The sequence below is a fragment of the Rhodococcus sp. IEGM1428 genome, from assembly GCF_050321865.1.
Classification (GTDB): domain Bacteria; phylum Actinomycetota; class Actinomycetes; order Mycobacteriales; family Mycobacteriaceae; genus Rhodococcoides.
Window position 1 is genome coordinate 680,631 of record NZ_JBNQFW010000002.1, and the last position, 452,276, is coordinate 1,132,906.

The 452,276-nt window shown below is 64.0% G+C and carries 437 protein-coding genes, 8 tRNA genes, 1 other RNA gene and 5 pseudogenes (2 of these 451 cut by a window edge); 228 read left to right on the forward strand and 223 right to left on the reverse strand.

Annotation, left to right across the window (positions count from 1 at the left end):
- On the reverse strand, positions 1–820 hold the 5' portion of the coding sequence (locus tag ACQR3T_RS11725; protein WP_428693504.1) for an FAD-binding protein. Its footprint begins 632 nt before the window's first position; 820 of the gene's 1,452 nt are visible here — the first part of the coding sequence; the start codon lies at positions 818–820; the stop codon falls past the left edge of the window.
- Between the two features lie 47 nt (positions 821–867).
- Here ACQR3T_RS11725 and ACQR3T_RS11730 point away from each other — a divergent pair, with 47 nt between their 5' ends.
- Positions 868–1,386 (forward strand): GtrA family protein, encoded by a 519-nt coding sequence (locus tag ACQR3T_RS11730; protein ID WP_428693505.1) that lies wholly within the window; start codon positions 868–870, stop codon positions 1,384–1,386.
- Positions 1,387–1,431: 45 nt separating this feature from the next.
- On the opposite strand, the gene ACQR3T_RS11735 is transcribed toward ACQR3T_RS11730, so the two are convergent.
- The gene (locus tag ACQR3T_RS11735; RefSeq protein WP_428693506.1) at positions 1,432–2,016 is read right to left on the reverse strand and encodes a dTDP-4-dehydrorhamnose 3,5-epimerase family protein; all 585 of its coding nucleotides are present in this window, start codon (positions 2,014–2,016) and stop codon (positions 1,432–1,434) included.
- Complete coding sequence (gene rfbA, locus ACQR3T_RS11740; RefSeq protein WP_032381096.1) at positions 2,013–2,885, reverse strand: glucose-1-phosphate thymidylyltransferase RfbA; 873 nt, start codon at positions 2,883–2,885, stop codon at positions 2,013–2,015. Before rfbA ends, ACQR3T_RS11735 begins: the two co-directional genes overlap by 4 nt.
- 130 nt (positions 2,886–3,015) lie before the next feature.
- Between rfbA and ACQR3T_RS11745 the strand changes: the two genes are divergently transcribed.
- Positions 3,016–3,534 (forward strand): maleylpyruvate isomerase family mycothiol-dependent enzyme, encoded by a 519-nt coding sequence (locus ACQR3T_RS11745; RefSeq protein ID WP_428693507.1) that lies wholly within the window; start codon positions 3,016–3,018, stop codon positions 3,532–3,534.
- A gap of 18 nt (positions 3,535–3,552) precedes the next feature.
- On the opposite strand, the gene ACQR3T_RS11750 is transcribed toward ACQR3T_RS11745, so the two are convergent.
- From ACQR3T_RS11750 to ACQR3T_RS11760, 3 genes are read right to left on the reverse strand one after another with little or no spacing between them, the layout of a single operon-like run.
- Positions 3,553–3,921, reverse strand: a complete 369-nt coding sequence (locus ACQR3T_RS11750) for a hypothetical protein (protein WP_428693508.1) — start codon at positions 3,919–3,921, stop codon at positions 3,553–3,555.
- On the reverse strand, positions 3,918–5,129 hold the full coding sequence (locus tag ACQR3T_RS11755) for a WXG100 family type VII secretion target (RefSeq protein WP_428693509.1): 1,212 nt from the start codon (positions 5,127–5,129) through the stop codon (positions 3,918–3,920). Before ACQR3T_RS11755 ends, ACQR3T_RS11750 begins: the two co-directional genes overlap by 4 nt.
- Positions 5,130–5,133: 4 nt before the next feature.
- Positions 5,134–5,907, reverse strand: a complete 774-nt coding sequence (locus ACQR3T_RS11760; protein ID WP_428693510.1) for a hypothetical protein — start codon at positions 5,905–5,907, stop codon at positions 5,134–5,136.
- Positions 5,908–5,997: 90 nt separating this feature from the next.
- Between ACQR3T_RS11760 and rfbB the strand changes: the two genes are divergently transcribed.
- Positions 5,998–7,002, forward strand: coding sequence for a dTDP-glucose 4,6-dehydratase (gene rfbB / locus ACQR3T_RS11765; protein WP_428693511.1), 1,005 nt, complete (start codon positions 5,998–6,000; stop codon positions 7,000–7,002).
- Here the strand turns inward: rfbB and ACQR3T_RS11770 are convergent.
- The 5 genes from ACQR3T_RS11770 to ACQR3T_RS11790 are packed head-to-tail and all read right to left on the reverse strand — an operon-like array spanning position 6,999 to position 12,583.
- Positions 6,999–7,835, reverse strand: coding sequence for a glycosyltransferase family 2 protein (locus tag ACQR3T_RS11770; RefSeq protein WP_428693512.1), 837 nt, complete (start codon positions 7,833–7,835; stop codon positions 6,999–7,001). The two genes, rfbB and ACQR3T_RS11770, sit on opposite strands and share 4 nt — an antisense overlap.
- Positions 7,832–8,299, reverse strand: a complete 468-nt coding sequence (locus tag ACQR3T_RS11775) for a GtrA family protein (RefSeq protein ID WP_032381099.1) — start codon at positions 8,297–8,299, stop codon at positions 7,832–7,834. Before ACQR3T_RS11775 ends, ACQR3T_RS11770 begins: the two co-directional genes overlap by 4 nt.
- Complete coding sequence (locus ACQR3T_RS11780; protein ID WP_428693513.1) at positions 8,296–9,237, reverse strand: NAD-dependent epimerase/dehydratase family protein; 942 nt, start codon at positions 9,235–9,237, stop codon at positions 8,296–8,298. The genes ACQR3T_RS11775 and ACQR3T_RS11780 overlap by 4 nt, the downstream gene beginning before the upstream one ends.
- Positions 9,234–10,286 carry a glycosyltransferase gene (locus ACQR3T_RS11785; protein ID WP_428693910.1) on the reverse strand — a complete coding sequence of 351 codons (1,053 nt, stop codon included), beginning with the start codon at positions 10,284–10,286 and terminating at the stop codon, positions 9,234–9,236. The genes ACQR3T_RS11780 and ACQR3T_RS11785 overlap by 4 nt, the downstream gene beginning before the upstream one ends.
- Positions 10,287–10,300: 14 nt before the next feature.
- The gene (locus ACQR3T_RS11790) at positions 10,301–12,583 is read right to left on the reverse strand and encodes a hypothetical protein (RefSeq protein ID WP_428693514.1); all 2,283 of its coding nucleotides are present in this window, start codon (positions 12,581–12,583) and stop codon (positions 10,301–10,303) included.
- A gap of 132 nt (positions 12,584–12,715) precedes the next feature.
- On the opposite strand from ACQR3T_RS11790, the gene ACQR3T_RS11795 reads away from it, so the two are divergent.
- The 4 genes from ACQR3T_RS11795 (at position 12,716) to ACQR3T_RS11810 (ending at position 17,939) form a co-directional block, all read left to right on the forward strand.
- The gene (locus tag ACQR3T_RS11795; protein WP_428693515.1) at positions 12,716–14,503 is read left to right on the forward strand and encodes an N-acyl-D-amino-acid deacylase family protein; all 1,788 of its coding nucleotides are present in this window, start codon (positions 12,716–12,718) and stop codon (positions 14,501–14,503) included.
- A complete protein-coding gene (locus ACQR3T_RS11800) occupies positions 14,500–15,105 on the forward strand; it encodes a TetR/AcrR family transcriptional regulator (RefSeq protein WP_428693516.1) in 606 nt (201 codons plus the stop codon). The genes ACQR3T_RS11795 and ACQR3T_RS11800 overlap by 4 nt, the downstream gene beginning before the upstream one ends.
- On the forward strand, positions 15,102–15,935 hold the full coding sequence (locus ACQR3T_RS11805) for an alpha/beta fold hydrolase (protein ID WP_428693517.1): 834 nt from the start codon (positions 15,102–15,104) through the stop codon (positions 15,933–15,935). The genes ACQR3T_RS11800 and ACQR3T_RS11805 overlap by 4 nt, the downstream gene beginning before the upstream one ends.
- 111 nt (positions 15,936–16,046) lie before the next feature.
- Positions 16,047–17,939, forward strand: a complete 1,893-nt coding sequence (locus ACQR3T_RS11810) for a glycosyltransferase (protein WP_428693518.1) — start codon at positions 16,047–16,049, stop codon at positions 17,937–17,939.
- Here ACQR3T_RS11810 and ACQR3T_RS11815 read toward each other — a convergent pair whose 3' ends face one another.
- Genes ACQR3T_RS11815 through ACQR3T_RS11835 form a run of 5 tightly spaced genes read right to left on the reverse strand, consistent with a single transcriptional unit; the run spans position 17,940 to position 22,090 of the window.
- On the reverse strand, positions 17,940–18,803 hold the full coding sequence (locus ACQR3T_RS11815; protein ID WP_428693519.1) for a TylF/MycF/NovP-related O-methyltransferase: 864 nt from the start codon (positions 18,801–18,803) through the stop codon (positions 17,940–17,942).
- Positions 18,804–18,854: 51 nt separating this feature from the next.
- Entirely contained in the window at positions 18,855–19,757 is a 903-nt protein-coding gene (glfT1, locus tag ACQR3T_RS11820) for a galactofuranosyltransferase GlfT1 (RefSeq protein WP_428693520.1), read from the reverse strand.
- Positions 19,750–20,550, reverse strand: a complete 801-nt coding sequence (wzt, locus tag ACQR3T_RS11825; protein ID WP_196249244.1) for a galactan export ABC transporter ATP-binding subunit Wzt/RfbE — start codon at positions 20,548–20,550, stop codon at positions 19,750–19,752. The genes glfT1 and wzt overlap by 8 nt, the downstream gene beginning before the upstream one ends.
- 16 nt (positions 20,551–20,566) lie before the next feature.
- The gene (gene wzm, locus ACQR3T_RS11830; protein WP_032381189.1) at positions 20,567–21,448 is read right to left on the reverse strand and encodes a galactan export ABC transporter permease subunit Wzm/RfbD; all 882 of its coding nucleotides are present in this window, start codon (positions 21,446–21,448) and stop codon (positions 20,567–20,569) included.
- A gap of 60 nt (positions 21,449–21,508) precedes the next feature.
- Complete coding sequence (locus ACQR3T_RS11835) at positions 21,509–22,090, reverse strand: bacterial proteasome activator family protein (RefSeq protein ID WP_428693521.1); 582 nt, start codon at positions 22,088–22,090, stop codon at positions 21,509–21,511.
- A gap of 216 nt (positions 22,091–22,306) precedes the next feature.
- Here ACQR3T_RS11835 and ACQR3T_RS11840 point away from each other — a divergent pair, with 216 nt between their 5' ends.
- On the forward strand, positions 22,307–23,512 hold the full coding sequence (locus ACQR3T_RS11840) for a cysteine desulfurase-like protein (RefSeq protein ID WP_428693522.1): 1,206 nt from the start codon (positions 22,307–22,309) through the stop codon (positions 23,510–23,512).
- Positions 23,513–23,581: 69 nt separating this feature from the next.
- On the opposite strand, the gene ACQR3T_RS11845 is transcribed toward ACQR3T_RS11840, so the two are convergent.
- Both ACQR3T_RS11845 and mgrA read right to left on the reverse strand, forming a co-directional pair.
- Complete coding sequence (locus tag ACQR3T_RS11845) at positions 23,582–24,571, reverse strand: NAD(P)H-quinone oxidoreductase (protein ID WP_428693523.1); 990 nt, start codon at positions 24,569–24,571, stop codon at positions 23,582–23,584.
- 147 nt (positions 24,572–24,718) lie between these two features.
- A complete protein-coding gene (gene mgrA / locus ACQR3T_RS11850) occupies positions 24,719–25,753 on the reverse strand; it encodes an L-glyceraldehyde 3-phosphate reductase (RefSeq protein WP_428693524.1) in 1,035 nt (344 codons plus the stop codon).
- 77 nt (positions 25,754–25,830) lie between these two features.
- Here mgrA and ACQR3T_RS11855 point away from each other — a divergent pair, with 77 nt between their 5' ends.
- Together ACQR3T_RS11855 and ACQR3T_RS11860 are read left to right on the forward strand one after the other, a co-directional pair.
- The gene (locus ACQR3T_RS11855; RefSeq protein WP_428693525.1) at positions 25,831–26,343 is read left to right on the forward strand and encodes a MarR family winged helix-turn-helix transcriptional regulator; all 513 of its coding nucleotides are present in this window, start codon (positions 25,831–25,833) and stop codon (positions 26,341–26,343) included.
- Positions 26,344–26,388: 45 nt separating this feature from the next.
- Positions 26,389–26,478 (forward strand) — tRNA-Ser (locus tag ACQR3T_RS11860).
- Between the two features lie 35 nt (positions 26,479–26,513).
- Here the strand turns inward: ACQR3T_RS11860 and ACQR3T_RS11865 are convergent.
- Complete coding sequence (locus tag ACQR3T_RS11865; protein ID WP_428693526.1) at positions 26,514–27,656, reverse strand: tyrosine-type recombinase/integrase; 1,143 nt, start codon at positions 27,654–27,656, stop codon at positions 26,514–26,516.
- Entirely contained in the window at positions 27,640–28,311 is a 672-nt protein-coding gene (locus ACQR3T_RS11870) for a helix-turn-helix domain-containing protein (RefSeq protein WP_428693527.1), read from the reverse strand. The genes ACQR3T_RS11865 and ACQR3T_RS11870 overlap by 17 nt, the downstream gene beginning before the upstream one ends.
- 99 nt (positions 28,312–28,410) lie before the next feature.
- On the opposite strand from ACQR3T_RS11870, the gene ACQR3T_RS11875 reads away from it, so the two are divergent.
- From ACQR3T_RS11875 to ACQR3T_RS11890, 4 genes are all read left to right on the forward strand, one after another.
- Positions 28,411–28,626, forward strand: coding sequence for a helix-turn-helix domain-containing protein (locus ACQR3T_RS11875; RefSeq protein ID WP_428693528.1), 216 nt, complete (start codon positions 28,411–28,413; stop codon positions 28,624–28,626).
- 79 nt (positions 28,627–28,705) lie between these two features.
- Positions 28,706–29,248 carry a hypothetical protein gene (locus ACQR3T_RS11880; RefSeq protein ID WP_428693529.1) on the forward strand — a complete coding sequence of 181 codons (543 nt, stop codon included), beginning with the start codon at positions 28,706–28,708 and terminating at the stop codon, positions 29,246–29,248.
- A 5-nt stretch (positions 29,249–29,253) separates the two neighbouring features.
- Positions 29,254–29,796 carry a bifunctional DNA primase/polymerase gene (locus ACQR3T_RS11885; RefSeq protein WP_428693530.1) on the forward strand — a complete coding sequence of 181 codons (543 nt, stop codon included), beginning with the start codon at positions 29,254–29,256 and terminating at the stop codon, positions 29,794–29,796.
- Between the two features lie 534 nt (positions 29,797–30,330).
- Complete coding sequence (locus tag ACQR3T_RS11890; RefSeq protein WP_428693531.1) at positions 30,331–30,759, forward strand: very short patch repair endonuclease; 429 nt, start codon at positions 30,331–30,333, stop codon at positions 30,757–30,759.
- Here the strand turns inward: ACQR3T_RS11890 and ACQR3T_RS11895 are convergent.
- The 3 genes from ACQR3T_RS11895 to ACQR3T_RS11905 form a co-directional block, all read right to left on the reverse strand.
- Positions 30,756–31,070 (reverse strand): hypothetical protein, encoded by a 315-nt coding sequence (locus ACQR3T_RS11895; RefSeq protein ID WP_428693532.1) that lies wholly within the window; start codon positions 31,068–31,070, stop codon positions 30,756–30,758. The two genes, ACQR3T_RS11890 and ACQR3T_RS11895, sit on opposite strands and share 4 nt — an antisense overlap.
- Positions 31,071–31,116: 46 nt before the next feature.
- The gene (locus tag ACQR3T_RS11900; protein ID WP_428693911.1) at positions 31,117–32,385 is read right to left on the reverse strand and encodes a DNA cytosine methyltransferase; all 1,269 of its coding nucleotides are present in this window, start codon (positions 32,383–32,385) and stop codon (positions 31,117–31,119) included.
- A gap of 85 nt (positions 32,386–32,470) precedes the next feature.
- Complete coding sequence (locus tag ACQR3T_RS11905) at positions 32,471–33,343, reverse strand: hypothetical protein (protein ID WP_428693533.1); 873 nt, start codon at positions 33,341–33,343, stop codon at positions 32,471–32,473.
- A gap of 317 nt (positions 33,344–33,660) precedes the next feature.
- Between ACQR3T_RS11905 and ACQR3T_RS11910 the strand changes: the two genes are divergently transcribed.
- On the forward strand, positions 33,661–34,161 hold the full coding sequence (locus ACQR3T_RS11910) for a TIGR02391 family protein (protein WP_428693534.1): 501 nt from the start codon (positions 33,661–33,663) through the stop codon (positions 34,159–34,161).
- A gap of 7 nt (positions 34,162–34,168) precedes the next feature.
- Here the strand turns inward: ACQR3T_RS11910 and ACQR3T_RS11915 are convergent, their stop codons facing one another.
- Both ACQR3T_RS11915 and ACQR3T_RS11920 read right to left on the reverse strand, forming a co-directional pair.
- Positions 34,169–35,038: a hypothetical protein gene (locus ACQR3T_RS11915; RefSeq protein WP_428693535.1), complete on the reverse strand. Its 870-nt coding sequence runs from the start codon at positions 35,036–35,038 to the stop codon at positions 34,169–34,171.
- A gap of 112 nt (positions 35,039–35,150) precedes the next feature.
- On the reverse strand, positions 35,151–35,339 hold the full coding sequence (locus ACQR3T_RS11920; protein WP_428693912.1) for a helix-turn-helix domain-containing protein: 189 nt from the start codon (positions 35,337–35,339) through the stop codon (positions 35,151–35,153).
- Between the two features lie 165 nt (positions 35,340–35,504).
- Between ACQR3T_RS11920 and ACQR3T_RS11925 the strand changes: the two genes are divergently transcribed.
- Positions 35,505–36,173: a hypothetical protein gene (locus ACQR3T_RS11925; RefSeq protein WP_428693536.1), complete on the forward strand. Its 669-nt coding sequence runs from the start codon at positions 35,505–35,507 to the stop codon at positions 36,171–36,173.
- 146 nt (positions 36,174–36,319) lie between these two features.
- Here ACQR3T_RS11925 and ACQR3T_RS11930 read toward each other — a convergent pair whose 3' ends face one another.
- Positions 36,320–36,907: a recombinase family protein gene (locus tag ACQR3T_RS11930; protein WP_428693537.1), complete on the reverse strand. Its 588-nt coding sequence runs from the start codon at positions 36,905–36,907 to the stop codon at positions 36,320–36,322.
- 331 nt (positions 36,908–37,238) lie between these two features.
- Between ACQR3T_RS11930 and ACQR3T_RS11935 the strand changes: the two genes are divergently transcribed.
- Positions 37,239–37,721 (forward strand): hypothetical protein, encoded by a 483-nt coding sequence (locus ACQR3T_RS11935; protein ID WP_428693538.1) that lies wholly within the window; start codon positions 37,239–37,241, stop codon positions 37,719–37,721.
- 1,244 nt (positions 37,722–38,965) lie between these two features.
- Here ACQR3T_RS11935 and ACQR3T_RS11940 read toward each other — a convergent pair.
- Genes ACQR3T_RS11940 through ACQR3T_RS11950 form a run of 3 tightly spaced genes read right to left on the reverse strand, consistent with a single transcriptional unit; the run spans position 38,966 to position 41,252 of the window.
- Entirely contained in the window at positions 38,966–39,898 is a 933-nt protein-coding gene (locus ACQR3T_RS11940; protein ID WP_428693539.1) for a hypothetical protein, read from the reverse strand.
- Complete coding sequence (locus ACQR3T_RS11945; protein WP_428693540.1) at positions 39,895–40,767, reverse strand: OST-HTH/LOTUS domain-containing protein; 873 nt, start codon at positions 40,765–40,767, stop codon at positions 39,895–39,897. Before ACQR3T_RS11945 ends, ACQR3T_RS11940 begins: the two co-directional genes overlap by 4 nt.
- 35 nt (positions 40,768–40,802) lie before the next feature.
- Positions 40,803–41,252, reverse strand: a complete 450-nt coding sequence (locus ACQR3T_RS11950) for a Panacea domain-containing protein (protein WP_428693541.1) — start codon at positions 41,250–41,252, stop codon at positions 40,803–40,805.
- Positions 41,253–41,785: 533 nt separating this feature from the next.
- On the opposite strand from ACQR3T_RS11950, the gene ACQR3T_RS11955 reads away from it, so the two are divergent.
- The gene (locus tag ACQR3T_RS11955) at positions 41,786–42,598 is read left to right on the forward strand and encodes a formate/nitrite transporter family protein (protein WP_428693542.1); all 813 of its coding nucleotides are present in this window, start codon (positions 41,786–41,788) and stop codon (positions 42,596–42,598) included.
- Positions 42,599–42,673: 75 nt separating this feature from the next.
- On the forward strand, positions 42,674–43,015 hold the full coding sequence (locus tag ACQR3T_RS11960; protein WP_428693543.1) for a DUF4288 domain-containing protein: 342 nt from the start codon (positions 42,674–42,676) through the stop codon (positions 43,013–43,015).
- A gap of 10 nt (positions 43,016–43,025) precedes the next feature.
- Here ACQR3T_RS11960 and ACQR3T_RS11965 read toward each other — a convergent pair whose 3' ends face one another.
- Both ACQR3T_RS11965 and ACQR3T_RS11970 read right to left on the reverse strand, forming a co-directional pair.
- Positions 43,026–43,946 carry a pseudouridine synthase gene (locus ACQR3T_RS11965; RefSeq protein ID WP_428693544.1) on the reverse strand — a complete coding sequence of 307 codons (921 nt, stop codon included), beginning with the start codon at positions 43,944–43,946 and terminating at the stop codon, positions 43,026–43,028.
- Between the two features lie 78 nt (positions 43,947–44,024).
- A complete protein-coding gene (locus tag ACQR3T_RS11970) occupies positions 44,025–44,357 on the reverse strand; it encodes an excalibur calcium-binding domain-containing protein (RefSeq protein WP_428693545.1) in 333 nt (110 codons plus the stop codon).
- Between the two features lie 143 nt (positions 44,358–44,500).
- Between ACQR3T_RS11970 and ACQR3T_RS11975 the strand changes: the two genes are divergently transcribed.
- Positions 44,501–44,704 (forward strand): DUF3072 domain-containing protein, encoded by a 204-nt coding sequence (locus ACQR3T_RS11975; protein ID WP_032381115.1) that lies wholly within the window; start codon positions 44,501–44,503, stop codon positions 44,702–44,704.
- A gap of 292 nt (positions 44,705–44,996) precedes the next feature.
- Positions 44,997–46,043: an alpha/beta hydrolase gene (locus ACQR3T_RS11980; RefSeq protein WP_032381191.1), complete on the forward strand. Its 1,047-nt coding sequence runs from the start codon at positions 44,997–44,999 to the stop codon at positions 46,041–46,043.
- Here the strand turns inward: ACQR3T_RS11980 and hisC are convergent.
- Complete coding sequence (gene hisC, locus ACQR3T_RS11985) at positions 46,032–47,087, reverse strand: histidinol-phosphate transaminase (RefSeq protein ID WP_428693546.1); 1,056 nt, start codon at positions 47,085–47,087, stop codon at positions 46,032–46,034. The two genes, ACQR3T_RS11980 and hisC, sit on opposite strands and share 12 nt — an antisense overlap.
- Positions 47,088–47,180: 93 nt before the next feature.
- On the opposite strand from hisC, the gene ACQR3T_RS11990 reads away from it, so the two are divergent.
- The 4 genes from ACQR3T_RS11990 to ACQR3T_RS12005 all read left to right on the forward strand — a co-directional run bounded on the left by ACQR3T_RS11990 (position 47,181) and on the right by ACQR3T_RS12005 (position 49,080).
- Positions 47,181–47,945, forward strand: a complete 765-nt coding sequence (locus ACQR3T_RS11990; RefSeq protein WP_428693547.1) for a dienelactone hydrolase family protein — start codon at positions 47,181–47,183, stop codon at positions 47,943–47,945.
- A gap of 123 nt (positions 47,946–48,068) precedes the next feature.
- A tRNA-Ser gene (locus ACQR3T_RS11995) sits at positions 48,069–48,158 on the forward strand.
- A gap of 50 nt (positions 48,159–48,208) precedes the next feature.
- Positions 48,209–48,281 (forward strand) — tRNA-Arg (locus ACQR3T_RS12000).
- A gap of 136 nt (positions 48,282–48,417) precedes the next feature.
- The gene (locus ACQR3T_RS12005; protein WP_155291005.1) at positions 48,418–49,080 is read left to right on the forward strand and encodes a hypothetical protein; all 663 of its coding nucleotides are present in this window, start codon (positions 48,418–48,420) and stop codon (positions 49,078–49,080) included.
- A gap of 59 nt (positions 49,081–49,139) precedes the next feature.
- Here the strand turns inward: ACQR3T_RS12005 and ACQR3T_RS12010 are convergent, their stop codons facing one another.
- Positions 49,140–49,580: a hypothetical protein gene (locus ACQR3T_RS12010; RefSeq protein ID WP_094739385.1), complete on the reverse strand. Its 441-nt coding sequence runs from the start codon at positions 49,578–49,580 to the stop codon at positions 49,140–49,142.
- 114 nt (positions 49,581–49,694) lie between these two features.
- Between ACQR3T_RS12010 and ACQR3T_RS12015 the strand changes: the two genes are divergently transcribed.
- Positions 49,695–50,285, forward strand: a complete 591-nt coding sequence (locus ACQR3T_RS12015) for a hypothetical protein (RefSeq protein ID WP_428693548.1) — start codon at positions 49,695–49,697, stop codon at positions 50,283–50,285.
- A 30-nt stretch (positions 50,286–50,315) separates the two neighbouring features.
- Here the strand turns inward: ACQR3T_RS12015 and ACQR3T_RS12020 are convergent, their stop codons facing one another.
- Positions 50,316–50,594: a hypothetical protein gene (locus ACQR3T_RS12020; RefSeq protein ID WP_256991104.1), complete on the reverse strand. Its 279-nt coding sequence runs from the start codon at positions 50,592–50,594 to the stop codon at positions 50,316–50,318.
- Positions 50,595–51,253: 659 nt separating this feature from the next.
- On the opposite strand from ACQR3T_RS12020, the gene ACQR3T_RS12025 reads away from it, so the two are divergent.
- Entirely contained in the window at positions 51,254–52,051 is a 798-nt protein-coding gene (locus ACQR3T_RS12025; protein WP_428693549.1) for an endonuclease/exonuclease/phosphatase family protein, read from the forward strand.
- Between the two features lie 31 nt (positions 52,052–52,082).
- Here the strand turns inward: ACQR3T_RS12025 and ACQR3T_RS12030 are convergent, their stop codons facing one another.
- Complete coding sequence (locus ACQR3T_RS12030) at positions 52,083–52,388, reverse strand: hypothetical protein (RefSeq protein WP_032405153.1); 306 nt, start codon at positions 52,386–52,388, stop codon at positions 52,083–52,085.
- A 117-nt stretch (positions 52,389–52,505) separates the two neighbouring features.
- Between ACQR3T_RS12030 and ACQR3T_RS12035 the strand changes: the two genes are divergently transcribed.
- Positions 52,506–53,882: a cytochrome P450 gene (locus ACQR3T_RS12035; protein WP_428693550.1), complete on the forward strand. Its 1,377-nt coding sequence runs from the start codon at positions 52,506–52,508 to the stop codon at positions 53,880–53,882.
- Positions 53,883–53,889: 7 nt separating this feature from the next.
- Here the strand turns inward: ACQR3T_RS12035 and ACQR3T_RS12040 are convergent, their stop codons facing one another.
- Positions 53,890–54,348, reverse strand: a complete 459-nt coding sequence (locus ACQR3T_RS12040; RefSeq protein WP_428693551.1) for a hypothetical protein — start codon at positions 54,346–54,348, stop codon at positions 53,890–53,892.
- 112 nt (positions 54,349–54,460) lie between these two features.
- Here ACQR3T_RS12040 and ACQR3T_RS12045 point away from each other — a divergent pair, with 112 nt between their 5' ends.
- Positions 54,461–55,336, forward strand: a complete 876-nt coding sequence (locus ACQR3T_RS12045) for a bifunctional methylenetetrahydrofolate dehydrogenase/methenyltetrahydrofolate cyclohydrolase (protein WP_032381123.1) — start codon at positions 54,461–54,463, stop codon at positions 55,334–55,336.
- Here the strand turns inward: ACQR3T_RS12045 and ACQR3T_RS12050 are convergent.
- From ACQR3T_RS12050 to ACQR3T_RS12080, 7 genes are all read right to left on the reverse strand, one after another.
- On the reverse strand, positions 55,306–56,109 hold the full coding sequence (locus ACQR3T_RS12050) for an IclR family transcriptional regulator (RefSeq protein WP_428693552.1): 804 nt from the start codon (positions 56,107–56,109) through the stop codon (positions 55,306–55,308). The genes ACQR3T_RS12045 and ACQR3T_RS12050 overlap by 31 nt on opposite strands.
- A gap of 59 nt (positions 56,110–56,168) precedes the next feature.
- Positions 56,169–56,861, reverse strand: coding sequence for a GntR family transcriptional regulator (locus tag ACQR3T_RS12055; protein ID WP_428693553.1), 693 nt, complete (start codon positions 56,859–56,861; stop codon positions 56,169–56,171).
- 41 nt (positions 56,862–56,902) lie between these two features.
- Complete coding sequence (locus ACQR3T_RS12060) at positions 56,903–58,054, reverse strand: aromatic ring-hydroxylating oxygenase subunit alpha (protein WP_428693554.1); 1,152 nt, start codon at positions 58,052–58,054, stop codon at positions 56,903–56,905.
- A 94-nt stretch (positions 58,055–58,148) separates the two neighbouring features.
- Positions 58,149–59,312: an NAD(P)/FAD-dependent oxidoreductase gene (locus ACQR3T_RS12065; protein ID WP_428693555.1), complete on the reverse strand. Its 1,164-nt coding sequence runs from the start codon at positions 59,310–59,312 to the stop codon at positions 58,149–58,151.
- Positions 59,309–59,671, reverse strand: coding sequence for a bifunctional 3-phenylpropionate/cinnamic acid dioxygenase ferredoxin subunit (locus ACQR3T_RS12070; RefSeq protein ID WP_032381125.1), 363 nt, complete (start codon positions 59,669–59,671; stop codon positions 59,309–59,311). The genes ACQR3T_RS12065 and ACQR3T_RS12070 overlap by 4 nt, the downstream gene beginning before the upstream one ends.
- Before the next feature lie 305 nt (positions 59,672–59,976).
- On the reverse strand, positions 59,977–60,600 hold the full coding sequence (locus ACQR3T_RS12075; protein WP_428693556.1) for an MBL fold metallo-hydrolase: 624 nt from the start codon (positions 60,598–60,600) through the stop codon (positions 59,977–59,979).
- 5 nt (positions 60,601–60,605) lie between these two features.
- Positions 60,606–61,691, reverse strand: coding sequence for an S-(hydroxymethyl)mycothiol dehydrogenase (locus tag ACQR3T_RS12080; RefSeq protein ID WP_428693557.1), 1,086 nt, complete (start codon positions 61,689–61,691; stop codon positions 60,606–60,608).
- 364 nt (positions 61,692–62,055) lie between these two features.
- On the opposite strand from ACQR3T_RS12080, the gene ACQR3T_RS12085 reads away from it, so the two are divergent.
- From ACQR3T_RS12085 to purU, 3 genes are all read left to right on the forward strand, one after another.
- Positions 62,056–63,699 carry a BCCT family transporter gene (locus ACQR3T_RS12085; RefSeq protein WP_428693558.1) on the forward strand — a complete coding sequence of 548 codons (1,644 nt, stop codon included), beginning with the start codon at positions 62,056–62,058 and terminating at the stop codon, positions 63,697–63,699.
- Positions 63,700–63,876: 177 nt separating this feature from the next.
- On the forward strand, positions 63,877–66,342 hold the full coding sequence (locus tag ACQR3T_RS12090; protein WP_428693559.1) for a GcvT family protein: 2,466 nt from the start codon (positions 63,877–63,879) through the stop codon (positions 66,340–66,342).
- A gap of 25 nt (positions 66,343–66,367) precedes the next feature.
- Positions 66,368–67,216: a formyltetrahydrofolate deformylase gene (gene purU, locus ACQR3T_RS12095; protein WP_428693560.1), complete on the forward strand. Its 849-nt coding sequence runs from the start codon at positions 66,368–66,370 to the stop codon at positions 67,214–67,216.
- Between the two features lie 84 nt (positions 67,217–67,300).
- On the opposite strand, the gene ACQR3T_RS12100 is transcribed toward purU, so the two are convergent.
- Genes ACQR3T_RS12100 through glyA form a run of 8 tightly spaced genes read right to left on the reverse strand, consistent with a single transcriptional unit; the run spans position 67,301 to position 76,291 of the window.
- Positions 67,301–68,683, reverse strand: a complete 1,383-nt coding sequence (locus ACQR3T_RS12100; RefSeq protein WP_428693561.1) for an L-serine ammonia-lyase — start codon at positions 68,681–68,683, stop codon at positions 67,301–67,303.
- The gene (locus ACQR3T_RS12105; protein WP_428693562.1) at positions 68,680–69,090 is read right to left on the reverse strand and encodes a glycine cleavage system protein H; all 411 of its coding nucleotides are present in this window, start codon (positions 69,088–69,090) and stop codon (positions 68,680–68,682) included. The genes ACQR3T_RS12100 and ACQR3T_RS12105 overlap by 4 nt, the downstream gene beginning before the upstream one ends.
- A complete protein-coding gene (gene folP / locus ACQR3T_RS12110; RefSeq protein ID WP_428693563.1) occupies positions 69,087–69,995 on the reverse strand; it encodes a dihydropteroate synthase in 909 nt (302 codons plus the stop codon). The genes ACQR3T_RS12105 and folP overlap by 4 nt, the downstream gene beginning before the upstream one ends.
- 40 nt (positions 69,996–70,035) lie before the next feature.
- Positions 70,036–70,614: a sarcosine oxidase subunit gamma gene (locus tag ACQR3T_RS12115; protein WP_428693564.1), complete on the reverse strand. Its 579-nt coding sequence runs from the start codon at positions 70,612–70,614 to the stop codon at positions 70,036–70,038.
- A complete protein-coding gene (locus ACQR3T_RS12120; RefSeq protein ID WP_428693565.1) occupies positions 70,607–73,450 on the reverse strand; it encodes a 2Fe-2S iron-sulfur cluster-binding protein in 2,844 nt (947 codons plus the stop codon). The genes ACQR3T_RS12115 and ACQR3T_RS12120 overlap by 8 nt, the downstream gene beginning before the upstream one ends.
- Complete coding sequence (locus tag ACQR3T_RS12125) at positions 73,447–73,725, reverse strand: sarcosine oxidase subunit delta (RefSeq protein ID WP_032377699.1); 279 nt, start codon at positions 73,723–73,725, stop codon at positions 73,447–73,449. Before ACQR3T_RS12125 ends, ACQR3T_RS12120 begins: the two co-directional genes overlap by 4 nt.
- Positions 73,726–73,775: 50 nt before the next feature.
- Entirely contained in the window at positions 73,776–75,014 is a 1,239-nt protein-coding gene (locus tag ACQR3T_RS12130; protein WP_032367894.1) for a sarcosine oxidase subunit beta family protein, read from the reverse strand.
- Positions 75,011–76,291, reverse strand: a complete 1,281-nt coding sequence (gene glyA, locus ACQR3T_RS12135; protein ID WP_428693913.1) for a serine hydroxymethyltransferase — start codon at positions 76,289–76,291, stop codon at positions 75,011–75,013. The genes ACQR3T_RS12130 and glyA overlap by 4 nt, the downstream gene beginning before the upstream one ends.
- A 166-nt stretch (positions 76,292–76,457) precedes the next feature.
- Between glyA and ACQR3T_RS12140 the strand changes: the two genes are divergently transcribed.
- Positions 76,458–77,129 (forward strand): GntR family transcriptional regulator, encoded by a 672-nt coding sequence (locus ACQR3T_RS12140; RefSeq protein WP_032377697.1) that lies wholly within the window; start codon positions 76,458–76,460, stop codon positions 77,127–77,129.
- Here ACQR3T_RS12140 and ACQR3T_RS12145 read toward each other — a convergent pair.
- On the reverse strand, positions 77,113–78,048 hold the full coding sequence (locus ACQR3T_RS12145; RefSeq protein WP_428693566.1) for a LysR family transcriptional regulator: 936 nt from the start codon (positions 78,046–78,048) through the stop codon (positions 77,113–77,115). The two genes, ACQR3T_RS12140 and ACQR3T_RS12145, sit on opposite strands and share 17 nt — an antisense overlap.
- Before the next feature lie 136 nt (positions 78,049–78,184).
- On the opposite strand from ACQR3T_RS12145, the gene ACQR3T_RS12150 reads away from it, so the two are divergent.
- A complete protein-coding gene (locus tag ACQR3T_RS12150; protein WP_032377695.1) occupies positions 78,185–79,576 on the forward strand; it encodes an SLC13 family permease in 1,392 nt (463 codons plus the stop codon).
- Positions 79,577–79,688: 112 nt separating this feature from the next.
- Entirely contained in the window at positions 79,689–80,825 is a 1,137-nt protein-coding gene (locus ACQR3T_RS12155; protein WP_428693567.1) for a PrpF domain-containing protein, read from the forward strand.
- Positions 80,826–80,835: 10 nt separating this feature from the next.
- On the opposite strand, the gene ACQR3T_RS12160 is transcribed toward ACQR3T_RS12155, so the two are convergent.
- Complete coding sequence (locus ACQR3T_RS12160; protein ID WP_428693568.1) at positions 80,836–81,732, reverse strand: LysR substrate-binding domain-containing protein; 897 nt, start codon at positions 81,730–81,732, stop codon at positions 80,836–80,838.
- A 181-nt stretch (positions 81,733–81,913) separates the two neighbouring features.
- Between ACQR3T_RS12160 and ACQR3T_RS12165 the strand changes: the two genes are divergently transcribed.
- Genes ACQR3T_RS12165 through ACQR3T_RS12180 form a run of 4 tightly spaced genes read left to right on the forward strand, consistent with a single transcriptional unit; the run spans position 81,914 to position 87,065 of the window.
- Complete coding sequence (locus tag ACQR3T_RS12165; RefSeq protein ID WP_428693569.1) at positions 81,914–83,044, forward strand: PrpF domain-containing protein; 1,131 nt, start codon at positions 81,914–81,916, stop codon at positions 83,042–83,044.
- A gap of 45 nt (positions 83,045–83,089) precedes the next feature.
- Positions 83,090–84,202, forward strand: a complete 1,113-nt coding sequence (locus ACQR3T_RS12170; protein ID WP_032377692.1) for an ABC transporter ATP-binding protein — start codon at positions 83,090–83,092, stop codon at positions 84,200–84,202.
- Positions 84,199–85,959: an ABC transporter permease gene (locus ACQR3T_RS12175; protein ID WP_428693570.1), complete on the forward strand. Its 1,761-nt coding sequence runs from the start codon at positions 84,199–84,201 to the stop codon at positions 85,957–85,959. Before ACQR3T_RS12170 ends, ACQR3T_RS12175 begins: the two co-directional genes overlap by 4 nt.
- Positions 85,959–87,065, forward strand: coding sequence for an ABC transporter substrate-binding protein (locus ACQR3T_RS12180; protein WP_428693571.1), 1,107 nt, complete (start codon positions 85,959–85,961; stop codon positions 87,063–87,065). Before ACQR3T_RS12175 ends, ACQR3T_RS12180 begins: the two co-directional genes overlap by 1 nt.
- A 54-nt stretch (positions 87,066–87,119) precedes the next feature.
- Here the strand turns inward: ACQR3T_RS12180 and ACQR3T_RS12185 are convergent, their stop codons facing one another.
- A complete protein-coding gene (locus ACQR3T_RS12185; protein ID WP_032378413.1) occupies positions 87,120–87,728 on the reverse strand; it encodes a TetR/AcrR family transcriptional regulator in 609 nt (202 codons plus the stop codon).
- 61 nt (positions 87,729–87,789) lie between these two features.
- On the opposite strand from ACQR3T_RS12185, the gene ACQR3T_RS12190 reads away from it, so the two are divergent.
- The 3 genes and pseudogenes from ACQR3T_RS12190 (at position 87,790) to ACQR3T_RS12200 (ending at position 90,925) form a co-directional block, all read left to right on the forward strand.
- On the forward strand, positions 87,790–89,322 hold the full coding sequence (locus tag ACQR3T_RS12190) for an acetyl-CoA acetyltransferase (protein ID WP_428693572.1): 1,533 nt from the start codon (positions 87,790–87,792) through the stop codon (positions 89,320–89,322).
- Position 89,323: 1 nt separating this feature from the next.
- Positions 89,324–90,115: pseudogene (locus ACQR3T_RS12195) on the forward strand (enoyl-CoA hydratase/isomerase family protein).
- 114 nt (positions 90,116–90,229) lie between these two features.
- Positions 90,230–90,925: a hypothetical protein gene (locus ACQR3T_RS12200; RefSeq protein ID WP_428693573.1), complete on the forward strand. Its 696-nt coding sequence runs from the start codon at positions 90,230–90,232 to the stop codon at positions 90,923–90,925.
- Here the strand turns inward: ACQR3T_RS12200 and ACQR3T_RS12205 are convergent.
- Both ACQR3T_RS12205 and ACQR3T_RS12210 read right to left on the reverse strand, forming a co-directional pair.
- Complete coding sequence (locus ACQR3T_RS12205; protein WP_428693574.1) at positions 90,898–91,803, reverse strand: serine hydrolase; 906 nt, start codon at positions 91,801–91,803, stop codon at positions 90,898–90,900. The two genes, ACQR3T_RS12200 and ACQR3T_RS12205, sit on opposite strands and share 28 nt — an antisense overlap.
- Positions 91,800–92,654 (reverse strand): LysR family transcriptional regulator, encoded by an 855-nt coding sequence (locus ACQR3T_RS12210; protein WP_428693575.1) that lies wholly within the window; start codon positions 92,652–92,654, stop codon positions 91,800–91,802. The genes ACQR3T_RS12205 and ACQR3T_RS12210 overlap by 4 nt, the downstream gene beginning before the upstream one ends.
- Before the next feature lie 103 nt (positions 92,655–92,757).
- Between ACQR3T_RS12210 and bla the strand changes: the two genes are divergently transcribed.
- Positions 92,758–93,687, forward strand: coding sequence for a class A beta-lactamase (bla, locus tag ACQR3T_RS12215; protein WP_428693576.1), 930 nt, complete (start codon positions 92,758–92,760; stop codon positions 93,685–93,687).
- A 1-nt stretch (position 93,688) separates the two neighbouring features.
- On the opposite strand, the gene ACQR3T_RS12220 is transcribed toward bla, so the two are convergent.
- Positions 93,689–94,141: a MarR family winged helix-turn-helix transcriptional regulator gene (locus tag ACQR3T_RS12220; RefSeq protein WP_032377685.1), complete on the reverse strand. Its 453-nt coding sequence runs from the start codon at positions 94,139–94,141 to the stop codon at positions 93,689–93,691.
- Between the two features lie 104 nt (positions 94,142–94,245).
- On the opposite strand from ACQR3T_RS12220, the pseudogene ACQR3T_RS12225 reads away from it, so the two are divergent.
- Positions 94,246–95,070: pseudogene (locus ACQR3T_RS12225) on the forward strand (alpha/beta hydrolase); the annotation flags it as partial.
- 100 nt (positions 95,071–95,170) lie between these two features.
- Here ACQR3T_RS12225 and ACQR3T_RS12230 read toward each other — a convergent pair.
- From ACQR3T_RS12230 to ACQR3T_RS12245, 4 genes are all read right to left on the reverse strand, one after another.
- Positions 95,171–95,830, reverse strand: a complete 660-nt coding sequence (locus ACQR3T_RS12230) for a GntR family transcriptional regulator (protein ID WP_094620380.1) — start codon at positions 95,828–95,830, stop codon at positions 95,171–95,173.
- Positions 95,831–95,942: 112 nt separating this feature from the next.
- Positions 95,943–96,932 (reverse strand): transketolase family protein, encoded by a 990-nt coding sequence (locus ACQR3T_RS12235; protein ID WP_094620381.1) that lies wholly within the window; start codon positions 96,930–96,932, stop codon positions 95,943–95,945.
- Entirely contained in the window at positions 96,929–97,759 is an 831-nt protein-coding gene (locus tag ACQR3T_RS12240; protein ID WP_254925529.1) for a transketolase, read from the reverse strand. Before ACQR3T_RS12240 ends, ACQR3T_RS12235 begins: the two co-directional genes overlap by 4 nt.
- Positions 97,760–97,830: 71 nt before the next feature.
- A complete protein-coding gene (locus tag ACQR3T_RS12245; protein WP_428693577.1) occupies positions 97,831–99,189 on the reverse strand; it encodes an MFS transporter in 1,359 nt (452 codons plus the stop codon).
- Positions 99,190–99,364: 175 nt separating this feature from the next.
- Here ACQR3T_RS12245 and ACQR3T_RS12250 point away from each other — a divergent pair, with 175 nt between their 5' ends.
- The 3 genes from ACQR3T_RS12250 to ACQR3T_RS12260 are packed head-to-tail and all read left to right on the forward strand — an operon-like array spanning position 99,365 to position 101,318.
- Entirely contained in the window at positions 99,365–100,243 is an 879-nt protein-coding gene (locus ACQR3T_RS12250) for a sugar phosphate isomerase/epimerase family protein (RefSeq protein WP_428693578.1), read from the forward strand.
- The gene (locus ACQR3T_RS12255; protein ID WP_428693579.1) at positions 100,240–101,013 is read left to right on the forward strand and encodes an SDR family NAD(P)-dependent oxidoreductase; all 774 of its coding nucleotides are present in this window, start codon (positions 100,240–100,242) and stop codon (positions 101,011–101,013) included. The genes ACQR3T_RS12250 and ACQR3T_RS12255 overlap by 4 nt, the downstream gene beginning before the upstream one ends.
- Positions 101,014–101,033: 20 nt before the next feature.
- Positions 101,034–101,318, forward strand: a complete 285-nt coding sequence (locus ACQR3T_RS12260; protein WP_428693580.1) for a WhiB family transcriptional regulator — start codon at positions 101,034–101,036, stop codon at positions 101,316–101,318.
- On the opposite strand, the gene ACQR3T_RS12265 is transcribed toward ACQR3T_RS12260, so the two are convergent.
- From ACQR3T_RS12265 to ACQR3T_RS12285, 5 genes are read right to left on the reverse strand one after another with little or no spacing between them, the layout of a single operon-like run.
- A complete protein-coding gene (locus ACQR3T_RS12265) occupies positions 101,296–102,135 on the reverse strand; it encodes an HpcH/HpaI aldolase/citrate lyase family protein (protein WP_428693581.1) in 840 nt (279 codons plus the stop codon). The two genes, ACQR3T_RS12260 and ACQR3T_RS12265, sit on opposite strands and share 23 nt — an antisense overlap.
- On the reverse strand, positions 102,132–102,617 hold the full coding sequence (locus ACQR3T_RS12270; RefSeq protein ID WP_428693582.1) for a MaoC family dehydratase: 486 nt from the start codon (positions 102,615–102,617) through the stop codon (positions 102,132–102,134). The genes ACQR3T_RS12265 and ACQR3T_RS12270 overlap by 4 nt, the downstream gene beginning before the upstream one ends.
- Entirely contained in the window at positions 102,614–103,780 is a 1,167-nt protein-coding gene (locus ACQR3T_RS12275) for an acyl-CoA dehydrogenase family protein (protein WP_428693583.1), read from the reverse strand. The genes ACQR3T_RS12270 and ACQR3T_RS12275 overlap by 4 nt, the downstream gene beginning before the upstream one ends.
- Positions 103,777–105,771: an acetyl-CoA carboxylase biotin carboxylase subunit gene (locus ACQR3T_RS12280; RefSeq protein WP_428693584.1), complete on the reverse strand. Its 1,995-nt coding sequence runs from the start codon at positions 105,769–105,771 to the stop codon at positions 103,777–103,779. The genes ACQR3T_RS12275 and ACQR3T_RS12280 overlap by 4 nt, the downstream gene beginning before the upstream one ends.
- Before the next feature lie 5 nt (positions 105,772–105,776).
- The gene (locus tag ACQR3T_RS12285; RefSeq protein WP_428693585.1) at positions 105,777–107,354 is read right to left on the reverse strand and encodes a carboxyl transferase domain-containing protein; all 1,578 of its coding nucleotides are present in this window, start codon (positions 107,352–107,354) and stop codon (positions 105,777–105,779) included.
- 90 nt (positions 107,355–107,444) lie between these two features.
- Here ACQR3T_RS12285 and ACQR3T_RS12290 point away from each other — a divergent pair, with 90 nt between their 5' ends.
- Positions 107,445–108,062, forward strand: coding sequence for an SACE_7040 family transcriptional regulator (locus ACQR3T_RS12290; protein ID WP_428693586.1), 618 nt, complete (start codon positions 107,445–107,447; stop codon positions 108,060–108,062).
- A 122-nt stretch (positions 108,063–108,184) separates the two neighbouring features.
- Here ACQR3T_RS12290 and ACQR3T_RS12295 read toward each other — a convergent pair whose 3' ends face one another.
- Complete coding sequence (locus tag ACQR3T_RS12295; RefSeq protein ID WP_428693587.1) at positions 108,185–108,550, reverse strand: MerR family transcriptional regulator; 366 nt, start codon at positions 108,548–108,550, stop codon at positions 108,185–108,187.
- Positions 108,551–108,611: 61 nt separating this feature from the next.
- On the opposite strand from ACQR3T_RS12295, the gene ACQR3T_RS12300 reads away from it, so the two are divergent.
- The 3 genes from ACQR3T_RS12300 to ACQR3T_RS12310 all read left to right on the forward strand — a co-directional run bounded on the left by ACQR3T_RS12300 (position 108,612) and on the right by ACQR3T_RS12310 (position 111,856).
- Entirely contained in the window at positions 108,612–109,508 is an 897-nt protein-coding gene (locus tag ACQR3T_RS12300) for a polysaccharide deacetylase family protein (RefSeq protein WP_428693588.1), read from the forward strand.
- A gap of 63 nt (positions 109,509–109,571) precedes the next feature.
- Positions 109,572–110,699, forward strand: a complete 1,128-nt coding sequence (locus ACQR3T_RS12305) for a HoxN/HupN/NixA family nickel/cobalt transporter (RefSeq protein WP_428693589.1) — start codon at positions 109,572–109,574, stop codon at positions 110,697–110,699.
- Positions 110,700–110,752: 53 nt separating this feature from the next.
- Positions 110,753–111,856: an alpha/beta hydrolase family protein gene (locus ACQR3T_RS12310; RefSeq protein ID WP_428693914.1), complete on the forward strand. Its 1,104-nt coding sequence runs from the start codon at positions 110,753–110,755 to the stop codon at positions 111,854–111,856.
- Here ACQR3T_RS12310 and ACQR3T_RS12315 read toward each other — a convergent pair.
- From ACQR3T_RS12315 to ACQR3T_RS12330, 4 genes are read right to left on the reverse strand one after another with little or no spacing between them, the layout of a single operon-like run.
- Positions 111,853–112,668, reverse strand: a complete 816-nt coding sequence (locus ACQR3T_RS12315) for an SDR family oxidoreductase (protein WP_032377678.1) — start codon at positions 112,666–112,668, stop codon at positions 111,853–111,855. The two genes, ACQR3T_RS12310 and ACQR3T_RS12315, sit on opposite strands and share 4 nt — an antisense overlap.
- On the reverse strand, positions 112,665–114,290 hold the full coding sequence (locus tag ACQR3T_RS12320; protein WP_428693590.1) for a bifunctional 3-(3-hydroxy-phenyl)propionate/3-hydroxycinnamic acid hydroxylase: 1,626 nt from the start codon (positions 114,288–114,290) through the stop codon (positions 112,665–112,667). Before ACQR3T_RS12320 ends, ACQR3T_RS12315 begins: the two co-directional genes overlap by 4 nt.
- Positions 114,287–115,222 (reverse strand): fumarylacetoacetate hydrolase family protein, encoded by a 936-nt coding sequence (locus ACQR3T_RS12325; protein ID WP_032377676.1) that lies wholly within the window; start codon positions 115,220–115,222, stop codon positions 114,287–114,289. Before ACQR3T_RS12325 ends, ACQR3T_RS12320 begins: the two co-directional genes overlap by 4 nt.
- Positions 115,219–116,352 carry a VOC family protein gene (locus ACQR3T_RS12330; RefSeq protein WP_032377675.1) on the reverse strand — a complete coding sequence of 378 codons (1,134 nt, stop codon included), beginning with the start codon at positions 116,350–116,352 and terminating at the stop codon, positions 115,219–115,221. The genes ACQR3T_RS12325 and ACQR3T_RS12330 overlap by 4 nt, the downstream gene beginning before the upstream one ends.
- 124 nt (positions 116,353–116,476) lie before the next feature.
- Between ACQR3T_RS12330 and ACQR3T_RS12335 the strand changes: the two genes are divergently transcribed.
- The gene (locus ACQR3T_RS12335) at positions 116,477–117,130 is read left to right on the forward strand and encodes a TetR/AcrR family transcriptional regulator (protein WP_428693591.1); all 654 of its coding nucleotides are present in this window, start codon (positions 116,477–116,479) and stop codon (positions 117,128–117,130) included.
- Here ACQR3T_RS12335 and ACQR3T_RS12340 read toward each other — a convergent pair.
- Complete coding sequence (locus ACQR3T_RS12340; protein ID WP_428693592.1) at positions 117,127–117,615, reverse strand: MarR family winged helix-turn-helix transcriptional regulator; 489 nt, start codon at positions 117,613–117,615, stop codon at positions 117,127–117,129. The two genes, ACQR3T_RS12335 and ACQR3T_RS12340, sit on opposite strands and share 4 nt — an antisense overlap.
- 56 nt (positions 117,616–117,671) lie before the next feature.
- Here ACQR3T_RS12340 and ACQR3T_RS12345 point away from each other — a divergent pair, with 56 nt between their 5' ends.
- Both ACQR3T_RS12345 and ACQR3T_RS12350 read left to right on the forward strand, forming a co-directional pair.
- The gene (locus tag ACQR3T_RS12345; RefSeq protein WP_428693593.1) at positions 117,672–118,724 is read left to right on the forward strand and encodes an FAD-dependent oxidoreductase; all 1,053 of its coding nucleotides are present in this window, start codon (positions 117,672–117,674) and stop codon (positions 118,722–118,724) included.
- Between the two features lie 4 nt (positions 118,725–118,728).
- A complete protein-coding gene (locus ACQR3T_RS12350) occupies positions 118,729–119,565 on the forward strand; it encodes a VC0807 family protein (RefSeq protein ID WP_428693594.1) in 837 nt (278 codons plus the stop codon).
- On the opposite strand, the gene ACQR3T_RS12355 is transcribed toward ACQR3T_RS12350, so the two are convergent.
- From ACQR3T_RS12355 to ACQR3T_RS12370, 4 genes are read right to left on the reverse strand one after another with little or no spacing between them, the layout of a single operon-like run.
- Positions 119,553–120,386, reverse strand: a complete 834-nt coding sequence (locus ACQR3T_RS12355) for an SDR family NAD(P)-dependent oxidoreductase (protein ID WP_428693595.1) — start codon at positions 120,384–120,386, stop codon at positions 119,553–119,555. The two genes, ACQR3T_RS12350 and ACQR3T_RS12355, sit on opposite strands and share 13 nt — an antisense overlap.
- A complete protein-coding gene (locus ACQR3T_RS12360; protein ID WP_428693596.1) occupies positions 120,383–121,918 on the reverse strand; it encodes a flavin-containing monooxygenase in 1,536 nt (511 codons plus the stop codon). The genes ACQR3T_RS12355 and ACQR3T_RS12360 overlap by 4 nt, the downstream gene beginning before the upstream one ends.
- 12 nt (positions 121,919–121,930) lie before the next feature.
- Positions 121,931–123,040 (reverse strand): PDR/VanB family oxidoreductase, encoded by a 1,110-nt coding sequence (locus tag ACQR3T_RS12365; protein ID WP_428693597.1) that lies wholly within the window; start codon positions 123,038–123,040, stop codon positions 121,931–121,933.
- Between the two features lie 11 nt (positions 123,041–123,051).
- Positions 123,052–123,966 carry a metal-dependent hydrolase gene (locus ACQR3T_RS12370; protein WP_428693598.1) on the reverse strand — a complete coding sequence of 305 codons (915 nt, stop codon included), beginning with the start codon at positions 123,964–123,966 and terminating at the stop codon, positions 123,052–123,054.
- A 102-nt stretch (positions 123,967–124,068) separates the two neighbouring features.
- Between ACQR3T_RS12370 and ACQR3T_RS12375 the strand changes: the two genes are divergently transcribed.
- Genes ACQR3T_RS12375 through ACQR3T_RS12385 form a run of 3 tightly spaced genes read left to right on the forward strand, consistent with a single transcriptional unit; the run spans position 124,069 to position 126,633 of the window.
- Positions 124,069–124,653: a TetR/AcrR family transcriptional regulator gene (locus ACQR3T_RS12375; RefSeq protein WP_428693599.1), complete on the forward strand. Its 585-nt coding sequence runs from the start codon at positions 124,069–124,071 to the stop codon at positions 124,651–124,653.
- 20 nt (positions 124,654–124,673) lie between these two features.
- The gene (locus tag ACQR3T_RS12380) at positions 124,674–125,735 is read left to right on the forward strand and encodes an ABC transporter substrate-binding protein (protein WP_428693600.1); all 1,062 of its coding nucleotides are present in this window, start codon (positions 124,674–124,676) and stop codon (positions 125,733–125,735) included.
- A gap of 10 nt (positions 125,736–125,745) precedes the next feature.
- Entirely contained in the window at positions 125,746–126,633 is an 888-nt protein-coding gene (locus ACQR3T_RS12385; protein WP_428693601.1) for a siderophore-interacting protein, read from the forward strand.
- A gap of 15 nt (positions 126,634–126,648) precedes the next feature.
- On the opposite strand, the gene ACQR3T_RS12390 is transcribed toward ACQR3T_RS12385, so the two are convergent.
- On the reverse strand, positions 126,649–127,260 hold the full coding sequence (locus tag ACQR3T_RS12390; RefSeq protein ID WP_052070381.1) for a TetR/AcrR family transcriptional regulator: 612 nt from the start codon (positions 127,258–127,260) through the stop codon (positions 126,649–126,651).
- Between the two features lie 138 nt (positions 127,261–127,398).
- On the opposite strand from ACQR3T_RS12390, the gene ACQR3T_RS12395 reads away from it, so the two are divergent.
- Genes ACQR3T_RS12395 through ACQR3T_RS12415 form a run of 5 tightly spaced genes read left to right on the forward strand, consistent with a single transcriptional unit; the run spans position 127,399 to position 132,084 of the window.
- On the forward strand, positions 127,399–128,826 hold the full coding sequence (locus ACQR3T_RS12395) for a flavin monoamine oxidase family protein (RefSeq protein WP_428693602.1): 1,428 nt from the start codon (positions 127,399–127,401) through the stop codon (positions 128,824–128,826).
- Positions 128,808–129,287: an SRPBCC family protein gene (locus tag ACQR3T_RS12400; protein WP_428693603.1), complete on the forward strand. Its 480-nt coding sequence runs from the start codon at positions 128,808–128,810 to the stop codon at positions 129,285–129,287. The genes ACQR3T_RS12395 and ACQR3T_RS12400 overlap by 19 nt, the downstream gene beginning before the upstream one ends.
- Positions 129,284–130,219 (forward strand): carbohydrate kinase family protein, encoded by a 936-nt coding sequence (locus ACQR3T_RS12405; RefSeq protein ID WP_428693604.1) that lies wholly within the window; start codon positions 129,284–129,286, stop codon positions 130,217–130,219. Before ACQR3T_RS12400 ends, ACQR3T_RS12405 begins: the two co-directional genes overlap by 4 nt.
- Positions 130,219–130,881, forward strand: coding sequence for a class II aldolase/adducin family protein (locus tag ACQR3T_RS12410; protein WP_428693605.1), 663 nt, complete (start codon positions 130,219–130,221; stop codon positions 130,879–130,881). Before ACQR3T_RS12405 ends, ACQR3T_RS12410 begins: the two co-directional genes overlap by 1 nt.
- Before the next feature lie 3 nt (positions 130,882–130,884).
- Entirely contained in the window at positions 130,885–132,084 is a 1,200-nt protein-coding gene (locus tag ACQR3T_RS12415) for an MFS transporter (protein WP_428693606.1), read from the forward strand.
- 55 nt (positions 132,085–132,139) lie between these two features.
- Here the strand turns inward: ACQR3T_RS12415 and ACQR3T_RS12420 are convergent, their stop codons facing one another.
- The 6 genes from ACQR3T_RS12420 to ACQR3T_RS12445 form a co-directional block, all read right to left on the reverse strand.
- On the reverse strand, positions 132,140–133,687 hold the full coding sequence (locus tag ACQR3T_RS12420; protein ID WP_428693607.1) for an acyl-CoA synthetase: 1,548 nt from the start codon (positions 133,685–133,687) through the stop codon (positions 132,140–132,142).
- 132 nt (positions 133,688–133,819) lie between these two features.
- Complete coding sequence (locus ACQR3T_RS12425) at positions 133,820–134,449, reverse strand: TetR/AcrR family transcriptional regulator (RefSeq protein ID WP_329955199.1); 630 nt, start codon at positions 134,447–134,449, stop codon at positions 133,820–133,822.
- Between the two features lie 28 nt (positions 134,450–134,477).
- Entirely contained in the window at positions 134,478–136,652 is a 2,175-nt protein-coding gene (locus ACQR3T_RS12430; RefSeq protein ID WP_428693915.1) for a 3-hydroxyacyl-CoA dehydrogenase NAD-binding domain-containing protein, read from the reverse strand.
- A 35-nt stretch (positions 136,653–136,687) separates the two neighbouring features.
- Complete coding sequence (locus ACQR3T_RS12435; RefSeq protein WP_428693608.1) at positions 136,688–137,896, reverse strand: acetyl-CoA C-acetyltransferase; 1,209 nt, start codon at positions 137,894–137,896, stop codon at positions 136,688–136,690.
- Positions 137,897–137,932: 36 nt separating this feature from the next.
- Complete coding sequence (locus tag ACQR3T_RS12440) at positions 137,933–139,093, reverse strand: acyl-CoA dehydrogenase family protein (protein ID WP_428693609.1); 1,161 nt, start codon at positions 139,091–139,093, stop codon at positions 137,933–137,935.
- Between the two features lie 179 nt (positions 139,094–139,272).
- Positions 139,273–139,971 (reverse strand): FadR/GntR family transcriptional regulator, encoded by a 699-nt coding sequence (locus ACQR3T_RS12445; protein WP_428693610.1) that lies wholly within the window; start codon positions 139,969–139,971, stop codon positions 139,273–139,275.
- Positions 139,972–140,165: 194 nt separating this feature from the next.
- On the opposite strand from ACQR3T_RS12445, the gene ACQR3T_RS12450 reads away from it, so the two are divergent.
- The 5 genes and pseudogenes from ACQR3T_RS12450 (at position 140,166) to ACQR3T_RS12470 (ending at position 146,340) form a co-directional block, all read left to right on the forward strand.
- Complete coding sequence (locus ACQR3T_RS12450) at positions 140,166–141,536, forward strand: SLC13 family permease (RefSeq protein ID WP_428693611.1); 1,371 nt, start codon at positions 140,166–140,168, stop codon at positions 141,534–141,536.
- A 218-nt stretch (positions 141,537–141,754) separates the two neighbouring features.
- Positions 141,755–142,808: pseudogene (locus ACQR3T_RS12455) on the forward strand (CaiB/BaiF CoA transferase family protein).
- On the forward strand, positions 142,805–144,310 hold the full coding sequence (locus ACQR3T_RS12460) for a carboxyl transferase domain-containing protein (protein WP_428693612.1): 1,506 nt from the start codon (positions 142,805–142,807) through the stop codon (positions 144,308–144,310). Before ACQR3T_RS12455 ends, ACQR3T_RS12460 begins: the two are co-directional and overlap by 4 nt.
- Positions 144,311–144,348: 38 nt before the next feature.
- Positions 144,349–145,101, forward strand: coding sequence for an IclR family transcriptional regulator (locus tag ACQR3T_RS12465; RefSeq protein WP_032378403.1), 753 nt, complete (start codon positions 144,349–144,351; stop codon positions 145,099–145,101).
- 63 nt (positions 145,102–145,164) lie between these two features.
- The gene (locus ACQR3T_RS12470) at positions 145,165–146,340 is read left to right on the forward strand and encodes a 4-hydroxybenzoate 3-monooxygenase (RefSeq protein ID WP_428693613.1); all 1,176 of its coding nucleotides are present in this window, start codon (positions 145,165–145,167) and stop codon (positions 146,338–146,340) included.
- Between the two features lie 78 nt (positions 146,341–146,418).
- On the opposite strand, the gene ACQR3T_RS12475 is transcribed toward ACQR3T_RS12470, so the two are convergent.
- The 6 genes and pseudogenes from ACQR3T_RS12475 to benA form a co-directional block, all read right to left on the reverse strand.
- The gene (locus ACQR3T_RS12475; RefSeq protein ID WP_428693614.1) at positions 146,419–147,666 is read right to left on the reverse strand and encodes a benzoate/H(+) symporter BenE family transporter; all 1,248 of its coding nucleotides are present in this window, start codon (positions 147,664–147,666) and stop codon (positions 146,419–146,421) included.
- Complete coding sequence (locus ACQR3T_RS12480) at positions 147,663–149,009, reverse strand: MFS transporter (protein WP_428693916.1); 1,347 nt, start codon at positions 149,007–149,009, stop codon at positions 147,663–147,665. Before ACQR3T_RS12480 ends, ACQR3T_RS12475 begins: the two co-directional genes overlap by 4 nt.
- A gap of 171 nt (positions 149,010–149,180) precedes the next feature.
- Positions 149,181–151,883: a LuxR C-terminal-related transcriptional regulator gene (locus ACQR3T_RS12485; protein WP_428693615.1), complete on the reverse strand. Its 2,703-nt coding sequence runs from the start codon at positions 151,881–151,883 to the stop codon at positions 149,181–149,183.
- Positions 151,884–151,943: 60 nt separating this feature from the next.
- Positions 151,944–154,664 (reverse strand): benzoate 1,2-dioxygenase electron transfer component BenC, encoded by a 2,721-nt coding sequence (gene benC, locus ACQR3T_RS12490; RefSeq protein WP_428693616.1) that lies wholly within the window; start codon positions 154,662–154,664, stop codon positions 151,944–151,946.
- 31 nt (positions 154,665–154,695) lie between these two features.
- Positions 154,696–155,235, reverse strand: a pseudogene (benB, locus tag ACQR3T_RS12495) (benzoate 1,2-dioxygenase small subunit).
- A 1-nt stretch (position 155,236) separates the two neighbouring features.
- The gene (gene benA, locus ACQR3T_RS12500) at positions 155,237–156,622 is read right to left on the reverse strand and encodes a benzoate 1,2-dioxygenase large subunit (protein WP_428693617.1); all 1,386 of its coding nucleotides are present in this window, start codon (positions 156,620–156,622) and stop codon (positions 155,237–155,239) included.
- A 207-nt stretch (positions 156,623–156,829) separates the two neighbouring features.
- On the opposite strand from benA, the gene ACQR3T_RS12505 reads away from it, so the two are divergent.
- The 6 genes from ACQR3T_RS12505 to ACQR3T_RS12530 all read left to right on the forward strand — a co-directional run bounded on the left by ACQR3T_RS12505 (position 156,830) and on the right by ACQR3T_RS12530 (position 162,922).
- The gene (locus ACQR3T_RS12505) at positions 156,830–157,759 is read left to right on the forward strand and encodes a LysR family transcriptional regulator (RefSeq protein ID WP_428693618.1); all 930 of its coding nucleotides are present in this window, start codon (positions 156,830–156,832) and stop codon (positions 157,757–157,759) included.
- Positions 157,756–158,859, forward strand: a complete 1,104-nt coding sequence (locus tag ACQR3T_RS12510) for a mandelate racemase/muconate lactonizing enzyme family protein (protein ID WP_428693619.1) — start codon at positions 157,756–157,758, stop codon at positions 158,857–158,859. The genes ACQR3T_RS12505 and ACQR3T_RS12510 overlap by 4 nt, the downstream gene beginning before the upstream one ends.
- Positions 158,860–158,899: 40 nt before the next feature.
- Complete coding sequence (gene catA, locus ACQR3T_RS12515) at positions 158,900–159,766, forward strand: catechol 1,2-dioxygenase (RefSeq protein WP_428693620.1); 867 nt, start codon at positions 158,900–158,902, stop codon at positions 159,764–159,766.
- 5 nt (positions 159,767–159,771) lie between these two features.
- On the forward strand, positions 159,772–160,056 hold the full coding sequence (gene catC, locus ACQR3T_RS12520; protein ID WP_428693621.1) for a muconolactone Delta-isomerase: 285 nt from the start codon (positions 159,772–159,774) through the stop codon (positions 160,054–160,056).
- Between the two features lie 135 nt (positions 160,057–160,191).
- Positions 160,192–161,394 carry an MFS transporter gene (locus ACQR3T_RS12525; RefSeq protein ID WP_428693622.1) on the forward strand — a complete coding sequence of 401 codons (1,203 nt, stop codon included), beginning with the start codon at positions 160,192–160,194 and terminating at the stop codon, positions 161,392–161,394.
- A 43-nt stretch (positions 161,395–161,437) separates the two neighbouring features.
- The gene (locus tag ACQR3T_RS12530) at positions 161,438–162,922 is read left to right on the forward strand and encodes an amidase (RefSeq protein ID WP_428693623.1); all 1,485 of its coding nucleotides are present in this window, start codon (positions 161,438–161,440) and stop codon (positions 162,920–162,922) included.
- Here the strand turns inward: ACQR3T_RS12530 and ACQR3T_RS12535 are convergent.
- Complete coding sequence (locus ACQR3T_RS12535) at positions 162,919–163,971, reverse strand: NAD(P)H-binding protein (RefSeq protein WP_428693624.1); 1,053 nt, start codon at positions 163,969–163,971, stop codon at positions 162,919–162,921. The two genes, ACQR3T_RS12530 and ACQR3T_RS12535, sit on opposite strands and share 4 nt — an antisense overlap.
- Positions 163,972–164,058: 87 nt before the next feature.
- Between ACQR3T_RS12535 and ACQR3T_RS12540 the strand changes: the two genes are divergently transcribed.
- Both ACQR3T_RS12540 and ACQR3T_RS12545 read left to right on the forward strand, forming a co-directional pair.
- Positions 164,059–164,859 (forward strand): alpha/beta fold hydrolase, encoded by an 801-nt coding sequence (locus tag ACQR3T_RS12540; protein ID WP_428693625.1) that lies wholly within the window; start codon positions 164,059–164,061, stop codon positions 164,857–164,859.
- Positions 164,856–166,004 carry a PP2C family protein-serine/threonine phosphatase gene (locus tag ACQR3T_RS12545; RefSeq protein ID WP_080730513.1) on the forward strand — a complete coding sequence of 383 codons (1,149 nt, stop codon included), beginning with the start codon at positions 164,856–164,858 and terminating at the stop codon, positions 166,002–166,004. Before ACQR3T_RS12540 ends, ACQR3T_RS12545 begins: the two co-directional genes overlap by 4 nt.
- Here the strand turns inward: ACQR3T_RS12545 and ACQR3T_RS12550 are convergent.
- The 3 genes from ACQR3T_RS12550 to ACQR3T_RS12560 form a co-directional block, all read right to left on the reverse strand.
- The gene (locus ACQR3T_RS12550; protein WP_032377651.1) at positions 165,981–166,337 is read right to left on the reverse strand and encodes an STAS domain-containing protein; all 357 of its coding nucleotides are present in this window, start codon (positions 166,335–166,337) and stop codon (positions 165,981–165,983) included. The genes ACQR3T_RS12545 and ACQR3T_RS12550 overlap by 24 nt on opposite strands.
- A gap of 66 nt (positions 166,338–166,403) precedes the next feature.
- Entirely contained in the window at positions 166,404–167,735 is a 1,332-nt protein-coding gene (locus tag ACQR3T_RS12555) for an MCE family protein (RefSeq protein ID WP_428693626.1), read from the reverse strand.
- Positions 167,736–167,956: 221 nt separating this feature from the next.
- Positions 167,957–168,940, reverse strand: coding sequence for a sugar-binding transcriptional regulator (locus ACQR3T_RS12560; RefSeq protein ID WP_155293394.1), 984 nt, complete (start codon positions 168,938–168,940; stop codon positions 167,957–167,959).
- Between the two features lie 122 nt (positions 168,941–169,062).
- On the opposite strand from ACQR3T_RS12560, the gene ACQR3T_RS12565 reads away from it, so the two are divergent.
- The 3 genes from ACQR3T_RS12565 to ACQR3T_RS12575 are packed head-to-tail and all read left to right on the forward strand — an operon-like array spanning position 169,063 to position 173,134.
- A complete protein-coding gene (locus ACQR3T_RS12565; RefSeq protein WP_032379865.1) occupies positions 169,063–169,917 on the forward strand; it encodes an MIP/aquaporin family protein in 855 nt (284 codons plus the stop codon).
- On the forward strand, positions 169,914–171,431 hold the full coding sequence (glpK, locus tag ACQR3T_RS12570; protein ID WP_428693627.1) for a glycerol kinase GlpK: 1,518 nt from the start codon (positions 169,914–169,916) through the stop codon (positions 171,429–171,431). The genes ACQR3T_RS12565 and glpK overlap by 4 nt, the downstream gene beginning before the upstream one ends.
- A complete protein-coding gene (locus ACQR3T_RS12575) occupies positions 171,428–173,134 on the forward strand; it encodes a glycerol-3-phosphate dehydrogenase/oxidase (protein WP_032379867.1) in 1,707 nt (568 codons plus the stop codon). Before glpK ends, ACQR3T_RS12575 begins: the two co-directional genes overlap by 4 nt.
- Before the next feature lie 2 nt (positions 173,135–173,136).
- Here the strand turns inward: ACQR3T_RS12575 and ACQR3T_RS12580 are convergent, their stop codons facing one another.
- A complete protein-coding gene (locus ACQR3T_RS12580) occupies positions 173,137–173,700 on the reverse strand; it encodes a TetR family transcriptional regulator (RefSeq protein WP_032379868.1) in 564 nt (187 codons plus the stop codon).
- A 122-nt stretch (positions 173,701–173,822) separates the two neighbouring features.
- On the opposite strand from ACQR3T_RS12580, the gene ACQR3T_RS12585 reads away from it, so the two are divergent.
- Entirely contained in the window at positions 173,823–175,289 is a 1,467-nt protein-coding gene (locus tag ACQR3T_RS12585; protein WP_428693628.1) for an FAD-dependent oxidoreductase, read from the forward strand.
- Here ACQR3T_RS12585 and glgX read toward each other — a convergent pair.
- On the reverse strand, positions 175,220–177,262 hold the full coding sequence (glgX, locus tag ACQR3T_RS12590) for a glycogen debranching protein GlgX (protein WP_428693629.1): 2,043 nt from the start codon (positions 177,260–177,262) through the stop codon (positions 175,220–175,222). The genes ACQR3T_RS12585 and glgX overlap by 70 nt on opposite strands.
- A gap of 66 nt (positions 177,263–177,328) precedes the next feature.
- Between glgX and ACQR3T_RS12595 the strand changes: the two genes are divergently transcribed.
- Positions 177,329–179,764, forward strand: a complete 2,436-nt coding sequence (locus ACQR3T_RS12595) for a response regulator (RefSeq protein WP_428693630.1) — start codon at positions 177,329–177,331, stop codon at positions 179,762–179,764.
- On the opposite strand, the gene ACQR3T_RS12600 is transcribed toward ACQR3T_RS12595, so the two are convergent.
- Both ACQR3T_RS12600 and ACQR3T_RS12605 read right to left on the reverse strand, forming a co-directional pair.
- Entirely contained in the window at positions 179,758–180,144 is a 387-nt protein-coding gene (locus tag ACQR3T_RS12600; protein ID WP_032379870.1) for a DUF5313 family protein, read from the reverse strand. The two genes, ACQR3T_RS12595 and ACQR3T_RS12600, sit on opposite strands and share 7 nt — an antisense overlap.
- Complete coding sequence (locus ACQR3T_RS12605) at positions 180,141–180,593, reverse strand: MarR family winged helix-turn-helix transcriptional regulator (RefSeq protein ID WP_428693631.1); 453 nt, start codon at positions 180,591–180,593, stop codon at positions 180,141–180,143. Before ACQR3T_RS12605 ends, ACQR3T_RS12600 begins: the two co-directional genes overlap by 4 nt.
- Positions 180,594–180,836: 243 nt before the next feature.
- Here ACQR3T_RS12605 and ACQR3T_RS12610 point away from each other — a divergent pair, with 243 nt between their 5' ends.
- On the forward strand, positions 180,837–181,814 hold the full coding sequence (locus tag ACQR3T_RS12610; RefSeq protein WP_428693632.1) for an alpha/beta hydrolase: 978 nt from the start codon (positions 180,837–180,839) through the stop codon (positions 181,812–181,814).
- Between the two features lie 14 nt (positions 181,815–181,828).
- On the opposite strand, the gene ACQR3T_RS12615 is transcribed toward ACQR3T_RS12610, so the two are convergent.
- The 3 genes from ACQR3T_RS12615 to ACQR3T_RS12625 all read right to left on the reverse strand — a co-directional run bounded on the left by ACQR3T_RS12615 (position 181,829) and on the right by ACQR3T_RS12625 (position 185,715).
- Positions 181,829–182,560 (reverse strand): SDR family oxidoreductase, encoded by a 732-nt coding sequence (locus ACQR3T_RS12615; protein WP_428693633.1) that lies wholly within the window; start codon positions 182,558–182,560, stop codon positions 181,829–181,831.
- A 130-nt stretch (positions 182,561–182,690) separates the two neighbouring features.
- Positions 182,691–184,664, reverse strand: a complete 1,974-nt coding sequence (locus tag ACQR3T_RS12620; RefSeq protein ID WP_428693634.1) for a phenylacetaldoxime dehydratase family protein — start codon at positions 184,662–184,664, stop codon at positions 182,691–182,693.
- The gene (locus ACQR3T_RS12625; protein ID WP_428693635.1) at positions 184,657–185,715 is read right to left on the reverse strand and encodes a carbon-nitrogen hydrolase family protein; all 1,059 of its coding nucleotides are present in this window, start codon (positions 185,713–185,715) and stop codon (positions 184,657–184,659) included. Before ACQR3T_RS12625 ends, ACQR3T_RS12620 begins: the two co-directional genes overlap by 8 nt.
- A 293-nt stretch (positions 185,716–186,008) precedes the next feature.
- Between ACQR3T_RS12625 and styD the strand changes: the two genes are divergently transcribed.
- The 6 genes from styD to ACQR3T_RS12655 all read left to right on the forward strand — a co-directional run bounded on the left by styD (position 186,009) and on the right by ACQR3T_RS12655 (position 193,855).
- Positions 186,009–187,493 (forward strand): phenylacetaldehyde dehydrogenase StyD, encoded by a 1,485-nt coding sequence (styD, locus tag ACQR3T_RS12630; protein ID WP_428693636.1) that lies wholly within the window; start codon positions 186,009–186,011, stop codon positions 187,491–187,493.
- Positions 187,494–187,714: 221 nt separating this feature from the next.
- Positions 187,715–188,284 carry a TetR/AcrR family transcriptional regulator gene (locus tag ACQR3T_RS12635; RefSeq protein ID WP_428693917.1) on the forward strand — a complete coding sequence of 190 codons (570 nt, stop codon included), beginning with the start codon at positions 187,715–187,717 and terminating at the stop codon, positions 188,282–188,284.
- Positions 188,285–188,372: 88 nt separating this feature from the next.
- Positions 188,373–190,319, forward strand: coding sequence for a primary-amine oxidase (locus ACQR3T_RS12640; RefSeq protein ID WP_428693637.1), 1,947 nt, complete (start codon positions 188,373–188,375; stop codon positions 190,317–190,319).
- Positions 190,312–191,730: an APC family permease gene (locus ACQR3T_RS12645; protein WP_428693638.1), complete on the forward strand. Its 1,419-nt coding sequence runs from the start codon at positions 190,312–190,314 to the stop codon at positions 191,728–191,730. The genes ACQR3T_RS12640 and ACQR3T_RS12645 overlap by 8 nt, the downstream gene beginning before the upstream one ends.
- Positions 191,731–191,741: 11 nt before the next feature.
- The gene (locus tag ACQR3T_RS12650) at positions 191,742–192,218 is read left to right on the forward strand and encodes a DUF5134 domain-containing protein (RefSeq protein WP_428693639.1); all 477 of its coding nucleotides are present in this window, start codon (positions 191,742–191,744) and stop codon (positions 192,216–192,218) included.
- 116 nt (positions 192,219–192,334) lie between these two features.
- Positions 192,335–193,855, forward strand: a complete 1,521-nt coding sequence (locus ACQR3T_RS12655) for a GMC family oxidoreductase (protein ID WP_428693640.1) — start codon at positions 192,335–192,337, stop codon at positions 193,853–193,855.
- Between the two features lie 30 nt (positions 193,856–193,885).
- On the opposite strand, the gene ACQR3T_RS12660 is transcribed toward ACQR3T_RS12655, so the two are convergent.
- The 11 genes from ACQR3T_RS12660 to ACQR3T_RS12710 form a co-directional block, all read right to left on the reverse strand.
- Positions 193,886–194,791 carry a helix-turn-helix domain-containing protein gene (locus ACQR3T_RS12660; RefSeq protein ID WP_428693641.1) on the reverse strand — a complete coding sequence of 302 codons (906 nt, stop codon included), beginning with the start codon at positions 194,789–194,791 and terminating at the stop codon, positions 193,886–193,888.
- A 1-nt stretch (position 194,792) separates the two neighbouring features.
- The gene (gene paaK, locus ACQR3T_RS12665) at positions 194,793–196,100 is read right to left on the reverse strand and encodes a phenylacetate--CoA ligase PaaK (RefSeq protein WP_428693642.1); all 1,308 of its coding nucleotides are present in this window, start codon (positions 196,098–196,100) and stop codon (positions 194,793–194,795) included.
- Positions 196,101–196,119: 19 nt separating this feature from the next.
- Positions 196,120–197,214, reverse strand: coding sequence for a 1,2-phenylacetyl-CoA epoxidase subunit PaaE (gene paaE / locus ACQR3T_RS12670; RefSeq protein WP_428693643.1), 1,095 nt, complete (start codon positions 197,212–197,214; stop codon positions 196,120–196,122).
- Entirely contained in the window at positions 197,214–197,675 is a 462-nt protein-coding gene (paaD, locus tag ACQR3T_RS12675; protein ID WP_428693918.1) for a 1,2-phenylacetyl-CoA epoxidase subunit PaaD, read from the reverse strand. The genes paaE and paaD overlap by 1 nt, the downstream gene beginning before the upstream one ends.
- A gap of 41 nt (positions 197,676–197,716) precedes the next feature.
- Positions 197,717–198,634 (reverse strand): 1,2-phenylacetyl-CoA epoxidase subunit PaaC, encoded by a 918-nt coding sequence (paaC, locus tag ACQR3T_RS12680; RefSeq protein WP_428693644.1) that lies wholly within the window; start codon positions 198,632–198,634, stop codon positions 197,717–197,719.
- A 28-nt stretch (positions 198,635–198,662) separates the two neighbouring features.
- Complete coding sequence (gene paaB / locus ACQR3T_RS12685; protein ID WP_037175753.1) at positions 198,663–199,025, reverse strand: 1,2-phenylacetyl-CoA epoxidase subunit PaaB; 363 nt, start codon at positions 199,023–199,025, stop codon at positions 198,663–198,665.
- Complete coding sequence (gene paaA / locus ACQR3T_RS12690) at positions 199,022–199,969, reverse strand: 1,2-phenylacetyl-CoA epoxidase subunit PaaA (RefSeq protein ID WP_428693645.1); 948 nt, start codon at positions 199,967–199,969, stop codon at positions 199,022–199,024. The genes paaB and paaA overlap by 4 nt, the downstream gene beginning before the upstream one ends.
- A 130-nt stretch (positions 199,970–200,099) precedes the next feature.
- Positions 200,100–200,870 (reverse strand): enoyl-CoA hydratase-related protein, encoded by a 771-nt coding sequence (locus ACQR3T_RS12695; RefSeq protein WP_428693646.1) that lies wholly within the window; start codon positions 200,868–200,870, stop codon positions 200,100–200,102.
- Positions 200,867–201,718, reverse strand: coding sequence for a 3-hydroxyacyl-CoA dehydrogenase family protein (locus tag ACQR3T_RS12700; RefSeq protein ID WP_428693647.1), 852 nt, complete (start codon positions 201,716–201,718; stop codon positions 200,867–200,869). The genes ACQR3T_RS12695 and ACQR3T_RS12700 overlap by 4 nt, the downstream gene beginning before the upstream one ends.
- On the reverse strand, positions 201,715–202,437 hold the full coding sequence (locus ACQR3T_RS12705; protein ID WP_428693648.1) for an enoyl-CoA hydratase/isomerase family protein: 723 nt from the start codon (positions 202,435–202,437) through the stop codon (positions 201,715–201,717). The genes ACQR3T_RS12700 and ACQR3T_RS12705 overlap by 4 nt, the downstream gene beginning before the upstream one ends.
- Positions 202,434–203,633 carry a thiolase family protein gene (locus tag ACQR3T_RS12710; RefSeq protein ID WP_428693649.1) on the reverse strand — a complete coding sequence of 400 codons (1,200 nt, stop codon included), beginning with the start codon at positions 203,631–203,633 and terminating at the stop codon, positions 202,434–202,436. Before ACQR3T_RS12710 ends, ACQR3T_RS12705 begins: the two co-directional genes overlap by 4 nt.
- A 111-nt stretch (positions 203,634–203,744) precedes the next feature.
- On the opposite strand from ACQR3T_RS12710, the gene ACQR3T_RS12715 reads away from it, so the two are divergent.
- From ACQR3T_RS12715 to ACQR3T_RS12735, 5 genes are all read left to right on the forward strand, one after another.
- A complete protein-coding gene (locus ACQR3T_RS12715; protein ID WP_032380646.1) occupies positions 203,745–204,356 on the forward strand; it encodes a TetR/AcrR family transcriptional regulator in 612 nt (203 codons plus the stop codon).
- A gap of 76 nt (positions 204,357–204,432) precedes the next feature.
- Complete coding sequence (gene paaZ / locus ACQR3T_RS12720; protein WP_428693650.1) at positions 204,433–206,460, forward strand: phenylacetic acid degradation bifunctional protein PaaZ; 2,028 nt, start codon at positions 204,433–204,435, stop codon at positions 206,458–206,460.
- Positions 206,457–206,774, forward strand: a complete 318-nt coding sequence (locus tag ACQR3T_RS12725) for an EthD family reductase (protein ID WP_037175764.1) — start codon at positions 206,457–206,459, stop codon at positions 206,772–206,774. Before paaZ ends, ACQR3T_RS12725 begins: the two co-directional genes overlap by 4 nt.
- A 23-nt stretch (positions 206,775–206,797) precedes the next feature.
- Positions 206,798–207,166, forward strand: coding sequence for a hydroxyphenylacetyl-CoA thioesterase PaaI (gene paaI / locus ACQR3T_RS12730; protein WP_176457523.1), 369 nt, complete (start codon positions 206,798–206,800; stop codon positions 207,164–207,166).
- A gap of 29 nt (positions 207,167–207,195) precedes the next feature.
- Positions 207,196–208,305 (forward strand): PucR family transcriptional regulator, encoded by a 1,110-nt coding sequence (locus ACQR3T_RS12735; protein WP_428693651.1) that lies wholly within the window; start codon positions 207,196–207,198, stop codon positions 208,303–208,305.
- On the opposite strand, the gene ACQR3T_RS12740 is transcribed toward ACQR3T_RS12735, so the two are convergent.
- Positions 208,289–209,698, reverse strand: coding sequence for an FAD-binding oxidoreductase (locus ACQR3T_RS12740; RefSeq protein WP_428693652.1), 1,410 nt, complete (start codon positions 209,696–209,698; stop codon positions 208,289–208,291). The genes ACQR3T_RS12735 and ACQR3T_RS12740 overlap by 17 nt on opposite strands.
- A gap of 295 nt (positions 209,699–209,993) precedes the next feature.
- On the opposite strand from ACQR3T_RS12740, the gene ACQR3T_RS12745 reads away from it, so the two are divergent.
- Positions 209,994–211,295, forward strand: a complete 1,302-nt coding sequence (locus tag ACQR3T_RS12745) for an MFS transporter (protein ID WP_428693653.1) — start codon at positions 209,994–209,996, stop codon at positions 211,293–211,295.
- A gap of 149 nt (positions 211,296–211,444) precedes the next feature.
- Here the strand turns inward: ACQR3T_RS12745 and ACQR3T_RS12750 are convergent, their stop codons facing one another.
- Positions 211,445–212,155, reverse strand: coding sequence for a hypothetical protein (locus ACQR3T_RS12750; RefSeq protein WP_428693654.1), 711 nt, complete (start codon positions 212,153–212,155; stop codon positions 211,445–211,447).
- A gap of 181 nt (positions 212,156–212,336) precedes the next feature.
- Here ACQR3T_RS12750 and ACQR3T_RS12755 point away from each other — a divergent pair, with 181 nt between their 5' ends.
- Positions 212,337–213,209 carry a VOC family protein gene (locus tag ACQR3T_RS12755; RefSeq protein WP_196249192.1) on the forward strand — a complete coding sequence of 291 codons (873 nt, stop codon included), beginning with the start codon at positions 212,337–212,339 and terminating at the stop codon, positions 213,207–213,209.
- Positions 213,210–213,329: 120 nt separating this feature from the next.
- Here ACQR3T_RS12755 and lpdA read toward each other — a convergent pair whose 3' ends face one another.
- The 4 genes from lpdA to pdhA are packed head-to-tail and all read right to left on the reverse strand — an operon-like array spanning position 213,330 to position 218,072.
- Complete coding sequence (gene lpdA, locus ACQR3T_RS12760) at positions 213,330–214,697, reverse strand: dihydrolipoyl dehydrogenase (protein ID WP_428693655.1); 1,368 nt, start codon at positions 214,695–214,697, stop codon at positions 213,330–213,332.
- Positions 214,694–215,959 carry a dihydrolipoamide acetyltransferase family protein gene (locus ACQR3T_RS12765; protein WP_428693656.1) on the reverse strand — a complete coding sequence of 422 codons (1,266 nt, stop codon included), beginning with the start codon at positions 215,957–215,959 and terminating at the stop codon, positions 214,694–214,696. The genes lpdA and ACQR3T_RS12765 overlap by 4 nt, the downstream gene beginning before the upstream one ends.
- Positions 215,956–216,960 (reverse strand): alpha-ketoacid dehydrogenase subunit beta, encoded by a 1,005-nt coding sequence (locus tag ACQR3T_RS12770; RefSeq protein WP_428693657.1) that lies wholly within the window; start codon positions 216,958–216,960, stop codon positions 215,956–215,958. Before ACQR3T_RS12770 ends, ACQR3T_RS12765 begins: the two co-directional genes overlap by 4 nt.
- Positions 216,957–218,072, reverse strand: coding sequence for a pyruvate dehydrogenase (acetyl-transferring) E1 component subunit alpha (gene pdhA, locus ACQR3T_RS12775; RefSeq protein WP_428693658.1), 1,116 nt, complete (start codon positions 218,070–218,072; stop codon positions 216,957–216,959). The genes ACQR3T_RS12770 and pdhA overlap by 4 nt, the downstream gene beginning before the upstream one ends.
- 158 nt (positions 218,073–218,230) lie before the next feature.
- On the opposite strand from pdhA, the gene ACQR3T_RS12780 reads away from it, so the two are divergent.
- Positions 218,231–218,716, forward strand: coding sequence for an Lrp/AsnC family transcriptional regulator (locus ACQR3T_RS12780; protein WP_428693659.1), 486 nt, complete (start codon positions 218,231–218,233; stop codon positions 218,714–218,716).
- Between the two features lie 28 nt (positions 218,717–218,744).
- Here ACQR3T_RS12780 and hppD read toward each other — a convergent pair whose 3' ends face one another.
- Positions 218,745–219,950 (reverse strand): 4-hydroxyphenylpyruvate dioxygenase, encoded by a 1,206-nt coding sequence (hppD, locus tag ACQR3T_RS12785; RefSeq protein ID WP_428693660.1) that lies wholly within the window; start codon positions 219,948–219,950, stop codon positions 218,745–218,747.
- Positions 219,951–220,157: 207 nt separating this feature from the next.
- Between hppD and ACQR3T_RS12790 the strand changes: the two genes are divergently transcribed.
- Complete coding sequence (locus ACQR3T_RS12790; protein ID WP_032379902.1) at positions 220,158–220,670, forward strand: Lrp/AsnC family transcriptional regulator; 513 nt, start codon at positions 220,158–220,160, stop codon at positions 220,668–220,670.
- A 40-nt stretch (positions 220,671–220,710) separates the two neighbouring features.
- Here ACQR3T_RS12790 and ACQR3T_RS12795 read toward each other — a convergent pair whose 3' ends face one another.
- The 3 genes from ACQR3T_RS12795 to ACQR3T_RS12805 form a co-directional block, all read right to left on the reverse strand.
- On the reverse strand, positions 220,711–222,090 hold the full coding sequence (locus ACQR3T_RS12795; RefSeq protein WP_428693661.1) for an SLC13 family permease: 1,380 nt from the start codon (positions 222,088–222,090) through the stop codon (positions 220,711–220,713).
- Between the two features lie 72 nt (positions 222,091–222,162).
- Positions 222,163–223,035, reverse strand: a complete 873-nt coding sequence (locus tag ACQR3T_RS12800; RefSeq protein WP_428693662.1) for a hydroxymethylglutaryl-CoA lyase — start codon at positions 223,033–223,035, stop codon at positions 222,163–222,165.
- Position 223,036: 1 nt separating this feature from the next.
- On the reverse strand, positions 223,037–224,260 hold the full coding sequence (locus ACQR3T_RS12805) for a CaiB/BaiF CoA transferase family protein (RefSeq protein WP_428693663.1): 1,224 nt from the start codon (positions 224,258–224,260) through the stop codon (positions 223,037–223,039).
- Between the two features lie 176 nt (positions 224,261–224,436).
- Between ACQR3T_RS12805 and ACQR3T_RS12810 the strand changes: the two genes are divergently transcribed.
- Together ACQR3T_RS12810 and ACQR3T_RS12815 are read left to right on the forward strand one after the other, a co-directional pair.
- Positions 224,437–224,976, forward strand: coding sequence for a gamma carbonic anhydrase family protein (locus ACQR3T_RS12810; protein ID WP_428693664.1), 540 nt, complete (start codon positions 224,437–224,439; stop codon positions 224,974–224,976).
- Between the two features lie 93 nt (positions 224,977–225,069).
- Positions 225,070–225,729 carry an IclR family transcriptional regulator gene (locus tag ACQR3T_RS12815; protein ID WP_428693665.1) on the forward strand — a complete coding sequence of 220 codons (660 nt, stop codon included), beginning with the start codon at positions 225,070–225,072 and terminating at the stop codon, positions 225,727–225,729.
- Between the two features lie 7 nt (positions 225,730–225,736).
- Here ACQR3T_RS12815 and fahA read toward each other — a convergent pair whose 3' ends face one another.
- The 4 genes from fahA to ACQR3T_RS12835 form a co-directional block, all read right to left on the reverse strand.
- Positions 225,737–226,903, reverse strand: a complete 1,167-nt coding sequence (fahA, locus tag ACQR3T_RS12820; RefSeq protein WP_428693666.1) for a fumarylacetoacetase — start codon at positions 226,901–226,903, stop codon at positions 225,737–225,739.
- A gap of 31 nt (positions 226,904–226,934) precedes the next feature.
- Positions 226,935–227,723 (reverse strand): hypothetical protein, encoded by a 789-nt coding sequence (locus ACQR3T_RS12825; RefSeq protein ID WP_428693667.1) that lies wholly within the window; start codon positions 227,721–227,723, stop codon positions 226,935–226,937.
- The gene (locus ACQR3T_RS12830) at positions 227,720–228,913 is read right to left on the reverse strand and encodes a homogentisate 1,2-dioxygenase (protein WP_428693668.1); all 1,194 of its coding nucleotides are present in this window, start codon (positions 228,911–228,913) and stop codon (positions 227,720–227,722) included. Before ACQR3T_RS12830 ends, ACQR3T_RS12825 begins: the two co-directional genes overlap by 4 nt.
- 72 nt (positions 228,914–228,985) lie before the next feature.
- Positions 228,986–229,513, reverse strand: coding sequence for a MarR family winged helix-turn-helix transcriptional regulator (locus ACQR3T_RS12835; protein ID WP_032379910.1), 528 nt, complete (start codon positions 229,511–229,513; stop codon positions 228,986–228,988).
- A gap of 94 nt (positions 229,514–229,607) precedes the next feature.
- Between ACQR3T_RS12835 and ACQR3T_RS12840 the strand changes: the two genes are divergently transcribed.
- The gene (locus tag ACQR3T_RS12840; protein ID WP_032368666.1) at positions 229,608–229,817 is read left to right on the forward strand and encodes a hypothetical protein; all 210 of its coding nucleotides are present in this window, start codon (positions 229,608–229,610) and stop codon (positions 229,815–229,817) included.
- Here the strand turns inward: ACQR3T_RS12840 and ACQR3T_RS12845 are convergent.
- Positions 229,789–230,187 carry a GAF domain-containing protein gene (locus ACQR3T_RS12845; RefSeq protein WP_428693669.1) on the reverse strand — a complete coding sequence of 133 codons (399 nt, stop codon included), beginning with the start codon at positions 230,185–230,187 and terminating at the stop codon, positions 229,789–229,791. The genes ACQR3T_RS12840 and ACQR3T_RS12845 overlap by 29 nt on opposite strands.
- Positions 230,188–230,312: 125 nt before the next feature.
- Between ACQR3T_RS12845 and ACQR3T_RS12850 the strand changes: the two genes are divergently transcribed.
- Positions 230,313–230,723, forward strand: a complete 411-nt coding sequence (locus ACQR3T_RS12850) for a hypothetical protein (protein ID WP_032379913.1) — start codon at positions 230,313–230,315, stop codon at positions 230,721–230,723.
- Between the two features lie 337 nt (positions 230,724–231,060).
- Here the strand turns inward: ACQR3T_RS12850 and ACQR3T_RS12855 are convergent, their stop codons facing one another.
- Positions 231,061–231,579 carry a hypothetical protein gene (locus ACQR3T_RS12855; protein ID WP_428693670.1) on the reverse strand — a complete coding sequence of 173 codons (519 nt, stop codon included), beginning with the start codon at positions 231,577–231,579 and terminating at the stop codon, positions 231,061–231,063.
- Positions 231,580–231,785: 206 nt separating this feature from the next.
- Between ACQR3T_RS12855 and ACQR3T_RS12860 the strand changes: the two genes are divergently transcribed.
- The 4 genes from ACQR3T_RS12860 to ACQR3T_RS12875 all read left to right on the forward strand — a co-directional run bounded on the left by ACQR3T_RS12860 (position 231,786) and on the right by ACQR3T_RS12875 (position 236,118).
- Positions 231,786–232,667: a dioxygenase family protein gene (locus ACQR3T_RS12860; RefSeq protein ID WP_428693671.1), complete on the forward strand. Its 882-nt coding sequence runs from the start codon at positions 231,786–231,788 to the stop codon at positions 232,665–232,667.
- A 247-nt stretch (positions 232,668–232,914) separates the two neighbouring features.
- Positions 232,915–234,282 carry a lipase family protein gene (locus ACQR3T_RS12865; RefSeq protein ID WP_094618075.1) on the forward strand — a complete coding sequence of 456 codons (1,368 nt, stop codon included), beginning with the start codon at positions 232,915–232,917 and terminating at the stop codon, positions 234,280–234,282.
- A 53-nt stretch (positions 234,283–234,335) separates the two neighbouring features.
- A complete protein-coding gene (locus ACQR3T_RS12870; RefSeq protein ID WP_094618074.1) occupies positions 234,336–234,977 on the forward strand; it encodes a TetR/AcrR family transcriptional regulator in 642 nt (213 codons plus the stop codon).
- A gap of 31 nt (positions 234,978–235,008) precedes the next feature.
- A complete protein-coding gene (locus ACQR3T_RS12875) occupies positions 235,009–236,118 on the forward strand; it encodes a CaiB/BaiF CoA transferase family protein (protein ID WP_094618073.1) in 1,110 nt (369 codons plus the stop codon).
- Here the strand turns inward: ACQR3T_RS12875 and ACQR3T_RS12880 are convergent.
- Both ACQR3T_RS12880 and ACQR3T_RS12885 read right to left on the reverse strand, forming a co-directional pair.
- Positions 236,115–236,846 carry an SIMPL domain-containing protein gene (locus tag ACQR3T_RS12880; RefSeq protein WP_428693672.1) on the reverse strand — a complete coding sequence of 244 codons (732 nt, stop codon included), beginning with the start codon at positions 236,844–236,846 and terminating at the stop codon, positions 236,115–236,117. The genes ACQR3T_RS12875 and ACQR3T_RS12880 overlap by 4 nt on opposite strands.
- Positions 236,847–236,884: 38 nt before the next feature.
- Positions 236,885–237,436 (reverse strand): YceI family protein, encoded by a 552-nt coding sequence (locus ACQR3T_RS12885; RefSeq protein ID WP_428693673.1) that lies wholly within the window; start codon positions 237,434–237,436, stop codon positions 236,885–236,887.
- 65 nt (positions 237,437–237,501) lie between these two features.
- Here ACQR3T_RS12885 and ACQR3T_RS12890 point away from each other — a divergent pair, with 65 nt between their 5' ends.
- Complete coding sequence (locus tag ACQR3T_RS12890; RefSeq protein ID WP_428693674.1) at positions 237,502–239,154, forward strand: dihydroxyacetone kinase family protein; 1,653 nt, start codon at positions 237,502–237,504, stop codon at positions 239,152–239,154.
- Here the strand turns inward: ACQR3T_RS12890 and ACQR3T_RS12895 are convergent.
- The 5 genes from ACQR3T_RS12895 to ACQR3T_RS12915 all read right to left on the reverse strand — a co-directional run bounded on the left by ACQR3T_RS12895 (position 239,138) and on the right by ACQR3T_RS12915 (position 243,018).
- Complete coding sequence (locus tag ACQR3T_RS12895; protein WP_428693675.1) at positions 239,138–239,623, reverse strand: GAF domain-containing protein; 486 nt, start codon at positions 239,621–239,623, stop codon at positions 239,138–239,140. The genes ACQR3T_RS12890 and ACQR3T_RS12895 overlap by 17 nt on opposite strands.
- The gene (locus ACQR3T_RS12900) at positions 239,599–240,288 is read right to left on the reverse strand and encodes a DUF998 domain-containing protein (protein WP_094618069.1); all 690 of its coding nucleotides are present in this window, start codon (positions 240,286–240,288) and stop codon (positions 239,599–239,601) included. Before ACQR3T_RS12900 ends, ACQR3T_RS12895 begins: the two co-directional genes overlap by 25 nt.
- Positions 240,289–240,297: 9 nt before the next feature.
- Positions 240,298–241,359 (reverse strand): hypothetical protein, encoded by a 1,062-nt coding sequence (locus tag ACQR3T_RS12905; RefSeq protein ID WP_428693676.1) that lies wholly within the window; start codon positions 241,357–241,359, stop codon positions 240,298–240,300.
- Positions 241,360–241,456: 97 nt separating this feature from the next.
- Complete coding sequence (locus ACQR3T_RS12910; protein WP_032379923.1) at positions 241,457–241,873, reverse strand: very short patch repair endonuclease; 417 nt, start codon at positions 241,871–241,873, stop codon at positions 241,457–241,459.
- Positions 241,870–243,018, reverse strand: coding sequence for a DNA cytosine methyltransferase (locus tag ACQR3T_RS12915; RefSeq protein WP_032380653.1), 1,149 nt, complete (start codon positions 243,016–243,018; stop codon positions 241,870–241,872). The genes ACQR3T_RS12910 and ACQR3T_RS12915 overlap by 4 nt, the downstream gene beginning before the upstream one ends.
- 178 nt (positions 243,019–243,196) lie before the next feature.
- Here ACQR3T_RS12915 and ACQR3T_RS12920 point away from each other — a divergent pair, with 178 nt between their 5' ends.
- The 3 genes from ACQR3T_RS12920 to ACQR3T_RS12930 are packed head-to-tail and all read left to right on the forward strand — an operon-like array spanning position 243,197 to position 247,227.
- A complete protein-coding gene (locus tag ACQR3T_RS12920; RefSeq protein WP_428693677.1) occupies positions 243,197–244,990 on the forward strand; it encodes an ABC transporter ATP-binding protein in 1,794 nt (597 codons plus the stop codon).
- On the forward strand, positions 244,983–246,806 hold the full coding sequence (locus ACQR3T_RS12925; protein WP_428693678.1) for an ABC transporter ATP-binding protein: 1,824 nt from the start codon (positions 244,983–244,985) through the stop codon (positions 246,804–246,806). Before ACQR3T_RS12920 ends, ACQR3T_RS12925 begins: the two co-directional genes overlap by 8 nt.
- Positions 246,807–246,846: 40 nt before the next feature.
- Positions 246,847–247,227, forward strand: coding sequence for a hypothetical protein (locus tag ACQR3T_RS12930; RefSeq protein WP_428693679.1), 381 nt, complete (start codon positions 246,847–246,849; stop codon positions 247,225–247,227).
- A gap of 22 nt (positions 247,228–247,249) precedes the next feature.
- Here ACQR3T_RS12930 and ACQR3T_RS12935 read toward each other — a convergent pair whose 3' ends face one another.
- Positions 247,250–247,591, reverse strand: coding sequence for a hypothetical protein (locus tag ACQR3T_RS12935; protein WP_149407214.1), 342 nt, complete (start codon positions 247,589–247,591; stop codon positions 247,250–247,252).
- Between the two features lie 223 nt (positions 247,592–247,814).
- Between ACQR3T_RS12935 and ACQR3T_RS12940 the strand changes: the two genes are divergently transcribed.
- Positions 247,815–248,330, forward strand: a complete 516-nt coding sequence (locus ACQR3T_RS12940; protein WP_032380655.1) for a putative glycolipid-binding domain-containing protein — start codon at positions 247,815–247,817, stop codon at positions 248,328–248,330.
- Here the strand turns inward: ACQR3T_RS12940 and ACQR3T_RS12945 are convergent.
- Positions 248,303–249,274: a prephenate dehydrogenase gene (locus ACQR3T_RS12945; protein ID WP_428693919.1), complete on the reverse strand. Its 972-nt coding sequence runs from the start codon at positions 249,272–249,274 to the stop codon at positions 248,303–248,305. The genes ACQR3T_RS12940 and ACQR3T_RS12945 overlap by 28 nt on opposite strands.
- A 63-nt stretch (positions 249,275–249,337) precedes the next feature.
- Between ACQR3T_RS12945 and ACQR3T_RS12950 the strand changes: the two genes are divergently transcribed.
- From ACQR3T_RS12950 to ACQR3T_RS12965, 4 genes are all read left to right on the forward strand, one after another.
- On the forward strand, positions 249,338–249,877 hold the full coding sequence (locus tag ACQR3T_RS12950; protein ID WP_008712456.1) for a tRNA adenosine deaminase-associated protein: 540 nt from the start codon (positions 249,338–249,340) through the stop codon (positions 249,875–249,877).
- A 3-nt stretch (positions 249,878–249,880) separates the two neighbouring features.
- The gene (locus ACQR3T_RS12955) at positions 249,881–250,336 is read left to right on the forward strand and encodes a nucleoside deaminase (protein WP_032379928.1); all 456 of its coding nucleotides are present in this window, start codon (positions 249,881–249,883) and stop codon (positions 250,334–250,336) included.
- A 93-nt stretch (positions 250,337–250,429) separates the two neighbouring features.
- Positions 250,430–250,627, forward strand: coding sequence for a CsbD family protein (locus ACQR3T_RS12960; protein ID WP_032380656.1), 198 nt, complete (start codon positions 250,430–250,432; stop codon positions 250,625–250,627).
- 58 nt (positions 250,628–250,685) lie between these two features.
- A tRNA-Ser gene (locus tag ACQR3T_RS12965) sits at positions 250,686–250,775 on the forward strand.
- A 15-nt stretch (positions 250,776–250,790) separates the two neighbouring features.
- Here ACQR3T_RS12965 and ACQR3T_RS12970 read toward each other — a convergent pair.
- Complete coding sequence (locus tag ACQR3T_RS12970; protein ID WP_428693680.1) at positions 250,791–250,988, reverse strand: hypothetical protein; 198 nt, start codon at positions 250,986–250,988, stop codon at positions 250,791–250,793.
- A 161-nt stretch (positions 250,989–251,149) separates the two neighbouring features.
- On the opposite strand from ACQR3T_RS12970, the gene ACQR3T_RS12975 reads away from it, so the two are divergent.
- The 6 genes from ACQR3T_RS12975 to ACQR3T_RS13000 all read left to right on the forward strand — a co-directional run bounded on the left by ACQR3T_RS12975 (position 251,150) and on the right by ACQR3T_RS13000 (position 254,365).
- Positions 251,150–251,362: a hypothetical protein gene (locus tag ACQR3T_RS12975; RefSeq protein ID WP_428693681.1), complete on the forward strand. Its 213-nt coding sequence runs from the start codon at positions 251,150–251,152 to the stop codon at positions 251,360–251,362.
- A gap of 426 nt (positions 251,363–251,788) precedes the next feature.
- Positions 251,789–252,025 carry a hypothetical protein gene (locus ACQR3T_RS12980; RefSeq protein ID WP_428693682.1) on the forward strand — a complete coding sequence of 79 codons (237 nt, stop codon included), beginning with the start codon at positions 251,789–251,791 and terminating at the stop codon, positions 252,023–252,025.
- Positions 252,026–252,294: 269 nt separating this feature from the next.
- Entirely contained in the window at positions 252,295–252,480 is a 186-nt protein-coding gene (locus tag ACQR3T_RS12985; RefSeq protein ID WP_428693683.1) for a hypothetical protein, read from the forward strand.
- Between the two features lie 209 nt (positions 252,481–252,689).
- Positions 252,690–252,926, forward strand: a complete 237-nt coding sequence (locus ACQR3T_RS12990) for a helix-turn-helix domain-containing protein (protein WP_428693684.1) — start codon at positions 252,690–252,692, stop codon at positions 252,924–252,926.
- Between the two features lie 183 nt (positions 252,927–253,109).
- Entirely contained in the window at positions 253,110–253,565 is a 456-nt protein-coding gene (locus ACQR3T_RS12995; RefSeq protein ID WP_428693685.1) for a hypothetical protein, read from the forward strand.
- A 2-nt stretch (positions 253,566–253,567) separates the two neighbouring features.
- A complete protein-coding gene (locus tag ACQR3T_RS13000; RefSeq protein WP_428693686.1) occupies positions 253,568–254,365 on the forward strand; it encodes a DUF6414 family protein in 798 nt (265 codons plus the stop codon).
- A gap of 476 nt (positions 254,366–254,841) precedes the next feature.
- Here ACQR3T_RS13000 and ACQR3T_RS13005 read toward each other — a convergent pair whose 3' ends face one another.
- Positions 254,842–255,675 carry a hypothetical protein gene (locus ACQR3T_RS13005; RefSeq protein WP_428693687.1) on the reverse strand — a complete coding sequence of 278 codons (834 nt, stop codon included), beginning with the start codon at positions 255,673–255,675 and terminating at the stop codon, positions 254,842–254,844.
- A 337-nt stretch (positions 255,676–256,012) separates the two neighbouring features.
- Here ACQR3T_RS13005 and ACQR3T_RS13010 point away from each other — a divergent pair.
- Positions 256,013–256,128, forward strand: a tRNA-OTHER gene (locus ACQR3T_RS13010).
- Between the two features lie 373 nt (positions 256,129–256,501).
- Here ACQR3T_RS13010 and ACQR3T_RS13015 read toward each other — a convergent pair.
- From ACQR3T_RS13015 to ACQR3T_RS13025, 3 genes are read right to left on the reverse strand one after another with little or no spacing between them, the layout of a single operon-like run.
- On the reverse strand, positions 256,502–256,957 hold the full coding sequence (locus tag ACQR3T_RS13015) for a hypothetical protein (protein ID WP_155293402.1): 456 nt from the start codon (positions 256,955–256,957) through the stop codon (positions 256,502–256,504).
- Positions 256,958–256,992: 35 nt separating this feature from the next.
- Complete coding sequence (locus ACQR3T_RS13020; protein ID WP_032379931.1) at positions 256,993–257,907, reverse strand: alpha/beta hydrolase family protein; 915 nt, start codon at positions 257,905–257,907, stop codon at positions 256,993–256,995.
- Positions 257,904–258,914: a PHP domain-containing protein gene (locus tag ACQR3T_RS13025; protein ID WP_428693688.1), complete on the reverse strand. Its 1,011-nt coding sequence runs from the start codon at positions 258,912–258,914 to the stop codon at positions 257,904–257,906. The genes ACQR3T_RS13020 and ACQR3T_RS13025 overlap by 4 nt, the downstream gene beginning before the upstream one ends.
- Positions 258,915–259,034: 120 nt before the next feature.
- Between ACQR3T_RS13025 and ACQR3T_RS13030 the strand changes: the two genes are divergently transcribed.
- Positions 259,035–259,724, forward strand: coding sequence for a YceI family protein (locus ACQR3T_RS13030; RefSeq protein ID WP_428693689.1), 690 nt, complete (start codon positions 259,035–259,037; stop codon positions 259,722–259,724).
- Here the strand turns inward: ACQR3T_RS13030 and ACQR3T_RS13035 are convergent.
- A complete protein-coding gene (locus ACQR3T_RS13035) occupies positions 259,705–260,610 on the reverse strand; it encodes a sterol desaturase family protein (RefSeq protein ID WP_428693690.1) in 906 nt (301 codons plus the stop codon). The two genes, ACQR3T_RS13030 and ACQR3T_RS13035, sit on opposite strands and share 20 nt — an antisense overlap.
- 110 nt (positions 260,611–260,720) lie before the next feature.
- Between ACQR3T_RS13035 and ACQR3T_RS13040 the strand changes: the two genes are divergently transcribed.
- The 7 genes and pseudogenes from ACQR3T_RS13040 (at position 260,721) to tgt (ending at position 270,045) form a co-directional block, all read left to right on the forward strand.
- Positions 260,721–261,356: an SOUL family heme-binding protein gene (locus ACQR3T_RS13040; protein ID WP_428693691.1), complete on the forward strand. Its 636-nt coding sequence runs from the start codon at positions 260,721–260,723 to the stop codon at positions 261,354–261,356.
- 46 nt (positions 261,357–261,402) lie between these two features.
- Positions 261,403–261,861 carry an RrF2 family transcriptional regulator gene (locus ACQR3T_RS13045; RefSeq protein WP_032379935.1) on the forward strand — a complete coding sequence of 153 codons (459 nt, stop codon included), beginning with the start codon at positions 261,403–261,405 and terminating at the stop codon, positions 261,859–261,861.
- A gap of 86 nt (positions 261,862–261,947) precedes the next feature.
- Positions 261,948–262,556: pseudogene (locus ACQR3T_RS13050) on the forward strand (TetR family transcriptional regulator); the annotation flags it as partial.
- A gap of 137 nt (positions 262,557–262,693) precedes the next feature.
- Positions 262,694–264,982, forward strand: a complete 2,289-nt coding sequence (locus tag ACQR3T_RS13055) for an MMPL family transporter (RefSeq protein WP_428693692.1) — start codon at positions 262,694–262,696, stop codon at positions 264,980–264,982.
- 93 nt (positions 264,983–265,075) lie between these two features.
- On the forward strand, positions 265,076–266,809 hold the full coding sequence (locus ACQR3T_RS13060; RefSeq protein WP_032379938.1) for an ABC transporter ATP-binding protein: 1,734 nt from the start codon (positions 265,076–265,078) through the stop codon (positions 266,807–266,809).
- Positions 266,806–268,758: an ABC transporter ATP-binding protein gene (locus tag ACQR3T_RS13065; protein ID WP_428693693.1), complete on the forward strand. Its 1,953-nt coding sequence runs from the start codon at positions 266,806–266,808 to the stop codon at positions 268,756–268,758. The genes ACQR3T_RS13060 and ACQR3T_RS13065 overlap by 4 nt, the downstream gene beginning before the upstream one ends.
- A gap of 48 nt (positions 268,759–268,806) precedes the next feature.
- Positions 268,807–270,045: a tRNA guanosine(34) transglycosylase Tgt gene (gene tgt / locus ACQR3T_RS13070; RefSeq protein WP_032379939.1), complete on the forward strand. Its 1,239-nt coding sequence runs from the start codon at positions 268,807–268,809 to the stop codon at positions 270,043–270,045.
- Here the strand turns inward: tgt and ACQR3T_RS13075 are convergent.
- Positions 269,999–270,655: a pyridoxamine 5'-phosphate oxidase family protein gene (locus tag ACQR3T_RS13075; protein ID WP_428693920.1), complete on the reverse strand. Its 657-nt coding sequence runs from the start codon at positions 270,653–270,655 to the stop codon at positions 269,999–270,001. The two genes, tgt and ACQR3T_RS13075, sit on opposite strands and share 47 nt — an antisense overlap.
- 179 nt (positions 270,656–270,834) lie before the next feature.
- Between ACQR3T_RS13075 and ACQR3T_RS13080 the strand changes: the two genes are divergently transcribed.
- From ACQR3T_RS13080 to ACQR3T_RS13100, 5 genes are all read left to right on the forward strand, one after another.
- On the forward strand, positions 270,835–271,695 hold the full coding sequence (locus ACQR3T_RS13080) for a hypothetical protein (protein WP_428693694.1): 861 nt from the start codon (positions 270,835–270,837) through the stop codon (positions 271,693–271,695).
- Complete coding sequence (locus tag ACQR3T_RS13085) at positions 271,692–272,135, forward strand: PIN domain-containing protein (protein ID WP_428693695.1); 444 nt, start codon at positions 271,692–271,694, stop codon at positions 272,133–272,135. The genes ACQR3T_RS13080 and ACQR3T_RS13085 overlap by 4 nt, the downstream gene beginning before the upstream one ends.
- Positions 272,136–272,266: 131 nt before the next feature.
- A complete protein-coding gene (locus ACQR3T_RS13090) occupies positions 272,267–276,685 on the forward strand; it encodes an amino acid adenylation domain-containing protein (protein WP_428693696.1) in 4,419 nt (1,472 codons plus the stop codon).
- A 50-nt stretch (positions 276,686–276,735) separates the two neighbouring features.
- Positions 276,736–277,212 (forward strand): DUF2231 domain-containing protein, encoded by a 477-nt coding sequence (locus ACQR3T_RS13095; protein ID WP_032379943.1) that lies wholly within the window; start codon positions 276,736–276,738, stop codon positions 277,210–277,212.
- The gene (locus tag ACQR3T_RS13100) at positions 277,205–277,924 is read left to right on the forward strand and encodes a VIT1/CCC1 transporter family protein (protein WP_032379944.1); all 720 of its coding nucleotides are present in this window, start codon (positions 277,205–277,207) and stop codon (positions 277,922–277,924) included. Before ACQR3T_RS13095 ends, ACQR3T_RS13100 begins: the two co-directional genes overlap by 8 nt.
- 2 nt (positions 277,925–277,926) lie before the next feature.
- On the opposite strand, the gene ACQR3T_RS13105 is transcribed toward ACQR3T_RS13100, so the two are convergent.
- From ACQR3T_RS13105 to ACQR3T_RS13115, 3 genes are read right to left on the reverse strand one after another with little or no spacing between them, the layout of a single operon-like run.
- Positions 277,927–278,808, reverse strand: a complete 882-nt coding sequence (locus ACQR3T_RS13105) for a M56 family metallopeptidase (protein WP_428693697.1) — start codon at positions 278,806–278,808, stop codon at positions 277,927–277,929.
- Positions 278,805–279,182: a BlaI/MecI/CopY family transcriptional regulator gene (locus ACQR3T_RS13110; RefSeq protein WP_032379946.1), complete on the reverse strand. Its 378-nt coding sequence runs from the start codon at positions 279,180–279,182 to the stop codon at positions 278,805–278,807. Before ACQR3T_RS13110 ends, ACQR3T_RS13105 begins: the two co-directional genes overlap by 4 nt.
- Positions 279,183–279,239: 57 nt before the next feature.
- Positions 279,240–280,187: a LysR family transcriptional regulator gene (locus tag ACQR3T_RS13115; RefSeq protein ID WP_428693698.1), complete on the reverse strand. Its 948-nt coding sequence runs from the start codon at positions 280,185–280,187 to the stop codon at positions 279,240–279,242.
- A gap of 124 nt (positions 280,188–280,311) precedes the next feature.
- Between ACQR3T_RS13115 and ACQR3T_RS13120 the strand changes: the two genes are divergently transcribed.
- The 5 genes from ACQR3T_RS13120 (at position 280,312) to ACQR3T_RS13140 (ending at position 286,012) form a co-directional block, all read left to right on the forward strand.
- A complete protein-coding gene (locus tag ACQR3T_RS13120) occupies positions 280,312–281,730 on the forward strand; it encodes a M20 family metallopeptidase (protein ID WP_428693699.1) in 1,419 nt (472 codons plus the stop codon).
- Positions 281,731–281,750: 20 nt separating this feature from the next.
- Entirely contained in the window at positions 281,751–283,058 is a 1,308-nt protein-coding gene (locus tag ACQR3T_RS13125) for an MFS transporter (protein ID WP_428693700.1), read from the forward strand.
- Between the two features lie 74 nt (positions 283,059–283,132).
- Entirely contained in the window at positions 283,133–283,987 is an 855-nt protein-coding gene (locus ACQR3T_RS13130) for a tryptophan 2,3-dioxygenase (protein WP_032379947.1), read from the forward strand.
- A complete protein-coding gene (gene kynU, locus ACQR3T_RS13135; RefSeq protein ID WP_428693921.1) occupies positions 283,987–285,195 on the forward strand; it encodes a kynureninase in 1,209 nt (402 codons plus the stop codon). The genes ACQR3T_RS13130 and kynU overlap by 1 nt, the downstream gene beginning before the upstream one ends.
- Entirely contained in the window at positions 285,176–286,012 is an 837-nt protein-coding gene (locus ACQR3T_RS13140) for a PaaX family transcriptional regulator (protein WP_428693701.1), read from the forward strand. The genes kynU and ACQR3T_RS13140 overlap by 20 nt, the downstream gene beginning before the upstream one ends.
- On the opposite strand, the gene ACQR3T_RS13145 is transcribed toward ACQR3T_RS13140, so the two are convergent.
- The 5 genes from ACQR3T_RS13145 to ACQR3T_RS13165 all read right to left on the reverse strand — a co-directional run bounded on the left by ACQR3T_RS13145 (position 286,009) and on the right by ACQR3T_RS13165 (position 289,929).
- A complete protein-coding gene (locus tag ACQR3T_RS13145) occupies positions 286,009–286,752 on the reverse strand; it encodes a queuosine precursor transporter (RefSeq protein WP_269605943.1) in 744 nt (247 codons plus the stop codon). The genes ACQR3T_RS13140 and ACQR3T_RS13145 overlap by 4 nt on opposite strands.
- A 78-nt stretch (positions 286,753–286,830) precedes the next feature.
- Positions 286,831–287,688 (reverse strand): hypothetical protein, encoded by an 858-nt coding sequence (locus ACQR3T_RS13150; protein ID WP_428693702.1) that lies wholly within the window; start codon positions 287,686–287,688, stop codon positions 286,831–286,833.
- Positions 287,689–287,791: 103 nt separating this feature from the next.
- On the reverse strand, positions 287,792–288,652 hold the full coding sequence (gluQRS, locus tag ACQR3T_RS13155; RefSeq protein ID WP_428693703.1) for a tRNA glutamyl-Q(34) synthetase GluQRS: 861 nt from the start codon (positions 288,650–288,652) through the stop codon (positions 287,792–287,794).
- Between the two features lie 10 nt (positions 288,653–288,662).
- On the reverse strand, positions 288,663–289,376 hold the full coding sequence (locus ACQR3T_RS13160; RefSeq protein WP_428693704.1) for a haloacid dehalogenase type II: 714 nt from the start codon (positions 289,374–289,376) through the stop codon (positions 288,663–288,665).
- Between the two features lie 184 nt (positions 289,377–289,560).
- Positions 289,561–289,929 (reverse strand): DUF4440 domain-containing protein, encoded by a 369-nt coding sequence (locus ACQR3T_RS13165; RefSeq protein ID WP_428693705.1) that lies wholly within the window; start codon positions 289,927–289,929, stop codon positions 289,561–289,563.
- Positions 289,930–290,226: 297 nt separating this feature from the next.
- Between ACQR3T_RS13165 and arr the strand changes: the two genes are divergently transcribed.
- The 3 genes from arr to ACQR3T_RS13180 are packed head-to-tail and all read left to right on the forward strand — an operon-like array spanning position 290,227 to position 292,233.
- Positions 290,227–290,655 (forward strand): NAD(+)--rifampin ADP-ribosyltransferase, encoded by a 429-nt coding sequence (gene arr / locus ACQR3T_RS13170; RefSeq protein WP_428693706.1) that lies wholly within the window; start codon positions 290,227–290,229, stop codon positions 290,653–290,655.
- A 47-nt stretch (positions 290,656–290,702) separates the two neighbouring features.
- Positions 290,703–291,569: an alpha/beta fold hydrolase gene (locus ACQR3T_RS13175; RefSeq protein ID WP_428693707.1), complete on the forward strand. Its 867-nt coding sequence runs from the start codon at positions 290,703–290,705 to the stop codon at positions 291,567–291,569.
- A 46-nt stretch (positions 291,570–291,615) separates the two neighbouring features.
- Positions 291,616–292,233 carry a dihydrofolate reductase family protein gene (locus ACQR3T_RS13180; protein WP_428693708.1) on the forward strand — a complete coding sequence of 206 codons (618 nt, stop codon included), beginning with the start codon at positions 291,616–291,618 and terminating at the stop codon, positions 292,231–292,233.
- 13 nt (positions 292,234–292,246) lie between these two features.
- On the opposite strand, the gene ACQR3T_RS13185 is transcribed toward ACQR3T_RS13180, so the two are convergent.
- On the reverse strand, positions 292,247–292,969 hold the full coding sequence (locus tag ACQR3T_RS13185; RefSeq protein WP_428693709.1) for a hypothetical protein: 723 nt from the start codon (positions 292,967–292,969) through the stop codon (positions 292,247–292,249).
- Between the two features lie 63 nt (positions 292,970–293,032).
- On the reverse strand, positions 293,033–293,716 hold the full coding sequence (locus ACQR3T_RS13190) for a hypothetical protein (protein WP_428693710.1): 684 nt from the start codon (positions 293,714–293,716) through the stop codon (positions 293,033–293,035).
- Positions 293,717–293,951: 235 nt separating this feature from the next.
- Here ACQR3T_RS13190 and ACQR3T_RS13195 point away from each other — a divergent pair, with 235 nt between their 5' ends.
- Positions 293,952–295,169, forward strand: a complete 1,218-nt coding sequence (locus tag ACQR3T_RS13195) for a diaminopimelate decarboxylase (RefSeq protein ID WP_428693711.1) — start codon at positions 293,952–293,954, stop codon at positions 295,167–295,169.
- On the opposite strand, the gene ACQR3T_RS13200 is transcribed toward ACQR3T_RS13195, so the two are convergent.
- The 7 genes from ACQR3T_RS13200 to ACQR3T_RS13230 all read right to left on the reverse strand — a co-directional run bounded on the left by ACQR3T_RS13200 (position 295,132) and on the right by ACQR3T_RS13230 (position 304,200).
- Positions 295,132–295,830: a response regulator gene (locus ACQR3T_RS13200; protein ID WP_428693712.1), complete on the reverse strand. Its 699-nt coding sequence runs from the start codon at positions 295,828–295,830 to the stop codon at positions 295,132–295,134. The genes ACQR3T_RS13195 and ACQR3T_RS13200 overlap by 38 nt on opposite strands.
- The gene (locus tag ACQR3T_RS13205; protein WP_428693713.1) at positions 295,823–298,369 is read right to left on the reverse strand and encodes an ATP-binding protein; all 2,547 of its coding nucleotides are present in this window, start codon (positions 298,367–298,369) and stop codon (positions 295,823–295,825) included. Before ACQR3T_RS13205 ends, ACQR3T_RS13200 begins: the two co-directional genes overlap by 8 nt.
- A 32-nt stretch (positions 298,370–298,401) precedes the next feature.
- Positions 298,402–299,040, reverse strand: coding sequence for a potassium-transporting ATPase subunit C (locus ACQR3T_RS13210; RefSeq protein WP_032379958.1), 639 nt, complete (start codon positions 299,038–299,040; stop codon positions 298,402–298,404).
- Between the two features lies 1 nt (position 299,041).
- A complete protein-coding gene (kdpB, locus tag ACQR3T_RS13215) occupies positions 299,042–301,138 on the reverse strand; it encodes a potassium-transporting ATPase subunit KdpB (RefSeq protein WP_032379959.1) in 2,097 nt (698 codons plus the stop codon).
- Entirely contained in the window at positions 301,135–302,907 is a 1,773-nt protein-coding gene (gene kdpA, locus ACQR3T_RS13220; RefSeq protein WP_428693714.1) for a potassium-transporting ATPase subunit KdpA, read from the reverse strand. The genes kdpB and kdpA overlap by 4 nt, the downstream gene beginning before the upstream one ends.
- Positions 302,908–302,911: 4 nt before the next feature.
- Positions 302,912–303,010: a K(+)-transporting ATPase subunit F gene (kdpF, locus tag ACQR3T_RS13225; RefSeq protein ID WP_080734555.1), complete on the reverse strand. Its 99-nt coding sequence runs from the start codon at positions 303,008–303,010 to the stop codon at positions 302,912–302,914.
- Between the two features lie 281 nt (positions 303,011–303,291).
- Positions 303,292–304,200, reverse strand: coding sequence for a LysR family transcriptional regulator (locus ACQR3T_RS13230; RefSeq protein ID WP_428693715.1), 909 nt, complete (start codon positions 304,198–304,200; stop codon positions 303,292–303,294).
- A gap of 138 nt (positions 304,201–304,338) precedes the next feature.
- Here ACQR3T_RS13230 and ACQR3T_RS13235 point away from each other — a divergent pair, with 138 nt between their 5' ends.
- A complete protein-coding gene (locus ACQR3T_RS13235; RefSeq protein ID WP_032379963.1) occupies positions 304,339–305,754 on the forward strand; it encodes an MFS transporter in 1,416 nt (471 codons plus the stop codon).
- Positions 305,751–306,497 (forward strand): 3-hydroxybutyrate dehydrogenase, encoded by a 747-nt coding sequence (locus ACQR3T_RS13240; protein WP_428693716.1) that lies wholly within the window; start codon positions 305,751–305,753, stop codon positions 306,495–306,497. Before ACQR3T_RS13235 ends, ACQR3T_RS13240 begins: the two co-directional genes overlap by 4 nt.
- A 268-nt stretch (positions 306,498–306,765) precedes the next feature.
- Here ACQR3T_RS13240 and ACQR3T_RS13245 read toward each other — a convergent pair.
- A tRNA-Ser gene (locus ACQR3T_RS13245) sits at positions 306,766–306,853 on the reverse strand.
- Between the two features lie 95 nt (positions 306,854–306,948).
- Between ACQR3T_RS13245 and ffs the strand changes: the two genes are divergently transcribed.
- Together ffs and ACQR3T_RS13255 are read left to right on the forward strand one after the other, a co-directional pair.
- Positions 306,949–307,043: signal recognition particle sRNA small type (gene ffs, locus ACQR3T_RS13250), an RNA gene on the forward strand.
- Between the two features lie 54 nt (positions 307,044–307,097).
- Complete coding sequence (locus ACQR3T_RS13255; protein WP_032379965.1) at positions 307,098–308,384, forward strand: aminotransferase class I/II-fold pyridoxal phosphate-dependent enzyme; 1,287 nt, start codon at positions 307,098–307,100, stop codon at positions 308,382–308,384.
- Between the two features lie 54 nt (positions 308,385–308,438).
- Here ACQR3T_RS13255 and ACQR3T_RS13260 read toward each other — a convergent pair whose 3' ends face one another.
- Positions 308,439–309,956: a DHA2 family efflux MFS transporter permease subunit gene (locus ACQR3T_RS13260; RefSeq protein ID WP_428693717.1), complete on the reverse strand. Its 1,518-nt coding sequence runs from the start codon at positions 309,954–309,956 to the stop codon at positions 308,439–308,441.
- Between the two features lie 105 nt (positions 309,957–310,061).
- Here ACQR3T_RS13260 and ACQR3T_RS13265 point away from each other — a divergent pair, with 105 nt between their 5' ends.
- Positions 310,062–310,733 (forward strand): TetR/AcrR family transcriptional regulator, encoded by a 672-nt coding sequence (locus tag ACQR3T_RS13265; RefSeq protein WP_428693718.1) that lies wholly within the window; start codon positions 310,062–310,064, stop codon positions 310,731–310,733.
- A gap of 137 nt (positions 310,734–310,870) precedes the next feature.
- Positions 310,871–312,151: a lipase family protein gene (locus tag ACQR3T_RS13270; RefSeq protein ID WP_371829215.1), complete on the forward strand. Its 1,281-nt coding sequence runs from the start codon at positions 310,871–310,873 to the stop codon at positions 312,149–312,151.
- A gap of 25 nt (positions 312,152–312,176) precedes the next feature.
- Here ACQR3T_RS13270 and ACQR3T_RS13275 read toward each other — a convergent pair whose 3' ends face one another.
- Positions 312,177–312,506, reverse strand: coding sequence for a YnfA family protein (locus tag ACQR3T_RS13275; RefSeq protein ID WP_428693719.1), 330 nt, complete (start codon positions 312,504–312,506; stop codon positions 312,177–312,179).
- A 105-nt stretch (positions 312,507–312,611) separates the two neighbouring features.
- On the opposite strand from ACQR3T_RS13275, the gene phoU reads away from it, so the two are divergent.
- The 4 genes from phoU (at position 312,612) to ACQR3T_RS13295 (ending at position 315,718) form a co-directional block, all read left to right on the forward strand.
- On the forward strand, positions 312,612–313,265 hold the full coding sequence (gene phoU, locus ACQR3T_RS13280; protein WP_428693720.1) for a phosphate signaling complex protein PhoU: 654 nt from the start codon (positions 312,612–312,614) through the stop codon (positions 313,263–313,265).
- A gap of 37 nt (positions 313,266–313,302) precedes the next feature.
- Entirely contained in the window at positions 313,303–314,106 is an 804-nt protein-coding gene (locus ACQR3T_RS13285; RefSeq protein WP_052058346.1) for a transglutaminase-like domain-containing protein, read from the forward strand.
- Between the two features lie 173 nt (positions 314,107–314,279).
- Complete coding sequence (locus ACQR3T_RS13290) at positions 314,280–315,410, forward strand: hypothetical protein (RefSeq protein ID WP_428693721.1); 1,131 nt, start codon at positions 314,280–314,282, stop codon at positions 315,408–315,410.
- A gap of 5 nt (positions 315,411–315,415) precedes the next feature.
- A complete protein-coding gene (locus ACQR3T_RS13295; RefSeq protein ID WP_428693722.1) occupies positions 315,416–315,718 on the forward strand; it encodes a hypothetical protein in 303 nt (100 codons plus the stop codon).
- 169 nt (positions 315,719–315,887) lie between these two features.
- On the opposite strand, the gene ACQR3T_RS13300 is transcribed toward ACQR3T_RS13295, so the two are convergent.
- The 3 genes from ACQR3T_RS13300 to ACQR3T_RS13310 all read right to left on the reverse strand — a co-directional run bounded on the left by ACQR3T_RS13300 (position 315,888) and on the right by ACQR3T_RS13310 (position 318,723).
- The gene (locus ACQR3T_RS13300; RefSeq protein ID WP_428693723.1) at positions 315,888–316,400 is read right to left on the reverse strand and encodes a hypothetical protein; all 513 of its coding nucleotides are present in this window, start codon (positions 316,398–316,400) and stop codon (positions 315,888–315,890) included.
- Positions 316,401–316,534: 134 nt separating this feature from the next.
- Positions 316,535–317,605 (reverse strand): hypothetical protein, encoded by a 1,071-nt coding sequence (locus ACQR3T_RS13305; protein ID WP_428693724.1) that lies wholly within the window; start codon positions 317,603–317,605, stop codon positions 316,535–316,537.
- A gap of 533 nt (positions 317,606–318,138) precedes the next feature.
- Positions 318,139–318,723, reverse strand: a complete 585-nt coding sequence (locus ACQR3T_RS13310; RefSeq protein ID WP_428693725.1) for a DUF6461 domain-containing protein — start codon at positions 318,721–318,723, stop codon at positions 318,139–318,141.
- A gap of 97 nt (positions 318,724–318,820) precedes the next feature.
- Here ACQR3T_RS13310 and ACQR3T_RS13315 point away from each other — a divergent pair, with 97 nt between their 5' ends.
- Genes ACQR3T_RS13315 through ACQR3T_RS13325 form a run of 3 tightly spaced genes read left to right on the forward strand, consistent with a single transcriptional unit; the run spans position 318,821 to position 324,247 of the window.
- Entirely contained in the window at positions 318,821–319,396 is a 576-nt protein-coding gene (locus ACQR3T_RS13315) for an HhH-GPD-type base excision DNA repair protein (protein WP_037175881.1), read from the forward strand.
- A gap of 52 nt (positions 319,397–319,448) precedes the next feature.
- A complete protein-coding gene (locus ACQR3T_RS13320) occupies positions 319,449–321,842 on the forward strand; it encodes a helicase-associated domain-containing protein (RefSeq protein ID WP_428693726.1) in 2,394 nt (797 codons plus the stop codon).
- A gap of 44 nt (positions 321,843–321,886) precedes the next feature.
- The gene (locus tag ACQR3T_RS13325; protein WP_428693727.1) at positions 321,887–324,247 is read left to right on the forward strand and encodes a DNA polymerase III subunit gamma and tau; all 2,361 of its coding nucleotides are present in this window, start codon (positions 321,887–321,889) and stop codon (positions 324,245–324,247) included.
- A 12-nt stretch (positions 324,248–324,259) separates the two neighbouring features.
- Here the strand turns inward: ACQR3T_RS13325 and ACQR3T_RS13330 are convergent, their stop codons facing one another.
- A complete protein-coding gene (locus ACQR3T_RS13330) occupies positions 324,260–324,496 on the reverse strand; it encodes a hypothetical protein (protein ID WP_032379974.1) in 237 nt (78 codons plus the stop codon).
- Between the two features lie 234 nt (positions 324,497–324,730).
- On the opposite strand from ACQR3T_RS13330, the gene ACQR3T_RS13335 reads away from it, so the two are divergent.
- Together ACQR3T_RS13335 and ACQR3T_RS13340 are read left to right on the forward strand one after the other, a co-directional pair.
- Positions 324,731–325,942: an acetyl-CoA C-acetyltransferase gene (locus ACQR3T_RS13335; RefSeq protein WP_032379975.1), complete on the forward strand. Its 1,212-nt coding sequence runs from the start codon at positions 324,731–324,733 to the stop codon at positions 325,940–325,942.
- A gap of 9 nt (positions 325,943–325,951) precedes the next feature.
- Positions 325,952–328,090, forward strand: coding sequence for a 3-hydroxyacyl-CoA dehydrogenase NAD-binding domain-containing protein (locus tag ACQR3T_RS13340; RefSeq protein WP_428693728.1), 2,139 nt, complete (start codon positions 325,952–325,954; stop codon positions 328,088–328,090).
- Between the two features lie 42 nt (positions 328,091–328,132).
- On the opposite strand, the gene ACQR3T_RS13345 is transcribed toward ACQR3T_RS13340, so the two are convergent.
- The 5 genes from ACQR3T_RS13345 to fadD5 form a co-directional block, all read right to left on the reverse strand.
- The gene (locus ACQR3T_RS13345) at positions 328,133–328,798 is read right to left on the reverse strand and encodes a GntR family transcriptional regulator (RefSeq protein ID WP_052065517.1); all 666 of its coding nucleotides are present in this window, start codon (positions 328,796–328,798) and stop codon (positions 328,133–328,135) included.
- A gap of 13 nt (positions 328,799–328,811) precedes the next feature.
- Complete coding sequence (locus ACQR3T_RS13350) at positions 328,812–329,984, reverse strand: cation:proton antiporter (RefSeq protein ID WP_032379977.1); 1,173 nt, start codon at positions 329,982–329,984, stop codon at positions 328,812–328,814.
- A gap of 19 nt (positions 329,985–330,003) precedes the next feature.
- Positions 330,004–330,486: a cation:proton antiporter regulatory subunit gene (locus ACQR3T_RS13355; protein ID WP_032379978.1), complete on the reverse strand. Its 483-nt coding sequence runs from the start codon at positions 330,484–330,486 to the stop codon at positions 330,004–330,006.
- 47 nt (positions 330,487–330,533) lie between these two features.
- Complete coding sequence (gene mihF, locus ACQR3T_RS13360; RefSeq protein ID WP_008712632.1) at positions 330,534–330,848, reverse strand: integration host factor, actinobacterial type; 315 nt, start codon at positions 330,846–330,848, stop codon at positions 330,534–330,536.
- Between the two features lie 234 nt (positions 330,849–331,082).
- Positions 331,083–332,657 (reverse strand): fatty-acid--CoA ligase FadD5, encoded by a 1,575-nt coding sequence (fadD5, locus tag ACQR3T_RS13365; RefSeq protein WP_428693729.1) that lies wholly within the window; start codon positions 332,655–332,657, stop codon positions 331,083–331,085.
- 119 nt (positions 332,658–332,776) lie between these two features.
- Here fadD5 and ACQR3T_RS13370 point away from each other — a divergent pair, with 119 nt between their 5' ends.
- Positions 332,777–333,829 carry an alpha/beta hydrolase gene (locus ACQR3T_RS13370; RefSeq protein ID WP_428693730.1) on the forward strand — a complete coding sequence of 351 codons (1,053 nt, stop codon included), beginning with the start codon at positions 332,777–332,779 and terminating at the stop codon, positions 333,827–333,829.
- 16 nt (positions 333,830–333,845) lie between these two features.
- On the opposite strand, the gene ACQR3T_RS13375 is transcribed toward ACQR3T_RS13370, so the two are convergent.
- Together ACQR3T_RS13375 and ACQR3T_RS13380 are read right to left on the reverse strand one after the other, a co-directional pair.
- Positions 333,846–334,760, reverse strand: coding sequence for an oxygenase MpaB family protein (locus ACQR3T_RS13375; RefSeq protein ID WP_052070894.1), 915 nt, complete (start codon positions 334,758–334,760; stop codon positions 333,846–333,848).
- Between the two features lie 2 nt (positions 334,761–334,762).
- Positions 334,763–336,280 (reverse strand): aldehyde dehydrogenase family protein, encoded by a 1,518-nt coding sequence (locus tag ACQR3T_RS13380; protein ID WP_371829216.1) that lies wholly within the window; start codon positions 336,278–336,280, stop codon positions 334,763–334,765.
- Positions 336,281–336,387: 107 nt separating this feature from the next.
- Between ACQR3T_RS13380 and ACQR3T_RS13385 the strand changes: the two genes are divergently transcribed.
- Positions 336,388–337,044, forward strand: a complete 657-nt coding sequence (locus ACQR3T_RS13385) for a GntR family transcriptional regulator (protein ID WP_428693731.1) — start codon at positions 336,388–336,390, stop codon at positions 337,042–337,044.
- Positions 337,045–337,069: 25 nt separating this feature from the next.
- On the opposite strand, the gene ACQR3T_RS13390 is transcribed toward ACQR3T_RS13385, so the two are convergent.
- The 3 genes from ACQR3T_RS13390 to ACQR3T_RS13400 are packed head-to-tail and all read right to left on the reverse strand — an operon-like array spanning position 337,070 to position 340,344.
- Complete coding sequence (locus ACQR3T_RS13390) at positions 337,070–339,436, reverse strand: FdhF/YdeP family oxidoreductase (RefSeq protein WP_428693732.1); 2,367 nt, start codon at positions 339,434–339,436, stop codon at positions 337,070–337,072.
- 48 nt (positions 339,437–339,484) lie between these two features.
- Positions 339,485–339,745: an acyl-CoA-binding protein gene (locus ACQR3T_RS13395; RefSeq protein WP_032379982.1), complete on the reverse strand. Its 261-nt coding sequence runs from the start codon at positions 339,743–339,745 to the stop codon at positions 339,485–339,487.
- Positions 339,746–339,771: 26 nt separating this feature from the next.
- Entirely contained in the window at positions 339,772–340,344 is a 573-nt protein-coding gene (locus tag ACQR3T_RS13400; RefSeq protein WP_032379983.1) for a TetR/AcrR family transcriptional regulator, read from the reverse strand.
- Positions 340,345–340,367: 23 nt separating this feature from the next.
- Between ACQR3T_RS13400 and ACQR3T_RS13405 the strand changes: the two genes are divergently transcribed.
- Positions 340,368–341,300, forward strand: coding sequence for an oxygenase MpaB family protein (locus ACQR3T_RS13405; protein ID WP_428693733.1), 933 nt, complete (start codon positions 340,368–340,370; stop codon positions 341,298–341,300).
- A gap of 29 nt (positions 341,301–341,329) precedes the next feature.
- The gene (locus ACQR3T_RS13410; protein WP_428693734.1) at positions 341,330–342,112 is read left to right on the forward strand and encodes an alpha/beta fold hydrolase; all 783 of its coding nucleotides are present in this window, start codon (positions 341,330–341,332) and stop codon (positions 342,110–342,112) included.
- Positions 342,113–342,166: 54 nt separating this feature from the next.
- Here ACQR3T_RS13410 and ACQR3T_RS13415 read toward each other — a convergent pair whose 3' ends face one another.
- Complete coding sequence (locus ACQR3T_RS13415; RefSeq protein WP_032379986.1) at positions 342,167–343,483, reverse strand: class I SAM-dependent methyltransferase; 1,317 nt, start codon at positions 343,481–343,483, stop codon at positions 342,167–342,169.
- A complete protein-coding gene (locus ACQR3T_RS13420) occupies positions 343,480–344,925 on the reverse strand; it encodes an FAD-binding oxidoreductase (RefSeq protein WP_428693735.1) in 1,446 nt (481 codons plus the stop codon). The genes ACQR3T_RS13415 and ACQR3T_RS13420 overlap by 4 nt, the downstream gene beginning before the upstream one ends.
- 257 nt (positions 344,926–345,182) lie before the next feature.
- Here ACQR3T_RS13420 and ACQR3T_RS13425 point away from each other — a divergent pair, with 257 nt between their 5' ends.
- Entirely contained in the window at positions 345,183–345,617 is a 435-nt protein-coding gene (locus tag ACQR3T_RS13425) for an SRPBCC family protein (RefSeq protein WP_428693736.1), read from the forward strand.
- Here ACQR3T_RS13425 and ACQR3T_RS13430 read toward each other — a convergent pair.
- Positions 345,614–346,264, reverse strand: a complete 651-nt coding sequence (locus ACQR3T_RS13430) for a TetR/AcrR family transcriptional regulator (protein WP_428693737.1) — start codon at positions 346,262–346,264, stop codon at positions 345,614–345,616. The genes ACQR3T_RS13425 and ACQR3T_RS13430 overlap by 4 nt on opposite strands.
- A 131-nt stretch (positions 346,265–346,395) precedes the next feature.
- On the opposite strand from ACQR3T_RS13430, the gene ACQR3T_RS13435 reads away from it, so the two are divergent.
- The 3 genes from ACQR3T_RS13435 to ACQR3T_RS13445 all read left to right on the forward strand — a co-directional run bounded on the left by ACQR3T_RS13435 (position 346,396) and on the right by ACQR3T_RS13445 (position 348,501).
- The gene (locus tag ACQR3T_RS13435; RefSeq protein ID WP_317564856.1) at positions 346,396–346,734 is read left to right on the forward strand and encodes a YbaB/EbfC family nucleoid-associated protein; all 339 of its coding nucleotides are present in this window, start codon (positions 346,396–346,398) and stop codon (positions 346,732–346,734) included.
- 9 nt (positions 346,735–346,743) lie between these two features.
- Positions 346,744–347,352: a recombination mediator RecR gene (gene recR, locus ACQR3T_RS13440; protein WP_032379989.1), complete on the forward strand. Its 609-nt coding sequence runs from the start codon at positions 346,744–346,746 to the stop codon at positions 347,350–347,352.
- 126 nt (positions 347,353–347,478) lie between these two features.
- Positions 347,479–348,501, forward strand: coding sequence for a type IV toxin-antitoxin system AbiEi family antitoxin domain-containing protein (locus ACQR3T_RS13445; RefSeq protein ID WP_428693738.1), 1,023 nt, complete (start codon positions 347,479–347,481; stop codon positions 348,499–348,501).
- An 18-nt stretch (positions 348,502–348,519) separates the two neighbouring features.
- On the opposite strand, the gene ACQR3T_RS13450 is transcribed toward ACQR3T_RS13445, so the two are convergent.
- The 3 genes from ACQR3T_RS13450 to ACQR3T_RS13460 form a co-directional block, all read right to left on the reverse strand.
- Positions 348,520–349,230, reverse strand: coding sequence for a type 1 glutamine amidotransferase (locus ACQR3T_RS13450; protein WP_032379991.1), 711 nt, complete (start codon positions 349,228–349,230; stop codon positions 348,520–348,522).
- Positions 349,223–350,485, reverse strand: coding sequence for a MurT ligase domain-containing protein (locus ACQR3T_RS13455; RefSeq protein WP_428693739.1), 1,263 nt, complete (start codon positions 350,483–350,485; stop codon positions 349,223–349,225). Before ACQR3T_RS13455 ends, ACQR3T_RS13450 begins: the two co-directional genes overlap by 8 nt.
- Before the next feature lie 186 nt (positions 350,486–350,671).
- The gene (locus ACQR3T_RS13460; protein ID WP_428693740.1) at positions 350,672–351,568 is read right to left on the reverse strand and encodes an EamA family transporter; all 897 of its coding nucleotides are present in this window, start codon (positions 351,566–351,568) and stop codon (positions 350,672–350,674) included.
- Between the two features lie 72 nt (positions 351,569–351,640).
- Between ACQR3T_RS13460 and ACQR3T_RS13465 the strand changes: the two genes are divergently transcribed.
- Positions 351,641–352,552 carry a LysR family transcriptional regulator gene (locus tag ACQR3T_RS13465; RefSeq protein ID WP_428693741.1) on the forward strand — a complete coding sequence of 304 codons (912 nt, stop codon included), beginning with the start codon at positions 351,641–351,643 and terminating at the stop codon, positions 352,550–352,552.
- Here ACQR3T_RS13465 and ACQR3T_RS13470 read toward each other — a convergent pair.
- Positions 352,521–352,898, reverse strand: a complete 378-nt coding sequence (locus tag ACQR3T_RS13470) for an SHOCT domain-containing protein (RefSeq protein WP_032379994.1) — start codon at positions 352,896–352,898, stop codon at positions 352,521–352,523. The two genes, ACQR3T_RS13465 and ACQR3T_RS13470, sit on opposite strands and share 32 nt — an antisense overlap.
- 491 nt (positions 352,899–353,389) lie before the next feature.
- On the opposite strand from ACQR3T_RS13470, the gene ACQR3T_RS13475 reads away from it, so the two are divergent.
- Positions 353,390–354,121 (forward strand): hypothetical protein, encoded by a 732-nt coding sequence (locus tag ACQR3T_RS13475; RefSeq protein WP_428693742.1) that lies wholly within the window; start codon positions 353,390–353,392, stop codon positions 354,119–354,121.
- A 144-nt stretch (positions 354,122–354,265) separates the two neighbouring features.
- On the opposite strand, the gene leuA is transcribed toward ACQR3T_RS13475, so the two are convergent.
- Positions 354,266–356,077, reverse strand: coding sequence for a 2-isopropylmalate synthase (leuA, locus tag ACQR3T_RS13480; protein ID WP_428693743.1), 1,812 nt, complete (start codon positions 356,075–356,077; stop codon positions 354,266–354,268).
- Positions 356,078–356,240: 163 nt separating this feature from the next.
- Positions 356,241–357,920 carry an FUSC family protein gene (locus ACQR3T_RS13485; protein ID WP_428693744.1) on the reverse strand — a complete coding sequence of 560 codons (1,680 nt, stop codon included), beginning with the start codon at positions 357,918–357,920 and terminating at the stop codon, positions 356,241–356,243.
- A gap of 148 nt (positions 357,921–358,068) precedes the next feature.
- Here ACQR3T_RS13485 and ACQR3T_RS13490 point away from each other — a divergent pair, with 148 nt between their 5' ends.
- The gene (locus ACQR3T_RS13490; protein WP_032379997.1) at positions 358,069–359,334 is read left to right on the forward strand and encodes an aspartate kinase; all 1,266 of its coding nucleotides are present in this window, start codon (positions 358,069–358,071) and stop codon (positions 359,332–359,334) included.
- A 2-nt stretch (positions 359,335–359,336) separates the two neighbouring features.
- Positions 359,337–360,359 carry an aspartate-semialdehyde dehydrogenase gene (locus ACQR3T_RS13495; RefSeq protein ID WP_032379998.1) on the forward strand — a complete coding sequence of 341 codons (1,023 nt, stop codon included), beginning with the start codon at positions 359,337–359,339 and terminating at the stop codon, positions 360,357–360,359.
- A 49-nt stretch (positions 360,360–360,408) separates the two neighbouring features.
- Here the strand turns inward: ACQR3T_RS13495 and ACQR3T_RS13500 are convergent, their stop codons facing one another.
- Positions 360,409–361,479 carry an ABC transporter ATP-binding protein gene (locus ACQR3T_RS13500; protein ID WP_032379999.1) on the reverse strand — a complete coding sequence of 357 codons (1,071 nt, stop codon included), beginning with the start codon at positions 361,477–361,479 and terminating at the stop codon, positions 360,409–360,411.
- A 117-nt stretch (positions 361,480–361,596) separates the two neighbouring features.
- Here ACQR3T_RS13500 and ACQR3T_RS13505 point away from each other — a divergent pair, with 117 nt between their 5' ends.
- The 3 genes from ACQR3T_RS13505 to ACQR3T_RS13515 all read left to right on the forward strand — a co-directional run bounded on the left by ACQR3T_RS13505 (position 361,597) and on the right by ACQR3T_RS13515 (position 365,725).
- Complete coding sequence (locus ACQR3T_RS13505; protein ID WP_428693745.1) at positions 361,597–363,429, forward strand: multicopper oxidase family protein; 1,833 nt, start codon at positions 361,597–361,599, stop codon at positions 363,427–363,429.
- A 148-nt stretch (positions 363,430–363,577) separates the two neighbouring features.
- Positions 363,578–363,979, forward strand: a complete 402-nt coding sequence (locus ACQR3T_RS13510; RefSeq protein WP_428693746.1) for a DUF6855 family protein — start codon at positions 363,578–363,580, stop codon at positions 363,977–363,979.
- 48 nt (positions 363,980–364,027) lie between these two features.
- Positions 364,028–365,725, forward strand: a complete 1,698-nt coding sequence (locus tag ACQR3T_RS13515; RefSeq protein WP_428693747.1) for a DUF222 domain-containing protein — start codon at positions 364,028–364,030, stop codon at positions 365,723–365,725.
- Positions 365,726–366,079: 354 nt separating this feature from the next.
- Here the strand turns inward: ACQR3T_RS13515 and ACQR3T_RS13520 are convergent, their stop codons facing one another.
- The 3 genes from ACQR3T_RS13520 to ACQR3T_RS13530 all read right to left on the reverse strand — a co-directional run bounded on the left by ACQR3T_RS13520 (position 366,080) and on the right by ACQR3T_RS13530 (position 368,368).
- The gene (locus ACQR3T_RS13520) at positions 366,080–366,964 is read right to left on the reverse strand and encodes a polysaccharide deacetylase family protein (protein WP_428693748.1); all 885 of its coding nucleotides are present in this window, start codon (positions 366,962–366,964) and stop codon (positions 366,080–366,082) included.
- A gap of 547 nt (positions 366,965–367,511) precedes the next feature.
- Entirely contained in the window at positions 367,512–367,790 is a 279-nt protein-coding gene (locus ACQR3T_RS13525) for a hypothetical protein (protein WP_032380002.1), read from the reverse strand.
- Entirely contained in the window at positions 367,787–368,368 is a 582-nt protein-coding gene (locus ACQR3T_RS13530) for a CGNR zinc finger domain-containing protein (RefSeq protein ID WP_428693749.1), read from the reverse strand. Before ACQR3T_RS13530 ends, ACQR3T_RS13525 begins: the two co-directional genes overlap by 4 nt.
- A 79-nt stretch (positions 368,369–368,447) precedes the next feature.
- Here ACQR3T_RS13530 and ACQR3T_RS13535 point away from each other — a divergent pair, with 79 nt between their 5' ends.
- Positions 368,448–369,620 carry an epoxide hydrolase family protein gene (locus tag ACQR3T_RS13535; protein WP_428693750.1) on the forward strand — a complete coding sequence of 391 codons (1,173 nt, stop codon included), beginning with the start codon at positions 368,448–368,450 and terminating at the stop codon, positions 369,618–369,620.
- A gap of 42 nt (positions 369,621–369,662) precedes the next feature.
- Here ACQR3T_RS13535 and ACQR3T_RS13540 read toward each other — a convergent pair whose 3' ends face one another.
- Together ACQR3T_RS13540 and ACQR3T_RS13545 are read right to left on the reverse strand one after the other, a co-directional pair.
- The gene (locus ACQR3T_RS13540) at positions 369,663–369,974 is read right to left on the reverse strand and encodes a hypothetical protein (protein ID WP_052070901.1); all 312 of its coding nucleotides are present in this window, start codon (positions 369,972–369,974) and stop codon (positions 369,663–369,665) included.
- A gap of 62 nt (positions 369,975–370,036) precedes the next feature.
- A complete protein-coding gene (locus tag ACQR3T_RS13545; RefSeq protein ID WP_428693751.1) occupies positions 370,037–370,762 on the reverse strand; it encodes an LpqN/LpqT family lipoprotein in 726 nt (241 codons plus the stop codon).
- Between the two features lie 153 nt (positions 370,763–370,915).
- Here ACQR3T_RS13545 and ACQR3T_RS13550 point away from each other — a divergent pair, with 153 nt between their 5' ends.
- The 20 genes from ACQR3T_RS13550 (at position 370,916) to ACQR3T_RS13645 (ending at position 389,002) form a co-directional block, all read left to right on the forward strand.
- The gene (locus ACQR3T_RS13550) at positions 370,916–372,277 is read left to right on the forward strand and encodes a neutral zinc metallopeptidase (protein WP_428693752.1); all 1,362 of its coding nucleotides are present in this window, start codon (positions 370,916–370,918) and stop codon (positions 372,275–372,277) included.
- A 54-nt stretch (positions 372,278–372,331) separates the two neighbouring features.
- Positions 372,332–372,937, forward strand: coding sequence for a TetR/AcrR family transcriptional regulator (locus ACQR3T_RS13555; protein WP_094703791.1), 606 nt, complete (start codon positions 372,332–372,334; stop codon positions 372,935–372,937).
- Entirely contained in the window at positions 372,934–374,436 is a 1,503-nt protein-coding gene (locus ACQR3T_RS13560) for a flavin-containing monooxygenase (RefSeq protein ID WP_428693753.1), read from the forward strand. The genes ACQR3T_RS13555 and ACQR3T_RS13560 overlap by 4 nt, the downstream gene beginning before the upstream one ends.
- Positions 374,433–376,124: a GMC oxidoreductase gene (locus tag ACQR3T_RS13565; protein ID WP_428693754.1), complete on the forward strand. Its 1,692-nt coding sequence runs from the start codon at positions 374,433–374,435 to the stop codon at positions 376,122–376,124. The genes ACQR3T_RS13560 and ACQR3T_RS13565 overlap by 4 nt, the downstream gene beginning before the upstream one ends.
- The gene (locus ACQR3T_RS13570) at positions 376,124–376,759 is read left to right on the forward strand and encodes a hypothetical protein (RefSeq protein ID WP_428693755.1); all 636 of its coding nucleotides are present in this window, start codon (positions 376,124–376,126) and stop codon (positions 376,757–376,759) included. Before ACQR3T_RS13565 ends, ACQR3T_RS13570 begins: the two co-directional genes overlap by 1 nt.
- Positions 376,760–376,945: 186 nt before the next feature.
- Positions 376,946–378,475 carry a catalase gene (locus ACQR3T_RS13575; protein ID WP_428693756.1) on the forward strand — a complete coding sequence of 510 codons (1,530 nt, stop codon included), beginning with the start codon at positions 376,946–376,948 and terminating at the stop codon, positions 378,473–378,475.
- 144 nt (positions 378,476–378,619) lie between these two features.
- On the forward strand, positions 378,620–379,093 hold the full coding sequence (locus tag ACQR3T_RS13580) for a Dps family protein (protein ID WP_032380678.1): 474 nt from the start codon (positions 378,620–378,622) through the stop codon (positions 379,091–379,093).
- Between the two features lie 82 nt (positions 379,094–379,175).
- Positions 379,176–379,868 carry an HAD family hydrolase gene (locus tag ACQR3T_RS13585; RefSeq protein ID WP_428693757.1) on the forward strand — a complete coding sequence of 231 codons (693 nt, stop codon included), beginning with the start codon at positions 379,176–379,178 and terminating at the stop codon, positions 379,866–379,868.
- The gene (locus ACQR3T_RS13590) at positions 379,865–381,664 is read left to right on the forward strand and encodes a glycoside hydrolase family 15 protein (RefSeq protein ID WP_428693758.1); all 1,800 of its coding nucleotides are present in this window, start codon (positions 379,865–379,867) and stop codon (positions 381,662–381,664) included. Before ACQR3T_RS13585 ends, ACQR3T_RS13590 begins: the two co-directional genes overlap by 4 nt.
- 29 nt (positions 381,665–381,693) lie before the next feature.
- Entirely contained in the window at positions 381,694–382,494 is an 801-nt protein-coding gene (locus ACQR3T_RS13595; protein ID WP_428693759.1) for an SDR family NAD(P)-dependent oxidoreductase, read from the forward strand.
- Positions 382,495–382,503: 9 nt separating this feature from the next.
- Positions 382,504–383,475, forward strand: a complete 972-nt coding sequence (locus ACQR3T_RS13600; RefSeq protein WP_428693760.1) for an LLM class F420-dependent oxidoreductase — start codon at positions 382,504–382,506, stop codon at positions 383,473–383,475.
- A 197-nt stretch (positions 383,476–383,672) separates the two neighbouring features.
- Positions 383,673–385,517 (forward strand): asparagine synthase-related protein, encoded by a 1,845-nt coding sequence (locus ACQR3T_RS13605; protein ID WP_428693761.1) that lies wholly within the window; start codon positions 383,673–383,675, stop codon positions 385,515–385,517.
- A 37-nt stretch (positions 385,518–385,554) separates the two neighbouring features.
- Entirely contained in the window at positions 385,555–385,848 is a 294-nt protein-coding gene (locus ACQR3T_RS13610) for a lasso peptide biosynthesis PqqD family chaperone (RefSeq protein ID WP_080730710.1), read from the forward strand.
- On the forward strand, positions 385,845–386,282 hold the full coding sequence (locus ACQR3T_RS13615) for a lasso peptide biosynthesis B2 protein (protein ID WP_428693762.1): 438 nt from the start codon (positions 385,845–385,847) through the stop codon (positions 386,280–386,282). Before ACQR3T_RS13610 ends, ACQR3T_RS13615 begins: the two co-directional genes overlap by 4 nt.
- A 147-nt stretch (positions 386,283–386,429) precedes the next feature.
- Positions 386,430–386,549: a keywimysin-related RiPP gene (locus ACQR3T_RS13620; RefSeq protein WP_141216059.1), complete on the forward strand. Its 120-nt coding sequence runs from the start codon at positions 386,430–386,432 to the stop codon at positions 386,547–386,549.
- Between the two features lie 49 nt (positions 386,550–386,598).
- Positions 386,599–386,718 (forward strand): lasso RiPP family leader peptide-containing protein, encoded by a 120-nt coding sequence (locus ACQR3T_RS13625; protein ID WP_121872028.1) that lies wholly within the window; start codon positions 386,599–386,601, stop codon positions 386,716–386,718.
- A gap of 57 nt (positions 386,719–386,775) precedes the next feature.
- Entirely contained in the window at positions 386,776–386,898 is a 123-nt protein-coding gene (locus ACQR3T_RS13630) for a hypothetical protein (protein ID WP_256978825.1), read from the forward strand.
- A gap of 59 nt (positions 386,899–386,957) precedes the next feature.
- Complete coding sequence (locus ACQR3T_RS13635) at positions 386,958–387,080, forward strand: hypothetical protein (RefSeq protein WP_254925625.1); 123 nt, start codon at positions 386,958–386,960, stop codon at positions 387,078–387,080.
- A 109-nt stretch (positions 387,081–387,189) separates the two neighbouring features.
- Complete coding sequence (locus tag ACQR3T_RS13640; RefSeq protein WP_428693763.1) at positions 387,190–388,185, forward strand: ABC transporter ATP-binding protein; 996 nt, start codon at positions 387,190–387,192, stop codon at positions 388,183–388,185.
- Complete coding sequence (locus ACQR3T_RS13645; protein ID WP_428693764.1) at positions 388,175–389,002, forward strand: ABC transporter permease; 828 nt, start codon at positions 388,175–388,177, stop codon at positions 389,000–389,002. Before ACQR3T_RS13640 ends, ACQR3T_RS13645 begins: the two co-directional genes overlap by 11 nt.
- A gap of 10 nt (positions 389,003–389,012) precedes the next feature.
- On the opposite strand, the gene ACQR3T_RS13650 is transcribed toward ACQR3T_RS13645, so the two are convergent.
- The 11 genes from ACQR3T_RS13650 to ACQR3T_RS13700 form a co-directional block, all read right to left on the reverse strand.
- The gene (locus tag ACQR3T_RS13650; protein WP_428693765.1) at positions 389,013–389,678 is read right to left on the reverse strand and encodes a response regulator; all 666 of its coding nucleotides are present in this window, start codon (positions 389,676–389,678) and stop codon (positions 389,013–389,015) included.
- 34 nt (positions 389,679–389,712) lie between these two features.
- Entirely contained in the window at positions 389,713–390,933 is a 1,221-nt protein-coding gene (locus tag ACQR3T_RS13655) for a sensor histidine kinase (RefSeq protein WP_428693766.1), read from the reverse strand.
- Positions 390,934–391,011: 78 nt separating this feature from the next.
- Positions 391,012–391,380, reverse strand: coding sequence for a hypothetical protein (locus ACQR3T_RS13660; RefSeq protein ID WP_428693767.1), 369 nt, complete (start codon positions 391,378–391,380; stop codon positions 391,012–391,014).
- Positions 391,381–391,405: 25 nt separating this feature from the next.
- Positions 391,406–392,161, reverse strand: a complete 756-nt coding sequence (locus tag ACQR3T_RS13665; protein WP_032380020.1) for an ABC transporter permease — start codon at positions 392,159–392,161, stop codon at positions 391,406–391,408.
- Positions 392,158–392,904, reverse strand: a complete 747-nt coding sequence (locus ACQR3T_RS13670) for an ABC transporter permease (protein WP_032380021.1) — start codon at positions 392,902–392,904, stop codon at positions 392,158–392,160. Before ACQR3T_RS13670 ends, ACQR3T_RS13665 begins: the two co-directional genes overlap by 4 nt.
- Positions 392,901–393,803 carry an ABC transporter ATP-binding protein gene (locus ACQR3T_RS13675; RefSeq protein WP_428693768.1) on the reverse strand — a complete coding sequence of 301 codons (903 nt, stop codon included), beginning with the start codon at positions 393,801–393,803 and terminating at the stop codon, positions 392,901–392,903. The genes ACQR3T_RS13670 and ACQR3T_RS13675 overlap by 4 nt, the downstream gene beginning before the upstream one ends.
- A gap of 82 nt (positions 393,804–393,885) precedes the next feature.
- On the reverse strand, positions 393,886–394,560 hold the full coding sequence (locus ACQR3T_RS13680) for a response regulator (protein WP_032380023.1): 675 nt from the start codon (positions 394,558–394,560) through the stop codon (positions 393,886–393,888).
- Positions 394,557–395,699 (reverse strand): sensor histidine kinase, encoded by a 1,143-nt coding sequence (locus ACQR3T_RS13685; RefSeq protein WP_032380024.1) that lies wholly within the window; start codon positions 395,697–395,699, stop codon positions 394,557–394,559. Before ACQR3T_RS13685 ends, ACQR3T_RS13680 begins: the two co-directional genes overlap by 4 nt.
- 151 nt (positions 395,700–395,850) lie before the next feature.
- Complete coding sequence (locus tag ACQR3T_RS13690) at positions 395,851–396,276, reverse strand: SRPBCC family protein (protein WP_428693769.1); 426 nt, start codon at positions 396,274–396,276, stop codon at positions 395,851–395,853.
- A 116-nt stretch (positions 396,277–396,392) separates the two neighbouring features.
- A tRNA-Pro gene (locus tag ACQR3T_RS13695) sits at positions 396,393–396,466 on the reverse strand.
- A 17-nt stretch (positions 396,467–396,483) separates the two neighbouring features.
- Positions 396,484–397,422, reverse strand: a complete 939-nt coding sequence (locus ACQR3T_RS13700) for a metallophosphoesterase (RefSeq protein WP_428693922.1) — start codon at positions 397,420–397,422, stop codon at positions 396,484–396,486.
- Positions 397,423–397,607: 185 nt separating this feature from the next.
- On the opposite strand from ACQR3T_RS13700, the gene ACQR3T_RS13705 reads away from it, so the two are divergent.
- Positions 397,608–398,072 (forward strand): GatB/YqeY domain-containing protein, encoded by a 465-nt coding sequence (locus tag ACQR3T_RS13705; RefSeq protein WP_032380026.1) that lies wholly within the window; start codon positions 397,608–397,610, stop codon positions 398,070–398,072.
- Between the two features lie 66 nt (positions 398,073–398,138).
- Here the strand turns inward: ACQR3T_RS13705 and ACQR3T_RS13710 are convergent, their stop codons facing one another.
- Positions 398,139–400,487: a penicillin-binding protein gene (locus ACQR3T_RS13710; protein WP_032380683.1), complete on the reverse strand. Its 2,349-nt coding sequence runs from the start codon at positions 400,485–400,487 to the stop codon at positions 398,139–398,141.
- A gap of 295 nt (positions 400,488–400,782) precedes the next feature.
- Here ACQR3T_RS13710 and ACQR3T_RS13715 point away from each other — a divergent pair, with 295 nt between their 5' ends.
- Positions 400,783–401,106, forward strand: coding sequence for a WhiB family transcriptional regulator (locus ACQR3T_RS13715; RefSeq protein WP_008712729.1), 324 nt, complete (start codon positions 400,783–400,785; stop codon positions 401,104–401,106).
- Positions 401,107–401,153: 47 nt separating this feature from the next.
- Here ACQR3T_RS13715 and ACQR3T_RS13720 read toward each other — a convergent pair whose 3' ends face one another.
- Complete coding sequence (locus ACQR3T_RS13720) at positions 401,154–402,284, reverse strand: ArsA family ATPase (RefSeq protein ID WP_032380027.1); 1,131 nt, start codon at positions 402,282–402,284, stop codon at positions 401,154–401,156.
- Complete coding sequence (locus ACQR3T_RS13725; protein ID WP_428693770.1) at positions 402,281–403,288, reverse strand: ArsA-related P-loop ATPase; 1,008 nt, start codon at positions 403,286–403,288, stop codon at positions 402,281–402,283. The genes ACQR3T_RS13720 and ACQR3T_RS13725 overlap by 4 nt, the downstream gene beginning before the upstream one ends.
- A 106-nt stretch (positions 403,289–403,394) precedes the next feature.
- Here ACQR3T_RS13725 and ACQR3T_RS13730 point away from each other — a divergent pair, with 106 nt between their 5' ends.
- The gene (locus tag ACQR3T_RS13730) at positions 403,395–403,562 is read left to right on the forward strand and encodes a DUF4177 domain-containing protein (RefSeq protein ID WP_094609297.1); all 168 of its coding nucleotides are present in this window, start codon (positions 403,395–403,397) and stop codon (positions 403,560–403,562) included.
- Between the two features lie 6 nt (positions 403,563–403,568).
- Complete coding sequence (locus ACQR3T_RS13735; protein ID WP_032380029.1) at positions 403,569–404,027, forward strand: RidA family protein; 459 nt, start codon at positions 403,569–403,571, stop codon at positions 404,025–404,027.
- Here the strand turns inward: ACQR3T_RS13735 and ACQR3T_RS13740 are convergent.
- Both ACQR3T_RS13740 and ACQR3T_RS13745 read right to left on the reverse strand, forming a co-directional pair.
- Entirely contained in the window at positions 404,008–405,411 is a 1,404-nt protein-coding gene (locus ACQR3T_RS13740) for a wax ester/triacylglycerol synthase domain-containing protein (RefSeq protein ID WP_428693771.1), read from the reverse strand. The two genes, ACQR3T_RS13735 and ACQR3T_RS13740, sit on opposite strands and share 20 nt — an antisense overlap.
- 4 nt (positions 405,412–405,415) lie before the next feature.
- Entirely contained in the window at positions 405,416–406,276 is an 861-nt protein-coding gene (locus tag ACQR3T_RS13745; RefSeq protein WP_428693772.1) for a Gfo/Idh/MocA family protein, read from the reverse strand.
- Between the two features lie 58 nt (positions 406,277–406,334).
- Here ACQR3T_RS13745 and ACQR3T_RS13750 point away from each other — a divergent pair, with 58 nt between their 5' ends.
- A complete protein-coding gene (locus ACQR3T_RS13750) occupies positions 406,335–407,129 on the forward strand; it encodes an MBL fold metallo-hydrolase (RefSeq protein ID WP_428693773.1) in 795 nt (264 codons plus the stop codon).
- Here ACQR3T_RS13750 and ACQR3T_RS13755 read toward each other — a convergent pair whose 3' ends face one another.
- Positions 407,130–407,804 carry a Crp/Fnr family transcriptional regulator gene (locus ACQR3T_RS13755; protein WP_027494494.1) on the reverse strand — a complete coding sequence of 225 codons (675 nt, stop codon included), beginning with the start codon at positions 407,802–407,804 and terminating at the stop codon, positions 407,130–407,132.
- A gap of 268 nt (positions 407,805–408,072) precedes the next feature.
- Positions 408,073–408,342 carry a hypothetical protein gene (locus ACQR3T_RS13760; protein ID WP_032380033.1) on the reverse strand — a complete coding sequence of 90 codons (270 nt, stop codon included), beginning with the start codon at positions 408,340–408,342 and terminating at the stop codon, positions 408,073–408,075.
- 173 nt (positions 408,343–408,515) lie between these two features.
- Between ACQR3T_RS13760 and nth the strand changes: the two genes are divergently transcribed.
- From nth to marP, 4 genes are read left to right on the forward strand one after another with little or no spacing between them, the layout of a single operon-like run.
- Positions 408,516–409,202 carry an endonuclease III gene (gene nth / locus ACQR3T_RS13765; protein WP_428693923.1) on the forward strand — a complete coding sequence of 229 codons (687 nt, stop codon included), beginning with the start codon at positions 408,516–408,518 and terminating at the stop codon, positions 409,200–409,202.
- Positions 409,203–409,252: 50 nt separating this feature from the next.
- Positions 409,253–409,861 (forward strand): TlpA family protein disulfide reductase, encoded by a 609-nt coding sequence (locus tag ACQR3T_RS13770; RefSeq protein WP_428693924.1) that lies wholly within the window; start codon positions 409,253–409,255, stop codon positions 409,859–409,861.
- Positions 409,862–409,884: 23 nt separating this feature from the next.
- Positions 409,885–410,571, forward strand: coding sequence for an NUDIX hydrolase (locus ACQR3T_RS13775; RefSeq protein ID WP_428693925.1), 687 nt, complete (start codon positions 409,885–409,887; stop codon positions 410,569–410,571).
- Complete coding sequence (marP, locus tag ACQR3T_RS13780) at positions 410,568–411,758, forward strand: acid resistance serine protease MarP (protein ID WP_032380036.1); 1,191 nt, start codon at positions 410,568–410,570, stop codon at positions 411,756–411,758. The genes ACQR3T_RS13775 and marP overlap by 4 nt, the downstream gene beginning before the upstream one ends.
- Before the next feature lie 22 nt (positions 411,759–411,780).
- On the opposite strand, the gene ACQR3T_RS13785 is transcribed toward marP, so the two are convergent.
- Positions 411,781–412,713, reverse strand: a complete 933-nt coding sequence (locus ACQR3T_RS13785) for an alpha/beta fold hydrolase (RefSeq protein WP_428693774.1) — start codon at positions 412,711–412,713, stop codon at positions 411,781–411,783.
- A 24-nt stretch (positions 412,714–412,737) separates the two neighbouring features.
- Positions 412,738–413,232 (reverse strand): phage holin family protein, encoded by a 495-nt coding sequence (locus ACQR3T_RS13790; protein WP_428693775.1) that lies wholly within the window; start codon positions 413,230–413,232, stop codon positions 412,738–412,740.
- Between the two features lie 246 nt (positions 413,233–413,478).
- Here ACQR3T_RS13790 and ACQR3T_RS13795 point away from each other — a divergent pair, with 246 nt between their 5' ends.
- Together ACQR3T_RS13795 and ACQR3T_RS13800 are read left to right on the forward strand one after the other, a co-directional pair.
- The gene (locus ACQR3T_RS13795) at positions 413,479–414,849 is read left to right on the forward strand and encodes an MFS transporter (protein WP_032380039.1); all 1,371 of its coding nucleotides are present in this window, start codon (positions 413,479–413,481) and stop codon (positions 414,847–414,849) included.
- 150 nt (positions 414,850–414,999) lie between these two features.
- The gene (locus tag ACQR3T_RS13800; protein WP_428693776.1) at positions 415,000–416,934 is read left to right on the forward strand and encodes a glycosyltransferase family 39 protein; all 1,935 of its coding nucleotides are present in this window, start codon (positions 415,000–415,002) and stop codon (positions 416,932–416,934) included.
- A gap of 35 nt (positions 416,935–416,969) precedes the next feature.
- Here the strand turns inward: ACQR3T_RS13800 and acs are convergent, their stop codons facing one another.
- A complete protein-coding gene (gene acs, locus ACQR3T_RS13805; protein ID WP_428693777.1) occupies positions 416,970–418,913 on the reverse strand; it encodes an acetate--CoA ligase in 1,944 nt (647 codons plus the stop codon).
- A 445-nt stretch (positions 418,914–419,358) separates the two neighbouring features.
- On the opposite strand from acs, the gene ACQR3T_RS13810 reads away from it, so the two are divergent.
- From ACQR3T_RS13810 to ACQR3T_RS13830, 5 genes are all read left to right on the forward strand, one after another.
- The gene (locus ACQR3T_RS13810; RefSeq protein ID WP_032380685.1) at positions 419,359–420,981 is read left to right on the forward strand and encodes a peptide ABC transporter substrate-binding protein; all 1,623 of its coding nucleotides are present in this window, start codon (positions 419,359–419,361) and stop codon (positions 420,979–420,981) included.
- A 140-nt stretch (positions 420,982–421,121) separates the two neighbouring features.
- Positions 421,122–422,045 (forward strand): ABC transporter permease, encoded by a 924-nt coding sequence (locus tag ACQR3T_RS13815; protein WP_032380042.1) that lies wholly within the window; start codon positions 421,122–421,124, stop codon positions 422,043–422,045.
- Positions 422,038–422,976, forward strand: coding sequence for an ABC transporter permease (locus tag ACQR3T_RS13820; RefSeq protein ID WP_094617952.1), 939 nt, complete (start codon positions 422,038–422,040; stop codon positions 422,974–422,976). The genes ACQR3T_RS13815 and ACQR3T_RS13820 overlap by 8 nt, the downstream gene beginning before the upstream one ends.
- A 1-nt stretch (position 422,977) precedes the next feature.
- Positions 422,978–424,651 carry an ABC transporter ATP-binding protein gene (locus ACQR3T_RS13825; RefSeq protein ID WP_032380043.1) on the forward strand — a complete coding sequence of 558 codons (1,674 nt, stop codon included), beginning with the start codon at positions 422,978–422,980 and terminating at the stop codon, positions 424,649–424,651.
- 29 nt (positions 424,652–424,680) lie between these two features.
- Positions 424,681–425,427 carry an oxidoreductase gene (locus ACQR3T_RS13830; RefSeq protein WP_094617950.1) on the forward strand — a complete coding sequence of 249 codons (747 nt, stop codon included), beginning with the start codon at positions 424,681–424,683 and terminating at the stop codon, positions 425,425–425,427.
- Positions 425,428–425,786: 359 nt separating this feature from the next.
- On the opposite strand, the gene ACQR3T_RS13835 is transcribed toward ACQR3T_RS13830, so the two are convergent.
- Positions 425,787–426,632 carry an HAD family hydrolase gene (locus ACQR3T_RS13835; protein WP_230592590.1) on the reverse strand — a complete coding sequence of 282 codons (846 nt, stop codon included), beginning with the start codon at positions 426,630–426,632 and terminating at the stop codon, positions 425,787–425,789.
- Positions 426,633–426,966: 334 nt separating this feature from the next.
- On the opposite strand from ACQR3T_RS13835, the gene ssd reads away from it, so the two are divergent.
- From ssd to ACQR3T_RS13870, 7 genes are all read left to right on the forward strand, one after another.
- Positions 426,967–428,082, forward strand: a complete 1,116-nt coding sequence (ssd, locus tag ACQR3T_RS13840; RefSeq protein ID WP_428693778.1) for a septum site-determining protein Ssd — start codon at positions 426,967–426,969, stop codon at positions 428,080–428,082.
- Positions 428,079–429,263 (forward strand): TadA family conjugal transfer-associated ATPase, encoded by a 1,185-nt coding sequence (locus ACQR3T_RS13845; RefSeq protein ID WP_428693779.1) that lies wholly within the window; start codon positions 428,079–428,081, stop codon positions 429,261–429,263. The genes ssd and ACQR3T_RS13845 overlap by 4 nt, the downstream gene beginning before the upstream one ends.
- On the forward strand, positions 429,260–430,039 hold the full coding sequence (locus tag ACQR3T_RS13850; RefSeq protein WP_037176022.1) for a type II secretion system F family protein: 780 nt from the start codon (positions 429,260–429,262) through the stop codon (positions 430,037–430,039). Before ACQR3T_RS13845 ends, ACQR3T_RS13850 begins: the two co-directional genes overlap by 4 nt.
- A complete protein-coding gene (locus tag ACQR3T_RS13855; protein WP_428693780.1) occupies positions 430,036–430,608 on the forward strand; it encodes a type II secretion system F family protein in 573 nt (190 codons plus the stop codon). Before ACQR3T_RS13850 ends, ACQR3T_RS13855 begins: the two co-directional genes overlap by 4 nt.
- 63 nt (positions 430,609–430,671) lie before the next feature.
- Complete coding sequence (locus tag ACQR3T_RS13860) at positions 430,672–430,875, forward strand: DUF4244 domain-containing protein (RefSeq protein ID WP_032380048.1); 204 nt, start codon at positions 430,672–430,674, stop codon at positions 430,873–430,875.
- A 23-nt stretch (positions 430,876–430,898) separates the two neighbouring features.
- Complete coding sequence (locus ACQR3T_RS13865; protein ID WP_094609311.1) at positions 430,899–431,210, forward strand: TadE family type IV pilus minor pilin; 312 nt, start codon at positions 430,899–430,901, stop codon at positions 431,208–431,210.
- The gene (locus tag ACQR3T_RS13870; RefSeq protein WP_428693781.1) at positions 431,207–431,560 is read left to right on the forward strand and encodes an Rv3654c family TadE-like protein; all 354 of its coding nucleotides are present in this window, start codon (positions 431,207–431,209) and stop codon (positions 431,558–431,560) included. The genes ACQR3T_RS13865 and ACQR3T_RS13870 overlap by 4 nt, the downstream gene beginning before the upstream one ends.
- Positions 431,561–431,585: 25 nt before the next feature.
- On the opposite strand, the gene ACQR3T_RS13875 is transcribed toward ACQR3T_RS13870, so the two are convergent.
- The 3 genes from ACQR3T_RS13875 to ACQR3T_RS13885 form a co-directional block, all read right to left on the reverse strand.
- Entirely contained in the window at positions 431,586–432,848 is a 1,263-nt protein-coding gene (locus tag ACQR3T_RS13875; protein ID WP_428693782.1) for an alpha-hydroxy acid oxidase, read from the reverse strand.
- A gap of 96 nt (positions 432,849–432,944) precedes the next feature.
- Entirely contained in the window at positions 432,945–433,481 is a 537-nt protein-coding gene (locus ACQR3T_RS13880) for an FAS1-like dehydratase domain-containing protein (protein WP_428693783.1), read from the reverse strand.
- A 288-nt stretch (positions 433,482–433,769) separates the two neighbouring features.
- Positions 433,770–436,139, reverse strand: a complete 2,370-nt coding sequence (locus tag ACQR3T_RS13885) for a DEAD/DEAH box helicase (protein ID WP_428693784.1) — start codon at positions 436,137–436,139, stop codon at positions 433,770–433,772.
- Between the two features lie 400 nt (positions 436,140–436,539).
- On the opposite strand from ACQR3T_RS13885, the gene ACQR3T_RS13890 reads away from it, so the two are divergent.
- The 5 genes from ACQR3T_RS13890 (at position 436,540) to ACQR3T_RS13910 (ending at position 442,482) form a co-directional block, all read left to right on the forward strand.
- Entirely contained in the window at positions 436,540–436,743 is a 204-nt protein-coding gene (locus ACQR3T_RS13890) for a cold-shock protein (protein WP_005248460.1), read from the forward strand.
- A gap of 138 nt (positions 436,744–436,881) precedes the next feature.
- Entirely contained in the window at positions 436,882–437,469 is a 588-nt protein-coding gene (locus ACQR3T_RS13895) for a hypothetical protein (protein WP_428693785.1), read from the forward strand.
- Positions 437,470–437,578: 109 nt separating this feature from the next.
- Positions 437,579–440,587, forward strand: a complete 3,009-nt coding sequence (topA, locus tag ACQR3T_RS13900) for a type I DNA topoisomerase (protein ID WP_428693786.1) — start codon at positions 437,579–437,581, stop codon at positions 440,585–440,587.
- A gap of 83 nt (positions 440,588–440,670) precedes the next feature.
- Complete coding sequence (locus ACQR3T_RS13905; RefSeq protein WP_428693787.1) at positions 440,671–441,267, forward strand: DUF3558 family protein; 597 nt, start codon at positions 440,671–440,673, stop codon at positions 441,265–441,267.
- A gap of 27 nt (positions 441,268–441,294) precedes the next feature.
- The gene (locus ACQR3T_RS13910) at positions 441,295–442,482 is read left to right on the forward strand and encodes a DNA polymerase III subunit delta' (protein WP_094678082.1); all 1,188 of its coding nucleotides are present in this window, start codon (positions 441,295–441,297) and stop codon (positions 442,480–442,482) included.
- Here the strand turns inward: ACQR3T_RS13910 and ACQR3T_RS13915 are convergent.
- The gene (locus ACQR3T_RS13915; protein ID WP_428693788.1) at positions 442,479–442,997 is read right to left on the reverse strand and encodes a CGNR zinc finger domain-containing protein; all 519 of its coding nucleotides are present in this window, start codon (positions 442,995–442,997) and stop codon (positions 442,479–442,481) included. The genes ACQR3T_RS13910 and ACQR3T_RS13915 overlap by 4 nt on opposite strands.
- Before the next feature lie 87 nt (positions 442,998–443,084).
- On the opposite strand from ACQR3T_RS13915, the gene ACQR3T_RS13920 reads away from it, so the two are divergent.
- Positions 443,085–443,780: an SDR family oxidoreductase gene (locus ACQR3T_RS13920; protein WP_428693789.1), complete on the forward strand. Its 696-nt coding sequence runs from the start codon at positions 443,085–443,087 to the stop codon at positions 443,778–443,780.
- 67 nt (positions 443,781–443,847) lie between these two features.
- Positions 443,848–443,920, forward strand: a tRNA-Thr gene (locus ACQR3T_RS13925).
- Positions 443,921–444,001: 81 nt separating this feature from the next.
- Here ACQR3T_RS13925 and ACQR3T_RS13930 read toward each other — a convergent pair.
- Entirely contained in the window at positions 444,002–444,835 is an 834-nt protein-coding gene (locus ACQR3T_RS13930; protein ID WP_428693790.1) for a site-specific integrase, read from the reverse strand.
- Positions 444,836–445,212: 377 nt separating this feature from the next.
- On the opposite strand from ACQR3T_RS13930, the gene ACQR3T_RS13935 reads away from it, so the two are divergent.
- A complete protein-coding gene (locus tag ACQR3T_RS13935; RefSeq protein ID WP_428693791.1) occupies positions 445,213–445,530 on the forward strand; it encodes an HNH endonuclease in 318 nt (105 codons plus the stop codon).
- Here ACQR3T_RS13935 and ACQR3T_RS13940 read toward each other — a convergent pair.
- Complete coding sequence (locus ACQR3T_RS13940; protein ID WP_428693933.1) at positions 445,457–445,879, reverse strand: hypothetical protein; 423 nt, start codon at positions 445,877–445,879, stop codon at positions 445,457–445,459. The two genes, ACQR3T_RS13935 and ACQR3T_RS13940, sit on opposite strands and share 74 nt — an antisense overlap.
- A gap of 341 nt (positions 445,880–446,220) precedes the next feature.
- Here ACQR3T_RS13940 and ACQR3T_RS13945 point away from each other — a divergent pair, with 341 nt between their 5' ends.
- Positions 446,221–446,619 carry a hypothetical protein gene (locus ACQR3T_RS13945; protein ID WP_428693792.1) on the forward strand — a complete coding sequence of 133 codons (399 nt, stop codon included), beginning with the start codon at positions 446,221–446,223 and terminating at the stop codon, positions 446,617–446,619.
- A gap of 101 nt (positions 446,620–446,720) precedes the next feature.
- Positions 446,721–447,161, forward strand: a complete 441-nt coding sequence (locus ACQR3T_RS13950; protein ID WP_428693793.1) for a Panacea domain-containing protein — start codon at positions 446,721–446,723, stop codon at positions 447,159–447,161.
- 583 nt (positions 447,162–447,744) lie between these two features.
- On the opposite strand, the gene ACQR3T_RS13955 is transcribed toward ACQR3T_RS13950, so the two are convergent.
- Positions 447,745–447,954, reverse strand: coding sequence for a hypothetical protein (locus ACQR3T_RS13955; RefSeq protein ID WP_428693794.1), 210 nt, complete (start codon positions 447,952–447,954; stop codon positions 447,745–447,747).
- A 247-nt stretch (positions 447,955–448,201) separates the two neighbouring features.
- Between ACQR3T_RS13955 and ACQR3T_RS13960 the strand changes: the two genes are divergently transcribed.
- Positions 448,202–448,708 (forward strand): hypothetical protein, encoded by a 507-nt coding sequence (locus tag ACQR3T_RS13960; RefSeq protein ID WP_428693795.1) that lies wholly within the window; start codon positions 448,202–448,204, stop codon positions 448,706–448,708.
- A gap of 505 nt (positions 448,709–449,213) precedes the next feature.
- Here the strand turns inward: ACQR3T_RS13960 and ACQR3T_RS13965 are convergent.
- Complete coding sequence (locus ACQR3T_RS13965; RefSeq protein ID WP_428693796.1) at positions 449,214–450,038, reverse strand: hypothetical protein; 825 nt, start codon at positions 450,036–450,038, stop codon at positions 449,214–449,216.
- A gap of 748 nt (positions 450,039–450,786) precedes the next feature.
- Between ACQR3T_RS13965 and ACQR3T_RS13970 the strand changes: the two genes are divergently transcribed.
- Positions 450,787–451,830 carry a zinc-binding dehydrogenase gene (locus ACQR3T_RS13970; RefSeq protein WP_428693797.1) on the forward strand — a complete coding sequence of 348 codons (1,044 nt, stop codon included), beginning with the start codon at positions 450,787–450,789 and terminating at the stop codon, positions 451,828–451,830.
- 54 nt (positions 451,831–451,884) lie between these two features.
- Here the strand turns inward: ACQR3T_RS13970 and ACQR3T_RS13975 are convergent, their stop codons facing one another.
- A protein-coding gene (locus tag ACQR3T_RS13975; RefSeq protein ID WP_428693798.1) for a DNA alkylation repair protein crosses the window boundary here: on the reverse strand, positions 451,885–452,276 show its end. Its footprint extends 706 nt past the window's final position; the window shows 392 of its 1,098 coding nt (coding positions 707–1,098); its start codon lies beyond the right edge, outside the window; the stop codon is at positions 451,885–451,887.

Consider the following 452,276-nt stretch of genomic DNA (forward strand, 5'->3'; position numbering starts at 1 on the left):
TGGCCAGCGATCCACGAGTGATCGTTGCGCGCCCGAGCTTGGGCGGTGCGCTCATGACGTCGAACCAGGCGCTCGAGTACGTGTAGTTGTCCTCGGTGCCGTCCTGGTGAGCGGCGACTGTCTCGTCGAGACTCTCGGTGCGGATGCCGTCGTTGATGAAGTACGCCGTTTCCGTCGGCGTCATCTCGATGGTCGCGCGCAGGATGATGCCGGTGAGGCCGTTGCCGCCGACCGTTGCCCAGAACAGCTTGGCGTTCTTTCCCGACGGTGTCAGGTGGCGGATCTGACCGTCTGCGGTGAGCAGTTCCATCGAGCGGACGTGGTTGCCGAAGCTACCCGCACTGTGATGGTTCTTGCCGTGAATGTCGCAGCCGATGGCCCCACCGATGGTGACCTGACGCGTACCGGGCAGCACCGGGACCCACAGACCGAACGGAAGCGCGGCGCGCATCAGCTGGTCGAGACTCACGCCGCCGTCCAGATCGACGATCCGCGTCGCGGTGTCGATGCTGTAGATGCGGTTGAGTGCCTTCATGTCTATGACGAGCCCGCCGGAGTTCTGTGCGTTGTCACCGTAGGAGCGGCCGAGGCCACGTGGAATGACGCCTCGTCGCAGGTACGAGGGCTTGGAGTCGTTCTGCTCGGCGACCTGCTTGACCGCGTTCGCGATGAGCTCGGGGTCGGAGGTGGCGAGCACCTCTCCGGTCGATCGCGCGGTGCGGCCGAATCCGGAGATCGTGCGGGTCTGCGTGGGTAGCGGCGCAGTGTTCCCGGCCTGTGGTTCCAGGGGGAAGAGTGCGTCGTCGGCTGTCGTGGACATCGCTCAAGAGGGTACCCGCACCGCGGCAGCGGCTAGTGTCAGTCCTCGTGTCCACCCCCGACCGCTCCGCAGAAGAAGGCTCAACGGGCGACGACTGGTCGCCCGAGGACGAAGAGCTACAACATCACGTCCCGCTGCCCGTCGAGCTGCCGCTGACCGAGAACATCGCCGACGCGGCCCTCGATCTCAAGACGCAGGTGCTGCGTTTCTTGGCGACGGGTGTGCTGTCGGCCATCGTCGACCAGGGCGTCAACCTGATCCTGCATTTCGTGTTCGGGGTCGGGGTGACGCTGGCCAAGGCCATCGGCTTCGTGCTCGGAACGACGACGGCCTACCTGATCAATCGTCGCTGGACCTTCAATGCGGCTCCGTCACGTGCTCGGTTCTTCGCCGTCGTCGCTCTGTACGGAGTTACCTTCGCCGTCCAGGTGGGCATCTACACCTGGCTCTACCAGGCTCTTCCGGACGGCTTCTGGTACGCGAACGTGGCCTTCGTCATCGCGCAGGGCACGGCGACGGTCATCAACTTCCTCGTTCAGCGATTCGTGATCTTCAAGATTCGCTAGCTCACCCTCGTGCGCGTTTTGCGTAGCCAGACCTACGCAAAACGCTCACGACAGGTTCGGCAGGTCTCCGCGTGCGAGGGCTTGGGCGAGGGTGGGGGCGGCTGTGTCCTTGTCGGAGAGCTCGTAGGTCAGAGGCGATCCGTCGCGTCCGGTGGTGGGCCAGTCGATGCCCAGGGCGGGGTCGAGGGGGTTGATGTCGCGGTCCAGGGCCGGGGTGTACTCGAGCGAGCACAGGTACATGACGGTGGAATTGTCTTCCAGGGACAAGATGGCGTGGCCGAGTCCTTCGGACAGGAATACTGCTTTGCGGTCGATGTCGTCGATCAGCACCGAGTCCCATTGCCCGAACGTCGGGGAGCCGACACGCAGGTCGACGATGACGTCGAGGAATGCTCCGCGGGCGCAGGTGACGTATTTGGCTTGCCCCGGCGGGTTGGTGGTGAAGTGGATGCCGCGCAGCACTCCGGCGGCGGAGACCGAGCAGTTCGCCTGCTTGAGATCCAATGCTCGGCCGGTGGTCTTCTCGAAGAGGCTCGCTTTGAACCATTCGAAGAACACGCCGCGGTCGTCGCCGAACTGGCGTGGGGTGTATTCGTAGGCACCGGCGATGCTCAGCTCACGAAAGGTCATCGGTTCCCTCGGTCGATCAGATCGAGCAGGTAGGTGCCGTAGCCGGATTTGACGAGTTTCTCGGCCCGCACGCGCAGTTCGTCGTCGGTGATGAATCCGCGTCGCCAGGCCACTTCTTCGGGGGATCCGATTTTCAGGCCTTGGCGTTGTTCGATGGTGCGCACGTAGTTCGAGGCGTCGAGGAGGGAGTCGAAGGTGCCGGTGTCGAGCCAGGCGGTGCCGCGGGGCAGGACCTCGACCTGGAGGCGGCCGGCCTCCAGGTAGTGGCGGTTGACGTCGGTGATCTCGTATTCCCCACGGGCGGACGGGGTGAGGTCGCGGGCGATGGCGATGACGTCGTTGTCGTAGAAGTACAGGCCGGGGACGGCGTAGTTCGATTTCGGTGCGGCCGGTTTCTCTTCGAGGGAGATCGCTTTGCGGTTGTCGTCGAATTCGATGACGCCGTAGGCGGTGGGGTCGGAGACTTCGTAGGCGAAGACGGCTCCGCCGTCGATGGTCTCGAAGCGGGACAGTTGGGTGCCCAGGCCGGGGCCGTAGAAGATGTTGTCGCCCAACACCAATGCCGCGGAGTCGGTGCCGATGTGCTCGGCTCCGAGGACGAATGCTTGGGCGAGGCCGTTCGGCTCGTGCTGGACCTTGTAGGTCAGGGAGATGCCGAATTGGGAGCCGTCACCGAGGAGGCGGGTGAATTGGTCGGCGTCCTGGGGTGTGGTGATGATGAGGATCTCGCGGATCCCGGCGAGGATCAGGGTCGAGAGCGGGTAGTAGATCATCGGTTTGTCGTAGACCGGGACCAGCTGTTTGCTGACGCCCATCGTGATCGGATGAAGACGCGAGCCTGTGCCGCCCGCCAGAATGATTCCCCGCATGAACCCGCAGTCTTCCAGACCCTCCGGTCGACCGTGCGGTTGTGCCTTCCCCGTTTCCGCTGCGTGAGCTCCGAGGTGCACCTACGCTCGCCGCATACCCAGCCTTCCGAGAGATCCGAGGACAACGATCGTGACGAGTCGCACCCAGATCGAAACCGGTATCAGCCAGGTCACCGCTCTGCTCTCCGCAGTGACCGCAGACGAACGCGCGTCGGCGACGCCCTGTACCGACTGGACCGTCGCCGAGCTGACGGACCACCTCGTGAACACCGCAGCCAATTTGGTGACCATGGCGCGGGGCGGCGAGATCGATTGGTCGGCGTCACCCGAGCCGTCGTCGGACCCGATTCCGCTGTGGACCGAGAGGACCCGCGAACTGTTGGCCGAGATCGACGCAGGATCACCGCTGCCACTCGGAATGGTCGCCGCGGAATTCTCGGTGCACGCGTGGGACCTCGCGACCGCACTCGGTCGCGGCACCGACGACTTCGACCGGACCGTCGCGGAAGACGGGCTGGAGTTCATGTCCGAGAATTTGACCGACGAACGCCGCGCCGGTGCCTTCGAACCGGAGCAGCCCGCACCGGACGGTGCCAATGCCTACGAGCGCCTCGCGGCCTTTGCCGGACGTACTGTCGCGCGTTCCTGAGACTTCGCTGGCGACGGCTCATTCCCACGGGATTCGATAGGGCTGAGACGGGACCTCCGTCGACGAAGTCGGCCATTCCGACGGCCACATGATCTGCGAATCGGCTTTGAGCTCTTCGACTTCCGGTGGCACCGGATCTGCGTCCACCTCGATTCGTTCCCAACTGCATTCACCCGACGCGACGCGGGTTGCGTACTGGATCAGGTCGGACGACGCTTGCGGTGACGACGCCAGGCGGGCCAGCAGTTCCGCGGTGACCCTGCGGGATCCCGCTCGAGCCTTCAGGTCCGTGTTCAGTGCTCGCGTGCGTGCGGCTTCGAGCTCACCGCAGGATGCCATCAGATGGTCGTATGCGGCTCGGGCGTGCGGAGGCAGTGACTCGATCATGCGTCCCGCCATGGTTCGTCGCCGGTTCCGACGGAGAAATCCTCGTCCGGTGTGTCGAGTACTGGTCGGATGTCCGCGGTCTTGCCCGCTTCGACGGCTTGCTTGCCGTAGTCCAGGAAGTCGTTCAGCGGCCGCAGTGTGTCGTCGATCTTCTGGCCCACCTGGCCTTCGGGGTCGCCGAGCGCGTCGAGGAATACGCCGAAGTCGTCGACCACCTTTTCGATCTTCACGATGAGTTCTTTGGTCAGATCCATTGCTGTCCAGCATATTTCGATGATGCTTTCGACCTGCCATGCTGCACCGACCACCGGAACCTTCTTGAGCATGACCTTCAACGCACCGCGGGCGTTGTCGACGGCCACTTCGGACTCGAGCAATTCGACGACTTTCCGGACCACTGCCAGCGCTGCGCCACGAAGTTGCTCGGCGATGGCAGTACAGATTGCGGCGATCGTTCGGCCGGCATGCCCTTCCCATCGCATCGCGTTCGTCTGTCGGTCGGCGTACTCGGTGAATGCCTGTGCGGCTGCACCGTTCCAGTGACCGTCGACGCGGCGCACTCCTGCAGCCAACGACTCTGCTGCGGCTTCCATCGCCTCACCCACGATCTCGTACGCCTGACCGATTCGACGGATTTCGTTCCAGTTGCCGGTGATCGGAATGGTCGCCTCGTTCAGTGGGCTCCATCCGGAGAGCTCGAAGATCGTTCGGTCGATCTCGCCCAGCCAGCCGGCGGCCTCGTCGAGTACGTCGCGGAGGTCGTCGAGCACGGGATTCGTTGGTGGGTAGTCGATCCCGTGGGGCCGGCCGTAGTCGGCGGGTCCTTCGAATTCGTCCACGTGCCCGACCGCGGCACGATCCGAACTGCCGCGGTCGATGCCCGGTAGTGGCGGAGGTGTCGTGTGAGCGTTCAGCAGGTCGTAGTTCTTTTGATCTTGATCGGCATACAACCAGGCAGCTTTGTTGAGTTCGGCACCCATCTCCACGCAGTTGTCGGACAAGTGAACCTGCCGAGTTCGGGTCATCTCCGCGAAGCCATCGACATAGGGCTGCAGTCTGCGCAGTATCTGCCCGACCACGTTCTCGCCCAGGCCCGCCTGGTCGAGCAGATAACGATGACTGGCCAGCGTATCGACGCCGATGCGATCGAGAAGATTTCCGAGGCCGGCGATTTCTGTTGCGTCCGCCGAAAGGAGTTCCTTGGTCATCGCGTCACCCCTGGGGATCGCTACGGCGGAGTGTGGACATGATGTCTTCGACGACCGAATGGTCCAGTGCACCGTCGACAGCAAGGTCCAGCTTCACGAAGAACACGGCGACCGTTGCGGTCGCAAACCCCGGTACGGCAACGACATCGAACGTCCCCTCCGTGGGGTCACAGTCGGCTCGCTTGTGCACGCTCGATGCCGTTACGGTGTATCGCACAGCAGGCCCGCCTGCGACCTCGATGTCGCTCGGCTGCGAGTACTCGATTCGAGGCGGTGCGGCGGAGTCGTCGCCGAAGATGATCTCTGCACCTCGTGCTGCGTCGAGCGCTGCGGTGTGGAGGTCCATCCCGCGGCGCCCGGTCATGCCGGACATGGCGAGCGTCGACCCGTCGGATTCCGGGCAGTAGTTGGTCCCGAAATCACCGATCGAGCCGTAGACGACCGATCGACCGGCATTCGACCAACCCGCGATTCCGGTCGAGAAGTTTCGCCACTCTGCCGGTATTTCGTAGGTCCAGCCGAATTTGGTGGCGATGGGCTGCGGCTGCCCGTCGGGCACCTCGATTTTCGGTGGCGGGCGTTCCATCGACGGAAACCCCGGCGGCAGCGGCGGCGGCGATGTCGTCGAGCCCGTGGGTTCCGGCGACACCGGCGGCAGAACCTGCACACCCTCGTACGGTTCAGGCACCGGAGGTGCCAGCTGCGGAATTGCCCACATGATCCCGAACAGCAGCGCTACCGATGCCGCGAGACGAATCAGAATTTTGCCGAGACCCATTGACGTACTCCCCCCGAAGTCGAGCAGAAGCTAGCATGCGCGCCCGACAAGAACGGCCCGCACGAGTCTCCACCGGTAAAGTGCCCGTTCATGAGAATTCTTGTCACGGGTGGGGCCGGGTTCATCGGCGCGAACTTCGTACATCAGACCCTCGCGCAGCGCCCCGACTCGCAGGTCACCGTGCTCGACAAGCTCACCTACGCAGGCAACAAGGCATCCCTCGAGCCAGTCGCCGACCGGATCGAGTTCGTGCACGGCGACATCGCCGACGCCGACCTCGTCGACCGCCTCGTTCGCGAGACGGATCTGGTCGTCCACTTCGCCGCCGAATCCCACAACGACAACTCGTTGACCGACCCGTGGCCGTTCGTGCACACCAACGTCATCGGCACCACCACGTTGCTCAATGCGGTCCGCGAACACGACGTCCGCTACCACCACATCTCCACCGACGAGGTCTACGGCGATCTCGAGTTGGACGACCCAGCGCGCTTCACCGAATCGACCCCGTACAACCCGTCGAGCCCGTACTCCTCGACCAAGGCCTCCAGCGATCTGCTGGTACGCGCCTGGACGCGATCGTTCGGGGTCCGCTCCACCATCTCCAACTGCTCCAACAACTACGGCCCCTACCAGCACGTGGAGAAGTTCATCCCGCGTCAGATCACCAACATCCTCAGCGGCTCCCGCCCCAAGCTCTACGGTGCCGGGCAGAACGTGCGCGACTGGATCCACGTCGACGACCACAACAGTGCCGTCTGGGCCATCATCGACGGTGGGCGCATCGGCGAGACCTACCTCATCGGAGCCGACGGCGAAGCGAATAATCGCACCGTCCTCGAAGCGATTCTCGAAGAAACCGGCAACGCACCCGACGCCTTCGACTTCGTCACCGACCGCCCCGGCCACGATCTGCGCTACGCCATCGATTCGACCAAGCTCCGCACCGAATTGGGTTGGACGCCAACCTATGTCGACTTCCGGGCCGGCCTGAAAGCCACCGTCGACTGGTACCGCGACAACGAGCAGTGGTGGCGACCGCAGAAAGACGCCACCGAGGCCACATACGCAGCCAAAGAGTCCGTACTGCCCTAGCTGCTGCGCGACATCCGGTGGCGCAGTAACAAGTACACTGCACGACGCATGAACGACGTCATCAGAGCCTTGGCGTTTCCGATGCGTACGTCGCCGTTGGACAGCAACGTCGGATCGCTTGCTTGCAGTGAGCGATGGAAGTCCGCAGCCTGACGTGCCTGCTGGGTGGCCAGCTCGACGCTCCACTGTCCCGAGTTGATGCGGAACGACGCCAGTGGCTGTGGGATGGCGACGATGTCGCCGCGTAGGGCGACCGCGATGAAGGTGGCCTGGTCGATCAGGTAGGGGTGGCTGTTGTCCCACAGGCCGACCTCGCGAAGCTCCGACAGCTTCATCATGACGCCGCCCGGTTCACCGAAGATGTTGGCACCGGCCCGAACTGCGGTTCTGGCTGCGACGCGGCCGGAAACCCGTCCATGCAGTCCGCCGAGCCCGCGGGCGGCGATCACCGTCTTGCCGTAGGCGTCGATGAGGGTGCGCTGCGAGGCGACCAGAACAGCGGCCGGGTTGTCGTCGAATGCCTGCACCTGGATGGCCAGCGCGGTGGGCGCGATGGTGTCGTCGCCGCACACCAGTTTGATCAGATCGCCCGTGGCCTCCTCGGTGACGCGGTTCCAGTTGGCCTGTGCGCCACCACCGGCCGGGGTCGTCAGAACACGGATGCGGGGGTCGTCGAACTTCTGCGCGACGGCGAGGGTGTCGTCGGTCGACGAGTGGTCGGCGATGACGAGCTCGAAGTCGGTGAACGTCTGGGCGAGAATCGAATCGATGGTCTCGGCCAGGTATTCGGCGTTGTTGTATGCCGGGACGACGACGGAAACACGGGGGGTCATGGTGTGGGGGCCTGGCTCTTTCTGCGAAACGAGAAGTCGCGGTAGCCGAAGAAGCTGACGACTGCCATCACTGCTGTGACGACCAATTGTGAAGGGATGGGCGGGAAGTGGAGCACGGATACGGCGATGGTCATCAACGATATGTTCGCCAGGAACGCGCCGAAGTTGACGACGAAGAACCGCAGCAGATCTCGCAGGAAGTGCCCGCGCACGCGGAACACCAGGTAGCGGTACATCGCGAACGCGCACAGCACGTTGCACAGATAGCCGAGGACGATGGCGGCGTGGTAGCCGTACTGCTCACCGATGAGCAACTGCCACAGGATGAACCACGCGGTGCCCAACCCGGTGTTGACGCCGCCGACGAGGAGGAATGCGATCTTCTGATTCTTGACGATGCGCATCAGTGGGCCGGGCGCACCGCTCATGCCGGCTGGGGGAGCGGGAGTCTGCGGTTCGGTCATCGGCCGACCGCCAATGCTTGACGCGTCGCGAACAACGTCGACGCGATGCCGGCAGGCAACGTTCGATGGGTGCGACGATCGATTTCCGGCCAGACCGTCGACCGCAGTCGCAGATCGCGGCCTTGGAAGGCGGCGAGGGGAGATGCCGCGAGCACCACGTTCGGCCGTCGGCGAAAGACTGTCCGGCACGCTCCGAGGATCGAACCGATCGTGACGGCCTCACCGGAGGCGAAGATCTTGACCGTCGGCGAAAGGTATTGTCCGGCAGACATCTCGAGGGTGTCGGCCACCATCTCGGCCGCGTCGGACACGTAGAGATAGTCGCGCAGCGTATCCATCGGCACAAAGATCGATACGGGCGAGGCCATCAGGTATCCGCGGCACAGGTGTGAGATCAGGCCTTGCGGTTTCGCGAGATTCTGACCCGGGCCGTAGAGGTTCGCGAAGCGGCCGATCACCACGTTGATGCCGGTGCGTTCACCGAAGTCGGTCGCGATGGCTTCGGACTGCAGCTTCGCGAAGCCGTAGTCGCCCAACGGAACCGGCTGCGTTCCTTCATGATGCGGCGCTCCGAGTGCGCCCGCGTACACGCCCCCTGCGGACGAGGCGAGGAAGACCGTTCCGGTGTCGGCGCGTTCGGCGGCTACTGCTTCGATGCGCGAGAGGACTGTGCGAATCAGCTCGTTCTCCTGAGCGAATTGCGCTGCGCTGGTGCCGTTCACACCCGCGCCCGCGGCCCAGATCACGTTCCATGCACCGTCGTCGAACGAGTCGAAGAATTCCGAACAGCGTTGCAGCAGAGCTTCTTCGGCCAACGCCTTGTTTGTCCAAGGGATCGTACTGGTGTGCACGCGATGCCCGCGGCGTTGCACCTCCCGGGTCGCTGCTGCGCCGAGTAGCCCGCCGCTGCCGACGATCCAGGTGTGCGTCGCGGTCACGTCGACTGCGTGTTGTCGGTCGACTGTGAATTCTCGACTGATTCTGCAGGCGCGGTGCGTCCGAGTGGGCCGTTTCCGGGATCGGTGACGATCAGGTACGGCGGCTTACCCATGGCGGTCTTGACGTTGACGCCGACGTATTCGGCCACTACTCCGAGTGAGAACAGGGTTGCCCCGAAGCCGAACAGCAGGATCACCATCGTCGATGCCCAGCCTCGCACCTCGGCACCCGAATCGAACACGAAGTACGAGATCAGCACATAGGCGACGAGAATCAGGCCGAGCAGCGCGAAGGCGAGGCCGATGAAGCTGACCATTCGCAGTCCCTTGGTGCCGCTCGAGAGCACCATCCGCCAGAAATGCGAGAGCAGTGTCCGCAGTCGGTAACCCGATCGACGATCCACTTCCTCCCGCAAAGCGACCGGACTCGTCGAGACGTCGCCTGCGATCCACCCGAGAGCAATGTCGAGGTAGGCCTCGGAACCGGCGTACGCGGCGACGGAACGACCGACTTCACCGAGCACCAGTCGGTAGCTCTGGTAGTCGACGGTGTTGTCCCCGGCCAGAGCCTTGGCGATCAGCCACTTCGAACCGCGGGAGGCGGCGTTACGCCACAATCCGTGCGGTGCGACATTGGTGGGCTTGGCGTACACCACGGTGGACTGCCGGTCGAGGGCGGTATCGAGCATGCCGCCGATGGCCGCCGGGTCGTGTTGACCGTCCTCGTCCATGGTGACGATCCACTCGCCGCCACTCGATGCCATACCGGCCAGCGTGGCCGGGTGTTGGCCGAAGTTGCGACTGAGCCATACGCCGCGAACGAACGTGTGCGCAGCGGTGAGCTGCCGAATGACGGCAGCGGAGTTGTCGGGTCCGTGATCGAAGACGAGCAGAACCTCTTCGACGATCATCGGCCGGCCGAGGGGAGTGTGCACCACCTGGGTCAACGGAATGATCTCGTCCATCAGCGCGCTGAGTGTCCGCTCGCCCTGATAGACCGGAACCACGATGGAAATGCGGTGCGGATCAGCAGCAGCGTCGTCGGACATCACGAGGTCTGACCCTATCTGCTCTCGGCGTTACCATCGAACTTCGCCGCGGAGGAGCTTCTGCGCCGTCGCACATCGAGCACCACCAGGCCGATCAGCACCAGCACTCCGCCTGCCATCGCGGCCAGTCCGAGGCGTTCGCCCGGCGGCCGGAAGGTGATCTCGAGGTCCGCGTTCTCGGTGCCGGGCGGCAGGTCGACGTACAGGAAGATGTCGGCCAAGCCCTTCGTCTGCAGCTCTTCACCGTTCAGCGTCGCGGTGTACCCGGGCCACGCCAGCCGCGAGAAGACGACGCTTCCGCCGTCTGGCGCACTGACGTCGACGTGCTCGGAGTCGGCGTCGGAGCTGCGGGGTTCGGCTGTGGCGTCCACCGTCGCGACGACGCGTCCGGACGTCGAGGGGATGAGCCCGTCGACACGTTCGAGGACGAAGACCTGGCGAGCCGACTCGGGGGTGGGTGCGGTCACCCACTGCCAGCCTGCGGGCGCGGGTTGGGAATCCGCGAACGGATACTGCAGCTTCTGCAGAACGACGCGGTCTAGCTGCATCAGATCCGCGTAGGTCTTACCGGTGTACGGCTCGATCTCGAACAGTCGGCCGAAGGCATCCGTGCAGGTCGATCCTTCGTGCTCGAAGCACAGCAGATTGGCGAAATCGAGGTAGCCGACGGGGGTGTAGGCGTTGACGTAGTCCAGGCCCATGACCTTGGCGGAGTTGCCGTACACCTGGGAGTGCCACGGCAGCTGGGGGTCGTCCGGCCCGTCGGCCTGAGTTTCGGTCAGAGCGCGGCTGCCGAGTTGCAACGTCGAGCCCTGCCATTGCGGGAACTGCGCCTTGGCTTCGGACTGAGATGCGGGCAGCCACCATTTGTCGAACGGCGGCTCGTACGTGGCCACCTGGTACATCGCAACCGGCGCGATCGTGACGAGGAGCAGCGCTGCCGTCGCCCGGGTGGAGAAGCGGTGGGCCAGCAGCAGCGCGAGTGCGCCGACGAGCAGGATGGCCAGCGCGGCGAGGATGTGGCGGCCGAAGAACTCGGGTCCCGAGGACCCGGCGCGCAGCAACAGCACCAGTGTCAACAGACCGGCTGCGAGCAGCCGGGGCCGCAGCTTGTCGAGAGTTCCGTATCGACTGATCAGGGTGACCACGAGAATCAGCGCGACGATGGCGACGAAGGGAAGGATGCGCGCAGGCCAGCGGATGGGGCCGATGTCGCTCGGCCCGGCTGTGAAGACCAATGCGAACGCCAGCAGAATCAGCGGTGCGGTCAGCTCACGCAAGGCCGCGGGCACCCGACGCCACGCGATGAACGCGAGCGCGGGGACGACGAACCAGGCGATGTAGGTGACCGGGGACTCGGTGGTCTCGCCCGCCCACGATTCGATGCTCGTCACGGCCGTGGGGATGCTCGCGGTCAGCGATTCCGACCACGGTGCCGTCAGGAAGTTGTCGTTGAACGTTCCCTCGTCACCGCTGCGCCAGGTGACCGCCGAGGTCAGTACTCCAGGAAGGAAGGTCACAGCCCCGCACGCGGCCGCTGCGATGCCGACACTGCACACCTTCAGAGCGGGTCGCCACAGGCGCTGGAACAGGCGTTCGCCGATCGCGACGGAGCCGATCATCACGCCGGCCATGACCGCAGCGTGTACGTAACCCACGCTGATGGCCAGGTAGAGGAACACGAACGGCACGATGGGGCCGCTGCGGCCGCGGGCGTATTTCACCGAGCTCGCCCACGCGTTGGTGATGTACGCGGTGCCGATGAGTGCGGTCACCCACGAGGTGTTCTCGAAGAACAGGGTGAAGCCGACGAACGGTGCACTCGCGCCCGCGACGGCGGCCCAGTTGGCGCGCGCTCCGTAGGTGAGTGCGACGCGATAGACGCCCCAGGCCAGCAGGATCGAGAAGCCGAGTTTGACCACCGTTGCGAGCAGTACCAGGTTGTCGATGGACGGCGAGATGTAGTTGATCGCCATCTGCACCGGGTTCCACAGGCCGCCCTGGCCTTCGACGGGATAGTTGCCCGCCATCCACTGATCGAGCACGAGGGACGGAAAGTGGCCGTCGCGCATGATGCGCCCGAGCTGAAGCCAGTTGGGAATGGCTCCGGATTCGGTGTCGTCGATGTAGAAGAAGCGCGGGTCGACGCTGAGTATCAGGAGATAGCCCAACACGACGACTGCGGCGATCGCCGCGCCCCATACGATGCGCTCTCGTTTGCCGTCGGGCAGAGAGCCGCGCGCGATCTGGGTATCCGTGGTGGGCAAGGTCAACTCCGTGAGTTCGGGCAAAGACACCCGACTCTAGCTCTCGAGGTGCCCGGTAACCGAAACGTCGAGTCGTGCACGACGCCGATGTCTGCAGCAACGCGGCTATTGCGAGTGATCACTCTCTAAGTTAGAGTTTCGGCATCCTATGACGGAGGTCACATGAACGCGAACACTCCTTTCGACGTCGTCATCACCGGCGGCACCGTGTACGACGGATCCGGCGGCCCGGGAGTTCGAGCGGATGTGGGCATCGTCGACGGCGTCGTGCGGGCCGTGTCGGCCACACCGCTCGAGGCGGGCGCGACGACCGAGGTGGTCGATGCCACCGGCAAGTGGGTCACGCCGGGCTTCGTGGACGTACACACCCATTACGACGCCGAAGTACTCGTCGGGCCGGGCCTCGAAGAGTCCGTCCGGCACGGGGTCACGACGGTTCTGCTGGGGAACTGTTCGTTGTCGACGCTCTACTCCACCCCGGTCGACATCGCAGACCTGTTCAGTCGGGTCGAGGCGCTGCCGCGCGATCATGTGCTCAAAGCGGTCGATACGCACAAGACGTGGAACAGCCCCGACGAGTACATTGCAGCGCTCGAGCGCCTGCCACTCGGCCCCAATATCGCAGCGCTGGTGGGTCATTCGGATCTGCGCGCGCACGTGATGGGCCTGGACCGCTCGACCGATCGCAGTCAGAAGCCCACCCGCGAGGAATGGCGTGCCATGTCCGACGCGCTCGAGCAGGCTCTCGATGCCGGGCTGCTCGGAATGTCGACCATGACGAATCCGTGGGACAAGTTGGACGGGGATCGGTACCGGTCTCGGTCGTTGCCGTCCTCGTACGCGCGGTGGAGTGAGTTCCGTGCACTCCACAAGATTCTGCGTCGACGCGGGCGGCTGTTGCAGAGCATCCCGAACCTGAACACCAAGTACGACATGCTGTTCTTCCTCGCCTCGGCCACCGGGATCGGCCGCACTCCGCTCAAGATCTCGCTGCTCGCCGCGGCGGACGCGAAGGCGTCGCCCTGGATTCATCGTGTCTTCGGTCCACTGGCTCGGATGGTCAACGGGCCGGGCAAGGGGCAGTTCCGCTGGCAGCACCTGCCCACCACGTTCGACGTCTACTCCGACGGCATCGACCTGGTCGTGTTCGAGGAGTTCGGTTCGGGCCGCGCAGCTCTTCATCTACGAGAAGAGTTGGGCCGCAACGAGTTGCTCTCGGACGAGGCCTACCGCCGCTGGTTCCGTGCCGATTTCGAGAAGAAGTTCAGCTCACGCGTCTGGCATCGTGACTTCGCCGACGCCGAGATCACCGAGTGCCCCGATGCGTCGGTCGTCGGAAAGAACATTGCTGAGGTCGCGGCCGAGCGTGGTGTGCACGTGGTCGACGCATTCCTGGATCTGGTGGTCGAGCACGGCCGAAAGCTGCGCTGGCACACCACGGTTGCCAATCATCGCAAGCGGCAGATGGACAAGCTGATCAACCAGCCCGGGGTCACCGTGGGGTTCTCCGATGCCGGTGCTCATCTGCGGAACATGGCGTTCTACAACTTCGGCATCCGGTTGCTGCACCGCGTGCACGACGCACGCAACGATCGACGGCCGTTCATGACCGTCGACAAGGCGGTGCACAAGCTCAGCGGCGAGTTGGCCGACTTCTACGGTGTCGACGCCGGACACCTTCGGGTGGGCGATCGTGCCGACATCGTCGTGATCGACCCGAAGGGTCTGGACGAGGAGGTCCTGGCCTACCGAGAGGAGACCATGCCGGAGTTCGGTGGCCTGAGTCGAATGGTCAATCGCAACGACCGCGCTGTCACCGCCACCCTGGTCGCGGGCCGAGTGGTGTTCTCCGGCGGCACCTTTGCGCCGTGGTTCGGTGTGTCGGAGCGTGCAGGTAGCTTCCTGCGGGCAGGCACTGTCACGGCTCCCCGTCGTCGGGAGCGTGTGTGAGCCCGAGTCAACAGCAGCGCCGCACCGAGACCATCGGAAAACTGCTGGATGCGACCATTGCATCGTTGTGCGAGAAGGGCTACGCCGCAACCAGTGTCAGCGAGATAGTCAACCGCGCGGGGGTGTCGTCCGGTGCCATGTTTCGGCATTTCGACACCAGGCTCGACCTGATCGTCGCCGCGGCCGACGAGGTTCGCCGACGTCAGTTCGTGGAGTTTCGCCGCGGCCTGTCCGGTTTCGACAGCGCGTCGATCGAACACTGCCTCGAACTGCTCAGGGCTGCGTGCCGCGCCCCCATCAACGGGGCCTGGTACGAGCTGCTGACCGCCGCCCGCAGCGACGGGGAGCTACGAGAGAGGCTGCAGCCGTTCACTGTTCGATATCACGAGCAGATAGGTGAACTCGCACGAGCGCTACCGGTCGCCGGTGTGATCGATCCTCGGCATCTGGAAACGGTGATCTTCACCGTGGTGCACCTACTCGACGGTGAGGCGTTGGCGGCCGTGGTCCATCCGCAGCCCGAGCAGGAAGCCATGCGGCTGAGAATGATTGCTCACCTGTTGCGTGGTGGCACTCTGCACGCCCTGACGGACGCAGGATGACCGGCTGGACGGTACGCACGTCCGGTGCCGAGCTTCCCGTATTCGAATACGGAAACCCGTCCGCGCGGTCGACGGTGCTGCTGGTGCACGGCTATCCCGACAATCATCACGTGTTCGATCCGCTGATCGCCGAGCTCGGCAAAGCGGTTCGGGTGATCGCCTACGACACGCGAGGCAGCGGAGCGGCCGTGCTCGAGCCTGCGGCGGACGTTGCCATCGAGCAGCTGGCGCGAGATGCCTTCGCGGTGGTCGAGTCGATTCCGGGGCTCACCGGCAAGGTGCACGTCTTTGCCCACGACTGGGGGTCGGTCCAGATGTGGGAGGCGATGGCCGCTCCTCGGGCTGCCACCGCCTTCGCGTCGTACACGTCGGTGTCGGGGCCCAGTCTGGATCATTTGCGGCAGGTGGCACGGGCGCGGCTGGTGCGGCCACAGCGTTGGCCGTCACTGGTGGGGCAGTTGGCCCGGTCCTGGTACGTCTTCGGGTTTCACGTGCCCGTGCTGGGCACCCGCGTGCCGGCATTGTTGGCGCGACTGGGTGCCGACGGGGAGCCGACCCCGATCGCGGCCGACCAGCAGCGCGGCATCGCCCTGTACCGGGCCAACGTGCTGCGGCGTGTGCTCCGCGGGCCTGCTCCGCGGTGCGCCGTCCCGACCACCGTGGTGGCTCCTACACACGACCGCATGCTGTCGCCGAACCTCACAGACGGTCTGGATCGATGGATCCCCGACCTGCGCGTCGTCCAGGTCGATGCAGGCCACTGGTGGCCGTACACACACCCGGTCGATGCTGCTCGCGTGCTGATGGACAGGGTTCGGGACGCGGAGTAGACGGCGAGCGTCGGACGGTTCTGCCGTGGGCTGTGCAACCATGGTCAGTGGTCTTCTTCTCTCCACGGCCGCACAGAGCCACTACTCGAACTGGATGGGGTATTTCTCGGTATGGACGGCACTGCTCTCGATCGTCTCGGCTCCGCATCGGATGTGTTCGCTTCTTCCGGCGGTGACAGCCGGTCCGAGCTGACTGTTCAGAGACTTCTGTTCGACGGCCCGTCGCCCCTGGTCAGTGCCGATATGTACAGCTCCGTCGGCAAGGGCAATGCCGAGCGCACCCGCACCGGCGCGCGGATCGCCAAGCGCAGCGTGCTGCACACGAACAGCTATTTCGGACGGTTCCCGGCCAGCTACTGGCAGCGGTGGACCTCGGTCACCGAGGTGGTCTTCCAGGCGAACGTCTCCGGTGCCGGCCGAGTCGATCTGGTTGCGACCGACTACAAGGGCCACGAGCGCACGATGGCCAGCACGACGGTGGACTCCGCAAACGCGTCGACTCAGTTGGCCGTTCCGGTGGCCACCACGCAGTTCCTCGACGGCGGCGCGCTGTACGTCCGCTTCACGACCGCGTCGAGTGAGTTGTCGGTGCAGGACGCCGAGTGGACCGTCGCCGCGCCCGAGAAGCTGCGACCCACCTCGGTGGTGATCTGCACGTTCAACCGCGCCGACGACTGCGCCAACACCGTTGCCGCGATGGCGGACGACCCGATTGCGCTGCTCGGTGTCGACAACGTCTACGTGATCGATCAGGGCACCGATCAGGTGCAGACGCGGGACAAGTTCCAGCGCGTGGCGGCCGAGCTCGGCGACAAGCTCGTCTACATCACCCAGCCCAACCTCGGCGGCGCAGGCGGGTTCACCCGTGGCCTCTACGAGGTACAGGGCAAGGGTGGCGATCCGGCCAACGTGATCTTCATGGACGACGACGTGCTGTGCGAGCCCGAGGCGATCGTGCGCATGAACTCGTTCGCCAACATGACCGTCGAGCCCGCCATCATCGGCGCGCAGATGCTGTACCTGCTCCACCCCGACCGTGTGCACGTCGGTGCCGAGGTGGCGAACCTGCAGAAGCTCGAAGCCGGAATCCACGTCAAGAACGCGATCTCGGACAAGAGTGCGTTCAAGCGCAAGCGCCAGCAGGACGTCCGCGTCGACGCCGGATACAACGGCTGGTGGTCGTGCCTCATCCCGTCCGAGATCGTCGGACAGGTGGGGTACCCGTTGCCGCTGTTCTTCCAGTGGGACGACATCGAGTACGGATACCGCTCTCGCGCAAACGGATTCGCCACCGTCACGCTCCCGGGTGCGGCCGTCTGGCACGCCGACTTCGCATGGAAGGACTGGGACGAGTGGCACCGCTACTTCAACCTGCGCAACGGCATGATCACCGCCGCCCTGCACATCGAACTCGACGGTAAGACGCTCGCGAAGCAACTCTTCACCGACCTGCTCCGCTACCTGGTGTCGATGCAGTACGGCATGGCGTACACGCTGATCAAGGCCGTCGAAGACTTCTTGGCAGGCCCGGACAATCTGCTCGACGGCGGTATGGACGCCGCCGGTTCCATCCGACGCGAACGTGCTGCCTACGGAGAAACGAAGCGGCACAACGCAAACGACGTTCCCGGAGTGCGTCCGGCCGACATGTTCATCACTCCTGCGGGCCCGCACCCGAAGAAGAGCATGGAATTCGCCGTGCTTGCCAAGCGAGTGCTCAATCAGTGGCGCGGCACCGTGAACCCTGGCCCCGTCGCCATCTCGGCCGACGACGCGCACTGGTGGCACGTCTCGCTGTTCTCGCACGCGATCGTCACCGATCGCTCGCAAGAAGGCGTCCGAGTTCGCAAGCGCGACAAGGCCCATGCGTCCGAACTGCTCAAGCGCGGAGTGACCGCACTCAAGCGTTTGCGCACCGAGACGCCGACGGTTGCCGCGTCGTACCGTGCCGCCGTGCCGAAGCTGACGAGCCGAGAGAACTGGGCTCGCCTGTACGGGCAGTAGCTAGTTCGATCGAAGCCTGGGTGCCGTGCGAATCCGCACGACGACCTGTTCGTTGTCGGCGGTGTAGCCGAGGTAGTCGAACTCGGTGCCGGTGCGTGCGACGAATTCCGTCCACGCCCGGTACTCGTGGTTGCGCCAGCCGGGGAAATTGAAGTACTCGTCGAACACGATGACGGTGCCCACGGCGAGTCGGTCGGCCACCAGATTCAGCACGGTGACCGTCGAGGAGTACAGGTCGGCGTCGAGGTGCAGGAAGGCCAACTTCTCGTGGTGTCCCTTCAGGAAGCCCGGCAGAGAATCCTCGAACAATCCGGGGACGATCTGCGCGCCCGGCACTTCGGGAATGCTCTCCTGCTCGAACAGTCCCTTCGGAAAACCGGTACGCCACGTCTCGGGTAGACCGGAGAAGACGTCGAAGCCGGCGACGACGGTGATGTCTTTGCGCGACGCCAACTCCTCGGCGATGATCTCGAGGGTCGTGCCGCTGGCAACGCCGAACTCGAGGGCCATGCCGCGGATGGAGACCTCACCGAGCGCGAAGCGCAGCGTGGCGTGCGGCCCCAGAAACGTCGGTGTCAGCGGCATCATCTCTTCGGCGAACTCGGCGCTCTGCGCGGCAGCTTCCACCTCGGAGGCGTAGAAAAGATCGCGGCGCGTGCGGTGTTCGAGCCCGCGCACGAACGTGTGCAGGTCGGCAATCTCGCGACGTTGCCGCTCGACCACCTCGAGTAGTTTCTCCTGCTGTTCGTTGGTTCGCAGCGCCAACTGATCCGTCTGCTTATCCAGAACCTCGCCGATGACTCGCTGCAGCTTCTCCCGTGCCGACGACTTGATGCGATCCGCGAGCTTCCGAGGTTCTGTCATGGGCACACGGTAGCGGTATCACGTGGGTACGCGCACCCCTTGGAGGCCGCGTCAGGGTCGGCGGAAGTGTTCCCGACGCCCCAGCCCGCGCAGCCGGAACCACTCGGCCAGTCCCTTGGGGTTACGAGTGGTGATCAGGAAGAACCAGGTGAACCGAATCCACTCCTGCGGCAACAGCTTTCGCATGCCGGGCTGCGACATCAGGTATCCGCGGTTGCGGTAGGTGAAGTACCGCTTGGTCGCATCCTCCGGATACTGCGTGTGCATCCGTCCACCGAGGATCGGCTTGAACTCCTCGGCCCCGTTGGGGTGGACGTAGGCGGTGGTGAGGCACGTGCCGAACTTCAGGCCCGAGCGTTGCAGCCGACGATGCACTTCCACCTCGTCGCCGCGCACGAACAGCCGCAGATCGGGCACGCCCACCGCATCGATCGTCGACGCCTTGAACAGGGCACCGTTGAACAGCGACGCGATGCCCTCCAGGAGATCGTCGTCCGGATTCTCCGGGTCGATCAACTCCGACCGCAGCCGGCGCCACTCGACGCCGCGGCGGAGCGGAAACGCCAGCCGATCCGGATCGTCGATGTCGCACACAACGGGGGAGACCTCGTCGAGGCCGTGGGCGAGGGCGCAGTCGTACAGAGTCTCGAGCACCCTCGGGCCCTCGGGGCGGCCGTCGTCGTCGGCGAGAAACACCCAATCCGCACCGAGCGAAAGCGCATACAGAATACCGAGGGCAAACCCGCCCGCGCCGCCGAGATTGTGCTGCGAGCCCAGGTACGTCGTCGGCAGGGCCGTCGACTCCACCAACTCACGGACAGCGGGCTCGTCGGCGTTGTCGACGACGACCAGATGATCGAGCGGACGGGTCTGCGCACCGATCACATCGAGCGACAGAGCCAACAATTCACGACGCTTGTGCGTGACTATGACCCCGATAATCCGGTCAGGCACCCGCGTTGTCCTCGCGCTCGATCTCCTTCAGGATCTGCGCGACGTGGTCTCCCGCGTCCTCGCCGTCGTATGCCCGCACCACTTCCTCGATGCCGCCCTGCTGGCGAATCTGGCCGTGATCGATCCACATCGCGGTGTCGCACAGCTGAGCCAGGAATTCGTTGGAGTGGCTGGCGAACACCAGGATTCCCGAGCGCTTCACCAATTGCTGCAGTCGGTGCCGCGCCTTCTTCATGAATTCCGCGTCGACCGCACCGATGCCCTCGTCGAGCAGCAGGATCTCGGGGTCGATGCTGGTGACCACGCCCATCGCGACGCGCACCCGCATACCCGTCGAGTAGGTACGCAGCGGCATGTCCAGGTAGTCGCCGAGTTCGGTGAAGTCGGCGATCTCGTCCATCTTCGCGAGCATCTGCTTGCGCGTCTGGCCGAGGAACAGGCCACGAATGATGATGTTCTCGTAGCCGGAGATCTCCGGGTCCATACCGACGCCCAGATCGAACACCGGCGCGACGCGGCCGCGGATGGTGGCGCTGCCACGCGTCGGCTCGTAGATGCCCGAGAGCAGACGCAGCAGCGTCGACTTGCCCGCGCCGTTGTGACCCACCAGTCCGACGCGATCGCCGTCCTTCAGGTTCATCGTGATGTTCTTGAGTGCTTCGACGACGACGACGTCGGAGGAGTTTCGGTCGATGGCACCGCCGGCCTTACCGAGGAATGCCTTCTTCAGCGACCGCGTCTTGGCGTCGAAGATCGGAAAGTCGACGCATGCGTCATGGGTACTGATGCTGATGGACAACTGCTGACCCCTAAACCCAGTAGGGCACGCGGGCCCGGTACTTCTTGAGAGCGAGAATGGCCAGCGCCCAGCCGACGACGGTGAAGCCGAGCACGATGTACCAGTGGTACGCCTGCTGATCCTCGCCGATCAGCGGGGCGCGGATGATGTCGAGGTAGTGGAACAGCGGGTTGATCTCGACCAGCTTGGCGCGGTTCGCGGCCTCGCCGCCCATTTGCTGCAGGCCCGATGTGGTCCACACGATCGGCGTCATGAAGAACATCAGCGTGACGAAGCTGCCAAGAATCGGGGCGATGTCGCGGTAGCGGGTGGCGATGATGCCGAACAGGATGGACACCCACACGGCGTTGAGCAGGATCAGCACCAGCGCCGGGATCGCGAAGATCACGGTCCAGTGCAGCCCACCCTCGGGCCAGAAGATCGCGATGATGATCACGTAGATCAGCATGTTGTGGCCGAGCAGCAGCAGTTGACGCCACACCAGGCGATACACGTGCACACTGAGCGCGCTCGGCAGCTGCTTGATCAGACCCTCGTTCGCGACGAAGACGTCCCCGCCTTCGAGAATCGCGGCACTGATGAGGTTCCAGATGATCAGACCGACAGTGACGTGCGGCAGGAACGAGCGCAGGTCGATGTCCAGAAGTACCGAATACAACAGACCCATGGCGATGGCTTGCACGCCAGTGGCGATGGTGATCCAGAACGGACCGATCACCGACCGTCGATAACGCTGTTTGATGTCCTGCCAGCCGAGATGAAGCCACAGTTCGCGCTGATTGAAACCGGTTCGCAGATCGCCGAACGCGCGCCGATAAGTCTGTGAGTCCGAAACCGGAGCAGGCATCTGTTCTCCTGCCTCGCTCTCGGGATCCTTCGCTGGTGCCGACACGACGGTCGACACTACCCGTCTGAACGCCCTGGCTCATTCCGCAGGCGCAACTCGCACCTTCTACAGGTACTGGCCGGTACCGCTTCCACTGTGGCCGCTACCCGGAGCGCCCATCACACCGGGAGGCAACGCGCCCTGCCTCATCTGCTCGAGTTGGGCGCGGGCGGCCATCTGCTGCGCGAACAGTGCCGTCTGGATGCCATGGAACAGTCCTTCGAGCCAGCCGACGAGCTGCGCCTGTGCGATCCGTAGTTCCGCGTCGGTGGGGATGACGTCGTCCCCGAAGGGCAGCACCAGACGCTCGAGCTCGTCGCGCAGTTCCGGCGCGAGTCCCTGTTCGAGTTCGTGGATCGACGACTTGTGGATTTCCTTGAGACGCGTCCGGCTGGCGTCGTCGAGCGGGGCGGCGCGCACTTCCTCGAGCAGTTGCTTGATCATCGTGCCGATGCGCATCACCTTCGCGGGTTGCTCGACCATCTCCGACAGGCCCGACCCGTCGTCCGAATCCTCGTTCGCCGACGATCCGGCGGCGCGGGCGGCTGCGGCCGTCGCTTCCTCGCGGCTCAGGGCGAGCGGTTCTCCGTTTGGGCCGATCACAACGACGTGGTCATCGGGGGCACTGTTCGACTCGGATTGGGTCATGTACCCATCTTTACGCGTCGCTCGTCGTTGCGCGATCGTCCGGGGCGATTATCCTGGTTCGGTCGTCGGGAACAGTAGTTCGTCGAGAGAACAACCGGGGCTCGTCGGACAAATGTGGAAGCAGGGAGGGATCGAGCGTGCGAAGTGGGCAACCGTTCCCTGGCGAAACGGGACGTGGAACACATGCTTCACCGGTCGGCGCTTAGAGTGTCCGGCATGGGGTACGACGTCGCGCGGGTAAGAGGGTCCATTCCCTCCCTCGGCGACGGGTGGATTCATCTGGACCCTCAGCTGGGGATGTTGATACCGGATCGGGTGTCGACCGCGGTGTCCACGGCGTTTCGGCACAGCGCGTCCAACCACTCGGCCGGTAACATCGCAGCCAAGCGGAGTGCAGCTCTGCTCGAATCCGCGCGCGTGGCGATTGCCGATCTGGTGGGTGCGTATCCGTCCGGGGTCGTCATCGGACCGGACCGCGCGACGCTGCTGTCGTGGCTCGCCGAGTCGATGAGCTCACGGCTCGGTCTGGGAACCGGGCTGGTGCTCTCGCGCTTGGACGAGGAAGCCAATGTTGCGCCGTGGCTGCGGGTGGCCAGCCGAACCGGCGCGCACGTCAAATGGGCCGAAGTCGAAATCGATACCTGCGAGCTGCCCACGTGGCAGTTCGACGAACTCATCACCTCCACCACCAGGCTCGTCGCGGTCACTGCGGCGTCGCCGGTCGTCGGCAGCGCACCCGATGTCAGGGTTGCAGCAGATCTGGTGCACGAGGTGGGCGGACTGATCGTCGTCGACGCAGCCGGAGCTGCTCCGTACGCCCACGTCGACATCAAGGAACTCGGAGCCGACGTCGTTGCGATCGATGCCGCTGCGTGGGGTGGCCCGTCCGTCGGCGCGCTGATCTTCCGCGATCCGACCCTGCTGGAACAACTTCCGTCGATGTCGCTCAACCCGTCGGCCAAGGGGCCCGCCCGGCTCGAGGTCAGCAGTCACCAGTACGCGTTGTTGGCCGGTGTGGTGGCCTCCATCGACTACCTGGCCAATCTCGACGATGCCGCAACTGGAACCCGCCGTGAGCGTCTCGAGCTTTCGATCGGATCGCTGCAGTACTACCACGACGGGCTGTTCGACTACTTGATGAAGGCGCTGAATTCGCTGGATCACGTCATGGTGCTGGGCAATGCGCCCACCCGTGTCCCCACCGTGAGTTTCACGGTCGAGGGTGTGCCTGCGGTGAAGGTGTCCGAGCAACTCGCGCAGGCGGGAATCGGCAGTGTCAGCGGAGTCCACGGCGGCAGTCGTCTCCTCGACGCCCTCGGAGTCAACGACGAGGGTGGTGCCGTCTCCATCGGTCTGGCTCCGTACACAACCCGCTACGAAATCGATCAGCTCGTCAAAGCACTCACCGCGCTCGCTCTTTGAGCGGCTGCGCCGCACGTGCACGAAACCTCGTAGCCCACTACGAGGTTCCGCTCACGACCTCAGACGCAATCACTGGACTCGCAGGATCACTTTCCCGATCGTCTCGGCCTCGTCGAGCATTCGATGTCCCTGCGCCGCTTCGGTTATCGGGATTTCGGCGTGCACGACGGCAGTGACGCGTCCCTCGGAGATCAGCGGCCACAGGTGCTCCGTCATGTCCGCGACGATGTTGGCCTTGCTCGACGGTCCGGTCTCGGGGCGCCCGCGCAACCCGGCAGCGTGAACCGATCCGCGCTTGGCGAGGAGTTTGCCGAAGTTCAGCTCTCCCTTCACGCCGCCCTGCATCCCGATGGTGACGACGGTGCCGTCCATGGCCAGGGCGTCGAGATTTCGATCGAGGTACTTCGCTCCCATGTTGTCCAGGATCAGGTCGGCTCCGTGGTCTTTTGTCTGTGAACGAATCTCGGTGACGAAGTCCTGGTTCTTGTAGTCGATGAGGATGTCCGCACCGAGATCGGCGCACATGTCCAGCTTGTACTTCGAGCCGGCGGTGACCGCGACGGTGACGCCCATCTGCTTGGCCACTTGGATTGCGTGCGTACCGATTCCGCTACCACCACCGTGGATGAGCAATACCTGGCCCGAGCGCATGTGTCCGTCCATCACCAGGTTGGACCACACTGTGGATGCGACCTCCGGAAGTGCCGCCGCCACATGCAGATCGAGCCCCTGCGGAATCGGAAACAGCTGAGTGGCGGGCACCGCGACCTGCTCTGCATAGCCACCCCCGGCCAACAGTGCGCAGACTCTGTCGCCCACGTTCCAACCGCTGACGCCTTCGCCGAGTTCGGAGATGATGCCCGAGCATTCGAGGCCGAGAATGTCGCTGGCACCCGGGGGCGGCGGATAGTTGCCTTGACGCTGCATCAGATCGGCACGGTTGATGGCCGTGGCCGAGACGTCGACGATCACCTGCCCGCGGCTCGGACGTGGGTCGGGAACCTCGGTCCATTCCATGACGTCGGGGTCGCCGAATTCTTTGAGTGTGATGGCACGCATGTCTCCATAGTGCGCCTCCGGCGGCAGGAGTGGAGCCTGCGGAACGACCCAGATGGGCAGTGGTGCGGTTAAGTGCCCCAGGAGCACTCCGGAGTGGAGCCTGCGGAACGACCCACAGGCAGAGTCGCACCACTGCCGCAGGCACTCCTACAGGTCCCAGAGGTTGATTCCGAAGTCCTCGGCGTGCTGGTCGATCTGGGCCAGCTCGTCGTCGGTGAAGTTGAGGTTGTCCAGCGCAGCCACGTTGTTCTCCAGCTGTTCGACGCTCGATGCGCCGATCAGGACGGACGTCACCCGCGGGTCGCGCAGGGCCCAGCTCAGCGCGAGCTGTGCGAGGGATTGACCGCGGGCGGCGGCGATGTCGTTCAATGCCCGAAGGTGTCCGACGTGGTCGTCGGTGAGCCAATCCGGGTTCAACGACTTACCTTGTGCTGCACGCGAATCCGCAGGAATACCGTCGAGGTACCTGTCGGTGAGCATGCCCTGCGCCAAGGGGGAGAACGCGATGACGCCTGCGCCGATCGCGTCGAGTGTGCCGAGAAGTTCGGGCTCGATCCAGCGATTGACCATCGAATAGCTGGGCTGGTGAATCAGCAGTGGAACACCCGCGTCGGCGAGCAGATCCGCCATCTTCTGCGTCCCCTCGGGCTTGTAGGAGCTGATGCCCGCGTACAGGGCCTTGCCCTGCTGAACCGCGCTGATCAGCGCGCCCGCGGTTTCCTCGATCGGGGTGTCGTGGTCGGGTCGGTGGCTGTAGAAGATGTCGACGTGGTCCAGGCGCATGCGCGTCAACGATTGGTCCAGCGACGAGAGCAAATATTTTCGAGAACCACCGAACCCGTAAGGGCCTGGCCACATGTCCCAGCCGGCTTTGCTCGAAATGATCAGCTCGTCGCGATAGCCGGCGAAATCCTCCGAGAAGATGCGACCGAAATTCTTCTCCGCACTGCCGTAGGGCGGGCCGTAGTTGTTGGCCAGATCGAAGTGCGTGATCCCCAGATCGAAGGCGCGACGCAGGATCGCGCGCTGGTTCATCACTGGAACGTCGTCGCCGAAGTTGTGCCACAGTCCCAACGAGATCGCCGGGAGCTTCGGTCCGCGTGATCCCACTTGCCGAAAGTGCATGGACTCGTATCTGTCGGCTGCGGCAACGTACGGCGGTTCGATATTGGGATCTGTCATAACTCGACCATAGGTCTCGGACTCGAATCGAACATTCAACCAGTGCAAGCTACTCGTCGGTAGATTTCTTGCCTAAGATGTCACGGGTGACAGCCGAACTAGCCATTGGTTCCGGGGGGGACCCGCAGTGGCTCGACACTGCGGAAATGAAAGCATGGCGCGCCTACATGGACGGCGGGCAACGATTGATGGGGGTACTGAACAAGGATCTGCAGGATGGCCACGATCTGTCGATGGCGGAATACCGCATCCTGGTGATGTTGTCCGAATCGGTCGACGGCTCGGTTCGAATGAGCGAGCTGGCCGACGGTGTCCTGTCTTCGAGAAGTCGCCTGACGCATCAGATCAGGCGAATGGAAGTTCAGGACATGGTCACTCGCAGTACCTGCGTCGACGACGGCAGAGGTGTGCTCGCGGTGATCACCGAGGAGGGCCGTCGACGATTGGCGGAGGCGGCACCCACCCATGTGCGCAGTGTGCGCCGGCATCTCGTCGATCTGCTCTCTCCAGAGGAACTCGTGGTGCTCGGCACCATCTTCGAGAAGGTCGACGCAGCGATGGACACCTCGGTTGCGGCACCGCGACGATGAGGGGCGATTGGGACTCGGGCCGCCGAGCCGTTTAAGATCGCACACGGAAGCGTGGCAGAGCGGCCCAATGCACTCGCCTTGAAAGCGAGAGACGTGTAAAAGCGTCCGGGGGTTCAAATCCCTCCGCTTCCGCCAATAGGCAAGGCCCTGACCGCACCGAATCGTGCAGGTCAGGGCCCTTTCTCTGTCCCGGTCTCGGCATCTGTTGATTGATCTGCCCACACTCTGCCCACAACCTGCGCGGACATCGCACGATCTAGAGCTACCGCCACGGCGTCCAGATCGTCATCGAAGAGGTCTGCATAGACATCGAGTGTCATCGCTGCGGACGCATGTCCGAGCATCCGCTGAAGCGCCTTCACGTTCACACCGGCGCTGATCGACAGGCTCGCCGCCGTATGTCGAAGGTCGTGAGGCGTAAGCCGGGGCACCCCCGACGTGACGACCGCTCGTGTAAACCAACCCGTGGACGATACCGATCGCCGAAGATAGTCACCATTGCGTCCGGAGAACACGAGATCATCTCGACCTTTGCCTACGCATATTTGCGCAAGCTCACCCACGAGAAATGCAGGCACCGGGACTGCTCTCGTCTTGTGTGATTTCGGTGTTCCGACGTGAATCTTGTTGTCTACCTGCACTGCATTATCAACAACGTTCAGGCGCTTGCGGAGGAGATCGAGGTGACGCACACGCAGTCCGATTGCCTCACCCCATCGAATGCCGCAGTATGCCAGAACGAACACGAGCACGCGGTGCTGACCGGATGCGGCCGCAAGCTCGTGTACTTCGGTGTGGGACAGATAGACATGTGATTTCCTCTGCTTCCGGGGAAGGTTCTCGACACCGCGTGCCGGGTTTTTCGCAAGTCGCTTCGCCTTGACGGCTGAGTCCAGCACTCCGGCCAGTACGCCGTAGGCGCGGATCACAACGGTGGCACCCTTACCAGCGCGTCCTAGATCGGCGATCCACCGCTCGACAGAATCAAGCGTGATGTCCGCCAGCCGCGTGGTGCCCCATCGGGGGCTGACGTGAACGCGCCACGCAGTCTCGATTGACTTGTAAGCGGACGGTTTTAGGTCAGATTCCTTGCGCGACAACCATTGCGGGCCGAACTCACTGACGGTAATCCTGCCCAGCCCCGGCGGAACATACTCGCCGCGCATCATCTCAACCTCGACTGTTGAGAGGAATGCGAGTGCGTCGCGCTTGGTCTTGAACCCGCGCTTGTCGGTCTGTCTGCGGTCGGGGGTGCGGTACCGAACTCGATAACGTTTCCCTGCGGCGGTGGTGTAGCTATCGACTGTCGCCATGGTGGCGAATCTCCTGATTCAGTTCATCTTTGAGCTCACGGGTAATGCGTCCACGTTTTTGGGGATTCGCATGTGCACCGGCCCTTGCGTCCCTCTCAGACGCGAATGCGCGGCCCCAGAGCTTCGCTGACAGAACTGCGAGACGGATCGGACTGATGTCCATCCCGTCGCTAATGCGTGCTTCTGTCTCTCCGAACGTTGCGTGTATCTGCTCGACAAGCTGTGGGTCGACGCCATCTGCGTCGCTGAGCGCTTCCAAGTCGTAGGCAACGCCTGAACCGCCCAGCCTCAGCCGCAGGGGGCCAATGACCTTGGTCGTCGGCAGTTCGGCAGGCTTTCCAAAGAACCAGGACCGCAGTTTGTCGGACGCGACCCCGAGTGATGGGTTGACTTCGACTGGCAGGTCAGAGATGAGCAAGTCGCCCAAGGTGACTGACTCATGAAGTAGGTCGTTAAGGGCGACAGTCAGCGCGATAACGGTGGGCAAGGTAGCTGCGACTCGACCGCCTTCCATGTCCGCGACTCTGCTCGGCGACCACCGCAGTCCTCTTCTCCGCGCAACCACTGAGACAGCTTCCAATGTCCAGCCTGACTCCGTTCTCAGCCGCTTCAGGTTGCTTCCGACCACGTTCGACAACGATTGAGCGTCGTTCATTCGCCACATGCTACTTGAAAGCCAGATAGTTGACATTGCGGATTGTTTGATCCCATACTTTGTCTATCAACGTGAAATCACGAGAGTTGAGGACTGAAGATGGCGTTTGGATCAGGACACGCGACCGTGGAGGAGATGGCGCAGATGTTGAAGGTGACGCCTACCCAGCTCGCACAGCTGCGGTACAAGGGCGGCGGACCGCCATTTTTGAGGCTTGGCAGGCAGATTCGATACCCGCTGGACAAGTTCGACGCGTGGGAAAAGGACAGCATCCTTGTCCGCACCGATACGCGACTTATCCAGGCAGAGCGCTAACGACCGCAATCGTCATACGGGTGGGCATCGATCAGGACTCCACCCAAGACCCCAGCTATCTCACAGGAAAGACGGACCGATGACCGACGAAGGCAAGTCAAACAGGGACAGGGTGCAATGGATGGGAGGCGTGGCCGCAGACAACTGGCCGCCGACTGCGTTGTGCGACTTCATGGATGAAGCAGAGTACGACGTGTACATCCCGCTTGAGATGCTTCGAAATCTCCTCAAGCGGGTGCATGAGGAAGATCTCTCGATCGACAACGCGGAGCTCATGAGCGCCTTCGGCGACGTGTACGACGAAGGCGTCGTTGCGCGCATCGACGAAACGAATATCACCCAGTTCGTTGAGAATGCACGGGTCGAAGTCAACGAACGTCTGGCGGAGGTGGCTGGTCGGTCAATTGATCGCCTGCTACGCGCTGCTGTGCGCTCCCGCCGCATGTTTACCGCCTCGCAGGTCTATCGCGCCCTCACGCCCGAAATGCATTTTCGCGGACAGATTGGCAGGATTGTTTCCGCTCTTGACCGAGCCGGGTTAATAGAAGTGGCTGGGGTTGCAAGAGCAGGCTTTCCGGCAGACTCTGGCCGTCCGGCCATTGTGTGGGTAGCCAGTCAATGATTGACATGAGTGCATGGGCGCATCGGTACATCAGGGATGGCTTCGAGGTCGTATGTTTGCGACCAGGGTCGATGTGTCCGCAGTCGGCCAGGGGTGTTCACTCTGCGACTCGAAGCCACGACGTGGTCACCAAACTGTGGTCAGAGACGCCGACGGCAAATATTGGCCTACGTGTCCCAGTCGGCCATGTGCTCCTGCAAGTTGATACGACCCAGGGTGGGTCGGTGTGGCATCTGAAGAAGCTCGGGGCGACCATGAGCTCCAAAACTGCCGCGAATACGTGGGAGTTCCTCTACAAGGCCCCGGGACTGCGGTTGTGCCCCGGCAACAAGGAGGGCTCGATCCGAATGCAAGGTCGGAACGCTATTCTCGTTGCCGAACCTAGCACCCTCAAGTCCGGCGGCAGATACCAGTGGTTTGACTTGCGTCGGCCCGTCGCACCGCCCCTGAGCTACTTCGCTGAGCTCGGTCTGGCTGTTGATCTACCTGAATGCGGACCGGCTCTGAAGGATCACTTGCATGCGGATGCTGGCTCGCCCATGGCTTAGATTGATAGTCAGGATACGTTGTCCTAGTACAGTATTGGTACATATAGGCCTCAGTAACGAGTAAAAGCATTCCGGTACAAAGAAAGACCTCGGGTTATTCTCCCGATCGCAAGTCGGAAGCCCGAGGTCTTCTAAGTTGAACGCGCAGACCACACGCTATCAGTGGTATCGGCCTAACCCGCCGAGTCGTCCCCGGTCAGAGCGGGATTGCTTTTGCATGGTTTGTAGGCCATGCCCGCGATGACGGACGTGATGAGTCCAAGGCAGACCCGGCATCACCAGTGGAGCTGATTTAAGCTCGTATCGTCATCATCTTCCGGTCCTGGGGCGAGCGAATAATACCCGTAGCCCAACAGTGAAGTCCCCGTACTGCCAAGGGATATTCGGAGCTGTTCCTGTTCTACAGGGACAGCTCCAGAACCCCACCTACGCCGGGATGAAGAGATTCGAGGGGAGTTGCCAGCAATAGGTCTGCGGCCACTGATGCCTTCGACCGGGGAGCTCACGGGCGCATGATCTCAGTACCCTGGCAACATGCTGGAAGACTCTGTGATCCCCGAATCGGGAATTGCTAGCGATGTTCGGTCCCGCATGATGCGTGCGGTGAAACGCACTGACACCAAGCCTGAGATTGCCGTCCGATCTGCCCTCCATCAAAGGGGATACCGCTTTAGGAAAGACTTCCCGATCCGCGTCGATGGCAGAGTCATTCGTCCTGACGTGGTCTTCACCCGTCAGAGGATCGCGGTGTTCGTTGATGGTTGCTTTTGGCACGTGTGCCCTCTGCACTGTAGAAGACCCAGGACCAATACAGAGTTCTGGTCGCAAAAGCTCGGACGCAACCAGCAGCGTGATCGTGAACAGGATGCCGCGCTGGAGAAAGCGGGGTGGGTCGTGGTTCGAATCTGGGAGCACCAGACAATCGATTCTGCCGTGAGCGACGTGGTCGCTGTAGTCCGCTAGCTACCGATCGGCGGTTGGCCTTCAGGGGTCAGCAGGCCGCGGTCCTTGGCTTGGCTCCAGGCCTGTGCGAGCATCCTGTTGCGGTCCACCGGGGGCATCGAGCAGACATACCTCTCCCGCGTCTTGGACGTTCCGTGTTCGAGCCAGCGCAGGTAGGCGTAGACCTTGTAGCCCTTCCGGCCAGGTGGAGGCCGCAGAGCGATACTTGCTGTTGCCTGATGACCGTCAGCGCACGTTACGAGCCGGTTGGAGCTCCCCCCGGCTGCCTCGTCTTGCTCTATGCGGCGGGCAGCCTGTGACAGTCCCGCCACGGGTTTCCAAATCGCATCGAAATCACCGCCTGACCCAACGTAAAGCTCATCCATGGGTTGCGACCCCGCCCCCTGATTTGGCTCGTAGCGCACTGACTACTGAGTCCGCTACCGCTCGACCCAATCGCACCGGCACGGCGTTGCCCAGCTGACGCATTTGCTCGCCCCGAGGGCCCTCGAGCTTCCATGTGTCTGGGAACGTCATGATTCGAGCTGTCTCTCGGACCGTGAGGTATCGAATCGTGCCGTCGTCCTTTCTGAGAACACTTTCGCCGCCCGGTACACCGTGGACGCCTGCCTTCACCGTTTTGGCTGGCTTGTCCAACTCGTTGGGAGTGTGGCCAGCGTAAATCCTAGCTCCAGGGTGACCGCGATGATGGAGCCAAACCGAAGACTCGACGCCTTCAATGGGTTCGGGTAGGTCGTGAATTGCGTCGCGAAGTGTCTGCCAGCGGATCAAGTCGCCGTCGGGATCGGATGAAGGGATCGCCTTGGTCGGATCGTGTGGGAGATGGTGTTCGTCCCAGTACGACCCGTCGACCTGCGCCTGTCGCAGGGCTTGGCGACTGTGTGTGGCTTCAGGAAAGCTCCATTCAAGAGCTTCGTCCTGACGGATGCCTACAACAAACACGCGCCACCGCACCTGCGGGACCCCGTAGTCTGCGGCGTTTACGACGTGGGCCTCAACGTCGTACCGTTCTGATGGATCACCCGCTCGCCGAAGTGCTTTCACCAGTCTCTTATCGTGGTCTTCCCACGATTCGCTGGTGCGGCGCGACTCGAAAGGGGCTCGGAGGGACCTCAAAACGTACTGCCAGTACGGCGCAAACGATGGTCGCGTCAGACCCTTGACGTTTTCGCCGAGCAGAACTCGTGGCCTGGTTTCGCGTACTACGCGCTCGAAGTCTGGCCACAGGTTTCGCTCGTCGAGGTGGCCCTTGTGCGCTCCCCCCAAGGAAAATGGTTGACACGGAACCCCACCCGCGACCACATCCACCTTTCCGGACCATCCGCTGAAGCTGATCTCCCGGACGTCGCCCTCCAGTAGGGGCCATTTTTTCGCCTTGGCGGCGGCGGCGGCGGTCGGCACACCTGACATCCTCGTGCCCGGTCGCGCAACGTCGATTGCCTCGTTCGAGCGCAGGGTCTCACAGGCGCGCTTGGCGAACTCATTTACGGCCAGGTGCTTAAACCCGGCCTGATGCATTGCAATCGCCAATCCACCACCACCAGTGAAGAGCTCGATGCTCGTGGCAGTTGTTGTCGGCTTGATCGCCCGAGCTTTTCGCTGGCCGGTCTGTGGCTCCATGGTCATCGTCACTCTGCAATAGTACCGCAGGCCCGCGGTAAGGTGAAGGGTCTTGGAAGGTCGTTGAGGCAATATGCGGTGGCGGGCGCGGTCAGCCGTCGTCTGAATCTGTCGTCAACCTGTCCCATTCCTCGTTCTCGTCGGTCGACGGGCCTTGTTCGGCGGCACCTGCTCTTGCAATCAGTTTCCCGCTCTCGTTTCGCCAGATGGAGATGGCGCTGGGGTATCGGTCCGGGTCCTTCTCTGGATACACAATGACGTAGCCCGGTAGGGCGGTTGCTTGCCATCCGGACGGGAGGTTCGTCACCAGCAGTTCCAACCAATCCGCCAACTTCAGAGGGCCCGCAGGGATTGTGAGCCCTGCTTTCCGAAGTACATCTGGCCGGGCATTGTCGTAGCGCAGAAGGTAGGGGAGCTGCTCCTTGAGCTTGGTTAGAAGCGTAAGTGCATCGCTGCTGCCGATGATGTGGTCGTCCATGCTCAGCTCAAGGCTCAAGTTGATGGGGAAAAGGGCATCGAAGTGATTGGCCTTGATCCTTGATGTGTCGCGCTGCTTACCCGGATCGTTGTTGCCAAAGCCGTTGGTGTTCCATGGAGCTCCTCCATCCGTTCGGTACGCCTTGATCAGCATCTTCTCGGGCGCTGAAGCCTCAAGATCCTCGTCTACGTACAGGCAGATGAAAGTAAGTCGGTTCGCAAAACCAGACCGTCCGGACAGTTTTCGTAGGTGTTTACCGAGTCGGGCAGTGAGGGAGCGCGAAGCCTTGCCCACGTAAACTCGTTCACCGTCCAGGAATAGGGCATACACGCCAGGCCGATTTTGTAGCTCCGATATGGCCTGGGATGTCAGGGTGGCCGGCGTCAAAGTCTCTAGTGCCCGTTGCAACTGATCTGCAAGCGCACGAGTGATGGAAAGCTTGAAGTCGGCGTCCGGTCTGGGGTTGGGGGTCTGGTTGGAGGCCACAGCTTAAAACTATCGGTTTGCGAAAGTGGTCGTGTCTCGACCTAGACCATCGGCGCGTTCGAGGCGGTTTCGTGACCGACCAGGACGTCGCTGCTTGGCCCCGCTGCCTTGGCTACTCTCTGGGCATGCGACCTGAGTTGGCGATAGTCAAGCTGCGTGAGCTCGTTGCGATGACTCCGAGTGTGGGTTCCGGAAGTGGGCCCACCTCGCCTCAGTGGCGGGCGAATGTTTGCGAAGTGATCCGACGGTCCCTTGGTCCAGATCACCACCTCATCAGGAGAATAGAACGTGTTCGCTCGGACAGCACGCAAGGAGTGGTGGCAGCTACGGCGAGATACGCTGAATCTGCTATTTACGCGCTTGAGCTGGGGCTTGAGATAGACGAACCGCTCGACGAGAGCAGTTTCGATAGCGAACTGTGGGCCCATGTGCGAGCGCTTGTCGAGGACGGTGACTGGGGCAAGGTTGCGACGCAAGCGGCAGTCTTCACTGAGGACAAAGTTCGTCGATGGTCTGCGCAAGGCTCGGATGCTGTGGGGAAGGGACTCTTCGGCCAAGCTCTGGCTGACGCTGGACCCCTCCGGCTGGGCGCGATGCGGGGGGAGTGGGAAGGTTGGCGAGCCTTGGGGACCGGATTCGTGCAGGCCGCAGGTAACGTCGATCGACACCATGTTCAGCATCGTTCCGACCTGCAACGTTATGCGGTGGGCGTCCTAGGCTTGGCGAGCCTGCTGCTGACACAGATGCGTCATGAACACCCTGAGCTGATCGAGCAGCAAGAAAGCCTGTCGCGGACTGATCGTTCCCGGCACGGGTGATTGTTGGCTACGAGCCGTCATCCCAATCTTCGGGGTCGTGAGTCTTGGACGCCTTGAGCGGGCTGTCATCGACCTGTGCCATGCCTTCGACTTCGACTACTCCGACTTCGGTACTTCTCCAGTATCTCAAGGCACTCTTGTACACGTCGGGGTTGTCCTCCGTGTAGAGGATGACATGCCCAGGCAACGCAGTCGCCTGCCAGCCAGCAGGCAGCGGAGTGAGGACCGAACGCAGCCAGCACGCCAGGCTCGATCCTTCGGCGGGGATTTCGACGATGTGTTCGTCGAGGATGCTCATGGCACTTCGATTGTCGCGATCGAAACGCAGCAGGAATGGCAGGGCAGCTTTCAACGCCGTCGCGACAGCGTGCGCGGACACCTTTGTCTCGCTGAAACCGCAGGTGACGGGCGTGTTCACGTCAATCGGGTAAAGGGCATCGAAGTGCCCTTTCTTGATCAAGGTAGCGTCTCGCCGTCTTCCCACGTCCTTGCCGCCGATGCCGCTATTGTTCCAGCGGGCCTTGCCGAGGGGCTTATACCGTGCGATCAGCATCTTTTCTGGTGCCGACGCTTCCAGGTCCTCCCCGACATAGAGAAAAGTGAACGCAAGGTTCCCGACGATGCGACGTCCGCGCAATTTAGCGAGGTGGTTCCGCAGTCTGGTCGGGACTCCCTTGGATGCCTTGCCCACATACACCTGCACTCCATCGAGCCAGAGTGCATACACGCCCGGTTCGTTCCGAACTTTTGAAATTTGCTCTTCTGACAGGGGTCGGGGAACGCGTCTATTCAGCGCTTCCATCAACTGATCGCCGAGTGCCCGGGTTATGGAAAGGACGAAGTAGTCATCGGATAGACCTGAGGGTTTGCGTGCCACCGCAGCAGACTAGTTGGAGGATGGGCCTCGTAGGTGCGTGGTGGACCTTCGAGCCTCGCTCAGGCGAAGGCCTGATGCTTCTGGTGGCCCGTGGTCGAAGCGATCGTCATTGTCACTGAGCCAGGGACTGGACGATCGCTGCTGCGTCGGTGCCGAGTGCTCGTGCAACGTGTTGGAGCTCGATTACATCTAGCCGACGTTCGCCCGACTCGTACTTACTTACGAATGATTGTGGGACGCCGAGGGTGGCAGCGACGCTGACTTGCGTCAGTCCTGCATCGACCCTCAGCTTTCTGAGCATCAGGCAGAGCTGCCTGTACTCGTCTGAGTAGATCGACTTCTCCACCCTGATAGGGCATCGCTGTGGCCCTGGATATCCCAAGTTAGGATATTTTGGACTGCCCGTCCGGAGCCGCAAGAGTCCGTCGGATTACACGCCAAGCTTTGCTTTGAGGAGAGTCAATCCATGGCATCAACATTTCGCGCCAGATTCACCAGAGGTCCAGTGCTACTGGGACTGGCGATCCTCGTTGTCGCTCTGGTTGCCTTAGCCGGCGTCATCACCTATCGGGCGTTTGGTGCTGAGTCAGTAAAGGCCAAGCCAGACCTGTCGGCGTTCCCTGTGACTCTGAGCTGTCAGATCGAGCCCTACTCTGCGCCAGACTCCGACTTCGGTGAAACCAACCAGCAGCCTGCCTATCTTGCCCAAAGTGCCACTGCTGCGAAGGTCGACGATGGCGTCATCGTCTTGTCTGTCGGCTTCAGCGGAATTCTTCCTGGAGGAGTCCGACAGGCCACATCGTCCAGTCTCGGGACTTTTCTGGTGGGCAGTGACTTCGGCATCACGGTGCTACTGCAGGGCGAAGACGGCCCGTCGATCTCAATCGATCGAGACACAGGCTCTGCGTCGGCCTGGTCGTTCTCCGAAACAACGGAAGAAGGGACCCGTGCCGTGGATTCCGCTCGTTCGTCCATCACTGTCGGGCCGCGGTCGATTGACATCGCCCTGACTCTTGATGATTTCACGCTCACCAATCCTCAAGTGACTCCCACGCTGGAAGTCAACGCGTTTGAGCTGCGTCCCCCCACGTCGAACCCGGAAGCGAAGTACTTCCCCTACCAGGTTTGTTCCTAGCGCATTGGAGGTTCGTAGTCGTAGGCGACAACTACGACCGGGTCCATTTGATACTCACTGTGCGAGTGTGTTGTAACGCTTAGGGACAGTTCTTGTACAACAGCCTCCGTCGGTCTACGCAATTAACGCCAAAGTGTCTAACACGGTCAGGGAGCAGCTGCGTCGCTCTCGACAGCCGAGGTCTGCGTGGTCAAATGCCTGAACAGGGTGGTCCTGCTTACTCCAATCACAGCGGCGATCTCGGCGAGTCCGACCCCATCGCGCCGCATCTTCTTGGCCTGGTTGAGTTTGGCCGGCGTCACCTTCGACGGACGGCCTCCGACGCGGCCTCGATCCCTTGCAGCCTTCAGGCCAACGTTGGTGCGTTCGCGAATGAGGTTGCGTTCGAACTCGGCCAGTGCGCCAAAGATCGAGAAAATCAGTTTGCCGCCCGAAGTCGTCGTGTCGATAGATTCCGTCAGTGATTTAAATCCGATGCCACGGGCCTGCAAAGAATCGACGGTCTCGAGCAGGTGGGGTAGAGACCTGCCTAGCCGGTCGAGTCTCCACACCGTCAGGGTGTCGCCTGGCCTCAGGGCATCTAGAAGCGCGTCCAGCTGAGGGCGGTTGGTAGTAGCGCCACTCGCCACGTCGGTCCAGACTCGGTAGCACCCTGCAGCGTGCAGCGCGTCCTCCTGGCTCGCCGCAGTCTGATCGGCTGTGGAGACGCGGGCGTAACCGAGCATATGTGCCATACCGACATGTTACAAAACTCATCTGTTCAGCGCAATATGAAACATAGGTTTCGGACATGAGTTCCGCAACATCTTTTTCTGGCGAAAGCCTTGGCGGAGGGTGCGAAACCGATGCGTTACAAATACGGTCGTTTTTGAACCCCCTCTCCTTGCGATCGGTTTCGCTTCGATGGGCTCGATCGCAGCTAGCGGCAGGAACTCCGCAGCTGATGTACTTTGACGGCTGTGTACAAGGGAGGGGTCTTTTGAAGTGACGGTAGCGCCTGACGCACGACCGCCAAAGGGGGTGGCTTCGTCGCCGACTGAACCCAGCGTCGAACCGTCGGATCGCTTGGCGCAAGTGATGAAGATTGGGTCGTACATACTGCTGCCACTCGCCGGGGTTTTGTTGCTCTTGTCCTTACTCTTGCAATGGGACGTGCTTACCCCGGCGCAGGCGACGATCTACACCGGCGTCGGTGTGTTAACCGGTGGTTCATTGGCATATTTGGCGAGTTGGCAGTCCCGCCAACAGGCCTCAAGCCACTTTGCGACGACCCAGCTAGAGAGTGAGCGGCACTTCGCCTTGGCGCAGAAGGATCGGGAGAAGAGTGAGGCGATCGAACGGTGCTGGGATCGATTCGTTTGGGCAGTCGAGCGCGAAGACACACTGGACCCGGAGGTCTTTGTCGGGCTGCTTGAACGTCTGGCGGACCAGAGTCAAGAGCTCGACAAAGCGCTCGCTGAGCTGATCGAGGACTATCACTTGACCTACCTTGAAGCATTGGAGCTGCGACTAAGCGGCACGCAAGACCAGAACCAGGAAGACAAATGACCAGTGTCAAGCGCACAATAGTGGTGCAGCCTTTGAGGGAGGTCTGAATGGCTCCGCGATCGGAACGCTTCGACAATCTGTCACCAGACAAGTATGAAGCCGTGGTGCGTCGTTCGGCACGGCTAGCGCAGAAGTTGGCTAGCAGGCGTGGTGTGGAGGTGCCCCCGGCTGCTCGTAGGGTTCTTGACATACCCGAAGGCCAGATTGAATCGTCGCTGGCTGAGTCATCTGCCCCGAAGAAGTCTCTGATATGGGATATCGCGAAGACCACTGACCAGCCAGGCCGCCGGTTGACAGCAACAGTCGACATTTCGGGAGGGCGCAGGTCTTTGTTGTTGGACGCTCCGTCGGAGCCCGCGTCTTCGGATGCAGTGCTCACAGCGACCTTCCCCGCCTCCCAGGTGGACATCTTTGTGATTGACGACAAGGTGGGGTCTGTCTTAGTCCCGGAAAGTGGGCGATCTTCTAATCGAAGCCCGCGACAAGGGGTCGAAACCAAGACACATGACGGACCGGGTCGAGTGTCGGCGGAGCCACAACCAGTCCCACTTATTGAGACGGTTTCGTCTCCTGGAGCGACCTATGGCTCAGCTTTGCAGGAGATGATGACCCTGGTGAGGCAGACAAAGCTAAAAAAGGGCGAGCAGCTGACGCTGGGCGCGGGCATCAGACGCCGCATGGGTCGTCTAGGTCCGTTCGCAGCGCAGGACAAGGTTTTGCGCGCAGTGGCGTCCGAGCTCGAGCACGCCATTCAAAGGGGTGATCGACCGGATGTCGCAGGCTTGTCCCGCGTGCTTGATGGATAGCAGTTTTGCCTCGACGTCGACCTCCTGGATCATCGTTCAGGGCTGGGTCTGAAGGCAGAGGTGTTGACGCGGCTGTGCATGACTGTTTCGTCTACCCCACCGTGAGCTGCGCTGACCTGCTTATCCTTGGAGGCGGATGTGTGCAGATCCCCTTTGCATAAGTTCCAAAACGGAGCTACCATCTGGTTGTCGGCCGAGCACGCTCGCTAGCGAAGCGTGCTCCGTGGATATGGAACCTTCGGTTGTACCGGGGTTCCGCCCTCATAGTTCGCTGATAGGTGATGGAGAGCTAGATCGAGCAGGGAAAAGCTCAAAACAACAGACATCTTCCCTCACAGCTACCTCCGGCCAATGTGCAGTCACTGTTAGGTTCCGACCTTTGGGGACGTAAGACTCGATCCTTAGCTATGCCTCGCCCTTACTGGCGGGGCATTGCTGCTATCTGCGGCCCTTCCGCTTGCGAGCAGCGGTTCTGCGAGGTTTGTCGCCGATAGTGCCACTCTCACAGTCGAAAACTTTCCTTCCGTTCCGGGGGCCTGGCCGGATGTGGGCGTTGGGATGAATGTTGACGTAGTTCGTAACGCCCTCCCAGCGCTCCCAAGCGCACATTACAACTGATCTTCCCCGGCGAAGCTGAACATCCCAATGGAAGCCGATCGGGAGCGTAGTGCCCGCAACATGCAGGAGTTCCACCGTGTGCATGTCGGTCGCCGTCACCCACTGTTTGCCGTGCTTGTCAGTCCATGGCCGTAGGTCGTGGTCGGCGTCGAAGCGGGCGAGACTTCCAAGGGATTCGTAGCCGTCTAATCCGGAAAAGCAAACAGCCGGTAGCAACCTTGGCTCATCGGAGAGCGAACGGAGTTGTGGGGGATCTTCCCACCAGCTTAGGCAAGCATCGATCGACCGGCTGACCTCCTCTACCCTCGTCACCCGCTGGAACGCGGCCTTCTGACTGATGAAGTGCTCTAACAGTTGGCTGTCTTTCTTGGTGGGGACCTCAGTCGGATCGTTTTGGACCCGCGCACCACCGACCGATAGAACGACGACCCGTCTACGGTGGATTGTTTGATACAGCCGCTTGGCGTCCGACGGTTTGAGAACCGGGATGTTCTCCTCGCCGGGAGAGTTTGATTGGCTGGAAGCAAGGTCGTTCCCAAGCCGTATCCCTCGACGAGCGAGCTCAGAACGGATCGCCTGGACGATCTCGACCTGTACCTTCGACGGGTTGGGGACACGGATGACCCAAAACGAAATTGGCCAGTCGATGCCCCCTGGTACATCCCCGGTGCGGTAGCCCGGACCGAGTTCCGGCTCCTTCCAGATGTCGTCGCTGGGACCGTCTGTGGGATCAGTGTCGGTCTTGCGGGTCACCGTTGATGTACTCGCAGCACAGCCGAGGCAGGAAGCTGCAGAGTCCCCAGCTCCTCCTCCGTCATAGCGCGAACCACTGAGAGAACAAGTTGGCGCAGATCATCTTGCTCCGCCGTCCGTGCTGGAGGCCTCGCGACGACCGGTAAGCGTTGGCGTTTCGAGCCAGTCTGCGGCGTAGAGAACAAATTGTTCGGTCGCTCAAGGCCTGGTGTCTTCTCGAACCAGGTCTCGACGTGGCTTATCACCAGGCGTTTTAGCTCAGCAGCCCATTCGGCGCGGCGTTCAGGCAGTGCCTTGATCGCGCCCCTGGCGACGTTGATCCAATGGGTTGTTTGCTCGGGGCTGAGGTACTGCTCACCGAACTTCAGCCTGGCGGTGTTCAACTCGTCCCGAGTGATTGGTTGAAAACGTGTTGCGCCGACCGGAGCGATCTCTGCGCTTGCTTCGACTGCTTCACCGTTGACCCACCAGTAGCCGTACGGAGCTGTGTAATCGAGTGCTGCACGCCAAAGGTCCTGGCGTACCTGTATCCGTTCGGTATCAGCAAGGCTTGCCAACGGCAGTCTCGTAGACACCGGCACTTGTTGATCAATTAATGAAGTTGACTGGCTCGGGAAGGGCGGAGTCGCAAGCCTGATCACGAAGGGTGGCCGCTCACCTTCCACAGTGACCAGGTCCGGAAGCGATCGAATCAATCCGATGAACGAGTCGAAACCGTACTGACTCTCGTTGAAGGTCCGACCGGTGAGTGTCAAGAGTGTGTTTTTCAAGACCGCTGACGTCATGGTCGTGCCCGAACGCCCCTGACGAGCTGCGAAGTCGAACGCATTCGTGATCAGGTCTCGAAGTTCGTGTAGCGGTTCGGTCAACGAGCCCGGGCTTCTAGCCGGCAGTGGAGGCTTGTTCACGTTGAGTGGGCCTGAGACAAAGCTCGGTAGTAGTCCCGCATCACCGACGGGGAAATGACTGCGTTGCTGCGTTCACCTTCGGCGACGCTGCCTCGAGAAATCTTCCAGGGGCGCTCTCTGTGTGTCTGATCGCTCAACGCACGAGCTGACAGCGGACCGTAGGTACTAACGACGGCCCCCACCACCGCCGATTCGTTTGGGCTTAGACGCGTGGGGTCACCTTGTGGCCAGTCTGAGACCTCGAACATGCCGCGGTGGGCTCTATAAAGGGAGGTTGTGACGGGACCATTACGCCAGGCCTCGATTCGGTCATCGAACAGGGCTTGATTGGTCCAAGCTAAGTTCCAGGCCTGCGAGTAGTAGACCAGCTTTTGAAGCTTCATGGCACTCATTGGCCTGCCGTGGAACTTCAAAATTGCGGCAGCGACATCATGAACGTTGGCCACGCGTCTGTCCTCCTCTCGGTTCCGCGAATGCTACATACCTGCGTCTTCAGAATCGCAACCCTCTCCCTAGAGCACTGAATTGGCAACGGTGAAGGAACCGTGGGGCGGAACTGTTTCGCCGTCAAATCAGCGTCAGCGGGTGTTCACAAGGAAACCATCCCATGTAGAGGCCGCTCAGCCTCTAATCCCACTGGCGGCGTGTCAATCGGCGTTCTGGCGCGTCCCGTTCTGCGCTCAGGATCTGCATGGGTACCCGCGTGCGGTACCTGCCCACGTTTTGCCCACAATTAAGGGTCATCCACCAGAGTTCAGAGCGACCGAAAGACCTGCAAAAGTACTGGTCAACTAACCTGTGGCGCTTGGACCTGGGACGCCTGAAAGGGTTCAAATCCCTCCGCTTCCGCCAAATGTTCGTTATTCAAACCCGGTCCACCCGCAAGGGTGGGCCGGGTTTGTTTGCCCCGATCGAAGCTCGGACTACGACGTGGCCGACGGGCTGGTATCGATCCCGGCTCAGTGGGTACTACCTGCGAATGAGCGAAGAAGCGCGGCGCAACGACGGCGACAACGAGGGACCTCTGGAAGAGGAACTCGAGGAAAGTTTCGACGCTGTCGTCTCCGAAGGTGCCGAGCGATTGCACCGCACCGTGCGCACTGTTCTGATCACCGGATTCTTCGGCGGGCTCGAAGTTGCTCTGGGTGTGATGGCGTATCTCGCGGTGCTGGACGAGACCGACAGTCACCTACTGGCAGGCCTGGCGTTCGGCATCGGCCTGGTGGCTATTTATCTCGCCCATGGTGAGCTGTTCACCGAGGACTTCCTGATGCCGATCGCAGCAGTGGTGGCCCGCAACGGAACACCGTTGCAGCTGGCGAGGCTGTGGGTCGGGACGTTACTGGCCAATCTGTTGGGCGGTTGGTTCGTGATGTGGTTGATCGCACACGCGTTTCCGCAGTGGCTCGAGGTGTTGTCCGAGTCGGCTCATCATTTCGTCGACGCGCCACTGAATCTTCAGTCGATCTGCCTGGCTGTTCTCGGTGGCAGCACGATGACCCTGCTGACCCGCATGCAGCAGGGAACAACCTCCGACGTCGCGCGGATCATCGCCGCCATGGCGGCTGGTTTCCTTCTGGCCGGACTGCAGTTGTTCCACTCGATTCTCGATTCCCTGCTGATCTTCGGGGCCATCCACGCGGGTGCCGACGTGAGCTATGTCGCCTGGATCGAATGGTTCGGATATACGGTGCTGTTCAACATCATCGGGGGCGTCGTGTTGGTCACCGCGCTGCGCCTCGTGCGCACGAAGGAACTGGTGGAGTCCGAGCGTCACCGACATTCTGAGTAGCGCTGGGTAAGAGGAGGTTTTGGAGCCTTCTCGGTGGTAAGCGCGGTGATCGAACCCGCTGCTACCTTCGTCGGTATGAACGCTGCCAAGCAGGCTTATGTCGGAATCGCGGTATTCGAGCTCGGTAAGGTCGCCGGCGACGGGGAATACTATCGCGAGGACTTCTATTTGGTCTACGCGGTGGACGATGCTGCTGCACGGCGAGCGGTCGAAACCCTTGCGCGCGAGCATGAGTATGCGGTTGGCCCCGGCGAGGACCGGTCGTACATCCGGCTGGCGCATGTGGTCGATGTGGCCCGGGCGCTACAGAATCCAACCGAAGACGCCGTGGATCTCTATTCGCGCCACTTCGCTTCCCTGGAAACCTATTCCGAGTTCGAGATGATGCTCGGGGGACGCGATCCGTTGGCGACGTGAGCGCGAGACGTCAACCTTCGTCCGACTCCCAACGTTCCAAGCTCAATCGCGTTTCGAAGCGTCGCACAGATTTGGAGATCGGGTCGATGAATTCGATTGCACTGGCGAGTAATTGGAGTGGATCAGTGAAATCGTCGACGGCCCGGTTGGTGGCCGTCGGGTAGAGGTCGTCACCGACGATCGGCACCCCGAGCGAATTCATGTGCAGTCGCAGTTGATGGGTGCGGCCGGTCAACGGTGTCAGTCGATAGCGGCCGAGTGCGTCGTGGTGGTCCAGGAGTTCGACGGTGGTGTGCGCGTTGGGTTCTCCGGAGACCTCGTGGGCCGTGAATTGTCCTCTCTCCGAGACGATTCGACTGCGAACGATGGTGGGCAGGGTCAGTGTGGGGTCGTACGAAGCAATCGCCTCGTACTCCTTGTGAACCTTTCGATCCTGGAACAACGTCTGATACGCGCCACGAAGTGTCGGATCGACGACGAACAAGACCAGACCCGCGGTGACGCGGTCGAGTCGGTGCGCGGGCACTAGTTGCGGTAGATCGAGTTCCAGGCGCAGTCGCACCAGCGCGGTCTGCAGGATATGTCCGCCGCGGGGGATGGTTGGCAGAAAGTGTGGCTTGTCGATCACCAGTAGCGCGTCATCGCGGTGCACGATCGAAATATCGAACGGCACAACGGTTTCCGTCGGAAGGTCGCGGTGGAACCAGACGGCCTCGCCGGCCACGTACGGCGCGTCGGAGGAGATGGGACCGGCCATGTCGACGATCTCGCCGGCGTCGAACATGGCGTCGATCCTGTCCGAAGGAATTCGTAGCTCGGTCGCCGTCAGGAAGTCACGGACGGTGCGCCAGGTGCCGTCCTCGGGCATTCGGATGCGCGCGGGGTCCAGGCCGTGTCGCTTCGCCAGGGGTGGTTGCTGGCGTCGTCTCACCGAATGAGCGTATCCGCCCGCCGAGATCGCACTTATGCGGACAATTCCGAGCTATCTGCCCGCACAAGTGCGAATTCGCTACTCGCAGCCGATGCCGTCGTTGTCGCGGTCGAGGTGGGGGCCGTAGCCGTACTCGTCGCGGTAGACGGGAGCGGCGCCAGCGTCACGTGCGGCGTCGCAGTTCTTGTACTGGAATCCGCTTGGCTGAGGTGCGGGCGCTGGTGCTCCCTGCGGTGCCGGCGGGGGTGTGAAGGCGGGCGGCGGAGGCAGGACGCAGAACTGGGCCGAGCCGGCTCCGCACAGGAAATCGGTGATCGGGTCGGCGGAGGCGACGGCAGGGGCGGCGACCACGGCTGCCGCCGCAATCACGCTGGAGATGCCGATCTTGACCAACAGGTTTTTCGTCTTCATGAGGTTCCAATCGAGGGGGGTGTGACGTGGAGCATTGCCGGGCGATCATTGAACTGTCAATCAAGTCATTCGCACGACCTACGGACGCGTCTCCTGAACACGAACGTGTTTGGAACCCGCCGATTCGGCGTACTTACGAACGTATGAGCGAAAATGAGCAGGTCAACCAGAACCCCGAGAAGGATCCCGACGATTGGGTCACCGGCGACGAGCCGATGACCGGGCCGCAGAAGAGCTACTTGAGCACCCTCGCTCAAGAAGCCGGGCAGGAAGTCCCCGACGATCTGAACAAGGCTCAGGCGTCGGAAATGATCGACAAGTTGCAGGGCGAGACCGGCCGCGGCTGAGTCGACGCCACGGAAGTCCACTCGATGTGACATCGACCCCCGAAAAGTCCACCGAATGTCACATCGAGTGCCTCCCGAACTACGGCAATATTCGGCACATCGGACCAGGTAGACCGTTACATTTTCGGTAGATGTAACAAAGGATTACGCAGACTTTTGTACGCGTCGTTTCGCGGCTACTGTGAGCGGACCCACAGGCCTCGGCGTGTCTGCGTAGCGGTGGGTACGTTGTGTAACGGATGTTGTTTGTGTTGCGCCCGCGAGGGTGCGCCTGGGGAGGATGGCAGATCAGATGCACCGTCGTGTGTTGGCAGTAGCGGGAACTGCTCTGGCAGTTTCCCTGCTGGGGTCGGGTCTCGCCGGGGCGCAGCCGCTGCCCGGTACCGGCAGTTCCGATGGTGGCGGTCCAGTGCCCAGCATGGAGGCCCAGTCCCTGCCGACGGCGTCGGCGCGAATCGATCGTGTCGACATGCTGACCGACCGCCGCGCTGCGGTGTGGGTCGACTCGCCCGCCATGGGCCGCGCCATTCAGGTCCAGGTTCTTCTTCCGGCCGCGCAGGCCGTGTCCCGCCCTACGCTCTACATGCTCGACGGTGTGAGTGCAGGCAAGGAATCCGATTACAAGGAAAGCACCTGGACGCAGAAGACCGACATCGTCAATTTCTTCGCGGACAAGCAGGTCAACGTGGTGCTCCCGGTCGGCGGATCGAGCAGCTACTACACCGACTGGAATGTTCCGGATCCAGTACTCGGTGTGAACAAGTGGGAGACGTTCCTGACGTCGGAGCTGCCGCCGCTGATCGATGCGCGCTTCTCCGGTAACGGCACCAACGCGATCGCGGGTGTCTCGATGGGCGCGCAGGCCGCGATGGATCTGATCACGCGTCACCCCAAGCTCTACACCGGCGTCGCTGGCCTGAGCGGTTGCTACGACAATTCGCAGACCAACTTCAAGGACGCGGTGCGCGCTACCGTCGCGACCAACGGCGGAAACGCGTCCAACATGTGGGGCGAGAACACCGATCCTCTCTGGGTGCAGCACGACCCATCCGCCAACGCCGAGGCCCTCCGCGGCAAAGACGTCTACATCTCTGTCGGTACCGGTTTGCCCGGCCCGTACGAACTCGGTCCCGGAGGTAGCGGACCGGAGAGTGCGCTCATGGGCGGGCCACTCGAGGCCGCCGCGCTGTACTGCACGACAGTGTTCGACACGAGACTGCGCGCGTTGGACATCCCTGCGACAACCGTCTATCGCCCCTACGGAATTCACGGCTGGCCGTACTGGCAGGACGACCTGCGTGAATCCTGGCCGACGCTCGAACGCGCGCTAGGCCTGTAGGGCGTACTTCAGAAATGCGTCGTTCTCGTGCGGGTCGCCGATGGTGACCCGCACGCCGTCGTTTCCGTAGGCGCGCAGCAGCAGGCCCTGTTCGGCTGCAGCCGACGCGAATGCACCGGACCTCTCGGCCAACGGCAGCCACACGAAGTTGGACTGCGATGCGTTGACGTCGAAGCCTCCTCCGACCAGAGCGTCGCGTACGCGGTCGCGTTCGACGATGAGGGCGTCGGTGCGGGCCAGTAACTCCGCCGAGGCCGCGAGCGACGACAACGCTGCCTGCTGCGCGATCGTGCTGACTGCGAAGGCGATACGCACCTTGGACAGCGCTGTGATCACGTCCGGGTCGGCTACCGCGTAGCCCACCCGCAGGCCGGCGAGACCGTACGCCTTCGAGAAGGTGCGCAGCACGATCACGTTGCGTCGTCCACGCGCGAGTTCCACGCCATCGACGTGATCGCCGTCAGCGGCGGGACGGGTGTACTCGAAGTAGGCCTCGTCCAGTACGACGAGAATGTTCGACGGCACCGCGTCGAGGAAGGCCTCGAGCTCGGCGCGCCGGACGACGGTTCCCGTCGGATTGTTGGGGTTGCACACGAAGATCAGGCGGGTGCGGTCGGTGATGGCCGCGAGCATCGCGTCGAGATCGTGCACGTGGTCTGCGGTCAGTGGAACCTGCACGGGCGTCGCACCGGCAACGCGCGCGATGATCGGGTACGCCTCGAACGAACGCCATGCGAACAGCACCTCGTCGCCGGGGCCACACGTGATCTGAACGACCTCTTGGCACAGTGCAACCGAACCGTTACCTGCGGCCACATTTTCGGTCGCAACGCCGAGCTTCTTCGCCAAGGATTCGACGAGTGCCGTCGCCCGGATATCGGGGTAGCGGTTGACGCCACCGACGGCCTCGGCAATAGCGGCATGCACGCTGGGCAGCGGGCCCTGCGTTGTTTCGTTGCTCGCCAGCTTGATTGCCCCCGGAAAGCTACGGCCGGGAATGTAAGCGGGGATGGCGTCGAGGTCGGGGCGGATGTGCGCGGTCACGGCTGCCATTATGCGCTCAGGTTCGGGGTTGACTTCTACGCGTCCGTGTTATTGCTGTGCACGACCGGACCGATCGTCCTATCTTCGATAAGTATGTCGGGAATCTTCAGCGACGTCGCAGTCCTTCGGTCCGCCACCGCGCCCACAGTCGGCGCGGACGACGAGGTGGATACGTCCGCGCACGAATCTCCGCCACGAGAGAAGGTGCCTCTGACGGCCGTCGAACCGGAGGGCACACCGCGCGGCGGAATCGTCGTGCTCCACGAGGCGCGTGAAATTCCGCAGTCTCTGCTCGACCTGCTGCGTGCGCTGGCGATGGAAGGCTGGCTGGCCGTCGCCCCGAATCTCTTTCACCGGGGTCACAGCGACGACAGGGAAGTCTTCGGCGACGACCTCTTCGCAGACTTCGACGCCACCTCCGACTGGCTGGTGCAGCGCGGGGTCTATCCCGATTGTGTCGGGGTCATCGGATTCGACGACGCAGGCACAGCGGCTCTGATCGTGGCCACCAGCCGTCCTGTCGGAGCGGCGGTCAGTGTTGCCGCGGCGGGCATCGTCGAACCGCTCAACTCCGACGCGATCGCGTTGGTCGAGGCCGCACCCAAGCTGCAGGCACCCTGGCTCGGTCTCTACGGCGAAGACGACCCGCACACCCCACCGGATCACATCGAAGCCCTTCGCGACGCTGCCACGCGTGCCTCAGTGGCCACGAACATCGTCAGCTACTCGGGTGTGCAGCATCGGGCCGACCATCCCAGGGAGCAACCGGGCAGCAGCGACCACACCGATCCGGCCGAGGCAGCTCTGGTCGATGCTCAGACTCGAATCTTCGATTGGTTCGACAGCTTCATGCGCTGACGAGCAACAAGCATCTTTTACGCGAACGCCGTGCGAACCTGAGGCGTCGACCAGCCGTTTTGCCTTCTGGCCTTTGCCGTGTGTAATCTCTTTCCTCGGCGGTCCGAGAGGGCCGGCAGCCTAGGAGGCGTGCCAGAGCGGCCGAATGGGAGTCACTGCTAATGACTTGTCCTTTCACCGGGACCGGAGGTTCAAATCCTCTCGCCTCCGCCACGAACGGTAGATTTTTACCGTTCAGCTAGACCAGTTGGATAACTGAACATGCGCCCGTAGCTCAACGGATAGAGCACTTGACTACGGATCAAGAGGTTAGGGGTTCGAATCCCTTCGGGCGCACAGGAAAAATGCCCCGAACTGCAGCGATGCGGTTCGGGGCATTTTGGTTTGCGTGGATTGGCCCCGGTCCGGCCGGGATCTGGACAATCCAAACAAACCGGGCGTAGGGTTTGTTGTCATCCCTGGAGGAGGCAACGTGAGCGATCGATCGGGTGGACCGGCAGCCGTGAGTGAGTCCGACGCTTCGCCGAGAGCCGTGGTCCCGCGATTGGCCGTCCCTCTCTTGTTCCTCTCACTGCTCTTCGTCGGTGCTGTGCCGTTCTACGTTCGGCAGCCGTTCGAGGCCGGTGAGTCGGTGTCGGATCCGATGTGGGTGGGCGGATCTGCGTTCCTCACAGCACCGGAAACAAGTCTGTACTGGCTGATTGCCGTGCCGGTGTGCATCGGGGCTGTCGCGGTTTATTGCGGGTGGAGCGAACGTAGATCAGGCATCACATCGAAGGTTCGGCTGTGGCTCGTTGCAAGTCTCGGATCATCAGTCCTGACAATCGTTCTGCTGCAGGGCGGACTGTTGTTCTACTTCGGCAATCTGACCATCAGAGGGCTCGTGCCCCTGCTGACGTTATCGGCGGCCGTTCTGGTGTGGGGTGTCGGTCTGAGATCACTCCTACTGACGGCAGTAGGAGCTGTCGCGGTAGCTGCGAGTCTGGTGTCGAACCTCTACGACGTCGAGAACCTGGTTCCGCGAGAATGGGCATTCGACTCCCGCTTCAGCCTGTGTCTGAACATCATGCTGACGGCATCCGTGTTCGTGGTCGGAGCGGTGGCGTCATGGTTTGCCGAACGGTCCAGGCGATAAGCCTGCCTCGCCCCCCGCATGTCATCGAACTCGATGCTGACACGCGGTGGTGCCGACACCTAGGGCGCGACGAAGCACAGCGGCCCAGCCGGGGTGGCTGGATTGACGTTCACCGTTGCAACAGGGCCACCGGCCGACGTTTGGTACGCCATCAATGAATGCTGACCGGGGGTGGTAGGTGTCCACAGAGTCACTTTGTGCCCGAGTACGACTGGGGTGCTGAAGTATCCATCGAACTGCCATACGAAGTCCTCGATCGGCATCGCGGACTCGGCATCCAACGGAGCTATGTCGACGCGCGGTTCGACCAGCTGTTCGGTGCGAGCGACGGCGACGTACGTGCATCCGACCCCGTACGGCGTGGTCTGCCCGAAACTCAGACCGGGAAGTATGTCGAGACTCACTACTTCGGCCGAGGCGCTGGGAGCGCTGAGCACTGCGGCCGCTGTACAGAGAGCGAATGCGACAGGCGAGTAACGGACAAACCGTCGAATCTTCATGCCCCTAGGTCGACGGACGGTCATCGCTCGTTACATTCCCCTTCCGTCGGGGGCGACGCTGAGAGACGTCGGTCAGGGTTCGCCGGGTCGTCGTCGGCAGTGGACACTGACAGGATGGCAAATCCAGGTGACCCGAAGTCGGTGTGGTCCACAGTTGCGGTGATCGTCGGCACCGTGGCAGCCGGCGTCGTAGTTGCCGGTCTACTGCACGATCCTCAACCCCCCGCCGTGTCGATACCCGGCTGCGAGGAGGTCCTCCTGCCCGAGGATATGCAGAGAATCAATTACGCAATTGCCGGCCCTGATTCTGTCCCCGCGGGGTTCGACGCAGCGGCCAAATCCGCCGCCTTGATTCAGGCACTGCCCGCTGGAACCACGGTCGAGCCCGATGCGATGTTCCCACCGCTGACCTTCGATACCCGAGCCATTGCGTATGGGCGAATCGCGCTGGGCGGGGCCGTGGGCGACGTGAACGTGACGCTGTCGACATCCGATCAACCCGTCGGGGCGTGTATTTCGGGGTACGTCGATGAGCGCCGCACACTGAATGACGGCACCGTCGTCGATGTCAGGTCATCCGAAAAAGGAAGTCGCGTAGAGGTATACGCGACCGACGGCAGCCATGTCGATGTATCCGCCGATCGCGTGCTGACGGTCCAACAAGTAACCGACATCGCGATGACCCCGGGACTCCGCAACAACTGAATTCGCCGTCGGCCGCGAATGGTCCTGAGATCACATGGACGATGCCGCAAACGTCAGAAACACGATGAACAATCCGACGCCACCGAGCGCCGCACCGATCACTGCATCCCGACCGTTGGACGCGTCGCCCTCGACCGCGCGGCCGAGACCGATCCAGCCACTGATCACCGCGACGATTCCGGTCGGGATGGTCACGAAGTCTCCGACGAACGGCACGAATGCGCAGATGACCGCCACGATGCCCGCCACCAACGCCAGGCTTCCGGCACCGTCGCGGAACATCGACTGAGAAGCGGACTTACGTTTCACCGAGTCTCCAATCGAGTGCAGCGCGAACGCGCCGATCGAACCTGTCAGCGCGGGTAGACGATGACGCCGCCTCCATAGTAGATACCCGTTGCCCGGCGGTGGAACCGATCGAGCGTGCACACGGTGGTCTGCTCGACCGGAGATGTACGTGTTCTACGTCGGAATGCCCGAGGCGATCGGGATCGGTCTTCCGGTCAAGAAGGGAACCGCGTCGGTCAGCGCCGGCGAAAGTCCACAGCATCGGCAAGGAGCCTGCGTCTTGCAGCTCTTGGCGTCGGAAACCTGTCACCTGCTGTTTCGGGCCCCGCGTACGAATACCGGGTCGGCTTTGGAACGGCGATGGTCGATGACAAAGCTCGATGCCCTCGATCAGACCGTCGATCGTGCCGATAAAGCCCCCTGGTGGCCGACGGCGTCGGCGACGCGCCCCGCGGGTACCGATTGCAGGGTGTCTCCACGAATGCCGTTGAGCAGGAATGTAATAGCGACTCGGCGACGGTTCCGACGACAGCGGCCTGGACTACTGTCAGGCGAGATTGTTTCGGGCCCGTACCGAGGGCTTATCTCGTTTCGGTCCATCCGGCAGTCGAGTCAGGCTTCCACTCGTCGCAAACGAAAATGAAGCGCGCGAGTCACGCCACGTCTGACATCATCGTGCTGTGAAGATCATCTCGATCAATGCATGGGGCGGCGCCATGTACGACGAACTCGTGGGATGGCTGAAATCCGTTGATGCCGAGATCATTTGCTGTCAGGAAGTCACTCGTACTCCGAATCGATCGGGCTGGGCAACGTTCGCCGACGGTGAGCGCATTCTGCCGCAGCGGCTCGATCTGTTCGGCGACGTGTCCGCCGCATTGCCCGGATACACCCCGTATTTCGTCGCCAACGACGCCGGACCTGTCACCGACGCCGACGGCGTGGAACTGAGACAGGACTTCGGGATTGCGACCTGGGTGCGTGAGGACTTTCCTGTCGTCGGACTCGACGCGCGGTTCGTGCATTCACGGTTCGTCGATCACACGGAGTGGAACGTGGACGACCGTCCACGAGCCGCGTTGACGGTGACCGTTCGCGATCGCGTCGGCGACAGGTTCGTCTCCGTCATCCAACTACACGGTCTGCGTGATCCAGCAGGCAAGGACGACAGTCCCATTCGGCTGGAGCAGGCCCGGAAGATGGTCGAGGTCGTCGAACATGTTCGCCCGTCGAGCGACGCCATGGTGCTCTGCGGCGACCTGAACCTGCTGCCGTCGAGCAAGACGTTCACACTGCTGGCCGAGCACGGAATGACCGACCTGGTGGGAGAAGCAGACACGCGAGCGTCCAGTTATACGAAACGAGTTCGAAGCGCCAGCTATCTGTTGGTGTCCGATCCGACTGCAGTGCGAAGTTTCGAGATCGTCGCGAAACCAGAGGTGTCCGACCACCGAGCACTTGCCTTGGATCTCGCATAGCGGGAGATGTAGATCCGGAGGCTCGGCTCGCTCACATTTCGAACTGCACTCGAGCAATGTGGTCACAGACCTCGGCGATTCGGGCACGGTGAACATTGTGTTCGGCGTCGAGGTCGTAGACGCGGTAGCTGTCGGCGTCGAGCCAGTCGTTGGTGATAGCGAAGCTCCAACCGCCCTCGCGCAGTGCGAGATCGATGCCGCTGTGGTGCATGAGCAGGCCGGGCAGGTTCAACGCCGCGATTCCGGCGAGACCGTCCCGAAGTTGTGCCGCATCTGCGTCGGCCTGCTCGGAATCGGTCGAGGCACGGAGGCGTCCGACAACCACGTTGCGAATCATGGTTTCCAGTATCGCCGAAATACTCTCTCCGATCCTCCTTGCGCCGCTCGACCCGCGATTAAGCTGGCCGAAGCAGCCGAGTGGCGGCAGGAGTGATTGTCGAGGAGCCGTGATGACGTGAGCTCGGTGTTCGCGCAGCGCTCCAGTTACATTCGGCAGGGGATTCACTTCGAGGGTGGGGCGCTGCCCCTGTCTGCCGAATTCGGGGTCTCAGGGGCCATCGAACACAAGTTGACCCGTGACCATCTTTTCATCGGCGACGGCACCTCGGATTTCATCGGCACGTGGCGGGGCAGTCGCGTGCAGTTGTATGCGCTGTCCCGGCGGGCGATCGACGCGATAGTCAATCCCAAGGTCGCGGGCGTTCACATCGACCGAGATACTGCGGCGCGTCATTCGTTCGGACAGCTGAGCCCCGAGGCCGTCACTTTCGCGTCGTCGACGCGAGCCGATTTCAAGGAACGCAAGAGAAACCTCGTGGTGGCAACCGGTTCGAGCGACGCGCTCGAGGTCACCGTGCGTGCGTTGGACCGCCATCTACCGGTCGACTCCGGTGAAATCGGTCTCGATCTGCGTCCGGTCGTCACGGTGTGTGTCCGGGAGGCAGTGGCCGAGGCTGTGTGGGGTGAGGCAGCGTTCGCGCCGGTCCGGTACGTCGACCGGGAGGGACGCGAGTGCAGCCTCCCTTTCGCGGAGGCGCTGTACGAGAACTTTCTGCGGTTGCGGAAGTTCGCGAACACCTACGCGATGAGGGTCGAGCCGAGGCTGCAGCACCTGCCGTTGACGCGCGAGCAACGCCTGATGCGTGCGAACACACGCGCGCTGCAGCAGCACATGCTGCAGATGTCGGCTCACCCACCGGATTCGACCGTCGCGGGTCACCTCGCGCGGCTGCACAGTGACTCCGGGTTCTCCACCGGCGTCATCCGTGACGACACCGCGACGTCGTTCGTGGCCGCCGTGGATACCACCCGTACCGCGGTGCTCGCGACCTTGAAACACTTACTGGCCCCAGTGAATTCGATCTGGAAGACCCAAGTCGGCGCGGTTGCCCCAGAATCTGCGGGCGCATCGGCGGTGGTGCGGGCGTGCGTGATGGAGGCACTGCGGGTCGACACACCAGGATCGGTCTTCAACGGCCGAGTCACGGAGGATTTCGATCTGAAGGTCGGTGACCGCGTGGTGCGGCTTCATCGAAACACGCTGATAATGCCGAACATTCATGCAGTTCATGCCCTGAGTGGGCCCACGTTCGATCCGGCACGGCTACTGAACGCGCATGGTGCAGTTGTCGATTCGGCAAAGGTGATGCCGTTCGGCAAGGGTCCGAGGTCGTGCCCGGGGAAGTCGTTCGCGTTGTCGATGATCGCCGTTTTCGTCACCGCATTCTTGCGTGCGTACCCGGACGCTCAGGTCGACCCGACGCAGTACGACAATCGATATCCGATCCATACGGCATCCGAACACGGCCTGTACGTCGAACTTCGCATCTGACCAGGCATCAGACCTTGGGCTGATCCCTCCGGACGCGGTAGTTGTGCCATGTGTGCCCCGCGAGGGGCACCGCGACAGCGCCGATGCAGACGATCGGCAATGCGATGAACCACGACACTGATGCGCTCTTCGCGGCCACTGCGACACCGAAAACGACCATCGGAAATCCGAAGGTCTCTAGTAGGTCTACTTGCCGGGGTTCGATCGGCGGCCGACCGAGCCAGGGAATTCGCCGGCCCGCGTTCTCTCGCATTGTTCGTCGCGTCGACGCAACAGTCAGCGCCGCGCCTATCGCTGCCGTGCATACCCCTGCCACGGCCAACCAGGACTGTCCGTCCTCGACCAGAACCGCCGTCAGAACAAGTCCCACAAGGAGGATGCGCGCACCCCACACCTTCCAGTGTGGTGCAGACTCTCGCTCGTCCCGCTGCACGTCGACCGGCCGCATCGGCTGCAGGGGCTCCATGGCTCGACCCTCCCGCATCGCGGCTCTTGACCGACTGCGGCGACGCGCCGTAACCTGACCGACAGTTGATATATCAGAACCGCAGCGGCCTGCCGAACCGAGGAATCACAGTATGACCACAGCGCTCAAGATCGACGGGACGGCGGTCAGCGCGATCGTCAAGGACGATCTGCGACATCGCGTGGAACGGCTCGCCCGCCAGGGGATTCGGCCCGGTCTCGGTACGATTCTGGTGGGCGACGATCCGGGTAGTCGTTCCTACGTCGCAGCGAAGCATCGCGACTGTGCCGAGGTGGGGCTGCATTCGATTCAGGTGCGATTGCCCGCGACCGCGACCCAGCAGGAGATCGAAGACGCGGTGCACGCGCTCAACGACGACCCCGAGTGCACTGGCTTCATCGTCCAGTTGCCGCTTCCCCCGCACATCGACACCCATCGGGTGATCGAACTGATCGATCCACGCAAGGACGCCGACGGGCTGCATCCGACCAACCTGGGTCGGCTCGTGCTCGGCATGGACGGGCCGTTGCCGTGCACGCCGCGCGGGATATTGGAACTGCTTCGCCACCATGATGTTCCGATCACCGGCGCACGCTTCTGCATCATCGGGTGCGGGATCACGGTCGGGCGTCCGCTCGGGTTGATGCTCACCCGGCGAAGCGAACACGCGACGGTCACGATGTGTCACGAAGCAACCGTGGACACCGCCGCGCACACCAGGGCCGCCGATGTTGTCATCGCCGCTGCAGGTGTTGCGCATCTGGTGCAACCGGATTGGATCAGTGCCGGGGCAACGGTGCTGTCGGTAGGAATCACCCGCACCGTCGAGGGCATTCTCGGTGACGTGCACCCCGGCGTCGAGCAGATCGCGGGGCGGCTCAGTGGAGCGACAGGCGGCGTCGGTCCGATGACGCGGGCAATGCTGCTCACGAACGTGGTGGAGTGTGCGGAAGCCGCTCAGGCCGAGGGGATGAACGACTCGCGGTAGCCCATCTTCTCGCTGATTTCGGCCGTGGCAGCCAGTACGTCCGGGACGATGGCACGCATTCGGGTTTCGTCGAAGCGATACACCGGGCCGGAGACGCTCAGTGCCGCCGTCGTCTTACCGGTGTAGTCGAGAACCGGCGCTGCGATGGCATTGAGTCCGGTCTCGTACTCTTCGACGACCACTGCATACCCGAGGGACACCGCGGCATCGAGTTCGGCGGTCAGAGCGGTTTTGGTGGTGAGGGTGTGCTCGGTGTATCGGTGGAGGTCGAGTGAGTCGACGACCGTCTTGCGGGTGTCGGCATCCAGTGCGGCGAGCAACACCTTGCCGCTGGCGGTGGCGTGCAGAGGAGTCTGTTCCCCGATCCAGTTGTGGGTGCCGACCGAACTGGGACCGCGGGCCTGATCCAGGTGTATGGCCGTATTGGCCCGCAGCACAGCGATATTCACTGTCTCGCCGAGCTTGCCTGCGAGGCGTTCACAGACGGCGTGGCCGTATTCGGTGATCTCCAGGCGCTCGGGTACGGCGGCGGCGAGCCGCAGTACACCGAGGCTGAGCCGGTACTTGCCGCGATTGTGCGTCTGCATCACCATGTCGTGTTCTTCGAGCGACGCAAGCAGCCTCGACACCGTGGACTTGTGGACACCGATCTCGGTGGCGATGGCGCTCACGCCGGCCTCCCCGAGTCGCGCTACGACCTCGAGCACTCGAAATGCGCGGTCGACGGATTGGACGCCACCCTCGGGGGCACGTGTCGAATCGTCGGTTGCCACCCCCTGGACTATACGTACCGGACACCTACCCGGTGGTACGCACCCTCGGGCAGTGACGTCTAGATGACGGCGCGAACCGCGTCGTCGAACTCGGTCACATGGGCTCGGGCAACCGCCGCAGCATCCTCGGCTTCCCCGGCCGCGATCGCTCGGAGCAGCGCGGTATGGGTACCCACGTGATCGGCGAGCGGCGGCAGACGATCCATGAACAACCAGAAGATTCGCGTGGCCAGATTGTTGTAGCGAATCAAGGCGTCTTCGAGAACCGGGTTCGCCGCCAGCCGGTACACGGTGCGGTGAACCTCGGCGTCCCACTTGATCAGGTCGTGTTGGCTCGGCGGCGCGGCCTCGAATTTCTCGGTGCGGTCGGCCATGCCCAACAGAACTTGACGCTGGGTCGCCGTGGCCGCGGTGGCCGCCTTCGCTGCCGCCAGGGGTTCGAGGCGCTGGCGAATCTCGGAGATGTCTCCCAGATCGGCGACGTCGATAGAGGTTGCGAAGGTGCCGCGGCGGGCATGCGATATCACCAGGCGCTCGTACTCGAGCCGTTTCAGAGCTTCCCGCACCGGTGTACGGCCGACGCCCAGCTCGACGGACAACGCCGACTCGACGACGGCCTCACCTGGCTTGATCGCCAGCATGATCAGCTTGTCGCGTATAGCCGAGTAGGCGACGTCAGCCATCGTCGCACCCTGTTCGCCCGGCACCCCCGACGATCCGGGGGTGCCCGGCGACGCGACCTCGACACTCATGGTCACCGATCCTATCGGCACCGAGCTCGGGGCAGGGTCGGTCAGGCCTCGATGCGGTTCTTCAACCAGTCGTGGAAGAAGCCGATGTGGTGTTCGCTGCCCACCAGCACTCCGCCGTCGCGGTACTTGCGGGAGCTCATGGCGGGCTGGCAGCGCTCGCACGCCTCGAAGTCCTGCAGGTTGACGCGGTGGAACAACTCCACCGATTTCTGCAGATCCCGTCCCGAGGCAACGACGCCGGGCAGGTACAGCCAATCGCATTCCACCAGAGTGCGATCGGCCGCGAGCGGATACATGCGGTGGATGATCACGTGATCCGGGACGAGGTTGACGAATACCTGCGGCCTGACGGTGATGGCGTAGTAACGCCTGTCCTGTTCGGGTGCGATTCCAGGAATGGAGTCGTGTCCCTCTGAACCGTCGAGCGTGAATCCCTTGACCGATTCCCCGAATTCGGCTCCGTGGCCCACGTAGTACTGGGCGGCATAACCGTCGGCGAATTCCGGTAGCACCTCGGTCAGCTCGGGGTGGATGGTGGCGCAGTGGTAGCACTCCATGAAGTTCTCGATGATGAGCTTCCAGTTGGCCTTGACGTCGTAGCTCACGCGCCTGCCGAGGCCGAGGTCCTCGATCTTGTAGCGATCGATCGACTCGACGTCGCCGAGTCGATCGCGGATGTCCTGCACCACAGTGGTATCGAAGGACGCCGGATTGTCGCTGAGATTGACCCAGACGTATCCGAGCCATTCCTCGACGGACACCGACGACAGGCCGTAGCGAACCCGGTCGATGTCGGGCATCTTGGTGAGATTCGGTGCTGCGATGAGCTTTCCGTCGAGGTCGTATGTCCAAGCGTGGTACGGACATTGGAACGATCGTTTGACTTCGCCATTGTCCTCCATGCAGATTCGCGCACCGCGGTGCGCGCAGACGTTGAGGTAGGCCTTGATGGCCCCCGTCCGGGTGCGCGTCACGATCACGCTCTCGCGGCCGATCTGCACGGTACGGAAGGCACCGGGCTTGTCCAGATCCGCGGCACGGACCGCGCAGATCCACAGCTCCTCGAAGATCTTCTCCTGCTCGAGCTCGAAGATGGCCGGATCGGTGTAATAGCGACCGGGGAGGGTGGAGATCAAACTCTCGGGAAGGGGAAGGTAGGTTGCGGGCGGCGTGGTGTCTGGAATGGTGGTCAAGGGGTCCTCCGTACGTGGCCGATCTTGCGGATCGGTGACGAGACGTCAACTGGGATAGTGGAATACGACGAGTGGAACAGCAGCCTGGGTGTGGTCAGACCGCGCGAGCGGGGGCCGAGAGCTGACGGCGCCAGCGGGTGAACAGACGAACCTGATTGACACCGAGTACGCCGACCGGAAGTCCGTCGGATCGGTAGACGGCGAGGAAGCTCCCGAGCTCGGGTGAACCCTCTTCGATGGTGCATTCACTGTCCGGTCCGGCAGTGCCGGCGAACTGAATACGCGACCCGTACTGATCGGACCAGAAATACGGAGGTTTGACGTGTTGGCCGCCGTAGCTACCCGAGAGCAGGGTGGCCACTGCGACGGTGGGTCGTTCGGACGCCCCGGCCCAGTGCTCGACGCGCCGATGGGCACCGGACGAATCGAGCCATGCGGCGCAGTCGCCGACGGCGACCACTCCGGGCACGGCAGTCGCGCCGCCACCGTCACACAGGATTCCGTTGCCGAGTGCGAGTCCGCTGGTGCCGAGCCAATCGATGTTCGGAATGCCGCCGATACCGACGACCACAACGTCGGCGTCGAGAACTCGACCGTCCGCGAGCCGAACGCCCGTCACTCGGTCGGTGCCGGTAAGTCCGTCAACGGCGATTCCGCAGATCAACGTGGTGCCGTTGTCGCGGTGCAAATTGCCCACCGCACTACCCAGCCTCGCGCCGAGTGGCCCGGCGAGCGGTGACGGGGCGGCTTCGACGACGGTGACGTCGAGGCCCAATTTCCTTGCCGTGGAGGCTACTTCGGCTCCGATGAAGCCTGCGCCGATGACGACCAGACGCGCGCCGGGCTCGAGTTCTGCGCGCAGCCGGTCGGCGTCGTCGATCGTACGCAACACGTGCACACCGGCGAGGTGATCGGTACCGGGAAGCGATCGCGCGCGCGAGCCGGTGGCCAGGACGACGCCGTCGGACGTCAGTTCGGCACCGTCGTCGAGGGTGACGGTGCGACGCGATGGATCGAGTGCGGTGGCGCTACGTCCCAGAATCCAGGTGGCGTCGAGGTTTTCGTCGTCGGGCTCGAGTGCGAGCGTGCTGGCGTCCACGTCGCCGGCGAGGTACTCCTTCGACAGGGGAGGACGGTCGTACGGTCGGTGGCTCTCGGCACCGACGATGGTGAGCGAGCCGTCGAACCCGGCCGCCCGAAGGGCCCGCGCCGAGCACAGGCCGGCCAGGGAGGCTCCGACGATGGTGACGCTCTTCATGAATGTCCCTCGGCGGCCAGCCGGCCGCGAACATCGGGCGGAAGATTGGGGGTCGCGGTGCTCAGCTCGATGTAGATCACGCCGTCGTCGACGACAACGGTGTGAGTGCGAACCGGCAGTTTCGCGGGCGGAGCGTCGACGGCGCCGGTGCGCAGATCGAAGGTGGACGCGTGCAGGGGGCATTCGACCGCGCACCCTTCCAGCCATCCGTCCGCGAGCGACGCGTCCTGATGCGTACAGGTGTCATCGATCGCGAACAGCTCGCCGTCCTCGGTGTGGAACACCGCCACAGGAGGGGTCGTGTCGACGCGCAGAGCTTCGCCGCCCGGGAGGTCGGCCAGGGGACACACCTTGAGCATTCGGATCCTTTCTGTATCGCTATGCGGAACACGTCTTACTTCTCGCAACAACAGTGTGAACATCGACACAAGATCGTGTCAATAGGAGACGGCACTTTTCACCCCTGCGAAACATGATGTAACTCGATTCGGACAAACCGCACGTTCTGCCAGCTGAACACGTGGTTAGCGCGTGCAAGGACCTGTTCGTCCGGTGCGAGGTGGCACCGGCCCGGCGGTGCGCACAGTGGCCGTCTGGGCTGTGCGCAGCGCCGAGTCTGCACTACCAATGAGTAGGAACTGCCGACTTTGATATATCAGCGCACTCAGCTGCCGCGGGCGATCCATTCCTCGAGGTGTGGTGCCTCGTCGCCGATACGGGTTCCGTCACCGTGTCCGGTGTTGACTCGGGTGTCGGCGGGCAGCGCGAACAAGCGGTCGCGGATCGACCCGATGATGGTCGGGAAATCCGAGAACGACCGTCCGGTGGCTCCCGGACCGCCGGAGAACAAGGTGTCGCCGCTGAACAACTCCCCCGCTTCGGGCAGGTACAAACAGGTGGATCCAGGTGAATGACCGGGCGTGTGCAGCGCCACGATGTCGGTTCCCGCAACGGTGACGCGCTGGCCGTCCTCGAGAAGCGAGTGACCGACCCCGGGGTGGGTCTGCTCCCACAGCATGTCGTCGGCGGGATGCAGCAGAATCGGCGCATCCAGGGAGTCGGCGAGCTCGGGTGCGACGGTGACGTGGTCGTTGTGTCCGTGCGTGCAGATGACGGCTTCGACCGTGCGGCCGGCGACGGCGTCGATGATCGGTGCAGCGGTGTGGGCGGCGTCGACGATCACCACCTCGTCGTCGTCGCCGATCAGCCAGATGTTGTTCTCGACATCCCAGGTGCCGCCGTCGAGGCTGAACGTTCCCGACGTGACGACGTTCTGGACACGAAACATCCCGCTCACAGGACCACCACCGACCGCAGCACGGTGCCCTGATGCATCTTGTCGAACGCGGCCTCGACGTCCTCGATGCCGATCCGCTCGGTCACGAACTTCTCGAGCGGCAACCGGCCCTGCTGATACAGATCCACCAACTGCGGGAAGTCGCGTTCGGGCAGGCAGTCGCCGTACCAAGACGACTTCAGCGATCCGCCGCGGGAGAAGAAGTCGATCAACGGCATCTCGAGGGTCATCTCCGGGGTCGGCACCCCGACGAGAACGACGGTGCCGGCCAGATCCCGCGCGTAGAACGCTTGCTTCCAGGTTTCGGGGCGGCCGACGGCGTCGATGACCACATCGGCACCGAAACCCCCGGTCAACTCTTGGACGGCCTCGACGGCGTCGACCATCGAGGAGTCGACGGTATGGGTGGCTCCGAGTTCGAGGGCCCAGTCGAGTTTTCCCTTGTCACGATCGACCGCGATGATCGTCGACGCCCCCGCCAGACGCGCTCCCGCGATCGCGGCATCACCGACACCGCCGCAGCCGATCACCGCGACCGAATCCCCACGTGAGACGTGGCCGGTGTTCATCGCCGCCCCGAGCCCGGCCATCACCCCACAGCCGAGCAGCCCGACGACCGCGGGATCGGCGTCAGCGGCGACCTTGGTGCACTGTCCTTCGTGGACGAGGGTCTTCTCGGCGAACGCACCGATCCCCAAGGCAGGGGTCAGCTCGGTGCCGTCGTCGAGGGTCATCTTCTGCGCGGCGTTGTGGGTGTCGAAGCAGTACCACGGGGTGCCGCGTTTGCAGGCCCGGCATTCCCCACACACGGCGCGCCAGTTCAGGACGACGAAGTCGCCTACCTCGACGTGCTCGACGCGGTCGCCGACGGTCTCGACGATGCCGGCGGCTTCGTGTCCGAGCAGGAACGGGAATTCGTCGTTGATGCCACCTTCGCGGTAATGCAGGTCGGTGTGGCACACCCCGCAGGCTGCGATCTTCACGACGACCTCGTTGGGGCCGGGATCGGGAATGGTGATCGTCTCGATGGAGACGGGTGCGCCCTTGCTCTTGGCGACGACGGCGCGGACCTGCTGCGGCATGGTTGATACTCCTGGGATCGGGTGGAACAGCGACATTCGATGCGGCTGCGAGTCTTGGAATCGAGTTAATATATCAGTTACCGGTCAGTATCCAATGTTAATTGCGAGTATCGGATTCGGCTCGCCTTTCGCGTCGCGGCTCGAGTGTGCGCAGGTCAATGGCCATACGTGGTGGGCACTTGCGGCGCGGAATGCATGGAAGCACGTTGTCATCTCTTGACATAGACCTCGGGTCGGCCCAGTCTTGTTCGAGTTCAGGCAAATCGAAGTTGCGCAGAGAGCAACGCGTCGCGCACCTATCCGACCATCCATGCTGCGTGCACGGGCGACATACCTATTCGGCGAGAGCCGGAGGGAGAACGATGTGACAACGAACAGCAAACCTCGGGGCGACAAAACTCGGGTCGCGTCACCCGAGAAACATGCCCCTCATCAGTACGGCCCCCTCGAGGTCTATCACCACGGAGAGGAGGGCAAGCCGCGCACAGACAAGGTGGTGTTCGGTATCACCGCCGCCATCGTGATCGCGATTCTGGCGTGGGGCATCCTCGGCACCGAGAACATGAAGTCCGTCAACGCGTCCGTACTCGACTGGGTGGTGACGAACGTCGGATGGCTGTTCATCTTCTCGGCCACCGGCTTCGTGATCTTCGCGATCTGGCTCGCGCTCAGTCGGTACGGAAAGATTCCGCTGGGCAAAGACGGCGAGAAGCCCGAATTCAACACCGTCAGCTGGATAGCGATGATGTTCAGCGCCGGCATGGGAATCGGCTTGATCTTCTGGGGAGTGGCCGAGCCGCTCACCCACTTCGTCACCCCGCCGCCCGGAATCACCGATTCGACTGTGGGAACGGCGCTTTCGACGGCCATCTTCCACTGGGGGTTGCACCCGTGGTCGATGTACGCCGTGGTCGGATTGTCCATCGCCTACGGCACGTACCGGATGGATCGCAAGCAGCTCATCAGTTCCTCGTTCATCCCGCTGATCGGTCGTCACGCCGAGGGCCCTATCGGCAAGGTCATCGACATTCTGGCGATCTTCGCCACGATGTTCGGGACCGCGGCATCCCTCGGTCTCGGTGCACTCCAGATCGGTTCCGGTATCGAGGTTCTCGGCTGGGTCAACCAAGCGGGGACTCTTCTGCTCGTCGCCGTCGTCGCCATCCTGACGCTCGCATTCGTGGCTTCGGCAGTCTCCGGAATTTCCAAGGGAATTCAGTGGCTCTCCAACATCAACATGGTGTTGGCCCTGCTGCTCGCGGTGTTCGTGTTCGTCCTCGGACCCACGGTGCTGATCCTGAACCTGTTGCCCACCACCCTCGGTGACTACGCCGCGCACATCGCCGGCATGTCGGCGCGTTCGGCGGCATCCGGTGGTCCCGAGACCGAGTCCTGGCTCTCGTCCTGGACGATCTTCTACTGGGCATGGTGGATCTCGTGGACCCCCTTCGTCGGAATGTTCCTCGCTCGCATCAGTCGTGGCCGCACTATCCGCCAGTTCGTCATCGGCGTCATCCTGATTCCGACGTCGGTGAGCTTGGTCTGGTTCTCGATCTTCGGCGGAGCGGCAATCGGGGAGCAGCAGAAGGGGACCGAAGACCTGGTGGCCCTCGGTAAGCCGGAGTCGCAGCTGTTCGCGGTTCTCGACCACTTTCCGTTGGCCGGCATCTCCTCTGTATTGGTGATGGTGTTGGTCGGCATCTTCTTCGTCAGTGGGGCCGATGCCGCCTCGATCGTGATGGGCACCCTGTCGCAAAGAGGCACCCTGGATCCGTCCCGTGGGGTAGTCGCCTTCTGGGGTGTGGTCACCGGCGGCATCGCGATCCTGATGCTGTGGACGGGAGGATCGGACGCCCTCAATGGGTTGCAAACGATGACCATCATCGTGGCGGCACCGTTCGTGCTGGTGATGATCGGAACGTGTGTCTCGCTGTACAAGGACGTCACGAACGACCCGTTCATCGTCAAGAACCCCAAGGCTCCGCCGAAAGTCAAGTCCGACAAGTGAAGTGAGCCGTCGGTGCGGGACGCGTCCATACGCGTCCCGCACCAACGGTATTTCGGGGGTTGACCTCGACCAGCCCTGCCCATACTCTTGATATATCAATCTATGGTTAGTTGTCGTGCAGGCCGTCCATCGCTTCGGCCGAGCTCCATCTCTCCACCCCGATACGGAAGGACCACCATGGGTTCACCGAGAGTTGTCATCATCGGCGCCGGCATCGTCGGTACCAACGTGGCCGACGAGCTCACCGCGCGTGGTTGGGATCGCATCACCGTGCTGGATCAGGGGCCGCTCCCTCTCACGGGTGGATCCACCTCGCACGCACCGGGTCTGGTGTTCCAGACCAATGCATCCAAGACGATGACCGAACTCGCCCGGTACACGGTCGAGAAGTTCATGGGCCTCGAGGTGGACGGGCAGTGGTGCTTCAACCAGCTCGGTGGCCTCGAGGTGGCGACCACCGAGGAGCGACTGGCCGACCTGCACCGCAAGCAGGGTTGGGCCACGTCCTGGGGAATCGAAGGATCGGTCATCGATCCGTCCGAATGCGCCAAACTGCATCCGCTGCTGGATCGTTCGCGTGTTCTCGGTGGTCTCTACGTCGAGACGGACGGTCTTGCCAAGGCGTCCCGCGCCGTTGTGGCCCTGACCCGACGCGCAGAATCCCGCGGAGCCGTATTCCGCGGTTCCACCAAGGTCATCGGCATCGAACAGACGGGTGGTCGAGTCACCGGTGTGGCGACCGATCACGGCGTGATCGAAGCCGACATCGTGGTCTCCTGCGCCGGCTTCTGGGGCCCCGATGTGGGCGAGCTGGTCGGCATGAAGGTGCCGCTGCTGCCGCTGGCGCACCAGTACGCCAAGACCGACCAGATCCCGGAACTGGTGGGACGCAACACCGAAGCGGCCGAGGCGGGCATGCCCATCCTTCGCCACCAGGATCAGGACCTGTACTTCCGCGAGCATGTCGACCGTCTCGGCATCGGCAGCTACGCGCACCGCCCGATGCCCGTCGACACCAAGACCCTGCCCGGCGGAGACAGAGTGTCCGACGAGGCCATGCCGTCCATGCTCGACTTCACGCAGGAGGATTTCGCCCCGTCGTGGGAGCAGTCCAAGCTGCTGTTGCCCTGCCTCGAGACCGCCAAGATCGACCACGGCTTCAACGGAGTCTTCTCGTTCACCCCCGACGGCGGACCGCTGCTCGGCGAATCCCCGGACGTCAAGGGCTTCTGGATCGCCGAGGCCGTGTGGGTGACGCATTCGGCCGGAGTCGGCCGGGCCATCGCACAGTTGCTGGTCGACGGACGCTCCGAGGTCGAGCTGCACGGATGCGACGTCAACCGCTTCGAGGATTTCCAGCTCGATCCCTCGTACGTCAGCGAAACCTCGCAGCAGAACTTCGTCGAGATCTACGACGTGCTGCATCCCTCGCAGCCGCGGTTGTCCCCGCGTGACGTTCGGGTCAGCCCCTTCAACGCGCGGCAGCATCAACTCGGTGCCGTGTTCCTCGAAGGTGGCGGGTGGGAACGCCCGCACTGGTACGAGGCCAATGCCGATCTGGTGCAACAGCTTCCTGTCGAGTGGCAGCCGCCCGAGCGCGACGAGTGGGCGTCGATGTTCCACTCGCCCATCGCCGCGGCCGAGGCGTGGAAGACCCGTACATCCGTCGCCATGTACGACATGACCCCGCTCAAGCGGCTGCGCGTGCGCGGCACCGGTGCGCTGGCGCTGCTGGAAAGACTGACGTCTGGCAAGATGGACAAGACGGTCGGGGCCGTCACGTACACACTCGCTCTCGACGAGAAGGGCGGCGTACGAAGCGATCTCACCGTCGCTCGGTTGTCGGCCGATGAATTTCAGGTCGGTGCCAACGGCAATCTCGACTTCGACTACCTGCGCCGCGAAGCGCCGAGCGACGGCAGCGTCACCGTCGACGACATCACCGGATCCACGTGCTGCATCGGTCTCTGGGGTCCGCACGCCCGCGAGGTCGTCGAAAAACTGACCCAGGACGACTTCTCCAACGAGAACTTCAAGTACTTCCGCTGCAAGCAGGTTCGGATCGGGGGAGTGCCCGTCACTGCGATGCGGTTGTCGTACGTGGGCGAGCTGGGTTGGGAGCTGTACACCACAGCCGATTACGGTCAGCGACTGTGGGACATGTTGTGGCAGGCTGGGTCCGAGTTCGGCATCATCGCCGGCGGGCGCGCTGCGTTCAACAGCCTGCGCATGGAGAAGGGCTACCGGTCATGGGGCTCTGACATGACCACCGAGCACAATCCCTACGAGGCAGGCCTCGGCTTCGCAGTGCGCCCCCAGAAGGGTGAATTCCGCGGCCGCGACGCCGTACTCGAGATGTCCGACGACACCGTCTCCAAGAAGTTGGTCTGCCTGAAGATCGACGACGGCACGTCGGTGGTACTCGGCCACGAGCCGGTCCTGGTGGACGGCGAACCCGCCGGCTACATCACCAGCGCCTCGTTCGGGCACACCGTCGGTGCGCCGATCGCCTACGCCTGGGTTCCGGCCGGAAGCGCTGAACCCGGTGCAGCAGTTGAGATTCGATACTTCGATCGGCTCGTGTCCGCCACCGTCGTGGCCGAGCCGCTTGTCGACCCCGAGATGGCCAAGATCCGCAGCTGACGACCCACCAGTACCAGGAGATTCGATGACCGAGAACTTCACCCTCACGCTCAGCTGCGGACAGCGGCCGGGCATCGTCCGGGCCGTCAGTGCGTTCCTCTTCGACAACGACTGCGACATCGCCGAACATCAACAGTTCGACGACTCGACGGACGGCTCGTTCTTCCTTCGCACGTCGTTCGTGGCCAGCGGCACCACCGACATCGAGAAGCTGACCGAGAGCTTCCGCGAGGTGGCCGAGCGATTCGCGATGATGTACACCTTCAACGGCTGCAGTCAGCCGCGCGTGCTCGTCATGGTCTCCAAGATGGGGCACTGCCTCAACGACCTCATCTTCCGCTGGCGTTCAAAGAATCTCGGCGGAGAACTGGTGGCCGTGGTCAGCAACCACGAAGTGCTGCGGCCGATGGCCGAGGCCGCCGGGCTGCCGTTCGTCCACGTTCCCGTCACCCCGGGTACCAAGGCCGAGGCCGAGCAGCGTTTGCTGGACCTCGTCGCCGAGTACGAGGTGGACCTGGTGGTGCTGGCCCGGTACATGCAGGTGCTCTCCGACGAGACGTGTCGGGCGTTGCACGGCAAGGCAATCAACATCCACCACTCCTTCCTGCCCGGCTTCAAGGGCGCGAAGCCCTACCACCAGGCCTTCGACCGGGGCGTCAAGCAGGTCGGTGCGACGGCGCACTACGTCACCCCCGACCTGGACGAGGGCCCGATCATCGAGCAGCAGGTGATCCGTATCGACCACACTCACGATCCGTCTCGTCTGGCCACCGTCGGACAGGACGCCGAGGCACTTGCACTCTCGCGCGCGGTCCGCTGGCACTGCGAGAATCGCGTCCTGCTGCACGGACACCGGACGGTCATCTTCAGCTGAGCCGACACACACGAGGGGCCCGTACCGATTCGGTACGGGCCCCTCGTCATGTGGCGTGAGGTTGTCCCTCTAGCACTCCACGCTCTAACATTCCACGAAATTGACCGGCACGTTGATCGCGAGACCGCCGCTGGAGGTCTCCTTGTACTTCGAGTGCATGTCTGCGCCTGTGGAGCGCATGGTCTCGATCACCTGGTCCAGGCTGACGCGATGAGTGCCGTTACCGCGCAACGCCATTCGAGCTGCATTGATCGCCTTGCCGGCCGAGATGGCGTTGCGCTCGATGCACGGAATCTGCACCAGCCCGCCGATGGGGTCGCACGTGAGGCCGAGGCTGTGTTCCATCGCGATCTCGGCGGCGTTCTCCACCTGTTCGGGTGTGCCGCCCAGTACCTCGGCCAGACCTGCTGCGGCCATCGATGCTGCCGAACCCACCTCGCCCTGGCAGCCCACCTCGGCACCGGAGATCGAGGCCATCTCCTTGTAGAGCGATCCAATCGCGCCTGCAGTGAGCAGAAAGCGCACCGTGCTGCCGTCGGGGTCGGCGACTCCGTTGACGGTGTAGCGAGTGGCGTAGTGCAGCACGGCCGGGATGATGCCGGCCGCGCCGTTGGTGGGGGCTGTCACGATTCGGCCGCCCGACGCGTTCTCCTCGTTGACCGCGAGCGCGACGAGATTGACCCAGTCCTCGGCGAATTCGCTCGAGCGGTGCGGATCCTCGGCATCGAGTCGGAGAAACCAGTCCCTGGCTCGGCGTCGCACTTCGAGCGCGCCCGGGAGATAGCCGTCGCGGGAGATGCCGCGAACCTCGCACTCGACCATGACGTCGCGGATGTGCAGCAGCCCATCTCGTATCTCGTCGAGCGTGCGGCGTTCGAGCTCGACCTCGGTCATGACGTCGCTGATGCTGCAGCGTCGCCGTTCACAGAGCTGGAGCAGCTCCTTGGCCGACGCGAATCCGTTAGCGGAGGCGAGTGGCGCGACGGCCTGGACGCTTTCGGCCTCGGTCACCACGAATCCGCCACCGACCGAGAAGTAGGTCTCGGTGTGCAGTTCGGTCGAATCCGAGGCGCGAGCAGTCAGCTTCATCCCGTTGGGGTGGAACGGCAAGACCGTCAGCGGGCGCAGCACGATGTCGTCCACCGCGAGGTCGATCTCGCGGGTACCGCCGAAAAGGATGCGCCCCGTGGCTGCCATCGATGCTTGCCGCTGTTCCATCATCTCGGTGGAAATGGATTCGGGCAGAAGCCCTTCCAAGCCGAGGAGCACCGCGGTCATGGTGCCGTGTCCCGCTCCGGTCGCGGCCAGCGAACCGTACAGGTCCACGGCCACCTCACGGACGTCTTCGAAGGCACACATGGTGCGCAGGTCGTCGACGAACCGAGCGGCCGCACGCATCGGACCGACCGTGTGCGAACTCGAGGGTCCGACCCCGACGGAGAAGAGGTCGAACACGCTGATCGTCATGATTGCACGCCAACTGCGTCGGTGGGCTCGCGCGTGGCGAGGTCTTCGAACGACGAGGCAGCAGGGGTCAGGACGGCGAACAGCCAGCCGGCACCGAGTGGGTCTGCGGCCACGATCGACGGATCCTCGAGCACCACAGGATTCACGATGGTGACCATGCCGCTCGCCGGGGCGAACACCGTGACCGACCCAGCGGACGTACGGATGGTGCCGCAGGCCTCGCCCGCGGTGAGCACGGTACGTACCGTCGGCAGGTCGACGCCGAGAATGTCGGATGAGTCGTCGAGCGCGGCAGGTGTCACACCCACTCGGCTCGGCGTCTGCGCAGGTGAGCCGAACGGGTCGACGGCCATCCAGCCGTGCTCGGTGCTGAAGAGTCTGCGAGCAGAGGAAAGGGCTGCGGTCATGAGGTGGCCTCGGCATTCTTCGTGGATTGACCTGGAATCGAGTCGAGTGAACGCACTGCCCGCATCACGGCCAGTGCGTCGATGGTGGCTGCGACGTCGTGGACCCGTAGGAGTGACGCCCCGTTCTGGGCCGCAATGATCGCGGCGGCAAGTGATCCGGCTAGTCGGCCGTCGACCTCTCGGCCGGTGATGGCACCGATCATGCCCTTCCGTGACACACCCGCCATGATCGGTCGCCCGGCCGCGGTGAGCGCCCGAAGGCCCTGCAGCAGGTGCAGATTGTGCTCGAGGGTCTTGCCGAATCCAAAGCCGGGATCGACCAGAATGCGGTACGGCGGTATCCCGGCCCGGATGCATTCGGCAGCCCGGTTTTCGAGAAATTCGCACACCTCTACCGTGACATCGCCGTAGCGAGGGCAGTGCTGCATCGTTGCCGGCTCACCCTGCATATGCGTCAGACACACGGCGGCACCCAGCTCGGCTGCTGCGTCGAGTGCACCGGGAAGGCGAAGGGCGCGAACGTCGTTGATGACACTCGCCCCGGCGCGCACCGCCTCCCGCATCACCTCGGGTCGTGAGGTATCGACCGACAGCGGTGTCGACGTACGTCTCGACAGTGCGTCGATCACCGGCACGACTCGGGCGATCTCCTCCCGGGCGGTGGGTGGTGTAGCCCCCGGCCGGGTGGACTCACCGCCGATGTCGAGCAACTCGGCGCCGTCGTCGACCATCGACAGTGCATGTGCCACAGCATGATCCGCGTCCAGAAACAGCCCTCCGTCGGAGAACGAATCCGGGGTCACGTTGACGATCCCGCAGACGACGGGATGTGAGGTGGTCAGTCGAGTCAGCAGTCGGTCGCGGGCATCGGCTGCCCGTGTTGCTGTGGAGACGGTCGTGAGCACTGCGATCACCTTTTCTCTCGCGCGGGTCCTGCGGTCCGAATCAGCCGACGACGGTGTATTCCTCGGCCGCGTCGGTCAACCAGGCTGCGAGATAGCGTGCGAACGAAGAGCGTACGAGGATGCGATAGTCCGTCCCCGTGTCGTCACACGCGATGAGGATCATGCCTGCCATCGCCAGCATCGTCTGGACAGTCGAACCTGCCGTGAAGACGGTGGGATGCAGGTCGATCGAGCAGCCCTTCGCAAGAACCTCACGCGCCCGAGAACCGCTCAGACGCAGACTGGTTCGCTGAGCGGACACGTCGGTTGCCGCGCCTCGGTGCGCGCGTACGGCCGAGCCGAGGCGCTGTTCGAGCTCGACCGGATCGATGCCCGCTCCGATCACCAGCCACTCCTCGGGGCCGAGCCAGATCGCCGTGGTGTTCGTGCCCTCGGCGACGCGGCCGGGTCCGGGGAGTTCGGTGCCGAGCTCGGCCGAGGCGGCGGCACCGCCCGGTCCGTTCGGGTCGATCCACAGGTCGATCCCGGCGAGGAACGGCTCCTCCACGATGCGCACAGCGGGCGAGTCCGGCAGGACTGTCGCTGCGAGTGGGCTTCTGGCGGCGAGTCGGTCAGCCATCACGGCGGTTACCTTCCGGGTCGACGAGTACGGAGCCGGTGACTTCCACGGCGATCAGGGTGTCGCCCACCGGGACGTGCAGGATGTCGCCGAGTCGGTCACGTCCGGCTTCGAGCAGGGCCAGCCCGAACGGCCTGCCCAATTCTGCGCTGGCGTAACTCGACGTGACGTGGCCGAGCATCGGTACCGGAAGCTCGGGGAGGACGCCGCTCTCGGAGTGCTCGATGATCTGCGAGCCCTCCGGTAGGACGGTCTCCCGATCGACGGGCAGCAGCCCGACGAACTGCTTGCGCAACGGGTTCCGGTTCTCGGCACGGTCGAACGAGCGCTTTCCGATGAAGTCGAGCTTCTTCTTCGATACCGCCCAGCTCATGCCGAGATCCTGCGGGGTGACGGTGCCGTCGGTGTCCTGGCCGACGATCGGGTAGCCCTTCTCGGCCCGCAGCACGTGCATGGTCTCGGTGCCGTACGGGGTGATGCCGTACTTTTCGCCCGCATCGATCAGCCGCGACCACAGTGCGTGGGCGTGCCAGGAATCGATGTTCACCTCGAAGGCGAGTTCTCCGGAGAAGCTGATGCGCGCCACGCGTACCGGCACTCCGTTGACCGAGGCATCTCGCCAGGCCATGAACGGGAACGCCTCGTTGGACACGTCGAGCTCGGGGAAGATTTCGCCGACGAGGTCGCGAGAGCGCGGTCCGACGACGGGGAACGTGGCCCACTGCTCGGTCACCGACGTCAGCCGAACCGCGAGGTGCGGCCACTCGGTCTGCAGCCATTCCTCCATCCAGTCGAGCATTCCTGCTGCGCCACCGGTGGTGGTGAACACCTGAAATTGGTCGTCCGCCAACCGCATCACGGTGCCGTCGTCGATCACCATGCCGTCGGTACCGCACATCACGCCGTACCGAACCATGCCGACCTTCAGGTTGCTCATCATGTTCGTGTAGAACATGTCCAGCACCACACCGGCGTCGGGGCCCTGGACGTCGATCTTGCCCAGGGTCGAACCGTCGAGCATGCCGACGCCCGAACGCACGGCCGCACACTCGCGGAGTACGGCGTCGTGCATCTCCTCGCCGGGAAGTGGGTAGTAGCGGGGTCGCTTCCACTGGCCGACGTCCTCGAAGACCGCACCGCGCTCGACATGCCAATCATGGACTGCAGTAACCCGTTCCGGGTCGAATGCCATGCCGCGATTACGTCCGGCCAACGCTGCGAACGCCACCGGGGTGTACGGGGGTCGGAACGTGGTGGTGCCCAGGTTCTCCACCGGCTTGTCGAGCAGTTCCGCCACGATGCCCGAGGACACCACACCGGAGGTCTTGCCCTGATCGTGTGCGGTGCCGATCGTGGTGTAGCGCTTGATGTGTTCCATCGACGACATGCCCGCACCGACGGCGCGGACCAGATCGGCCACGGTCGCGTCACGCTGTACGTCGACGAACTGGCTGTCGACACCTGCGTCGTCGCGCACCCGCCACAGCACCAGCGACTCGCTGCTGGGCACGGAATCGATCACGGGAAGCGAGGTTTCGGGCACATCGAAACCGAGACGGGTCAGTGCGCCTGCCGCGGCCGAGCCACCGTCGCGTAGGCATCCGGCCAGATCGAAGACCCCCGATGCCGATCCGGCGACACTGATGCCCTCGACGTCGTCGGCGGGCACGAATGCTCCGAGTTCGCCGTCGTAGCGCAGCTTTCCGCGGGCCTGGCTGAACAGGTGCACCGCGGGGTTCCAGCCGCCACTGACGAGCAGTACGTCGCAGCCGAGAGTGTCGGTCGCACCGTCGGCATCGGTCACCAGTGCATGGGTGACGCGGGTGTCGCCGCGGGTGCCGGACACGACGCTCCCGGTGCGTACCTCGATGCCGCGCTCGCGGCACAGGCCGAGCCAGTGTTCCGGTGCCGCGGAGCGGGCATCGACGATGCTCGCGATGCGGACCCCTGCGTCGTGCAGATCGACGGCTGCCTTGTACGCGCTGTCGTTGGTGGTGAAGACCACGGCTTCGGTGCCCACCGTGACGCCGTAGCGATGCAGGAACGTACGTGCGCTGTGCGCCAGCATGATTCCGGGACGGTCGTTGTCGGTGAAGACGACCGGACGTTCGTGGGCACCGGTGGCCACCAGGATGTGACGCGATCGAATGCGCCAGACGCGCTGACGGCTCAGCGCTGCAGGCGCTTCCAATCCCAGGTGATCGGTGCGCCGCTCGAGGGCGAGCACGAAGCCGTCGTCGTAGGAACCGAACGCGGTGGTGCGGCGCAGCAGTGTCACGTCGGGGAAGGTCGACAACTCGGTCACCGCGTCGGCTACCCAGTCCAGGGCCGGCCGGCCGTCGATGACGTCGTCTGAGCCGAGCAGGGAGCCGCCGAACTCGCTCTGATCGTCGACGACGATCACCCGAGCGCCGGTGCGGGCAGCGACCAGAGCGGCCGTCAGACCGGCCGGTCCGGCCCCGACGACCAACAGATCGGCGTGCGCGTGCATGGCGTCGTACTTGGCGGAGTCGGAGATCTCGGCGAGACGCCCCTGTCCGGGTATGCCGCGGGCGACCAGACCGTCGTACAGCTCGATCGTGGTGGCGAGCAGCATGGGCTCGGGGAACGGCTCCTCGATCTGCACGAGTCCGCCGGTGTCCTCGGCCCATGCGGCGGTGAATCCACGGGGCCTGCCGAGCTTGATGCTGGTGGTGACCTGATGAATGCCGTTGGCGAGCAACGCGGATGCCAGCGTATCGCCGGGATGTCCCTGCAGAGCCGAACCGCCGAACGTGAAGTCGAAGGTGCTCGTGCGGTCGATGCGGCCGCCGGATGCGGTGCGGAATGCGGTCATGGGTTCACCGGCTTCGGGTCGTCGAGGCGATAGACACTGTGTATTCGGTAGGTGGCGGTGTCTCGTACTGCGTTGAACCAACGCCTGCAGCCCGCGCTGTGGCTCCACCGTTCGGCGAAGAGCCCCTTGGGGTTGTCGCGGAAGAACACGAAGTGCGCCCACTGTTCGTCGGTGAGGGCCGAGGGCTCCTCGGGATAGGCGATGTGCGCCTGGCCGCCGTAGTGGAACTCGGTCTCTTCTCGACTCCCGCACCACGGGCATTCGATCAATTGCATTGCCACTCCAAGATTCTCGTTCGGGTGCTGCGTGTGTCGGGGCGCAGAAACTAGTGAGCTACGCCTGCGGCACCGTGCTCGTCCACCAGCGCGCCGGTGACGAATCGGTCCAGACTGAACGGTGCGATGTACTCGTGCACCTCGTCGTTGGCGATGGTGTCGGCCAGGCACCAACCGGCACCGGGGGTGGCCTTGAATCCGCCTGTACCCCAACCGCAATTGAGGAACACGTTGTCGAACGGCGTGCGTCCGACGATGGGGGAGGCGTCGGGACACACGTCCACGATGCCGGCCCAGGTGCGCAGGAGATGTGCGCGAGCGAAGACGGGGAACAACTCGACCGCAGCGGCCATCTGTCGTTCGATGATGTGGAACGCACCGCGCTGGCCGTAACCGTTGTACGAATCGACTCCTGCGCCCATCACCAGTTCGCCCTTGTGCGCCTGAGAGACGTACACGTGTACGGCATTCGACATGACCACCGTGGGATGGACCGGCTCGAGCAACTCCGAGACCAGGGCCTGCAGCGGATGGCTCTGCAGTGGAGTCTTGATGCCGAGCATGTCCGTCAGAGTGGAGGTGTGCCCGGCCGCGCACAGAGCGACCTGGCCGGTGGCGATGTCGCCGCGCGTGGTCTTGACCCCGGTGACGCGGTTGCCGTCGGTGGTGAAGCCGGTGACCTCGCAGTTCTGGATGATGTCGATACCGGCTGCGTCGGCACGTCGAGCAAATCCCCAGGCGACGTAGTCGTGCTTGGCGATGCCGGCACGCGGCTGGTACGTCGCGCCGAGTACCGGGTAGCGAATGTCGCTGGAGATGTTGACGATCGGGCACAACTTCTTGACTTCGTCGGGGTCGACCCACTGCGCGTCGATGCCGTTGAGCCGGTTGGCCTCGACGCGTCGCACGCTGTCACGCACGTCCTGCAGGCTGTGCGCGAGGTTGAGGACGCCGCGCTGGCTGAACAGGATGGGGTAGTCGAGGTCGTCCGCGAGGCCCTCCCACAGCTTCAGCGAGTGCTCGTAGATGCGTGCGCTCTCGTCCCACAGGTAGTTCGACCGGATCAGGGTGGTGTTGCGAGCCATGTTTCCGCCGGCGAGCCATCCCTTCTCCAGCACAGCCACATTGGTGATGCCATGGTTCTTGGCGAGGTAGTGCGCGGTGGCCAGGCCGTGTCCACCGCCGCCGATGATCACGACGTCGTACGACTTCTTGGGCTCGGGGTTGCGCCACAGGAAGTCAGGGTGATCGGGCAGATGTGCGCCCGGTGGGGTTGCGGGGGCGGTCATCGGTAGCCTTCCGTCAGGTCGGAGTAGAGAGGGAACTGCGCGGCAACGGATTCGACCCGGATGCGCAGTGCATCGAGTCCGCGGTCGTCGGTGTCGGGACGCAATGCATGGGCGATGACGTCGGAAACCTCGGCGAACGCCGTGGCGTCCAGGCCGCGGGTCGCGAGGGCCGGGGTGCCGATGCGAACGCCGGAGCTGACCATGGGCGGGCGTGGATCGAACGGAACTGCATTGCGGTTCACGGTGATTCCCACGTGATGCAGTCTGTCCTCGGCCTGCTTGCCGTCGAGTTCGGACGTGCGCAGATCCACGAGAACGAGATGGACGTCGGTGCCGCCCGAGACCACATCGATGCCTGCGGCTGCTGCGTCGTCGGTCAGCAGTCGGTCGGCCAGGATCTTCGCACCTTCGAGGGTGCGTTGTTGCCGCTCCCGAAAGTCCTCTTCGGCAGCGAGTTTGAAGGACACTGCCTTGGCTGCGATGACATGCTCGAGCGGTCCACCCTGCTGGCCGGGGAAGACCGACGAGTTGAACTTTTTCGCCAGAGCGGCATCGTTGGTGATGATCACACCACCGCGTGGGCCACCGAGCGTCTTGTGCGTGGTGGAGGTGACCACGTGTGCGTGCGGTACGGGTGACGGGTGCAGGCCTGCGGCGACCAGACCGGCGAAGTGCGCCATGTCCACCATCAGGTACGCGCCGACGTCGTCTGCGATACGGCGGAATTCGGCGAAGTCGAGGTGACGCGGGTAGGCGGACCACCCGGCCATGATCAGCTTGGGGCGGTGCTCGTGGGCGAGGCGCTCCACCTCTTCCATGTCGACGAGATGGTCGTGCTCGCCGACGTGGTAGGCCGAGACGTCGTAGAGCTTGCCCGAGAAGTTCAGCTTCATGCCGTGCGTCAGGTGTCCGCCGTGGGCGAGTGCGAGACCGAGAATCGAATCGCCCGGCTGCAGAAGTGCTGCCATCGCAGCGGCATTGGCCTGGGCGCCGGAGTGTGGCTGCACGTTGGCGAACGTCGATCCGAACAGGGCGTTGAGCCGGTCGATGGCGAGTTGCTCGATGACGTCGACGTTTTCGCAACCGCCGTAGTAGCGCCGGCCGGGGTAGCCCTCGGCGTACTTGTTCGTCAGAACCGAGCCCTGTGCCTGCATCACGGCCAGCGGCGCGAAGTTCTCGCTGGCGATCATCTCGAGCGTGTTCTGCTGACGGCCGAGCTCGGCACTGATCGCGCGGTGCACCTCGGGATCGAGATCGGCGAGTACGCGGTTCGTCACGCCTCTCGGGTGCGGTGCCGTCGCCGTCGGTGCGAAGTCCTGCGTCAAGATGGCCGCCCTTCTGGAAGATCAATGATCTGGAACTGATATATCAAGATGCCAATAGAGTAAGATCACAACGCAGAGCCGTCAAGGGCGGGGCATCGACCGGGAGTGAGCAGACAAGATGACAATCGGAATTCCACCGGTGATCGATGCAACGCAGTCTGCCGGTACCAACGCCGATCGAGCGTACGAAATAGTGCGTGAGCAGCTGATCATGCTGGAAATTCGTCCGGGCGAACCCATCAACGACGACCGCTTGGCCGAGCAGTTGGGCCTGGGGCGCACGCCCATTCGTGAGGGTCTCAAACGACTGGAACGCGAGCGACTCGTTGTTGCGTACCCCCGTCGCGGAACCTTCGCGACCGCCGTCGACATGACCGACCTGGCCAACATCTCGGAAATTCGTAAGCAGCTCGAGCCTGCGGCGTCGGCCCGTGCGGCACGCACGGCCACGCGGGCGGCGCGGGACCGGTTGGCAGAACTCGCGGCCTCCATCGCGAGCATCGACGACACCGACGATTCACGTGAGGTGCTGCGCAAAGATGTTGCCGTGCATCGGGAAATCTATCGGGCGTCGGGAAACCCGCACCTCGAAGACATCCTGGTCAGCCTCGACGCCCACGCCACCCGCATCTGGTGTCTGTTCCTCGACCGACTGCCGAACGTCGCCGGCCACGTTCGTGAACACGTCGTGTTGCTGCAGGCCATCATCGACGGCGACGCCGACACCGCAGCGGAATTGACCCTCGAACACGTCACCGGGTTCGAGAACGCCATCAGGGAACTGTTGTAGTCGCAGCCGCAATACGCTCGGCGGCACCTCTCAGTGCGGTCGAGATCGCATACATCGCCGGGGTGTACTGACGCCGAGCGAGTGACGCGATGTAGATGACGCGGGTGGGAACCCGATCCGATTCCGGGAAAGCGATCGCGGTCACGTCGGGTCGGTGATGCACCACCGACAAACGAGGAACCATCGCGATGCCGACGCCCGCGGCCACCATGGCCTCGATCTCCTGGTAGTCGTGGGCCTCGTACACGACGTCGGGCTCGAAACCCGCTACGCGACAACTGCGGTAGAGAACTTCGGCAGCCGGGTGATCGTTGCTGCGGATGATCCACCGCGCGCTTTCGAGATCGTGCAGCGACACGTCGTGCTGCAGTCGATCGTCGTCGATCGGCAGCAGCAGTACGGTCTGGTCTTCCATCAGTGGCTCGAGCGACAGCGATCGTTCTGCCTCCTCCGTCCAGGCGTAGCTCCACAGCAGCGCCAAGTCGATTTCGCTCGAATGCAGCATGTCGAGCAACTGTGGGCGTACCGCCGATCGAACCCGAACTTCGACATCGGGCCACCGCGAGTGATAGTCCTTCAACGCGTCGGAGAGCAGCGACGCACTGACCGTGGGAAACGAGCCGAGCCGAACCGAACCGCGTTCGAGCCCCCGGATTGCTTCGAGGTCGCCGCTCGCCGCACGCATCTCCCGTCGAAACAGGCGGGCGCGGCTGGTGAGAATTTCGCCGGCTTCGGTGAGTTGGACGCCGCGTGGCAGTCGGGTCAGCACCGGCTGTTTGATGCCGTGTTCGAGTTTGCTGATGCGTTGGGACGCCGCGGACGGGGTCATGTTCGCACGCTCGGCACCTGCAGTCAGAGAGCCGGCCTCGGCGATGTCGAGCAGAAGGAACAACGTCACTACGTCGAATGTGTGGTTCATGCGTATATCTTTCAGCTCAGCTAAACGAATAGGTAGCAAAACGATATTGTCCTAAAAGCCCGGCGTCAATAATGTGACAGGGACAACGTTCGAGTGCGGATGTAACCGAGCACTTACCACCACCTGAAAGACGCCCATGACTTCCATCGAGATCCTCCCGCTCATCGCATTGGTTGCGATGTTCGTGATCGCAACCTTCTTTCCGATCAACATCGGCATCCTGGGCTTCATCGGTGCCTTCGTGGTCGGGTACTTCGCACTGGGATTCGACGACAAGGAAATCCTGAACGAGTTCCCCAGCTCGATCGTGTTGACCATCGTCGGCGTCACCTACTTCTTCGGTATGGCCAAACGCAACGGCACCATCGATCTACTGGTGAACAGCTGCATTCGAGCGGTACACGGCCGAGTGACCGTCGTTCCGTGGGTCTTCTTCTTCGTCGCCTCGGTCTTGACGGCGCTGGGCACCTTCAGCCCCGCCGCCGTCGCATTGATCGTTCCTGCAGCCATGGCATTCGCAGCGCGAACCGGTATGAGCCCGCTGGTCATGGGCATCATGGTCATCAACGGTGCCCACGCAGGAGCGTTCTCCCCGATTTCCGTTTCCGGCGTTCTGGTTCGTGACATCGTCGAGAACAACGGCCTCGCGCTCGACCCGTGGACGCTGTTCTTCGCCAGCTACGGCATCAACCTGCTGCTCTCGGTGTTGACGGTCGTCGGCTACGCAGCCCTGGCCCGTGTGAAGGGCTTCGAGTACACCGCGACAGGCTCCAACAGTCCCGCACCCGGCAGCGGCCCGGTGGGCGGATCACCGGTCAAGACGCCCGTCCCCACCGGTGGCGGCACCGGCGGTGGCAGCACGGCAGGCGGCAGCACTGCGGTTCTCACTCGTCCGAAAACAACCACGCTGGTCGACGCGCCGGCCCCGGTCACGTTCGTGCAGAAGCTCACGCTGTTCCTCATCGGCGCACTCCTGGTGCTCGTTCTCGTACTGCACCTGCCGATCAGCTTCATCGCCATCGGAGCCGGAGCAGTCCTGGCGTTCACGGATCTCAAGAAGCAGAACGAGGCCATCGCAGACATCAGTTGGTCGACGGTTCTGCTGGTCGCCGGCATGGTCACCTACATCTCGATCCTGCAGGAAGTCGGCACCATCGATCACCTGGCCGAAATGGCGATCACCATCGGCGCTCCGATCATCGTGGCCATCGTGCTCTGCTACGTCATCGGCATCACCTCGGCGTTCGCGTCGTCCACTGCGCTGCTGGCCGCCGTCATCCCGCTCGCCATGCCGCTGCTGGGCACCGGTGCACTGCCGGTCGTCGGTGTCGTCGCTGCTCTGGCCATCTCGGCCACCGTCGTCGACGTCTCGCCCTTCTCGACCAACGGTGCACTCGTGCTGGCCAACGCACAGAACATCGAGCGCCCGCGCTTCTACCGTCAGCTGCTGCTCAATGCAGGGGTCGTCGTGGCCATCGCGCCGGCTCTGTGCTGGTTGATCCTGGTCGTCGTTCCCGCCCTGTTCTGACCGAGCAGAAGCGTTAAGCGTTGCTGCACGACATGAACATATTTCGTAATTGTGCTTGAGCATCCTCTGTCGCAGGGTGGAAGCATCGGATCCTGATCGGAAGGCACATCAGATGTTCACTCTTCGTGGAACGTGGATGCGTGGAGGCACCAGCAAGTGCTGGCTGTTCAACGCGGTCGACATCGACCCGTACATCGCCGACGCGGGCGGTCTCGACAACATCCTGACCGCGGCCTTCGGTTCCGGTGACCCTCGTCAGCTCGACGGGGTCGGTGGAGGCAGCTCCACCACCTCCAAAGCAGCGATCGTACGACGCTCGAGCGCACCCGATATCGATGTCGACTACCTCTTCGCTCAGGTCGCCATCGAGAACCGCACCGTGGAGTGGGGCAGCAACTGCGGAAACTGCGCGACGGCGATCGGTCTCTACGCAGTGCAGACCGGTCTCGTCGCCGTGGACGACCACGTCACCGTGGTACGGATGCGTAACGAGAACACCGGCGCGATTCTGGCGGCGGAGATTGCTACGCCCGGCGGACGCATTCCTGCAGAGGGCGATGCATCCGTCCCCGGCACCACAGCTCTCGGTGTTCCGGTGGGGTTGACCTTCACCGATCCGGCCTCGGACCGAGTGACGATGCTTCCCACCGGCGCAGAGGTTGATCGAGTCACTCTAGGCGACAGAGACTTTCGAGGAACGTTCGTTCGAGCGGGTGCGCCCGCCGCACTGTTCGATGCCGCCGATTTCGGCCTGGACGGGTCGGAGACCAACGATGCCGTCGCCGCTCACGTCCCCACCCTCATCGCGCTACGCCGACAGGCCGCTCTGCGGATGGGGCTGAGTAAACCCGAAGAACCCGTCTCGCATGCCATTCCGAAGGTCGGGATCGTAGGCCCGCCGCGAGACTACGTGACCACCACGGGTGAGCATGTTGCCGCCGCCGACTACGACATCTCGGTACGCATGCTGTCGATGATGGCACCGCACCCGGCCATCGGGCTCACCTCGGCGGTGGCAGTGGCGGCGGCCGCCACGGTCGAGGGCGGTGTGGTCACCGACAACGCCCGCATCGGTTGGCCCGGATCACTCCGCATCGGCACAGCGGCCGGGGTGCTCGACGTCGACTACAACGTGGACCACGACGGATTGCTGCACGCGGTCACACTTCATCGCGCAGTCCGACGTATCGCAACCGCAGACCTCTTCGTGGTGCCGATGCCCGCTCTGGTCGGTGCACACTCCGCTTGAGTTCGTGGCCTCAGAACCGCGCGGCGACGTCCTGGAAAATTCTCAGTAGTACGGTCGCGCTCGGCGAGAGCTTCTGTTCTGCCAAGTGCGCCAACAATATCCGACGTGAGGGCGCGCCCGTCAACGGGACCAATCGCACATCGTCTCGTATGTTCGACAGCGCCATGCGCGGCGCGAACGAGACGCCCAGATCCACCGCCACCATTGCCTGCGCTTCCTGGTAGTCGTTCGCGGCGAACGAGACGGTGGGGGAGAAGCCTGCAGTATGGCACGCGCGCTCGAGCGCGGCACCGACCGGATGAGTGTCTTCCCGGGTGATCCACTGCTCGTGCTCCAGCTCTGTCATGTCTACCGAATCACGTTCGGCAAGATGATGATTGACTGCAACGGCCAGCATCGGTGGGTCGACGATGAGCTGGTGCACCGTCAAATCCGAGTCGGTGATTCTGGCCCACTCGTAATCCCAGAGCAGGGACAGCTCCACCTCACGGGTGTCGAGCATTCCCCGCAGCCCGGCGAACCGCGAGCTGCGCACCGTCAGTGCGACGGCGGGATGGCGTGATTTGAACAGCTTCACCACCGGTGGTAGCAAGCTGGCACCGGCCGTCGGAAACGTGCCTATTCTCAATGTACCGGCGCGGAGGCCGGACAGATCTTCGAGTTCGTTACGCGCAGCGAGTAATTGAGTTTCGATGCGCTCGGCGTGCCGGACCAGAACTTCGCCTGCCTCGGTCAGGCGCACCCCGCGAGCGTGTCGCTCCAGTAAGGGTTGGCCGGCTTCGAGCTCGAGCTTGCTCAATTGTTGCGACACCGCAGATGTGGTGAAGCTCAATCGAGTTGCGGCCCCGGTGATGGACCCGGTGCGCACCACCTCGACCAACAGCAATAGGCGTCGGGTGTCGAACATGATCGAACCACCTTTAAGTGAAAGTTAAGGGATCTCGACTTTTTCGTAATTGTACTCGACGGCGGTGTGATGCAGGCTATGTACAGCAATCGCACGAGAGCTGTGTCACATGACCGCATGCTCCCTCGAATGTTCAACTCCAAGAACGTTTTCGAGAGTAACGATCGGAAGGTATCCGAGGATGTATTCACTGCGTGGCACGTGGATGAGGGGCGGGACCAGCAAGTGCTGGCTCTTCAGCTCCGTCGACGTCGAGCCACTGATCGAACAAGCGGGGTCTCTGGACGAGATTCTGGTCTCCGCCTTCGGATCCGGCGACCCCCGGCAGCTCGACGGCGTCGGTGGCGGCAGTTCGACCACCTCGAAGGCGGCCATCGTCAGCAGGTCCTCCGAGGACGGAATCGACGTGGACTACCTCTTCGCTCAGGTCGCCATCGGTGACCGAAAGGTGGAGTGGGGAAGCAACTGTGGCAATTGCGCTACCGCGATCGGCCTGTACGCACTTCAGCAAGGACTGGTGGCGATCGATCCGGTCACCACCGTCGTGCGGCTTCGTAACCGCAACACCGGTGCCGTGCTGCTCACCGAAGTCGATACCCCGGGCGGCGTCGTTCCGTCCGAGGGGTCGGCTCAGGTTGCCGGAACGTCGGCCCTCGGCGTTCCGGTCGGACTGACGTTCATCGATCTGGGTACCGATCGCACTCGGCTGCTCCCCACCGGGGCGGTGGAGGACACCGTGGAGCTACATGGATCGCAGTACCGCGGCACCATGGTGGTCGCCGGCGCTCCCGCTGCGTTGTTCGATGCATCCGACCTGGGTATGACCGGAGCCGAGACCGCCGCCGAACTGACGGAACGTGTTCCGCTACTGGTCGAATTGCGCCGTACTGCAGCACTGCTCATGGGGCTTTCGCGCCCGCAGGATCCGATCACCCACGCAGTGCCGAAGGTCGGCATCATCGCTCCGCCGGTGGATTACCACCTCGAAGACGGAACGCTCGTCTCGGCCGACGAGTACGACGTGTGCGTACGCATGCTCTCGATGATGGCACCGCACCCGTCCATCGGCCTGACGTCGGCGGTCGCGGTGGCCGCTGCCGCAACCGTACGCGGCGGTGTGGTCGATCGGGTCGTCCACGGTGCCGCCAGCTCGACCCTGCGTCTGGGGACGCCGGCAGGTGTATTGGCCGTCGACGTCGACATCGCTGCGGACGGCAACCTCACCAGCGTGACCCTGCACCGCGCTGCACGACGGATCGCGACGGCAGAATTGTTCGTTTCCGCTGCGGCGAAGGCACTTTCGATCGTATAGCTCGACCTGTGAACACGGCTTCGACGACTGAAGAAAAGGAAGATCATGAAGGTTAGCATCGAGAATCTGAGCCTCGCCTACTCGGGAAACACTGTTGTCCGCGACCTCGACCTGGAGATCGCCGACGGAGAATCCCTGGTGTTGCTGGGGCAGTCCGGCTGCGGTAAGACGAGCACGATGCGCTGTGTGGCAGGGCTCGAGACCCCCAGCGCCGGCCGTATCACCATCGGTGATCGCGTCGTCCACGACTCGAACACCAATAAGACGATCCCCCCGCACAAACGCAACGTGGGCATGGTCTTTCAGTCCTACGCAGTGTGGCCGCACCGGACTGTATTCGACAACGTGTCGTTCTCCTTGAAGATGCAGAAGGTCAACAAGACCGAGATGAACCAGCGCGTCCTGGAGGCCCTCGACCTCGTCGGGTTGGGTGAAATGGCCCACCGCGGAGCGAGCTTGCTCAGTGGTGGTCAGATGCAGCGGGTGGCGCTGGCTCGGTCCTTGGTGATGCGCCCCAGCGTGCTCCTCCTCGACGAGCCGCTGTCGAACCTCGATGCACGACTGCGCGAACGACTTCGGATGGAACTGCGAGAGCTTCAGCTCCGACTCGGACTGACCACCGTCTACGTCACGCACGATCAGGTCGAGGCGTTCGCCCTTGCCGACCGAATCGCGTTGATGCAGAACGGCCGAATCGTGCAGATCGGTACCCCCGAGGACATCTACACCTCACCGATGTCCGCCTCGGTGGCCGAGTTCCTCGGTGTCGGCAACATCTTCCGCGCCACGCCTGCCTCGGGGCCGCGCTCGACGATGGAGCTGACGGACTTCGGGCAGATTGCAGTGTCGGTCGGTGCGGCGTCGGCGGCCGACGGGCCCGTCGTGGTGTGCCTGCGGCCCGAGGATCTGTTGGTCACCCCGTTGGACGATGCCGAGCCCGAGGGTCAGTCCTGGATGGGCACAGTCGATGTCGCCAGCTACCAGGGTGCGTCCATTCGATACCGCGTCACACTCGACGACGGCCCCGAGATCGAAGCCGTCGCCACCGGACACGCCAGCCGAATCCTGGGAATGGGAGAGCGCGCACGGGTCACAGCAGTAGCCGGCGGAGCTCAGGTTCTCGTCGACGATCGCCTCTCCGAGGCGGTGCCGGTATGAGCGCCCCCACCGACAATAGGCCCGTCAGCACGACGAAGCCGCCGGTCGACACTCCGACACCCCAACGCAGGCCGGGTCTGAAGAAGTGGATTCCGACGCTTCTGCAGTTGGCTCTGCTCACCGTGATCGTGCTGTTCCCGATGTTCTTCATCGTGATGGGCGCATTCACCGACAACGCCGAGCGCACATCGCTGTTCGACTTCGGTAACTTCACCCTCGACAACTTCTCGCTGCTCGGATCCTCGACCGCGCAGAGCGCTCTGTGGAATTCGGCTCTGGTCGGCATCGGGTCCTCGATCGTCGCGCTGGCGATCGGGTGCACGCTCGCCTTCCTGGCAGCACGTACCAACGTTCCGGGTCGAAAGATGATCTACGGCATCGGTATTGCGCCGCTCTTCCTCCCGGCGCTCGTCGGTGCACTGGCCTGGGCTTTGCTGGCCGGGCCGGCCACCGGTTACATCAACCTGGTGCTGACCGCGATCGGTCTGCCCGGCTTCATCGACATCTACAGCTTCGGCGGGATGATCTTCATCCTCGGCATCTACTACGCGCCGTATCCGTTCCTGATGGTCCACTCCGCGCTCTCGTTGATGAATCCGGACCTCGAGGACGCCGCCAGCCTGCACGGTGCGAAGTTGACGAAGATGCTGAGCAAGATCACGTTCCCGCTCGTCATGCCTGCCGTGATCGGCTCGGGAATCCTGGTTTTCGCGCTCACCGTGGAGAACTTCCCGGTGGCACAGGTGATCGGTGTGCCCGGCGGAGTCGACACCCTGCCGACCCTGATCTATCGACTGATGAACGCATCGCCCGCCCGCGGCAACGACGCCGCCGCTGTCGCAGTGGTTCTCACCGTCTTGCTGGTCGCCGTCGTCGCCTTCCAGCAGCGCGCGATGAGCAGCAAGGAATACACCACAGTCAGCGGCAAAGGTGTTCGGGCGCGTCAGGTTCCGCTGCGCGCATGGCGCATCCCGGCTGCAGTGTTCGCGTGGGTGTACTTCACCCTGGCCGTCCTCCTGCCGCTCGTCGCCCTGGTGTTGGCTGCTCTCCAGACCAGCCCGTACGTCGCGAACATCGGTCAGCTCTTCGACTCGGGAGCGCTGTCGTTCTGGGGGCTGGGAGAAACATTGCGCAGTGCCGACTTCCACAGCGTGATGACCAACAGCGTCATCGTCGGTGTCGCCACCGCCGCTATCGGCACCGCGTTCTGCTTCGCCTTGGCGTACACGAGGTACCGCACGAACGCTCCGGGCCGAAAGCTGTTGGAGTACCTGGCGATGTTGCCGCTGGCCGTTCCTGCCATCGTGCTCGGCCTGGGTCTGCTGTGGACGTGGCTTGCGCTTCCGCTGCCGATCTACGGAACACTCGCGGTGCTGGTGATCGCCTTCGTTGCTGTCACCATTCCGCAGGGCTACCGCGGTGTCTCTGCGTCGATCATCCAGTTGGACAAGGACTTGGAAGACAGCGCCGTCATGTTGGGTGCACGGCGGCACCGGGCGATCTCGTTCGTCACCGCTCCGCTGCTCAAGGTCGGTCTGTCCTCGACCTTCCTGCTGCTGCTCATGCTGTCCATGCGTGAGCTCACCGCCGCGCTGTTCCTGTTCACCTCCGACACCCGTTTGCTGTCGATCGCGATCTTCGACGCCTACGACAACGGCTCGTTCCAGTCGGCTGCCGAGTTGAGCCTGCTGTACTGCGTAGTGATCGGTGTGCTCGCAATCCTCTCGCGTCGCTTCGGATCCAAGGAAACTGTCTGATGAGAAAATTGGTCACAGCAATCGCGCTCGGTGTCGCAGTGGCAACGGCCACGGCCTGCTCACCGCCACCCGAACGCCCCGCTCTGGCTCGGGCGGCAGAGGAGATCGTCACCGACAACGGCCTCGTCATCGACGGCGAACAGATCGCCGATCCGGATCTGTGGACGCAGGCCCAGGCCGAGGGTGGCATCACCCTCTACAGCGGCTACACCGCGGTCACCGAGGCCACGGTGCTGAAGAACTTCGAGAAGGACACCGGACTCGACGTCAAGCTCGTGCGGCTCACCCCGAACCGGCTGTACGAGCGACTGGTGGCCGAGTACGGCGCGGGTCGTCTCGACGCGGACGTCGTGCGAATCTCCGATGCCGGCTTCGTCAGCGGACTCAGCGAGCGGGGTGTGTTCCAGCCGTACACACCGCCCACGGCCGGCGAGTTACAGGACGACGTGGTGTTCGACGGCGGCAACTACTACCGCACCTTCGACCCGATCTACACGATGGGCTACAACAGTGCGCTCATCGAGGGCGACGACAGGCCGGCGTCCTGGTCGGATCTTCTCGACGATCGGTGGAAGGGCAATCTGGGTATCGCTCAGGCCGGAGCCGGCGGTAGTGCACTGGCACTGACTCGGTTCCAGCGTGAGGTACTCGGCGACGACTACCTGCGTGAATACTCCTCGGAGGCAAGGGTGTTCGACTCCATCGGAGCTCAGCTCGATGCGCTCGCTCGCGGTGAGATCGAAGCAGGGACCGTCGTGGTGAGCAGCGTCAACATCGCCAACAACGAGAATGCGCCGGTCAACTTCGTGGTACCGGAGGAGGGACTCACCGCCTACGACTACTACACCGGTGTTGCATCCACAGCGAAAAACATTGCGGCCGCTCAGGTATTCATGAACTGGAACCTCTCCAAGAGGGGACAGCAGGTCTTCAGCGATCTCGGTGAGTACTCGGTGCGCAACGACATCGACCCGCCGGTGATCCGCGGAATCGAACTGCCGAAGTTCACCGACCCCAAGGTCAACCGAATCACGCAGTCGGAGTCGATCGAGAACTCTGCCGACGACCAGGAAGCCTGGAACGCAATCTTCGGCTACAACGAATAGAAGAAGCACCTCGTTTGCGGCCGCCGGGTCCATGAGACTCGGCGGCCGTTCGTGTCATGTCGCGCCGACACCATCGAGGACCGCGTCGACCAGATTCTCTGCGTAGACGCGGTCCTCGGTGTCGCCTCGATCGGAACCGGTGCGATGCGAGAAGATGACGTGGCTGAACACCGCACCGGTCACCAGTTCGAGAATTCGGGTGGTATCGGCGGACTCGGGCAATTCGCCTCGACTCTGAGCTCGATGCACGATGAGGCGCGCCGCGACCAGACGGCTCTTGTTGAGCGTCTCCATCATTCGGCCGAGTAGGTCGGGGTGCACCCGCGCATCGAGGGCGACCCTCAGGCTGACCAGCCCGGCTGTCCCTCGGTAACCCTGCAGAAGCTGCACTGCGAGCTCGACGAGATCTGCCCGCAGCGTGCCGAGGTCGATCGGCGTCGCGAGTGGACTTCGGGCTTCCAGTGCATCGACGACCAAGGCTCCCTTCGATTCCCAGCGTCGGTAGAGCGCGGCTCTCCCGACCGAAGCGCGGCGGGCGACGGCGTCGAGTGTGAAGCCGGACCACCCCTTTTCCCAGTACACCTCGAGCACCGCGTCGTAGACGCGGTCTTCGAGATGTGGATCGCGAGGACGTCCCCGTCGGCTCGTGGCTTCGTCGGTCACCCTCGAATTGTCGCACCTGACGGCATTGCAGACAATCTCTGTCTGTAATAGGTTTCCGGTCATGAGTTCTGCACGCCACGAGGCGTCGACGGTGGATCCGACACGTGTTCCGGTGATCGTGGCTATCGGTGAAACAAGCGGCCGCGGCGAACCCATGGGCGTCGAACCCATGGAACTGATCACGCTCGCTGCGACTGCGGCACTCCGGGACTCGCCGACGTCGGAGCCGTGGATTCGCCGCGCGGACAGCATCGCGTTCTGTCATATCGCCAGCTGGGCCTACGCCAGTCCCGCCGCGGCGCTGGCACGTGGATTCGGTGCCACACCCGCAGACGTGTTCGACGCTCCGATCGGTGGGCAATGGCCTGCGCGACTTCTCGATCGCGCGGCCGCGCGCATTGCTTCCGGAGAGTCGACGGTGGCGGTGATCGCGGGCGGTGAAGCCCAGGCCTCGATGAGCGCACTGGTCAAGGCCGGTCGAGACCCCGTCGACGACGGTGGGTGGAGCACGGATCCGGGCGGTCCACCCACCTTCGACCTCGACCAACTCGGCAGCGCTGCAATGCAAGAGGCCGGTCTGATCTCACCGGTCCGGATCTATCCGTTGTTCGAGAGCCGATTTCGCTTCGAGTCCGGCCTGGATCCGGAGGCACGGCAGGCCGAATGCAGCGAGCTGTATGCGACGTTCTCCGTTGTTGCCGAGAAGAATCCGTACTCATGGAACGGGCGAGCGCGGACGGCTGCGGACATCGGCACGCCGTCACCGAAGAACCGCATCGTGTGCGAGCCGTATCCGCTGTCGATGAACGCCATGCCGTTCGTCGACCAGGCGGCGTGCATCGTGGTGACGAGCTTGGCCGAAGCTCGCGAACGTGGTGTGCCCGAGAGCGACATCGTGTACGTCTGGGGCGGTGCCGGTGCCGAGGACACGGTCGACATTCTCGACCGCAGTAGTTTCGGCCGGTCCCCAGCGATGGAAGACGCGATGGATCGCGCGTTGCACGGCGCGGAGATCGGGGTCGAGCAACTGGACGTGTTGGACGTCTACAGCTGCTTTCCGATCGTGCCGACCCTGGCCACACGTCACCTCGGAACGCCGAAGTCGTTGATTCCCACAGAGACCGGTGGCCATTCTTCCTTCGGCGGACCTCTCAGTAGTCATTCGCTGCATTCGATCACCGCATCGGTTCGGGAGATTCGTGGCGGGAAGAGCTGTGCGCTGGTGCACGCGAACGGTGGATATCTGACCTACCACCACTCCGTGCTGTTGGGTGCCGAACAGCATCCGCTCGGCTACATCGGAAATTCCGAACCCGCAGTACTGGAATCGGATCCGCCTCGAGCACCTGTCGAGGACGGGGATCTTGTGGTGGAGACTGTCTCCGTCGAGCATTCACGGCAGCAGGAACCGAACCAGGCTTTCCTCGTCGGGAGGGACGAGCGCGGACGACGCGTTGCCGCCCAGACGGCACCCGGCGATACGGCCAGTGCGCATGCGTTGTCCCTCCATCGAGGCGAACCTGCACGCGAAATCATCGGAGCAACAGTCAGTGTCGAGTCGAACGAGGGGAACATTCGTGTCCGAGGCCGATAGCATCGAACCTGTTGTACTGACCAGGCGTGAAGGTCATGTACTCGTCGTCACGATCAACCGACCGAAGGCTGCCAACAGCATCGACGCACGCGTGCATACGCTGCTCGGGCAGGCCTGGTAGTCGGGCGAGGCCGACCACGACATCCGTGCCATCGTCTTGACCGGCGCGGGATCGGCGACCTTCTGCGGGGGTGCGGATCTGAAAGCCCTCGGCACCGGAGGCCCCGGCGCGGTGACCCCGCCCGAGACCGGGCATTGGGGGTTCGCCGGGATTGTCCAACACCCGATTTCGGTTCCCGTCATCTCGGCGGTGAACGGGTCCGCGATGGGAGGTGGAACCGAGATCGCTCTGGCCTCGGATATGGTCGTTGCCTCTGACACGGCCGTATTCGGCCTACCCGAGATCCGCCGCGGACTCGTCGCCGGTGCAGGCGGTGCCTTTCGGCTGATGTCCGCAGTGCCGGAACACGTTGCGCTGGAGATGATCTTGACGGGCCAGCCGATCTCCGCACAGGAGGCCGCACGATGGGGGCTGGTCAACAGGGTTGTCGCGCCCGATGACGTTCTCGGTACGGCACTCGATCTCGCCCGCCTGTGCGCGGAGGGCGCGCCGCTCGCGGTGCGCGCATCCAAGCGGCTCGCTCGACGCATCTCCGACGGCACCATCGCGCACGAGGAAGAATCGTGGCAGCAGAACCGTCGGGAATTGGATCGACTCGCCACCACCCAGGACGTCGTCGAAGGAATCACCGCATTCCTGCAGAAGCGCGATCCGACATGGACCGCGCAGTGAGCGCTCAGCGCTGAGGAACACTGTTACCCAAGCGTGACCTGCTTAGCGCAAGTAACGGAGTGGTGCCCGAGGCGATAGACCGGGCACGATGTTCGTCGCGAGTGGGGAGTCGTCATGAGAGTGCGTTCTTCGATCGGATCCGCCCTGTTGACGGTGGTGGCCATGGCCGCCCTGACGGCCTGCGGCGACAATGACGCTCGGCCCGCCCCGCAGGCAGTAGCGACGTCCACCCAGGTGGGCGGTGCCCAACCAGGGGCTCCGGTCGAGAACGCGCCATCGGAGAGTCCGGCGGCCGATGAACCGGATACCGGCGATGGATCAGGGCCGATCGACGCGTCGGTACCTGCACCGACCGCTGCTGCGCCCCCTTCTCAGCCTGTGGCGGTCGAGCCGCCCGTTCAGGATCCGGTGCAGCCGCAGATTCCTCCTGTATCGAACCCCGATGGAGACCTCGCGTCGACGATCATGGGGGATTGGCAGCGGCACGCAAGCATTCTTCACCTCGATCCCGACCCGGCGAGCAGCACGTTCACCACCGGAGCGAGTTGCTGCGACGTCGAAACCTGGACGGCCACCTACACACCGATCGGTGACGACAAGGAAGACGGCGTGGTCGTCACGCTGCTGGAGCGCACGTTCCTGGCCGGAGACGGGCTGGGCGGAACCCTGCACGAGGGCAAACGATTCGAGGCCTCGCCGAGTATCGGGTTCAACGACACCCGCGTGTTGATGACCTACGATCTGGGCGACGCTCCCGGCGTCAACACGTGGTGCCGATCCGGTCACGGCGTTCCCGAGTGCGGTGCCTGACGTACCGCCGTCACTGCGATTCTGGCCGCATGGCCGATGGCCTGATCGACCAGCGGGAGGTACAGGTCCATCCGCGCTGCCCTGGTGAACACCGACACCGCGACGGGCGTCTCGCCTGGGAACGACACCACGGCAACCTCGTTGCGAATGGGCCCGATGGTTCCGGTCTTGCCCGCGACCTGCACATCCGGGTACGGGATTCCGCTGCGAATTCTGTGCGGCCATACCTGCTGAGCCAGAACCGCTTTCATGTAGAGGCACTGCGCCGGCGATGCCGCGGTGCCCAGCCAGATCGAGCGCAGAACGGTGTTGCTGTCACGAGGTGTGGTGCACGAGGTGTACGCCGGATCGAAACCCGAGCTGTCGACCACCGTGTAGTTGCTGGCCAGTAGGCCCACCGCTTCGTCCGCGTTCAACCGGCCGGTATCCCGGACGATCTGATCACCCAGTTGTTTCGTGCCACCCACGATGCGCGTGTGTTCGAGTCCGAGATCGTCGATCACTCGGGTGAGTGCATCGAGCCCCACTGCGCCGAGAAGTGCGTCGGCAGCGGCATTGTCGGAGACGGTGATCATCGAGCGTGCGATGTCCCGCCAACTCATGGTCACCGGATCCGCGAAACTCGAGATGCCGGTCGGCCCGGGACTGCACTGTGCCGGAACGAGTCGCACCGAATCGGTTGCAGTCAAGGATCCTTCGTCGAACGCACGCGCAGCGGCAACGAGCAGCACGATCTTCCACACCGACGCGGCGACGACGGGGTCGTCTCCCTCGTACTCGACGGCCGTGCCGATGCCGTCGATCCGCTCGGCGCGTACCCAACCAAGACAGCCTGCGTCGGCGAATACGGCGCGCAGCTGTTCGTCGGTCGTATTCACTTGTCGGCCTGCAACAGGATTCGGTCGATGAGATTCACCAGAGACTCGGCCTCGTCGTTGCGGCGCACGATCCGCACTCGCAGGGCAACGTCGTCGGACGAGAGGTCGAGATGTTCGGTGCCAGGCAGTACCGGACTCGCGGCAGGTACGAGCCCGAAACATCGACCTGACGCAACGCTGATCGTGACAGCGCGAAAGGTGTTCGCAACGAACACCTCTGGATCGAGGGCGTGGCGCCGAAACGCATCGAGCAGCAGGTCGTGTGCAGGTGGATTCGCAGCCCGCGGCGTGGTGGCGAAGGCGAGGTCGGACAACATGGTCAGTCGCGGCCGCGCCGCTCGGGCCGACCTGTGACCGACAGGAACGCTGACCCGCCGGGGTAACGCAATTACTGGTCCGGCCACCAGTCGATCGAGTACCACCGGGTGATCGATCACGGCAACGTCGAGTTCGTGTGATCGCACCCGGTCCAGCAGAGACAGTGCACCGCCGGTCTCCACCCGTGCTTGGACTCCGACGGACGCGGCGATACGTGCGGCCAGAGCATCGTCCAGCTGGGGGATGAGGCCGATGCGGACCGTCTCGGACGCGGTGAGTGACTCTGCCGTGGTGGTCAATCGGCGTGCGTCGTCGACGATCAAGCGGGCCCGTGGCAACAGCGCAGCCCCGTGCTCGGTGATGGCGGCACCGTCGGGTGTCCGCTCCACGAGTACGACACCGAGGTGCTTCTCCAGGGTCTTGATCGCCCGAGACACCGGTGGCTGCGTCACGCCCAGAGCCGCCGCTGCGCGACCGAAGTGGCGTTCCTCGGCGACGGCGACGAAATACTCGAGATGGCGAACAAGATCCACCGACCTATTGAAACACGTCTACCTGCCGCGATACCGAAGTGGAATGACGAAGCCATGCCTCGGGACTTGGCTCGGAGGCGAGAGGGTGTGATCGCATGACCCCATGCGTACTTCGACATCCACCCGACTGATCACCGTGATCGCAGCGGCGGCGCTGACTGCCGGAGTGGCCTGTTCCTCGACGGCCACCACCGAACCGCCGCAGACGGCCGCGAGCACCGCCCAGTCCACCACCGAACAAGCCTCGGCCGAACAGAACTATCTCGAACTCGAGGCCAGGGACACTGCACGGCTCGGCGTCAATGTGCTCGATCTCGCGACCGGTTCCAGTCAGAGTTACCGCGGCGACGAACGTTTCGCGTTCTGCTCCACCTTCAAGGTGTATGCCGTCGGTGCCGTACTCGCCGCAGTCGATGCGGGCAGGTTACAGCTCACCGACACCAGAACGATCACAGCCGAGGACAAGGTGCCCGAATCGGCGGTCGATTGGGAACCAGGCTCGGTCGTCACCATCGCAGATTTGGCAGCGGCCGCATTGACCAAGAGCGACAACACATCCGGCAATCTACTGATTCGCGAGGCGGGCGGCACCGCAGCACTCACCGATTTCGCACGATCACTCGGTGACACCGAGTTTCGCCTCGATCGCACCGAACCGGAATTGAACACGGCAATCCCGGGTGATCCACGGGACACCACGACACCCAACTCGCTGGCCGCCGGCTACCGAACCCTGCTCGACGGCGATGTTCTGACCGAGGCTTCGCGCAAGCAGCTGCTCGAGTGGATGGGCGACACCGAGACGTCCACCGCCCGGTTCCGGGCTGGCATTGCGCCGCAATGGACTTCGGCCGACAAGACCGGCACCGGAAGTTACGGCGTCTCCAACGATGCCGGACTGCTCTTCGGACCGGACGGGCAGAGGGTCCTGCTGGTCGTGCTCAGCGCGACGACGTCGGGGGTGGAAGATTCGCCGGCCATGAACCCCTTGGTAGCCGACGCCACCAGAGCAGCCGTGGAACAGGTGGAGTGAATCAGCCCTCGGCGCGTCGAACGGCGTCGACCAACGGGACGAGATCCGGCTCGTCGGATGCTTCGTCCAGAGCCTCGCGCAACGCCGCATCGTTGGTCGGCCGCGCTGCCTCGAGCAGGGCCAGGCCTTCTTCGCTGACGTCGGTGTAGATACCGCGGCGATCGGTGGGGCACAGGTACCGCGTGAGCAGCCCCCGATCCTCGAGCCGAGTGACCAGGCGGGTCGTCGCGCTCTGGCTCAGTACGACGGCGTCGGCCACCTGCTTCATCTGGAGGTGACCGCCGACCCCGTCGTGCTGCCTGCCCAAGACGTCGAGCAACCAGTATTCACGCGCGCTGAGATTGTGGTTGGTCTGCAGCGCTCGCTCGATGCGGCTTTCGATACGTCCGTGCAGGACGGCAAGCGCAAGCCAATTCTGCGCAAGGGCAGTCAGGGCGGGGTCGTGTGCGCTCATTCGTCGTGCCTTTCGATACCTGTACTCGTGACCACCCACCATACCGCGCCGACAATTAACGGCGTCTGCAATGAATGGCGGGGACAACACCTACTGTGGAATGTATGCGCATCGACGACCTCGATCCAGAGCTGCAACGTGTGGTGAAGGAGGTTCCGGCCGTGGACTTTCGCGACATCACTGCTGCTCGGGCCACGACGACGAGCGGCCCGGAGCCTCTGTCTGCGAACGTTGTTGTGTCGAACGCGAGTGCGGATTTCGACGGGCACACCGTCGGTGTTCGGATCACCGGTCCGCGCAGGGTGACCAGCGGGCCGCTGCCGATCGTGGTCGAAATGCACGGCGGCGGTTTCGCATTGGGCTCGGCTTCCTCGAACGATGAAGGAAACGCAGGTCTCGCGGCTGCGCTGCAGTGCGTCGTCGTTGCCGTCGACTACCGGTTGGCCCCTGAATTCCCCTATCCCGCAGCCGTTGACGACTGTGTCACCGCGGTGCAGTGGGCGGTCGATGCTGCCGACAGCATCGGCGGTGACCCGGCGCGGATCGGTCTCTTGGGAACCAGTGCCGGAGCGTGTCTGGCCGCGTGCACTGCCTTGGAACTTCGTGACAGCGGCGGTCCGAGACTGGCGATGCAGGCACTGATCGAACCGGCACTCGACGACAGAGCCGACTCGCCGTCGATGAAACAGGGCGTCGACGCCGTGTTCTGGAACACCGGCAATGCGGTTCTGAGTTGGCAGCACTATCTCGGAGGGCTGGTTGCTGACGAACACACGTCACCGGCGCGGCGACAAGACCTCGAGAGCCTGCCGCCGACCTATATCACCGTCAACGAACTCGACCCCCTACGCGATCAGGGTATCGACTACGCCCGCAGACTTCTGGCAGCAGGTAACAGAACCGAATTCCATTGCTGGCCTGGCGCATTCCACGGATTCACCATGTTCGACACGGCGCTGTCTCGTCGCGCCCGGTCAAGCGATGGATCGTCTGATGAACGGTCCTGTCAGCAGCTGAGCCATTCAGCAGTTACGCAACGAGGTTGCCGACGGCCCACATCATGTGGTCGCGCACCGCAGCCGTTGCGTCGTCGGGCACCCCGGCCTCGATGGCGTCGACCATCTCGTGGTGGCGGTCGGCATCCATGTTGCCCAGGGCGCGATCACGTCCCGCGTACATGATCGACATGCGGATCGAACCCTCGAGACTGGTCCAGGAATGAAGCAGGGTCTCGTTGTCGGCGGATCGACACAGCAGGCGATGGAAGTCGAGGTCGGCCTCGATGCGGTCGTCGAGTGTCTCGTCCTTCGGGGCCTGATTGAGCAGTTGGAGTGCTGCGCGTAGTTCTGCGACGATGCGGGGGCGTTCGGGATGTCGAGCGATCTCGGCTGCGGCCAAGCCCTCGAGTGCGCCTCGCACCGAAAAGATGTCCTGAATCTCCTTGGTATCGAGATGACGTACGTGCAGTCGTCCGCGAGCGCCGGCGACGACTAGGCCTTCCTGCTGCAACTGGCGCAGGGCCTCGCGCAGAGTTCCCCGACTGATCTGCAGGCGCTCGGACAGTTCGGTCTCGACCAGGGCACTGCGGGGACGAAGCTCACCGCTGGTGATGGCAGACCGCAGAGCGGTGACCGCCTGCTGACGCAGGTTGGTCTTCTGCAGTCCGAGAAGTGCGCCGGGTTGCCCCATGGCGGGGGCTCCTTTCGTCGATGACGTCTCACTGCAGACAGTCGACTGATAGCTGTTGACAGTGAGTGTACGTCCGGCGTCGACGACCTCTCGGACTGTGACGTCGTTCGTGTCAGAGTTCTGTCATGATGCGAGCTTCCATACTGGACGTCGACAGACCGTAGCGATCGTGCAACGTCGGCAGGGCACCTGCAGCAAGAAACTCATCGGGTAAGGAGATCGCACCCACCTTCTTCCCCAGTCCGCGCTCGACGATGGCCGAGGCGACGGTCTCGAAGAGACCGCCGATCTTGGTGTGGTTCTCGCAGGTGAATGCCAACCGCGGAGTATCCAGTTCAGCGAGAACGGTGTCGGCGTCGAAGGGCTTGATCGTCGGGGTGTGTACCACGGCGACGTCGATGTTGTGCTTTTCCAGATTCTTCGCTGCCTGCAGGGCGCGCATCGTCATCAGTCCGCTCGATACCAGCACCACATCGCTGCCTGGGCGGATGACCTTGGCTTTGCCGAGTTCGAAGGTGTAGTCGTACTCGTCGAGCACGGTCGCCACCTTGCCTCGGAGCAAGCGCAGGTACGTCGGCCCGTCGGAGGCGGCGAGCTGGGGCACGGCCTGGCTGATGTCGACCGAGTCGCACGGATCGACGATCGTCAGGTTCGGCATCCCACGAAAGATGGCGATGTCCTCGGTGGCCTGATGACTCGGTCCGTATCCCGTGGTGAGTCCGGGCAGGCCGCCGATGATGTTGACGTTCAGATTGGGCTCGGCGATATCGAGGCACAGGAAGTCGTATGCCCGACGGGCCGCGAACACCGAGTACGTCGATGCGAACGGGATCAGTCCGGTCTCGGCCATACCTGCGGAGGCTCCGAGGAGTAGTTGCTCGGCCATGCCCATCTGGAAGAAGCGATCGGGAAAGGCCTGGGCGAAGATGTGCATGTCGGTGTACTTGGCTAGGTCGGCGCTGAGGCCGACGATCTTGTCGTTGTTCTGCGCGGCCTCGACCAAGGCGTGACCGAAGGGGGCGTCGGCGGTGCGTTGGCCGGGATCGACGAACGAGGCAATCATCGCCGATGTCTTGAGTTTCGGGGGAGTGGTGGTGGTCATGCCTGAACCTCGTTTTCCTGCAGGTAGGTCTGGTCGGTGAAACGCTCGGTCAACTGGTCGCGGCAGATGCTCCACTCGCTCTCGTCGATGCGCATGAAGTGCGCCTTCTCCCGGTTTTCGAGCAGGGGGACTCCGTAGCCGATCTTGGTGTCGCAGATGACGATCGAGGGTGTTCCGACGGGCTCGGCTGCGGCGCAGGCAGAGTCGAATGCGGCAGACAGGGCCGCGGGATCGTTCCCGTTCACGCGGTAGACGTTCCACCCCATCGCGGCCCACTTCTCGTGGACGGGCTCGATACCGAGCACACCTGCTGTCGGTCCGTCCGCTTGGAGCGCGTTCATGTCGACCATGGCGATGAGGTTGCCGAGTCGGTGGTGATGGGCACCCATCGCCGCCTCCCAGGTGGAACCTTCGTCCAGTTCGCCGTCGGAGAGAAAGTTGAATACCCGCGACGCGGAATTCTGATGGCGGAGTCCGAGTGCCATTCCCACTGCGACGGTCAGTCCATGGCCCAGCGAACCACCGGAAATCTCCATACCCGGTGTGTAGGTGGCCATTCCGGACATCGGGAGTCGGGACTCATCCGAGCCGTACGTCTCGAGTTCGGCGACCGGCACGATATTCGCCGCGGCCAGGGCGGCGTAGAGGCCGATGGCGTAGTGGCCGGTGGAGAGCAGAAAGCGGTCTCGTTCGGCCCATTCGGGATCCTCGGCCCGGTAGTTCAACCTATCGGCGTACACGGCGGCGAAGATGTCTGCGGCACCGAGGGCCTGCCCAACGTAGCCCTGCCCCTGCGCCTCGCCCATGTCGATGACGTGGTGGCGCATATCGTACGCGAACTTGGCTGCGCGTTCGATCTTTGATGTCGAGTCATGCTGTGTTGCTTCGGTTGTCGTGCTCACAGTAGTTCCTTTGCGCGAGTGGAGGCCGGAAAACCCGCTGGGGTGTCGAGTCCTGCCTGTGCTGCGAGGCGTCGCTCGGTGGGGCCCCAGGTTTCCTTGGTGGCGATGGCGGAGCCGAGCCCGATGAGGGCGTAGACAATGAACAGCAGGGCCGGTCCGAGCCACCCGAGCCAGACGAACAGCAACGTGGTGATGAACGGAGTGAAGCCGGAGACCATGGCCGAGATCTGGTACGCCAGTGAAGCTCCCGATGCCCGGCGGGAGGCGTCGAACAGTTCGGGGAACCAGGCACCCTGCGAGCCGGCGAGTGCATTCTGGCAGACGGCGTAGGCGAGAACGATGGTCGCGATGACGAACATGAACAGGCCCGTGTTCACCAGAAGGAACATCGGTATTCCGAACAGTGCGGCGAAGGTACACACCGCGATGTAGAGGGGGCGTCGTCCGATCCTGTCGGTGAGAGCGGCCCAGCCGGTGGTGGCGAAGATGCCGATGAACGAGGCGATGCAGAGTGCGGTGATGGTCTCGGAGGTGGTCGCCAGTTCTTGGGTGTGCAGGTAGGAGATCATGTAGGTGACGGACACTGCGTATCCCGCAGTCTCGGCGATGCGAAGACCGATGCCACGCAGAATGTTTCGCCAGTCGTGCTTGATGGCCTCCTTGATCGGAGACTTGGAGACGCCGGCCTCCTTGACGTCGTCGAACACCGGCGACTCGGGAACCTTCGAGCGAATGATCAGGCCGACTGCGACCAGGACGATGCTGAACAAGAAGGGCACTCGCCAGGCCCAGTCGCCGCCGAGGTGCACGCTTCCGAGGAAGACGAGGTTGGCGAGCAGTAGCCCGACCGGGAAGCCTGCCTGCACGATGCCGGTGAACTTGCCTTTCTTGCGCCACGGGGCGTGTTCGTAACTCATGAGGATCGCGCCGCCCCATTCGGCACCGAAGGCGAGTCCTTGGATGATGCGTACCACCACGAGCAGGATCGGCGCGATGATGCCGGCTTGGGCGTAGGTGGGCAGCAGGCCGATGGCGAAGGTGGCGATGCCCATAAGGATGAGGGAGCCGACCAGCACGGGTTTACGGCCTACGCGATCGCCCAGGTGTCCTCCGACGATGCCGCCGAGGGGGCGGGCGGCGAAGCCGACGCCGAGGGTGGCGAAGGCCGCCAGTGTGCCGGTGACGGAGTTGGAGCCGGGGAAGAATGCGGTTCCGAAGTACAGGGCGGCGGCAGTGCCGAAGCCGATGAAGTCGTACGTTTCGATGACGGCACCGACCGAAGATCCGACGGCGACGCGTTTTGCGTCTTTCGTGCCGTGGACCGGTCCGCGCATCTGCAGAGCATCTGTGCTCATGGGGACTCTCCTGCTGAGGTGTTGGTTTCAAACTCGTCCAAGTGACCGTCGACTGTCAACACCACGAGTGTGACCCATTGCACTGTCACTGTCAACAGTCAACCGGCGACGGTTGACGAAGAGGCTGAGAGGTGCTTACTGTGGTCCGGATCACGACGACGGGAGGGAGACTGGGATGTTCGATTCGCGGCTGGGTTGCTCGACGATCTCGTTTCGGCACCTACCTCTGGGCAGTGCGCTCGACGTCATCGGCGAGCTCGGATTCGCGGAAATCGACCTGGGATCGCTACCCGGGGTGTGCGACCACGTGCCCCTCGACCTGGACGATCGTGGTGTTCGCGAGGTGGCGGGGGCCGTGCAGCGCTCAGGCCTGGCCGTGCGGTCGATCAATTGTGATGTCGGCGATCCGAACAATCCGGCGACCGACCTCGAGGCGTCCCTTCATCTCGAACGACTGCTCGAGTTGGCCTCCCTGGTGGGGGCGCACGCGCTCGTTCTACCGAACGGTGCCCTCACGCATGAGCCCATCGAGTCTCTCGACTCCGATCTCGATCGGGTTGCGGCCAACCTGAACTATGCGTCGACACGGGCACATCGGCACGGCGTCGACGTCTGGACCGAGTCGCTGCACGTGTTCCGACTCTGTTGCACCACCGGGCGCGCAGCCGCGTTGGCCGAGCGCATCGATCCGGCGATCGGCATCGTCATGGACTTCAGCCACATTGTTGCCTCCGGCGGCGACCCGGCTCACTTCGCGCGGTCGATGGGCAGCCGAATCTCGCACGTTCACATTCGCGATGCGACCCGAGGCGACGTCCGGCTCGATGGAGCCGACGCCGTCGACGAGCCGGGCAACATCAACATCAGCGTGGGTCGCGGCGAGGTCGACTTCCGTGGCGGTATCGATGCCCTGCGATCCGTGCGATTCGCCGGCCATTTCGCGCTCGAACTCGAAACGAGAGACATCTCCGACGAACAACGTCCGGCGGCGACCACTGCCGCCGGAGACCTGATAACCGAACTTCTACTCGACACACACCAGGAGACATCATGACCACAACCATCCGTACCGCAGTGATCACCGGGGCTACCTCCGACAAGGGAATCGGCCGCGCCACCGCAGAGCGCTACGCCGAGGACGGCTGGGGCGTCGTCATTCTCGACCTCGACGGCGAAAAGTCCGAGAAGGTCGCCGCCGAGATCGCCGCGGCCTACAACGTCGCTGCGTTTGGGCACGTCATCGACGTATCGGACGAGGACTCCGTCCAAAACGCCTATTCAGCAACGAAATCAGAGATCGACGCGGGTAACCTGCCACCGGTCGGAGCCGTTGCGAATATCGCCGGCATCACATCCCCGGTGCCGTTTCTCGAAACCACGGTCGAGCTCTGGAACAAGGTCTTCGCGGTCAACGCCACCGGAACCTACCTGGTCACCAAAGCATTCCTGCCTGACATGATCGAGCGGCGGTGGGGTCGGATCATCACCATGTCCTCGGTCTCGGCGCAACGCGGCGGCGGAGTCTTCGGCAAGGTCCCGTACTCCTCGGCCAAGGCCGCTCTGCTCGGTTTCACCAAGTCCCTGGCCCGTGAGTTGGAAGATACGGGCGTGACGATCAACGCGGTCACCCCGGGAGCTGTGGACACCAACATCCGTGTCGGCAGCACCGACGAACAGGAAAAGGCCATCGCCCAGGGCATTCCGCTCGGACGCACGGCCACCACCCGCGAAGTTGCCTCCGTCATCACGTTCCTGTCGTCCGAGGACGCCGCGTACCTCACCGGCACCACGATCGACATCAACGGTGGAAGCCACATGCACTGAGAATCTCAGGACGGAACACCATGAAGTGCAAATCACTCGACGTGCGGCTGCCCCCGCCGATCGCCGGCGTGTGGGAATGGCAACTTCGAGCCCGGTGCAGAACGATGCCGATCTCGATGTTCTACCCGGACAGAGGATTGCGTGGCCCCACCCTTCGTCGCCTCGAAGCCGAGGCAAAGGCCATCTGTCGGCAATGTCCGGTAGTCGAGTCCTGCCTGGCCCACGCCCAGCGATGCGACGAGCCGTACGGAATCTGGGGCGGGCTGACCGAGCGCGAGAGAACTACGAGGGCCGACGCGCGATGATGCGTCGAGCATGCGCCAGAACGGGTGCGTCGACCATCTGACCGCGGAAGGTGAAGACGCCGCGATTGTGTGCCACTGCGTCGAGCACCGCGGTGGCCCACTCGATCGCCTCGGGGGTCGGCGCGTAGGCGTCGCGAATGACCGGGATGTGGCTCGGATGAATGGCAACCTTGCCGTCGAAACCGACGGCCACGGCGTCGTCGGCCTCCACACGCACCCCGTCGAGATCGGGGATGTCGAGGAAGACCGAATCGAGCGCGAACACCCCGCGCGCCTTCGCGGCCAGTAGCGTCTGCGACCGAACATGCTGTGCAACATCACGGTATGAGCCGTCGCCGTGCCTACTCGAATTGCCGCCCATGGCGGCCACCAGATCCTCGGCACCCCACATGGCGCCGATGGCGTTGTCGGCCGCGAGTGCGTCGAACACCGTCATCGCGCCGAGCGGAGACTCGATCAACGCGACGACGTTCAACGGAGCCAGAGCGACAATCTGTTCGGCCGATTCGCATTTGGGCAGCATGACGGTTGTGTAGTCGGTGTGCTTCAACGCTTGGAGATCTGCGGCCTGGTCGTCGGTGCCGTGCGCATTGATGCGGACGATGGTGCGTGAAGCGTCCAGAGCGGTCGACACCACGGACTCGCGAGCACCGGCCTTGTCCGCAGCACCGACAGCGTCTTCGAGATCGAGGATCACCACATCTGCTCGGGCAGCAGCTTTTTCGTAACGCTCGGGCCGGTCTGCCGGGCAGAAAAGCCATGCCGGCCCCGGCGGAACCCAATGTTGCGACCGGCCTCCGGCCTGCCCGGGGGTCACGACGGGTCCTCCGAAGGTTGCATCCGTACCAACGTCTTGCGGACGGCGATGGCGACAATGTCTCCGTGCTGATTTCGGCCAGTATGAGTGAACGTCACGATGCCTTCGCCGGGGCGAGACTTGGATTCGCGCTTGTCCGTGATCACCGTCTCCGCGTACAGCGTGTCGCCGTGGAACAGAGGCTTGGGAAAGGAGACCTCGGAGAAGCCGAGGTTGGCGACGATGGTGCCTTGAGTCAACTGCGTCACCGACAACCCTACGAGGGTCGAGACCGTGAACATCGAGTTCACCAGGCGCTGGCCGAAAGGTGTTGTCTCGCTGTAGGCGGCGTCGAGGTGCAAAGCTTGGGTGTTCATCGTCTGCGTGGTGAACAGCGTGTTATCGGCCTCGGTGATGGTCCGTCCCGGGCGGTGTTCGTAGACGGTGCCCAATTCCATCTCCTCGAACCACAGGCCGCGTTGCCGAATGCGCTTGTCGCTCACAGTCCCAGGCTCCGGGCGATCAGCATCAGCTGGACCTCGGTTGTACCCTCGCCGATTTCGAGGATCTTGCTGTCGCGGTAATGACGGGCGACGACATACTCGTTCATGAAACCGTAGCCGCCGTGGATCTGCGTGGCATCGCGCGCGTTGTCCATTGCCGCCTCGGAGGCGACGAGCTTGGCGATGGACGCTGCCTTCTTGAACGGCTTGCCCGCCAACATCAATGCCGCTGCGTCGTAGTAGGCAGTCCGAGCAGTGTGTGCACGGGCCTCCATTCGGGCGATCTTGAACGAGATCGCCTGATTGCGGGCGATCGGAGCACCGAAGGCCTCACGCTCCTTGGCGTACTTGACGCTTTCGTCCACGCAGCCTTGCGCGGCACCGACCGATACCGCAGCGATCGCGATGCGGCCCTCGTCGAGGATGTGCAGGAAGTTCGCGTACCCGCGACCTTCCTGGCCGAGCAGGTTCTCCTGGGGTACGCGCACATCGGTGAAACTGAGCGGGTGTGTGTCGGACGCATTCCAACCGACCTTGTTGTACGCAGCCTCCGCGACGAAGCCCGGGGTGTCGGTGGGCACCAGGATCGAGGAGATCTGCTTGCGTCCGGTTGTCTCGTCGACGCCGGTCACCGCTGTGACGGTGACGAGCTCGGTGATGTCGGTGCCGGAGTTGGTGATGAATTGCTTGCTGCCGTTGATGATCCAGTCGCCGCCGTCACGCTTGGCGGTGGTCTTGGTACCGCCCGCGTCACTACCGGCACCGGGCTCGGTCAGGCCGAACGCGGCCAGGGCTTTGCCTGCGGTGAGTTTGGGCAGCCACTGCTCCTTCTGCGCATCGTTGCCGAAGCGGTAGACGGGCATGGCACCGAGCGAGACGCCGGCTTCGAGCGTCATTGCGACACTCTGATCGACCTTACCGAGCTCCTCGAGTGCCAGGCACAGGGCGAAGTAGTCGCCGCCCATGCCGCCGTATTCCTCGGGGAACGGCAGACCGAACAGGCCCATCTCGGCCATCCCGGTGACGACCTCGTACGGAAACGAGTGCTCGGCATCGTGTTTCGCCGAGACCGGCGCGACGACGGTCCGGGTGAAGTCGGCAACGGACTTCACCAGTTGCTGGTACTCGTCGGGCAGATTCGACGAAGACAGATGATCGGTCATGGCTGGTCCTGTTCGGTGTCGGTGGGAACGATTCGGGCGAGGACCTGGTCGACGCGGACCTGATCCCCCACTGCAACGGTGAGTTCGACGGTGCCGTCGATGGGCGTGGTCAAGGTGTGTTCCATCTTCATCGCCTCGACGACGACGATGGCCGAGCCTGCGGTGACGGCGCTGCCGGTGGTGGTTCCGATCGCGATGATCGAACCCGGCATCGGTGAGAGGATCTCGGCGTCCCCGGAGTGCGCTTCGTTCTCACGCACACTGGGCTCGGCGATCCGATCGACACGCCAGGTACCACGAGAACTGGAAACCCATGTGGCCGAACCGATTCGGGCGAACGTCATCGTTTCGCGTCGATCGTCGAGCACCACATCCACCGATTCTCCGGCGACCACGGCTCGCAGAGTGCGCGGTATTCCGTCGTCGACGACGACCGTTGCCGCCTCGAGGGTCCCGGTGATGGACACGTGGGCAGTGCGCCCTCCCGATGCCAGACGGCAGTGGAACGGCGCGTGCGATCCCACACGCCATCCCGACGGCGTACCCCAGATGTCCTGGCCTGCCGCCTGCCACACATCGAGCCAGGCGATAGCCGCGGCCGCGATCAGTGCCTCGTCGGTGACCTCGGCGGCGACGAAATCCTCGACCCGCCGGTCGAGCAGTCCGGTGTCGAGATTGCCGGCTCGGACGTCGTTGTCGGCGAGCAGGAATCGCGCAAATTCGATGTTCGTGACGACTCCGAGCACGGCGGTGTCGGCGAGCGCTCGATCCAAGCTGCGTAGCGCCGTGCTGCGGTCGGGGCCGTGGGCGATGACTTTCGAGAGCATCGGGTCGTAGTTGCTGCCCACCTCGGTTCCGACGGCGAGGCCGGAGTCGACGCGGATGCCGGGGCCGGTGGGTTCACGCAATCCGACGACGGTGCCGCCGGTGGGGAGGAATCCGCGGCCGGGATCCTCGGCGTAGACGCGGGCCTCGATGGCGTGGCCGGTCAGCTGAATGTCGTTCTGGCGCAGAGTGAGCGCTTCGCCGGCAGCCACCCGGACCTGCCATTCGACGAGATCGAGGCCGGTGACCATCTCGGTGACCGGGTGCTCGACCTGCAGGCGGGTGTTCATCTCCATGAAGAAGAACTCGTCCGGGCTGTCCGCCGAGACGATGAATTCGACCGTGCCGGCCCCGGAGTAGTCCACACTACGAGCTGTGTTGCAGGCGGCCTCGCCGATGCGCGCCCGGGTCTGTTCGTCGAGCAGCGGTGACGGTGCCTCCTCGATGACCTTCTGATGTCGCCGCTGCAGACTGCATTCGCGTTCGCCCAGATGGATGACGTTGCCGTGTCCGTCGGCGAGGATCTGCACCTCGATATGCCGGGGCCGCAACACGAATCGTTCGAGGAAGAGGGTGTCGTCACCGAAGGACGAGGCCGCTTCGCGGCGAGCGCTCGTCAACGCCGCGGGGAGGTCCTCGGCGCGCTCGACCAGACGCATGCCCTTGCCGCCGCCGCCTGCGGACGGCTTGACCAGGACGGGGAAGCCGACCTCGGGTGCGCTGGCGATGAGGTCGTCGTCGGACAGTCCGGGTCGGGAGATGCCGGGTACGACCGGGACGCCGAAGGCACTGACGGCGGCCTTGGCGGCAATCTTGTCGCCCATCACTTCGATGGCCTTGGCCGACGGCCCGAGGAATGCGATTCCCGCTGCGGCACAGGCGGTTGCGAACTCCGAGTTCTCGGACAGGAAGCCGTATCCGGGATGAATTCCCTGTGCGCCGGTGGCTTTCGCGGCGGCGATCACCTTGCCGATGTCGAGGTAGCTCTCCCGAGCGCCGGCGGGGCCGAGTCGTAGGGCGGTATCGGCTTCGCGGACGTGCCGGGCGTCGGCGTCCGCATCGCTGTAGACGGCGACGGTGCGAATCCCCATGCGACGCAGCGTGCGTGCCACTCGGACTGCGATCTCGCCGCGGTTGGCGATCAGAATGGTGTCTATCGTGGTCACGTCTCTCACATCCTGAAAACGCCGTAGGAGACCGGCTCGAGTGGCGCATTCGCGCACGCCGAGAGAGCCAGTCCGAGAACCTGCCTGGTATCGGCAGGGTCGATGATGCCGTCGTCCCAGAGCCGGGCCGTCGAGTAGTAGGGGTTGCCCTGACTTTCGTACTGATCCCGGATCGGAGCTTTGAACGCTTCCTTGTCTTCGTCGCCCCACGGCTTGCCCGCTGCATCGAGCTGGTCGCTACGCACCGTGGCGAGCACCGATGCGGCCTGTTCACCGCCCATCACCGAGATACGGGCGTTGGGCCACATGAACAGGAAGCGGGGCGAATATGCTCTGCCGCACATGGAGTAGTTGCCCGCACCGTACGAGCCGCCGATGACGACGGTGATCTTCGGGACGCGGGCGCAGGCCACAGCCGTCACCATCTTCGCGCCGTGTTTGGCGATGCCGCCTGCCTCGTAGTCGCGGCCGACCATGAAGCCGGTGATGTTCTGCAGGAAGACGAGCGGGATGCTGCGCTTGTCGCACAGTTCGATGAAATGAGCGCCCTTCATGGCAGATTCGGCGAACAGGACGCCGTTGTTGGCGATGATCCCGACGGGATGACCGTGGAGGTGGGCGAATCCGGTGACGAGTGTCTTGCCGTATTCGGCCTTGAACTCGTCGAATTCGCCTGCGTCGACCACTCGGGTGATCACCTCGCGCACGTCGTACGGGGTGCGAGGATCGGTGGGCACGACGTCGTAGATCTCGCTCTGATCGGCAACGGGCTCGCGGGTGGTGACGACGTCCCACGGCCGCGTGGTGCGCGGTCCGAGAGTGGAGACGATGCGGCGCACGCGTCGCAGTGCGTCTCGATCGTCGTCGGCGAGATGGTCGGTGACGCCGGAGATCTTCGAGTGCAGATCACCACCGCCGAGTTCTTCGGCCGTGACGACCTCGCCGGTCGCGGCCTTCACCAATGGCGGGCCGCCGAGGAAGATCGTGCCCTGGTTCCTGACGATGATCGCTTCGTCGCTCATCGCAGGCACGTAGGCACCGCCCGCGGTGCAGGAGCCCATGACGGCAGCGATCTGTGCAATCCCTTTGGCGCTCATGGTCGCTTGGTTGAAGAAGATGCGGCCGAAGTGGTCGCGGTCGGGGAACACCTCGTCCTGACGCGGCAGGAATGCGCCGCCCGAGTCGACGAGATAGATGCACGGGAGGGTGTTCTGCAACGCGACTTCTTGAGCGCGCAGATGCTTCTTGACCGTCATCGGGTAGTAGGTGCCGCCCTTGACCGTCGCGTCGTTGGCGATGATCACGCACTCGCGTCCGGAGACGCGGCCGATGCCGGCGATGACACCGGCACCGGGGCATTCGTCGTCGTACAGACCGTTGGCGGCCAGTGGGGCGATTTCCAGGAACGGGCTGCCCGGATCCAGCAGCTCGTCGACGCGGTCGCGGGGGAGCAGCTTGCCGCGGGCGATGTGTCGCTGCCGGGACTTCTCGTTGCCGCCCAGGGCCGCGGCGGCGAGCCGTTCGGCGAGTTCGCTGGTGAGAAGCTCGTGATCTGCGCGGTTGGCAGCGGTATCGATCGCCATGAGGTGCACGCCTTAGGGGTCGGACGTCGGTGTCGCAGGAGTTCAGTTAATGGTTGATAACTGACACGATAGTAAACTACGATTAACTGAGTGTCCAGGGTCGAGGGGGTGCAGGAGTTGGAAAAGCCGACTACCGTGCGCGAGCAACGCAAGGCCGAGCGCCGGCAACAATTGCTCGACGCCGCGGCATCGCTGTTCGCCGATCGCGGGTTCACCTCCGTGCGGCTCGAGGATCTGGGCGCGGCAGTGGGAATCAGTGGTCCCGCCGTCTATCGCCACTTTCCGAACAAGGAGGCGGTGCTCGTCGAATTGATGGTCGGAATCTCGGAGTATCTGCTCGACGGCGGGCGCGAGGTGGTCGGCCGAGAGGCCGTCGACTCGCGGACAGTGTCGGCCTTGGTGGAGTTCCACCTCGATTTCGCTTTCGAGACACCGGCATTCATTCGCATTCAGGATCGCGACCTGCAAAGCCTCCCCGAGGGAGCTCGACGCAAGGTGCGCCGAATGCAGCGCGAGTACGTGGAACTGTGGGTCGAGGTGCTGTGTGCCGTCGACCCGGAGTTGAACGAGGCCGATGCACGCACCACAGCGCACGCGGTCTTCGGCTTGATCAACTCGACGCCCTACAGTGCGGGGCGCAGTCCGTCACGCAATGCTCGTCCGGTGCTGCGAGCTATGGCGCTGGGGGCGTTGGGGGTATCGCACTGACCTCAGCGCCCACAATTCGAATCAAGGATCGCGATTTCCGCCTGCGGAACGAAATAGTGGGCGCTGAGGTCACCTACAACGCTCTAGGAGCGAGGCGTCGTCGTCAGTTCGATCGAGTCCGACTATCCAGATTCGCACGTCGCGGCGTCGATGATCTCGTCGAGTGTGTCGCGGGAACGCTGCAGGCTGCGGATGGCCTCGTCCACCCGCGCTCGCTCTGTCGTCAAGACCTCGGACAGTTTTTCGGTGGCGTTTGCGGATGGCCGGCCATCGACGTCTCGCATGCACGGCAACAGAGCGGATACGGTTTTGCTGCCGACTCCTGCAGCGAACAGATGCTGGATGTGCACCACACGATCGACTGCCCACTCCGAAAAGATTCGCTGGCCGGAGGGTGAGCGATCCGAAGTGAGTAGTCCTTGCTGCTCGTAGTACCGCAGAGACCGTTCACTGACGCCTGTCCTGCGGGCCAACTCCCCGATTCGCATGGTTCGGTTATACCTTCGACGGTTGACTCTGACATGGGTGTCAGGTTTTACCGTGTCGTCCATGACAGACGAGACACGCTTCGAGCCGCCCTACAGGTACAGCCCCATCGTCGACCGAGCCCCGATCGTATGGCCGGGTTCCGCGCGGGTTGCGGTGTACGTCGGGCTGAACGTCGAGCACTTTCTCTTCGACGAGCCGTCGACCAGCATCTGGCCGAGCAGTTCGGCACTGACTCCGGACGCGCTCAATCACGGTTGGCGTGATTACGGTGCCCGCGTCGGCATCTGGCGCACAATGGAAAGTCTCGATCGTCATGCAATTCGTCCCAGTGTTCTGCTCAATTCCGATGTCGTCGAGCACTATCCACAGATCATTGCCGCTGGTCTGGAGCGAGATTGGACATGGCTCGCGCATGGACGCACGAATTCGAGATTGCACAGTGGACTCGAACCGGACGAAGAACTGCGCGTACTGAAAGAGGTAACCGACGTCATTCGCGCAGCGACAGGCACCGCTCCTCGCGGTTGGATGGGCCCGGGACTGACCGAGACCCATCACACTCCGGCCATTCTCGCGGAGCTGGGCTACCGATATGTGCTGGACTGGACCAACGACGACCAGCCGTATCCGCTGACAACCCCGGGGATGCTCAGCGTTCCATACACCGTCGAACTCAACGATCTTCTGCTGTTCGGCAAAGGCCTCACCGGTCCGGATTTCGTCCAGATGGTGGTGGACTCCTACGAACAACTGCGTGCGGATTCGACGACGAGCGGACGGGTCCTGCCTCTTGCTCTGCACCCCTTCGTGATCGGGCAACCCTTCAGACACAAGTATCTCGATCTCGCGCTGGCCTACCTCGCGGCGCAACCCGACGTCTGGTTGACCACCAGTGACGAGATCGCCGACGAATACATCCGGCAGTCGGAAGGCTCGGACCCTCCTGGAGGATCCTGACCCCGGGCACCGCGACCTTCGTTCGAGTCGGCATACCCGCGTCCATCGGAGACAATGATCGACATGACGACCCAACTATCGCGTGTCGAGCTCGGCAGACGGCAGAGTCGATTCACTCTCGACGAGGTTCCGCGGCTGCTGGCGATGGCCGGCTTCATTGCCGCGTTGCATGTGATCGGGTGGGGGCTCTTCACCCACTACGACTCGATTCCCAGCATCCACGGCCTGACCGGAGCCGACGGCACCCTCGTCTACGCGGGAGCGGGCATGCTGGCGTACACCCTCGGTCTCAGGCACGCGTTCGACGCCGATCACATCGCCGCCATCGACGACACCACCCGCTTTCTCTTGCAGAAGGGCAAGCGGCCGTTGGCCGTCGGGCTGTTCTTCTCGCTCGGTCACTCGACCGTCGTGTTCGTGTTCGTCGCCGCGATTGCCTTCGTCGCCTCGCAGGCGACGGCATTCCAGGATGCTTTCGCCGGGGTCGGCGGCATCATCGGCACGTTGGTGTCCGGAACGTTCCTCTATCTCATCGCCGCGCTGAACATCGCGGTCCTCGCCGGCATCGTCGGGGTGTGGCGGCGCGCGAAACGCGGTGAGTTCACCGAGGCCGGGCTCGACGAGCTGCTGGCCAAGCGCGGCTTGATGAATCGACTGTTCCGGGGCCGCTACGACAAGATGATCAACCACTCGTGGCAGATGTACCCGCTCGGCCTGTTGTTCGGGCTCGGTTTCGATACCGCCACTCAGGTCGGTCTGCTCGCCATCGCCGGCACGACCGCTATCGCAGGCGGACTCCCACCGATGGCGATCATCGCGCTGCCGGTCCTGTTCGCCGCGGGCATGACCACGATGGACACGATCGACGGCATTTTCATGTCCAAGGCGTACGGCTGGGCGTTCGTCACCCCGGTCCGCAAGATCTACTACAACATGACGATGACGGGCCTCTCGGTCTTCGTAGCCCTGGTGATCGGGACGGTGCAGCTGCTGACCCTGCTTGCCGAGCAGTTCGAGCTGACCGGTGGCCTGTGGGACGCACTGGCCGTCATCGATCTGAATCTGGCCGGCCAACTCGTCGTCGGCACGTTCTTCGTTGTCTGGATCGGCGCTGTCGTGTATTACAAGGTGGCGCGCATCGACGAACGCGGTGGCGTTCTCGCACACTCGAATGCAATGGAGAATCAGTGATTGCTCGTCGTCGAATCGGTGTCCTCGCAGTCGTCGCAGCGCTCGCCTCCAGCATGGCGAGTTCGACACTGCTCGCGGCCCCGGCCTCCGCAGCACCGGCGATCACGCAGGACATCGGTGACGTCGTCTCCAGTCGTGAGCTGCCACAGGACTTCTGGATTCCCGGTTCGTCCTCGGCCGAAGTGCTCACCTACGTCACCACCGACACGTTCGGCGAGAAGGCGCTCAGCACCGGCACCGTCTTCCTGCCGCAGGGCACTGCCCCGGACGGCGGTTGGCCGGTGATCTCGTGGGCCCACGGCACGTCCGGACTCGGTGACTCGTGCGCACCGTCCGTCGCGGGACCTGCGTTGGCCGAACGAGATCTGCCGTACCTCGCGAACTGGATCGCGCAAGGGTACGCCGTTGTGGCCAGTGATTATGCAGGCCTCGGAACGCCTGGTTTGCAGGCATATCTGGACGGGCGGTCCACCGCACACAACGTTGTCGACATGGTCAAGGCAGGCCGCAACTACTCGAGCGAGCTCTCGAATTCCTGGGTGGCGGTCGGTCAGTCGCAGGGCGGCGGCGCAGCGATCTACACCGCTCGGTACGCAACCGAATTCGGTGGACCGGATCTGGACTATCGCGGGGCAGTCGGCACGGGAACCCCCGCGTACATCGAGAAGCTCGTCTCGATCGGTGGACCGGGTATGCCGCCGGTTGCGCTGCCGGCAGGTCTGACGGCATACGTCGCGTACATCGGTGCTGCTCTTCGCTATTCGCATCCCGAGCTGGGCTTGGACAGTATCCTCACCCCCACCGGACAGAAGTACGCGGCTCTGGCGGAGACGGCGTGTGTAGCGGACCTCGAGGAGCAACTCGACGGTGTCAAGATCGGCGATTTCTTCACCGCGCCGCTGACCAGCCTGCCGGGGTTCACCGCCGTGCTCGACGACTACATGGCCATGCCCGAGGCAGGTTTCGACAAGCCGTTCTTCATGGGACACGGTGTGCGCGATACCGATGTCCCGTTCCCGACCACCGCCGCCTACGTCGCCAGACTCACCGCGAACGGCCAGCCGGTGACGTTTCGGACGTACGACGCCGACCACAGCGGAGCGCTCGTCCAGTCACAGGCCGACACGATTCCGTTTGTCGCACAGCTGTTCCGCTAGTTCACCGGGCGCTTGCTCGGCAGGCCGTACGCCCGGGCCGTGAACTTCTCGAGCACGGTGCGCGGCAGCAATCGTTGGGCGAGAAACACTGCAGGAGCATTGCTGCCGACGGCGTAGATCGGAAGAGTCTTCTTGTCCTCGACCGCTCGCAACACTGTCTTGGCGACGGTCTCGGCCGAGATGCCCTGTGCCTCTTTGGCGTCGAGTTTCGCGATCACCGTGGTGAAATCGCGTAGATACGGCGAATGCGGTCCGCAGTACTTGGTGCGACGCGCCGAGAGCCCGGTGGCGATCGAGCCGGGTTCGACTGTGGTGATGTCGATTCCGTACGGCTCGAGCTCGAACCGCGCCGCGGTGGCGAACCCCTTGATCGCGGCCTTCGTTGCGGCGTACGAGGAGCGGTAGGCCAGGGGGAAGCTGGCGAGCATCGACCCGATGTTGACGATTCTGCCGCGGCCCCGCTCACGCATGGCCGGCAACACAGCCTGGGTCAGCTCGATCGCGCCGAAGACGTTGAGCTGGAACAGTCGGGTGATCGCCTCGATGGGGAGTTCTTCGATCGGTCCGCATTGGCTTTCACCGGCATTGTTGATCAGCACATCGATCGGTGTGTCGCCGATTCCGTCCACGAACGCGCGAATCGATGCCGGATCTGTCAGGTCGAGATCGCGGTAGTCGACGCCGGGAATGGGTTCGACCACGGCCGAGCTGTTGCGGCTCGTCCCGATGACGCGAAAGCCGCGAGCGATGAGAAGTTCGGCGATCGCCTCGCCGATTCCGGACGTCGCTCCGGTGACAATTGCAGTATTCATCTACGCCTCTTGGTTGCTGTGCGAGGTGCTGTGCGCGTGGAACGGGTTGTGTGAACAGGTTTCGCCGCGTTGGGTGAGGGGCGATCTTTGGTGCACAGTGTGGTGCTCGGCACCGAGGTGTGCAGGGACGGCACCGACTTGCCGGCCGACATCACCGTCCGGTCCGGACGAACGATCGCTGCAACAGCGCGACCGCGCCGCAGCCACAAGCCGAGATCGGACGAGGCCGCTACTTCCACCACTGCGGCACCGCGCCGCTGGACTTCGCGTCGTTGCTCCACGGTCAGGGGTGTCGACGCGAGAAACAGGAACTGCCCAGGTGCCCGATCATCGAGTCGCATCCCATTGTCCAACAAGCTGTTCGGGCAGAGTTGTCCGGCGAGTGAGCGAGGCTGCATCGGCGATCGCAGGACGTACTGCGATCCGACGAGCGAGGGCGTAGTGCTCGCGGTGACCTTGTCGCCGATGACCGGAAGATGTCCGAGGACGGGCGCGATGTTGGTCCGCATGATGCCGGTGAGCTTGCTCCCGCCGGTCATGGCCCGCCCTATCATCACGGCCAGCCTGATCATGGCCTTGGCGTGCGTCTTTCGTTCGGTCTCGTAGCTGTCCAGCGCGGACTGGGGCACGTGTCCGTCGAGTGCGCCGACCAACTTCCACACCAGGTTGCGGGCGTCGCGCAGACCTGCACCCATTCCCTGACCGATGAACGGCGGCGTCAGATGCGCGGCGTCGCCCAGGACGAAGACCCGGCGATCACGCCACCGATCGGCAATCTGTGCCTTGAATGTGTACTCGGCACTGCGAATCAGCTTCATCTCAGGGATCTCCGCCGCAACGAACCACGGTGCGATCAGTGGGTGTATTGCCGAGAGATCGGTGAACTCGTCGAGGGTTTCGCCATCGAGCATCTGGAACTCCCAGCGGTAGCGCGTGGTTCCGATACGCATGTACGTCGCCGATCTCTCGGAATCGCACACCTGATGCACACCGTCCCACTGGTCGAGGTCGACATCGGTCTCGATATCGACGACCAGCCAGCGCTGCTCGAAACCGAGATCCTCCATTTTCGAACCGATGGACCTGCGCACCACACTCTTGGCACCGTCGCACCCGAGAACGTAGTCGGCGGTCACCCAATGCGGCGTTCCGTCCTCGGTGGACGTGTACGAGACCCGGACGCTGTCTTTCAGATTCTGTACATCGGTGATCTCGCATCCACCGCGCATCGCAATGCCGTCGTAGCGAGCGATGTGAGAACGCATCAGACGCTCGAGTTCGGGTTGATCGAACATGTTGGCCTGCGGATAGCCGTGCGGTCTGTCGTCGGGATCGCGCTCGAACTCGGCCAGGGTCCGCAGGTCCTTGGTGCACAGTCGTAGCCCGCGCGCCGGACGTGAGATGGCGGCGAAATCCTCTGCCACACCGATGTCGTGGAGAATTCGGTACACCTCGTCATCGAGGTGGACCGCGCGCGGCTGGGGATAGACATCTGCCCATCGGTCGAGGACGAGAGTGGGTACGCCGTACCGGGCCAGCTGGAGCGCGGCGGTCATCCCCGTCGGCCCAGCGCCGACGATCACCACCCGGTGGTGCGCGCCGTCGAGCTCGTGTTCGCTCATCGGTAGGAGACCCGGGTGCGCTGAACCCCCAGATCCAGGGCTCCGTCGGGAGTCGAGCTCGTCAGTTCGAGCACGTCGCCGTCCTGCAGGAAGTCGGGATTCTTGGCCTGCTTCTTGAAGAAGACCTTCCACTTGACCGACGGCGGAATCAAAGCACCGATCATCTCGATCGGTTTGGCGGGAGCCTTGAGGGCGGTACCGCCGGGTGTGCCGGTGAGCAGCAGGTCGCCGGGATCGATGCGCTGGAACTTGCTCAGCGCCTTCAGTGATTCGACCGGCCGGAAGATCATGTCTGCGACCGTACTGTCCTGTCGAACAGTGCCGTTCACTCGGAGTGTCATGGCCAACTCGCCGAATCGATCGAACTCGCCCTGCTCGAGCAGTACCAATCGTGGGCCTACAGGAGTGAAGGTGGGGTACGACTTACCCTCGTAGAACTGGGTTTTCGGCAGCTGCACGTCACGCGCCGAGACGTCGTTGGTGAGTACGAGTCCCGCCACGTACTCGGCCACATTGGTGGCATCGATCTTGGTGCCCACGGTGAGAGTCTTGCCGAACACCAGACCGATCTCGATCTCGTAGTCGAGAAGTTTCACGTGCGGCGGCTTGACGACGTCGTCGGTGGGGCCGCTGATCGAACCCGAGGTCTTCCGGAAGAACGTCAGCGGCACCGTCTCGGGGTTCATGCCCGAATCCTTGACGTGCGAGACGAAATTGGTCATGTTCGCCATCACGCGGCACGGTGCGGTGACCGGGGAGAGCAGCGACAGTGTCTCCACCGCAACGACATCGGTGCCGGCACGGGCGGCGTCCACGGCCGCGCGATCGGCCAGAAGCTCGGCAGTGGTGGTTGCCGAAGTGTCGATGCGCGACGCTCCGTTCGGGGTCTCGACCCACCAGGCGTCGGCGGTGCGGAGTACAGCGATGCTCATGAGGAAGCCACTTTCATCAGGCCGCGAAGGCGTTCGGTGTCGAATTCGTTGTTGTTGCGTAGCGAGGAGAGGATCGATTTCAGTTCGTGCAGAGACGCTTTGCTCGGCGCGATTCCGAGAAAGTCCTTGGATGCGGGCGGGCCCCACTGTGCGAGGCCCGACGCCGTCATCGGTGCCCAGCCGGGTTCGAGCGAATTGTCGAACATGTCGCCGTCGCTGAAGTGCTCCACCAGGAAACCGTCGGGATCACGCCAGTAGTCGAAGATCTGGCTGCCTTGGATGTGTCTGCCGATACCCCAGGAATGCTTGTACCCGTGCTCGGTGAGGAATTCGCCACCGGCGGCGATGGCGTCGATGTCGGTCACCTGATACGCCGAGTGCACGTACCTGTCGGACGGACCGAGAGTCATGGCGAGCGTGTGATGATCGGAGGGGATGCTGCCGCGATCGCAGCGGATGAAGCTCATCACCGGGCCTCGGTCGCGTTGGCCGTCGTAGTAGAGGAAATCGCTGACGATCAGTCCCAGGTGGTGCAGGTACCAGTTCAGGTTCTCCAGGTAGTCCACTCGTTGCAGCACCACATGCCCGAGTCGTTGTACTCGTGCGGGCTGATGCGGTGGGCGCTGAGTGGCGTTCACCCGGTTGCGTGGATCGCCGAAGTTGTAGGTGTGTGTGTCCTGGCCCGGAAGCTCCGGGTGCTCGGTGTACCCCGAGACGACCTGAACGGGCTGGCCGCCCGGATCGGTCAGAGTGACGGCGATACCGCCAAGGGTGTCGGGCAGTCGGTGGACGCGTTGCCCCGTGGCCTCGGCGAGTCGGACGACGTCGGCATCCTCGGCGGCGGCGAACGCTGCACCTACGAACCGCGTTCGCTTACCGCGTCGGATGATCACGCACGGTGAGCCGATGTGGGTGCCGCGAAGGTGAATCTCCTCGGACGTCCGTAGCGAGACGGTGAATCCGAACGCCACGGCGAACGCCTCGGCCTTGGCCAGATCGGGTTTGCGGAACTCGAGCCAGGCGATGTCGCGCACCTTGACGATCGGGTCGGTGGCTTTCCCCGGGTGTTCGCCTGGTAGCGCGCCCTGATCCACATGCATGTTCTTGTGGCCGTCGACGTCGTGTCCCATCAGCCCTCCCTCGTTGTTGACACTATCGTCACCTATGATTGCGGAGTCAGTCAAGAGTATTGACAAATTCGTCAGCGGTGAGGAAAGGTCAGCGGGTAGACCAGCGTAGACAGAGGTAGGGAACATGGCGGAGACCCAGAATCGCCTCGAACGGCGGAAGGCGCGCACCCGTGGCGCGCTGATTGCGGCGGCGCAAGGCTTCATCGCTCGGGGCGAGCTGAACGCTCCGATCGCGGAGATCACCCAGGCGGCCGACGTCGGGATGGGTTCCTTCTACAACCACTTCGTCAGTCGCGAGCAGCTGTTCCAGTCGGCGGTCGACGGTGCCCTGGAACTGCTGGGACGCTATCTGGACTCGTTGACCGACGCCGACGCAGATCCCGCCGAGGCATTCACTCGATCGTTCCGAATATCCGGCCGACTCTTTCGGCTGCAACCGGAACTGAGCCGGGTACTCATCCACTCCGGTCCCGAGTTGATCACGTCGCAGCACGGCCTCGGTCCACGTGCGGCAAGAGACATCGTGGCCGGAATCGGTGCAGGGTATTTCCGAGTCGAGGACATTCAGTTGTCCCTGGCATTGGTGGCAGGGGCGTTGCTCGGTCTCGGCCAGCTCCTGCTCGAGCAACCCGATCGTGACGACGGCGAGGCCGTGGACCGAATGGCGTACACCGTGCTGCTCGCGCTGGGAGTGTCCGACGGCGACGCCCAGGACCTGTGCTCGCGGCCGCTGCCGCCGATGAGTGACGTCCCGAGCGTGGGGGACGAGCTGGTTTAACGCTCGTGGTCGGCTTGTTGTTCTAGCAGTCGACGAGTGTTGGCTACGAGGACATCGGACGTGCGGCGCTGGAAGTCGGCTATCACCGCCAATTCCTCGGCAGAATAGGTCGACATCAGTTCGTGCATGTCGGCTCCTAGTGGCCCGAAAATCGATTCTGTGCGGCGGTTCATCTCGTCGTTCGTAGTGAGTTGTACGACGACTTTTCGACGATCGTGCTCGTCCCGCGCTCTTTCCGCGAAGCCGGCTTTGACGAGGCGATCGATCAGGCCCGTCACGGCACCGCTCGTCAGTCCGGTGTGGTCGGCGATCTCCCCGGCCGATACCGGGCCGAGCCTTTTGAGCACGTCCATGCACTTGCGCTCCACCGGACTCAGGCCCATGGCCCTGCCCACGACCTCGTGAAACACGACTACCGACGTGATGAACTCTCGGCCGAGAAGTTCGCCCGGAGTCGACCTGGCTTCGATTTCCTGTTGCGCCATGCCCCGACTATAGCTTACGGTCTAAGTATCTTAGTTACCAAGATAAAGGAGTCGAGATGAGGGCAGTGGTGGTAGGCGCAGGACTCGGAGGCCTGGTTGCCGCGCATGGTCTGAGGTCGATCGGGGTGGACGTCGAGGTGTTCGAGGCCAGGCGGCCGTACGACGCAGGCGGGCTGGGCTATCGAATCAATGTCTCGGTGGCCGGAGACCGTGCGCTCCGCGGGTGCCTTTCACCCGAGAACTTCGCCGAATATCGAGCCACCGTGCATCGGCAGCCGACTCCGTTGGTGGACATCTACTCACCGAGCCTGGAGCTGATACTGCGTCGCAAAGCTCCCGGTGCTCCCGGGGCCATCGACCGCGGCACGTTACTGACGTCGTTGGCGAAGACCCTGGACGCTCCGATTCATTGGACATCGCCCGTCGACTCGGTCGACGACCTCGCGGGATTCGATCTGGTCGTGGCCGCGGACGGTGTCGGCTCGGCATTGCGACGCCGATTGCTGCCCGGATACGACCCGGAGCCGCTCGGGATCACTGCTCTGTACGGGCGTAGCCGTCTTACCGACAGCAACCGTTCCTGGATCGGCAAAACCGTACTCGACAGCAGGTTCACCGGTGTCACCGACGGTGCCACGACCTTGGCGCTCGGTGCTTACGATGTGCCGAGCTCCATCAGCGAGCCTTACGTGATGTGGGTGCTCCTCGGTCCGGCCGACGAATTCCCCACCCGGGGGCAGAATCCTGCGGAATTAGTGGAATTCACCCGACAACGTTTGTCTGCTTGGGACCCACGAGCGACGGCCGTTCTGCACGACGCCATCGTCGACGACACCTTCCGCATCACCCTCCGCGCAATGGATGTGGTGCCGGAGATGACGTTCCGCTCGAGAGTGCCCGTCGCGTTCCTAGGCGACGCCATCCACGCCATGTCGCCGGCAGGAGGCGAGGGAGCCAACACAGCCTTCATCGATGCCTACGATCTGCGAACCCGAATCGCCGCCGGCAGCGACGTGCAGTCCGCTGTTCTTGCCTACCACGAATCAATGAAAGATCGAGCGGAGCACACGATTACACGGTCGAACAACTACTCGCGAACAGGATCCTGACGTCATGCCGAACACCATCAAGACTCGTATTCTCGCGTCGTCCATCGCCAACATTGCCATCGATCTGCTGCTCCCGACCGTTGTCTTCCTGCTGCTCTCGCACGCCGGCATGCCGGCGACGGTGGCACTGTCCATCAGCGGTGCAGTCGCCGGCGGTAAGGCGCTGGGTGGACGGGTCGAAAGCGGTGAATTTCGTTGGCTACAAGCATTACTCGGGGCAATCGTGCCGACTGGCACAATACTCGTGGCAGTCGTGCTGGGCGCGTCGGACATAACCGCTGCAGTTGTCGGCGCAGTAACGCTCGCCTTGTTGTTCGTCGGTGATCTCGTGACTCGTCGACGCAGCAGAGCGGGTGTGGACGGGATCTCGATTCTCGTGCTCGCCGAGATTGCCGCCAGCGTCGCACTGGTCGCAACCAGCGACGACCCCCGATTCATCCTCGTCCGCCCGGCGTTCTACGCACTAGTGGCTGCTGTCGTCGCATTGGCCAGCGTACCGACCAGCCGTCCGTTGATGATGGAGGCCAGCCGTCCTATGGCCGTTGCCGGTGATCCCGACCGAGCGCGGGCATTCGACAACTCTTGGGCCGCGTCAGCACAGTTCCGCTCGATTCAGCGGGTGATGACGGCCGGGTTCGGTGCCGTGCTCCTGGCCGAGGCCATTCTGCGCATCGTCCTCGTCTACCGTGCCCCCGCCGACGCTATCGCCGAAACTTCGCTCACATCGCAGATCCCGGCGGTCATCCTCTTCGTCGCCTACTTCGCCGCAGTACGCCTGCTTGCCGTGCCCCGCGCCAGCAAGATCGTCGACGCCCGACTCCGTCAACTTCAGACGGCCTGAACATCTTCCAGGTCGCGGATGATCTGGGCGATCGCACGGTCGTGGACGAGCCGACGTTCCAGAATCGGGTTGAGTATTCCGCGGAACCAGAAGTACGGCGTCCACACAGCAGGGGCTATCAGTCGTGCCCGACGGGTGCGGACCGCGCGGACGAGCAACTCTGCTGCACGCCGAGACGGCAGGCGTCGGCTGAGCGGCCACGGGAGAAGTCCGCCGATCCGCTGACCGATCGGGTCGTCGTCGAGGGTGTGACGCGCCAGGTCGGTGTCCACCACTCCGAAGTACGCAAGACCGGCCGATGCGCCGACGGCCGCGAATTCGATACGCAGAGCGCGTCCCAGCTGTTCCACGGCAGCCTTGCTCACCATGTACGCAGACCCGCCCATGCCGGGAGTGAATGCAGCACAGGACGATACGAGCAGTATGTGGCCGCCGCTCGCCACGATCTCGTCGGCAGCGGCGCGCACGATGTTGAGGACGCCGCCGAAGTTCACTGCCATCACCGAGTCGAAGACGGCGCGGTCGATCGACCGAATCGTGGCGGGCGGCGGCGTGATTCCGGCATTGGCGATCACGATGTCGAGGCGGCCGAACTTGTCGATCGTTACCGCGACGCAGTCCACCATCGCTGCCGGATCGGTGACGTCACCGACGAGGTGAAGTGTCTTGTCGGAACCGGAAGTCCCAGGTGGAAAGTCTCGATCCACCACCGCCACTCGGACTCCCGCGGACAGTAGTGACGCCACGGTCGCAGCTCCGATGCCGCGTGCCCCACCCGTCACCAACGCGACCTTGCCGGTGAGGTCCATCGCCGTGTTCATACGAGGTCCTTCGTCGTCACGAGCGTCGGATCCACACCGGCCGCCGCACTGCGACAGTGATAGTGGTCGAGCTCGATGGTGGACATGCGTCGAGTGAAGTTGCGGACCGAACCCGGCCAATAGGTGACGTTTCGGCCCGAGGGGCTCAGGTAGTAACTGCTGCATCCGCCCGAGTTCCACACCGACCCTGCCAGTAGTTCATCGGTGTGATCGGCGAACTCGGTCTGTGCCCGCTCGGTCACTTCCAGCACCGAGATCGCGTGAGAGTCCATGGCGCGCAGGGCCGCCAGGATGTAGTTCACCTGTGCTTCGATGGTGACGACTTGCGAGGTGTACACCACCGAATTGGGACCGAGCAGCATGAAGAAGTTGGGGAAACCGTGCACCGTGGTCCCTCGATACGACGACATCTCGCCGTCCGGCCACGCGTCCGCCAGCGATGTTCCGCCTCGCCCGACGATGCGTCGGAAGCCCGAGTGGCCGGCGACGGTGAAGCCGGTTCCGAGAACGATCGCATCCACCTCGTGCACCGTTCCGTCGGTCGTGACGATTCCCTCGGGCACGATTGCGTCGATGCCGGTGGTCTCGACGGTGACGTTCTCGCGGCACAGCGCCGGGTAGAACTTGTTGGAGAAGGTCGGCCGTTTGCAACCGAATGCATAGGAGGGCGTGAGCTTCTCGCGAAGAATCGGATCCTTCACCTGACGCCGCAGGTGCGCGCGCCCGAGTGCGGTCAGTGGGGCCAGCAGAGAACGGTGCCGAATCAACCCCGGCACCAACGCTTCCTGGAACAGATCGAACACGCGACGCATGGCGCGCTGAGCCGGCGGGAACTTCTCGAACACGGATTTGGCGGAGTCGGAGATGGGCCGGTCGGGGTGCGGAAGAATCCACGTCGGTGTCCGCTGGAACAACGTGAGATGCCCGGCCTCGGGGGCCAGACGCGGGACGAACTGCACCGCCGAAGCACCGGTGCCGATGACGGCGAGGCGTCGACCCTTCACGCAATAGTCGTGGTCCCAGTTCGCGGAGTGGAACACCGAGCCCGAGAACGAATCCAGCCCTGCGATAGTGGGAGTGGCCGGTTCACTGAACGGGCCGAGGGCTCCGATCAGGATCCGAGAAGTCCATGTCCCGCCGCTCGTGCGTACCACCCACTGCGCTCGCTCGTCGTCCCACGTCGCGTCGAGTACCTCGTGTCCGAAGCGGATTCGATTCCGGATTCCGAACCGGTCGGTGCAGTCGTCGAGGTACTGCTCGATCTCGGGCTGCAGCGGATACAAGCGCGTCCAGTTCGGATTGGGCGCGAACGAGAACGAATACAGCGCCGATGGAATGTCGCATTGGGCACCGGGATAGGTGTTGACGTGCCAGGTTCCACCGACGGCGGTATCGCGCTCGAAGACCAAGAAGTCGCCGCGGCCTTCCTCCTCGAGCCTGATCGCGGCCCCGAGACCTCCGAAGCCCGCGCCGACGATAGCGACGTCGATATGCGGCACGGCCGTGTCGGCAGTGGAATGTGTTGCAGTCATGAGGGTCTCCTTCTACAGATCGAGGACGAGAACTTCGCCGTCGACCGCGCCACGTGAGACGCACAGGGTGAGTGAATTCTCGCGCTCGGTGGCGCTCAGCACGCGGTCGCGGTGCTCGACGCGGCCGCCGACGAGCCCCACGACGCAGGCCCCGCAGAAGCCCTGGCGGCACGAGAACGGTTGATCCGGCCGAATTTTTCGGAGCGCGTCGAGGGCAGTCTCCTGCGCACCGACTTCGATGGTGTCGCCGGAGCGGTCGAGCTTCAGTACGAATGGGGTGCCGTCGACCACCGGTGCAGGCGCGAACAATTCGGTGTGGAATTCCCGAACCGCGGTGCTGCCGGCGGCCTCCTCGCGCAATCTGCGCGAGAGAGCCGCGGGTCCGCAGACGTACAGGGCCGAGGATCCCGTTCCGAGATCGACGATGTCCGCAGGAATCGGAAGTCCCTCGACGTCATCGGTTCTGACGATCACGTGACCATGTGAGACGAGTGCCATCTGCTGCAGTTCGGTGACGAACGGCAGACTCGCACGCGATCTTCCGTGGTAGTAGAGCGTCCACCGTATGCCGTCGGCGACTGCCTTTTCGATCATGGACCGGATGGGGGTGATGCCGATGCCGGCGGCCACGAAGAGGTAGTGCTCGGCGGCGGCCATGGGGAATGCGTTGCGGGGTCCACGAACTCGCAGAACATCGCCGAGGGAGAGGGTGTGGATCTCTGCGGAGGCCGTGCCGCCGGGTATCTTGCGGACGCTGATGCGGTAGCGATCACCTGCGCTGGGACGTCCGGCGAGCGAGTACTGCCGCACCGAACCGGACGGGGTGGTGACGTCGATGTGTGCACCGGGCAACCAGGTCGGCAATGCAGCACCGCCGCTGCGACGGAGCAACAGTGAGCGCACGTCCTCGGCCTCGTCGACTGTCTCGTCGATGGTGGTCTCGAATTCGAAGCCGACGCATCGGCGCGGTCGGGCCGGGGACAGGGCAGCCACGATCGATGAATCGGTGACGAGCCTGGCGTAGAAACGGGACGCGGCACCGACGGCCCGCAGGCCGAGGCCGGGCGCGGTCACGGTGACCTCGCCCAGATGGCTGTGCACCGGAGGCGCTGTAGTCGTCACTGCTGTGGTCGTCACTGCTGGGCAGCCAGTGCAGCGGGTGACTGTGCGAGGTATCGCACGGCCTTGTCGATGTCGCCCATCTTCGATGGGTGAAAACCCGGACGGATGTACAGGGCGAGTTGGACGAACAGGAACGACAGGCCCGGGATGAGGTGCTTGCGAGACGCTCGCGCGAAGGCGAAAGGCCACGGGGTGCGAAGTCGGCGTTTCCCGGTGCGCGGGGTGGCGACCGAATTCTTGTACAGGTACGCGGCGGTGCTGAACCACAACGCGGCCAACCCTGCACTGGCTATCACTGCGGTGCGGGCGCGGCGAAATCCACCACCGTCGACGTACTGGAATGCGTCGAATGCCACGTTCCGGTGTTCGAGTTCCTCGGCGCCGTGCCAGCGGAGCAGGTCCAGCATCGTGGGGTCGACGCCGAGGCGGTCGAATTCGGTGTTGTCCAAGAGCCATTCGCCCACCACGGCAGTGAAGTGCTCGGCCGCTGCGTAGATTCCGAGTCGCTCGTTCAGCCATGCCTTGCCTGCGCGGCCGGTGAGGCCGTGGTCGCCGAACACCACGCCCACCGCGAATCGAATCCGCTGCAGGATCGGTTCGATGTCGACTCCGTGAGCAACGAGGTAAGTGCGGAAGCTTTCGTGGGAGGACGCGTGAGTGGCCTCCTGCCCGACGAATCCCACCACTTCCTCGTGCAGTCTGCGGTCGTCGATGTAGGGGAGCGCGAGGGCGAACACGTCGGCCATCGCCCGTTCGCCCTCGGGCAGCACCAGATGCATCACGTTCCAGAAGTGGGTGGCGTACCACTCGTGCGGAATGTATTGCAGCGGAACGCCGGTCCAGTCGAACGTCACAGCACGGGCCACGATCGCGTAGGACTCGTCCGTGTGGCGCGCGTTCGGGTCGATCGCTCTGTCGCGGGACATTCGAGCTCCATTCGTCGAGACGCTGATACACCGATGCTACATAGCAACAATTGGTGTTGCAATGTTGCATTCTGCGATCGAGGGTGACGTTAGGATCGGACGATGCATCCAGACGGTGACGACGGGCCGATCCTCGATGCCGCGTTGGAGTTGTTCGGCGAGGTCGGCATTCCCAGAACGACCATCGGGGACGTGGCCAAGCGCGCCAAGATCAACCGGGTGACCGTCTACCGCCGCATCGGCTCCAAGGACGAGCTGGTGCGGGCGGTCATGGCGCGTGAATCGACGAGGCTGTTCGTCGCGGTGGCGGCCGCGGCCGCCGAACAGTCGTCACGGGCGGATCGAGCCGCGCACGGGTTCGCGACGACGATCGAGTCGGTGCGAACCAACCCTGTTCTGCTCAAGATGTTCGATTCCGAGAGTGCGTTGGTGCTCGAACAGTTGACGACCAATGCGTCGACCTTGCTCGCGTCCGCGATAGACGCTGCCGCGCAGATCGCCCGGGGAGAGGTGGACTCGGACAGTTTCGCAGTACCCGATGCCCCGGAGATCGTGGTTCGCGTCGTGCATTCGATTCTGTTGACGCCTGCTGCAGGCGCTGCCCTCGAGACGTACGACGACTTGCTCGCCTTCGCGCACCGCAGCATCGTGCCGTTGCTGGTCAACGGAGACCCCCGCAGCGAGTAGTTAGGCTAGGCTGCCCAGTCATGCCTCGATATTCTGTGCTCGACAATCGCTCGACCGGTCCCAGGAGACGGCCCGCCTCTGCGAGGCGTCGGCGGTACGCACTTGCCGGAACACTGTCACTGGCGCTGGTCGCCCTGGTCGGTTGCTCGAGCGCCACCTCGGAACCGTCGGATCCGGCCGAGGCCGCGAGCACCAGAACGGTGCAGGACTACTTCGGTCCGGTCGAGGTTCCCGCCGAGCCGTCACGAGTTGTCGCTGCCGACCCCATCTCTCTGGCGCTGATGCTCTCGCTCGACGCGAAGCCGGTGGCGGCGTCGTTCAATCCTCTTGCGCTCCCTGCTCATGTCGACCAGCGCGCCGCCGGCGTCGAGAACATCGCCGGTGAGGGCGGGGGATTCGATCCCAACGTCGAAGCAATCCTGGCTCAGGATCCGGACCTGATCATCGTGGTCGCAGGCTACGACGGCGAAGGCGAGAAGGCCTGGAACAAGGAAATTTACGCCAAGCTCGCGGCCAGTGGAGTGCCGACGTACGGGTTCGCGTACAACGACGGGGTGTCGCTCGACGATGTGTCCAACGGCGTTACCGCCGTGGGCGAGGTACTCGGGAAGCAGGCCGAGGCAGCGGCTTCGATGCAGGGCCTCGCGGATCGGATGGCCGAATTGAAGCAGCGAGTCTCGGATGCAGGACTCGCCGACAAGCCGGTCTCGGCCGTGCGGCTCAGTGAGCGGGGCGAGTATTCGATTCGCGTCGGAACCGGAGAGAGCATTGCCTTCCGCGGGTTGGGAATGGCGCAGCCCGAGGGGCAGCAGGACCCCAGTGTGTTCCGCATCGATATCACGGACGAAACGCTGAACACTCTCGCGTCCGCCGACACCTTGTTCGTCTACACGGACGAGGGAGCCGTTGCCGAACGAGACGCGATCAGCAACGCACCCCTGTGGTCGACACTGCCTGCCGTACAGCAGGATCGGGTGCACTGGGTGTCGGCAAGCGCGTGGAACTCGTCCGATCCCATCGGCCTCGGCCTGATCCTCGACGACATCGAAACGCTGTTCGTCGAGCCTGCCGAGCAGAGCTGAGGGCCTCGTCATGGCCGGCCGAGGTGACGAGGGCGGATACCTCACGGCGCGAGTAGTCGAATCGATTCGCTTGTCGCCGTCGCTGATTCGCGTTGTCTTCGATTCCTCCGATGCGCATGGGTTCGAGTCGAGCGGTGTGCCCGACGAGATCGTCCACCTGTACTTCCCTGCAGACGGAGAGAGTGCGCCGCCCGAGATGACCCGTCGCAACGGAGTTCTCGCTCATCATGACGGCGTGGGTCGTGAGTGCCGCAATTACACCGTCAGGCGCTGGGACGGGGACCGGATCACGATCGACTTCGTGGACCACGTCGGCGGGGTGGCCGCGGCCTGGGCTCGCTCGGCCGAGCCGGGTGCGGCGCTGGGGATGTGGGGAACTCGGTCATGGTGCGAGCCGCCTGCCGACACGGAGTGGATGTTGTTGATCGCCGATCTACCGGGGCTACCGGCTCTGTGCCGTGCACTCGAGCAGCTGCCTGCCGGCCTGCGCGCACATGCGATCGTCGAGGTGGCTCACGACGACGACGTGCTGGACGTTCGATCGGCGGCCTCGGTGACGATGGACTGGCGGGTGGCCGGAAACGGCCGCGCACCATCGGAATTGTCCGATGCCGTTCGCGCGTACGAGATACCGGCGGGAAATGGCTACGTCTGGTTCGGTGGGGAGGCCTCGGCAGGGAGAGCTGTACGCAAGTACTTGCGCGGTGACATCGGCATACCCGCGAAACGGCTGGCCATCGTCGGCTACTGGCGTGACGACAAAGAGGCGTGGTTCGAACGCTATGAGCGCGTTGCCGATTCACTGATCGACGACTACGAGCGAATCGCGTCCACCGGAATGGGTGAGGCCGAGGCCGAGCTCCACTGGGACGAAATCCTCGAGCGCGCCGGTTTGTAGCACCGCGGACGGGAGTCAGGGCGTTCGATCGTACGAATCGAGGACCCGAAACAGCGCGTCTCGCAGTGCAGGTCGGTTTCCGCCCGGTGTGGGCCTGGCGATCTCGTGCAGGGTGTAGCCGTCGATCAAGGCCAGGAAATGCCGAGCCGGTAGATGTGGTTCCGCGATGCCGAATGCCCCGAGCGCCGCTTCGGCCGCCTCCTCGATCATCCGCATGATTCGGTGCACCGAGTCCGCCAGCTCGGGCCGTCTGCGCACGGCGAGGTATGCCTCGAACTGGACGAGGGAGTCGTCGTCCTCGGGGGAGGAGAGCAGCGAGACCAGGTCCATGATCGCGTCGGCGAGATCGTCGCGCGTGAGGCCGCCGGTGTGCGCCACCTCGAGGAGCGCGGTCACCTTCGTCGTCACGTTCTCGGCAATTCGAGTGATCGCGGCATCGATGAGCTCGCCGACCGAGCCGAAGAAATAGCTGGTGGTCGACGGCGGGAAGCCGGCGGCGTCGGCCACGGACCGAAACGAGACGCGTTCGAGTCCACGCGTTCCGATCACGCCGATGGCCGCGTCGACCAGGGCGTCGCGGCGCTCCTGGCCACGTGCGTATCGAGTCTTTCGGCGCTCTTCGGTCATCGATACAACGTAGCCGGGGTGCTGTCGTCTGCCCCCATCGCAGTGCCCTTCAGCAGGCGATTTCGGCCAATCCTGGCCTAGTGGCCAATATTGAGCTACTGTCGCCGCTACATCGAACAGCCCTGAAAAGGAGCACCCATGACCGAGATTCCGGAAGCCTCGCGTGTGGACGTAGTGGTCGTCGGCGCAGGGCTCGCGGGTCTGACCGCAGCCAGGGAGCTGGCAGCAGCGGGCCTGACCGTCCAGGTTCTCGAAGCCCGAGATCGGGTCGGCGGGAGGACGGTCAACCATACGATCGGCAGAGACGCTGTGGTGGAGACCGGTGGGCAGTTCGTCGGTCCGACGCAGGATCACATCCTTCGCCTTGCCGCCGCGGTCGGCGTCGCCACGTTTCCTGCCCACGACATCGGATCGAGCGTCTACGTCAAGAACGGACGCGCCCGACGCTTCGCCGGTGGTGTCCCACCCGACCCCCTCTCGCTACCCGACGTCGGGATGCTCGTTGCACGAATGGATCGAGCCACCAGGCAGATTCCCGTGGACAGACCGTGGGATGCACCCCGTGCGCACGAGTGGGACACCCAAACTCTGGCCACCTGGGCTCGTCGCCACGCGGCCACCGACGGTGGAGTGGAGCTACTCGACATCCTGCTCGGCTCGGTGTTCGGCGGCACGGCCGCCGACGTGTCCGCGCTCTTCGGCTTGGCGTACGTGGCCGGGGCGGGTAACGAGTACACCCCCGGTACGGTGGACCGATTGATGAGTGTGGCTGGGGGAGCACAACAATGGCGCTTCGTCGGTGGCTCCCAGGCGATCTCGATCGCACTGGCCGAGCAGCTCGGTGACGCCGTCCGGCTCGACAGCCCGGTACGCCGGGTGGAGCAGTATCCGGATCGAGTGGTGGTACGGACCGATACCGAATCGTGGATCGCCGGATCGGTCGTCGTCGCGATTCCTCCGGTTCTGGCCGCCCGAATCGACTGGAGTCCAACACTTCCCGCAGCCCAGGAGGCGCTGTTCCAGCGGATGAACTTCGGCGGCCTGGCCAAGTGCGAGGCCGTGTACCCCGAACCGTTCTGGCGCGCGAGTGGGCTCTCCGGGCAAGCCCTCTTTCGCGACAGCGACATTCCGGTGTCCTCGATGTTCGACAACTCGCCGCCCGACGGAAGTCAGGGAGTGCTGATGGGATTCGTCGGCACCTGGGGTGCACGCCACCGGGGCGGCCGAAACTGGTCGGACGGTAACGACGCCGAACGACGCGGCGAGGTTCTTCGCGCATTCGCCTCCGCGGTGGGGCCGCGCGCCCTGGAACCGACCGAATGGATCGAGCTGGACTGGACTCGCGAGCAATGGACCTGCGGCGGGCCCACCGCGGTGCTGGCCCCGGGAGTGCTGACCGAGCTCGGCCGGTGGCGAGACACCGTGTTCGGACGAGTGCATTGGGCAGGCGCCGAACACTCCGACTACTGGAACGGATACATGGACGGCGCCGTGCGGTCGGGTGAAAACACAGCAGCAGAAATACTGTCGACCGAAGGAGAACTCTCGTGGAACAACGCTTCGTAGTCTCGGCCCATCGCACCCTTTCGGTGAGCCCGGAAGAAGTGTGGGCACTGACCAGTGACACCAGTCGTTATGCGGAGTGGGTCACCGACGTCCGGTCGGTCACCACCCATCACGGCACTGCACGCGCAGGCGGTGTCTACACCGAGGAGGTGGCAGCGCTCGGCCGCTTCACCACTCACGCCACCTGGACCGTCCGGCAGCTGGAAGCGAATCGACTGCGAGTGGATTCGGGGCAGGGTTTTGCGCCGCTCACCAACGTGGCGAACGTATTTCGATTCGCGCCGCTCAGTGGTGGTACCTCTACGGCGATGACCTTCGAATTCTGGTTCGACGTCTCCCCGCGCTGGGCGGGACGCCTGGTGCGGCCTGTCGCCACTGCCGGGATGTCTGCGCGATTCGACGTTTCCATGTGCACTCTGGAGGCCATCCTGCTCTCCGAGCGAGCGGAGTCGATCCGATGAGAGTACCGCCGGAGGTACTCACCCTGGGTGTGCACATTCTCGACACTCTGGTGCGGCCGGTGACCGAAATTCCGGACGGGCAGCAGGCCGTTCTGGCCGAGCAGATCGCGATGTCGGCCGCGGGAACCGCCGCGGGAACGGCGTTGGTGCTGTCCCGGCTGGGTGCCGCGGTCCACACCGCGGGAGTCGTCGGAAGTGATTCGGCCGGCACGTTTCTACTCCAACTCCTCGCCGACGACGGAGTGGACGTCTCCATGGTTCATCGTCTGGACGGGGTGCAGACCTCGGCGTCGGTGTTGCCGATCAGGCCGGACGGATCCCGGCCGGCTCTGCACGTGATCGGAGCCAACGGCTATCTGGCTCAGCATGTTCCGTGGAACATGTTTCACAACGTCGACTTCCTGCATCTCGGCGGACCCGAGTTCTTCGGACCGGACACCGCGCGCGACATCGCTCGCCGCGCTCACGAGGACGGTGTCGTCGTCACCGTCGACAGTCTGGCACCGTCCGTTCCCGAGGGCCTCGGTGCTTTCGCGCCCACACTCCCGTACGTCGACTACCTGCTGCCGAACGACGAGCAGGTCCTCGGCTGGACCGGCTGTGCGACCCTCGAGGAGGGGTGCCGCCGACTGCTCGAACTCGGTGCGTCCTGCGTCGTCGCCACTGCCGGGGCGTCGCCCACACTCGTCGTGACGGCCGAGGACGCCGTCGAAGTTTCCGCGTACGCCGTGGACGTGGTGGATACCAGTGGATGCGGAGATGCGTTCTCGGCAGGGTTCGTTCGTGGCCTGTCGCTGAGCATGAGCGTCGTCGAGTCAGCGGAGTTGGGCAACGCGACCGCCGCGCACGTCGCGCAGGGTCTCGGTACCGACTTCGGGACCTACGACCTCGAGGTCGTTCGCAAGTTCGCTCGCACCTGCAGGACCATCTGATGCCGGCCGACGTGGACGAACTCCGAGAGTCCGTCGCCGAGACCGCCCGGAAACTGGGCCGACGGGGCCTGGTTCTCGGAACTGCAGGCAACGTGAGCGCCCGTGTCGACGATGTGGTGGCGGTGACGGCGACCGGCCTCGTATTGGCCGACGCCACGATCGAGGACGTCACGCTCGTCGGGATGGACGGCATCGTGAGTACGGGTGCACACGAGCCGACATCGGAACTGGGCTTGCACCTGGGCATCTACGAGTCGAGCGACGCGCGCGCGGTGGTCCACACGCATTCTTCTGCGGCAGTGGCTCTTTCGCTCGTCACCGACGAGCTGCCTCCGGTGCACTACGCACAGCTCGCTCTCGGCGGCACCGTCCCGGTTGTGCCGTTCGCGCCGTTCGGCACCGGCGAGCTCGCACGTTCGGTGGTGGCGGCGATCGCGTCCACATCGGCGGTCATCATGGCCCACCACGGGTCGGTGGCCACCGGTCACGACCTCGCTTCGGCGTTGTCGAACACAGAACTGCTCGAATGGCTGTGCGGGATATACCTATCGGCTGCATCGGTGGCGCGCCCACGTGCTCTCACCGACGCACAACTGGCGGCAACCTTGGACGAGGTGGTGCGCCGTGCATACGGAACCGCGGCACCCGTGCGAAGACACTGACCGATGACCACCCCGGTGCGCCCACTCTGGATTGCCGTGTTCTCCGTGGCGTGGCTGGGCTATTGGATGGCCAATCTGGTTCCACTGCAGCTGCTCCTGCCCGAGCGATTGCAACAGATCGATCCGCAATCGAAGGTGTTCGACTTCGCCGTGATCAACGCTGTCTCTGCCGTGGTGCTCCTGGTCGGTCTGCCCGTGTGCGGATCGCTGTGCGATCGCACTCGCAGCAGGTTGGGGCGACGGCGCGTCTGGTTCGGCGGCGGCGTCCTGTTCTTCGCCGGTGCGTTGGTGGTCACCGGGCTGCAAAGTACCGTTCTCGGAATCGGGACGGCGTGGTCGGTGGCGATGCTCGGATTGAGTGCTGCAACAGCAGGGTTGACGGCCGTGGTGGCCGACCGCGTGCCGGACGAGCAGCGCGGAACGGTGTCGAGTGCGATTTACGCGCCGCAGGCTCTGGGCGTGGTGGCGGGCCTGGCCCTGGTGTCCACACTCGCACTGTCGGTACTGGGTGGGTACCTCGCCGTGGCGATCGCGCTGCTGATGTGCGCGGTGCCGTTTCTGCTGTCATATCGCGAAACCGACTCACCGACAGCGCTGTTGAGCCTGCACAGCATCGTGGCATCGCTGCTCGATTCGTTGCGTCACCGCGACTTCGCGTGGGCCTTCGGGGGTCGAATCCTGGTCAACGTGGCCAACTCTCTCGGGACCTGCTACTTGCTGTTCTTCCTCACCGACGGTCTTCGAGTGACCGATCCGACGGGATCGCTGCTCGAGGTCACCGTCGTCTACCTGATCGCCTGTGTGGTGTGCACTTTCACCTTCGGTCCGTTGTCGGACAGGATGCGTCGCCGCAAGATCTTCGTGGCGGTCGCGGCATCGATGCAGGCCGTCGCCGGCTTCGTCCTGGCGGTGCATCCCACGATGGACGCCACGTTCGTCTCGGCGGCGTTGCTGGGCGGCGGATTCGGCGCGTACATGGCTGTCGATCAGGCGCTGGTGACCGGGGTTCTTCCGTCCGCCGAGAGTCGGGCGACCGATCTGGGCGTGATGAACATCGGGGCGATCGTTCCACCTGCCATGGCTCCGCTGCTCGCGAGTGTGTTTCTCTCCACCGTCGGTGGATACCCGGCGCTGTTCGCGGCGGTGGGGGTACTGGCCGCACTCGGGGCAGCGGTGACATGGCAGGTGAAATCGGTGCGATGATCGCTCAGCGGCGGTGACGCAGCCCTGATGCTCGGTCGATCAGCGACCGGAGAGGTTACCGGGGCGCTCCGAGAGCGTCTTTCGCCATGTGCGCGTCCCGCAGTTCGCGCTTGAGGATCTTGCCCGCTCCGCTCATGGGCAGTGCGGTGACGAACTCGATGGTGCGCGGGGTCTTGTATCCGGCAACGTGGCTGCGGGTGTGATCGCGGAGTTCGTCGACCGTCGGCGACGTGCCCTCGGCCAGCACGACACAGGCGTGGACGCGCTCGCCCCAGTCGCCGTCGGGAACACCGATCACGGCGCAGGCCAGCACCGAGGGGTGCAGGCTCAGTGCGCTTTCCACCTCGGCGCTGTAGACGTTCTCGCCGCCGGTGATGATCATGTCCTTGAGTCGATCGACCACGAACAGGAATCCGTCGGCGTCGAGGTAGCCGACATCGCCGGTGTGCATCCACCCGTCGCGAACGGCCGCTGCCGTCTCCTCCGGCTTGTTCCAGTAGCCCAGCATCACGTGTCCACCGCGAACGCAGATCTCGCCGACCGAGCCGGTGGGCAACTGCTCATCGGCGGGGCCCAGAATCCGGATCTCCGAGTGCGGGGCCGCGCGACCGGCCGAGCCGATGCGATCTCCCACATGGTGTTCCGGCCAGAGCAGCGACGCGACGGGTGCGAGCTCGGTCATGCCGTAGGCCTGAGTGAGGCGGGCCTGCGGGAGCCGAGCGAGGGTGCGCTCGAGCACGCCGGCGGAGATGGGGGATCCTCCGTACAGCACGCGGCTCAGCGAGGAGGTGTCGAACTCGCTCAACGTGGGGTGGTCGACGAGCAACTGAATCATCGTCGGTACCAGCAGCACATCGGTGATCGAGTGCTTCGCGATCGCGCCGAGGACGGCGGTCGGCTCGAAGAACGGAACCATGACGTGGGTGCCGCCGAGCATGACCTGGCCCACCCATGCGGCCAGATCGGCGAGGTGAAACATCGGTGCGGCATGGAGCAGGATCGATGCGTCGTCGAGCAGCTGTCCGGTCGCCACCGTTCCCAGGCCCGAGGTGACGAGGTTCGCGTGCGAGAGCATGACGCCCTTGGGAAAGCCGGTGGTGCCGCCGGTGTAGAAGAGGCCGGCAAGGGCGTCGCCGCTGCGTCGCGCGTCGGGAACGGGATCGTGGGATGCGACGAGGTCCTCGTACGAGACCATGCCCTCGGGGGTGGCACCGTCCCCGCAGTAGACGATGGTCTGCAGGCCGGCGCATGTGGGGCGCAGTGCCGGGACCGTGGCACCGAAGGTGTCGTCGACCATCAGGACCTTGGTGTCGGAGTCGTTGAGCGCGTATGCGACCTCCACGGGCGACCACCGGATGTTGACGGGGTTGAGCACGGCGTCTGCCCACGGCACCGCGAGCAGGTATTCGGAGTATCGGTCACTGTTGAACGCCAGCATCGCCACGCGATCACCGGCCTCGACTCCGATGGCCTGCAGGCCTGCCGCCAATCGCGCCACGCGGTCGATCTGTTCGGTGAAAGTCCGAGTGCGGTCGCCGAACACCGTCGCGGCCCGGTTCGGAGTTGTCGCCGCAGAGCGGTGCAGGCCTTGGGTGAGATACATATCGAGTCCCTTGTGCGAGAGGGGGCGAGGGTGCCCAGGTGAATACCGTCACAGTTCCACCTTGTTGGCGAGGTGTCAATAGTGAGCACGTGGCTCGGCGGGTGTCGACAATCCGCGAAAATGGTTGTCTGGCTAACGTTCCCGAGAGTCGTCCATGGCGTCGACGGTACCGAGAACGGTCACGAGTACATCGGTCAGCAGGGTCTCGACCTGCTCCCGGTTCAGCGTGCCGCGCACGAGCCATTCACGGCCCGCAGCCTTCACCATGCCGCCGAACGCCCGTACCGCGGAGGTCGCGATTCGACGGTCGCCGCCTCTGCCTTCGAATGCCGTTGCGTCCAAGACTCGTTCGGCCGCAAGATCGTCGGCCTCGTCCAGAATCTGTGCCACCTGCTCGTCGACGCCCGATCCACTGGCCATCGACACCCACGCCGTGCCGTGCGTTTCGATCACGCCGACCAGCCAGTGGACGCTGCCGCGAGCTCGTTCCTCGAGCGAACCCGTGGGCAGGTGTACGTCCTCGATGGGCGGAACGGTGACCAGAAAGCGAACGCACTCGAGGTACACATCGCGTTTGCTGCCGATGTAGTGGTGGATGAGCCCGCGGGCCACCCCGGCCGAGGCGGCGACGTCCGACATCGACACCTCGGCATAGGGCTTGTCTCCGAACAAGCGAACCGCGCTGGCCAGGATCTGCGTGCGTCGCTCGTCCGGTTCCAAACGATTCCACTTGGGTGCGCTCGAGGCCGGCATGGTTCTCATGATCGCACCGAACCGATGCCGCGACGCGTCAGAGGTACCGCTCGGTGCGTGCGCGCAGCGACCTCGGCACGACGAACCGATCGCCGTACCGTGCCCGCAGTTCGTCGGCCCGCCGCGTGAATCCGGGGAGACCGCCGTCGAACTGATTGACGAACTGCAGCACACCTCCGGTCCAGGCCGGGTAGCCGATGCCGAGAATGGAGCCGATGTTCGCATCGGCGACCGTACGCAGGACACCCTCGTCGAGGCACGCGATCGAATCGAGCGATTGCGCGACGAGCATACGATCCATCATGTCCTCGAACGAGATTCCGTGATCGGGTCGGTGGTAGTGCTCCACCAGGCCTGGCCACAGTCCGAGCTTGGTGCCGTCCTCGGCGTACTCGTAGAACCCACGTCCCGCCTTGCGGCCCGGACGATCGAACTCGTCGATCAGGCGATCGACCATCGGGTAGGACTCCGAGACGATCCACCCTCGTCCGTCGACGCGGGCGGCCTCGGCCATGCCCTCTCGGATGTGGCGCGACAGAGTCAACGAAATCTCGTCCATCAGTGCGAGCGCGCCGGACGGGTAGCCGGCCTGCAGTGCAGCCTGTTCGACGGTGGCCGGGTGTACACCCTCGACGACCAACGAAATCGCCTCGTCCATGAATCTCCCGATCACCCGAGTGGTGAAGAAGCCGTGATTGTCGCCGACCACGATCGGCGTCTTGCCGATGAGCCGTACGAAGTCGAACGCGCGAGCCAGCGCGGAGTCACTGGTGTGTTCGCCCACCACGATTTCCACCAAGGGCATCTTGTCCACCGGGGAGAAGAAGTGCGTGCCGATGAAGTCGGAGATGCGCGAGACTCCCTGGGACAGTTGGGTGATCGGGAGCGTCGAGGTGTTCGAGCACAGTAGTGCGTCGGCGGTGAGGTACTTGTCCACATCCTCGAAGGCCTGCTGCTTGACGGCGGGATCCTCGAAGACGGCCTCGACGACGAGATCGCACCCCTCGGCGTCGGCCGCGTCTGAGGTGGTCGTGATGAGCGCGAGCACCGCATCGGCGTCGGCCTGGGTCGTGCGTCCCTTCGTGACGGCTTTGCCGAGAATCGAACGCGCGTAATCCTTTCCGCGCTCGGCGGATTCGATCGAGATATCGCGAAGCACAACGGGAACCTTCGCCGAGGCGACGACGTAGGCGATGGCGGCACCCATCATTCCGGCCCCGATCACCAGCACCTTCTCGGGTACCCGGTGTGGTTCGGCGCTGGGACGAGAGGCCCCTTTGTTGATGGATCCCAGATCGAAGAACATCGATTGGATCAGGTTGCCCGAGACCGCTCCGCAGGCGAGTGAGGTGCAGTGCCGGGTTTCCACCAGCGACGCCGACTCGAAGTCGAGGACCGAACCTTCCACGGCCGCAGCAACCACCGCGATCGGAGCGGGCATGGGTGCACCCTTGACCTGCTTGCGTACCGTTGCCGCGAAGGCAGGCAGCTGCGCAGCCAGCGCGGGTGAGGCCGCGGTGCCGCCGGGAATCTTGAATCCCTTCCTGTCCCAAGGCTGCAGCGCTTCGGGATTGGCGGCGATCCAGAAACGTGCGTTCGCCATCATCTCCTCGTGGGTGTCGACGACCTCGTCGACGAGTCCGAGTTCCAGTGCTCGGTCCGGCCGATACCGCTGGCCCTGGCCCACAACCTGAGTCAGAGCCTTGACAATGCCGAACATCCTGACCGTTCGGGTGACGCCGCCGGTGCCGGGCAGTAGACCGAGCGTCACCTCGGGTAGACCGAATCGAGAATTGTTTCGGCTCAGTGCGATTCGGTGATGACAGGCCAGTGCGATCTCGAAGCCGCCGCCGAGCGCGGTGCCGCCGAGTGCTGCCACGACGGGTTTGCCCAGCCGCTCGAGGCGACGAAACTTGTCCTTGGTGAAATCGAGGGCGTCGGCGATCACCGCGTGATCGGACGGACCGGCGTCGCGCAGCAGCTCGAGGTCGCCACCGGAGAAGAACGAATCCTTCCCCGAGGTGACGATGATGCCGTCGTACGCATCGAGGTTGGCCTCGAGCCAGTCGACGGCCTGTCCGAGCGACTCGCCGAACGCGGTGTTCATCGTGTTGGTGGCCTGTGTCGGATCGTCGATCGTCAGCACGAGTACGCGGTCGGTGCCGATCTCGCCGGTGACCGTGGAAGTCTTCAGTGCCGCAGAGCTGTTCATCGTTTCCTCGGATCGTTGTTCGAGCGCTGGGTCGGTCACAGGCGCTCGATGATGGTGGCGACGCCCATTCCTGCACCGATGCACAGCGTGATCAGTGCGTAGCGCTCGCCGCGGCGCTCGAGTTCGTCGAGGGCCATTCCGGTGAGCATGGCTCCGGTTGCGCCCAGTGGGTGGCCCATCGCGATCGCGCCACCGTTGACGTTGATACGGTCGTGGTCGATGTTCAGCTTCTTCGCATAGTTGAGCACCACCGAGGCGAATGCCTCGTTGACCTCGAACACCGCGATGTCGTCGAGGGTGAGTCCCGCAGCGTTCAATACCTTGTGGGTGGCCGGAACCGGGCCGGTGAGCATCAGCGTCGGATCCGATCCTGCGACGACCCCGGCCACGACGCGTCCGCGCGGGGTCAATCCGCCTGCGCGACCGGCCTCTTCGGAGCCGATCAGAACCATCGCGGTGCCGTCGACGATGCTGGAGGAGTTGCCGGCATGGTGGACGTGGTCGATACGCTCGACCTCGGTGTACTTCTGCATGGCGACGGCGTCGAATCCGGCAAGCGCGCCCATCCGGTCGAACGACGGTTTCAGGGCGGCGAGATCGGCCGTGGCTGTCTCCGGTCGCATGATCTCGTCGTGATCGAGCATCAGCCGGCCGTTGGCGTCGAACACCGGGATGACGGACTTCTCGAAGTGGCCCATCGACCACGCATGCGCTGCTCGTTGCTGACTACGCACGGCATAGGCGTCGACCGCGTCGCGATCGAACCCCTCGATCGTCGCGATGAGGTCTGCACTGACTCCCTGCGGAACGAAGTAGCTGCTGTAGTTGGTCAGTGGGTCGCACGGCCATGCACCGCCGTCCGCCCCGAGCGGCACACGAGACATCGATTCGACGCCACCGGCGACGATGAGCCGATCCCATCCGGACCGAACACGTTGCGCCGCAGTGTTGACGGCTTCGAGTCCGGATCCGCAGAAGCGATTGAGCTGAACGCCGGCGACACTGTTCGGCAGCCCGGCAACCTTCGCGACGGTTCGGGCGATGTCACAGCCTTGATCGCCGACCGGGGTGACGACACCGAGCACGACGTCGTCGATCAGGGCCGGATCGAGCTGCGAGTGTCGAGAGAGCAACGTGGACAACGTGTTCGCGGCCAGATCGACGGGTTTGACGGTGTGCAGTGAGCCGGAGCTCTTGCCGCGGCCACGTGGGCTGCGCAGTGCGTCGTAAAGGAACGCCTCCATGGTGGTGCCTTTCTGGGGCAACAAGATTGCCGAGTTCTACAGGGAGCGGGAAATGAGGTCTTTCATGACTTCGTTGGCACCGGCGTAGATGCGGGCGATGCGGCCGTCGACGAACATGCGGGCGATGGGATATTCCTCCATGTAGCCGTAGCCGCCGAAGAGCTGCAGGCAGCGGTCCACCACCTCGAACTGCCGGTCGGTGGTCCAGTACTTGACCATTGCGGCTGTCGTGACGTCGAGTGTTCCGGAGAGATGTTGCGCCACAGCATCATCGACGAAGGTTCGCACGACGCGTCCGATGGTGGCGCATTCGGCGAGCTCGAATTTGGTGTTCTGCAGATCGAACAGCGTCTTGCCGAAGGCGTTGCGCGACTTGGTGTACTCGACGGTCTGCGTGACGGCGGCGTCGATCATCGCTGCGGCGGCGATGCCGCAGATCAGGCGCTCCTGGGGGAGTTGCTGCATCAACTGGGCGAACCCGCGACCTTCGGCGTCGCCGAGGATGTTGGCGGCGGGGATGCGGAGTCCGTCGAAAGAGAGTTCGGCGGTGTCCTGGCCCTTCTGGCCGATCTTGTGCAGCACTCGTCCCCGATGGAACCCCTCGGTGTCGTCGGACACCTCGGCGACGAGCAGGGTCAGTCCCCGGGCTCCCGCGGACGGGTCGGTCTTGGCAGCGATGATGATCAGATCGCAATGAGCTCCGTTGGAGATGAACGTCTTTGCGCCGGTGACGACGTAGTCGTCGCCGTCACGAACCGCGCGGGTGGTGATGCCCTGCAGATCCGAGCCGGTGCCCGGTTCGGTCATCGCGATGGCACCGATCCACTCGCCCGAGCACAGCTTCGGCAGCCAGCGCTGCTTCTTCTCCTCGGACGCGTACGCCAGGATGTAGTGCGGAACGATGCCGCTGTGCACGCCCAACTGCATGGCCGTGTCGCCCGCCCGGACCTGCTCCTCGAACAGCACCGCCTCGTGACGGAAGTCGCCGCCACCGCCGCCGTACTGCTCGGGCACCGACATGCCGAGCAGCCCGAGGCTTCCCGCTGTGCGGTAGACGTCGCGACTGGGACGTCCGGCTGCCGCGAATTCCTCGCGGTGCGGCGCGACCTCTTTTTCGAAGAATCCTCTGGCGAGCTGGCGCACGTCGGCGAGCTCGGTAGCGAGGTCGTCGCTGGTGCGGTCTGCGAGTGCAGTCATGGCAAGTCCTTGGCTCGAAGCGTCGACTTATTGGCGCTGTGCCAATAATGATGGCGCGACGCTGCCCTGGATGTCAACCAACGATGCTCCCCACCCGGCCGAACTCGAACTTATGGACGGATTCGGGTCGGAATTCATCCACAACTTCGAGTTCGGCGGGGGATCGCTTCCGAAAGTGTCTAGCTGTCGCCTGCTCGCAGCAGCGCGACGTCCGAGACGATTCGGATGTGCTCGGCCATCGCTCGGCCGGCCTCGAGTGGATCCTGCTGGCGCACAGCCTCGGCGATGCGGCGGTGGTGCTCCAATGAAGTCTGTGGACGGTTCGACTGCGACAGGGATTCGATGCGCGTCTCGCGAATGAGGCCGGCGATTTCTCCCATGAGTCGGGCGAGCAGCGGCGAATGTGCCGCCTCGGTGATCGCGCGGTGGAACAGTTCGTCCCCGGAGTCGCCGCGATCGCCGTCGGTGATCTCCGAGGCCATCACGGAGAGGGCGTGGTCGATCGCGGCCATTTCGCTGTCGCTCCGACGAGCAGCAGCGAGTTCGGCGAGTTTGACCTCGAGCGCTTCGCGGGCTTCGATCACTTCGGGCAGACGGTCGGCGTGTTCGCGTAGGGCGCGAATTGCCATGTCTCCCACGGGCCGTCGCACCAGGACTGCGCCGTCGCCGTGCCGGACGGACAGGATGCCCTGTACCTCGAGTGCGACGAGGGCCTGGCTCAGCGATGCTCGGCTGACACCGAGGTGTCCGGCCAGCTCGCGCTCGGGTGGAAGTCGATCGCCAGGGTTCATCTTGCGGTCGGCGATGTGCTGGCACAGCTGTTCGACGATGACCTCGTACAGCCGTGGTCGGGTCACGGGGCGAATTTGCTCAGCCACTGTGTCACTCGCTCTCTGTTCCTCCGGACCTCCACCCTAGCCGTCATAACGCACGTAACGGGCGACACATCCGGGCTTGACAAGTGATCCACTTCACTGGTTGAGTCCCTATTGACTCAGTGGCTAGTCCAATTAGCCACTGAAGATCTCGGGCAACCGCTCGAGTGCTACCAGGGACGGACCGGAGACCTTCGATGTCGACCGAGTTGATACCCATCCTTGCGCTCGTCGTCATGTTCCTCGCTGCAACCGTGTTCCCCGTGAACATGGGTGCGTTGGGGTTCGTGGCGGCGTTCTTCGTCGGAACGATTGCCGTGGGCATGGGTGCCGACGACATCATCGCCGGCTTCCCGAGCAGCCTGTTCCTCACCCTCGTCGGCATCACGTACCTCTTCGCCATTGCGCAGAACAACGGCACGGTCGACCTCCTGGTTCGCGGTGCCGTTCGACTCGTCGGCGGCCGAGTGGCTCTCATCCCCTGGGTGATGTTCGGCATCACCGGCGTCCTGACGTCGATCGGAGCGCTCGGGCCCGCTGCTGTGGCCATCGTGGCCCCCATCGCCCTCGGTTTCGCCGCGCGCTACAAGATCAACGCCCTACTCATGGGCATGATGGTCATCCACGGTGCGCAGGCGGGCGGATTCTCGCCCATCAGCATCTACGGCGTCACCGTCAACAACATCGCCGCCAAGGCGGGGCTGGTCAACAGTCCGCTCACACTCTTCCTCGGCAGCATGCTCTTCAATGCCGCAATCGGGGCTGCGCTCTTCATGTTCCTCGGTGGACGATCGCTCATCGGCCGCAGCGTGCACGACGAGGACGGCACCCGCCCCGACGGCGACAGCGGCGGCGTCGGCGGCGGAGGTTCGCGGACGGTCATGCGCGGGCTCGGGTCGTCGACTCCCAAGCCGTCCGGTCAGACGGTCACCGTCGAGAACGCGCCGCCGCTGGCCACCGCGGTCAAGGCCGTCACCTTCGATCAGATCCTCACGCTCATCGGCCTGGCATCGCTTGCGATCTTCTCGCTCGTACTCGATCTCGATGTCGGCTTCATCTCGATGACGGTCGCCGTGATCCTCGCTCTGGCGTCGCCCAAGGCCCAGAAGGGCGCGATCAACCAGATCAGCTGGTCGACGGTGCTGCTCATCGGCGGCGTGCTCACGTTCGTCGGGGTACTGCAGGAAGCCGGAACCGTCGAATACGTCGGCGACGCAGTAGCCGGAATCGGCATCCCCCTGCTCGTGGCACTGCTGCTCTGCTACATCGGTGCCATCGTCTCGGCGTTCGCCTCGTCCACTGCGATCCTCGGCGTCACCATCCCGCTGGCCGTTCCGTTCCTGCTGGCCGGTGAAGTAGGAGCCATCGGAGTCATCGTGGCCCTGTCCATCGCCTCGACCATCGTCGACGTGAGCCCGTTCTCCACGAACGGAGCGCTGGTGCTCGCGAACGCCCAGGACGTCGATCGCGACGTGTTCTACAAACAGATTCTCAAATACAGCGCGCTGGTGGTGATCATCGGTCCACTGATCGCCTGGGGCATCTTGGTCGTCCCCGGCTGGATGTAGCCGTTCGGCACGTTCTCGGGCCTGGCAGTACTCGAACGATGGCGGCACGTGTACTCGGCGTGCCGCCATCACGCGTCTGAGCTGGGCAAACACTCGTACATCGTTACTTGACTTCTTCCGGGATCGCTGGTCCAATGGAATTGGATAGGCCACTGGCCCAGTAATCCAATCCACTCGGATTCAGCCCCCACCTCGCTTCGACGCAAAGGATCACTTCGATGCCCCTCAACACGACAGGCAGAACCGGACCGCTCGAAGGAACCGTGGTGGTCGATCTGACCCGCGCTCTGGCCGGCCCTCACGCGGCGATGATGCTCGGCGACCTCGGCGCCGACATCATCAAGGTCGAGACACCGAAGGGCGGCGACGACACCCGAGTCTGGGGTCCCCCCTTCGTCACTCCGCGTGACGCCGAGCGCGAGTCGACGTACTTCCTCTCGGCCAACCGCAACAAGCGGTCCATCGCCCTCGACCTGAAGACCGACGATGGCCGAGAAGCGTTGGAGCACATGATCGAACGAGCGGACGTCCTGCTCGAGAACTTTCGCACCGGCGTTCTCGACCGGCTCGGCTTCTCGCCCGAGCGCATCGCCGAGATCAACCCGCGCACAGTGGTGCTGTCGATCAGTGGGTTCGGCCACGACGGCCCCGAGGGCGGCCGATCCGGATACGACCAGATCGCGCAGGGTGAGGCGGGGCTGATGTCCTTCACCGGCTCCAGCCCGGACGACGTTCAGCGGGTCGGCGTTCCCATCGCAGATCTCCTGGCCGGGATGTACGGAGCCTTCGGAGTTCTCGCGGCTCTGCCCGTACGGCCTGTTTCCGACCTCCGATGGTGCCGTGCAGATCTCGGTGGGCAGCGAGGGGCTGTGGCATCGGTTCTGCGAGGGCTTCGGCATCGACCCCGACCTCGAAGGCATGGCCACCAACCCGCAGCGGGTCGACAGTCGCGACGACGTCATCGAGCTCGTCTCCAAGATCTTCCGCACCTACGAGACCGAGCCGCTGCTGACTCTCCTCGACGAGATCGGTGTTCCCGCAGGCAAAGTGCGGAACATCCAGGAAGTGTACGAGTGGGAGCAGACCAAATCTCAAGGTCTGCTGGTCGACGTCGAGCATGCGACGCTCGGCAAGGTCACTCTTCCCGGGCCGCCGCTGCGCTTCTTCGAGTCCGACGGCACCGAGGTCACCGAAACCAACCACCTGGCACCGCCGGTACTCGGTGCGGACGACCAACTCGTCCGCGACTGGCTGAAAGAGGCGACACGATGACCAGAATGACCGCCCTCGAACTGCTCGATCTGGTGATCGATGCCGGCAGTTTCGATTCCTGGGACACCCCGACCGCCGATTACGTCGTCGACGAGGAGTACGCGAGCGAACTCGCCGCGGCCCGCGAGAAGACCGGATTGGACGAGTCCGTACTCACCGGCTCCGCCACCATCCGCGGCCGCAAGGTGGCCATTCTGCTCGGGGAGTTCGCCTTCCTGGCCGGCTCGATCGGCGTTGCGGCGGGCGAGCGGCTGGTCAACGCGGTGCACCGCTCGACCGACGAGCGCCTGCCGCTGCTGGCGCTGCCGACCTCAGGCGGAACCCGCATGCAGGAGGGCACCGTCGCGTTCCTGCAGATGGTCAAGATCACCGCGGCGATCACCGCGCACAAGGCGGCGAACCTGCCGTACATCGTGTACCTGCGGCACCCCACCACCGGTGGCGTCTTCGCATCCTGGGGTTCGCTCGGGCACGTCACCGTCGCCGAGCCCGGTGCCCTCGTCGGCTTCCTCGGGCCCCGCGTCTACGAGGCGCTGTACGACGCGAAGTTCCCCACCGGTGTGCAGACGTCGGAGAATCTTCAGGCGCACGGACTCATCGACGCCATCCGGCCACCCGAGCAGCTCGGCGAGATCGTCGATCGCGCGTTGCGGATCATGACCGACATCCCGTCGTACCGCCCGCGCAGCGTCGAAGCGCTGGCGTGGAAGATCGAGGACGTGCCCGCGTGGACGTCGATCCTGGCTTCCCGCAGGAGCGACCGCCCCGGTGTACGCGAACTGCTGTTCAGCACCGCGGCAGATGTGTTGCCGCTCAACGGTACCGGTCAGGGTGAGTCGGACCCGGGTCTGATTCTCGCGCTCGTCCGGTTCGGCGACATGCCGTGTGTTCTCCTCGGGCAGGACCGACGGGGTCAGACGACCAAGACTCCGCTCGGTCCCGCGGCGCTCCGCGAGGCTCGACGCGGAATGCGTCTAGCACAGGATCTGAAGCTGCCGCTCGTCACCGTCATCGATACCGCTGGTGCCGCGCTGTCGAAGGAGGCCGAGGAGGGTGGCCTGGCGGGAGAGATCGCCCGCTGCATCGCCGATATGGTCGACCTCGAAACGCCCACGTTGTCATTGCTTTTGGGTCAGGGAACCGGCGGAGGCGCACTCGCGCTGGTGCCGGCGGACCGTGTTCTGGCAGCCCAACACGCATGGCTGTCGCCGCTGCCGCCCGAGGGTGCGTCGGCCATCGTGCATCGGGACACTGCTCATGCGGCCGAGATGGCCACCAAGCAGGGAGTCCGTTCGCTCGATCTCTTCCGAGCCGGCGTCGTCGACATCATCATTCCCGAATTGCCCGACGCGGCAGACGAATCGCAGCAGTTCTGTGACCGGGTGGGTGCCGTCCTGCACCGTGAGCTCGCCGACCTGATCGCTCAGGATCCGTCGATGCGCATGATCGCCCGCGAAAAGCGCTTCAATCGAATCGGTTTCGCGGCTACTGCCTCGGCCTGACAATCCGACGGTGATCGACCGGGGCTATGGTCATGCAGGTGGCGGGAAATGCGCGGGATCCCGGGGTGTCGGTCGCCTCGCGACTGTTGGCGTTGCTGGGTGTGTTCGAGGAGAAGACCCCGGCGCTGACGCTGTCCGAACTGGCCGACGGTGCAGGACTGCCCATCGCCACCGCGCATCGGATGGTGCGGGAACTGGTGGAGTGGGGTGCGTTGGTCCGCACAGAGGACGGCCGCTACGTCGTCGGTAGGCGGCTGTGGAAATTGGGTCTGCTCGCACCGGATCAGTCCGATCTGCGTGAGATCGCGTCGCCGTTTCTGCACGACATCTACGGTGCGACTCTCGCGACGGTGCACCTAGCCATTCGCGACGGCGACGAGGTGTTGTACCTCGACAGGTTGGCAGGCCATGCGTCCGTGCCTGCCATCAGTCGGGTGGGTGCGCGACTGCCGTTGCACTCGACCGGGGTGGGCAAGGTGCTGTTGGCGTACGCGCCGAGGGAGGTGCACGATCGCGTGCTTCGAAACCTGACCCGCATCACCCCGTTCACGGTCACTCGACCGGCGCAGTTGGAGAACGAACTACGCCGGGTCCATCGCGAGGGATACGCGCAGACGGTCGAGGAGATGACCCTCGGGGCATGTTCTGTGGCCGTTCCGATTCGCGACGGCGAGAACGTGGTCGCCTCGCTGGGGCTCGTGGTTCCGAGTATCGGGCGTGATCGCGTCAGACTGGTTGCGGCGCTACAGGTTGCGGCCCAGGGAATCGGCCGTAGCCTGAGAACTGGATAGCCTCTTCCACTCAGTGGAAGCTCTGGCTTGTAGAGACGTGGATCACCGAGGTGTACTCGACTCATGCGTACACAGGTTGCCATCATCGGTGCAGGGCCCGCGGGTCTGCTGCTGTCCCACCTGCTCGGCGAGCAGGGGATCGACTCCATCCTGATCGAGTCGCGCACGCAGGACTACGTGCTCGCCCGGATCCGCGCCGGAATTCTCGAGCATTCGACGGTCCAGTTGCTCGACGAACATGGACTCGGGGAGCGCCTGCACCGCGAGGGCCACGAGCACCGCGGTATCTATCTGCAGTGGCCGGAAGAGCGGCACCACATCGACTTTCGTGATCTGGTGGACCGAAGCGTGTGGGTCTACGGGCAGACCGAGGTCACGAAGGATCTCGTGGCGGCACGCGAGAAGGCCGGCCAGCAGATCTACTACGACGTCTCCGATACCGCGCTGCACGACGTCGAATCCGACGACCCCTACGTCACTTTCACGGACGCGTCGGGCAACGCGATGCGGATCGACGCGGACGTCATCGCCGGATGCGACGGCTCCTTCGGGCCGAGTCGTGCTGCCATGCCCGATGCTGTCCGCAACACGTGGGAACGGGTGTACCCGTACTCCTGGCTCGGAGTTCTCGCCGACGTCGCGCCGTCGACGGACGAGTTGATCTACGCCTGGCATCAGGACGGCTTCGCCATGCACTCGATGCGATCGTCGACGGTCAGTCGGTTGTATCTGCAGGTGCCGAACGGGACCGATATCGACACCTGGTCCGACGATCGAATCTGGGATGCGTTGGCAGACAGACTCGGACACGGTCAGAACGGGTGGACGCTGAACCCGGGACCGATCACCGAGAAGAGCGTGCTGCCGATGCGCAGTTACGTGCAGACACCGATGCGACACGGCAATCTGTTTCTGGCAGGCGACGCAGCGCATATCGTGCCGCCCACGGGTGCAAAGGGTCTGAACCTTGCGGTTGCCGATGTGGCTCTACTGGCACCGGCCCTGGCCCAGATGCTGCGGGGGAAGGGGACCGAGAGTGCTGACACGTACAGCGACACGGCACTTCGACGCGTCTGGCGTTGCACGCACTTCTCGTGGTGGATGACGACGATGCTGCACACGGGCGACGAACCGTTCGATGCGCAGTTGCAGCTCTCGCAGCTGAAGTGGGTGGCTTCCAGCAAAGCGGGTGCCATGGGACTGGCCGAGAACTACGCCGGTTTACCGATCGGATTCTGACCCCCCTTGGACTGCCGAACTCGAAGTTATGGACGGAATCTGCCCGGAATCCATCCCTGACTTCGAGTTCGGCGGGAACTACCGTCGGCGATCGAGCACATAGGTGACCACAACACCGGCGACCAATCCCCAGAACGGAGCGCCGAGGCCTCCGACGTCGGTGCCGGAGATGGTGACCAGCAGGGTGATCAGGGGCGCGAGCATCGGGCGGCCGGACGACTCGGAGAACGCGGCGGTGAATGCACCGCGCAGTGCCTCGAGCATCGCCAGACCGGCGAGGGCCGCGATGAACGTTGCGGGCACCACGGACAGGCCGCGCACGAGCAGTGGTGCCGACACACCCACCACGATGGCGAGTGCGCCGCAGGTCATTCCGGCGATGTACTGCCGCGACCGTGCACCGACGGCAACGAGCAACGCGTTGGTCGGACCGGCCAGACACGTCGATACCGCACCCAGTGGCGCGACGAGAAGTGACCAGATGCCGCACGCGATGGTGACGACGGTCATCGGTGGTCGATGGCCCGCAGAGTTCAATACTGCGGCACCCTGACCGTTCTGAACCGCGACCACGGTGATGGCAAGCGGTATCACCAACTGCGCCAGTGCCGCACCACTGAACGTCGGCGCAACGAGCTCCGGTAAGCCGATCAGGGGGAGCTCTGCCGCAGGCCCCGTCATTCGCGTGAATCCGCCTGTTACTGCGAGAGCAGCGAGACCCGTGACCAATGCAGCGAGCACCGGTGGTATTCGCTTCGACCACGTAGCGGATCGGGTCAGCGCCAACCACGCCACGACCATGGCACCGGCGACGATCACGTTGGACGAAACAGACTGCACCAGTCCGGTTCCGAACGACAGAAATGCACCGGCCACCATCGCCATCACCACGCTGTGCGGCAGAAAATCCATCAGTTTAGCCACCACCCCGGTGGCTCCGAGCACGATGATGAGGACCCCGGTAGCAAGGTAGGACCCGACGACCTCGGGCCAGGTCAGCGACGCCAACGATTGTCCGACCAGAACAGTGCCCGGAATGGTCCAGAAGAAGCCCAGCGGCATCCGGTACACCCAGCTCGCCACCACGGTGAGGATGCCGTTGAGTACCAATACTCCGAAGACCCACGACGCTGTCTGCGCGGCGGTGAGCGAGCCCGCTGCGGCGGCACCCATGATGACCGCAACCGGCCCGGTTGCGCTGAACAGCACGCCGGTTGCCCCTGCACCGACGTACTGCCCGCCGAAGTCGGCGCGTAGAGCACGCAGACTCGGCGGGCGGCGCTCCGGTAGTTCGCCGGAGACGAGACGCTCGAAAATATCGGTCATTCAGCCACTTTCACCGGCTCACTGGGTACGGGATCGGATCGGCGCAGGGCTCGAACCGCGGGAACAGCAGTGGTGACGAGTGCGCCGAGCAGCGCTACGACGGCAAAGATGTAGAACGCGGTGGACGACGCGATGCCGGCTCCGAGCAGGATTCCGCCGAGCAGCGGTCCGAGTATGCCACCGAGCCGGCCGAATCCGGCGCACCACGCAACTCCTGCTGCACGGGCGGTGGTGGGGTAGTAGTTCGAGACGAATCCGTAGATCAGCACCTGAGTGCCGACGGCGCCGATGCCGGCACCGGCCACGGCGACGAGCAGGACTCCGAGCGGGAAGTTCAGCGTCAGCAGAACCAACGACAGCGCGGCGAGGCAGAAGGTCACCGCGATGACGCGCTGTGGTCCCGTGCGGTCGGCGACGCGAGACGCGATCAGGCCACCGATGATGGCACCACCGTTGAGCACCAACAGAAACGACAGTGAACCCTTGGCGTTGTAACCGGCCTCGGACATGATCTGCGGCAGCCAGGTGTTGAGGCCGTAGGTCAGCAGTAGGCCGGAGAAGCTCATCAGCCCGAGGAGAGCCGTCGGGCACAGTAGTGGCTTGCGGGCCAGTGCTGCGAATCCGACGCGATCGCCGGCGACGACGGGCTCGGCGTCGGGCATGGGAATGCCGGTCCGTGCGCAGATCTCCTGTGCATCGGCGACGCGTCCGTGCGCCAACAGCCACCGCGGGGATTCCGGCATCCGCAGCAGGGCCAGCGGTAGCAGTACTAACAGTGGGAGTGCGCCGATCCAGAACAGTCCGCGCCAGCCGATCGAATCCTGCAGGGTGATCGCGGCCAACGACGCCAGGACGCCACCGGCCGGAATTCCGCTGTAGACGATGGCGTTGAACAAGTTTCGACGTCCGGGTGGTGCGAATTCGGCAATCATGGCACCGACCGTGGCGACGAGGCCGCCGACTCCGATACCGGTCAGGAACCGAAGTGCGCCGAACATCGGGACGTTCTGTGCGAGTGCAGTGGCCCCCATTCCCACCGAGAACCAGACGATGCATGTCAACATCGTTCTGCGACGGCCGATCCGATCACCGAAGGCCCCGGCGGTCAGAGCGCCGACCATGACCCCGATCAGCGCGTAGGAACCCAGCGCGCCCGCAGTTTCCGGATCCAGCGCGCCCAGCTGGGCGGAATCGGCGAGCAGAGTCGGTAGCACGGTGCCGTAGACCACGAGGTCGTAGCCGTCGAAAACGATTGCTGCCGTGGACAGTGCGACGATCCACAACACGCTGCGGCGGTGCCGATCGCTGGCCCAGGCAGTGCTGGCTGATGTGCCGGTTTTCATGGAGTCCGGTGCAGTCATCGGGGATCCTTTTCGGTCAGGGAGTACCGCTACGAGGGGCGAATCGGCGCTGACGGCCGAGCGGGTCGCATCACTGTCCCAAATCGTGGGCTGAGTCACACCAGGGCTTTGCCTAGTGCTTACCTCGGCATTGCGAAAGTGGGTGCGCTCCGATCATGTCGTCGAGCCGTCGTCGATGGACCGCGCAGCCGCCAGCTCCGCTCTCGAGCGAATGCCCATCTTGGCGTACACCCTGGTGAGGTGAAACTGAACTGTCTTGACCGACAAGAACAATTCGGCCGCGACCTCGCGATTGGTCATCCCTGTGGCGACCAGGGTCGAGACGGCGTCCTCCTGCGGGGTCAGTGCATCGTGAGCTCTGTCCTTCAGAACGGCGTGCACACCACCGGCTTTGAGTTCACGGTCGCACCGTCGTACGTACGTGGTTGCCCCCAGTGCCAGATAGCCTTCGCGTGCCGCGCTGACGACGGCATCGGCCTCGCGCCGCTTCCCGGCTCTGCGCAGGGTCTGCCCGTAGGCGTAGTTGACTCGGGCGCGGTCGTACGTGAGGGGCAGCGGTGCCAACGAAGCGAGGGCGTCCTCGAATGATGCTCGGGCAGAGTCGAGATCGCCCATCGCGCCGTGCAGTCTGCCACGAGCGCAGGCAAGACGTGCGTGTGCGGAGTGGTGACCACGATCGCGCACTCTGGCCTCGTGTGGAATCAGAAACTTGTCTGCCTCGTCGAGTCGGCCCTCGACTATGAGTGCATTGGCGTACACATCGGGCCACGCCCAGAAACCGGGTTCGGATACGTCGGCGTGAGCCCACTGCTCGGTCAACGGGGCGAGAGCGCGGAGGACCCCGGCATAGTCCGCTCGAGCCTCAGCGATGGCTGCACGACCGAGAGCCGCTGGCACCCTCATGATCTCGTAGTCGCGGGCACCGGAATCACCGCGGTGTGCGCTGGTTGCGGCGGCCACCCAGTCTCCGCGTAGCGCGTGGATCTGCGTCGCGGTCCACTGGAGCAGCGGAACGATCAATGCGGCACCGGAACGGTCGGCCAGGTCGGATCCAGCTCCGACCAACCGAAGCGCCGCATCCCACTCACCGGTGACGAAATAGGTGCGTGCCAGCCAACCATGAGCCCACAACGAGATTCGCGTCGAACCGCCGAGGAAGTCGGTCGGTGCTGCGGCTTCGAGTTCCGAGCGCGCGAGATCGATGTGGTCCGTTGCGAAGTGGAGCCAGCCCGCACCCATCTGCACCCGTTGTCCGACGGCCCCGGTACTGGCGTGACCCCACAGGTCTCGGTAGCTGCTCAGTGCTTCTGCGACACGCCCTGTGCCCGCCAGACCGAGGCCTCGAATGGACTGCGCCTCGACTGCGGTTGCGTGGTCGGCTCCGACGAGTTCGACTGCGCGATCGGCCCACAGTACGAGGTTGGCACCGTCGCAGCGCGCCAGATTGTGCAGTACCTGCCGATGACAGATGACAGCGGCGACCTCGGGGTCGTGCCGCGTCCGTACCAGCTGCCACGCCCGGGTGAGTCGAGCTTCGGCCTCGTTGGGGCGGCCGCGCAGGATGGCCAGATAGCCGAGTACGGCATTGCGCGTGGGGGTTTCACGGAGACTTTCTATCTCGGCGATGTAGTCAGACGCCGTCCGCATGTCACCGGCACCGATGAGGGCGTCCACCGCGCGGACGAGCCGATCCTCGCGGGCATGCGGTTCCTGGGTCGACCGGCTCGACAGAAGGTACAGCCTTGCTGCCGTGGCCCATTCGCCGATGCCTGCACGTGTCGCTGCGAGTGTGTCCAAGCGGTCCGAGACCAGTGGATCAGGCAGTGGCGACGCGTGGACCAGGTGCGCCAACTGATCGGCCGGGTCGGCCTCGGCTGCGGCAGCGGCTCGATGCACCTGCGCGCGCTCGACTCTGCTCATCGTCGCGAGCACCGCGGCGCGGACCGTGGGATCGTGGATCTCGAGGATGGTCGCCGCGGAGCTGCGTCGTACGGTCACCAGGGCGAATTGTTCTGCGAGATCGACAGCAGGCCAGGGATCGTCGATGCCGGCGACCTCGCACACCGTGGTCAACGGTCGGCCGTCTTCGAGAACGGTGACGGCCGAGACCAGACGCCGAGCCTTGTCCGTGCAGAGAGCGAGAGTGGTCCGAACATCTGCCTCCACGAAGGCGGGAGCAGGCAGGTCGGGGCGAACACCCTTCCAGGTCTCGCGCGGCACCTCGTCCAGCAGCGCCAAGGCGTGTCGAGGACGCCCACCGGTGTGACGCGTCAGGTGAGCGGCCGAGGACGGTGACAGGATGATCCCCTGCAGAGCAGCGATTTCGGCAACGGCCGACACCGTCAGCACCGGTACCGCCACGGACAGGTCGGCAGCGCGATCGAGAACCCGGTGCGACTCGATGAAGCCGTCGGGCAACGGCTTTCGAGTACATACGACCGCGAGTCTCGCGGATCGGTGGTGCCTGACGGCGGAGGCGAGCGCACGGAGAGAGTCCGCGTCGCAGTCGTGCGCGTCGTCGATCAGCAGGATCGTCACGGCATCCGTCGCCAACGCGTCGGCGATGCGGTGTCCCCATTCGACCGGGTCCGTCCCTTCGATCCGGACGCCCGGGACGAGTTGCGCGACGAGGCCGAACGGCACGTGCGTTTCCCACGGCACCGCACCTGCGCGGCGCACCACCGTGCGCTGCCCCTCGCTGCCGACCGTCCGTTCGACTTCACGGAGAATCGACGATGCGCCGATGCCTGCCGGGCCGGTCAGCACCACAAAGGTCGACGTCGTCGCGCAGCCGTCGAGCGCCCGAATCAGGACGTCCAGCAGTTCACCGCGGCCGATCAACGGTGAAGGGGACATGACGTCACCGTATCCGCGGCGTACGAGTGCGTCCGGCGATCGAACCAACACGGTCATGACTCAGCCCGGGTCGCCGCCGGCGACCGGGAGCACGGTACCGGTGATGTACGACGCCTCGTCGGAGGCGAGGAAGCAGATCGCTGCGGCTTGCTCGTCGAGTGTTCCGTAGCGTTTGAGCAACGAGGAGTCCACGGTCTGGTCGACGATGGCCTGGTACCAGTTCTTCTCCTGCTCCGTCGAGGGTGCGGGTCCACGAGCGACGCGTCGCGGTGGTGCGTCGGTACCGCCGGGGGCTGTGGCAACCACCCGAACGCCGTGCGGTGCTGCCTCGAGGGCCAGAGTTGCCGTGATGGCGTTGACGCCCCCCTTCGCAGCTGCGTAGGGAACCCGGTGGATGCCGCGGGTTGCGACCGAGGAGACGTTGACGATGGTGCCGCCGCCGCGTTCGATCATGTGCGGGATCACGGCGCGGCAGGACCACAGCGTCGGGAACAGTGACCGGGAGATTTCCTTCTCGATCTGCTCCGGCGGGTACTCGGCGTACGGTTTGGCCCAGATGGTGCCGCCGACGACGTGAATGGATACGTCGACGCGTCCGTGTGCGGTGAGTGCGGCGTCCACCACCGATGAAGCGCCCTCCCAGGTTTCGAGGTCGGCGATCACTGGGGTGGCCTCGACACCGTCTTGCCGAAATTCCTCGGTGAGGGATTCGACCAACTCGGACCGGTCGGCCAGAATCAGTGCTCCGCCTTCGGCTCCGATCCGTCGGGCCACGAATTCTCCGATGCCCTGGGCCGCGCCGGTGATCAGCACGACCTTGCCTGCGAATCGACCCGGGCTGAGGAACTTCGGTGCTTTGTTCGCCCGGGATTCGTGCATGGCGCGTTTCATCGTCGCCTTCGAACGGTCGGCGTGATCGGCGATCAACGTCCTTGCACGCTCACGGTCTCCGGCCTCGAACGCGTCGACTATGTCGAGGTGATCCTGTGCGCAGAGCGGATCGCACCACGTCGCGTTGCGCAGTACGTCCTCCATTGCGGCCTTGACGCCGAGAGCCCGATAGGCCTGCAGCAGATGCTCGTTGCCTGTTTGGGTGAAGAGGTAGTCGTGGAAAGCGGCATTGGTCTCGGTGTACGCGGCGGCATCGACGAATCGGTCACCGTCGACGTAGCGAGTGGTGGTCTCGGCCAACAGTCGGTATCCGGAGATCTGCTGCGAGGACAGTCGGCCGATCACGAGTTCGAGGGCACCGAGTTCGAGGGCGCGCCTGGCCTCGAACACAGCGTCCGACTCGTGTACCGATGGATGCTCCTCGCCGATCTCGTACCCCGAACTCGATGCCGGGGCAGGTTCGGGACTGCGCGCGACGAGCGGCTGGATATCCCGCGAAGGCCAGATACGCTGTGCTGCAACGGAGTGTGCCTCCGGAGTAAGGGGAAGATCGGAGCTGTCGTCCAACCCGGTCCGGTCGGCGGCCGATCCGGCGACCGTAACGCGCTGCCCCGCGATCGCGCGCATGGTGTCTGCTTCCTCGGAGTCCGAGAAGCTCGCGCCGTGCGAGTACAGAGGCTCCGCTACGCGACTGCCGAACACGGCTCGACCGAAGATGTTCCTGCCGTCCAGGGCGGGCTCGACGTCATCGTCTGTGGGGTTCGCGGGTGCGTCAGCTGCTTCGATCGTCGCTTCCGCCTGTTCGTGGACCGGCGTCGGCTCGTCGTCCACCAGAGCCGCTGCAACCGAATCGTTTTCGTCGCCGATGCTTTCCTTCGCAGCTGCCGAGGACGGCGCGAACTTCTCGTAATAGAAGCCCGTCGGTTCGATGCCGGCCTCGCTGAAATGCGTTCGGACGGCCTCCACCATGGGAGGCGGACCACACAGGTAGACCGCGACATCGCCGCCGTGGAGATGAGCGTCGGTCAACAGGGCAGTGACGTACCCCTTGTTCGCAGCGGTGGTCGAGGGGTCCGAAACGCAGTGATCCCACGTGAATCCATCCAATGTCGAGGCCAGGCCGGCGAGCTCGTCCAGCTGGACGACGTCGTCGTCGGTACTGGCGCCATACACGAGATGCACAGGACGAGTGCTGGATTCGCCGGCCAAGGTGCGCAGGATCGAGAGGATCGGAGCCAATCCGGTTCCGCCCGCCAGTAGTAGCGCAGGTCGCTGAGCCTCGCGCAGAAAGAAGCTGCCGTGTGGGCCGGTGAACGAGATCTTGTCGCCGACGGCCGCCGTGTCGCTCAGGTAGGTGGACATCAACCCGCCCGGGGTGAGTTTGACCAGGAATTCCAACTCGTCCGATCCGGAGACGCAGCTGAAGGAGTACGACCGGGTTTCGTCGGAGCCGGGGACGGTGATGTTGACGTACTGGCCGGGGAGAAAGGCGAGCGTGCCACCCGCCGGTGCCTCGACGGCGAGCCTGACCGTGGTGGGGGAGAGTTTCTCCACGGCGGTCACGACCGTGTCGTGTGTCGCCGCTTGGGTTTTCGCGACCGCCGACGTGCTCGCGATCTGCAGCACCAGATCGGAGGTGGGCTTCATGCTGCAGGGCAGACAGTAGCCCTCCTCCGATTCCGACTGCGACAGCGCGTCGTCGAGGTAGGTACCGCCGTCGTACTCACCCGACTCGCACAGAGCCTTGCAGGTTCCGCACGCGCCGTCTCGGCAATCGAGAGGGATGTTGATCCGCGAGCGGTACGCGGCGTCGGCGACGGTCTGCTCGTCCTCGCAGGTGATGAAGCGGGTGACGCCGTCCTCGAAGGACAGTGCGACGGAATGACTCACGATGGAACTCCTCGGGATGACGGCAGGTCGATCAGAAGTGATAGATGTCGACGACGTGGTGGATGTAGTCGTTCTTCAGCACCACGGTCTTGCGCCGGATGAGTGGCGAGTCGCCGGAGAAGTCGATCGTGTAGAACGAGGTTCCGTAATACGGATCGATGGTCTTGTACCGAAAATACATGGTGTGCCAGTTGAATCGGACGTCGACGATATCTCCCCGACGCTCGATGACCTCGACGTTGCTGATGTTGTGACTGGTCCGCGGTTCGGGTATCGACGTGGCACTGGACCGTTCGGTCCTGATGCGGAACACGCGATCCTCCAGCCCACCCTTGTTCTCGTAGTAGATCAGTGAGATATCGGTCTGGGGATCCTCGGTGAGCAGGTCGTTGTCGTCCCAGCAGGGCATCCAGTACTCGACGTCGTCTGCGTAGCACGTGAGCCACTTCTCGAACTCGCGATCGTCGAGTTAGCGCGCTTCGCGGTAGAGGAACTGCTCGATGGATGACTGGGTGATCAGGCGCGACGGGGCGGTCTGCCGGCTATCGGTGTTGTCGACGGTGGCAGTCATGTCAGACCTCCTGTGCTGCAGCGGGTGCGGAGTCGGCTACGCGCTGCTTGTCGAGGGCAGCGAGCAGTGTCTTGCGCCAGTAGCCGTGTTGGACGGGGAACAGGCCCTCGTCTTCGTTCTTGACACCAGCCGAGATGACACCGGGCATGTCGAGTGCCTCGGCCACCGGATCCGGTCCGGTGAGCCAGTGCTCCGCGCCGCGGCTCATGTCGTTCCACGGCGCATTGGTCGCCTGGAACGTCAGCTGGCACGAGCGGAACTCCTCCAGGTCGTCGGGTGTCGCCATGCCGGAGGCGTTGAAGAAGTCCTCGTACTGCCGGATCCTATGTGCGCGAGCCTCTTTGCTCTCGCCCTTGGGTGCGATGCAGTAGATGGTGACCTCGGTCTTGTTGGGCGCGATCGGCCGGAAGTGCCGGATCTGCGTGCTGAACTGATCCATCAGGTAGACGTTCGGGTACAGGCACAGGTTGCGCGAACCCTTCACCATGAATTCGCCCTTGGCGTCGCCGAACTTCTCCTTCAGTGAGTCCATCTGGTCCCACAGTGGGCGATCCTGGGGGTTGGCCGCCCAGGTCCACAGGCAGAGATGGCCGTTGGGGTAGGACCAGTAGCCGCCCCCGGACTTGCCCCAGCCGCCGGCGTCGAGCGCCTTGGTGGTGTTCTTGGATTCGCCGTTGTTGCGGCGTGAGGTGGTCGCGGCGTAGTTCCAGTGCACGGCGCTGACGTGATAGCCGTCGGCCCCGTTCTCCGCCTGCACTTTCCAGTTTCCGTCGAAGGTGTACGACGAGGATCCGCGCAGAACTTCGAGGCCCTCGGGAGACTGGTCGACGAGCATGTCGATGACCTTCGTCGTGTCACCGAGATGCTCGGCCAGGGTCGAGACGTCGTCGTTCAGGCTCGCGAAGAGGAAACCGCGGTAGCTCTCGAATCGGGGGACCTTGGTGAGGTTGTGCGATCCGTCGACGTCGAATGTGTCGGGGTAGCCGGCGCCGTCGGGATCTTTGACCTTGAGCAGCGTGCCGTCGTTACGGAACGTCCAGCCGTGGAAGGGGCAGGTGAGCGTGGTGCGGTTGTCCGTCTTGCGTCGGCACAGCATCGCCCCGCGGTGCGCGCACGCGTTGATGAGGCAATGCAGCTCGCCGTCCTTGTCGCGGGTGATGACAACGGGCTGCCGACCCATGTGCACCGTGAAGTAATCGCCGTTGTTCGGGAGCTGACTTTCGTGGGCGAGATAGATCCAATTGCCCTCGAAGATGTGCTTCATCTCGAGCTCGAAGACCTCCTCGTCGGTGAAGATGCTGCGGTTGGCGCGGTAGATGCCCGCCGCGACATCGTCGATCACCGCTCCGTCGATCGTGTTCTGTACGTGATCCAGCATGTCGGTCATATCGGGTTCCTCCAGGCGCTTCGAGTTCGATTACAAGCGACTGTGTCAGGGAGTGGCCGCCGTCACACCAGGGCTTTGCCTAGGCCCGACCTGGGTGAATATTGATAGCTGTCACTTATCAATCGACGCAAAATAGGTCTTTGTCAACGATGGATTACATCCCTACTGTGGTCAGGGTCACCCCACCACGTACCGAGAGGCTCGTTCATGGAACTTCGGCACCTCTACCACTTCGTGGCCGTGGCCGAGACTCGGCACTTCGGGCAGGCCGCTACGCGGCTGCACCTGGCTCAGCCGGCGTTGTCGCAATCGGTTCGCCAGTTGGAGGCCGAGCTGGGTGTGACGCTGCTGGCCAGGACGACCCGTCAGGTGAGCCTGACTCCGGCGGGGGAGTTCTTCTATCGAGAGACGCTGCGCAACCTGGACAACCTGGAGCAGAGTGCGCGGGGAGTACGAAGGATCGCCGACGGCCGATACGGACTGGTACGCATCGGCTTCACTGGTACTGCGGCCTTCGATCAACTGCCGCCGATCGCGCGTGCGATCAAGCAGCGACTGCCCGGAATTGCGTTGGAGATCCACGGGGACCTGCTCACCCCTGCTCAGGTGGACGGTCTGCGCTCGGAACATCTGGACGTTGCGGTGCTGCGGCCCCCTGTTGCCGGCGACGATCTGGTGTTGCGGACGATCACCACGGAATCGTTGGTGCTCGCATTGCCCGTCGATCATCGTTTCTCCACCGAACCGGCGCTCGACGTCGCCGATCTCGCGTACGAGGACTTCGTCATGTACGCCGACACGCATTCGGTGGTCAACGAAGCCGTTGTGACGAGCTGTCGCGCCGCGGGCTTCAGCCCCAGGCGCGAACACGAGGCCCCGGACACCTCGGTGTTGCTGGCGCTCGTCGCAGCCGGGTTGGGCGTTGCGTTGGTTCCCGAATCCGTCCGCGCTCTGCAGTTGAACGGCGTCGTGTTCCGCGGCATCGCCGGCGCGAGCACCATCGATCTGGCGTTGGCCTGGTGCCGAGACCGGCCGTCGGCCCTCGTCGATGCCCTTGTCGGCGCTCTGGAGGACGCGGGCGTGCTCCCTCGTCTGGAACCATCCGTACCGTCTGCACAGCCGAAGGGCATGTCATGAAAATTGTTGCAGTCGAGGCGATCCCGTACTCGATCCCGTACCGCAAGCCGCTGAAGTTCGCCAGCGGTGAGGTCTCTGCCGCCGAGCACGTACTCGTTCGGGTACATACCGACGACGGCGTCGTCGGTATCGCAGACGCTCCTCCCCGGCCGTTCACCTACGGCGAGACGCAGCGGGGAGTGGCTGCGGTGATCGAGACCATCTTCGCTCCGGCGATCGTCGGTCTCACCCTCGTCGAGCGTGAGGTGGTGCACGCGAAACTGGCTCGTACCGTGGGCAATCCGGTGGCCAAGTCGGCAGTGGACATGGCGATCTGGGATGCCCTCGGTCAGACCCTCGACCTCCCCGTCACCGAATTGCTCGGCGGATTCACCGACCGGATGCGAGTGAGCCACATGCTCGGGTTCGACACCCCGGCTGCGATGGTCGACGAAGCAACCAGGATGCGAGAGACATACGGAATCGAGGTCTTCAAGGTCAAGGTCGGCCGTCGGCCCGTCGGCCTCGACACAGCAGTCGTACGCGCTCTCCGTGAAGGACTGGGCGATAGTGTCGAACTCTACGTGGACGGTAATCGAGGTTGGACCGCCGCCGAATCTGCGCGAGCGATGAAAGAAATGTCCGACCTCGGATTGACTCTCGCAGAGGAACTGTGCCCAGCCGACGACGTCCTCGGCCGCCGCTGGCTCGTCCAACAACTCGACATCCCCTTCGTGGCAGACGAATCCGCGACCACCCCGGCCGAGGTCACCCGCGAGATTCTCGGTGGTTCCGCAACCGCGGTCAGCATCAAGACTGCGCGCACCGGATTCACGACGTCGCAGCGGACCCACCATCTGTGTGAGGGCCTCGGCATCGACGTGGTGATGGGGAACCAAATCGACGGACAGCTCGGCACGGCCTGCACCGTTGCCTTCGGCGCGGCGTTCGACCTGACGTCGCGTCGAGCAGGCGAGCTGTCCAACTTCCTCGACATGAGCGACGACCTGCTGACCGAGAAACTCGAGATTCGGGACGGCACGCTCAGCGTCCTACCCGGCTCGGGACTCGGTGTTCGCGTCGATCCGGACAAGCTCGCGAAATACCGCACCGACCAATGATTTTCAGCCCAGCAATTCAACTTCACCGCAAGGAGTAGACATGAGTGTCGACCACGTAGAGACGAACCACCTGTCCGGCGAGGTGGCAACAGCTGCCGCGTCGGGTGCGAACGCCACCGAGCGTTTCACCTCCGACAAGCAGGCGGCGGCGAACACCCCACCCGAGCGAGTCAGTCTGCTCGCCCGCCAGGTGCTGTCTGCTGTCCACGACACCATCCGTGAGCACAAGGTCACCTACGACGAGTACAACGCCCTCAAGGCGTGGCTGATCAACGTCGGTCAGACCGGAGAGTGGCCGCTCTTCCTCGACGTCTGGGTGGAGCACGTCGTCGAAGAAGTTGCCGGCGAATCACGCGAGGGAAGCAAGGGCACCATCGAAGGCCCGTACTACGTTCCGGGTGCACCCGAGTTGGGTTCGGCCGCGATCCTGCCCACCCGCGACGGTGAGCTCGGCACCCCGCTGCTGTTCCAGGGTCAGGTGAGGGCGGTGGACGGTACGCCGCTCGCGCACTCGGTCATCGAGATCTGGCATGCCGACGCCGATGGCTTCTACTCGCAGTTCGCACCCGGGATCCCCGAGTGGAATCTGCGCGGCACGGTGACCACGGACGATCAGGGCCAGTTCTGGATTCACACCATGAAGCCTGCGCCGTATCAGATCCCGACCGACGGTGCCTGCGGCAATCTCATCTCAGCAGCCGGCTGGCACCCGTGGCGCCCGGCGCACCTGCACCTCAAGGTCGCGGCCGACGGCTACCAGCAGGTCACCACTCAGCTCTACTTCCCCGGTGACGCGCACAACGACGACGACGTCGCCAACGCCGTCAAGCCGGAGCTGATCCTGGACCCAAGGGACGTCGACGGTGGCCAAGAAGTGACGTACGACTTCGTCCTCGACAAGGCTTGAAGGGCATGCTCTTTGCAGTGAAAATGGATGTCGCGCTGCCGCAGGATCTCGCCGCGGACGTACGAACCGACACTCTCGCACGAGAGAAGGCGTACTCGCAGCAGCTGCAGCGCGACGGTGAATGGGTGAGTATCTGGCGCATCGTCGGCCAGTACTCCAACCTCAGCATCTTCGACGTGCGCGACAACGAGCGGCTCCACGAGATCCTGTGGAATCTACCGCTGTTCCCGTACATGAGCATCGACGTGAGCCCGCTGGCCCAGCACCCGTCGGACATTTCTGCGGTGTGAGGGCGGTGCCCAACTCGAAGTTGTGGACGGGATCCGCCCGGAATTCATCCACAACTTCGAGTTCGGCGGCCACCGCAGCATCGACCCTGTCGTTCGTTACCCTTGAAGAACAGCGAGAGAACAGGGTAATTCACAGTGTCTGATATCGACGCCGCCTCGGCGCGCACGGACGTGGCGGTGCGGGCGACCTATATCGCGTTCATCGGGGCCGGCTTCGCCTTCGCCAGTTGGGCTTCTCGGATCCCGCAGGTGCGCGATCGCCTCGAACTCACCTCATCTCAACTCGGAATCGTGTTGCTCGCCATCGCAGTCGGATCCCTGCTCGCGCTGCCGATGTCCGGAATCATCATCAACCGCTTCGAGTCTCGGCTCACGGTCACCGTGATGTCCCTCGTTCTCGCGGCCGGTCTGACGATCATCGCCACCGGCTATCTCGTGGGTGTAGTGCCGTTGCTCATCGGACTGTTCGTGCTCGGATTCGCCAACGGTGCATGGGATGTCGCCATGAACGTCCACGGTGCTGTGGCCGAACGTCGGCTCGGGCGCTCGATCATGCCGCGGTTCCACGCGGGTTTCAGCGCCGGCACTGTGGTGGGAGCCCTGATCGGGACTGCGATGGTGGCGCTGAACATCTCGGTCACGGTGCATCTGCTGACGGTCGCAGCCGTGATCGCCTGCACCATTCCGTGGGGAGTGCGCAGCTTCCTGAACGAATCCGATGCCGAACCCGAACAGCCGGCGGCCGACGCCTCGCGGCCGCATGCCCTCGCGCGGTGGAAGGAGCCACGCACCCTGCTGATCGGCGTTGTTGCCTTGTCCTTCGCATTTGCCGAGGGCAGCGGAAACGATTGGCTCAACATCGCATTGATCGACGGATACGATGCGTCGGCCGTGGCTGGAACCCTCGCCTTCACCACGTTTCTGGTCGCCATGACCGCTGTGCGGTGGTTCGGTAACGGATTGCTCGATCGCTACGGTCGAGTCGTCGTACTCCGAGGATTGGCAGCCGTCTCGGTGGTCGGAGTGCTGCTGTTCGTATTCAGTCCGGTTGTGCCGCTGGCTTTTCTGGGCGCATTCCTGTGGGGATCGGGCGTCTCGCTCGGGTTCCCCGTTGCCATGAGCGCAGCGGCCGACGAGCCCGCTGCCGCAGCCGCGCGCGTGAGTGTGGTGGCCTCCATCGGATACTTCGCCTTCCTGGGCGGCCCGCCCCTGATCGGTTTCCTCGGCGGTCATGGTGATGTGCTCCACGCGTTGCTCGTCGTCGCGGGTCTTCTCGCATGTTCGCTGCTCGTGATGGGAGCGCTGCGACCGCTTCCGGGGTCCAACTCCCGACACTGAATTCGCAGTCGCGGCGCAGGTGTTCTCGGTTACTGTGGCCGGTATGCGTATCGACGAGTATCGGAAGTACGACGGGCTCGGGCTGGCAGAGCTGGTGGCCAACGGCGAGGTCACGCCCCGTGAGCTACTCGATTGTGCATCGGCGCAAGCGAAGTCGGTGAACCCCGCTCTCAACGCGATCGTACGTCCCATGCGGGAGCAAGCCGACGAGCAGCTGACCGGAACGCTCGAAGGCCCGTTCGCAGGAGTGCCGTTTCTGATCAAGGATCTCTCGCAGGACTACGCCGGGTTACCCACGTCGAGTGGATCCCGTTCGTTGACGGACCTGCCGATGCCCGAGCATTCCACGGTGGTGCAGCGCTGGCTCGATGCCGGCCTCGTCATCTTCGGAAAGACCAACACCCCGGAATTCGGTGCGAAGGGGATCACCGAGCCTGCAGTTTTCGGCCCGGCTCGAAATCCGTGGGACCGCAGCCGAACTCCAGGTGGTTCGTCGGGTGGATCGGCCGCAGCGGTCGCTGCCGGCATTGTCCCGGTGGCAGGAGCGAACGACGGCGGCGGGTCGATTCGTATTCCGGCGGCGTGCTGCGGGCTGGTCGGACTCAAGCCGGGCCGCGGACTGGTGCCGTCGGGTCCCACGTTCGGTGAGGCGATGCACGGGGCAGCAGTGCATGGTGTCGTGTCCCGATCTGTACGAGACACCGCCGCGATGCTCGACGTGTTGGCAGGCGGCGAAGCGACGTCGGGCTACTCGCCTGCCCGGCCGGATGGCACTTTCCTGTCACGAACGAACCAAGATCCCAAGCCTTTACGCATCGGTATGTACGCGGCCACGTCGGTGAATCCAGCGCCGGACCCGCAGGCTGTCGCCGCGATGGAACACGCGGCGAAGACGTTGACCGACCTGGGGCATACCGTCGAACTGCTCGACGCCCCACCGTTCGACGATGCAGCTCTCAATCGTGAATTTTTGCTGGCGTGGTTCACCTACCTGGCCTGGGAAATGGACGAGACCAAACGCAGAACCGGATGCGGCGACGACAAATTCGAGCGTGATACCCGAATCACGGCCGCGCTGGGACGATCGGCCAGCGGCGTGGACTACCTCGAGGCGGTGGAGGGCCGCCACGTTCACGTTCGGGCACTGGCCACCTACTTCGAGACGTACGACCTGCTGCTGACGCCCACCCTTGCCGAGCTACCCCCGAAGATCGGCGCATTCGAGCTCGCGAAGCCGCTGCAGCTCGCGTCGGAGTTGTTGTTGCGCAGCAGAACTGCCGGGGTTCTGAAATACACGGGCATCGTCGATCAGATGATCGACGACAACATCTCGTGGATTCCGTACACCCAGTTGGCGAACGTCACCGGGCGTCCGGCGCTCTCGATGCCCGTGCACTGGACTCCCGACGGTCTCCCGATGGGCGCGCACTTCACCGCGCCGCTCGGCGGCGAGGCGCTGCTCGTTCAACTCGCCGGCCAGATCGAACGTGCAGCGCCCTGGGCTCATCGCTACGAAGCCCTCGACTAGCGGGTCGCTCCCAGCTGGGCCTTTCCGAAAATTCCCGACGGCCGTTGCCGCACCTGCCCATCGACGATATCGACGACGCCACCGGCCCAATCGGGATCGGTGTCGGCGGCAGCCTGGGGATCGGCGTGGGCGTCGGTACCTTCGTCGGCCACCACGGTGATGGAACGCTGCAAGGCTTCTCGGACTCTCATCGGCGTCGTATCCGGATCGGCGAACACCTGCGTTGCGGCGTTGCCTCGACGTACCACCATGTCGTGAGTGAGGCTGTCCACCAACGAGATCACCGTGCCAGGGGGCATGCCGGTGATGATCGCGACGGCGCGGCCCACCAATCCTGTCGGCAGCAGCGGGACCGGAATCTGGGCGCGACGCAGACCGGCGACGCTGCCGTACGCCTGCAGCAGTTCCGGGTAGCTCATCGTTTCGGTGCCCCCGATGTCGAAGGAACCGGGACGGGCGGTGTCGCCCAGGGCGCGAGCGATGATGGCAACCACATCGCCGACGGCAATGGGCTGGACCTGCCTGCGCATCCACGTCGGTATCGGAGTGAGCGGCAGCCGCTCGGTCATACGTCGAACCAACTCGAAGGACGTCGATCCGGAGCCGAGGATGATGGCCGCGCGCAGCACGGTGGCATCGACGGAGCTGTCGAGGAACGTTTCCTCGACCTGTAGTCGTGAGCGCAGATGATCCGACAACGGCGTGTCGTCGTCGGGGATGAGACCGGAGAGGTAGACGATCCGTTGTAGGCCGTTGCGTTCGGCTGCGGCGGCCATGGACTGTGCCGCGTGGCGATCTTTCTCGACGAAGTCTCCCTCGTCCATCGAGTGCACGAGGTAGACGACAGCGTCGACATCTGCCGTCGCGGTGTCGAAGGTCTCGTGCTCGTCGAGGTCGAAATGCACGGCGGTGACCTGGGCACCCCATGCGAAGCGCGACTTCTTCGCGGGGTCACGCATCGCTGCGTGGACCTCGTGGCCCTGCTCGAGAAGCACGGGGATCAGCCGAGACCCGATGTATCCGGTTGCGCCGGTGACCAGTACTCGCATGATGAATCTCGTTTCTGTAGGTATATGCGATACCCGGTCGGAGCAGTCTCACTCCCCGCTGTCGGCGACAGATGACAGACTGTGCGGGTGAACGCACGAACCAGGAACAACGTCAGGGTCGTCGGGGCCGCCGACGGTCCCGTGGTGATGCTGGCTCACGGGTTCGGCTGCGACCAGACGCTGTGGCGTTCGGTGACCGATATCCTGGCGGCGAACTTCTCGGTCGTGCTCTTCGATCACGTCGGGTCGGGCGCGTCGGACCCGGCCGCCTGGGATGCCGAGAAGTACGTGCCGTTGGACGCCTACGCCCGGGACATCGTCGAGATCGTCGAAGAACTCGACCTCCGCGACGTCACGTTCGTCGGTCACTCGGTGGCGTCGATGATGGGCGTTCTTGCGGTCCAGGCGGCTCCCGACCGGTTTTCCAAGCTCTTTCTCCTGACGCCGTCTCCGCGCTATATCGACGACGGTGATTACCGTGGCGGGTTCAGCCGTGAGGACATCGACGAGTTGCTCGAGTCGTTGGACAGCAACTATCTCGGCTGGTCCGCATCGATGGCACCGATCGTGGTGAATGCGCCGGATCGACCCGATCTGGAGAACATGTGGACCGCGAGCTTCTGCCGAACCGATCCCGAGTGCGCACGGGTGTTCGCCCGCACTACGTTCCTGTCCGATAATCGCGCTGATCTGGCCGGGGTCACCCTGCCCACGATGATCGTCGACTGCGCCAGAGATTCGCTGGCCCCGCCTCAGGTCGGCAGGTACGTTCACGAACACATTGCGGGCAGCACCCTGAAGACTCTCGACGCGAGCGGCCACTGCCCGCACGTCACCGAACCGGAGCAGACCGCCGAGGCGATTGCGACCTTCGTGAGATCGTCGTGATCAACGAACTCGACATCGAGGATCTCTACGAGAACGCGCCGTGCGGCTACCTGTCGGTCTATCCCGATATGCGGATCGCCAGACTCAACACGACGCTGGCGGGTTGGCTCGGTTTCGACGTCGACGCGTTGATCGGTACGGACTTCACCGAGCTGCTCACCGGTGGTGGACGCATTCACTACGAGACGCACTTCGGCCCCATCCTGCGGATGTACGGCCAGCTCGACGGCATCGCGTTGGACTTCGTGACGTCGGATCGTCGTCGGTTGCCCGTCTTCATGACCGCGAACGTCAAGACCGACGAGTCCGGCACGCCGGTGCTGATCCGTATCACTGCGCTCGATGCCCGAGATCGCCGCACCTACGAGCGTGAACTGCTCGAATCCCGCACGCGGGCAGAACTGCTCGCGAAAACACTGCAGCGGTCGCTGTTGCCGCCGAGTCTGCTACCGCCGTCGGGAATGACCGCGGCTGCTCATTACCACGCGGCATCGAGCGACGAGGTGGGCGGCGATTTCTACGATCTGTTTCCGCTCTCGGACGACCGGTGGGGATTCTTCCTCGGCGACGTGTGCGGAAAAGGCGCGTCGGCTGCAGCCGTCACCTCGCTGACGCGGTACACGTTGCGTGCGGCCGCGGTATACGACCACGATCCGGTGGCAGTGCTGCACAACCTGGATTCGGTTCTGCGTCAAGAATTTCGCGAGAACAACGCGCAGTTCTGTACGGCGGTGTTCGGTGTTCTGAGCCGTTCGGCAGAGGGATTCGAGGTGTGCATGGCCAGTGGTGGCCATCCGCCGCCGTTGGTGATTCGGGCCGATGGCAGCGCGCACTACGTATTCATGACCGGCGGGCAGCTGGTGGGAATACTGCGCAACGCGCGCTTCGTCTCGGCCACGGTGACGCTGGATGCCGGCGACACCCTGATGCTCTACACGGACGGCCTCACCGAGGCTCGGGTGGGCACAGGCCGTTACGACGACGAAGGCGCACTGCTGGATTTCGCAACCGAGCATGCTCCCGCAGCGCCGGCCGTCCTGATCGACCACTTGCGGAAACTGCTGAACAGCTTCGGCGACGGTCTGGTCGACGACGCGGCCGTCATGGCATTGGGAGTCTCGTCAGTCGAGAGCAGCGCGCGCTGACGCCAGGTCGGCGTGCAGTGCGAATTCCTGGTCCAGGCCCATCAGCTTGATCGGACGGCTGGTGGTCGGTCCGTCGGCGACGACCGAGAATGCCACCGTCTCTCCGTGATCTTTCTGCGTCGTCGCCAGCACGGTCATCGCGGCCGAGGCCAGGAACGAGACGGCGGACAGATCGATGATCAAGGCCGAGGGCGTGGACTCGATCTGCGCTTGGATGGCGGTGGCGAGAGCCGGTGCGGTGGTGATATCGAGTTCGCCGGACACCGCAATGACGGCTACTCGGCCATCGTTGCTGGATTGAATCGAGAACCCGGCGTTCGTATCGGCAGACATATGTACTCCTGAATCGTTACCCGCCGCGCTCGTCGACGGGGTTGCGCACCATTCAATCAGTAGGGACTACTGAAAGGTGACCTGCGTTCCTCTGAGGGCGGGAGCTCCGACCGTCATCGTCCAGGACGGCACTGCATCGGGCTCGATTCCGGTGGCCCCGCCGTAGATGACGGCCAAGGTCTGCTGCTCGGTGACCGAGCCTGCGTACGAGGCGGGTACGGGGGAGAGCTGTGGTGCCGGGAGGACGGGAACGTTCTGCTCGCCGGGGTTCCTCGTCGGCACCTGGTACGAGCCGTCGTTGGGTGAACCGCCCGGATACTGGGGGAAGTACTCGCCGGCATAGCGATCGAGGGACGAGTAGCAGCTCGGGCCTCGGGTCTGCTCGAACAGCCTCGGTTCGTCCTGGTTGGGCAGGTAACGCCCCTTCGGATTGACCAAGGGCATCGACACGTTGATGCCGGGATACTCGTCACCGTCGCCGAGCAGGATCTTGCCGCGCCTGGCACCCTCGGCGAACTGTGAGACGGTGCAGCCGAGAGCGGGGGAGAATTCGGCGAACACCTCGAGCGCCTCGCGCGAATTGGCGGCCAGTCCGATGACGTCGGCGGAGTTGGCGTCGAGGAAATCTGCGGTCGTGCCTGCGGCCGAGGTGACCGAGGCATAGAGCGTCTCGAGGGCCGGGCGCTTCTCGACGACGGTGTTGCCGGTGGTCCGCAGATTGTCCAGAGCATTGATCAACTCGGGAGCCGCATCGGAGTAGGTCTGCGAGAAGTCCGCGAGACCACGCAGGTCCTGCTGGATCGCAGGGAGTTCGGTGTTGAGCCCGGCGAAGATGTTCTCCAGGCGGTCGATGGTGAGGCCGAGTTCCTCGCCGCGACCGCTCAGACCCTGCGCCAACGCACCGAGTGTGTTCGACAGGTCCTGCGGCGGCACGGCCTGGAGCAACGGCAACAGGCCGTCGAGCAGCTGTCCCACCTCGATGGCATTGCCGCTGCGATCCTGCTTCAGGACAGTGCCCTCACCGATCGGCGAGGCCGGTGCGCCGTCCGGGAGTATCAGCGATACGTACCGCTCGCCGAACAGCGTCTTCGGGAGAAGCCGTGCGGTGGCGTTCGACGGAATCATCTCGGCCATGTCCGGCTGGATCGCCAACTCGGAGGTCACGACGCCATCTGTCGTCGTCGCCGATCGGACTTCTCCGACGATCATGCCGCGCACCTTGACATCGGCATTGCGGGGGAGCGCGTTGCCCACGCTGTCGGTCTCGAGGGAGACGGTCACGACGTCCTCGAACGTCTTGTTGTACGAGGTGACGCTCCACCCGACGAACACGACGATGAGTACCACGAGGGCAATTCCGAGAAGCCGGTTCTGCAGCGGCGAGGGGGTGCCGGTCATGAGACGGTCTGTGCGGCAACAGCAGTCATGACGCGAACCTTAGTGCTACATCAAGTCACACTTACTACCGCGAGACGGTTTGTGAGATGCACATATCATCGCCCGAATTATGAGACACAGCTCACTTCGATATGTCGACCCGACTGACCCGTGCTCGCGTCCGAATACATGCGCGGCCCGACAGAAGGGGTGGTCTTTTCCCCGGTCCGGTTGGACGGATGTCAAATTCGTGAGCGCAACACCAGGTTCGCTGCGCTGATGTCGTCGATCACCAGATCGGTGATCAGACCACCGCGAAGGGCCGCGGTGAGGGCGTCGAGTTTGGATTCCCCGGCCACGATCGCAACCCGGCGCGGAACGGCTTTGAGTCGGTCGAGGCTCGGCCCACTGGACCTGTCGTTCAACGCGATACGGTCGTAACTGCCGTCGGAGCGTAGGAACACGGTGGCGATGTCGCCGACCACGCCGTCACGTCGGAGTTCGGCACCGTCCTCGGGTTCGAGGTAGCCGGCGCTGTACACGTGGCTCGGCACGGCTCCGCTCATGACGCCGATGCTGAACACGGCCAGGTTCATCCGATCCTGCAACTCGAGTACTCGCTTGATGCTGCGTTCACGCCACAGGTGTCGGCGGGTCTCGGGGTAATCGAAGAATGCGGGAACCGGAAAACCCTGTGCCACAGCGCCGTAGGCGTCGGCGAAGGTTCTGATGATGTCGGTTGCGTAGGAGACCCCGGTGGTGCGGGTGTTGGCCGCCCCGTTGAGTTGTACGACGGTCGAATTGTGGGTTCTCTTGGGTGCCAACTTGCGGCTGACGGCGCTGACTGTGGTTCCCCAGGCAACGCCCATCACCATGTCGGACTCGAAGAACGATGTCAGCAATCGACCGGCGAACGTCGCGACGCGATCGAGGCGCTGCAATTCGTCCACCGTCTCCGAGACCGGGACGACGTGTGCACGGATGTCGTACAGATCGGCGAAGGCCCGCTCGATTCGCGGTGCCTGCCCGAGCGGGGTGGAGATCTTGATTTCCACCAGTCCTGACGCCCGCGCGAAGGTGATCAGTCGTGAGACTGTCGAACGAGAGACTCCCAGCTCACGGCCGATTGCCGCCATCGTCATGTCCTGGAAGTAGTACAGCCGGGCGGCCTGGGTGGCGTGGCCGGTCCGCAGGTCGGATTCGGGAGTGATGCCGGTGTCCGTCATCGGCACCAGTGTACGACCGAATTGCACATATGTGCATCAGCTGTGCAACGCAGTGCAGGGCGTCTACCGTGGCAAACAGCACGCAATGTGGCGTGCATCACCAACTTTGCGGAGGCTACACAATGGCTCGTAAGGAACCGGAATGGGGACTGCCGGCGCACATGGCTGCCGAGTTCGCCGGAACCATGATTCTCATTCTGTTCGGCGTCGGCGTCGTCGCGCAGGTCGTCTCGGGGGGTGAATCGGGAAGTCTCGGAGACCACGACTCGATTGCCTGGGCATGGGGGCTGGGCGTGATGTTCGGCATCTACGTTGCGGGTCGCATCACCGGCGCACACCTCAACCCTGCGGTGACGATCACCTTCGCACTCTTCCGCGGATTCAGCTGGAAGATGGTTGCGCCGTACATCCTCGCGCAGACCGCAGGCGCCTTCGTGGCCGCGCTGCTGGTGCGCTGGAACTACAACGACATGATCAATGCAGTGGACCCGGGACACACCACGGCCACCCAGACGATCTTCTCGACGCTTCCCGGTAACGGCACTCTGCCGGTCAGTGTGTCCTCGGCTCTGATCGATCAGATCATCGGCACCGCGATCCTGCTGTTCCTCATCGTGGCCGTGACCGATTCGCTCGGCACCGCACCGATGGCCAACATGGCTCCACTGATCGTCGGCCTCATCGTCGTCGCCATCGGCTTCGCATGGGCCACCAACGCCGGATACGCGATCAATCCGGCCCGAGATTTCGGACCACGCCTGGCGTCGTACATCACCGGATACGGTGGAGCGTGGCGTGATCAATACGGCGGCCTGTACTTCTGGGTCCCGATCGTCGGACCTCTCGTAGGCGGACCGATAGGAGTGTTCCTGTACGACCTGCTGATCGGAAAGAACCTACGCAAGCAAGAAGGTTCGACGCCCGAGCCGCCATCACGACTCCCAGCCGACACTCAGACCACAGGAGAAAAGCCATGAGCGAGTTCGCAGGAAAGTACGTCGCCGCGATCGATCAGGGAACCACGTCGTCACGATGCATGATCTTCGATCACGCGGGCACCGTCGTCGCCGTCGATCAGAAGGAACACAAGCAGATCTTTCCCCAGGCCGGCTGGGTCGAGCACGACGCGTCGGAGATCTGGGACAACGTGCGCGCCGTCGCGGCCGGTGCCATGGCCGCAGCGGACCTGACGCGCGAGGACATCGCCGCAGTCGGTATCACCAACCAGCGTGAGACGGCGCTGGTGTGGGAACGCGAGACGGGCAAGCCTATCTACAACGCCATCGTCTGGCAGGACACCCGTACCGATCGCATCGCCACTGCGCTGGGCGGCGGCGACGCCAACAAGTACACCGCCAAGACCGGACTGCCGTTGGCCACCTACTTCTCCGGCCCGAAGATCAAGTGGATCCTCGACAACGTCGACGGTGCACGGGCGAAAGCCGAAGCGGGAGAACTGTGTTTCGGCAACATGGACACCTGGGTGCTGTGGAACATGACCGGCGGCACCGACGGCGGGTTGCACTACACCGATCCGACCAACGCGTCACGCACCCTGCTGATGGATCTCGACACCCTGCAGTGGGACGAGAGTATCTGCGCGGACATGGACATCCCGATGTCGACGATGCCCGAGATCCGCTCCAGCTCCGAGGTGTACGGCACCGGCCGCGAGCGCGGGCCGTTCCGTGGAGTGCCGATCGCCGGCATCCTCGGCGATCAGCAGGCAGCCACCTTCGGGCAGGCCTGCCTGTCTCCCGGTGAGGCCAAGAACACCTATGGCACAGGCAATTTCGTGCTGCTCAACACCGGAACCGAAAAGGTCATGAGCAAAAACGGACTGCTGACCACGGTCTGCTACAAGATCGGCGACCAGCCGACGGTGTACGCGCTCGAAGGTTCCATCGCTGTGACGGGCTCGCTCGTGCAGTGGCTGCGTGACAACCTCGGCATGATCTCCTCCGCCGCGGACATCGAGACCGACGCGCGTTCGGTGGACGACAACGGCGGCGCGTACTTCGTGCCCGCCTTCTCCGGACTCTTCGCCCCGCACTGGCGCGCGGATGCCCGCGGTGCCATCGTGGGATTGACGCGGTTCGTCAACAAGGGGCATCTGGCCCGAGCCGTACTCGAAGCCACCGCGTACCAGACGCGTGAAGTGATCGAGGCGATGAACGCCGACTCCGGTGTCGATCTCGAGGTACTCAAGGTCGACGGCGGAATGGTCGTCAACGAACTGCTGATGCAGTTCCAGTCCGACATCTTGAACGTGGATGTGGTTCGCCCTGTCGTGGCCGAAACCACTGCTCTCGGAGCGGCATACGCGGCCGGCCTCGCCGTCGGGTACTGGGAGAGCGAGGACGACATCCGTCAGAATTGGGCCGAGGACAAGACATGGACACCGTCCATGGACGAAGACCAGCGGGCAAAGCTGTACGCCGGCTGGAAGAAGGCAGTAACACGTACTCTCGATTGGGTTGATGAAGAATGAGTTCCACCACAACGGCTTTGAGTCCGCAGTCGCGCACGGATGCGCTGGCGAGGATGGAGTCGGAAGAGCTGGACATCCTGGTGATCGGCGGCGGCGTCGTCGGCGCGGGAACAGCATTGGACGCGGTGACCCGCGGATTGAAGGTGGGCCTGCTCGAAGCGCGGGACTACGCGGCCGGCACGTCCAGCCGCTCCAGCAAGCTGTTCCACGGCGGTCTGCGCTACCTCGAGCAGTTCAACTTCGCGTTGGTGTTCGAGGCGCTGAAGGAGCGTTCGCTGGTACTGAACAAGCTCTGCCCGCACCTCGCTCGCCCGGTGCCGTTCATCTATCCGCTGGAGAAGGTGATCGACCGTCCTTACGTCGGGCTCGGCATCGGCGTGTACGACGTCATGGGTGCCGGACGCGGCGTGCCGAGTCATCACAAGCACCTCGGCAAGAAGAAGACGCTCGAGTCCTTCCCGTCCGGTAAGCGTTCGGCGATCCGCGGTGCGGTGAAGTTCTACGAGGGCCAGGTCGACGATGCGCGGCACACGATGATGCTTGCTCGTACCGCAGCGGCCTACGGCGCGTTGTGCGCCAACAGCACTCGCGTCACCGGCTTCCTTCGGGAGGACGACAAGGTTGTCGGCGTCGTGGCCAGCGACCTCGAAACGGGCCGCTCCTTCGAGGTACGGGCCAAGCAGGTCATCAACGCGGCCGGTGTCTGGACCGACGAGGTGCAGCAGATGGTCGGTGGGCGTGGACAATTCCAGGTTCGCGCATCCAAGGGTGTCCACCTGGTGGTGCCGCGCAATCGCATCAACAGTGCCACCGGCATCATCACGCGAACCGAGAAGAGTCTGCTGTTCGTCATCCCGTGGGGCAGTCACTGGATCATCGGGACAACCGATACCGACTGGAAGCTCGATCTGGCTCACCCGGCCGCGAGCCAGAGCGACATCGACTACATCCTCGGCCATGTGAACAAGTTGCTCGCCGATCCGCTGGACCGGACCGACGTCGTCGGCGTCTATGCAGGTCTGCGACCGTTGCTGTTCGGAGAATCCGATTCCACCAGCACCCTTTCGCGCGAGCATGCGGTGTCCAGTCCGGTGCGCGGACTGACGGTCATCGCCGGTGGCAAGTACACCACCTACCGCGTGATGGCCAAGGACGCAGTCGATTCCGCGGTACACGGGCTAGAGCGCACAGTGCCGAAGTGCGTCACCGAAGACATCCCGTTGGTCGGTGCCGACGGCTACCTGGGTGCGTTCAACTCCCGCGCTCTCACAGCCGAACGCACCGGGATGCGCGTCTCACGCGTCGAGCACCTGCTGGGTCGGTACGGCACTCTGATGGGTGAGTTGTTGGATCTCATCGACGCCGATCCCGAGCTCGGCAAGCCTCTCGTGAGTGCACCGGAGTACCTCAAGGTCGAGGCCGTCTATGCCGCGAGTCATGAAGGCGCGCGGCACCTCGAAGATATTCTGACGCGTCGTACCCGCATCTCCATCGAAGTTCCCGATCGTGGTGAAGCGGCCGCCGACGAGGTGGCCCGGCTGGTGGCACCCATCCTGGGATGGGACGATCAGCACGTTGCCGAGGAGATCGAGCACTATCGGCTTCGTGTTCTGGCAGAACGGGATTCGCAGCAGCAGCCCGATGACGACACTGCCGATGCGGCCCGACTCGGGGCACCGGACGTGCGCGCCGGGGTGAGCTGACCTTATCGGTCGAGTGGTTCGGTGAGGTAGCGCCGCAGCGTCGGCCCTACCCACCGGACCAACTGCTCGTGGCTCATCCCTGCCAGTGGCGACACCTGGAGGATGTAGCGAGCGAATACCAGGCCGAGTACCTGGGTTCCGACGAGCGCAGCGCGTTCGGCGTGCCGGTCGACCGTGACGGCGGCCAGGGCAGGCGCTACCTGCGTGGCGAACACCTGTTGCATCGCCGCGGCTGCGGCGGCGTTGGTGGCGGCCGCGCGCATCAAGGCAAGGAATGTGCCGTCCTCCTCCCAGATCTGAAAGAACCTGGGCATCAACACTTCTGCAATTCTCTCGGGTGCGATGTCGGTCAGATCCGGAATATCGAGTACGAATGTGGCGGCTTCGGCGAACAGCGCTTCCTTGGTTCCGAAATACCGGACGACCATGGCCGCGTCGACGCCTGCAGTGCCGGCGACGGATCGCATGGTGGTGCGGTCGTAGCCGTCGGCCGCGAATTGTGCGCGGGCTGCGTCGAGTATGCGAGCCCGGGTGGCGGTCGCGGATCGAGGTTGTCGTTCGGTCATCTCCGCAGCCTAAGTCAACGACCGTTGACCACTGCGCTCGACGGGTCTATCGTCGGAAGTCAACAGGTGTTGACCGAGAATTCGCTGACCCAGGAATTCGCTGACCACAGTGGGAGTACGTCATGAACCATTCGGACGTGATCGTCGTCGGTGCAGGTCCGGCGGGATGCATGCTGGCGGGGGAACTCGCGCGTGCCGGCCGCTCGGTGACGGTGCTCGAGAAACACGATGCACCGTCACCGCTGTCGCGAGCTTTCGGAGTGCACGCCCGCACGCTGGAGGTTCTCGACAGTCGTGGTCTGGCCGAGGACCTGCTCCACACCGGAGCGCACGCGTCGGGATTGAAACTCTGGAACGGGCTGTCCCTCGACCTCGGCGTACTACCGTCGCAGTTTCCGTATCTGCTGGTCACACCACAGACCAACGTGGACTCTCGACTCGAGGAGTACGCGCGGGCATCCGGTGCGCGGATTCTGCGCGGGGTGACGGTAACGGGCCTCGAACAGGACGCCGACGGAGTCGTGGTGCGTGGGAAGGCGGCCGACGGCAGCGCGCAGGAATGGACGGCGTCGTATGCGGCCGGCACCGACGGGGTGCACAGTATCGTCCGCACGTCGATAGGACTCGACTTCCCAGGCAAGGAATTGCTGCGGTCGATCATGCTCGCGGATGTCCGGTTGACCGATCCGCCCAACGGTCTGATCAACATCGGCGCGGGCAAGGACTGCTTTGCGTTCGTTGCGCCCTTCGGCGACGGCTGGTTCCGAGTGATTGCCTGCGACCGTACCGACACGGCAGATGTAGCTGCATCGGTCGACGAGACGCGGCTTCGTGACGTGGTGCGCCGTGCGATCGGAACCGACTACGGCTGGACCGTCGTGCGATGGAGTTCGCGCTTCTCCTGCGACGAGAGGCAAGTCCGGCGCTACCGAGTGGGCCGGGTATTCCTGGCCGGCGATGCTGCACACGTACATTCGCCTGCCGGGGGACAGGGCATGAACACCGGAATCCAGGACGCGATGAACCTCGGCTGGAAGCTGGCAGCCGTCCTCGGCGGTGCCGACCAGAAGATCCTCGACACCTATCACGACGAGCGGCATCCCGTGGGAAAGCTGGTGCTGCGCAGTAGCGGCGCGACGATCCGCATGTTGTTGCTGCGCTCGGTGGCAGCGCAGAAGCTACGCAACATCGTGTCCGCACGGGTGCTTCGTAGGCGACGTGCGGTCGGCAAGATCGCGGGCATGTTCTCGGGGGTGGGGATTTCGTACGCGCGCACCCGAGGTGAACATGCCCTGGTGGGGACCCGAGCCGTACGGATCCCGTTGAACCAGGGCACGGTCACCGACGGGCTCCGTGCGCACGACTTTCTTTTGATCGGTGAGGAAGACTGCAGGACAGCAGGTATCGCTCGTCGCACCGATGGTGGCCCAGCCGTCCTCGTCCGGCCCGACGGCTACATAGCGTGGGCCGGACGCTCCGAATCGGAGGAGTGGCAACAGGTTCTCGAACGATGGACCGGTCAGCCCTGCAGCAACGTGAACGAGTGCTCACGAATCAGGATCGACGGACCGCCCGCCTCGTACGCCTGATCGGGGTCGCTCGAGATCGACTGAGCCCAATGCCCTTCGGGCAGAGTGAATTCGACGGGTGACGGAGAAGCATTCACCATCCAGGCGAACGACGCATCTCCCTCGCCGCCGCGCATGAGAACCAGAATGCTGTGCGCGTTGCCGTCGGTCCAGTCGTCGTCGGAGAGCTTTTCGCCGTCCGCGCGGTAGAAGTCGACGGTGTCCGGGCCGGCTCCTTCCTCGTCGGAATCGCTGTCGTGACGGAACCACGTGGGACGCAGTGCGGGGTGCTCGTCACGTAGCGCGATCAGATGCGTCGTGAAGTCGATGAGTTCCTGATCGGCTGCGCTCCAGTCGAACCAGGAGACCTCGTTGTCCTGGCAGTAGGCATTGTTGTTGCCGTTCTGCGTCCGGCCCAGCTCGTCTCCGCCGAGGATCATCGGCACTCCGGCCGACAGCAGCAGCGTCGCCAAGTGGTTGCGCTGCTGACGAGCGCGCAGTGCATTGACACCCTCGTCGTCGGTCGGTCCCTCGGCACCGCAACCCCACGAGCGGTTGTCGGACTCGCCGTCCTGACTGTCCTCGCCGTTCTCCTCGTTGTGCTTGTCGTCGTAGGAGTTCAGGTCCGCCAACGTGAAGCCGTCGTGTGCGGTGATGAAGTTGACGCTCGCCAACGTGGGGCGCCGGGTGCTCTCGTAGACGTCGGGGCTGCCGGTGACGCGTTGCGCCAGAGCCGGGAGCGCGCCGCTCTCGCCGCGCCAGAAGTCTCGAACGTCGTCGCGAAACTTGCCGTTCCACTCCGACCAGCGAGCCGGGAAGCCGCCGACCTGGTAGCCCTGGGTGTCCCACGGCTCGGCGATGAGTTTGACCGGAGCGAGCGTCGGGTCCTGATGCACGAGGCTCAGGAAAGCGCTGTGCACGTCCAGGTCCGAGTCCTGACGGGTCAGTGTGCTCGCGAGGTCGAACCGGAAGCCGTCGACGTGCATTTCCGTCACCCAGTACCGCAGCGAGTCCAGGATCAGCGCCAGCGCAGCGGGGTGGCCGACGTTGAGACTGTTGCCGGTGCCGGTGGTGTCGTAGTACGCACTCCGGTCGTCGTCGACCAATCGGTAGTGCGAGCCGTTGTCGATTCCCTTGAGCGAGAGGGTCGGTCCGAGATGGTTGCCCTCGGCGGTGTGGTTGTAGACGACGTCGAGAATGACCTCGATGTCGTTGTCGTGCATGGCTTTGACCAGTGCCTTGAACTCGTCCACCTGGCCGCCGGTGTCGCCGCTGCTGCTGTACTCGTTGTGCGGTGCGAAGAAGCCGATGGAGTTGTATCCCCAGTAGTTGCGTCGCCCCTCTTCGAGCAGATGCGAATCCTGAACGAACTGGTGAATCGGCAGCAACTCCACTGCCGTGACCCCGATGCGCTTCAAGTGCGCAATAGCGGCGGGGTGGGCCAAGCCGGCGTACGTTCCCCGAATATCCTCGGGTACATCGGGATTGGTCGCCGTGAAGCCCTTGACGTGTACCTCGTAGACGACCGTGCGATCGAGTGGTGTGCGCGGCGACTCGTCACCGGACCAATCGAAATTCGATTGCACCGCAACGGAATACGGCATGTACGGAGCCGAGTCCTCGTCGTTGCGGGTCTCCGGCTCGGCGTGCAGGTGGCTGAACACCGATTCGTTCCAGTCGACCTGACCGGTGACAGCGGTGGCATACGGATCGAGCAGCAGCTTCGCCGCATTGTGCCGCAGGCCCGAGGCGGGATCCCACGGGCCGTCGACCCGCAGTCCGTAGCGGGCGCCCGGCGTCACATCGGGAACGAGGTCGTGGAAGACATGACCGGTGCGAAGCGTCAACGGCGTTGTACTGCGCTCTGTTCCGTCGTCGTTCAGGACGACCACGGACACCGAGTCCGCGGTTTCGGAGTAGACGGCAAGGTTGGCACCGTCGTTCGACAGACGCGAGACGCCCAGGGGGTACGGGAGACTTGATGAGGAGGGCATGCTCGCCGCTGTACCCCCACGGAGGATGAGCGAAACGCCTGCATACCGGTCGTTCGGCTAGTATCGATGCCGAGAATGCGACCGCCGAACTCCCGCGGAACGCTGGTGACGAAGGACGAGGCGATGAACTCCGCACGACCCGACAACGGTTCGGCCAGGTCGGTCGAACTTTTTCCGGGCGACAACCCCACGGACGCCAGATTTCGTGAGCTGGATTGGGCGGCCACCGATGTGGGACCGGTAGAGAGTTGGCCGAACGAGCTGGTGACGGCCGTGCGCACCGTCCTGCCGTCGACGATCCCGATGCTGATCTGGTGGGGTCCCCACCTGGTGCAGATCTTCAACCACTCCTACACGAACTTTCTCGGCGACAAGTTTCCGCGGGCGGCAGGTCAGCGGGCCAGCGAATGCTGGTCCGAGATGTGGGACTACGTCGGGGGGCTGTGTGCACAGGTGGTCGGTGGTCGAGAGCCGGTGCACGGCGTTCGTCAGATGTTCGTCATGGATCGGTACGGCTACCCCGAAGAGACGTATTGGACCTTCTCGTACAGCCCGATCTTCGGGCCGGGCGGCACGGTGCTGGGTGTGTTCGTTGCCACGACGGAGGTGACGATGCAGGTGCTCGGCGAGCGCCGTATGCATGCGCTCCTCGCCCTCGGGTCGCTGACCGGCGACGACACCGGTGGCCCCGTCGGCATCTGCCGCGCCGCAGTCGAGGCGCTGGGTAACGAAGCACGTGAGTTCCCTCTGGTGGCGGCGTACCTGCGACGCGATCTTGCCGACGACGGAGAACTCGAGCACATCGCGACCGCGGGCGCCCTCGGCTGCGAGGCCGCTACCTGGGACCTCGCCGACGTTGTCGGGGTCTCGGACGGACGGATCACTCGCGCGACCGTCGACGTGGACGGAGCGGTCGAGAATGCGGTGATCGTTCCGCTGACGCTGGCCGGACACGCTCGACCCATCGGTGCTTTGCTGGTCGGAGTCGATGCATTTCGAGCCCGCGACGATTCGGCCACCTCGTTCCTCGTCGCAGTGGCCGAGCGAGTGTCCACGGCATTGACCGCCTCGCATGCTTTCGAAATGGAACGGCGTCGCGTCGCGGCTCTGGCCGAGGCCGACGAGGCCAAGACTCGACTGCTCGAGAACGTCGGACACGAGTTCAGGACTCCGCTCACGCTATTGGCCGGCCCGCTGGACGCCGTGCGCGAGAGCACCACGTCGATCCTGACCGACTCCGACCGCGACTCCCTCGACGTCGTCCACCGTGCGTCGACTCGGCTCCGCCGTCTCGTCGACGATCTGCTCGACGTCGTCAGCGCCGACGCCGGCCGGCTGCGCGCCCGTCTCGAGCCCACCGACCTGGCCGCGGTGACGCGTGACTGTGCGTCGGTGTTCGCGGCGGTGGTGTCGGATCAGGGCCTCGAGCTCGTGGTAGACGCCGAGGACGTGGTCGTTCTCACCGACGGAGAGATGTGGGCGAAGATCGTCTTCAACCTGGTCGCCAACGCCGTCAAATACACCCCGGCCGGTCGCATCTCAGTCCGCCTCGGTGCCGACGCGGACGCGATTCGGTTGGTCGTCGCGGATACCGGTCTGGGCGTTCCCGAGGACGATCTGCCCCGAATATTCGATCGGTTCCACCGCGTCGAACGATCCGGGGCGCACAGCATCGAGGGGTCCGGGATCGGACTCGCGCTCGTGTCGGATCTGATCACGGCCCTGGACGGACGCATCGACGTCGACAGCCAGGTGGGTGTCGGTAGTACCTTCACCGTGGTGGTACCTCGACTGCCCGTCGAGTCGATCGCGGGCGTCGATCGACCGATCCCGGCTGTGGATTCGGTATCCGCGATCTTCGCACCGCACGAACCGGCAACCGTCACCATCGACAGCCCGGACATTTTGCTCGTCGAAGACAACATCGACATGCGCAACTACCTCGTTCGGCTGCTTACCGACGAAGGATGGACCATCACAACAGCAGGTGATGTCGAGACCGCGCTGGATCGCGCGCGCTCGACGACACCGGGACTGGTGCTCACCGACGTCATGCTGCCCGGACGCAGCGGACTGGACCTCGTCGGCGACATCCGCCGCGACGACGCCCTGCAGCGAGTACCGGTGATCCTGCTGACTGCAAGGGCGGGAACCGACTTCGTGCTCGACGGACTCGGGCGCGGTGCCGACGACTACATCGTCAAACCGTTCCACGACCGCGAGTTGGTGGCCCGCGTCCGAGTGCACCTCGAACTGTCCCGCATGCGCGAGCAATTGCTCGAAGAAAGCGACAACCAGGCCGCGACGCTGCGCAGCGCCCTCGACACCCGCGCGGCCATCGGCCGTGCTGTCGGAATCCTGATGTCGGTGTACCGCATCGACGCCGACGCGGCCTTCACGCAACTGACCGAACTGTCGCAGAACACCAACCGCAAAACTCGCGACCTGGCAACCATGATCACCGACGACTTCACCGCCGGACTCAGCCGCGAGGGTCAGTGATTGCGGCGGTAGTTCTCGCGCTCGCGTTGCATGTCGGCCATCTTCTTCTCACTCTTCAAATCAGCGGGTAACCCATGGATTTCGAGGCGACGGGCGCGGTTCTGGTCCATGTACGCCGCCGTGTAGAACAGCGCGAGCAGCAGACTGAGCAACACCATCGACGCGCGTAGCCAGATCGCTCCGGGGAAGAAGACGAAGAATCCGATGAAGATCGGCAGGAACGGAATCATCGACCGCAGGATGTGACGCGGCGTCGCACCCGGCCCGACGAGGTCGCGTCGAACCCAATCCTGCAGGGAGTCGGGTAGTTTGCGGCCGAGGACGGCGTAGCCCAGCCATTGGCCGAAGGACGGTCGGTTCCGGTTCGAGCGAGTGTTCATGACAGTGCTCCTGCTGCGATGGCCGCGTCGTTGACACGGGTGAGGACGCGTCGAAGATCGTCCAGTTCGGCCAGTGATACGCCGAGCTTCTGCACGACGGCGGGCGGGATCTTCTCTGCTCTCGTTCTCAGTGCGGTCCCAGCCGGGGTGAGCGCGATCAGCAGGACGCGTTCGTCCTCGGGGCTTCGCTTGCGGGACAGTAGCCCCATCGATTCCAGACGCTTGAGGAGCGGTGAAAGCGTGGGCGAGTCGAGCTGCAACGCCGATCCGATGGCTTTGACCGACATCGGCGACTCGCCCCACAGTGCCAGCATCACCAGATATTGGGGATGCGTCAGCCCCATCGGCTCGAGCAGTGGCCGATACACCGACAGCACAGCACGGTTGGCGACGGCGAGCGCAAAACAGACTTGCCGATCGAGTGCGAGTGGATCGTCGGTGGTGTTCACGACAACCAGGCTAACAGATTCAATTAGTGCACGAATGGTTCGTGCACTAACAAATTAGCTCGAATCGAGTTGTGTGTCCGAAAAACGCTGCAAAACAGGGAAACTGCTTCGAGAGATGACCGGTGACAGAGTCTCGGTCGGTCCCGTTCGACCAACTTCGTCCTCGACGTACTATCCCGTCCGAACTTGTGCGATGCTCCGTGTCGATTCGCTGTTTCCCTCGAGATTTCCCGGAGGATCGCCATGCGTCGTCGACGCATCTTCACCCCGTTCATCGTCGTTGCAGCGATGTCGTTGTCCTCGATCGGCGTGGCTGTCGCCGCTCCGGCCGACTCCGCTGCTCGCATCGTCGACACCGCGATCGCGTCCGACACCCTGCGCACGCTGAGTGTGGACTCGCCTGCCATGGGCGGAATCGTCGAGGTGCAGGTGTTGACTCCGGCCGTGAAGACCGGATCGCGCCCGACGCTGTACATGCTCAGCGGCATCGGTGAAGAGGATCCGCACAACAGCATGTGGCTGCGCAAAGGTGGAGCCGCCGAATTCTTCGCAGACAAGAATGTCAACGTCGTCCTGCCGCTGGCAGGCCCCGGCAGTTTCTACACGGACTGGCAGCGCGACGATCCGAAGCTCGGCCGGTACCAATGGGAGACGTTCCTGACGAAGGAACTTCCGCCGTTGATCGACGCAGCCGTGGACGGCAACGGACGCAACGCGATCGCGGGGCTGTCGATGGGTGCTCAATCGGCCATGATGCTGGCCGCACGTAACCCGGATGTCTACTCCGGGGTGGCGTCGTACAGCGGGTGCTTCGCGTCCTCGGAGCCGTTGGGCCAGGCGAGTATTCGGGCCATCGTCGGAGCCTTCGGTGGAAACGCCGACAACATGTGGGGCGGACCTCTCGATCCTGCCTGGGCGGAGCACGATTCGGTCGTCAATGCAGAGAGTCTGCGCGGCACCGACGTATACGTGTCGGTGGGAACCGGGGCACCGGGCCCGCACGAGAGTTTCGACAGCGCATCAGCATTGGATGTTGTGGTGGTCGGCGGTCTCATCGAGGTGGGGGCGAACTATTGCACCCACCGACTTGCGGACCGACTCGGTCAGTTGAACATCCCCGCCACCTTCGATTTCACCGAGACCGGGACGCACTCATGGCCGTACTGGGTGGACCAGTTGCCCAAGAGTTGGCCGACGCTGGCAGGCTCGCTCGGGATCTGATGTCGCAGGGTTGCTCAGCGCAACGCGTAGCCGCCGTCCGGGTACAGGGTGGATCCGGTGGTGTACGTCGACGTCAGTAGGTAGACGACGGAATCGGCAATTTCGTGCTCGTGGCCGGGGCGACGTAACAGGGCATCGCGGCTGTACTGCTCGAAAGCTGCTGTACGAATGCTCTCTTCGCGCTGCAACCACAAGTGACCGTCGATGGTTCCCGGGGCAATCGCATTGACGCGAATCGGAGCCAGTTCGACGGCCAATCCGCGGGCAAGGCCTTCGACTGCGGCATTTGCTGCGACGTACGCGGGAGCCGGAGCGGGCGGGCGAACACTGGCAGCCCCCGACATCAGCACGATGGACGCATCAGCGGTCAGCAGTTCGAGGGCGGCCTTGACCACGCGGTACTGACCCCAGAACTTCGACTCGAACGGGGTGCTTGCATCGGTGATGCTGAGCTCCCGCATCGACCCGGTGCGGTAACCGGCTGCTGTCGTGAAGATCCCGTCGACGGTGTCCACCGAGCGAAAGAACTGTTGGACCGACTCGTCTTCGGAGGTATCGACAGTCGCCCATCTCGTGTGTCCTCCCAGCCGGGAGGCAGCCTGTTCCAGGGTGGTGCTGGTACGGCCGCCCAGGACCACGCGGGCCCCGAGCCCAATCAGCTTCTCGGCGACGGCATAGCCGATTCCGGTTCCTCCGCCGATCAAAACGTAGGTGCGATTCGCGGTGGTGTTCACGCCGTCCAGCATCGCTTCACTCGGTGCGCGTCCGCCGCATAATGTGTGCGCGATCACAGAGATTTTCGTAGAAGCACGGGAGTCATTTCGTGACCGTACTGGGTGGGCGGCCCACGCCGGCAGGGTCATTGGGGATCTGGGCTCACCCGCGGTTGCTGTCGCGAAAGTCTTTGGGGGTGCAGCCGAAGCGCGCCCGGAAGGCGCGGCTGAAGTGGGCCGGGTCGGTGAACCCCCATGATGCAGCCAGGGCTCCGATGGTCGTGCGGGCATTCTGCGGTTCGCACAGAGCACGTTTGACGCCGTCGAGTCGCTGCATCCAGATCCACTCGCTGGCGGTACACGGCTCACCGGCAAAGGCGCGGTGCACCGTGCTCAGCGACAAGTGCAGGGAAGCAGCCACTTCCGTCACGGTCAGATCAGGATCTCGCAGCCGTGCGGTCATCGCGCGTTTGATCTCACCGAGTCTCTCGGACGCCGCATACGGTGCCGGTTTCTCGACCCCGGTGAGGCCGACCAGACCTGCGACCAGGATGTACTCGACGCTCTGCGACACGGCCTCGGCCGACGCGGCACTCATGTCGGCGTCGTCCATGATCGACGAGATCATGCTGACGAGCAGTTTTCCCGCGCCGTGTCGCCCGGACACCGCCCGCGCGGTCAGCGAACCCGTATCCCGGACGAGTGTTCTCAGCGTTGCTCCGGGGAGCATCAACACGTACTGGGCGAACGGGTCGTCGAAGCGAAGGCTGTAGGGCCGGGTGGTGTCGTAGAGCGCGAAGTCTCCCGGTTGTAGGACTGCCGTTCGCTCGTCCTGAACGACGAACCCGGTGCCCGATGTCTGGACACTGACCAGGAAGTAGTCGTCACTGGTTCGGGAGATACCTGCAGGCGTCCGCAGCACGCTCTGAGCCGTCGCGGACACTCGCGACAATCCGAGAGTCGCAAGTCCGGTGGACTCGATATGTCCGGTGATTGCGGACGCGTCCTCGGGAATCGTGCATTCGAGATCGACGTAGGTCCTACTCACCGCAGCGGTCCAGAAATCGACGCTATCGGCTCGGTCGACGGAGTCGGTGCGCAGCGGATCGGCCATCTCAGGTACCTCCCGTCTCCTCACAGAGTAGAACGCTCCGCAGCGGTACGCAGTAGACCCGTGCGGTCGTGGCAGCCGAAGTACTCGAAGTACTGCTCTTCCGCCGCTGCCACGGTGACCTCGTGATAGAGCCTCAGCGACGCCGCGGGCCCCATCGTCGACAGATACTTCCGCCGCAGCACCGAAGATCGCCACGTGCGTCGGATGCGACTCGGCCCATGCTTCCAGCTCGCTCAGGCTGCGCCACCAACTCATGCCGAACGATTTGTCGGTATCGGTGCCGTCGTCGGTCACGACGGTCATGTACCGGTTGGCGAAACAGCCGATGGACAGACCGTCGTCGCGGAGAAAGTCCATACCGGCACGCAACACCGGTTCGACGTCTCGCAGGTACATCTCCCGCTCGGACCCGGCGGTATCGGCCCAATCCTGCCCGGATCGGATGAGACAGAGGTTCTCCTGCGGCACGATCCTGACTCTGTCGCCCTCGCGTACGATCCGAGGCTCCCCGATGGGAGCGAGTGAGTCGCTCTGCGACAACGGGATTCGATCGCGAACCCCGCCCCAGTAGGCATGCTCCTCGATGGTCTCACTGAGTGAATCAGTGAGTGTGGCAACACCTTCCATCCGTCCGGTGGAGGAGAACAGTGTCTCGTACCGGTCGACGGTCGGTCTGATGATTTCGACGAAGCGACCTCGGACGCTCGTCCAGTGGTGGCCTACGGTGTCGAACCACCGGTCGAACCTTGCCACGTCGTCCCAGTATCCGATGAACACCGTCGTGTCGATACCTTCCTCGTCGGTGTAGCGCGCCCGGTCCGTCCGGGATGGGCCTTCGTCACCCCACGGGGAGGCGTCGGGCATGCCCTGTATTCCGAAGTAGCCCATCACGACTCGCTCGGTGGACACCGGAAAACGGGCAACGTAGGACGGAAAGGGCGGTTGGTAGCTCTCGGGTGTTCTGCGCGGACACGACCGTGGAACGACGAGATGGTCGGGTATCGCGGATTCGAGCTCAGACACCGGCGCCGGCCTCGTCGAGAGCGAGGTGCTCGGCGATCTCGAGACGTACCTCGGCGGCGACGTCCTCGGTGAAGTCGTACCGCGCGTTCACGGCAGGCTGCGCACCCGACACGACGCGGTCGCCGGGAGTCTTGTCGAGCCACAGTCTCGTCACGTCCGGACGCGAATAGTGGCCGGCCGGGTCGGCGGCAGCCTTGGCGATCGAGATCAGACTGGTGTCGATGTCGGCGTAGACGATGCCCTCCTCATCGTGTGCAAGCGGCTCGTGCATCAATTGGCCGTCGGGAGCGAAGATGCGGGCATGACCGCCACCCGCGGTGAGCATCGCGCGCTTGGCGTCGTCGGTGCACATGATGTCGATCATCTCGGGCGAGACCGTCGCGCACGGGCTGATGACGAAACAGCCACCTTCGACGGCGTAGATGCGGCTGGCAGCCGTGTTGACCTCGGGTCCGAGGGCATAGGCCGCCCCGGTGTACAGCGAGAAGCTGGGCCACGCTCCGATGTGAACCTGCTCGTTCTGGGCATACATCGCGTACTTCGACAGTGGCTGCAAGTGCTCCCAGCAGCACAGTGCGCCGACGCGTCCGAGGTCGGTCTCGTACACCGACAGATCGGATCCGTCGCCCTCGCCGTACACGGTGCGTTCGACGTGAGTCGGCTTGAGCTTGCGACGCATCGCGACGGTCTTGCCTTCCGCGTCGATGATCCACTGGGCGATGTAGAGGCTGGCCTTGTAACGCTCGCTCAGACCCATCACGACCATGATGTGGTTGTCTTTGGCGGCCTGCGCAATTCGAGCCGCCTGCGGTGTCCCGTACTCGAGTGAGTTGTCGAAATAGCGCTGCGTGAACTGGAATCCCCATGCCGGTGCGTCGAGCCAGATGTACCAGGGATAGCCGGGCAGGTAGGTCTCGGGAAACGCGACGAGCTCGGCTCCGGCGCGAGCTGCGTCCTCGATCAGGCCGATCGCCTTGTCGATAGAGGCGTCGAGATCGAGGAAGATCGGCGCGGCTTGGACTGCTGCGGCGCGGAACTGATGGTGGTTCATGGAAGGGCCTTTCGTTGGGGAGTGCCCCAGTTTTGCCTGCTGAAAGGCCGTTCGATGGCCTCGTCGTGTCGGAAAAATTGACTCTCCGTCGCACGCCGGGGCGGCGAAACACGGTGGTAACCGGGTCCCGATGTCTCGACACACGATCGTCACGCGTGGAGGTCGATCGGTGGTGCGCATCTATCGCACAATGTGTGCGCGATCACACAAGACCTCCGAGCCGCCGCGGGCGCAATCTGGGAACGGACACGCCACAGGTGCCGTGATCGGCACCCGAGAAGGAGCTTTGACATATGACCGCAGTACAGGAATCGGCCGCACCGTCGTTGCCGACCGGCACCGCCACCGAGCTCTACATCGCAGGGCAGTGGCGCGGTGCATCCGACGGAGGCACCTTCACCGATATCAACCCCACCACGGAACAGCCTCTGGCCGAGGTTGCTGCGGCCACCGCGTCGGACGTCGATGCCGCGGTGCGTGCGGCCCGCGGACAACTGGGTGGCGAGTGGGGCGCAACCCCCGGTGCGACTCGGGGGAAGCTGCTCAACCGGATCGCCGACCTCATCGAGCGGGACGGGGATCTGTTGGCGCGGCTCGAGGCTCTCGATGTCGGCAAGCCGGTGGGTCAGCCGGCGATGCTCGACATCCCCAATGCCGCAGCCACTTTCCGGCACTTCGCCGGCTGGGCCGACAAGATCACCGGAAGCTCCATCCCCACTGCGGGATACTTCGGGCAGCCGACGCACTCGTACACCGTGCGCGAGCCCGTCGGTGTGATCGGCATGATCGTCCCGTGGAACACCCCGTTGATGATCGCCGGGTGGAAGCTCGCGCCTGCGCTGGCGGCGGGAAACACCGTGGTGATCAAGCCGCCGGAGGACGCGCCGTTGTCCATCCTGCATCTGGCTCGTCTGATCGACGAGGCGGGCGTACCTGCCGGAGTGGTCAATGTTGTTCCAGGACTGGGGGAAGTGACGGGCGACGCGTTGGTCGGCCATCCGGACGTCGACAAGATCAGCTTCACCGGCAGCCCGCGGGTCGGCAAGCTCATCGCCAAGAAGGCCGCCGACACGTTCAAGCGGACCACGCTCGAGCTCGGCGGTAAGTCGCCGCAGATCATCCTCGAGGACGCGGATCTCGAGGCAGCGATCAACGGAACCGCGATGGGACTGTTCTTCAACCAGGGCCAGGTGTGTGCTGCCGGAACCCGAGTGCTGGTGCATCGCTCGCTGTACTCGCAGGTGGTCGACGGCCTGGCCGCCGCGGCATCGGCGCAGGTACTGGGCGATCCGTTCGATCCGTCGACGACGATGGGTGCACTGGTCAACGCCACGCAGCGGGACACGGTTCTGGGGTACATCCAGGCCGGACGCGACGGCGGAGCTCGAGTGGCGGCCGGTGGCAGTCGACCGGACGGGGCAGGCTATTTCGTCGAGCCGACGATCTTTGCCGACGCCGACAACGGCATGAAGATCGCGCAGGAAGAGGTCTTCGGACCCGTCGGCACGGTGATTCCGTTCGATACGGCCGATGAGGCGATCGCCATCGCCAACGACACCGTGTACGGATTGGCCGCCTCGATCTGGACCCGCGACGTGTCGAGGGCACACACCCTGGCCGCGCAGGTTCGTTCCGGTGCGGTGTGGGTGAACGGTTGGGCAGCAATCGATCCCGCGCTCCCGTGGGGCGGCATGAAGTCCAGCGGCACGGGCCGTGAGCTCGGGTGGGCCGGAATCGAGGCCAACACCGAAGAGAAGGTCGTCACGATAGTTCTCTAGAGCTGACGCAGGTGAACGGAACTTCGTAGCAGGGGTCGAGGTTCCGCTCACCTGGGGTAACGCGGTGTTTACCGTAGGAAACTCGATTCGTAACGAGCAGGTCGGAAGATTTAGTTCAACGGACGTAGAACAACGTCCGAATGGATCGGAAGGCGATGATGACGATGCCCGAACCCTAGGTCCAAGCGGGGAGCCGCTACCGTAGGGCTGTGCCCAAGCTCGTGGATCACGACGAACGCCGCCGCGCGATCACCGCGGCAACCTGGCGTTTGATCGCTGCCAAGGGGATCGATGCCGCGAACATGCGGGACATCGCGACCGAGGCGGGATACACGAACGGCGCGCTGAGCCACTACTTTGCGGGCAAGGACGAGATTCTCCGAACCGCGTTCGAGCACGTCTTCGAGGCGACTAACCGCCGTATCGACGAAGCACTCGGCGAGGCAACAGGATTCGATGCCCTTCGCATCTTCTGCCGAGAAGTGATGCCGACGACCGACGAGACTCTGCTCGAGGCGAGAATTGCAGTCTCGCTGTGGCAGCGCGCGATGTACGACGAGCACATGGACGAGACCAACCGTCGGTCCCTGGTGTCGTGGCGGACGCGAATGGCAGAGTTTCTCGAGCAGGCTCGCGCGGAAGGCGACGCCGGCGACTTCGATGTCGATCTCGCCGTCGAAACATTGCTGAACATGATGATGGGTATGCAGATTCTCGGCGTGCTCACCCCTGACGACACCACCGCCGATCGGCAGTTCCAGATGCTCGATCGGTTCATATCTCAGCTGTAACCACCCTCTGTGCGGGTGACTCGCGCCTTTCCGCATGCCCTTGTTATTCAACGTCTGTAGAACCAACCCCCGACCTCGAGGAACACTCATGCCAACCCTCACGCCCCACTCCATCGACCACGCCTTGTCGTTGCCCACCGAAGACGAGATCGCACAGGTTCGAGACATCGTCGACGCCGCCGGATTCGCCACGGCCGCAACCCGGTTCGTCTACGTCGGACTCGACGAACCGGACAAGTCCGAGCTGTACGTCGCCGAACCGACTACCCGACGGATCTTTCGAGTGCTGCTGCACGACATCTCGACACCCGATGCCGTCGACCTTCTCGTCTCCCTCGACGACCGTCAGGTGATCGGCCACACCCGGCTCGACGCGATCCGCGACGGTCAGATGCCGGTACTCGACGAAGAATTCGAGCTCGTCGAGAGCGTGCTGGCCACCGATCCCGCCTGGCTCGCCGCGCTGGCCGCCCGCGGACTGGACGTAGCCGATGTGCGAGTGGCACCGCTGTCTGCCGGGGTGTTCGACTACCCGGGGGAGCATGGTCGACGCATACTGCGCGGCTTGGCCTTTCGGCAGGACCACCCTGCGGATCACGCCTGGGCGCATCCGATCGACGGGTTGGTTGCGTTCGTCGACGTGATGAACCGGACGGTGGACAAGGTCGTCGATCTCGGCGCGGTCCCCATCCCCGAGGAATCGGGAAACTTCGACGATCTGTCCGTCACCGGTCCGCTCCGCACCACGCAGAAGCCGATCGAGATCACCCAACCCGACGGTCCGAGCTTCACGGTGCGGGGCAATCTCGTCGACTGGGAGAAGTGGTCGTTCCGAGTCGGCTTCGATGTGCGAGAAGGTCTTGTTCTGCACCAGATCGGCTTCGAGGACGGGGGTACCGTTCGCCCGATCATCCATCGCGCATCGATCGCCGAAATGGTTGTGCCTTACGGTGATCCATCGCCGGTGCGGTCGTGGCAGAACTACTTCGACACCGGTGAGTACCTGGTGGGGCGGTATGCGAACTCCCTCGAACTCGGCTGCGACTGCGTCGGGGACATCACGTATTTCGATGCTGTGATCGCGGACGAATTCGGGAATCCGAAGACGCTGACGAATGCCGTGTGCATGCACGAGGAGGACTTCGGGGTGCTCTGGAAGCACACCGATCTGTGGTCGGGTTCGCACGAGACCCGCCGCCAGCGCCGACTCGTGATCTCCTTCTTCACCACCATCGGCAACTACGACTACGGCTTCTTCTGGTACCTGTACCTCGACGGCACCATCGAATTCGAGGTCAAGGCAACCGGAATCGTCTTCACCTCCGGGCATCCCGGTGGTGACTACCCATACGCAACAGAGATCGCCCCGGGGCTCGGAGCGCCGTGCCACCAGCACCTGTTCAGCGCGCGACTCGACATGATGGTCGACGGTATCGGCAACTCCGTCGAGGAAATCGAGACCCGCCGGGTGCCGATGGGGCCGGACAACCTGCACGGCAATGCCTTTGCTCTGCGACACACCCCGCTCGCCACCGAATCCGAGGCCCAACGCGTTGCCGACGGTACGGTCGGCCGCGTCTGGCACGTCACCAATCCCACCTCGTTGAGCCGGCTCGGAAAGCCCGTCGGATACACGTTGCACCCCGAGGGTCAGCCGCTGCTGCTGGCCGATGACAACTCGTCGATCGCACGACGGGCCACGTTCGCCACCAAGCATCTGTGGGTGACGCAGTTCGACCGGAGCGAACGTTATGCCGCAGGCGATTTCGTCAACCAGCATCACGGGGGAGCGGGCCTGCCTGCATTCGTTGCATCGGACCGTAGCCTCGTCGACGAGGACATCGTGCTGTGGCACACCTTCGGTCTCACCCACTTCCCGCGGCCCGAGGACTGGCCGATCATGCCGGTGGACTACACCGGCTTCAAACTGAAGCCTGCAGGATTCTTCGACCGCAACCCCACCCTCGACGTGCCGCGCTCGACGTCTACGCACTGTGCCGTCTCCAGTTGCGCAGGCGGTGAGCAGAATGTCTGAAACACAGTCGAATTCGGCAGGCGCACTGCGCGGTTCCATCGGCGTCGTCGGGATCGTGTTCCTGGTCATCGCCGCTGCGGCACCGTTGACCGCCATCGGTGGTGCTCTACCGGTCATGATTGCGACAGGCAACGGTGCAGGCGCTCCGCTCGCCTACATCGTCGCGGCGATCGTCCTGCTGATCTTCAGCGTCGGCTACGCGGCCATGAGCCGACACATGGTGGACACCGGTGCGTTCTACGCCTACGTGGACAAGGGGCTCGGGAGAACCATGGGCCTCGGAGCTGCAGGTCTGGCCCTGCTGACCTATACCGCCATTCAAGCGGGCATCTACGGCCTCGCGGCATCGACCGTCGACAGCCTCGTGGTGAAGTACGGCGGTCCCGATCTCCCGTGGTGGGTGTGGGCGCTCGGCCTCGTCGCGATCGTGGCGCTGCTCGGCTACCGCAGCATCGATCTCGGTGCCAAGGTGCTCGGGGTCCTGCTGGTGCTCGAGATCGGCATCATCGTGATCCTGTCGGTCGCGGTGTTCGCCAAGGGCGGTGCCGCCGGCATCGACGTCCAATCCTTCACTCCCTCGGCCTTCTTCAGCGGATCCCCGGGAATCGCCCTGATGTTCGCCATTGCCTCGTTCATCGGTTTCGAGGCCACCGCGATCTACGGTGAGGAGGCACGTAACCCCACGCGGACCGTTCCGATCGCGACCTACGCCGCTGTCGTCACCATCGGATTGGTGTATGCGGTGTCGAGTTGGGCCGTGGTGCTCGCCTTCGGCAGTGCGTCCGTCGCGCAGGCCGCTGCCGACGACACGGCGGGCTTGACCTTCGCGGCTGCAGCCCAGTACCTGGGCCCGATGTCGGCGGACATCATGGAAATCATGTTGGTCACCAGTCTGTTCGCCGCCCTTCTCGCGTTCCACAACGCGATCGGCCGGTACGTCTTCGCGCTCGCTCGTAAAGGTGTCGCCCCGTCGATGCTGGCGCGCACGCACTCTCGGCACGGCTCCCCACACATGGGGTCACTGTTCCAAACAGCCTCGGCGACGGTGGTTCTCGTGGTCTTCGCGGCCGCAGGAGCAGATCCGGTGTTGGAGCTGTTCACCTGGATGTCCGGACTGGCCACCGTGAGCATCCTGGTCCTGATGATCCTGACCGGCGCAGCGATCATCGCGTTCTTTCGTCGATCGACCGTGGACAGACGCACCTGGCACACCCTTGTCGCCCCGGCGCTCGGAACCATGGGTCTGGTGGCGATCCTCGGTCTCGTGTTGGACAATTTCACTCTGTTGATCGGTGGTTCCGAAGTGCTCGCCGCGCTGCTGTTGATCGTCGTTGCGGTGTTCTTCGTCGGTGGGCTCCTCGTGGCTCGGCTGGCTGGATCTCGCGCCCTCGATCTCGAGCCGACGGGCTGACACCGATGGTCATGACGGTGCTGATGGCGCTCGGTGCAATGGGTGCTGTTCTTCCGCTGCTCGGACGTGGCCACCACACGGGGCGGGTGCGGTGGGCACACCTGTGCATGGGCACTGTCATGGCGGCCATGGTGGCCTTCGGCGCCGACCCGTCCATGGCGCTGATCTCGATACTCGCTCTTGTTGCGGCTGCCGTACACGTCACCGCAGACCGGCAGAACAGAACACGGTCGATCCCGTGCGCTGTGGACCTGACCTGCATGGCCGTGCTGCTGATGATGCTGCCGCCGATGCATTCCCACGCGGCACCGCAGTCGTCGATGCGGCACGGGCATGGAGTCGAGGCGGATCCGAGGATCATCGCCGCGCTGCTCCTGGTCGGGTGGATGGCCGTGACGATCCACCTGCTGCGCACGAACCCGCCCGGGCGACGAGTGACCGCAGGTTCCGCACTGATGATCCTGGGAATGGCACCGATGGCCTTCTGACCGAGCTCGCTCCTGGTGGTGCGCATCTGACCCACAATGTGTGCGCGCAGTCACAAGAATGTGCTCGCGGATTCGGCCACTGTTGTGTCGACGGTCACAACAGAAAGAGGCAGCGCATGTCGACGGACTACATCGTAGTGGGAGCAGGATCAGCAGGAAGCGTCATCGCCCGGCGGTTGCTCGACGCAGGGCACACCGTGCACGTGATCGAAGCTGGACCGGTGGATACCGATCCGGCGATCCACTCACCGCAGGGCTGGCCCACGCTGTTGGGTGGCTCGCAGGACTGGGGACTGTTCACCACTCCGCAGAAGCACGCCAACGATCGCCGGATCTTCTGGCCGCGCGGACGCGTACTCGGCGGCAGCTCGTCCCTCAACGGAATGATCTACGTGCGAGGGCATTCCAGCGACTACGACGGGTGGGCGTCCGCAACCGGCGATGCCGGGTGGGCCTGGGAGAACGTGCTGCCGCTGTTCAAGCGCTCGGAGTCACACGAGCTCGGTGCCAATGAGTTCCACGGCGGCGACGGGCCACTGCCGGTGTCCATCATGGGTACCCCGCATCCACTGGCGGCGGCCTTCGTCGACGCGGCCGTCGAACACGGGCACAAGCTGATCGACGACTTCAACGCCGACGAGATGGTGGGTGCCGGCTACAACCACACCACCACCCGCGACGGCGAACGGATGAGCGCGTGGAAGAGCTTCGTCGGCCCGGTGCTCGACAACCCTGATCTGACCGTCACCACCGGGGCCCTCGTGCACAAGGTGGTGGTCGAGAACGGCCGCGCGGTGGGAATCGAGTACAGCCTCGGTGGTTCCGAGCTGGAGCGATCGTTCGCCGATCACGAGGTGATCCTGTGCGGCGGAGCTCTCGGATCACCGAAGACGTTGATGCTCAGTGGAATCGGGCCGTCCGGGCACTTGGAGGAACTAGGAATCGACACCGTCGTCGACCTGCCGGGGGTCGGCGAGAACCTGCACGACCACTTGCTGCTGAGCAACATCTACGAGTCCCTCGAGCCGCTCGCCGCGGGCACCAACAACCTGCTCGAGGCGCAGCTGTACGCCCGCAGCACCGGATGGGCCGGTGCCGCACCCGATCTGCAGCCCCTGTTCATGCACATTCCGTACCCCGCCGATGGATATCCGGTGCCCGAGAACGGTTACACGATCGCCCCGGGCATCGTGGCTCCCCGTTCGCGTGGCACGTTGCGGTTGGCGTCCTCGGACCCGAGTGAACTGCCACTGGCGGATCCCAATATCCTGGCCGATCCGTGCGACCTCGAAGCGATGGTCGACGCGGTCGAGATCTGCCGCGAGATCGGTGCGTCCGACGCGTTTGCGCCGTGGCGGAAGGCCGAGGTGGTTCCGGGACCGAGTGCGCGTACACGCGACGACCTGCGGGCATATGTTCGCCACACCGCCGGCACGTACCACCATCAGGTCGGCACCTGCAAGATGGGTACGGACTCGGACGCCAATGCTGTTGTCGGAGGAGATCTTCGAGTTCGTGGCGTCGACGGACTGCGGGTCGCGGACGCGTCGATCATGCCCACCGTGCCGTCGGGCAACACCAACGCGCCGTCCATCATGGTCGGTGAGCGGGCCTCGGATTTGATCCTCTCGAGGTAGCTCGTGGTCGGGTGAGGGCGGTGTGCGCTCTCACCCGGCGCGATACTCCCGCGGCGACATGCCGTACGTCTCCTTGAACAGCTTCGAGAAGTTCGAGGAATCGATCAAACCGTGCCGCGCACAGATGGTTCCGATGCTGTCCGCGGCGAAACGAGGGTCGCGTAGATCGCGGTGGCATCGATCCAGTCGCCTGGATCTGATCCAGCCGGCGACCGTGCGACCGTCGGACTCGAAGAGCTTCTGCAGGTAGCGCGTCGAAATGTGCAGACGCGCAGCGAGAGACGCCGTGGACAGCGAGGGATCGGACAGGTGCGATTCGACGAGAGCCTTGGCCTCGATCAGCAGAGTCGAACCTGGAGCCTCGTTCGGCGCTGCGTCGTCGAGAGCGGCACCGAGAAGGTCGAGTACAGCGTGCTCGAGCATCGGCGTGGTGGGCAGAGTGCCGTCGAGAGCGTTGCGTCGCAGCGTATGCAGAAACGGTGACACCAACGCGCCCACTCCCCGGGCACCCTCGATGCGCCGTGCCGCCACGGTCGTCAACTCCCGGGCGTCGATGCGCAGTTCTCGGCGCGGGAACATCACGACGAACATCTCGAAATTGCCGGAGAAGTGCAGTTCGTACGGGGCGCTGGTGTCGTACACCGCGAAGTCGCCCGGACGCAGCACGGCCTCGCGCTCGTTCTGAACGATCGTGCCGCACCCCGTCAGTTGCAGACCCACCTTGATCAATCCGGGGTCGGACCGCCGGATGGTTGCGCGCGTGCGCCTGACGTCGACCTCTCGGCCGGTGACCTCACTCAGTTGCAAGGCCCCAAGCGTCGACGAGACCAGCGTGCCTTCGAACGACGACGGCCCGGTGGACACAGCGTCGAGCGGCACGAACGCCGTCGAGACGTTCTCGCGCCATTGCTCGAAACTCTGTGCCACCGGGCTCATGTCATACGGCTGGTCGGTTGTCGATCAGCCGGCGGGCTTTGCCGATGGAACGCTCGAGAGCTGCCGGTGCGACGACATCGACCGCAACGCTGACGCCGATGCGGTCCTTGACGAGCTTCTTCAGCGTCGCCGCTGCTGTTGCGTGCGTGTCGAGGGCAGCGTCGGGGCGGGCTTCGACGAGTACCGTCATCGAGTCCATGCGGCCTGCGCGCTCGAGCACGCACTGGAACTGCGGTGCCAGCACGGGCACGGTGAGGATCAGCTCTTCGATCTGCGTCGGGAAAAGATTGACGCCGCGCAGAATGATCATGTCGTCGGTGCGGCCGGTGACCTTCTGCATCCGACGCATCGTGCGGGCAGTTCCGGGCAGCAGTCGCGTCAGATCGCGGGTGCGGTACCGGATGATCGGCATCGCTTCCTTGGACAACGACGTGAACACCAACTCACCCTCCTCACCGTCGGGCAGGACTTCCGCGGTCACCGGGTCGATGACCTCCGGATAGAAATGATCCTCCCAAATGTGGAGTCCGTCCTTGGTTTCGACGCATTCCATCGCGACACCCGGTCCCATGACCTCGGACAGGCCGTAGATGTCGACAGCGTCCATGTCGAGGGTCTTCTCGATCTCCTTGCGCATCTCCTCGGTCCACGGCTCCGCGCCGAAGACACCGGTTCTCAGCGAGGTCTTGGCCGGATCTATGCCCTTCTTGATCATCGCGTCCACGATCGTGAGCATGTAGGACGGCGTCACCATGATGGCGTCGGGCTCGAAGTCCTCGATGAGCTGGATCTGACGATCGGTCATACCACCGGACATCGGAATGACTGTGCAGCCCAGTCGTTCTGCGCCGTAGTGTGCTCCGAGTCCGCCGGTGAAGAGTCCGTATCCGTAGGCCACGTGCACCTTGTCGGACGGCTTCACCCCGCCTGCGCGAAGGCTACGGGCGATGAGGTCCGCCCAATTGCTGACGTCGTTCGCGGTGTATCCGACGACGGTCGGTCGCCCGGTGGTGCCCGAAGACGCATGAATGCGCGAGACCTGGTTCTGCGGGACGGCGAACATGCCGAACGGGTAGTTCTCGCGCAGATCCTTCTTCGCGGTGAACGGGAACTTCGCCAGATCCGACAGGTCCTTCAGATCGGTCGGATGCACACCGGCGTCGTCGAAGGCCTTCTTGTAATGCGGAACGTTGTCGTAGGCGTGCTGCAGTGACCACTGCAAGCGCTCCAACTGGAGAGTGGAGATTCGATCCCGGGACGCGAATTCGATGTCGGGGGTGTCTGTGGGGGCGGACAGCACACTGGTCATGATTGCTCTCTCGTTGGTCTCAGGCGTCGAAGTCGACGGTGACGGTGTCGCTGAGTGGGTAGGTCTGGCAGGTGAGCACGAAGCCGGCATCGACTTCGTTGTCTTCCAATGCGTAGTTGCGCCGCATATCCGTCTCGCCGAACGTGATCTTCGCGCGGCAGGTGCCGCACACCCCGCCCTTGCACGCGAAGGGAAGATCGGAGCGCAGTTGCTCGGCGGAGTCCAGGATCGACTCGTCCTGCGGCAGTGCACCTGTGACCTCACGGCCGTCGAGGATGATCGTGACCTCGCTGCTCGGGCCGGTGATGCCCGGTTCGCGATGCTTCTCCTGCGGCGGGGGCACGTCGTCGACATAGAACAGCTCGGCGTGGATGCTGGTCTTCGCCACACCGAGGTCTCCGAGAACCTGTTGGGCATCGGTGACCATCCCGAACGGGCCACACAGCCAGAAATGATCGATATCCGGTGTGGCGACGACGGTGTCGAGTATCTCGCGCAGCCGTTCGGCGTCGAGTCTTCCGCTGAACAGTTCGACCTCGCGCGGTTCCCTGGACAGGACGTGAATGACATCGAACCGGCTGCCGTACTGGTCCTTCAGGTCCGCGATCTCCTCGGCGAACATCACCGTTCGGGTCCGCCGATTACCGTACAGCAGAACTACTTCGGCGTCGGGGTTGGTCAGGACCGAGGCGGCGATGGACAGCATCGGGGTGATGCCCGAGCCGGCCGCGATGAGAACGTGCCTGCCCGCCTCGGCGGGATCGGCGTGGAAGGTGCCGGTGGGCCCCTGAACATCGATTCGATCGCCTGCCTTGACGTCGTGGACCAACCACGAGGAGAACAATCCGTCGGAGACCTCGCGGACACCGACGCGGGGACGAGCACCGGCCGGTGCGCAGATCGAGTAGGAGCGGCGATGTTCGACGCCGTCTATCGTGCGGCTGAGCATCAGGGATTGTCCTGGGCGAAAGTCGAATTCGTCCATGAGGTGTTCGGGCACGTCGAACGTGACGGCGACGGCGTCGTCGCACAGTGACTCGACGTCCGCGACGGTCAACGTGTGAAAAGGCTTGTTCCGCAGATTCTTCTGTACGGGTTCGGCGGTGACGGTCATCAAATTTCCTTCACGTGGTCGAAGGGCTCGAGGCAGTCGTCGCACCGGTACTGGGCTTTGCAGAGGGTGGCACCGAACTCGGAGGTGAGGCGGGTATTGGTGGAAGTGCACTGGGGGCAGGCGATCTGCCGTGGTTTCACGGTGAGGGTCAACGGGACCGGACCGCTCGTCCGCGCCGGGGCGGGGCCGGGTACGGAGTAGCCGGCTTCGCGAAGCTTGCGCAGGCCTTCCTCGGAGATCCAGTCGGTGCTCCACGCGGGGGAGAGGCTGGTGACGATCTCGACGTCGGAGTAGCCGTGGTCGGTGAGCTTGTGCGCGATGTCGTCGCGCATCGTCGCCATCGCCGGGCATCCGGAGTACGTCGGAGTGATCGTGACGAGCACACTGCCGTTCTCGCGTACCTCGACGTCGCGCAGGACGCCGAGGTCGTCGAGAGTGAGCAGCGGCATCTCGGGATCCATGACGGTGGCGGCGATCTCGCGTGCCGTTCGTTCGAGAGTGGTCACCAGACTCCCTCCGGATGCGCTCTCGCCACGACCTGCATCTCGGCGACGAGGGGGCCGAATGCCTCGGTGTGGATACCGCGCCTGCCGCCGCGGCCGCCGATGGTGCCCACCGACTTGCCCTCGGGTGCCTCCAACTCGGCGGCGTGCAGTACCTGCGCGAGAACGGAATCGAACTCCTCGCGCACGTCGCGTGGGTCGACGCCGACACCGACCTTCGCGAGTGCGATCTCCTCGTCCGTCGGCACGAACAGTTCGGAGACGTACGGCCAGATCCGAGCCACCGCGTCGCGGACGCGTCGCTTCGATTCCTCCGTGCCGCAGCCCAGAGTGACGACCCAGCGTGCCGAGTAGTCGCGGTGGTACGTCAGCTCTTTGACGCCCTTGTTCGCAACCGCGGCGAGAACGGGATCGCGGGAATCCTGCAGGCGCGTGAAGAGTGCGAGCCGCCACGTCGAGAACACCAGAAGGCGCACCTGAGATTTGGCGAAATCACCGTTGTCGAGCTCGGTGAGTCGTACGTTCCTGAATCCGGCCTCGTCGCGGAAGAACGTGAGCGCGTCCTCGGCCGGTGCGGGCGAGGTGTCCGAGATGAACGGCACAACCGTCGGATCGGCTTTGGCGGCGCGGGCCAGCAGTAGCCGGGCCTGGCCGAGGAGGTCGAGACCGACGTTGGCCAGCGCTACTTCTTCTTCGAGTTCCGGTGCGCGTGTGCTCCACTCGGCCAGGCGCTGCGCGCTGATCAGCGCATCGTCGCCGAGCATGAGGCAGTATGCGGCAAGGGCTTTCAGATCGACGTCGTCGGGAACGGTGGTGTCGACTCCGGCGAGCGGATCGTCGAAGCTCGTGCCGAATGCCCACTGCCCGTGCGAGTCCTCGTCGACGAGGCCCTCGTAGGCGTTGTCGTGATCAGTCATGAGTACTTGTCCTCTTGAAGTGTGGATCTCACATGTGGGGAACGTTGTCGGGGATCTCGTAGAACGTCGGGTGGCGGTACACCTTGTCGCCACTCGGTGCGAAGAACGGATCCTTCTCCGACGGCGACGATGCGACGATCGAGTTGGACGGAACCACCCAGATGCTGACGCCTTCGTTGCGGCGGGTGTAGACGTCGCGCGCGTGACGCAGGGCCATGTGGTCGTCGGCGGCGTGGAGTGATCCGACGTGGACGTGGTTCAGGCCGCGCTTGCCTCTGAGGAATACCTCGTACAACGGCCAATCAGCCTTGACCGCTTCCTTTTTGGGCTCTACCGGAACACCCTCGGTAGGCACTGCTCCGTGGCCGCCCTCGGCGGTGAACTCGCTCATGATGCTGCGTTCCTCTCGGCAAATGCGGTTGCAGCCTCGCGGACCCAGGCTCCGCTGTCGTGGGCTGCCCGACGGTTCGCGACGCGCTCGACGTTGGAGGCTCCGTTGCCCTTGATCACCTGCATGAACTCGGACCAGTCGGGCTCGCCGAAGTCGTGCGACTTGCGCTCCTCGTTCCACTTCAGGTCCGGGTCGGGGAACGTGACGCCCAGTGCCTTCGCCTGCGGGATGGACATGTCCACGAAGCGTTGGCGCAGTTCGTCGTTGGTGTGGCGCTTGATGCCCCACTTCATGGACTGCTCGGTGTTGGGGGACTCGTCGTCCGGCGGGCCGAACATCATCAGTGCTGGCCACCACCACCGGTTCACCGACTCCTGGACCATGGCGCGCTGTTCATCGGTGCCGCGCATCATGGTGGCCAGCAGTTCGTAGCCCTGGCGCTGATGGAAGGATTCCTCTTTGCAGACGCGGATCATGGCGCGCGCATACGGGCCGAAGCTGCTGCGGCACAGAGGAACCTGGTTGCAGATCGCTGCGCCGTCGACGAGCCAGCCGATAGTGCCTACGTCGGCGTACGTCAGGGTGGGGTAATTGAAGATCGAGGAGTACTTCTGCTTGCCCTCGATGAGCTTGACCGTCAGATCGGCGCGGTCTGCACCGAGCGTCTCAGCGGCGGAGTACAGGTAGAGGCCGTGGCCGGCTTCGTCCTGCACCTTGGCCATCAGGATCGCCTTGCGGCGCAATGACGGCGCACGGGTGAGCCAGTTGCCCTCCGGCTGCATACCGATGATCTCGGAGTGCGCATGCTGGGCGATCTGGCGGATGAGCGACTTGCGGTAGCCGTCGGGCATCCAGTCGCGGGGCTCGACGCGCTGTTCGCGGGCGACGGTGTCATCGAACCCGTCCTGCAGCGTCTCGGCGGACAAGGTGTTTGAAGTGGTCATAAGTCCTACTTTCATTACCGAATGATCGGTTGGTAACCAGTATGCCTCGAGGGTGGCTCCGCGCACAAGAGCGGCGAGAGCGGCTTCGCCGCACGTGCGCGGAACTTCGTAGCAGGGGTCGAGTTTCTGTTCACATGCCGACGAAGGAGGCTCTCTTTTTCGCCAGAAACGCATCCACCGCTGCCTTGTGGTCGGCGGTCTGGCCCAGGGCGGTCTGTGCCTGCGCCTCGCGGTCCAGTGCGTTGGACAGTCCGGAGTGCGCGATCAGCGACTTGACCTGCTTGTAGGCCTGGGTGGGGCCGGCAGCGAGGGAGGTGGCCAGCGTGCGTGCTGTCTCGAGAACATCCGCATCGTCGACGACGCGATGCACCAGGCCCCAGTCCAGTGCCTGCGCGGCGGTGACTTTGTCGTCGAGCAGCATCAGACCCGCGGTCCGGCTCGATCCCAGTGCCTCGACCAACGTGTAGCTCAATCCCGAGTCACTGGCCAGGGCGATGCCGGTGAATGCCGTCGCGAACGACGACTTGGTGCCGGCCACTCTGATATCGCCGGCGAGTGCGATCCCGAGACCTGCGCCGACGCATGCGCCGGGGATGGCCACGACGATCGGCACCTCGAGCGCTGCGAGCCCTCGGATGACCGGGTTGTAGTGCTCACCGACGGTGTCCATCGCCGTGGCCGGATCGGCCTCGAGCGCGGTGACGTGCTCACCCAGATCCTGGCCGACGCAGAAGTTCTTGCCCTCGGCGGTGATCAATACGGCACGGACCTCTGGTGCGGCGGCGTTCTGAACGGCCTCCGCCAACGCGAGCTTCGTCGCGACGTCGAGGGCGTTGTGCGCCTCGGGGCGCGCGAGGGTGATGGTCGCCAGGCCGTCGGAGATGTCGAACCGTACCGTCATGCGTTCGTCCAATCGTGAAAGCCGCGACCGGACTTGCGTCCGATGTCACCGCGAGCAACCATGTCTCGCAACAACTGCGGGGGTGTGAACCTGTCGCCGAGGGTCGATGCCAGGTGTTCTGCGATCGCGAGCCGAACGTCCAAACCCACGAGGTCGGTCGACCGCAGCGGGCCCATCGGGTGCTTGTAGCCGAGTTCCATGGCGCGATCGATGGATTCGGCGTCGGCGACGCCCTCCTCCAACATCCGAATGGCTTCGAGCCCGAGGCAGACGCCGAGGCGTGACGTCGCGAAGCCGGGGGAGTCGTTGACGAGCACCTCGGTCTTGCCGAGGAGCGTCACCCATTGCTGTACTCGCTGCACCACGTCGGGGGAGGTGGCCGGCGCCCGCACGATCTCGACGAGAGTCGACGCCGGAACCGGGTTGAAGAAGTGCATCCCGATGAAGCGGCTCGGATCGCTGAGTGCCGCACCGAGTTCGGCGATGGAGATCGAGCTCGTGTTCGACGCGATGACCGTGTCGGGCCCGGCGATCTTGTCGACGAGAGCAAGTACCTCGACCTTGAGCGACGGGATCTCGGGCACGGCTTCGACAACCAGATCCAGCTCGGCCGGGAGATCCGCCGGCCCGGCGACGGTGGAGACCCGGGCGAGAATCGCAGCGGGATCCTCGCTGAGCTTGCCGCGCTCGTGCGCCCGATCCAACCCGTTCGAGACTCGACCGAGGGCTGCTTGTTGGTCGGCTGCCTCGGCGATGACGACGCTCGAGCCGAGGGCGGCGAACACCTGGGCAATACCCGCACCCATCCGGCCGCCACCGACCACTGCCACAGTGGATGGAACTGTCATTTCTTCTTCTCCAGAAATGCCGTCATTCGGCGTTGTTTGTCTTCGGTCTCGAACAGAACGGCCTGCGCGATGTCGTCGGCCCACGGGTGTGAACCGGGCGCATCGAGAATCTTCTTGGTCAGCTTCAGTGCCAGAGGTGCTTGCTTGGCAATGCGATCCGCGAGGGAATGCGCTGCGGCCAAGGGCTCGTCGACGACGTCGAGCACCAGGCCGGATCGGAGTGCCACCTCTGCGTCGAGCGTCCGGCCACCGAGGAGCACCTGCTTCGCGACGGACTTTCCCACCAACGTCGGTAACCGGTAGCTGGCCCCGGCGGCAGCCATGATGCCCAGCCCTGGTTCGGGATTACCGAACACGGCCGTCGGCGACGCGATACGGATGTCGCAGGCGTAGGACAGCTCGGCTCCGCCCCCGAGGGCGTAGCCGCGCACCGCGGCGATCGTCGGCAGGGGGAGTCCGGCGATGCGGTCGAACAGGTTTCGGTTGATGCCGCGCAATGCATCGTCGCGGGTGCGGGCCCGCAGCTGATTGATGTCGGCACCCCCGGCGAAGTGCTCGCCCGCTCCGGTCAGGATGACGATTCTCGGATCCTGCTCCACGAGCGCGCACACCTCGTGCAACTCACCGATCATCTCGGAATCGATTGCGTTGCGCTGCTTCTCGCGATTCAGAGTGACGACAACGCGGTCCGTCAGGTCCTCCACGACGAGCGTGTTCACGGTGCCTCGATCAACATCGACACACCTTGCCCGACACCGACGCAGAGCGTCGCGAGCCCGCGGGAGGCCTTCTCACGTTCCATCCGGCCCAACAGCGTCAACAGAATTCGAGCACCCGACGAGCCGAGAGGGTGGCCGAGAGCGATGGCACCGCCGTCGGCATTGACGATGTTCTCGTCGAGCTTCAGCTGGCGGATGACGCCGAGGGACTGCGCCGCAAATGCCTCGTTGAGTTCGACGGCACCGAGATCCTCGACCGACCATCCTGCGCGAGCGAGTGCCTTCTGGGTGGACGGCACCGGCCCGAGCCCCATGATGTGCGGTGCGATACCGGCACTCGCGCTGGTGACGATGCGGCCCCGTACCTCCAGGCCGTACCTGTTCACGGCCTCCTCCGACGCCACGACCAGCGCCGACGCACCGTCGGTGAACGGTGACGACGTTCCGGCGGTGACGATGCCGTTCTTGCGGAAGACGGTCTTCAGGGTGCCGAGCTTCTCCACAGTGGTTCCGCGTCGCGGCGTCTCGTCCTCGGTGACCTCGCCGTTCTTGGTCGCGACGGGCACGATCTCGTCGGCGAAGCGTCCGGCGTCCTGGGCGGCGACGGCTCGCTGCTGACTGCGGAACGCGAAGGCGTCGGACGCCTCGCGGGTGATGCCCTCGCTGAGCGCGACCTCCTCGGCGGTTTCGCCCATCGACAGGGTGATCTTGGGATCGGTTCCTGCGTCGTGGGAGGCGAAGGTCGGATTGGTGAATCGCCAGCCGAGGGAGGTGTCGAAGATTTCTCCGGGCTTGGCCCACGCGGTCCCCGGCTTGGCCATGACCCACGGCGCGCGCGTCATGGACTCGACGCCACCGGCGACGATGATGTCGGCCTCACCGCTGCGAATGGTGCTGGCGGCATTCGCAACTGCAGTCAGTCCGCTCGCGCACAGGCGATTGACGGTGTAACCCGGCACCGTGTGCGGAAGACCCGCGAGCAGAACGGCCATTCTCGCCACATCACGATTGTCCTCGCCTGCCTGGTTCGCGGCGCCCAGAACCACTTCGTCGATCCGGTCGACGGGCACACCCGCGCGCCGGACCGCCTCGGCGACGACCAGCCCGGCCAGATCGTCGGGGCGCACCGAGGCCAGTGCTCCGCCGTAACGTCCGTGCGGCGTGCGTGCGCCGGCCACGAGAAATACTTCGCCCACTTGAAATCTCCTCCGTACGGTTGCGTCATTAATAACCGAACATTCGGTCGTTTGGCAAGGTTTGCTGCCCACGGTGCTGTGGAATCGGCCGACGGCTGGGAAGATGTGGCAATGACAACCGCACGCGCGCCGCGCAAGACCGGACAGCCAGGGCGGCCGGGATACGATCTGGACTCGCTCTTGGCAGTGGCGGTCAAGGTCTTCAACGACCGTGGATACGACGGCACCAGCATGGAAGTTCTGGCGAAGCGGCTCGGGATCACCAAGTCGTCGATCTATCACCATGTGTCCGGCAAGTCCGAGTTGCTCGAACTCGCGTTGTCGCGGGCTCTCAATGCGCTGTTCGCCGTGACGACCGAGGATCGGGCCACGACCGGGCGATACATCGACCGCCTCGAATACCTGGTGCGTCGCAGCGTGGACATCCTGTGCGCCGAACTGCCGTACGTGACGTTGCTGCTGCGCGTGCGGGGCAACACCGACGTCGAGCGCCGAGCCCTCGCGCGTCGGCGCGAATTCGATTCGTTCGTCACCGGACTCGTGGTCGCCGCGGCCGAGGAGGGTGACCTGCGTCCCGGTGTCGACCCGGCGCTCGCGTCCAAGCTGGTCTTCGGCACGGTCAACTCGCTCATCGAGTGGTATCGCCCGCGCACCGGTGGATCGGTCGAGGAATTGGCCGACGCCGTCGTGGCGCTGACCTTCGACGGCCTGCGCCGCACGTAGCAGGACAAGTCTTGACATCTCGGCGTCCGACGGCGATGGTAATTACCGACCGAACGTACGGTGAGATGGAGGCGTTGTGAGCAGACTTCTGGAAAGCTATGCCCAGGGCACGTGGTATTCCGCAACCGATGAGGGAGCGCCGCTGCTGAGCGCCGTCGACGGCAGTGAGATCGCTCGGGTGTCATCCAGCGGACTCGACGTCGCAGGCATGGTCGACTACGCCCGCACCGTCGGAGGGCCCGCGCTCGCAGCCCTGACGTTCCACGAGCGTGCGGCCCTGCTCAAGCAACTGGGCCTGACACTGATGGCCGGCAAGGAGGAGTTCTACCAACTCTCCCGGCACACCGGAGCCACCACCCGAGATTCCGGCGTCGACATCGACGGCGGATTCGGAACCGTGCTGAGCTACGCGAGCAAGGCCCGACGCGAACTCCCCAACGAGACGGTCTATCTCGACGGCGCGATCGAGCAACTCGGCAAGAAGGGCACCTTCCTCGGTCAGCACATCTACACCTCGCGGCGCGGCGTCGCCGTCCAGATCAATGCGTTCAACTTCCCGGTCTGGGGCTTCCTCGAGAAGCTGGCACCCGCGTTCATCGCCGGTGTGCCGTCGATCATCAAGCCCGCCAGCCAGACTGCGTACCTCACCGAGCTGGTGTTCCGACGGATCATCGAGTCGGGGCTGCTGCCCGAGGGTTCGGTGCAGCTGCTGTGTGGCAGTGCCCGCGGTGTGCTCGACCACCTCGGTGGTCAGGACTCGGTGGCGTTCACCGGATCCGCCGATACCGCAGCGACCCTGCGCTCACACCCCAACGTCGTCGGCGAAGGACTGCATTTCACGGCCGAGGCCGACTCTCTCAATGCGTCGATACTGGCAACCGATGTGGCACAGGATGATCCAGAGTTCGACCTCTTCGTCAAGGGTGTCTTCAACGAGATGACGTCCAAGGCCGGTCAGAAGTGCACGGCGATCCGTCGTGTGCTGGTGCCGCAAGACTCGGTCGAGCCTGTCATCGAGGCGCTGAAGGCAAAGCTGGAGAAGGTCGTTGTCGGTGATCCGGCCGACGAGGGGGTCACCATGGGTGCACTCGCCAGTATCGATCAGCGCGACGAAGTCCTCAAATCCATTCGGGGACTGACCAAGTCCGCATCGGTGGTCTTCGGCGATCCCGACGCTGTGGATCAGCGAGCGGGGGCATTCATGGCACCGGTGCTGCTGAAGGCCGGCGACAAGACCGCACCCGAACCGCACGAGATCGAGGCGTTCGGGCCGGTATCGACCGTCATCGGCTACGACAACACTGCAGACCTGCTCGATCTCGTAGCCCGCGGAAAGGGCTCTTTGGTTGCATCTCTCGTGACCAAGGATTCTGTGATCGCGCGTGAGATCGTCCTGGGCAGTGCTCCGTACCACGGCCGCATCCTGGTGTTGAACTCCGAGGACGCGAAAGAATCGACCGGCCACGGCTCGCCCCTGCCGGTCTTGGTGCACGGCGGGCCGGGCCGAGCAGGCGGTGGTGAAGAACTCGGCGGTATCCGCGGCGTCCTGCACCACATGCAGCGCACGGCAATTCAGGGAACACCGGATGTCCTGACGGCCATCGGCAACAAGTGGGTCGCCGGGGCGAAGCAGACGACCGGCGACGTCCACCCGTTCCGTAAGAACCTCGGCGAGCTGAAACTGGGCGACACCATCATCGGTGGACCACGGCAGGTCACCCGCGCTGATATCGATCATTTCGCCGAGTTCACCGGGGATACGTTCTACGCTCATACCGATCCTGAAGCGGCAGCGGCCAATCCGCTGTTCGGTGGCATAGTGGCCCATGGCTACCTGGTGGTCTCCCTAGCCGCCGGGCTGTTCGTCGACCCGGCTCCGGGCCCCGTCCTGGCCAACTTCGGCGTCGACAGCCTTCGCTTCCTGACGCCGGTCAAGGCCGAGGATTCGTTGACGGTGACGTTGACGGCCAAGCTCATCACTCCGCGTCAGAGTGCCGATTACGGCGAAGTACGTTGGGATGCAGTGGTTGTCAACCAGGACGGCGATCCCGTAGCCACCTACGACGTTCTCACTCTCGTCGCGAAGCCCGAGGCCGCGTCATGAGCGTACGAGTAGCCGTCTGTTACGGGATGCCCGAGGACACTGCCGCATTCGATCGTCACTACGCCGAGGTGCACGTGCCCCTCGCGCGGGCAGTCCCCGGTTTGGTCGACTTCACCTGGGGCACGCTCGACTCGCTCGACGATTCACCGCCGCCGTACTACGCGATCGCCAGCCTGTACTTCGCGGACGAGACATCGCTGAAGGCAGGATTGTCCTCGCCCGAGATGAAGGCCGCGGGCAAGGATCTGCGCAACTTCGCAACCGGTGGCGTCACGATGTTCACCCAGAACGAGCAGTCGGTGTTGCAGCCGTGACGGATTCGATGATCGCGCGAGAGATGTTCGAGGTCGACGCCGCGTCCCGCAAGCTCGGTATCGAATTGATCGAGCTGTCACCTGGACACGCGAGGATGTCGATGGTCGTGACCGAGGACATGGTCAACGGCTATGCCATCACCCACGGCGGCTACGTGTTCCTTCTAGCGGACACGACGTTCGCAATGGCCTGTAATTCGCACGACGATTCGGCCGTCGCGGCACGTTGCGACATCCGATACCTCCGTCCGACGACGGCCGGGGACGTGCTGGTTGCAGATGCCGTCGAGCGTGCGCGGTTCGGCCGGAACGGCCTCTACGACGTGTCGGTGACGTGTCGAGACGAGCTGGTCGCCGAATTCCGAGGTGACAGTCGCACCGTGGCCAGGTAGTCGGATCTGCTCGGAAGTACGGTGAGTCGATGACCACTGCCGATCTGTCTGCCTTGGCCGACGCCACGGCGGCTGCTGTGGGCGGCGCGGTATCGGTGATGGACCCGGCCGGCTACGTCGTGGCCTACTCGTCGCTGCCCGGGCAACCGATCGACGACGTGCGGCGCGACGGGATTCTCGGCAAGCAGGTTCCGGCCGAGTACATGGCGCACCATACCGACGAGGACTTCCGGCGCAGCTGCACTGTGCGGGTCGTCGCCGTAGCCGGGGTGCTTCCTCGCCTGGCCGTGCCGGTGACCAGTGGCGGCCAATATCTCGGTTCGATCTGGTGCATCGTCCCCACCGTGGCAGTGTCGCCGCCCGATCCGGCCGCGGTGGCGGCATTGCAACGGGCAGCAGCGGAAGCAATACCGTTGCTGAGCCAGCGACCGCAGGCTGTGGGTGTCGAAAAGCCCAGGGCACGTGAACTACTGACCGATCCAACTGCCGTCACACCCGATGGGCAGCTGTATACGGTGCTGGCGACCCGGGTGCAGTCGGACCGGCCGGACGCCGCCGCGTCGCGACTGCGGGGGATGCTCGACCTGACCTTCGGGCAACAGCTCGACTCGGGTGCTGTCGTGATCGACGGCGCTGCCTTCCTCGTGATGCGTTCCGAAATCCCAATCACCGTAGACGAATTCGAGCATGTTCGACGCAGGGCTGTATCTGCCCTCGGAATTCCGGTGACGTTCGCGCTCGGTGGACCGGACGAGCGCCCGATGACTGCTCGAGTGCACGCGCAGTGGGCGCTCGACGCCTGCGAGGACGGTGCTCCGACCATCGCTTTCGAGGACGTCCGAGTCCACGCCACGCTGCGCAGGGCAGGGGCAGTTCTGTCGGAGGTGTCGTTGGCGTTGCCTGCCGTCGAGCGGATGCTTTTCTGCGATGCTTCGGAAGGTACCGAGTACGCCGCGACGGTGCTGGCGTTGTTGGCGCACGAGTCCAACGTCGCCGCCGCAGCTGCATCGCTGTACCTGCATCCCAACACCTTCCGCTACCGACTCCGGCGTACCAAGGAGTTGTTCGGTCTCGATCTCGACGACGCGGACACCCGGTTGCTGGTGTGGATGTCGCTCCGGCTCAGGGCCGGGCGGTGAGGACCTTCCCGGGGTTGAGCAGGTAATGCGGGTCGAGCAATTCCTTGATGCCGCGCTGCAGTTCCGCTGCAACCGAGTCGAGTTCGGTCTCGAGTAGATCGCGCTTGAGCAGTCCCACCCCGTGCTCGCCGGTGATGGTTCCACCCAGTGAGAGGGCGAATGCCGCGATCTCGTCGAACGCGCTGTGCGCCTTGGCCAACGATGAGGGGTCGAGGGGGTCGACGATGACCGTCGGATGGATGTTGCCGTCGCCTGCGTGGCCGACGACTCCGATGACGATGCCCAGCCGGTCTGCCACCCGACCCACCTCGTCGATCATCGTAGCGAGTTGTGAAATAGGAACGGACACATCGTCGACCAACGGTGAACCCAGACGCTCGAGTGCCGGGTACGCCAGTCGACGGGCCTGCACGAGCTGCTCCGATTCGACCTCGTCCTCGGCAACGGCCACATCGGTCGCACCGGCTGCGGTGCACAGCGCCGCGATCGCCTCGAGCTCCTCCACAGCGCCTGCGCCGATGTCGGATTGGGCGATCAGCACTGCCGCCGCGTCGGTGCCGAAGTCCATCCGGGCGTAGGCGTCGATCGCGGCGATAGTGGTGCGGTCCAACAGCTCGAACAGGCTCGGGGTGATACCTGCCGCACGAATCCTCGACACTGCCTCTCCTGCAGCGACAGTGGAGGGGAAGGTCGCAGCCATCGTGAGTGGTACGGCGCTGGGGAAATCGAGGCCGACGGTGGCCTCGGTGATGATGCCGAGCGTTCCCTCGGAGCCGACGAACAGCTCTGCCAGGGAGAGCCCAGCCACGCCTTTGACGGTGCGTCGCCCGACGAACGTGGCGCGGCCGTCGGCGAGTACGACGCGCAGCCCACGGACGAATCGTGCTGTGACGCCGTATTTCACGCAGCACAGGCCGCCGGCGTTGGTGGCGATGTTGCCGCCGATCGTCGACGCCTCCCAGCTGGATGGATCAGGGAGGTACGTCAGTCCCTGCTGCACGGCAGCATCTTTCAAACCTTTGTTGGTGACACCGGGTTGCACGACGGCGGTGCGGTTGACGACGTCCAACTCGACGATCTTGTTCATGCGCCGGGTATTGAGGGCGATGGCTCCCGCGCTGGCGTTCGCTGCTCCGGCCAGGCCGGTCAATGCTCCCTGTGGAACAACGGGAATGCGTTGTGCCGACGCGATTTTCATGATGGCCTGGACGTCCGATTCCGTCGTCGGCAGTACCGCCACCAGTGGCAGGCTGGATTCGCACAACGCTGCCGAGTCATGCCGATAACTGGCGAGAATGTCGGGGTCGGTCACCACCGCGTCGACACCGAGGGCACGCGTCAGTTCGTCGATGACCTGAGAGTATTGAACGACTGTCGACGTGGGTGCGGCCATGAGTTCGAGTATGACCGGCGTCACTGTCGACGTCTGCGTCGTTTCGGACGAAGCGAGAGGCTCCCATCGGTAGTTTCCGACGAAGTGCGTCCATCACCTTGTTATGTACGCGACCACCTTGACAAACTACGGTGGCGCCGGTCACAGTAATTACCGACCGAATGGACGGTGAGTTTTATCCGATTCTGCGCTTGCACCTAGTCGCCGTCCTTCACCCATCGCAACCCGCCCCGCCCCACTCCGAACGGCCGCTCGATGCCCGAGCGCCGGAGCCCGAACGAAACGAGACAAGTCGATGTCAACTCAGGTCGAGACGCCCACCGGGGTGTCGCGTGAGCATCGCCGCGCCGCCATGGCCAGCATGGTCGGTACCACCGTCGAGTGGTACGACTTCTTCATCTACGCGCAGGCGGCGTCGCTCATCTTCGCCCAACTGTTCTTTGCGCCCATGGGGTCGTCCGGACAGCTAGTCGCCTACGTCACCATCGGTATCAGCTTCGTCTTCCGTCCTCTCGGGGCCATCGTCGCCGGCTATTTCGGTGACAAGATCGGCCGCAAGAAGGTCCTCATCGCCACCCTCACCCTGATGGGTGCGGCCACCGTCGGTATGGGGCTGCTGCCGACCTACGCGACCATCGGCATCTGGGCTCCGATCATTTTGATCGTGCTGCGCATTCTGCAGGGGTTCTCCACCGGCGGCGAGTGGGGCGGCGCAGCGCTGATGGCCGTCGAGCACGCCCCGAAGGGCAAGCGCGGAATCTACGGCGCAGCAACCCAGATGGGTGTTCCACTCGGCATGCTCATTGCGGTGGGAACGTTGGCACTGTGCACCGGCTTGCTCAGTGAGGAGCAGTTCGAGGCCTGGGGCTGGCGTATTCCGTTCCTCATCAGCTTCGTGCTGATCCTCGTCGGTTTCTACATTCGACGCCGCGTCGAGGAGACTCCGGTGTTCAAGGAGCTCGCAGAACGCAAGGAGCGCAACCACACTCCGGTCCGCGCCCTGTGGCGCACCAACAAGAAGCAGGTCATGCTGGCCGCGCTGTCGTTCATCGGCACCAACGGCAACGGCTACATCATCGTCGGTGGATTCATCGTGGCGTACTCGACGCGTGAACACGGACTCGCTCGCGTGGACGTATTGGTGGCCAGCCTGTTCGCTGCCATCGTGTGGGGAATCTTCACCCTCCTTGGAGCACATCTGTCCGATCGCTACGCCCGAACCACCATCATGAATCTCGGTAACGCGGCAATGGTGTTGTGCGCCATCCCGTTCTTCCTGCTCGTCGACACCGGTGAATTGCACTGGATCTACGTGGCCCTCGGACTGTTTGCCGTCGGACTCGGGCTGTCGTACGGTCCGCAGCCGGCTCTGTACGCCGAGATGTTCCCGGCAGCAGTCCGATTCAGTGGAGCATCCATCGGATACGCCATCGGCACGGTACTCGGTGGAGCCTTTGTTCCCACGATCTCCGAGGCACTGTTCAAGGGAACCGGCACCTCGATGTCGATCTCGATTTATCTGATGATCCTGGCGGCGATCTCTTTCGTTGCGACCTCGCGAATTAAGAACAGACGAGACGAGGATTTGAACGTCTGAATTGCCTATGACGAAAGCCCCGAAACCATAGTGGTTCTGGGGCTTTCGTCGTATGTGCACAAGACCGACCGCGACGGCTGGAGTCGACGCGGAACCCGTGTAGTTGATGAGACCGCATAATCGTCTGCACGCACACCGCCGAGTGCAATTCACGCCGACCGCGCACGACCACCCTGTCTGAATTCGCTTGCGTTCTGTTCGTGACGACGAGGCATTGGGCGTCGACGATCGGCGCGGATCGCTGCGATGACCAGAGCGACTGTCGCGGCGACAATGCACAGCCAGCTGAGCCAGAGCAGACCGCCGATCGAGCTGGCCACGCCTGCACCCCCGAACACGACCGCGCCCGCGACAAGACGGTTGACGTGATGTAGTCCCGGTTGCCGGACGACGCTTGCGACGAGAACGAGCTCGATGAAGGCGAGGGCAAGACCCACGATGATGTAGACGTGCGGCCGGTCGCTTCGAGTTGTCAGAAAGATCAGTTCGTCCGGGTTGGCCATCTGGAAGAGGGTCACTGCTACGCCCGTCGCAGCAGCAATCCCACAGACCGTGCACGCGTTACGAACCGCTCTCCCGCTTCGCAGCCACACAGCTACGACCGCGAAGGGCATCACCCACACGGCCAACGCGAGGTAGACCGGCCACAGCTCAGACGGTGCGAGAGAGGCCGCAGGCTCGTACAGACTTCGGTCCGGAAGTATCCATGTCCCGGTGAGCGTCAGCCAGGCGAAGGGAACGGTCCATGCAACCGCGGCCACCCATGACAGCGCTCCCCGTTTGCCGACCATCGCCGCGACCGCCGACACTCCGACCCAGATCGCGATGTAGAACACGATCACCGCTTGTGCCGTATTCACTCGTCTCCACAGCCCTCTCACGCAGTTGTCCGGTCTGCAGATTCCCTCACTCAGTAGTTCGGTCTGTTGCCCCGCGCGTATGGTCTCACCCGCCTAGCGCCTGTTGACCTTCGACCAGGTCGAAGCTGGACAATAAGAATTGCCGTCCGCACGAGACTCAGATCCGTAAGGAGCTACATCGATGACCGACACCCCCACCGCATCCGACACCACCATGGAAGCGATCAGCCAGGCGGTCACGCTCGGACGCAGCGGTGACACCGACACGGCCCGCCGCGAACTGCTGGCCCTCTGGAAACAAATCGGTGCCGCCGGCGACCCGTTTCACCGCTGCACCCTCGCTCATTACCTCGCCGACCTCTACGAGAACCCGGCCGAAGCGCTGATCTGGGACACCAGGGCCCTCGACGCCGCCGACGCACTCCCCGACGACCGCGCCCGCCGTCACAACTCGTCGCTGAGTGTCGCGGGCTTCTACCCGAGCCTGCACCTGAACATCGCCGACAACCTACGGCGCAGTGGTGCATTCGACATCGCGGCCGAGCACCTTCACCTGGCAGAACAACACGCCGCCGCACTGACCGACGACGCATACGGCGTCATGATTCGCACCGCCATCACCGAGGTCCGTGAGGCAGCCCGGCGGCACGACACCACGCGGCGACCGTCCGCACCGGGGCTTGTACTCGTGGAGATTCGCAGGGCAATGCCCGTGATCGTGACAGACGACCCCGCCGCCGCGCGCGAGTTCTATGAGACGTTTCTCGGTTTTCGCGTCGCGATGGAGGAGGACGGCATGCTCATGTTCGCGTCGATGAGCACGCCGACCACACAATTGATCGTCGCATGGCACAGTCCGACTGCCGTGGATCCCGAAATCACGTCAGTCGACATTTCGATGGAGGTCGGCGATGCGGACGCGGCCTACGCTCGAGCCAGAGCGGACGGGCTGGAGATCGTGAGGGAGATGCGTGACGAAGTGTGGGGCATCCGCCGGTTCTTCGTACGCGACCCTGCGGGTCGCGTCATCAACGTGGCCAGTCACATCTCGTAACTTCGGAAGCCGCGATGGGCTCGTTCAACACGTCCAGGGCAGCCTCCTCGAAAACCGTACAGCTACCAGGACGAGCGACGCCGCGACGCGTCCACTGCGAGGCTTGGAGCGTTGGGGAGTTCAGCTGTGCGCGTGCAACGGTTGTTCAGACAGTGCCATCATCGCCTCACCGAGTGCCTCGCTTTGCGTGGGGTGAGCGTGCACGAAGCTGCCGACCTCCGAAGGCAATGCCTCCCACGCCACCGCGAGTTGTGCCTCTCCGATCAGCTCGCCCACGCGGTCACCGACGAGGTGGACGCCGACAACCGGGCCGTCGTCGCGGGCTCGGATCACCTTCACTCCACCCGCGGTGGAGAGAATGCGGCTCTTGCCGTTGCCGCCGAGGTCGTAGACCACCGACGTCACCGTTCCGTATTTCTCCTCCGCCGCCTTCTCGGTGAGACCGACCGACGCCACCTCCGGATGCGAATAGGTCACGCGCGGAACGAGATCACCGTCGATACGTGCCGGTGCCAGGCCGGCGATGTGCTCGGCAACGAACATGCCGTGCTGAAAACCGCGGTGTGCCAACTGATACCCCGCCACGATGTCGCCGACGGCGTAGACGCCGTCCGCGGTGGTGAGCAGGTTGTCGTCGACGGTGACGAAGCCGCGTTCGGTGGCGATGCCATGCTCGGCCAGACCCAGACCGTCGGTGCGGGGTCCACGGCCCACGGACACCAGGACGAGATCCGCGGTGAGGGTGTCTCCGGATGACAATGCCACCGAAACGTCGTCGGGAGATTCGGCGACGGCCTCGACCTTGGTACCGGTACGAATGTCTATGCCGCGCTTGCGTAATGCCTTGGTCAACTGCTTCGAGGCCCACTCGTCTTCACCGGGAACGATGCGATCGAGGGCCTCGACGACGGTGACCTTGGCACCGAAAGAGGCCCAGATACTGGCGAATTCGATACCGATGACACCGCCGCCGAGCACGACGGCAGATTCCGGAACTCGATCCAGTGCCAACGCCCCGTCGCTCGTGAGCACCCGCGGCCCCAACTCGATACCGGGAATAGTGCGCGAATACGACCCGGTCGCGAGAACGAGTGAGGCCCCGGTGATGCGTCGACCGTCCACCTCGACGGTACGAGGGCCTACAACCTGTCCACGGCCGGAGACGATCTCGATACCCGGTCGCTTCAACAAACCCTGCAGCCCGCTGTACAGACCGGCGACCACGCTGCGCTGATAACCCAGTGCCGCAGGCATATCCACACCGGTCAGCGATGCCGTAACGCCGACGTGAGCAGCCCCGCGCACCGCATCGGCAACCTCGGCCGTGTGCAGCAAGGCCTTGGTGGGGATGCATCCGCGATGCAGGCACGTGCCACCGAGCTTGTCCTCTTCGATCAATGCCACAGACAGGCCGAGCTGCTCGGCCCGCAGGGCGCAGGAGTACCCGCCGGACCCGCCACCGAGAATGAGAACGTCGACGTCACTCATCGGACGGATCCCAATGCCACGACGGGGTTCTCGACGAAGTCGGCAACCGTGCGCAGGAACCCGCCTGCCACTCCGCCGTCGCACACGCGGTGATCGAACGCCAACGACAACTGCGCTACCTTGCGCACGGCCAATTGGCCGTCGACCACCCAGGGACGGTCGATGATGCGTCCGATACCCAAAATCGCGGCCTCCGGGTGGTTGATGATCGCGGCCGAGCCGTCGACCCCGAACACCCCGTAGTTGTTGAGGGTGAACGTTCCGCCGCTCAGGCGAGCTGCGGGCAGTGAACCGGTTCGCGCCAGCTCGGTCAACTCGGCCAGCCGCTCGGCGAGTTCCTTCAGATCGGCCTTGTCGGCCTGCGGCACAACGGGAACCATCAATCCGCGATCGGTCTGCGCGGCAATACCGAGTCCGACGTTCTCGTAGCGCAGGATCTCGCCGGCTGCGGTGTCGACCGTGCTGTTGAGCTCGGGGAACTTCGCCAACGCGATCATGGTGAGTTTGGCAAGCAGCGCCAGCAGTGTCACCTTGACTCCGTCGACGGAGGCATCGAGGTCGCGGCGGGCCTGCAGCAGAGCCGTCGCGTCGACGTCGACCCAGACGGTCGCCTCGGGTATTTCCGAGCGACTACGAGAGAGCTTGTCGGCGATGGTCTTACGTATCCCGGTGATCGGGATTCGAGTGACTACCTCCGACGAGGACGCAACGGTCGAACCGGCCAAGGCGCGCTCGACGTCCGCGCGGGTGATGACGCCATGGCCGCCGGCGGTATCGATGCTCGCGAGATCGAGCCCACCCTGCAACGCCATACTCCGAACGATGGGGGAGAGCACCTTCGGCGCATGTGAGTGGAAACTCGTAGCCTGGGTCGAGTTCTCGCTCACCTGCGGCGCAGCCGCACTCCGTTTGCGACGGCCGGTGGGGCTGTGGCCGGTTCCGTAGCCGATCAGCACATTGCCCGAACCGGCGCGTTCTTCTTCGCGGTAGCGCTCGTGGGCAGCAGGCGCATCGGCGACGGCACCGCCGGTGATACTGATCAGGGGAGCGCCGACGGCGAGTGAGGTGCCCTCGGCCGCATGCAGTTCGCCGACGACACCCTCGAACGGGCAGGGCACCTCGACGGAGGCTTTTGCTGTCTCTACTTCGACGACGACCTGATCGATGGTGACCGTATCGCCGGGCTTGACCTTCCACTCCACGATCTCGGCCTCGGTCAGTCCTTCACCGAGATCGGGGAGCAGGAATACCTGCATGCTCATACCGTGACCGCCTTGCTGAGGTCGGGAGCATCGTTCCACTGCAGTCGATCCATCGCATCGAGCACACGATCGGCGGACGGCAGGTGGAAGTGCTCGAGTTTCGGTGCCGGATAGGGAATGTCGAGTCCGGTCACCCGTAGTACCGGAGCGTGCAGGTGATGGAAACAACGCTCGGAGACCCGCGAGGCGATCTCGGCGGCTACGCCTGAAAACCCCTGCGCTTCCTGAATCACGATGCAGCGTCCGGTCTTACGTACCGAGGCCGCGACCGTCTCGTCGTCGAACGGATTAAGCGAACGCAGATCGATCACCTCGACGCTCCGGCCGTCCTCGGCCGCGAATTCAGCGGCCTGCATGGCGACGGACACGGTGGGGCCGTAGGCGAGAAGCGTGACGTCGGTGCCGGCACGACGTACGACGGCGGCGCCGATCGGCTCGGTCTTGGCCAGCTCGATGTCGTCCTTGGAGAAGTACAGCCGCTTCGGTTCGAGGAAGATCACCGGATCGGGATCGGCGATGGCGTCACGCATCAGCGAATACGCGTCGGCCACGGTGGACGGGGAGACGACCTTCAGGCCCGGGGTGTGGGCGTAGTAGGCCTCGGACGAGTCGCAGTGATGTTCGACGCCGCCGATACCTCCCGCGAACGGGATGCGGATGACCATCGGCGCGGTGAGTGATCCGCGAGTTCTGTTGCGCAGCTTCGCAACATGGGACACGATCTGCTCGAAAGCCGGGTAGGCAAAGGCGTCGAACTGCATCTCGACGACGGGCTTGTAGCCCGACATCGCCATTCCGATCGCGAATCCCACGATGCCGGACTCCGCGAGGGGGGTGTCGAAGCAACGATCGTCACCGAAGTCTCGGGTCAGTCCGTCGGTGACGCGAAAGACGCCGCCGAGCGTGCCGACGTCCTCGCCGAACACGACGACCTTGTCGTCCTCGGTCAATGCGTCGCGTAGGGCGGCGTTGAGGGCTCCGGCCATGGTCATCGTGGTCATGACAGTTCTCCTGCTGCGATTTCGGCGGCGACCTGATTCCGCTGTTCGGTCAGGCCGGGGGTGGGGGAGGAGTAGACGAACCGGAACAGATCCTCGGGGTCGACGTCCTGCTCGACATTCATGCCTGCGCGAAGTGCCGCGGCGTCGGCATCGGCCGATACCGTCATCTGCTCGCGGAGCTCGTCGGTGAGCAGACCCTGGGCTTCGAGGTAGGAATCGAGGCGAGAGAGCGGATCCCGGGCCAACCACCCTTCGACCTCGTCGGCTTTGCGGTATCGCGTGGCGTCGTCGGCATTGGTGTGGGCGTCCATGCGGTAGGTGTGCGCCTCGACGACCACTGGTCCCTTGCCTGCTCGGACGTACTTCACGGCCTCGTCCATCACGGCCATCATCGCGATCGGGTCGTTGCCGTCGACCTGCTCGCTGCCGATGCCGTAGCCGACGCCCTTGTGCGACAACGACGGAGCTGCAGTCTGACGTGCGAGGGGAACGCTGATGGCGAATCCGTTGTTCTGCACCAGGAAAATCACCGGTGCGCGGAACACCGCGGCAAAGTTGAGGGCCTCGTGGAAGTCGCCTTCACTGGTCGCGCCGTCACCGCAGAACGCGAGGGCGATGGTGTCTCGTCCCTGCTTGGCCTCGGCGTAGGCGAAACCGGTCGCGTGCAGCAATTGTGTTGCCAGAGGGGTGCATTGGGGAGCCACCTTGTAGGCGGTGGGATCGTATCCGCAGTGCCAGTAGCCGGCGAGCATGCCGAGCAACTCCACCTGGTCGACGCCTCGCGCCGCGAGAGCCATCGAGTCTCGGTACGTCGGGAACATCCAGTCCTGCTCACCCAGGCAGAGGGCGGCGGCGATCTGGCACGCCTCCTGGCCGCGCGAGGACGGGTAGACCGCGAGCCTGCCCTGCTTGGTCAAAGCGGTTGCCTGCTGGTCGAAGCGGCGACCGTGCACCATCGAGCGATACATCTCGAGCAGGCGTTCGTTCGACGGGTGTGCGTAGCGGGCGGCACTGTCCACGCCCGTCCCATCGGGTGCGAGATACTGCACGGGACGGTCGGCAGGCATGAACTGTTGGTAGGACGTTGCCGGAACCTTCTCGACGGTCGTCATGTCGCACTCTCCTGAAATCGGCTTGTACGGCGATTCTGGCCGAATCGGTGAGGAAGAAGTCCGATGGTCGTAGGATTGCAGACATATTGCTGACATTCCCGGCGCGAACTGACTTTCCGTCCGATCGGCGCAACGAACCACCAGCTAGGAGCGGACGAATGGACGACGTCTCGAGACGTGTGGAATTGGACGACACGGATCGTCGTATCCTCGCCGAGCTGACCTCGGACGGTCGGGTCTCGATGCGGGTGCTGGCCGATCGTTTGAATCTCTCTCGTGCACATACCTATACGCGGGTGGACAGGCTCAAGGATGCGGGCGTCATCGAACGGTTCACCGTGCAGGTTGATCATGCGGCGTCCGGGCTCGGTACCTCTGCATTCATCGCGCTGTCGATCCGTCAGGATTCGTGGCGCAGTGTGTCCGAGGGTTTGCGATCGATGGAGTTCGTCGACCATTTCAGTTTGCTCGGAGGGGATTTCGACGTGCTGGTACTCATCAGGACTCCCGACAACGAGAGTCTGCGGCAAGTGGTGCTGGAGGGGCTGCAATCGCTCGACGGCGTTCGAGCGACCCGCACGTGGCTGATCTTCGACGAAGACCGAGGTGGTTTGGGACGGACGACGCCGCCCACCGAACGCTGACAGTGGGCGGCGTCGAACAGGTTACGAGTCAGAAGTTGCCGCGAGCGTCCTGTTCGCGCTCGATAGCCTCGAACAGTGCCTTGAAGTTGCCGATGCCGAACCCGAGTGAGCCGTGGCGTTCGATCATCTCGAAGAACACCGTCGGGCGATCGACCAGTGGCTTGGTGAAGATCTGCAGCAGGTAGCCGTCCTCGTCTCGATCGACCAGAATGCCGCGCTTCTGCAGCTCTTCGATCGGCACTCGGACGTTACCGATCCGGGCGCGCAGTGCGGGATCCTCGTAGTACGAATCGGGAGTGGCGAGAAATTCGACGCCGGCGGCGCGGAGTGCGTCGACCGAGGACAGGATGTCGTTGGTGGCGAGCGCCAGATGCTGGGCACCGGGGCCGCGGTAGAAATCGAGGTACTCGTCGATCTGTGAGCGCTTCTTGGCGATGGCCGGCTCGTTCAGCGGGAACTTCACCCGGTGGTTGCCGTTGGAGACGACCTTGCTCATCAACGCCGAGTAGTCGGTGGCGATGTCGGCTCCGACGAATTCGGCCATGTTCGTGAAGCCCATGACGCGGTGATAGAAGTCGACCCACTCGTCCATCTTGCCGAGTTCGACGTTGCCGACCACGTGGTCGAGGGCCTCGAAGATGCGCTTGGGAGCGCCTTCCGGACGTTGCAGAGTCGACGTCCGCGGTACGTAGCCGGGTAGGTAGGTGCCGGTGTAACGCGAGCGGTCGACCAAGGTGTGCCGGGTGTCACCGTAGGTCGCGATGGCCGCGGTGCGGACCGTGCCGTGCTCGTCGGACATGTCGGTCGGCTCTTGCAGTACTCGCGTGCCCTGGGCTCGCGCATGTTCGATGCACCGGTCCACGTCCGGCACCGCGAGTGAGATGTCGACGACGCCGTCGCCGTGGCGCGTGTGGTGTGCCACCAGTTCGCTGTCGGGGTCGACGGCTCCCTTGATGACGAAACGCACTGCGCCGGATTTGAGTACGTATGCGTGGTGGTCACGTTGGCCGGTCGTCGGGCCCGAGTACGCAACGAGTTCCATGCCGAAGGCGGACTGGAAGAAATGCGCGGTCTGCGTCGCGTTGCCGACCACCCACACGATTGCGTCCCAACCACTGACGGGAAAAGGGTCTCGCTTGTCGTCGTACTCCACGAGTCCGACGAGCTGGCGGAGCTGATCGGCGTCGAGGTCGGCCAGTCTTTCGTCATCGTTCAGGATGTTGTCGAGGCTCATGAAGTCTCCCTGGTTCAGGTGATGGATCGGGCGCGGCGACAAGAGTTTCGGCCGCCTTCGGTTCGAGCTGCGCGAACTGTCCTGATGACTCAAGCATCGCCGGTGAAAGGTGTCAATCGACCCAATTCTTACTATCGACGCTGTACAGATGGGCCAGTTCAAGACGCAGTTTGCTATACAATTCGCCTAGCAAAACGGAGGTATGCGATGGAATCCACAATGGACGAGCTGGACCGGGCAATGCTCGCTGCGCTGCATGACAATTCGAGGATCGGCGTACTCGAGCTGTCGCGAACGCTCGGTGTTGCACGCGCGACTGTGTCGGCCCGTCTGCAGCGTTTGGAGGACAGTGGCGTCATCACCGGCTATCAGCCTCGAATCGGTTTGGCAGCAGCCGGTTACGGCGTTCAGGCGTTCGTCACATTGGAGATTGCCCAGGGCGCGCTCGGTGACGTCGTCGCCGTCCTGGAGCAGATACCCGGGGTGTTGGAAGCGTTCGCGACGACCGGAGCCGGAGATGTGTTGTGCCGGGTCGCCGCGGCGTCGCATGACGACCTACAGCGAACCCTGATCGTACTCAACCAATCTCGTACGATTGCGCGGTCCACCAGTGTGGTCGTGCTCTCGGAGTTGGTCGCGTTTCGAGCGATGCCATTGCTGAACACCGCCGAGCCCGAGAGAACACCGAAGGCCCCTGCCTATCGACGAACGCACGACTGAGCGCGTACGGGTCGAGGCAGGGGCCGCCGAGGTGTTCGGGTCAGGTCATCGAGGGCGCAACCACCGTCAGCAGCCATACGGTCGGTGGAGCGATGAGAACGACCAATCCGCAGTAGCCGAGCATCTTTCGTTGGAATCGGGCCTTGTCGTCCACTCGGGCTTCGGCCAGAACCATGACGCCGTTGGTGGAGAACGGGCTCACGTCCACCACGGTAGCCGAGAAGGCAATGGCAGCAACGAATCCGATGGCTCCGAGTTCGCCGGCCGCGAGCAGGGGTGCGGCAAGCGGCAGTGCGATACCGATGGTGCCGATCGACGATCCGAAAGCCGAGATGATCGCCACCGCGTAGCACAGGATGAGCGCCGTCAACAGGGGTGAACCGAGGGCCGAGGCGGCGTCGCCGAGGAATCCCAACGTGCCGTTCTGGGTCATGACCGCCATGTACGTCTGAACACCGCAGACCAGAACCACGGCAGGCCAGGCGATGTTGTCGACCACCTTGGGGTGGGTCTTGGGCGCCAACAGCAGTAACACGACCGACACGCAGATCGCGCTGACGCCGATGTCGACTCCCAGCGTCACGGACAACAGAACCAGCGCTGCGATCCCGAGCAGGGTGAGTACCCGTACTCGGGTGAGCGGGACGTTCTCGTTCGGAACTGTTGTGACCGAGGAGGATTCGATGTGGTCGACCTCGACCTTCACGGAAGTGCCACCACCGCTACCCTCGGGCAGTCCGGTATGACCCGGGCGTGGGCCCGACGAGACGGGCAGTCCGCCTTCGTTGTCGCGCAAGTCCTGGACGTCGAACGCACGCGTGCGGTCTCGGATGAGGTCGCGGCCGAGAACCAGGAAGAGTACGAGCGCGATGAGCGTGTTGAGCACGAACGGGATGAGGAACAGCGCCAGTGGGTGTGAGCCGACACCGGTGGAGTCCATCAGGCCGTTGACGAAGGCACCGTAAAGGTTGATCGGCGAGAAGCAGCAGGCGAGAGCGCCGTGGCTGACGACCATGCCCATCAGGAAGGGATTGATGTTGTTGCGCTTGGCGAGTGGCATCGCGATCGGTGCCAGCATGCCCACGGCCAGAACGGATCCGAGAGCCATCAGCAGCCCGGACAGCAGGAACATCATCCACAGGATCGCCCAGCGTCGTCCGCCCACCAGTCGGAGCGAGCGGTCGATGACGACGTCGATGGTTCCGTTGGCTTTGGCGATGGCGAACAGCAGCGTGATGCCGCCGACGATGATGAAGGTGCTACCAGGGAAGGCGTCGATGACGTCTTCTACGGGTATGCCGGATATTGCGCCACCGACGATGAAGGCACCGGCGAAGGCGAGTAGACCCATGTTGATGGGTGTGATCGTGGCGACCGTGAAGATGGCGATCAGGGCGACGATCGAGATTGCGTAGACCATGGCTGGCCTTTCGGGCAGGGGGATGAGGTGGGCCGTGGGAGCGCGGCGGCGTACGGGCCGTAGCCCGCGACATCAGTGCGTGGGTGTGAGGAGTGGACGGCCGCGGCCGACCACCGTGCGAGCGAGAGCGGCGGCGGTAGCCAGGGCCGACGTATCGATACCGGTGTCGATTCCGGCACGATGGAATGTGTCGACCAGTTCTTCGGTAGCGAGGTTTCCGTGTGCGCCCGGAGCGAATGGGCAACCGCCGTACCCGGCGAGTGCACTGTCGAAGTACTCGATGTCCAGATCGATCGCCGCCCGTACTGCTGTCTCGAGGGCCTGATCTCGAGCGTTGTGTAGGTGCAGACTGATCGTCAACTCGGGCAACGCTGTTCGGACGGCGTCGACACCGGCGAGGACCTGATCTGTGGTCGCGATGCCAAGAGTGTCCGCCAGACCGATGCTCGATACACCGGTGTCGGCCATGCGTTCACACACCTCGACGAGCCGCTCGGGTGCAATGACGCCGTCGAACGGGCACACGAAGGCGGTGCTCACTCCGCCGATGAATGTACGGTCCGGGTGCAGCGCAACCGCGGAACTCAGGTCGCGCAAGGCATCGTCGGACGAGCGGCCGGCGTTGGCGCGGCTGTGGCCCTCGCTGGCCGAGGTGACTATCTGGATCACGTCGATGTCCGTCTCGGCGGCCCGATTGACGCCACGGCCGTTCAACGTCAATGCACTGTAACGGGTTCCGGCTCGGCGGGGTGCACGCGCGACGACGTCCTCTGCATCGGCCATCTGCGGCACTCGGGTGGCAGAGACGAACGACGCAATCTCGAGGGACGTGATGCCCGACGCAAGGGTGGCGTCGAGCACCGCCAGCTTGTCCTCGGTGGGGACGATGCACTTCTCGTCCTGCAAACCGTCGCGGAGATAGACGTCGGTGATGTGTACGCGCACCTCAGATCACCTTTCTGGCGCGGAGATCGTCCAGCTGCTCTTCGGTGAGCCCGAGTGTGCGGCCGAGGACATCGTCGGTGTGCTCGCCCAGGTCCGGCCCGGCCCATCTCACGGCGGTCGGTTCGTCGCCGAATCGCGGAACCACTCCGGGAAAGCGAACTTCCTCGGTACTGCCCTGTTCCACAGAGACTTTCAGAGGCTGCACCATTCCGCGTGAAACGAAGTGTTCGTCCTCGGCGATCTGAGCTGCATCGAACACTTCTCCGACGGGTATACCGGCGGCACCGAGTTCGTCGACGACAACAGCTGTCGGCCTTACCGACGTCCAGTCGGAGATCGCTCCGTCGAGTTCGGCCTCGCGCGCAAATCGCTTGTCGCCGTCGGCCAATTCCGGGTCGGCGGCCAGGTCTGCTCGCCCTACCGCAGTCATGAGCCGTCCGAACACGCTGCTCGAGTTTCCAGCAATCATGACGCTGCCGTCCTGGGACCGATAGATGCCACTGGGGACCACGCCGGGGAGATTGCCCGCTGTGCGCTGGCGAACCGTGCCGTATGCGTCGTAGTCCGGGACCAGCGATTCCATGGCCATGAACACCGCCTCGTACAGGGCGACGTCGGCAACCTTGGGCCGGGAATGATCTCCGCTTCGTTCGCGAGCCAGGAGCATCACGAGAGCGCCGACGGCACCGTGTAATCCGGCCAGCACATCGCCGATCGGTGCTGCCGGACGGACCGGCTCGCGATCTGCGTGACCGGTGACGTGGCGCAATCCGCCGAATGCTTCTGCTACTCCGCCGAAGCCGGCTCGGTCCCGATGCGGGCCGGTTTGGCCGTAACCCGAGATGCGGACCATGACCACGTCGGGATTGGCTTCCTGGAGGCGGTCGGGTCCGAGGCCCCAGCGCTCGAGGGTGCCGGGCCGGAAGTTCTCCACGACGACATCGGCGGTCTCGACCAACTTCAGCGCGAGATCGCGGCCTTCGTCGGTACGCAGATCGAGAGTCACCGAATGTTTGTTGCGAGCAATGGTCCTGAACATCATGGAGGTGTCTCCGCGGGTTCGACGCCAGCCGCGGAGTTCGTCGCCGACGCCAGGGCGTTCGATCTTGATGACGTCGGCACCGAAGTCCGCGAAAAGTCGACTCGCGAAGGGTGCGGCGATGAAATTGCCCAGTTCGATAACACGGATTCCGTGCAAAGGGCCGTTCTCAGTGGCAATGGTCACCGGTGGTCACTCCCTGCAGTTGCGTAGTAAGTCTGAGTGAAGATGGCCTAATTATCATTATTTGATAACGACATTATCTTCTGGTAGGAATGACCATAGTGCGCTGGATCACTAATGACAACCACTGTGATGTGGATTCCCGAAACAGCTGTTCCGATGGAAGGAAACAGGAAGTCATGACCGAGACAAACCCAGGGTCGATGTTGCTCGCGCTCGAGTGCGGATCACCGACGGTCGACGCGTCCGCGTGGGTCGCCCCCACTGCAACGCTCGTCGGACGAGTGAATCTGGGCCCGGACAGCAGTGTCTGGTACCAGGCCGTTCTCCGCGCCGACTCCGAGGAGATCACGATAGGCAGTGGGTCCAACATTCAGGACGGTGTTGTCGCCCATGTGGATCCGGGCTTTCCGCTCACGATCGGTGCGAACGTGAGTGTGGGACACAATGCCGTCTTGCACGGTTGCACCGTCGGGGACGGAACTTTGGTCGGCATGGCTGCCGTCATCATGAACGGTGCAGTGGTGGGAGAGAACTGCCTCGTTGCAGCGGGCGCGCTGGTGACCGAAGGCGCTCGTATTCCACCCAGATCTTTGGTGGCGGGTGTCCCCGCCAAGGTTCGGCGGGAATTGACCGACGAGGAGGTCGAGCACTGCACAGTCAACGCGCTCACCTACCGCGATCTGGCCGGCGTCCACCGTGGCGCTCGGCCCTGCTGACGGCGTCGTAGACCGCCGAACGCCTATGCTGCGTAGGCACTGTCGGCCATGTTGCCGATGCTGAGTGGGAATCGAAAACGGAGGTCGACAGCAGTGACGGACGGTAGCGCCGACACCACTACCGGGGTTCTGGCTCGGGCCGCGGCGATTCTCAATGCGGTCGAGGCATGTCCACGGACCACCGGCGACCTCGCCAAAATGCTTGGCCTGTCTGCATCGACGGTCTATCGGCTGGTCGGCGAGATGGTGCGGTACTCGATGCTCCGCCGGGACAACGACGGCCTTCTTCACCCTGGCGATCGCTTCGGTACCTCCACTCTCGGCGGGCTCGCCGTACCGATTCTCAGGCGCCTGCGGCAGGAGACCGGAGAATCCGCGCAGTTATGGGTACTGCGGGGATCGCATCGGCTGTGCCTGGTATCGGAGGATTCACAACACGAACTCCGGGCGTCGTTGCCCGTGGGCGCGCTACTTCCTCTCGGAGCGGGGTCGGCCGGTCACGTATTGGCAGGCGATCTCGACGCCGACGCCGACAGTCGCGCACTCGGGTGGTGGGAATCGGTGTCCGAGCGAACTCCGGGGCTGACCTCGGTGAGTGCACCGGTCCGCCGGGACGAGCGCATCGTTGCCGCCGTCTGCGTGGCGGGTCCGATAGAGAGGGTGGCGACGTCGGCGGGTCAGCTGTGGGGGCAGGCCGTGCGCGACGCAGCACTGGAGATCGAGCAGTCCCTTGTCGTGCGGTCGGACTGGTAGCAGTCGCTCAGGCCGGAACGATCCGGCCGCGGACATCGCCGAAGCCGATCCGCGAACCGTTCGGGCCCGGCGCACTCGCGGCAATGACGACGTCGTCGCCGTCCTCGAGGAAGGTGCGGGTCTCCGACCCGAGTGACACCGGTTCCCTACCACCCCAGGTCAATTCGATGAATGCCCCGCGCTGATTCTTCTCGGGTCCCGAGATGGTGCCCGACGCGAACAGGTCACCGGTTCGGCTGCTCGCGCCATTGACGGTCTCGTGGGCAAGCATCTGGGCCGGCGACCAGTACATCGCACTGTAGGGCGGGTGAGAGACGACATGGCCGTTCCACGCGACGGTCAGATCGATATCGAGAGCCCAGGAACGAGATTCGCGGAGGTACTCGAGCGGCTCAGGATCCTGTACCGGCGTCGAGACTCGCGCCTGCTCCAATGCGAGCAAGGGGACCACCCACGGCGAGATGGATGTCGCGAAACTCTTGCCGAGGTTCGGCCCCAGCGGGACGTACTCCCAGGCCTGAATGTCGCGAGCCGACCAGTCGTTGACGATGACGGCTCCGAACACGTGCTCGGAGAATTGATCCGGAGAGATGGGACCATCCGCGGGGACGCCGACGACGAAGCCCATCTCGGCTTCGATGTCCAGTCGCCGACTCGGACCGAACGTGGGCGACGGCTCGTCGGGTGCCTTGCGTTGCCCGCGAGGCCGGGTGATGTCGGTGCCCGAGACGACAACCGTGCCCGCCCGTCCGTGATACGCGACGGGTAGGTGCTTCCAATTCGGCAGCAGCGGTTCGGCATCGGGTCGGAAGAGTCGGCCGAGATTGGATGCGTGGTGCTCGGAGGCGTAGAAGTCCACGTAGTCGGCCACCTCGAACGGCAGATGCATCGTGACATCGGAAACGGACACGATTGCTTCCGCGGGGGTCTGGCCACTGATGAGCATGTCGGTGACGGACGTGCGCACCTCCACCCATCGACCGCGACCGCGGGCCATGAACGTATTGAGGCTCGGCGAGGAAAAATCCGAATCGCCCAGAGCTACGGATAGGTCGATCACGTTGTCGCCGTAGCGGACTCCCACACGCGCATCCGTGCCTCGAGTGCTGAAAATGCCATAGGGGAGGTTGTCGATTCCGAACTCGGAATCGGCGGGAATATCGATATGCGTCACGAACGGCGCTCCTGATTCACGGGGGTGGGGCTCACTGAGGTGGGACGAGTCCGAGGCGGACGAGGTCGTCCAGGGGTTCGCGGATGCTGCAGGTGCCGAAGGATGCGAAGGCGCGTTGGCCCTCGATTCCGGCGACGATCGCGGCGAGGACGTCGGCGTCCCGGATCGCCAGTATCTTCTCGAGCTCACCGACGCGAGCGCCGCTGTGTGCGGCTTCGGCCGCAAGGATCACGTTGAGGAAACCGTGCTGCTCGAACCCGTTGTCGGGATCGGTATTACGGGCAGCATGGTGCAGACCCGCGGTGGCTTTGAAGTGGACCTCGCGCCGTGCCGCCTCGTAGATGGACGCAGCGAGTTCCCGTTCGTCTGGATACTGGTCAGCCGTGACGCCGCCGGTCCTGAATTTGGCGCGATACCCGAACTCGTCGACGGCGTCGAAGATGTCGTCTCGTCGGGAGTCTCGGGGAATTTCGACATAGATGTCGATGTCCTGAGTGATGGTGCGCAAGGCGTCGATGCTCGTGCCGTTGGGGACTGCCACCTCGACGGCAACAACCGTCACCCCGGCGGTACGGTCGGCGACTCGCAGGCCTGCCTCCACGCTGCCCGGGCCGGCCGGTGCGGTCAACGCCACCTCCATCCGAGCACCGAGGACGAGCTCGTTCACCCGGTCCATCGGAACGACCAACGGGCCGACGAGGTCTGCGGAAGAACTGGCCCGGTACTCGAGGTGTTGTGCCGCAGCAACATCGAGCGGCGCATTGCCGGGAGGGAAAACAGCGGCATCGTCGCACAGGCGATGGAAAAACTTTGGGATCATCGGTTCGGTCCCCGGCCGGCCCACGTCCACGCATACCCGGTGTCCTCGCACGCCAGCGCACCTTCGCCCAGTTCGAGCGGGCGGAACGTATCGACCATGACGGCCAGTTCGTCGAAGAACTCGGCACCGATGCTGCGTTCGTAGGCACCGGGTTGCGGCCCGTGAGCGTGACCGCCCGGATGCACCGAGATCGATCCCTGGCCGATTCCGGAACCTTTGCGGGCCTCGTAGTCGCCGCCGACGTAGAACATGATCTCGTCCGAGTCGACGTTGGAGTGGTAGTACGGCACCGGAATTGCCAGCGGGTGGTAGTCGACCTTGCGTGGAACGAAGTTGCAGATCACAAAATTGGACCCCTCGAACGCTTGGTGCGCGGGCGGTGGTTGATGCACCCGGCCGGTGATCGGTTCGTAGTCGGAGATGTTGAACGTGTACGGGTACAGGCACCCGTCCCACCCCACCACGTCGAACGGATGCTGCGGGTAGACGAACCGGGTTCCGACGATCCCCGTCGAACCACGGTGTTTGACAAGCACTTCGACGTCGCTGCCGTCGGCGAGCAGAGGCTCGGTGGGGCCGTGCAGATCGCGTTCGCAGTAGGGAGCGTTCTCGAGCAACTGGCCGTACTTCGACAGGAACCGCTTCGGTGGCGCGATGTGACTGTTGGCTTCGATGGCGTACGCGCGAAGTGGACCGTCGGGAATCCACCGGTGCGTCGTCGCGCGCGGAATGAGCACGTAGTCGCCCTGCTGCGCCTGGAGAGCGCCGAATACCGTTTCGACGGTGGCAGAACCGGATTCGATGTAGACCATCTCATCGCCGATCGAATTGCGATACAGCGGTGATGTTTTCGATGCGACGACGTAGGACAGCCTGACGTCGGCGTTGCCGAGGACGAGTCGCCGGCCGGTGACGACGTCGGTGTCCGCCACGGCAGATTCTGGAAACAGCTCGTGCAACTTCAGGTGCCGCGGCACGAGCGGATGGTTGGGCGTCGTCGATTGATCGGGGAGCTCCCACACCGTCGCATCGACGATGGCCGACGGTATGTGGCGGTGATAGAGCAGAGACGAGTCCGACGAGAAGCCCTCTTCGCCCATCAGCTCCTCGAAGTAGAGGTTGCCCTCTGGAGTTCGGTGCTGGGTGTGCCGCTTCGGCGGTATCGATCCGAGTTGCCGGTAGTAGGCCACGTCATCGCTCCTGTGCTCTGTTCACCGCTTGTAGTAAATACATTAACTACTTTAACGTGATCTACACAACCTTCAGTTGCGTCCCCGGACGTCGAACTGGCTGCGGTGAGTGATGAGTTTGGTCAGCAGCATCACCAGGATCCGCTGTTCGGGTTCGGTGAGCGCGCTGGCCCACGCGTTCTCCCTTTCGTTCTGTTCGGCGAAGGTCTCCACCATTTCGTCGTGCCCCTGCGCAGTGAGGGCGAGGCGCACCGAACGCCCGTCCTTCTCGTCGGGCGTACTGGCGAGCAGGCCGCCGGTGATGAGTGTCTTGGACAGGTTCGAAACGGCTGCGCGGCTCATGCCGGTCAGTTCGGCTGCTCGTCGCGGTTCGATCGGGCCTGCCAGCCACGTGACGAACATCAATCGGAACGACGACCACGACCAGCCTCGGGGTCGATGAACCGTCGCCTCCAAGTCGTAGGTGACGATGTTCGACGCCCGGTTGAGTGTCAGCAGAACCTCGGTGGCCAACTGATGCTCGAACCCGTAGTCCCGGGCCAGCGTGGTGTTGGCGGTGTCGATGAACGACCAGAAGTCGGGCTCGGGTGAGTCGGTCACGAAATCACTGTAACCACGAAATCATCTGATCAACACCTTTATCACTTTGGCACGTGCGATTCGTGTCTCGTCCCGGAGGGGTCATGATGGACGCATGAGCTCGAAGAACCTGTTCGGTGGCCCACGGACCCTGCTGATCGTGGCAGCAGTGGTCATCGTGATCGCACTCGTCGCTGCCGCCGCGACTCTGATCGTTCGCGCCGTGCTCGGACCGCCCGAGGGCGAGAACAAGTTCGAGATTCAGGGCTACTCGGTTGTTCAGGTCGATCCCCAGGTCAGCGACCTCGCGCTCGCCACACGCTAGCCGACTCTGCGGCGACTCGCGGGTCGTGTGTCTGCTGAAAGTTTCGGCCGCCGCGGGCGAACGTGCGGAGCGTTGCGGCGGGTACCTCGTGCTCGGGAACGGGCTCGCCCGTCCACTCGCAGTCACGAACAAAGATCATGTTCGACGCCACTGCATCGGCGCTGCGATCTTCCCGCAGTGAGCCGAGAATTCGGCCGAGGAAGTACTCCCCACTCGCGGTTCGCGTCCAGACGAAAGATCCGTCCGGAACCTGCTCGAAGCGCTCGACCCGTTGTAGCGATCGCTCGTCGTCGGCCGCCATGCCGCAGAGTCCGAAGGTGAGGGCGCGCTCGACGCCGTCCGGCATCGGTGCGCGATAGACATCCGGCATGCAGCCAAGCCTAGGTCCCGAGGGGTTTACATACCACTTGGTCCGTTGCAGGATGTTCTCGAACAGCGGACGAATTCGACGAAATGGGGAGCATCGTGTTTTCGAGAAAAAGAGTCCTTCGCCTCGTGGCAGCACCGTTGGTGGCAGGAGCTCTGACGCTGGGGTCGGCGGGCATCGCGTCGGCCGCAACCACCACGGAGCTCAGGCCGGTACAGGCATTCGTCTTCTTTCAGCACGGCGTCAGCTTCGGGTCGGGGCCGGTCGAGGCAACGGCGACGGTGATCGAAGCAGGGGAGGTCACGGTGACGACAGCGAGCAAGATTTCGGGTGCGGGTGACATGGGCTCGTCTGCGGTCGGCCTGCTGCCGGTTCCGGTGACCGTGGTGTGGACGAACATCGACAACGGCCGATCCGGTTCGGCGGGTGGGATATCGACCGAGCCGATCACTCTCGCTACCGGTGCGGGCCGTGTCGATCTCACGATCACGACGGACACTCCCAACCTTCCCGGTGGTGGCCGCGTCGTCGTGGAGTAGCCATGTCCTCGGCGTGGACGTCGGTCGTAGCGGCAGCAACCTCGCGGACGTGGTGGACCACATCATCGATGCGGTGCGTCGACGCCATACGGCACTGACGTGAGCGTCCACAATTCGCTCTCACAAACGGGAAAAGGTATTTCAGCACTAATAGTGGGCGCTGAGGTCACCCACAGAAAGGTAGGGCCCTCCAACCGTGGCCGATCCGATGCAGGTGCCAAAGTGTTTGCCAGCGGATGGATTCCGCTGATCCGGGAGTGGACGTCCTCGCGGTTGGTGGCGGAGCGACGACGGTGCCCCGCCACTCGATCGTGACGGGGCGCTGTGGCCCGCGCAGTCAGAAGCCGAAGAATGATCCGGTGGGGAGGCAGACTGAGCCGCTGCAGCCCGGTGTGACGGCGGGGACGACGAGCGTTTCGGTGGTGGCGGTCGCCGGGCCACCAGGCACGGGGTCCCCGCCTGGGCCTGGAATTGTGGGTATACCGCCGGGGGTGCCCCAGTACTGGGATGGGTCGGTGTCGGTCGTCTGGCCCCCTTCGCACCACCATTCGATGGTGTAAGTGCCGTCAGAGACGTTGACCCCGTTGGTCACTGTGACCGACGAACTGCCAGGGGCAGTGCTTTGGCCGTTGCCTATGGCTCCTGTGTAGTCGAACATGAAACAGGCAGTGGGTTGCGCTCCTCCCGTGAAGGTGAAGGTGCCAGTAACGGTGTTGACGCCCGGTGCCCCGGAGACTGGAGCGGAGTTGAATTCAGCTGTGACCTGCCCGACGGCTGCGGTTGCCGGCGTCGCGGCGATGAGGGCGAGGGGTATCGCTGCGGCTGCCGCGAGGGCTGCGCTGAGTTTTGTACGCATGTAGGGGGCTGCTTCCGTCTCGTTCGGTCCCGACCGACCGGTCCGATGTTGCCATATGCGCTGGATGCGGGATGGATTTCGGCGCACATCGAACGCTGGCCCGCGGTACATCACTGGCGATCGAGGTCTGACCGCGAGGTGGCGTTGTCTTGAATCGACCTGAGTGATAGGTTGAAGGTTCAACTTAGGTACTCGAAGGACCTCTCATGACATCTGTCGTAAACCCGCCCGTCGCGGGAGCAGCGTTCGACGCATTCCTCGCCGAAACCGCACCCGCGAGCCGGTCGCAGCAGATGTGGACCCCCAACGACGGTCCGATGCCGGCCCTGTACATCAGCCACGGCGCGCCCCCGGTCTTCGACGACGCACTCTGGATGGACCAGCTGTTCACGTGGTCGCAGTCGATGCCGAAGCCGAAGGCGATCCTCATCGTCAGCGCGCACTGGGAAGAGGCTCCGCTGAGCCTGTCTGCCTCGGCGGCCGCGACCCCGCTGGTCTACGACTTCGGTGGTTTCGCTCAGCGGTACTTTTCGATGGAATACCGCACACCCGACGCCGAGGCCTTGGCCGCTCGCGTTGCCGCGGCAATCCCGGCGTCGGAAAATCTGCACCGACACACCTCGCGCGGACTCGATCACGGTGCCTGGGTTCCCCTGAAGGTGATGTACCCGTATGGCGACGTCCCCGTTCTCCAGTTGAGCCTGCCGACGCATGCTCCCGACCGGCTGATGGCGATAGGCGCTGCGCTGAAAGAGCTTCGCGCCGAGGGCGTCTTGGTCATCGGATCCGGATTCATGACGCATGGGTTGCCGTTCCTGTCCCGTGAGAACTTCGTGACCAACACCGTCCCGACGTGGTCCGAGGACTTCGATCTCTGGGCGGCCGACGCGTTGGCGCGCGGTGACGTCGCAACTCTGGCGGACTTCCGCAGTGCCGCACCGGGAATGCCCTATGCCCACCCGACCGTCGAGCACTTCACGCCGCTGTTCGTCACGCTCGGTGCCGCCGAGAATCCGGAAGCCCCGGTGGCTACGGCGATCACCGGCTTCCAGTTCGGTTTGGCGAAGCGGTCGTTCGCGGTCGCGTGACGAACGGGCGCAGCCCAGTGCACTTGGGATCGGTTCACTTCTGAATCTCTTTCGATTCGGGGATTGTTATCCACGCCACTTCGCTCTACAGTTCTGAACACCATCTCGGACATCGGTGTCCAAGATGGACGGATGCGCTGTACGAACCGTCGCCGGGCGCGCCTCCTGTGGATCCCGTCCTCCGGCGCGAAGGAGTACACCCGTGTCTTCTGCCCGCTCTTGGACGCTGCGTACAGCGATCAGCGTGATGACCGCCGCTGCGGCTTTTGCTGCCATGACGACGCCCGCTGCTGCTGCACCCGATGCGAGCGAGGTGGACGTTCAGCCGCCTCTGGCACCGTTCACGTGGCCGAAGATTCCGGAGTTCGACAAAGACTTCTACGTCCCGCCCGCCGACGTGGTGGCCGCGGCCGCGCCGGGCCAGATCATCGCTGCGCGGCCGGTCGAGCTGGCCACTCTCAACGTCATCCCCACGCAGGTCGACGCGTGGCAGTTGTCGTTCCGGTCCAACAACGGTCGCGACGAGCCGATCGCTGCGGTGACCACGGTCATCAAGCCCCGTGGCGTCGCCGCGGAATCGCGGCCCTTGATCTCCATCCAGTTGGCCGAGGATTCTCTCGCTGCCTACTGCGCGCCTTCGTATGCGATGCGAGCGGGTGCGATTCCCTGGCCGGTGACGGGCGCGGTGACGTCGGGTGCTCAATTCCTCGAAGTGCAGGCAGCGTTGGCGCAGGGGTGGGCAGTATCGGTACCTGACCACCAAGGTCCGAACAACTCGTTCGCCGCAGGGCCGGTCGCCGGTCGGATCACACTCGACGGAATCCGAGCGGCCGAGAACTTCGCGCCGATGCAATTGGCCGGGGAAGCCACCAAGGTGGGGATGAGCGGTTATTCCGGCGGCGCGATAGCGACCGGGCATGCAGCCGAACTGGCCGAACGCTACGCCCCTGAGCTCGACATCGTCGGAGTCACCGAGGGTGGAACTCCCGCTGAACTCGGGGCGCTGGTGGACAACGCGAACAACACACTCGGTTCGGGAATCGTCGCTGCCGGGATCATCGGTGCCAGTCGTGAAGATCCCGAGTTGGCCGATTTCGTCGACGAACATATCGATCCGCTCGGCAGGGCGTTGTTCGCAGCGAAGGACAATCTCTGTGTCGGTTACTCGTCGGCGCTGCTGCCGTTCGTCAACCTGAAGGGCTTCCTGCACACCGACGGCGACCCGATTCAACAACCGGTGGTGAAGAAGGCCCTGTCTGCGATGCAGCTCGGCGGCACCACACCGAACATGCCGCTCTACGTCTACCATTCCAACCCGGACTGGCTGGTGCCGATCGGACCGGTCAACGCGATGGTCGATTCGTATTGCAGCCGTCCGGGTGCCGATGTCACGTACACCCGTGATCATTTCAGCGAGCACATCACCTTGGAGTTGATCGCTTTTCCGAGCGCGGTGTTGTGGATGCGCGACCGGTTCGCCGGTGTTCCTGTGGAACCGGGTTGCCGAACGAACGATGTCGGCTCGATGGCGCTCGACACGCGTGCACACCCGCTCTTCGTCGACGCTGTAGGCGAGATAGTCGCCGGACTGTTCGGTAAGCCGATCGGGGCGTGAGGGAACCGATCGGCGTACGGCAGGCGAGGTGTCGCCGGCGGTAGACTCCGCCGGTGACTGTCGCCGACGATCAGGGCCGCATCTACGCGGGACGATCGTCCGCCGCGCGAAAAGCCGATCGCCGCGCGCGGTTCTTGCACGCCGGGGTCGAGGTCATCGGGGCACGCGGATACGCAGCCACCTCGGTCGCGGATATCTGCGCTGCAGCCGGTCTGGCGCGCAGTCAGTTCTACAGTGAGTTCGCCAACCGTGAGGCGCTGCTCGTGGATGTGTACGACCTGATTCAAGACGACGCCCTGGCTGCAGTCGTCGCCGCACTCGACGGGCAGCTCGACCGAGATCGACGCGCGCTGGTTGTTGCTGCGATGACGGCCTTGGTCGGATCGATCGGAGGGGACCCACGCCGAGCACGAATTTCCTACCTGGAGATGCTGGGTGTCAGCGATGCCGTCGAGCAGCACCGGACGCGCCGTCGTGCACAGTGGGTACAGTTCTTCGAGAACACCCTGCGCTCGGAAGTCGGTTCCGATTTCGTTCCACCAGGTGGATACCGTTTGGCCGCAACAGCATTCCTCGGTGCGCTCACCGAGATCGTCTCCGACTGGTCGCGCACCGATCCCCCTCGCCCACCTATCGAGCACATCGTGGAGACGATGGTTGCCGTTCTGGGAGCGTTCGTTCCCGACCTGAACTGAACTGCGGCGTGTCGCGCAATACAGTGGACCGATGACACCTGCCACCGGTCCACTCGCAGGCCTCGTGGTCGCGGACTTCTCCCGTGTGCTCGCCGGCCCGTACGCGACGATGATGCTCGGCGACATGGGCGCAGACGTGATCAAGATCGAGCGACCCGGAATCGGTGACGACACCCGATCGTGGGGCCCGCCATACGACTCTTCCGGTACGGCAACCTATTTCAACTCGGTGAATCGCAACAAGGCGTCGAGGTTCATCGACCTGCAGTCCGAGAGCGGGGTGGCTGAGGCACGTGAGATCGTCTCGGGCGCGGACATCGTGATCGAAAACTTCCGCGCCGGAACGATGGACCGCCTCGGTCTGGGCTATTCGACTGTGTCGCAATCGAACCGGGGCCTGATCTACTGCTCGATCTCTGGCTTCGGCACCGGGGGAGGAGCTGCGCTCCCCGGATACGATCTGGTGGTCCAAGCCGTCGGCGGGCTCATGAGCGTCACCGGCCCCGACGCCTCGACACCGACCAAGGTGGGGGTGGCGATGGTCGACATCGTCACCGGTCTACATGCACTGAGCGGAATCCTTGCCGCACTGCATCATCGATCACAGACCGGTGCTGGCCAGCAGGTGCACACCTCGCTGATGGCGTCGGTGCTGTCCGCGTTGAGCAACCAGTCGGCGGCGTACCTCGGGGCAGGCGCTGTGCCCGTCCCGATGGGAAACAAGCATCCCTCGCTCGTGCCGTACGAGGTGTTCGAGACTGCCGACCGTCCATTGGCACTGGCGGTGGGAAACGACCGGCAATTCGCGGCCCTGGTCGAGGTGCTCGGATTGCCTGCGTTGGCCGAGGACGATCGCTTCTCGTCCAATTCTGCTCGCGTCGAACATCGCGATCACCTGGTCGACGCGTTGACCTCGGCGCTGCGGGCACGTACAGCGGACGAATGGTACCGAGATCTGATGGCCCGCAACGTCCCCGCGGGGCCGGTCAACTCCATCGAAGAGGCGTTTGCCTTCGCGGAATCGCTCGGTCTCGAACCGCGAGTGCAGGTTCCGGGTTCAGTGGCCGACGGCGTCCGCAATCCGCTGGACTTTTCGGCCACCCCGGTGAACTATCGCTTGCCACCGCCCGCCGGGACCTAGTTCAACGCCCACTTCACCGACACGGACACGCTGACGGTCTGCTGTCCCGGTTCGATGGGCACCGCCGTGTCGAGCGAAGTGGCGGACTCGCCGAACGACCTCGGCTGCTCCTGGCCGGTGATCGACTCCGTGATCGACAGAACGTCACCGAGTTCTCCGCCTGCGAGCGATGCGTACTGCTCGGCGCGATCGCGGGCATCGGCGAACGCCCTGGACCGGGCATCGGAGATCAGCTCGGAATCGTCGTCGATCTTGAAGGAGACTCCCGAGATGCGGGTCGCGTTTCCGCCGGCCGTTGTGGCGTCGCCCAACACCGCGGAGGCCTTCGACAGGTCGCGAACCGTGACCTGCAGGGTGTTGGTGGCTTGGTATCCGGAAATAGCCGAGGTGCCTCCCGGCAATGCGCCCGAGTACTGCGGATCGATCGACACCTGTTGAGTCTGGATGTCCTCGCGAGCGACGCCGGCCGCAATCACTGCGTCCGTGACCTCACTGACGGCAGAATTGGCCTGTTCGATGGCGGCGGTGACGTCCTCGGCAGTGGCCTGAACACCGATCTGCGTCGTCAACGTATCCGGTGCACCCTGGACTTCTCCCACGCCGTTGACGTTCACTCCGGGAGGTCCATCGGGGGACGACGTCGCTGGGCTGCTGCAGCCCGCGGTCAGGGCCACGGTCAGCAACAGGGCCGATGCGCACGATCCGATCATCCATCGATTTCGACTCATCGCCGTAGTGTCCATCATGACAGGCGAATTGGAAAGGCTCAGGGCTCGCGATACTCGGCGTCGAACGTCACGGTCACCTCGTCCACCACCTTCATGGCTCCGAACATCTGCGAATACGGAGTGATCTTGTAATCCGATTGGCGCACAATAGTTTCGGACTCGATGTGCCATCGATCACCGAGGTCGGTGGCGGTCACATCCACGGCGATCTCCCTGGACACGCCGTGAATCTCGGCCGTGCCGGCCAGTCGAAATCCGGAGTCGACGGCAGTGATCTCTTCCGAAACGAATCGAATCGATGGATATCGGTCGGCCTCGAAACTCTTGAGCGCGTTTGCCTTCGCCACTATTTTCTCCGGTCCGATCAAGGGTGTCAGTCCGCCCTCTCCGCGAACCACCTCGAGTGAACTCACCTCGGCGACGAGGGTGACCGCGGTGGGCGCGTCCCCCGACCACTCGACCGTCGCGGTCCAGGAGGTCACCGCAATCGTGAGGCGATGGCCCATCTTGGCTGCCCGTCCGGTGACATCCGTCCGAACGGCCAACTGTCCATCGTCCGATGCGTCGAGCGTCCAGGTCGCGGTAGTCATGCCCCGACTGTATCGGTCCCGCAGAACCGAGGAAGGGACCCGGCGCAGGTGGTTAGGGTGGAGCCATGTTCTCCAATTCCCCTCGAACATTCGTTGCCGACGCCCTCCGCGGCTTGGTCGCCGCCACCGACGACGTCACCTGGCATGCCGATCCCGGATTTCTCACCCGCCGCTATCGCATCTCCGACGGTCAGGTTGCCCTCCTGTCCGGTGGGGGATCGGGCCACGAGCCGATGCATGCCGGATTCATCGGTCGCGGCATGCTCACCGGAGCGTGCCCCGGTCTGGTCTTCACCTCACCTAACGCCCTTCAGGTGCACGAGGCATCCAAGGCCGTGGACTCCGGCGGCGGCGTGGTGCACATCGTAAAGAACTACACCGGCGACGTGATGAACTTCAAGATCGCCCGAGAGTTGTTGCAGGAGGACGGCATCGTCGCCGACGTAGTTCTCGTCGACGACGACGTCGCCAGTGAGAGCGAGGACGGCCCCGGTCGCCGCGGCACCGCAGCGACCATCGTCGTCGAAAAGGTCTGCGGTGCAGCGGCAGAACGCGGCGACAGTCTGCAGGCGGTCGTTGCACTGGGGCGTCGAACAGCGGAGAACGCGCGCAGTATGGCTGTCGCGCTGAACCCGCCGACGCTACCGGGCGCCGACGGCCCGTCGTTCGAATTACCCAAGGAGGAAATCGAACTCGGCATCGGTATCCACGGAGAACGCGGCACCGACCGCGTGCCCCGGCTGCCTGCTCGGGAGATCGTGGAGAAGCTGACCGAGCCCATCGTGGGCTCGCTCGGATTGAATTCGGGCGAATCGGTGATCGCGATCGTCAACGGGCTCGGCGCAACGCATCCGCTCGAACTGCATCTGCTGTTCGGTGAGCTCTCGGAGTACCTGCACGGCAAGGGTATCGAGATTTCCCGCTCACTCGTCGGAAGTTTCGTCACCGCGCTCAACATGGGCGGAGCGTCGATCACACTCGTGCGGGCCGACGACGAGATGCTCGAACTGTGGGACGAGCCGACCGACGCGCCCGGTTGGCCCAACGCTCAGAGCCGGGGCGCGAAGCCGGTGGCCGAGCGCGGCGCATTCGGGCCGACGTTCTCACCTTCCGACGCCGGCGAAAAGTCGGCCTTCGTTTCCGAGTGGATCGGGTCGTGGGCGCAGCGTGTGCTCGACGAGGAGCCGGCTCTGACCGAGCTGGACCGCAAGGCAGGCGACGGCGACTTCGGAACCAACATGGTGGCCGCACTCGAACAACTCGATCTGGATGCAGTGAAGGAAACCTACTCGGCAGCAACAGTATTCGAGGCGGTGAGCGAGGCCTACCTCGGCCACGCGGGCGGTACGTCCGGCGCGCTGTTCGGTATCTGGTTCCGCCAGTTCTACCGGACGATGCTGGAATCCGAGCCGGATCTCGCGGCTATCGGGCAGGCCGCCCGGGCGGGACTGGACAGCATCACCGAACTCGGCGGCGCACGGGTGGGCGACAAGACGATGGTCGACGCCATCGCCCCGGCCGTCGAGGCGCTCGAGACGGACGGCGGCACCCTGCAGAACGCGGCCGACGCTTCGAAGACCGGAGCCGAATCGACCAAGGACATCACCGCCAACCGCGGTCGCGCCAGCTACGTAGGCGAAGCCGCGCGAGGCGTCGTCGACCCCGGGGCGCTCGTCATGGCCTGGTTCTTCGAGGCAGCAGCTAACGCAACGACCTGAGAAAGACCTCCGCGATCGCTTCGAGGCCTGCTTGATCGTCGGCGTCGAAGCGATTCGGCACGGGGCTGTCCAAGTCGAACACACCGATCAGAGTGTCGCCCTGGTACATCGGTACGACGACCTCGGAGCGAGTGTTGGCATCGCACGCGATGTGGCCGGGGAAGGCGTGGACATCGGCAACTCGCTGCGTCTCGCGAGTGGTGGCGGCAGCGCCGCACACGCCTTTGCTCAGGGCGATGCGCACGCAGGCAGGCTGACCTTGAAAGGGACCGACGACGAGTTCGGTGCCGTCGAAGAGGTAGAAGCCGACCCAATTGACCTCCGGCAGAGCGTGGTAGACCAACGCGGAGAGATTTGCGGCATTGGCGATCAGGTTCGACTCTTCGTATACGAGGCCCTTGGCCTGCTCGGCGAGCTGGTGATACTGCTCTACCTTGGACCCGTTCAATTCGGTCGCGGTGAAGGACATGCACCGAGTTTAAGCGCACACCCCAGCACCACCAGATACGCCGACATGCCGCCCACCTGAACCCGCTGGGCAACACCGAGGCCGTGATCGCCGGGAAGATTGTCGGCGATCATCAGCCATGCCGTGGCCAGGGTCGTGACAGCCAGCACCGCGACACCGAGCGTCCGGAGCAGGGGATAGGGCTCATAACGGAATGCAGCGAGCGTGAACGCGATCATGACCGTGAAGATCGCGAACACCGCGATGGTGCTGGTGAGTGCGTGCAGGTGATGGAGTTGCGGGAACAACCCGCTGGGCTCGATCGGACAGCTCGGATCGTCGGCGGCCACACACTCGAGTGGAAGTTTTGCGTCGGCGATGGTGGCGATACCGAAGATGCCCGACGCCACCCAGCCGGTGACGACGAGCCGTCGACGCTGGGTAGCGAGGAAGCCGAGGACCGCCGCGACGATCATCAGTGAACCGGTGACGACGTCTGCGGTGGAGAAGAATTCGCGGTACGGCTGATCGCGGGCGTCGAGTTCACTGAGAAACGAGGTGGTGGGGTCGAGACCGGTGTCGATGAAGAATTCGGCCACCCACGCGGAGTACAGCAATCCGGCGAGGATCAAGCAGATCGCCACTACGACGCGGCGGATATCAACGCCTTCAGTTCTCGAACGCACCGATCAAGGCTAGCCAGTCAGTACATCGGCAGCTGCCACCGCCAGTGCGACCGCGGACTCGCACTGGTCGGTCAGGACGGTCAGTGTGGGAACCGTGCGGGCAAAGAGGGCGGCAGTGTCGTCTTTCTCGGGCATACCGAGCACGGGGTTGCCCAACACGATGTCCGCGAAGCACGCCGAATCCGAGCCGCGTGTTTCGACGGTGTAGTCGCCCTGCTCGACGGTCTTGCGGTCATTCGAACGCATGTCACCGTCGACGTAGTCGAGAGTGACGTCGAGCATCGCCACGTTGTCCTCGAACGTTGCCGAGGACGCCGTGAAGTGGCAACGGTACGGATCGGAGGGAGGGTTCCAGCGGTCCACCGTCCAGGTTGCGGGCAAGTGTTCCAAGACGGCGCATAAATCTTTCGAGGCAAGCGGGAGGTTGTATTTCGAATCGGCGCGCAGCGGTGGATCCTCCAACAGACCCAGTGCGGTCTCGGTCACCGATTTTGCTGCAGAGCACGCGTCCGCGTCGGCGCGATAGACGTCGATCGTGGCGAAGCCGCGGCCGGATTCGGCGAGGAAACCGTCCATGGGCCCCGGGGTGGTGCCGTCGAACTCGTCGCGAAGCGGAAAGCCGATGCGGCACGACCCTTGCGACGAGTTGTCCAGATACACCTGTTCGTCGCCGATCGTGATCTGCTCGTAGTCCGAGTCGTCGGACGTCGGTTGATATCCGTTCAGATCGATCGAAACGGAGTCGGTGGCGCTCGATGTAGCGGGTTTCAGGCTGGCCGAGCACGTGCTCAATTCGCCGTCGGGGCGGAGCTGCACCACGGTGCCGAGGGCAGCAAGATCGTCCTCGGTGAGAAAGCCACACGGATCGAGACTGCGTACGAATGCTGCCGTGTCGGCCAGATACCGGTCTGACTCCGACATCTCGAATCCGTACCTGTTCTGCGGCGAAGAACTGCCGGTGGGCGACGAACTGCCTGCGGGAAACGCGCTGCCGAGCAACACCACCGCGCATCCGCTCGTCGATACCGACATCGCCAGCGCCGCCGCCGCGAGCAACCAATTTCTACGCACCGTTTTCCCCCGAACTCGAATCGACCAATCATGGGGTTGGACGCGCGGGGACGGGAAAGGGTTTCAGGCGGGAGTGGAGCCCGCGGAATGACCCAGATTATTCAGCTTGGAGTTCGTTCTCAACGCGGTCGGCGGCGATAGCGGGGTCTTCGTGTTCCCAGATGCGCACCACGCGCCAGCCCTCCGCGAGAAGCTTCTCGTCGGTGTCGCGATCGCGGGCGACGTTGGCGGCCAATTTGTCGGCCCACCACTGAGCGTTGTTGCGGGGCTTGGTCGCGTGCACCGGGCAGCTGTGCCAGAAGCAGCCGTCAACGTAGACCGCGACCTTGCGTCGGGGAAAGACCAGATCTGCGCGACGGCGCATGCCCTTCAGCGGAGCACGATCGACGAAATACCGGAGACCTCGGCGGTGCAGTGCTCGTCGCAGCGCCACTTCGGGTTTGGTGTCGCGGCGTCGTTGCTTGCTCAATCGCGCACTGGTCTTGGCGTCGGTGACGGGGCGTTCGGCTTTCACACTGGGACCCGCTCGGCGTACCCGCCCATGCGCTCGAGGTGGGCGTCGAGATCGTCGAGGAATCCCGGAGCGAAACGGAGGCTGCCGGCCCGGGCCCGCTTGAGAAATCCGGCGGTCGCGCGAGCAGAGAGCAGCTTCGAGTCGTCCAGAAAGTCGGCCAGGTCCTCGTAGGGTTCGTGCACCGGCATGGTCGAGATCGTCACCTTGAACGTCGTTCGGTCGCGTCCCCAGGCTGCGGTCGGCCAGGCCTGGCCAGGCAGAACAGTCGCATCGTTCGAGGCGTCGTAGGGCTTGGGGTCGTCGAGAGCGCGCGCGGCCCATGACGCCATCCGCACACTGACGGCATTGCCGACGAGCTTCCAGCGATGTCCGCTGCGGACGCCGGGCTGCTGGACGGCAGGCAGCGTCCAGTCCGGATCGAATCCCTGCAGACGCTCGGCCCCGATGATGCCGGGCGTGACGATTTCCCCGGACGGCAACCGAACCGCCGGGGGACTGGCAATGCCGAGCGAGGACCCGCCCTTGAGCGTCGGGACCGCATTGACTGCCCAGCCCAGGCCTCGAATGCCCTCGGTCCAGTAGAAGCCGCACGGCTGGGTGCTCGGATCGCCGTCGGGCAACGGGCCGGCATCCTGCGAGAACAGCACCTCCCGTGGATCGTCGGTGCGCGAGGCCAGCATGACCACCCGCTGCCGACGCTGCGGCAATCCGAACGCTCGGGCGTCGACGACGCGGTAGGCCCACATGTAACCGAGGTCCTCGAGCGCGTCGGTGATGTGCCGCATGGCGGCCCCGCGGCCGAGTTGCAGCATGAACGGCACGTTCTCGATGAGCAGCCAGCGCGGGCCGCGCCTCCGCGTGACCAGCCGGAACACCTCGTCGACCAGGCCGGATCGGGCACCGGTGATGCCTGCGGTGCGCCCAGCCTGGGAGAGGTCCTGGCACGGGAAGCCCGCTGCTACCAGTTCGGTGTCGGCAGGCAGGCTCCGGAGTGTGGTGACATCGCTGTGCAGGGGGACGTCGGGCATACGGGCGGTGAGGACGGCTTGGGCTCCGGGATCGACCTCGCACAGCAACTGCGTCGACCAGCCCGCCTCGGCCAACCCCAGCTCGAGCCCGCCGATTCCCGCGAACAACCCGACCATCGACCGTGCGCTCACGTATGCCCTTCTCTCGCCCGACGGTCCTACGGTACTCGAGAGTGGTCGGCCTTGACCTCGACCTACCTCGAGGTTTCACACTGGAATGCGAGGGCCGAAAAATCGGTTGGAAACTGAGCCTGTGCAATGAAATCATTCGAGCACAGCAATAAGGAGAAGAACTGTGTCTACGGGTGTGCTCGATCCCGAAACCCGAACCCTCGATCAGCCATACCCGGACACGGCGAAGGCACCCAGCTCACTGCAGCGTTTTGCGCCGTTCCTGGCCCCGTACAAGTGGTTCTACATCGGCTCGATCGTGGTCTCACTCATCGCCACCATGACCGGTCTGGTGATTCCGCTGGTGATGCAACGCGTCATCGACGGGCCCATCACCGATCGCAATTTCTCAGCTGTCTGGTGGCCCGCGGCATTCGTCCTGTTGCTCGGCACCATCGACGCGGCCGGAATCTGGGTGCGGCGTTACCTGGTGTCCAGGCCGTCGAGTCAATTCGAAATCACAGCTCGTGCAACAGTATTCGACAAATTGCAGCGGCTCTCGGTCGCGGCGCACGAAAGTTGGGAATCGGGGCAGCTGCTCTCGCGTGCCATCGCCGATCTCGGTTCGCTACGCCGGTTCATGGCGTTCATCGGCCCGTTCATCATCATCAACGCCGTCACGCTCGTTGTGGGTATCGGCGTATTGCTGGTCCAGTCCTGGCAATTGGGGCTGATCATGCTGGCGACGTCGGTGCCGCTGGTGATCGCCTGCACCAAGTTCGAGACGCTGTACCGCGTCGTAGCGCGTGACGCCCAGGATCAGGCGGGCGATGTCACGACGACGGTCGAGGAATCCATTCAAGGCATTCGTGTTCTGAAGGCCTTCGGTCGAAGTGCGCACCTGGGCAAGCAGTTTCTTCGCCAGGCTCGCACTCTGCGCGGGACCGAGCTGAAGAAGGTGCGCTACCTCGCGATCATCTGGGCCGTCATAGTCGGGCTGCAACCGATCACCATCGGAGCGATTCTGGCCGTGGGGACGTACTCGATCGTGCAGGGCACGATGACGGTCGGCACCCTCGTCGCCGCCATCGCCATCGTCACGTTCCTGTTGTGGCCGATCGAGTCGTTCGGTTACCTGCTGGCCGAGCTGAACAATGCACGTACGGCAGCGGATCGGTACTGGGAGATCATGGACACTCCCGAAACCGTCACCGATCCGGACGATCCCGTCGAACTGCCCGAAAGAATCCGCGGCCGAGTGCAATTCGACCGTGTCGGATTCACCTTTCCCGACGCGTCCTCGCCGCTGCTCGAGGATGTCAGTTTTGTCGTCGAGCCGGGGGAGACCGTTGCGCTCGTCGGCAATACAGGTAGCGGAAAGACTGCACTGACCAACCTGGTTCCTCGTTTGTTCGACGTCACCGAGGGGTCCATCACGATCGACGGTATCGACGTGACGTCGATGCGATTGTCGGACCTGCGTTCCATCGTGTCGGTGGCCTTCGAGGATCCGGTGCTGTTCTCGGCCAGTGCTCGCGAGAACATCGCGCTCGGTTCTCCCGGTGCGTCCGATGCCGAGATCGCCGAGGCGTTGGAGATCGCGCACGCGACGGATTTCGTCGAGAGGCTGCCGTGGGGTTTGGCCACTCGCATCGGCGAGCAGGGCATGAGCCTGTCCGGCGGACAGCGGCAGCGGCTCGCGTTGGCGCGCGCGGTGCTGGGCAAGCCACGGGTGCTGGTGCTCGACGACCCGCTGTCCGCGCTCGACGTGGACACCGAAGCGAAAGTACAGAAGGAGTTGCGGCGCGTATTGGCGCATTCGACGACAGTGCTGGTGGCACACCGGCCGTCGACCGCTGCGTTGGCCGACCGCGTGCTCTATCTCGAGAACGGAAGAATTGTGGAGCAGGGAACGCACGAGGGACTGTTGGCGTCTTCGCCGCGGTACCGCGAGGTGATGGGGTCGGTCCATGAGTGATCAGAGCTCCACCGAGGATTGGCGGGGTGTCGGCGGGGAGGAATCCGAGGTCGACGCCACCGGAAACCTGGTGCTGGCCGGACGTTCTCGTCGTTTGCTCGCATCACTGGTGCGCCCGTACAAGAAGCAGGCCCTGCTCTCGTTCCTGATCATCCTGGTCGACAACATCACCTATGTGGCGGGCCCACTGTTCATCGCCTATGCGCTGGACAACGGCGTCGGCGCTGCGGGACAGGGTGATTGGGGTCCGTTGCTGTGGGCCGTCGGCGGCTACACCGGCTTCGGTCTGCTCGGAATGTTCACCACCTATGCGTTTCTCACCGTCTCGGGGCGGCTGAGCCAGAACATCCTGTACGACCTGCGCGGCCGGGTGTTCGATCATGCCCAGAAGCTGAGCCTGTCGTTCCACGAGAAATACACCTCGGGACGGCTGATCTCGCGACTGACCAGCGACGTCGAGTCTCTGCAGACCTTGCTCGAGAGTGCGCTCAACGATGCACTGACGGCCATCCTGTCGATGGTGTCGATCGCGATCATCCTGGTGTATCTCGATGTACCGATGGCGTTGATCGTGCTGGCCGGCTTCGTTCCACTGGTGCTCGTCACTCGGTGGTCGCAGCGTCGCCAACGCCAGGGATACCGTCGAACACGGGTGGCGATCGCGCGTGTCGTGGTCCACTTCGTGGAGTCGATGGGCGGCATTCGCGCAGTACAGGTGTTCAGACGCGAGGGCCGCAACGACGCCATTCTGAGCACCGAGGATTCGGAGTATCGCGACGCCACCACCGCGGCGTTGCGCGGCATGGCGAGCTACACCGGCATCGTGCGCTGGATCGGCAACGTCACGCTGGCGATCATCCTGGTGTTCGGTAGCTGGCGAGTGATCAACGGCCACATGGACATCGGCGTGCTTGCGGCCTACGTGCTGTATCTTCGGCGGTTCTACGGCCCGCTCGACGAGTTGGCGATGGTCTTCAACGCCTACCAGTCCGCCGCGGCTGCGCTGGAGAAGATCTCCGGCGTGCTCGAGGAAGAACCGTCGGTGATCGCGCCGAAGAACCCGGTCGAGATCGGAACGGTGAAGGGCGACATCACGTTCGACGATGTGCACTTCTCCTACGGCTCCGAGCGCGTTGTGCTGCCCGAGTTCTCGTTGCACGTGCCCGCAGGTCAGGTGGTCGCGATGGTCGGGGCCACCGGAGCCGGAAAGTCGACACTGGCAAAGCTGTTGGCGCGCTTCTACGATCCGACGGCCGGAGCCGTGCGACTCGACGGCATCGACATGCGGGAGATCAGCGACGAGGACCTACGCCGCAACGTCGTCATGGTGACGCAGGAGTCGTTCCTGTTCTCCGGTTCGGTGGCGGACAACATCCGTCTCGGACGCCCGACGGCGACCGATGCGGACGTGCGGGCTGCGGCCGACGCCGTCGGACTGACCGAGTTCATCGCGTCGCTGCCCGACGGCATCGACACCGACGTACGCAAGCGCGGTGGCCGATTGTCCTCGGGTCAACGGCAATTGGTGGCCTTCGCGCGGGTGTTCCTCGCTGCGCCGTCGGTGATCGTGCTCGATGAGGCAACATCGAGTTTGGACATCCCGAGCGAGCGGCTGGTGCAGCGTGCGCTCGAGACCATCCTGCAGGGGCGAACGGCGCTGATCATCGCGCACCGCCTGTCGACGGTGGCGATCGCCGATCGCGTACTGGTCATGTCCGACGGAGACATCGTCGAGGACGGAACTCCCGAGGATCTGATCGCGGGAGAGGGACGCTTTGCGCACCTGCACGAGGCGTGGGAAGACTCGCTGGTCTGATTTTCGTAACGCCTGGTCGGTCCCCGGCGAGATGACCTGTATGAGAAGAACATTTGTAGCGGCAACACGAGTTGCCACCGTCGTCGTCTCAGGTCTGGCCTTTTCAGCAATCATCGGCGCAGGCGTTTCCCAAGCTGACACTCAGGACTGCTCCATCGCACACGATGCCTTCGGCGCGTCTGCAACATGCCACGACACCGGTGCTCCTCCGGGGAGGGAGTACGTACTGATCACCGAATGCTGGGGCTTTCACTTCGTCCCCAATCGCTTTCCGATCCCGGCGGTCGGCCCCTACACCTCGTCGAGCCGATCCTTCGTGCCGACAGGTCAGGCGTCGGGTAACTGCGGTTCGAGCTGGGGCCACCCGACGTCGACCCTCGGTGTGGTCACCGGTGCCCACGTGGAGATCTATCGCCAGTGAGATCGGCCTGGTGACCGGCTGATCAGGTCCAGGGCGTGATGGGCGGCTTGACCCACATGATCTTCTCGTCGGCGTGCTGGGGCGTCGCGCCGTCGTGACCGGGGTGTTCGGCCGCCCATGCGGATTTGCGGTCGAGCAGTTCGGCCACGATGGTCCAGGTTTCCATCGTGCTCGGTGGGTGCAGGTCCGCGGCGCGGGCGAGTTTCCTGCGGACGGCGTCGGTGAGGTCGAGCAGTTCGGCTCCGGTGATACCGCGATCCCAGACATAGCGCGCCAATGCCGTCGCCTTGTCCTGTCGACTCTTGGCAGCCTGTTCGGAATGTGCGAAATCGAACTGCCCGCCGCCTGTGTTCTCTGTCGTCACGGTCATCACCTTAAGTAATGGCGGGAGTGGAGCCTGCGGAATGACCAGGAGTGAAAAAGGAAAAGGCACGTCCGCTTGTTCTCGAGGGGGGCTCGTCGCCTACCGTAGATGGGTGATCACTCAAGCATCGGGTGCCGAGCATGCCTCCGTCCCTGCGTCCGACTCCACCGACGCCAAAACCTGGCCCTCGATCCTGACGTGGCGAGCGCACGATGTTCCCCGCATGGAGTCCGTGCGCGTTCAGCTCTCCGGCAACCGAATCAAGGCTGCCGGACGCATCATCGGTGCCGCGTGTGCCGATCATCCCGCCTTCAGCGCCTCCTACGACCTGGTGACCGACGAATACGGCGTCACCAAGCGGCTGTCGGTGCGCACCTCGCTCGCGTCCGGTGACCGGCAGGCGTCCGTGAGTCGAGACGACGAGGGCTACTGGATGGTGGAGAACAGCGCCAGCCATCAGCGCTCGACCTACAGCGGCGCGCTCGACGTCGACATGGTGCTCAGTCCGTTCTTCAACACGCTGCCCATCCGTCGCTTCGGTCTGCACACCCAGGTCCAGGACCTCGAAGTACCGACGGTGTACGTCAATCTCCTCGACCTCAGCATCCAAGAGGCCACGCTGACCTACAGCAGTGGTTCCGAGGGCATCCACGTCATCTCGCCGGTGTCGACGTCGTCCGTCACGGTCGATGCCGAGGGATTCGTTCTCGATTACCCCGGACTGGCCGAACGGATCTGACGCACGACGCCGCCGCGTCGACCCGCGTCCTGCAGTTCTTCTCGCCACCCCGGCTCGCCCGGGGTGATGTCGGTGATCTCGAAACGCTGATGCTGCTCGTACTGCAGCCGCGCTGCGTTTCCGGCGTCGACCAGTGTTTTCGTCGAGTTCTTGTCCAGTTCTTCGCGCGCTTCGGTGAGCGCATGCATCGCTTCGTCGAGTGCAGTTCGTAGCGCGGCTGCGTTGCCCTCGGTCATCGCCCGGACGAGATTCGGTGACGACGACGCCACCCGCGTCCCGTCGCGAAACGAGCCCGCAGCCAGGCCCAACGCCAACGGCCCGCCGGCCGCTCCCACGATCGCCAGTGCCTCGGCCAGCAGATGCGGCAGGTGGGAGATCCGGGCCACGGCGCGATCGTGCTCGACGCTATCGGCCGGCACCACCACCGAACCGCAGTCCAGGGCGAGCCGGGCCACGCGGACCCACACGTCGGCGTCGACTCCGGGGTCCGTGGACACCACCCACACCGCGTCGGCGAACAGCGTGGGGTCGGTGGCAGACCAGCCCGAATGATTGGTGCCCGCCATCGGGTGCCCGCCGACATAGCGCGCCTGCAGTCCGCGAGCAGTCACAGCGGCAGCGACCTCGGCCTTGACGCTGACCACATCGGTGAGCGGAGCTGAGGGTGCGTGCTCGGCGACCGCGGCCAGAACTGAATCGACAGCGGGCATCGGGACGGCGATGACGATCAGCGCATCCTCCTTGGATGCTCTGGTCAGAGCAGCTGTCAGGTCGGTACCGACGTCGTATCCGTCGGCTGTAGCACCCGCGATTGCGTCGGCCGATCGGTTCCATCCCCACACCGGACGGCCCGCTTCGTGTGCGGCGCGCAGGATCGACCCACCGATCAGTCCTAGACCGAGAACGCACACCGAGGTAGAAGTCACCCGATCAGATTGGCACAGGTGGGTGCAGTCGATGGGAGGTGGACTTCGAATACCAACCCATACCGGACTACCGTTGCGGCCATGGCCGCACAGCGCGCGAAAGACAATCGCGCATCCGCATCGGAGTACGACGACCTCGAGGGATTCGGCGTTGCAGTTGTCCGAGAGGACGGCAAGTGGACCGTGACGCCGCTGTCCGACGATGCACTGACCAGCCTGTCGGCGGCAGAGACCGAATTGCGTGAACTGCGCAGCTCGGGTGCCGTGTTCGGGCTGCTCGACGTGGACGAGGAATTCTTCGTGATCCTGCGTCCGGCACCGAACGGCACGCGCCTGCTGCTGTCCGACGCGGTGGCCGCAGTGGACTACGAAATTGCCGCGGACGTTCTCGATGCGTTGAATATCGAGATTCCTGACGTCGACCCCGACGAGCTCGACGACATCGAACCGTACGAGGAAGGCGACCTCGCCCTGCTCGCCGATCTCGGACTACCCGAGGCCGTGCTGGGCATCATCGTCGCCGAGACCGACGACTACCCGGACGAGCAACTACAGTCCATCGCTGAACGTCTGGGCTTCGAGGACGAGTTCGCCGCAGCGGTGAACAAGCTGCGACGCTGACCGATGGTGGTGTCCGACGCGGACATGATCCGCGCAGCGCTCTCGGCCGCGGCCGAGGCATCGGATGCCGATGTACCCGTCGGAGCCGTGGTGTTCGACGCCTCGGGACGTGAGATCGCCCGGGCCTGCAATGCGCGCGAGGCGTCGGGCGACCCCACCGGACACGCGGAAGTGATCGCATTGCGGCGAGCAGCGGCGGTGCACGGTGACGGTTGGCGACTCGAGGGCTGCACCCTGGCCGTCACGCTGGAACCCTGCACGATGTGCGCGGGGGCGCTGGTGTTGGCCCGCGTCGGCGCTGTGGTGTTCGGCGCGTGGGAACCCAAAACCGGAGCGGTCGGCTCGCTGTGGGACGTCGTGCGGGATCGTCGACTAACTCATAGGCCGCAGGTTCGCGGCGGAGTACTCGAAGCCGAATGCGCCGAAGTGCTGACCAGGTTCTTCGCTCGCCAGAGATAACGATCTCGTCACACGGTGGCCCCGATGTCCAATTTTGTGGAGGGTGGAGGGCAGAGCGCAACGCTGCGCTCCGAACTTGCGAAGGAGACACTCATGGGACTCGGCGACAAGATCTCGAACAAGACCGAAGACCTCGGCGGCAAGGCGAAAGAAGCCGCAGGTTCGGCCACCGGAGACAAGGACCTCGAAGCAGAGGGCAAGGGCGACCAGACCTCGGCAGCATTCAAAGACGGTGCCGAGAAGGTCAAGGACGCAGCCTCGAACATTAAGGACAAGCTCACCGGCAACTAGTTTTATGTGCTGAGCAGGCGATTTAGCCTCAGGCCGTCATTCCGGTACAGTCTTCTGCGGTGGCGTGTCCGAGCGGCCTAAGGAGCACGCCTCGAAAGCGTGTGAGGGTTCACCCCCTCCGAGGGTTCAAATCCCTCCGCCACCGCCAAAGCTCCCCACCTGTTCACGCAGGTGGGGAGCTTTTTTGTGCCGGATCTTCACCCACAGCGTGCCCACGTGACCACATCTTGGCCACACTCGCCGGTGAGTAGCTGTCATCCATGACGACGGCGACTACGGCCACGTCCGAATGATGGCCCAACTCCGCATCGATCAGGACGAGAAGAAGTCCTTCGACCACCGTGCCTTCAACGTGGTTCACCGGAAGATTCTCGCCAGCCACGTGACAGCCGACCAGACTCGCGGATCGGCGTGCGTCGAATGCGGCAAACCTTGGCCGTGCGGTTCAATTGACGGAATCTTCGCACTGGACTAATGGTCAATTGCCCCTAGCCACCGAGAAGTGGGGCCTAACCTTCAGCGATGGACCAACGCAGCCTCGATGTCATCGTTCCAACCAACATGGACGACAACCTTCGACATGACTTCATCGTGTCTCGGGTGCAGGAGAAGTGTGCCGAGACTGGTGAGCATGCCATCCGTGTCGATGCCCGCACCGGCTTCTACCATTCGCCTGGGCAGCAGAAGTGGACCGCAACGTACGAGGTTGGAGACCCGGGTACCTTCATCATGTAGACCTGCGGGAGCTAGCCGGGAAATTGCAGCGTCTCGGACCCCTGCTGGTCAGATCCAGCCGGCGTCCACGAAATCGTGACAATGCCTGGCTGCGACGACCACCCACGCACCATCCCGAACTCGACAGCCTGTCCGTGCGGCACCAACGCGAACCTCCTGGTCCAGTTCTTCTGGCCGCCAGACACAAGAGGGCCCGATCCGGTGATGGACACATCAACAGCGTCGGTACCCGTCAGGTTGGCGAACCTGCGGAGATTGTTCTGCAACTCCTGATGTGTCCAAGGCATATCGCCGAAACTACCCCTCGTCGTAAGACACTGCCCTTAGGTCGACAGAGCCGTCATTCACACGAATGAACATCTGAGCAAGTGTCGGCGCGCGCTGGTTCACTGGTCGAACACCCGACCCAGAGGAGCCCATAGTTCAATGCCCAACCAAGTAGTCCGTGCCGGGGACCTGGCCGAGAAGCACATCGAGTGGTACCTCGTGGAGACGACCTACGACCAGCATCACCTCGTTGCACCAATCACTGAGATCGTTCACCGATTCCGGTCCCGATCAGGCGGGCACACCACCATCACCGTCGAGATCAACAGAACACCCGTCGAGTTCACCTTCGACACCAACACGAGCGTTGAGATTCAGAGGTCACTCAACCCATGATCAGCGCACACAGTGCCAAACGATCAGCGTGCACTATTGCTGTAGCGACCGTCCTCATGGCGTTCGCAGGTTGCGGTGAATCGAACGAGACGACGCAAGCACCAACATTCGAGCCTCGATCAGGGACCCAAACCTACGACACTGCTCAAGCAATCGCAGACGATCTCACCGCAGGCGGGTTCCCTTGCGAAACGCCATTCGAGATCGACGCCAACTCGACGTACGCAGCACAAGCAGGTCGATGCAACATCGCCAGTACTGAAACCGTCATGTCGATCTACACGTCCACCACTGATCGCGACTCCTCGATCACCGCGGGAACGGCCCTACTCGGACCAGCAGGCATCGAGTACGGGTACCTCACCGGCGCAAACTGGGTCGTCAACTGCGGGTCCAAGGCCGTATGTGTCGACATGAAAGCAGCCCTCGGCGGCAAGATCACCGCAGAAAGCTAGGCCGGCGGGGCAGCCTCACCCACCCCCGCCGCACTTCGCCCTGAGTGAGGGCGCTCGCAGGTCTGTCAGGTTCAAACGATTCTCGCTAGCGCCTCGCGGGGGTGGGCCAGAGACCCTCTGGCCACACCGACGCCCGCCCCGGATGAGGGAAACTCCCAGTCCCGCGAATTGGACGGTTCTTGTGGGTTCTCCGGCGTACCGTCCAAACCATGGGTGTTTCAACGTCTCCATGGCTTACCGCGCAGGAAGCTGCTGATCGTGCTCGCTGCCACCGCGAAACCATCTACGACGCCCTCCACCAGGACGAACTGAAGGCTGGTACGGGTTTGTGTGGTCGTCAGCGGACGGCACCGAAGGGGGCGTGGCTGATTCACGTAGACGATCTGGATGCGTGGGTTTCCGGCGAGGCGTCGTCACGTCGAATGCGGAGGTTCGATCGACGCTAGTACTCGGCGAGGTCCTTTCAATTAGATGAATTGATTGACCCTTGTCGGAGTTCTCTGGTTATCTCTAGCTCACCGACCAGAACCAAACCCTGGAGTATCAAATGGCAGTCCCCAAGCCTTCGCGTCACGGACCCACATCCGCGCTATCGTCCTCGTTCTGTTCACCTCGAATCGAGGTCTGTAATGCGTGAGCAGGACGAATTGTTGCTGCGGGAGTTCGCGAAGCTGAGTCTTGGTTCGAGGCTGATGTTGTTGCAAGACCCGTATGCAGCTCTTGATGACCGCACCCGGATTGACGTAGCTTTTCATAAACTTCCCAGCCACGAATCTGGCTTCGTAGAGGGACAGTCACCAAGTGAACACACTCTCGCGGGAGAGCTTCCTGGTTTGCTTGCAAACCTCAAGGCACAGCTGGACTCATGGTGGGAATCAATTCCGCCCGACATCCGGAGCGAACTCCTCGTTGAACACGATCGGCATCTGCCGGCAAAGTACTACCACTACCTCAGACAACTCAGCTTCGTTGAGGTGTACCGGCTCGAAGAACAAGACGGAAGTGACTGGGATGACCACGACTTCAGAGTGAGCCCACCACTTGTGCACGACTTTTTAACATTCCGCAAGCGGCAGGAAGGATAGCGGTGCTAAGGGACTTCCTGTACCTGAACGAGGCAGCGGTAGGGCGTTACGTAAGCGCACTTGAGGGAGGCAGTCGACAGAGCTTGGAGCGGACTCAAGGTAAGCAGCGGTCAGGTTCGGGCGGCATAGGCGTCGGACCCGTCAAAGTAAGCGGAAGCCGCGGGTCGGACTTCGGTGAAACGGAGAGCCTGGCAGACACGCCAGAAGCTCAGTTCGACCGCCTCTACAAATTCGGCCGCCAGAACCCAGAAGACGCCATGTGGGAAGAAATATTGGACGTAGAGACATCTATGGACACAGTGGGTGTCGGTGCCATTGTTGAGGTTGAGAGCGATCTCTTCTTTCCTGACCTCGTCCGCGGGATGATGAAGAAGGGCGGCCTCGTAGACGGACTTAATGCCTTGGAGTCCATGCTCCCGTTCATCGACACCCTTGGTATTGCCGAACTGCCAGCCGATCTCCCGGGCGCGGACCAGCGAAATGCCCTGAAGGGAATGATCGAGAGTCTGAGCGGTGACATGACCGTAGTTGGCGAATTCGACGATTCAGATTGGAAGCTCACAGGGAAGCTGCAGCCTGACTACCTCAGGCAAGACATCGATGGGCCCGCAAGGATCGTGGGCAAGGTCGCTGGCAGATTGCAGCCAGGAAAGTGGCTCCCCGTCATGACGATCCCAGGTGCGATGGCGAATCGAAAAAGCCGCCGACAACAGCGGTCAGAAGTACCGACCCCCGGCCAGGAAGACAACTATGTGAAAGGTCCGGCCCTGCGCCTGGACGTCATCGCGATCTTCCGTTGAATACCCCAGACCCGTACGGAGGGAAATCCGCCGCCCCCGAGGCGATGATGACCCCCCTGGGGGAAGGTCCGATAGCCCACCCCCTGTGCGCTGCTGGCCGAGGCTTGCGCGTTCCTCCGGTCTCCTCGAACGCGCCGGGTTGATCGAAAAGCTCTAACCCTGCGGCAGTGGCAGTTTTCCTCACACAGGGCCAACGGCAGCGGGGGTGGAGAGTTGCCCTGCGCATGTACATCATCCACATGGAGAAGGCCGCCCATCCTCGAACTAGATGGGCGGCCTTCTTGTTACGTGAGAGTCGTAGAGCTACTTCTTATCCGGACGCTTCTCGGAAGTCTTGCCACTCGGGCGAGGGGTGCCCACGGAGGGGCGCGGTGGCATCTGGAATGTCTGACCGCCCGATCGGAACATGCTACGCGACGACCCACTGTCCTTCGAGCGATCAGTGGACTCGCCATTGAACGTTATGTAGTGGGTGTTCATTGCAGCTCTCCCTTGTTGAGTTCGGTCGAGAAGTAGTGCTTCCGGTTTATCCACCTGAAACCCTCGTGAAGGCTGATGCCGGCCACTTCGACTGGTCCACCTACTGTATCGGGTCCAAGGTTGAAGTGTGTATAGCCGGAGGTGGTTTCCACCATGAATTTAGCCAAACCTATGGCATCTGGAAACGGCATTGCTGGGTGAAGCGGAACACGGTGATGCTGGTCGAGCAGGTTGATCATGTCCGCGTGATGCGCCGCCGGGGTGACCTGCAGCAGTTGCGCAAGAAGGGTTTGGTCGTAACCCCTGAACAGACGGTCAACTGCGTCAGGTTGAGCGTACGCTTCGTAGCCCCATCGATCGGTGGACGCCACCAATTTCGGCTCAGGAACCTCGTCAACCGGTCCCTCGAACTCAAGAAGCCAGGCTTCCGGTTGGTCGCACTCAGCCGAGAACCCTGCAATTAGATAGCCGAGCTGCCCAGGCCAGTCGGTGTGCTGTGTTTGCTTCATCGAGTCACAGAACATCGTTGCAGTTAGGTCAGCCACTTCTTTGACTGTGTACTCGTCCTCCTTGAGGGACCAATCTGGGCGGGTCTGATCCTTACCCATGAAGCGCTGCCGCAGAGTCTTCGAAACGGTTGAGATGCTGGCGGGGCCAATCTGTCCGAGTCCCCACGTCATCGCCCCGATTGGCAACCTTCGGTGCAGGTGAAAGATTTTGTCCGCGTTGTTGTAGACCTGGGCTCCGCCGCCGTTGAGCGGCACTGTGCCTGCCGAGTCAGTCGACAGGACGATTCCATCAAATACCTTCACCCACACCGCAACAGTCACCCTGCGAATATAGGCAGTACGGAGGGAGTCGGACGTAGTTCGCGCGTAATTCACTCGGATGAAATTCCTCGTGCAGCGCATCAAGCGACAGGTGGCCGGTCATCGCGTTGACCTCACGGGCGTTGAGTGACGCGTGGAATCATCTCCTCATGGCGCTCACAGTTACATACACAGACGGCTCGGTCACCAACTATGACGACAGGAGTTGGTGGGAGGTCACAGATGGTGGACTTCTGAAGATCGGGGCTCGGACTGGTGTACCCGATCTCTATGTGTCTCCGGGAGGTTGGGTAACCATCCAGGTTGAGCAGTAGGTGGCCACATCTTGACCACAAATGGTGGTGAAACCGTGTTATTCGCAGAGACTGGTAGCAATGTAGATCCCCTGCTCAAGGCGGGCTGGGCTGCCTGACCTCGGCGTAAACGAGGGTTCAAATCCCTCCGCCACCGCCAGGAACTCCCCACCCGATCCGTTGGGTGGGGAGTTTTTTTGTGTGCTGGTGCCGGATTCTGCGCAAACGCGCGCGCATTCGTCAGACGCGTTCGGATTCGCTGCCTAGACCGCGCGCATATGGCAAACGCGCGCGCGTTCGCGGGATCACCGGGGCGGATCACCGGGCGGAAGTGGGCGCACTCAGGAGTTCACGGGTGCTGGTAGACCGTTGCGGGTTGACGGTCCTCGGGGGCTAAGTCGGGCGCAAACGCGCGCGTATTCGTCAGACGCGTTCGGATTCGCTACCTAGACCGCGCGCGTATGGCAAACGCGCGCGCGTTTGCGGGATCACCGGGCCGGCAGGATCACCGGGGCCGCCACCGACTCAGACGCTCAGCATTGCCCCGTACCCGCGGCGTCGAGTCCACGCAGAATTTGTTCCTGATCGCTCGGCGGCACGGTGTTCCAGCTCGGCGCGGTGGTCATTTCGTTGCGCAGACCCTCGACCGACTTCGCGCGATCGGAGATTCCGGTTTGTTCGAGTGCATCGATGGACGGCAGAAATTGGGTGCAGGTCTGCTGGTACAGCGCTTCGCCGGTGACGCCCGAGGTTGGATCGGTGGGGGCGGCGGGCTCGGCAGCAGGTGCCTCGGACTCAGGAGTGTCCGCGGGTGCCGGGGCGTCGAGCGTGGTGCTGGCGGGGACTGTCGTGGAGGCCACGGCAGACGTCGTTGTGCTGGCCGCGGCGGAGGTGGTCGACGCGGCCTCGGTCGACGGGTCGTTGCTGCATCCGGCAATCGAGACGGCCACGATCAGCCCGAGCAATCCGGTCGCGATTTTTCCGTTCATCGCAACTGTGTACCACCCCGGCGGAACCACCGACGTCAGAGCAGGGTCTGCGCACGTCCGGTGATGGTGCTCAATGCCGTCGACCAGGCCCGGTTCTTCGGGTCGAGAAAAGCGCCGTGTCCGGCTCCGGGCAGGACGACGAGTTCGGTGTCGGTGCTGCCCGCCTTGGTCGCTGCATCGACGTAGACGCGGCTCTGATTGACCGACACCGTCTGATCGGCGTCACCGTGCAGCGCAGTCAGCGGAACGTCGAGAGGGAGATATTCGATGGGCGACGCGATCTTGTAGCGGCCCGGTACCTCGTTCGGCATGCCGCCGAGGAAGACCGGTACGAACTTGTCGTTTCCGAGTGTGGCCGCCCGCTTCATGTCGAACACGCCGGCCATGATTGTGGCGCTACGTGGCTTGATCTTCGGTTCCGCTCCCGGCGCGTCGACGGGCATCAGGTGTCGAGCGGCCACCCATGCGGCCAACTGCCCGCCGGCCGAGTGTCCGGCGACGTGGACGCGATCGAGATCGAGCCTCCCGCCCGCTGCGTCCTGTACGACGGTGGCCAGCGCCTCGGTGGCGTCGTCGACGTCGGAGAGAGTATTGGCCCAGTTATTCGGCCCACGCCGATATTCGACGTTCCAGACGGCGATGCCTTCGTCGGCGATGGCCGCCGACATCTGCTCGAAGTACGACAGGTCGAGATCTTCCTGCCATCCGCCTCCGTGAATCATCACCACCACCGGGAGTGAGGTGGCGTTGTTATCGGGGAGGTAGAGATCGCCGATGTTGTCCGGATCGTAGCCGTACTTCAATCGGACGGGATCGCCGACAGGGCCCGAGACCGGTTGCAGCGCAGCCGAATACGTCTCCGCCGTACTCGGTGAGGAGTCGGTGTCGGTGGAGCTGCAGCCGACCAGCGCCACAGCGAGCAGGCCGGAGAGAAAGTGACGACGGTTCACGCGCGGCGATCCGTCCAATCGAGCAGTTCGTCGAGCGGCCAGGTGTTGATCACTCGTTCCGCGGGCACACCGCGGGCCTCGGCGCGGATACAGCCGTACCCCTGCCAGTCGAGCTGGCCGGGTGCGTGCGCATCGGTGTCGATGGAGAACAGGCACTCGCGTTCGAGGGCGATGTCGATGAGGCGCTCGGGTGGATCCTGTCGTTCGGGTCGGGCGTTGATCTCCACTGCGGTGCCGAATTGGCGGCAGCCCTCGAACACCACGGGCGCGTCGAACGTCGATTCGGGCCTGGTGCCGCGACCGCCCTCGACGAGCCGTCCGGTGCAGTGGCCGAGGACGTCGACGTGCGGGTTCGCGATGGCGGTGACCATGCGTTTGGTCATCGCCTTCGAATCGGCACGCAGGTTGGAGTGCACGCTCGCCACCACGACGTCCAGCTCGGCGAGCAGGCCTTCGTCCTGGTCGAGTGACCCGTCGTCCAGGATGTCGACCTCTATCCCGGTGAGGATGCGGAACGGTGCGAGCCGTTCGTTGAGTTCGGCGACGATGTCGAGTTGGGCGCGCAGACGCTCGGCGGTGAGACCGTTCGCGACCTTCAGGCGCGGGGAGTGATCGGTCAGCGCGCAGTACTCGTGGCCGAGCCTGGCCGCGGTGCGCATCATCTCCTCGATGGGGCTACCGCCGTCGGACCAGTTGGAATGGGTGTGCAGATCACCCCTGAGCGCAGCGCGGAGGGCGTTGTTGCCGATGGGTTCGGCAGCGTTTCGTTGCTCGGCCAGGTAATCCGGGACGTCCTGTGTCAGAGCCTGACGGATGATCAGCGAGGTCTTGGCTCCGATGCCGGCCAGCGAGGACCAGCTGTCGGCCTTCTCGTGCTCGGATCGTTGTGCAGGACCGAGAGATTCGACGACATCGGCGGCTCGCCGATAGGCCTTGACGCGGTGGGTGTCCGAGCGTGAGCGCTCGAGCCAGTACCCGATCTCTCGAAGTGCGTCCACCGGATCCATGCGTTCCATTGTGCCTGTCGGTGCCGACACGTGTTCACGGGGTAAACGGACAAAACTCTCAGGGAGTTGCCAGGTCTCTCATCTCCCATGGGCTTGAAGCTGCAACTATCATCGGCGGTCATGACCAAGAAATGGTGGATCGTAGGCGTGGTTGTCGTTGTGCTCGTGGCGCTCGGTCTGTACTTCGGGCCCAAGATCTACGCGTCGTTCCAAGAAGACGCCGCGCCAGCGGCGACCGTCGACACCTCGGGCGCACAGGCCGCCACGACCGAGGATCTGAACGGAACATGGACCGTCACCCCAGGCGACGCGTCGAACACCACCGCGGCGGGCTACACCGTCGACGAGGTTCTCAACGGCTCGGACGTGACCGTTGTCGGGTCGACGTCCGAGGTCGGCGGCTCGGTCACCATCGCAGACAACTCCTTGACCGCCGGTGAGGTTGTGGTGCAGACCAATTCGATCACCACCGACAGCGATCGTCGAGACAGCCAGTTCCGCGGCAACATCTTCGACACCGCGACGTATCCGACGGCGACGTTCACGATCGACTCGCCGATCGATCTGTCCGGCCTCCCCAAGGACGGAACCACCGAAACCGTCACGGCCGAAGGCACATTGACGCTCAAGGATCAGACGCGCCCCATCTCGGTGGAGATGCAGGTACTGCAATCGGGTGACACACTCATCGCATCGGGTGCCATTCCGACGACGTGGGCCGATTACGGCGTCGAACCGCCGTCGCTCGGCTTCGTCACCGTCGAGGATTCGGGCACCGTCGACTTCCTCATCAATCTGAGTCGGCAGTAGCTCGTTCTCGTGGGGCCTGCGGCGTCCATCCCGGCGGTCCGACGAGGTATCCGACGCGTTCCTTCCATGACCGCGATGCCGCAACATCCCGCGCGATGTTGCGGTATTCGTGTGTCTGGAGGGCCCAGATGTTGAACGTGTCGACAGGCTTGGTCAATCCGTAGTTCGGCCGCTCCACCTCCTCGGCGTAGCTTCCGAACAACCGATCCCAGATGATGAGGATTCCGCCGTAGTTCTTGTCGAGGTACTGCGGATCGCGGCCGTGATGGACGCGGTGATGCGAGGGCGTGTTGAAGACGTACTCGAACGGGCGCGGCAACCGGTCGATGCGCTCGGTGTGCACCCAGAACTGATAGACGAGGTTGATCGAGAATCCGACGAACACCATCCACGGCGGCATGCCCAACAGGGGGAGTGGCAGCCACATGATGACCTCGCCGCTGTTGTTCCACTTCTGTCGCAGCGCCGCGGCGAAGTTGAAGTACTCGCTCGAATGGTGGGCCTGATGCGTCGCCCAGATGAGTCGCGTTCGATGCGCGATGCGGTGATATCCGTAGAACAGCAGGTCGACGCCCAGGATCAAAATCACCCAGGTGTACCAGGCGTCTGCGGGGAGGTGCCACGGCGCGACGTAGACATAGATGGCCGTGTAGCCGACCAATGCCAGCGCCTTCCACGCCGTGGTGGTCGCGATCGACACCAAGCCCATGCTCAGGCTGGCCCGCGCGTCCTTGCCGGAATAGCCTCCGCGTTCACCGTCTTCGAGCTTCGCGGCCGCGATCCATTCGATCGTCAGTAGCAGCGCGAACGCGGGGATGGCCAGCGCGACGGGATCTCGCAGCGGTTCGGGCAGGGCATTCCACGCCGAACCGATCCAGTTGTCCATCGAACCTCCTGCGTGACAGTAATGGGCTAAGTGTAACGCTGCCTGTCCGGCTTTCCCACGGCTCGTACCGTGGAAGGGCGCACCTATAGGCCGAGAGAGCGGAGTCGGACTTGTTGAAGAAAATCACGTCCACGATCGGACAGGTGGGCGAGGCCGCGTTGGGTGTCGTCGGAATTCGGGTCGGCACCGAGGAGCCGCCGCACACGAGCCGGCGACTGACCGATGCAGTGGAGATCCGTCGTTACGAACCACGGATCGCAGCGCAGACCACGGTCGACGCAGACGAGGAAGAGGCACGTCAAGAGGGTTTCCGCCGCCTGGCCCGGTACATTTTCGGTGGAAACGGGGGCAAGCAGAAGGTCGCGATGACCGCTCCCGTCAGTCAGTCGTCCGCAGGCTCCCAGAAGATCGCGACGACGGCTCCCGTGTCGAGCACGCCCGGCAGCGACGGCTGGGTCGTTCGGTTCTTCATGCCGTCGAAGTGGACGATGGACACACTGCCGAAGCCCGACGACGACCGCGTGACGTTGACGTCGGTTCCGGCGGAGACGGTGGCCGTGCTGCGTTTCAGCGGTGGGCGTGGCCGGGACGACGTCGAACCGCAGATGGCGGCGTTGACCACAGCGCTGCGCGCACACGGCATCGAGATGCTGGGTGAGCCGATGACCTGGTTCTACGATCCGCCCTGGACCGTTGCACCACTCCGGCGCAACGAGGTGGTCGTGGTGGTACCGGACGGTTCCTGACGGGCGACTGCTCGCTAATTTCCTACCGAAATGATAGGAATTGACGGTGCACATCACGGCGAGGGCGGACTATGCGGTGCGGACGCTCATCGAACTGGCGGCGGTCGGCGGGCAGGGCCCCGCGAAAGCCGAGGCGCTGGCCGCTGCGCAAGGTATTCCGCACAAGTTTCTCGAATCGGTGCTCTCGGATCTGCGTCGCGCGGACCTGGTCTGCAGCCGGCGGGGGCCCGACGGCGGCTATTGGTTGGCGCGGGAGGCGTCGGACATTTCCGTTGCCGATGTGATCAGGGCCGTCGAGGGGCCGCTGGCGTCGGTGCGTGGTCAACGGCCCGAGGACGCGGAGTACGCAGGCCCGGCCGAGCCGCTCACCCGGGTGTGGCTGGCGGTGCGCGTCAATCTGCGCGCGGTGCTCGAGGCTGTGTCGCTCGCGGATATCGTCGAGGACGATCTGCCGGGCTTTGTGAAAGAGCTGGTCAGCGAGCCGACGGCATGGGCTCGTCGATGATCTGAGTCACACCTGCGGTCAGGTGTGGCGGGATCGACAATGTTGCACGTCTCTGCAAACTTGCAGAAGCGTGCAAGTTCCGTACGTTGGTACTCGTGACTTCCCCGACGGGCCTTCGTGATCTCAAGAAGGCCGCTACCCGCGACGCTCTCGGTCTGGCGGCCGTGCGTCTGGGAAAGCTGCACGGCTTCGACGCGGTCACCGCCGACGCCATCGCGCACGAGGCGGGAGTCTCCACCCGCACGTTCCACAACTACTTCTCCAACAAGGAAGAAGCGGTTCTGCACCACATCGAGGTCTCGGCACTCGAATGGTTCGAGCTGCTGCGTGCGCGGCCGTCGACGGAGCCGATCTGGGATTCGTTGCGGCACATAGCAATCAACCTTGTCGCTGATCCCGGCAGGGACCTGGAGGATACCTTCGCTGCGGCCCGCCTCATCGAGGCCAATCCCGCACTGATGGCCCGCAAGCTCGAAATGCATCACTCCCTGACCCGCAAACTCGGCGAGGCCATCGCCGAGCGAACCGGTACGGACATCGATACCGACCTGTACCCGAACCTGCTGCAAATGGCCGTAGGTGGTGCCGTGACGTCTGCACTGAACATCTGGATCACCGACCCCGCAGGTGCGTCGACACCGAAGGCCCTCATCGAAGACGCCTTCGACCAACTCCGCGCTGGACTTCCCGAGCCCAAGGGTCATTCCGCAGGCTCCACTCCCGAGCCCAAGGGTCATTCCGCAGGCTCCACTCCCGAGCCCAAGGGTCATTCCGCAGGCTCCACTCCCGAACCTCATCCCCACACGTCCGAACACAACCGAGGAGCTTGACAGTGGCCACCTATCTCTACCGAATCGGAAGATTCGCGTACCGACGCAAGGGCATCGTCCTCGGACTGTGGCTGGCGATTCTGATTCTCGCCGCCGTGGGCGCATCAACGCTGTCCGCGCCGACGGTCAATTCGTTCAGCATCCCGGGTACGCCCGCGCAGGCTGCACTCGACCTGCAGAAGGAGCGGTTCGGCGGAGCCGAGGACCCGCTGCAGGCGGTCAACGCCGAGTACGTCTTCCAGGCGCCGGAAGGCCAGTCGCTCGATACCCCGCAGTACACCTCCGCCATCGACGCCACGATCGCTGAGGTCGAGAAGGTCGACGCGGCAAAGCCTGCTGAAGGTGCACCGCCGCTGGCGAATCCGGTCGCGGCCAACCAGTCGATCATCGAGCAGTACACCAAGGCGGCCACCGAGGCAGGCACCCCGGCCGACCAGATAGCGGCCGATGCGGCCGCCACCTCGCCGCTGAGCCCAGACGGCAACGTGGGTACCGTCACCGCGCCGATCAATGTCGATCTTGCCGACGTCACCGATCAGATTCGTAGCGATCTCGACGCCGCCGCGCAGCCGGCCCGCGACGCAGGCTTGAACGTCATTCTCGGCGGCACCGTCGCGCAGGAGAATCCGTCGCCCGGTGGAAGTTCGGAGATCGTCGGTCTCGCGGTCGCTGCCGTCGTTCTTCTCATCATGTTCGGCTCGGCTGCTGCTGCCAGCTTGCCGCTGATCACCGCGATCGTCGGCATCGGCATCTCGAGTCTGGCCATCACCACGGCCTCCGGGTTCGCGAGCCTGTCTTCGTTCACCCCAATTCTCGCCATCATGATCGGGCTCGCAGTCGCGATCGACTATTCGCTGTTCATCCTGGCGCGATACCGGCACGAGCTCACGCTCACCGACGACCGCGAAGAGGCCGTCGGACGGTCGGTCGGAACCGCGGGCTCCGCCGTCGTGTTCGCAGGCGCAACGGTGCTCATCGCCCTCGTCGCCCTCCGCGTGGTCGGCATCCCGTTCCTGTCCCAGATGGGTCTGGCCGCAGGTTTTGCGGTGTTCGTTGCCGTCTTGATCGCATTGACGTTCCTGCCCGCCATGCTCGGCGTCTACAAGGGCAAGGCCTTCGCGGGCAAGCTCAAGTTCGTCAACACCACCGACCCCGAGGACCCGGAGGCCAAGCCCACCAACGGACTTCGGTGGGCTCGATTCCTGGCCAAGAGGCCGATCCTCGGACTCGTCGGAGGCATCGTGCTCCTCGGCGTCATCGCCGGGCCGACCACCGGGTTGTCTCTCGCACTCCCGTCTATCGCCACCTCGGACCCGTCCACGCCTGCCCGTCAGGCATACGACGTCACCGAAAACGCCTTCGGGCCGGGACGTAACGGTCCGCTGCTCGTCATCGCCGATGCGTCCGGCGTCGCCGAGGCCGATCGGACTGCGTCCTTCGGCAAGGTCATCGAGACGATCACCGCGCAGTCCGACGTCACGAATGCGCAGATCGTCGCCGTCAACCCGGCGGGTGACACGGCTCAGATACTCATCACCCCATCGAGCACACCCAACAGCGACCAGACGAAGGCGCTCGTCACCAACCTTCGCGACGCCGAGAGCGGATTGCAGGAGAGCGCGGGCGTTTCCTACGGCGTGACCGGTGAGACCGCGATCGGCATCGATATCTCGGAGCGGTTGCAGAGCGCGCTGATTCCGTACCTGGCTGTGGTTGTCGGACTGGCATTCGTGCTGCTGATGCTGGTGTTCCGCTCGATTCTGGTGCCGCTCACCGCGACGGTCGGGTTCCTGCTCAGTGTGCTGGCCACGTTCGGAGCGACGGTGTTCATCTTCCAAGAGGGTGGGCTGGGCCTGATCTCCAACCCGCAGCCGATCGTCAGCTTCATGCCGATCTTCCTCATCGGTGTGGTGTTCGGTCTCGCAATGGATTACCAGGTGTTCCTCGTCTCGCGTATGCGTGAGGAGTTCGTCCACGGTGCCGCTGCCAAGGATGCCGTCGTCAACGGCTTCAAGTACGGCGCACGCGTGGTCACCTCGGCTGCAGTCATCATGATCTCGGTGTTCGCCGCGTTCATCGCAGAGCCGGACTCGTTCATCAAGTCCATCGGTTTTGCGCTCGCCGCAGCCGTGTTCTTCGACGCGTTCGTCGTGCGCATGGTTCTGATTCCATCGGTGATGGCGCTGCTGGGAGACAAGGCCTGGTGGCTGCCGAAGTGGCTGGACAAGATCCTGCCCAACGTCGATATCGAAGGTGCCAAGCTGAAGACGGCTCCGGAGAAGACCCTGTAGTTCCAGGGCTGCAACCGGTCGGCCGAAGATTGCCCGCAACACTCGAAAAACGGAGAGACTGTCATCCATGTGTACGAGTAATCTTCGGCCATCATGCTGATTCCCCTGCTGCGCACGTATCTGGCGCCGTACAAGCTGCCGATCGTCGCGTTGGTTCTGCTGCAACTCGTCGCCACGTTGGCGGCGCTGTTCCTGCCCAGCCTCAATGCCGACATCATCGACAAGGGCGTCACCACGGGCGACACGGGTTACATCCTCTCTGCCGGCGGACTGATGCTGGTGGTCTCGGCAGTACAGATCATCAGCTCGGTGGCCGCGGTGTTCATCGGTGCTCGCGCGGCCATGGGTGTCGGACGTGACCTGCGTGGGGCGATCCTGCACCGCGTCGGCACGTTCTCGGCTCGTGAGGTCGGCCAGTTCGGTGCGCCGTCGCTGATCACCCGCAACACCAACGACGTTCAGCAGGTGCAGTTGGTGATCGTCATGGGGTTCACCATCGTGGTGATGGCTCCGATCATGTGCGTGGGTGGCATCGTGATGTCGCTACGCGAGGACCTCGGCCTCTCCTGGATCCTGTTGATCGCGGTACCGGGGTTGGCGATCTCCATGGGCCTGATCATCGTCAAGATGGTGCCGGCCTTCCGCTCGATGCAGAAGCGCATCGACGCCGTCAATCGTGTTCTGCGTGAACAGATCACCGGAATTCGCGTGGTGCGGGCGTTCGTCCGAGAGGATTTCGAGGTCGACCGGTTCGGAGCGGCCAACACCGCACTCACCGACACCGCACTGCGCGTCGGGCGGCTCATGGCCTTGATGTTCCCGACGGTCATGCTCATCAGCAACGTGACCAGCGTCGCTGTCATCTGGTTCGGTGGCCATGCCATCGATCAGGGCACCATGCAGATCGGCTCTCTCACAGCTCTTCTGAGCTACATCATGCTCATCCTCATGTCGGTGATGATGGCCTCGTTCATCGCGATGATGGTGCCCCGGGCGTCGGTGTGTGCCGATCGCATCAGCGAGGTACTCGCCACCGAATCGTCGGTCGTGTTGCCGGACAAGCCCAAGATGTTCGCATCCTCGCCGGGTGTGGTCGAGCTGGTCAACGCCGAATTCTCCTTCCCCGGTGCCGAATATCCGGTGCTCTGCGGAGTGAACCTGCGGGCCGAAGCAGGCAAGGTGACCGCGATCATCGGCGGTACCGGCTCCGGAAAGTCCACGCTGGTCAACCTGATTCCGCGACTGATCGACGTCACCGGCGGTGAGGTACGCGTCGGCGGAGTCGATATCCGCGAACTCGATCTGGATCTGTTGCGTTCCGAGATCGGTCTGATTCCGCAGAAGCCGTACCTGTTCTCGGGCACCATTGCCAGCAATCTGCGGTACGGCAAGTCCGACGCCACCGACGCGGAACTGTGGGAGGCACTCGAGATCGCCCAGGGTGCCGACTTCGTTCGCGCGATGCCCGAGGGACTGGACACGCCCGTCGCGCAGGGTGGTACGACGGTTTCCGGTGGTCAGCGTCAACGTCTCGCCATCGCCCGCGCGTTGGTGCGCAAACCCAGCATCTACCTGTTCGACGACTCCTTCTCCGCACTGGATCTGACGACCGATGCCAACCTGCGCGCGGCGCTGAAGCCGGTGACGCGAGACGCGTGCATGATCGTTGTCGCTCAACGCGTCTCGACCATCATCGACGCCGACCAGATACTCGTACTCGACGACGGAAAGCCGGTAGGTGTGGGTACCCACGACCAATTGATGGCCGATTGCCCCACCTACGCCGAGATCGTCGACTCGCAGCGCGCCGTGGCCGGTGCACTGTGACCGCGCAGGTGGAGAAGACGGAAGAGAAGGACGACGCACCCGTCGCGAAGCCAGTGGTACCGGGAACCAAGGCCCGCAACTTCAAGGGTTCGTTCAAGCGATTGGTCGGCCTGCTCGCTCCCGAGAAGGTGTTCCTGTCGTTGATGCTCGCGTTCGGTATCGCGAGCACCGTGCTTTCCGTGGCCGCGCCGACGGTGCTCGGCCACGCGACCGACCTGATCTTCAACGGCGTCGTCGGCCGCGAGCTGGATCCGGGTCAGACGAAAGACCAAGCGATCGAGCAGCTGCGGGCCGAGGGGAACGACTCCATCGCCGACCTGCTGTCCGGGACGGATGTGACCCCGGGCGCAGGTATCGATTTCGGTGCGGTCGGAACCGTCCTGATGTGGGTCCTTGCGCTGTACGTGCTCTCGTCACTGTTGGCGTGGGCGCAGGGCTACATCCTCAACATCGCGTTGCAGCGTCGAATCCTGCTGTTGCGCGGCAGCGTCGAGGCCAAGGTGCATCGACTGCCCCTGAAGTACTTCGACAACAACGCCCGCGGTGAGACGCTCAGCCGCGTCACCAACGACATCGACAACGTCTCGACCAGCTTGCAGCAGACGCTCAGTCAGTTGATCACGGGCATTCTCACCGTCCTCGGCATCCTCGGTGTGATGATCTGGATCTCGCCGCTGCTGGCTCTCGTTGCGGTGCTGACCATTCCGGCGTCCTTCGCGGTGACCGCCGTCATCGCCAAGCGTTCGCAGCCGCACTTCGTCGCGCAGTGGAAGCACACCGGCAAGCTCAACGCCCAGATCGAGGAGACCTACACCGGCCACGAGATCGTCAAGGCCTTCGGTCGACAGGAAGAGGTGGAGCGCGAGTTCGGCGATCGGAACGAAAAGCTCTTCCAGTCCAGCTTCCGAGCTCAGTTCATCTCCGGCATGATCATGCCCGTCATCATGTTCCTCGGAAACATCAATTACGTGGTCATCGCCGTCGTCGGTGGGCTGCGGGTGGCGTCGGGCACGCTCAGTCTCGGTGAAGTGCAGGCCTTCATCCAGTACTCGCGTCAGTTCACTCAGCCGCTCACTCAGGTCGGTTCGATGGTGAACCTCATCCAGTCCGGTGTGGCCTCTGCCGAGCGCATCTTCGAGGTGCTCGACGCCGAGGAGGAGGATGCAGATCCGGCCGATGCGGTGCGGCCCATCGAGCGACGGGGACGCGTCGAATTCGAGAATGTCTCCTTCGGCTACTCGGCCGACCGCCCGCTGATCGAAAACCTCTCGCTGGTGGCCGATCCCGGTCACCTGGTCGCGATCGTCGGTCCCACCGGTGCGGGAAAGACCACATTGGTCAACCTCATCATGCGGTTCTACGAGATCGACTCAGGCCGTATCACTCTCGACGGCGTCGACACCAGGAAGATGACCCGCGAAGAACTGCGCGCTCGCACCGGCATGGTGCTGCAGGACACCTGGTTGTTCGGCGGAACCATTCGCGACAACATCGCCTACGGCGACCCGAGCGCCAGCGAAGAGGAAATCCTCGAGGCCGCGCGGGTGAGCTACGTGGACCGATTCGTGCACTCCCTGCCCGACGGCTACGACACGATCATCGACGAGGAGGGAAACAACGTCAGCGCCGGTGAGAAGCAGCTCATCACCATCGCCCGTGCCTTCCTGGCCAAGCCGTTGATCCTCATTCTCGACGAGGCCACCAGCTCCGTCGACACTCGAACCGAACTGTTGGTGCAGAAGGCCACCGCGAAACTCCGGAGCGATCGCACCAGTTTTGTTATCGCGCATCGACTCTCGACCATCCGGGACGCGGACACGATCGTGGTGATGGAGAACGGCAGCATCGTGGAGCAGGGTAATCACGAGGAACTTCTCGAGGCCCGGGGTGCGTACTTCCGCCTCAATGCGGCTGGAGCGGCTTCGCCGCACGTGCACGGAAACTCGTAGTGGGCTACGAATTTCCGCTCACAAGCGGCGAAGCCGCATACTGACGCGGTGAGTTCCTCCAGTTTCGGCTTCGATATCGGCACCCGGCTCGACGGTGAGCTCGGGCGCACCGGCACCATCCACACCCCGCACGGTGACATCGCCACCCCCGCGTTCATCGCGGTGGGCACCAAGGCGACCGTCAAAGCGGTGCTGCCGGAGGCCATGAAGGAACTCGGCGCGCAGGCGGTGCTCGCCAACGCGTACCACCTCTATCTGCAGCCAGGCTCAGACATCGTCGACGAGGCAGGTGGGCTGGGCAAGTTCATGAACTGGGACGGTCCGACGTTCACCGACAGCGGCGGATTCCAGGTCATGTCGCTCGGCGTCGGATTCAAGAAGGTCATCTCGATGGATGCCACGCGGGTGCAGTCCGACGACGTCATCGCCGAGGGCAAGGAGCGGCTCGCCCACGTCGACGACGACGGGGTGACGTTCAAATCCCATCTCGACGGCTCCAAGCATCGCTTCACTCCCGAGGTGTCGATGCAGATTCAGCACAGGCTCGGTGCCGACATCATGTTCGCGTTCGACGAGCTGACGACGCTGATGAATACCCGCGGCTATCAGGAGATGTCGGTCGACCGAACCCAGGCGTGGGCGAAGCGATGCGTCCTCGAACACGAACGGCTCACGGTAGAGCGCGCAGACAAGCCGTACCAGGCGCTGTTCGGAGTGGTGCAGGGCGCGCAGTACGAGGACCTACGTCGCAAGGCCGCACACGACCTCGAGACGATCACCGGCGAAACAGGCCGGGGCTTCGACGGCTACGGCATCGGCGGTGCGCTCGAGAAGCAGAACCTCGGCACCATCACTCGGTGGGTGAACGAGGAACTGCCCGAACACAAGCCGCGTCACATGCTCGGCATCAGCGAGCCGGACGATTTCTTCACCGCCATCGAGAACGGTGCCGACACCTTCGATTGCGTCAATCCCTCACGGGTAGCGCGTAATGCGGCGATCTACGTGCCGACGGGCCGCTTCAACATCAACACCGCCAAGCATCGACGCGATTTCACCCCGATCGACGAGAACTGCGACTGCTACACCTGCGCGCACTACACCAAGGCGTACATCCACCACTTGTTCAAGGCGAAGGAGATGCTCGCCTCGACGCTGTGCACGATTCACAACGAGCGTTTCACGGTCAAGCTGGTCGACGACATCCGTGCTTCGATCGAGCAGCAGCGATTCACCGAGTTCAAGACGGAGTATCTGGGCCGGTTCTATGCGTCGAAGACTGCCTGAGCTGATCCTCCAGCTCCGAAATGCGCTGCAGTAGTTCGGTTTCCCGCTCGGCAGCTTTGCGTTGGTACACCTCGGACAGGTCCGCGAGGTACGCCGCGTCGTAGCGGGGGATGATGCTGCGGGTGCAGTTCCAGTCGAAGGCCTCGACGTCGATGACGACGCTGCGCTCGCACGTGGCGGCGACGGTCAGGTCACCGATCCTTCTCAGTCGGTCCAGTAGTTGGGGATCATCTGCGGCCTCGACGGTCCGTGCCCGGCCGTAGAGCTTGAGGCGTTGGCGCAGAGGATAATTGACCAAGAACACGGCGACGCGATCGTCGTGATCGAGATTGGCCGCCGTGACGTACTGATGGTTGCCGGCAAAATCGGCGAACCCCAGCGTCCGGTCGTCGAGCACCTGCAGGAACCCCTTCGGGCCACTTCGATACTGGATGTAGGGCCATCCCGACTCGGCGACAGTGGCGATCTGGAACTGATCCACCGCACGAATCATGGCCTTCTCGCGAGTGTCGAGAGGCGTCGGGCCGTCGTCGGGTCGTTCGGTCTGTGAGCCGTAGGCGGTGTAACTGCCGTCGACCTTCTGTCTTGCAATCGCAGCTGGTCCGAACATCAGATGGTGATAGTGGTTGTTCAGCGGCACGCCGTCACCCTATGACACCCTGGGCTCTGCCCGACTTCATGGGAATCGATGTGTCGGAGGCAACGGCAATAATCTTGTACGTCGAGTGCGCGGCGATCGAGCACAATGGACAAACAGGTGAAGTACGGACGAGCCAGGAGGTGACGACCATGACCACTCAATTCGAGTTTCGACTCAGCGGTTCGGATGCACCCGAGGGCGAGTTGGACGCCGACCACCTGATCGCACTCCTCCACAGTCTCAAAGCAGTAGCGATGAACATTGGCCGAAGCGAAACCGACGCAGATCGGTTAGGGCGCGCGCCAGCACGGGTTCACCGCGTCGCGAGTCTGGTCGTCGGATTGGCCCCTGGCAGCACAAGGCTGCTCGTTCGCCGAGCAGGCGCTGGTCCGGATGCGTTGGAGTTCGATCTGGCAGACGAGGAAGCTTTTGACGCCAAGTTCGTGACGTTGGTGGAATCGATCGGTCTCGACGTTCGGCCGGATTGGGTGAGTGATTCGCTGTCGTACGCCGCGGGGGAGTTGGCGTCAGCACTTCGCCACGCTGCCCCGAAAGTGGAGTTCAAAGCCGATGGACTGACGCGACAGACATTCACTACGGCTGCGCTTCGGCCCGAAACCTGGGTAGTCACCAACAATCTGTCGGCGGAGCTCAGCACTTTCATTGGCCGCCTGTATTCGGCGAACCTGCACACACACCGCTTTCAGGTGGAGGATGACGCCGGCAACCAAGTCGCTCTCCCCGACGTGGCCGATGACTCGGGACTCGGTCCGTTGCTCGGCAGCTATGTGACCGTGACCGGTACGCCGGAGACCGGCGCGGACGGGCAGTTGAAGAGGCTGTTGAACTCGAGGATTGTTGCGCTTCCTGACCCAGTTGCGGAGAAAGGGGTCCCCGACTCAGTCCCCATCGGGGTCATCCTGGCTGCTGCACCCGGTATCGAGCCCGGGGGGAGCGACGGGGTGAGCGACGATGAAGCTGACGCGTTCTTCGCTGCTATCGGGTTATGACCCGGCCTGCGAGCCTGGATGCTGTTCTCGTTGATACCGACGTGTTCAGCATTTTGTACATCGACCCGGTCAAGGCTGCGAATCGTGGTCATCCTGTCGAGGAACTGCGTGTACAACTGGCCGGGCTTCAGGTCGTGATTGCGTTCCCGACGAGGGCAGAGGCACTTGCAGGAGCGATGGTGGGCAACTGGGGTGAGCGCAAATTGGCTGACACCCGGGGAAAGCTCGACTCGGCCCCTACGATTTCCATCGACAGCGGAGTCGTGGATGCTTACGCATCTTTGACCGCTGCGTGCAGGCGAGAAGGTCATGCGCTGCACGACAAGATTCACACCGGTGATCGCTGGATCGCAGCATGCGCAATCTCGAAGGGACTGCCGTTGTTGAGCCTGGATGGCATCTATTCCGGAGCACCGGACTTGGCTCTGCTGGGAGGTTGAGCGCCAGCCTCGCATGGCCACCCACTATTCGCGGGAACCGTCTCACACCGCCAGCGCGTACTCTAGTACTACCGAGTGTGTAGTAACTGGATTGCCGTGGGGGGACCACTATGTTCGACGACGCCATACCTGTGAGTTCGTCCCAGGCCGACATCTGGCTGGCACAGCAGTTCATGCCCGACGTGCCCTTCACCATTGCGTATTACGTCGACATCGTCGGTGCCGTCGACGTCGACGTGTTGGCACTCTGCGGCAGCAGGGCACATCGCGAGTTCTCGTCGTCGACCATGCGGATTTTCGAGGTCGACGGTACTCCGATGCAGCGATTCGTGGACGCGGAGGCCGAGGCGGTGGTCAGCAACGCGGTGGTGGTTCTCGACTTCCGTGAACACGACCGTCCGGAAAAAATAGCCACACAATGGATGAACGACGACTGTCGAACGCCCTTGTCGATGTACGGCCAGCTGGTGCGACTCCGCGTCCTCCGTGTCGGGGACGATCGCGTGTTCTGGTACACCAGAGCCCACCACATCGCGCTCGACGGTTATGCCTCCATGAAGGTACTCGAGCGGGCCGCGGCTCTGTATGCCGCGGTGCAGGACGGCGTCGAGCCGCCGCGGATCTATCCGACGACTCCGGCGGCACTTCTCGCCGAGGACGAACAGTACCGCGCCTCCACTCGCGCGCGACGCGATCGGTTGCATTGGGAGTCCGCTGACCTGGGGTATCCCGCATCAATGAGCCCGGGTGCTCAGTCTGCGTCGGTGCCGATCGTCGTCGGGAAGGATCGATCGATTTCTCTCACTGTTCGGGGGCAGGCCACGTCGACCGTGGTGATCGCGGCATTCGCTGCCTTCCTCTCGCGCATGAACGATGTAGACGACGTCGATCTGTCTCTGCCGGTCTCGGCACGGCCGACGGCACTGCTGCGCGGGGCCGGGTCGTCGTTGTCGCATGTGGTGCCGCTGCGGTTGCCGGGCGTCGGATCGGCGACGGTGAACAACGTGGTGAAGTCGGCCGAGGTCGCGATCGGGGCCGTCCTCCGACACCAGCGCAGCAGACCGCCGGTGTCCGATAGCGGGAATGCATTGCACGCAGGGCGTTTCGGTCCGACCATCAATGTGATGATGTTCGCGAACACCGTGGCCGTCGGTGACTTCGACGGCGAGATCAACATTCTGACCACGGGACCGGTGTCGGACCTCGCCGTCAACATCTATCCCGGGCGAGGCGGAGCGCGTCCTCGCATCGACTTCGAGGCCAATCCTGCCGTGTACACGCCGAGCGACCTCGCTCGCCACCACGAACGGTTCCTGCACTTTCTCGACCGCTTCGCCGAATCCGGTTGCGGTGATACGGCAGTGGCCGACCTCGACCTGTTCCTGCCCGAAGAGCCACGAACGACACCCGCCTCGGTGGGCGCGGCCGTAACCGAGCGTACATCTCTGAACGAAACGCTGGCCGCGGCAATCGCCAAGTACAGCAATCGAATTGCGATCCAGGATGCGGCCTTCTCGATAACCTACGGAGAATTGGCCGCACGAGTCTCCGCACTCGCATCCGCCTTGACTGCCCGAGGAATCGGTACCGAGGACCGGGTCGCCGTGCGCATCGGCCGATCCGTGGAGGGGGTCATCGCGTTCTGGGCCATCGCACGAGTGGGTGCGGTGTATGTTCCGGTCGACCCGAATCACCCACGCGAGCGGGCACAGTTCGTGGTGCGGGACAGCGGAGCGGTGTTGGGACTGTGCACGGGCGGGGGCGAGTTCGGTGACGGGGAGTGGCTGAACCTCGATGACGTTCTCGCGGAGGGGGGCCCGGGTGACGAAGCCGCGCCGACGGCACCGCACCACGCGGCGTACGTCATCTACACCTCCGGCTCCACCGGCACCCCCAAAGGCGTCGTTGTCACCCACGACGGCATTGCCGCGTTGGTGCAACAGATCAGGAGCAGCTACCACCTCGACGTCGACTCACGAGTCTGTCACCTCGCCTCGCCTGGATTCGACACCGCCATCGTCGAGGTGCTGGCGGCAGCAACCGCGGGCGCGGCAGTGGTGATTGCGCCGGCAGGTAGCTACGCGGGCGCTGAACTGTCAGATCTGATTGCGCAGCAGGCAATTACGCATCTGCTCGTCACACCCTCGGCGCTGGCGACGCTGGATCCCGCAGCACTGGCTGACGTCGGGACCATCATCATCGGCGGTGAGGCGGCACCGCAGGACACGGTGGACCGCTGGTCGGTGGGTCGCCGACTGCTCAACGCCTACGGCCCCACCGAGACGACCTGCAGTGTCACGATGACCGCGCCACTGACTCCGGGTAGCGCGGACGGAATCGGTCGAGCCATGGTGGGGGCGGTGATTCACCTTCTCGATCGCACGCTGCGGCCCGTTCCGTCGGGTGCGGTCGGCGAGATCTACATCGAGACGCCCGGTGTCGCGCGGGGATATCTCGGTCGCACCGCGGATACAGCGGCGCGATTCGTAGCGAATCCATTCGGCAGCAACGGGAGTCGGATGTTCCGCAGCGGAGATCGGGCGCGTCTGCGCGGCAACGGGACGGTCGAGTTCCTCGGCCGCACCGACGATCAAATCAAGATCCGGGGAAATCGCGTCGAGCTGGGCGAGGTCGACGCCGCGCTGCGGGCGTATCCGGACGTCGCAGCGGCATCATCGGCTTTGCGCCGCAATCGAGCTGGGGACCTGCGTATCGACGGGTACGTCGTTGCCGCACTCAACGAACATGTGCTCGACACCGAGGATATCCGCAGGGATCTCGCCGGGCGATTGCCTGCCCACATGGTGCCGGCGACCCTCTCGATTCTCGACGAGATTCCGCTGACGATCAATCGAAAGGTCGACCGCGGTGCCCTTCCTGTTCCGAGGCTGACCACTCCGACGGCCGGTACTCCGATCGAGCCGTCCGGTGTCACCGAGGAGATGGTGGCGGCAGTGTTCGCGCGCGTGCTCGGCATCAACGGCATCGATTGCGCTGCTTCGTTTTTCGACCTCGGCGGCGACTCGCTGGCGGCGACCAGAGTGGTCGCATCGGTGCGGGCCGAGGCCTCGGTGGACATCGGAGTGCGAGACCTCGCCGATGCCCCGTCCGTTCAGGCCTTGGCTACATGTATCGATGAGCGTCGTCTGGTTGGGCGGCAGCAGAATTCGCGGCCCGAACGCGGAATGGCGTACGGGGTGGCCGCAATTCCACTTGCGCCGCAGCAACGCCACATCGATCGAGGTGCAGCGCTGCCGCTGTACAACCTGCCGTTCACGGTCACGATTTCCGGGGAGTTCGACGCAGCAGCAGCCTTACAGGCGATGACCGACCTGATCGATCGGCACCACACCCTGCGGACGCGCTACCCGGATGTCGACGGGGTTTCGGTGCAGGTTGTCGAGCGGGATTCGGCGACGGCGGTACCGAACCTCGATGTTGTCGACTTCGATGACGCCGCAGTGGTGCAGACGCTCGAGCACCCCTTCGACGTGCGCTCCGAGTTTCCGATCCGAGCTCGCCTGTTCGTGGTAGCGCCCGATCGCCATGTACTCGCGTGCGCCGTTCACCACAGTGCAGCGGACGGTTGGTCGCTGGGGCTGTTCGCGTCGGATTTCGTTCTGGCCTATCACGCCAGGATTGCCGGCGCGGCACCGTCGTGGCTCGAATTACCCTTGCAGTACGCCGATTACAGCGTCTGGTCCGTCGACCGCGATGTGTCGGCCGATCTCGACTTCTGGCGCACGGAATTGGCGGGTACGCCCCGCGATGCAGAGTTGCCGTTGGACCGCCCTCGTGGGCAGGACTGGGACTTCTCCGGCGCACGCACGTCGCTTCGGCTCGACGCAGACGCCACCGAGAGAATGTCCGATCTGGCGCAGCGTTGCGGGACAGGACGATTCACCGTTCTTCGCGCAGCACTGTTGATTCTGCTCGCCCAGACGACGGAAGCTACCGACATCGTCATCGGAACCCCGGTTGCCGGTCGCGACGACCCGAGACTCGAGCAGATCGTCGGAACTTTCACCAACACCGTCGCCATCCGGACGAAGATCGCCGCGGCCACGACCGTCGAGGACGTCGTGCAGTTGGCCCGTGCGAGCGAACTACGGGCCTTCGACCATGCCTCCGTTCCGTTCGAGGACGTCGTCGCCGATCTCTCTGCTGACTCGACGGATGGGAGGCACCCGATCTTTCAGGTGGCGCTGTCGTTGGATGTCTTTGCGACCCAGACGCTCACCATGGGGGACGTCCGCTTCGAGATCACGCCGCGGCCGATCGACATCGCCAAGTCCGATCTCCATTTTCACGTCACCGAACATCGAGACGGCGAAGGTAAGACAGGAGTGGAGCCCGCGGAACGACCCAGGGGCGCTGTCGAGACTGCGGTCGATATCGTCTATCCCACGGCATTGTTCGACGCGAATACCGTTGTGGCACTGGGGCAGCGTCTCGAGCAGATCGTGTATGTGATGGTCGCAGAACCCCACTCGGCGTGGCGAGCTCTGGCAGCACTCGAACCGTCGACGCAACTACTACATGGTGTGTAGCATGTGCGGTGCGTGAGGTGCACGCGACTTCGAAGCCAGCGGGAGAACGCATGTCCACCTTCAACGGCCTACCGGCCCACATTCTGCTCGTTCACTTCATCGTGGTCCTGGCACCGCTCACCGCGATCCTCGCTATCGCCGCCAGCATCTGGTCCGGTGTGCGCAGCAGACTCGTGTGGCTCATCGCAGCCCTAGCGGTGTTCACGCTGGTACTGACTCCGCTGACGACCGAGGCGGGCGAGTGGCTCGAGAAGCGCGTACCCAAGACCGAGGCGGTCGAACAGCACACCGAGATCGGTGACTGGATGATCTACTTCTCCGTCGGTCTGGTCGTCGTCGCCGCGGCACTGGTGTTCCTGCATCTGCGTGAGCGTCGCGGCAACGCGCCCGTGCGGTGGCAGTCGATTGCGGTGGTGGTCTTGGCAGTGGTGATCGGGGCGACCACAATCGTCCAGGTGTACAGAATCGGTGAGTCCGGCGCTCGCGCCGCGTGGGACGACGTATCGGCGACGGCCGGCGATGAGTGAGCCCGAGCCGAGCCTGCACGAGCACGAACCGCACGGAGATCTGTCCGGTCGGCTGAACTGGCTACGGGCCGGGGTCCTCGGCGCGAACGACGGCATCGTGTCCACCGCGGGTCTGGTCGTCGGTGTCGCGGCCGCCACTACCGACCGAGGATCGCTGCTGACTGCCGGTCTCGCGGGTCTCGTTGCGGGGGCCGTATCCATGGCACTCGGTGAGTATGTCTCGGTGAGCACGCAGCGTGATGCCGAGCGTTCGTTGCTGATCAAAGAGCGCCGGGAATTGGAAGAGCAACCCGAGCAGGAATTGGCCGAGCTCGCGGCTCTGTACGAGGCCAAGGGGCTCTCGGCCGACACCGCGCAGACCGTCGCACGCGAACTCACCGAACACGATCCGTTTGCCGCGCACGTGGACGTCGAATTGGGAATCGACCCGGATGCGCTGACGAATCCGTGGCAGGCGGCCGGGTCGTCGGCGGTGTCGTTCGTCAGTGGCGCGCTGCTGCCGCTACTGTCCATCCTGCTGTTTTCCGCGTCGCTGCGCGTCCCGGTGACATTCGTCGTGGTGCTGCTGGCTCTGGCGCTGACCGGAAGTATCAGCGCACGTCTCGGCGGTGCGCCCGCTCGGCCGGCAGTGAGCCGGGTCGTCATCGGTGGTGCAATCGCGATGGCCGTCACCTACGCGATCGGCCAACTCGCAGGCGTTGCGGGTATTTGAGGTCAGCGGAAGATCGAGGTGGCGGCTTCTCCGGTTTCGGGTGCCACCACATCTTGGACGACGTCGAACAACGCCACCGAGATGACGGTGAACGCAAGGATCAGAACAAGTCCGGCGGCGAGGATTCCGCGGTCGGGACGGTGCCGTGGTGGTTCGCTGAGGGCCTGCACGCGGCGCACGACGTCGCCCCCGGTACTGGCGAGAGTGCGGGTTCCATGGTCGAGGTGGGCCCGCAGCAAAGCAGTTCTGGCTATGGCAGACAACGTATCTCGACGGCCCAGAGCGGCCGCGCTCTCGTCTGCTTGACGCTCCGCGGCATGTCGTACCGTGGCGGACAGCGGCCTGAGTATCGGATCGATCAGGGCCCCGATCTCGCACATCTGGATCCACACGCTGTGACGGTGCCGCAGGTGAGCGCGCTCGTGCTCGATCACCGCGCGTAATTCGTTGTCCGACAAAGCTTCCACGAGGCCGGTCGTGATCACGACGGCACGTCCGCCGGTGGGAACGGCAAAGGCGTCGGGAACGTCGGAGTCGACCACAAGGATGCCGCCTGTCGCTCGCGCCTCGTCACCGAATTCGGATGCGATGGACGTACTGACCACAACGCGTCGAACATGGCGGGCCACCTCGACCGTGCGCCAGAACATCAACGCGCAGAGAACAATTCCCAGCGACACCCACACAATCTGAGCCGACGCCAGAAGAACCGCGGCCAGTGCGGCCAGGGACGCGGTGACTGCAAACGCGGTGACCATCGACAGAATGGGGAGCAGAACGACTGCGGTCGACGGGTTCAGTCGGCGGTCGATGCGGGAGGACCCGAATCCCAGCAGCAGCGACAGCACCCACGGCAGCACGGCCACGACCAGGAGCAGAGTCATCGATGCTGCTCGGCTGCGTCAGATTTGGCGAGTAGCTCGCGCAGCGTGGCCTCGTCCTCGGGGTCGAGTGCGGCCACGAAATTGGCCAGTACGTCCGCACGTTCGGCTCTCGCGCCGAGCTCGGTACGCATCCGCATCGCGGCCCGCAGTGCGGGGATCTCATCGACCGGGGCATTGAGGGTGTAGACGAAGGAACGCCCGCGCCGCTCGCGATCGACGAGGCCTTTGCCGTGCAAGCGCACCAGCGCTGTCATGACAGTGGTGTGAGCAAGCTCCGAGCCCAGATGCTCGCGCGCCTGGGCCACCGAGAGTTCCGTGTGCTCGCCGAGCAGCTCGAGGATCGACTCCTCCAACTGTCCGGACGCTCTACGCACTGCGATTCCTCACTCGAGTCGGGTACTTCGAGGATAGGCCAGTTCGATGTCCCTTCACTATCCCGCGGCCTCGAGAATATCGGTCAACGCGTCGATCAAGGCAACCGTGCGCGATGACGGCGGTCGGCCCTGCATCGTGTGAATCTCAGCGCGACGCTGGGCAAACACCGGATGCACGAGCGGGATGTAGGTCAGGCCCAGTTTACGATCGCCGCCGAGGTCGCTGACAAGCGCGACGCCATCGCTCGATCGTGCGAACTCCAGAATCGGGGCCAGCCGCTCGCACTGCAGGCCCACATGCGGCGACAGACCTTCCAGTCGCACACCCGCGTCGAACAGTTCACGTTGACTCGAACCGGTGGTCGAGAGCGCAAGGGGATAAGCACAGATGTCGGTCAGATCGACACTGTCTCGGTCGGTCAGGGGGTGGCCGGGCGCGACGACGGCGCAGATGGGCACCGTGATGGAATGCTCGACCGTCACGTCGGTGCGGCGACCGAGCGAGAAGGTGACCGCGACGTCCGCTCGGGCGTCGACGACCCGTCGACTGGCCTCCTCTCGCCCCACCACATCCAAGGTGAACGTGACGGACGGGTGAGTCCGGTGGACCGACGCCATGGCCCGTGGAACCACGGACTGCGAGAATCCCTCGGTGCAGGCAACGGTGACGGTTCCGTGTTCGGTGGCGTCGACACTGCGTATTTCGGCGATGAGAGTCGACGATTCCACTTCGTGTCTGCGCGCGTGGGCGAGGAGGCGGTGGCCCGCTTCGGTGAGCGTCATTCCCCGGGCATGTCGTGCGAAGAGCGGCACGCCGATGTCACGTTCGAGCTTGGCGATCTGTCTGCTGACCGCCGACGCGGCCAGATGTTGTGTTGCGGCCGCCTCGGTGACCGACCCCGTTCGCGCTACTTCGCAGAAGTACGTCAGCGCAGAGGGCATCAGATGCAACGAAATCACCCCTTCTTTCACAGCACTGTCACGGCGGTGACACGTGATTGTCATCGAGCCTCTGTCGGTCCGAGCGTTGCTTCTGAAGCAACGCAGGAAGCGTCAATCGGCAATGGTGTAGACGGTATCGGGCTCGCTACTGTCAGGCGAACACCAGGCCGACGGCGAGGGAGATTCGATGAAACGCGAGCATGTGATCGCGCAGGCCCAGGACTTCTACGATTCGGGTCAGTTCCACCGCGAACTGTCCGAGCTCGTGTCCGTTCCGTCGGAGAGTCAGTCGGCAGCCGGGCGGGTTGCGTTGTCGGCATATCTCCAGGACCTTCTCGTGCCGCGGCTCGAGGCACTCGGGTGTGCGGTCGAGACCTATCTCAACCCGGTCGAGGAGGGTGGTCCCTTCCTGATCGCCACCCGTCACGAGAGCCCCGAACTGCCGACCGTGCTCTGTTACGGCCACGCCGACGTGGTTCTGGGCATGGCCGAGGACTGGTCGGACGGATTGTCGCCGTGGACTCTCGTCGAGCGGGACGGCCGGCTCTACGGGCGCGGAACGGCCGACAACAAGGGTCAGCATCTGGTGAACCTCGCGGCACTGCGGACGGTTCTCGACGCCCGCGGATCGTTGGGATTCAATCTGACGCTGCTGTTCGAGACCGGCGAGGAGATCGGCTCACCCGGACTCGAACAATTCGTGTCGGATCACCGAGGCGAACTCGCTGCCGATGTGCTGATCGCCTCGGACGGACCACGCCTCGACGCCCAGACGCCCACACTGTTTCTCGGTGCCCGTGGGGGCGTGGACTTCGACCTCGTTGTCGACCTACGTGAGCGCGGCTACCACTCGGGCAACTGGGGCGGACTGCTCCGCAACCCCGCGACCACCCTGGCCGGTGCCATCGGGACGCTTGTCGACGGACACGGCCGTATCCAGCTCGACAGCCTCGTGCCCGAGCGCATTCCCGAGTCCGTCGTCGATGCGCTCAGAAGTATCGAGGTCGGACGCACCCCGGGTGATCCGGTGGTCGACTCCGGCTGGTCGGCCACCGAATTGTCGCCTGCAGAGCGGGTTTTCGGGTGGAACACTCTCGAAGTGATCGCTATGAACGCCGGCAACATCGTCGAACCGGTCAATGCGATTCCCGGCCAGGCGCGAGCGCGGTTGCAGCTGCGGTACGTCGTCGGGACCGACCTCGACGATCTCGGCGTGCGGCTACGACGACACCTCGACGCGCACGGGTACCCGATGGTCGCCGTCGAACTCGGCATCTCGTTCCCTGCGAGCCGAACGGACCCGAACGACCCCTGGGTTTGCACGGTCGCCCAGTCGGTCGAGCGCACCGTCGGATCCCTGGTCACCGTGCTGCCCAACATCGGTGGGTCCCTGCCCAATCACGTGTTCACCGACACCCTCGGCATTCCGACCGTCTGGATGCCGCACTCCTACCCGGGATGCCGTCAACATGCACCCGACGAACACATGCTCGCTTCCATCGCTCGTGAAGGTCTCGCGATGGCCGCCGGCCTGTTTTACGACATCGGCACTGTCGCCGGTGGTCATGACGCACCGCTCGAATCCGCCAGCGCCTCGCGCTCCTGAACGCCACCGGAGAATCCGACATGTCCACTGCACACGTTCATCGAACTCCCGATCGTGACGACGCGGGTGAAGCCGTTGTGTCCGTCAAGAATCCGGTCCGCGCCATCGCTGCCGCGACCATCGGGAACGCTCTCGAATGGTTCGACATCGCCATCTACGCGTTGTTCGCCATCTACATCGGGCAGAACTTCTTTCCCTCGGCGGACCCCGGCGTGCAATTGGTGCAGACGTTCGCGGTCTTCGGAGTCTCGTATCTGATTCGCCCCCTCGGCGGACTGATCCTCGGCTCCTACGCAGACCGGAAAGGGCGAAAGAAGGCTCTGGTGATGAGCATTCGCCTGATGGTGCTCGGCACTGCGTTGATCGCCTTCATGCCCAATTACGACGACATCGGCATCCTCGCTCCGATCGGTATCATCGTCGCGCGCCTGATTCAGGGCTTCGCGGCCGGTGGCGAATTCGGCGCGGCCACATCCTTTCTCGTCGAACAGAACGGCAAGCGCCGCGGATTCTTCGGCAGCTTCCAGTTCGCCAGCCAGGGACTGGCCACACTGATGGCGGCCTCGTTCGCCGCCGGATTGACCGCGGTGTTGTCCGAGGCCAGCATGGTCGACTGGGGTTGGCGAGTGCCGTTCGTCTTCGGGCTCATGGTGGGTCCGGTGGGATGGTTCATCCGCCGTCACGTCGACGAATCACCGGCCGTCGTCGCCGCGTCGGACACCCCGAAATCGCCTGTGCGCGATCTGTTCAAGAACCAATGGGGAGGAATCCTCATTGCCGGCGGTGTGCTGGTGGTGTCTACCGCGCTCAACTTCATTCTGCAATACCTGCCGACCTTCGGCATCAAGCAACTGGGACTGAACAACTCGTTGTCGTTCGTCGCACTGATGATCACCGGCGTGATCCTGACGGTGGTGACGCCGTTCGTCGGTCAGCTGTCAGACAAGGTCGGCCGTATCAAGATCATGTTGCCGTCGGCAATTGCGATCGGCGTGAGCGTCGTTCCGCTGTTCATGTGGCTCATCGCGGTGCCGTCGTTCCTCACGCTCGCTCTCGTCATGACTATTCTGGGTTTGTTGAAAGCGCTCTACTTCGGCGCGCTGCCGTCGGTGATGTCCGACGCGTTCCCGGTCCATTCGCGGGCCACCGGACTGTCGTTCGGATACAACGTCACCACGGCGATCTTCGGTGGATTCACTCCGACGATCGCGGCCGCTCTGGTTGCCGCGACCGGACAAGCGGTGTCCCCGGGCTACTACATCCTCGCGGTGTCCCTGGTCAGCATCGCTGCGCTGATCGGAGCAGTGCGGATCCGCGGAATTCGATAGCTTACGGATATCTAGCGGTCGGCACAGATGTGTAATACGGTGGACTCGCCAGCCCACCACCTCGAGGACCAGCCATGAGCGTCGAAGCCAATACTCGCGCGATAGAGAAGACGGTGGTCACCGACTTCAGTGACCGCATGAGCTACGGCTCGTACCTGGACCTCGACACGTTGCTCAGCGCCCAGAAGCCGGTGAGCACCCCGGAGCATCACGACGAACTGCTGTTCATCATTCAGCACCAGACCACCGAGCTGTGGCTCAAGCTGGTGCTGCACGAGACGCTGGCCGCGCGTGCGGCTCTGGATGCCGACGACATCGGCACCGCGCTCAAGTGCGTGGCCCGGGTGAAGCACATTCAAAAGACGCTGACCGAGCAGTGGTCGGTGCTGGCCACTCTGACGCCGACGGAGTACTCGCAGTTCCGCGACTTCCTCGGCAACTCGTCGGGCTTCCAGTCCTATCAATACCGGGCCGTGGAGTTCGTGCTCGGCAACAAGAATGCGGGCATGCTCAAGGTCTTCGAGTCCGATCCTGCTGCTCACGAACAGCTTTCGACTCTGCTGCACGAGTCCAGCCTGTACGACGCCTTCTGGCAGTCGTTGGCGCGGCAGGGGTATGACGTACCGGCATCGGCCCTCGACCGTGACGTCACAACGGCATACACGTTCAACGAGGACCTGATGCCGCTGATCAAGTTCGTCTACGAGAACCACACCGAACATTGGGCGGTGTACGAGGCATTCGAGGAGCTCGTCGACTTGGAGGAGAATTTCCAGCTCTGGCGCTTCCGTCACATGCGCACGGTGCTGCGAACCATCGGAATGAAGAGCGGAACCGGAGGGTCGAGCGGCGTCGGATTTCTGCAGAAGGCACTCGAACTCACGTTCTTCCCCGAATTGCTCGCTGTCAGAACGGAAATCGGACGATGATGGAACGTGCACTCGAACTCGACGAGAAGGATCCGCTCCGGAGCTATCGCGACAAGTTCCTCGGTAGCGACGACCCGTCGATCACCGCATATCTCGACGGCAACTCGCTGGGCCGGCCCACCAAGGCAAGCGTCGAACGGATCAACACCTTCATGACCGACGCCTGGGGCGGACGCCTCATCCGCGGCTGGGACGAGCAGTGGTTCGATCTCCCCATCACCATCGGCGACGCATTGGCCGACGCCACCCTGGGTGCAGCGCCGGGGCAGACCACGATCGGCGATTCGACGACGGTGCTGCTGTACAAGCTGGCACGCGCGGCAATCGCCATGCGCCCGGGCCGTACCGAGATCGTCATCGACCGCGACAACTTTCCCACCGATCGCTATCTGCTCGAAGGTATTGCGGCAGAGTCGAACATGACGCTGCGGTGGATCGAGACGGACCGCCGTGGTGGTATCGAACCGGAACAACTCGCCGAGGTGGTGGGGGAGAACACCGCCTTGGTGGTGATCACTCACGTCGCCTACCGGTCGGGCTTCCTCGTCGACGTGGCCGAGGCGACGCGTATCGCACACGCCGCCGGTGCCTTGATGCTGCTGGACGTGTGTCATTCCGTCGGATCGGTGCCGATGGAATTCGATTCCTGGGAAGTGGATCTGGCCGTCGGGTGCACCTACAAGTACCTCAACGGAGGTCCGGGTTCACCGGCCTTCGCGTACGTGCGCAGAGATCTTCTCGAGAATTTCGTTCAGCCGATCTGGGGCTGGATGGGTCGGGCCGATCCGTTCGAGATGGCGCAGGGTTACGTTCCGGCACAGGGTATTCGGCGCGTCATCAGCGGTACACCGTCGGTGTTCGGGATGATCGCGATGCAGGACACCATCGAGATGATCGCCGAGGTGGGCATGGACGCGATACGCGCGAAGTCCGTTGCGTTGACCGAATATGCCCTCGAGCTCGTCCGCGAGATGCTGGTGCCCCTCGGGGTGGAGATCGCCTCACCCGAGGACTCGAAGCGACGCGGCGGCCACGTCACCATCGACCATCCCGACTTCAAGGCGATCACCGCTCGCCTGTGGGAGAAGGGCGTCATCCCGGATTACCGTGCGCCGCAGGGTATTCGACTGGGGTTGAGCCCACTGAGTACCTCGTACCGCGAGGTGTATCTGGGAATCGTGGCTATCCGTGACGAACTCCGCGCCTAGCACTGCCGGGGCCATCCTCGACGACTTCGACTCTCGTCCGGGCAGCGCTACCTCGTTGGTGCGCACGGTGCTCGGGGCCTACGTTCGGCCCCTCGGAGGGTGGTTCGCCATCGCCGATTTTGTCGTCTGGATGGACGTGCTCGGGGTGCCGCCGGAGAGCACGCGCATCGCGGTGGCCAGGTTGAAGAAGAAGGGCGTCGTCGAATCCGGTAATCGTGAGGGTCGCACCGGCTATCGCATCACCGAGCAGGCCGGCGCGATGTTCGCTCGGGGGGACGGTCGGATCTTCGGCTTCCGGCGGATGGCCGACGGCGATCCATTTCGGTTGATCTCGTTCACCATTCCCGAGACTCAACGCGCCGCGCGCCACCAGCTGAGGCGTCGACTCACCGGAATTGGCTGCGGCACAGTCTCACCCGGCCTGTGGATCGCCCCCGAATATCTTGCACCCGAGGCCGCTGCCATCGTCGACGCGTTGGAGTTGTCGCAGTACGTCACGACGTTCGTTGCGTCCGAGGTCGCGCCTCCCGGCACGCTGCGTGACAGTGCCGAGCAGTGGTGGGATCTGGCCGGCATCGCCGATCGGCATCGGGCATTTCTCGAGGCCTTCGCCGGCGGGCCGCCGGCTCGCAATTCCCGCGACGCGTTTGTCACATTCGTACCGCTGCTGGACGAATGGCGCGTCATTCCCTACGTCGACCCGGGTCTTCCGCCGTGCATGACGCCGGAGGACTGGCCGGGCACCCGGGCCGTCGCCACGTTCGAGACGGCCCGGGAGCGTTACTTCGACCTCAGTATGGAATGGGTCGCGTCCTAGCCATCCTGGTACGACGGCTCGCGCTTCTTGATGTACGAGATGACGCGGTACGTGATCGGCATGACGATGACCTCGGCCAGTGTCTTCCACAGGAATCCGACGATGACGTAGTTGATGAAGTCGGTCCAGGTGCTGATGCCGATGACTCCGGCGGCGATGGAGCAGAAGATCAGCGTGTCGAAGAATTCGCCGACGATGGTCGACCCGATCAGTCGCGCCCACAGGTGCTTTTCCTTGGTGCGTTCCTTGATCTTGACCAGCACGACGGAGTTGAGGAGCTGCCCGACGGTGTAGCCGGCGAGACCGGCGAGAACCAACCGGGGCACGACGCCGACAACGCTTTCGAGGGCGGCCTGGTTCTCGTAGAACGAGGCGGCGGGGAGTTCGATGGCGATCCAGAAGCACACGGAGGTGAGCAGCAGGGAGCCGAAACCGAGATAGATTGCGCGGCGCGTGGCTTTGAAGCCGTACACCTCGCTGAGCACGTCACCGAGGATGTAGGCGAGTGGGAAGAGAAAGAATGCGCCGTCGGTATTGATCGGCAGGATTTGGAACGGTCCGAGCATGACGTCGGACGAGGCGAAGAAGGCGACACCCTTGCTGGCGGCCACGTTCGAGATCAGCAGCGTCGCCACGAAGAGCGCGACGATGGGGGCGTAGTACCCCTTGCTGATGTGAGCGAACGTGGCCTGCCCAGACTCGGTGCCGCCGTTGGCGGCGGTGTGTTCGGTAGTAGTCACCTCTGGATCCAAGCACCGAGACGACGATGGGCGCGAATCCCCGGGTGAGGGATGCGCGCCCATCGAGGCGAATTACAGTCAGGCGACGCGTCCGCGCACCGTGACGCGGTAAGCGTAGGTACCGGCGATGATCGTGATCGGAATGGTCACCAGCAGACCGAGGCCGACGGGGATCGCACCGACGATGTTGAGGCCTACCAGGGCGAGGGCGAGCACGAAGAGGGTTCCGCCGTTCGATGCGATTGCCTGCGCGCTCGCCTTGATTGCAGGAATCGGCTCGTCACCGCGGTCGATGACGAACTGGAAGGTCCACCACGTGAAGAACGTGATGACGATGCCGGGGATGACCAGCAAGACAAAACCGATGCCAGTTGCGATGCCGACGAGGACGCCGGCAATGACGACGGAGACGACGTTGCCGAACTGGAAGAAGGACCCGAACGCGGGTTTGATCCCGTCGACCTCGTGTAGAGCGCCGCGGACGAGTGCTGCCTGGATAAGAAGTGAGACCACGCCGACGATTGCGCCGAAGATCAAACTGATGAAGAAGCTGTCGGATCGCAATACGACGTTCAGGACGCCCTGAATGATCGCGGCGACGAGGACGATGCCGATCCAGACGAGTGCGTTCTGCTTGAACTTCTCGAAGCCGTAGCCGATGGCCGTTCCTACGGACAGCTGCGTCGGCATCGGTGCCTCACCGAATGCCGGAGGCGGTGGGTAACTGCCCTGTGGGGGTGGCGGGTATCCACCGGGTGGTGGGTAGCCGCCTTGCTGGGGGTAGTCGCCGGGAGGAGGCGGGTAATTCCCGGGCGGCGGATAGTTGCCTTGCGCGGGTGGTGGGTAGTTGCCCGGTGGCGGATAGCCGCCCTGCGGCGGGGGAAAACCGCCGGGGTTCTGTGGATCCTTGTCGGGGTCGTAACCGCCTGAGGTCATGGTGTCCTTCTCCCTCGGGATGAGTTGTCGCGGTCACTGTACGTCCGATTGATCCCGAGTTGGGCCCTGTCGCGTTGCAACGTGATCTCGATCGATAGGACGGTCAGAGTTTCGAGGGGTCGAACACCCACGGTTCGCGTGGCACCTGCGTCGGCTTCCACCGCTCCAGCAGTTCGTCGGCGTTCTTCACATCGGGCACACCGAGGGAGGCGGTGATGAGTGCCCACGCGTCGGGTCGTTCGCGCAGCGTCACCGCGCCGTCTCGCTTGGCCAGACGCTTGCCTTCGACGTTGAGAGCGAGGGGCACGTGGACGTACGTCGCGGGGGTCAGGCCCAGGAGTTGAGCGAGGTAGCCCTGCCGTGGCGCAGAGGTGAGCAGGTCGTCGCCGCGCACGATCTGGTCGACGCCTTGTGCGCCATCGTCGACGACGACGGCGAGGTTGTAGGCGGGCACACCGTCGGATCGGCGAAGTACGAAGTCGTCGACCTGCCCTCGGAAGAGTCCGTGCAGCTGGTCGACGATGGTGAATTGTGTTACCTGCGAACGTAATCGAATGGCCGGTGGTCGGTCCTTCGCGGCTCTATCGTCAGCGGTCAGGTTTCTGCAGGTGCCGGGATAGGCGCCGTCGGGTGCGTGGGGTGCGGATGCGGCCTGCAGGATTTCCCGACGCGTGCAGAAACACTCGTACGTCAGCCCGGCAGCGGTGAGCGTGCGAATCGTGGCGTCGTAGATTTCCCGACGCTCGGATTGACGCATGATCGGCCCGTCCCAGTCGAGTCCGATGGCGGCGAGGTCGTCGAGTTGACGTTGCTCCGAGCCGGCTTTCACGCGGTCGAGGTCTTCCACGCGCATCACGAAACGTCTTTCAGTGGAGCGGGCGAAGAGCCAGGCCAGTAAGCCGGTGCGCAGATTCCCGAGATGAAGGTCGCCGGAGGGACTGGGAGCGAAACGTCCGGCGGGCATGGGGACAACTCTAGGTCGCGTGCTGCAGTAGTTGCTCGAGGTGGAGCAGTGAGGTCGCTTCGAGGTCCGGTGCGGTGAAGTGCTGTGGGTAGGCGGTGCCGGTTCGGTCGATCCAGGCCGTGGACAGTCCGGCACGGTGGGCACCGTCGATGTCCCAGGGGTGGACGGCGACGAGCATGGCCTCGTGGGGTTCGACCCCGCACCGATCGACCGCGTATCGGTACGACTGTGCGGCGGGCTTCCATGCCCCGGCTTGGTCGACGGACAGCAGCATCTCTGTGTGTTCCAGTACTCCGGCGCCTTCGAGCAGTTTTCGAGCGACGCCGACCGCGCCGTTGCTCAGGGTTATCAACCGGATGTCGAGCGCAGTCAGTGCTTTGATGCCGTCCGCTACGTCGGGATGTACGTCCAGGCCAATGAAGCCGCCCATGATGTGCTCGACGGCATCGTCGATCCCTCGATCCAGCGTCTTGGGCGGCAGCATCACTGCAAGCAGCCCGGAAGCGACGTCCGCGAAGGGCCGCGCCGCGCCGGCCGCGGTGAGTGCGAACCCGTCACGCAGGACACTCGCGAACCATAGCGGCACGAGTTCGGCGGGGGCTCCCACGTCGATGAAGCGATGCGACAACGGCGACATGTCGGACAGTGTTTCGTTGACGTCGAAGACGATCACGCGTGGTCGACGCAGCACAGGTGACTCGTTCGGGTTGTCGAGATCGTTCACGAACCGAGCTCCTTGTGGTGGTTCTCTTTTCCTCGGGCAACGACGAGGCTCACCCGACCGTATCGACATTCTTTTTATCGCGGGTGGACCAGCAATTGCGCAAGCCGCTGCCGTTGCTAGTGACGGGTTCGGAGACCGCCGGGTGCTGTAGCTGACGCCCGCTCCAGTTCGGTAGGCAGCGCAGTCAGGAGTTGGCAGGTGTGTCTTGACTGAACTTGTTCTGCCAACGGCCATCTCGTTGGAACCAGAGCGAGCTGACGAGCATCGCCTCGCCCGCGCTGCGATGAGGCCGGAGGTAGTCAGCGCGATAGCAGAGCATCGCCGCATCCCCAGAAACTTCGATCAGTTTCGCTTCCGAGATCGAGTAGGACGCGATGCTGGGCGCGTCAGCTAGTTGGTTTGCGTGGTCCGCCCTATTGGCGAAACCGGTGGGATACACGCCGACGAAGTCGGCAGACAGCAGTTCGAGATCGGCGTCTGCGTCGCCGTTGGCCAGCGCGTCCCAGACGCGAGACTCGAGATCGATGAAAAACTGGACTTCGAGATCGTGCATCGGGTCAGTATCGCAGCGTGCTCCGGCGGGTGTAGGCGGTCTTGACTTCCGAAGGATGTGGCTCATCCGTGGACGGCGATGACGCCACTGCTTCAGGATCTATCGACTCGAGCCGTTCGCGGCGGCCACATCCAGGTTCGAGTCGGGACTGTGAGCCCTCGCCTGGCAGAGCCGAATTCATAAACGAACTCGTCTGCGTTGCCTTCAGTGTATCGCCGGGGTGGGGGCTTGCGGCAAGACCCCGTCGAGCATGCACAATCTTCCGGCTACCGACACGGAGGAGTTTCTATGGCAGACATGGCTGATACACCTGAGCGTTTTCGAGTGCACGAATCCGGTGCTTACTTTCATGGCACCAAGGCTGATCTCGAGGCCGGTGATTTTCTGGTCCCGGGCTATCGCTCCAATTACCGTCCCGAGCACATCTCGAACTACATCTACATGACCAAGGTGCTGGACGGCGCCGTGCTCGCGGCGGAGATGGCCGTCGGCGAGGGGGATCCGCGGGTCTACATCGTCGAGCCGACCGGCAGTGTGGAAGACGACCCGAACGTGACGGACAAGAAGTTTCCGGGCAACCCGACGCACTCCTATCGCAGCGCAGAACCGGTGCGGATAGTGGAGGAGACGACCGACTGGGTCGGACATTCGCCCGAATACCTGCAGCGTTTCCGAGACGGTCTCGAGAAGTTGAGGCAGACGGGCACAGCGGTTCTCTACGACTAGGCGACACCGTCCGGTGAGTTTTCGCTCGGACCGAGGTCCACACGATCATGACGACACAGACAGTTTCCGTTCCGGGTGCAACCCTGACCTACGACGTGATCGGCGAGCTCGAGCCCGGGGTCACTCCCTTGCTGCTCATCGGCTCACCGATGGATGCGAGCGGGTTCGGTACGTTGGCATCGCACTTCCGCGACCGAGTGGTCGTCACGTACGACCCCCGAAATGTCGGACGTAGTCGACGAGACGACACGACCGCCGCGGTCGCCTTCGGCGAACATGCCGACGACCTGCATGCAGTGCTCACCGCCGTCGGCCATGGTCCTGTCGATGTGTTCGCTTCGAGCGGGGGTGCGGTCAATGCGCTGGTGCTCGTCAGCAAGTACCCATCCGATGTTCGGACGTTGGTGGCCCACGAACCACCCGCCGGAGGCACTTTGCCGGACCGCGAGAAGATCGCGACCGTGTGCGCGAACATGGTGGCCACCTACGACGCTCGCGGCCGCGGGCCGGCAATGGCCGAATTCATGTCGCTGCTCATGCACGCAGGACCCATCGACGACGCGTTCTTCGCACGCCCGGCACCGGACCCGGCGCAGTTCGGCCTCCCGACCGAGGACGACGGAACCCGAGACGACGCACTGATGTCCAACATGCGTGGGGGCGGAGTGGACTTTGCACCGGACGTCGATGCGATGCGTGCAGCACCCACGACGGTGGTGATCGGCGTAGGGGAAGAATCCGGCGGTTCCGAGGACGGTCACATCGCTGCTCGCGCAGCGTATTCGACTGCGGCGCTGCTCGGATCGGAGCCGACCATCTTTCCCGGCGGCCACTCGGGATTCCTCGGCGGCGAATTCGGTCAGACCGGAAAGCCGACAGAATTTGCTGAGACTTTGCGAAAGGCATTGGGCTGAATAAGGTTTCGTCACACCGAAAACTACTATCGAACCAGGAGTAATCATGGGCCTCATCACGTTGGAGCTTTTCGCCACCCTCGACCTCGTCGCACAATCACCGGGAAGCCCCGAAGAAGATCCCGAGAATTTCCCCTACGGTGGCTGGCAGGTTCCTCTGCTCGACCAGGTCTCCGGGGCGCAAGTTGTCGCCGCATACGAGGGCACGGATGCGCTCCTGCTCGGTCGGCGCACCTATGACATCTTCGCTGCGTACTGGCCGAACCAAAATGATTCGTTTGCAACGTTGTTCAACGCGATCCCGAAGTACGTGGCCTCGCGTGGCACACCCGATCTGCTGTGGGACGGTTCGACCCAACTCGGACCGAACCTCGTCGATGCCGTGCGTGAGATCCGAGAGAGACACGACCACATCAAGGTCGTCGGAAGTCTCGATCTGGTCCAGACTCTGTTGCGCGAGAAGCTCTTCGATCGACTCGACCTATGGGTGCATCCCATCGTTCTCGGGGCGGGAAAGAGAGTGTTTGCCGACGGCACCGTGCCCAGCAACCTGACGCTGCTCGAGCCACCGGCCGTCGGCGGCAAAGGCACCGTATACCTGCGTTACGGCCTCGACGCCGGAACCCCGGAAGTCGGCAACATGGACGACGTGCGAGGCGGCTGATCCGGCCGACACATCACTTCTTCTGTCGTCGACTTCCGGCGTGCCAGTCCTGTTGCACTCCTGCCTCGTCCTCCTGAACCCCCAGCGCCTTCAGCTGGGGGAGCTCACGCAGGCTGCGCTTCATCTCGGCGAAGCCGGGGAATCGAGCGAGGCCGATCACGTTGTCCCACAGCGCTACTGCCTCCTCGTCGCTGGGGAGTCGGCTGATCACCGGACCGAAGAACGCGACGCCGTCCGGCGGCTCGAACGCGATGATGGGGGTTCCGACGTCCTTGCCGGTGAGCGAGAGAGCATGATCGGTTTCGGCCCGGATCTCGTCGTCCAGAGACGAATCATCCAGTGCTGCAGTGTGATGGGTGGGCAGCCCGAGTTCTTCGAGGATCGGCCCGAGGAATGCTGCGGTGCCGCGATGTCCGTGGCTCGCTGCGTCGTCGGGCACCACCTCGGTGTCGAAGATGTGGGTTCCGAGGGCCTCGTACAGCGGCCCGACAGCGTCCGACCCATGCTCACGACGAACAGAGGCAGCGGCCCGCAACAGTCGTAGACCCGCGGTGTGGCCGGCCTCGTACTCGGGTGGAAAGTGCGCGTCGTAGTCGATGTGGGAATTGAGCAGGCGCAGCGAGATGAACCGCCAGTCGACGGTGTAGTCGCGCTGGGCTTGGACCTTGCGGACCCACTTGCTGGTCATCCAGGCGAACGGGCACACCGGATCGAAGTAGAAATCGATATCGGCCATCGAGTGGACGCTCCTTCTCGGGACGGAAGTTCTGTCCACTCGACGGTATACGCCTCCCGAAGCTCAGTGGGCCGCCGCCTGCGCCGGTATCACCGAGACGGCAGGACGTGGCAGGTTCCATCGGTTGCACCCGTCACGCAGGGCAGCGTCCACAGATCGCACAACGGACGTCAGGTACGGGACGGAATAGCTCATCCACTCCTCGGTCGATCCGCCGCTCAGAATGATGCGGTGCACCGATGACCCGCACGTCGTGGAACCAGATGCTCGGTGCAGCAGTCTTTCGGCCGCCGAGGCCCACTCGGCCGGGTCGCCGGAGTCGTCGACGTCGCTGTGGAGGCCGACCACCTGCACTCTGTGACCGCAGAGTTCTGCTGGCGTATCGCTGTCGAGGTAGACATATTTCGTTCGTTGCGCGCACTCTGTCAATCGAGCGATCTGAGGCGTCGTACCGGCGATGAAACGGAACACCCCGCGGTGCACGGCACTACGGATACCGTCGGTGCCGGCTCCGCATCGAAACACAACTTGGTTCGGCCGAATCCCGCTGAGCTGCACTCGATCGAGCTCGTCGTCATCGTGCGCGAGGACGGTGGCACCGGAGTTCCGTACCCAGGTGGCGAGAGCGCGGTCGCCGAGCTCGGCAGCGCGGATACCGAAACCGACCCCTGGAATGACCCGACGCATGAGGTGGATCGAATTGTGCAGTTGTGTCGAGTGATCGGGCGCTTGGAGCGAGAGTGTCATGCACTCAGATATACGCCCGCACGAACCGCTCGGGCAGTTCGTTGACGGAGTTTTGATGCGACGTACAGAGATTCTTACGGGGTGCAGATGGTCGAGGCGCATCTGTTGCCGCGGCGTCAAGGTCATCGTCCGCAGCGTCAATTTCCCGTCAAGGCAGGGATATTCGCCTCAAATCGGGACGATGATCGACTGGAGGGCCCGCACTCGGTCCAGGATCGACGAGGAGATGTGTTCGATGACTCTGTTGGATTATCTGCCGTCGCTCAAAGGTGCTCTGTCGCCGCGGTTGGACCATGCCGTGTGGCCGAGTACGACGCACTATCGACACGGTCGAGTGACGGTGGCAGGAATGTTCCTCGACGACATCGCCGATCGTTACTCGACGCCGGTGTGCGTGATCGACGAAACCAGCCTGCGCGGTAGGTGCAATCGCATCTCGCTCGGGTCGTTCACAGCCGAAATGCTCTACAAGCCAGGCAGTGTGCTGGCACCGGTGGTCGCGCGCTGGATAGGGGAGCAGCACTTGACGCTGGTCGTCGACTCGATGGCAGCGTTGTCGTCCGCTCGGCAACTCGGTGTCGATCCCTCGCACATCGTCGGCCGTGCGCAGAGCGCGCAGGCTGCAGGTCTCCTTCTGTCACTCCCGCCGGGTGAGCGAGTGGGCCGAATCGTCATCGCCGCAGGTCTTCACAGGGTTCCGGATGTGGACCATGCCGTGGCCCTCGCGCAGTCGACTCTGGTCAGCACCGACGGCAATCGTGAATACGCGGAAAACGTCATCGCTCAGGTTGTCGACTGCCCTGCAACGGCATTCGACGGTGTCGAATGCAGCGCGTCCACTCTCGACGGGGTGTTCGCACGGATCGTCGATTCTCTCGGGGTGATGGCTCAGGCCTACCGAGATCACGGTGTGCTCGGCAATCGGCTCCATCTACGGATCGATTCTCGGACGGGACTCGATACTGCGCTCCTGTCCGACGTCGTCGAAGACGCCATCGACGAAGGCTGCATTCGGCATCGCTTTCCGCGTCCGCAGCTTGCCGTCGAGACCGGGGAGTCGATCACCGACGCGTCCATGGTGACGGTGTGCCGCGTCCGGTCGATCGACCGGACGGATCGGCAACGAGCCGTCGTGGTGGTGGACGGTGGAACCGGGTGCGCCCCGACCGGTCCCGCAGGGGCGGTCATCGCCAACCGCCACAGCCTCGGCGAGGAATTGTTCGTACTCGCCGACGGCAGTGATCCTCTGCGCCGGTGCGTGATCCACTCGGCAGTGTCGCTCCCGGCGGATGTTCGGGTCGGGGACGTCCTTGCGATCGCCGACGGTCCCGGAGACTGCCCGAGCGTCCTGACACTGTCAGACGGTCAAGCTCAGCATCTGGATCTGCTCCCCCAGATGCTTGCTCCTGTCCGCTTCACTCCACGAGTCGGTACCCCATACCCGTCTCGGTGATGAGATGCCGAGGCTTGCCCGGGTCGACTTCGAGCTTGCGTCGAAGCTGGGACATGTAGATCCTCAGATAGTTGGAACCGTGATCGTGCCCGGGACCCCACACCGTTCTGAGTAATTCCCTCTGCCCCACCAGTTTGCCTGCATTGCGGGCCAGCATCTCGAGGACTCCCCATTCGGTGCGCGTGAGATGCACGATCTCGCCATCCCTGGTCACCGTCTTCGAGGCCAGATCGACCGTGAAGGACGAGGTGGTCACGAGCGGTTCCGCAGAGGACGTCCTGCTGGCTCGTCTGCGGACGGCGACCCGTAGCCGGGCCAGAAATTCGTCCATCCCGAACGGTTTGGTGATGTAGTCGTCGGCACCGGCGTCGAGGGCTTCGATCTTGTCGCCGCTGTCGGTGCGGGCGGACAGTACGATGACCGGTATCTCGCTCCATCCTCGCAACCCGGCGAGCACGTCCAGGCCGCCGATATCGGGCAGTCCGAGGTCGAGAATCACGACATCGGGGTGCTCGGACGCAATGGCGCGTAGCGCGCCCGTACCCGTGGACGCGGTGACGACGTTGTACCCGCGGGCGGCGAGGTTGATACGCAGTGCGCGCACGATCTGCGGCTCGTCGTCGACAACCAGAACCTTGATCGCGGAACGGGATTCACCCATGGGTCTGCTCGGAGAAGTCGACTCCGGCGGTCGATTCCGCTCGGGCCAATTCGACGGTCATGGTCACCCCGCCACCTGCAGTGTCGGACACCGTCACCGAGCCTCCCATGGCTTCGACGAACCCACGCACAACGGAAAGTCCGAGCCCTACGCCCATGGTGTTGTCGCGGTCGCCCGATCGTTGGAAGGACTCGAACACAGCCTCTTCGCTTCCGGGAGCGATCCCCGGGCCGCTGTCGGCGACGGTGATCACCGCTCGGTCGCCGATGTAGGCGGCCCCGACCCGCACCGGCGATCCGGGTGCGTGTCGCAGCGCGTTGTCGATCAGATTCGCCAGCACGCGCTCGAGCAGACCTGCGTCGGCGGAGACAGCGACGTCGTCGACATCGACGACGACGAGTTCGCGGCCTGTGTGCGTTCCGACGAGCGCGGCGTCCACGGTGTCCTCGACGTACACGATGGACCGGCTCGGCTGAATGACCCCCGCAGCCAACCGCGAGGAATCGAGTAGGTTCCCAACCAGACCCGTCAGCTGGTCGGTCGATTCCTCGATGGTCGCCAACAGCTCTGCGGTGTCCTCGGCAGAGAATTCGACATCGGTCGCGCGCAGACTCGACACCGCAGCCTTGACCGCGGCGAGCGGCGTTCGTAAGTCGTGGCTGACCGCCGACAGCAGCGCGCGCCGAAGACGGTCGACTTCCTTCAGTCCTGCTGCGGCGCTGGCCTCCTGGGCGAGTTCGGTCTGCCTGATCAGACCCATTGCCTGGTTGGCTACGGCGCTGAGCACACGTCGATCGTGCGCACCGGTCTTGGTACCGGACAGGAGCAACGTGAAGGAACCGTCGGGGGTGTCGATTGCGGTGTCGGCGTCATCGGGCACAGCGGGTGGAGAATCACCGACCGATTCGACGATCACACCGGCACCTCTGATGATCGAGACCGCGCGCTGGGAGTACGTCTCGCGGACTCGCTCCAACAGCGTTCGAATGTCGCCGCCGCGCAGCACCGTTCCGGCGAACAGGGTCAGGAGCTCGGCTTCCTGAGACGCTCGCCGAGCTTCGCGGGTGCGTCGGGCGGCCGCGTCGACGAGAAATGCCACTGCCACTGCCATGATGAGCAGCACCACAGTGGTGACGAAGTTGTCGGGTTCGGCGATGGTGAAGCTGTACCGCGGGTCGGCGAAGAAATAATTGAGCAGCAATCCTGCGATCAACGCCGACAGTGCCGCGGGCGCAACGCCGCCCAGGAGCGCAACGGCGAGTACGACCATGAAGAACAGGGCGCTCTCGCCGCCGAGATCGAGATACGGATCCACCAGCAGCATCGCCAGGGCCGAGACGACGGGTACGACCACGGCGGCAACCCAGGACAGAATCCGTCGGTGCTTCGGGTTGGGCGGAATCAGCTGGCCGAGCCGAAAACCTCGACTGATCTGGTTGTGGGTGACCATGTGCACGTCGATCTTGCCCGAGTTCTGAATGACTGCAGCGCCGATGCCTTCGTCCAGTATTCGCGCCCAACGAGACCGCCGCGAGGTTCCGATGACGAGCTGGGTTGCGTTGGCCCCTCGCGCGAAGTCGAGCAGCGTGGTCGGCACGTCGTCACCGACGACACTGTGCATACTTGCGCCGAGACTCGCTGCGAGTACGCGGACTTTCCCCATCTGCGGTGCCGAGACACCGGTGAGGCCGTCGCCGCGGATCACGTGCAGCACCATCAGTTCCGCGCTGGACCGCGAGGCGATCCGGCTTGCGCGACGCAACAGGGTCTCGGACTCCGGTCCACCGGTCACCGAGACGACAACACGCTCACGGGCCTCCCACGTGTCGGTGATGTCATGTGTACTGCGGTATTTCGCCAACGCAGCATCGACCTGATCGGCGATCCACAACAACGACAGTTCGCGCAGGGCAGTCAGGTTGCCTTGACGGAAATAATTGCTCAGCGCTGCGTCGACCTTCTCGGCTGCGTAGATGTTCCCGTGGGAGAGTCTGCGACGCAGCGCCTCTGGAGCCACGTCGACCAATTCGATCTGTTCCGCTGCCCGAACCACCGAATCCGGGACTGTTTCTCGTTGCGGCACACCGGTGATCTGCTCGACAACATCGTTGAGACTCTCCAGATGCTGCACATTCAGGGTCGAGACCACATCGATTCCCGCTGCCAGCAATTCCTCGACGTCCTGCCAGCGCTTCTCATGGGCGCTACCCGGGGTGTTGGTGTGGGCGAGTTCGTCGACGAGCACCAGGGAAGGCTCGCGCTCGATGATCGCCGAGACATCGAGTTCCTGCGCGATCGATCCGCGGTAGTGAACTATCCGCGGAGGAACCAGTTCGATGCCGTCCAGTAAGGCGGCGGTGCGGGCGCGGCCGTGGGTTTCCACCACGCCCGCGACCACATCGCATCCACGTTCTTGTCGACGGTGCGCTTCACCGAGCATCGCGAACGTCTTACCGACCCCCGGCGCGGCCCCGAGATAGATGCGCAATTCACCGCGATCGAGTCCGCCGGACCCCCGCTTGCCGGTCTTTTTTCCCATGTCGTCTACCTGCTGCCCTGGACCCTCGAGGTTCAGCTCGTTCCGCACCCCGGTGCCGTCAGTCCCAGAGCGACATTGAGTTCCGGCACGTTCACGGTCTCGTTGCCGAGGAACCCGAGCTGCCTGCCGTCGGTGTGTTCGGCGACCAGAGCCGTCACCGCGTCGACGCTCATGTTGTTGACCTGCGCGACGCGTTGGATCTGAATCGCCGCGTAGGCGGGGCTGATATCGGGATCGATACCCGAGCCGGATCCGGTGACCGCGTCGACCGGCACAGCGGCCGGGTCGACGCCTTCACGCTCGGCGATGACGGCACGACGTTCCTCGATGAATGCCGCCAATGCTTCGCTACTGGGGCCCTGGTTGGTCGGCAGCGAAGCGGCCGGGTCGCTCACGGCAAAAGCATCCTCGTCGGAGATGGACCCGGTAACTCGGTTGTGGAAGAACGGATCCGGCGCTCCCGCTTCGACCTGCGGGTCGACGCCGATCAGACTGCTACCGACGACGCAGCCGTTCGCGTCACGCAGCGGCGACCCCTCGGCTGAGCTGGATCCGATGCGGCTCACCGCCCATACCGCCGCGGGATACCCGATGCCGACGATGACCGTCAGCGCCAGCAGCACCGATAGTCCTGCCACGATCTGACCGAGAAATCTCTGTACGAAACGCATGTCAGCCTATCCCTGGGATGAAACGAACGACGAGGTCGATGAGCCAGATTCCGATGAACGGGGTGATGACGCCGCCCACTCCGTAGAGCAGCAGATTGCGGCGCAGCAGTGTCGAAGCGCTCGACGGGACGTAGCGAACACCTTTGAGCGCCAGCGGAATCAGACCGATGATCACCAGAGCGTTGAAGATGACCGCAGACAGGATCGCCGATTCGGGAGTGGCGAGCCGCATGATGTTGAGGCCGTCGAGTTGTGGGTAGACGACGCTGAACATCGCCGGCAGAATCGCGAAGTACTTCGCGAGGTCGTTGGCGAGAGAGAACGTCGTCAACGCGCCGCGGGTGATCAACAGCTGCTTGCCGATTTCGACGACCTCGATCAACTTGGTCGGATCGGAATCGAGATCGACCATGTTGCCGGCCTCTTTTGCTGCTGACGTGCCGGTGTTCATCGCGACACCGACATCGGCCTGCGCCAGAGCGGGGGCGTCGTTGGTGCCGTCGCCCGTCATCGCGACCAGTCGGCCGCCTTCCTGCTCCTTGCGGATCAACGCAAGCTTGTCCTCGGGTGTGGCCTCGGCGAGGAAGTCGTCCACACCTGCTTCGGCTGCAATGGCTTTCGCGGTCCGCGGATTGTCACCGGTGACCATGACGGTCCTGATGCCCATGGCCCGCAATTGAGCGAAGCGCTCCGCGATGTGGGGCTTGACGACATCGGAGAGTTCGATGACACCCAGGGCGCGGGCAGGACCGCCCTGGGGCGCAGTAGCGACCACCAAGGGTGTCCCGCCCATCTCGGCGATGCTGTTCGAGATGTCGTCGATCTCCAGAGCAATCGAGGGACCGCCGTTGCTGCGGACCCATGCCAGCACCGAATCGGAGGCACCCTTACGAACCTGGGTGCCGTCGAGATCGATTCCGCTCATGCGGGTTTGGGCGGTGAAGGCGACGAACTCGCCGGTCTTCTCGGTGTCCGTGGCGTGCAGGGGCAACGAGTATTCGACTCCGCACAGATCGACGATGCTGCGGCCTTCGGGTGTGCCGTCGGCGAGGGAGGACAACCGTGCTGCTGCGGCGAGTTCGCCTGCCGTCGTGCCGGGTGCGGGATGAAGCCCGGTCGCACGACGGTTGCCGAACGTGATCGTGCCGGTCTTGTCCATCAGGAGCGTGTCGATGTCGCCCGCTGCCTCGACGGCGCGGCCGGACATCGCCAGGACGTTGCGCTGAACCAGTCGGTCCATACCGGCAATTCCGATGGCGGACAACAACGCTCCGATGGTCGTCGGAATCAGGCACACAAGTAGCGCGATGAGCTTGATCGGGTCCTGCTCCTCGCCGCCGTACGCGCCCATCGGTCCGATCGCGACGACGGCCAGCATGAAGATGATCGTCAGCGAAGCCAGCAGGATGTTCAGCGCGATCTCGTTCGGGGTCTTCTGGCGCGATGCACCCTCGACGAGGGCAATCATTCGGTCCACGAAAGTCTCGCCCTGAGCGGCGGTGATCCGTACGACGATCTCGTCGGAGAGCACTCCGGTGCCGCCGGTCACCGCGGAACGGTCACCGCCGGATTCGCGGACGACCGGCGCAGACTCGCCGGTGATCGCCGACTCGTCGACGCTCGCAATGCCTTCGATGACATCGCCGTCTCCCGGAATGATCTCGCCGGCGGAGACGACGACCTCGTCACCGACCTTCAAGTCGGTGCCGGGAACCTCTTCGATGGTCCCGTTCGATGTCCGACGGCGCGCGACCGTATCTCGCTTGACCGCACGCAGGCTCGCGGCCTGGGCCTTGCCTCGGCCCTCGGCCACGGACTCGGCAAGGTTGGCGAACAACAACGTGAACCACAGCCAGGCCGCTACGAGCCACGAGAACACAGACGGGTCGAGGATTGCGAGGACGGTGGTGACGACGGAGCCGATGAGTACGACGAACATGACCGGGTTGCGGGCAAGATGCCGTGGGTCGAGTTTGGCGAACGCGGACGGCAGTGACGTCCACATCTGCCGGGGGCTGAAGTATCCGGATCGGACCGGGGTGGGGGAGTCGGCGACGTCGGATTCGTCGTCGACGAGCCTGGACGAGGTAACGGTCATTGCAGTGCCTCTGCGATCGGGCCCAAAGCCAGGGCCGGGAAGAATGTCAGTGCCGCAACGAGAACGGCGGTTCCGAGTACCAGTCCGGTGAACAGCGGTCCGGTCGTGGGGAGAGTGCCGGGATTCGGAGCGGTGCGTTTGGACGTGGCGAGCGAACCGGCCAGTGCCAGTACGAAGATGATCGGCAGGAAGCGTCCGAGCAGCATCGCGATGCCCAGTGAGGTCTGGAACCAGTCGCTGGTGACGGTCAACCCGCCGAACGCGCTGCCGTTGTTGTTCGAGGCGGAGGCGTAGGCGTAGAGGACCTCGGTGAATCCGTGTATCGATCCTGGCGTACCCGGGTCACCCGAATTGCCCTGGAAGCCGTTGGTGGAGGACAGAATCACGGTGATGGAGGTGCCGATCAGAACCAATGCTGGCATCACCAGTACCGACAGTGCGGCGAGGGTGATCTGGCGCTGCCCGATCTTCTTGCCGAGGTACTCGGGCGTGCGGCCGACGAGGAGTCCACCCACGAACACCGCGATGATCGCGAGTACGAGCAGTCCGTACAGACCGGTTCCGACACCGCCAGGAGCGATTTCGCCGAAGAGCATGTTGAGCAGGACGGCTCCGCCGCCGAGTGGGGACATGCTGTCGTGCGCGGAATTGACTGCGCCGGTGGAAGTTCCCGTTGTCGCGACGGCGAAGAGGGTTGATCCGGGAATGCCGAATCGAACTTCCTTGCCCTCCATCATCGAACCTGCTGCCTGCGCGGCGACGCCGCGCGCACCGGATTCTGCAACGGCGGTGACCGTGAGGAGCGCTGCGAACAGGGCCGTCATGACTGCGAGCAGGGTCAGGCCCTGGCGACGGTCGCCGACCATGGTGCCGAACGTGCGGGTCAGTGCCACCGGGATGAGCAGGATCGAGATGATCTGCACGACGTTGGTCAAGGGGGTCGGGTTCTCGAACGGGTGCGCGGAGTTCGCGCCGAGAATCCCGCCGCCGTTGGTGCCCAGTTCCTTGATCGCTTCTTGTGACGCGACGGGAGCCAATGCATTCGAGACGGACGACCCGTCGAGCCCGGTGGAGGAGAAACCTGTGTTGAAAGACTGAATGACGCCCTGCGTCAGCAGAATCAGCGCGATCACGAACGACAGGGGTAGGAGGATGCGGAGGATGCCGCGGACCAGGTCGACCCAGAAGTTTCCGATCTCGCCGCCGGTTCGCACCCGCACGAATCCGCGGATGACGGCGATGGCGACGGCGAGTCCGACTGCGGCAGAGACGAAGTTCTGCACCGCCAAGCCCAGCGGCTGCGTCAGGTTCGACATCGTCGTCTCGGGTGTGTACGACTGCCAGTTGGTGTTCGACACGAACGAGATCGCGGTGTTGAACGCGACCGACGGGCTCACGCCCGACAGTCCTCCGTTCAGCGGCAGAATCCCCTGAACTCGTTGCAGCACATAGATAAAGAGGACGCTCGCAGCGGAGAAGCCGAGCAGCGAGAGCGCGTATCCGACCCAGGTCTGCTGGGATCGCGGGTCGATTCGGCAGAGGCGGTAGATCAGTTTTTCGATACGAAGATCTGCCCACACGGTCGTTCCGCCGCGGGTGCGCTGCAGGGTGGCTGTACTCCCTGCGGCACCGAGGCTCTCTGCTGTTGTATCGACATCATGTTCGGTGGCAAAGACTTTCGCCATGTAGTCACCGAGAGGTACGTACGCGATCGCCAGAACGACGACGACCACGAGGATCTGGAGCGATGCTGCCAGAGCTGCAGTCATGTTCTCAGAACCTCTCCGGGTCGAGCAGTGCCACGAACAGATAGATGACCACCGCGGCGGCGATCACCACGAGTACGACGTTGATGGTTCCGTCGAGCGTCATTTCGCCTTCGCCTTCGTAGTGGCAGTGGTCGCCAACGCCCGCAGGATCAGTGCACACACACCGAATCCCGCGGCCGTGACGAGGAGATAACCCAAATCAGCCATGAACGTTCGAGCCTCTTCGACATAGTGCGGTCCAACGCATCTTCAGCGCTGGTCGGAGGCTTGATAGGCCTCCGGTCACCGATATGTTTACGCCGTCGAAATTGGCCCGAAGACGATCCTTACGGATCCTTTACGCCTGGGAATTCAGTCATGACACAAATATGACGCGGCCTTCTGTCAGCTCTCTCCCAACAGAGCCGAGCGCTGCTCGGTGACGACCGTGCGGATCGCGTCGACCACTGCCGATACCTCCGGCCGTCGCAGTGTTTCGGTGCGGGTGACGAGCCAGTAGGTCAGTTTCACGGCGATCGCGTCGGGCAGGATTCTTTGTAGGTCGGGGTGTCGGTCTGCCATGAAGCACGGCAGCAGTCCGATTCCCGCTGATGCTCGGGTGGCTTCGACGTGAACGAACACGTTGGTGGAGGTGACCGATTCGCGCATCGTCGGGGTGAAGTTGGGGGCCAGATCGAGATCGTCGACGTGCAGCATCGAGTCGATGAAGTAGATGAACGGGTGTGCAGAAAGGTCGGCCGGCACCCGTGGTGTTCCGTGTTCGTTCAGATACGTGTCGGAGGCGTACAGACCGAGTAGATAGTCCCCGAGCCGGATGGCCTCCGCGCGATGCACCTGCGGTTGTCCGACGACGATTTCGATGTCCAAGCCCGATCGTTGCTGCGACGCGCGTCTGGTGACCGCGACGATCTCCACGGACACTCGCGGATGAGCGCGCTGCACCCGCGCCGCGGCCGGGGCTGCGATGTAGGCGCTGAATCCGTCGGTCGCTGAAATACGCACGACGCCTTCCAGCGCGCCTGCGTCGGTGGAGACGAGGGTGCGCAGCGCGTCCTCGACGGCCTCGGCTGCGGCCAGCGCCCCGTGGCCCAGTTGCGTCAGCTCCCAGCCGCCGGCACCACGGGTGAGGACCCGGCCGCCGAGCGTGTCCTCGAGTGCGGCGATGCGTCGGGAAATGGTCGTGTGGTTGATACCCAGGTCGTCGGCTGCGGAGCTGTAACGACCGGTTCGACTGACGGCGAGCAGCACCAGCAGGTCGTCTGCACTGGGGATCTTCGCGCCGCCGCGTGTCATGTGTGCAGTTTTGCAGATCCCACCTGCGTTCATGGCTCTTGCGCCCAGAAACATCTGCACCAATACTCAGGGCAACCCGCGACATGTGTGGTCTGTCACAAATATGAGCATGCAGTGCCGAGCAACACAGGAGAAGACATGAGCGTCGATCAGCCGCTGACCGAACGACCCGAACCGGATCCCGATGCCACTCCCGCAGGCCTGAAGAAGGTCGTCGGAGCGTCGATGGCAGGCACCATCGTCGAGTGGTACGAGTTCTTCCTCTACGGCACCGCCGCAACGCTGGTGTTCAGCAAGATCTTCTTCGCTGCCGGAACAAGCGAGCTCGACGCGATCCTCGCGGCTTTCGTCACCTACGCCGTCGGCTTCGTCGCCCGGCCGTTGGGCGGCATCGTCTTCGGCCACTACGGAGACAAGTACGGCCGAAAGAAGTTGCTGCAGTTCAGCCTCGTCCTCGTCGGCGGAGCCACGTTCCTCATGGGCTGCCTTCCGACATTCGAGGCGATAGGCTACTGGGCACCGGCATTGCTGGTGACGCTGCGCTTCATTCAGGGCTTCGCCGTCGGCGGCGAATGGGGAGGCGCGGTTCTCCTTGTGGCAGAACACAGCCCGAACAAGTCTCGCGGATTCTGGGCCAGCTGGCCCCAGGCCGGTGTGCCCGCAGGTAACCTGCTCGCCACCGTCGCGCTGCTGGTCCTGACGACCACACTGTCCGATGAAGCCTTCCTCAGCTGGGGCTGGCGCGTTGCGTTCTGGCTCTCCGCCGTCATCGTTTTCGTCGGCTACTACATCCGCACCAAGGTCTCCGACGCCCCGATCTTCCTCGAGGCGCACAAGCAGGCAGAGGTCATCAAAGCTGCGTCGTACGGCGTCTTCGAGGTCGTGAAGCGTTACCCGCGTGGCGTATTCACCGCGATGGGCCTGCGCTTCGGTGAGAACGTCATGTACTACCTCGTCGTCACCTTCTCCATCACGTACCTCAAGGTCGAGGTGGGCACCGACACCAGCACGATCCTGTGGTGGATGCTGATCGCCCACGCTATCCACTTCTGCACGATTCCGTTGGTGGGCAGGCTCGCCGACCGCATCGGTCGTCGTCCGGTGTACTTCGCCGGTGCGCTCACCGCGGCCACGTGGGGCTTCTTCGCGTTTCCCATGATGAACAGTGGACACAACGTCGTCATCCTGCTGGCCATCATCATCGGCCTGATGTTCCACGCCTTCATGTACGCCACGCAGCCCGCCATCATGGCCGAGATGTTCCCGACGCGGATGCGGTATTCCGGTGTGTCCCTGGGCTATCAGGTCACCTCGATCGTCGCCGGTTCGCTGGCCCCGATCATCGCCGTCAAGCTGCTCGACATCTACGGCTCGTCCGTACCGATCGCGGTGTACCTGGCCGTTGCCTGCGCCATCACCGTGGTTGCCGTCGTCGTCGCACGTGAGACCAAGGGACTCGCGCTCGAAAGCATCGACATCGCCGACGCCAAGAACCTGGCCACCGAGGCCGAGTTGGCGAAGGCCGGTCTGCTCGATCAGAATGCACAGCGGTGACCGACCTGACCGGACGCTCCGCCCTCGTCACCGGGGGAGCGTCCGGCATCGGGGCTGCGTGTGCGCGAGAGCTCGCCGGCCGCGGTGCACGCGTCACCGTCGCCGATGTGAACGACGTTGCCGCAAAGGAATTGGCGTCGGAGATCGGCGGTGAGGTGTGGTCGGTGGATCTGCTCGACACCACCGCGCTGGACGATCTCCGGTTGGACTTCGACATCCTCGTCAATAATGCGGGTATCCAAACCGTCGCACCGATCGTCGACTTCGACCCCGGTGCGTTCCGCAGAATCCAGACGCTGATGGTCGAGGCTCCGTTCCTGCTCATCCGAGCTGCGTTGCCGCACATGTACTCTCGCGGTTTCGGTCGCGTGATCAACCTGTCGTCGGTGCACGGACTGCGGGCCTCGGAATTCAAGGTCGCCTACGTCACCGCCAAACACGCACTCGAAGGACTGTCGAAAGTGACGGCCCTGGAAGGCGCAGCCCACGGAGTGACGAGCAACTGCGTCAACCCGGGATACGTACGAACGCCGTTGGTGGAAAAACAGATCGCGGAGCAAGCCATCGCACACGGCATCCCCGAAGACGAAGTACTCGAGAAAGTCCTGCTGACCGAGGCCGCCATCAAGAGACTCGTCGAACCCGCCGAAGTCGCCTCACTGGTGGGTTGGTTGACCTCGGAGAACGCGGGCATGGTGACCGGAGCGTCGTACACCATGGACGGTGGTTGGTCGGCTCGTTAGGTTCGGTGCCGCCCGCTCCGCGTCAATGGACCACTGTGGGATCAATGTGGGTTTCAGTCGCTCAGATTGCAACAAAGTCGCATTCATTCGGATCGGGTCGCCGCACCCCACCGGATGAATGCGGCTTTGTTGCACTTAGACGGACTCGAACGCCCATTGATCCGGAGACGGATGGGCACGAACCGACAGGGCGACACGGGTGGAGCGGGCGAATGGCAACAACCCTCGAACAGCAAGAAGCCCCCGTGACATGTCACGGGGGCTTCTCTGGCGGAGGATAGGGGATTTGAACCCCTGAGGGCGTTAACCCAACCCGCGTTCCAGGCGAGCGCCATAGGCCACTAGGCGAATCCTCCGTGGGGGAGCTTACCCGGTTACCCCCACCATCTCCCAAATCGGGAGGCGCGAAGGGTGGTGATGCGACCACGCCGCGGGGACGGCTACACTTCCTAACGGATCCCGCGCGGCGCGCATCCTGTGAACTCCCCCAGGGCCGGAAGGCAGCAAGGGTCAATGGGCTCTGCCGGGTGCGCGGGGTCCCCTTTATTTCAGTGACATCAACACTGTCCGGGGAACCCAGTCACCGAGAGGCCGCTCCGCATGCCAGCGCAAACCCAGTTGGGTCTGATGAACCATGAGGAGCTCGCCTCCGAGCACGAGCGGCAGAGCGCGAAGTACACGCAGCTCAAGGCCGAGAATCTGAAGCTCGATCTCACCCGCGGCAAGCCGTCACCCGAGCAGCTCGATCTCGCTGCCGATCTGTTGACGCTTCCCGGCGCGGATTTCAAGGACGGCAACGGCACCGATTGCCGCAACTACGGCGGCCTCGCGGGTCTGCCGGAATTGCGTGCCATCTTCGGTGAACTGCTCGGTATCCCGGTCAAGAACTTGCTCGCCGGCAACAATGCGAGCCTCGAGATCATGCAGGACCTGGTGGTCTGGGCTCTGCTGCACGGTCTGCCCGATTCGCCCCGCGCCTGGTCGGCCGAGCCGAACATCAGATTCCTCTGCCCGGCACCCGGGTACGACCGGCACTTTGCGATCACCGAGAGCTTCGGCATCGAGATGATCCCGGTTCCGATGGGGCCCGACGGCCCGGACGTGCACGAGATCGCCACTCTGGTGGCGTCGGATCCGCAGATCAAGGGCATGTGGGTGGTGCCGAACTACGCCAATCCCACCGGTGCCGTCTACTCGGAGGAGGTCGTTCGCGCGCTGGCCACCATGCCCGCTGCAGCACCCGACTTCCGTCTGTTCTGGGACAACGCCTACGCGGTGCACCCGCTGACCGAGGAGTTCGCGCCGTCCTACGACGTCATCGGGATGGCAGCCGAGGCAGGTTTCCCCAATCGTGCGTTCGTGTTCGCCTCGACGTCGAAGGTGACGTTCGCCGGTGCGGGCGTCAGCTTCTTCGGCAGCTCCGAGGAGAACCTCGCCTGGTACCAGAAGCACCTCGGCAAGAAGAGCATCGGCCCGGACAAGCTCAACCAGCTTCGGCATCTGCGTTTCTTCGGCGACGCCGAGGGGGTCCGGGCCCACATGGCCAAGCATCGCGAGATCCTGAAGCCCAAGTTCGCCCTGGTGCAGCAGATCCTCGAAGATCGGCTCGGGGCGTCGAAGATCGCCTCGTGGACCGAACCCAAGGGCGGTTACTTCATCAGCCTCGACGTGCTCGAGGGCACGGCCGCGCGGTCGATCGCGCTGGCCAAGGACGCCGGAATTGCGTTGACGGCCGCCGGCTCGGCCTTCCCGTACGGAAAAGATCCGGAAGACAAGAACATTCGTCTCGCCCCGAGCTTCCCCTCGCTCGGTGAGCTGGAGAAGTCGATGGACGGCGTCGCGACCTGTGTTCTGCTGGCCGCGACGGAGAAACTGCTCGAAAGCTAGTGGTGTGGTTATGTGCCTCAGGGGGCACATAACCACACCACTGCGCTAGCGCACTCAGTGGCCGACGACAACCGCACCTTCGGGGGCCGAGGGCAACGGTCCCTTCTTCAGGAGCGTGGCCGACAGCACTGCGCCGAGCAGGAAGATTCCCGACGCCCACCAGAACGTGGTGGTGTAGCTGGCGATCTCGGCGTTGGCTTGCAGCAGAGCCGCATCGGTGGCCGTTGCCATGTTGGAGCTGACGTAGCTGGTGGCCGCGTTGGCGGCGACGGTGCTGAGCAGCGCCGTGCCGATCGAGCCGCCCACCTGCTGCATCGTGTTCACCGTGGCCGACGCGACGCCGGAGTCGTCCGCGTCGACGCCCGAGATCGCGCCCTGCATGGCCGGTGCCATGGTGGCTCCGAGTCCGAGGCCCATGATGACCAGGCCGGGCAGGATGTGCGTGACGTAGCTGCTGTCGATGTCGATCTGCGTCAGCAGCCCCATTCCGACGGAAGCCACGACCAGGCCGGTCGTCATCAGGATGCGGGGTCCGAAGCGGGGAAGGATCAGCGCCGTGGACAGTGTCGCCGTGAGAATCAGCGACGCGATCATCGGCATGAACGCGAACCCGGTGGTGATGGGTGTGTACTTCAGCGTGTTCTGCAGGTAGTACGTCAGGAACAGGAACACCGCGAACATGCCTGCGCCGGTGACGAATACGGCGAGGAACGATCCCGCACGAGTGCGGTTCAGCACGATCCGCAGCGGCAGCAACGGATGCTCGACGCGCATCTGGATGGCCACGAACACCGCGAGCAGGACGACACCTGCGGCGAGGAATCCGAGGGTGACCGAGTTGCCCCAGCCGTCGGACTCGGCGTGGGCGAAGCCGTAGACGATCGAGAACAGCGCGGCCGAGACGGCGATCGTGCCGGGGATGTCGAGCTTGGGGCGGACGTCGACCTTGTGCTTGGCCAGGAACAGGAAGGCGCCGACGAATGCGAGCGCGGCGAAGATCAGGTTGACGTACAGGCTCCAGCGCCAGTTGGCCCATTCGGTGAGCATGCCGCCGAGCAGCAGGCCCAGTGCGCCGCCGCCGCCGGCGATGGCACCGAAGATGCCGAATGCCTTGGCGCGTTCCTTGGTATCGGTGAAGGTGGTGGCCAACAGAGACAGAGCCGCGGGCGCGAGGAGAGCGCCGAAGACGCCCTGACCGGCGCGGGCCGCGACGAGCATGCCGAAGTTGACGGCCGCGCCGCCCACCGCCGACATCAGCGCGAAGCCGACGAGTCCGATGAGGAAGGTGTTGCGTCGTCCGAACAGGTCGCTGAGGCGGCCGCCGAGCAGCAACAGGCTGCCGAACGCGAGTGCATACGCGGTGACGACCCAGGAGCGGTCGGCGTTGTCGAAGCCCAGGTCGAGCTGGGCGGCGGGGAGTGCGATGTTCACGATGGTCGCGTCGAGCACGACCATGAGCTGAGCCAGTCCGAGCGTCGCGAGAATCAGCCAACGATTCCGATGCGCGCGCTCGTCGACCGGCGAAGTGGTCGACGTGGCGTCGCCCACGTTCTCCGATGAAATGGTGGTCATAGTGTCCTCGGTTCGACTATGCGGAGGTGTACCCTCCGGTTGTAGAGCAAAGGTAGCAGCTAAGTGGAGGAGTGTCCTCCGCTTATCGGGTGAAACGGACATCGAATGAGTGTGAGAGCGGACACAACAGCATCGAAGCCTCTACGGGCAGATGCCGAACGCAATCGACGTCGCATCGTGGATGCGGCCCGTGAGCTGTTCGCCTCACATGGCATCGACATCACTCTCGACGACGTCGCGGCGCACGCCAAGGTGGGCGTCGGAACCGTCTATCGACGCTTCTCGTGCAAGGAAGAACTGATCGACGGTGTATTCGAGCAGCGACTCGAGGACATGCTCGCAACCGCAAAGCGGGCGCTCGAGGCGAAGGATCCATGGGAAGGGCTGGTGCAGTTCCTGACCGAGGTGTGTGAGGGGATGTCCTCCGATCGCGGTCTCGGTGAGGTCGTCCTCGGCTCGGACGAGGGCTGCCGCGGCATCGCGCAGGTTCGTTCGCGCATCGATCCGTTCTTCGAGAAAATCGTCGACCGGGCGCTTGCATCCGGACAGCTGCGGTCCGACATTGCAGTCAACGACTTCTATCCGGTACTCGGCATGATCGGCGCGAGCGTCGAGTTCTCCACCGCCGTCGACGCCTCCAACTGGCGTCGCTACTTCACCGTGTTGCTCGACGGGCTGCGGGGTGACGGCGTTCCGCGATCGACGCTGCCCGGACGCCCGTTCAACAGCGAAGAAGTCGACGTGGCCAAAGCCGCGATGCATCGGCGACGACGCTGACGGTGAGGAATCCAAACTAGCCCTATGCGTTGTGTGACGCATCACGTAAGGTGCGTCACGATAAGTGCTACACGGGGTAGCGCTCACTTGAAGACAAGTGATCGACGTTGGGGGTTTCCAGGGTGCGGTACAAGTGCGTGTTCGGTTCGGCTGTCGCAGTAGCGGCAGTGTTCATCGGGGTGACGGCACCGACTGTGTCGGCTGCTCCGTCCACGGGTTCCACGGTCGAATCTGATTTCTATGTGCCGCCGAGCCCACTGCCCGCTGGCTCGCCGGGTGACGTGATCCGTTCGGAGCCTTCGCATCTCGCTCTGTCGGTCCCCGGGATCGGCGGCCCGCTGCCCGGTGCCGCTACTCGAATCATGTACCGCAGCACCGACTCCAACGACGCGCCCAATGCCGTCACCGGCACCTACATCGATCCTGCCGCGGAATGGACCGGCCCGGGTCCGCGTCCGCTGGTGGTACTTGCCCCGGGAACTCAGGGTCAGGGCGATCAGTGCGCGCCGTCGAAGATGCTCAACAACGTCATCACCTACACCCCGCCGCTCGGCTTCATGGTCGAGTACGAGGTGCTCGCTGCGTATTCGCTGCTGTCCCAGGGCTATGGCGTCGTCATCACCGACTACGAGGGCCTCGGTACGCCCGGTGCGCACACGTACGTCAACCGCGCCTCGGAAGCGCACGCAGTACTCGACGCGGCCCGCGCGGCCCAGAAATTGCAGGGCACCAAAATTTCCGGCGACGGTCCGGTGGCCGCGTACGGCTACTCGCAGGGTGGCGGCGCGGCTGCTGCAGCAGCAGAACTCGCCGGTGAGTACGCACCGGAGATGAACCTCGTCGGCACCTACGCAGGCGCACCGCCGGCAGATCTGAAGGCAACTCTCGAGCAGGTGGACGGCACCATCCTCACCGGCGTCATCGGCTACACCCTCAACGGTCTACTCAATTCCGACCCCGGTCTGCGGCCGATCGTCGACGAGAACATCAACGACGCAGGCAAGGCCATGCTGAATTTGGTGGCCAATCAGTGTGTGGGAGAAACGATTCTGAACGTCGGGCTGCACCGCACCAACGAGTACACCAAGACCGGCGAGCCGCTGTCGGTGGTGCTGGACAGGTTGCCCGTCGCTCAGGAGATCCTGGCCAAGAACAAGATCGGTGAGCGTACTCCGAATGCTCCGGTGCTGATCCAGTCCGGTACGTCCGACGACATCGTGCCCCACGGACAAGCAGTCGGTCTGGCCGGTGACTGGTGCGGCAAGGGTGCCACCGTGCAGCTGAGCTCCGCGCAGGTTCCGGCGATTGTGCCGGGATCCGGTGCAGGACACCTCATTCCAGATATCTTGGGTCTCGGCGAGGCGCAGAATTGGATCAAGGATCGGTTCTACGGCGTGCCTGCACCGTCGAACTGCTGATCTGCTGAAGTACGGCCCGCGCGAGTCAGCGCGGGCCGTACATGATCACCGCGACGCCGATCAAAGCGATCGCCGCGCCGGTGATGTCCCAGCGGTCGGGCCGAAATCCGTCGACCACCATGGCCCAGAGCAGTGACCCAGCCACGAACACTCCGCCGTACGCGGCGAGGATGCGGCCGAAGTTGGCGTCGGGCTGCAGGGTGGCGACAAATCCGTAGGCGCCGAGGGCGATCACCCCGGCTCCGGCCCACAGCCATCCCCGATGCTCGCGAATTCCCTGCCACACCAGCCATGCCCCGCCGATCTCGAACAGGGCGGCCACCGCGAACAACATGACCGACTTCACAATGTTCATGCGACAAAGGCTCCCACGGCACCGACCCGGTGTAGAAGGATGCGTTTGGGGGTACAGGCCTACAGGCCCCGCGTCGAGGGCTGAGTCGGTAGGGGTGAGTAGTACATGAGGGACAGTTACACGGAGGCGCTCGACACTTTGGCGTCGGACCTGTCCGAAATGTCGAGAATTGCCGAGAAGGCAATGGAAGACGCCACCCGGGCATTGCTGACGGCAGACATCGTCCTCGCCGAACAGACCATCGAATACCGCGAAGAAATCGACACACTCGCGGTCGAATGGGAGCACGGAGCGTTCGGCTTCCTGGCCCTACAGGCACCCGTTGCTCACGACCTACGCCGAGTCGTCTCCGGCATCAACATCGTCGCCGATCTGCAGCGAATGGGCGGCCTTGCCGTGCATATTGCCGAACTGGCTCGTCGCCGCCATCCCGCGCACGTACTGCCGCCCGAAGTCGAGGGCGTGTTCGAGCAGATGGGTCGAGTTGCCGTCGCGCAGGCCGAGGTGACGCAACGCGTGCTGGAAACCAGAGACGCCGAACTCGCCGCAAGTCTGCGCATTCAGGACGAGGAAATGGACGCACTGCATCGCAGCCTGTTCATGTTGACCTCCGCACCCGATTGGCCGCACGGCGTGCCTGCCGCAGTGGACATCACGTTGCTCGGCCGGTTCTACGAGCGCTATTCCGATCACACGGTCGAGGTCGCCAAGAGAGTCATATTTCTGGTGACGGGCGAACGTCTCACCGACGAGTCATGATCTGCGCGAACGGCTCGGAGATGGCAGGATCGGCACGATGAAACGTGACGTCTCCGCGTACCTCGATGTCGACGTGACCGAGGCCAGCACCCTCGAGTTCCAGATCGCGATCGCACCGCATCCAGGAACCGAAGTGTGGGAAGCGCTGTCGTTCACACTCGACGGTCAGCCGGTCGAAGCGCAGGAGATCAGCGGCGCGCACGGCACCCGGATCCACAAGCTGTACGCCGGAGTCGGCAAGCTCGAGGCGTCGTACTCGGCAACCATCTACGGCAACACCGAGCCTGCCCCGGTCTCCGATTACGATCTCTCGCTGTACCTGCGGCCCAGCCGCTACTCCGAAGCAGACAAGTTCTTCGGCTTCGCAGCAACCGAATTCGGTTCCTACCCGCCGTCGGAGAAGCTGCTCGCCGAGGTCTCGTCCTGGGTCGGGGCGCGGCTGAGCTACGTCCCGGGCAGCAGTGACCCCATCGACGGTGCGGTGGACACTCTCCTCGCCGGTGCCGGAGTGTGCCGCGATTACACCCACCTCGTGGTGGCCTTGTTGCGTGCGGTCAACGTCCCTGCTCGCCTGGTAGCGGTCTACGCGCCCGGCTGCGATCCGATGGACTTCCACGCGGTCGCCGAAGCATTCGTCGAAGGCCAATGGCGAGTGGTGGACGCGACCTGCCTCGCGCCGCGATCGACCTTGGTCCGCATCGCCACCGGACGGGACGCAGCCGATACCGCTTTCCTGGACAACCACGGCGGATCGATCATCCTCAACAGCGCCGTCGTCGGAGCCGTCGTCGACGGCCCCTTGCCCTTCGACGACATCACTCAACTGGTGTCGATTACCTGACCGGGTCGCGCCTGAGGGCTCCGCTCCTGGCATCTGATCGTGTCGAGTCGGAGCCGCGTTAGGCTGCGGCGGTGCGAATCTCTGTGCGGCGCGGTGGTGTGCGGACCGATGGGGTGGTCGTCGGCGTAGTCGTAGCCGTTGGTGTCGTTGCCGCAGGTCTTACTCACCAACCGATGGGGCAGTCAGGATTGGGCTATCTCAGTGAGCCTGTGGACTACCCCGTCGATATTCCTGGGTGCGACTCCGTGGATCCGCCCGAGGAAGAGCAGTTCTACGGGGTGATGACCACGGGCCAGGAGGATTACGACAATCCCGCCTACCCTTGGCTGACGTCGAAAAAGGCGAACGCTATGTCGATCGCGGTGCGCGAGGCCCTACCCCCTCAGGTCGACGTCGCGGACGGTTCGTCGTATCGGTTCGGGGGCGATCCGCTGGTCTTTCAACCCGTAGCCGGCGCGGACGGAGCGTATGACCCCGGCACCTCCGCGGATGGGGTGGTCTCTCGCGACGGCGTCGACGGTTCGCTGACGGTCAATGTCACCCGCGTCGACGATGGGCCCAAGCCATGCCAGGCCGGATGGCTCGATGCTCGCGAAACTATGTCCGACGGAACCGTCGTCGACACCCGGGACACCTGGGACGAATTCGACGGGGACCGCTCGCAGTCCAATATCGTCCGCATGTATGCGCGCGACGGTTCCGTCGTCGTAGCGTCGTCGTCGGACCGGAACTCCGATTACGAGTCCACCGGTTCCGTGCCACTGTCGATCGAGGAGTTACGCACCATAGCGCTGCGGCCGGAATTGCTCTCGTCTACACCAGTTCCGGATGGAATACCGCCGCTTCCGATTTCGTGTGACACCAATTCCGAGGGCACAGGGCAGTTCTCGTCTCGGACCGTCGATCGCGTCAATGCTTCACTGGACGATTTCTGGCGAGCGGCCGAGATTTCGGTGGAACTCGACAGACCGCTCGGATCGATGCGAACCTCCCCCTCAGGCTCGGCTGGAGCGTGCGGAGCCGTGAAGGCAGGCGACGGCACCCTCTTGATCAGAGTGATCGACGCGGACTACGAGCCGTCCGAGAAACCCGGGGGTGCGGTGACATTGGCGGACGGTTCGCATTTTCGTGATGACAACCCGGGTTCGAGCACAATGACTCTCGACGGAGACCCGATCGAGGAGGTCACGTTGGTCAAACCGTCGGGGACCCGGGTGGACGTGCAGATCGCGGCTCGCGCCACCAGTATCGACCGACCACTTTTACAGGCAATCGCGCTGGCAGTGGCCGGATCGGTCGACTGAAAATCGTGATCTACATTGCCGGATTCGTGTTCATGGTGGTGGTATCGATTTCGGCTGTTCGTTCAGGTGACGGCCTTTCCAGGGCCGCCGTCACGCTGGTGTGGCTCCCCCTCGGCGTTGTTTTCCTGACCAGTTGGGTGTTCAGCCATCGGTGGGCAAACCAATCAGGTTGTCGCGAAGCCTTTCCTGAGCATTTCGGTTACCGTCCACCGGATTACGAGGTGGTGCCCTTCCCCGTCGAGGACCGGCAGATGTGGTGGCCTCTCGGTCGAGAATGCGTCGGCCGCGACTCCGATACCGCACAGTGATCGTCGAGCACGCTGGTTGGGGAACGACGATGATCGTGTATCCAGCCTTGACCTGTGCAGTGGTTGCATTGGCTGTCGTCGTAGTGAGAACGGCGTTTCTCGGACTACGCGACTGCCGTGCGTGGTCGTGAGCTCGTGGCGCGTCCGCCGACTTTGATTGCGCAAGAGGCTAATGCCAGTACTCGGGTTCGCTTTCGGGGTCGTCGAAAACGGTGGCGATTTGATCGTTGTCAAGAATCTCGTCGATGGCCTCAGGTGCGGCTGCGATGGTGGCAAAGTGCGGATCGACATCGTTGGTGATGCACCAGGAGTGGTCGGCAGGGAAGATGAAGGCGGGGTTAGGTGTGTCGCCATACGACCATAATGCTGGATTGCTGCTGTTCCAATGTTCATAGTCGGCGAGCGTGCCGCGTAGGAGCCAGTAGTCGCGGTTGGGAATCTTGAAGTTCGGCCACGATGCGATGGTGATGGAATCCCAGCCATCCCAGATGGCGAAGTAGCATTCGTCCGGGGTGGTCGTGTGCCTGGCCAGAACGTCGAGTGCTGTTGCGACCTGCGCCAGCTCGCTCGGGCCGTCTCTGTCGAGTTCGATGTCGCTCATTCTCTGCCCGGGGAATTGCGGGTCGGGGATGAACAACAGTCGCGCATACTTCTCGAAGCCGATCGGTCCGCGCCCGGCCAATCGATGCCACGGCAGGTTCTGAGACGTCATCCACAGTGTGGGTGTCGAATCGGTGCACAGCTCGAAAGTCATTGCTGCTTTTGTCCTTCAGTGGAGGTAACTCTCTGCGGGTCGTTCGAAAATCGACTCGTTCGTTACGGGTTCGGCGGTGTTTTCGGAACGAAGCGCGAGGCGTCGACCGTGATGGAGGCGACGACGTCGGCATTGGCAGGGTCGGCGAATGCATCCGGTGTTGTCCATCGAACAGTGACCGTCTCTGACTCGGCTGTCAGGTCGATACTCGACGCCGTACCGTTGGAGTCGATGCGGCGCAACATATTGGTGCCGTCGACGGACCACTGCGTGCCGTCGACCGCCGTAGCGCGATCTGCTCGGGTAGCCCGGATGTCGTCGGGTCCGTCGACGGGAGTGATGCGTCGGGTAAGTCTGTCCAGCAATCGAACTCGCTGCTCATCCGGGTAAGTCCTGATCACTCCATGACGTCGGTTACTGGTCATGGACGACCGTGTCCGCCCTAGGAGATACAGCTGTCCCTCGTGGACCGCGGTGGCCCAGCTGCCTTCGGTGGTGCATCGCTCGATGTTCAGCTCGATCTCGGGAGAAATGGTGCACAGGTGGATATCGTGCTCGGAGGTGATCCAGATGCCGTCGTCGATGGCGTGTATCCGACGCGACCAACGGTCGACCGAAGGCTCGATGGTCAGCGGCAGCAGGTAGCGAGTGATGACCGGAACTGCGCCCGCCGTATCGACCTGGAAAAGAACCGGGTCCGACGAGTGCATCACCCAGATCGAATCTCTCCTGATCGTCACAGCTCCAGCTGCGAACGGTCTGAGCGAAGGGGGGCTGTGGTCCAGATCCATTTCGATCAGTACACCCGACGCGATGAAGTCGCCGTCTTTGGTGTCCTTGGACGGCCACCAGTCGTGTGCGACGGGAATGGCATCGATCTCGATGAGCCGGTCGGTTCCGTCGATGGTGGTCCAGCCGTTTTCTATCGGTCGAACTTGTTTCTCTACGAGATGCATCAGGCGGATGCGACCGTGGACGCGGGGTGGCGCGTCCACGCCGAAGTCGGTGAGCATCGCGTTGAACGTTCCGGTCAGAGTGATCTCGCCATCGGTGGGTTCGTCGTTCCACCACCGGGCGCTCCAGCCGTCCCGGTAGACGAGGTGAAGCCACAGTAGACGCCCATCGCGGTGCATGCTGGGCGCTCGACCGTAGGCGGGTCTTGCTGTGGCAGTCCGTGTTTCATCGCACGGAGAAGGTGTATCCGTCAGCGAGTAATGCTCGAGGGCGACGTCGGCGAGATCGCCGACCGATGCGCGGGGAAAAGATCCATCCTGAATGACCCACCCTGCAACAAATACTCTGAGGTTGCGTGGAGACAAAGCGTTCATGCATTTCCCGACGCAGTAGGGGAGTCCGCACGACGAGGCGTGGCGGGCGTCGGGTCACCGTGTTCTGAAGACTACATGCGTTGGTGAAATCGAAGTGGCCGTTCGAGAGGCCGCGACTATTGCTGGGCGTGTTTCTCCCTGTCTGACACACGGGTGTGGGTGGGGTCCGCGTCAACTCATCGTCCGTGACGCTGGACCAGGCCGTGGGGTTGTTCAGCCGGGGATCTGCCCGTCGAAGTTTCCGCCCTAGGAAACGCTCGGATAGTCGTTGCGAGACACCGGAATCAGCTCCCTCACCATGCGGCGCGGTACGATTCCTTTCCGGCATGCGGTTCAGCTCACCCCTCGTTGCATGTTTCGACGATGACGGGGTCGATCGAATCGGCCGTCAAGGCAACCACTCCGGCCAGCCGTGCCTGCAGGCAGAGACCACCGGACATCCATTGCTCCCAGTCGATTCCGTCCTCCTCGTCGAGGAAGCCGTCGGGAGCAGATCGGTCGGTGGGGTCGGCTTCACGACCGAGCTCGAACTGCCGCTCGATCACACCGTCGACTGCATATACGAAGGTGGAGAGCGTATTCACATCCCACTGCACGGTGATGCTGGTGCCGAATGTGTCGGACAATTTCTCCGGAACAGGAGACAGCAAGCCCGAGATGGCGAACTCTTCGAGTACCCAGACCCAATTGCCCGCTACGCCGGCATAGCGTCTGGCCATGTCACTGTCGGGGAGGGAATCGGACCAATCGTCGACATCCATGTCGGCGGGCTTCCGAGATTTCGTGGGATTGACCGACGCGAACACCGCGAGCACGGCCTCGGGATCCGTCGAGCGCACCAGCGTGAAGCACAGGCCCAGGTCGAAGCGGTCGTCTTCATCGGCCCAGTCGAACTGGCTTTGCGAAATCTCGTTCGTAGTCATGAGACGAGCCTTTCATCATCGAAGACCCGGTACCAGCGCAGTGTTCGATGGCCTTCACACATGTTCACGGTGGGAGGTACATGGCAGGATCGGAGCCATGTCTCGCACACTGCACCTCGTCGGCGATCCGGAGGCCGATGCACTGCTCGCCGAGGATCCGTTCGCGCTGCTGATCGGCATGTTGCTCGATCAGCAGGTTCCGATGGAATCGGCGTTCGCCGGCCCGAAGAAGCTCGTCGACCGTCTCGGTGATCTGAAAGTCGACACCGTCGCCGACGCCGATCCGGATGAATTCGCCGCATTGTGCGCGCAGACCCCGGCCGTGCATCGGTTCCCCGGCTCGATGGCCAAGCGCATCCAGGGGCTGGCTGCGTTTCTGGTCGAGAACTACGACGGCAAGCCGCAGGAGATCTGGACCCGCGAGAACCCCGACGGTGCCGAAGTGTTGAAGCGTCTCAAAGCGCTCCCCGGATACGGCGATCAGAAGGCACGCATCTTCCTCGCGCTGCTCGGCAAGCAGATGGGCGTCACGCCCGACGGGTGGCGCAAGGCCGCCGGAGCGTACGGCGACGAGGATGCCCGTCGATCCATCGCCGACGTCGTGGACGAGAAATCCCTGCTCGAGGTGCGCGAGTTCAAGAAGGCAGCGAAAGCGGCAGCCAAGAAGAAGTAAGTCTGTCGGTGCCCGGCGGTAGCTTCGGCAGAACTTTCACCGGGGGGAAGAAATGACCGAGAGTATCGGGACGTACGAGGGGTGGCTGACTTCGCTCGGCGAGGACGAGCTGACCGGTCTGCTGCGCCGTCGACCGGATGTGGTCACCGACCCGCCACCGCGCTCGTTCGGATTACTCGCACAGTTGCTCGGCTCACCGTGGCGGGTGGCGGCCCTGCCGAGAAAGCTCGACCGGGGTGCGCTGGATCTGCTCGAATTGTTCGCCCTCATGGGCGATCTCAGCCGTGCCGAGGTCGGTCACTGGGTCTGCGAGGGAACGGCGAACCACACGCCGGACATCGAGGCCGCACTGGCCGAGCTGATGTCCTACGGTCTGATCCGGCCGCACACATCAGAAGGCTCGGATACGGTCGAATTCTGTCCAGTCGATTTGTCCGGGGTGTTCTCGCATCCGTTCGGACTGGCTCTGCGGCAGCGAAAGTTGTTCATGCGCTGTGCCGTCGAACAGGATCGGTTGGCCGTGCTGACCCGTGTAGGTGTCGACCCTTCGCTCGACCGGGCTGCACGCGCGGACGCCGTCGCAGCCGCAATGACCCCCGAACGAATCCGCGCCCTGTACGACGACGGCCCGGTCGAGATGCGAGAGATGTTGTCTCGCTTCGTCGATGGCAATCCGGTGTCGCTCATCTTCGATGTGCCGCCGACCGCAGGCGCCGCCGCTTTCGAGCGGGGATTGCTGTATCGACTGGATGGGCATCGCGTCGAGATGCCGCTCGAGGTGAGCATCGCGCTGCGAGGGCAGGGGTGGCGCTTGCCCATCGAACTCGCTCCGCCGAGCTTTGCCGCGCGCACGCTCTCGCAGGACGACGTACTCCGCACGCGTTCCATTGCCCTGCTGCAGTTCTGCGAACACACGCAGGCGCTGCTGACGGCCGTCGACACCGACGGCCTGACGATGATGAAGACCGGTGGTGTCAGCGCCAGAGAGCTCCGTTCGCTGACGACGCGCCTGGGATTTGCCGACGAGCACGACACTGCGCTGATGCTGATGCTGGCGCGCGAGGCCGGATTGATCGCCGAGCGGGGGAAGACCGGCGTCGCATTGACTTCGGCGTACGAAACATGGTCTACCAGTGCGCGAGCCGAGCAGGCGGCCACGTTGCTGGCCGCCTGGTGGTGTTCGCCGTTCACGCCGACGCATCGGGTGCCTCGAGCCTCGCAGAAGACCGTGCCGGTGCTCAAGAAGATGCTCGACGATCCTGCGGCGGCAGACCTGCGCGCGACGGCACTGACGGCTCTTCTGCGACACGATGGTCCCGACGCTCGGACGACCGTGCTGCCCGGTCCGGACGAATTCGCCTGCTACCTCGACTGGCATATCCCCGTTGTCTCGACCAGTGCCGGGGAAGGTCATGTGCGCGCGCTCTGGACCGAGGCCACTCGACTCGGGGTGCTGGCCGGCGGCGCACCGACCGATCTGTGCAGCATCCTCACGGAGTTTCCCGCCGGCCGGGACGGCGACCGCCGTCAGATCGCCTCGGCTCTGAACGAGCAGCTGCAGGACATGGCCCACCGGGTGCCGTTCTCGGTGCGGTTGCTGCCCGATTCGACGGCAGTGGTCACCGGACCACCGAGCACCGAGGTGGCGTCGATACTCGGCGCGGCCGCACAGCCGGAATCGCGGGAAGTTGCGTCGGTCTGGCGGTTCACTCCGGCGACCATCCGCGGCTTCTTCGACACCGGCGGCACCGGCGACGAGCTGATCGAGGCCTTGACAGGGATGGCCGAGGGTGACGTCCCCCAAGCGCTGGCGTACACGATCAAGGATTGTTGGCGCACCTACGGCGTGCTCGCCGTGCGCAGGATTCCCTGCGCCATCGTCTCCGAGGACGTCGTGCTGCTCACCACCATCGAGGAAGACGAGGCGCTGGCGGTGCTCGAGTTCCATCGGCTCGCGCCCACGGTCCTGGTCAGTTCGGCAACACCGATAGACACGATCGCCGTCCTCCGCAGGCACGGATACTCCCCGGTGCGGCACTCCGATACCGGGCAGCTCGAACTCGACAGCGCACCTCGGGTACGCGCGGTGACCCACCGGACGACACATCAGGCCGCCCACTCGGCACCGCCTCGACACGATCCACGGGAGCTGGCACGGTTGTTGCGCACCGGCGACTCGGGGCGCGTCGACCAGGCCCGAGTGCGAGCGTCGCTGCAACATCACAGCCGATTGCTGCCGAAGGAGCTCGATGTGTTGACCGACGCCGCAGCTCGGGGCACGCCTGTCTCCATCGACTACCAGAACTCCAAGGGTGCCATCGTGCGGCACGCGATCTCGGATGCCCTGCAAGACGGCAACTGGCTCTTCGCGCTCTCGGATTCCACCGGTACCAGGGAGAGCTTCGCGATCATGAACATCAGAGCGGTCTCCACCGGCTCACGGTGACGCGCGATGCAAGTGTGTCCGTGGTCGCCGGTACCCTTTCGGGCGTGGCCCTCTACCGGAAGTACCGTCCAGCGACGTTCGCCGAAGTCGTCGGCCAGGAGCACGTCACCGAGCCGATCAGCGTGGCGCTCGATTCCAACAGAATCAACCACGCTTACCTCTTTTCCGGCCCGCGTGGCTGCGGAAAGACCTCCTCGGCGCGCATCCTCGCCCGATCGCTGAACTGCGCGGAAGGGCCGACGTCGACGCCGTGCGGAGTGTGCAACTCCTGCGTTGCACTCGCACCCGGCGGCCCCGGCAATTTCGACGTCGTCGAGATGGACGCGGCCAGCCACGGTGGCGTCGACGATGCCCGAGATCTGCGCGACAAAGCCGTGTACGCCCCGGCCGAGTCGCGCTACGTCATCTTCATCATCGACGAGGCTCACATGGTGACCCCGGCGGGCTTCAACGCGCTGCTCAAGGTCGTCGAGGAGCCGCCGGAGCATCTGGTCTTCATCTTCGCGACCACCGAGCCCGAGAAGGTGCTCCCCACCATCCGCTCGCGTACCCACCATTACCCCTTCCGGCTGCTCGCGCCGTCGACGATGCGCGTTCTGCTGGAGAAGATCTGCGGCCAGGAACAGGTCCCGGTCGAGGATGCGGTCTATCCGTTGGTCATCCGCGCGGGCGGCGGCTCGCCCCGTGACTCGCTCAGCGTCATGGATCAGCTGCTGGCCGGAGCTGGACCCGAGGGCGTCACGTACCCACGGGCTCTGTCGCTGCTCGGCGTCACCGACGTCGCACTCATCGACGAGGCCGTCGACGCATTGGCTGCGGGCGACGGCGGCGCACTGTTCGGCACCGTCGACAAGGTGATGGACGCGGGCCACGACCCACGCAGGTTCGCCGTCGATCTCCTCGATCGGCTGCGAGATCTGATCCTGATGAAGGCCGTGCCCGACGCCGGTGAGCGCGGGCTGGTCGACGTGCCGGGCGACGTCCTCGAACGGCTCCGTGACGAGGCGGATCTGCTCGGTTCGGCGACGCTGACCCGGTATGCCGAAATCGTGCACTCGGGCCTCGGTGAGATGCGCGGTGCCACCGCGCCGCGTCTGCTTCTCGAAGTGATGTGTGCTCGTATGCTGCTGCCCTCGGCCTCCGACGCGGAATCGGCTGTGCTGCAACGACTCGAGCGTGTGGAACGTCGACTCGATGTCACCCTCCCGGCAGGGGAGCAGGCAGCCGTCGCACAAGCAGCGGCGGATCCGACGCGACCGCAGGTGCACGCCGCCGAGGAGCCGTCCGCGTTCGATTCGGCGCAGTCGAACTCGGCACCGTCGAGTGTCACCCCGCCCAGTTCAGCCCCGCCGAGCAAGTTCCAGCGACCGTCCCAACGGCCCCCGGCCGCCAATGCGACACCCGCGCCGGCACCGACACCAGCGCCGGCCCCTGTTGCGGCACCCGAGCCCGTTGTGGCACCCGAGCCCGTTGTGGAACCGGTGCCCGCCGCTCCGACTCCGGAACCTGTCGCGACGCCCGAGCCGTCTCCGACCCCCGAGCCCGTCGCGGAACCCGAGCCCGTCACGGAGCCAGAGCCCGTTGCGGAACCAGAACCGGCAGCGGCACCTGAACCCGATTCGACACCGAAATCTGCGGATTCCGTTGCAGCGCAGCAGACCGAGAGCCCGGCTGCCTCCGTGCCGCACGAGGACTTTCCCCCGGAACCGGAACCGGAAGACGACTACGGCCCCGAACCGGAACCGGTATTCGAACCGGAACCGGAACCTGCGGCGGCTCCTGCTGCTGCATCGAACGAGCCCGACGCGGCTGCGGTGCGCGCGGTGTGGTCCGAGGTACGCACCAAGGTGCGAGACCGGAGCAGGACCGTCGAGGTCATGCTCTCCGGCGCTTCGGTGCGCACCGTCGAGAACGGCACCATCACGCTCGGCCACGATTCGGCACCGCTGGCCAAACGGCTGGAGGAACCGCGCAACGCCGACGTCATTCGCGACGCCCTGCGTGATGTGTTCGGGGTCGAGTGGTCGGTGGTGTGTCTGGTCGGGGCGGCGGCCCCACCGGAAGCGGCATCAGCAAAAAAAGATGAACCGGCAGCGAAACCCGCGTCGCTGCCGAAGTTCTCGAGGCCGAGCCAGGCAGGGGCTTCCCGTCCCACGTCGGACGGTTTCGGATCAGCGGGCGACGGATCGACCGGCGACGCCGACATACCGATGCCCGAGGCACCGGATTATCCCGACGAGCCGGAGCCGGTAGGCCCACCGCCACCGGAGACGCCGGAGGACGAGGAAGAGCTGCTCAAGGCTGCGGCCGAGCCCGCGGATCCGACGGTTCGCCGCGACCCGGAAACGGTGGCGATGGAGCTGTTGGTCAGTGAATTGGGAGCGGTACCGCTCAAGGAGACCTGACCGACACCCGATTCAGCCGACGGTGAGATCCTCGTTGTCGGCGAACACGAGTCGCCCGCTGTCCAGTGCCACGGCCCAGCGCCTGGCCACTGCCCACTCTCGCGATGTGGTGTCGGCTGCCTGAACGCCGAAATCCTCGACGATCGCGCCCGATTCGTAGGCTTCCTGGCCGGCGTTCTCGTCGGTGCCGGGGGTGCGAATGTGTACCTTGACGCGCGAACCCACGGTCAATTCGTTGTCGGTTTCCATGGTCGGTCTTCTTCCACGCTCGGTAAATCTGATCTTTCGGAGTGTCCCACGCACGGGTCGTTCAAACCTGAACCGGAGCGTCGGGTCATCTACAACGCTCGTTTCGGTCCTTACGCCGGGTCTTCTCGCGGCTTTACTGTGGCATGAGCTGAGGTCTGCCATGGCCTCGCACCGATGCGGTCGGCCGCGACGGCGACCGCGAGAAGATCGAGTATCTGGAAGGAACTGCGCGCTGTGACTACAGAGGCATTCATTTACGAGGCCATCAGGACTCCCCGAGGTAAGGGAAAGAACGGCTCCCTGCATTCGGTGAAGCCCATTTCCCTGGTGACCGGCCTGATCGACGAGCTTCGTCGACGTTTCCCGGACATGGACGAGAACCGGATCTCCGACCTCATTCTCGGAGTGGTCTCACCCGTCGGAGATCAGGGTGCCGACATCGCTCGTACGGCCGTGCTCGCTGCGAAGATGCCCGACACCGTCGGCGGCTTTCAGCTCAACCGCTTCTGCGCGTCCGGCCTCGAAGCGGTCAACCTGGCCGCGCAGAAGGTGCGTTCGGGCTGGGACGAACTGGTCATCGCCGGCGGCGTCGAGTCGATGTCGCGCGTGCCGATGGGCAGTGACGGTGGCGCGTGGGCCATGGACCCCGTCACCAACTACGACACCTACTTCGCCCCGCAGGGCATCGGTGCCGATCTCATCGCCACCATCGAGGGCTTCACCCGCGAGGACGTCGACGCGTATGCCGTCCAGTCCCAGGAACGTGCCGCTGCAGCATGGTCGGGTGGTTACTTCGCGAAATCCGTCGTTCCGGTCACCGACCAGAACGGCCTGCTGATCCTCGATCAGGACGAGCACATGCGTCCGGGCAGCACCGTGGAATCGCTCGGCAAGCTGAACCCGGCCTTCACGGGTATCGCGGCCATGGGCGGGTTCGACGACGTCGCGCTACAGAAGTACCACTGGATCGAGAAGATCGAGCACGTCCACACCGGCGGCAACAGCTCCGGCATCGTCGACGGCGCGGCTCTCGTCCTCGTCGGTAGCGAGCAGGCCGGTAAGGACCTGAACCTGGTTCCGCGGGCCCGCATCGTTGCGACCGCGACCAGTGGTGCCGATACCACCATCATGCTGACCGGGCCGACCCCGGCGTCGAAGAAGGTTCTCGCAACCGCGGGCCTGACCGTCGACGACATCGATCTCTTCGAGCTCAACGAGGCGTTCGCCTCCGTGGTGCTGCGTTTCCAGAAGGATCTGAAGATCCCGAACGAGAAGCTGAACGTCAACGGCGGTGCCATCGCCATGGGTCACCCGCTCGGTGCAACCGGAGCCATGATCACCGGCACCGTGCTCGACGAGCTCGAGCGTCGCGGCGGCCGATACGCGTTGATCACCCTGTGCATCGGCGGCGGCATGGGCGTCGCTACCATCATCGAGCGAGTCTGAGGTATTACGATGTCTGACAACATGATTCAGTGGGACCAGGACGCCGACGGCATTGTCGTCCTGACGATGGACGACCCCAACCAGGGCGCCAACACGATGAACCAGCTGTACAAGGACTCGATGGGTGCCACCGTCGATCGCCTCGAGGCCGAGGTGGACAGCATCACCGGTGTCGTCATCACGTCTGCGAAGAAGACCTTCTTCGCCGGTGGTGACCTCAACAGCCTGATCTCCGCGCAGCCCGAGGACGCCCAGCGCGTGTTCGACGAGGTGCAGGAAGTCAAGGCTCAGCTGCGTCGCCTCGAGAAGCTCGGCAAGCCGGTCGTGTCCGCCATCAACGGTGCCGCTCTCGGCGGTGGCCTCGAGATCGCGCTCGCGACGCATCACCGCATCGCGGCGAACGTATCAGGCGTGCAGATCGGTCTGCCCGAGGTATCTCTCGGACTGCTGCCCGGCGGCGGCGGAGTCACCCGCATCACGCGGCTGCTCGGCATCCAGACCGGCTTCATGACCGTCCTTGCCCAGGGCACTCGGTTCCGTCCGGAGAAGGCTCTGGAAATCGGGTTGGTGCACGAATTGGTCGGCAGCATCGAGGAATTGGTGCCTACCGCCAAGGCGTGGATCAAGGCCAACCCCGAGGGCGGCGTCGCACCGTGGGACGTCAAGGGCTACAAGATTCCCGGCGGCACGCCGTCGAATCCGAAGCTCGCCCAAATTCTGCCTGCCTTCCCGTCCAACCTGCGCAAGCAGATCAAGGGCGCTCCGATGCCGGCTCCGCGCGCAATTCTCGCCGCGGCCGTCGAGGGTGCGCAGGTCGATTTCGACAATGCCTCCACCATCGAGTCGCGTTACTTCACCGAGCTGGTCACCGGTCTGGTGTCCAAGAACATGATTCAGGCGTTCTTCTTCGATCTGCAGGCGATCAACGCCGGCAAGTCCCGTCCCGACGGCATCGAGAAGACCACCTTCACCAAGGTTGCGGTTCTCGGCGCGGGCATGATGGGCGCGGGCATCGCGTACGTGTGTGCCAGGGCCGGAATCGACGTGGTGCTCAAGGACGTTGCCATCGAGTCGGCGCAGAAGGGCAAGGCGTACTCGGAGGCCATCGAGGCCAAGGCACTCTCGCGTGGCAAGACCACCCAGGAGAAGTCCGACGCTCTGCTCGCGCGTATTCACCCCACCGCCGACGCCAAAGACGTCGAAGGGGCTGACCTCGTCATCGAGGCCGTCTTCGAGTCGGAAGAGTTGAAGCAGAAGGTGTTCCAGGAGATCGAGGACCTCGTCGATCCGACGGCGCTGCTCGGTTCCAACACCTCGACGCTGCCCATCACGAGCTTGGCTCAGGGCATCAAGCGTCAGGAAGACTTCATCGGGATTCACTTCTTCTCACCCGTCGACAAGATGCCGCTGGTGGAGATCATCCGTGGAGAGAAGACGTCGGATGCGGCCTTGGCCAAGGCATTCGACCTGGTGCAGATCATCAAGAAGACCCCGATCGTCGTCAACGACAGTCGCGGCTTCTTCACCTCTCGCGTGATCGGCACGTTCATCAACGAGGCCATCGCGATGCTGGGCGAGGGCGTCGAGCCGTCGACCATCGAGCAGGCGGGTCTGCAAGCCGGTTACCCGGCTGCGCCACTGCAGCTTTCGGACGAGCTCACCCTCAACCTGATGCAGAAGATCCGCAAGGAAACCTACGACGCCATCAAGGCTGCCGGTGGAACTCCGCCCGAGGACCCGGCCGGCGAGGTCATCGACAAGATGGTCGACGAGTTCGAGCGTCCGTCGAAGGCCAAGGGTGCGGGCTTCTACGAGTACGAGGACGGCAAGCGCGCCGGCCTGTGGCCCGGACTGCGTGATGCGTTCAAGTCGGGTTCGGCGGACATTCCGTTCGAGGACCTCAAGGAGCGCATGCTGTTCATCGAGGCCATCGAGACGCAGAAGTGCTTCGATGAGGGTGTCCTGAACACCACCGCCGACGCCAATATCGGCTCGATCTTCGGCATCGGCTTCCCGGCGTGGACGGGCGGCGTGCATCAGTACGTCGTCGGCTACCCGGGTGGTCAGGCCGGATTCGTCACTCGTGCAGACGAATTGGCCAAGAAGTACGGCGATCGCTTCCAGGTTCCTGCGTCGCTGCGCTCCTGACCCGTCGTGCGCGTTTTGCGTAGCTCCAGCTACGCAAAACGCTCACGAGGGCGAAGCCCGATGGGCGATCAACCTCTCGGCGCCGTCTGTGAATTGTTGCTTCATCAATTCGCAGGCGGCGTCGATGTCGTTTCGAACCAGTGCCTCGATGAGCTCCTCGTGGTTGCGCACTGCTGCTCGTCCCCACTCGCGATCGGTGGCGTAGAGGCGGGTGGGGGTGTAGCGGGTGGCGTTGTTGAGAAACCACGCCAGCTTGGACGAGTCGGCCAGACGGTTCAGCACACGATGGAACTCGAATTCGATGGTCTCGACGTCCTCGGCCCGGCCGTTCTCGACGGCAGTCGACAGCGCTGCGGTGAGTTCAGCGAGCTGATCCAGTTCGGTCTCGGTGATCTTCGGTGCCGCGCGGCGCACCAATTCGACGGCGATCCGGCCCTGCAGCCAGAAGATGTCGACGATGTCGTTCGGCGTCAGCGGCGACACTTTGTACCCGCGGTGTGGGACCAGTTCGACGATGCCCTCACCCCGCAAGGTCAGCAGGGCCTCGCGTACCGGGGTGACGCTCACCCCGAGCTCGGCGGCGGTCTCGTCCAGTCGGATGAAGTCTCCGGGGCTCACTTCTCCGGACATCACGAGATGCCGGACGTGGCTCGCCACCTCCTCCGACAGCTGGGGCCGTCGCCTCAGAGCCGTCCGCTTCTCCGCCATGTAGAAAAGCCAATCACACCGCGGGCTTGGTGCGGAGTACTACCCGCGCGACCGGTTCGACGACGCGGGCAGCGATCGGTCCCAGGATGGCCATCAGCAGCACGTATGCCGTCGCCAGAGCCGCGAGTTCGCCCTCCACCGCGCCTGCGGCCACGGCAAGACCGGCGATGACGATGGAGAATTCTCCGCGTGCCACCAGCGCCGCACCCGCGCGTAGTCGGCCCGGTCTCCCGATTCCCTGACGCCCCGCCGCCCACCAGCCGGTCGCGACCTTCGTGGCTGTCGTCGTGACCGCGAGCACGACCGCCCAGCCCAATACCGGTGGGATGGTGGTGGGGTCGGTGCCGAGCCCGAACACCACGAAGAACATCGCCGCGAACAGGTCGCGGAGTGGTTCGAGAATGCGGGTGGCGTTGTCGGCCGTCGAACCGGAAATCGCGATGCCCAGCAGGAACGCACCGACGGCCGCGGAGACCTGCAGTTCCGACGCGACGCCTGCTACCAGCAGTGCCGATCCGAGGACTTTGAGCAGGACCACCTCGCGGTCGGGACTGTCGACGATGGCGGAGACGAATCTGCCGTAACGCAGTGCGACCACGAGCACGAAGGTGATGACCAACAGTGAGATTCCGAGGGCCTCCAGACCGCCGAGGAAGCTCACTCCGCTCAGTACTGCGGTGAGGATCGGCAGGTAGATGGCCATGGCCAGGTCCTCGAACACCAGGATCGACAGCACGACCGGCGTTTCGCGGTTACCGAGTCGGCCCAGATCGGTGAGCACTTTGGCGATGATGCCCGACGACGAGATATAGGTGACGCCGCCCAGCACGAGCGCTCCGACTCCGCCCCAGCCGAGGAGCAGCGCGACCACTGCACCGGGCGCGAAGTTCAGTGCGATGTCCACCAGTCCGGCCATCCAGGATCTGCGGAGCCCGGTGACGAGTTCGGCGGCGGTGTATTCGAGTCCGAGCAGAAGCAGCAACAGGATGACGCCGATTTCGCTGGCGATCTCACTGAACTCGCCGATGCCGCCGAGGTCGATGATGCCGCCGTTGCCGAATGCGAGACCGCCGAGCAGATAGAACGGGATGGGGGAGACACCGATTCGCCCCGCGAGACGAGCGAGAAGTCCGAGAACGAAGAACACTGCGCCCAGCTCGGTGAGGGCAAGTGCGCTCTCGGCCACTGCTCAGCCCCGACTGATCTCAGGCATTGCCCAGTAACTTGGCTGCTGCGTCCAGTCCGTCCGCGGTACCGACGGCGACCAGCAGGTCACCGGCGGCCAGCGTGAAGTCGGGGGTGGGGGAGGGTTGTACCTGGCCGGCGCGCATGACAGCGACAACCGATACCCCGGTTTTGGTGCGCATGGTGGTGTCGCCGAGTGTGCGGCTGACGAACCGTGAATTCGCGCGAATGGGAAGTTGGCGAGTGTTGATTCCGGGGAGGTCACGATGCTCTTCCCCGAGCTGAGCGATGAGTTGCGGCGACCCGAGCAGATTGCCCAGGGCCGCCGCTTCCTCATTGCTCAGCGTGATCGATGCCTGCGTCGCATCGGGGTCGTCCTTGCGCGAGACGATCAACTCGTTCGCGCCGTCCTTGCGGGTGATGACGCCTATGCGGCGCCCGGAAGCGAGGGCGAAATCTTTCCGCACCCCGATTCCCGGCAGCAGGGTCACTTCGACGTTCATGGTCGAAATGCTAGCCCTGCGGGTAACGCGTTATCGCAAGTTGCGAATCAGGATGCGACGGCAGCCAGCAGTGCTTCGCGCTGGTTGGCACCGAGGCCACCGATACGGCGGGTATCGGCGATGGACAGCTGCTCGAGCAGCTGTGCGGCGCGCACGGATCCAACACCCGGCAGGGCCTTGATCAGGGCGGACACCTTGGTCTTCTTGACGATCTCGTCGTTCTCCGCCTTGGCGAGAACGTCAGCGACGCTGAGTTCGCCGGACTTGACGGATGCGAGCAGCTTGGACCGCGCAGTGCGTGCCTCGGCCGCCTTGGCCAGCGCCGCGGTGCGCTGTTCCGGTGTCAGTACTGGTAAAGCCATGGCCTGTTCTCCTCGATTGTGGTGACCCGTCGCTCGTTGACAGGTCTCGACCCTCTTGCATCGTGCCTGGTGGCTCTTCCAATCTAACCGAACAACACGGGTGTCATTCACGGTCGAACCACCGAACCTTCCAAGCCAGGCTACGTCCTATCCGATTCGCGGTGTGCCCCGACCAGCACATCGGCCCGTCCGGACCCCGCAACGGCGGGTGTTCGACGCCTCGTATCGGGGTCGTCAGACTGATGCCGGAGCGTAAGACTTCCTGAGGGCGACCTTGAGAACCTTGCCGCTCGCGTTGCGTGGGAGCGCGTCGACGACGACCAATTCCTTGGGGTGTTTGAACCGCGCCAGATGGTCGCCTAGCCAGACGATCAATTCGTCGAGCACGAGATCGGGCGCGCCCTCGGAGTCGTGCAGCGCGACCACCGCAACGGGTACCTCGCCCCATCGCTCGTCGGGCCGGCCGATCACCGCGGCTTCGCGGATCCTTGGGTGAGCAAACAGGACGTTCTCGACCTCGGCGCAGTAGATGTTCTCGCCGCCGGAGATGATCATGTCTTTCTTGCGGTCGACGACGAAGACGAAACCCTCCTCGTCCTGACGCACGAGGTCGCCGGAATGAAACCATCCACCGTGAAAAGCGTCGGCCGTCGCGTCCGGGTTCTCCCAGTATTCACGCATCGTTGTCGGTCCGCGATAGACGATTTCGCCGATCTCGCCTGGAGCCACATCGTTCATCTCGTCGTCGACGATGCGCGCCGACACGGTCGAGATCACGTGGCCGACCGAGCCGATCTTGCGCAGGGCGTCGACTCCGTCGAGCACGCATGTGATGGGCGACATCTCGGTCTGTCCGAACACGGCCACGTTCAGCGCATCGGGGAAGGTCTCCGACATCGCTCGCAGGACTGTGTCCGATGCCGGTGCGGCGCCCCAGGAAACAACCCGCAGCGCAAGCGTTCTGGGACTACGAGCTTGCTCGGCGCACATGGCCTGCCATTGCACCGGGACGAGGAACAGGTTGGTGACGCCCTCGGCCGCAAGGACGTCCAGCAGCGTTCCCGGATCGAAAGCGCCGACCGGATGGACGACGGTCGGGATGCCGAGCAGCAGACTGGGGGCGAGGCTGCCCAGTGCGGCGATGTGGAACATCGGCGACGCGCAGAAGCCGACCTCGTCGGTGGCGTTCATCTGCATTGCCCGAATGCAAGTGAGCGCCTGTGCCTGCATGTTGGCGTGGGTCAGCACCGCACCCTTCGGCCTGCCGGTGGTACCCGAGGTGTACATGATCAGTGCCGGAGCGTCGTCGGGGACGTCGACGATGTGCGCAGGCTCGCTGCCCGAGAGCAGGGTCTCGTACGACTCCCCGACTGTGACGGCGGCGTTCAGCGAATCACTCTGTGCGACCACTGCTTCGGCCAGAGGTGCGAGGGTCTCGTCGGTGATCACCACGGTGGACCCGCTGTTCTGCGCGAGGAACGCCACCTCCGGTGCAGTCATACGGAAATTCACCGGCACGGCCAGTGCGCCGAGTGCGTTGATCGCCAGCACCGCCTCTGGATACTCCGGTCGATTGAGCATGAGAATGAGCACGCGATCACCGAATCCGACGCCGAGACCGGCGAGTGCGCCGGCGAACCGCGACACTCTGTCGTCGAGTTCGCGCCAGCTGATCGATCGCCCTTGGAACCGAAGCGCCACGGCCGCAGGCTGCATCAGGGCGTGCCGTCGAACCTGATTGTTCCAATTGTTCCGGCGCGCGAGATGGGGTTGCTCGATGTACTCGGCAACGCCGGACCGTTCGCTCATGGACTGCTCCTCCGTGCCTGTGACCATCGTGAAATGTGATGCAGCTTACAGTGATTGTCGGTCAAGTATCGGGAGTCGAGCGGTGTCGGAACGGGCGGTCGGATTGTTACCCTGGCTCCATGCTGCACGCCGGAAAATTGCTGGCCGGACTGGCCGCGTCGATGCTCCTTCTCGTCGGCGCGGGTACCGCTGCCGCTGCTCCGATCAATGTTCCGTGGTCGCCGGACGATGCGCTCGACTCCGAAGTGAGCTTCGAGTCCGGTGGCGTCACCTTCTACGGGAGCCTTCGCATGCCCGTCGGCGAAACCCGCGGTGTCGCTTTGGTGCTGCCGGGCAGTGGGCCGACCGATCGAAACGGAAACTCGGGTGATCTGCACCTGAACACGACCGCGTACGTTGCCGACGAGCTGTCCAGACGCGGCATTGCGAGTCTGCGATTCGACAAGCTCGGTAGCGGACGTACGGGACTGGCCGGTGCGGATCCGAACAACCCGCCCGGCTTCGATGCGCAGGTCGACAATGCTGCGCACGCACTGGCATTCCTACAACAGCGGACCGGTGTCGGGGCGGATCGCACGACGGTGATCGGGCACAGCGAGGGTGCACTCACGGCACTGCGTCTGGCCGATGCCGACAGTGCGGCGTTCACCCATGTCGGACTGCTCGAGCCGTTGTCGATCCGATACCTCGACTTGCTGACCGCGCAGGTCGATCGCAATATCGGCGAAGCCGTGGCAACGGGCCAGTTCACCGACGAGCAGGCCGCCACGTCCCGGGATCGCTTCGCCCAGGCCGTCGCCGATATCCGCGCGGGACGGGCGTTGTCCGCCGAGCCCGACCCGATCGTCGACGGTTTGGGACTGCGGCAGAGCGCCACCTTCCTGCGCGAAGCCGATGCCACGGACCCCGCGAATCTGGCTGCCGCACTCCCGGACTCGTACTCCTCGTTCCTGACGTGCTCGGACAAGGACCTCAACGTCTCCTGCGGACAGGTCGAGAACGTGCGAGTGGCCCTGGGGCACACCGACCTCGACTTCGCGCACTTCGCCAACAGCTCGCACATGTTGGGCGAGCTCGGGCCGCTGCCCGCGGATCCGAACATCGCTCTCGCACCGCTGCCCCTCTCGTCGGAGTTTCGCGATGCGTTCGGCAGGTGGGTGGACGGACTCTGACTCGTCGAGTTCGCAGTTACACCGAGATTTCCGGTGTTTGTGCTCCACAACTGCGAATTCGCGGTGAGGCGAGGGTGCCCAGATCGCTCGGTTGGTAGCCGACGGGGTAGCCGGGGTAGGTCTTGTTCGACGCGTCGGCGGTGGCCCGCGAGTGAGTCCGCTTGGGTAGGAACCGCTCCACGCGGGCCCTGGCGCGCAGGGCCCGCACGGCCACCCGCTCGACCGTCGGTGAGCCTGCGGGGAAGCCGAAGGCACCGGCCATCCGGTCGTCCAACAGCGCGAACACTGCCTGCTTCACAGCGGGGGTCAGCGCAGCGGGGTACCACGAGCAGTACAGATCGAGGGTGTACGTGCCGATGCGTCGATTGTCTTCGGTGAACCGGAACGTGCGCTCCTCGTAGTCGAGCTTGAACTCCGCGAGTTCGGTGTACGACTCGGGAATGTTCTTGATGCCCATCCGTTTTCCCACTTCGCAGTAGAAGTGGAACGTGGCGAGTCGTTCCTTGGGGTGCAGACGACGCCATCCGTAGGTGTCGATCCACTCGATCGGCTCGTAGATGAACGTCGTCAACACGTACAGCATGTCGTCGTTCGAGATGTCGTACTGCCCGTGCATGCGATTGACCATCCGAAGCGATTCACGTCCCCGCTCGGAGTCGTATCCGTGTTCGAGCAGTTCGGCCATCAGCAGCGAGGTGTCGTCGTAGCGCTTCTGCGGGCGGTTCTCGAACTCGCCCGTGCGGGCGAGCAACGCCGAGATGGTCGGCACGCAGTAGGTGCGGAACAGTGCGAACTCGAGCGCACGCTGGTAGTCCCACGGAAACTCGTAACCGGCGGTGATGCGGTGGATCGTATGGCAATCCCGCACCGGGTCGAGTTCCTCGATGCGCCGCAGCCAGCCGAATCGCCCCTTTTTCGGCGTGACGTCCATGCTCAACCCCGTCCGTGCCGAAGCTTCAGTGCCAGAACCGAGAGCTTCATGTTTCGTGCCTTGCGCTTCATCGTCAGCAGATTCACCGGAGCTGCAAAGCTCTGGACCGTCATCGACTTGACGGTGCTGAACTCACGAAGGCCGTCGGCCCCGTGGATTCGGCCGAATCCCGAGTCGCCGGTACCGCCGAACGGCAGCGCCGGTACGCCGGCGAATCCGAGGACCGAATTGACCGTCACCACACCGCAATCGAGCTTCTCGGCGGCGCGTCGACCCACTGCTCCGTCCTTGGTGAACACCGATGCGCCGAGTCCGTACTTGGAGGCGTTGGCTCGCTCGATGCCCTCGTCCAGATCGCGCACCTTGTTGACCACTACGGTGGGGCCGAACGTCTCTTCGGTGATTGCAGTGGAATCCTCGGGCACGTCGGTGAGAACAACCGGGTCGACGTACGGCCCGTGCAGTGAATCGAGACCGCCGACAACAGCTTTGCCGCCCTTGGCCAAGGCGTCCTCGATCTGACCGCGCACGATCTCGCTCTGCTTGCTCAGCGTCATCGGGCCGTAGGACGAGGTCTTCGTTCCACCGGGCTTCAGTGCCCTTACAGCGGTGGTGAATTCGCCTACGAACCGGTCGTACACCGGAGCGGCGACGTAGATACGTTCGACACCCGCGCAGGTCTGCCCCGCATTGCCCATCGCCCCGAACGTCGCGAATTCCACTGCGGCAGTGATGTCTGCGTCCGCGTCGACGAGCATCGCGTCCTTGCCGCCGCACTCGGCCACCAGTGGCGTCAGCGATTTCGCACACGTGGCCATCACCTTCTTGGCCGTGGCCGTGGAGCCGGTGAACGCGATCTTGTCCACGCCGGATTCGACCAGGGCGGTACCGGTGGAACCGTCGCCGGTGATCGTCTGGAACACCGGGTGCGGAGCGGCGAGCGACTGCCACTTCTCGGCCAACCAGACCCCTACGCCAGGGGTGAGCTCACTGGGTTTGAACACGACAGTGTTGCCGGCGGCCAGGGCGTAGGCGATCGAGCCCATCGGGGTGTACAGCGGGTAGTTCCACGGCCCGATCACTCCGACGACGCCGAACGGGCGGTATCCCACATACGCCTTCTGATTGACGGCCAGCAGACCTGATCCGACCTTGCGCTGCCGGAGAGTCTTCTCGGCATTGCGCGCGGCCCAGTCGAGATGTTCGACGCCCAACATGACCTCGAGCAGCGAGTCCTCGTCGGGTTTGCCCGTTTCCGCGGCGATGACCGTGGCCAGACTCGCGGCGTCGCGGGCGATGGCGGATTTGAATTCCAGCAGCCACCGCTTTCGTCCGGCGAAACCCTGGGCGTCCCACCACCGCGCGGCCGATCGGGCGCGCACGACGGCTACGGCCACGTCGGCGGAGTCCGCGACCGGATAGGTGGAGAGGGTGGTTCCCGTTCGGGGGTCGAGGCTTTCGAAGGTGGCGTCGTTGGTTCGTTCGATCTGGTCCGTCACGGGTTCAATCCTCCAGCAGATCGCATCACATATATTTGATGTGATTCAATGTTGTCCAGGCCACACTATGCGTCACCTTCGGTTGCTACAACCCCGCTGCGCGGCCGTGCAAGAGCAGGAGCTGGTTCATGAGTCTCGGTCTCACCCGAACTGCGTCGTCGAAGCGTCGGATTGCCCGCCGCCCCCAGTTGTCCGAGGACGTCGCAGGACGCATTCGCCAACAGATCGTCACCGGAGTGCTGCCACCCGGCTCGTTCGTGCGGATCGAAGAAGCGGCAGTCGAGCTCGGTGTCAGTGCCACTCCGGTCCGAGAGGCACTCGTTGCATTACGCGGTGAGGGGCTGGTGGAACAGGTGCCGCACCGCGGCTACCGCGTGAACGAATTGTCGGCGCAGGACGTCGACGACATCTTCTGGTTGCAGGGCACCATCGCGGGCACACTCGCCGGCCGTGCGGCGAGTGTCATCACCAGCGAGCACCTGGAACAGCTGACCGCGCTCAACGACGGGCTGCGCGACGCCGTCGCACGCGCCGACACCGAATCGGTCGAGTACTACGAGTTCGAGTTCCACAAATGCGTCAACAAGGTCGCGGGCGGAATGAAGCTGGCGTGGTTCCTTCTCGGTGCGGTCAAGTACACGCCGCGGTTGTACGCGACCGACAAGCGGTGGGGTGACGACGCAGTGCGCAGCCACGAACAGCTGATCGACGCCTTCGAGCGACACGACACCGAGGCCGCCGCCGACGTGATGCGACGCCAATTCCGGGAGTGGGACATTCGCTAGAACGACCCACTTCCATAGAAACCGGTCAGCTCAAGTGGTGCGGCTGCGGGTGCGACTTGTGACCCTCGTCCGATCCCTCGTTGTCCTGATGGCCGCTCGCGGTTCCCTGCACGCCCGTTCCCGCCGGGACCATCGAGATGATGACCGACTTCGATGTGGGGCAATTACTTTGCAGCGCAGTCGAATCCAATGGAATCAGTGGATTGGTCTCGGGGTAGTACGCAGCAGCCGACCCGCGCGGGGTGTCGTACTCGACGATGCGGAACGACGGCGCGCACCGTTCCACGTCGTCGTCGTCCCACTTGGTGACGAGATCGACCATGTCGCCGTCGCGGAATCCGAGAGTGGAGATGTCTTCTCGGTGCACGAAGATGACGCGTCGGCCGTTCTCGATGCCGCGGTACCGATCGCTGAGGCCGTAGATGGTGGTGTTGAACTGATCGTGACTGCGCAGAGTCTGCAGGATCAGATGGCCCGGCGGAACCTGCAGCACATCGATCGGTGAGACCGCGAATTCACCTCGGCCACTCTTGGTTTCGAATGTCCGACTGTCGCGCGGCGGGTGTGGCAGGACGAAGCCGCCGGGGCGTCGAACATTGACCTCGTAGCCCTCGCAGCCGGCGACGACACGGGAGATGTGCTTGCGAATGTTCCGGTAATCGTCGCGGAAGCCCTTCCAGTCGAGACCGTATCGGGTGCCGAGTGTCGCCTCGGCGATTCCGCTGACGATCGCGACCTCGGAACGTAGGAACTCACTCGCGGGCTTCAGCGGTCCACGCGAGGAGTGCACCGAGCAGGTCGAATCCTCGACCGAAATCCACTGCTCTCCACTGGCTTGCACGTCTTTCTCGGTGCGTCCCAGGGTCGGCAGAATGAGAGCGGTCTCGCCGCAGACGAGGTGCGACCGGTTGATCTTGGTGGAGATCTGCACCGTCATGCGCATCTTGCGCAGCGCCTGGAACGTCACGTCACTGTCCGGTGTGGCCTGGACGAAGTTGCCGCCGAGTCCGAGGAAGAAATGTGCCTTACCGTCGCGCATGGCTCGAATGGAATCGACAGTATCGAGACCGTGTTCGCGAGGAGGTTCGAAGTCGAACTCCGCCGCCATCGCGTCGAGGAAAGCCACCGGTGGGCGCTCCCAGATGCCCATCGTTCGGTCGCCCTGCACGTTCGAGTGGCCGCGCACCGGCAACAGCCCGGCACCTGCCTTCCCGATGTTGCCTTGCGCGAACGCGAGATTGGTGACTTCCTTGATGGTCGCGACGGCATTGCGGTGCTGCGTCAGGCCCATGGCCCAGCAGAAGACGGTGGCTTTGGAGTCGCGCAGCATCTCGGCGGCCTCGGTGATCTGCGCTACCGACAATCCGGTGACCTCGGTGACGAGATCCCAGTCGACCTCGGCAACGTGTGCCTTCCACGCGTCGAAGCCGACGGTGTAGTTGTCGAGGAATTCGTGATCGAGTGCGTCCCACTTCACCAGCAGCGAGCCGATGGCCTGGAACAGAGCGAGATCGCCGTTGAGCTTGATCGGCAGGTGCAGATCCGACAGGTCCGTTCCCGGTCCCACCATGCCGCGCGGGGTCTGCGGATTCTTGAAGTTCAGCAGACCCGCTTCGCGAAGGGGGTTGATGGACAGAATCTTTGCGCCGTTCTGCTTGGCCATCTCGAGGGCCGAGAGCATACGGGGGTGATTGGTGCCGGGATTCTGGCCGGCCAGGATGATCAGTTCGGCAGTGTGGACGTCGTCGAGCGTGACGCTGGCCTTGCCGATGCCGATGGATTCCTGCAGAGCGATGGACGTCGACTCGTGACACATGTTGGAGCAGTCGGGCATGTTGTTGGTGCCGAACGATCGAGCGAACAACTGGTAGGTGAACGCGGACTCGTTGGAGGCGCGCCCCGAGGTGTAGAAGATGGCCTCGTCCGGACTGGCCAGGCTCTTCAGCTCGTCACCGATCAGACGGAAAGCGTCGTCCCATTCGATGGGCTCGTAATGGCTGCCGCCGGGCAGCTTGATCATCGGGTGCGTGATCCGGCCCTGCTGGCCGAGCCAGTGCTCGGTGTGGGAGTTCAGCTCGGCAATGCTGTGCTGCGCGAAGAACTCCGGGGTCGCCCGCGTTGTCGTTGCTTCCTCCGCAACGGCCTTCGCACCGTTCTCGCAGAATTCCGCCGCGTGCCGGTGGCCCGGATCCGGATCCGGCCACGCGCAGCTCATGCAGTCGAAACCCTCGGCCTGGTTGAGCTTGAGCAGCGTCTGCGCGGTGCGCTTCGGGCCCATGTGCCCCAGTGCTCGCTTCATCGACACTGCGACGGCGACGGGGCCTGCCGCGTGGGTCTTCGGCTTCTCGATGTCGAGCTCGGCCTCGTCGACGTCGCTGTCGGTGCGTCTCATGCGGGTCCCTTCGTTGCGTTACCCCCGCACTCGACCATAGCCGTAGGCTCAGCCGGCGAGGAGCTTGGTCACCAGATCCACGTACTGCTGCTTCGCCGAATCCTGGCTCGTACCTTCGAGCTTCGCCCAGGCATCGAACTTCGCGCGGTTCACCATGTCCAGTCGCCCGGGCCGCTTACCCGAGGCATCACCGATCGAACCCTGCTTGTAGAGCGAGTACAGGGATAGTAGGTCGTCGTTGCTCGGCTTGGACGTGAGTTTCTTGACGTCTACCTGCGCATCGGCGAACGACTGATCGAGATCGGACATGAAAACTCCTTCGGTTAGAGGTGGTGTCATCCTCGCACGGAGGCATCGGAAATCAGCCGAATACAGTGCGCCACGAGGGCTTCGCGGGTGACGGTGACGGTGCCGTCGAGGTAGCCGATGAACAGGGCGGTCAGTGCCCCGACGGTTCCGACGGCGATCAACTGTCGGTCGTCGGTGTCGGGAAGTTGTGACTGCACCAACTCGACGAAACCGGGCAGCAGATCGAGACCGCGTCGGCTCAGCGCCGGTTCTGCCAACGGCGCGATGAGCAGCACCCGTCCGGTTCGCGGTTCGTCGATGATGAGTTCGACGAATGCCCGGACCGGCGCGGCGATCGTGTCCTCGGGGGTGGCCGCGGCCGTGACGGCGTCGAGCAACGCGGTCTGCGCTCTCGATCCCACCCACGCGTACACCGCCCGGACGAAGGTGTCCCGGTCGGTGAAGCTCTCGTAGAAGTACCGCTCGGTCAGTCCGGCGGTTCGGCAGACCGCGCGCACATTGACCGCCGGACCGTCCGGAGAGCCGAGAAGCTCGACCCCCGCGGCGAGCAATGCGTCGTACCGCTTGGATCTACGCTCCTCCAACTGTTGACTACGCATGTTGTCAACCCTAGTCTGACAACATGTGTAGTCAGAGTGATCGTCCGGTCCCGCTCGGTCCCGATTCGCTCACCTGGAAGTACTTCGGCGACTGGCGGGGGATGCTGCAGGGCGTCTGGGCAGGGTCGATGCAGAACATGCACCCCGGCCTCGGTGCTGGGGTGGAGCAGCATTCGACGTTCTTCGACGAGCGTTGGCAGCGCCTCTACCGGTCGCTGTATCCCATCGGCGGGGTGGTGTTCGACGGAGATCGCGCCGAGCAGACCGCGCACGAAGTGCGCGGCTACCACACGAACATCAAGGGAATCGACGCCAAAGGACGCAAGTACCACGCCCTCGATCCCGACACGTTCTACTGGGCGCATGCCACCTTCTTCATGGGCACGGTGCTCACCGCCGACCACTTCATGGGCGGGCTGACCGAGGAACAGAAGGTGCAGCTGTTCGACGAGCACGTGCAGTGGTACCGCCTCTACGGCATGAGCATGCGTCCGGTGCCCGCCACCTGGCCCGAGTTCCAGAAATACTGGGAACACATGTGCAGCACCGTGTTGGAGGACAACATGGCCGCGCGCGGGGTGTTGGACCTGTCGAAGCTGGGACCACCGCCGTACGCAGCCTGGCTGCCGGATCGGGTCTGGGCGGTACTGCGGCGTCCGGTGGCTGCGTTGTTCGTGTGGATCACCGTCGGTCTCTACGACGAGCCGGTGCGCGCACTCCTCGGTTACCGCTGGTCTGCGCGGGACGAGCAGCGGTTCGTGCTGTTCGGGAGGGCGGTGAACCTGGCGTTCCGGCTGGTGCCGCCGCGTCGTCGGCTGCATCCGCGTGGCCGGGACGGGTGGGATCGCGCTCTCGGCCGAACTTCGGCGACCGCACCGCTGGTGCACACGCCGGCTCGTAATCTGCCACCTCTCACGCGTCGCTCCAACCCGTCGCACTACAGCCCGAAGGTGTAGATCGTAGGTCTTCGGGTACATCGGGGGGTATGTACAACGTGAGAACCGGAACCGGCAAGCCCCTCGTCCTCGTGCACGGTCTCGGGTCCTCGCACCGCAACTGGGATCCCATCGTTCCTGCCCTGGCCGCACATCGAGAGGTCGTCGCGCTCGATCTGCCCGGATTCGGGCAGACTCCGCCGCTGCCCGAGGTCTCGATCGCGTCGCTCACCGATGCGCTGCGCACGTACCTCGACGACGAGGGACTGTCCGACGCCGATCTCGTCGGCAGCTCGATGGGCGCACGTATGGTCGTCGAGCTGGGCCGCCGTGGTCACCGAGGCTCGATGGTGGCACTCGATCCCGGCGGGTTCTGGAACGACCGTCAAGTGAAGATCTTCGGAGCTACGATCACCGCGTCGCTGGCGCTGATGAAGAACGTTCAGCCGCTGGTGCCGTTCCTGGCCGGTAACCCAGTGACGAGAACGGCTGCGCTGGCGCAGTTCTCGGCTGCGCCGTGGAAGCTGCCGAGTGGATTGGTCGAACGGGAGCTGAAGGGCTTCTCGGCCAAGACTTCGCCGTCACTCGACGCCGCACGCAAGGCCTTGATCCACGGGCCGAAGCAGCTCGGTGCACCGAAGGGGTCGTTGCAGGGGTCGCTGCTCATCGGCTGGGGCCGTCAGGACAAGGTGACGACTCCCAGCCAGGCAAAGGTGGCGCTGGAGCGATTCCCCGACGCCACCCTGCACTGGTTCGACAAATGCGGACACTTCCCGCACTGGGATCAGCCCGTCGAAACCGCTCGCGTGATCTTGCGGGCGACAGGTCGCTGACGCTCCCATGTGAGCAGAACTTCGACCCCTGCTACGAGGTTCCGCTCACCTGCGTCAGCCGTTCCACCAAGGCCGAAGTGGCACGTTCGCCTGTCCCTTCGGTCCGAGCTTGACCGCCAGAACCTGGTGCAGCTGAACCACATTGCGCTCGAATCCCAGACGGGACCCGGCCATGTACAGGCCCCATACGCGGGCTGTTCCCTCGCCGGCCTCGGCGACGCACGCGTCCCAGTTGTCGACGAGGTTCTGGCACCATCCCGCGAGCGTCAGCGCGTAGTGCTCGCGCAGGTTCTCCTCATGGCGGACCTCGAGGCCGACGTCCTGGATCTCGGTGATGATGCGTCCCGAGCCGGTGAGCTCACCGTCGGGGAAGACATAGCGGTCGATGAAGCTGCCCGCCTTGGCATGCGCACGATTGTCCGGTCGGGTGATCGAGTGGTTCAGTAGTCTGCCGCCGTCCCGCAGCTTGGACTGGATGAACGAGAAGTACGACGGGTAGTTGTGCACACCGATGTGCTCGGTCAGTCCGATCGACGAGATGGCATCGAAGTTGGTCTCCGGTACGTCGCGGTAATCGGAGAAGCGCACCTCGGCGAACTCGGACAGGCCCTCCTCGGCGATGGCCTTCTGCGCCCACGACGCCTGCTCCTGGGAGAGCGTCACGCCGATCACGTGGACGCCGCGTCGGGCCGCGTAGCGCACCATCGAGCCCCAGCCACAGCCGATGTCGAGCAGGCGATCGCCCGGCTTCAGGCCGAGCTTGTCGAACACCAGTCGATACTTGTTCTCCTGCGCCGCTTCCAGCGTGCTGTCGGCGGACTCGAACGCAGCGCACGTGTACGTCATCGACGGGCCGAGCACCATCTCGTAGAACGCGTTGGACACGTCGTAGTGGTGATGGATCGCTTCCGCGTCCCGGGTCTTGGAGTGGCGCAAGCCTTCGGCGATACGACGCCACCGCGGAATCGCCTCCTGGGGTGGGGGAGCGATGGGCCGCAACACATCCCAGCCGAGCGAACGCGCGATCGATGTCAGTGTCATGGCCGACGGGCGGCGGAAATGCAGTTGGTCACCCATCAGCGCGAGCAGCTCGTACGGGTCGCCCGGGTGCACTCCGGTGGCTTCCAGATCACCCGAGACGTACGCCCGCGCCATGCCCAGATCGCCGGGAGCGGTTGCCAGATAGGTGGTTCCGCGCGGACTCTTGAGGTTGAGGCCGATCTTCGCGTCCTCGGGTCCGGCGGTGCTGCCGTCGTACGCGGTGAATCGCAGTGGGATGTTGCCGTCGGAGATCAACTCCAGAATCTCGGAGATCTTGAGCTTCTGGTTGCCGTTCGCCGTTCGATTACCGGAGTCCTTGAACGTCGTCATTTGCGTTGCACCGCCTTCGAATACAAATCCAACAATCGGGTTTCGGGATCATATTTCTTTTTCAGCTCGAGGTATCTCTCGCCGCCGTACAGCACAGCGAATTCATCCTCGGTGTAGTAAGCGTCCGAGTACAGCGATTTATGCCCGTCGAAGTCGGTGACCTTCTTCTCGATTGCGCGGTTCGCTGCACCCTCGGGTTCGCCTGCGACGATCGGTACCGAGGACCAGAAGCCGATGTTGACGTACGTGCGTTTGGGCTCGAGTGGGTACAGCGGCCACGGTCGGGCCGGATTGGCACCGGGGGCCGCCGGCTCGCGAAGTCGCAACGGGCACAACCACAACGGCTCGATGGGAATGTTGTCGAGGAACCACGCCACGAAGCCGGCGGTGTGTTCGATCGGAACTTCCACATCCTGCACGACGCGTTCGCGCGGCGGATTTCCCTTGCGCTTCTCGAGTCGATCGGCGATGTCGTACTTTCGATCGAGGCCGATCAGCTTCCAGTAGAAGCTGCTGCGTCGATACTTGCGCGGCCAGAAGCGTCGAATTGTCGGGTTCTGGGTCCCGAATGCGCGAGAGCACCAGAACCAGTCGGTGTCCCATCGCCACAGATAGTCGTGAATGGTCAGCCGATCGGTTTTCGGTGTGTCCGAATCGTGCTGGATCGAGCGGTAGAAGATGTCTGCGCCGGTGTAATCGCTGACCGGCCCGGGTTCGTCGGTCTGGACGCCGAGCGTGAGGTAACTTTCGTCGGCGCTGAAGACCACGCCGTCGAGGTATTGGACCTCGATGCCGTCGTACTCGCGTTGGGTGACGATGGCGTCCATCGTGGACTGAAGGGTCTCGAGATCGTGAAATCGTAGGTGGCGCAACACGACATATGGCAGTACGGGCTCGAGCTGGATCTTCAGCCGGGTCGAGTAGCCGAGCGTGCCGTAGGAATTGGGGAAGCCCCAGTAGAGGTCGGCATGTTCGCCCTCGGGCGTTGCGGTGACGATCTCGCCGCTTCCGGTGAGGACGTCGATCTCGAGTACCGACTCGTGCGGGAGCCCACTGCGAAACGATGTCGACTCGATGCCGAGGCCGGTGACGGCTCCGCCGAGGGTGATCGTCTTGAGCTGCGGGACGACGAGGGGAGCGAGGCCGTAGGGAAGCGTCGCGTCGACGAGGTCCTCGTAGGTGCACATGCCCGCGACGTCGGCGGTGCCCGCGGCGGGATCGACCGTGATGACCTTGCTCAAGCCGGACACGTCGAGTCCCGGGGTGTTCGATGTCGTCCTGGCCCTGAACAGGTTGGACGTCTTCTTCGCCAGACGCACCGTCGCATCGGCGGGGATCGTTCGATAGCTGCGAAGCAACTGCTCGACACCCGATCGGTGCGCTGCGTAACCGCTCTCCCTCGGTTCTGGCCGTCGTCCGAGAAGAGCATTCACTGAAGCCACGTACAGACGCTATATCTCGTACTGCTCGGTATCCACCGGCGTGGGCGTCCGAGCGGTGAAACTTCACGCAACTGTTGCCGAAACAGGGCTGGGAATCGTCATAATTCAGACAAAATGGTTGCAGCATGCATGTGTTTTCCCGATGTGCGATTTCTTTGTGATGCACGACACATGCCGTTCGACGCGATGCCGGACGTGACCGCTCGGCGAGGCAGGATGGATGGACATCCCGCTCGCTATCGAAGGAGAACGTTTCCGTGGCTCAGGTCAGTGCATCCAGTTCCGTCACCATCGCAACAACACCGGATCGGGTGCTTGCCGCTCTCGCCGACTACGAGACGGTGCGCCCCCGCATCCTGCCCCAGCAGTACCGCGACTACGAGGTGGTCCAGGGCGGTCAGGGAGACGGAACAGTGGCGAAGTGGACACTGCAGGCAACCGAGAAGCGAGTGCGCAATGTCGCCGCGACGGTCTCCGTCGCCGGCTCGACCATCACCGAGCGGGACGCCAACTCCTCCATGGTCACCACCTGGTCGGTAGCCCCGGACGGCGTCGGTACCGCGGTCACCACCACGACGGAATGGAAGGGTGCGGGCGGCATCGGCGGATTCTTCGAGAAGACCTTCGCGCCGCTCGGACTGAAGAAGATCCAAGCGGCGACGCTGGAGAACCTGCGTCGCGAGTTGATCTAAGTCTGCTCGAAGTCGGGGGCCTCGATCAGCGTCAGGGTTCCGACCACCACGGTGCGCATCGACCATACAAACATCCCATCGGGTCCGCGGTCGATCGTGTCGTAGGCCCCGGGCAGGGTGTCGAGGTCGGTACGCGCGGCAATCGCGTCGTCGTACTCACGATCGCGTCGGGCATCGTTGTAGACGATCTCCGCCAAGGCCAGAGCGTGCTCGACAACGGTGATGACGGCCCACGTCGCCTGCTTCGGAGTGAGGTCGTAGCGCAGTCGATAGCGCGTCTGCACGACGTCGGCCATCCGAAGAGCGTCGATGGAACTGGGAGTCAGACCGATCAGATACTCCGCGATGCCCGGGTTGGAGTGAACCAGCTCGCGCATCGCGGAGGCGAGTGTCAGCAGAGCGTCGTGCATCGATTCGTCGTCACCGGGAAGCGGCGGCGACCACCGGCGCAGAATTTCTTCCGCCACCAGGGCCTTGAGCGCGCACAGATCCTCGATGTTGTTGTAGATCGCGACGATCGAAACATCCAGGCTCTGGGCCACCGACTTCACCGTCACCCTGGGCAGAGTCAGGGCAATGCCTGCCTCGGCCATGGTCTCGGCGGTGACGCGACGCTTGCGAGGGGAGGGGCTCGCAGGCGGCTTCATGCCCACAGGGTACGGGTGGTCAGAACTGACGGATCCTCAGCGTGCGCCGGATCGTGTCGTGCGGCCGAGGGGCGTTCTGCGCCGTGCGACTACGCTGGTGTTCGCTTCTACCCACGCGAGAGGACGGCACAGTGCAACCCGGTGAGCAGCCCGACATGGCATCGATCCTGCAGCAGGCCCAGCAGATGCAGCAGCAGCTGATGGCGGCGCAGGCCGAGATCGCGGAAACCGAAGTGACCGGCCAGGCGGGCGGCGGACTCGTCGTCGCCACGGTCAAGGGAACCGGTGAGGTGGTCGGACTGACCATCGACCCCAAGGTCGTCGACCCCGAAGACATCGAGACCCTGCAGGACCTGGTGATCGGCGCTATCGCCGATGCGTCGAAGGCAGCGCAGAACGTAGCGAGCGAGAAGCTCGGCCCCCTCGCGGGTGGTCTCGGCGGCGGCTCACTCGGACTACCCGGCTTCTAGGCGAGAAGAGTGTACGAAGGTCCGGTACAGGATCTGATCGACGAACTCGGCAAGTTTCCCGGGGTCGGTCCGAAAAGCGCTCAGCGCATAGCTTTTCACCTCCTCGGCGTCGAGCCACCCGAGGTCGATCGGCTCATGCGCGCGCTGCAGCGTATCCGTGACGGCGTGCAGTTCTGCATCGTCTGCGGCACGGTCTCGGACAAGGAACTGTGCCGAATCTGCGCGGATTCGCGTCGCGACAGATCGATGATCTGCGTCGTCGAAGAACCCAAAGATGTTCAGGCCGTGGAACGTACACGCGAATTCAAGGGACGTTACCACGTACTCGGCGGAGCGCTCGATCCACTCAACGGAGTGGGCCCCGATCAACTTCGCATCCGAGAGTTGTTGACTCGCGTGGGAACTCAGGATGATGGTGTCGACGTCACCGAGGTCATCATCGCGACCGACCCCAACACCGAGGGCGAAGCGACCGCCACCTATCTTGTTCGCATGATGCGAGACTTCCCGGGCCTCGCCATCACCCGCCTCGCGTCCGGCCTGCCGATGGGTGGAGATCTCGAATTCGCCGACGAACTCACGTTGGGGCGTGCGTTGACCGGTAGGCGACGTATGTAGAGCGGCTTCGCCGCACGTGCACGAAACTTCGTAGCAGGGGTCGAGTTTCTGCTCACGGCCCGGAGTTATGCACAGCCTGTGGATAGATTCTGACGCGGTCACCGTAAACCGGCCATCCTGAGGTCCATGAGGACGAGACCAGCGGGTGCCTGGCAGCGACTACTGGACGATCAGCACGGAATCATCACCACGAAACAGATGCACGCGCTCGGCGTCAACAAGGACTCGATCAACCACTGCGTGGAGAACGGGCAGTGGCTGAGAGTGTTTCGGGGAGTCATCTCGGTGACCAACGGGCCTCTGACACGTGAGATGCAGCTGTCGGCAGCGTTGCTCTACGCGGGTCGGGGAGCACTGCTCAGTCACACCACCGCCGCTGAGGAGTGGGGGTGGCAGCGTATGGGTTCTGGGCCGGTACACCTCACCGTTCCCTACGGATGCTCGGCCACCAGCCAGCCACCGACGCTGAGGCACGCCAAGCAGAACGTCACCTCGGAGAGCAATGCGCAAATCCACCCCGGCGTGATCGTGCACCGTTCCCGAGCCATGAGCCACATCGGTGTCGAGACGAATCCGGCGCGAACTAGTACTGCCGATACGGTCCTCGATCTTGTTGTCGCAGAGTCGACGTCGAGGCAAGCGACGATCACGTTGGTCTCGGCGATGTCCTCGGGTGGCGTGAACGTTGCGGCCATGGCGCGCAAGGTCGAAGCTCGGCGACCGATGCGCTACCTGAAACCCATTCTGCACACACTGGCTCTCATGCGCGACGGGGTTCATTCTGCACTCGAGCACCGCTACGTGCTCGACGTCGAGCAGGCGCACGGGCTTCCGGCCGGCCGGCGACAGGCTCCGGTCTTTGTCGATGGCCGTCAGCTCTTCGAGGATATTCGTTACGCAATCTGCGACCTCATTGTCAGGCTGGATGGCCAAGCATTCCACTCTGCCAAGCAACGACGATTTCGCGATCGGCGACGCGACAATGCCGCGGAGCTCAGGAACCTGCCGCGGTTGATGTACGGCTGGCACGAAGTGACCGAGGACCCGTGCGGTGTCTACCGAGAGGTCCGCGAGGTGCTGGTGAGAGAGGGATGGAACGACGCGTCGTACCCGTGTGAGCGGTGCACCCCTGTGAGTGGAAACTCGTAGTGGGCTACGAAGTTTCGTTCACGTGCGGCGAAGCCGCTCCGAGCGCAAGCGAGCCACCTCGGGCAGGTCGAGGGGAGCGAGAGTGGTGCCCAAGGCACGCTCCAGCAAGTAGTCCGCCAGCTCCGGGTTTCGGGCGAGAACCGGCCCGTGCATGTACGTGCCCAGTACCGAACCTTGTACGACGCCTTCGCGTCCGTCGCCGACACCGTTGCCCACCCCGTGGGTGACCTTAGCCAATGGGGACGCGTCCAGGCCGAGAGTTGTTCCACCGCGGTGGTTCTCGAATCCGGTGAGCTTCTGAGTGAGGCCCTCGAGTGCAGGCTCGGTGACGACCTCACCGATCGAACGTGTGGCCTGCGGTGCGGTGGTGACGTCGAACAGCGAGATGCCGTCGACGCGCTCGCCGGCGGAGGTCTCGTACCAGTGGCCGAGTACTTGGATCGCGGCGCAGATCGCCAGCACGGGCGCGCCGCGAGCTGCTGCGTTCTGCAATCCGGGATATCGGGTGAGGTGACGCGTCGCCAGGCGTTGCGCCGAATCCTCTGCTCCACCAAGGGTGTACACGTCGAGTGAATCGGGAACCGGATCGCTCAGGGTGATCTGCACGACCTCGGCGTCGATATCGCGCATGCGCAACCGCTGTCGCAGAATGAGCGCGTTGCCGTTGTCGCCGTACGTGCCCATCACGTCGGGCAGAACGAGGCCGATGCGAACGGTGGACTCAGACATCTTTCACCTCACGTGCCAGCGCGCGACCGAGATCGCGGAACGCGGTGTAGTTGGCGAGAACCTCGACGCGCCCCGGCGGGCAAGATGCTATGGCCTGCAACGGATCTGCGACGGTGGTGTGCTGTGAACCGGCGTAGAGCAAACGCACTCCGAGGTCGGTTGCGCGTTCACCGGCGGCGACCACGGCGACGTTCTCGAACTGCTCGAATCGAACGTCCCACAGCCACGACAGGTCCTCGCCGTCCGGTACCTGACCGTTGACGGCGATGACGAGTCCGTCGCAGGTGGGGTCGATCATCGACAGCGCCTCTTGCCATCCGGCGGGGTTCTTCGCGAGAAGCATTCGGACGGAATGTGATCCGTACTGAATGGTGGAGTAGCGCCCGGCGACCTCATCGACGCTCGACGCGGCCGCGACGGCATCTTCTGCGTTCGCGCCCAGCGTTACTGCAGCGGCTACTGCCTGAGCTGCGTTGCCGCGGTTGGCCTTTCCTGGCAGCGACAACGTCATCGGCAGGACGAGACCGTCGGGCCCGTAGAGATTCTCGTCGTCGAGCCACCAATCCGGCGTCGGACGCTGGAAGTCGCTGCCGGTGCTATACCAGTGCTCGCCCTCCCAGAGGATGGGCTCGCCCGTGCGGGGACAGCTGACCGAGTCGCCTGCCCACCCGCCACCGGCGGCGACCCATACGACGTTCGGTGCGTCGAATGCCGCCGACGTGACCAGTACGTCGTCGCAGTTGGCGATGACGACGGTCTCGGGGTGCCGGGCCAATCCGGCGCGCAGCTTGCGTTCGATCATGTTGATCTCGCCCACGCGGTCGAGCTGATCGCGGCTGAGATTGAGCAATACGATGGCCGCCGGGTCCACAGCGTCGGATACGTGTGGGACGTGCAGTTCGTCGACTTCGAGGGCCGCGAGCTCGGCATCGAAGTGCGCGTGCAGGGCCGCGACGATGCCCGCGTCCATGTTCGCGCCGTCCGCCTGGGTGGCGACGTCGCCGAGAGTGGCCAGTGCTGCGGCGGTCATTCTGGTGGTGGTGGATTTGCCGTTGGTGCCGGTGACGATGACGGTGCGTCGACCCCGACCCAGCCCGCCGAGGATGTTCGGGTCGATCTTGAGTGCGACGAGTCCGCCGATCATCGAGCCCTTACCCCGGCCTGCCTTGCGAGACGCCCAGGTCGCCAGCTCCGCCGCGCGTAGGGCCACGCGGCCCCGTGCGCCGATACGCCTGCGCTCACCCACTTCAACCATCCGCCGAGTCTGGCACAGAAGAGCGTGCAGTTTCACGTCGGCGGTTTCTATCCCTGGGTCGTTCCGCAGGCTCCACTCCCGCCCCCCTTGGTCGTTCCGCAGGCTCCACTCCCGCTAACCCTGGGTCGTTCCGCAGGCTCCACTCCCGCTAACCCTGGGTCGTTCCGCAGGCTCCACTCCCGCTCCTCACACCGGCGCTTTCTCCAGCACTTCGGCGGGCCGGCGGACGACCATACCGCCGAGGCAGCCGCCGATCACGACGACGCCACCGATCAATGCCAGCACGGACGGGTTCTCGCCGAGGAAGATCCAGGCACCGGCGATGCCCACCACGGGGACCAGGAGTGAGAACGGTGCGACCAGTCCGGCAGGGTTGCGACTCATCAGAATGCTCCAGAGGCCGCTGCCGATGATGGTGGCCGGAATCACGATGTAGGCCAACGCGACCAGACCGGGCCAGCCCTGCGGGCCGAACGACTCGGCGAGGGCGTGCCAGCCGATGCTCGGACCCTCGACGATCGCCGCGAGCGCCAGCATCGGCACCGGCGGGATGACGGTCATCCACAGCATCAGCGTCATCGGGGAATCGGACTTGGCGAGTCGGTTTCCCAGGTTGCCGAACGCCCAGCCGAGGCCGGCGAGCAGGGTGAGGATCACCGGCAGCAGAGTGGCGTTCTGGGCGCGGTCCCACCCGATCAGCACCATGCCGACCACGGCGATCGCAATGCCGATGGCCTGCCTGCGGGATACGTTTTCGCGCAGCAGAACCGCGCCGAGAACGACGGTGAAGGGTGCGGACGACTGCAGCACGAGCGACGCCAATCCGGTGGGCATACCAGCCGCCATCGCTGCGAACAGGAAGGCGAACTGAAGAAAGCCGAAGCCGAAGCCGTAGAGCAGCAACCACTTCAGTGGGACGTTCGGGCGTGGGACGAACAACACGACCGGGATTGCGATGACCAGGAACCGCAGCGCGGCGAAGAAGAAGGGTGGAAAGTGATCGAGCCCGACGCGGATGGCGAGGAAGTTCAGCCCCCACAGCACGGCGACGGTCAATCCGAGCAGGCGGTCGCGAGTGGTCATGCCGTCAATCGTGACGGGAGCAAATGATGAGCACAATCGAATATATCCGCATCAACAGTTAAGATTTTCTATATGAACGTGGAGCGGCTTCGGATCCTTGCGGAACTTGCCGACCGCGGAACCGTGGCCGCCGTCGCGGAGGCCCTGTCGATGACGCCGTCGGCGGTGTCTCAACAGCTCAAGTTGCTGGCTCGCGAGGCCGGCGTGACACTGCTCGAACCCGATGGGCGTCGGCTGCGCCTCACCGACGCCGGCCGCGCGTTGGTGCTGCGAACCGACGATGTGCTCGCGGCCCTCGCCCGCGCCACGGCAGAGATGGATCGATACCGAGCGTCCCCGCAGGGACGCGTCCGTGTGGCACTGTTCCCGTCCGGTGCCGCGCTGCTCCTACCCGGAGTGTTGACCCGTCTCGCGGGCTCGGACGTCGACATCGATGCGCGCGACGAAGATCTGCCGGCATCGTCGGTGCCCGAACTACTCGCCGACTACGACGTGGTGCTCACCCACCGGGACGATCGGGCTCCGTCGACGGCAGGCCCGCGCATCGAAGTGACGACCCTCATGCGCGAACCCATCGATCTGGTGTTGCCTCCCGATCATGCACTGGCACAGCATAAAACGGTGGACCTGAGAGAGCTGACCGACGAGCGGTGGATCAGCGTCCGTGGCGGATTCCCTGTGGACGACGTGCTGCTCTCCGTTGCCGCCGTCACCGGCGTCGAGCCACGAGTAGCGCAGCGTATCAATGACTTTCGAGTGACCGAGACCCTCGTGGCCGCCGGGCACGGAGTGGCGCTGATGCCGCGCTATGCCGTCGTTCATCCGGGCCTGGTGCGGCGACAACTGTCCGGGGTGCGAGCCGGCCGCATCTACGAACTCGCGACGAGGCCCGGTGCGCGTCGACTACCGGCGATCGCCGCTGTGCTCGACGCGTTCCGACTCGAAGCCGAGTTCAGGACAGCGCTTTGGCCTTCAACGTCCTGAACTCGTCCTGATCGATGGTTCCGTTGTCCAGCAATGCCTTTGCGTGTGCGATCTCTTCGGATGCGGATCGACCGGCGACGTGTTTGATGTAGTCCTCCTGCTGATCCTTCGCGTGCTGCAGGGCAGCGACCTGACGCTTGGCCATGCTGCTGCCGTTCACGATGAGGTACACCAGCGCGGTGAGGAACGGCGCAACGATGAGGAAGAACACCCACACGGCCTTGAGAACCCCGGATGTCTTGTGATCACGGAAAAGGTCTCCGATGATCGAGAACATCACCATCAGATAGGCCACGAAGGCGAATCCGACGACGAGAAGCCAAAGAAAATCCCAGAAAGAGTCCATTGCGAACTTCCATTCCCTTGTGTGCCCCGACGGCAGAATGATTGTCACATGCGGCGTACCAGCTACGACGCCGGTTGATCGCTTTCTCTCTTTTTCGACAATGGGTCCGTCGGGAAGGCGGTCGTTGCGGGGGCGATGAGCACCCCGACCTACCCGATGTGGTGCCATCGGTGCGAAGCGCGCATAGGGTGTAGACCGTGCTGCGCAACCAACCTGTGGCGCAACAGGTGTGGATTGCGGAACTGTCCTTCGCACTGACATGCGCAGCCGGCCCTTTGGTACGCGCCACAGGCCGCACAACCGGAGGTTCAGTGATGGGACACCTGTCAGCGAGTTCAGCCGCGGCCCCAGCGCATGCGGCGGATTCGGGTACCCGACACCGGTGGTTCGGACCTGCGGTTGCCGCTTCCCGCGCTGGCGGTGTCGTGGCAATAGTGGTTCTGACGCTCGCAGGGTGCTCGAATCCCCCCGAGCAGGACGCCCCTTCCGACGTGACCGCTTCGGCTTACCGGTCGCGCGTCGACGACGCGATCGGTGGTCAGTTCCAGATCACGATCGCCAACACTGGTGAACGACCAGTTGCGGTGCACACCATCGCACTTGCATCTCCTGGATTTGCGCCCGTCGCTCCTACTGTGCGCGAGATCGAGCTGCAGAAGGGCGGCCGGATCGATATCCCGACTCCGTACGGAGCGGCTCGATGTGACTCGACTGTGGGGCCGTTGGCCGCGCGCCTGTCCGTGACTCGCGAAGGAGAACCGGAGCAGGACGTGGAGGTTACGCTCGAGCAACCGTACGAGATCATCGACCGCATCCATTCGGAAGAGTGCACGGCCGAGCAAGTCTTGTCGAAAGTGTCGATGACGCTTTCGCTTTCGTCACCCCCGCTGGTCTCGACCGATCCACTGTCCGCCAGTGTGGTGGTGTCTCGCGAGTCTTTCGACGGACCAATTCGGGTCGACGAACTGCGGGGGAGCATTCTCTACGACCTGACCGGTGAGCTCCCTCGAACACTGCAGTCCGATGACGATTCCTTGGCCATTCCGCTCACCATCACCACAGCGTCGTGCGAAGCGCATGCGATCGCGGACTCGAAGAAGCCATTCGTCTTTCCGATTTACCTTGCCTTTGGCGACGGAAAGCCTGTGTACGCGCGGATCCCGGTGCCCACCGAAACACAGAAGCAATTGGTCGCGTATCAGGGCGCAGCCTGCATCCGTTAGCCGTTCTTCCCGGTCGACGACGACCTGCTCCCGGTGGCCGACGCACCGGGCAGCGAACCGTGAAGTTCCTGGTGGCGGCAGGGCGTCCGGCACACGACAAAGCCGCCCATTCATGATGAATGGGCGGCTTCTCGGTGGTGCAGGTCAGCGCAGTGCGCGGTTCACCGCCGAGACGACGGCACGCAGTGACGCGGTGGTGATCGATGTCGCGATTCCGACGCCCCAGACGGTGGTGGCGACACCGGCAGGCGAGGTCACCGAAGCTTCGACGTAGGCCGCAGCCTGGGCGTCGTCACCCGCGGACATGGCGTGCTCGGAGTAGTCCAGCACGCTGACGTCGTATCCGATGGTGGACAGCGCGTCGACGAAGGAGGCGAGAGGTCCGTTGCCGGAGCCGGAGATCTCCTGCTCGACGCCGTCCACCTTGACCGTCGCGGTGATCGTGTCGGTGCCGCCGTCGTGCTCGGCCGCGACGACCGACTGCTTGATGCGCTCGAGCGGACGGATCGGCGTCAGGTACTCCTCGGCGAAGACGTCCCACATCTCCTTCGGCGAGACCTCGCCGCCCTCACCGTCGGTGATGCGCTGCACGGCCTGGGAGAACTCGATCTGCAGACGACGCGGCAGGTTCAGTCCGTGATCGGACTTCATGATGTACGCGACGCCACCCTTGCCGGACTGCGAGTTGACGCGAATGACGGCCTCGTAGGTGCGGCCGACGTCCTTGGGGTCGACGGGCAGGTACGGAACCTGCCACGTGACGTCGCCGATATCCGCACCCTGCTCGTCCGCAGTGACTTTCATCGCGTCGAGGCCCTTGTTGATGGCGTCCTGGTGGCTACCGGAGAACGCGGTGTAGACCAGATCTCCGCCGTACGGGTGGCGCTCGGCGACGGGAAGTTGATTGCAGTACTCCACGGTTCGGCGGACTTCGTCGATGTTGGAGAAGTCGATCTGCGGATCGACGCCGCGGGTGAACAGGTTCAGACCCAGCGTGACGAGGCAGACGTTGCCGGTGCGCTCGCCGTTTCCGAACAGGCACCCCTCGATGCGGTCTGCGCCGGCCTGGTAGCCGAGTTCTGCTGCGGCAACACCGGTTCCGCGGTCGTTGTGCGGATGCAGCGACAGCACGATGCTGTCGCGGCGATCGAGGTTGCGGCTCATCCACTCGATCGAGTCTGCGTAGACATTCGGTGTCGCCATCTCGACCGTGGCGGGTAGGTTCAGGATCAACGGCTTGTCGGGCGTGGGATCGATGATCGCGGTGACCGCGTCGCACACCTCTTTGGCGTAGGAAAGTTCTGTGCCGGTGTAGGACTCGGGGGAGTACTCGTAGCGCCAATCGGTATCGGGGAACTTGGCAGCTTCCTCGAGAACCTTGCGGGCACCGTCGGTGGCGATCTTCTTGATGACATCACGATCGGCGCGGAACACCACGCGGCGCTGCAGGATCGACGTCGAATTGTAGAAGTGCACGATGACGCTTCGGGCACCCTCACAGGCGACGAAGGTGCGCTCGATCAGCTCGGGACGGCACTGCGTCAGAACCTGGATCGTGACGTCATCGGGGATCGCGCCGTCCTCGATGATCTCGCGGACGAAATCGAAGTCCGTCTGGCTGGCCGACGGGAAGCCGACCTCGATCTGCTTGTAGCCCATCCGAACCAGCAGATCGAACATGCGGCGCTTGCGGGCCGGGCTCATCGGGTCGATCAGAGCCTGGTTGCCGTCGCGCAGATCCACCGCACACCACTGCGGCGTCCGGTCGATGATCTTGTCCGGCCACGTGCGGTCGGGGAGGGTGATGGCTTCCACTTCCTCGGCGAACGGCCGATAACGGAACGTGGGCATCGAGGAGTTCTTCTGGGTGTTCCAGGCGGGCTGGTCGCTGGGCGCGGGCCGCGAGGGTGGGGTGATGGTGCGAGATCCCGAGGTGAATGCGTCGGCTGGTGACATGGTCTTCGTCTCTCCGTACAGATCAAAACAATGTGTTCGACCGGCGCAACGAACCCCGCGACGGGAAGCCAGTCTGGTCTCAGACCCCGTCGCGGCTGTTAAGAAGGAGAGCTCGCAGCATGGGGTGAGTGTACTACCGCAGACCGACCGCCTACCCCAGGGTTCAGGAGTCGACTTTTTCGGCGATGGTGTCGTGCCTGCGCTGCCACTGCTCTATGTCGTTCAGTCGTCCGACATCGGCCGCGCTCCAACACCGTGCGAGCAGTTCGTATCCGAGGTGATCGACCTCTGCATGGCGGGTCCACACGCGATGCGCCCAGCGGCGATCGTTGTGCGCCGCTTCGGCGCCCGCGAGCGCTGCGCCGACCAGCTCGAACTGCACGTCCCTTCGAAGCGTCAGAGTGGCTGCGGCCGTGACCGTCTCGGTTCGCAGAGTCGTCAACAATCGGGCGGTCAGGTCCAGAACCCGCCGATCGGACCACAAAAGTGCGCGTCGAAAAGCGCCCGGCAACAACAACCACAGGGCCGCGAACGCGAGGGCAACCCCCACCGCGGTTTCGACCACCCGATCCACCACGATGCCGCCGAGCGGAGCACCCGGATGCGAGATGGTGCCCATCAACAACGCGAGCGGGGTGATGAACGTGACGGCGAGGCCGTAGTTACGCGCCACGCTGATCTCGATCGCGAACTGCAGCACCATCAGCACCACGATCACGGCGAGGCCGGTCAGCGGCGAGAGATAGATTGCCGAGAACAACACCACGCCGGCCAGAGTGCCGCCGAGTCGCTGCATGCCGCGGTATGTCCCGTGGACGCGATCCGGCCCCTGTTGGAGCACCAGGACTGCGCCGAGGATCGCCCAATCCGGCCTGCTCAGACCCAGCGTCACACTGATCCCGCCCGCAGCTGCTGCTGCCGCGCAGAACACCCGGATCGCCGTGGACGCCGCGTGTGAATCTCGATGCAACGACCGCTTCAACCGATAGCCGATGCTCGGGCGAGCCAGCGGCAGTTGATCTCGTGCCGATTCCGCCTCGTTCTCCGGGTCCGGCACGGTGCCGGCGCGCGCCGACGTGGCAGCCGCAAACGCGAGATGGGCGTCGAACAGCGTCTGTACCAGTGCGGGGCGCGAGGTCGCGCGCGCCGATCCGGCCTCGTACACCGCGGCCCAGGCCGCGTGCAGACGGGAGGCGGCAGTGTGCCGATCGGCGACGGAGGCCGTCGGCGCGCTCGTGTACTTCTCGATCGCAGCCACCGCCGCACCGACCGCCGCCCGTTCGGGTCCTTTCGGATCCCGCACCACCCCGGACATCGCGACCACCAGCGCCGACGCGACGCCGATAGCCGCACAGACGGCGCCGCGGGTCGCGCTGATGTCGGCGGCAGGGAGGTACGACGCCACCGCGCACACCAGCACGAAGAAGAAAGCTCCCGGCGGACCGAGTCGAAGCGCCGCCACGACGTAGACCGCAACGAAGGCGAGAGCCGACAGCACGGCCACCGGAATCATCCGTGCCCATCCGGTCTCGCCGAAGTCGAGGGCGAGCTGCCCGGCCGTCGCGCCGAGCCACACCGAGGCCACCAGCGCGCCGCCTGCGATCAGTACTACCCACCAGCGCGATCGATAGGGGCGACCCTCGCCGTAGATCACCGCAAAACTGCCCGAGACCACCAGTAGTGCCTCGGTGTGGAACCCGAGCAGCCACGCCACGATCGCCGGAACCCCGAACGCCAGCGCCGAACGCAGACCACCCGGCCAGCGTCGGCCGACAGCGGGCAGCCCGAAGAGCACCCGCAGACCTCGGGCCGGCGGTGGTGGGAGATGTTCTGGAACGGTCACTCGAACATGTTAGGACAGGCGAAGCCGCAGGCAGACCACCCTGAATTCCCAGCTCGGAGCTACCCGGACCACTGTTCGGGCCGCTCGCTCGGTAAGGTGACCCGCGGACAATCGAACGATTGTCGGCTATCCAGCGGAGGTAATACGCGTGGCTCTCATCGTCCAGAAGTACGGTGGATCGTCGGTGGGGACCGCCGAACGTATCCGACGCGTCGCTGAACGAATCGTCGAGACCAAGAAGGCGGGCAACGACGTTGTCGTCGTCGTGTCGGCGATGGGCGACACCACCGACGAACTGCTCGACCTCGCACAGCAGGTGTGCCCGGCCCCGCCTGCTCGCGAGATGGACATGCTGCTCACCTCGGGTGAACGTATCTCCAACGCGCTGGTCGCGATGGCCATTCACTCGCTCGGTGCCGAGGCGCGGTCGTTCACCGGTTCCCAGGCAGGCGTCGTCACCACCAGCGTGCACGGGAACGCCAAGATCATCGACGTCACCCCCGGCCGCGTCCGTAGCGCACTCGACGAGGGTTCGATCGTTCTGGTCGCCGGATTCCAGGGCGTCAGCCAGGACAGCAAGGACGTCACCACGCTCGGTCGTGGTGGGTCCGACACCACAGCCGTCGCGCTCGCCGCGGCCTTGAACGCCGATGTCTGCGAGATCTACACCGACGTCGACGGCATCTTCACCGCCGACCCGCGCATCGTTCCCAACGCTCAGAAGCTCGACACCGTCTCGTTCGAGGAGATGTTGGAGATGGCCGCCTGCGGCGCGAAGGTGCTCATGCTGCGTTGCGTCGAATATGCCCGTCGCTACAACGTTCCCGTACACGTGCGCTCGTCGTACACCACAAAACCCGGAACGATCGTCTCCGGATCTATGGAGGACATTCCAGTGGAAGAAGCAATTCTCACCGGCGTCGCACACGATCGCAGCGAGGCGAAGGTCACCGTCGTCGGTCTGCCCGACACCCCTGGCTACGCCGCCAAGGTCTTTCGCGCCGTCGCCGACTCCGAGATCAACATCGACATGGTGTTGCAGAACGTCTCGAAGATCGACACCGGCAAGACCGACATCACCTTCACCTGCCCCAAGGCCGACGGCCCGACGGCAGTGGAGAAGCTCACCAAGCTGCAGGCCGAAATCGGCTTCGCCCAGGTGCTCTACGACGATCACATCGGCAAGGTCTCGCTCGTCGGTGCCGGCATGAAGAGCCATCCCGGCGTCACCGCCACGTTCTGTGAGGCCCTCGCCGACGCCGGTATCAACATCGATCTCATCAGCACCTCCGAGATCCGTATCTCGGTGCTGTGCAGCGACACCCAGCTCGACGAAGCGGTACGCGCGTTGCACGCCGCCTTCGATCTGGGTGGCGACGAAGAAGCCGTAGTACACGCAGGAACAGGACGATAACGATGACCACAGTTGCAGTAGTCGGAGCCACCGGCCAGGTCGGTGCCGTCATGCGAACCCTGTTGGAGGAGCGTAACTTTCCCGCCGACACCGTTCGATTCTTCGCCTCCGCGCGCTCGGCGGGCAAGAAGCTGCCGTTCCGCGGCGAAGAGATCATCGTCGAGGACGCCTCCACCGCCGACCTCACCGGCATCGACATCGCACTGTTCTCGGCCGGTGCCACGCTCTCGCGTGAGCAGGCACCGCGGTTCGCGGCAGCCGGCGCGGTCGTCATCGACAACTCGTCCGCGTTCCGCAAGGACGCCGACGTGCCGCTGGTGGTCAGCGAGGTCAACCCCGAAGCGGCGAAGAACCCGCCGCGCGGCATCATCGCCAACCCCAACTGCACCACCATGGCCGCCATGCCGGTGCTCAAGGTGCTGCACGACGAAGCCGGCCTGCAGCGACTGATCGTCTCGAGCTACCAGGCCGTCTCCGGCAGCGGACTCGCCGGCGTCGACGAGCTCGCCACCCAGGCCCGCGCCGTCATCGACGACGTCGAAAAACTGGTGCACGACGGTTCGTCGGTGGATTTCCCGGCCCCGAACAAGTACGTCGCGCCCATCGCCTTCAACGTCCTGCCGCTGGCCGGCGCGCTGGTGGACGACGGATCCGGCGAGACCGACGAGGACCAGAAGCTGCGCAACGAATCGCGCAAGATCCTCGGACTGCCGGACCTGCTGGTCAGCGGCACCTGCGTGCGCGTCCCGGTGTTCACGGGTCACTCCTTGTCGATCAACGCCGAGTTCGCTTCGCCGTTGTCGGTCGAGCGGGCCCGCGAGTTGCTGGCCTCGGCACCGGGCGTTTCGTTGGTCGACGTCCCGACACCGCTCGACGCTGCGGGCAAGGACGAGTCCCTCGTCGGACGCATCCGCCAGGATCCGGGCGTCCCCGAGGGCCGCGGATTGGCGCTGTTCGTCTCGGGCGACAACCTGCGTAAGGGTGCCGCGCTCAACACCATTCAGATCGCCGAGCTGCTGGTCTGAGCTCGTGCGCGTTGTGCGTAGTCGGAGCTACGCACAACGCGCACGACGGTCAGTTCAGGCGGTGACCTTCGGCGGACGCGTCGAAGATGTGGGCGTGTGCGTCGTCGATGCGCACATGGACGCGGTCGCCCTTCTCGGGCGGGCTACGCCAATCGGCCCGAGCGACAATGGTTTCGGACTTGCCGTTGATGTCCGCTCGTCCGAACACGAATGCTTCGGAACCGAGTTCTTCGACGACGTCGATCTCGAGAGCAATTCCGCTGTCGGCAATCTCGATGTGCTCGGGCCGAATACCGAACATCACCTCGGTCGCAGAACCGAGGGTCTGACGCGGCACCGGAATCACCTGATCGGCCAGGCGGACGCCGCCGTCGGTGACCGGAGCGCGGAACAGGTTCATCGACGGTGAGCCCATGAACCCGGCGACGAACGCGTTGACCGGGGTGCGGTAGAGCTCGCGCGGCGTGGCGCACTGTTGCAGCACACCACCTTTCAGGACGGCGACGCGATCACCCATCGTCATGGCCTCGACCTGATCGTGGGTGACGTACACCGTCGTCGTGCCGAGCCGACGCTGCAACTGAGCGATCTGCGTCCGCGTCTGAACCCTCAGTTTGGCGTCGAGGTTGGATAGCGGCTCGTCCATCAGAAACACCTGAGGTTGCCGAACGATGGCGCGGCCCATGGCAACTCGCTGACGCTGACCGCCCGAGAGGGCCTTCGGCTTGCGATCCAGGTACGGCTCGAGGTCGAGCAGCTTCGCGGCCTCCTCGACGCGAGTGCGAATGTCTTCCTTGTTCGCCTTCGCCAGCTTGAGCGCGAACCCCATGTTCTCGGCGACGGTCATGTGCGGGTACAGCGCGTAGTTCTGGAACACCATCGCGATGTCGCGATCCTTGGGTTCGGAATTGGTGACATCCTTGCCGCCGATGAGGATGCGACCGGAATTGACCTCTTCGAGCCCCGCGAGCATCCGGAGCGACGTCGACTTGCCGCAGCCGGAGGGGCCGACCAGAACGAGGAACTCACCGTCCTCGATGTGCAGGTCGAGCTCGTTCACCGCTGGGGTGTCGGAGCCGGGAAAAAGCCTGGTCGTGCGCTCGAACGAGATTGTTGCCATGACGAAATAGATCCCTCCACCGGCAGGAACGTGCCGGACGATCCGAGTGTGGGGTGACGGCGGGAGCCGACCAGCACATAGTATGGGCCCAATCACAATCAGGAGGAAGGTGGCCGGGTGAGCGGCTCCGTGTCCAGACGAACCGCCCTGCGTGGGCTGGCGGCGGCCGCAGTGGCAGCCGGCGCAGCAGCACTACCCGTGGCATCGACGACCCGTCGAGCACTGGCCGACGACTTCCTCCGTGGGCAGAGTCCTCTCCTCTTCCATTCGCCGCCGCTGACGCCGTTCCGTGACGAACTGCCGCGATTGCCGCTCATCAGCGGTACCGAGGTCACGCTCGACGCACACAGCTCCACTCATGCCTTCCATGCCGATCTGCGACCCGGTCCCACGTTCGGCTACGGCCAGTGCGACTACCTCGGGCCCACCATCGAGTCGCAGCAAGGTCAGCCCTGGACGCTGAAGTACTCGAACACCACCGCCGGTAATCCTCTCGCCGCCGACATCGACACCTCGCTGCACGGCATGAGCGAGATGGACCGCACGATGACGCCGACGTCGCTGCACCTGCACGGCAGCATCACCGAGCCGGCGAGCGACGGTCACTCGGAGATGCTGGTGCGCCCGGGCGAGTCGATGACGCACAGCTTCCCGGGTCTCAACGACGCCGCAGGACTCTGGTACCACGACCACGCCATGTCGATGACGCGCATCAACGTCTATGCAGGCCTGCTCGGCATGAACCTCGTCCGGGACCGTTGGGACACCGGCACTTCCGACAACGCGCTCGGACTGCCCTCGGGTGAGTTCGAGCTGCCGCTGGTGCTGCAGGAAAAGATCATGAATCCCGACGGCAGCATGAGCATCCGTTCCAACATCACCGTGCCGCAGGGTAAGTGGGAAGGCGGCGGCACCGGAGACGTGGGCGTCGTGAACGGCAAGATCTGGCCGACGATGGAAGTCGCCCGCGGGATGTACCGGCTGCGCCTGGTCAACGCCGGGTCGTACAGTGTGTGGAACCTGTTCTTCACCAACAAGTTACGCTTCTGGGTCATCGGGAACGACGGGGGATTGCTCGACGCCCCGGTGGAAACCACCAGCATCCGCCTCGCGCCGGCCGAACGCGCCGACATCCTGGTCGACTTCGGGGCCGTCGAAGCAGGGGCGTTGGTCGAGTTGCTCAACGACGAACCGCCACCGGCTCAGGCGGCGTCGCTCGGAGCTGTCCCGATGCCCATGTTCTGCCAGTTCCGCGTCGCGTCCACGGCGGGGTTCCGGGGCGGTATGCCGTCGTTGCTGCGCGGAGGAAAGGGGCAGCCGGATGTGTTGCCCGCGTTGCCGACCCCCACCTTTACCCGCACCGTCACCGTGAACCAGCCCTCCAGTGGGCTGAACCTGGACATGACGCTGATGAACCTGAACAACCTGCGGTACTCCGACCCGGATATCGAGATGCCGAAGCAGGGCACCGTGGAGATGTGGAACATCGTCAACACGACGGTCGAACCACACCCGATTCACCTGCACCTGGCGCACTTTCGGACGCTGGGACGTATTCCGATCGACCTCGCCGCGTACCAACGCGACTTTCCCCGGCCCACGTTCGGCACCAGATGGGCTCCGCCGGTGGAGAAGTTCCTCACCGGTCCATCGGTGCCGCCTGCCACCTGGGAAGCCGGGTGGAAGGACACCGTCAACACGTACCCGGGCACCGTCACCCAGATCCTCGTCCGATTCCCGACGGCCGACGAACTCGGGTTCGACCCCGACGCCACCTTCGCGGGACCGGCCGCGCACCACGGCGGTAGCGATATGAGCGGCCACGATGTGGGCGGTCACGACATGCCGGCTTCGGGTCCATCCGAATTGCAGGGGTACATGTGGCACTGCCACATGCTCGATCACGAGGACCACGAAATGATGCTGCGGTACCGCGCCGTCGCTCCGTGACGTAGTCACCCGAACCTGTCCGGGGTCGGTAGCTGGTTGCGTTCACCGTCCGGTCGGCCCACACTGACCGAGCCGCGTAAGGCAATCACCGTGCTCGGTCGAGATTTCTGCCCATCGGCCGACTGCGACAACCGAACGGACCTCGGCCATGAGCAGCGGAACCAAATCCGACCCGTGGGCTCTCACCACCGCCCCCGGCACCTCGGCGTACACCATGTACCGCGATCCCGACCACGAGCCGCCTGCCCTCGTATGCCAGGTGGGGTCGACGACACTGCGATACCGCATCGAGGCAATCGAGGATTTGCACGGCTGGCTCACCGAACGTGCCGACTGGGTATTGCTCGGTGCCGCAGACGAGAAGAAGCCGGCTGCTCCTGACACGGTCGAAGCGTGGGGGCGCTCAGAGGACAACCCGGTCGGCGGTTGGTACGGGCTCAGGAACGGATACCGCGGCCGGTTCGGGATGTCCCTGCCGCCGCTCCTCGAAGAGCTCGGCCTGGCCGAGCTCACTCACAACGCCCGGAACAACAGCATGCGAGCGTTGTAAAGCAGTTGTCGAAAAAGTGTGTCGGTGGGTGGGTATAGCTTTCGTGGTGTGAAGACATGGGGGGATGTGTTCGAGCTCGCGGACCAGGAATTGGTCTCCGAGCTCGCTGACGTGACCTCCCTCGAAAACGCACTCGCAGCAACCAGATTGACACTGCTCGCCGAAATCGACCGACGCGGCTTGGCGATGAAACTCGGTCACTCGTCCGTCACCCGCTGGTACGCCCGATCGGTCCGGATCACCGACGGATCAGCCGCCCGCCAGAACGCACTGGGATACTGGCTGCACGATCACCACACCGTGCTCGACGCCCTCGCCGATGGTCGGATCCATGCCGCGCACGCCGCAGCAATCGCCGAGGGCTACGACGTCGTCCTGCTGGCCGACCCCACCCTCGACGAGCAACGACGCGCCGCAATCGTCGCCGAACTCCTCGACACCGCGATACGCAATACCGCCGGTCAGGTCACCTCACGTGCGCAAGCACTGGCGCACTCTGCGGCCGACGACGCCCGAGCTCGGCACGAGAAGGACCGACGCGAGCAACAACGACGAGAGCAGGAAAAGCGGGAGCAGGAGCAGGAGCATCAAGATCAGGCGGGACGGAGCGATCATTCAGCGACTCCAAGCGGTAGGCTGCCCGACCCGGAACCGCCTGCACCCGAGCCTGTTCCGCCGACTCCCGCGCCTGCACCGGTGTCGGAGAACCCGGACTTGAACCGATTCGATCTTCATCCTCTCGCGAACGGTCGTTATCAATTCGGTGGCAACGCCGACCGATTGCTGGCCGAGAAGCTGCTCACCGCCCTGTCGGCGTTGACGGCTCCGCGGCCCGGTCCCGGTGGCGAACGCGACCCACGTAGCCCGTCGAAGCGGCGCGCTGACGCCCTCGATCAGATCCTCGATCGGCACCTGCGCGGCAGTACCCGCGGGTCGGCGGGTGGGTCGCGGGCGTCGGTGCACCTGATCGTTCCGCTACGAGACTTGCTCGCCCACGGCGGCAAGGAACAACCCGGAAGCGCAACAACGGATTCGACGGGAACCCGCGCCGGCCACGACAGGGTCGGTTCCAGCGTTGATGCTGTGCGCCGCGAAGAGGGTGACAGCACCGGTCCCACCGACCCGCGTCCTGACGGCGCTGCCCGAGGCGATACCGACGCTCGCGGCGGAGCACCAAACGGTGGTGATGGCGGCGGGCAGAAGTTCGCGCCCGAGCCGGGCGACGCCGATGCTCGCCACGAAGCAGCAGCCGGTGGCGATACTGCCGGTGGTGCTGGTGCCGGGCGGAAGTCTGCGCCCGAGCCGGGCGACGCCGACTGGCCGTTCCACCTCGACTGGACCGGCCCGATCAGTCGTTTCCTTGCCGAACTCCTCACCTGCGACGCCGACCTGACCCCGGTCATCGTCGACGACCTCGGCGTTCCGCTCGCGCTCGGGCGCACCACCAGACTCGCGAGCGACGACCAACGCATTGCGCTGACCATCCGCGATACCTGCTGCGTGATGTGCGGACGCCCCGCGCAGTGGTGCCAGGCCCACCACGTGAAGTTCTGGGAAGACGGCGGCGTAACCGATCTGAACAACCTCGCGTTGGTCTGCGGGGAATGCCACCGCCTCGTCCACCACGGCGACTGGCAACTGATCATGGGCGAGGACGGACACCCGTACGCCATCCCACCCGAATCCGTCGACCCCCGAAGACAACTTATCCCCACCTACCACCGACGAAGACGACGCGCAGCCTGATTCCACCGGTCGCTCCACTCGACCGCCCAAGCAGTTCCCATGCGAGCCCTGCGCCGGCCGTGCGGCCATCGGCCTGGGCTTCGTCGTGCGGCCTCCCCATGAGCACGGTGCTGTCGATGAGCACGGACGGGCCAGGATTCGCTTGTGCCCAAGGTTCTCTCGCTCACCCGAGCGTCATCGCCGGGCTGTCTTCCGCGGGGCACGACCGGCATGCATGGTCACTCGGGCCAACGCCGCGTCGACCAGAGAACTGAGCACCTCGCCAATCGGTGGCCGCTCACGGGACTAGGTCCCTCGCCGCCCCAGCGGTGGACAGTCCGTCGTATACCCGTCGCTCACGGGTCGACAACCGACCTAGGGCGGAGGTACCAGCCCTCGATAGTGCGCCGCGATGTCGCCGGGAGTGGTGAACCAGACGCCGTCACCGTTGGCGGTCATATGCCTCAGAGCCGAGCGGAACCGTCGAAGTCTGTAGGGCTGTCCGGTGAGAAATGTGTGCAGGGAGATCGCCAGCACCACGGGTTGGTGCGTCGAGTTCTCCTTCAGCTCGTCCAAGCTGTCGATGATGTTGTGCTCGAACGCTTCTGCGGTCTGGTGGTGGTGCACGAACATCGGCAGATCGTTGACCTCGTGCGGATACGGGATGCTCAGCAACGGGCCGCCGCGGGTCTTCAGCCACACCGGCTGATCGTCGATCGGCCAATCCAAGGTGTACGCGTAACCGCGTTCGGCGAGCAGGTCCTCGGTCACGCGGCTGGGATTGGCCCCGGGGCTCATCCATCCGCGAGGCGGCGAGCCTTCGTGACGCTCGATAGCGGTCGTCACCTCGTCTATCGAGCGGCGCTCGGAGTCCTCGGCCAGGTCGTTCGGTTGGACGGCATTGGTTCGGCCGTGCGCGACGACTTCCGCGCCGAGCCCACGGAAGGCGTCGACCAGCTGTGGGGCATGCTCGTACACCTCGGTGTTCACGAGGAGAGTCGGGCGAAATCCGCTCTGCTGCAACGTCTCTGCGATCCGAAAACCACCCACGCGGTTCCCGTACTCACGCCAGCCCCAGTTGTAGGTGTTGGGCTGATCCATCGCGGGCGTGTATCCGAGTCCGGGTTCGCCGTCGTCGTAGGGAAAGTGTTCGCAGTTGACGGCGATGTACACGGCGAGGCGCGCGCCACCCGGCCACTCGAATTGTGGCCGATCGACGATGGGGGAGTAGTCGAAGCGTCCGTGGGAGGCGAGAGGCATAGCGGCAGAATTGCCCGCGGCTCGTCGGCGCAAACTGCCGCACGTTCGATCCATCCCATCGACTGCGGGTGCGAACAGTTACGCAATCTTTCGGATTCGGCGGATGCTTCTGCTGTTCTGCGGATGTGGACACAGATGAGCGGCTAAATTTGGCGCATGTCGAACCAGTTCTACGGTGGCAACCACGTCCACCATCACTATCACGCGCAAGGCCACGCGACTCCGTCCCAACGTCCCGTGGACACCCGGTCTGTGTGGCGGCAGCACCCTTTCGTAGGTGCACTGGTCGCGGTGATCGGGGTTTTTCTGGCGCTCGGATTCATTGTGAATTTTTGGTATATCGCGCTGCCCGCCGTCGCTCTGGGTGGCGGTTGCTACATAGGTGTCAAGACAGTAAAGAAGCAGCGAGCAACTCAGTCAGCGCTTGCGGCGCGTGCACAGGCGGAGCACGAGGCGTATTCCAGAGGGGACGTTGAGGGTCTGTACGGCCAGTACACGCCTCCGAAGATCTAGCGCGGTCACCGTAAGGTCCGCAGTCGTTTGGGGATCAGCTCCTGCGAATCGCGGCTTCGACCAACTGCGCAATCTGCGGATTCCGCGGCTCGAACACCGCGAACAGTCCGATTGCCGCTAGCTGCGGTGCAAGATCTTCCAGCGTTGCCAACAGTTCTCGGTGGGCCTCGGTGCCCGGTTCGGCGTCGTCGAGGGCTCGCGCGTTGGCCACGAACGCCGCGACGGTGCCTTTGCGAATCTCGAGTCCATCGAACGACGCGCTCTCTGCCCCGTCGGGCAGAACGTCCTCGGGACGTACCGAATGGCTGCTCACTGTTCGCGGCTCCTTTCATGTTCGCGCCGCTGATTGGCAACGAACCGCGCCTTCTTCTGACGATTTCCGCACGTGTTCATGTCGCACCATTTCCGGCTGCGGCTCTGGCTGGTATCGAAGAACGCGGCTCGGCAGGTGGGCGATGCGCACAGCGCCAACTTTCCGTCCCGCTCGCCGGCGATGATGCTGATGGCGTCGGCAGCGATGACCCCCAGGGCGTCCTCGACTGCCGACTCCGAGTTCAACGTCCATCGGCTTGTGCCCTCTGACGTCAAGACCGCCGACGCGTTGCCCCGGATGCTGTGGTCGTTGACGACCTGGATGGCCGACGCGGGCAGGGCCTCGTGGACCGCTGCTGCCGTCGCGGCGAGGTGTATCGCTTCTCGCAGTTCCAGAGCCAGGTCCAGTTGGGCCGCGGTGCAGGTGTTCACGGAGAGCCCGTTCAGTGCCAACCAGTCGACGAACCGATGCGGCACTGGGATTCGCTCCACCGGGTCGCCGCGTCGCTCGGTCAATGTCCCGGTGAACGCGGTGGACAGCACGCTGCCGGGGCGGAACTCGGGGAACTCGGCGGCCATGGGAACCAGCTTAGCCGGTTGCGCAGAGGTCACCTCGAGATGTAGAACTGGCTAAGCCGGTTCCAATCGAGGAGACCCCATGACGACACTCAACTCCACGCAGGTGCACGCATTCGAGTTCCGGGCGTCCGACGCGGACCTCGACGATCTACGTGCGCGATTGAAGGCTGCACGCCTTCCGGAAGCGGAGACGGTGTCGTCCGGCTCGGGCCGATGGGAACAAGGCGTCCCTCTGGCCGACCTCGTCGAGACCGTCGACTATTGGCACACCGACTACGACTGGCGATCGTTCGAGGAACGACTCGATCGAGTCGGCCAGTGGCGCACGACGATCGACGGCGTCGGCATTCACTTCTTGCACCGACGATCGGCACGCGCGGATGCCACCCCGCTGATCATGACCCATGGCTGGCCGGGCAGTTGCGTCGAATTCGTCGACATCGTAAACGAGTTGGCAGATCCCCGAGATGCCAAGGCACCGGCGTTCCACGTGGTGATCCCGTCTCTGCCCGGCTTCGGTTACAGCGACAAGCCGACTGCCACCGGATGGGGAACCGAGAAGATCGCGTCCGCGTGGGTCGAGTTGATGCACAGGCTGGGTTACGACCGGTTTCTGGCCCACGGTGGCGATTGGGGAGGCGTGATCACCACGATCCTCGGTGGCCGGTTTCCGGAGCATGTCATCGGAATCCACACAACTCTCGCGCAACCGCCACCGGGGATGACGACAGAAGCGCTCACTCCCGACGAGCGCCGTTGGACCGAGGACTCCGAAAATTTCCGGCGGCACCACTGTGCGTACGCGAAGCAGCAGGCGACCCGGCCGCAAACGATCGGATACTCACTCGTCGACTCCCCGGTCGGGTTGCTCGCGTGGATCCTCGACAAATTCGCGGAGTGGACAGATACCGAGGACAGCCCGTTCGAGGTGATCTCGAGGGACCGACTGCTGGACAACGTCACCCTGTACTGGCTCACGCGCTCCGGAGCGTCGTCGGCTCGGATCTACTACGAAAGCCACAACTCCCTCGACCCGGACCTGCGGGTCGATGTTCCCGCGGCGATCACCACGTATCCGCGCGATATCGAGAAGAATCCTCGGCCGTGGGCTCAGCACCGATTTCGGCAGATCGTCCGATGGAGGACTCCCGAGAATGGGGGACACTTTCCTTCACTGGAAGATCCCACCTACTTCGTCAGGGATCTGCAAGAGGGCTTCGCGGCCGTACTCTCGGCCGCGGGTATTCGATGAAACAAGTTACTGAGCAATGATATTCGGCAGTAGCTGATCGCGTCAGGGCAGTCGCCGCGCCTGTGCTCGGGCGTAGTCCTCGGGGTGGTTCTTCTTCTGATTCGCTCGGACGGGGTAGAGCAGCAGCCAGAAGGCGAAGAAGCAGACCGCGCGGATCAGCACCCACACGAACCACACCGGCCACACGATGAGCAGCCCCAGTTGAAGTATCTGTTTCAGCACCACGGGTGTGCCGTTCGCCAGCGCCACCCAGCGCAGTGGATTCAGCTTGCGGAGAAAGCGTTTGGGCTCCGAATACGGCTCGTCGGGTCCGATACTCAGTGGCGAGACAGTGCTCGGCGGTGCTGTAGTCATTGGCAAACCTGTCTCACGGTGATCGGAGCATCCCAGCTCCGATCACCGTGCTCGGCAACGAATTACGGGGTGATGACGGTCTGGTCGTCCACCTGGGTGGTGGCGTCGACCAGTAGGTCGAACTGATCGACGCTGCCGTCGACGTTGATCTGCAGGATGTAGTAGCCGTCCTGCCCGGTGATGATCGCGGTCTTCTGCGCCGACACCAGCTCGGCCCCTGTCTCGTCGACGTACGTTCCGGCGATCTGGTACGCCGGGAAGCCCGACAGTGTCGACACGGCACCTTCCCCGGATGGAGTGAACTGGGGAAGGTTCATCAATTCGCCTGGGGCATAGTCGATGATGGCCTGGGGATCGACGTCGCCTTCGAGCTTGGAGACGATCGCGATCATGCTCGGGGTGCGTTCGTCGGCGGCGACCTCCGGGTAGATGATCGCACCGTAGGCCCACTCGGGGGTCTGTTCGGCCGCGTCCACCCAGCCTTCCGGGATGGCCAGGTTGATGGTGGGCGCGGTGGGATCGTCACGGGTGACTGGGATTTCGGTCAGGCCCGCTTCTACGATGTAGTCGGCGATGGTGGGGTTGGGGCCGGCGGGGGCTTCGGTGGTGGTGGCGGGCGCCAGCTTCTTGACCGTCGTGGTCGCGGCTGCCTCCGTCGTCGTGGTTGCGGCTGCCGAGGTCGTGGCCGTTGCAGTGTCGGAGCTACTGCTGCATCCGGCGGCGGTGAGCCCGAGTATCACCACGGCAGCACATGCGGCCCCACGAACGCCAATAGTAGAGAGTGTCATCGGTCCTCTTTCGTTCGTTCGGATACAGCATTCAGGTCGCTACAGCAGGGATCGAACCGACCGGATCGTAGAACCGTGACATTGGAAATGGATTGGAAAATCGGGTGCAGCTTCCAATCGATTTCCAATCCTCGCTGGTTAGCGTCTGCAGCCATGAGGTCAGTAGTGAAGACGTTTGCGGTGGTCGGGGTAGCGGCATTGGCCTTGTCCGCGTGCGGTTACTCGGCGCAATCCGGCTCCAGCACAACAGAATCGACACCCCAGGCGGTGGCAGGCGACGCGCCCGCAACCGCCGGAATGGTGGGCGATGCGTCCGATCCGGTGAACGAGATCGTCGCCGCCGCGATCGATGATCTGCAGTCGTATTGGGCCGAGCAATTCCCCGCTGTGTACGGCAGCGACTACACACCCGTCAGCGGTGGCTTCTATGCCGTCGTCCCGTCTTCCGGCGATGTGCCGCCGTGCGCGTCGTCGGCCGACGATATCGCGGGCAACGCCTTCTACTGCCCCAGCGCCGACGTAGTGGCGTGGGACAGCGAAGGTTTGCTCCCCGATCTCCAGCAACGGTTCGGCGACTTCGTGATTCCCGTCGTGATGGCCCACGAGTGGGGCCACGCGATCCAGGCCAGGGCCAACTTCGAGGGCATGACCGTCACCAGTGAAATTCAGGCCGACTGCTTCGCGGGAGCGTGGGCGGCTCATGCGGTGTCCGACGCCACCGCCTTCGATCCGTCGCAGGCCGAACTCGACAGTGCTCTGGCCGGTTTCCTGTATCTACGTGACGAGCCGGGTAGTTCGGCCGAGAGCGATTCCGCGCACGGCAGCGGCTTCGACCGCGTCAGTTCGTTTCAGACCGGGTTCGACGGCGGCCCGATGGACTGCAAACCGTACGTCGACGGCTCGCCTCCCGTCCTGCAGCTGCCGTTCACCAGCCAGTCCGACGCCGATCGGGGCGGAGACGCTCCGCTCGAGCAGATCATCGACGGTGTTCCGAAAGATCTCGAGGACTACTGGAGCGTGCTCTTTCCGGAGCTGACGGGCCGGCCGTGGGAGCCACTGAAGCCGGTCGTTGCGTTCGACCCGTCCGATGCTCCCGAGTGCGGCGGCCAGTCTGCCTCCGGTTACGTGCTGTTCTACTGCGTGCCCGACGACTACGTGGGGTTCGACGCCGTCGATGCGATGCCGCGGTTCTACGAGCAGGGTGGGGATTTCGCCGTCGCGGCGCTCATCGCGACGCAGTACGGGTTGGCGGGGATGGCCCACGCAGGGATCGACGCCGACACTCAGGACACGTCCTTGCAGGGCGATTGCTTCGCCGGGAGCTGGGCGGCCAGCGTATTGCTGCAGAACCGTCCCACCAGCGGATACACGCTCTCGCCCGGCGACCTGGACGAGGCGATCGCATCGCTGCTGCTCTTCCGCGGTGACGGTGACGAGTCCCGTCAGGGCAGTGGGTTCCTCCGCGTCGAGGCGTTCCGGCACGGTGTGATGGACGGGGCCCAGGCCTGCATCTGACGGCCCAACCGAAACTTAAAGTCAGGCTGGACTGTTTGTTGTTTTAGCGCTACTGTGCGAAGTGTGACTACCGACACAGGATTGAACGACGCCGAGCCGACCGGGCGGCGTACGCAGGCCGAGCGCACCGCGGGAACCCGCGCGAAGTTGCTCGACGCCGCGATCGACTGCCTCGTCGAACTGGGCTTCGCCAAGACCAGCACGCAGGAAATAGCGCGGCGCGCCGGTGTGTCTCGGGGAGCTCAGCTGCACCACTTTCCGTCCAAGGAGTCGTTGGTGATCGCGGCCGTCGAGCACCTGGTCGACCGCAGGCTCTCGGAGATCCTCGAGGCCGAACCCGATCCGGCGCGAGGACCCGAGATTCTCGCCGACGCGTTCTCCGGGCCCCTGTTCTACGCCGCCCTCGAACTCTGGGTAGCGGCTCGTACCGATCCGGCGCTGCACGAGGCGATGATCCCCCTCGAACGACGCGTCGCCGAGGCCATTCAGGGTGGTGCCCAGATCGTCATGGGTAGCAAGATGTCGCCCGAATCCATCGAGCTCAGTGTCGAACTCGCCCGCGGCCTGGCCGTCTCGGCGCTGTTCCGTACTCCCGAGGCCGACGCGCAACTGCGTGAACGGCTCCTTCCGATCTGGTCCGAAAAGGTGATGACGTCATGAGTCTCGAGCAGCGCGTGGACATCCTCGTCGTCGGAGCCGGGTTCGCCGGTCTGGCGGCGGTGGCGAAGATCCTCGCCGCAGATCCGGCCGCCGACGTCACCGTCATCGAGCGTGCATCCGATGTGGGCGGCACGTGGCGAGACAACACCTACCCGGGGTGCGCCTGCGATGTGCCCACCTCGCTCTACTCGTTCTCGTTCGCGCCGAGCCCCGAGTGGAGTCATACCTTTGCGCGCCAGCCGGAACTGTTCTCCTACCTCAAATCTGTGGTGGAGCGGCTGGGACTGCAGCGCAGGATCATTACCGACTGCGAATTACAGAGCGCTACGTGGGATTCCAGCACCTCGCGGTGGTCGGTGCAGACGTCGAAGGGCGCAACGAGCGCGCGGGTGCTGGTCGCAGCCACCGGAGCGCTGTCGACCCCGAAGATTCCGGACGTGCCCGGTATCGACACGTTCTCCGGCACCGTATTCCATTCCGCCACGTGGAATCACGAGCACGACCTCACCGGTGAGCGCGTCGCCGTCATCGGCACCGGAGCGTCTGCGGTGCAGTTCGTCCCCGAGATCGTCGACCGCGCGCAGCGCCTCACCGTCTTCCAGCGCACTCCAGCCTGGGTCATCCCGCGACTCGATCGCACCATCGGCCGGCTCGAAAGAACGATGTACGAGAAGATTCCTGCGGCCCATCGCGCAGTACGCGGCATCATCTACGGCTACCGTGAGGCCTACGTGACGGTTCTGGCCGACAATCCGTGGATGCTGCCCGCGGTGAAGGTCTTCGCGAAGGCGAACCTGAAGCGGCAGGTCAAGAACCCCGCGACGCGGGCCGCTCTGACCCCCGACTACGCACCCGGCTGCAAAAGGCTTCTGCTGTCCAATGATTGGCTCCGGACGCTCGACCGTCCCGACGTCGATCTCGTGACGTCTGGCCTGACGTCGGTGACCGAGAACGGCGTGGTCGACGCCTCGGGTCGCACTCACGAGGTGGATACGATCATCTTCGCGACGGGGTTCACTCCCACCGAGCCGCCGGTGTCGCATCTGTTGCGCGGCAACGACGGTCGCACCCTCGCAGAACGTTGGGGCGGTAGCCCGCAGGCGCACCTCGGTACCACCGTCGCCGGGTTCCCGAACCTGTTCCTGATGTACGGCCCCAACACCAACCTCGGGCACAGCTCCATCGTGTACATGCTCGAGTCGCAGGCCAACTACGTGGTCTCCGCGCTGAACGAAATGAAGGATCGCAGGATTGCGGCCGTCGAGGTCAACGAATCGGCTCAGCGGCAGCACAATACGTGGGTCGACTCCGCGCTCGACGGCACCGTGTGGAACGCCGGCGGCTGCTCGAGTTGGTACCTCGACGCCAACGGTCGCAACTCCACGATGTGGCCGACCTACACATTCCGGTTCCGCAACAAGACCCGATCGTTCGACACCTCGAACTATCGACTCGTCTCCGACACTCGTGAATCAGACAAGAAGGCGGTTTCCGCATGAGCGACTACGACGTACTGATCATCGGCTCCGGTTTCGGCGGCAGCGTTGCCGCGCTGCGGGCCGTCGAGAAGGGCTACCGGGTGGCAGTTCTCGAATCCGGTCGCCGATTCGAGGACGACGAACTGCCCAAGACCAGCTGGCGGCTACGTAAGTACCTGTGGGCTCCGGCGTTGGGTTGCTACGGCGTGCAACGTATCCACCTGCTGCCCGATGTGCTGGTGATGGCAGGAGCCGGCGTGGGCGGTGGCTCGCTGAACTATGCGAACACGCTGTACCAGCCGCCGGCGAAGTTCTTCGAGGACCCGCAGTGGGGTTCGATCACCGACTGGCAGCGCGAGCTGAATCCGTACTACGACCAGGCGCGTCGGATGCTCGGCGTCGAGACCAATCCCACCATCACCGCCTCGGACAAGGTGATGAAGGAAGTGGCCGAGGACATGGGAGTGGGGGACACGTTCACCTCGACGCCGGTGGGCGTGTACTTCGGGGACCGCGGCAAGACGGCACCCGACCCGTTCTTCGGTGGTGCCGGGCCCGAGCGGACCGGCTGCACCGAATGTGGATCGTGCATGACGGGTTGCCGCGTCGGCGCGAAGAACACACTCGTCAAGAACTACCTCTATCTGGCCGAACATGCAGGCGCGCATGTTCTTCCGTTGACCACGGTTGTCGACGTGCGGCCGAACGGCGCAGGCTACGACGTGGTGACGCGTCGGACCGGCGGGAAGCTGCGCCGCAAGGAGAAGACCATCACCGCCGATCAGGTCATTTTCTCGGCCGGCACCTACGGCACGCAGAAGCTGATGCTCGCAGCCAAGGAGAAGGGTTCGCTGCCGCGATTGTCGGACAGGATCGGCTCGTTGGTGCGTACCAACTCCGAGGCGGTGCTCGCCGCAACTGCGCGCGGCCGTGAGGTCGACTACCACGAGGGTGTGGCGATCACGTCGTCGTTCCATCCCGACGACCACACTCACATCGAGCCGGTGCGATACGGCAAGGGCAGCAACGCGATCGGACTGCTGCAGACGGTGCTGAGCGACGGCGGCGGCAAAATGCCCCGAGTGCTCAAGACCCTCGGAGTCGCTCTCCGCCATCCCGGCGCTGCGGTGCGGAGCCTGTCGGTGCACCGGTGGTCGGAGCGAACCGTCATCGCGTTGGTGATGCAGACCGACGACAACTCACTCGAACTCGGATCGAAGAAGGGCCCGTTCGGCCGCCGGCTCACCAGCAGGCCCGGTGCGGGCGATCCACCGCCGCAGTGGATTCCGCAGGGGCACAAGGCGATCAGGTTGCTCGCCGACAAGATCGGCGGCGACCCGGGCGGGTCGATCGCCGAGATCGTCAACATACCGATGACCGCACACTTCCTCGGTGGCTGCGCCATCGGTGACTCGCCGAAGACCGGTGTGATCGACGGCTATCAGCGTGTGTACGGCTACGACGGATTGCATGTGCTCGACGGCTCGGCCGTCAGCGCCAACCTCGGGGTCAATCCGTCGCTGACCATCACCGCGCAGGCCGAGCGTGCAATGGCGTTGTGGCCCAACAAGGGTGAGCCCGACAAGCGCCCCGCGGCGGGTAGCGAGTACCAGGAAGTTACACCCACACAGCCGGTCCGCCCGGTGGTACCGGTGTCCGCGCCGGGTGCGCTGCGGCTTCCGTTGACCGTGGTGGGGAGGGACTCCTGATGTGGAGCGTGCCCGAGTCCGAGACCGAGCGCACCGACTGGCCGGTCAGCCCTGCAGCACCGTGGCCGGCGAATGTCCGGGCCACGATCTGGTGGCATCGAGCACGGTCGTCGGAGTTCGGTCCGTCCGGAGCCGCAACCCTGCCGATCACGATGGCCATGGTGGTCGATTACGTGACGTCACCCGTCGGCCCGTACCGCGAGATTCTGGCGAGCCCAGTTCTGCGCCGAGACGTCGGTCGCACTCCTCGGATGGCGGTTCCGTTCATCGCCGTCGATTCCGCCACGTCCGTACACGGCGGTAGGACCAACTGGCACCTGCCCAAGGTGCTGGCCGAGTTCGACGGCGAAGTCTTGGGAAAGGCCGGGGTGACCAGCGGCGAGTGGTCGGTGCACACCGATTCTCGCGGCTACGGACCGCAGTTTCCGATGCTCGGGTCCATCGGATTCGCGCAACCGGTCGACGGCGGCTCGGCCGTCGGTATCGCTCGTCTGAAGGGTAAGGCCAGGTTGGCCCGGGTCCGGGTGGAAGCGACGGGACCGACGTTGAGCCGCTGGATGCCGTCGGGCACCTATTTCGGCCTGCAGATCGTGTCGGGGTCGATGCGAACCGGTGAAGCGCTGTTGGTGCCCTGAAAGCCGCTCTTTTCTTGACTTAGTCCAGATTGATGGCATGCTGAAAGCCGGAGGCGTCGCCGCGTCAGGGGTTTATGTCGCAGCCCCGCGAGGCATTCTCCCCAACGAAGCGGTCCAGCGTCCGGCCGTTCAGTGCGTCCCCGGGACAGCCCTCCCGGTTTTACTCCAGCCATCAGGAGGCTTCGTATGACCAAGCCGATCAATAAGCCCACCACCAGCAACTCGGGTATCCCCGTACCCAGCGACGATCAGTCGCTCACCGCCGGAACGCAGGGTCCGATCCTCCTGCACGATCACTACCTGATCGAGAAGATGGCCCAGTTCAACCGTGAGCGGGTCCCGGAGCGCGTCGTGCACGCCAAGGGCGCAGGCGCGTTCGGTGAACTCGAGATCACCGGAGACATCAGCAAATACACCAAGGCGAAGGCTCTGCAGCCCGGTGCCAAGACCGAGATGCTGGCACGCTTTTCCACGGTCGCGGGCGAGCAGGGCAGCCCCGACACCTGGCGCGACCCGCGTGGTTTCTCGCTGAAGTTCTACACCGAAGAAGGCAACTGGGACCTGGTCGGCAACAACACCCCGATCTTCTTCGTCAAGGACCCGATCAAGTTCCAGGACTTCATCCGCAGCCAGAAGCGCATGCCCGATTCCGGCCTCCGCGACAACAACATGCAGTGGGACTTCTGGACCCTCTCGCCCGAGTCGGCACACCAGGTGACCTGGCTCATGGGTGACCGCGGCATTCCGAAGTCGTTCCGCCACATGGACGGATTCGGTTCGCACACCTACCAGCTGATCGCCGAGGACGGCACGAAGACCTGGGTGAAGTTCCACTTCAAGACCGATCAGGGTATCGATTTCCTGACGCAGGACAAGGCGGACGAGGTCGCGGGTACGTCACCCGACCACCACCGTCAGGACCTCTTCGGATCCATCAAGAACGGCGACTTTCCCAGCTGGACCCTCAAGGTGCAGCTCATGCCGTACGACGATGCCGAGAACTACAAGTACAACCCGTTCGACCTCACCAAGGTCTGGTCGCAGAAGGATTACCCGCTGATCGAGGTCGGCAAGATGACCTTGAACCGCAACCCGGAGAACTTCTTCGCTCAGATCGAGCAGAGCTCGTTCGAGCCGTCCAACACCGTGCCCGGCATCGGCTTCAGCCCCGACAAGATGCTCCTCGGCCGTGTCTTCTCCTACGCCGACGCGCACCGCTACCGCATCGGAGCGAACTACGCGCAGCTGCCGGTCAACGCCCCGAAGTCCGAGGTCAACTCGTACTCCAAGGACGGCAACATGCGGTACTCGTTCAACTCCCCGGAGACGCCCGTCTACGCCCCGAACTCGTTCGGCGGCCCATCGGCCGACTCGAACAAGTACGGCGACGACGGAGCGTGGGATTTCGAGCCTCGTTTTGTGCGCACCGGGTACATCGAGCACCCCGAGGACGGCGACTTCGTGCAAGCGGGAGCCTTGGTCCGTGAGGTCATGGACGACGCGCAGCGTGAGCGTCTCGTCGGGAACATCGTCGGACACGTCCTCAACGGCGTCAGCGAGCCCGTCCTGAGCCGGGTGTTCGAGTACTGGACCGACGTCGACCCCGAGCTCGGCAAGAAGGTCGAGGAAGGTGTTCGGTCGCAGCAGAACGAGACCGCACCGACCACCGGTGCCGGCGCAATCGACGATCCGTCCGACGAGGCCGCGAAGGTCTGATCCGGCCGATCCTGGGATCGGCGTCACAGCGATGATGGCGTCGATCCGGAACAACGTGAGTCCACGTGCCGTTGTGTAGTACAGACGAAAGAACAATAATGGTGTGCGATGCATACCGTCGTCCAACGGCAGGGAGGCCACATCATGACGAACCCCATCACCAGCACCCTCGACGCAGGCCAGCAGAAGATCGCGGGCGACGCGCTTCAGGGAACCGTGGTCGATCTCATCGACCTCTCGCTCATCGCGAAGCAGGCGCACTGGAACGTGATCGGCAAGAACTTCCGCTCCGTTCACCTCGAGCTCGACGAATTGGTCACTGCTGCACGTGAGTTCACCGATCAGGCGGCCGAGCGTGCCACTGCTATCGGCGTCAGCCCCGACGGCCGTGCAGCGACCGTGTCTTCGACCGCAGGCACCAAGGGCTTCGGTGCAGGGTGGACTCAGGACAGTGAGGTCGTACCGGCCGTTGTCGACAACATCGCTGCTGTGGTCGAGCGCCTTCGCGGACGCATCGCCGATACCGGCGAAGCCGATCCGGTGACGCAGGACCTGCTCATCGGCATCACCGCGCGACTCGAGCAGTTGCACTGGATGTGGCAGGCGCAGGCCAGCTGACGTTTCTTTCCACCCGACAGGCCCCTCGCACACAGCGGGGGGCCTGTTGTTTGCGTGCACCACCCCCGGGTATCCGAGAACCATGCGTGTTTCGAACCCCACCGTCGGGGCTGTTCTGTTCGACATCGACGGAACTCTCGTCGATTCCAATTACGTGCACGTCGACGCTTGGTCGCGCGCGTTTCGTGAAGCCGGGCACGAAGTGCCGTCGTGGCGTATTCATCGCAGCATCGGGATGGACGGGTCGAAGTTGTTGGAGGCCCTTGTCGGCTCGTCCGACAGTGCGGTGGCGCAGGAGGCGAAGAAGCTGCACGGCGAGTACTACGCCGACGCCTCGTCCGATCTCGAAGTGCTCCCGGACGCCCGTGAACTGTTGGCGGACTTGAATACCCGTGGACTCACCGTCGTGCTGGCCACATCCGCCCCCGAGAGCGAGCTCTCGACTCTGCGTGATCTGCTCGACGTCGAGGACTCGGTTGCCGTTGTGACGTCCGGTGAGGACGCCGAGGTGGCCAAGCCTGAACCCGACATCGTCGCGGTTGCGCTGGGGCGTGCCGGTGTTCAGGCGGAGCGTGCGGTGATGGTCGGCGACAGTGTGTGGGACATCGAAGCGGCCGGACGTGCGGGAGTACGCGCCATCGGTGTGCTGAGCGGTGGCATCTCGCGCAGTGAATTGCTCGACGCGGGAGCGGTAGCTGTGTTCGACGACCCCGCCGATCTGCTGGCCAACATCGAGACCAGCCCCATCTACTCCGACGAAAAGGCAAGTGCTTGAGCGAGTTCCGTAAGCCGCACCCCAGGGTCGACGGCTACGTCCCCATCGAGAGCTACGGTGCGATCGGCGACGGCCGGACCGTGGCGATGATCGCCGACGACGGCCGCATCGATTGGTTTCCGGTTCCGAATCTCGATTCACCCCCTCCGTTCGCGGCGCTGCTGGACGCGCCACACGGCGGCTACATCAAACTCGCGCCGCGGGACGAATTCACCGTCGAGCGTGAATTCGTTCCCGGCACCAACGTTCTCAGTTCCACGTTTCGTACCGACGCCGGCACCGTACGCATAACCGACTCGCTCAACACCGGCGTGGCCGGTCGGTTGCCCTGGGTGGAGTTGGCACGTCGCGTCGAGGGTCTCGACGGCAGCGTCGAGCTGACGTGGGCGGTCGCGCCGGGGACCATGCTCGGGATCGCCTCGCCGTGGGCGTACGACACCGAACACGGCACCGTCCTGCGCGTCGACGGATTGACTTTGGCGGTAAGGACATTGGGCATAGAGGACGTGCAGCTCGCGGACCGCGACATCAGCGGTGTCTTCACCACTCACCCGGGCTCTCGGCACGTACTCGGTGTGGTGGGAACCGAGAACGAACCGCTGCCGCTGCCGGATCCGCAGCACCTCGACGAGGGAATCGACCGGACCATCGCCAATTGGCGTGTGTGGTCGGACGAGTTCTCGTACCAGGGCCCGTGGTCGGAGCACGTCGCTCGCAGTGCGCTGGCACTGAAGTTGTTGCTGCACAGCCCGTCCGGTGCCATTGCTGCCGCCGCGACAACATCACTGCCCGAGAACCGCACCGGTGGCAAGAACTGGGACTACCGCTACGCGTGGGTTCGCGATGCCGCGTACACGATTCGCGCCCTGCAGCGGTTCGGTCTTCGTGAGGAGATCCATGCTGCGGTGGCGTGGCTGCTGAAAGTCATCCGATCCAACGATCCCTTGGTCAACGTCTTCTACACCCTCGGCGGCGAATTGCCCGGCGGGACCGAGCAGCCCGACGTGCCCGGCTGGCGAGGCATCGGGCCGGTGGTGAACGGTAACGCCGCGGCGGATCAACTGCAGTTGATGATCTTCGGGGATCTGTTCTCGATCATCCGGCAGTACGTGGACGCGGGGAACATTCTCGACGCGCAGACCGGTCGCCTGCTGGCCACCATCGCGGACGAGGCATGCGATTCGTGGCAGCGCAAGGACGCCGGAATCTGGGAGCTCGAGGACGAGCAGCACTACACCAGCTCCAAGCTCGGTTGCTGGCAGGCGCTGGACTGCGCCGTGCACCTGGCGGAAGCCGGGGAGATCCCGGGCATACCGGATCGATGGAAAGCCGAGAAAGAATGCATTCGGCGTTACATCGAAACCGAATGCTGGTCCGACGAGCGGCAGGCCTATCTCGCGTACCCGGGTGCCGACGGACTCGACGCATCCGTGTTGTTGGCCGCCGAGATGGACTTCGATCGTGGAGAACGACTCTCGTCGACCATCGATGCTCTCGTCGACGAGCTCGGTGCCGGGCCGCTGATGTATCGCTACAGCGGAGTCGCACAGGAAGAAGCGACCTTCGTGGCCTGCGCCTTCTGGCGGGTGTCGGCATTGTCGTGCGTCGGCCGAGACGACGAGGCCACAGCTCTGATGGACCAGCTGGTGGAGCTGTCCAACGACGTCGGGTTGTACAGCGAAATGATCGATGCTTCGGATGGGTCGTTTCTGGGTAACTTCCCGCAGGGCTTGAGCCACCTGGCCCTGGTGAACGCGGCGCTGACCATTGCGCGCTCGCACGACGCCACAGCCTGACAACGACCACGAACGCAAGGTGGGATTTCATGGATTTGGGAATCGACGGTAAGACAGCACTGGTGACCGGAGCAGACTCCGGTATCGGCTGGCACACCGCGAAAATGCTGCTGGCCGAGGGTGTTCGGGTTGTGATCAGCGACAAGGATCAGACCTCGCTCGACGACGCAGCAGCGCAGCTCGAAGCGCCCGATGGGCAGTTGTTCGCATTCGCTGCGGACGTGACCGACACTCAGGCCGTCGAAAATTTGGCGGCGCAGACACAGCGGGCCGTGGGCGACATCGACATCCTCGTCCAGTCTTCGGGAGTGACGGGCGCGCAAGGGCTGTTTCACGAGATCGACGAGGAGGGGTGGCGGTCCACCCTCGACATCGACCTGATGGGTCCCGTCCGGCTACTGCGGGCATTTCTGCCGGCGCTACGACGTGGTGGTTGGGGACGCGTCGTGTTGCTGACCTCCGAGGACGCCGTGCAGCCGTACGACGACGAATTGCCCTACTGCGCAGCCAAAGCCGGCGTGTTGGCCCTCGCCAAGGGACTCTCGCGCAGCTATGCGTCGGAGGGATTGCTGGTCAATGCCGTCTCTCCCGCGTTCATCCACACCCCGATGACCGACGCGATGATGGACAAGCGCGCCGAGGAGAAGGGCACCGACCGCGACGGTGCCATCGAGAGCTTCCTCGACGAGGAGCGTCCGTACATGGAGCTGGGACGTCGAGGTGAGCCCGAGGAAGTCGCCGCGGTGATCACGTTCCTGTGTTCGGATCGCGCGTCCTTCGTCAACGGATCGAACTACCGAGTCGACGCCGGTTCCGTCGCAACAATTTAGGAGAACATCATGACCAATTTCGGATACACGTTGATGACCGAGCAGAGCGGCCCGAAGGAGCTGGTGAAGTACGCCGTCGGAGCCGAGAAGGTCGGCTTCGACTTCGAGGTCAGCAGCGACCACTACTCACCGTGGCTCTCATCCATGGGTCACTCGCCCTACGCGTGGACGACGCTGGGCGCGGTGGCTCAGGCCACCGAGCGCGTCGAGCTGATGACGTACGTGACGTGCCCGATCATCAGGTACCACCCGGCCGTCGTCGCACAGAAGGCAGCCACGCTGCAGATCCTGGCCGACGGACGCTTCACCCTCGGCCTCGGCAGCGGGGAGAACCTCAACGAGCACGTCGTGGGTGAGGGATGGCCGTCCATCGACAAGCGTCAGGACATGTTCGTCGAGGCACTCGAGATCATCAGGGCACTGCACGCCGGTGGCTTGGTCACCTACGAGGGCAAGCACTTTCGCGTCGACTCCGCGCGGATCTGGGATCTGCCCGAGGGTGGCGTGCCGATCGGTATCGCCGCCGGCGGTGAGAAGGCGGTGGCGCGGTTCGCCGAGTACGGCGATCACCTCATCGCCACCGAGCCGGATGCCGACCTCGTCAAGGCGTGGTCGGACAACCACGAAGGTCCGGCGCGCTCCATCGGACAGATCCCCATCTCCTGGGATCCGGACAAGGGCGCTGCCATCGATCGCGCACACGATCGATTCCGCTGGTTCGCCGGTGGCTGGGCCGTCAACGCCGATCTGCCGACGACGGCGGGATTCGCCGGAGCCACCAAGTTCGTGCGGAAAGAAGATGTGGCCGACACGATTCCGTGTGGACCGGACCTGGATGCCATCGTCGAGGCTGTGAAGCCGTACTGGGAGGCCGGTTACACCGACATCGCCCTCGTGCAGGTGGGCGACGAGACCCAGGAGCGCTTCCTCGCCGAGGCCGCAGGCCCGTTGTTGGAGAAACTGCGCGCTGCGTCCAGCTGAGCTGCTCCGGTAGCTGAACAACCCCGACCGATTCCTTCGGCCGGGGTTGTTCGCGTCGGGCGGTCCTCCCACGGTATGACTCCGCGTCCGTCCGTCGCAGGACTGAAATCGTCGGCAAGCAGGACGCCACGAGAGTTCCCACGCGGCAGAGTGGTTCACATCGAACGAGCCGAACACTCACCGCAGGGAGGCGGACGATGAACACGCGAGATGCTGTCGAGGCGGGTGGCCGCTCTTTTTTCGTGGCGCTACCCGATACGCCCCGCGCAAGCGCGTTGGCGGCCCGGTTGGCGCAGGTGTCGACCACTCGGATCACTCACGACTCGGGGCGTCCATGGCTTCTCGGGCATCTCACGACCGACCGACTCGTCACCGCACAGGTTGGACGTACGACGGTCGCAATCGTCGGCAGGTCCGATGCGACGGAGTCCCGGCTGCGGAGACTTGCCGAGGACATTTCGGTACCGGCACAGGCGGCAACGGCAGCGTCGAACTTTCACGGGAGTTACACGACGATCGTGTCGGTCGATGGACAGATCTACGCCAGCGCCGCGGCAATGGAGACCCGCAGAATCTGGTCTGCGCGCATCGACGGTGTGCTGGTACTGAGCGACCGCGCCGATATTCTGGCCGATCTGGGCGAGTTCGACGTCGACCCAGCGGCCGTCACCATACGACTACTCGGCACCATGCCGCACCCACTCGATCGTGTCCCGTTGTGGACGGAGGTCGAACCACTTGCCGGAGACCGATACATCACCGTCGACAGAAACGGCGAGCGAAGCCGGACCGGAACGTGGTGGTACGCGCCGCAGGCCGACACCTCGAGGTCCGATGGTGCCGTGCTGTTCAGATCGGCGGTGGAGGGTTCGGTTCGAGCTCGCACCGCGCCCGGAGATCCGGTGGCCTGCGACCTGTCCGGGGGGCTGGATTCCACTCCGCTGTGCTATTTCGCAGCACAAGCGCAGCAGGGTGTGCTCGCTCGCACTCTCTTCAACGACGACCCGGGTGGACGCGAGGATCTCCACTGGGCTCGCCGGGCGATCAAGAGCATGCCCGGAGTGCATACCCACGAGGTCACCTCCACGGACGACATGCAGGATTTCTACGAGGGTGTCGACAGCCTGGATGTTCGACTCGACGAGCCGACGCAGGCCGCGACCGCCGGGCCGCGGATCGTACGAATGTTGGCCGACGATCGCCGCAAGGGAATCCGGACGCATATCACCGGTCTCGGAGGGGACCACATTTTGCGCGGCGTCAATGCGTGGGAGCACACGATCGTACGGGCACGTCCGTGGGTCGGGTGGAACAGAGCCAGGGCGCAGCACATTCCAGCGGGAATCGGAGTGCTGACGACCTTGCGAGAGTTGGCCGATCGGCGCACGTACCGACAATGGTTCGCCGACACGATGCGTGCAGCACTGGCCGGAGCTCCCCACCCCGAGATACCGCGGATGAACGATTGGTCCAGTCCTCCCGCTGTGCCGCCCTGGCTTACGCCGCATGCTCGCGAATTGCTTCGGAGCAAGGTCGATTCCGTGCTCGAGGCAGCAGAGCCACTGGACCGAACCGTTGCCGGGCACATCGATCTGTATTTCGCTCGCGATGCTGCCCGACTGATCCGCGGCACAGCACAACTGGGACAGCCGTTCGGAGTGTCCTACGACTCGCCTCTGCTCGACGATCGAGTGGTGGAAGCTGCCCTTGCAGTTCGACGCGACGAACGCGATACCCCACTCGAATGGAAGCCCCTGATGAAGGACGCGATGCGCGGATTGCTACCGAACGACTATCTGATGCGAACGAACAAGATCGGCGGCGGACCGCAGTCCGTACGCGGGTACGCCCGCCACTACGGACGACTGCTGGAGCTGATGGACGACGCACGACTGTTCGATACCGGGCTGGTCGACCGAACAGAATTTGTTGCATCGACGTCGCCTCGAGCTCGTGAGGTACCGGTCGGACATGTTCACCAGGCTATCAATGCCTCGGTATTCCTTGCGGCTCAGCGAAATCGGACCGACGTAACTGTGTGATCGATCCATCCCGGCTCTATCGACAAAGGAGAAACCTATGTTCTGGAGGACCAAGGACACTGCTGCGCAGCGAAACTCGGGTCGATCCAGCAGGACGAGGCACCTCGACACGGTGGCAACCGAGTACGGTCACGTCGTTCTCGACGGTGCAGCCGGCCGGTACTGGCACCTCAACGACAGTGCGCTGATCGTGTCACGTTGCCTGCGTGAGGGTGGCAGTCGCGAGGACGCGGCCGCGGCGTTGGTCGACACGTTCGCCATCGACCCGGCACTGGCGAGACGCGACGTCGACGCTGCCTACCGTCAACTCGAAGGGGTCGGTCTGCTGTGAGTGACGTCCTGCCCCACATTCCTTCGACCCTCGGTCCGCTCCCCACTCTCGGCATCAAGGCGAGCGTCGGAATCGCCAAGGGCCTGAGTCGATTGCCTCCGAATGTCCTGCGTTCGTTCCTCGAACGGATCGCAACCGGCGCTCGGCCGGCGACGTACGAGGAGGCTCGTCTGGCTCGCGATTCAGTCCTGACCGCCAGCCCCTACAGCAGAGGTGGATCGGCTTGTCTGCCTCGCTCCCTCGCGACAGTGTTGGTGTGCCGTGCACGAGGCACGTGGCCGCAATGGTGCGTGGGCGTGCTCTCGTCGCCGCCGTTCACTGCCCATGCATGGATCGAGGTCGACGGAATGATCGTCGATGAGCCGATGGCCAAGTCCGACTTCTCGACCTTCTTCTCCGTCTCCTCGAAATCTGCACTGCAGCAGTCTGTGTGAGCTGGAGCTCCAGGCTGCGCCCCATGAACTCGGGACGCCGGACGTCGACCGCGACGTCGACCGCCGTCGATCCCGTACCGGAGGACTCGATACGGGCCCCGGAGTGAATCGACCGATCCCCTGAGTATGCGAAAGGAGGTGTGACACATGACCGAGGATTACCAAGCCCCGACCATCGTCGACCTGGGTAGCTTCCAGGACGAGACAGGTTTCGGCATCGGTGGCCAGGCCGAGGGCTGGAACCCGATCGCCGATCGCAAGAACTGACACCGGATCACAGAAGCTCGACCGGACAGAATCGAAAGGAAATACCGCCATGATCAAGGATTACGAATCTCCCGCTGTCGTCGACCTGGGTAGCTTCCAGGACGAGACCGGTTTCGGTATCGGTGGCCAGGCCGAGGGCTGGAACCCGATCGCGGATCGCAAGAACTGATTGTCGACGCCGCGAACATCGCCGCCTGATCACCCACGGAAAGGAGGTGTAACGCACATGTCGAAGGCATACGAAACACCTGCTGTTGCAGATCTGGGCCGCTTCCAGGACGAGACCGGAGAGTTCATCGGTCCGCACACCGAGGCAATCCTGCCGTTCGAGGATCACTCCAAGGAGTGAATTCGTCAGTTGCATAAGGCTATTCGAGACATCTCTACAATTCAGCGAGGAGTTCCATCGTGAACAAGGCATACGAAACACCTGCCGTTGCGGATCTGGGCCGTTTCCAGGACGAGACCGGAGAGTTCATCGGTCCGCACACCGAGGCGATTCTGCCGTTCGAGGATCACTCCAAGGAGTGACACCGCACCCGGTACGGCGACCCGGCACGATCATGTGCCGGGTCGCCGGTCCGGGATCCGATTCCGAGTCGTACCGAACTGTTGTGGCAACAACGTAGAAGGAGCGTCGATGACGATGGCACTGCACGGGCAGTCGAGCGACTCCGTTGGCACATCCGTCTACCCGAACCGATCCGACGTACCGGCTCTCGAGGCCAGGGACGTTCGGATGCGCTACGGGTCGATCGATGTGTTGACCGGGGTCGATCTGCGTGTCGAGGCGGGCGAAGTGGTTGCATTGCTCGGGCCGAACGGCGCGGGTAAGACGACCACCATCGAGATTCTCGAGGGAATTCGCCGCCGGTCGAGTGGGTACGTGCGTGTGTTGGGAGTCGATCCCGCCCACGGCGACGAAGAATGGCAGTCGCGCATCGGTGTCGTGTTGCAGTCATGGCGTGATCATCGTCGGTGGAAAGTTCGAGAGTTGTTGCTGCACTTCGCACAGCATTATCGGGTACTCGGGCCGTCGGGTGGCCGACTGCCATACGATACGGACGAGTTACTGGATGCTGTCGGTCTGACCGACCGAGCACAGACCAAGGTCGGTCGACTCTCCGGAGGCCAACGGCGTCGTCTCGACGTCGCGATCGGACTCGTCGGAAATCCCGAACTGTTGTTCTTGGACGAACCGACAGTCGGGTTCGATCCCGAAGCGCGCCAGGACTTTCACGAACTCATCGGGTCCATCACCCGCACGCGGCGAACGGCCGTCGTACTGACCACCCACGATCTGGTCGAGGCCGAGCTTCTCGCAGATTCGGTGGCGATTCTGGTAGATGGACGTGTCGTCGCGCGTGGAACCACCGAGCAGCTCGCCCGCCGGTACGCCTGGGGTACCGCGGTGTCGTACCGGCTCCGTGGGCGTTCGCAGATGGCGACGGTCGACAACGCCACCGAGTTCGTCCGTGAACTGTTGGCCTCGGGGGGCTCCGACGTGACCGATCTTGTCGTCCGGCCACTGAATTTGCAGGACGCCTACCTGCACATGATTCGAAGTGCCGATCCCGTTGCCGCGGAGCTCGATCCGAGTCCAGATGAAGGAAAGGTGCTCTTCCATGCTCATTGATACCGTTCGTCTCGGTCTCGGCCGCGGGCTGATCGAATTCAGACAGAGCCTTACCCTCGTCCTCAACTACATCTTCTTTCCGTGCATCGCTCTGATCGTGATGTATTTTCTTCGAGGAGTGGAGGTGTCGGGCTCCGGAACCTCGCTCGGTAGTTTCGCCATCCCCGGAGTGCTCGCGATCAACGTGCTGTTCAGCGGACTGATGGGGTTGGCCACCAACCTCATCGCCGAGCGGGAGGACGGAAGTCTGCTGCGCGTGAAATCTTTGCCCTACGGTATTCACACCTATCTCGTCGGCAAGATCAGCAGCCAGGTGGCCCTGACGTTCATCACCTTCTGCGTCGTATTGATCGGAGCGAGTGTGCTGTTCGGGCAGTTCGTCTCGGCCGATCCGATCGAACTCGCCCACCTCGTGTGGATTCTGCCCCTCGGCATGATGGCTACTCTGCCGTTCGGAGCGATCCTGGGTTCGCTCGTCAAGAACCCGCGGAACCTGAGTTTCGTATCGCTTCTGCTGATGGCTCTGGTGAGCGTGTCCGGTGTGTTGTACCCGCTGGCGAACCAGGCGTCCTGGATGCAGGCGATCGGACAGGCGACTCCGCTCTACTGGCTGGGCCAGGCCCTGCGCGCTGCTCTCCTCGGTGATGCCGCAGCCGCCTCGGAGATCGGTGGGCGGTGGCACCTGGCCGAGACCGCATTGGTTCTCGGTGCTTGGAGCGTCGTCGGATGCATCGCGGCGGTGTTCGTGCTCCGGCGCGCGGCACGGCGCGATGCGGGTGCCAAGATATCCGGAGCCGTCTCCTCGCGTGCCGAGTGATCACACTCCGTCAGTCCGAGACCAAACCCGCAGTGTGGGCGAACACCACGCATTGAATTCGGTCGCGAACATCGAGTTTGCGCAGTACCCGCCCCACGTGTGTCTTGACGGTAACCTCCGCGATGAACAGCTTGTCCGCGATTTCCGAATTGTTCAGTCCCTGTGCAATTGCCTCGAGTACGTCACGTTCGCGGTCCGTCAGCGACTCCCAGCGACGCCGAACGGAATCGTCGGCGGGACTACCGGCGCGTTGCGGGGATACCGAGCACAGCAGTTGCCGAGTCATTTGCGGCGAGACGACCGCAGTGCCCCGGTGAGTGGCCTCGATGGCAGACAGAAGCGCATCGGGCGGAGTGTCCTTGAGCAAGAATCCGCTCGCCCCCGCCATGATGGCGCTGTACGCCAGGTTGTCCACCGCGTATGTCGTGACGATGAGGATCTTGGGAGGCGCGTCGAGTTCGAGGATCCGCGCAGTGGCGTCCACTCCGTTCAGTCCGGGCATGTCGATGTCCATCAAGACCACGTCGATTTCACCCGGCAAGCTCTCGACCAGGGAAACTGCGTCGATCCCGTTCGTTGCTTCGCCGACGACGGTGGTTCCGCTGCCGGACTCGACGATCATTCGCAGCCCAGCTCGGAACAGTTCACTGTCGTCGACGATGACAGTGCGAATCATTGTCCCCCCGAAAGATCGAGTCAGCTGATGGCGATCAGTTGTTTCTGGTGCGAACATACCGGTTGTTCGAGCTGCGATCGTCGGAGCTGAGAGGAATCGTGGCCCGAACGACGAATCCGCCGTCGGGCGGCGACCCGGCGAACAGTGTTCCGCGCAGGGAATCGACGCGCTCGCGCATACCGAGTAGCCCGAAGCCGTCCGTAGTGCACACTGCGGCACCCACTTCGGCAGCCGACCCGTCACCGTCGTCACTGACTTCGACTTTTACGTTCTCCGCGGTGACGTCGACCGATGCAGTCACCTTGGTCACCGAGGTACCGGCATGTTTGCGAACGTTGGTCAACGACTCCTGCACGATTCTGTAGACGGTTTCCTGCACCGTTGGCGGCAGCTCGCAATGACGGCCCTGCACAGTCAAATCCGTGGCGACGGTATCGGACGCGGCCGATTCGACCAGGAACTCGAGATTCGACACGAGGGGCGAGGTGCGCGTCATGTCCGCTGGTTCGTCTCGGAGCAGCTTGAGCAACTTTCGGAACTCGGAAAGCGAATCACGACAATGGGTGTTGATCATGCGGAGCGAATTCTTGTGTTCTTCCGCCAGTTCGGGGGATGACCGCAACGTTCCCTCGGACATGGTGAGGATGCCGGCCAGACTGTGTGAGATCACGTCATGAAGGTCGCGCGCGATGCGGGCACGTTCTTCTGCTGCGGCTATCTGCGCCAAATGGTCCTGCTCGCGTTCGAGTTGGTCGGCACGGGTACGCAGAGTTTCGTCGTGCACACGACGTAAGGCGGTATGGGTGCCCCACAGACACACCGCGACGGTCGTCGTCCCTATGGCCGAAAGCGGCACTGCAGATGCTGCGAACGTCTCACCCCACCGGATCGCGGCAATTACCGCGCCCGCTACGACGGCTGTCGCACACAGCAGTGCCGCACGGCGTGGGGCGTGTGCTGCCACCGCGTACACCCCGGCCAGCAACATGAGATTCGCCGGGATCGGGCCGAAACCTTCGATCAACTGGACGGTGCCGGCAGCCGACATCACGGCGAAGGACCGGAGCGGATAGCGATGCGCGAACAACCATGGCAGACACAGGCCCAGTGCAATGGCCATCAAGAGAACTGTCGTCGTACCGCGCCAGTACCCGCCTATCGAGACGGCTCCCGTATAGGAGAGGATGCCGAAGCAGAGAACACCGCGTCCGATGGCTCGGACGCGGTGTTGCTCGGATCCAGTGGTGAGCATCATGCGGCGATGATAACGGGACCAGGTGGTCCGTAGTGTTTCGAGCAGGCCCCACGGATCGATCGCCGAGACGTTGTCGGATCAACTGGAGAAGATGTTGCTCACTGCGTCGTGCAGCTCACCGTACTGAGCGATCGACGGATTCACCACGAAAAAGATCCACAGGGCGGCCGCCGCCACAGATACGCACAGCACGATCATCGACAGGACGAATCCCGTGCGCGCCACCCCGGTTGCAGTGCGTCGCGTCGCCCGCCACCCCAGAACGACTCCGGTTGCGGCGAGCGCGACCGGGACGAAGCCGGCGAACGGAAAGATCACCAGCACGGGTGTGAGAAGGAACGCGAGCAGTGCTGCGGTGAGCGAAGCGGCACCGCGCCCGTCGGGGCGCTGATGCGTGCGCCCCGGTTCGGTGTACTCCGTGCGAGTGATAGTTCGATTGTCGGTCATGGTCGATTCTCCTTTCTCTGCGATATCACTGAACGTGAATGTCCTTGCGGTCGAGTGCCCTGCCGGTCAGTGCGACGACTACGACAGTGAGCAGTGCCGTGGCCGTCAGGACCGACAATGCGGCTCCGGTGGTCAGCGAACCCGAGTCACCGAAAGTGCCGGAGGCCAGTTGGGTTGCGCGAGTTGCCAGGGCATAGGGCAAGACGAAGATTGCCTCGGTCACCTCGGCGGTGAGGAGGAACACCGATATACCGGCCCCGACGAGAGCGAGGGCAATCGGCACCGCAAACGACCTGATCGCCATCGACAGACCGGATTGCAGAGCCGCCACCGGTAGCGACCCCACCACGACGAGTGCACTGGTCGCGAAGAGCTCGGAAGGAAGCATGCCGTCGAGTGAGAAGACCACCTTGCCGAGAACGACGACCGCTGCCAGCATGACGATGTTCATGACCGCGGTCAGCGTTGCCACCACAGCCGTCTTGGCGATCACGATGCGCGTCGACGGAACCGGCCCACTCATCAGGGCATTCCAGTTCCCTCCTCGGTGTTCGGATTTCCACGCCAGCGAGGCCAGTACGGCAACGCCGAGTGCGAGTGGGAACAGGCCGTAGAACACGACTGTGCGCAACCACAATGTGCGCCATCCCCCTGCCAACTCTGCGCCCGACGCGATCGTGTTGAACGTTCCGACCCCCGCGATGATCAGAGGGAGGAGAACGACGACCGCCCATGCCTGCGAGCGCCTGAGCTTGATCATTTCTGCTGAAAACGCATTCATGCTCGTACCTCCTGTCGATCGAGTCGAACGGTCATGAGCCAGAACAACACTGCCCCGACAACTCCGAGAGCGACGATGCTGGCGTACGACGGGTTCAGTGTCACCACCTGCTCGCCTCGGTAGTCGGCGGCGGACGCCAAGGAGTAGTACCCCCACGGCGTCAGGTGTGCTGCCCAGGAAGGGAATCCGGAAGCGCAGATCGCGATGACGGTACCCACGATGCCGATTCCCAGCGCGACCAGTTGGTTGTCCACTCGCGCTGAGATCAGCAGGTGCAGACCGAGTATCACCAGGTTGGCCGTCACCGCCGCCGCCGTGTAGCCCAACCACAGGCCGGCAGGCAACGGTTGGGTCACCCCGATGGCGGTCCCCAGAAATACACCTGCAGCGCTGGCCGCCACCGTCGCGCCACCGACGACGAGGCCCGTGGAGACGAGCTTCGCCCGCACGAGGGCTCCGCGGTCGGCTCCATTGGTCTGGTTCAGTAACCAGCCGTTGGACTGGTGCTCGACTTCCACTGTGCGGCTTGCCATCACTGCGATCAGCAGTGGCGACGCGATGGGGACGGCAAGAGACAGACCGGCCAGTGGCAGTGCCCAGGAGACCGCGGTCGAATCGTTCGACGTCGCCGCAGTGAGAGCGCCGACGAAGGTCAACCCTACGATCGCGGCGACCAACAATGCGGCGATCGCGCCGATGTGCAGGTGCCTTAGTTTGGCGAATTCGTTGCGTACGGTCGTCACAATCGGCCACCCTTCGTCAGATTCATGAATACGTCTTCGAGCGACTGATCGTCGCGCCGAACGCCGTAGACGCCTGCGTTTGCGCCGACGAGTTCCGCCACCACGTGTGCGGTACCTCGATCGTCGATGCCGGACAGCCTCAACGTGTGGTCGTCGACCTGCACCGGGATCTTCTGTTGCAGAACCGAACTCGCGCGGCTGGGATCGATCGCGTCGATGAGCACGTCCGGAGTGGAGGCGGCGAACAGCTCGTCGCGGGTGCCTTGGAAAATCAGGCGGCCCTGGCTCAGGATTCCGAGCATGTTCGCCGTCTTGTCGATCTCGCCGAGCAAATGGCTCGAGACCATCACTGTCACACCGTGTTCGGCGAGATGACGGAGCAAGCCGCGGATCTCTTCGATTCCGGCCGGGTCCAAGCCGTTGGTGGGCTCGTCCAGGATCAGAAGTTGTGGTTCGCGCGCGAGTGCCATCGCAATGCCGAGGCGCTGTTTCATTCCCAGCGAGTAGTTCTTGACCTTCTTGTCGAGGTGTTCCTGCAGACGGACGGTGGCTACTGCCCGCTCGATCTGTTCGGCGTGCAGCCCGAGAGAGCGCTGCACGATACGAAGGTTCTCCGCACCCGTGAGATGTCCGTATCCCGGTGGAGATTCGATGAGTGATCCGATGTGTGAGAGCAATTCGCGGCGGGTGCCGTGATTCATCGGCCTACCCAGGATCTCCACCTCACCCGAGGTCGGTCGAATCAGGGACAGCAGCATTTTCATGGTCGTCGATTTGCCCGATCCGTTCGGACCGAGAAAGCCGTAGACGCAGCCCTCAGGAATGCGAAGGTTCACGTCGTCGACGACGGTATGCGTGTCGTAGCGCTTGCCGAGGCTGTGAGTTCTGACGATGTCCATACCCCGACTGTTCCGCATTCGGCCTGGAGAATCGTCCGCCTGCAGGAGTATTTCGGAGGGTATACCCAGGTATACCCTGCCTTCAGCCGCCGGTACCCGGACCGACCAGTCCCGACTCGTAAGCGGCGATCACTGCCTGGGTGCGATCACGTACCCCCAGCTTGGACAATATGCGTCCCACGTGGGCTTTCACGGTTACTTCCGACACCGCGATCGCAATGGCAATCTCCGCATTGGACAGCCCGCTCGAGAGGTGGACCAGGACTTCACGTTCACGTGGAGTCAGATCGGCGAGTTGTTCGGCAGAGGTGGACACCGGTCGCGCGCGGGGTGCGGGAGCGGAAGTGAAATGCTCGATCAAGCGCCGCGTGGTGCTCGGGGCGACCACCGAATCTCCCTCGTGCACATGCTGAACCGCCGATATCAGCTCGTCGATCGGAGCGTCCTTGACGAGAAAGCCACCGGCACCGGCTCGAAGGGCGTCGAACACGTACTCGTCGAGGTCGAAGGTGGTCAGTATCAGTACTTTCGAGTTCGTGGCTTGCACGATTGCACGGGTTGCTTCGATGCCGTCCATCACCGGCATTCTGACGTCCATGAGAACGACGTCGGGGTTGGTCGCCCGAACCACGTCGATGCCTTCGCGTCCGTCGGCAGCTTCGCCGACTATCCGCACCTCGGCGCGCGAGCCGAGCACCAATTTCAGGCCGGCTCGCACGAGGTTCTGATCATCCACCAGCACAACCGATATCGTCACCGTACCGCCTCGGCGGGTAGTGAGACCGCGACGTGGAATCCGTCCGCGGTCGGGCCTGCGTCGAAGGTGCCGCCCTGCGCGAGAACCCGCTCCCGCATACCCATCAGCCCCCACCCGGACGCGGACGACGAGTCGGTTCCGCGTCCGTCGTCCGCGACGGTCAACTCGATCGTCGCCGGTCCGTAGTTCAGATGCACTCGCACGGCTCGAACCTCCGGTCCCGCGTGTTTGCCTACGTTGGTCAACGACTCCTGAATCACACGGTAGATCACCAGCTGCAGACCGGGCGGCAACTCGACGGGCTCGCCCGTCACGCGATAGTCGACCGGAATGCCCACCGCCCGCGATCGCTCGACGAGCGCGTCGAGCTGGGCGACACCCGGTGCAGGTACCCGGTCGACCGGATCGTCGGAATGCAGAACCGTGAGCATCGACCGCATCTCGGTCATTGCTTCTCGCCCGGTGTCTCGAACGGTCTCCATTGCCGCGGCGGCCGCATCGGGATCCTGCCGGACGGTGCCTGCGGCACCCTCCGACAACAACACGATCGCGCTCAGGCTGTGGGACACGATGTCGTGTATCTCGCGGGCGATCCGGGTTCGTTCGGCCGCGGCAGCGTCCCGTTCCACCTGCTCAGCGCGGAGCTGCAGGCTGTGGACGTACTCGTTGCGGACGCGTGCCAGCATTCCGGTCAGCCACGCGATCGCCACGATCAGCACCAGCAGCCCTACGTCACCGAAGGACATGCTGTACCGCTCCATCGACGGCATGGTCATCGTGATCGTCCACACCGCCACCGCGACGGCCGCAGGAATCGAGTTCGACGGCGGCCGACTCCGAGCGACGGCGTGCAGAGCGGGAACGAGCATCACATCTGCGACCAGCAGCTCCACCCCGAGCGCGAGTTGCAGATAGGCGGTCGCCACAATCACCGAGAACATCGACAAGGGGCGACGGCGATGGAAGACATACGGCAGACACAGTCCGACCGGCAGTGCATATGCAATCCAAGAGACCGCACTGTCAGGGACCGCGAATCCCTGCACGGGCAGGTTGTAGGCAAAGACCGCAGCCGCGACAGCGCAGTCCAGAAACCTGTGATTGCTCCGGCTCGACCGGGCACCATCGATCACCGTCATCGCCCGATACCGTACTGGACAAGCGCATTCGGGTCACGTCGCAGCGAGCCGGAAACTACGACACCTCCCGTCGACGCGGCTCTTTACGAGCCCCGTCGCTGCCTTTCCCGCCACTGACGGGCCGTGCGGTTCGGGCAGTGCGCAGAACTGGCTACGGAACCAGGCGCGACAGGTTCTTCGAGATGCTCGACGTCAATGCCTTACCGACGATCGCGGCGAGCCCGGGGACGGGTGCGTCGAATCCGATCGTGTAGTCGAGTTCGGTGCCGCCGTCGGTGGTGGGGGTGAACTTCTGCACGCCCCAGTGCCCTCGTAGTGGACCACCCTTGGTGATGCGGTACTCGATCAGCGAGTTCGGCTCGGAGACGATGGTGGTTTCCTCGAACGCAGGCATCGGCCCGAGCTTGAGGCTGCGGGTGGAGCCGACTCCGTTGCGCGACGTATCGCCGTCGCGCACGCGGTCGATCTTCGCCATGAACAGGGGCCCGAGGTTCTCGTGCTCGGACAGCGCCGCGAACACGACCTCGGGTGGAGAAACGAATCGGTGGGTGACGTGGACGCGGGTCGGGGTCGGCATGGTCGTGAGGTCCGTTCGCTCAGGGTCGGCAGAGTCGACTCACAGTAGCGTCGACAGGGCAAAGAAAAGGGACCCACTCGATCGAATCGAGTGAGTCCCTTTCGGTGGTCCAACTGTCGGGGTGGCGGGATTCGAACCCACGACCTCTTCGTCCCGAACGAAGCGCGCTACCAAGCTGCGCCACACCCCGTGTACCGCTGGAGAAGTCTAACTCACGACTGCCTCGGAACGCGAAACGCCCTCGTCGGAGACGTTTTTCGGACCTATTCTTGGGGCCGGAGTCAGCGTGATCAGAGTGGCCTCGGGCCGGCAGCAAAAGCGTGCGGGCGCGTAGGGCGAGGTTCCGATTCCCGCGGAGACGTGCAGCTGGGTGTGCGCGCCCCACTTGGACGGGCCCTTGACCCGCGAACGGTCGATCTCGCAGTTCGTCACCAAGGCACCGTAGAACGGCAGACACAGCTGCCCACCGTGCGTATGACCGGCGAGGACGAGGTCGTAACCGTCTTGGGCGAACTTGTCCAACACCCGCGGCTCCGGCGAATGCGTGATGCCCAGGCGCAGGTCGGCCAACGGATTGGGCTGACCGGCGATGGTGTCGTATCGATCCCGCTTCAGGTGGGGATCGTCGACGCCCGCCGCCGCGATGCGTACCCCGGCGACCTCGAGCTCACGACGCACGTGCGTGACGTCGAGCCAGCCGCGCTCGGAGAACGCCGCCCGCAGATCGCGCCACGGCAACGATTCACCCGTCGTGCGCTTGTGGTTCTTGTCGAAGTACTTGAACGGGTTCTTCGGCTTGGGTGCGAAGTAGTCGTTGCTGCCGAACACGAACAGGCCCGGCCGGGCGAGCATCGGCCCCAACGCCTGCACCACGCTGGGGACGGCGCGCTGGTGGGAGAGGTTGTCGCCGGTATTGACGACCAGATCGGGTTCGAGCCGGTCCAGCTCACGCAGCCAGTTCTGCTTCATCCGCTGGCCCGGCATCATGTGCAGATCGCTGATGTGCAGCACCCGCAGAGTCGCCGAACCCGGCTCCAACACGGCCATGGACGTCTCGCGCAGAGTGAAGGCATTGCGCTCGATGAGGGTGGCGTATCCGAGCCCCAACACCGCCGCGCCTGCAGTCCCGATCACGGAACTCTTCAGCGGAGCCGCTCGGACGGCATCGCGAGCCTGTTCTGCAGCAGTGCGCAGTTGCGTGGAGGCGCTGCGCAGTTGCGCCGAGGTACGGAGAAACGAGGGACTGAATTGTGCGGACACCTCATCCACGATACGGCAGCAACCGGATATGGACGTGCGAGCCGATGACTGCTCCGCGTAGCGTTTCCGCCATGTCCGAACTCAAGGCCCGTCTCCGTACCGACCTCACCGCAGCGATGAAGGCGAAGGACAAACTCCGCCTGGCTACGCTGCGCATGATTCTCGCCGCCATCCAGACCGAGGAGGTCTCCGGTAAGGAGGCCCACGAGTTGACCGACGACGACGTGCTGAAAGTGCTTGCCAAGGAAGCGAAGAAGCGCGGCGAATCGGCCGAGATCTACACCCAGAACGGCCGCGGCGAACTTGCGGCGAACGAGCATGCCGAGGCGCAGATCATCAACGAATACCTGCCCACCCCGCTCACCGACGAGGAACTGGCCACCATCGTCGACACCGCCATCGCGCAGGTGGCCGAGGACCTCGGTGAGCGACCGGCGATGAAGCAGATGGGTCAGGTCATGAAGATCGCGTCGGGACTTGCAGCAGGTAAAGCCGACGGTTCGCGACTCTCGAAGGCCGTCAAAGACCGCCTGTAGTGCGCTCCGCGCGGTGGTGCGGTTATGTGCCCCAGGAGGGCCGTAACCACACCACTGCCGCAGGCACTAGCGAGGAGCCGTCAGACCGGGGATCGCCGGAATCTGGATGCCCGGCGGTAGTTCCGGTATCTGGATGTTCGGCAGCGCCGGGGCCGGAGCCGGGGCCGGTCGAACCGAGCCGTCGCTGACGTAGATCGTGATATTCGATCCCGGTACGGCCGAACCCGACGGTGAGGTCGACACCACAGTGCCGCGTGCAGCCTGGTCGGCCGTCGTCACCGCCGTCACCTGGAAGCCCGCACCCTGCAGCGTGGACGTCGCAGACGACTGGCTCTGCCCGGTGACATCGGGAACCTGACCGTTTGCGGAGCCACGGACGTACTTCTGGTCGACGGGTGGCAACGCGACGGGACCGTAGTTGTTGGCGATCGGGGTCATGGCGTCGAACCACGTTCGCGCCGGCTCGTTACCGCCGTACAGGTTGCCCGAGCCGCAAGGCCGCAGCGGGAACGAGCAGATCTCGCTGGGCGTCGGCGAATCGCCGTAGGTGTATACGGCGGCGGCGTAGTTGTTGGTGAACCCGAGGAAGCCCGAGGATCGGTTCGACTCGGTGGTACCGGTCTTACCGGACATCGGCAGGTTCCAGCCGGCGGATGCGGCGGCGGACGCGGACGTGCCGCCTGCCTGGTCGTCCTTGCTCATCGCGTTGGCGAGGGTATTCGCCAGGCCGGGCTCGACGACCTGCTCGCAGGCCTGGTGCGCGACCGGAACGGGCTTCCCGTCGCGGTCGAAGATCGAATCGATCGGGGTGGGCGGGCACCATTTGCCGCCGGAGGCGAGCGTGGCAGCCACGTTGGACAGTTCCAGCGGGTTGACCCAGGTCGGTCCGAGGGTGAACGAGCCCAGGTTCTGACTCTTCTGGAAATCGGCCATCGACTGGTCGGTGCCCGACGAACCCGGGTCGGTGTACGAGCGCAGGCCGAGGCGAACGGCCATATCGACCGTCGGCGTGACGCCTACCGACTCGATCAGCTTGACGAACGCGGTGTTGGGGGACTGAGCCAGCGCGTCGGTGATGGACAGCGCGGGTGGGTAGTTGCCCGCGTTCTCCACGCAGTACGTGGAAGCGGGGCAGTTTCTGGCACCGCCGTCGCCGACTCCCTTGACCTCCACGCGCTTGGGAACCTGCAGCGTTGCGCTGGTGCCCAGTCCACGCTCCATTGCTGCGGCCGTGGTGAAGATCTTGAAGATCGAGCCCGCTCCGTTGCCGACGAGGGAGTGCGGTTGCGGCTGAACGGTCTCGTCGTCGTCGGCGTTGAGGCCGTAGGTACGGCTGCTGCCCATCGCGAGAACTCGGTGTTGGTCCTGCCCCGGGGCGACGACGTTCATGACAGTGGCTACGCCGTCGAGGTTCGGGCTGGTGTTCTCGACCAGCGCGGCCTTTGTGGAGTTCTGCACCGCGGGATCGAGCGTCGTGCGGATGAGGTACCCGCCCTTGTCGATCTGCTCCTGGCTGATTCCGGCCTGGGCGAGGTACTGCAATGCGTAGTCGCAGAAGAATCCGCGGTCACCTGCCGCGATGCATCCGCGGGGCAGGGTCTGGGGAACCGGCAGTACACCGAGCGGCTCGGACTTGAGGGCCGTCAGTTCTGCAGCACGCTCGGGCAGGTTCTGAATCATCGTGTCGAGCACGGTGTTCCGGCGCTCGAGCACGCCCTCCTCGTTGGTGTACGGGTTGAGTGCCGAGCTGGACTGCACCATTCCGGCGAGCATCGCGGCCTGGACGGCGCTGAGCTGGCTGGCGTCGATGCCGAAGTAGGTCTGAGCCGCGTCCTGGATGCCGAAGGACGCGTTACCGAACGGCACCAGGTTGAGATAGCGGGTGAGGATCTCGTCCTTGGTGAGCTCTTTGTCGAGCGTCAGCGCCATCCGGATCTCGCGGATCTTGCGGGCGGGTGTCGTCTCGATCGCGGCACGACGCTCGGCGTCGGTCTTGGCCACCACCAGCAGTTGGTAGTTCTTCACGTACTGCTGATCGATGGTCGACGCACCCTGCTCCACCTGGCCGCTGGTGGTGTTGGTCAGAAACGCGCGCAGCGTGCCCTGCCAGTCCACACCTCGGTGTTCGGCGAAGCGGCGGTCCTCGATCGAGACGATGGCGAGCTTCATCTCGTTGGAGATCTTGTCGCTCGGTACCTCGAAACGGCGCTGCTCGTACAGCCAGGCGATGGGCGTTCCGTTGACGTCCGTCATCGTCGAGACGGCAGGTACTGCTCCCTCGACCAACTCGGCCGACACGTTGTCGACGGTATCGGCGGCTCGGTTCGAGGCGTACCCGAATCCTCCGGCCATGGGGAACATCACGCCGGCGAGCAACGCACCGGCGAGTGCTGAACATCCGGCGAGCTTCGCCACGGTTTTTCCGACTGACACAGAGCACAGCGTACGTGGGTACTGCTCCGACCGGCATCAGGCCCGCATGCGCTGTGTGCTGCGCCCCTGCTCGGGACGGCCGTACCAGAAATGTGACCTCGCCGTCTTGCATTCGCGGCTCGCTTTACCTAAATTATGAGCACGTTGTGATTCACGTAACACTTGATAATGATTGTGGGGCAGCTCTTAGAATTTGTGCTTCGCCAGCGAGGTACAAACTTCCTTGGAGCCTCCGGGACGTCCAGCGAGGACGACCGACACGCAAAGGGGTATCCGCATGCATACGACAACCGCGCCGACGCGACTCGATGTAGAAGAAGCAGAAGCACGCATCGCCTGGGTGTCGCACGCCCGCTGCAAGGGCACGGACCCGGATCAGCTCTTCGTCCGAGGCGCGGCGCAGCGCAAGGCCGCGACGATCTGCCGGCACTGCCCGGTGCTGATGCAGTGCGGTGCGGATGCACTCGACAACCGAGTGGAGTTCGGCGTGTGGGGCGGCATGACGGAACGCCAGCGTCGGGCGCTGCTCAAGCAGCACCCCGAGGTCGACTCCTGGTCCGAATTCTTCGAGACCCAGCGCCAGCAGCAAGCGGCTATCTAGCCCCCCGCCGGGCCCGGCAGGTCCACAGCCTGCCGAGCGCGGCCGATCTAACCCTTGCGGGTCAGCTGATCGGCCACCGCACGTAGCGCGGCAAGGTCGGAGACCTCGAAGGGCAGGGACGGAACACCGACGATCGGCACGCGGGGGTGCGCACCGGTGAAGCGTCGAAGCAGCCGAACCTCACGCGCAGCCGTCACAGCACGTTGCGCGTGAATCCGGAGAACCGCAGCGGTCAGCGTCGAGCCCGGGTCGTCGATCCGATCGAGCAGGTCTGCGGCAGTGGCAGCATGATCGGCTTGCACCGAAGACAGTGTCGGGTGCGTCCGGTTCACCACGAGCCCGGCCAACGGCATCTTCTCCGCCGAGAGGCGTTCGACGAAGAACGCCGCCTCCCGCAGTGCGTCGGGCTCCGCGGCAGCAACGACGAGGAAACTGGTGCCGTCCTCGCGTAGCAACTGGTAGGTGCGCGTCGCACGTTCGCGGAATCCGCCGAACATCGAATCCAGCGATTGAACGAAAGCCGATGCGTCCGAAAGCATTTGGCTTCCGATGACGGTGGAGACACCGCGCATCGCCAAACTCATCGCGCTCGTGACCACCCGAGTGATGCCACGGCCGGGAGCGGTGAGAAGCCGGATGAACCGGCCGTCGAGGAACGAGCCCAGCCGCTGCGGTGCATCGAGGAAATCCAGTGCATTGCGCGACGGGGGAGTGTCCACCACGATCAGATCCCACGACGAATCCAGGGACAACTGCCCCAGCTTCTCCATCGCCATGTACTCCTGCGTGCCCGAGAAAGACGACGCCACAGTCTGATAGAACGGGTTGGCCAGGACCTGCTCCGCCTTCTCCGGCGTCGAATGTTCGATGACCATCTCGTCGAACGTGCGCCGCATGTTCAGCATCATCGCGTGCAGCTCGCCCTTGGCGCCGGCACCCAATTTCACCGGCTGCGGGCTGTTGTCGAGATCGCCGAGACCGAGAGCCTGAGCCAGGCGGCGGGCCGGATCGATCGTCAACACCACCACGCGCCTACCCTGCTCGGCGGCACGTAACGCCATCGCGGCGGCCGTCGTCGTCTTGCCGACCCCGCCTGCCCCGCAGACCACCACGATCCTCGACGTGGGATCGGTGAGAATGCGATCGACGTCGAGTTCGGTTGCTACTGGTCGAGTCATCGGACACCCTGTTCTGCCAGCTTGGCGGCGAGCTCGTACAAGCCGCCGAGATCGACACCGTCGGCCAACATCGGCAACGACATGCGTGCGACGTCGAGTTCGTCGAGTTGAGTTGCGCTCTCCACCTGAGCCGAGAGCGTCGACGCGTGCTCGATCGATTCGGTGAGCAGACCCGCGAAGTCGGCCTCGGAGAGCGTGATTCCGGTTTTGGCGAGGCCGTCCTGGATTGCAGCGGCGTCGATGTCACCCTCGGCGATGGCCTCGAGCGAGTCGTCGAGCAGGAACGTCGGTTCGGTGCGGTTGACGATGACCGTGCCCAGCTGTAGATCTGCCGCCTCGAGTTCACGTACCGCGTCGGCGGTCTCCTGAACCGGCAGGGCTTCGAGCAGTGTGACGAGATGCACGACGGTGTCCGCCGAGTGCAGCAACCGAACCACGCCCTCACTCTGCGAACGCACCGGGCCGCCCTTGGCCAGATCGGCCATGGCCTTGGTGACGTCGAGGAAGTTCCCGATCCGACCGGTCGGCGGCGAGTCGACGACGACCTCGTCGTACGCGCGGTTTCCCTTCTTGTCGGTCCGCACCACACATTCCTTGACCTTTCCGGTCAGGAGCACGTCGCGCAGACCTGGTGCGATGGTCGTAGCGAACTCGATGGCACCGATCTTGCGCATCGCGCGGCCGGCGAAACCGAGGTTGTAGAACATGTCGAGGTATTCGAGGAACGCGGTCTCGATGTCGATGGCCAGCGCGTAGACCTCGCCGCCGCCGTCCGCCGAGGCCACGCGCGTCTCCACGGGTGGCAGCTGCGGCACGTCGAACAGCTGCGCGATGCCCTGCCGTCCTTCGACCTCCACCAGCAGCACCCGTCGGCCGCCGGCGGCGAGCGCCAGCGCCAACGCGGCGGCGACCGTCGACTTGCCGGTGCCGCCCTTACCGGACACGAAATGCAGCCGCGCGGCATCTGCCTTCGCCGGCCATCCCTCTTCGTTCGATGTACCCACGTCTCGACCATATAGAGACTCGATGCCGGTCGTCCGACGGAACCGGCAATCCCGTCTTCGCAGTGACGCGCCCCTCGTGTTCGGCCGAACGATAGGGTCAACAGTCATGAGCGAAAAGATCATCTGGGAGTACTTCACCGCACCGGTGCTGATTCACGCCACCAAGCAGATTCTCGACAACTACGGTTCCGAGGGCTGGGAACTCGTCACGATCATGGCGGGACCGAACGGCGGCGACACGCTGGTCGCGTACTTCAAGCGTCCGAAGGCCTGAGCGCAGATGACCGACTGGAGCGAACGGCTCTCCGAGCTGGGCATCGAGCTGCCGGACGTGGTTCCGCCGTTGGCGGCGTACGTCCCGGCAGTACAGGTGGGTTCCCTCGTCTACACCTCGGGTCAGCTGCCCATCGTGGACGGGAATCTGACGTCCGCGGGCAAGGTCGGCTCCGACGTCTCGGCGGAGGACGCCACCGCAGCTGCGCGCATCTGTGCGTTGAACGCGCTCGCCGCGGTCCATGCGCTCGTCGGAATCGACTCGATCGCACGCGTGGTCAAGGCCGTCGGCTTCGTGGCGTCAGCCCAGGGGTTCACCGGTCAGCCCGGGGTGATCAACGGGGCGTCGAACGTCATCGGTGAGATCTTCGGTGACGCAGGCAAGCATGCCCGCTCGGCTGTGGGTGTAGCCGAATTGCCCCTCGGTGCTTCGGTGGAAGTGGAGCTCATCGTCGAACTGCGGTAGTCGCCGTTCCGTGGAGGGCAGCGCAGGTCTCGTCGATCGCCGAACGCAGCATGTTCGCGTATTCGGCGTGGTCGGGGACGGTCGTCGGGCATGCCGCCACACAGACGGTGACCAGATCGCCGTACCCGTAGACGGCGTGGCTGACGCTGCAGCCGGGCCCGAGCGCGGCGACGCCCGAACACGACTGCGCTCGGGCCGAGCCCAGTGTGAGGTCGAGGCTCGTGCGGTTGACGCTGGTCACGACCGTATGAGTGGTGACCCGATCGGGTGTCCCGGTGCGAGGGGCCGTGCGCCGACCGTGCCGGCCGAAGCCGAGCATCAGAGCCGCTGGGTAGACCTCGGCCGATCGAGTTGCATCGAGGTGGCGGTGATCGGTCACGTGTTCGCGCTGCTGTGCCAGTGCTTCCCCGACGGCCGACGCTCGTCGGGTCGCATCGGCAAGCTGCGGGTGCAGAGTAACGGCCGCGGGCAGTGTGCGATTGACGGCGGGCCACGGCACCGACGTTGAGAGGGCGGTGGGTACCAGCGCTCGGAGGTCGTCACGGTCCGGTTCTCCGTGGGCCGCGAAGTACTCGGCCATAGCGGAGCCGACCGCGGTGAGGGCGGTGACCGTCACGGTCGGCGGCCCGCCGGTCCACTGCGACTTCGGGAACTGCAGCACGTGCACGGCCCTGGTCTCGTCGGGATGGGCATTGAATCTCGCGGCCTCGACCGGCGCGGGTACCACCAGCTCCCCGTCTCGCACCGCGGCCAAGTACTTCTTCTGGGCGCGCACCATCGGGATCTGCGACCGCGCCCATCGGAGCGGCAGCAGCACGGCACCTTTCGCAGCGTCGTACCGAGGGCGCGCACGCGAGGCCACCGGATCCGGGAGAGCCGTGCTCTCGGTGTTCTGGAGGTTATCGGCACGACCGAACAGGGCGCGGGCGATGTGGGTGCCCACCGATCCGTCGGACATCGCATGACTGATCTGGACGACGACGACAGTGGCCGCTCCCCGGACTCCGTCGACTTCCGAAAGTCCCTGGCCGACATGAATTTTCCACGCCCGATCCGTCGCGTCGATCGGAACGCTCGACAGCTCTGCCAGGAACGACTCGACCGTGTGCCGGCCATCGGACAAGTCGTGATTCACCAGATGGTCGCGAACTGGGTGCGGATCACGGATCCATCGCGGGAATTCCCACTGCCCCGGTGCTTCGCAGATGCGGATACCCAGCCTCGGAACGAGCCGAGCGCGATGTTCGACATGCGCCGCCACCTGGTCGAAACTCGGTGGCTCGGTGTCCCGGGAGTCGAACACGATCATCGTGTACTGATCCATCGAACGATGTGGAGCGGACGCAAAGTGAAACATCGCGTCCTTGACGTCCATCATGGTCATGGATTCAGGGTGCCCACTCCCGCGCCCGATCAATCACCTTCTGCAGATGCAGTCCTCGGTGTACCGAGCATTCGTGATCGACACCCGACTCGACGGAGTCGAGGAATTCGTCCAGCAACACGGCGAAGCAGTCGGTCGACGAGGTGGATCTATCGGTGAGGCTCTCGACTCCGTCGGTACCGCTCAGCTCGATGCGCATGAGCGACGGCATGATCGGCGTCCGTAGTGACAATTGCACTGTGCTGCGGGCACCGCCCTCGTGCTCGAGTAGCACCGTCCAACTGTCCGACGCCGCATCACGGTGCGAATAGGCAACGCGTGCAATGGTTCCCAGCGCAGCGTCGAGAAGGTCGAACACGTGTGGCCCGATGTCGAGGATCGCACCGTCGTCGTGTCGCCACTGCGAATTGGCGTATGCCCCGCCGAGGATCGCCCCGGAGAACCAGGTTCCCGACCCTGCTGCCCAGGTTCGTCCGGCCGCCGCGTCGAGGAACTGTCTTGTCTCCGGAGCGAATCGGAGAGTCAAGGTCACCATCGACCGCACTCCGGCTGCCGTGACGGCCGCAGCGAGTTCCTCGGCCTCGGCCACGGTTGCCGCAATCGGCTTGTCCAGCAACACATGTTTGCCTGCCTGCACCGCGCGCAATGCGTACCCGGCTTGTACGGCGGGCGGCACTGCGAACGCCACCGCGTCGACTGCGCCCAACAATGCATCGAACGAGTCGAAGACCGGCGCTCCCAGTTCGGCCGCGGCGTCCGGTCTGCGCGCCCACACGCCGGTGAAGTCCACACCCGGGTGAGCGAGCAGCGAGGGGGCTTGAGTCTTGCGAGCCCAGGGGCCCGCTCCAACGAGTCCGATCTTCATGAGAGTCGACGGTAGTCCTCGTCACCACAGCCTGGGGCGGGCGACCTACAGTGTTTCAATGGCCGCCTCGAACCCCCAGCATCCCGCGTACGGACTTCTTCGGCAGGTGACGCCGACCGCGTCGGTTCTGCTTGCCGACAACCCGGGCAAGATGACTCTCGACGGAACGAACACCTGGATTCTGCGGGCACCGGGTGCCGAGGAATGCATCGTCGTCGATCCGGGTCCGAAGGACCGAGCCCATCTCGACGCCGTCGCCGCGTCGGGCACGGTGGTTCTGACGCTGGTGACCCATCGCCACGCCGACCACACCGGCGGAGTGAAGCGCTTCCACCGCAAGACATCCGCTCCGGTGCGCGCTCTGGGGGAGAAGTTTCTGCACGGGGACGGCACGACGTTGGCCCACGGCGAGGTCATCGAGGCGGCCGGATTGCGCATCGAGGTGCTGCACACGCCCGGACACACAGCGGATTCGGTGAGCTTCGTGCTCGACGACGCAATTCTGACGGGAGACACGATCCTCGGCCGCGGCACCACGGTGCTCGACCCGAAGGACGGCTCCCTCGCGGACTACCTCGAGTCGTTGGACCGACTGGAAGCCGCAGGTGCCGGGAAGGCGGTGCTGCCCGGGCACGGACCTGAACTACCGGACACCGCCGAGGTGGCGCGAGCGTATCGCGCCCACCGTCAGCAGCGTTTGGACCAGGTTCGTGCGGCGCTCGTCGAGATCGGCGAGAACGCGAAACCGATGCAGGTGGTACGCCACGTCTATTCGGACGTGGACAAAAAGCTATGGCCGGCTGCGCGGATGTCGGTCAAGACGCAGCTGGCTTACCTTCGAGAAGGCAGCTAGCTAGCGAGCTCGGCGGGCCAAACGCTCGGAGTCCGAGATCAGCACGGACTTGCCCTCGAGGCGCAACCATCCGCGGTGTGCGAAGTCGGCGAGTGCCTTGTTGACGGTCTCGCGAGAGGCACCGACGAGCTGAGCGATCTCTTCCTGCGTCAGGTCGTGGGTGACGCGAAGCGATCCCGCTTCCTGTGTGCCGAAGCGCTGCGCGAGCTGCAGCAGTGCCTTCGCGACACGGCCGGGGACGTCGGTGAAGATGAGGTCGGCCAGGTTGTTGTTGGTGCGGCGCAACCGGCGAGCCAGCACGCGCAGCAACTGCTCGGCGATCTCGGGGCGCTGGTCGATCCAGTCCTTGAGCGCGGCGCGGTCCATGCTGACCGCGCGCACCTCGGTGACCGTGGTGGCCGAGGACGTACGCGGGCCGGGATCGAAGATGGAGAGCTCGCCGAACATGTCCGACGGTCCCATGATCGTCAGCAGGTTCTCGCGGCCGTCGGGAGAGCGTCGTCCGAGCTTGATCTTGCCGGAAACGATGATGTAGAGCCGGTCTCCGGGCTCACCCTCGTTGAACACGACGTGTCCGCGGGGGAAATCGACAGGCTGCAGCTGCTTCGTCAGGGCCGCAACCGCAGAGGGTTCGACTCCTTGGAAGATGCCGGCCCGTGCCAGGACGTCGTCCACTTGCGCTCCTTTAGGGATGTCGACGATGCGGCAAACCCGCACCACCGAAGGCGTTTGTACACAGTCGTGCCACCCACCGAACTGCGTGGGCAGTTCAGGCGTCGAAGCCGGTGCAATGTTCAAACACAACAATTACCTCAGGGGAGTCTACTTCGACTCGGTCGAAACCGAGTGATCGACGCCACCACAGGTTGCCAGAGGTATTGAGTGTGTGTTCCCGTTCACCGAAAATTCATCGAAATCGCGGCCTATCGGACAAAATGGTTGCTCAGCTGGCGCGTTGGTCGACCATGCCGTCGCGCGTGTCGATGGTCCGCGGTGGGGTCTGCCGACGCTTGCGAGTGTTGAAACGAGCCAGCGCGTGCGGAAAGCCTTCGTTGGCCAGTGTGGCGACCTCGGACTTGCTCGCCTGATCGAGGAATTCCTCTACTTCGTGCTCTCGGACGCCGAGCTTGCTGAGCCGGAACTCGACGCGCTCCATCGCGAGTGCGAAGAGCATGAGTAGTACCGGAAAGAGCACCACGGCGAGTCCTTGCATACCGGCCAGTTAACACCGAAAACGTCTCGATACAAACACAGCTCGGTGCGGTCGCGTAGTTCGTTACGCATTCTTGTCCGTACAGTTGTGGAGTGGATTCGACAGCCCCGAAACGCCCCGACGTGCGCAAACGCGAGGAGACGCACCTCGGGCTCGTGCGTCGAGCTCGGCGAATGAATCGGACGCTCGGGGTCGCCTTTCCGCACGTGTACTGCGAACTCGACTTCACCACGCCCCTCGAACTGGCCGTGGCGACCATCCTGTCCGCGCAGTGCACCGACAAGCGCGTCAACATGGTCACCCCAGCACTGTTCGTGAGATACCGCACAGCCCGCGACTACGCCGAAGCGGACCGCACCGAACTCGAGGAGTTCATCCGCACCACGGGGTTCTATCGGAACAAGGCCAACTCATTGATCGGGCTGGGCCAGAAGCTGCTGGAGAACTTCGACGGCGACGTGCCGGCGACTCTGAAAGACCTCGTCACCCTTCCAGGTATCGGCCGCAAGACGGCCAACGTCGTTCTCGGCAACGCGTTCGACGTACCCGGCATCACGGTCGACACCCACTTCGGTCGGCTGGTGCGGCGCTGGCAGTGGACGGAGGAAGAGGACCCGGTCAAGGTCGAGCACGCGGTCGGTGCACTGATAGAGCGCAAAGAGTGGACTCTGCTCTCGCATCGCGTCATCTTCCACGGTCGACGCGTCTGCCACTCCCGTACTCCGGCGTGCGGAGTGTGCGTCCTCGCCAAGGACTGCCCGTCGTTCGGCCTCGGTCCGACCGATCCAGCCGCCGCTGCAGCCCTGGTGCGGGGTCCCGAGACCGAACACCTTCTCGCTCTTGCCGGAATCGTGTCGTGAACAAGGCCGCTCTTCGCTGGTCTCTGGTTGCGCTCATTCTCGTCGTCGGGATGGTCTACGCACTGTGGCCACGCAGTGAATCTCCCGGCGCGCAGCGCTCGGACGGTCCTGGCCTCGGTCAGGCGGGACCGTCGACGGCCGAGCGCCGGGCCGCCGACACACCCGAAGCTCTCGCACCGCTACGGCAGAACGCCGGTCTTGCCGCATGTCCGACGCCGTCTGGCACGTCAACGGGCCCGTTGACGGGCATCACACTCGAATGCATCGGCGACGGCTCGTACGTCGACCTGGGCCAGGCCCTGGCCGGCCGACCCGCGCTGCTGAACATCTGGGCCTACTGGTGTGGCCCCTGCGCGGAGGAACTGCCGTACCTGCAGCAATACGCAGAGCGGGCGGGTGATGCCGTCACCGTCCTCACGGTGCACAACGACGCCAACGAGGCAAACGGCCTCACGCGGCTCACCGATTACGGGGTCACTCTGCCCGGAGTTCAGGACGGCGGCGGCCGCATCGCAGCCGCGGTGGGAGCACCGAATGTTCTGCCCGTATCCGTTTTGATATCTGCGGATGGCACTGTCGCCAAGGTGCTACCTCAACCCTTCTCGAGCGTCGACGACATCGCCGACGCCGTGCGCGAGAACCTCGGAGTTGCGTCGTGAGCGCACCCGAGTGGCTCGGGCGCATGCTCGACGTCGCCGGCAGCGCGAACGGACTGACCGACACCACCGGCATCAACCCGGTGCTGCAGCGGCACGCGAAGCCGGAGGACCGAACCCGTTCCGCGGCGGTGTTGGTGCTGTTCGGCGGGCCGGCCGCCGCTGATCCGACCGCTCCCGGTGGGCTCCCCGCCGACGCCGACGTACTGCTGACCCAGCGCGCGTCGACTCTGCGTGATCACAGCGGTCAGATCGCCTTCCCCGGTGGTGCCACCGATCCCGGCGACGACGGTCCCATCGGAACGGCGCTGCGGGAGGCGCAGGAGGAAACCGGGCTCGACCCCGCCGGCGTCGTCCCGCTGGCGACGATGCCCGGGATCTACGTGCCGCCGTCACGCTTCGATGTGGTTCCGGTGCTCTCGTACTGGCAGACCCCGAGCCCGGTTCGGGTGGTCGACGCGGGCGAAACCGAGCGGGTGGTGCGAGTTCCGTTGCGAGAGTTGCTCGATCCGGACAACAGATTCCAGGTGCGCCATCCCGCCGGCTACCAGGGCCCGGCCTTCTCGGTACAGGGAATGCTGGTCTGGGGATTCACGGGCGGTATTCTGGCGGGCCTGCTCGCTGTGTCGGGCTGGGAGTCCGAGTGGGACACGGGGGACATACGCGATCTGGAGGCCAGCTTGACTGCGGTAGGAGCGAGGCTCGATCGGTGACGGGTTCAGGGTGGGTCGATATCGCGGTGGTCGCCATCGCATTGTTGGCGGCAACATCGGGATGGCGGCAGGGTGCGGTGGCGTCGGCGCTGGCGTTTCTCGGCGTCGTGCTCGGTGCCGTTGCCGGCATTCTGGTGGCACCGCACGTGCTCGAGCACGTCGACGGTTCGCGAATGCGGGTCTTCGTCGGCATCGCGTTGATCGTGGTGTTGGTGATCGTCGGCGAGGTAGCCGGCATGGTTCTGGGTCGCGCGTTGCGCAGCGGAATACATTCGCGCGCAGCCAGATCCGTCGACAGCACAATCGGGGCCGGTTTGCAGGCCGCGGCCGTTCTCGCTGCGGCGTGGCTGCTCGCCATTCCGCTGACGTCATCGTCGCAGCCCGAGGTCGCCAGTGCGGTGCGTGGCTCGACGGTCCTGGGCAAGGTCGACGAGGTGGCACCCGACTGGTTGCGTCAGGTGCCCAAGGAATTCTCTGCGCTGCTCGACACCTCCGGGTTGCCGGACGTCATCGGACCGTTCGGTCGCACGCCGGTTGCCGACGTCGCGGCTCCGGATTCCGGCATCGCCGCGGGTCCGATTCCGGTGGCGCTGCAGTCGAGCGTCATCAAGATCAACGGCATCGCCCCGAGCTGCCAGAAAGCCCTGGAGGGCTCCGGCTTCGTCGTCGGGTCCGACCTGGTGATGACCAACGCGCACGTTGTGGCAGGTACGTCCGAGGTGACCGTCGATTCTCCCAACGGCCCGCTCGACGCCGACGTCGTACTGTTCGACCCCGAAGAAGACGTTGCCGTGCTTCGTGTTTCGGAGCTGCAGGCACCGGTGCTGAACTTCGCGCCGACGCCGGCCGAATCCGGATCCGACGCCATCGTGCTCGGTTACCCCGGCGGCGGTCCCTACACGGCGAGCCCGGCCCGGATCCGCGAGATCATCAACCTCAGCGGCCCCGACATCTACCGCACCGGAACCGTCCAACGCGAGGTCTACACGGTGCGCGGATCGGTGCGACAGGGCAATTCCGGTGGACCGCTGGTCAACTCGTCCGGTGAGGTTCTCGGTGTCGTGTTCGGTGCCGCTGTCGACGACCCCGACACCGGATTCGTGCTGACCGCGTCGGAGATCGCGGACGAGCTGGCGCGGAGCTTCGATGCGCCGGTCAGCGTGGGTACCGGCGACTGCATCGTCTGACCCAGTCGTCCAGCCCGGTCGGCTAGTCCTCGCGCACGATGCGCAGGATCTCCTCGGACACCACGTCCGGTGCTTCCTGGTGCACGTAGTGCCCCACGTCCCGCACTGTTCGACGCGTCAGGCCCGGGGCCCAGTGCCGATCCCGATCGAGGGTGGTGGGCAGCACGTACGGATCGAGGTCGCCGATGATCTGCGCGACGGGAATCGAGGTGCGCACGTCGACGGCATCCATGAAGCGCCGGCCGTCGGAGCGGAACTGGCTGCGGAACGCCCAGCGCTGATATTCGAGCGCACAATGTGCGGCACCGGGAATGCGGATGGCAGAGCTCATCTTGGCGGCGGTGTCTGCAAAATCCTCGGTGCTCTTCCACGCGGACCCGGCTCGGCTACGCATCAGTTCTTCCACCGCGCCGCCGCCTCGACGCGTCAGCCGCCTCTCGGGCCGCAGCGGAACCTGGTAGCGAACGAAGTGCGGCAGCAGAGCCGCGCGTTGTGCGGAGTCCTTCAACACGGCGCGGCGCAGGGAGATGGGGTGTGGGGCGTTGATCAGCACCATAGAGCGCACCAGACGTGGATGCAGAGCCGAGCTGGCCCAGCAGACCAGTCCGCCGTCGGCGTGGCCGACGAACGTGGCGTTCGGGTAGCCGAGGGCTCGAATCAGGCCGACGATGTCGCCGGCGAGGGTCCACCCGTCGTATCCGCGTGGGGGTTTGTCGGAGTCGCCGTACCCACGCAGGTCGACGGCGACGGCGCGCACACCGGACCGAGCGAGTGCATCGAGTTGGTGTCGCCACGAGTACCAGAAATCGGCGAAGCCGTGCAGTAGGACCACCAGCGGCGCGTTCGGTTCGTGTTCGCCGACTTCGACGATGTGGAACCGGATTCCGTTGGCGTGGATATCACGATGGATCCACTGTCCCGGATAGCGGACCGTGGACGGATCGGGTTGATTCATACTGCTCGACTCGCCGGGCGTCGACTACTTCTTGTAGCCGGGAATTCCGGGGATGGAATCGTGCTGGTTCGGCAGTACCGTCGACGCCTGCTTGAGCGAGTCGATGGTCTTCTCGGGCTTGCGCAGCTTCTTGACTCTGCGATAGCCCAGGAATCCGAACAGCGCCGCGGCCAACACCATGACGGCGAACACGATGAGGAAGGCCGCCCAGCGGTAGAGCCACACGTCGAGCAGTTCGGCAGCGAAGAAGAAGAAGAAAAACGAGCTGAACAGCAGCACCGTCAGCGCGATGATGAAGAAGACGCTGCCCTGCAGACCCTTCTTGACCTCGCCGGTGACCTCGGCCTTGGCGAGAGCGACTTCGGCGCGCACTAGCGTCGAGACCTGGGTGGTGGCGTCCTTGACGAGATTTCCGATGCTGGCGCTACCAGGGGTGCGGACATCGACATCGGTCAGAGGTATCGACGAAATCGTATTCGGGACGCCGTTTCCGTATCCCTTGTCATTGCTGACGCTCAACTCTCGACCCCTTGTAATCGCTCTGCTCGGTGTTGCGGAAGATCGTATCGACAGTAGTGCCTAGGTAGCAGGTTAACCGCTACGCGGCAGCCGAGCGATGCTCGGCCCGCCGATGGTTACCTCCCCGCCCGTCGAGACAAACACGGAAATGTTGCACCAATCGGCGACGAACAGACCGGGGGGGCGTGAAATTCTCAGGTGTTCATCAGGTAATTTCCAGGGAACTTCCCTCTTCAGGAGCAATTCGTGAGTTCACCACACGCCGTCACGGACGACGGCGCAATTCCCGCACCTCAGGTGCCTCGGTCGCGCATCGTGATCGCCTCGATGGTCGGCACGTCGATCGAGTTCTTCGACTTCTACATCTATGCCACCGCTGCCGTGCTCGTCTTCCCCCGCCTGTTCTTCCCTGCGGGCAACGACACGACCGCGCTGCTCGCGTCGTTCGCAACATTCGGTTTGGCGTTCGTGGCGCGACCCATCGGCTCGATTCTGTTCGGCCACTTCGGCGATCGCATCGGACGCAAGGCAACCCTCGTCGGGTCCCTGCTCACGATGGGTGTCGCGACGTTCGCGATCGGACTGCTGCCGACGTACGCCGCGGTGGGTCTGTGGGCACCGGCTCTGCTGGCGATCATGCGCTTCACCCAGGGCGTCGGCCTCGGCGGTGAGTGGAGTGGTGCGGCGTTGCTGGCCACCGAAACCGCCAAGCCGGGCAAGCGAGCCTGGGCCGCGATGTACCCGCAGTTGGGTGCGCCGATCGGCTTCTTCTTCGCCAACGGCATCTTCTTGCTCATCGTCATCGCGACCGGCTACGACTCCGCGAACTCCGGCACCGACCACGCGTTCCTCACGTGGGGCTGGCGTATCCCGTTCCTGCTCAGCGCGATCATGGTGATCATCGGGCTGTATGTACGACTCAAGCTGGAGGAGACGCCGGTGTTCAAACTGGCCGTCGAGCGCGGCCAGAAGGTCAAGACCCCGTTGGCTCAGGTGTTCAAGACCAGCTGGCGTCAGCTGATCATCGGCACCTTCGTCATGCTCGCCACCTACACGCTCTTCTACATCATGACCACGTGGGTGGTCAGCTACGGAACGGGCAAGGTGGCCGACGTCAACGGTCCCAAGCTGGCCATCCCGTACACGGACTTCCTGGAGCTCCAGCTCATCGCGGTGCTGTTCTTCGCGGCCCTGATCCCGGTCGCCGGGCTGCTCGCCGACAAGTACGGCCGACGTCCGACGCTCATCGTCATCACCGCGGCGATCGTGCTGTTCGGTCTGTCGTTCCATTGGTTCGCCGACCCGTCGTCCGCGTCGGCAGGCAAGATGCTGGTGTTCATGTGCGTCGGCCTCGGACTGATGGGCCTGACGTTCGGACCCATGAGTGCCGTTCTGCCCGAACTGTTTCCGACCAACGTGCGCTACACCGGCTCGGGAATCTCGTACAACACCGCGTCGATCCTCGGTGCCGCAGTGGCACCGTTCATCGCCACCTGGCTGGTGAGCAGCTACGGCGTCGGCTGGGTCGGCGTCTACCTGGCCATCGCTGCAGCACTGACACTGATCTCGCTGATCATCATGAAGGAAACACGAGACCAGTCGCTCGACAGCGTCTGAGCGGCTGCGCCGCACGTGAGCGGAAACTCGTAGCAGGGGTCGAGTTTCCGCTCACCTGCGTAGCTCGTTTCGGTGATCGCTGGACATAGACAGGTGATTGCCAGGAAGTCGGCAGCGGACCCTCAGGGTCGAGGGCAACAGTGATCGCTTGTGACCATCCTTTCTGTGACCACCGCTTTCGAGCGCGACGTGAGTCGACCGCGTTGGGCGATGCCCACTCTTGCCGCCCTTCTCGTCGGAACAGCAGGGGCCTACGCCCTCGATCTGAACCGCGAGCACTGGGGTAACTCCTTCTATGCGGCGGCAGTTCAGGCCGGCTCGATCAGTTGGAAGGCGTTCCTGTTCGGTTCGTCCGACGCCGCGAACTCCATCACGGTGGACAAACCACCGGCATCGCTGTGGATCATGGAGCTCTCGGTACGAATCTTCGGCCTCAACTCGTGGTCGCTGTTGTTGCCGCAGGTCCTGATGGCCGTGCTGAGCGTGGGAATCATGTACGCGATCGTCGCCCGTCGATTCGGATACGGGGCAGCGCTGATTGCAGGCACGGTCTTGGCCACCACGCCGACCTTCGCGCTGATGTTCCGCTACGACAATCCCGACGCCTTGCTCACCCTCACCCTGTTGGGGGCAGCGTGGGCGATGCTGCGAGCTCTCGAAGACGGACGCACACGCTGGCTGGTGCTGACCGGCGCTGTCATGGGTCTCGGATTCCTGACCAAACAGCTGCAGGCGTTCCTCGTCGTTCCGGCTCTTGCCGTGGCCTACGCCGCGTTCGGTCCGCCCAAGCTCGGAACCCGACTCCTACAGTTGCTGGCCGCCGGTGCCGCCGTGCTCGTCTCCGCGGGATGGTGGGTGGCGATCGTGCAACTGGTGCCTGCAGCGGACCGGCCGTGGGTCGGTGGATCGAAGACCGACAGCATTCTGGATCTGACATTTGGCTACAACGGCTTGGGTAGGTTGACCGGTAACGAACACGGGGGCACCGCCGGATCGTCTGCCGGTGATGCAGCGCAGGCAGGCGGTTTCGGTCCGGCCGGGCACGGACCGCAGACGGGCATCACCCGGATGTTCGCGACCGCCCAGGGTGGCCAGATCTCGTGGTTGATTCCGGCCGCGCTGGTACTCGTGATCGCGGGAATCATGTTGCGCGGCAAAGCCCCTCGGCGGGACTTTCAGCGTGCCTGGTTCGTGATGTGGGGGCTGTGGCTCGTCGGGTGCTCGGTGGTGTTCAGCTTCATGTCGGGCACCTTCCACCCCTACTACACGATCGTCGTCGCTCCGGCGATCGCCGCCATCGTCGGAGCGGCTGTCCGCGAGCTGTGGGTGAGGCGCGAAAAGGCCTCGTGGCGTTCGGTTCTGGTGCTGGTTTCGGCGATCACGACGGCTACCGCGTTCGTCTTTCTCGCCCGCACTCCCGAATTTCTGCCGTGGCTGCGATGGGTGGTGCTGGGAGTCGGGGTTTTCGTCGCAGTGGCCCTGGTGTTCCGTCGGTCCCGATCGATATCGATTGCATTGGGGGCGATGGCAATTGCGGTCGCTCTTGCCGGCCCCGTCGCATACGTCGCCGATACCGTGGTCACTCCGCACACGGGAGGTGGCCCGTCGGCCGGGCCTGCGGTTGCGTCCGACCAGGCCGCGAATCGAAGTGGTCTAGGGGGTGAAGATGCCGAGCGGGCAACGCAATTCGGCTCTCCATCGGCTCCCGACCCGGAGCTGACCGCACTCCTCGAGGCCGATCCGCAGAAGTACACCTGGGCGGCCGCGACGATCGGATCCAATGCCGCCGCGGTTCTACAGCTCGCGACCGACGACCCGGTGATGCCGGTGGGCGGATTCTCCGGAACCGACCCGTCGCCCACACTCGACCAATTCGAGGCCGACGTGGCCGCGGGAAAGATCCACTACTTCATCGCGGGAACGGGCAAGACCAGGCCGTCGGCGATCGGTGACTGGGTGGCCGCGACCTTCGCGCCGAGGACAGTCGGTGATTACACGGTGTTCGATCTGAGTGCTCGAGCGGATGCGCCGCATGTGCACGCGGAGCCTGCGGTCGTTCCGCAGGCTCCACTCCGAACCTCGTAGCCCACTACGAGTTTCCGCGCACATGCGCGAAGCGCTTACCGGCCCTTTTTGATTGCCTCGAACACCTTCGGGTCGACGAGGGTGGAGACGTCGCCGAGTTCGCGGCCTTCGGCGACATCGCGGAGGAGGCGGCGCATGATCTTGCCGGAGCGGGTCTTCGGCAGCTCGGGGACGATGGAGATCTCGCGCGGCCGGGCGATCGGTGAAATCTCCTTGGAGACCTGCGCTTTGAGTTCGGCGATCAACGCGTCGCCGGTGTTCTCCTCGCCGGCCCGCAGGATGACGAATGCGACGATGCCCTGTCCGGTGGTGTCGTCGGCGGCTCCGACGACGGCGGCTTCGGCGACACTGTGGTGGGTGACCAGTGCCGATTCCACCTCGGAGGTGGAGATGCGGTGGCCGGAGACGTTCATGACGTCGTCGACGCGCCCGAGGACCCACAGCGCACCGTCGTCGTCGTACTTGGCGCCGTCACCGGCGAAGTACCAGCCTTCTTCGGCGTAGCGCGACCAGTAGGTGTCCTTGTAGCGGTCCATGTCGCCCCAGATGCCGCGCAGCATCGCCGGCCACGGCTCGTCGAGGACGAGGTAGCCGTTGCCGCCGTTGCCCAGTGGCTTGGCGTCGTCGTCGACGATCTTGGCGGAGATGCCGGGTAGTGGGGTCATTGCAGAGCCGGGTTTGGTGGCGGTGACGCCGGGCAGTGGCGAGATCATGATCGCGCCGGTCTCGGTCTGCCACCAGGTGTCGACGATCGGCGCGGTGCCGCCGCCGACGACGTCGCGGAACCAGCGCCACGCCTCGGGGTTGATGGGTTCGCCGACGGAGCCGAGCAGGCGGATCGAGCTCAGGTCGTGGGCTTCGGGAATCTCCTTGCCCCACTTCATGAACGTGCGTACGAGGGTGGGGGAGGTGTAGTAGATCGAGACCTTGTACTTCTCGATGACGTTCCAATGCCGGTGCTCGTCGGGCGAATTGGGGGTGCCCTCGTAGACGACCTGGGTGGCGCGGTTCGAGAGCGGGCCGTAGACGATGTACGAATGTCCGGTGACCCAGCCGATGTCGGCGGTGCACCAATAGACGTCCTTGCCGGCCTTGTGGTCGAAGACGTTGTGGTGGGTGTACGAGGTCTGCGTGAGGTAGCCGCCGGAGGTGTGGATGATGCCCTTGGGCTTACCCGTCGTACCGGAGGTGTAGAGGATGAACAGGGGGTGCTCGGCCGGGAACGGCTGTGCGTCGTGCTCTGTCGACGCCTTCGCGACGGTCTCGTGCCACCACAGGTCACGTCCGTCGGTCCAGGCGACGTCGGAGTCGGTGCGCTTGACGACCAGAACATGCTCGATCGATGCCGCCCCGTCGACTGCTTCGTCGACGGTGTCCTTGATGGGTGCGGGTTTGCCGCGTCGCCATTGTCCGTCGGTGGTGATGACGAGTTTGGCTTCGGCGTCGTCGATGCGTGAGCGCAGCGCGGTGGCCGAGAAGCCGGCGAAGACGACCGAGTGCGTCAGGCCCAGGCGTGCGCAGGCGAGCATCGAGACGATGGCCTCGGGGATAATGGGCATGTAGATCGCGACACGGTCACCGGAGACGAGACCGAGTTCGGTCAGGGTGTTGGCGGCTTGGCTGACCTCGGCGAGCAGGTCGGTGTAGGTGACGTCGCGGCTGTCGCCGGGTTCGCCTTCCCAGTGGATGGCGACCTGGTCTCCGTGGCCGTCGAGGACATGGCGGTCGACGCAGTTGTAGGCGACGTTGAGCTCGCCGTCGGCGAACCACTTGGCGACTGGGGCGTCGGACCAGTCGAGCACCTCGGTGAACGGGGTGTGCCAGTGGAGTCGGCGGGCCTGCTCGGCCCAGAACCCGAGTCGATCCTTCTCCGCGGCGGCGTAGAGATCCGCCTGAGCGTTCGCCTGAGCCGTGAACTCGGCCGAGGGTGCGTAGGAAGCAACCGCGGTCTCGTCGGTTCCGGAGGTACTGGTCGTCATCTCGAATAGCTCTCTTTCGTCCGATGCTTTTAGCCCATGAAACGGCACTCAACAGCCGGTCTCGAGCCCCTAGTGAGGGTAGTCACATGTGATGGCGATCGCACCGTTGCAATCGCCTGCAACCCCCTGATCTGCGGTGATCGGTAGTTTCTGCACGATGGGCGGTCATCAGGGCGCTCGGGGAGTCGGCTCGGCAAGGCTGGAGTCCGCACTGTGGGAAATCGACTTGCTCAAACGTTTCGATCATGTTTCCGACTTACTCGCGGGTCAGCAAAATCTGGGGGAGTTCACATGTTCGTTTCAGGATGTGTCTAAAGTCCATCCCATCAGATCGTTGGAACGGCTCACATGCCGTGCCATGCGGTCGCCCACGAAACCCCCGGGCGTCGCGCCCGAGGAACTGAGCACGGATGACCCCGTGTTCACATCTGGATGGAGGATTTCCTTGCGTATCAAACGTGCCGCGGTAGTCACCACGGCTGTGCTGATGAGTGCGAGCCTGCTCGCCGCCTGTGGCGGTGGTGGCTCGAGCTCCGGCGGCAGCGCCGACGGGATCTACAGCATCTACATCGGCGAGCCCGAGAATCCGCTGGTTCCCGGCAACACCACCGAGAGCGAGGGCAGCCAGGTCCTCAAGGCACTGTTCACTCCGCTGGTCACGTTCAACGACGAAGACAACAGTGTCGAGTACAACGGCGTCGCCGAGTCCGTCGAGTCCGAGGACAACGTCACCTGGACCGTCAAGCTCAAGGACGGCTGGACCTTCCACGACGGCACTCCCGTCACCTCGGAGTCCTTCACCAAGGCGTGGAGCTACAACGCATTGAGCACCAACGCTTTCGGTGCCTCCTACTTCTTCGAGAACATCGAAGGCTACGCAGATCTGCAGGGCAGCGACACCGCCGCGCCCGCCGCGACCGAACTGAGCGGATTGAACGTCGTCGACGACACGACCTTCACCGTCAAGCTCAACGGACCGTTCGCTATCTTCCCGTTGACGCTCGGCTACACCGCGTTCGATCCTTTGCCGGAGGCGTTCTACGCCGACCCGACGGCATTCGGTGCGCGCCCGATCGGTAACGGCCCGTTCAAGGCCGACTCGGATTTCGTCCCCGGACAGGGCTTCACCGTCACCAAGTACGACGACTACGCAGGCGACAACGCGGCCAAGTCCGCAGGCGTCAACTTCAAGGTCTACACGGAGCTGAACACCGGCTACAACGATATCCAGGGCGGTGGACTCGACATCATGCTCGATCTGCCCGAGGATGCCTGGGCCACTGCGCGTGATCAGTTCGGTGATCGTTACGCCGATCGCGCTCGTCCCGACATCACCTCGCTCGGCTTCCCGACGTACGACCCGCGGTTCCAGAACCCGAACGTGCGCAAGGCATTCTCGATGGCCATCGATCGCCAGGCCATCGCGACGGCGATCTTCACCGACACCCGCACCCCCGCAGACTCCTTCGCCTCTCCCGTGGTCGAGGGCTACCGCGCGGACGCGTGTGGTGCCACCTGTGAGCTCAACGCCGACGAGGCCAACCGCCTGCTCGACGAGGCCGGCTTCGACCGCAGCCAGCCGGTCGACCTGTGGTTCAACGCCGGTGCAGGCCACGACTCGTGGATGACGGCCGTGGGCAACCAGATTCGCGAAAACCTGGGCGTCGACTACGCACTGCGCGGCGATCTGCAGTTCGCTCAGTACCTGCCCCTGCAGGACGCCAAGGGTATGACCGGCCCGTTCCGCTCGAGCTGGATCATGGACTACCCGTCGATCTACAACTTCCTGTCCCCGCTGTACTCGTCTGCGGCACTGCCGCCGGCCGGTAGCAACGCCACCTTCTTCAGTGACCCGGCATTCGATGCCGCATTGGCAGAGGGCAACAACGCCGAGGACATCGAAGCTGCGACGGCGGACTACCAGAAGGCAGAGGACATTCTGTTCCAGCAGATGCCCGCTACCCCGCTGTTCTACGGCCTGAATCAGGCAGTGTGGTCCGATCGCGTCTCCGACGTCAAGATCGACAACACCGGCGACATCGTCCTCGAGGACGTCGTAGTCAGCTAATAACGGACGCCGGTGGGTGGCAACGGATGTGACTCCGTTGCCACCCATCGGTTCGTTTCGGCGGTGGGCTTCACGCCCGCCGAAGACCTGCGTGAGCGAGACCCGATTCGCAGGATCGCCGCATCCAAGGAGAAACCACAGTGGGTCGCTACATATCCCGCCGATTGCTGTTGACGATTCCCGTCCTGATCGGCTCCTCTTTTCTCATCTTCGCCATGGTGTACGCATTGCCCGGTGATCCCATCCGCGCCCTTGCCGGAGATCGCCCGCTCGCCCCTGCCGTCGTCGCGCAGCTGCGAGACGAGTACAACCTCGACGACAACCTGTTCGTCCAGTACTTCAAGTACATCGCCGGATTCTTCCAGGGCAACTTCGGCACCGACTTTTCCGGCCGCCCCGTGCTCGACACCATCGAGCGGGCCCTGCCCGTCACCATCAAGCTGACGATCGTCGCCGTGGTCTTCGAGACGGTCATGGGCATTGCAGCCGGTGTCCTGTCGGCCCTGAAGAAGGGGTCGTTCTTCGACAACCTCGTGCTCATTTCGACGACGTTGCTGGTCTCCGTCCCGGTCTTCGTGCTCGGCTTCATCGCGCAGTTCACGCTGGGGGTGAAACTGGGTGTCTTCCCGATCTCCGGTATCAACAACGGGTGGTCGAGCTACCTGCTCCCCGGCCTGGTGCTCGCGTCGCTGTCGATGGCCTACGTCGCCCGATTGACTCGTACGTCCGTGGCGGAGTCGATGGCGGCGGATTACATCCGCACCGCAAAATCCAAGGGAATCAGCAACCGCCGCATCATCGTTCGCCATGCGCTCCGTAATTCGCTGATTCCCGTCGTCACCTTCATCGGTGCCGACGTCGGCGGTCTGCTGGGCGGTGCGATCGTGACGGAAACGGTGTTCAACCTGCCGGGTCTCGGCCGCGCTATCTACGACGCACTGGCGCGTCAGGAAGGTGCCGTCGTCGTCGGCATCGTGACGCTCTTCGTGTTCTTCTACATCTTCTTCAACCTCGTGGTGGACGTTCTCTACGCGGTTCTCGATCCAAGGATTCGCTATGAATAAGGAAGATACGAACGCAGCTCACCACGCCGCGGACGAGGGCCAGCCGGGCAACGTCATCACCGGCGAGGCCGTGGATCTGGTCGGCCAGGCCAGCCTGTGGGGCAACGCGTGGAAGTTCTTGCGCAAGAGCCCCTTCTTCATCATCGGGTCGTTCCTGCTCGCTGTGCTCCTGGTGATGGCGGTGTTCCCGCAACTGTTCGCTCGGGGGATCGACCCACGGGTGTGCTCGCTGTCCAACTCGCGCCAGACCCCCAGCGCCGAGCACTGGTTCGGCACCGACATTCAGGGGTGCGACTACTACGCCAACGTCATCTACGGTGCGCGGATCTCGCTGTCGATCGGCGTGCTGTCGGTTATCGGCGTGCTCATCATCGGTGTGCTGATCGGTGCTCTCGCAGGCTATTTCGGTGGTTTCATCGACAGCATCCTGGCTCGGTTCACCGATGTGTTCTTCGGAATCCCGCTGCTGCTCGGTGCTCTCATTCTGTTGACGGTGACCGCGCAGCGCACGATCTTCACCGTCTCGCTCGCGCTGATCGTGTTCGGCTGGATGACGGCGATGCGACTGGTCCGATCGAGTGTCATCGCGATCAAGAACAGCGAGTACGTCCAGGCTGCTCAGGCATTGGGCGCATCCACGTACCGGATTCTGGTGCGGCACATTCTGCCCAATGCCCTTGCGCCGGTGATCATCTACGCCACCATCTCGGTGGGTACGTTCATCGCGGCCGAGGCGACACTGACGTTCCTCGGAATCGGACTGCAAGCTCCCGAGATCTCGTGGGGCCTGCAGATCAACCTCGGTCAGAACGTGTTCCTGACGGCACCGTACCTGGTGCTGTTCCCGGCCGCGTTCCTCTCCGTCACGGTGCTCGCGTTCATCATGCTCGGCGACGCACTCCGTGACGCACTCGATCCGAAACGGAACTGACATGAGTATCCAGAAGGACACGGTCCTGACCGTCACCGATCTGACGGTCGAGTTCGAGGTCGAGAAGGTATGGCGCAAGGCCGCCGATTCCGTCTCGTTCACCGTCGCGGCCGGTGAAGTACTGGCCATCGTCGGTGAGTCCGGATCCGGTAAGTCGACGACTGCCATGGCCATTCCCGGTCTGCTGGCAGACAATTCGCGCGTCTCGGGCAGTATCGTGCTCGGCGACAAAGAATTGGTCGGGCTGCCGGAGAAGCAGCTGGCCCCGATCCGCGGCAAGAACGTGGCGGTCATCTTCCAGGAGCCCATGACGGCGCTCAACCCGGTGTACTCGATCGGCTGGCAGATCACCGAGGCCATCCGCGCGCACACCTCGCTGTCGAAGAAGGAAGCGAAGGCGCGGGCCGTCGAGCTGCTGAAGCTCGTCGAGATGCCTGATCCGGAGACTCGGGTGGACTACTACCCGCACCAGCTCTCCGGTGGGCAGCGTCAGCGCGCCATGATCGCCCAGGCGCTGTCCTCGGATCCGTCGCTGCTGATCGCGGACGAGCCGACCACCGCATTGGACGTCACGGTGCAGGCCGAGATCCTCGACCTGATGCGCGACCTGCGGAACCGAATCGACGCGTCGATCGTGCTGATCACCCACGACATGGGTGTGGTGGCCGACATGGCCGACCGCATCGCGGTGATGAAAGACGGCGTCATCGTCGAGACCGATGCTGCACGAACAATTTTCAAGAACGCGTCGCATCCGTACACACAGCAGTTGCTGGCCTCGGTTCCGCACCTCGGCAGCAGCATCGAGTCGGTGGCCGCGGGGACCATCGCCGAGCCGAGCGCCGTCGAGGACACCCGCGCACTGAGCATCGTCGACGGCGTCATCGACTACCCGGGCCGCACGGTCTTCCGGGCTGTCGACGGGGTCAGTCTCGATATCGAGATGGGCGAGGTGGTCGGTCTCGTCGGCGAGTCCGGTTCGGGTAAGTCCACGATCGGCAAGGCCGTGGTGGGCCTGAACAAGCTCACCGGCGGCTCGTTGTCCATTGCCGGCGTCGACATCACCAACATGTCGAACCGCGAACTGCGCGCTGTGCGCAGCAAGGTCGGCATCGTGTTCCAGGATCCGGGTTCGTCGCTGAACCCGCGCTGGCCCATCGGCCAGTCGATTGCCGAGCCGATGCTGCTGCACACCGAACTCGGTGCGTCCGAGCGGAACAAGAAGGTCGAGGAACTCCTCGACCAGGTGCACCTGTCGCGAACCATGCGCAACCGGTACCCCCACCAGCTGTCCGGTGGGCAGCGCCAACGAGTCGGTATCGCGCGGGCGCTGGCCCTGGAGCCGACGCTGCTGGTGGCCGACGAACCGACATCCGCGTTGGATGTGTCGGTGCAGGCGAAGGTGCTCGAGCTGTTCAAGGAACTGCAGCGTGAGTACGGTTTCGCGTGCTTGTTCATCAGTCACGACCTCGCTGTGGTGGAGGTGCTGGCCAAGCGCATCGCGGTGTTGAACAAGGGCAAGTTGGCCGAATTCGGTACGACGGACCAGATCCTGCGTCGTCCGACCAACGAGTACACCAAGCGGTTGCTCGCGGCCGTCCCGGTGCCGGACCCGGCCGAACAGGCCAAGCGTCGCCAGGCCCGCGCCGAGCTGTTGGCGGCAGGGGCAAAGTAGGGTGAGGGGAGGGGGTACCGTCGTCTGTCGTGACGGACCCCCTCGCCCCGCTGTTGGAACTGCCCGGAGTTGTCGACTCCGCCGAACGCGCGCGTGACGCTCTGGGCGCGGTGCATCGACACAAGACCAACCGTCGCGGCTGGCCGGCCAACGCGGCCGAGGCTGCTGTGCGTGCAGCTCGGTCGTCGTCCTCGCTCGAGGGTGGTTCGATGGATTTTCCCCGCGACGGTGAAGAAGGCGACCCCATCCTTGCCGGCGCACTCCGCGTCGCCGCCGCCCTGGACGGTGACGCTCTGCAGAACACACTGTCGACCTGGAAGCGCGCCCCGTTGCAGACCCTTGCTCGTCTGCACTTGTTGGCCGCGGCCGACCTCGTCGACGACGCCTCCGCCCTCGGTCGCCCTCGCGGCGATGCGGGAGTCGGCGAGCGACTCGATCTGCTCGCTCAGCTGGTGACCGGTGGCACCTCTGCACCCGCCCCGGTGATCGCGGCGGTGGTGCACGGTGAGTTGTTGACGCTCAAAGCTTTCGGATCTGCCGACGGCATCGTTGCGCGTGCTGCATCGAGACTGGTGGCAGCATCGTCGGGATTCGATCCACACAATCTCGGCGTTCCCGAGGTCAGCTGGATGCGTCGAGCGAACGCGTACCGAGACGGCGCATCGGGATTTGCCGAGGGCACCGCGACGGGCGTCGGCAGTTGGGTGATTCTGTGCTGTGGAGCTTTCGAAGCCGGTGCGGCAGAAGCGACTTCGATTGCCGAGGCTGCGCAGTAGTGAGCACGTAAAAGGGCGGCGATGCCGACTTGCGTCGACGTCGCCGCCCGTTAGCACGGAGCGCCTGGTTACCAAGCGTGCACAGGTGGGCTGTGATGGACTACCACGTGGCCTCGGCGAGGATTCGACAGTGATGAGGTCATCCCTGCAACCGGTGCAGGGTTCTTGCTGATCATTGGCGAATTTCGCAGGCCCACAGCGCTTCTGCCATTAGGTGGCAAGCTCCGCGTGGGTGCCGGTGTCCGTGCTGGGAATCCCGGTCGGGAGAGCGAATCTTCTCTTCCGATTCGTTCTTGGCCTTGCGTTCTTCCGTACGTCCTTTGTACCCCGTGACGCGCCTCACATCAAGGGTTTGTGCCTCATCGTTTTCTACGAAGCAGCCCGTAGGTGATCACACCTGCGGCAAGAGCGCTGAAACTTGCTGCGGCACTGACCGCTACGGTCTTTCCGGACGGGGTCTGGATACGCGATCGCAGCGAGACCGGGTTGGAGAACGTGAGAATCGGCCATCCGTTGGAGGCGGCTTCCTTGCGCAGTGCCCGGTCGGGGTTGACGGCGGTCGGGTGCCCGACAGCGCGGAGCATCGGTACATCGGTGATCGAATCCGAATACGCGTAGCTCGAGGCCAGGTCGTAATCATGTTGCGCTGCCAGGGAGTTCATGGCGTCGACCTTTCCCTCGCCGTAGCAGTAGAAGTCGACCTCGCCGATGTACTTGCCATCCACGGTCACCATCGTGGTCGCCATGCTGTGGTCGGCTCCCAGCAGTTCTGCGATGGGATGCACGATTTCGTCGCCGGACGCCGATACGATCACGACGTCGTGCCCTCTGAGCTTGTGGTCGGCGATGAGGTCGGCCGCCTCGGCGAACACGAGGGGATCGACGATGTTGTGCAGGGTTTCTGCAACTACTGCCCGTACCTGTTCGACGTCCCACCCGGCCGTCATGCTCGCGATGTGGGCGCGCATGCGTTCCATCTGGTCGTGATCGGCCCCGGAGAGCAGGAACAGAAACTGCGCGTAGCTGCTTTTGAGTACTGCCCGCCGGTTGATCAGACCTTGGTCGAAGAACGGCCTGCTGAATGCCAGCGTGCTGGACTTCGCGATGATCGTTTTGTCGAGGTCGAAGAATGCCGCGACGCGCGCTGGGCGTCGGCCGGCGGGGGCGTCGTCGTTGCTCGCGCTCTGGGTCACGTTTGTCACCATAGTGGCAGGTGGTGACCGGAGGATGTCCTGTGGTGGCACTGGCGGACTCGGTCGAAGTTCGTCCAGAAAATCCGACAGTTGAACTTGCAAACAAGGACATCCACGGGTGTAGTATTTTCCATGAGCCCGGTTCATCCCGGGCGGTGTTCAGCCCGACCCCCCGGGGCTGAACCAGACGACCCTCGCCTCCTCCCCCCCTGGCGAGGGTCGTCCTCTTTTCCGGGTTGGGTCGAAAAGTGGTACAGAGGTACCGTTATTCATCCACAGGGCCGAATCTATCCACATTTCCCCAAGTCGCGCGCATCTCGAGCAAATTCTCACGCAGGCTTGGCCCATGAAAACGGACCGGCTACAGCACAGCGCACACTCGTCCGTCGCGATGTCGATCGAACTTCGCGGTCTGCGCGAGGACGTGTATCGAATTGCGGCGGCCGCGGATTGTGTTGTGGAAGAGCAGAACTTACTGGTCGGTATCGATTCGACACGGTCGATCTGGGATCACGCCGGAACTATTTTGGTCGATTTCGCGTCCGCCGAGACCGCTCTGTCGATCGGATATTCGCGACGAGCGGGTGTCGTTCTCGTGACTGCTGCAACGCCGACACTCGACGATTGGCGAACCGCCACCGCGCTCGGTGCCGAACAGGTGATCTCGCTGCCCTCGGACGAGGATGCGTTGGTGCGCCTGCTGGGCGAACCGGCGTCGGCACCGACAGGAGACGGTGGCGTCATCGCCGTGGTCGGCGCGCGGGGTGGAGCAGGATCGTCGACGCTCGCCGCTGCGCTCGGTCTGAGTAGTAGCAGCGCGGGTCGGCGCGCATTGCTGGTGGAGGGCGACCGGTACGGCAGTGGACTCGATCTGTTGCTCGGCTGGGAGAACACGCCCGGTCTGCGGTGGTCCGGGTTGGTCGTCGAAGGTGGTCGAGTATCCGCCGACGCCTTGCACGGTGCACTGCCCACGCGCGACGGGCTGTCCGTGTTGGCCCTCGGCAGATCCGAGAGCCGGAGTCTCGGGCTGACTGCCGTCGCTGTGACGGCTGTGCTCGACGCAGGACGCGCAGCGGGCGATCTGGTGGTGTGTGATGTCCCGCGTCATCCCGGCGACATCTCCGACGCTCTGTACGCCGCCGCGGACCTCGTCGTGCTGGTGCTGCCGGCGGAGCTACGCGCCGTCACCTCCGCGGAAGCGATTGCAGCGCACGTGGCAGATCGAAATGCCAACGTCGGTATCGTCGTTCGAGGACCTGCGCCGGGCGGGCTGCGGGCCGACGATATTGCCGTCGCCCTCGATCTACCGCTGTTGACGTCGATGCGCGCCGAGCCGGGATTGGCCGAGCGACTCGAGCGGGGCGGCCTCGTTCTCGGTCGACGTTCGCCCTTGGCGGCAGCGGCGAGCGGCGTGCTGGAGACCTTCGCGCAGAAGCCCGGCGCACGGCGGTGGGCGGCATGAGTGCCGTTGTCACTGCGGATCTGTTGGACCGCGTCCGTGATCGCCTTGCTGTATCTGCCGCCGCTCCCGTTCCGGCGACCGTGGCCGCGGCCATCCGAGCCGAGGCAGGGGGCGTCATAGGTGACACGGATATGCTTGCGGCGCTGCGCGTTCTGCAGACCGAGCTGACCGGAGCGGGCCCGCTCGAGCCGCTGCTGTCCGAGCCGGGAGTGACCGACGTGCTGGTCACCGCGCCGGACCAGGTATGGATCGATCGTGGGCGCGGACTCGAACGCACCGCGATTCGTTTCGCCGACGAAGCGGCCGTGCGTCGGCTGGCGCAGCGGCTCGCACTGTCGGCCGGTCGGCGATTGGACGACGCGCAACCCTGGGTCGACGGTCGGCTGCCCGGAGTGGGTCGGGACGTGTTCGGAGTCCGGCTGCATGCTGTGCTGGCACCGGTGGCGAGCGGGGGAACGTGTGTGTCGCTTCGGGTTCTGCGACCCGCGACGCAGGGACTGGCAGCGCTGCGCGCATCGGGTGCCGTGACCGACGCCGGCTACGAGCTGCTGCGTCGAATCGTGTTCGGACGCTTGGCCTTCTTGGTCGTCGGTGGTACCGGCGCTGGAAAGACCACACTCCTTGCCGCGCTGTTGGGTGAGGTGGATCCGGCCGAACGGATCGTCTGCGTGGAGGACGCGGCCGAGTTGGCACCGGCACATCCGCACGTGGTGCGTCTTGTAGCCCGCGCGCCCAATGTCGAAGGGGTGGGGGAGGTATCGGTGCGGCAGCTGGTGCGTCAAGCACTGCGGATGCGCCCCGATCGGCTCGTCGTCGGTGAGGTACGCGGCGCCGAGGTGATCGACCTGATGACGGCTCTCAACACCGGGCACGACGGCGGAGCCGGAACGATCCATGCGAACTCTCCCGCCGAAGTGCCGGCGCGTCTGGAAGCCCTTGCGGCGCTGGGTGGAATGGGACGCGATGCGCTGCACAGTCAACTCGCCGCGGCCGTTCAGGTGGTGCTCCACGTTCATCGCAGCGCGGACGGTACGCGACGGTTGCGGGAGATCGGGGTGGTCGACGTCGATCCGACCGGACGGGTACACATCGTGCCGGCCTGGTCTGTGGACGGCGACGCACTGCCGGGTGAGAGTCGACTGGTCGAACTGTTGGACCGCCGCTGCGGGGATGTCCGATGACGGCTGTACTGGTTCTCGTCGCTGTCGCAGTTCTGTTGTGGCCGAACGGTTCCAGGGGACTGGTTATAGAGAAGCGCAGGGCATCGACGGTGCCGCAATGGCTGGTGCCGAGCTGCGCTGCACTGGTTGCGGCTGTCGCGGTGTGGTGGCTCGGCGGCGTCTGGGCCGTGGCCGCAGCGGCGGTGGCGGGAGGTACCGGGTGGACTCGCTTCAGACGTCGGCTGGAGCGCGATCGACGAGCGATCGAATTACACTGGTTGGCAACCGGAGTCGAGGTCATCGTCGGCGAGCTTCGCGTGGGATCTCACCCCGCCACGGCCAGCGCGGTGGCGGCCGACGAATGCGGCGGAATTGCCTCGGCTGCGCTGCGCGGTGCGGCATCGCGGTCCAGGCTCGGCGGCAGGGCGGCCGACGGTATTGCCGCGTCCGATTCGCTGCTGGACGCCGAGCTCGGACGGCTGGCCGCAGCCTGGCACGTGGCCGACGAGCATGGGCTCGCGCTCGCCGAACTGCTCGACGCTGTTCGCGACGACATGCTGGGGCGCAGACGGTTCCGCGAACGAACCGACGCATCGCTGGCCGGTGCGCGGGCTACTGCATTGGTGCTGGCTGGTCTGCCGATCCTCGGTGTTGCGCTCGGCCAGTTGATGGGTGCGAATCCATTGCAGATTCTGCTCGGCGGTGGGGTGGGCGGCGTTCTGCTGTGTATCGGAACGGCACTCGGCTGCGCGGGCCTGCTGTGGACCGACGCGATCACCGGCAAGGTGACCACATGATGTGGGCTGCAGTCCTCTGCCTGGCAACGGCGTTGGTCGCTCTGCCTTCGGTCGGCGGCGGGCTGCGCAGACAGGCAGCCGAGGGGCGCGCCGAGACCGACGTCGTCGATGTTTCGAGACCCGATCCACTCGCGGTGGCAACGACATTCGACCTGCTCGCCGCGTGTTTGCGATCGGGGCTTCCGATCGCAACGGCCGCTACAGCCGCAGCGCAGTCCGCTCCCGCCTCGTTCGGGATCGCGTTACGCAAAGCTGCCGATCTGCTCGAACTCGGAGCCGATGCCGAGACCGCATGGGACGCCGTCGCGCACGATCCGGAAACCGAGGCGTTGGCGCGAATGGCACGCCGATCTGCGCGGGCCGGCTCGTCCATGGCGTCGGCGATGACGGAACTGGCTGCGACGCAACGAACTCGCGCCGAGGACGCGTCGGCTGCTGCGGCCGAACGCGCGGGCGTGCTGATCAGCGGGCCGCTGGGTTTGTGCTTTCTGCCTGCCTTCATCTGTCTCGGCATCATCCCCGTGGTGATCGGCCTGGCGGGCAACGTACTGGGCGGCGGTCTGCTGTGACCGCCGCGCCGACAATCTTCCGGTGCGGAACTGCCGCGTCGGAGAACAGGGAGGGGAATCGAGATGATCGAGAACGCACTGCAGGAGTTGAAGACTCGAATCGTGTTGTTCGGTGTGGAGGACGATGGCATGTCGACCGCGGAGTACGCGATCGGCACCATTGCCGCCGCGGCGTTCGGGGCGGTGCTCTACACGGTGGTGACGGGGGACAGCATCGTGTCGGCGTTGACGGGGATCATCGATCGAGCGTTGAACACTGCCGTCTGATCGCGACCGATGATGACGGTGCCGTGACGGTGGAGGCGGCGTTCGCGATCGCGTCCATCGTCGCGGTGATCGTGGTGTGTATCGGGGCGATCGTGTCGGTCACCATGCACATCGGCTGTGTCGATGCGGCGAGGGAAGCAGCTCGATTGGCGGCCAGAGGTGATGGAGCCCGAGCTGTGTCGGTGGGGGAGCGGGTTGCGCCGGAGGGGGCGCGCATCACGGTGACCGAGGACGGAGAGTTCTTCGTCGCGCGGGTGGAGGTGGAGAGTCCGCTGCCGGGACTGACGTTGTCGGCGGAGGCCGTTGCTGCTGCGGAACCGGTTGCAGTGGAATGAGAACGGGCCTGCGCGACGACGAGGGTGGGGCGACGGTGTTGGCGGCGCTGGCGATATCGGCGTTGATCGCCGTCGTGGTGATGGTGATGCACGTCGGTTCGGCGGTGGGTGCTCGTCATCAGGCGCAGTCGGCGGCCGATCTCGCGGCGTTGGCCGGGGCGGGGGCACTGGACCGTGGGGTGGCCGACGCTTGCGAGTCGGCGCGATCAGTGGCGAGCAGGATGTCGACTGATTTGCGGAAGTGCACGATCGAGGAGTGGGACGTGATCGTGACGGTGGGTCAGCCCGTGTTCCTCGGGCGCTTCGGAATGTCCGACGCCACCGCCTCGGCGCGGGCGGGTCCGGGGTGACCGGAAGCCCACCCGCCTGCAGCGGTCAGCTCGACGTGAAGGTGCGCGCACCTGATTGCAGAGGGGCGAGTCGGGTGAGCTGGGTGACGTGCTCCGGGGTCAGTTCCGCGAGTGAATTGACCTGCAGCAGTTGCATGGTGCGCACGATTTCCTCGCGCAGGATCTCGATCATGCGGTCGACGCCCTCGCGACCTCCTGCCATCAGGCCGTAGAGGTACGCCCGGCCGACGAGCGTGAACGACGCTCCCATCGCGATGGAGGCGACGATATCGGCACCATGCATGATGCCTGTGTCGACGGCTACCTCGAAGTCGGAGCCGACTTCGCGAACGACCTGAGGCAACAGGTGGAAGGGAACGGGAGCGCGATCGAGTTGTCGACCTCCGTGGTTCGACAGAATGATCCCGTCGACTCCCAGTTCGGCCAGACGGGCCGAATCTGCCACCGACTGAACACCTTTGACGACGAGCTTGCCGGGCCAGATGTCACGGATGACGTCGAGATCCTCGAACGAGATCGATGGATCCATCGCTGAATTGAGAAGCTCTCCGACCGTGCCGCCGGTAGAAGACAGCGACGCGAATTCGAGCTTGGCCGTGGTGAGGAAGTCCCACCACCACCACGGACGCGGAATGGCGTTGGCGATCGTCGACGCGGTCAACTGCGGCGGGATGGAGAACCCGTTTCGCTTGTCTCGTAGGCGAGCTCCGGCGACCGGTGTGTCGACCGTGAACAGGAGTGTGTCGAAGCCTGCCTTTGCTGCGCGTTCGACCAGCCCGAACGAGATGTCACGATCTCGCATGACGTAGAGCTGGAACCAGTTTCGCCCATTCGGGTTGGTGGCCTTGACGTCCTCGATCGACGTGGTGCCCAGGGTCGAGAGGCAGAACGGAATTCCAGCAGCCCCGGCTGCGGCCGAACCGGCGTATTCGCCCTCGGTCTGCATCAGGCGGGTGAAGCCCGTCGGGGCGATGCCGAACGGGAGCGCGGAAGGCCCACCGAACACCGTCGTCGAGGTGTCGACTTTGGAGACGTCCCTCAGGATCGAGGGATGAAATTCGACGTCGCGGAAGGCCTGACGAGCCCGCGACAGCGAGATCTCGGCGTCGGCGGCACCGTCGGTATAGTCGAATGCCGGGCGTGGGGTGCGACGGCGGGCGATGGTACGAAGATCGTCGATGGTGAGTGCGGCGTTCAGGCGTCGTCGACGCAGATTCAGATCGGGCTTCTTGAACGATATGAGGTCACGGAGATCGGAGGGGTTGGGTAGCTGCCGGGTGATGGGCATGTGACTGTCTCGATTCTGTGGGCTGATCCTCTCCCCACCACACCACCCGAGGTGTTGGCAACGACGCGCAGGGTGGCGTGCCCGAGCCGCGGCCCGTCAGCTCCGCATCAGGTTGTGCAGCGCATCGGCGACGTCGGGATCGGTGTATCCACCGGTCCGGGCCACGAAAGTCGTTCGGGTGACTGCCAGTACGTCGCCTCGCTGATCGGTGAGGGTGTTATTGGTGACCATCACGTCGCTTCCCGAGGATTGCCGAAACGATTCCAGACACAGGTCGGAGCTGACGCGATCGCCGACCTGCATCGGCCGGCGGATCAGGATTTGTTGATCTGTGTGCAGAACGTCGCTAACGGAATAGCCGATCAGCAGGTGGGCGAACAGTTCGGGAAGCAATCGGGTGCCGATGACGCTGACAAAGGTGACCGGAGCGATCAATGTGGAATAGCCGAGCGCAGCGGCCGCGATTTCGAGGCGATGGGCGGGATGGTCGTCGTGGACGGAACGGGCGAACTCACGAATCTGTTCGCGACCGACCTCGTAATCGTGCGACGGTCGATAGTGGCACCCGACCTTGTCTGCGATGGTTGGAACGGCCGCAGGAGACAGATCCGTTGGTTGGTCGATCACCGTCATGTCGAACCTCCAGAGGCTCCGAGCCTGTGCCGAGTCACCAGAATTGGAACAGCCTCAGAACTGACACGCCGTCAGAGTTGCGCACATTTGCGATCGATCACAGTCGAGTCGACGGTGTGCTGGAGATTCGCCAGGGCTCCTCTTGTTGCCGGGTGCGGGTGTCGGCCCGCGTCGCGTGCAGAACTCTGGCAATTGCGCGCGCGTTTGCCTCGAACCCCGGACGCGGCGAACCCCGAACCGCCGCCGCCGCCCGCTCTCGGTTCCCCAGCGCTCAGGACCCAAGCCGAGTCAACGCTCTCGAGTGACGGCCGCCAACACCGCGGTCAACACTCGAACGGCACCGTCTTTGTCCAGTGGATCGTTGCCGTTTCCGCATTTGGGGGATTGCACACAGGATGGGCATCCGGTCTGGCATTCGCAGGAGACGATGGCGTCCTTGGTGGCAGCGAGCCAATCTGCGATGGCCACGTGGCCGCGGTCGGCGAATCCGGCTCCGCCGTCGTATCCGTCGTAGACGAAGACCGTCGGCAGCCCGGTGTCGGGGTGTAGAGCCGTCGACACTCCGCCGATGTCCCATCGATCGCACGTTGCAACCAAGGGCAGCAATCCGATGGCGGCGTGTTCGGCTGCGTGCAGAGATCCGGGGAATCGTTCGTACGGAACACCGCTGTGCTCCAACAACTCCGGGGTGATGGTGTACATGACGGCTCGGGTGTCGAGGGTCTGGGCGGGCATGTCGAGTTCGATGGAATCGAGTACCTCGCCCGAGAGCAGGCGTCGGAGATATCCGACGACCTGATGGGTGACGTTCACCTGCACCAGTGCGACGCGCACCTCGCCGTAGTCGACGGATTCGTGCACCGCAGTGATCGAGATGTCGGTGATCTCGCGGGCCGAGGTGTTCCACTCGGGTTGCTCTGGATGTACCAGCGCCAGCCCGGCTTCGAGGTCGAGTTCGTCGACCACGAACGACTCGCCCTGGTGGATGTGGACGGCGCCGGGATGTGCAGTGGCGGGCGCTCGTCCACCGTCGACCGTACCGAGCATGCGGCCGGACTCACCGTCGACGATGGCCACCTGCACACCGGTGCCGCCGCGGATGTTCACCGCACCGTGCGGTGACAGTTGCTGGCCCTCGGGCGTGATGAACCATCCGTGCGGACGCTTGCGCACGTAGCCCTTCAGCTCGAGCTCCTCGAGTACCGATTCTGCGCTCAGCTCCTCGGCCTCGGCCAGGGTGATCGGCAGTTCGACTGCAGCGCAGAGCAATTGCGGGGCCAGAATGTACGGATTGGTGGGGTCGGTGACGGTGGCCTCGACGGGCTTGTCCAGCAGGGCCGCAGGGTGATGCACCAGATACGTGTCGAGTGGATCGTCGCGCGCAACGAGAACCAGGAGCGATCCTTCTCCGCGACGTCCGGCGCGGCCGCCCTGCTGCCAGAACGACGCGACGGTACCGGGGAAGCCGGCGACGATCACCGCGTCCAAACCGGCGATGTCGACGCCCAATTCGAGTGCGTTGGTGGTGGCGACGCCCAACAACGTGCCGTCGGACAGATCCGATTCCAGTCTTCGCCGGTCCTCCGCCAAATACCCTGCGCGATAGGCGGCGACGCGTCGCACCAATTGCGGGTCGACGTCGGCGAGAATTCTCTGAGCGCCCAGTGCGGTGACCTCGGCTCCGCGCCTGGAGCGTACGAATGCCAGCGTACGGGCACCTTCCACCAACAGATCGGCCATGATGCGGGACGCCTCCGCGCCGGCGGATTTCCTTACCGGAGCGCCGTTTTCACCGGTGATCTCTTTCAGCAGCGGTGGTTCCCACAGTGCGACGGTGCGGGCTCCGTGCGGGGAGCCGTCCTCGGTGACCTCTTCGCACGGCGCTCCGATGAGGCGGCTCGCAGCCCGCCCTGGCTCGGACGTGGTGGCACTGGCGAGCACGAACACCGGGGATGCGCCGTACCGTGCGCAGAGGCGTCGTAGCCTGCGAAGCACCAACGCGACATTGGACCCGAAAACACCGCGGTAGTAGTGACATTCGTCGACAACCACATAACGAAGATTGCGGAGAAACCGAGACCAGCGCTCGTGCGAACCGAGAATGCCCAGGTGCAGCATGTCGGGGTTGGTGAAGATCCACCGCGCATTGGTGCGTGCCCACTGGCGAATCTCGATCGGAGTGTCACCGTCGTAGGCACTCGGGAATACCTCTGCGAGTTCGCCTGACAGTTCCCGCAACTCGTCGGTGATCGAGATGGTGGTGCGTAGCTGATCGGCACCGAGGGCCTTGGTGGGAGCCAGGTACAGCGCGGTCGCCCGAGCGTCGGCAGACAGCGTCGTCAGAATGGGAAGTTGATACGCCAACGATTTGCCCGACGCGGTGCTCGTCGAGAGCACCACGTGATTGCCCTCGGCGGCGAGTGTTGCCGCACGTGCCTGATGCGTCCACGGTTGTGCGATCCCACGAGAGGTGATCACCTGCACCACTTCCGGGCCCACCCACGACGGCCAGGAGGCGAACTGCGAGGCCCGTGCCGGCAGTTCGGCGACGTGGGTCAGCGGGCTCTCGTTCGCGGGCGAACCCGCCAGTACCCGATCCAACAACCGCTGCCCGTAGCTCGCGCCATCCGCACCGTCCAGCGGATGCTTCTCGCTCACTGCCGGTCTCCATGCATTCGTTCGATCTACAAGCGCCGTCGGGCTCTTCGCGACCTGGGATCCCCATGCTATCGCGGGCCATCGACGGCTCGTTCGTGCCCTGGTGGGAGCCGCAATTCATCCGTCTCGTGTTGTGCGTTTCCACAACATGGGCAAATTGTTCGAAAAGGGTCGGTTTTCGACTGTTGCGAACGTGGAGTTCATGGTTCACTTGACGCGGTCGCAGCTTCTGTGTTCGTTCTACGCTTCGCAGGATCTCATGTTGCGGGCGCGGTACTGGGAGAGCTCGTCCATCAGGGGGAATCCTGAGGGGGATTCGTACAAGTGCAGCGGTCGGAACCGGCCCGATGGATCGAAAGTGCGCTCCATCGAATCCGGTGTTAGAAAGAGAAGGAAAAGCATGGCACAGGGAACTGTGAAGTGGTTCAACGCCGAAAAGGGCTTTGGATTCATCGCACCAGAAGACGGCTCCGCTGACGTTTTCGTCCACTACTCCGAGATTCAGGGCAGCGGCTTCCGCACCCTCGAGGAGAACCAGCGCGTGGAGTTCGAGGTCGGCCAGGGCACCAAGGGTCCTCAGGCAACGGGCGTTCGCGCAGTCTGATCCGAGTCGAGAACTGTCATCCCCCTTTCGCGGTGGGCTCCGGTGGAGCTGATCGCGGGAGGGGGATGACGCATATCCGAACCACCCGAGTGCGGCGAAAGCCGTGAGCGTGGCCGCCGATGTCCTAATGTCCTTGCTGTGAACCAGCTGTCCTTCTTCTCCGCCGAATCGTTGCCGCCCGCGGTGACCGATCTCAGTGGGCTGCTGGCTGCCACCGGCCACGTCGTCACCTCCGCGGGCTCGGCCCGTATTTCTGTCGTCGTCGACGCGCAGTGGCGCGCGGAGGCCATCGCCGAACTCATAGCGCAGTGCGGTCTGACTGCAGAGCTGGGCCGATCGGAGGAGAACCGGCCGCTGGTGCGTACCGCGTCGGTGCCCGAACTGTTCGCACTGGCGTCTCTGTGGACCAAGGGTGCTGTCAAAGCCGTCCCTCCCGGGTGGATACCGAGTTCGCGCGAACTCCGCGCCTGGGTGCTGGCGGCCGGTCGTCCCGAGGCCGAGGGTGAGCGGTACGTGCTCGGACTCGACCCTCACGCACCGGACACCCATTCCGTCCTCGCGCAGTCGTTGATGCGAGCGGGCATCGCGCCGACGCTGATCGGCACTCGCGGCTCCAATCCGGGGCTGAGAATCACCGGTCGACGACGGCTGTTGCGTCTCACCGAGAACGTCGGTGAGGCTCCCCGGAACGTGGACGCACGTACCATTTGGCCGCGCGCGGAGTAGGCCGATATGTGACTGATCTGCGAGTATTTGGTCGACGTATGTCAGTCTGTTAGTAGTGGGACAGGCAAATCTGCCTGTGAAAACGCACTAGGGAAGGTTCGGCAGCAAGGTGGCAGCACGTAAGAACGGCACGGGGGACAGCTCCGCCGAGCCGCGTCGTCTGGTCATCGTCGAGTCTCCGACCAAGGCAAAGAAGATCGCCCCGTACCTCGGGAGCAACTACGTCGTCGAGGCTTCCGTGGGCCATATTCGCGACCTTCCCCGCGGTGCCGCGGACGTCCCCGCCAAGTACAAGGGCGAGCCCTGGGCGCGTCTCGGCGTGGACGTCGACCACGACTTCGAGGCCCTCTACGTCGTCTCGCCCGAGAAGAAGGGCAAGGTCGCAGAGCTGAAAAGCCTGCTCAAAGACGCCGACGAGCTGTATCTCGCCACCGACCCCGACCGCGAGGGTGAGGCCATCGCCTGGCATCTCCTCGAGACCCTGAACCCCAAAGTCCCTGTTCGACGCATGGTCTTCCACGAGATCACCAAGCCTGCGATCCTTGCGGCTGCCGCCGACACTCGCGACCTCGACCAGGACCTGGTCGACGCCCAGGAGACCCGTCGTATCCTCGACCGTCTTTACGGCTACGAAGTGAGCCCGGTGCTGTGGAAGAAGGTCATGCCGAAGCTGTCGGCGGGCCGAGTGCAGTCCGTCGCCACCCGCATCATCGTCCAGCGTGAGCGCGAGCGGATGGCATTCCGCAGCGCCGAGTACTGGGACATCTCCGCCACGCTCGACGCCGGTGCCGAGGCGAGCCCGCGCAGTTTCGGAGCCCGGCTGGTCAACGTCGACGGCAATCGCGTCGCCGCCGGTCGCGATTTCGGTGCCGACGGCAAGCTCAAGACCGAGTCCGTGACCGTGCTGGACGAACCGCGTGCCCGACGCCTCGCCGAGGCTCTCGAAGGCGTCGATCTGACGGTCGCGTCGGCGGAGGACAAGCCGTACACCCGTAAGCCGTACCCGCCGTTCATGACGTCGACGCTGCAGCAGGAGGCCGGTCGCAAGCTGCGGTTCAGTTCCGAACGGACCATGCGTGTGGCGCAGCGTCTGTACGAGAACGGCTACATCACCTACATGCGTACCGACTCGACGTCGCTGTCCGCGTCGGCGGTCTCCGCGGCACGGGCGCAGGCAACCGAGCTCTACGGCCCCGAGTACGTGCATCCCACTCCGCGGCAGTACACCCGCAAGGTCAAGAACGCGCAGGAGGCGCACGAGGCCATCCGCCCCGCGGGTGACGTGTTCCAGACTCCCGGTCAGCTGCACTCTGCGCTGCAGACCGACGAGTTCCGGCTGTACGAGCTGATCTGGCAGCGCACGGTGGCGTCGCAGATGGCGGATCTGCGCGGCACCACACTGACGCTGCGCATCACCGGAACCGCAGGCACCGGCGAGGAATGCACGTTCTCCGCATCGGGTCGCACCATCACGTTCGCCGGCTTCCTCAAGGCCTACGTCGAGAGCGTCGACGACGAGGCGGGCGGTCAGACCGACGACGCCGAGTCGCGTCTGCCCGCGCTGAAGGCCGGCCAGGCAGTGACGGCCACCAAGCTCGATCCCGACGGTCACACCACCAACCCGCCGGCTCGATTCACCGAGGCGTCGCTCATCAAGACGCTCGAAGAGCTGGGAATCGGTCGGCCGTCGACGTATTCGTCGATCATCAAGACCATCCTCGACCGCGGTTACGTCTACAAGCGTGGCAGTGCTCTGGTGCCGTCGTGGGTGGCGTTCTCGGTGATTGCGTTGCTGGAAGCGCACTTCGGCCGTCTGGTGGACTTCGATTTCACCGCCGGCATGGAAGACGATCTCGACGCGATCGCGGGAGGCCGTGAGCGACGCGGCGATTGGCTGCAGAACTTCTACTTCGGCGGCGAGACCGGTGCCGAGGGTTCGGTGGCGCGATCCGGCGGCCTGAAGAAGATGGTGGGCCAGAATCTCGAAGAGATCGACGCCCGCACCATCAACTCGATCCGTCTGTTCGACGACTCCGAGGGACGCGAAATCCATGTGCGCGTTGGCCGTTACGGTCCGTACCTGGAACGGATGGTCAAGAACGACGACGATCCCGACGGCGACCCGATCAGCCAGCGCGCCAACCTGCCCGACGATCTGCCGCCGGACGAGTTGACCCTCGACTTCGCCGAAAAGCTCTTCGCCACACCACAAGAGGGCCGCAAGCTCGGTGTCGATCCGTTGACCGGCCACGACATCGTCGCGAAGGAAGGCCGTTTCGGGCCGTACGTCACCGAGATCCTGCCCGAGCCGGAACCCGAGCCGACGCCGCCTCAGCCCGATATCGTGCCGATCCCGTCCGGTAGCGACGGTGATGGTGGCGGTGGCGTCAAGACTGCGGTGAAGAAGGCTGCAGCCAAGAAGGCACCGGCCAAGAAGGCTGCCGCGAAGAAGGCCACCGGCCCCAAGCCTCGGACCGGCTCGTTGCTCAAGTCGATGGATCTGGCGACGATCACGCTCGAGGATGCCCTCAAGCTGCTGTCGTTGCCGCGTATCGTCGGCGTCGATCCCGAGTCCAAGGAAGAGATCACCGCGCAGAACGGCCGCTACGGCCCGTATCTGAAGAAGGGCACCGACTCTCGCTCGCTCGCGGACGAGGATCAGATGTTCACGGTCAGTCTCGAAGAGGCTCTGAAGATCTATGCCGAGCCCAAGCGTCGCGGACGTCAGGGTGAGGCCAAGCCGCCGTTGCGAGAGCTGGGGGTCGACCCGATCAGTGAGAAGCCGATGGTGATCAAGGACGGCCGATTCGGGCCGTACGTCACCGACGGTGAGACCAACGCGAGCCTGCGCAAGGACGACGAGGTCGAGTCGATCACCGACGATCGTGCGTCGGAGTTGTTGGCGGACAGGCGTGCTCGTGGCCCGGTGAAGAAGAAGGCACCGGCCAAGAAGGCGGCCGCCAAGAAAGCCCCGGCAAAGAAGACTGCGGCGAAGAAGGCTCCGGCCAAAAAAGCTGCTGCCAAGAAGACCGTCACCAAGACCACTGCTACCAAGACCACTGCCGCGAAGAAGGCCCCGGTGAAGAAGGCTCCTGCGAAGAAGACCGAGAGCGAATAGCCCGACGAGGTCGAAGTTGTGGACGGAAAGACGGCCGAAAGCCGCCGTAACTTCGAGTTCGGCGGGAACATTCCGTCGACGGGATGCGTCGAACCGTCGTGAAGCGCGGATTGATCGGTCTCGTAGCCCTCGGATGCATCGTTGCAACGTCGACGGGCTGCTCTCAGGTGGTCCAGGGCCGAGCGACGGCAGCCGAGCAGGGCTCGGTGACTCCGTCGGTGTCGAGACCCGATGTGCCCGCAGGTGAGCTGTTCGATCCGTGTTCGCTGCCGCTCGCGAGCTTGGATCCCAAGGGCGCGCTCGAGTTGAAGGACTCGCTCACTCCAGGGATACCCGATACATCCGGCGTCTGTGTGTGGACGAGTTCGGACTACTCGCTGTCGGTGACCATGTCCGTTACCGAATTCCTGATTTTCTCCGATCCGAAGTCGACTCCGGATTTGGAGGACGTGCGGTCGGAGAAGGTGGGTGCCTTCACCTTCGACATGTTTCGATTCGGTTCGACCCTCGACGACGACGGGAAAAGTCAGTCGTGCAATGCACAGACCACGACGTCCGGGGGAAACGTGAGCTTGAATGTGTTCGAGATCGACTTCGAGCCCACGGAACCGATCGACGCATGCGGAACTACCGAGAAGATTCTTCGGTCGCTCGAGCCGTACCTGCCCGCGCCGAAGTAGTCGGTCCCAACCATTAGGGTTGGCATCATGGCGGGTGTGTTCGATCGGTTGGTCGGTCAGGAAGATGTCGAGGCCGATCTGACGGCTGCCGCGGTGGCTGCTCGTACCGGTGTCGACTCCTCGGCGATGACGCATTCGTGGCTCTTCACCGGCCCTCCCGGATCGGGGCGCTCCGTAGCCGCTCTGTGCTTCGCTGCGGCGTTGCAGTGCACCACCGACGGTGTTCCCGGGTGCGGTCACTGTCAGGCGTGCTCGACGACGATGGCCGGTACCCACGGCGACGTGCGACGCGTCGTACCCGAGGGCCTGAGCATCAGCACCAAGGAGATGCGCGACATCGTGTCCATCGCCTCGCGTCGGCCGAGCACAGGTCTGTGGCAGGTGGTCGTGGTGGAGGACGCCGACCGTCTCACCGAGGGTGCCGGAAACGTGTTGCTCAAGGTGGTCGAGGAGCCGCCGGCGCGGACGGTGTTCCTGTTGTGCGCTCCGTCGGTCGATCCGCAGGACATCTCGGTGACCTTGCGCTCCCGATGCCGCCATGTCTCGTTGGTGACGCCCACAGTGCCCGCGATCGCTCAGGTGTTGCAGACCCGCGACAAGCTCGACGCCGAGACGGCGGAGTGGGCCGCGTCGATCAGCGGCGGGCATGTGGGCAGAGCGCGTCGGCTCGCCACCGACGAGGACGCACGAGCGCGGCGCAAACGTGCGCTGGCTCTGGCGTCGGCCGCGGCCCGGCCCAATCAGGCCTACCTCGCCGCAGAGGAACTGGTGAAGGCGGCCGAGGACGAGGCCAAGGAGATGAGTGCCTCCCGCGACGAGGCCGAGACCGAGGAACTGCGAACGGCTCTGGGCGCGGGCGGAACCGGCAAGGGTGCAGCGGGGGCGCTGCGCGGGTCTGCCGGTGTGCTCAAGGACCTCGAGAAGCGGCAGAAGTCTCGGGCCACCAGAACCGGTCGCGATTCACTGGATCGGGCATTGATGGATCTCGTCGGCCTGTATCGAGATGCACTCGCCCGCTCCTACGGATCGACCGCGACGGCAACGCACCCCGACATGGCCGAGCAAGTCGAGCGGATGGCGAAAGCCGTCTCGCCCGAGGCATTGCTGAAGAGCATCGAGGCGATCCTCGAATGCCGAGAGTCGTTGGCGGTCAACGCGAAACCGAAGTTCGCGATCTATGCGATGGTGGCGACTCTGGGAGATGCGCTGCGTTAGTCCTTCGCTTTTTTCCGCGCCCGCGAAGCCCGGAGATTGGCAACGTTGCCGCAGGTCTTGACGTCGTGCCAGACGCCACTGTTGTTGCGGGAGCGGTCGTAGAAGGCAGATCCGCACAACTCGTTCTTGCATCGCTTGAGTCGACGCCACGTGTCTGCCTTCTGTGCGAGAAGTACTTCGGACCAGATCTCCGACGCGATGTACTGGGCCCCGCTGCCGGCGGGCGAGAGTCGGACGGTGCCATCGGTACCCGGTATCAATTCGACGCTCACCGCGGGGATCGCCGGTAGTTCTCCGGAGAGGGCTACTTCGACGTTCGCTCGCAGTGTTCGGAGGGCCGCCGCGTCGTCGTCCGACAGCGGCATTTTCCAGGTCGTGGACGCTGCCTTACCGTCGGCGATGAGGTCGGGAAGTCCGTACACGTCGATAGCTCGCGTGTTCAACAGATTCTGAACCACCTGCAGGCCGTCGGGTGCCGGTGCGAGCTGAAAGCGCTCTGTCGGCGACTGTGACATAAGTGAACAGTATTTGACTATGTCGAACTGGTCAACTATGACTGACATAGTCAAAAGCTTTTAACCTCTGTCGTAAGGATGAGTTCGATGGTGTCGATTTCGGGAGCAACAGTGTTGGTGACCGGCGGTCAGCGCGGTCTGGGCAAGGCGACGGTCGACGCGTTGCTCGAGCGTGGGGCAGCGAAGGTGTATGCGACTGCGCGGAACCCACGCGAGGACTCGGATCCTCGTATCGTCCCGGTAGCACTCGACGTCACCGATGCGGATTCTGTTGCAGCGCTTGGCGATATCGCATCCGATGTGTCGATCGTGTTCAACAACGCAGGCGCTCCAGGAACAACACCCTTGCTCAACACGTCGATCGACGACGTGCGCGCGGTGTTCGAGACCAACGTGTTCGGCGCGCTGCGAATTGCGCAGGAGTTCGCCCCGATCCTGAAGGCGAACGGCGGCGGAGCGCTGATAGACATCCACTCGGTGCTGTCGTGGCTGGGCGGTGCCGGTGCGTACGGGGCATCCAAGGCGGCCATCTGGTCTGCGACCAACTCGCTGCGGCTCGAGCTGGCTCCGCAGGGGACGCTGGTCGTCGGAGTCCATCTGGGATACACCGACACCGACATGATCGCCGAACTCAACGTGCCGAAGAACGACCCACGTGACGTGGTGCGCCAGGTTCTCGACGCCGTCGAAGCGGGCGAGACCGAAGTGCTCGCCGACGACCTGACCAGGCACATCAAGTCGATCCTCAGCGGACCGGCGGAGGGCCTGGGCCTCGCAGGCTGACCGCCGAGGGGAGGCGATTTTCGTTTCGATGTGATGCTCCGTTAGACTCACCAACGCCGAAAGGCACGCCGCCTTAGCTCAGTCGGTAGAGCATTTCACTCGTAATGAAAAGGTCAAGAGTTCGATTCTCTTAGGCGGCTCGCATCAGGGCAGGTCAGAGGTAGTTTTTACAGCCTCGGTCCTGCCCTTTTTCGTGCCCAGGGCACGTTTACGGCACGGTTTCAGCGAGGAGCCAGCTTGTCGAGCACCCCGCTGACGTCGGGTGCCATCGCTGCCCGCTCGACGTAGTGCCTCTCGGTCACTGCGCTACCCGAGTGCCCGAGCTGTGCCGACGCCGCGCTCAGTCCGAGTTCGCGCTCGATCATCGTCCCTACGGTCTTGCGGAAGCTGTGCGGTTTCACCCAGGCGTAGTCGTCTCCTCGCACCTGTCGCCACGAGGTCCGGACATTTCCCGGCCACCGCGGCGTGCCGAGCCGAGAGGGGAACACCAGGCCCTCGGCCGACGGGATACCGCGGTCCCGTTGTCTTCTCAGGGCATCGGCTGAAAAGGCAGGGATCGTCACCGAGCGCCGGCCGCTCTTTGTCTTCGGGTGGTCCTGGCGAAACACCCCGGTGCCGGCGAGTTCGACGAGTGTCCCCGCAACGGTCACCACTACAGGGCCGTCACCGTCGAGGCCCGCGACGTCCTGCCATCGGAGCGCAAGGCATTCGCCTATCCGGGTACCGGTGCCGATCATCACGTCGACAATTTCGGCCAGATCGTGTGCACGCTCCGGACCGAGCCGTTTCCGTCCCTCACCGAGGTCTCGGTCCTGCCACGCGGCGACTCGTCGACGGAGCTCGTGCACGTCGTCGACACTCAGCGATCGTGCTGCGTTGTTGGACGTGGGAGCGGGAGATGTATCCGCGACGGGGTTGTGTTCGACTGCGCCTAGCCGAGACGCGAGACCGAAAGCTTGCGCCATAATTCCTCGTGCATCACGCTTTCCGGAGTCGGTACGGATGGCCTGAATGAACAGCTCCAGCCTGGCCGTGCTGGCCTCGTTCAGCCGCACCTTTCGGCAACCCCGGGAGGATGATCTTGTCGATTGCTCGCTGATACCCAGCCAGTGTCTGGGGAGAGCGAGTCTTGCCTCGAGGAGATGAAAGCGAACGGTACCGGCCTCGCACCGAAACCGATGCGAGTCAACGTCGGTGGCCGGCAAGTGATCATGCTTCCCTGACCTTTCCCCACCCACAACACTTCCGCCTCGGTCGAGGCTTTCCTCCCTTTCTCCCGGCCGGGGCGGAACACCACCCTCGGCGCATCACGTCGGATGTGTGGGCACCGAACGCGAGCGACGACCCCAATGGTCATCACGCCGAGGAAAACCCGGAACACCCGAAGCCCCCGACCTTCGGGTGTTCCGGTCCCAAGACGAACGGAGACGATGTGTCAGCGCCTAGCAACTGGGGCACCGGAAGCAGCTACCGCACGGGAGCTGGCCACGCCAAGCGGAAAGCCATCGTTCTCGCACGCGACAAAGGACGCTGCCAACTCCGATACCCAGGATGCACGGGCAAGGGCACCGAAGCGGACCACATCATCAACGTCGCGGCCGGCGGTGTCGTAACCATCGACAACATGCAGGCCGCATGCGAAAGCTGCCACACAGCCAAGACCCAGGAAGAATCAGCTACTGCTCGGCGGACGAACCAGAAGAAGCGCTTTCATCCTGATCGCTATCAGGGGCATCCTGGTCTGAACTAACGTCGACCAGTCCACCGCCGCCCAGAACCATGAATGGCCAGGATGGAACGTCTGCAAACTGCACACCGAAGTCGGTGTCGACTAGGCGCTCCATGCTGGAGACGAACTGCTCGTCGACCACCACCTGATCGCCAGGGTCGTAAGCGAACCTGATTTGGCTTGAGGGATCGATCCAGTAGGTCTGCGTGACTGGCTGCGCAGTGCCAGTGCTGCTGTCCGTGCCGGCGAACCCTAGGAAGAATCCCCCCGACCCACGCCGGAATCGGCGAGAAACGAAGACCTGGAAACTTGCCATCTGGGCATTGCTTGGGAAGTGCAACTTCGAGTCGTAGAGGTGCAGGGTCGGCATCAGGGATTCTCCATAGGTCGGGGACAGGGCGTCAAAGCTAATTCACTCCTCACCATCTCATCCATGACCGACAGCCTTCCCCGAGTCACCCAGGGGTCCACCTCCCTCCCCCGGGATTGGGCTCAGCCGCAACGCTCTGCGGCTCGGGACGTGGGCCCTGCAGGCATTGTTGTCGTTGAGGGTTGCAAGCTCTGAAGCTGTCGTATGCCGCGGTTACCGTCACGGCTATGGAACTCGAACCAGATCACTGGGTGACTTTGGACGCTCACTTGGCCGCAGCAAATTGGCTGCCTCCGAGGCACGTCACCCTCACCGTTGGGACGCTTGTCGACCCCGGCGACGTGGTGGAGGCGTTCACTGAATACGAACCAGCGGAGTCGACTACGTGGCAGTCATTCCTGCTTACCGCAGCAAACCTCGTGTTTGTGAGCATTCGGTACGACACCGACCATTACGACCGTGATGAGGAGTCCTCGCCCTGGCGTCGAACCAATCCGCCGGCGATGACCATCAATGCGGCCTGGTCCCGTCCTCTTCGCACGATCACCGGTTTCCACGTAACTGAGGTCGGCGACACCGTCGGAAACGAATTCGGGCAGGCATGGTTTCGGACCACGTCACACCTCTCCTTCGCCGACGGCACCGTCCTGGCGCTACCGAACGAACAGCGTATTCACCGCGCGGGCGTGCGGGCCCAGGCAGCGAAATTCATCACTACTCTTCGCAGCCTGATCGTTTGAACGGCTGGCCTGTCGGTAACGGCGGATACAGTGCGGAAGATACAGTCAAGGAAACGCTACTCAGCGAACTATCGCACCCGCTCGTGAAAGGAGACCGACAGATGGCATCCGTACAAGACGTCGCTGCCTACATCCTGGGCAAGCGGGCCGAAATGACTGCGATGAAGTTGCAGAAACTGGTCTACTACTCCAAGGCGTGGCACCTCGTGTGGACCGACGAGAGTCTCTTTCCCGAGCGGATTGAGGCCTGGGCGAACGGGCCAGTCGCACCCGAGTTGTACCGCAAACACCGCACGATGTTCATGGTTCGCGACGGCGACATCAAGGGAAACGCGCAGGCGCTCTCCGAGGATGAACGTGCCTCGATTGATGCGGTCCTTGCTCACTACGGCGACATGAAAGCGGCCCAGCTGAGTGATCTGACACACCGTGAGATGCCTTGGAGAGACGCTCGTGGCGACGTTCCGGTAGGCGCTTTTTGCCAGACCGAGATCACCGAAGCTGCTATGGCCGAGTTCTATCAGAGCCTGCTCAACCAGTAACGCGATGGGCAGAGGAAAGCCGCGTCATGTTGTGTCCGCCGAACCGCAGCCTGTCGACAGGTCACCAATTGGACAACCGCAACCGGTCTTGCGTCAGCCGCGGTCTCAGAGCGGCGACGATAGTGCGAAATTGAGGTTTCGGTTCGGTCTGGTCGACGAGTCTCATTGGCCTCTCCATAAGATTTCACGCGATCATCTCAGTCGGTTATTGAAGAGGTTGGCATACTTCGAGGAACTGACTGTCGTGCAGGCGAAGTCGAACAAATTGTTGTCTGACTACGATGTTGCCAACTGCCCAAACAAAACGGTGGCGAAAATACTGACTGCACAGCACGGCGGGCGCGACGATCTCTGCAGACTTGCCGTCGCCCCTAGCGGCGATCACAGGTTGTTCGGTTTTCGGGAGGGTAGCGAATTTCATATCCTCTGGTGGGACCCGAACCACGATGTTTGGCCCGAGGGAAAAACCAAGCGTTGAACGCGCCTCATCGCCAACTTCCTGCCCGCGTAGTAACGAAGTTGCCGGCACTTCGCGTTGAAAGCTTGTGCGCGGTCTCTATGAACCGCGCAGGTCATGGGTGTCTCATCGGCCTGTCAAGTTGGTGCAGTAGAAGCTCTGCGGCGGGGTGCCGGCGTCGAGCTTGCCGCGGCACCACTTGCAGTCGTAGTCGTGGTCGATGCGGCCCATGATGCTCTCGGCCTCTTCGATCAGGAGGGGAAGTTCGGCGGCGGACGCGAGGGCAAGGGCGGTGAGCGCCTGCTCCCAGGCTCCGAGCGGTGAGATCGCAGACAAGCTCGGCATCTCCCTCGACGCCGTCAAGCGGTACCAACGCAAAAGACTGCTCCCAGAACCGGACGCACTCGTAGGCCGCAACCAAGGGGGGCTCGAGACCGCCATCGACGACTGGCACCGAAACCGGCCCGGACCAGGTGCCCGAACGGACCTCAAGCGCAACTGAAAAGCGTCCACCTTGGCTCGGCAATGTCGCGGCCACTGCTCGACCGACGTTCGACCGAGCCAACCGCCTAAAGTCGTCACCATGGTCGATTGGGGCTCGGTTCCGGCGTGGCTCGGCGCAGTCGGCACTATCAGCGCGGTTGTTGTGGCTCTCACGCTTGCCGTTCGCGACAGCCGGCGATACGCCGTAGAGGCAGACATCCGAGCTGCCGAACGGCGGGACCTCGAAGCAGCGCAGGCCCGTCTCGTGTTTTTCGAGCTGAGTGCCTTCGGCGGCGTCAAGGTGACGATCGTGAACCGTAGCAACGCACCAATCCACCACGTGTCACTCGACAACGTAGTCAAATCCGACTCTCCCGGTACGACGTGGAGAGTCAATCCACGTGTCACTGGGGCACGGGCAGCGGCCAACACCATTGACGCGCAGAGCGATCTGATGATTCCAGTCGACCTTATCGACGCGACGGGCAGGGTTTTGGACAACCGCATTGGCGAATACACGATCACGTTCAGCTTCCTCGATGCAGCAGGACTGCGCTGGACCAAGACCGGAATGAACGCACCAACCCGGGTGCTCGACAGCGAGTGAGACGTATCTATAGACGGCTGGTCGTACGGCCACCCAGGTTGTCGACTCCAGTACGGTGGTGCGATGCCCGACCAGCTGTCGTCGTGATCGCCACAGTTAGTACCGTGCACGGAGTTGAAGTCCGAGCACGAATTCGGGGTAGTGGCCATCGGCGCAACGCAGCGTTGAAAACCTTGGGTCGAGGAAAGCGTGCCGAGGGCACTTTCAGGGAACGGAAACACAGGCGATCCGATGGACTCAGGCGGAATCGATGGCACGACTAGGCCGTCCGACCTGGACTAGCTGGAATCGAGAAGGCAACTAGGACTGAGGACTACGCCGGTCCGCAGTGAAAAGGTCAAGAGTTCGATTCTCTTAGGCGGCTCCGATGCGTTCGGGTACAGCGGCTATGCACATCGCATAGCCGCTGTCTTGTTTCCGGTCGGCTCAGGCTCAGGGACGCTCGACGAAGTTTCCGCAGACGCCAATTCTCCTTCGTGTGTCGGACGCCATCGCGACGCAGCGGTCACCGCCCGCCTACCGCCTCCAACACCCTGCGCACCGGACCCATTCGATTGAGCCTCGACTGTACGGACGCCAGACGCCGGATCTCCTCTTCTTCACGACACAGTGTGCGGATACGGCCCCGATAGCGACCGACTAGATCGGTGAATGCGGATCTCGCGTCCGCCACGCGCTCGTTGCTCGGTAGTTCGCCGACCTCGAGTGACAAGAAGTAGTCATGGAGATCGCGGGTGCTGAGGAGCTCCATCCAGTCCGTGATCACTTGCTCGATGCTGTCCGGTGACAGCAATATCGACACGGTTGTGAACGGCCGCTCACCCGGACCCGCATATCTCGAGGCCGCAGCACGGATGCGCAGCATCGCGGGTTCGGCGTCGATCGGTGTCAGCTGGAAGAGCTCCAGGCCGACTCCTTCTTCGATTGCGGTGCGGTGTGTTTCGAGCATACGGTCCATTTCCACGCCGATCGGCGCAATGGAATCTCCTCGTGCGATCGGCCATGCCCCCGTGAAGTTCTGCAGAAATGAATGTGCTCGCTCCGCTTTGTTGGGGATGGAGCGACGCCGTACGTTCACCACAAACGACCCGTCGTACCACCTGACACAGTCCACCGTCAGCGCGGCCAAGGCGCGGCGAGCCAGTGGCGGCACGAGGTCGCTGTACTCGGAGATGGCGGAGTGCACCAGGTAGTGCAGTTGAGCGGCTTGGCCGCTGAGTGCGTAGAGATGAGTGTGAGCGTTCTCGATCCGCTTGCTGCGCCACGCGAACCGCCCGCGGATGCGTGCACCGAGGCATGAGGCGATCACGACGGCGGCCAACGCAAGCACGCCGACGACGATAGTTACGCGAGAAATGTTGTCATGCAATAGGTTCTGGCTCCAGGCCCAAACTTGTCCTACAGTCTGTTCGGCTGCGGATCGAGAAATGGTCCATGTAGCCGCAATGGCCATAGACCAGAGGTAGGGCGATCGTATGAGATCACCGATGGTGCGCGGCGCACTCGCGACGGCGTCGGGAATCCGCAGGAGCACCGCTGCCCCGTGCCTCAGAACGGAGCGAGAGGGGTGGCTGGTACGTAGCGACTTCAATGTGTCGGGTGCAGATTCGGATCCCATGGACCACAGTGGGAGTCGCCTGTTCACTCGACGACTTGCGGTTGAAAGGCTTGTCGCAGAACGAGTCAACGCGCGTATCCTGCTGACCCCGCAGTCACGGGTCGCGAACTTCAACCAGGATGTCGCCGCTGCGACGCTGACCGTCGAGAGAACTCTCGTCACCACAGCGAGCACCACCAACCACGTCACACCGTCAATCACGAACGCGGTCACCCATGCCGCTACCGAACCGTCGTCATCTCCGCCGATACGGTTGACAGCGATCCGACCCGGCAGTGACAGGACATCCAGGACCCCGACGATCACCGACTGCATCCATCCGAACACGGTCACGTGCCTCCCCTGACTAGACCGCGAGGCGTTCCCCGCAGGTCGCGATAATGCCAGTGGGTCCCGACACTGGTTCTCGTCGCGAATGTGGTTCCCTGCGATCTGGGCGGCACCGCGTGACAATGAGTTCATGCGAAACAGCAGCGCCCGCGGTGACCTGATGACCGCGATCGTCACGACCGGCACCGGTGGATACGACAAGCTCGTCGTCTCCGAGGTACCCAGACCCGTGCCGGGTCCGGGTGAGGTGCTCGTTCGAGTGTTGGCAGCAGGGATGAACAACACCGAAATCAACACGCGCGTGGGCTGGTACCAGGACGGTGGGTGGAACGACACGACACCGTTTCCGCTGATTCAGGGCACGGACTGCTGCGGGATCGTATGTGCGGACGCCGCGACCGACGAGTCCCTCGTCGGTCGCCGTGTCCTGGTTCGAGCGTGCATGCGTGTCGACGGATTCTCGTCGGGCGAGACGCGCTGGTTGGGATCGGACATGAACGGCGCGTTCGCCCAATTCGTCGTCGTTCCGGCGAGCGAGGTCTTCGCGGTCGAGTGTGGGTGGACCGACGCCGAGCTGGCGACGATTCCGTGTGCGTACGGCACGGCGGAGAACATGATCGCTCGCGCAGGAGTGCGTCGAGGGTCGACGGTGCTGATAACCGGCGCGTCGGGCGGAGTCGGTTCTGCCGCACTGCAACTCGCCGCTCGGCGCGGCGCACGCGTGATCGGTATCGCGAGCCGCGCCAAGCACGATCAGCTCCGCGAACTCGGCGTCGACGAGGTCTACGGACGCGACGTGGACGTGGTGGACACCCTTGGCAAGCGCGGCGTCGATGTGGTGATCGACAACGTCGCCGGCGCAGGGTTCGGTCCCTTGCTCGATCTTCTCGTTCGTGGGGGAACCTACGTGTCCTCGGGTGCGATCGCAGGGCCCCTCGTCGAGTTGGATCTACGGACGATGTATCTGAACGATCTCACGCTCCTCGGGTGTACAGCGTGGGGCGAGGACGTGTTCCCGAACCTCGTGTCGTACATCGAAGCCGGTGAGATTCGGCCATTGCTGGCCGAGTCTTTTCCGCTCGAGCAGATCGCGGCTGCGCAGCAACGCTTCGTGGAGAAGAGCCACGTCGGAAAGTTCGTGCTCGTCCCGCCGGAGGTTCTCGATCAGGCGTGATCGGCAGCCGCGCGGGCACTGTGGCAATGCAATATTCGCCGTGCACGCGCGAAACTAGCTCACCAGCTCGAAGTCCGCGCGGCCATAACTCACGCCGTTGATCTGGAGCTCGATCGCGTGCGGGCCGGGGTAGTACTTGCGTGTGGTCAACGTCCTGAACGAATGGTTCCGCCGGACGTCGATGCTCTCACCGGGCGCGATCGTTGTTGTCTTCAGTTTGAACGTCTTTCCGGTCACCCCACCGTTGGCCTTCGTGTGGTGAACGATGTAGTCGATCACTACCTTTGCGGGTTCGAGGCCGAGGTTGCGGATCGATGCGCTGAATTCCAGGCTTCCCCCGATGGGCACCTCCGCGACGTCGAGGGCCGGGCCTGTCACTTCCAGGTCGGCCGGGGCGAACCCCAGTAGAGCAAGCGCATCGGTGTTTCCGTCCTTGATCACTGTCC

What these genes read in the sequence shown, in the direction of transcription:
- ACQR3T_RS11735 (WP_428693506.1), bottom strand. Translation starts at nt 2,016, where the DNA reads ATGACCTTTCGTGAGCTGAGCATCGCCGGTGCCTACGAATACACCCCA.
- rfbA (WP_032381096.1), bottom strand. Translation starts at nt 2,885, where the DNA reads ATGCGGGGAATCATTCTGGCGGGCGGCACAGGCTCGCGTCTTCATCCG.
- ACQR3T_RS11750 (WP_428693508.1), bottom strand. Translation starts at nt 3,921, where the DNA reads ATGATCGAGTCACTGCCTCCGCACGCCCGAGCCGCATACGACCATCTG.
- ACQR3T_RS11755 (WP_428693509.1), bottom strand. Translation starts at nt 5,129, where the DNA reads ATGACCAAGGAACTCCTTTCGGCGGACGCAACAGAAATCGCCGGCCTC.
- ACQR3T_RS11760 (WP_428693510.1), bottom strand. Translation starts at nt 5,907, where the DNA reads ATGGGTCTCGGCAAAATTCTGATTCGTCTCGCGGCATCGGTAGCGCTG.
- rfbB (WP_428693511.1), top strand. Translation starts at nt 5,998, where the DNA reads ATGAGAATTCTTGTCACGGGTGGGGCCGGGTTCATCGGCGCGAACTTC.
- ACQR3T_RS11770 (WP_428693512.1), bottom strand. Translation starts at nt 7,835, where the DNA reads ATGACCCCCCGTGTTTCCGTCGTCGTCCCGGCATACAACAACGCCGAA.
- ACQR3T_RS11775 (WP_032381099.1), bottom strand. Translation starts at nt 8,299, where the DNA reads ATGACCGAACCGCAGACTCCCGCTCCCCCAGCCGGCATGAGCGGTGCG.
- ACQR3T_RS11785 (WP_428693910.1), bottom strand. Translation starts at nt 10,286, where the DNA reads ATGTCCGACGACGCTGCTGCTGATCCGCACCGCATTTCCATCGTGGTT.
- ACQR3T_RS11795 (WP_428693515.1), top strand. Translation starts at nt 12,716, where the DNA reads ATGAACGCGAACACTCCTTTCGACGTCGTCATCACCGGCGGCACCGTG.
- ACQR3T_RS11805 (WP_428693517.1), top strand. Translation starts at nt 15,102, where the DNA reads ATGACCGGCTGGACGGTACGCACGTCCGGTGCCGAGCTTCCCGTATTC.
- ACQR3T_RS11810 (WP_428693518.1), top strand. Translation starts at nt 16,047, where the DNA reads ATGGACGGCACTGCTCTCGATCGTCTCGGCTCCGCATCGGATGTGTTC.
- ACQR3T_RS11815 (WP_428693519.1), bottom strand. Translation starts at nt 18,803, where the DNA reads ATGACAGAACCTCGGAAGCTCGCGGATCGCATCAAGTCGTCGGCACGG.
- ACQR3T_RS11835 (WP_428693521.1), bottom strand. Translation starts at nt 22,090, where the DNA reads ATGACCCAATCCGAGTCGAACAGTGCCCCCGATGACCACGTCGTTGTG.
- ACQR3T_RS11840 (WP_428693522.1), top strand. Translation starts at nt 22,307, where the DNA reads ATGGGGTACGACGTCGCGCGGGTAAGAGGGTCCATTCCCTCCCTCGGC.
- ACQR3T_RS11845 (WP_428693523.1), bottom strand. Translation starts at nt 24,571, where the DNA reads ATGCGTGCCATCACACTCAAAGAATTCGGCGACCCCGACGTCATGGAA.
- mgrA (WP_428693524.1), bottom strand. Translation starts at nt 25,753, where the DNA reads ATGACAGATCCCAATATCGAACCGCCGTACGTTGCCGCAGCCGACAGA.
- ACQR3T_RS11855 (WP_428693525.1), top strand. Translation starts at nt 25,831, where the DNA reads ATGTCACGGGTGACAGCCGAACTAGCCATTGGTTCCGGGGGGGACCCG.
- ACQR3T_RS11865 (WP_428693526.1), bottom strand. Translation starts at nt 27,656, where the DNA reads ATGGCGACAGTCGATAGCTACACCACCGCCGCAGGGAAACGTTATCGA.
- ACQR3T_RS11870 (WP_428693527.1), bottom strand. Translation starts at nt 28,311, where the DNA reads ATGAACGACGCTCAATCGTTGTCGAACGTGGTCGGAAGCAACCTGAAG.
- ACQR3T_RS11875 (WP_428693528.1), top strand. Translation starts at nt 28,411, where the DNA reads ATGGCGTTTGGATCAGGACACGCGACCGTGGAGGAGATGGCGCAGATG.
- ACQR3T_RS11880 (WP_428693529.1), top strand. Translation starts at nt 28,706, where the DNA reads ATGACCGACGAAGGCAAGTCAAACAGGGACAGGGTGCAATGGATGGGA.
- ACQR3T_RS11885 (WP_428693530.1), top strand. Translation starts at nt 29,254, where the DNA reads ATGAGTGCATGGGCGCATCGGTACATCAGGGATGGCTTCGAGGTCGTA.
- ACQR3T_RS11890 (WP_428693531.1), top strand. Translation starts at nt 30,331, where the DNA reads ATGCTGGAAGACTCTGTGATCCCCGAATCGGGAATTGCTAGCGATGTT.
- ACQR3T_RS11900 (WP_428693911.1), bottom strand. Translation starts at nt 32,385, where the DNA reads ATGACCATGGAGCCACAGACCGGCCAGCGAAAAGCTCGGGCGATCAAG.
- ACQR3T_RS11920 (WP_428693912.1), bottom strand. Translation starts at nt 35,339, where the DNA reads ATGCTCAGAAAGCTGAGGGTCGATGCAGGACTGACGCAAGTCAGCGTC.
- ACQR3T_RS11925 (WP_428693536.1), top strand. Translation starts at nt 35,505, where the DNA reads ATGGCATCAACATTTCGCGCCAGATTCACCAGAGGTCCAGTGCTACTG.
- ACQR3T_RS11930 (WP_428693537.1), bottom strand. Translation starts at nt 36,907, where the DNA reads ATGGCACATATGCTCGGTTACGCCCGCGTCTCCACAGCCGATCAGACT.
- ACQR3T_RS11955 (WP_428693542.1), top strand. Translation starts at nt 41,786, where the DNA reads ATGAGCGAAGAAGCGCGGCGCAACGACGGCGACAACGAGGGACCTCTG.
- ACQR3T_RS11960 (WP_428693543.1), top strand. Translation starts at nt 42,674, where the DNA reads ATGAACGCTGCCAAGCAGGCTTATGTCGGAATCGCGGTATTCGAGCTC.
- ACQR3T_RS11970 (WP_428693545.1), bottom strand. Translation starts at nt 44,357, where the DNA reads ATGAAGACGAAAAACCTGTTGGTCAAGATCGGCATCTCCAGCGTGATT.
- ACQR3T_RS11975 (WP_032381115.1), top strand. Translation starts at nt 44,501, where the DNA reads ATGAGCGAAAATGAGCAGGTCAACCAGAACCCCGAGAAGGATCCCGAC.
- ACQR3T_RS11980 (WP_032381191.1), top strand. Translation starts at nt 44,997, where the DNA reads ATGCACCGTCGTGTGTTGGCAGTAGCGGGAACTGCTCTGGCAGTTTCC.
- ACQR3T_RS11990 (WP_428693547.1), top strand. Translation starts at nt 47,181, where the DNA reads ATGTCGGGAATCTTCAGCGACGTCGCAGTCCTTCGGTCCGCCACCGCG.
- ACQR3T_RS12010 (WP_094739385.1), bottom strand. Translation starts at nt 49,580, where the DNA reads ATGAAGATTCGACGGTTTGTCCGTTACTCGCCTGTCGCATTCGCTCTC.
- ACQR3T_RS12015 (WP_428693548.1), top strand. Translation starts at nt 49,695, where the DNA reads ATGGCAAATCCAGGTGACCCGAAGTCGGTGTGGTCCACAGTTGCGGTG.
- ACQR3T_RS12030 (WP_032405153.1), bottom strand. Translation starts at nt 52,388, where the DNA reads ATGATTCGCAACGTGGTTGTCGGACGCCTCCGTGCCTCGACCGATTCC.
- ACQR3T_RS12040 (WP_428693551.1), bottom strand. Translation starts at nt 54,348, where the DNA reads ATGGAGCCCCTGCAGCCGATGCGGCCGGTCGACGTGCAGCGGGACGAG.
- ACQR3T_RS12045 (WP_032381123.1), top strand. Translation starts at nt 54,461, where the DNA reads ATGACCACAGCGCTCAAGATCGACGGGACGGCGGTCAGCGCGATCGTC.
- ACQR3T_RS12055 (WP_428693553.1), bottom strand. Translation starts at nt 56,861, where the DNA reads ATGAGTGTCGAGGTCGCGTCGCCGGGCACCCCCGGATCGTCGGGGGTG.
- ACQR3T_RS12065 (WP_428693555.1), bottom strand. Translation starts at nt 59,312, where the DNA reads ATGAAGAGCGTCACCATCGTCGGAGCCTCCCTGGCCGGCCTGTGCTCG.
- ACQR3T_RS12070 (WP_032381125.1), bottom strand. Translation starts at nt 59,671, where the DNA reads ATGCTCAAGGTGTGTCCCCTGGCCGACCTCCCGGGCGGCGAAGCTCTG.
- ACQR3T_RS12075 (WP_428693556.1), bottom strand. Translation starts at nt 60,600, where the DNA reads ATGTTTCGTGTCCAGAACGTCGTCACGTCGGGAACGTTCAGCCTCGAC.
- ACQR3T_RS12080 (WP_428693557.1), bottom strand. Translation starts at nt 61,691, where the DNA reads ATGCCGCAGCAGGTCCGCGCCGTCGTCGCCAAGAGCAAGGGCGCACCC.
- ACQR3T_RS12090 (WP_428693559.1), top strand. Translation starts at nt 63,877, where the DNA reads ATGGGTTCACCGAGAGTTGTCATCATCGGCGCCGGCATCGTCGGTACC.
- purU (WP_428693560.1), top strand. Translation starts at nt 66,368, where the DNA reads ATGACCGAGAACTTCACCCTCACGCTCAGCTGCGGACAGCGGCCGGGC.
- ACQR3T_RS12100 (WP_428693561.1), bottom strand. Translation starts at nt 68,683, where the DNA reads ATGACGATCAGCGTGTTCGACCTCTTCTCCGTCGGGGTCGGACCCTCG.
- ACQR3T_RS12105 (WP_428693562.1), bottom strand. Translation starts at nt 69,090, where the DNA reads ATGACCGCAGCCCTTTCCTCTGCTCGCAGACTCTTCAGCACCGAGCAC.
- ACQR3T_RS12115 (WP_428693564.1), bottom strand. Translation starts at nt 70,614, where the DNA reads ATGGCTGACCGACTCGCCGCCAGAAGCCCACTCGCAGCGACAGTCCTG.
- ACQR3T_RS12120 (WP_428693565.1), bottom strand. Translation starts at nt 73,450, where the DNA reads ATGACCGCATTCCGCACCGCATCCGGCGGCCGCATCGACCGCACGAGC.
- ACQR3T_RS12125 (WP_032377699.1), bottom strand. Translation starts at nt 73,725, where the DNA reads ATGCAATTGATCGAATGCCCGTGGTGCGGGAGTCGAGAAGAGACCGAG.
- ACQR3T_RS12130 (WP_032367894.1), bottom strand. Translation starts at nt 75,014, where the DNA reads ATGACCGCCCCCGCAACCCCACCGGGCGCACATCTGCCCGATCACCCT.
- ACQR3T_RS12140 (WP_032377697.1), top strand. Translation starts at nt 76,458, where the DNA reads ATGACAATCGGAATTCCACCGGTGATCGATGCAACGCAGTCTGCCGGT.
- ACQR3T_RS12145 (WP_428693566.1), bottom strand. Translation starts at nt 78,048, where the DNA reads ATGAACCACACATTCGACGTAGTGACGTTGTTCCTTCTGCTCGACATC.
- ACQR3T_RS12150 (WP_032377695.1), top strand. Translation starts at nt 78,185, where the DNA reads ATGACTTCCATCGAGATCCTCCCGCTCATCGCATTGGTTGCGATGTTC.
- ACQR3T_RS12155 (WP_428693567.1), top strand. Translation starts at nt 79,689, where the DNA reads ATGTTCACTCTTCGTGGAACGTGGATGCGTGGAGGCACCAGCAAGTGC.
- ACQR3T_RS12160 (WP_428693568.1), bottom strand. Translation starts at nt 81,732, where the DNA reads ATGTTCGACACCCGACGCCTATTGCTGTTGGTCGAGGTGGTGCGCACC.
- ACQR3T_RS12165 (WP_428693569.1), top strand. Translation starts at nt 81,914, where the DNA reads ATGTATTCACTGCGTGGCACGTGGATGAGGGGCGGGACCAGCAAGTGC.
- ACQR3T_RS12170 (WP_032377692.1), top strand. Translation starts at nt 83,090, where the DNA reads ATGAAGGTTAGCATCGAGAATCTGAGCCTCGCCTACTCGGGAAACACT.
- ACQR3T_RS12175 (WP_428693570.1), top strand. Translation starts at nt 84,199, where the DNA reads ATGAGCGCCCCCACCGACAATAGGCCCGTCAGCACGACGAAGCCGCCG.
- ACQR3T_RS12180 (WP_428693571.1), top strand. Translation starts at nt 85,959, where the DNA reads ATGAGAAAATTGGTCACAGCAATCGCGCTCGGTGTCGCAGTGGCAACG.
- ACQR3T_RS12190 (WP_428693572.1), top strand. Translation starts at nt 87,790, where the DNA reads ATGAGTTCTGCACGCCACGAGGCGTCGACGGTGGATCCGACACGTGTT.
- ACQR3T_RS12200 (WP_428693573.1), top strand. Translation starts at nt 90,230, where the DNA reads ATGAGAGTGCGTTCTTCGATCGGATCCGCCCTGTTGACGGTGGTGGCC.
- bla (WP_428693576.1), top strand. Translation starts at nt 92,758, where the DNA reads ATGCGTACTTCGACATCCACCCGACTGATCACCGTGATCGCAGCGGCG.
- ACQR3T_RS12220 (WP_032377685.1), bottom strand. Translation starts at nt 94,141, where the DNA reads ATGAGCGCACACGACCCCGCCCTGACTGCCCTTGCGCAGAATTGGCTT.
- ACQR3T_RS12230 (WP_094620380.1), bottom strand. Translation starts at nt 95,830, where the DNA reads ATGGGGCAACCCGGCGCACTTCTCGGACTGCAGAAGACCAACCTGCGT.
- ACQR3T_RS12235 (WP_094620381.1), bottom strand. Translation starts at nt 96,932, where the DNA reads ATGACCACCACCACTCCCCCGAAACTCAAGACATCGGCGATGATTGCC.
- ACQR3T_RS12240 (WP_254925529.1), bottom strand. Translation starts at nt 97,759, where the DNA reads ATGCGCCACCACGTCATCGACATGGGCGAGGCGCAGGGGCAGGGCTAC.
- ACQR3T_RS12245 (WP_428693577.1), bottom strand. Translation starts at nt 99,189, where the DNA reads ATGAGCACAGATGCTCTGCAGATGCGCGGACCGGTCCACGGCACGAAA.
- ACQR3T_RS12250 (WP_428693578.1), top strand. Translation starts at nt 99,365, where the DNA reads ATGTTCGATTCGCGGCTGGGTTGCTCGACGATCTCGTTTCGGCACCTA.
- ACQR3T_RS12255 (WP_428693579.1), top strand. Translation starts at nt 100,240, where the DNA reads ATGACCACAACCATCCGTACCGCAGTGATCACCGGGGCTACCTCCGAC.
- ACQR3T_RS12260 (WP_428693580.1), top strand. Translation starts at nt 101,034, where the DNA reads ATGAAGTGCAAATCACTCGACGTGCGGCTGCCCCCGCCGATCGCCGGC.
- ACQR3T_RS12275 (WP_428693583.1), bottom strand. Translation starts at nt 103,780, where the DNA reads ATGACCGATCATCTGTCTTCGTCGAATCTGCCCGACGAGTACCAGCAA.
- ACQR3T_RS12285 (WP_428693585.1), bottom strand. Translation starts at nt 107,354, where the DNA reads ATGGCGATCGATACCGCTGCCAACCGCGCAGATCACGAGCTTCTCACC.
- ACQR3T_RS12295 (WP_428693587.1), bottom strand. Translation starts at nt 108,550, where the DNA reads ATGCGAATCGGGGAGTTGGCCCGCAGGACAGGCGTCAGTGAACGGTCT.
- ACQR3T_RS12300 (WP_428693588.1), top strand. Translation starts at nt 108,612, where the DNA reads ATGACAGACGAGACACGCTTCGAGCCGCCCTACAGGTACAGCCCCATC.
- ACQR3T_RS12305 (WP_428693589.1), top strand. Translation starts at nt 109,572, where the DNA reads ATGACGACCCAACTATCGCGTGTCGAGCTCGGCAGACGGCAGAGTCGA.
- ACQR3T_RS12310 (WP_428693914.1), top strand. Translation starts at nt 110,753, where the DNA reads ATGGCGAGTTCGACACTGCTCGCGGCCCCGGCCTCCGCAGCACCGGCG.
- ACQR3T_RS12315 (WP_032377678.1), bottom strand. Translation starts at nt 112,668, where the DNA reads ATGAATACTGCAATTGTCACCGGAGCGACGTCCGGAATCGGCGAGGCG.
- ACQR3T_RS12320 (WP_428693590.1), bottom strand. Translation starts at nt 114,290, where the DNA reads ATGAGCGAACACGAGCTCGACGGCGCGCACCACCGGGTGGTGATCGTC.
- ACQR3T_RS12325 (WP_032377676.1), bottom strand. Translation starts at nt 115,222, where the DNA reads ATGAGCATCGCTGTACTCCGCACCGCCGACGCCTGGTGGGTCGAGACC.
- ACQR3T_RS12330 (WP_032377675.1), bottom strand. Translation starts at nt 116,352, where the DNA reads ATGGGACACGACGTCGACGGCCACAAGAACATGCATGTGGATCAGGGC.
- ACQR3T_RS12335 (WP_428693591.1), top strand. Translation starts at nt 116,477, where the DNA reads ATGGCGGAGACCCAGAATCGCCTCGAACGGCGGAAGGCGCGCACCCGT.
- ACQR3T_RS12340 (WP_428693592.1), bottom strand. Translation starts at nt 117,615, where the DNA reads ATGGCGCAACAGGAAATCGAAGCCAGGTCGACTCCGGGCGAACTTCTC.
- ACQR3T_RS12345 (WP_428693593.1), top strand. Translation starts at nt 117,672, where the DNA reads ATGAGGGCAGTGGTGGTAGGCGCAGGACTCGGAGGCCTGGTTGCCGCG.
- ACQR3T_RS12350 (WP_428693594.1), top strand. Translation starts at nt 118,729, where the DNA reads ATGCCGAACACCATCAAGACTCGTATTCTCGCGTCGTCCATCGCCAAC.
- ACQR3T_RS12355 (WP_428693595.1), bottom strand. Translation starts at nt 120,386, where the DNA reads ATGAACACGGCGATGGACCTCACCGGCAAGGTCGCGTTGGTGACGGGT.
- ACQR3T_RS12360 (WP_428693596.1), bottom strand. Translation starts at nt 121,918, where the DNA reads ATGACTGCAACACATTCCACTGCCGACACGGCCGTGCCGCATATCGAC.
- ACQR3T_RS12370 (WP_428693598.1), bottom strand. Translation starts at nt 123,966, where the DNA reads ATGTCCCGCGACAGAGCGATCGACCCGAACGCGCGCCACACGGACGAG.
- ACQR3T_RS12375 (WP_428693599.1), top strand. Translation starts at nt 124,069, where the DNA reads ATGCATCCAGACGGTGACGACGGGCCGATCCTCGATGCCGCGTTGGAG.
- ACQR3T_RS12380 (WP_428693600.1), top strand. Translation starts at nt 124,674, where the DNA reads ATGCCTCGATATTCTGTGCTCGACAATCGCTCGACCGGTCCCAGGAGA.
- ACQR3T_RS12385 (WP_428693601.1), top strand. Translation starts at nt 125,746, where the DNA reads ATGGCCGGCCGAGGTGACGAGGGCGGATACCTCACGGCGCGAGTAGTC.
- ACQR3T_RS12390 (WP_052070381.1), bottom strand. Translation starts at nt 127,260, where the DNA reads ATGACCGAAGAGCGCCGAAAGACTCGATACGCACGTGGCCAGGAGCGC.
- ACQR3T_RS12395 (WP_428693602.1), top strand. Translation starts at nt 127,399, where the DNA reads ATGACCGAGATTCCGGAAGCCTCGCGTGTGGACGTAGTGGTCGTCGGC.
- ACQR3T_RS12405 (WP_428693604.1), top strand. Translation starts at nt 129,284, where the DNA reads ATGAGAGTACCGCCGGAGGTACTCACCCTGGGTGTGCACATTCTCGAC.
- ACQR3T_RS12410 (WP_428693605.1), top strand. Translation starts at nt 130,219, where the DNA reads ATGCCGGCCGACGTGGACGAACTCCGAGAGTCCGTCGCCGAGACCGCC.
- ACQR3T_RS12415 (WP_428693606.1), top strand. Translation starts at nt 130,885, where the DNA reads ATGACCACCCCGGTGCGCCCACTCTGGATTGCCGTGTTCTCCGTGGCG.
- ACQR3T_RS12420 (WP_428693607.1), bottom strand. Translation starts at nt 133,687, where the DNA reads ATGTATCTCACCCAAGGCCTGCACCGCTCTGCGGCGACAACTCCGAAC.
- ACQR3T_RS12425 (WP_329955199.1), bottom strand. Translation starts at nt 134,449, where the DNA reads ATGAGAACCATGCCGGCCTCGAGCGCACCCAAGTGGAATCGTTTGGAA.
- ACQR3T_RS12430 (WP_428693915.1), bottom strand. Translation starts at nt 136,652, where the DNA reads ATGAACAGCTCTGCGGCACTGAAGACTTCCACGGTCACCGGCGAGATC.
- ACQR3T_RS12435 (WP_428693608.1), bottom strand. Translation starts at nt 137,896, where the DNA reads ATGGAGGCGTTCCTTTACGACGCACTGCGCAGCCCACGTGGCCGCGGC.
- ACQR3T_RS12440 (WP_428693609.1), bottom strand. Translation starts at nt 139,093, where the DNA reads ATGACTGCACTCGCAGACCGCACCAGCGACGACCTCGCTACCGAGCTC.
- ACQR3T_RS12450 (WP_428693611.1), top strand. Translation starts at nt 140,166, where the DNA reads ATGTCGACCGAGTTGATACCCATCCTTGCGCTCGTCGTCATGTTCCTC.
- ACQR3T_RS12460 (WP_428693612.1), top strand. Translation starts at nt 142,805, where the DNA reads ATGACCAGAATGACCGCCCTCGAACTGCTCGATCTGGTGATCGATGCC.
- ACQR3T_RS12470 (WP_428693613.1), top strand. Translation starts at nt 145,165, where the DNA reads ATGCGTACACAGGTTGCCATCATCGGTGCAGGGCCCGCGGGTCTGCTG.
- ACQR3T_RS12475 (WP_428693614.1), bottom strand. Translation starts at nt 147,666, where the DNA reads ATGACCGATATTTTCGAGCGTCTCGTCTCCGGCGAACTACCGGAGCGC.
- ACQR3T_RS12480 (WP_428693916.1), bottom strand. Translation starts at nt 149,009, where the DNA reads ATGAAAACCGGCACATCAGCCAGCACTGCCTGGGCCAGCGATCGGCAC.
- ACQR3T_RS12485 (WP_428693615.1), bottom strand. Translation starts at nt 151,883, where the DNA reads ATGTCCCCTTCACCGTTGATCGGCCGCGGTGAACTGCTGGACGTCCTG.
- benA (WP_428693617.1), bottom strand. Translation starts at nt 156,622, where the DNA reads ATGACCGACATGCTGGATCACGTACAGAACACGATCGACGGAGCGGTG.
- ACQR3T_RS12505 (WP_428693618.1), top strand. Translation starts at nt 156,830, where the DNA reads ATGGAACTTCGGCACCTCTACCACTTCGTGGCCGTGGCCGAGACTCGG.
- ACQR3T_RS12510 (WP_428693619.1), top strand. Translation starts at nt 157,756, where the DNA reads ATGAAAATTGTTGCAGTCGAGGCGATCCCGTACTCGATCCCGTACCGC.
- catA (WP_428693620.1), top strand. Translation starts at nt 158,900, where the DNA reads ATGAGTGTCGACCACGTAGAGACGAACCACCTGTCCGGCGAGGTGGCA.
- catC (WP_428693621.1), top strand. Translation starts at nt 159,772, where the DNA reads ATGCTCTTTGCAGTGAAAATGGATGTCGCGCTGCCGCAGGATCTCGCC.
- ACQR3T_RS12530 (WP_428693623.1), top strand. Translation starts at nt 161,438, where the DNA reads ATGCGTATCGACGAGTATCGGAAGTACGACGGGCTCGGGCTGGCAGAG.
- ACQR3T_RS12535 (WP_428693624.1), bottom strand. Translation starts at nt 163,971, where the DNA reads ATGCGAGTACTGGTCACCGGCGCAACCGGATACATCGGGTCTCGGCTG.
- ACQR3T_RS12550 (WP_032377651.1), bottom strand. Translation starts at nt 166,337, where the DNA reads ATGTCTGCCGATACGAACGCCGGGTTCTCGATTCAATCCAGCAACGAT.
- ACQR3T_RS12555 (WP_428693626.1), bottom strand. Translation starts at nt 167,735, where the DNA reads ATGACCGGCACCCCCTCGCCGCTGCAGAACCGGCTTCTCGGAATTGCC.
- ACQR3T_RS12560 (WP_155293394.1), bottom strand. Translation starts at nt 168,940, where the DNA reads ATGACGGACACCGGCATCACTCCCGAATCCGACCTGCGGACCGGCCAC.
- ACQR3T_RS12565 (WP_032379865.1), top strand. Translation starts at nt 169,063, where the DNA reads ATGGCTCGTAAGGAACCGGAATGGGGACTGCCGGCGCACATGGCTGCC.
- glpK (WP_428693627.1), top strand. Translation starts at nt 169,914, where the DNA reads ATGAGCGAGTTCGCAGGAAAGTACGTCGCCGCGATCGATCAGGGAACC.
- ACQR3T_RS12575 (WP_032379867.1), top strand. Translation starts at nt 171,428, where the DNA reads ATGAGTTCCACCACAACGGCTTTGAGTCCGCAGTCGCGCACGGATGCG.
- ACQR3T_RS12580 (WP_032379868.1), bottom strand. Translation starts at nt 173,700, where the DNA reads ATGACCGAACGACAACCTCGATCCGCGACCGCCACCCGGGCTCGCATA.
- ACQR3T_RS12585 (WP_428693628.1), top strand. Translation starts at nt 173,823, where the DNA reads ATGAACCATTCGGACGTGATCGTCGTCGGTGCAGGTCCGGCGGGATGC.
- glgX (WP_428693629.1), bottom strand. Translation starts at nt 177,262, where the DNA reads ATGCCCTCCTCATCAAGTCTCCCGTACCCCCTGGGCGTCTCGCGTCTG.
- ACQR3T_RS12595 (WP_428693630.1), top strand. Translation starts at nt 177,329, where the DNA reads ATGCCGAGAATGCGACCGCCGAACTCCCGCGGAACGCTGGTGACGAAG.
- ACQR3T_RS12600 (WP_032379870.1), bottom strand. Translation starts at nt 180,144, where the DNA reads ATGAACACTCGCTCGAACCGGAACCGACCGTCCTTCGGCCAATGGCTG.
- ACQR3T_RS12610 (WP_428693632.1), top strand. Translation starts at nt 180,837, where the DNA reads ATGCGTCGTCGACGCATCTTCACCCCGTTCATCGTCGTTGCAGCGATG.
- ACQR3T_RS12615 (WP_428693633.1), bottom strand. Translation starts at nt 182,560, where the DNA reads ATGCTGGACGGCGTGAACACCACCGCGAATCGCACCTACGTTTTGATC.
- ACQR3T_RS12625 (WP_428693635.1), bottom strand. Translation starts at nt 185,715, where the DNA reads ATGAACCACCATCAGTTCCGCGCCGCAGCAGTCCAAGCCGCGCCGATC.
- styD (WP_428693636.1), top strand. Translation starts at nt 186,009, where the DNA reads ATGACCGCAGTACAGGAATCGGCCGCACCGTCGTTGCCGACCGGCACC.
- ACQR3T_RS12640 (WP_428693637.1), top strand. Translation starts at nt 188,373, where the DNA reads ATGCCAACCCTCACGCCCCACTCCATCGACCACGCCTTGTCGTTGCCC.
- ACQR3T_RS12645 (WP_428693638.1), top strand. Translation starts at nt 190,312, where the DNA reads ATGTCTGAAACACAGTCGAATTCGGCAGGCGCACTGCGCGGTTCCATC.
- ACQR3T_RS12650 (WP_428693639.1), top strand. Translation starts at nt 191,742, where the DNA reads ATGACGGTGCTGATGGCGCTCGGTGCAATGGGTGCTGTTCTTCCGCTG.
- ACQR3T_RS12655 (WP_428693640.1), top strand. Translation starts at nt 192,335, where the DNA reads ATGTCGACGGACTACATCGTAGTGGGAGCAGGATCAGCAGGAAGCGTC.
- ACQR3T_RS12660 (WP_428693641.1), bottom strand. Translation starts at nt 194,791, where the DNA reads ATGAGCCCGGTGGCACAGAGTTTCGAGCAATGGCGCGAGAACGTCTCG.
- paaK (WP_428693642.1), bottom strand. Translation starts at nt 196,100, where the DNA reads ATGACCAGTGTGCTGTCCGCCCCCACAGACACCCCCGACATCGAATTC.
- paaE (WP_428693643.1), bottom strand. Translation starts at nt 197,214, where the DNA reads ATGACCGTCACCGCCGAACCCGTACAGAAGAATCTGCGGAACAAGCCT.
- paaD (WP_428693918.1), bottom strand. Translation starts at nt 197,675, where the DNA reads ATGGATCCCGAGATGCCGCTGCTCACTCTCGACGACCTCGGCGTCCTG.
- paaC (WP_428693644.1), bottom strand. Translation starts at nt 198,634, where the DNA reads ATGACTGATCACGACAACGCCTACGAGGGCCTCGTCGACGAGGACTCG.
- paaB (WP_037175753.1), bottom strand. Translation starts at nt 199,025, where the DNA reads ATGAGCGAGTTCACCGCCGAGGGCGGCCACGGAGCAGTGCCTACCGAG.
- paaA (WP_428693645.1), bottom strand. Translation starts at nt 199,969, where the DNA reads ATGACCACTTCAAACACCTTGTCCGCCGAGACGCTGCAGGACGGGTTC.
- ACQR3T_RS12695 (WP_428693646.1), bottom strand. Translation starts at nt 200,870, where the DNA reads ATGACGGTACGGTTCGACATCTCCGACGGCCTGGCGACCATCACCCTC.
- ACQR3T_RS12700 (WP_428693647.1), bottom strand. Translation starts at nt 201,718, where the DNA reads ATGACAGTTCCATCCACTGTGGCAGTGGTCGGTGGCGGCCGGATGGGT.
- ACQR3T_RS12715 (WP_032380646.1), top strand. Translation starts at nt 203,745, where the DNA reads ATGACAACCGCACGCGCGCCGCGCAAGACCGGACAGCCAGGGCGGCCG.
- ACQR3T_RS12725 (WP_037175764.1), top strand. Translation starts at nt 206,457, where the DNA reads ATGAGCGTACGAGTAGCCGTCTGTTACGGGATGCCCGAGGACACTGCC.
- paaI (WP_176457523.1), top strand. Translation starts at nt 206,798, where the DNA reads ATGTTCGAGGTCGACGCCGCGTCCCGCAAGCTCGGTATCGAATTGATC.
- ACQR3T_RS12735 (WP_428693651.1), top strand. Translation starts at nt 207,196, where the DNA reads ATGACCACTGCCGATCTGTCTGCCTTGGCCGACGCCACGGCGGCTGCT.
- ACQR3T_RS12740 (WP_428693652.1), bottom strand. Translation starts at nt 209,698, where the DNA reads ATGGCCGCACCCACGTCGACAGTCGTTCAATACTCTCAGGTCATCGAC.
- ACQR3T_RS12745 (WP_428693653.1), top strand. Translation starts at nt 209,994, where the DNA reads ATGTCAACTCAGGTCGAGACGCCCACCGGGGTGTCGCGTGAGCATCGC.
- ACQR3T_RS12755 (WP_196249192.1), top strand. Translation starts at nt 212,337, where the DNA reads ATGACCGACACCCCCACCGCATCCGACACCACCATGGAAGCGATCAGC.
- lpdA (WP_428693655.1), bottom strand. Translation starts at nt 214,697, where the DNA reads ATGAGTGACGTCGACGTTCTCATTCTCGGTGGCGGGTCCGGCGGGTAC.
- ACQR3T_RS12765 (WP_428693656.1), bottom strand. Translation starts at nt 215,959, where the DNA reads ATGAGCATGCAGGTATTCCTGCTCCCCGATCTCGGTGAAGGACTGACC.
- ACQR3T_RS12770 (WP_428693657.1), bottom strand. Translation starts at nt 216,960, where the DNA reads ATGACCACGATGACCATGGCCGGAGCCCTCAACGCCGCCCTACGCGAC.
- pdhA (WP_428693658.1), bottom strand. Translation starts at nt 218,072, where the DNA reads ATGACGACCGTCGAGAAGGTTCCGGCAACGTCCTACCAACAGTTCATG.
- ACQR3T_RS12780 (WP_428693659.1), top strand. Translation starts at nt 218,231, where the DNA reads ATGGACGACGTCTCGAGACGTGTGGAATTGGACGACACGGATCGTCGT.
- hppD (WP_428693660.1), bottom strand. Translation starts at nt 219,950, where the DNA reads ATGAGCCTCGACAACATCCTGAACGATGACGAAAGACTGGCCGACCTC.
- ACQR3T_RS12790 (WP_032379902.1), top strand. Translation starts at nt 220,158, where the DNA reads ATGGAATCCACAATGGACGAGCTGGACCGGGCAATGCTCGCTGCGCTG.
- ACQR3T_RS12795 (WP_428693661.1), bottom strand. Translation starts at nt 222,090, where the DNA reads ATGGTCTACGCAATCTCGATCGTCGCCCTGATCGCCATCTTCACGGTC.
- ACQR3T_RS12810 (WP_428693664.1), top strand. Translation starts at nt 224,437, where the DNA reads ATGACCGAGACAAACCCAGGGTCGATGTTGCTCGCGCTCGAGTGCGGA.
- ACQR3T_RS12825 (WP_428693667.1), bottom strand. Translation starts at nt 227,723, where the DNA reads ATGATCCCAAAGTTTTTCCATCGCCTGTGCGACGATGCCGCTGTTTTC.
- ACQR3T_RS12840 (WP_032368666.1), top strand. Translation starts at nt 229,608, where the DNA reads ATGAGCTCGAAGAACCTGTTCGGTGGCCCACGGACCCTGCTGATCGTG.
- ACQR3T_RS12845 (WP_428693669.1), bottom strand. Translation starts at nt 230,187, where the DNA reads ATGCCGGATGTCTATCGCGCACCGATGCCGGACGGCGTCGAGCGCGCC.
- ACQR3T_RS12855 (WP_428693670.1), bottom strand. Translation starts at nt 231,579, where the DNA reads ATGCGTACAAAACTCAGCGCAGCCCTCGCGGCAGCCGCAGCGATACCC.
- ACQR3T_RS12860 (WP_428693671.1), top strand. Translation starts at nt 231,786, where the DNA reads ATGACATCTGTCGTAAACCCGCCCGTCGCGGGAGCAGCGTTCGACGCA.
- ACQR3T_RS12865 (WP_094618075.1), top strand. Translation starts at nt 232,915, where the DNA reads ATGACCGCCGCTGCGGCTTTTGCTGCCATGACGACGCCCGCTGCTGCT.
- ACQR3T_RS12875 (WP_094618073.1), top strand. Translation starts at nt 235,009, where the DNA reads ATGACACCTGCCACCGGTCCACTCGCAGGCCTCGTGGTCGCGGACTTC.
- ACQR3T_RS12880 (WP_428693672.1), bottom strand. Translation starts at nt 236,846, where the DNA reads ATGAGTCGAAATCGATGGATGATCGGATCGTGCGCATCGGCCCTGTTG.
- ACQR3T_RS12885 (WP_428693673.1), bottom strand. Translation starts at nt 237,436, where the DNA reads ATGACTACCGCGACCTGGACGCTCGACGCATCGGACGATGGACAGTTG.
- ACQR3T_RS12890 (WP_428693674.1), top strand. Translation starts at nt 237,502, where the DNA reads ATGTTCTCCAATTCCCCTCGAACATTCGTTGCCGACGCCCTCCGCGGC.
- ACQR3T_RS12895 (WP_428693675.1), bottom strand. Translation starts at nt 239,623, where the DNA reads ATGTCCTTCACCGCGACCGAATTGAACGGGTCCAAGGTAGAGCAGTAT.
- ACQR3T_RS12915 (WP_032380653.1), bottom strand. Translation starts at nt 243,018, where the DNA reads ATGGTCGGGTTGTTCGCGGGAATCGGCGGGCTCGAGCTGGGGTTGGCC.
- ACQR3T_RS12925 (WP_428693678.1), top strand. Translation starts at nt 244,983, where the DNA reads ATGAGTGATCAGAGCTCCACCGAGGATTGGCGGGGTGTCGGCGGGGAG.
- ACQR3T_RS12930 (WP_428693679.1), top strand. Translation starts at nt 246,847, where the DNA reads ATGAGAAGAACATTTGTAGCGGCAACACGAGTTGCCACCGTCGTCGTC.
- ACQR3T_RS12940 (WP_032380655.1), top strand. Translation starts at nt 247,815, where the DNA reads ATGGAGTCCGTGCGCGTTCAGCTCTCCGGCAACCGAATCAAGGCTGCC.
- ACQR3T_RS12950 (WP_008712456.1), top strand. Translation starts at nt 249,338, where the DNA reads ATGGCCGCACAGCGCGCGAAAGACAATCGCGCATCCGCATCGGAGTAC.
- ACQR3T_RS12955 (WP_032379928.1), top strand. Translation starts at nt 249,881, where the DNA reads ATGGTGGTGTCCGACGCGGACATGATCCGCGCAGCGCTCTCGGCCGCG.
- ACQR3T_RS12960 (WP_032380656.1), top strand. Translation starts at nt 250,430, where the DNA reads ATGGGACTCGGCGACAAGATCTCGAACAAGACCGAAGACCTCGGCGGC.
- ACQR3T_RS12975 (WP_428693681.1), top strand. Translation starts at nt 251,150, where the DNA reads ATGGACCAACGCAGCCTCGATGTCATCGTTCCAACCAACATGGACGAC.
- ACQR3T_RS12980 (WP_428693682.1), top strand. Translation starts at nt 251,789, where the DNA reads ATGCCCAACCAAGTAGTCCGTGCCGGGGACCTGGCCGAGAAGCACATC.
- ACQR3T_RS12985 (WP_428693683.1), top strand. Translation starts at nt 252,295, where the DNA reads ATGTCGATCTACACGTCCACCACTGATCGCGACTCCTCGATCACCGCG.
- ACQR3T_RS12990 (WP_428693684.1), top strand. Translation starts at nt 252,690, where the DNA reads ATGGGTGTTTCAACGTCTCCATGGCTTACCGCGCAGGAAGCTGCTGAT.
- ACQR3T_RS12995 (WP_428693685.1), top strand. Translation starts at nt 253,110, where the DNA reads ATGCGTGAGCAGGACGAATTGTTGCTGCGGGAGTTCGCGAAGCTGAGT.
- ACQR3T_RS13015 (WP_155293402.1), bottom strand. Translation starts at nt 256,957, where the DNA reads ATGAACGGAAAAATCGCGACCGGATTGCTCGGGCTGATCGTGGCCGTC.
- ACQR3T_RS13025 (WP_428693688.1), bottom strand. Translation starts at nt 258,914, where the DNA reads ATGGATCCGGTGGACGCACTTCGAGAGATCGGGTACTGGCTCGAGCGC.
- ACQR3T_RS13030 (WP_428693689.1), top strand. Translation starts at nt 259,035, where the DNA reads ATGACCAAGAAATGGTGGATCGTAGGCGTGGTTGTCGTTGTGCTCGTG.
- ACQR3T_RS13035 (WP_428693690.1), bottom strand. Translation starts at nt 260,610, where the DNA reads ATGGACAACTGGATCGGTTCGGCGTGGAATGCCCTGCCCGAACCGCTG.
- ACQR3T_RS13060 (WP_032379938.1), top strand. Translation starts at nt 265,076, where the DNA reads ATGCTGATTCCCCTGCTGCGCACGTATCTGGCGCCGTACAAGCTGCCG.
- ACQR3T_RS13075 (WP_428693920.1), bottom strand. Translation starts at nt 270,655, where the DNA reads ATGTTCGGACCAGCTGCGATTGCAAGACAGAAGGTCGACGGCAGTTAC.
- ACQR3T_RS13080 (WP_428693694.1), top strand. Translation starts at nt 270,835, where the DNA reads ATGACCACTCAATTCGAGTTTCGACTCAGCGGTTCGGATGCACCCGAG.
- ACQR3T_RS13085 (WP_428693695.1), top strand. Translation starts at nt 271,692, where the DNA reads ATGACCCGGCCTGCGAGCCTGGATGCTGTTCTCGTTGATACCGACGTG.
- ACQR3T_RS13095 (WP_032379943.1), top strand. Translation starts at nt 276,736, where the DNA reads ATGTCCACCTTCAACGGCCTACCGGCCCACATTCTGCTCGTTCACTTC.
- ACQR3T_RS13100 (WP_032379944.1), top strand. Translation starts at nt 277,205, where the DNA reads ATGAGTGAGCCCGAGCCGAGCCTGCACGAGCACGAACCGCACGGAGAT.
- ACQR3T_RS13105 (WP_428693697.1), bottom strand. Translation starts at nt 278,808, where the DNA reads ATGACTCTGCTCCTGGTCGTGGCCGTGCTGCCGTGGGTGCTGTCGCTG.
- ACQR3T_RS13115 (WP_428693698.1), bottom strand. Translation starts at nt 280,187, where the DNA reads ATGACAATCACGTGTCACCGCCGTGACAGTGCTGTGAAAGAAGGGGTG.
- ACQR3T_RS13120 (WP_428693699.1), top strand. Translation starts at nt 280,312, where the DNA reads ATGAAACGCGAGCATGTGATCGCGCAGGCCCAGGACTTCTACGATTCG.
- ACQR3T_RS13125 (WP_428693700.1), top strand. Translation starts at nt 281,751, where the DNA reads ATGTCCACTGCACACGTTCATCGAACTCCCGATCGTGACGACGCGGGT.
- ACQR3T_RS13130 (WP_032379947.1), top strand. Translation starts at nt 283,133, where the DNA reads ATGAGCGTCGAAGCCAATACTCGCGCGATAGAGAAGACGGTGGTCACC.
- kynU (WP_428693921.1), top strand. Translation starts at nt 283,987, where the DNA reads ATGGAACGTGCACTCGAACTCGACGAGAAGGATCCGCTCCGGAGCTAT.
- ACQR3T_RS13150 (WP_428693702.1), bottom strand. Translation starts at nt 287,688, where the DNA reads ATGACCTCAGGCGGTTACGACCCCGACAAGGATCCACAGAACCCCGGC.
- gluQRS (WP_428693703.1), bottom strand. Translation starts at nt 288,652, where the DNA reads ATGCCCGCCGGACGTTTCGCTCCCAGTCCCTCCGGCGACCTTCATCTC.
- ACQR3T_RS13165 (WP_428693705.1), bottom strand. Translation starts at nt 289,929, where the DNA reads ATGCACGATCTCGAAGTCCAGTTTTTCATCGATCTCGAGTCTCGCGTC.
- arr (WP_428693706.1), top strand. Translation starts at nt 290,227, where the DNA reads ATGGCTGATACACCTGAGCGTTTTCGAGTGCACGAATCCGGTGCTTAC.
- ACQR3T_RS13175 (WP_428693707.1), top strand. Translation starts at nt 290,703, where the DNA reads ATGACGACACAGACAGTTTCCGTTCCGGGTGCAACCCTGACCTACGAC.
- ACQR3T_RS13180 (WP_428693708.1), top strand. Translation starts at nt 291,616, where the DNA reads ATGGGCCTCATCACGTTGGAGCTTTTCGCCACCCTCGACCTCGTCGCA.
- ACQR3T_RS13185 (WP_428693709.1), bottom strand. Translation starts at nt 292,969, where the DNA reads ATGGCCGATATCGATTTCTACTTCGATCCGGTGTGCCCGTTCGCCTGG.
- ACQR3T_RS13190 (WP_428693710.1), bottom strand. Translation starts at nt 293,716, where the DNA reads ATGACACTCTCGCTCCAAGCGCCCGATCACTCGACACAACTGCACAAT.
- ACQR3T_RS13195 (WP_428693711.1), top strand. Translation starts at nt 293,952, where the DNA reads ATGACTCTGTTGGATTATCTGCCGTCGCTCAAAGGTGCTCTGTCGCCG.
- ACQR3T_RS13200 (WP_428693712.1), bottom strand. Translation starts at nt 295,830, where the DNA reads ATGGGTGAATCCCGTTCCGCGATCAAGGTTCTGGTTGTCGACGACGAG.
- ACQR3T_RS13205 (WP_428693713.1), bottom strand. Translation starts at nt 298,369, where the DNA reads ATGGGAAAAAAGACCGGCAAGCGGGGGTCCGGCGGACTCGATCGCGGT.
- ACQR3T_RS13210 (WP_032379958.1), bottom strand. Translation starts at nt 299,040, where the DNA reads ATGCGTTTCGTACAGAGATTTCTCGGTCAGATCGTGGCAGGACTATCG.
- kdpB (WP_032379959.1), bottom strand. Translation starts at nt 301,138, where the DNA reads ATGACCGTTACCTCGTCCAGGCTCGTCGACGACGAATCCGACGTCGCC.
- kdpA (WP_428693714.1), bottom strand. Translation starts at nt 302,907, where the DNA reads ATGACTGCAGCTCTGGCAGCATCGCTCCAGATCCTCGTGGTCGTCGTC.
- kdpF (WP_080734555.1), bottom strand. Translation starts at nt 303,010, where the DNA reads ATGACGCTCGACGGAACCATCAACGTCGTACTCGTGGTGATCGCCGCC.
- ACQR3T_RS13230 (WP_428693715.1), bottom strand. Translation starts at nt 304,200, where the DNA reads ATGACACGCGGCGGCGCGAAGATCCCCAGTGCAGACGACCTGCTGGTG.
- ACQR3T_RS13235 (WP_032379963.1), top strand. Translation starts at nt 304,339, where the DNA reads ATGAGCGTCGATCAGCCGCTGACCGAACGACCCGAACCGGATCCCGAT.
- ACQR3T_RS13255 (WP_032379965.1), top strand. Translation starts at nt 307,098, where the DNA reads ATGCCAGCGCAAACCCAGTTGGGTCTGATGAACCATGAGGAGCTCGCC.
- ACQR3T_RS13260 (WP_428693717.1), bottom strand. Translation starts at nt 309,956, where the DNA reads ATGACCACCATTTCATCGGAGAACGTGGGCGACGCCACGTCGACCACT.
- ACQR3T_RS13265 (WP_428693718.1), top strand. Translation starts at nt 310,062, where the DNA reads ATGAGTGTGAGAGCGGACACAACAGCATCGAAGCCTCTACGGGCAGAT.
- ACQR3T_RS13275 (WP_428693719.1), bottom strand. Translation starts at nt 312,506, where the DNA reads ATGAACATTGTGAAGTCGGTCATGTTGTTCGCGGTGGCCGCCCTGTTC.
- phoU (WP_428693720.1), top strand. Translation starts at nt 312,612, where the DNA reads ATGAGGGACAGTTACACGGAGGCGCTCGACACTTTGGCGTCGGACCTG.
- ACQR3T_RS13285 (WP_052058346.1), top strand. Translation starts at nt 313,303, where the DNA reads ATGAAACGTGACGTCTCCGCGTACCTCGATGTCGACGTGACCGAGGCC.
- ACQR3T_RS13290 (WP_428693721.1), top strand. Translation starts at nt 314,280, where the DNA reads ATGGGGCAGTCAGGATTGGGCTATCTCAGTGAGCCTGTGGACTACCCC.
- ACQR3T_RS13305 (WP_428693724.1), bottom strand. Translation starts at nt 317,605, where the DNA reads ATGCACCGCGATGGGCGTCTACTGTGGCTTCACCTCGTCTACCGGGAC.
- ACQR3T_RS13310 (WP_428693725.1), bottom strand. Translation starts at nt 318,723, where the DNA reads ATGACTACGAACGAGATTTCGCAAAGCCAGTTCGACTGGGCCGATGAA.
- ACQR3T_RS13315 (WP_037175881.1), top strand. Translation starts at nt 318,821, where the DNA reads ATGTCTCGCACACTGCACCTCGTCGGCGATCCGGAGGCCGATGCACTG.
- ACQR3T_RS13320 (WP_428693726.1), top strand. Translation starts at nt 319,449, where the DNA reads ATGACCGAGAGTATCGGGACGTACGAGGGGTGGCTGACTTCGCTCGGC.
- ACQR3T_RS13330 (WP_032379974.1), bottom strand. Translation starts at nt 324,496, where the DNA reads ATGGAAACCGACAACGAATTGACCGTGGGTTCGCGCGTCAAGGTACAC.
- ACQR3T_RS13340 (WP_428693728.1), top strand. Translation starts at nt 325,952, where the DNA reads ATGTCTGACAACATGATTCAGTGGGACCAGGACGCCGACGGCATTGTC.
- ACQR3T_RS13345 (WP_052065517.1), bottom strand. Translation starts at nt 328,798, where the DNA reads ATGGCGGAGAAGCGGACGGCTCTGAGGCGACGGCCCCAGCTGTCGGAG.
- ACQR3T_RS13355 (WP_032379978.1), bottom strand. Translation starts at nt 330,486, where the DNA reads ATGAACGTCGAAGTGACCCTGCTGCCGGGAATCGGGGTGCGGAAAGAT.
- mihF (WP_008712632.1), bottom strand. Translation starts at nt 330,848, where the DNA reads ATGGCTTTACCAGTACTGACACCGGAACAGCGCACCGCGGCGCTGGCC.
- fadD5 (WP_428693729.1), bottom strand. Translation starts at nt 332,657, where the DNA reads ATGAGCGAACGGTCCGGCGTTGCCGAGTACATCGAGCAACCCCATCTC.
- ACQR3T_RS13370 (WP_428693730.1), top strand. Translation starts at nt 332,777, where the DNA reads ATGCTGCACGCCGGAAAATTGCTGGCCGGACTGGCCGCGTCGATGCTC.
- ACQR3T_RS13375 (WP_052070894.1), bottom strand. Translation starts at nt 334,760, where the DNA reads ATGGACGTCACGCCGAAAAAGGGGCGATTCGGCTGGCTGCGGCGCATC.
- ACQR3T_RS13385 (WP_428693731.1), top strand. Translation starts at nt 336,388, where the DNA reads ATGAGTCTCGGTCTCACCCGAACTGCGTCGTCGAAGCGTCGGATTGCC.
- ACQR3T_RS13390 (WP_428693732.1), bottom strand. Translation starts at nt 339,436, where the DNA reads ATGAGACGCACCGACAGCGACGTCGACGAGGCCGAGCTCGACATCGAG.
- ACQR3T_RS13395 (WP_032379982.1), bottom strand. Translation starts at nt 339,745, where the DNA reads ATGTCCGATCTCGATCAGTCGTTCGCCGATGCGCAGGTAGACGTCAAG.
- ACQR3T_RS13400 (WP_032379983.1), bottom strand. Translation starts at nt 340,344, where the DNA reads ATGCGTAGTCAACAGTTGGAGGAGCGTAGATCCAAGCGGTACGACGCA.
- ACQR3T_RS13405 (WP_428693733.1), top strand. Translation starts at nt 340,368, where the DNA reads ATGTGTAGTCAGAGTGATCGTCCGGTCCCGCTCGGTCCCGATTCGCTC.
- ACQR3T_RS13410 (WP_428693734.1), top strand. Translation starts at nt 341,330, where the DNA reads ATGTACAACGTGAGAACCGGAACCGGCAAGCCCCTCGTCCTCGTGCAC.
- ACQR3T_RS13415 (WP_032379986.1), bottom strand. Translation starts at nt 343,483, where the DNA reads ATGACGACGTTCAAGGACTCCGGTAATCGAACGGCGAACGGCAACCAG.
- ACQR3T_RS13430 (WP_428693737.1), bottom strand. Translation starts at nt 346,264, where the DNA reads ATGAAGCCGCCTGCGAGCCCCTCCCCTCGCAAGCGTCGCGTCACCGCC.
- ACQR3T_RS13445 (WP_428693738.1), top strand. Translation starts at nt 347,479, where the DNA reads ATGAGGACGAGACCAGCGGGTGCCTGGCAGCGACTACTGGACGATCAG.
- ACQR3T_RS13450 (WP_032379991.1), bottom strand. Translation starts at nt 349,230, where the DNA reads ATGTCTGAGTCCACCGTTCGCATCGGCCTCGTTCTGCCCGACGTGATG.
- ACQR3T_RS13455 (WP_428693739.1), bottom strand. Translation starts at nt 350,485, where the DNA reads ATGGTTGAAGTGGGTGAGCGCAGGCGTATCGGCGCACGGGGCCGCGTG.
- ACQR3T_RS13460 (WP_428693740.1), bottom strand. Translation starts at nt 351,568, where the DNA reads ATGACCACTCGCGACCGCCTGCTCGGATTGACCGTCGCCGTGCTGTGG.
- ACQR3T_RS13465 (WP_428693741.1), top strand. Translation starts at nt 351,641, where the DNA reads ATGAACGTGGAGCGGCTTCGGATCCTTGCGGAACTTGCCGACCGCGGA.
- ACQR3T_RS13470 (WP_032379994.1), bottom strand. Translation starts at nt 352,898, where the DNA reads ATGGACTCTTTCTGGGATTTTCTTTGGCTTCTCGTCGTCGGATTCGCC.
- leuA (WP_428693743.1), bottom strand. Translation starts at nt 356,077, where the DNA reads ATGTCACCAGCCGACGCATTCACCTCGGGATCTCGCACCATCACCCCA.
- ACQR3T_RS13495 (WP_032379998.1), top strand. Translation starts at nt 359,337, where the DNA reads ATGACCACAGTTGCAGTAGTCGGAGCCACCGGCCAGGTCGGTGCCGTC.
- ACQR3T_RS13500 (WP_032379999.1), bottom strand. Translation starts at nt 361,479, where the DNA reads ATGGCAACAATCTCGTTCGAGCGCACGACCAGGCTTTTTCCCGGCTCC.
- ACQR3T_RS13510 (WP_428693746.1), top strand. Translation starts at nt 363,578, where the DNA reads ATGAGCAGCGGAACCAAATCCGACCCGTGGGCTCTCACCACCGCCCCC.
- ACQR3T_RS13520 (WP_428693748.1), bottom strand. Translation starts at nt 366,964, where the DNA reads ATGCCTCTCGCCTCCCACGGACGCTTCGACTACTCCCCCATCGTCGAT.
- ACQR3T_RS13530 (WP_428693749.1), bottom strand. Translation starts at nt 368,368, where the DNA reads ATGGCCGCCGAGTTCCCCGAGTTCCGCCCCGGCAGCGTGCTGTCCACC.
- ACQR3T_RS13535 (WP_428693750.1), top strand. Translation starts at nt 368,448, where the DNA reads ATGACGACACTCAACTCCACGCAGGTGCACGCATTCGAGTTCCGGGCG.
- ACQR3T_RS13540 (WP_052070901.1), bottom strand. Translation starts at nt 369,974, where the DNA reads ATGACTACAGCACCGCCGAGCACTGTCTCGCCACTGAGTATCGGACCC.
- ACQR3T_RS13545 (WP_428693751.1), bottom strand. Translation starts at nt 370,762, where the DNA reads ATGACACTCTCTACTATTGGCGTTCGTGGGGCCGCATGTGCTGCCGTG.
- ACQR3T_RS13550 (WP_428693752.1), top strand. Translation starts at nt 370,916, where the DNA reads ATGAGGTCAGTAGTGAAGACGTTTGCGGTGGTCGGGGTAGCGGCATTG.
- ACQR3T_RS13560 (WP_428693753.1), top strand. Translation starts at nt 372,934, where the DNA reads ATGAGTCTCGAGCAGCGCGTGGACATCCTCGTCGTCGGAGCCGGGTTC.
- ACQR3T_RS13565 (WP_428693754.1), top strand. Translation starts at nt 374,433, where the DNA reads ATGAGCGACTACGACGTACTGATCATCGGCTCCGGTTTCGGCGGCAGC.
- ACQR3T_RS13570 (WP_428693755.1), top strand. Translation starts at nt 376,124, where the DNA reads ATGTGGAGCGTGCCCGAGTCCGAGACCGAGCGCACCGACTGGCCGGTC.
- ACQR3T_RS13575 (WP_428693756.1), top strand. Translation starts at nt 376,946, where the DNA reads ATGACCAAGCCGATCAATAAGCCCACCACCAGCAACTCGGGTATCCCC.
- ACQR3T_RS13580 (WP_032380678.1), top strand. Translation starts at nt 378,620, where the DNA reads ATGACGAACCCCATCACCAGCACCCTCGACGCAGGCCAGCAGAAGATC.
- ACQR3T_RS13585 (WP_428693757.1), top strand. Translation starts at nt 379,176, where the DNA reads ATGCGTGTTTCGAACCCCACCGTCGGGGCTGTTCTGTTCGACATCGAC.
- ACQR3T_RS13595 (WP_428693759.1), top strand. Translation starts at nt 381,694, where the DNA reads ATGGATTTGGGAATCGACGGTAAGACAGCACTGGTGACCGGAGCAGAC.
- ACQR3T_RS13600 (WP_428693760.1), top strand. Translation starts at nt 382,504, where the DNA reads ATGACCAATTTCGGATACACGTTGATGACCGAGCAGAGCGGCCCGAAG.
- ACQR3T_RS13605 (WP_428693761.1), top strand. Translation starts at nt 383,673, where the DNA reads ATGAACACGCGAGATGCTGTCGAGGCGGGTGGCCGCTCTTTTTTCGTG.
- ACQR3T_RS13610 (WP_080730710.1), top strand. Translation starts at nt 385,555, where the DNA reads ATGTTCTGGAGGACCAAGGACACTGCTGCGCAGCGAAACTCGGGTCGA.
- ACQR3T_RS13620 (WP_141216059.1), top strand. Translation starts at nt 386,430, where the DNA reads ATGACCGAGGATTACCAAGCCCCGACCATCGTCGACCTGGGTAGCTTC.
- ACQR3T_RS13625 (WP_121872028.1), top strand. Translation starts at nt 386,599, where the DNA reads ATGATCAAGGATTACGAATCTCCCGCTGTCGTCGACCTGGGTAGCTTC.
- ACQR3T_RS13630 (WP_256978825.1), top strand. Translation starts at nt 386,776, where the DNA reads ATGTCGAAGGCATACGAAACACCTGCTGTTGCAGATCTGGGCCGCTTC.
- ACQR3T_RS13640 (WP_428693763.1), top strand. Translation starts at nt 387,190, where the DNA reads ATGACGATGGCACTGCACGGGCAGTCGAGCGACTCCGTTGGCACATCC.
- ACQR3T_RS13645 (WP_428693764.1), top strand. Translation starts at nt 388,175, where the DNA reads ATGCTCATTGATACCGTTCGTCTCGGTCTCGGCCGCGGGCTGATCGAA.
- ACQR3T_RS13650 (WP_428693765.1), bottom strand. Translation starts at nt 389,678, where the DNA reads ATGATTCGCACTGTCATCGTCGACGACAGTGAACTGTTCCGAGCTGGG.
- ACQR3T_RS13655 (WP_428693766.1), bottom strand. Translation starts at nt 390,933, where the DNA reads ATGATGCTCACCACTGGATCCGAGCAACACCGCGTCCGAGCCATCGGA.
- ACQR3T_RS13660 (WP_428693767.1), bottom strand. Translation starts at nt 391,380, where the DNA reads ATGACCGACAATCGAACTATCACTCGCACGGAGTACACCGAACCGGGG.
- ACQR3T_RS13665 (WP_032380020.1), bottom strand. Translation starts at nt 392,161, where the DNA reads ATGAATGCGTTTTCAGCAGAAATGATCAAGCTCAGGCGCTCGCAGGCA.
- ACQR3T_RS13675 (WP_428693768.1), bottom strand. Translation starts at nt 393,803, where the DNA reads ATGGACATCGTCAGAACTCACAGCCTCGGCAAGCGCTACGACACGCAT.
- ACQR3T_RS13685 (WP_032380024.1), bottom strand. Translation starts at nt 395,699, where the DNA reads ATGACGGTGATCGATGGTGCCCGGTCGAGCCGGAGCAATCACAGGTTT.
- ACQR3T_RS13690 (WP_428693769.1), bottom strand. Translation starts at nt 396,276, where the DNA reads ATGCCGACCCCGACCCGCGTCCACGTCACCCACCGATTCGTTTCTCCA.
- ACQR3T_RS13705 (WP_032380026.1), top strand. Translation starts at nt 397,608, where the DNA reads ATGTCCGAACTCAAGGCCCGTCTCCGTACCGACCTCACCGCAGCGATG.
- ACQR3T_RS13715 (WP_008712729.1), top strand. Translation starts at nt 400,783, where the DNA reads ATGCATACGACAACCGCGCCGACGCGACTCGATGTAGAAGAAGCAGAA.
- ACQR3T_RS13720 (WP_032380027.1), bottom strand. Translation starts at nt 402,284, where the DNA reads ATGACTCGACCAGTAGCAACCGAACTCGACGTCGATCGCATTCTCACC.
- ACQR3T_RS13730 (WP_094609297.1), top strand. Translation starts at nt 403,395, where the DNA reads ATGAGCGAAAAGATCATCTGGGAGTACTTCACCGCACCGGTGCTGATT.
- ACQR3T_RS13735 (WP_032380029.1), top strand. Translation starts at nt 403,569, where the DNA reads ATGACCGACTGGAGCGAACGGCTCTCCGAGCTGGGCATCGAGCTGCCG.
- ACQR3T_RS13740 (WP_428693771.1), bottom strand. Translation starts at nt 405,411, where the DNA reads ATGACCATGATGGACGTCAAGGACGCGATGTTTCACTTTGCGTCCGCT.
- ACQR3T_RS13745 (WP_428693772.1), bottom strand. Translation starts at nt 406,276, where the DNA reads ATGAAGATCGGACTCGTTGGAGCGGGCCCCTGGGCTCGCAAGACTCAA.
- ACQR3T_RS13750 (WP_428693773.1), top strand. Translation starts at nt 406,335, where the DNA reads ATGGCCGCCTCGAACCCCCAGCATCCCGCGTACGGACTTCTTCGGCAG.
- ACQR3T_RS13760 (WP_032380033.1), bottom strand. Translation starts at nt 408,342, where the DNA reads ATGCAAGGACTCGCCGTGGTGCTCTTTCCGGTACTACTCATGCTCTTC.
- nth (WP_428693923.1), top strand. Translation starts at nt 408,516, where the DNA reads ATGAATCGGACGCTCGGGGTCGCCTTTCCGCACGTGTACTGCGAACTC.
- ACQR3T_RS13770 (WP_428693924.1), top strand. Translation starts at nt 409,253, where the DNA reads ATGGTCTACGCACTGTGGCCACGCAGTGAATCTCCCGGCGCGCAGCGC.
- ACQR3T_RS13775 (WP_428693925.1), top strand. Translation starts at nt 409,885, where the DNA reads ATGCTCGACGTCGCCGGCAGCGCGAACGGACTGACCGACACCACCGGC.
- ACQR3T_RS13785 (WP_428693774.1), bottom strand. Translation starts at nt 412,713, where the DNA reads ATGAATCAACCCGATCCGTCCACGGTCCGCTATCCGGGACAGTGGATC.
- acs (WP_428693777.1), bottom strand. Translation starts at nt 418,913, where the DNA reads ATGACGACCAGTACCTCCGGAACCGACGAGACCGCGGTTGCTTCCTAC.
- ACQR3T_RS13820 (WP_094617952.1), top strand. Translation starts at nt 422,038, where the DNA reads ATGAATAAGGAAGATACGAACGCAGCTCACCACGCCGCGGACGAGGGC.
- ACQR3T_RS13825 (WP_032380043.1), top strand. Translation starts at nt 422,978, where the DNA reads ATGAGTATCCAGAAGGACACGGTCCTGACCGTCACCGATCTGACGGTC.
- ACQR3T_RS13835 (WP_230592590.1), bottom strand. Translation starts at nt 426,632, where the DNA reads ATGGTGACAAACGTGACCCAGAGCGCGAGCAACGACGACGCCCCCGCC.
- ssd (WP_428693778.1), top strand. Translation starts at nt 426,967, where the DNA reads ATGAAAACGGACCGGCTACAGCACAGCGCACACTCGTCCGTCGCGATG.
- ACQR3T_RS13845 (WP_428693779.1), top strand. Translation starts at nt 428,079, where the DNA reads ATGAGTGCCGTTGTCACTGCGGATCTGTTGGACCGCGTCCGTGATCGC.
- ACQR3T_RS13850 (WP_037176022.1), top strand. Translation starts at nt 429,260, where the DNA reads ATGACGGCTGTACTGGTTCTCGTCGCTGTCGCAGTTCTGTTGTGGCCG.
- ACQR3T_RS13855 (WP_428693780.1), top strand. Translation starts at nt 430,036, where the DNA reads ATGATGTGGGCTGCAGTCCTCTGCCTGGCAACGGCGTTGGTCGCTCTG.
- ACQR3T_RS13860 (WP_032380048.1), top strand. Translation starts at nt 430,672, where the DNA reads ATGATCGAGAACGCACTGCAGGAGTTGAAGACTCGAATCGTGTTGTTC.
- ACQR3T_RS13870 (WP_428693781.1), top strand. Translation starts at nt 431,207, where the DNA reads ATGAGAACGGGCCTGCGCGACGACGAGGGTGGGGCGACGGTGTTGGCG.
- ACQR3T_RS13875 (WP_428693782.1), bottom strand. Translation starts at nt 432,848, where the DNA reads ATGCCCATCACCCGGCAGCTACCCAACCCCTCCGATCTCCGTGACCTC.
- ACQR3T_RS13880 (WP_428693783.1), bottom strand. Translation starts at nt 433,481, where the DNA reads ATGACGGTGATCGACCAACCAACGGATCTGTCTCCTGCGGCCGTTCCA.
- ACQR3T_RS13890 (WP_005248460.1), top strand. Translation starts at nt 436,540, where the DNA reads ATGGCACAGGGAACTGTGAAGTGGTTCAACGCCGAAAAGGGCTTTGGA.
- ACQR3T_RS13905 (WP_428693787.1), top strand. Translation starts at nt 440,671, where the DNA reads ATGCGTCGAACCGTCGTGAAGCGCGGATTGATCGGTCTCGTAGCCCTC.
- ACQR3T_RS13910 (WP_094678082.1), top strand. Translation starts at nt 441,295, where the DNA reads ATGGCGGGTGTGTTCGATCGGTTGGTCGGTCAGGAAGATGTCGAGGCC.
- ACQR3T_RS13915 (WP_428693788.1), bottom strand. Translation starts at nt 442,997, where the DNA reads ATGTCACAGTCGCCGACAGAGCGCTTTCAGCTCGCACCGGCACCCGAC.
- ACQR3T_RS13920 (WP_428693789.1), top strand. Translation starts at nt 443,085, where the DNA reads ATGGTGTCGATTTCGGGAGCAACAGTGTTGGTGACCGGCGGTCAGCGC.
- ACQR3T_RS13940 (WP_428693933.1), bottom strand. Translation starts at nt 445,879, where the DNA reads ATGCCGACCCTGCACCTCTACGACTCGAAGTTGCACTTCCCAAGCAAT.
- ACQR3T_RS13950 (WP_428693793.1), top strand. Translation starts at nt 446,721, where the DNA reads ATGGCATCCGTACAAGACGTCGCTGCCTACATCCTGGGCAAGCGGGCC.
- ACQR3T_RS13960 (WP_428693795.1), top strand. Translation starts at nt 448,202, where the DNA reads ATGGTCGATTGGGGCTCGGTTCCGGCGTGGCTCGGCGCAGTCGGCACT.
- ACQR3T_RS13970 (WP_428693797.1), top strand. Translation starts at nt 450,787, where the DNA reads ATGCGAAACAGCAGCGCCCGCGGTGACCTGATGACCGCGATCGTCACG.